The sequence below is a fragment of the Actinoplanes sp. SE50/110 genome (assembly GCF_900119315.1).
In the GTDB taxonomy this organism is placed as follows: domain Bacteria; phylum Actinomycetota; class Actinomycetes; order Mycobacteriales; family Micromonosporaceae; genus Actinoplanes.
The window spans coordinates 8,540,585-8,994,113 of the sequence record NZ_LT827010.1 but is presented as its reverse complement, the minus strand read 5'-3'; the positions used below and the strand labels follow the sequence as shown (position 1 = coordinate 8,994,113).

431 protein-coding genes, 6 tRNA genes, 1 other RNA gene, 2 pseudogenes and 1 riboswitch (2 of these 441 cut by a window edge) are annotated in these 453,529 nt (G+C 71.2%); of the genes and pseudogenes, 266 read left to right on the top strand and 174 right to left on the bottom strand.

Features of this window, described 5'->3' with window-relative positions; all coding sequences use genetic code 11:
* Together ACSP50_RS40300 and ACSP50_RS40295 are read right to left on the bottom strand one after the other, a co-directional pair.
* Positions 1-143, bottom strand: partial view of a cellulose binding domain-containing protein gene (locus ACSP50_RS40300; RefSeq protein ID WP_014695093.1) — the 5' portion only. It extends 1,297 nt beyond the left edge of the window; only the first 143 of its 1,440 coding nucleotides appear in the window; the start codon lies at positions 141-143; its stop codon lies beyond the left edge, outside the window.
* A 96-nt stretch (positions 144-239) separates the two neighbouring features.
* The gene (locus ACSP50_RS40295) at positions 240-797 is read right to left on the bottom strand and encodes a TetR/AcrR family transcriptional regulator (RefSeq protein WP_014695092.1); all 558 of its coding nucleotides are present in this window, start codon (positions 795-797) and stop codon (positions 240-242) included.
* Between the two features lie 90 nt (positions 798-887).
* On the opposite strand from ACSP50_RS40295, the gene ACSP50_RS40290 reads away from it, so the two are divergent.
* Positions 888-1,634: a dienelactone hydrolase family protein gene (locus ACSP50_RS40290; RefSeq protein WP_014695091.1), complete on the top strand. Its 747-nt coding sequence runs from the start codon at positions 888-890 to the stop codon at positions 1,632-1,634.
* On the opposite strand, the gene ACSP50_RS40285 is transcribed toward ACSP50_RS40290, so the two are convergent.
* The 12 genes from ACSP50_RS40285 to ACSP50_RS40230 all read right to left on the bottom strand — a co-directional run bounded on the left by ACSP50_RS40285 (position 1,631) and on the right by ACSP50_RS40230 (position 16,284).
* A complete protein-coding gene (locus ACSP50_RS40285) occupies positions 1,631-1,981 on the bottom strand; it encodes a hypothetical protein (RefSeq protein ID WP_014695090.1) in 351 nt (116 codons plus the stop codon). The genes ACSP50_RS40290 and ACSP50_RS40285 overlap by 4 nt on opposite strands.
* A 9-nt stretch (positions 1,982-1,990) precedes the next feature.
* Positions 1,991-3,622: a DUF2334 domain-containing protein gene (locus ACSP50_RS40280; RefSeq protein ID WP_014695089.1), complete on the bottom strand. Its 1,632-nt coding sequence runs from the start codon at positions 3,620-3,622 to the stop codon at positions 1,991-1,993.
* The gene (wecB, locus tag ACSP50_RS40275) at positions 3,622-4,806 is read right to left on the bottom strand and encodes a non-hydrolyzing UDP-N-acetylglucosamine 2-epimerase (protein WP_014695088.1); all 1,185 of its coding nucleotides are present in this window, start codon (positions 4,804-4,806) and stop codon (positions 3,622-3,624) included. The genes ACSP50_RS40280 and wecB overlap by 1 nt, the downstream gene beginning before the upstream one ends.
* A gap of 59 nt (positions 4,807-4,865) precedes the next feature.
* Positions 4,866-6,197, bottom strand: a complete 1,332-nt coding sequence (locus tag ACSP50_RS40270) for a glycosyltransferase (protein WP_014695087.1) — start codon at positions 6,195-6,197, stop codon at positions 4,866-4,868.
* A 189-nt stretch (positions 6,198-6,386) separates the two neighbouring features.
* Entirely contained in the window at positions 6,387-6,959 is a 573-nt protein-coding gene (locus ACSP50_RS40265) for a hypothetical protein (RefSeq protein WP_014695086.1), read from the bottom strand.
* Positions 6,960-7,031: 72 nt separating this feature from the next.
* Positions 7,032-7,661: an ATP/GTP-binding protein gene (locus tag ACSP50_RS40260; protein ID WP_014695085.1), complete on the bottom strand. Its 630-nt coding sequence runs from the start codon at positions 7,659-7,661 to the stop codon at positions 7,032-7,034.
* Positions 7,639-8,106 carry a DUF742 domain-containing protein gene (locus tag ACSP50_RS40255; RefSeq protein ID WP_014695084.1) on the bottom strand — a complete coding sequence of 156 codons (468 nt, stop codon included), beginning with the start codon at positions 8,104-8,106 and terminating at the stop codon, positions 7,639-7,641. The genes ACSP50_RS40260 and ACSP50_RS40255 overlap by 23 nt, the downstream gene beginning before the upstream one ends.
* Complete coding sequence (locus tag ACSP50_RS40250; RefSeq protein WP_014695083.1) at positions 8,103-8,549, bottom strand: roadblock/LC7 domain-containing protein; 447 nt, start codon at positions 8,547-8,549, stop codon at positions 8,103-8,105. The genes ACSP50_RS40255 and ACSP50_RS40250 overlap by 4 nt, the downstream gene beginning before the upstream one ends.
* On the bottom strand, positions 8,546-11,956 hold the full coding sequence (locus ACSP50_RS40245) for an ATP-binding protein (RefSeq protein ID WP_014695082.1): 3,411 nt from the start codon (positions 11,954-11,956) through the stop codon (positions 8,546-8,548). The genes ACSP50_RS40250 and ACSP50_RS40245 overlap by 4 nt, the downstream gene beginning before the upstream one ends.
* Complete coding sequence (locus ACSP50_RS40240; RefSeq protein ID WP_043513136.1) at positions 11,943-13,055, bottom strand: hypothetical protein; 1,113 nt, start codon at positions 13,053-13,055, stop codon at positions 11,943-11,945. The genes ACSP50_RS40245 and ACSP50_RS40240 overlap by 14 nt, the downstream gene beginning before the upstream one ends.
* A 456-nt stretch (positions 13,056-13,511) precedes the next feature.
* Complete coding sequence (locus ACSP50_RS40235) at positions 13,512-15,182, bottom strand: DUF885 domain-containing protein (protein ID WP_014695080.1); 1,671 nt, start codon at positions 15,180-15,182, stop codon at positions 13,512-13,514.
* A gap of 43 nt (positions 15,183-15,225) precedes the next feature.
* A complete protein-coding gene (locus tag ACSP50_RS40230; RefSeq protein ID WP_014695079.1) occupies positions 15,226-16,284 on the bottom strand; it encodes a PHP domain-containing protein in 1,059 nt (352 codons plus the stop codon).
* Positions 16,285-16,379: 95 nt separating this feature from the next.
* Between ACSP50_RS40230 and ACSP50_RS40225 the strand changes: the two genes are divergently transcribed.
* Both ACSP50_RS40225 and mtnA read left to right on the top strand, forming a co-directional pair.
* A complete protein-coding gene (locus ACSP50_RS40225) occupies positions 16,380-18,233 on the top strand; it encodes a M48 family metallopeptidase (protein ID WP_014695078.1) in 1,854 nt (617 codons plus the stop codon).
* Between the two features lie 10 nt (positions 18,234-18,243).
* On the top strand, positions 18,244-19,206 hold the full coding sequence (mtnA, locus tag ACSP50_RS40220; RefSeq protein ID WP_014695077.1) for an S-methyl-5-thioribose-1-phosphate isomerase: 963 nt from the start codon (positions 18,244-18,246) through the stop codon (positions 19,204-19,206).
* Here mtnA and ACSP50_RS40215 read toward each other — a convergent pair.
* The 3 genes from ACSP50_RS40215 to ACSP50_RS40205 are packed head-to-tail and all read right to left on the bottom strand — an operon-like array spanning position 19,203 to position 21,405.
* Complete coding sequence (locus ACSP50_RS40215) at positions 19,203-19,772, bottom strand: DinB family protein (RefSeq protein WP_014695076.1); 570 nt, start codon at positions 19,770-19,772, stop codon at positions 19,203-19,205. The two genes, mtnA and ACSP50_RS40215, sit on opposite strands and share 4 nt — an antisense overlap.
* 41 nt (positions 19,773-19,813) lie before the next feature.
* The gene (locus ACSP50_RS40210) at positions 19,814-20,755 is read right to left on the bottom strand and encodes a prephenate dehydrogenase/arogenate dehydrogenase family protein (RefSeq protein ID WP_014695075.1); all 942 of its coding nucleotides are present in this window, start codon (positions 20,753-20,755) and stop codon (positions 19,814-19,816) included.
* A gap of 11 nt (positions 20,756-20,766) precedes the next feature.
* A complete protein-coding gene (locus tag ACSP50_RS40205) occupies positions 20,767-21,405 on the bottom strand; it encodes a M23 family metallopeptidase (RefSeq protein WP_014695074.1) in 639 nt (212 codons plus the stop codon).
* Positions 21,406-21,440: 35 nt separating this feature from the next.
* Between ACSP50_RS40205 and ACSP50_RS40200 the strand changes: the two genes are divergently transcribed.
* The 4 genes from ACSP50_RS40200 (at position 21,441) to ACSP50_RS40185 (ending at position 23,108) form a co-directional block, all read left to right on the top strand.
* On the top strand, positions 21,441-21,764 hold the full coding sequence (locus ACSP50_RS40200; protein ID WP_231956815.1) for a hypothetical protein: 324 nt from the start codon (positions 21,441-21,443) through the stop codon (positions 21,762-21,764).
* Positions 21,765-21,852: 88 nt separating this feature from the next.
* Positions 21,853-22,056, top strand: coding sequence for a hypothetical protein (locus ACSP50_RS40195; RefSeq protein WP_043513132.1), 204 nt, complete (start codon positions 21,853-21,855; stop codon positions 22,054-22,056).
* A gap of 90 nt (positions 22,057-22,146) precedes the next feature.
* Positions 22,147-22,665, top strand: a complete 519-nt coding sequence (locus ACSP50_RS40190; RefSeq protein ID WP_014695072.1) for a tRNA adenosine deaminase-associated protein — start codon at positions 22,147-22,149, stop codon at positions 22,663-22,665.
* Complete coding sequence (locus ACSP50_RS40185) at positions 22,662-23,108, top strand: nucleoside deaminase (protein ID WP_014695071.1); 447 nt, start codon at positions 22,662-22,664, stop codon at positions 23,106-23,108. The genes ACSP50_RS40190 and ACSP50_RS40185 overlap by 4 nt, the downstream gene beginning before the upstream one ends.
* Before the next feature lie 184 nt (positions 23,109-23,292).
* On the opposite strand, the gene deoD is transcribed toward ACSP50_RS40185, so the two are convergent.
* Positions 23,293-24,000 (bottom strand): purine-nucleoside phosphorylase, encoded by a 708-nt coding sequence (deoD, locus tag ACSP50_RS40180; RefSeq protein WP_014695070.1) that lies wholly within the window; start codon positions 23,998-24,000, stop codon positions 23,293-23,295.
* A 116-nt stretch (positions 24,001-24,116) separates the two neighbouring features.
* On the opposite strand from deoD, the gene ACSP50_RS40175 reads away from it, so the two are divergent.
* Positions 24,117-24,206, top strand: a tRNA-Ser gene (locus ACSP50_RS40175).
* Between the two features lie 91 nt (positions 24,207-24,297).
* On the opposite strand, the gene ACSP50_RS42870 is transcribed toward ACSP50_RS40175, so the two are convergent.
* Complete coding sequence (locus ACSP50_RS42870; RefSeq protein WP_155123728.1) at positions 24,298-24,630, bottom strand: hypothetical protein; 333 nt, start codon at positions 24,628-24,630, stop codon at positions 24,298-24,300.
* A gap of 97 nt (positions 24,631-24,727) precedes the next feature.
* The gene (locus ACSP50_RS40170; protein WP_014695069.1) at positions 24,728-25,159 is read right to left on the bottom strand and encodes a hypothetical protein; all 432 of its coding nucleotides are present in this window, start codon (positions 25,157-25,159) and stop codon (positions 24,728-24,730) included.
* A gap of 450 nt (positions 25,160-25,609) precedes the next feature.
* Between ACSP50_RS40170 and ACSP50_RS40165 the strand changes: the two genes are divergently transcribed.
* Together ACSP50_RS40165 and ACSP50_RS40160 are read left to right on the top strand one after the other, a co-directional pair.
* A complete protein-coding gene (locus ACSP50_RS40165) occupies positions 25,610-25,819 on the top strand; it encodes a hypothetical protein (RefSeq protein WP_043513127.1) in 210 nt (69 codons plus the stop codon).
* A 291-nt stretch (positions 25,820-26,110) separates the two neighbouring features.
* On the top strand, positions 26,111-26,452 hold the full coding sequence (locus ACSP50_RS40160; RefSeq protein ID WP_014695068.1) for an STAS domain-containing protein: 342 nt from the start codon (positions 26,111-26,113) through the stop codon (positions 26,450-26,452).
* Between the two features lie 273 nt (positions 26,453-26,725).
* On the opposite strand, the gene ACSP50_RS40155 is transcribed toward ACSP50_RS40160, so the two are convergent.
* Positions 26,726-26,810, bottom strand: a tRNA-Ser gene (locus tag ACSP50_RS40155).
* An 83-nt stretch (positions 26,811-26,893) separates the two neighbouring features.
* Between ACSP50_RS40155 and ffs the strand changes: the two genes are divergently transcribed.
* The 9 genes from ffs to ACSP50_RS40110 all read left to right on the top strand — a co-directional run bounded on the left by ffs (position 26,894) and on the right by ACSP50_RS40110 (position 38,202).
* Positions 26,894-26,989: signal recognition particle sRNA small type (gene ffs / locus ACSP50_RS40150), an RNA gene on the top strand.
* 104 nt (positions 26,990-27,093) lie between these two features.
* The gene (locus tag ACSP50_RS40145) at positions 27,094-30,621 is read left to right on the top strand and encodes a DNA polymerase III subunit gamma and tau (protein WP_014695067.1); all 3,528 of its coding nucleotides are present in this window, start codon (positions 27,094-27,096) and stop codon (positions 30,619-30,621) included.
* A 185-nt stretch (positions 30,622-30,806) separates the two neighbouring features.
* Complete coding sequence (locus ACSP50_RS40140; protein ID WP_043516425.1) at positions 30,807-31,106, top strand: YbaB/EbfC family nucleoid-associated protein; 300 nt, start codon at positions 30,807-30,809, stop codon at positions 31,104-31,106.
* A gap of 4 nt (positions 31,107-31,110) precedes the next feature.
* Entirely contained in the window at positions 31,111-31,704 is a 594-nt protein-coding gene (gene recR, locus ACSP50_RS40135) for a recombination mediator RecR (RefSeq protein WP_014695065.1), read from the top strand.
* A gap of 413 nt (positions 31,705-32,117) precedes the next feature.
* Entirely contained in the window at positions 32,118-33,128 is a 1,011-nt protein-coding gene (locus tag ACSP50_RS40130) for an ABC transporter permease (RefSeq protein ID WP_014695064.1), read from the top strand.
* A gap of 85 nt (positions 33,129-33,213) precedes the next feature.
* Positions 33,214-34,992, top strand: coding sequence for an ABC transporter substrate-binding protein (locus tag ACSP50_RS40125; protein WP_014695063.1), 1,779 nt, complete (start codon positions 33,214-33,216; stop codon positions 34,990-34,992).
* Positions 34,993-35,110: 118 nt separating this feature from the next.
* On the top strand, positions 35,111-36,112 hold the full coding sequence (locus tag ACSP50_RS40120) for an ABC transporter permease (RefSeq protein ID WP_014695062.1): 1,002 nt from the start codon (positions 35,111-35,113) through the stop codon (positions 36,110-36,112).
* 10 nt (positions 36,113-36,122) lie between these two features.
* Positions 36,123-37,145: an ABC transporter ATP-binding protein gene (locus ACSP50_RS40115; RefSeq protein ID WP_014695061.1), complete on the top strand. Its 1,023-nt coding sequence runs from the start codon at positions 36,123-36,125 to the stop codon at positions 37,143-37,145.
* Positions 37,146-37,164: 19 nt separating this feature from the next.
* Positions 37,165-38,202 (top strand): ABC transporter ATP-binding protein, encoded by a 1,038-nt coding sequence (locus ACSP50_RS40110; protein ID WP_014695060.1) that lies wholly within the window; start codon positions 37,165-37,167, stop codon positions 38,200-38,202.
* A gap of 77 nt (positions 38,203-38,279) precedes the next feature.
* Here the strand turns inward: ACSP50_RS40110 and ACSP50_RS44525 are convergent, their stop codons facing one another.
* From ACSP50_RS44525 to ACSP50_RS40090, 4 genes are all read right to left on the bottom strand, one after another.
* Positions 38,280-38,675 carry a hypothetical protein gene (locus ACSP50_RS44525; RefSeq protein WP_080128160.1) on the bottom strand — a complete coding sequence of 132 codons (396 nt, stop codon included), beginning with the start codon at positions 38,673-38,675 and terminating at the stop codon, positions 38,280-38,282.
* On the bottom strand, positions 38,675-39,337 hold the full coding sequence (locus ACSP50_RS40100; RefSeq protein ID WP_014695058.1) for an HNH endonuclease family protein: 663 nt from the start codon (positions 39,335-39,337) through the stop codon (positions 38,675-38,677). The genes ACSP50_RS44525 and ACSP50_RS40100 overlap by 1 nt, the downstream gene beginning before the upstream one ends.
* A gap of 58 nt (positions 39,338-39,395) precedes the next feature.
* The gene (leuA, locus tag ACSP50_RS40095; protein WP_014695057.1) at positions 39,396-41,123 is read right to left on the bottom strand and encodes a 2-isopropylmalate synthase; all 1,728 of its coding nucleotides are present in this window, start codon (positions 41,121-41,123) and stop codon (positions 39,396-39,398) included.
* Positions 41,124-41,305: 182 nt separating this feature from the next.
* Positions 41,306-42,097, bottom strand: coding sequence for a hypothetical protein (locus ACSP50_RS40090; RefSeq protein ID WP_014695056.1), 792 nt, complete (start codon positions 42,095-42,097; stop codon positions 41,306-41,308).
* A gap of 158 nt (positions 42,098-42,255) precedes the next feature.
* Between ACSP50_RS40090 and ACSP50_RS40085 the strand changes: the two genes are divergently transcribed.
* Together ACSP50_RS40085 and ACSP50_RS40080 are read left to right on the top strand one after the other, a co-directional pair.
* Positions 42,256-43,521, top strand: a complete 1,266-nt coding sequence (locus tag ACSP50_RS40085) for an aspartate kinase (RefSeq protein WP_014695055.1) — start codon at positions 42,256-42,258, stop codon at positions 43,519-43,521.
* An 8-nt stretch (positions 43,522-43,529) separates the two neighbouring features.
* Positions 43,530-44,585: an aspartate-semialdehyde dehydrogenase gene (locus ACSP50_RS40080; protein ID WP_014695054.1), complete on the top strand. Its 1,056-nt coding sequence runs from the start codon at positions 43,530-43,532 to the stop codon at positions 44,583-44,585.
* Positions 44,586-45,583: 998 nt separating this feature from the next.
* Here ACSP50_RS40080 and pyrE read toward each other — a convergent pair.
* Complete coding sequence (gene pyrE, locus ACSP50_RS40075; RefSeq protein WP_014695053.1) at positions 45,584-46,114, bottom strand: orotate phosphoribosyltransferase; 531 nt, start codon at positions 46,112-46,114, stop codon at positions 45,584-45,586.
* Between the two features lie 151 nt (positions 46,115-46,265).
* On the opposite strand from pyrE, the gene ACSP50_RS40070 reads away from it, so the two are divergent.
* Entirely contained in the window at positions 46,266-46,562 is a 297-nt protein-coding gene (locus ACSP50_RS40070) for a hypothetical protein (protein ID WP_014695052.1), read from the top strand.
* 204 nt (positions 46,563-46,766) lie between these two features.
* Here the strand turns inward: ACSP50_RS40070 and ACSP50_RS40065 are convergent.
* Positions 46,767-46,843 (bottom strand) — tRNA-Pro (locus ACSP50_RS40065).
* Between the two features lie 190 nt (positions 46,844-47,033).
* Positions 47,034-47,927 carry a metallophosphoesterase gene (locus ACSP50_RS40060; RefSeq protein WP_014695051.1) on the bottom strand — a complete coding sequence of 298 codons (894 nt, stop codon included), beginning with the start codon at positions 47,925-47,927 and terminating at the stop codon, positions 47,034-47,036.
* Positions 47,928-47,952: 25 nt separating this feature from the next.
* Here ACSP50_RS40060 and ACSP50_RS40055 point away from each other — a divergent pair, with 25 nt between their 5' ends.
* Positions 47,953-48,405, top strand: coding sequence for a GatB/YqeY domain-containing protein (locus ACSP50_RS40055; protein WP_014695050.1), 453 nt, complete (start codon positions 47,953-47,955; stop codon positions 48,403-48,405).
* 60 nt (positions 48,406-48,465) lie between these two features.
* On the opposite strand, the gene ACSP50_RS40050 is transcribed toward ACSP50_RS40055, so the two are convergent.
* Positions 48,466-50,844: a transglycosylase domain-containing protein gene (locus tag ACSP50_RS40050; protein ID WP_014695049.1), complete on the bottom strand. Its 2,379-nt coding sequence runs from the start codon at positions 50,842-50,844 to the stop codon at positions 48,466-48,468.
* A gap of 334 nt (positions 50,845-51,178) precedes the next feature.
* Between ACSP50_RS40050 and ACSP50_RS40045 the strand changes: the two genes are divergently transcribed.
* Positions 51,179-51,481, top strand: coding sequence for a WhiB family transcriptional regulator (locus tag ACSP50_RS40045; RefSeq protein WP_014695048.1), 303 nt, complete (start codon positions 51,179-51,181; stop codon positions 51,479-51,481).
* 27 nt (positions 51,482-51,508) lie between these two features.
* Here ACSP50_RS40045 and ACSP50_RS40040 read toward each other — a convergent pair whose 3' ends face one another.
* Genes ACSP50_RS40040 through ACSP50_RS40030 form a run of 3 tightly spaced genes read right to left on the bottom strand, consistent with a single transcriptional unit; the run spans position 51,509 to position 54,326 of the window.
* The gene (locus ACSP50_RS40040) at positions 51,509-52,618 is read right to left on the bottom strand and encodes an ArsA family ATPase (protein ID WP_014695047.1); all 1,110 of its coding nucleotides are present in this window, start codon (positions 52,616-52,618) and stop codon (positions 51,509-51,511) included.
* Positions 52,619-52,631: 13 nt separating this feature from the next.
* Positions 52,632-53,594 carry an ArsA-related P-loop ATPase gene (locus ACSP50_RS40035; RefSeq protein ID WP_014695046.1) on the bottom strand — a complete coding sequence of 321 codons (963 nt, stop codon included), beginning with the start codon at positions 53,592-53,594 and terminating at the stop codon, positions 52,632-52,634.
* A gap of 33 nt (positions 53,595-53,627) precedes the next feature.
* Positions 53,628-54,326 carry a hypothetical protein gene (locus ACSP50_RS40030; RefSeq protein WP_080128159.1) on the bottom strand — a complete coding sequence of 233 codons (699 nt, stop codon included), beginning with the start codon at positions 54,324-54,326 and terminating at the stop codon, positions 53,628-53,630.
* A 116-nt stretch (positions 54,327-54,442) separates the two neighbouring features.
* On the opposite strand from ACSP50_RS40030, the gene ACSP50_RS42865 reads away from it, so the two are divergent.
* From ACSP50_RS42865 to ACSP50_RS40010, 5 genes are all read left to right on the top strand, one after another.
* Entirely contained in the window at positions 54,443-54,598 is a 156-nt protein-coding gene (locus tag ACSP50_RS42865) for a DUF4177 domain-containing protein (RefSeq protein ID WP_014695044.1), read from the top strand.
* Positions 54,595-55,080 (top strand): RidA family protein, encoded by a 486-nt coding sequence (locus ACSP50_RS40025; protein ID WP_014695043.1) that lies wholly within the window; start codon positions 54,595-54,597, stop codon positions 55,078-55,080. The genes ACSP50_RS42865 and ACSP50_RS40025 overlap by 4 nt, the downstream gene beginning before the upstream one ends.
* A 95-nt stretch (positions 55,081-55,175) precedes the next feature.
* Positions 55,176-55,985 (top strand): MBL fold metallo-hydrolase, encoded by an 810-nt coding sequence (locus tag ACSP50_RS40020; RefSeq protein WP_014695042.1) that lies wholly within the window; start codon positions 55,176-55,178, stop codon positions 55,983-55,985.
* Positions 55,982-59,560, top strand: a complete 3,579-nt coding sequence (locus ACSP50_RS40015) for an adenylate/guanylate cyclase domain-containing protein (protein WP_043513118.1) — start codon at positions 55,982-55,984, stop codon at positions 59,558-59,560. The genes ACSP50_RS40020 and ACSP50_RS40015 overlap by 4 nt, the downstream gene beginning before the upstream one ends.
* A 31-nt stretch (positions 59,561-59,591) precedes the next feature.
* Positions 59,592-60,572 (top strand): serine/threonine-protein kinase, encoded by a 981-nt coding sequence (locus ACSP50_RS40010; protein WP_043513115.1) that lies wholly within the window; start codon positions 59,592-59,594, stop codon positions 60,570-60,572.
* A 152-nt stretch (positions 60,573-60,724) separates the two neighbouring features.
* Here the strand turns inward: ACSP50_RS40010 and ACSP50_RS40005 are convergent, their stop codons facing one another.
* The 3 genes from ACSP50_RS40005 to ACSP50_RS39995 form a co-directional block, all read right to left on the bottom strand.
* Positions 60,725-62,728, bottom strand: coding sequence for a biotin carboxylase N-terminal domain-containing protein (locus ACSP50_RS40005; RefSeq protein ID WP_014695039.1), 2,004 nt, complete (start codon positions 62,726-62,728; stop codon positions 60,725-60,727).
* An 11-nt stretch (positions 62,729-62,739) separates the two neighbouring features.
* The gene (locus tag ACSP50_RS40000) at positions 62,740-64,107 is read right to left on the bottom strand and encodes a carboxyl transferase domain-containing protein (RefSeq protein WP_014695038.1); all 1,368 of its coding nucleotides are present in this window, start codon (positions 64,105-64,107) and stop codon (positions 62,740-62,742) included.
* Between the two features lie 211 nt (positions 64,108-64,318).
* Positions 64,319-64,996, bottom strand: a complete 678-nt coding sequence (locus ACSP50_RS39995) for a Crp/Fnr family transcriptional regulator (RefSeq protein ID WP_014447921.1) — start codon at positions 64,994-64,996, stop codon at positions 64,319-64,321.
* 205 nt (positions 64,997-65,201) lie between these two features.
* Here ACSP50_RS39995 and ACSP50_RS39990 point away from each other — a divergent pair, with 205 nt between their 5' ends.
* The 5 genes from ACSP50_RS39990 (at position 65,202) to ACSP50_RS39970 (ending at position 69,701) form a co-directional block, all read left to right on the top strand.
* Positions 65,202-66,380: a CapA family protein gene (locus ACSP50_RS39990; protein ID WP_014695037.1), complete on the top strand. Its 1,179-nt coding sequence runs from the start codon at positions 65,202-65,204 to the stop codon at positions 66,378-66,380.
* A gap of 146 nt (positions 66,381-66,526) precedes the next feature.
* The gene (gene nth / locus ACSP50_RS39985) at positions 66,527-67,261 is read left to right on the top strand and encodes an endonuclease III (RefSeq protein WP_052311999.1); all 735 of its coding nucleotides are present in this window, start codon (positions 66,527-66,529) and stop codon (positions 67,259-67,261) included.
* Positions 67,258-67,788 (top strand): redoxin domain-containing protein, encoded by a 531-nt coding sequence (locus tag ACSP50_RS39980; protein WP_014695035.1) that lies wholly within the window; start codon positions 67,258-67,260, stop codon positions 67,786-67,788. The genes nth and ACSP50_RS39980 overlap by 4 nt, the downstream gene beginning before the upstream one ends.
* Positions 67,785-68,495 carry a CoA pyrophosphatase gene (locus ACSP50_RS39975; RefSeq protein WP_014695034.1) on the top strand — a complete coding sequence of 237 codons (711 nt, stop codon included), beginning with the start codon at positions 67,785-67,787 and terminating at the stop codon, positions 68,493-68,495. The genes ACSP50_RS39980 and ACSP50_RS39975 overlap by 4 nt, the downstream gene beginning before the upstream one ends.
* Positions 68,496-68,522: 27 nt before the next feature.
* Complete coding sequence (locus ACSP50_RS39970) at positions 68,523-69,701, top strand: MarP family serine protease (protein WP_080128158.1); 1,179 nt, start codon at positions 68,523-68,525, stop codon at positions 69,699-69,701.
* A 674-nt stretch (positions 69,702-70,375) separates the two neighbouring features.
* Here the strand turns inward: ACSP50_RS39970 and mycP are convergent.
* Both mycP and ACSP50_RS39960 read right to left on the bottom strand, forming a co-directional pair.
* Complete coding sequence (gene mycP / locus ACSP50_RS39965) at positions 70,376-71,659, bottom strand: type VII secretion-associated serine protease mycosin (RefSeq protein WP_043516417.1); 1,284 nt, start codon at positions 71,657-71,659, stop codon at positions 70,376-70,378.
* Between the two features lie 444 nt (positions 71,660-72,103).
* Entirely contained in the window at positions 72,104-76,024 is a 3,921-nt protein-coding gene (locus ACSP50_RS39960; protein WP_014695031.1) for a type VII secretion protein EccC, read from the bottom strand.
* Between the two features lie 130 nt (positions 76,025-76,154).
* Between ACSP50_RS39960 and eccD the strand changes: the two genes are divergently transcribed.
* A complete protein-coding gene (gene eccD, locus ACSP50_RS39955; protein WP_014695030.1) occupies positions 76,155-77,585 on the top strand; it encodes a type VII secretion integral membrane protein EccD in 1,431 nt (476 codons plus the stop codon).
* A gap of 113 nt (positions 77,586-77,698) precedes the next feature.
* Here the strand turns inward: eccD and ACSP50_RS39950 are convergent, their stop codons facing one another.
* Positions 77,699-78,199 carry an inorganic diphosphatase gene (locus tag ACSP50_RS39950; RefSeq protein ID WP_014695029.1) on the bottom strand — a complete coding sequence of 167 codons (501 nt, stop codon included), beginning with the start codon at positions 78,197-78,199 and terminating at the stop codon, positions 77,699-77,701.
* Positions 78,200-78,393: 194 nt separating this feature from the next.
* On the opposite strand from ACSP50_RS39950, the gene dacB reads away from it, so the two are divergent.
* The 6 genes from dacB to folE all read left to right on the top strand — a co-directional run bounded on the left by dacB (position 78,394) and on the right by folE (position 85,722).
* The gene (gene dacB, locus ACSP50_RS39945) at positions 78,394-80,049 is read left to right on the top strand and encodes a D-alanyl-D-alanine carboxypeptidase/D-alanyl-D-alanine-endopeptidase (RefSeq protein WP_231956813.1); all 1,656 of its coding nucleotides are present in this window, start codon (positions 78,394-78,396) and stop codon (positions 80,047-80,049) included.
* Positions 80,050-80,097: 48 nt separating this feature from the next.
* Entirely contained in the window at positions 80,098-81,156 is a 1,059-nt protein-coding gene (locus ACSP50_RS39940; protein ID WP_014695027.1) for a zinc-dependent metalloprotease, read from the top strand.
* Positions 81,157-81,158: 2 nt separating this feature from the next.
* On the top strand, positions 81,159-82,133 hold the full coding sequence (gene tilS, locus ACSP50_RS39935; protein WP_014695026.1) for a tRNA lysidine(34) synthetase TilS: 975 nt from the start codon (positions 81,159-81,161) through the stop codon (positions 82,131-82,133).
* A 63-nt stretch (positions 82,134-82,196) separates the two neighbouring features.
* On the top strand, positions 82,197-82,772 hold the full coding sequence (hpt, locus tag ACSP50_RS39930) for a hypoxanthine phosphoribosyltransferase (protein ID WP_014695025.1): 576 nt from the start codon (positions 82,197-82,199) through the stop codon (positions 82,770-82,772).
* 293 nt (positions 82,773-83,065) lie between these two features.
* Entirely contained in the window at positions 83,066-85,078 is a 2,013-nt protein-coding gene (gene ftsH, locus ACSP50_RS39925; protein ID WP_043513111.1) for an ATP-dependent zinc metalloprotease FtsH, read from the top strand.
* A gap of 17 nt (positions 85,079-85,095) precedes the next feature.
* Positions 85,096-85,722: a GTP cyclohydrolase I FolE gene (gene folE, locus ACSP50_RS39920; RefSeq protein WP_369793984.1), complete on the top strand. Its 627-nt coding sequence runs from the start codon at positions 85,096-85,098 to the stop codon at positions 85,720-85,722.
* A gap of 137 nt (positions 85,723-85,859) precedes the next feature.
* Here folE and ACSP50_RS39915 read toward each other — a convergent pair whose 3' ends face one another.
* The 3 genes from ACSP50_RS39915 to ACSP50_RS39905 are packed head-to-tail and all read right to left on the bottom strand — an operon-like array spanning position 85,860 to position 89,619.
* Positions 85,860-86,120 carry a hypothetical protein gene (locus ACSP50_RS39915; RefSeq protein ID WP_014695022.1) on the bottom strand — a complete coding sequence of 87 codons (261 nt, stop codon included), beginning with the start codon at positions 86,118-86,120 and terminating at the stop codon, positions 85,860-85,862.
* Between the two features lie 20 nt (positions 86,121-86,140).
* Complete coding sequence (locus ACSP50_RS39910) at positions 86,141-86,836, bottom strand: hypothetical protein (protein WP_014695021.1); 696 nt, start codon at positions 86,834-86,836, stop codon at positions 86,141-86,143.
* Entirely contained in the window at positions 86,833-89,619 is a 2,787-nt protein-coding gene (locus tag ACSP50_RS39905) for an FtsK/SpoIIIE domain-containing protein (protein WP_052311840.1), read from the bottom strand. Before ACSP50_RS39905 ends, ACSP50_RS39910 begins: the two co-directional genes overlap by 4 nt.
* Positions 89,620-90,068: 449 nt before the next feature.
* On the opposite strand from ACSP50_RS39905, the gene ACSP50_RS39900 reads away from it, so the two are divergent.
* The gene (locus tag ACSP50_RS39900; RefSeq protein WP_231956812.1) at positions 90,069-90,452 is read left to right on the top strand and encodes a hypothetical protein; all 384 of its coding nucleotides are present in this window, start codon (positions 90,069-90,071) and stop codon (positions 90,450-90,452) included.
* Position 90,453: 1 nt separating this feature from the next.
* Here the strand turns inward: ACSP50_RS39900 and ACSP50_RS44520 are convergent, their stop codons facing one another.
* Genes ACSP50_RS44520 through ACSP50_RS39865 form a run of 7 tightly spaced genes read right to left on the bottom strand, consistent with a single transcriptional unit; the run spans position 90,454 to position 98,644 of the window.
* Complete coding sequence (locus tag ACSP50_RS44520; RefSeq protein ID WP_052311839.1) at positions 90,454-91,059, bottom strand: hypothetical protein; 606 nt, start codon at positions 91,057-91,059, stop codon at positions 90,454-90,456.
* Positions 91,056-92,177: a M23 family metallopeptidase gene (locus ACSP50_RS39890; RefSeq protein WP_014695018.1), complete on the bottom strand. Its 1,122-nt coding sequence runs from the start codon at positions 92,175-92,177 to the stop codon at positions 91,056-91,058. Before ACSP50_RS39890 ends, ACSP50_RS44520 begins: the two co-directional genes overlap by 4 nt.
* On the bottom strand, positions 92,174-92,719 hold the full coding sequence (locus ACSP50_RS39885; protein WP_052311838.1) for a hypothetical protein: 546 nt from the start codon (positions 92,717-92,719) through the stop codon (positions 92,174-92,176). Before ACSP50_RS39885 ends, ACSP50_RS39890 begins: the two co-directional genes overlap by 4 nt.
* Positions 92,720-92,722: 3 nt before the next feature.
* Entirely contained in the window at positions 92,723-94,690 is a 1,968-nt protein-coding gene (locus ACSP50_RS39880; protein ID WP_014695017.1) for a hypothetical protein, read from the bottom strand.
* A gap of 1 nt (position 94,691) precedes the next feature.
* Positions 94,692-97,949 carry an ATP-binding protein gene (locus ACSP50_RS39875; RefSeq protein WP_014695016.1) on the bottom strand — a complete coding sequence of 1,086 codons (3,258 nt, stop codon included), beginning with the start codon at positions 97,947-97,949 and terminating at the stop codon, positions 94,692-94,694.
* A 34-nt stretch (positions 97,950-97,983) separates the two neighbouring features.
* Positions 97,984-98,346: a hypothetical protein gene (locus ACSP50_RS39870; protein WP_014695015.1), complete on the bottom strand. Its 363-nt coding sequence runs from the start codon at positions 98,344-98,346 to the stop codon at positions 97,984-97,986.
* Position 98,347: 1 nt separating this feature from the next.
* Positions 98,348-98,644: a hypothetical protein gene (locus ACSP50_RS39865; RefSeq protein ID WP_014695014.1), complete on the bottom strand. Its 297-nt coding sequence runs from the start codon at positions 98,642-98,644 to the stop codon at positions 98,348-98,350.
* A 340-nt stretch (positions 98,645-98,984) separates the two neighbouring features.
* Here ACSP50_RS39865 and folP point away from each other — a divergent pair, with 340 nt between their 5' ends.
* The 7 genes from folP (at position 98,985) to ACSP50_RS39830 (ending at position 103,557) form a co-directional block, all read left to right on the top strand.
* The gene (folP, locus tag ACSP50_RS39860) at positions 98,985-99,821 is read left to right on the top strand and encodes a dihydropteroate synthase (protein WP_052311837.1); all 837 of its coding nucleotides are present in this window, start codon (positions 98,985-98,987) and stop codon (positions 99,819-99,821) included.
* 7 nt (positions 99,822-99,828) lie between these two features.
* The gene (gene folB, locus ACSP50_RS39855) at positions 99,829-100,239 is read left to right on the top strand and encodes a dihydroneopterin aldolase (RefSeq protein ID WP_014695012.1); all 411 of its coding nucleotides are present in this window, start codon (positions 99,829-99,831) and stop codon (positions 100,237-100,239) included.
* Entirely contained in the window at positions 100,236-100,757 is a 522-nt protein-coding gene (gene folK / locus ACSP50_RS39850) for a 2-amino-4-hydroxy-6-hydroxymethyldihydropteridine diphosphokinase (protein ID WP_014695011.1), read from the top strand. Before folB ends, folK begins: the two co-directional genes overlap by 4 nt.
* 2 nt (positions 100,758-100,759) lie before the next feature.
* Entirely contained in the window at positions 100,760-101,284 is a 525-nt protein-coding gene (locus ACSP50_RS39845) for a DUF3180 domain-containing protein (RefSeq protein ID WP_014695010.1), read from the top strand.
* Positions 101,285-101,515: 231 nt separating this feature from the next.
* Positions 101,516-102,718, top strand: coding sequence for an inner-membrane translocator (locus tag ACSP50_RS39840; protein WP_014695009.1), 1,203 nt, complete (start codon positions 101,516-101,518; stop codon positions 102,716-102,718).
* A 16-nt stretch (positions 102,719-102,734) separates the two neighbouring features.
* Positions 102,735-103,016 carry a hypothetical protein gene (locus ACSP50_RS39835; protein ID WP_231956811.1) on the top strand — a complete coding sequence of 94 codons (282 nt, stop codon included), beginning with the start codon at positions 102,735-102,737 and terminating at the stop codon, positions 103,014-103,016.
* 46 nt (positions 103,017-103,062) lie between these two features.
* Entirely contained in the window at positions 103,063-103,557 is a 495-nt protein-coding gene (locus ACSP50_RS39830; protein WP_014695007.1) for a hypothetical protein, read from the top strand.
* A gap of 88 nt (positions 103,558-103,645) precedes the next feature.
* On the opposite strand, the gene ACSP50_RS39825 is transcribed toward ACSP50_RS39830, so the two are convergent.
* Entirely contained in the window at positions 103,646-104,644 is a 999-nt protein-coding gene (locus ACSP50_RS39825; protein ID WP_052311836.1) for an ABC transporter ATP-binding protein, read from the bottom strand.
* Between ACSP50_RS39825 and ACSP50_RS39820 the strand changes: the two genes are divergently transcribed.
* The 4 genes from ACSP50_RS39820 to ACSP50_RS39805 all read left to right on the top strand — a co-directional run bounded on the left by ACSP50_RS39820 (position 104,617) and on the right by ACSP50_RS39805 (position 108,570).
* Positions 104,617-105,336 carry an ABC transporter permease subunit gene (locus ACSP50_RS39820; RefSeq protein WP_014695005.1) on the top strand — a complete coding sequence of 240 codons (720 nt, stop codon included), beginning with the start codon at positions 104,617-104,619 and terminating at the stop codon, positions 105,334-105,336. The two genes, ACSP50_RS39825 and ACSP50_RS39820, sit on opposite strands and share 28 nt — an antisense overlap.
* Positions 105,333-106,049 carry an ABC transporter permease gene (locus ACSP50_RS39815; protein WP_014695004.1) on the top strand — a complete coding sequence of 239 codons (717 nt, stop codon included), beginning with the start codon at positions 105,333-105,335 and terminating at the stop codon, positions 106,047-106,049. The genes ACSP50_RS39820 and ACSP50_RS39815 overlap by 4 nt, the downstream gene beginning before the upstream one ends.
* Before the next feature lie 139 nt (positions 106,050-106,188).
* Entirely contained in the window at positions 106,189-107,193 is a 1,005-nt protein-coding gene (locus tag ACSP50_RS39810) for a glycine betaine ABC transporter substrate-binding protein (RefSeq protein WP_014695003.1), read from the top strand.
* A gap of 96 nt (positions 107,194-107,289) precedes the next feature.
* Positions 107,290-108,570, top strand: coding sequence for a hypothetical protein (locus ACSP50_RS39805; RefSeq protein ID WP_014695002.1), 1,281 nt, complete (start codon positions 107,290-107,292; stop codon positions 108,568-108,570).
* 10 nt (positions 108,571-108,580) lie between these two features.
* On the opposite strand, the gene ACSP50_RS39800 is transcribed toward ACSP50_RS39805, so the two are convergent.
* Positions 108,581-109,705, bottom strand: coding sequence for an NADH-quinone oxidoreductase subunit D (locus ACSP50_RS39800; protein WP_014695001.1), 1,125 nt, complete (start codon positions 109,703-109,705; stop codon positions 108,581-108,583).
* Between the two features lie 46 nt (positions 109,706-109,751).
* Positions 109,752-110,699, bottom strand: a complete 948-nt coding sequence (locus ACSP50_RS39795; protein ID WP_014695000.1) for an SAM-dependent methyltransferase — start codon at positions 110,697-110,699, stop codon at positions 109,752-109,754.
* A gap of 174 nt (positions 110,700-110,873) precedes the next feature.
* Here ACSP50_RS39795 and ACSP50_RS39790 point away from each other — a divergent pair, with 174 nt between their 5' ends.
* From ACSP50_RS39790 to ACSP50_RS39735, 12 genes are all read left to right on the top strand, one after another.
* Positions 110,874-111,779: a Rossmann-like and DUF2520 domain-containing protein gene (locus tag ACSP50_RS39790; protein ID WP_014694999.1), complete on the top strand. Its 906-nt coding sequence runs from the start codon at positions 110,874-110,876 to the stop codon at positions 111,777-111,779.
* Positions 111,776-112,606, top strand: coding sequence for a pantoate--beta-alanine ligase (panC, locus tag ACSP50_RS39785; protein ID WP_014694998.1), 831 nt, complete (start codon positions 111,776-111,778; stop codon positions 112,604-112,606). The genes ACSP50_RS39790 and panC overlap by 4 nt, the downstream gene beginning before the upstream one ends.
* Positions 112,606-113,034 carry an aspartate 1-decarboxylase gene (gene panD / locus ACSP50_RS39780; protein ID WP_014694997.1) on the top strand — a complete coding sequence of 143 codons (429 nt, stop codon included), beginning with the start codon at positions 112,606-112,608 and terminating at the stop codon, positions 113,032-113,034. Before panC ends, panD begins: the two co-directional genes overlap by 1 nt.
* Before the next feature lie 84 nt (positions 113,035-113,118).
* Entirely contained in the window at positions 113,119-114,069 is a 951-nt protein-coding gene (locus ACSP50_RS39775; protein WP_014694996.1) for a septum formation family protein, read from the top strand.
* 68 nt (positions 114,070-114,137) lie between these two features.
* On the top strand, positions 114,138-115,784 hold the full coding sequence (locus ACSP50_RS39770; protein ID WP_014694995.1) for an L-aspartate oxidase: 1,647 nt from the start codon (positions 114,138-114,140) through the stop codon (positions 115,782-115,784).
* Positions 115,781-116,638, top strand: coding sequence for a carboxylating nicotinate-nucleotide diphosphorylase (nadC, locus tag ACSP50_RS39765; RefSeq protein WP_014694994.1), 858 nt, complete (start codon positions 115,781-115,783; stop codon positions 116,636-116,638). The genes ACSP50_RS39770 and nadC overlap by 4 nt, the downstream gene beginning before the upstream one ends.
* A 30-nt stretch (positions 116,639-116,668) precedes the next feature.
* Positions 116,669-117,427 (top strand): type III pantothenate kinase, encoded by a 759-nt coding sequence (locus ACSP50_RS39760; protein ID WP_014694993.1) that lies wholly within the window; start codon positions 116,669-116,671, stop codon positions 117,425-117,427.
* A 62-nt stretch (positions 117,428-117,489) separates the two neighbouring features.
* A complete protein-coding gene (gene lysS / locus ACSP50_RS39755) occupies positions 117,490-118,998 on the top strand; it encodes a lysine--tRNA ligase (RefSeq protein WP_014694992.1) in 1,509 nt (502 codons plus the stop codon).
* A 104-nt stretch (positions 118,999-119,102) separates the two neighbouring features.
* The gene (locus ACSP50_RS39750) at positions 119,103-119,459 is read left to right on the top strand and encodes an Lsr2 family protein (protein WP_014694991.1); all 357 of its coding nucleotides are present in this window, start codon (positions 119,103-119,105) and stop codon (positions 119,457-119,459) included.
* Positions 119,460-119,788: 329 nt separating this feature from the next.
* Complete coding sequence (locus ACSP50_RS39745; protein ID WP_014694990.1) at positions 119,789-122,311, top strand: ATP-dependent Clp protease ATP-binding subunit; 2,523 nt, start codon at positions 119,789-119,791, stop codon at positions 122,309-122,311.
* 122 nt (positions 122,312-122,433) lie between these two features.
* Entirely contained in the window at positions 122,434-122,958 is a 525-nt protein-coding gene (locus tag ACSP50_RS39740) for a hypothetical protein (protein WP_014694989.1), read from the top strand.
* 18 nt (positions 122,959-122,976) lie between these two features.
* Complete coding sequence (locus tag ACSP50_RS39735; protein WP_014694988.1) at positions 122,977-123,564, top strand: DUF4291 domain-containing protein; 588 nt, start codon at positions 122,977-122,979, stop codon at positions 123,562-123,564.
* On the opposite strand, the gene ACSP50_RS39730 is transcribed toward ACSP50_RS39735, so the two are convergent.
* The 3 genes from ACSP50_RS39730 to ACSP50_RS39720 are packed head-to-tail and all read right to left on the bottom strand — an operon-like array spanning position 123,527 to position 125,854.
* Positions 123,527-124,396, bottom strand: a complete 870-nt coding sequence (locus ACSP50_RS39730) for a hypothetical protein (RefSeq protein WP_014694987.1) — start codon at positions 124,394-124,396, stop codon at positions 123,527-123,529. The genes ACSP50_RS39735 and ACSP50_RS39730 overlap by 38 nt on opposite strands.
* Positions 124,393-124,914, bottom strand: coding sequence for a SigE family RNA polymerase sigma factor (locus ACSP50_RS39725; RefSeq protein WP_014694986.1), 522 nt, complete (start codon positions 124,912-124,914; stop codon positions 124,393-124,395). The genes ACSP50_RS39730 and ACSP50_RS39725 overlap by 4 nt, the downstream gene beginning before the upstream one ends.
* A 43-nt stretch (positions 124,915-124,957) precedes the next feature.
* Entirely contained in the window at positions 124,958-125,854 is an 897-nt protein-coding gene (locus ACSP50_RS39720) for an A/G-specific adenine glycosylase (RefSeq protein WP_014694985.1), read from the bottom strand.
* 21 nt (positions 125,855-125,875) lie between these two features.
* Here ACSP50_RS39720 and ACSP50_RS39715 point away from each other — a divergent pair, with 21 nt between their 5' ends.
* The 3 genes from ACSP50_RS39715 to ACSP50_RS39705 all read left to right on the top strand — a co-directional run bounded on the left by ACSP50_RS39715 (position 125,876) and on the right by ACSP50_RS39705 (position 127,561).
* Positions 125,876-126,103: a hypothetical protein gene (locus ACSP50_RS39715; protein ID WP_014694984.1), complete on the top strand. Its 228-nt coding sequence runs from the start codon at positions 125,876-125,878 to the stop codon at positions 126,101-126,103.
* Between the two features lie 165 nt (positions 126,104-126,268).
* Positions 126,269-127,048 carry a hypothetical protein gene (locus ACSP50_RS39710; RefSeq protein WP_014694983.1) on the top strand — a complete coding sequence of 260 codons (780 nt, stop codon included), beginning with the start codon at positions 126,269-126,271 and terminating at the stop codon, positions 127,046-127,048.
* Positions 127,049-127,051: 3 nt separating this feature from the next.
* Positions 127,052-127,561: a 2'-5' RNA ligase family protein gene (locus ACSP50_RS39705; RefSeq protein WP_014694982.1), complete on the top strand. Its 510-nt coding sequence runs from the start codon at positions 127,052-127,054 to the stop codon at positions 127,559-127,561.
* A 75-nt stretch (positions 127,562-127,636) separates the two neighbouring features.
* On the opposite strand, the gene ACSP50_RS43620 is transcribed toward ACSP50_RS39705, so the two are convergent.
* The 5 genes from ACSP50_RS43620 to ACSP50_RS39680 form a co-directional block, all read right to left on the bottom strand.
* The gene (locus tag ACSP50_RS43620) at positions 127,637-128,701 is read right to left on the bottom strand and encodes a hypothetical protein (RefSeq protein WP_043513099.1); all 1,065 of its coding nucleotides are present in this window, start codon (positions 128,699-128,701) and stop codon (positions 127,637-127,639) included.
* A 323-nt stretch (positions 128,702-129,024) separates the two neighbouring features.
* Positions 129,025-130,125 carry a DNA integrity scanning diadenylate cyclase DisA gene (gene disA / locus ACSP50_RS39695; protein ID WP_369793983.1) on the bottom strand — a complete coding sequence of 367 codons (1,101 nt, stop codon included), beginning with the start codon at positions 130,123-130,125 and terminating at the stop codon, positions 129,025-129,027.
* A gap of 177 nt (positions 130,126-130,302) precedes the next feature.
* Positions 130,303-131,721, bottom strand: a complete 1,419-nt coding sequence (gene radA / locus ACSP50_RS39690) for a DNA repair protein RadA (protein ID WP_014694979.1) — start codon at positions 131,719-131,721, stop codon at positions 130,303-130,305.
* A gap of 31 nt (positions 131,722-131,752) precedes the next feature.
* Positions 131,753-132,517 carry a hypothetical protein gene (locus ACSP50_RS39685; RefSeq protein WP_014694978.1) on the bottom strand — a complete coding sequence of 255 codons (765 nt, stop codon included), beginning with the start codon at positions 132,515-132,517 and terminating at the stop codon, positions 131,753-131,755.
* A gap of 94 nt (positions 132,518-132,611) precedes the next feature.
* Positions 132,612-133,445: a UbiA family prenyltransferase gene (locus ACSP50_RS39680; RefSeq protein WP_014694977.1), complete on the bottom strand. Its 834-nt coding sequence runs from the start codon at positions 133,443-133,445 to the stop codon at positions 132,612-132,614.
* A gap of 87 nt (positions 133,446-133,532) precedes the next feature.
* Between ACSP50_RS39680 and ACSP50_RS39675 the strand changes: the two genes are divergently transcribed.
* The 3 genes from ACSP50_RS39675 to ACSP50_RS39665 all read left to right on the top strand — a co-directional run bounded on the left by ACSP50_RS39675 (position 133,533) and on the right by ACSP50_RS39665 (position 135,959).
* Entirely contained in the window at positions 133,533-134,264 is a 732-nt protein-coding gene (locus ACSP50_RS39675) for a methyltransferase domain-containing protein (RefSeq protein ID WP_014694976.1), read from the top strand.
* Between the two features lie 17 nt (positions 134,265-134,281).
* Positions 134,282-135,325: a type III polyketide synthase gene (locus tag ACSP50_RS39670; protein ID WP_043513097.1), complete on the top strand. Its 1,044-nt coding sequence runs from the start codon at positions 134,282-134,284 to the stop codon at positions 135,323-135,325.
* Between the two features lie 190 nt (positions 135,326-135,515).
* Positions 135,516-135,959, top strand: coding sequence for a DUF6023 family protein (locus ACSP50_RS39665; RefSeq protein WP_014694974.1), 444 nt, complete (start codon positions 135,516-135,518; stop codon positions 135,957-135,959).
* A gap of 337 nt (positions 135,960-136,296) precedes the next feature.
* Here ACSP50_RS39665 and ACSP50_RS39660 read toward each other — a convergent pair whose 3' ends face one another.
* Positions 136,297-137,067, bottom strand: coding sequence for a hypothetical protein (locus tag ACSP50_RS39660; RefSeq protein WP_014694973.1), 771 nt, complete (start codon positions 137,065-137,067; stop codon positions 136,297-136,299).
* A gap of 334 nt (positions 137,068-137,401) precedes the next feature.
* Here ACSP50_RS39660 and ACSP50_RS39655 point away from each other — a divergent pair, with 334 nt between their 5' ends.
* From ACSP50_RS39655 to ACSP50_RS39630, 6 genes are all read left to right on the top strand, one after another.
* Positions 137,402-137,887, top strand: coding sequence for a CarD family transcriptional regulator (locus ACSP50_RS39655; RefSeq protein ID WP_014447856.1), 486 nt, complete (start codon positions 137,402-137,404; stop codon positions 137,885-137,887).
* Between the two features lie 44 nt (positions 137,888-137,931).
* Positions 137,932-138,645: a 2-C-methyl-D-erythritol 4-phosphate cytidylyltransferase gene (ispD, locus tag ACSP50_RS39650; protein WP_043516403.1), complete on the top strand. Its 714-nt coding sequence runs from the start codon at positions 137,932-137,934 to the stop codon at positions 138,643-138,645.
* 388 nt (positions 138,646-139,033) lie between these two features.
* Entirely contained in the window at positions 139,034-139,522 is a 489-nt protein-coding gene (gene ispF, locus ACSP50_RS39645; RefSeq protein ID WP_014694971.1) for a 2-C-methyl-D-erythritol 2,4-cyclodiphosphate synthase, read from the top strand.
* A 62-nt stretch (positions 139,523-139,584) separates the two neighbouring features.
* Entirely contained in the window at positions 139,585-140,901 is a 1,317-nt protein-coding gene (locus ACSP50_RS39640) for a hypothetical protein (protein ID WP_155123727.1), read from the top strand.
* Positions 140,902-141,055: 154 nt separating this feature from the next.
* The gene (locus ACSP50_RS39635) at positions 141,056-141,913 is read left to right on the top strand and encodes a hypothetical protein (RefSeq protein WP_014694969.1); all 858 of its coding nucleotides are present in this window, start codon (positions 141,056-141,058) and stop codon (positions 141,911-141,913) included.
* A gap of 50 nt (positions 141,914-141,963) precedes the next feature.
* Positions 141,964-143,115, top strand: a complete 1,152-nt coding sequence (locus ACSP50_RS39630; RefSeq protein ID WP_063714034.1) for a PQQ-binding-like beta-propeller repeat protein — start codon at positions 141,964-141,966, stop codon at positions 143,113-143,115.
* A 1-nt stretch (position 143,116) separates the two neighbouring features.
* Here the strand turns inward: ACSP50_RS39630 and ACSP50_RS39625 are convergent, their stop codons facing one another.
* The gene (locus tag ACSP50_RS39625; protein ID WP_014694967.1) at positions 143,117-144,235 is read right to left on the bottom strand and encodes an ROK family protein; all 1,119 of its coding nucleotides are present in this window, start codon (positions 144,233-144,235) and stop codon (positions 143,117-143,119) included.
* A 46-nt stretch (positions 144,236-144,281) separates the two neighbouring features.
* On the opposite strand from ACSP50_RS39625, the gene ACSP50_RS39620 reads away from it, so the two are divergent.
* Positions 144,282-145,544 (top strand): MFS transporter, encoded by a 1,263-nt coding sequence (locus tag ACSP50_RS39620; protein WP_043513090.1) that lies wholly within the window; start codon positions 144,282-144,284, stop codon positions 145,542-145,544.
* A 76-nt stretch (positions 145,545-145,620) separates the two neighbouring features.
* Here ACSP50_RS39620 and hisC read toward each other — a convergent pair whose 3' ends face one another.
* The 3 genes from hisC to hppD are packed head-to-tail and all read right to left on the bottom strand — an operon-like array spanning position 145,621 to position 148,804.
* Positions 145,621-146,697, bottom strand: a complete 1,077-nt coding sequence (gene hisC, locus ACSP50_RS39615; protein ID WP_014694965.1) for a histidinol-phosphate transaminase — start codon at positions 146,695-146,697, stop codon at positions 145,621-145,623.
* On the bottom strand, positions 146,694-147,623 hold the full coding sequence (locus ACSP50_RS39610) for an RDD family protein (protein WP_014694964.1): 930 nt from the start codon (positions 147,621-147,623) through the stop codon (positions 146,694-146,696). Before ACSP50_RS39610 ends, hisC begins: the two co-directional genes overlap by 4 nt.
* A 53-nt stretch (positions 147,624-147,676) precedes the next feature.
* Positions 147,677-148,804 carry a 4-hydroxyphenylpyruvate dioxygenase gene (gene hppD, locus ACSP50_RS39605; RefSeq protein ID WP_014694963.1) on the bottom strand — a complete coding sequence of 376 codons (1,128 nt, stop codon included), beginning with the start codon at positions 148,802-148,804 and terminating at the stop codon, positions 147,677-147,679.
* Between the two features lie 85 nt (positions 148,805-148,889).
* Here hppD and ACSP50_RS39600 point away from each other — a divergent pair, with 85 nt between their 5' ends.
* From ACSP50_RS39600 to ACSP50_RS39590, 3 genes are all read left to right on the top strand, one after another.
* The gene (locus ACSP50_RS39600; RefSeq protein ID WP_014694962.1) at positions 148,890-149,378 is read left to right on the top strand and encodes an Lrp/AsnC family transcriptional regulator; all 489 of its coding nucleotides are present in this window, start codon (positions 148,890-148,892) and stop codon (positions 149,376-149,378) included.
* 62 nt (positions 149,379-149,440) lie between these two features.
* Positions 149,441-150,718 carry a PQQ-binding-like beta-propeller repeat protein gene (locus tag ACSP50_RS39595; RefSeq protein ID WP_014694961.1) on the top strand — a complete coding sequence of 426 codons (1,278 nt, stop codon included), beginning with the start codon at positions 149,441-149,443 and terminating at the stop codon, positions 150,716-150,718.
* A gap of 70 nt (positions 150,719-150,788) precedes the next feature.
* Positions 150,789-152,456 (top strand): fumarate hydratase, encoded by a 1,668-nt coding sequence (locus tag ACSP50_RS39590; protein WP_014694960.1) that lies wholly within the window; start codon positions 150,789-150,791, stop codon positions 152,454-152,456.
* A 43-nt stretch (positions 152,457-152,499) separates the two neighbouring features.
* Here the strand turns inward: ACSP50_RS39590 and ACSP50_RS39585 are convergent, their stop codons facing one another.
* Positions 152,500-153,003, bottom strand: a complete 504-nt coding sequence (locus ACSP50_RS39585) for a hypothetical protein (RefSeq protein WP_014694959.1) — start codon at positions 153,001-153,003, stop codon at positions 152,500-152,502.
* Positions 153,004-153,311: 308 nt separating this feature from the next.
* On the opposite strand from ACSP50_RS39585, the gene ACSP50_RS39580 reads away from it, so the two are divergent.
* From ACSP50_RS39580 to rlmB, 5 genes are all read left to right on the top strand, one after another.
* Positions 153,312-156,206, top strand: a complete 2,895-nt coding sequence (locus tag ACSP50_RS39580; protein WP_014694958.1) for a BTAD domain-containing putative transcriptional regulator — start codon at positions 153,312-153,314, stop codon at positions 156,204-156,206.
* 10 nt (positions 156,207-156,216) lie between these two features.
* Positions 156,217-157,665 (top strand): class II fumarate hydratase, encoded by a 1,449-nt coding sequence (locus ACSP50_RS39575; RefSeq protein WP_052311835.1) that lies wholly within the window; start codon positions 156,217-156,219, stop codon positions 157,663-157,665.
* Between the two features lie 80 nt (positions 157,666-157,745).
* Positions 157,746-159,398, top strand: coding sequence for a S8 family serine peptidase (locus ACSP50_RS39570; protein ID WP_014694956.1), 1,653 nt, complete (start codon positions 157,746-157,748; stop codon positions 159,396-159,398).
* 99 nt (positions 159,399-159,497) lie between these two features.
* The gene (cysS, locus tag ACSP50_RS39565; RefSeq protein ID WP_043516396.1) at positions 159,498-160,913 is read left to right on the top strand and encodes a cysteine--tRNA ligase; all 1,416 of its coding nucleotides are present in this window, start codon (positions 159,498-159,500) and stop codon (positions 160,911-160,913) included.
* Positions 160,913-162,040 (top strand): 23S rRNA (guanosine(2251)-2'-O)-methyltransferase RlmB, encoded by a 1,128-nt coding sequence (gene rlmB / locus ACSP50_RS39560; protein ID WP_014694954.1) that lies wholly within the window; start codon positions 160,913-160,915, stop codon positions 162,038-162,040. The genes cysS and rlmB overlap by 1 nt, the downstream gene beginning before the upstream one ends.
* Positions 162,041-162,127: 87 nt before the next feature.
* Here the strand turns inward: rlmB and ACSP50_RS44515 are convergent, their stop codons facing one another.
* Positions 162,128-164,032 (bottom strand): hypothetical protein, encoded by a 1,905-nt coding sequence (locus tag ACSP50_RS44515; protein ID WP_052311834.1) that lies wholly within the window; start codon positions 164,030-164,032, stop codon positions 162,128-162,130.
* A 355-nt stretch (positions 164,033-164,387) separates the two neighbouring features.
* Between ACSP50_RS44515 and ACSP50_RS39550 the strand changes: the two genes are divergently transcribed.
* Genes ACSP50_RS39550 through ACSP50_RS39540 form a run of 3 tightly spaced genes read left to right on the top strand, consistent with a single transcriptional unit; the run spans position 164,388 to position 171,311 of the window.
* Positions 164,388-168,773, top strand: a complete 4,386-nt coding sequence (locus ACSP50_RS39550; protein ID WP_014694952.1) for a polymorphic toxin-type HINT domain-containing protein — start codon at positions 164,388-164,390, stop codon at positions 168,771-168,773.
* A gap of 14 nt (positions 168,774-168,787) precedes the next feature.
* Positions 168,788-169,390 carry a hypothetical protein gene (locus tag ACSP50_RS39545; RefSeq protein ID WP_014694951.1) on the top strand — a complete coding sequence of 201 codons (603 nt, stop codon included), beginning with the start codon at positions 168,788-168,790 and terminating at the stop codon, positions 169,388-169,390.
* Between the two features lie 31 nt (positions 169,391-169,421).
* Positions 169,422-171,311 (top strand): VCBS repeat-containing protein, encoded by a 1,890-nt coding sequence (locus ACSP50_RS39540; RefSeq protein WP_014694950.1) that lies wholly within the window; start codon positions 169,422-169,424, stop codon positions 171,309-171,311.
* Positions 171,312-171,486: 175 nt separating this feature from the next.
* Here the strand turns inward: ACSP50_RS39540 and ACSP50_RS39535 are convergent.
* Positions 171,487-171,560, bottom strand: a tRNA-Thr gene (locus ACSP50_RS39535).
* A gap of 136 nt (positions 171,561-171,696) precedes the next feature.
* Between ACSP50_RS39535 and ACSP50_RS39530 the strand changes: the two genes are divergently transcribed.
* On the top strand, positions 171,697-172,782 hold the full coding sequence (locus ACSP50_RS39530) for an ABC transporter ATP-binding protein (RefSeq protein ID WP_014694949.1): 1,086 nt from the start codon (positions 171,697-171,699) through the stop codon (positions 172,780-172,782).
* A gap of 58 nt (positions 172,783-172,840) precedes the next feature.
* Here the strand turns inward: ACSP50_RS39530 and ACSP50_RS39525 are convergent, their stop codons facing one another.
* On the bottom strand, positions 172,841-174,697 hold the full coding sequence (locus ACSP50_RS39525) for a PQQ-binding-like beta-propeller repeat protein (RefSeq protein ID WP_014694948.1): 1,857 nt from the start codon (positions 174,695-174,697) through the stop codon (positions 172,841-172,843).
* Between the two features lie 108 nt (positions 174,698-174,805).
* Between ACSP50_RS39525 and ACSP50_RS39520 the strand changes: the two genes are divergently transcribed.
* The gene (locus tag ACSP50_RS39520; RefSeq protein ID WP_014694947.1) at positions 174,806-175,225 is read left to right on the top strand and encodes a GNAT family N-acetyltransferase; all 420 of its coding nucleotides are present in this window, start codon (positions 174,806-174,808) and stop codon (positions 175,223-175,225) included.
* On the opposite strand, the gene ACSP50_RS39515 is transcribed toward ACSP50_RS39520, so the two are convergent.
* Positions 175,215-175,691 (bottom strand): MSMEG_6728 family protein, encoded by a 477-nt coding sequence (locus ACSP50_RS39515; RefSeq protein ID WP_014694946.1) that lies wholly within the window; start codon positions 175,689-175,691, stop codon positions 175,215-175,217. The two genes, ACSP50_RS39520 and ACSP50_RS39515, sit on opposite strands and share 11 nt — an antisense overlap.
* A 53-nt stretch (positions 175,692-175,744) precedes the next feature.
* On the bottom strand, positions 175,745-176,536 hold the full coding sequence (locus tag ACSP50_RS39510; protein WP_014694945.1) for a Cyclin G-associated kinase: 792 nt from the start codon (positions 176,534-176,536) through the stop codon (positions 175,745-175,747).
* A gap of 102 nt (positions 176,537-176,638) precedes the next feature.
* Here ACSP50_RS39510 and ACSP50_RS39505 point away from each other — a divergent pair, with 102 nt between their 5' ends.
* Positions 176,639-178,327, top strand: a complete 1,689-nt coding sequence (locus ACSP50_RS39505) for a TrkA family potassium uptake protein (protein WP_172898829.1) — start codon at positions 176,639-176,641, stop codon at positions 178,325-178,327.
* Here ACSP50_RS39505 and ACSP50_RS39500 read toward each other — a convergent pair.
* On the bottom strand, positions 178,324-179,535 hold the full coding sequence (locus tag ACSP50_RS39500) for a DUF4032 domain-containing protein (protein ID WP_014694943.1): 1,212 nt from the start codon (positions 179,533-179,535) through the stop codon (positions 178,324-178,326). The genes ACSP50_RS39505 and ACSP50_RS39500 overlap by 4 nt on opposite strands.
* Before the next feature lie 89 nt (positions 179,536-179,624).
* Here ACSP50_RS39500 and ACSP50_RS39495 point away from each other — a divergent pair, with 89 nt between their 5' ends.
* Positions 179,625-180,977, top strand: a complete 1,353-nt coding sequence (locus ACSP50_RS39495; protein ID WP_014694942.1) for a serine protease — start codon at positions 179,625-179,627, stop codon at positions 180,975-180,977.
* A 9-nt stretch (positions 180,978-180,986) separates the two neighbouring features.
* Complete coding sequence (locus tag ACSP50_RS42855) at positions 180,987-181,700, top strand: phosphatase PAP2 family protein (RefSeq protein ID WP_014694941.1); 714 nt, start codon at positions 180,987-180,989, stop codon at positions 181,698-181,700.
* A 69-nt stretch (positions 181,701-181,769) separates the two neighbouring features.
* Here ACSP50_RS42855 and ACSP50_RS39490 read toward each other — a convergent pair whose 3' ends face one another.
* Positions 181,770-182,207, bottom strand: coding sequence for a MarR family winged helix-turn-helix transcriptional regulator (locus ACSP50_RS39490; protein ID WP_014694940.1), 438 nt, complete (start codon positions 182,205-182,207; stop codon positions 181,770-181,772).
* Positions 182,208-182,265: 58 nt separating this feature from the next.
* On the opposite strand from ACSP50_RS39490, the gene ACSP50_RS39485 reads away from it, so the two are divergent.
* Positions 182,266-182,910: an MBL fold metallo-hydrolase gene (locus tag ACSP50_RS39485; RefSeq protein ID WP_014694939.1), complete on the top strand. Its 645-nt coding sequence runs from the start codon at positions 182,266-182,268 to the stop codon at positions 182,908-182,910.
* On the opposite strand, the gene ACSP50_RS39480 is transcribed toward ACSP50_RS39485, so the two are convergent.
* From ACSP50_RS39480 to ACSP50_RS39450, 7 genes are all read right to left on the bottom strand, one after another.
* The gene (locus ACSP50_RS39480; protein WP_043516389.1) at positions 182,907-183,551 is read right to left on the bottom strand and encodes a response regulator transcription factor; all 645 of its coding nucleotides are present in this window, start codon (positions 183,549-183,551) and stop codon (positions 182,907-182,909) included. The genes ACSP50_RS39485 and ACSP50_RS39480 overlap by 4 nt on opposite strands.
* Before the next feature lie 200 nt (positions 183,552-183,751).
* Positions 183,752-185,050, bottom strand: a complete 1,299-nt coding sequence (locus ACSP50_RS39475) for a histidine kinase (RefSeq protein ID WP_014694937.1) — start codon at positions 185,048-185,050, stop codon at positions 183,752-183,754.
* A gap of 15 nt (positions 185,051-185,065) precedes the next feature.
* Positions 185,066-185,836, bottom strand: a complete 771-nt coding sequence (locus tag ACSP50_RS39470; protein ID WP_014694936.1) for an ABC transporter permease subunit — start codon at positions 185,834-185,836, stop codon at positions 185,066-185,068.
* Entirely contained in the window at positions 185,833-186,555 is a 723-nt protein-coding gene (locus tag ACSP50_RS39465; protein WP_014694935.1) for an ABC transporter ATP-binding protein, read from the bottom strand. Before ACSP50_RS39465 ends, ACSP50_RS39470 begins: the two co-directional genes overlap by 4 nt.
* 55 nt (positions 186,556-186,610) lie before the next feature.
* Positions 186,611-187,708, bottom strand: coding sequence for an N-acetylglucosamine-6-phosphate deacetylase (nagA, locus tag ACSP50_RS39460; RefSeq protein ID WP_014694934.1), 1,098 nt, complete (start codon positions 187,706-187,708; stop codon positions 186,611-186,613).
* Positions 187,705-188,586, bottom strand: coding sequence for an ROK family protein (locus tag ACSP50_RS39455; RefSeq protein ID WP_231957087.1), 882 nt, complete (start codon positions 188,584-188,586; stop codon positions 187,705-187,707). Before ACSP50_RS39455 ends, nagA begins: the two co-directional genes overlap by 4 nt.
* A gap of 56 nt (positions 188,587-188,642) precedes the next feature.
* On the bottom strand, positions 188,643-189,575 hold the full coding sequence (locus ACSP50_RS39450) for an SIS domain-containing protein (protein ID WP_014694932.1): 933 nt from the start codon (positions 189,573-189,575) through the stop codon (positions 188,643-188,645).
* A 178-nt stretch (positions 189,576-189,753) separates the two neighbouring features.
* Between ACSP50_RS39450 and ACSP50_RS39445 the strand changes: the two genes are divergently transcribed.
* The 4 genes from ACSP50_RS39445 to ACSP50_RS39430 all read left to right on the top strand — a co-directional run bounded on the left by ACSP50_RS39445 (position 189,754) and on the right by ACSP50_RS39430 (position 192,979).
* Entirely contained in the window at positions 189,754-190,539 is a 786-nt protein-coding gene (locus tag ACSP50_RS39445) for a DeoR/GlpR family DNA-binding transcription regulator (RefSeq protein ID WP_014694931.1), read from the top strand.
* 60 nt (positions 190,540-190,599) lie between these two features.
* Positions 190,600-191,580, top strand: a complete 981-nt coding sequence (locus tag ACSP50_RS39440; protein ID WP_014694930.1) for an ABC transporter ATP-binding protein — start codon at positions 190,600-190,602, stop codon at positions 191,578-191,580.
* A complete protein-coding gene (locus ACSP50_RS39435) occupies positions 191,577-192,569 on the top strand; it encodes an ABC transporter permease subunit (RefSeq protein ID WP_014694929.1) in 993 nt (330 codons plus the stop codon). The genes ACSP50_RS39440 and ACSP50_RS39435 overlap by 4 nt, the downstream gene beginning before the upstream one ends.
* Positions 192,570-192,655: 86 nt before the next feature.
* Positions 192,656-192,979 carry a DUF3263 domain-containing protein gene (locus ACSP50_RS39430; RefSeq protein ID WP_014694928.1) on the top strand — a complete coding sequence of 108 codons (324 nt, stop codon included), beginning with the start codon at positions 192,656-192,658 and terminating at the stop codon, positions 192,977-192,979.
* 2 nt (positions 192,980-192,981) lie between these two features.
* On the opposite strand, the gene ACSP50_RS39425 is transcribed toward ACSP50_RS39430, so the two are convergent.
* Positions 192,982-195,141: an AAA family ATPase gene (locus tag ACSP50_RS39425; protein WP_043516383.1), complete on the bottom strand. Its 2,160-nt coding sequence runs from the start codon at positions 195,139-195,141 to the stop codon at positions 192,982-192,984.
* Between the two features lie 130 nt (positions 195,142-195,271).
* Between ACSP50_RS39425 and ACSP50_RS39420 the strand changes: the two genes are divergently transcribed.
* From ACSP50_RS39420 to thrC, 3 genes are all read left to right on the top strand, one after another.
* Positions 195,272-197,977 (top strand): alpha/beta fold hydrolase, encoded by a 2,706-nt coding sequence (locus ACSP50_RS39420; RefSeq protein ID WP_014694926.1) that lies wholly within the window; start codon positions 195,272-195,274, stop codon positions 197,975-197,977.
* Complete coding sequence (locus ACSP50_RS39415) at positions 197,974-198,849, top strand: ABC transporter permease (RefSeq protein ID WP_014694925.1); 876 nt, start codon at positions 197,974-197,976, stop codon at positions 198,847-198,849. Before ACSP50_RS39420 ends, ACSP50_RS39415 begins: the two co-directional genes overlap by 4 nt.
* Before the next feature lie 223 nt (positions 198,850-199,072).
* Positions 199,073-199,191: riboswitch (SAM riboswitch) on the top strand.
* A gap of 10 nt (positions 199,192-199,201) precedes the next feature.
* A complete protein-coding gene (gene thrC / locus ACSP50_RS39410; protein ID WP_014694924.1) occupies positions 199,202-200,485 on the top strand; it encodes a threonine synthase in 1,284 nt (427 codons plus the stop codon).
* Between the two features lie 216 nt (positions 200,486-200,701).
* Here thrC and ACSP50_RS39405 read toward each other — a convergent pair whose 3' ends face one another.
* Both ACSP50_RS39405 and ACSP50_RS39400 read right to left on the bottom strand, forming a co-directional pair.
* Positions 200,702-201,145: a hypothetical protein gene (locus tag ACSP50_RS39405; protein WP_014694923.1), complete on the bottom strand. Its 444-nt coding sequence runs from the start codon at positions 201,143-201,145 to the stop codon at positions 200,702-200,704.
* On the bottom strand, positions 201,145-201,651 hold the full coding sequence (locus ACSP50_RS39400) for a GNAT family N-acetyltransferase (protein WP_043513083.1): 507 nt from the start codon (positions 201,649-201,651) through the stop codon (positions 201,145-201,147). Before ACSP50_RS39400 ends, ACSP50_RS39405 begins: the two co-directional genes overlap by 1 nt.
* Before the next feature lie 386 nt (positions 201,652-202,037).
* Between ACSP50_RS39400 and groL the strand changes: the two genes are divergently transcribed.
* The 4 genes from groL to ACSP50_RS39380 all read left to right on the top strand — a co-directional run bounded on the left by groL (position 202,038) and on the right by ACSP50_RS39380 (position 206,578).
* A complete protein-coding gene (gene groL / locus ACSP50_RS39395; RefSeq protein WP_014694921.1) occupies positions 202,038-203,660 on the top strand; it encodes a chaperonin GroEL in 1,623 nt (540 codons plus the stop codon).
* 124 nt (positions 203,661-203,784) lie between these two features.
* Complete coding sequence (locus ACSP50_RS39390) at positions 203,785-204,237, top strand: peroxiredoxin (protein WP_014694920.1); 453 nt, start codon at positions 203,785-203,787, stop codon at positions 204,235-204,237.
* A 26-nt stretch (positions 204,238-204,263) separates the two neighbouring features.
* Complete coding sequence (locus ACSP50_RS39385) at positions 204,264-206,294, top strand: glycerol-3-phosphate dehydrogenase/oxidase (protein WP_231956810.1); 2,031 nt, start codon at positions 204,264-204,266, stop codon at positions 206,292-206,294.
* Positions 206,291-206,578 (top strand): DUF4031 domain-containing protein, encoded by a 288-nt coding sequence (locus ACSP50_RS39380; RefSeq protein ID WP_014694918.1) that lies wholly within the window; start codon positions 206,291-206,293, stop codon positions 206,576-206,578. Before ACSP50_RS39385 ends, ACSP50_RS39380 begins: the two co-directional genes overlap by 4 nt.
* A 613-nt stretch (positions 206,579-207,191) precedes the next feature.
* Here the strand turns inward: ACSP50_RS39380 and ACSP50_RS39375 are convergent.
* Positions 207,192-208,454 (bottom strand): AI-2E family transporter, encoded by a 1,263-nt coding sequence (locus tag ACSP50_RS39375; protein ID WP_014694917.1) that lies wholly within the window; start codon positions 208,452-208,454, stop codon positions 207,192-207,194.
* 185 nt (positions 208,455-208,639) lie between these two features.
* Here ACSP50_RS39375 and ACSP50_RS39370 point away from each other — a divergent pair, with 185 nt between their 5' ends.
* The gene (locus ACSP50_RS39370; RefSeq protein WP_172898947.1) at positions 208,640-208,936 is read left to right on the top strand and encodes a co-chaperone GroES; all 297 of its coding nucleotides are present in this window, start codon (positions 208,640-208,642) and stop codon (positions 208,934-208,936) included.
* Here the strand turns inward: ACSP50_RS39370 and ACSP50_RS39365 are convergent.
* Together ACSP50_RS39365 and ACSP50_RS39360 are read right to left on the bottom strand one after the other, a co-directional pair.
* The gene (locus ACSP50_RS39365) at positions 208,927-210,870 is read right to left on the bottom strand and encodes a PrsW family intramembrane metalloprotease (RefSeq protein WP_014694915.1); all 1,944 of its coding nucleotides are present in this window, start codon (positions 210,868-210,870) and stop codon (positions 208,927-208,929) included. The genes ACSP50_RS39370 and ACSP50_RS39365 overlap by 10 nt on opposite strands.
* A gap of 57 nt (positions 210,871-210,927) precedes the next feature.
* Positions 210,928-212,073 carry an aromatic acid exporter family protein gene (locus tag ACSP50_RS39360; RefSeq protein ID WP_014694914.1) on the bottom strand — a complete coding sequence of 382 codons (1,146 nt, stop codon included), beginning with the start codon at positions 212,071-212,073 and terminating at the stop codon, positions 210,928-210,930.
* Between the two features lie 21 nt (positions 212,074-212,094).
* Between ACSP50_RS39360 and ACSP50_RS39355 the strand changes: the two genes are divergently transcribed.
* Complete coding sequence (locus ACSP50_RS39355) at positions 212,095-212,742, top strand: metal-dependent phosphohydrolase (RefSeq protein ID WP_043513081.1); 648 nt, start codon at positions 212,095-212,097, stop codon at positions 212,740-212,742.
* A gap of 304 nt (positions 212,743-213,046) precedes the next feature.
* On the opposite strand, the gene ACSP50_RS39350 is transcribed toward ACSP50_RS39355, so the two are convergent.
* The 5 genes from ACSP50_RS39350 to ACSP50_RS39335 form a co-directional block, all read right to left on the bottom strand.
* Positions 213,047-213,382, bottom strand: coding sequence for a DUF1416 domain-containing protein (locus tag ACSP50_RS39350; RefSeq protein ID WP_014694912.1), 336 nt, complete (start codon positions 213,380-213,382; stop codon positions 213,047-213,049).
* 5 nt (positions 213,383-213,387) lie between these two features.
* Entirely contained in the window at positions 213,388-214,236 is an 849-nt protein-coding gene (locus ACSP50_RS39345) for a sulfurtransferase (protein WP_014694911.1), read from the bottom strand.
* A 180-nt stretch (positions 214,237-214,416) separates the two neighbouring features.
* Entirely contained in the window at positions 214,417-214,491 is a 75-nt protein-coding gene (locus ACSP50_RS45300) for an Ms5788A family Cys-rich leader peptide (protein ID WP_342358078.1), read from the bottom strand.
* 68 nt (positions 214,492-214,559) lie between these two features.
* Positions 214,560-215,348 (bottom strand): DUF2993 domain-containing protein, encoded by a 789-nt coding sequence (locus ACSP50_RS39340; protein ID WP_014694910.1) that lies wholly within the window; start codon positions 215,346-215,348, stop codon positions 214,560-214,562.
* A 73-nt stretch (positions 215,349-215,421) separates the two neighbouring features.
* The gene (locus ACSP50_RS39335) at positions 215,422-216,420 is read right to left on the bottom strand and encodes a hypothetical protein (RefSeq protein WP_043513080.1); all 999 of its coding nucleotides are present in this window, start codon (positions 216,418-216,420) and stop codon (positions 215,422-215,424) included.
* Between the two features lie 279 nt (positions 216,421-216,699).
* On the opposite strand from ACSP50_RS39335, the gene ACSP50_RS39330 reads away from it, so the two are divergent.
* From ACSP50_RS39330 to pstB, 6 genes are all read left to right on the top strand, one after another.
* Positions 216,700-217,416 carry a response regulator transcription factor gene (locus ACSP50_RS39330; RefSeq protein ID WP_014694908.1) on the top strand — a complete coding sequence of 239 codons (717 nt, stop codon included), beginning with the start codon at positions 216,700-216,702 and terminating at the stop codon, positions 217,414-217,416.
* Positions 217,417-217,426: 10 nt separating this feature from the next.
* Positions 217,427-218,260 carry a mycothiol synthase gene (gene mshD / locus ACSP50_RS39325; protein WP_014694907.1) on the top strand — a complete coding sequence of 278 codons (834 nt, stop codon included), beginning with the start codon at positions 217,427-217,429 and terminating at the stop codon, positions 218,258-218,260.
* A 243-nt stretch (positions 218,261-218,503) separates the two neighbouring features.
* Positions 218,504-219,604 (top strand): phosphate ABC transporter substrate-binding protein PstS, encoded by a 1,101-nt coding sequence (pstS, locus tag ACSP50_RS39320; RefSeq protein WP_014694906.1) that lies wholly within the window; start codon positions 218,504-218,506, stop codon positions 219,602-219,604.
* 48 nt (positions 219,605-219,652) lie between these two features.
* Positions 219,653-220,723: a phosphate ABC transporter permease subunit PstC gene (pstC, locus tag ACSP50_RS39315; protein WP_014694905.1), complete on the top strand. Its 1,071-nt coding sequence runs from the start codon at positions 219,653-219,655 to the stop codon at positions 220,721-220,723.
* Positions 220,720-221,781 (top strand): phosphate ABC transporter permease PstA, encoded by a 1,062-nt coding sequence (gene pstA, locus ACSP50_RS39310; RefSeq protein ID WP_014694904.1) that lies wholly within the window; start codon positions 220,720-220,722, stop codon positions 221,779-221,781. The genes pstC and pstA overlap by 4 nt, the downstream gene beginning before the upstream one ends.
* 15 nt (positions 221,782-221,796) lie before the next feature.
* Positions 221,797-222,573, top strand: a complete 777-nt coding sequence (pstB, locus tag ACSP50_RS39305; RefSeq protein ID WP_014694903.1) for a phosphate ABC transporter ATP-binding protein PstB — start codon at positions 221,797-221,799, stop codon at positions 222,571-222,573.
* Between the two features lie 60 nt (positions 222,574-222,633).
* Here the strand turns inward: pstB and ACSP50_RS39300 are convergent, their stop codons facing one another.
* Positions 222,634-223,407: an NUDIX hydrolase gene (locus tag ACSP50_RS39300; RefSeq protein WP_043516374.1), complete on the bottom strand. Its 774-nt coding sequence runs from the start codon at positions 223,405-223,407 to the stop codon at positions 222,634-222,636.
* Positions 223,408-223,521: 114 nt separating this feature from the next.
* On the opposite strand from ACSP50_RS39300, the gene ACSP50_RS39295 reads away from it, so the two are divergent.
* Complete coding sequence (locus ACSP50_RS39295; protein WP_014694901.1) at positions 223,522-224,499, top strand: Gfo/Idh/MocA family protein; 978 nt, start codon at positions 223,522-223,524, stop codon at positions 224,497-224,499.
* Positions 224,500-224,626: 127 nt separating this feature from the next.
* Here ACSP50_RS39295 and ACSP50_RS39290 read toward each other — a convergent pair whose 3' ends face one another.
* The 3 genes from ACSP50_RS39290 to ACSP50_RS39280 all read right to left on the bottom strand — a co-directional run bounded on the left by ACSP50_RS39290 (position 224,627) and on the right by ACSP50_RS39280 (position 227,181).
* Positions 224,627-225,634, bottom strand: coding sequence for an inorganic phosphate transporter (locus ACSP50_RS39290; RefSeq protein ID WP_014694900.1), 1,008 nt, complete (start codon positions 225,632-225,634; stop codon positions 224,627-224,629).
* Between the two features lie 3 nt (positions 225,635-225,637).
* Positions 225,638-226,264 (bottom strand): DUF47 domain-containing protein, encoded by a 627-nt coding sequence (locus ACSP50_RS39285; RefSeq protein ID WP_014694899.1) that lies wholly within the window; start codon positions 226,262-226,264, stop codon positions 225,638-225,640.
* A 65-nt stretch (positions 226,265-226,329) separates the two neighbouring features.
* Positions 226,330-227,181 (bottom strand): hypothetical protein, encoded by an 852-nt coding sequence (locus ACSP50_RS39280; RefSeq protein ID WP_014694898.1) that lies wholly within the window; start codon positions 227,179-227,181, stop codon positions 226,330-226,332.
* Positions 227,182-227,279: 98 nt separating this feature from the next.
* Between ACSP50_RS39280 and sigJ the strand changes: the two genes are divergently transcribed.
* Positions 227,280-228,164 (top strand): RNA polymerase sigma factor SigJ, encoded by an 885-nt coding sequence (gene sigJ, locus ACSP50_RS39275; protein ID WP_014694897.1) that lies wholly within the window; start codon positions 227,280-227,282, stop codon positions 228,162-228,164.
* Here sigJ and ACSP50_RS39270 read toward each other — a convergent pair.
* Positions 228,147-228,650 carry a DUF402 domain-containing protein gene (locus tag ACSP50_RS39270; RefSeq protein ID WP_014694896.1) on the bottom strand — a complete coding sequence of 168 codons (504 nt, stop codon included), beginning with the start codon at positions 228,648-228,650 and terminating at the stop codon, positions 228,147-228,149. The two genes, sigJ and ACSP50_RS39270, sit on opposite strands and share 18 nt — an antisense overlap.
* Before the next feature lie 154 nt (positions 228,651-228,804).
* On the opposite strand from ACSP50_RS39270, the gene ACSP50_RS39265 reads away from it, so the two are divergent.
* The 3 genes from ACSP50_RS39265 to ACSP50_RS39255 are packed head-to-tail and all read left to right on the top strand — an operon-like array spanning position 228,805 to position 231,974.
* Positions 228,805-230,703: an ATP-dependent DNA helicase gene (locus ACSP50_RS39265; RefSeq protein ID WP_014694895.1), complete on the top strand. Its 1,899-nt coding sequence runs from the start codon at positions 228,805-228,807 to the stop codon at positions 230,701-230,703.
* Between the two features lie 14 nt (positions 230,704-230,717).
* On the top strand, positions 230,718-231,131 hold the full coding sequence (locus tag ACSP50_RS39260; protein WP_014694894.1) for an NUDIX domain-containing protein: 414 nt from the start codon (positions 230,718-230,720) through the stop codon (positions 231,129-231,131).
* Between the two features lie 33 nt (positions 231,132-231,164).
* The gene (locus tag ACSP50_RS39255) at positions 231,165-231,974 is read left to right on the top strand and encodes a hypothetical protein (protein WP_231956808.1); all 810 of its coding nucleotides are present in this window, start codon (positions 231,165-231,167) and stop codon (positions 231,972-231,974) included.
* Here the strand turns inward: ACSP50_RS39255 and ACSP50_RS39250 are convergent.
* On the bottom strand, positions 231,968-232,342 hold the full coding sequence (locus ACSP50_RS39250) for a DsrE family protein (protein WP_014694892.1): 375 nt from the start codon (positions 232,340-232,342) through the stop codon (positions 231,968-231,970). The genes ACSP50_RS39255 and ACSP50_RS39250 overlap by 7 nt on opposite strands.
* Before the next feature lie 14 nt (positions 232,343-232,356).
* On the opposite strand from ACSP50_RS39250, the gene mtfM reads away from it, so the two are divergent.
* The 3 genes from mtfM (at position 232,357) to ACSP50_RS39240 (ending at position 233,768) form a co-directional block, all read left to right on the top strand.
* Entirely contained in the window at positions 232,357-232,461 is a 105-nt protein-coding gene (mtfM, locus tag ACSP50_RS44960; protein WP_043513072.1) for a small membrane protein MtfM, read from the top strand.
* Positions 232,458-233,057, top strand: coding sequence for an FABP family protein (locus tag ACSP50_RS39245; protein WP_014694891.1), 600 nt, complete (start codon positions 232,458-232,460; stop codon positions 233,055-233,057). The genes mtfM and ACSP50_RS39245 overlap by 4 nt, the downstream gene beginning before the upstream one ends.
* Before the next feature lie 126 nt (positions 233,058-233,183).
* The gene (locus ACSP50_RS39240) at positions 233,184-233,768 is read left to right on the top strand and encodes a hypothetical protein (RefSeq protein ID WP_014694890.1); all 585 of its coding nucleotides are present in this window, start codon (positions 233,184-233,186) and stop codon (positions 233,766-233,768) included.
* A gap of 152 nt (positions 233,769-233,920) precedes the next feature.
* Here the strand turns inward: ACSP50_RS39240 and ACSP50_RS39235 are convergent, their stop codons facing one another.
* Positions 233,921-234,655, bottom strand: a complete 735-nt coding sequence (locus ACSP50_RS39235) for an aminotransferase class IV (RefSeq protein WP_014694889.1) — start codon at positions 234,653-234,655, stop codon at positions 233,921-233,923.
* Between the two features lie 55 nt (positions 234,656-234,710).
* Between ACSP50_RS39235 and ACSP50_RS39230 the strand changes: the two genes are divergently transcribed.
* The 11 genes and pseudogenes from ACSP50_RS39230 (at position 234,711) to ACSP50_RS39180 (ending at position 242,303) form a co-directional block, all read left to right on the top strand.
* Positions 234,711-235,109, top strand: a complete 399-nt coding sequence (locus ACSP50_RS39230) for a Fur family transcriptional regulator (protein WP_014694888.1) — start codon at positions 234,711-234,713, stop codon at positions 235,107-235,109.
* Between the two features lie 8 nt (positions 235,110-235,117).
* Positions 235,118-236,143 (top strand): folate-binding protein YgfZ, encoded by a 1,026-nt coding sequence (locus ACSP50_RS39225; protein WP_080128284.1) that lies wholly within the window; start codon positions 235,118-235,120, stop codon positions 236,141-236,143.
* 135 nt (positions 236,144-236,278) lie between these two features.
* Positions 236,279-237,112, top strand: a complete 834-nt coding sequence (locus ACSP50_RS39220; protein WP_014694886.1) for a 3-keto-5-aminohexanoate cleavage protein — start codon at positions 236,279-236,281, stop codon at positions 237,110-237,112.
* Positions 237,109-238,020, top strand: coding sequence for an asparaginase (locus ACSP50_RS39215; protein WP_014694885.1), 912 nt, complete (start codon positions 237,109-237,111; stop codon positions 238,018-238,020). Before ACSP50_RS39220 ends, ACSP50_RS39215 begins: the two co-directional genes overlap by 4 nt.
* A gap of 68 nt (positions 238,021-238,088) precedes the next feature.
* Positions 238,089-238,475 (top strand): annotated as a pseudogene (locus ACSP50_RS39210) (helix-turn-helix domain-containing protein); the annotation flags it as partial.
* Positions 238,476-238,486: 11 nt separating this feature from the next.
* Positions 238,487-238,960, top strand: coding sequence for a hypothetical protein (locus ACSP50_RS39205; protein ID WP_014694883.1), 474 nt, complete (start codon positions 238,487-238,489; stop codon positions 238,958-238,960).
* 61 nt (positions 238,961-239,021) lie between these two features.
* A complete protein-coding gene (locus ACSP50_RS39200) occupies positions 239,022-239,336 on the top strand; it encodes a DUF2516 family protein (protein WP_043513063.1) in 315 nt (104 codons plus the stop codon).
* 10 nt (positions 239,337-239,346) lie between these two features.
* Positions 239,347-240,282: an alpha/beta fold hydrolase gene (locus ACSP50_RS39195; protein WP_014694881.1), complete on the top strand. Its 936-nt coding sequence runs from the start codon at positions 239,347-239,349 to the stop codon at positions 240,280-240,282.
* Positions 240,283-240,464: 182 nt separating this feature from the next.
* Positions 240,465-240,896 carry a hypothetical protein gene (locus tag ACSP50_RS39190; RefSeq protein WP_155123726.1) on the top strand — a complete coding sequence of 144 codons (432 nt, stop codon included), beginning with the start codon at positions 240,465-240,467 and terminating at the stop codon, positions 240,894-240,896.
* Between the two features lie 82 nt (positions 240,897-240,978).
* Positions 240,979-241,779 carry an EI24 domain-containing protein gene (locus ACSP50_RS39185; RefSeq protein WP_043513059.1) on the top strand — a complete coding sequence of 267 codons (801 nt, stop codon included), beginning with the start codon at positions 240,979-240,981 and terminating at the stop codon, positions 241,777-241,779.
* On the top strand, positions 241,779-242,303 hold the full coding sequence (locus tag ACSP50_RS39180; protein WP_014694878.1) for an O-acetyl-ADP-ribose deacetylase: 525 nt from the start codon (positions 241,779-241,781) through the stop codon (positions 242,301-242,303). The genes ACSP50_RS39185 and ACSP50_RS39180 overlap by 1 nt, the downstream gene beginning before the upstream one ends.
* 25 nt (positions 242,304-242,328) lie before the next feature.
* On the opposite strand, the gene ACSP50_RS39175 is transcribed toward ACSP50_RS39180, so the two are convergent.
* The 3 genes from ACSP50_RS39175 to ACSP50_RS39165 form a co-directional block, all read right to left on the bottom strand.
* The gene (locus tag ACSP50_RS39175; RefSeq protein WP_014694877.1) at positions 242,329-243,348 is read right to left on the bottom strand and encodes a LacI family DNA-binding transcriptional regulator; all 1,020 of its coding nucleotides are present in this window, start codon (positions 243,346-243,348) and stop codon (positions 242,329-242,331) included.
* A gap of 10 nt (positions 243,349-243,358) precedes the next feature.
* Positions 243,359-244,762, bottom strand: a complete 1,404-nt coding sequence (locus ACSP50_RS39170; protein WP_052311831.1) for a GH1 family beta-glucosidase — start codon at positions 244,760-244,762, stop codon at positions 243,359-243,361.
* Between the two features lie 90 nt (positions 244,763-244,852).
* The gene (locus ACSP50_RS39165) at positions 244,853-245,614 is read right to left on the bottom strand and encodes a maleylpyruvate isomerase family mycothiol-dependent enzyme (protein WP_014694875.1); all 762 of its coding nucleotides are present in this window, start codon (positions 245,612-245,614) and stop codon (positions 244,853-244,855) included.
* Between the two features lie 68 nt (positions 245,615-245,682).
* Here ACSP50_RS39165 and ACSP50_RS39160 point away from each other — a divergent pair, with 68 nt between their 5' ends.
* A complete protein-coding gene (locus tag ACSP50_RS39160; RefSeq protein ID WP_014694874.1) occupies positions 245,683-246,759 on the top strand; it encodes a UDP-N-acetylmuramate dehydrogenase in 1,077 nt (358 codons plus the stop codon).
* A 6-nt stretch (positions 246,760-246,765) separates the two neighbouring features.
* Here the strand turns inward: ACSP50_RS39160 and ACSP50_RS39155 are convergent, their stop codons facing one another.
* Positions 246,766-247,407, bottom strand: coding sequence for a CAP domain-containing protein (locus tag ACSP50_RS39155; protein WP_014694873.1), 642 nt, complete (start codon positions 247,405-247,407; stop codon positions 246,766-246,768).
* Positions 247,408-247,812: 405 nt separating this feature from the next.
* Here ACSP50_RS39155 and ACSP50_RS39150 point away from each other — a divergent pair, with 405 nt between their 5' ends.
* From ACSP50_RS39150 to ACSP50_RS39030, 25 genes are all read left to right on the top strand, one after another.
* The gene (locus ACSP50_RS39150; RefSeq protein ID WP_014694872.1) at positions 247,813-248,511 is read left to right on the top strand and encodes a response regulator transcription factor; all 699 of its coding nucleotides are present in this window, start codon (positions 247,813-247,815) and stop codon (positions 248,509-248,511) included.
* Positions 248,512-248,591: 80 nt separating this feature from the next.
* Positions 248,592-250,946 carry a chemotaxis protein CheA gene (locus ACSP50_RS39145; RefSeq protein WP_014694871.1) on the top strand — a complete coding sequence of 785 codons (2,355 nt, stop codon included), beginning with the start codon at positions 248,592-248,594 and terminating at the stop codon, positions 250,944-250,946.
* A gap of 1 nt (position 250,947) precedes the next feature.
* Complete coding sequence (locus tag ACSP50_RS39140; protein WP_014694870.1) at positions 250,948-251,385, top strand: chemotaxis protein CheW; 438 nt, start codon at positions 250,948-250,950, stop codon at positions 251,383-251,385.
* Positions 251,385-252,257, top strand: a complete 873-nt coding sequence (locus ACSP50_RS39135; RefSeq protein WP_014694869.1) for a hypothetical protein — start codon at positions 251,385-251,387, stop codon at positions 252,255-252,257. Before ACSP50_RS39140 ends, ACSP50_RS39135 begins: the two co-directional genes overlap by 1 nt.
* Positions 252,258-252,270: 13 nt before the next feature.
* Complete coding sequence (locus ACSP50_RS39130; RefSeq protein WP_014694868.1) at positions 252,271-253,452, top strand: chemotaxis response regulator protein-glutamate methylesterase; 1,182 nt, start codon at positions 252,271-252,273, stop codon at positions 253,450-253,452.
* A complete protein-coding gene (locus tag ACSP50_RS39125) occupies positions 253,449-254,294 on the top strand; it encodes a protein-glutamate O-methyltransferase CheR (RefSeq protein WP_014694867.1) in 846 nt (281 codons plus the stop codon). The genes ACSP50_RS39130 and ACSP50_RS39125 overlap by 4 nt, the downstream gene beginning before the upstream one ends.
* Positions 254,291-254,686 carry a response regulator gene (locus ACSP50_RS39120; RefSeq protein ID WP_014694866.1) on the top strand — a complete coding sequence of 132 codons (396 nt, stop codon included), beginning with the start codon at positions 254,291-254,293 and terminating at the stop codon, positions 254,684-254,686. Before ACSP50_RS39125 ends, ACSP50_RS39120 begins: the two co-directional genes overlap by 4 nt.
* Positions 254,683-255,168, top strand: coding sequence for a chemotaxis protein CheX (locus ACSP50_RS39115; RefSeq protein WP_014694865.1), 486 nt, complete (start codon positions 254,683-254,685; stop codon positions 255,166-255,168). The genes ACSP50_RS39120 and ACSP50_RS39115 overlap by 4 nt, the downstream gene beginning before the upstream one ends.
* Entirely contained in the window at positions 255,165-255,527 is a 363-nt protein-coding gene (locus tag ACSP50_RS39110; RefSeq protein WP_014694864.1) for a response regulator, read from the top strand. Before ACSP50_RS39115 ends, ACSP50_RS39110 begins: the two co-directional genes overlap by 4 nt.
* A gap of 7 nt (positions 255,528-255,534) precedes the next feature.
* Positions 255,535-256,023 carry a hypothetical protein gene (locus ACSP50_RS39105; RefSeq protein WP_014694863.1) on the top strand — a complete coding sequence of 163 codons (489 nt, stop codon included), beginning with the start codon at positions 255,535-255,537 and terminating at the stop codon, positions 256,021-256,023.
* 141 nt (positions 256,024-256,164) lie between these two features.
* Positions 256,165-256,611 carry a flagellar hook assembly protein FlgD gene (locus ACSP50_RS39100; RefSeq protein WP_014694862.1) on the top strand — a complete coding sequence of 149 codons (447 nt, stop codon included), beginning with the start codon at positions 256,165-256,167 and terminating at the stop codon, positions 256,609-256,611.
* Between the two features lie 52 nt (positions 256,612-256,663).
* On the top strand, positions 256,664-257,938 hold the full coding sequence (locus ACSP50_RS39095; protein WP_014694861.1) for a flagellar hook protein FlgE: 1,275 nt from the start codon (positions 256,664-256,666) through the stop codon (positions 257,936-257,938).
* A 208-nt stretch (positions 257,939-258,146) separates the two neighbouring features.
* Positions 258,147-258,425 (top strand): flagellar FlbD family protein, encoded by a 279-nt coding sequence (locus ACSP50_RS39090; RefSeq protein WP_014694860.1) that lies wholly within the window; start codon positions 258,147-258,149, stop codon positions 258,423-258,425.
* Positions 258,425-259,216: a motility protein A gene (locus tag ACSP50_RS39085; RefSeq protein WP_014694859.1), complete on the top strand. Its 792-nt coding sequence runs from the start codon at positions 258,425-258,427 to the stop codon at positions 259,214-259,216. The genes ACSP50_RS39090 and ACSP50_RS39085 overlap by 1 nt, the downstream gene beginning before the upstream one ends.
* 4 nt (positions 259,217-259,220) lie before the next feature.
* A complete protein-coding gene (locus ACSP50_RS39080) occupies positions 259,221-260,279 on the top strand; it encodes a flagellar motor protein MotB (RefSeq protein WP_014694858.1) in 1,059 nt (352 codons plus the stop codon).
* 16 nt (positions 260,280-260,295) lie between these two features.
* On the top strand, positions 260,296-260,745 hold the full coding sequence (locus ACSP50_RS39075; RefSeq protein ID WP_014694857.1) for a flagellar basal body-associated FliL family protein: 450 nt from the start codon (positions 260,296-260,298) through the stop codon (positions 260,743-260,745).
* 110 nt (positions 260,746-260,855) lie between these two features.
* Positions 260,856-261,806 carry a flagellar motor switch protein FliM gene (locus ACSP50_RS39070; RefSeq protein ID WP_014694856.1) on the top strand — a complete coding sequence of 317 codons (951 nt, stop codon included), beginning with the start codon at positions 260,856-260,858 and terminating at the stop codon, positions 261,804-261,806.
* On the top strand, positions 261,803-262,570 hold the full coding sequence (fliN, locus tag ACSP50_RS39065; protein ID WP_014694855.1) for a flagellar motor switch protein FliN: 768 nt from the start codon (positions 261,803-261,805) through the stop codon (positions 262,568-262,570). Before ACSP50_RS39070 ends, fliN begins: the two co-directional genes overlap by 4 nt.
* A gap of 12 nt (positions 262,571-262,582) precedes the next feature.
* Positions 262,583-263,011 (top strand): flagellar biosynthetic protein FliO, encoded by a 429-nt coding sequence (locus ACSP50_RS39060; protein WP_014694854.1) that lies wholly within the window; start codon positions 262,583-262,585, stop codon positions 263,009-263,011.
* Between the two features lie 14 nt (positions 263,012-263,025).
* A complete protein-coding gene (gene fliP, locus ACSP50_RS39055; RefSeq protein ID WP_231956807.1) occupies positions 263,026-263,880 on the top strand; it encodes a flagellar type III secretion system pore protein FliP in 855 nt (284 codons plus the stop codon).
* Complete coding sequence (locus tag ACSP50_RS39050; RefSeq protein ID WP_014694852.1) at positions 263,877-264,641, top strand: flagellar biosynthetic protein FliR; 765 nt, start codon at positions 263,877-263,879, stop codon at positions 264,639-264,641. Before fliP ends, ACSP50_RS39050 begins: the two co-directional genes overlap by 4 nt.
* Positions 264,642-264,651: 10 nt before the next feature.
* Positions 264,652-265,731, top strand: coding sequence for a flagellar biosynthesis protein FlhB (locus ACSP50_RS39045; RefSeq protein WP_014694851.1), 1,080 nt, complete (start codon positions 264,652-264,654; stop codon positions 265,729-265,731).
* 113 nt (positions 265,732-265,844) lie between these two features.
* A complete protein-coding gene (gene flhA, locus ACSP50_RS39040) occupies positions 265,845-267,887 on the top strand; it encodes a flagellar biosynthesis protein FlhA (RefSeq protein ID WP_014694850.1) in 2,043 nt (680 codons plus the stop codon).
* Positions 267,877-269,478 carry a hypothetical protein gene (locus ACSP50_RS39035; protein ID WP_099343954.1) on the top strand — a complete coding sequence of 534 codons (1,602 nt, stop codon included), beginning with the start codon at positions 267,877-267,879 and terminating at the stop codon, positions 269,476-269,478. The genes flhA and ACSP50_RS39035 overlap by 11 nt, the downstream gene beginning before the upstream one ends.
* Positions 269,475-269,699, top strand: coding sequence for a hypothetical protein (locus tag ACSP50_RS39030; RefSeq protein WP_014694848.1), 225 nt, complete (start codon positions 269,475-269,477; stop codon positions 269,697-269,699). The genes ACSP50_RS39035 and ACSP50_RS39030 overlap by 4 nt, the downstream gene beginning before the upstream one ends.
* A 98-nt stretch (positions 269,700-269,797) precedes the next feature.
* Here the strand turns inward: ACSP50_RS39030 and ACSP50_RS44955 are convergent, their stop codons facing one another.
* The 14 genes from ACSP50_RS44955 to ACSP50_RS38960 all read right to left on the bottom strand — a co-directional run bounded on the left by ACSP50_RS44955 (position 269,798) and on the right by ACSP50_RS38960 (position 283,205).
* Positions 269,798-271,927: a flagellar hook-length control protein FliK gene (locus ACSP50_RS44955; RefSeq protein ID WP_155123725.1), complete on the bottom strand. Its 2,130-nt coding sequence runs from the start codon at positions 271,925-271,927 to the stop codon at positions 269,798-269,800.
* 85 nt (positions 271,928-272,012) lie between these two features.
* A complete protein-coding gene (locus ACSP50_RS39020) occupies positions 272,013-273,002 on the bottom strand; it encodes a transglycosylase SLT domain-containing protein (protein ID WP_014694846.1) in 990 nt (329 codons plus the stop codon).
* A complete protein-coding gene (locus ACSP50_RS39015) occupies positions 272,999-273,469 on the bottom strand; it encodes a flagellar export protein FliJ (protein WP_014694845.1) in 471 nt (156 codons plus the stop codon). Before ACSP50_RS39015 ends, ACSP50_RS39020 begins: the two co-directional genes overlap by 4 nt.
* 340 nt (positions 273,470-273,809) lie before the next feature.
* Positions 273,810-275,117: a FliI/YscN family ATPase gene (locus tag ACSP50_RS39010; protein WP_014694844.1), complete on the bottom strand. Its 1,308-nt coding sequence runs from the start codon at positions 275,115-275,117 to the stop codon at positions 273,810-273,812.
* Positions 275,114-275,782, bottom strand: coding sequence for a FliH/SctL family protein (locus ACSP50_RS39005; RefSeq protein ID WP_014694843.1), 669 nt, complete (start codon positions 275,780-275,782; stop codon positions 275,114-275,116). The genes ACSP50_RS39010 and ACSP50_RS39005 overlap by 4 nt, the downstream gene beginning before the upstream one ends.
* Positions 275,766-276,791: a flagellar motor switch protein FliG gene (gene fliG, locus ACSP50_RS39000; RefSeq protein WP_014694842.1), complete on the bottom strand. Its 1,026-nt coding sequence runs from the start codon at positions 276,789-276,791 to the stop codon at positions 275,766-275,768. The genes ACSP50_RS39005 and fliG overlap by 17 nt, the downstream gene beginning before the upstream one ends.
* A gap of 44 nt (positions 276,792-276,835) precedes the next feature.
* Positions 276,836-278,455 carry a flagellar basal-body MS-ring/collar protein FliF gene (gene fliF, locus ACSP50_RS38995; RefSeq protein ID WP_014694841.1) on the bottom strand — a complete coding sequence of 540 codons (1,620 nt, stop codon included), beginning with the start codon at positions 278,453-278,455 and terminating at the stop codon, positions 276,836-276,838.
* Between the two features lies 1 nt (position 278,456).
* Positions 278,457-278,792, bottom strand: coding sequence for a flagellar hook-basal body complex protein FliE (gene fliE, locus ACSP50_RS38990; protein WP_014694840.1), 336 nt, complete (start codon positions 278,790-278,792; stop codon positions 278,457-278,459).
* Positions 278,793-278,794: 2 nt separating this feature from the next.
* Positions 278,795-279,187, bottom strand: coding sequence for a flagellar basal body rod protein FlgC (locus tag ACSP50_RS38985; RefSeq protein WP_014694839.1), 393 nt, complete (start codon positions 279,185-279,187; stop codon positions 278,795-278,797).
* Between the two features lie 2 nt (positions 279,188-279,189).
* Complete coding sequence (gene flgB, locus ACSP50_RS38980; RefSeq protein WP_014694838.1) at positions 279,190-279,537, bottom strand: flagellar basal body rod protein FlgB; 348 nt, start codon at positions 279,535-279,537, stop codon at positions 279,190-279,192.
* Positions 279,538-279,734: 197 nt separating this feature from the next.
* On the bottom strand, positions 279,735-280,055 hold the full coding sequence (locus ACSP50_RS38975; RefSeq protein WP_014694837.1) for a hypothetical protein: 321 nt from the start codon (positions 280,053-280,055) through the stop codon (positions 279,735-279,737).
* An 8-nt stretch (positions 280,056-280,063) separates the two neighbouring features.
* Positions 280,064-280,438, bottom strand: coding sequence for a flagellar export chaperone FliS (fliS, locus tag ACSP50_RS38970; protein ID WP_014694836.1), 375 nt, complete (start codon positions 280,436-280,438; stop codon positions 280,064-280,066).
* A gap of 46 nt (positions 280,439-280,484) precedes the next feature.
* Positions 280,485-281,876 carry a flagellar filament capping protein FliD gene (gene fliD / locus ACSP50_RS38965; protein ID WP_014694835.1) on the bottom strand — a complete coding sequence of 464 codons (1,392 nt, stop codon included), beginning with the start codon at positions 281,874-281,876 and terminating at the stop codon, positions 280,485-280,487.
* A 138-nt stretch (positions 281,877-282,014) separates the two neighbouring features.
* On the bottom strand, positions 282,015-283,205 hold the full coding sequence (locus ACSP50_RS38960; protein WP_014694834.1) for a flagellin: 1,191 nt from the start codon (positions 283,203-283,205) through the stop codon (positions 282,015-282,017).
* 243 nt (positions 283,206-283,448) lie between these two features.
* On the opposite strand from ACSP50_RS38960, the gene ACSP50_RS38955 reads away from it, so the two are divergent.
* The 7 genes from ACSP50_RS38955 (at position 283,449) to ACSP50_RS38925 (ending at position 288,756) form a co-directional block, all read left to right on the top strand.
* The gene (locus ACSP50_RS38955; RefSeq protein WP_014694833.1) at positions 283,449-283,934 is read left to right on the top strand and encodes a flagellar protein FlgN; all 486 of its coding nucleotides are present in this window, start codon (positions 283,449-283,451) and stop codon (positions 283,932-283,934) included.
* Positions 283,934-285,394, top strand: a complete 1,461-nt coding sequence (gene flgK, locus ACSP50_RS38950) for a flagellar hook-associated protein FlgK (RefSeq protein WP_014694832.1) — start codon at positions 283,934-283,936, stop codon at positions 285,392-285,394. The genes ACSP50_RS38955 and flgK overlap by 1 nt, the downstream gene beginning before the upstream one ends.
* A gap of 11 nt (positions 285,395-285,405) precedes the next feature.
* On the top strand, positions 285,406-286,338 hold the full coding sequence (locus ACSP50_RS38945; protein ID WP_014694831.1) for a flagellin: 933 nt from the start codon (positions 285,406-285,408) through the stop codon (positions 286,336-286,338).
* A gap of 2 nt (positions 286,339-286,340) precedes the next feature.
* Positions 286,341-286,778 carry a flagellar assembly protein FliW gene (locus ACSP50_RS38940; RefSeq protein ID WP_014694830.1) on the top strand — a complete coding sequence of 146 codons (438 nt, stop codon included), beginning with the start codon at positions 286,341-286,343 and terminating at the stop codon, positions 286,776-286,778.
* 87 nt (positions 286,779-286,865) lie between these two features.
* Positions 286,866-287,105 carry a carbon storage regulator CsrA gene (gene csrA / locus ACSP50_RS38935; RefSeq protein WP_014694829.1) on the top strand — a complete coding sequence of 80 codons (240 nt, stop codon included), beginning with the start codon at positions 286,866-286,868 and terminating at the stop codon, positions 287,103-287,105.
* 94 nt (positions 287,106-287,199) lie between these two features.
* Positions 287,200-287,949, top strand: a complete 750-nt coding sequence (locus tag ACSP50_RS38930) for a hydrolase (RefSeq protein ID WP_043513050.1) — start codon at positions 287,200-287,202, stop codon at positions 287,947-287,949.
* 78 nt (positions 287,950-288,027) lie between these two features.
* Positions 288,028-288,756 (top strand): SRPBCC family protein, encoded by a 729-nt coding sequence (locus ACSP50_RS38925; protein ID WP_014694827.1) that lies wholly within the window; start codon positions 288,028-288,030, stop codon positions 288,754-288,756.
* 58 nt (positions 288,757-288,814) lie between these two features.
* On the opposite strand, the gene ACSP50_RS38920 is transcribed toward ACSP50_RS38925, so the two are convergent.
* Both ACSP50_RS38920 and ACSP50_RS38915 read right to left on the bottom strand, forming a co-directional pair.
* Complete coding sequence (locus ACSP50_RS38920; protein WP_231956806.1) at positions 288,815-290,137, bottom strand: PAS domain-containing sensor histidine kinase; 1,323 nt, start codon at positions 290,135-290,137, stop codon at positions 288,815-288,817.
* A gap of 68 nt (positions 290,138-290,205) precedes the next feature.
* Complete coding sequence (locus ACSP50_RS38915; protein ID WP_014694825.1) at positions 290,206-290,418, bottom strand: hypothetical protein; 213 nt, start codon at positions 290,416-290,418, stop codon at positions 290,206-290,208.
* Positions 290,419-290,669: 251 nt separating this feature from the next.
* On the opposite strand from ACSP50_RS38915, the gene ACSP50_RS38910 reads away from it, so the two are divergent.
* Together ACSP50_RS38910 and ACSP50_RS38905 are read left to right on the top strand one after the other, a co-directional pair.
* A complete protein-coding gene (locus ACSP50_RS38910) occupies positions 290,670-291,899 on the top strand; it encodes a S8 family peptidase (protein ID WP_014694824.1) in 1,230 nt (409 codons plus the stop codon).
* A 158-nt stretch (positions 291,900-292,057) separates the two neighbouring features.
* Entirely contained in the window at positions 292,058-292,480 is a 423-nt protein-coding gene (locus ACSP50_RS38905) for a response regulator (protein ID WP_014694823.1), read from the top strand.
* 25 nt (positions 292,481-292,505) lie between these two features.
* On the opposite strand, the gene ACSP50_RS38900 is transcribed toward ACSP50_RS38905, so the two are convergent.
* Positions 292,506-293,258 carry a hypothetical protein gene (locus ACSP50_RS38900; protein ID WP_014694822.1) on the bottom strand — a complete coding sequence of 251 codons (753 nt, stop codon included), beginning with the start codon at positions 293,256-293,258 and terminating at the stop codon, positions 292,506-292,508.
* Positions 293,259-293,262: 4 nt separating this feature from the next.
* Positions 293,263-294,018, bottom strand: a complete 756-nt coding sequence (locus ACSP50_RS38895) for an SDR family NAD(P)-dependent oxidoreductase (RefSeq protein WP_014694821.1) — start codon at positions 294,016-294,018, stop codon at positions 293,263-293,265.
* A 127-nt stretch (positions 294,019-294,145) separates the two neighbouring features.
* Between ACSP50_RS38895 and mshA the strand changes: the two genes are divergently transcribed.
* Together mshA and ACSP50_RS38885 are read left to right on the top strand one after the other, a co-directional pair.
* Complete coding sequence (gene mshA, locus ACSP50_RS38890; protein WP_014694820.1) at positions 294,146-295,435, top strand: D-inositol-3-phosphate glycosyltransferase; 1,290 nt, start codon at positions 294,146-294,148, stop codon at positions 295,433-295,435.
* Positions 295,429-295,914 (top strand): YbjN domain-containing protein, encoded by a 486-nt coding sequence (locus ACSP50_RS38885; RefSeq protein WP_014694819.1) that lies wholly within the window; start codon positions 295,429-295,431, stop codon positions 295,912-295,914. Before mshA ends, ACSP50_RS38885 begins: the two co-directional genes overlap by 7 nt.
* Before the next feature lie 999 nt (positions 295,915-296,913).
* On the opposite strand, the gene ACSP50_RS38880 is transcribed toward ACSP50_RS38885, so the two are convergent.
* Both ACSP50_RS38880 and ACSP50_RS38875 read right to left on the bottom strand, forming a co-directional pair.
* Positions 296,914-298,179 carry an MFS transporter gene (locus tag ACSP50_RS38880; protein WP_014694818.1) on the bottom strand — a complete coding sequence of 422 codons (1,266 nt, stop codon included), beginning with the start codon at positions 298,177-298,179 and terminating at the stop codon, positions 296,914-296,916.
* A gap of 39 nt (positions 298,180-298,218) precedes the next feature.
* On the bottom strand, positions 298,219-299,454 hold the full coding sequence (locus tag ACSP50_RS38875; protein ID WP_014694817.1) for an MFS transporter: 1,236 nt from the start codon (positions 299,452-299,454) through the stop codon (positions 298,219-298,221).
* A 114-nt stretch (positions 299,455-299,568) separates the two neighbouring features.
* Between ACSP50_RS38875 and ACSP50_RS38870 the strand changes: the two genes are divergently transcribed.
* Positions 299,569-300,315, top strand: a complete 747-nt coding sequence (locus ACSP50_RS38870; protein ID WP_014694816.1) for a phosphoglyceromutase — start codon at positions 299,569-299,571, stop codon at positions 300,313-300,315.
* A 58-nt stretch (positions 300,316-300,373) separates the two neighbouring features.
* On the opposite strand, the gene phoU is transcribed toward ACSP50_RS38870, so the two are convergent.
* Positions 300,374-301,027 carry a phosphate signaling complex protein PhoU gene (gene phoU / locus ACSP50_RS38865; protein ID WP_014694815.1) on the bottom strand — a complete coding sequence of 218 codons (654 nt, stop codon included), beginning with the start codon at positions 301,025-301,027 and terminating at the stop codon, positions 300,374-300,376.
* A gap of 200 nt (positions 301,028-301,227) precedes the next feature.
* Between phoU and ACSP50_RS38860 the strand changes: the two genes are divergently transcribed.
* On the top strand, positions 301,228-302,493 hold the full coding sequence (locus ACSP50_RS38860; protein WP_014694814.1) for a cell wall metabolism sensor histidine kinase WalK: 1,266 nt from the start codon (positions 301,228-301,230) through the stop codon (positions 302,491-302,493).
* A 50-nt stretch (positions 302,494-302,543) separates the two neighbouring features.
* On the top strand, positions 302,544-303,227 hold the full coding sequence (locus ACSP50_RS38855) for a response regulator transcription factor (RefSeq protein ID WP_014694813.1): 684 nt from the start codon (positions 302,544-302,546) through the stop codon (positions 303,225-303,227).
* Between the two features lie 120 nt (positions 303,228-303,347).
* Here ACSP50_RS38855 and ACSP50_RS38850 read toward each other — a convergent pair whose 3' ends face one another.
* On the bottom strand, positions 303,348-304,175 hold the full coding sequence (locus tag ACSP50_RS38850; protein ID WP_014694812.1) for a hypothetical protein: 828 nt from the start codon (positions 304,173-304,175) through the stop codon (positions 303,348-303,350).
* Between the two features lie 84 nt (positions 304,176-304,259).
* Between ACSP50_RS38850 and ACSP50_RS38845 the strand changes: the two genes are divergently transcribed.
* Complete coding sequence (locus ACSP50_RS38845) at positions 304,260-305,078, top strand: sugar phosphate isomerase/epimerase (protein ID WP_043513045.1); 819 nt, start codon at positions 304,260-304,262, stop codon at positions 305,076-305,078.
* Between the two features lie 182 nt (positions 305,079-305,260).
* Here the strand turns inward: ACSP50_RS38845 and ACSP50_RS38840 are convergent, their stop codons facing one another.
* The gene (locus tag ACSP50_RS38840) at positions 305,261-305,818 is read right to left on the bottom strand and encodes a CGNR zinc finger domain-containing protein (protein ID WP_014694810.1); all 558 of its coding nucleotides are present in this window, start codon (positions 305,816-305,818) and stop codon (positions 305,261-305,263) included.
* A 79-nt stretch (positions 305,819-305,897) separates the two neighbouring features.
* On the opposite strand from ACSP50_RS38840, the gene ACSP50_RS38835 reads away from it, so the two are divergent.
* The 5 genes from ACSP50_RS38835 (at position 305,898) to ACSP50_RS38815 (ending at position 309,631) form a co-directional block, all read left to right on the top strand.
* A complete protein-coding gene (locus tag ACSP50_RS38835; protein WP_014694809.1) occupies positions 305,898-306,809 on the top strand; it encodes a proline dehydrogenase family protein in 912 nt (303 codons plus the stop codon).
* A 160-nt stretch (positions 306,810-306,969) separates the two neighbouring features.
* The gene (locus tag ACSP50_RS38830) at positions 306,970-307,182 is read left to right on the top strand and encodes a helix-turn-helix domain-containing protein (protein ID WP_014694808.1); all 213 of its coding nucleotides are present in this window, start codon (positions 306,970-306,972) and stop codon (positions 307,180-307,182) included.
* A 175-nt stretch (positions 307,183-307,357) separates the two neighbouring features.
* Positions 307,358-307,459 (top strand): 30S ribosomal protein bS22, encoded by a 102-nt coding sequence (locus ACSP50_RS38825; RefSeq protein WP_007465623.1) that lies wholly within the window; start codon positions 307,358-307,360, stop codon positions 307,457-307,459.
* Positions 307,460-307,538: 79 nt separating this feature from the next.
* The gene (locus ACSP50_RS38820) at positions 307,539-308,600 is read left to right on the top strand and encodes an NAD-dependent epimerase/dehydratase family protein (protein ID WP_014694807.1); all 1,062 of its coding nucleotides are present in this window, start codon (positions 307,539-307,541) and stop codon (positions 308,598-308,600) included.
* On the top strand, positions 308,600-309,631 hold the full coding sequence (locus ACSP50_RS38815; protein WP_014694806.1) for a lysophospholipid acyltransferase family protein: 1,032 nt from the start codon (positions 308,600-308,602) through the stop codon (positions 309,629-309,631). The genes ACSP50_RS38820 and ACSP50_RS38815 overlap by 1 nt, the downstream gene beginning before the upstream one ends.
* An 80-nt stretch (positions 309,632-309,711) precedes the next feature.
* Here the strand turns inward: ACSP50_RS38815 and ACSP50_RS38810 are convergent, their stop codons facing one another.
* Both ACSP50_RS38810 and ACSP50_RS38805 read right to left on the bottom strand, forming a co-directional pair.
* Positions 309,712-310,851, bottom strand: a complete 1,140-nt coding sequence (locus ACSP50_RS38810; protein ID WP_014694805.1) for a DUF5667 domain-containing protein — start codon at positions 310,849-310,851, stop codon at positions 309,712-309,714.
* 175 nt (positions 310,852-311,026) lie between these two features.
* Positions 311,027-311,971 carry an ECF subfamily RNA polymerase sigma factor, BldN family gene (locus ACSP50_RS38805; protein WP_014694804.1) on the bottom strand — a complete coding sequence of 315 codons (945 nt, stop codon included), beginning with the start codon at positions 311,969-311,971 and terminating at the stop codon, positions 311,027-311,029.
* A 236-nt stretch (positions 311,972-312,207) separates the two neighbouring features.
* Between ACSP50_RS38805 and ACSP50_RS38800 the strand changes: the two genes are divergently transcribed.
* From ACSP50_RS38800 to ACSP50_RS38760, 9 genes and pseudogenes are all read left to right on the top strand, one after another.
* On the top strand, positions 312,208-313,848 hold the full coding sequence (locus tag ACSP50_RS38800) for an AMP-binding protein (protein ID WP_014694803.1): 1,641 nt from the start codon (positions 312,208-312,210) through the stop codon (positions 313,846-313,848).
* Complete coding sequence (locus tag ACSP50_RS38795) at positions 313,845-314,093, top strand: glutaredoxin family protein (protein WP_014694802.1); 249 nt, start codon at positions 313,845-313,847, stop codon at positions 314,091-314,093. The genes ACSP50_RS38800 and ACSP50_RS38795 overlap by 4 nt, the downstream gene beginning before the upstream one ends.
* A gap of 9 nt (positions 314,094-314,102) precedes the next feature.
* On the top strand, positions 314,103-314,744 hold the full coding sequence (locus ACSP50_RS38790; protein WP_014694801.1) for an HAD family hydrolase: 642 nt from the start codon (positions 314,103-314,105) through the stop codon (positions 314,742-314,744).
* A 232-nt stretch (positions 314,745-314,976) separates the two neighbouring features.
* Positions 314,977-315,714 carry a redox-sensing transcriptional repressor Rex gene (locus tag ACSP50_RS38785; protein WP_014694800.1) on the top strand — a complete coding sequence of 246 codons (738 nt, stop codon included), beginning with the start codon at positions 314,977-314,979 and terminating at the stop codon, positions 315,712-315,714.
* Positions 315,711-317,024, top strand: a complete 1,314-nt coding sequence (locus tag ACSP50_RS38780; RefSeq protein WP_014694799.1) for a glutamyl-tRNA reductase — start codon at positions 315,711-315,713, stop codon at positions 317,022-317,024. The genes ACSP50_RS38785 and ACSP50_RS38780 overlap by 4 nt, the downstream gene beginning before the upstream one ends.
* Positions 317,025-317,086: 62 nt before the next feature.
* Positions 317,087-317,986 (top strand): hydroxymethylbilane synthase, encoded by a 900-nt coding sequence (gene hemC / locus ACSP50_RS38775; RefSeq protein ID WP_052311993.1) that lies wholly within the window; start codon positions 317,087-317,089, stop codon positions 317,984-317,986.
* Positions 317,983-319,569, top strand: coding sequence for a uroporphyrinogen-III synthase (locus ACSP50_RS38770; protein WP_014694797.1), 1,587 nt, complete (start codon positions 317,983-317,985; stop codon positions 319,567-319,569). Before hemC ends, ACSP50_RS38770 begins: the two co-directional genes overlap by 4 nt.
* A gap of 59 nt (positions 319,570-319,628) precedes the next feature.
* Entirely contained in the window at positions 319,629-320,609 is a 981-nt protein-coding gene (gene hemB, locus ACSP50_RS38765; RefSeq protein WP_014694796.1) for a porphobilinogen synthase, read from the top strand.
* A 369-nt stretch (positions 320,610-320,978) separates the two neighbouring features.
* Positions 320,979-322,202 (top strand): annotated as a pseudogene (locus tag ACSP50_RS38760) (IS110 family transposase).
* A 56-nt stretch (positions 322,203-322,258) separates the two neighbouring features.
* Here the strand turns inward: ACSP50_RS38760 and ACSP50_RS38755 are convergent.
* Together ACSP50_RS38755 and ACSP50_RS38750 are read right to left on the bottom strand one after the other, a co-directional pair.
* The gene (locus ACSP50_RS38755) at positions 322,259-323,281 is read right to left on the bottom strand and encodes a GNAT family N-acetyltransferase (RefSeq protein WP_043513039.1); all 1,023 of its coding nucleotides are present in this window, start codon (positions 323,279-323,281) and stop codon (positions 322,259-322,261) included.
* 135 nt (positions 323,282-323,416) lie between these two features.
* The gene (locus ACSP50_RS38750; RefSeq protein WP_014694794.1) at positions 323,417-325,030 is read right to left on the bottom strand and encodes a hypothetical protein; all 1,614 of its coding nucleotides are present in this window, start codon (positions 325,028-325,030) and stop codon (positions 323,417-323,419) included.
* Between the two features lie 91 nt (positions 325,031-325,121).
* Between ACSP50_RS38750 and ACSP50_RS38745 the strand changes: the two genes are divergently transcribed.
* From ACSP50_RS38745 to ACSP50_RS38735, 3 genes are all read left to right on the top strand, one after another.
* Positions 325,122-325,331, top strand: a complete 210-nt coding sequence (locus ACSP50_RS38745; RefSeq protein WP_043516361.1) for a zinc ribbon domain-containing protein — start codon at positions 325,122-325,124, stop codon at positions 325,329-325,331.
* A 507-nt stretch (positions 325,332-325,838) separates the two neighbouring features.
* Positions 325,839-328,424: an adenylate/guanylate cyclase domain-containing protein gene (locus ACSP50_RS38740; protein ID WP_231956804.1), complete on the top strand. Its 2,586-nt coding sequence runs from the start codon at positions 325,839-325,841 to the stop codon at positions 328,422-328,424.
* Between the two features lie 85 nt (positions 328,425-328,509).
* The gene (locus ACSP50_RS38735; RefSeq protein WP_014694792.1) at positions 328,510-329,526 is read left to right on the top strand and encodes a TrkA family potassium uptake protein; all 1,017 of its coding nucleotides are present in this window, start codon (positions 328,510-328,512) and stop codon (positions 329,524-329,526) included.
* Positions 329,527-329,641: 115 nt separating this feature from the next.
* On the opposite strand, the gene ACSP50_RS38730 is transcribed toward ACSP50_RS38735, so the two are convergent.
* Together ACSP50_RS38730 and ACSP50_RS38725 are read right to left on the bottom strand one after the other, a co-directional pair.
* Positions 329,642-330,646 carry a 2-oxoacid:ferredoxin oxidoreductase subunit beta gene (locus ACSP50_RS38730; RefSeq protein WP_014694791.1) on the bottom strand — a complete coding sequence of 335 codons (1,005 nt, stop codon included), beginning with the start codon at positions 330,644-330,646 and terminating at the stop codon, positions 329,642-329,644.
* Positions 330,639-332,417, bottom strand: coding sequence for a 2-oxoacid:acceptor oxidoreductase subunit alpha (locus ACSP50_RS38725; RefSeq protein WP_231957083.1), 1,779 nt, complete (start codon positions 332,415-332,417; stop codon positions 330,639-330,641). The genes ACSP50_RS38730 and ACSP50_RS38725 overlap by 8 nt, the downstream gene beginning before the upstream one ends.
* Before the next feature lie 213 nt (positions 332,418-332,630).
* Here ACSP50_RS38725 and ndhC point away from each other — a divergent pair, with 213 nt between their 5' ends.
* The 5 genes from ndhC to ACSP50_RS38700 all read left to right on the top strand — a co-directional run bounded on the left by ndhC (position 332,631) and on the right by ACSP50_RS38700 (position 335,103).
* Positions 332,631-333,008, top strand: a complete 378-nt coding sequence (gene ndhC, locus ACSP50_RS38720) for an NADH-quinone oxidoreductase subunit A (protein ID WP_014694789.1) — start codon at positions 332,631-332,633, stop codon at positions 333,006-333,008.
* A gap of 62 nt (positions 333,009-333,070) precedes the next feature.
* The gene (locus ACSP50_RS38715) at positions 333,071-333,547 is read left to right on the top strand and encodes a DivIVA domain-containing protein (protein ID WP_014694788.1); all 477 of its coding nucleotides are present in this window, start codon (positions 333,071-333,073) and stop codon (positions 333,545-333,547) included.
* Complete coding sequence (locus ACSP50_RS38710; RefSeq protein WP_014694787.1) at positions 333,544-334,017, top strand: SRPBCC family protein; 474 nt, start codon at positions 333,544-333,546, stop codon at positions 334,015-334,017. The genes ACSP50_RS38715 and ACSP50_RS38710 overlap by 4 nt, the downstream gene beginning before the upstream one ends.
* Positions 334,014-334,592 carry a DNA-3-methyladenine glycosylase I gene (locus ACSP50_RS38705; RefSeq protein ID WP_014694786.1) on the top strand — a complete coding sequence of 193 codons (579 nt, stop codon included), beginning with the start codon at positions 334,014-334,016 and terminating at the stop codon, positions 334,590-334,592. Before ACSP50_RS38710 ends, ACSP50_RS38705 begins: the two co-directional genes overlap by 4 nt.
* A 4-nt stretch (positions 334,593-334,596) precedes the next feature.
* Positions 334,597-335,103 (top strand): hypothetical protein, encoded by a 507-nt coding sequence (locus ACSP50_RS38700; RefSeq protein ID WP_014694785.1) that lies wholly within the window; start codon positions 334,597-334,599, stop codon positions 335,101-335,103.
* A 9-nt stretch (positions 335,104-335,112) separates the two neighbouring features.
* On the opposite strand, the gene ACSP50_RS38695 is transcribed toward ACSP50_RS38700, so the two are convergent.
* On the bottom strand, positions 335,113-335,901 hold the full coding sequence (locus tag ACSP50_RS38695; protein WP_014694784.1) for an enoyl-CoA hydratase-related protein: 789 nt from the start codon (positions 335,899-335,901) through the stop codon (positions 335,113-335,115).
* Positions 335,898-336,695 (bottom strand): PaaX family transcriptional regulator C-terminal domain-containing protein, encoded by a 798-nt coding sequence (locus ACSP50_RS38690; protein ID WP_014694783.1) that lies wholly within the window; start codon positions 336,693-336,695, stop codon positions 335,898-335,900. Before ACSP50_RS38690 ends, ACSP50_RS38695 begins: the two co-directional genes overlap by 4 nt.
* Before the next feature lie 272 nt (positions 336,696-336,967).
* Here ACSP50_RS38690 and ACSP50_RS38685 point away from each other — a divergent pair, with 272 nt between their 5' ends.
* A complete protein-coding gene (locus tag ACSP50_RS38685; protein WP_014694782.1) occupies positions 336,968-337,135 on the top strand; it encodes a DUF3117 domain-containing protein in 168 nt (55 codons plus the stop codon).
* Between the two features lie 77 nt (positions 337,136-337,212).
* On the top strand, positions 337,213-338,610 hold the full coding sequence (locus ACSP50_RS38680) for a M17 family metallopeptidase (RefSeq protein WP_014694781.1): 1,398 nt from the start codon (positions 337,213-337,215) through the stop codon (positions 338,608-338,610).
* Here ACSP50_RS38680 and ACSP50_RS38675 read toward each other — a convergent pair.
* Positions 338,587-339,297 (bottom strand): O-methyltransferase, encoded by a 711-nt coding sequence (locus ACSP50_RS38675; protein WP_014694780.1) that lies wholly within the window; start codon positions 339,295-339,297, stop codon positions 338,587-338,589. The genes ACSP50_RS38680 and ACSP50_RS38675 overlap by 24 nt on opposite strands.
* Before the next feature lie 160 nt (positions 339,298-339,457).
* Between ACSP50_RS38675 and ACSP50_RS38670 the strand changes: the two genes are divergently transcribed.
* Entirely contained in the window at positions 339,458-340,693 is a 1,236-nt protein-coding gene (locus tag ACSP50_RS38670) for a S1C family serine protease (protein WP_014694779.1), read from the top strand.
* A 64-nt stretch (positions 340,694-340,757) separates the two neighbouring features.
* Complete coding sequence (locus tag ACSP50_RS38665) at positions 340,758-341,198, top strand: Sec-independent protein translocase TatB (protein ID WP_014694778.1); 441 nt, start codon at positions 340,758-340,760, stop codon at positions 341,196-341,198.
* A gap of 4 nt (positions 341,199-341,202) precedes the next feature.
* Here the strand turns inward: ACSP50_RS38665 and ACSP50_RS38660 are convergent, their stop codons facing one another.
* From ACSP50_RS38660 to ACSP50_RS38650, 3 genes are read right to left on the bottom strand one after another with little or no spacing between them, the layout of a single operon-like run.
* Positions 341,203-342,351, bottom strand: coding sequence for an Mrp/NBP35 family ATP-binding protein (locus ACSP50_RS38660; RefSeq protein ID WP_014694777.1), 1,149 nt, complete (start codon positions 342,349-342,351; stop codon positions 341,203-341,205).
* 32 nt (positions 342,352-342,383) lie between these two features.
* Positions 342,384-342,905 carry a DUF1003 domain-containing protein gene (locus ACSP50_RS38655; RefSeq protein ID WP_014694776.1) on the bottom strand — a complete coding sequence of 174 codons (522 nt, stop codon included), beginning with the start codon at positions 342,903-342,905 and terminating at the stop codon, positions 342,384-342,386.
* Entirely contained in the window at positions 342,902-344,176 is a 1,275-nt protein-coding gene (locus ACSP50_RS38650; RefSeq protein ID WP_043513036.1) for a magnesium transporter MgtE N-terminal domain-containing protein, read from the bottom strand. Before ACSP50_RS38650 ends, ACSP50_RS38655 begins: the two co-directional genes overlap by 4 nt.
* A 27-nt stretch (positions 344,177-344,203) precedes the next feature.
* Between ACSP50_RS38650 and ACSP50_RS38645 the strand changes: the two genes are divergently transcribed.
* On the top strand, positions 344,204-345,085 hold the full coding sequence (locus ACSP50_RS38645; RefSeq protein ID WP_014694774.1) for a PhzF family phenazine biosynthesis protein: 882 nt from the start codon (positions 344,204-344,206) through the stop codon (positions 345,083-345,085).
* Positions 345,086-345,088: 3 nt separating this feature from the next.
* Here ACSP50_RS38645 and ACSP50_RS38640 read toward each other — a convergent pair whose 3' ends face one another.
* Both ACSP50_RS38640 and ACSP50_RS38635 read right to left on the bottom strand, forming a co-directional pair.
* Complete coding sequence (locus ACSP50_RS38640; protein ID WP_014694773.1) at positions 345,089-345,586, bottom strand: hypothetical protein; 498 nt, start codon at positions 345,584-345,586, stop codon at positions 345,089-345,091.
* Between the two features lie 5 nt (positions 345,587-345,591).
* Positions 345,592-346,290, bottom strand: coding sequence for an HAD family hydrolase (locus ACSP50_RS38635; protein ID WP_014694772.1), 699 nt, complete (start codon positions 346,288-346,290; stop codon positions 345,592-345,594).
* Between the two features lie 134 nt (positions 346,291-346,424).
* On the opposite strand from ACSP50_RS38635, the gene ACSP50_RS38630 reads away from it, so the two are divergent.
* From ACSP50_RS38630 to ACSP50_RS38620, 3 genes are all read left to right on the top strand, one after another.
* The gene (locus ACSP50_RS38630; RefSeq protein WP_369809701.1) at positions 346,425-347,384 is read left to right on the top strand and encodes a DMT family transporter; all 960 of its coding nucleotides are present in this window, start codon (positions 346,425-346,427) and stop codon (positions 347,382-347,384) included.
* A 520-nt stretch (positions 347,385-347,904) separates the two neighbouring features.
* Entirely contained in the window at positions 347,905-348,549 is a 645-nt protein-coding gene (locus tag ACSP50_RS38625; protein WP_014694770.1) for a hypothetical protein, read from the top strand.
* A gap of 122 nt (positions 348,550-348,671) precedes the next feature.
* Positions 348,672-349,607 carry an SDR family NAD(P)-dependent oxidoreductase gene (locus ACSP50_RS38620; RefSeq protein WP_014694769.1) on the top strand — a complete coding sequence of 312 codons (936 nt, stop codon included), beginning with the start codon at positions 348,672-348,674 and terminating at the stop codon, positions 349,605-349,607.
* Between the two features lie 435 nt (positions 349,608-350,042).
* Here ACSP50_RS38620 and ACSP50_RS38615 read toward each other — a convergent pair whose 3' ends face one another.
* The 3 genes from ACSP50_RS38615 to trxA all read right to left on the bottom strand — a co-directional run bounded on the left by ACSP50_RS38615 (position 350,043) and on the right by trxA (position 353,429).
* Positions 350,043-350,450: a CoA-binding protein gene (locus ACSP50_RS38615; protein WP_014694768.1), complete on the bottom strand. Its 408-nt coding sequence runs from the start codon at positions 350,448-350,450 to the stop codon at positions 350,043-350,045.
* 500 nt (positions 350,451-350,950) lie between these two features.
* The gene (locus ACSP50_RS38610) at positions 350,951-352,882 is read right to left on the bottom strand and encodes an intein-containing Rv2578c family radical SAM protein (RefSeq protein ID WP_014694767.1); all 1,932 of its coding nucleotides are present in this window, start codon (positions 352,880-352,882) and stop codon (positions 350,951-350,953) included.
* A gap of 133 nt (positions 352,883-353,015) precedes the next feature.
* Positions 353,016-353,429 carry a thioredoxin gene (gene trxA / locus ACSP50_RS38605; RefSeq protein WP_014694766.1) on the bottom strand — a complete coding sequence of 138 codons (414 nt, stop codon included), beginning with the start codon at positions 353,427-353,429 and terminating at the stop codon, positions 353,016-353,018.
* 473 nt (positions 353,430-353,902) lie between these two features.
* Here trxA and ACSP50_RS38600 point away from each other — a divergent pair, with 473 nt between their 5' ends.
* The 7 genes from ACSP50_RS38600 to ACSP50_RS38575 all read left to right on the top strand — a co-directional run bounded on the left by ACSP50_RS38600 (position 353,903) and on the right by ACSP50_RS38575 (position 358,798).
* Complete coding sequence (locus ACSP50_RS38600) at positions 353,903-354,535, top strand: RNA methyltransferase (RefSeq protein WP_014694765.1); 633 nt, start codon at positions 353,903-353,905, stop codon at positions 354,533-354,535.
* Between the two features lie 117 nt (positions 354,536-354,652).
* A complete protein-coding gene (locus tag ACSP50_RS38595) occupies positions 354,653-355,270 on the top strand; it encodes a DUF6758 family protein (protein ID WP_014694764.1) in 618 nt (205 codons plus the stop codon).
* A gap of 107 nt (positions 355,271-355,377) precedes the next feature.
* Positions 355,378-355,536, top strand: a complete 159-nt coding sequence (locus ACSP50_RS43265; protein WP_014447648.1) for a hypothetical protein — start codon at positions 355,378-355,380, stop codon at positions 355,534-355,536.
* A gap of 9 nt (positions 355,537-355,545) precedes the next feature.
* A complete protein-coding gene (locus ACSP50_RS38590; RefSeq protein ID WP_014694763.1) occupies positions 355,546-356,361 on the top strand; it encodes a PH domain-containing protein in 816 nt (271 codons plus the stop codon).
* Complete coding sequence (locus ACSP50_RS38585) at positions 356,358-357,212, top strand: PHP domain-containing protein (RefSeq protein WP_043513032.1); 855 nt, start codon at positions 356,358-356,360, stop codon at positions 357,210-357,212. Before ACSP50_RS38590 ends, ACSP50_RS38585 begins: the two co-directional genes overlap by 4 nt.
* A 51-nt stretch (positions 357,213-357,263) precedes the next feature.
* Entirely contained in the window at positions 357,264-357,881 is a 618-nt protein-coding gene (locus tag ACSP50_RS38580; RefSeq protein WP_014694761.1) for a MarC family protein, read from the top strand.
* Between the two features lie 89 nt (positions 357,882-357,970).
* Positions 357,971-358,798 carry a PD-(D/E)XK nuclease family protein gene (locus ACSP50_RS38575; RefSeq protein ID WP_080128283.1) on the top strand — a complete coding sequence of 276 codons (828 nt, stop codon included), beginning with the start codon at positions 357,971-357,973 and terminating at the stop codon, positions 358,796-358,798.
* Here ACSP50_RS38575 and ACSP50_RS38570 read toward each other — a convergent pair.
* Entirely contained in the window at positions 358,795-359,631 is an 837-nt protein-coding gene (locus ACSP50_RS38570) for an oxygenase MpaB family protein (RefSeq protein WP_043513030.1), read from the bottom strand. The genes ACSP50_RS38575 and ACSP50_RS38570 overlap by 4 nt on opposite strands.
* Positions 359,632-359,698: 67 nt before the next feature.
* On the bottom strand, positions 359,699-360,130 hold the full coding sequence (locus ACSP50_RS38565) for a Fur family transcriptional regulator (protein ID WP_014694758.1): 432 nt from the start codon (positions 360,128-360,130) through the stop codon (positions 359,699-359,701).
* Positions 360,131-360,297: 167 nt separating this feature from the next.
* On the opposite strand from ACSP50_RS38565, the gene ACSP50_RS38560 reads away from it, so the two are divergent.
* Positions 360,298-360,771 (top strand): DUF2231 domain-containing protein, encoded by a 474-nt coding sequence (locus ACSP50_RS38560; RefSeq protein ID WP_014694757.1) that lies wholly within the window; start codon positions 360,298-360,300, stop codon positions 360,769-360,771.
* A 46-nt stretch (positions 360,772-360,817) separates the two neighbouring features.
* Here the strand turns inward: ACSP50_RS38560 and ACSP50_RS38555 are convergent, their stop codons facing one another.
* A complete protein-coding gene (locus ACSP50_RS38555) occupies positions 360,818-361,138 on the bottom strand; it encodes a translation initiation factor 2 (protein WP_231956803.1) in 321 nt (106 codons plus the stop codon).
* A gap of 64 nt (positions 361,139-361,202) precedes the next feature.
* Here ACSP50_RS38555 and ACSP50_RS38550 point away from each other — a divergent pair, with 64 nt between their 5' ends.
* Entirely contained in the window at positions 361,203-361,382 is a 180-nt protein-coding gene (locus ACSP50_RS38550) for a hypothetical protein (RefSeq protein ID WP_014694755.1), read from the top strand.
* 203 nt (positions 361,383-361,585) lie between these two features.
* Here the strand turns inward: ACSP50_RS38550 and ACSP50_RS38545 are convergent, their stop codons facing one another.
* The 3 genes from ACSP50_RS38545 to ACSP50_RS38535 all read right to left on the bottom strand — a co-directional run bounded on the left by ACSP50_RS38545 (position 361,586) and on the right by ACSP50_RS38535 (position 363,524).
* The gene (locus tag ACSP50_RS38545) at positions 361,586-362,092 is read right to left on the bottom strand and encodes a hypothetical protein (protein WP_014694754.1); all 507 of its coding nucleotides are present in this window, start codon (positions 362,090-362,092) and stop codon (positions 361,586-361,588) included.
* A 276-nt stretch (positions 362,093-362,368) separates the two neighbouring features.
* Complete coding sequence (locus ACSP50_RS38540; protein ID WP_014694753.1) at positions 362,369-362,725, bottom strand: FmdB family zinc ribbon protein; 357 nt, start codon at positions 362,723-362,725, stop codon at positions 362,369-362,371.
* A gap of 184 nt (positions 362,726-362,909) precedes the next feature.
* Positions 362,910-363,524, bottom strand: a complete 615-nt coding sequence (locus ACSP50_RS38535; RefSeq protein ID WP_014694752.1) for a 5-formyltetrahydrofolate cyclo-ligase — start codon at positions 363,522-363,524, stop codon at positions 362,910-362,912.
* An 81-nt stretch (positions 363,525-363,605) separates the two neighbouring features.
* Here ACSP50_RS38535 and ACSP50_RS38530 point away from each other — a divergent pair, with 81 nt between their 5' ends.
* The 6 genes from ACSP50_RS38530 to ACSP50_RS38505 all read left to right on the top strand — a co-directional run bounded on the left by ACSP50_RS38530 (position 363,606) and on the right by ACSP50_RS38505 (position 370,048).
* On the top strand, positions 363,606-365,978 hold the full coding sequence (locus tag ACSP50_RS38530) for a diguanylate cyclase (RefSeq protein ID WP_014694751.1): 2,373 nt from the start codon (positions 363,606-363,608) through the stop codon (positions 365,976-365,978).
* Between the two features lie 99 nt (positions 365,979-366,077).
* On the top strand, positions 366,078-366,989 hold the full coding sequence (locus ACSP50_RS38525) for a UTP--glucose-1-phosphate uridylyltransferase (RefSeq protein ID WP_014694750.1): 912 nt from the start codon (positions 366,078-366,080) through the stop codon (positions 366,987-366,989).
* Positions 366,986-368,296, top strand: a complete 1,311-nt coding sequence (gene glp / locus ACSP50_RS38520; protein WP_014694749.1) for a gephyrin-like molybdotransferase Glp — start codon at positions 366,986-366,988, stop codon at positions 368,294-368,296. Before ACSP50_RS38525 ends, glp begins: the two co-directional genes overlap by 4 nt.
* Entirely contained in the window at positions 368,297-368,932 is a 636-nt protein-coding gene (locus ACSP50_RS38515) for a GNAT family N-acetyltransferase (protein WP_014694748.1), read from the top strand.
* A gap of 112 nt (positions 368,933-369,044) precedes the next feature.
* Positions 369,045-369,800 carry a hypothetical protein gene (locus ACSP50_RS38510; RefSeq protein ID WP_172898827.1) on the top strand — a complete coding sequence of 252 codons (756 nt, stop codon included), beginning with the start codon at positions 369,045-369,047 and terminating at the stop codon, positions 369,798-369,800.
* A 171-nt stretch (positions 369,801-369,971) separates the two neighbouring features.
* Positions 369,972-370,048 (top strand) — tRNA-Ala (locus tag ACSP50_RS38505).
* Positions 370,049-370,112: 64 nt separating this feature from the next.
* Here ACSP50_RS38505 and ACSP50_RS38500 read toward each other — a convergent pair.
* Positions 370,113-370,718 (bottom strand): tyrosine-type recombinase/integrase, encoded by a 606-nt coding sequence (locus ACSP50_RS38500; RefSeq protein ID WP_014694746.1) that lies wholly within the window; start codon positions 370,716-370,718, stop codon positions 370,113-370,115.
* 253 nt (positions 370,719-370,971) lie between these two features.
* Here ACSP50_RS38500 and ACSP50_RS38495 point away from each other — a divergent pair, with 253 nt between their 5' ends.
* Positions 370,972-371,391, top strand: a complete 420-nt coding sequence (locus tag ACSP50_RS38495; RefSeq protein ID WP_043513027.1) for a hypothetical protein — start codon at positions 370,972-370,974, stop codon at positions 371,389-371,391.
* Positions 371,392-371,721: 330 nt separating this feature from the next.
* On the opposite strand, the gene ACSP50_RS38490 is transcribed toward ACSP50_RS38495, so the two are convergent.
* Positions 371,722-372,231, bottom strand: a complete 510-nt coding sequence (locus ACSP50_RS38490) for a DUF2199 domain-containing protein (RefSeq protein ID WP_014694744.1) — start codon at positions 372,229-372,231, stop codon at positions 371,722-371,724.
* Positions 372,232-372,413: 182 nt separating this feature from the next.
* On the opposite strand from ACSP50_RS38490, the gene ACSP50_RS38485 reads away from it, so the two are divergent.
* The gene (locus tag ACSP50_RS38485) at positions 372,414-373,658 is read left to right on the top strand and encodes a GAF domain-containing sensor histidine kinase (RefSeq protein ID WP_014694743.1); all 1,245 of its coding nucleotides are present in this window, start codon (positions 372,414-372,416) and stop codon (positions 373,656-373,658) included.
* 59 nt (positions 373,659-373,717) lie between these two features.
* Here the strand turns inward: ACSP50_RS38485 and ACSP50_RS38480 are convergent, their stop codons facing one another.
* The 3 genes from ACSP50_RS38480 to ACSP50_RS38470 form a co-directional block, all read right to left on the bottom strand.
* Entirely contained in the window at positions 373,718-376,111 is a 2,394-nt protein-coding gene (locus tag ACSP50_RS38480; protein ID WP_014694742.1) for a bifunctional polysaccharide deacetylase/glycosyltransferase family 2 protein, read from the bottom strand.
* Positions 376,108-376,728: a hypothetical protein gene (locus ACSP50_RS38475; protein WP_043513022.1), complete on the bottom strand. Its 621-nt coding sequence runs from the start codon at positions 376,726-376,728 to the stop codon at positions 376,108-376,110. The genes ACSP50_RS38480 and ACSP50_RS38475 overlap by 4 nt, the downstream gene beginning before the upstream one ends.
* Positions 376,729-377,153: 425 nt before the next feature.
* Positions 377,154-378,794, bottom strand: coding sequence for a dolichyl-phosphate-mannose--protein mannosyltransferase (locus ACSP50_RS38470; RefSeq protein WP_080128147.1), 1,641 nt, complete (start codon positions 378,792-378,794; stop codon positions 377,154-377,156).
* Here ACSP50_RS38470 and rsmI point away from each other — a divergent pair.
* Positions 378,786-379,655, top strand: a complete 870-nt coding sequence (gene rsmI, locus ACSP50_RS38465; protein ID WP_043516349.1) for a 16S rRNA (cytidine(1402)-2'-O)-methyltransferase — start codon at positions 378,786-378,788, stop codon at positions 379,653-379,655. The genes ACSP50_RS38470 and rsmI overlap by 9 nt on opposite strands.
* Here the strand turns inward: rsmI and ACSP50_RS38460 are convergent.
* Positions 379,649-380,632, bottom strand: a complete 984-nt coding sequence (locus tag ACSP50_RS38460) for a hypothetical protein (RefSeq protein ID WP_014694738.1) — start codon at positions 380,630-380,632, stop codon at positions 379,649-379,651. The genes rsmI and ACSP50_RS38460 overlap by 7 nt on opposite strands.
* A gap of 120 nt (positions 380,633-380,752) precedes the next feature.
* Between ACSP50_RS38460 and metG the strand changes: the two genes are divergently transcribed.
* Positions 380,753-382,555, top strand: coding sequence for a methionine--tRNA ligase (gene metG / locus ACSP50_RS38455; RefSeq protein ID WP_043513019.1), 1,803 nt, complete (start codon positions 380,753-380,755; stop codon positions 382,553-382,555).
* Between the two features lie 44 nt (positions 382,556-382,599).
* Here metG and ACSP50_RS38450 read toward each other — a convergent pair whose 3' ends face one another.
* A complete protein-coding gene (locus ACSP50_RS38450; protein WP_014694736.1) occupies positions 382,600-383,634 on the bottom strand; it encodes a hypothetical protein in 1,035 nt (344 codons plus the stop codon).
* Between the two features lie 70 nt (positions 383,635-383,704).
* Here ACSP50_RS38450 and ACSP50_RS38445 point away from each other — a divergent pair, with 70 nt between their 5' ends.
* From ACSP50_RS38445 to ACSP50_RS38425, 5 genes are all read left to right on the top strand, one after another.
* On the top strand, positions 383,705-384,631 hold the full coding sequence (locus tag ACSP50_RS38445) for a TatD family hydrolase (RefSeq protein ID WP_014694735.1): 927 nt from the start codon (positions 383,705-383,707) through the stop codon (positions 384,629-384,631).
* Between the two features lie 9 nt (positions 384,632-384,640).
* Positions 384,641-385,528: a 16S rRNA (adenine(1518)-N(6)/adenine(1519)-N(6))-dimethyltransferase RsmA gene (gene rsmA / locus ACSP50_RS38440; RefSeq protein ID WP_014694734.1), complete on the top strand. Its 888-nt coding sequence runs from the start codon at positions 384,641-384,643 to the stop codon at positions 385,526-385,528.
* Positions 385,525-386,472, top strand: coding sequence for a 4-(cytidine 5'-diphospho)-2-C-methyl-D-erythritol kinase (locus ACSP50_RS38435; RefSeq protein ID WP_014694733.1), 948 nt, complete (start codon positions 385,525-385,527; stop codon positions 386,470-386,472). The genes rsmA and ACSP50_RS38435 overlap by 4 nt, the downstream gene beginning before the upstream one ends.
* A gap of 8 nt (positions 386,473-386,480) precedes the next feature.
* The gene (locus ACSP50_RS38430; RefSeq protein ID WP_014694732.1) at positions 386,481-388,280 is read left to right on the top strand and encodes an ABC-F family ATP-binding cassette domain-containing protein; all 1,800 of its coding nucleotides are present in this window, start codon (positions 386,481-386,483) and stop codon (positions 388,278-388,280) included.
* A gap of 79 nt (positions 388,281-388,359) precedes the next feature.
* Entirely contained in the window at positions 388,360-388,821 is a 462-nt protein-coding gene (locus ACSP50_RS38425; protein ID WP_014694731.1) for a DUF4383 domain-containing protein, read from the top strand.
* 95 nt (positions 388,822-388,916) lie between these two features.
* Here the strand turns inward: ACSP50_RS38425 and ACSP50_RS38420 are convergent, their stop codons facing one another.
* Positions 388,917-389,522 carry a TetR/AcrR family transcriptional regulator gene (locus ACSP50_RS38420; RefSeq protein ID WP_043516347.1) on the bottom strand — a complete coding sequence of 202 codons (606 nt, stop codon included), beginning with the start codon at positions 389,520-389,522 and terminating at the stop codon, positions 388,917-388,919.
* Between the two features lie 121 nt (positions 389,523-389,643).
* On the opposite strand from ACSP50_RS38420, the gene ACSP50_RS38415 reads away from it, so the two are divergent.
* From ACSP50_RS38415 to cysN, 10 genes are all read left to right on the top strand, one after another.
* Positions 389,644-390,525 carry a hypothetical protein gene (locus ACSP50_RS38415; RefSeq protein ID WP_014694729.1) on the top strand — a complete coding sequence of 294 codons (882 nt, stop codon included), beginning with the start codon at positions 389,644-389,646 and terminating at the stop codon, positions 390,523-390,525.
* Between the two features lie 37 nt (positions 390,526-390,562).
* Positions 390,563-390,633 (top strand) — tRNA-Gln (locus tag ACSP50_RS38410).
* 138 nt (positions 390,634-390,771) lie between these two features.
* Complete coding sequence (gene glmU / locus ACSP50_RS38405; protein WP_014694728.1) at positions 390,772-392,157, top strand: bifunctional UDP-N-acetylglucosamine diphosphorylase/glucosamine-1-phosphate N-acetyltransferase GlmU; 1,386 nt, start codon at positions 390,772-390,774, stop codon at positions 392,155-392,157.
* 110 nt (positions 392,158-392,267) lie between these two features.
* A complete protein-coding gene (locus ACSP50_RS38400) occupies positions 392,268-393,248 on the top strand; it encodes a ribose-phosphate diphosphokinase (RefSeq protein WP_014694727.1) in 981 nt (326 codons plus the stop codon).
* A 336-nt stretch (positions 393,249-393,584) separates the two neighbouring features.
* Positions 393,585-394,196, top strand: coding sequence for a 50S ribosomal protein L25/general stress protein Ctc (locus ACSP50_RS38395; RefSeq protein WP_014694726.1), 612 nt, complete (start codon positions 393,585-393,587; stop codon positions 394,194-394,196).
* Positions 394,197-394,258: 62 nt separating this feature from the next.
* Positions 394,259-394,870 (top strand): aminoacyl-tRNA hydrolase, encoded by a 612-nt coding sequence (pth, locus tag ACSP50_RS38390; protein WP_172898825.1) that lies wholly within the window; start codon positions 394,259-394,261, stop codon positions 394,868-394,870.
* 377 nt (positions 394,871-395,247) lie between these two features.
* Complete coding sequence (locus ACSP50_RS38385; protein WP_369793982.1) at positions 395,248-396,732, top strand: sugar transferase; 1,485 nt, start codon at positions 395,248-395,250, stop codon at positions 396,730-396,732.
* An 18-nt stretch (positions 396,733-396,750) separates the two neighbouring features.
* Positions 396,751-397,593 carry a 3'(2'),5'-bisphosphate nucleotidase CysQ gene (locus tag ACSP50_RS38380; RefSeq protein WP_014694723.1) on the top strand — a complete coding sequence of 281 codons (843 nt, stop codon included), beginning with the start codon at positions 396,751-396,753 and terminating at the stop codon, positions 397,591-397,593.
* Between the two features lie 73 nt (positions 397,594-397,666).
* Complete coding sequence (gene cysD, locus ACSP50_RS38375) at positions 397,667-398,578, top strand: sulfate adenylyltransferase subunit CysD (protein ID WP_014694722.1); 912 nt, start codon at positions 397,667-397,669, stop codon at positions 398,576-398,578.
* Positions 398,578-399,876 (top strand): sulfate adenylyltransferase subunit CysN, encoded by a 1,299-nt coding sequence (cysN, locus tag ACSP50_RS38370; protein ID WP_014694721.1) that lies wholly within the window; start codon positions 398,578-398,580, stop codon positions 399,874-399,876. Before cysD ends, cysN begins: the two co-directional genes overlap by 1 nt.
* An 8-nt stretch (positions 399,877-399,884) precedes the next feature.
* On the opposite strand, the gene ACSP50_RS38365 is transcribed toward cysN, so the two are convergent.
* The 4 genes from ACSP50_RS38365 to galE all read right to left on the bottom strand — a co-directional run bounded on the left by ACSP50_RS38365 (position 399,885) and on the right by galE (position 403,355).
* A complete protein-coding gene (locus ACSP50_RS38365) occupies positions 399,885-400,619 on the bottom strand; it encodes an ATP-binding protein (protein ID WP_231956802.1) in 735 nt (244 codons plus the stop codon).
* Positions 400,620-400,862: 243 nt separating this feature from the next.
* Complete coding sequence (locus tag ACSP50_RS38360) at positions 400,863-401,105, bottom strand: hypothetical protein (RefSeq protein WP_043513011.1); 243 nt, start codon at positions 401,103-401,105, stop codon at positions 400,863-400,865.
* A gap of 136 nt (positions 401,106-401,241) precedes the next feature.
* A complete protein-coding gene (galK, locus tag ACSP50_RS38355) occupies positions 401,242-402,384 on the bottom strand; it encodes a galactokinase (protein ID WP_014694718.1) in 1,143 nt (380 codons plus the stop codon).
* The gene (gene galE, locus ACSP50_RS38350; protein WP_014694717.1) at positions 402,381-403,355 is read right to left on the bottom strand and encodes a UDP-glucose 4-epimerase GalE; all 975 of its coding nucleotides are present in this window, start codon (positions 403,353-403,355) and stop codon (positions 402,381-402,383) included. The genes galK and galE overlap by 4 nt, the downstream gene beginning before the upstream one ends.
* A 133-nt stretch (positions 403,356-403,488) precedes the next feature.
* Between galE and trpS the strand changes: the two genes are divergently transcribed.
* From trpS to ACSP50_RS38290, 12 genes are all read left to right on the top strand, one after another.
* Positions 403,489-404,514 carry a tryptophan--tRNA ligase gene (gene trpS / locus ACSP50_RS38345; RefSeq protein ID WP_043513009.1) on the top strand — a complete coding sequence of 342 codons (1,026 nt, stop codon included), beginning with the start codon at positions 403,489-403,491 and terminating at the stop codon, positions 404,512-404,514.
* A gap of 6 nt (positions 404,515-404,520) precedes the next feature.
* A complete protein-coding gene (locus tag ACSP50_RS38340; protein WP_014694715.1) occupies positions 404,521-405,051 on the top strand; it encodes a 2'-5' RNA ligase family protein in 531 nt (176 codons plus the stop codon).
* A 21-nt stretch (positions 405,052-405,072) separates the two neighbouring features.
* The gene (locus tag ACSP50_RS38335; RefSeq protein ID WP_014694714.1) at positions 405,073-405,993 is read left to right on the top strand and encodes a YihY/virulence factor BrkB family protein; all 921 of its coding nucleotides are present in this window, start codon (positions 405,073-405,075) and stop codon (positions 405,991-405,993) included.
* A gap of 8 nt (positions 405,994-406,001) precedes the next feature.
* A complete protein-coding gene (locus ACSP50_RS38330; protein WP_043513005.1) occupies positions 406,002-406,388 on the top strand; it encodes a hypothetical protein in 387 nt (128 codons plus the stop codon).
* Positions 406,389-406,409: 21 nt separating this feature from the next.
* On the top strand, positions 406,410-406,664 hold the full coding sequence (locus ACSP50_RS38325; RefSeq protein WP_043513003.1) for an SCO4848 family membrane protein: 255 nt from the start codon (positions 406,410-406,412) through the stop codon (positions 406,662-406,664).
* Between the two features lie 246 nt (positions 406,665-406,910).
* Positions 406,911-408,008: a BMP family protein gene (locus ACSP50_RS38320; RefSeq protein ID WP_014694711.1), complete on the top strand. Its 1,098-nt coding sequence runs from the start codon at positions 406,911-406,913 to the stop codon at positions 408,006-408,008.
* A gap of 73 nt (positions 408,009-408,081) precedes the next feature.
* A complete protein-coding gene (locus tag ACSP50_RS38315) occupies positions 408,082-409,653 on the top strand; it encodes an ABC transporter ATP-binding protein (protein WP_014694710.1) in 1,572 nt (523 codons plus the stop codon).
* Complete coding sequence (locus ACSP50_RS38310) at positions 409,650-410,882, top strand: ABC transporter permease (RefSeq protein WP_014694709.1); 1,233 nt, start codon at positions 409,650-409,652, stop codon at positions 410,880-410,882. The genes ACSP50_RS38315 and ACSP50_RS38310 overlap by 4 nt, the downstream gene beginning before the upstream one ends.
* 4 nt (positions 410,883-410,886) lie before the next feature.
* Entirely contained in the window at positions 410,887-412,155 is a 1,269-nt protein-coding gene (locus ACSP50_RS38305; RefSeq protein ID WP_014694708.1) for an ABC transporter permease, read from the top strand.
* An 81-nt stretch (positions 412,156-412,236) separates the two neighbouring features.
* Complete coding sequence (locus ACSP50_RS38300; RefSeq protein ID WP_014694707.1) at positions 412,237-412,950, top strand: cytidine deaminase; 714 nt, start codon at positions 412,237-412,239, stop codon at positions 412,948-412,950.
* On the top strand, positions 412,947-414,224 hold the full coding sequence (locus ACSP50_RS38295) for a thymidine phosphorylase (RefSeq protein WP_014694706.1): 1,278 nt from the start codon (positions 412,947-412,949) through the stop codon (positions 414,222-414,224). Before ACSP50_RS38300 ends, ACSP50_RS38295 begins: the two co-directional genes overlap by 4 nt.
* 6 nt (positions 414,225-414,230) lie before the next feature.
* Positions 414,231-414,911 carry a DUF4272 domain-containing protein gene (locus ACSP50_RS38290; protein ID WP_014694705.1) on the top strand — a complete coding sequence of 227 codons (681 nt, stop codon included), beginning with the start codon at positions 414,231-414,233 and terminating at the stop codon, positions 414,909-414,911.
* On the opposite strand, the gene ACSP50_RS38285 is transcribed toward ACSP50_RS38290, so the two are convergent.
* Positions 414,908-415,756 (bottom strand): putative RNA methyltransferase, encoded by an 849-nt coding sequence (locus ACSP50_RS38285; protein ID WP_014694704.1) that lies wholly within the window; start codon positions 415,754-415,756, stop codon positions 414,908-414,910. The two genes, ACSP50_RS38290 and ACSP50_RS38285, sit on opposite strands and share 4 nt — an antisense overlap.
* Positions 415,757-415,821: 65 nt before the next feature.
* Here ACSP50_RS38285 and ACSP50_RS38280 point away from each other — a divergent pair, with 65 nt between their 5' ends.
* From ACSP50_RS38280 to ACSP50_RS38260, 5 genes are all read left to right on the top strand, one after another.
* Positions 415,822-416,946, top strand: coding sequence for an adenosine deaminase (locus ACSP50_RS38280; RefSeq protein WP_172898935.1), 1,125 nt, complete (start codon positions 415,822-415,824; stop codon positions 416,944-416,946).
* 459 nt (positions 416,947-417,405) lie between these two features.
* Complete coding sequence (locus tag ACSP50_RS38275; RefSeq protein ID WP_014694702.1) at positions 417,406-420,951, top strand: nitrate- and nitrite sensing domain-containing protein; 3,546 nt, start codon at positions 417,406-417,408, stop codon at positions 420,949-420,951.
* Positions 420,948-421,352, top strand: a complete 405-nt coding sequence (locus ACSP50_RS38270) for a roadblock/LC7 domain-containing protein (RefSeq protein ID WP_014447580.1) — start codon at positions 420,948-420,950, stop codon at positions 421,350-421,352. The genes ACSP50_RS38275 and ACSP50_RS38270 overlap by 4 nt, the downstream gene beginning before the upstream one ends.
* A gap of 89 nt (positions 421,353-421,441) precedes the next feature.
* The gene (locus tag ACSP50_RS38265) at positions 421,442-421,822 is read left to right on the top strand and encodes a DUF742 domain-containing protein (RefSeq protein WP_043512999.1); all 381 of its coding nucleotides are present in this window, start codon (positions 421,442-421,444) and stop codon (positions 421,820-421,822) included.
* A gap of 1 nt (position 421,823) precedes the next feature.
* Entirely contained in the window at positions 421,824-422,414 is a 591-nt protein-coding gene (locus tag ACSP50_RS38260) for an ATP/GTP-binding protein (protein WP_043512997.1), read from the top strand.
* A gap of 419 nt (positions 422,415-422,833) precedes the next feature.
* Here the strand turns inward: ACSP50_RS38260 and ACSP50_RS38245 are convergent, their stop codons facing one another.
* The 6 genes from ACSP50_RS38245 to deoC all read right to left on the bottom strand — a co-directional run bounded on the left by ACSP50_RS38245 (position 422,834) and on the right by deoC (position 430,591).
* A complete protein-coding gene (locus ACSP50_RS38245) occupies positions 422,834-423,544 on the bottom strand; it encodes an HAD family hydrolase (protein ID WP_014694699.1) in 711 nt (236 codons plus the stop codon).
* A gap of 411 nt (positions 423,545-423,955) precedes the next feature.
* On the bottom strand, positions 423,956-426,385 hold the full coding sequence (locus tag ACSP50_RS38240) for a transposase (protein WP_014694698.1): 2,430 nt from the start codon (positions 426,383-426,385) through the stop codon (positions 423,956-423,958).
* Between the two features lie 64 nt (positions 426,386-426,449).
* Positions 426,450-427,316, bottom strand: coding sequence for an RPC7 family DNA-directed RNA polymerase III subunit (locus tag ACSP50_RS38235; protein WP_014694697.1), 867 nt, complete (start codon positions 427,314-427,316; stop codon positions 426,450-426,452).
* A gap of 88 nt (positions 427,317-427,404) precedes the next feature.
* Positions 427,405-428,244 (bottom strand): aldehyde dehydrogenase family protein, encoded by an 840-nt coding sequence (locus tag ACSP50_RS38230; protein WP_014694696.1) that lies wholly within the window; start codon positions 428,242-428,244, stop codon positions 427,405-427,407.
* Complete coding sequence (locus ACSP50_RS38225) at positions 428,237-429,655, bottom strand: aldehyde dehydrogenase family protein (RefSeq protein WP_014694695.1); 1,419 nt, start codon at positions 429,653-429,655, stop codon at positions 428,237-428,239. The genes ACSP50_RS38230 and ACSP50_RS38225 overlap by 8 nt, the downstream gene beginning before the upstream one ends.
* Before the next feature lie 6 nt (positions 429,656-429,661).
* On the bottom strand, positions 429,662-430,591 hold the full coding sequence (gene deoC, locus ACSP50_RS38220; protein ID WP_014694694.1) for a deoxyribose-phosphate aldolase: 930 nt from the start codon (positions 430,589-430,591) through the stop codon (positions 429,662-429,664).
* 60 nt (positions 430,592-430,651) lie between these two features.
* Between deoC and upp the strand changes: the two genes are divergently transcribed.
* Positions 430,652-431,284 (top strand): uracil phosphoribosyltransferase, encoded by a 633-nt coding sequence (gene upp / locus ACSP50_RS38215; RefSeq protein ID WP_043516337.1) that lies wholly within the window; start codon positions 430,652-430,654, stop codon positions 431,282-431,284.
* A 33-nt stretch (positions 431,285-431,317) separates the two neighbouring features.
* On the opposite strand, the gene ACSP50_RS38210 is transcribed toward upp, so the two are convergent.
* Positions 431,318-431,806: an 8-oxo-dGTP diphosphatase gene (locus ACSP50_RS38210; protein WP_043512993.1), complete on the bottom strand. Its 489-nt coding sequence runs from the start codon at positions 431,804-431,806 to the stop codon at positions 431,318-431,320.
* A gap of 197 nt (positions 431,807-432,003) precedes the next feature.
* Between ACSP50_RS38210 and ACSP50_RS38205 the strand changes: the two genes are divergently transcribed.
* The 4 genes from ACSP50_RS38205 to ACSP50_RS38190 are packed head-to-tail and all read left to right on the top strand — an operon-like array spanning position 432,004 to position 437,520.
* The gene (locus ACSP50_RS38205) at positions 432,004-433,113 is read left to right on the top strand and encodes a DegT/DnrJ/EryC1/StrS aminotransferase family protein (protein WP_014694691.1); all 1,110 of its coding nucleotides are present in this window, start codon (positions 432,004-432,006) and stop codon (positions 433,111-433,113) included.
* Complete coding sequence (locus tag ACSP50_RS38200) at positions 433,110-434,111, top strand: Gfo/Idh/MocA family protein (protein WP_014694690.1); 1,002 nt, start codon at positions 433,110-433,112, stop codon at positions 434,109-434,111. The genes ACSP50_RS38205 and ACSP50_RS38200 overlap by 4 nt, the downstream gene beginning before the upstream one ends.
* Complete coding sequence (locus ACSP50_RS38195; protein WP_014694689.1) at positions 434,111-435,451, top strand: glycosyltransferase; 1,341 nt, start codon at positions 434,111-434,113, stop codon at positions 435,449-435,451. The genes ACSP50_RS38200 and ACSP50_RS38195 overlap by 1 nt, the downstream gene beginning before the upstream one ends.
* Positions 435,448-437,520 (top strand): glycosyltransferase family 4 protein, encoded by a 2,073-nt coding sequence (locus ACSP50_RS38190; RefSeq protein WP_014694688.1) that lies wholly within the window; start codon positions 435,448-435,450, stop codon positions 437,518-437,520. The genes ACSP50_RS38195 and ACSP50_RS38190 overlap by 4 nt, the downstream gene beginning before the upstream one ends.
* Before the next feature lie 95 nt (positions 437,521-437,615).
* On the opposite strand, the gene ACSP50_RS38185 is transcribed toward ACSP50_RS38190, so the two are convergent.
* Entirely contained in the window at positions 437,616-439,277 is a 1,662-nt protein-coding gene (locus ACSP50_RS38185) for a glycosyltransferase family 1 protein (RefSeq protein ID WP_014694687.1), read from the bottom strand.
* Between the two features lie 141 nt (positions 439,278-439,418).
* Between ACSP50_RS38185 and ACSP50_RS38180 the strand changes: the two genes are divergently transcribed.
* Complete coding sequence (locus tag ACSP50_RS38180) at positions 439,419-440,957, top strand: glycosyltransferase family 4 protein (RefSeq protein WP_014694686.1); 1,539 nt, start codon at positions 439,419-439,421, stop codon at positions 440,955-440,957.
* Here the strand turns inward: ACSP50_RS38180 and ACSP50_RS38175 are convergent, their stop codons facing one another.
* Both ACSP50_RS38175 and ACSP50_RS38170 read right to left on the bottom strand, forming a co-directional pair.
* The gene (locus ACSP50_RS38175) at positions 440,958-441,458 is read right to left on the bottom strand and encodes a hypothetical protein (RefSeq protein ID WP_043512991.1); all 501 of its coding nucleotides are present in this window, start codon (positions 441,456-441,458) and stop codon (positions 440,958-440,960) included.
* Complete coding sequence (locus tag ACSP50_RS38170; protein ID WP_014694684.1) at positions 441,455-442,096, bottom strand: bifunctional 2-polyprenyl-6-hydroxyphenol methylase/3-demethylubiquinol 3-O-methyltransferase UbiG; 642 nt, start codon at positions 442,094-442,096, stop codon at positions 441,455-441,457. The genes ACSP50_RS38175 and ACSP50_RS38170 overlap by 4 nt, the downstream gene beginning before the upstream one ends.
* A 236-nt stretch (positions 442,097-442,332) precedes the next feature.
* On the opposite strand from ACSP50_RS38170, the gene ACSP50_RS38165 reads away from it, so the two are divergent.
* Positions 442,333-443,616 carry a nucleotide sugar dehydrogenase gene (locus ACSP50_RS38165; RefSeq protein ID WP_014694683.1) on the top strand — a complete coding sequence of 428 codons (1,284 nt, stop codon included), beginning with the start codon at positions 442,333-442,335 and terminating at the stop codon, positions 443,614-443,616.
* Between the two features lie 44 nt (positions 443,617-443,660).
* Here the strand turns inward: ACSP50_RS38165 and ACSP50_RS38160 are convergent, their stop codons facing one another.
* Complete coding sequence (locus tag ACSP50_RS38160; protein WP_014694682.1) at positions 443,661-444,185, bottom strand: acyltransferase; 525 nt, start codon at positions 444,183-444,185, stop codon at positions 443,661-443,663.
* 95 nt (positions 444,186-444,280) lie between these two features.
* Here ACSP50_RS38160 and ACSP50_RS38155 point away from each other — a divergent pair, with 95 nt between their 5' ends.
* Positions 444,281-444,964 (top strand): GPP34 family phosphoprotein, encoded by a 684-nt coding sequence (locus ACSP50_RS38155; protein WP_014694681.1) that lies wholly within the window; start codon positions 444,281-444,283, stop codon positions 444,962-444,964.
* Positions 444,965-445,007: 43 nt separating this feature from the next.
* Here the strand turns inward: ACSP50_RS38155 and ACSP50_RS38150 are convergent, their stop codons facing one another.
* Together ACSP50_RS38150 and ACSP50_RS38145 are read right to left on the bottom strand one after the other, a co-directional pair.
* Positions 445,008-446,636 carry a phospho-sugar mutase gene (locus ACSP50_RS38150; RefSeq protein WP_043512987.1) on the bottom strand — a complete coding sequence of 543 codons (1,629 nt, stop codon included), beginning with the start codon at positions 446,634-446,636 and terminating at the stop codon, positions 445,008-445,010.
* 23 nt (positions 446,637-446,659) lie between these two features.
* Positions 446,660-448,534 (bottom strand): serine/threonine-protein kinase, encoded by a 1,875-nt coding sequence (locus tag ACSP50_RS38145; RefSeq protein WP_014694679.1) that lies wholly within the window; start codon positions 448,532-448,534, stop codon positions 446,660-446,662.
* A 174-nt stretch (positions 448,535-448,708) separates the two neighbouring features.
* Here ACSP50_RS38145 and ACSP50_RS38140 point away from each other — a divergent pair, with 174 nt between their 5' ends.
* Together ACSP50_RS38140 and ACSP50_RS38135 are read left to right on the top strand one after the other, a co-directional pair.
* On the top strand, positions 448,709-450,274 hold the full coding sequence (locus tag ACSP50_RS38140) for a methylmalonyl-CoA mutase (RefSeq protein WP_014694678.1): 1,566 nt from the start codon (positions 448,709-448,711) through the stop codon (positions 450,272-450,274).
* A 175-nt stretch (positions 450,275-450,449) separates the two neighbouring features.
* Positions 450,450-451,706, top strand: a complete 1,257-nt coding sequence (locus ACSP50_RS38135; RefSeq protein ID WP_014694677.1) for an amidohydrolase — start codon at positions 450,450-450,452, stop codon at positions 451,704-451,706.
* 337 nt (positions 451,707-452,043) lie between these two features.
* On the opposite strand, the gene ACSP50_RS38130 is transcribed toward ACSP50_RS38135, so the two are convergent.
* Positions 452,044-453,000 (bottom strand): DUF4349 domain-containing protein, encoded by a 957-nt coding sequence (locus tag ACSP50_RS38130; protein WP_014694676.1) that lies wholly within the window; start codon positions 452,998-453,000, stop codon positions 452,044-452,046.
* A 108-nt stretch (positions 453,001-453,108) separates the two neighbouring features.
* Between ACSP50_RS38130 and ACSP50_RS38125 the strand changes: the two genes are divergently transcribed.
* Positions 453,109-453,529, top strand: the 5' portion of a protein-coding gene (locus tag ACSP50_RS38125; protein WP_014694675.1) for an MBL fold metallo-hydrolase. The gene runs 215 nt beyond the window's last position; 421 of the gene's 636 nt are visible here — the first part of the coding sequence; the start codon lies at positions 453,109-453,111; its stop codon lies off the right edge, out of view.

The window sequence follows — 453,529 nt, the reverse complement described above, 5'->3', positions numbered from 1 at the left end:
CCCCAGTCGCTGTCCTTGGCGAACGACGCGGTGAGGCTGCCCGTGCCGCCGTCGGTGGCGGCGAACGCCGCGCCGATACCGCCACCGACCGCGAGCAGCGCGGCCGAGGAGTAGATGGCGAGCCGCATACGGCTGCGTTGCATGGGGACGCTCCGATCAGGGGGGACGCTGACGGAGGCAATTCTCGAGCGAACCCGTCTTAAAGGTCTCGGGTCACAGCCTTAAAGATCCTTAAATGCTCATCGGGTGGCCAGCCCGCCGATCAGCAGCGCCAGCTGGCGGCGCCAGGCGTGGGGTTCGGTCGCGTGCCGGTTCACCCCGGCGTTGGCCATCATCACCAGCCACAGGTCGTGCCGGGTGAAGTCGGCGCGCAGCCGGCCGGCCCGCTGCGCCCGGGTGAGCACGTCGACCGCCCGCTGCTGGGCCGCGGCGCGCAGCGCGGACAGCCGCTCGTCGTCGTCGAACGCGTCGGTCACCAGCAACTCGGCCAGCCCCCGGTCGGTGGCCTGCAGCTCGCAGACCCGGCTCAGGTAGCCGATGAACGCGGCCCACGGGTCGGGGTGCTCCAGCGCCTGGTCGGCGAGCCGGACCGCGGCCGTCATGTGGCCGGCGAAGACCTCGGCGATCAGGTGCCGGCGGCTCGGGAACCGGCGGTAGAGGGTGGCGTTGCCCACCCCGGCGCGACGGGCGATCTCGTCCAGCGAAGCGTCCAGGCCCTGCTCCGCGAAGACCTCGCGGGCAGCGGTGAGCAGGGCCGCTCGGTTGCGGCGCGCATCCGCACGGAGCCGGGTGGCCATGCGCAGAAGAATACGACGTTCGGGAAGGAATCCCACCAGTCGGTGTTACCGTCGCCTCGATCAAGCTCAGCGGCGGAAGAGGACGCGGCAATGCAGCAGACTTCGATCGACATCCCAGCTGCCGACGGCCCGGCCGACGGTTACTTCGTCAAGCCGGACGGCCCCGGGCCGTACCCGGGAATTCTGATCTTCATGGACGGCTTCGGGGTGCGCCCGCGACTGCGGGAGATGGCCGACCGGATCGCCGAGCGCGGCTATGCGGTGCTGCTCCCCAACCTGCTGTACCGCGACCAGCGGAGCCCGCTGGTCGACCCGGCTGAACTGGCCGACCCGGAGAAGCGCGGCGCCGCCTTCGGCCGGCTGATGCCGATGATGCAGAACCTCACGGCGCCGCGGCTGGTCGCCGACGTCACCGCGTATCTCGACTTCTTGGCCGCGCAGGAGGGCGTCGCGCCCGGCCCGGTCGGCGCGGTCGGCTACTGCATGGGCGGCCGGAACGGGCTGATCGCGATGTCCGCGTTGCCCGACCGGATCAAGGTGCTGGGCAGCTTCCACGCCGGCCGGGTGGTGACCGGGGACGAGCACAGCCCGCACCTGGGGGTGGGCGCGATCACCGGGGAGGTCTACTTCGGGCACGCCGACAACGACGCCTCGATGACCCCGGACCAGATCAAGACGCTCGAGGCGGCGCTGGACGAGGCCGGGGTGACCTACACGTCCGAGCTGTACGAGGGTGCGCCGCACGGTTACACCATGTCGGACACGGCGATGCACCACCCGGCCGGCGAGCAGCGCCACTGGGCGGCCCTGTTCGACCTGCTGGACCGCAACTTCTAGTTGGCGTACAGGCCGGGGAAGTATCGATCGATCGCGGTCACGTCGTACACGTGCCGGATCTCGACGATCTTCTCGTCCTCGACCGCGAGGAACTCGGCCAGCCGGGCACTGCCGAACGGCGCCGTGAGATCGTAGATCAGCGCGGCGCCGTCCAGCGCGTCCGTCCGGGCGGTCAGCGCGACATGGTCGGCGAAGACCGCTATCCGGTGCAGGACCTGCAGCAACTCCTCGTCGTCGACCGGGGCGTCCAGGTTCCACTCCACCTCGACGTGCGGGCTGAGCACCCGGCGGGCGGCGGCCAGGTCGTCCGAGGTCCAGGACCGGACCCAGAAGTCGACGACATCCATAAAGGCACTTTAGGCGGAAAGCGTCGACTCGGCGCTCACGAACGTGTAGCCGGCCGCCTTGATCCCCCCGATCAGGTCCTTGAGATGGTCGGTGCCCAGGTAGGCATGGTAGAAGCAGCTGGCCACGCCGTCGCGGACCACCAGGTTGCGCTGCGCCGAGGCGACGATGTCGGCCGGCAGCCGGACCGGGTGGTTGTTGAACGCCTCGGTCTCCACGTTGCCGATGTTCTCCGGCACCACCAGCGAGCCGTAGACGTCCCGCACCGGGTACGGGAAGAACTGGCCGAACTGCCGGGAGTAGTCGAACCTGGCGCCGGTCAGCACGCCCGGGAAGTACAGCCCCCGGTCGTACCGCTTGCCGAACAGGGCGTTGACCACCTCGTAGTCCGGCGCGCTCGCCGCGTAGTGCGGGAACTCGAACAGCCTCGGCGAGCCCAGCCCGGCGGCCAGGAACACCGCACCCGACGACATCATCCGGCCGGTCGCCCAGGCCGCCGAGTCCTCGGCCACCGGACCGTCGTAGACCACGTTGTCGCCCGCGTCGACGTGTGCCTTGTAGAACTCGAAGTCGTTCGCGCTCACCCCGTCGTACGGGTTGGCCACCGAACCGTACTGGTGGGTGTAGCCGTGCATGACCAGCGTGCCGCCCCTGGCCTGCATGTACTTGAGCGCGGCCACCACCTTGGGCTTGTTGAGCAGGGTGTAGTCCTGGGCCTTGCCGGTGCCGACCCCCTTCGGGTCCCGGAACCGGGGGTAGACCGCGACGCTGAACGGCACCTTCTCCGCGAACAGGAAGTCGGCCACCGCGGTGAGCTGCTCCGGGTCGGCGTCCGGCCCGACGTCCTCGATCCGGATCAGCGCCCGGTGCCGCTCGGTGGTCCCGCCGCCGAGCGTGTCGAAAAGCAGGTCGGCGAAGGCCAGGTAGCGGTCGTCATGGGTGACGTAGGCGAACGGGATCTCCCCGACGTAGGTCAGGTTGCCCGACCGAACCGCCCACGGGAAGCCGGTGCCGTCCGCCCGCACCGCGGTGGCCAGCGTGGTCACCTTGGCGCTGTCGCCGATCGACAGGTTCATGATCCCGGACTTGTTCTCGGTGCCCCGGGTGAGCTTGCGGCCCTTGTAATCCACCTCGGTCACGTCGGCGAAGTCGAACGTGCCGCTGGCGAAGCCGTACTTGGCGGCGAAGCCGTCCTTCGCCGCCAGCTGCCAGATGTTGTCGTAGACCCAGAGGACCTGCTTGGTGGTGGCCATCACGTCGGTGAGGAAGGCGGCCGGCAGCGGCTCGTCGTACGTCGAGCCCAGGTAGATCACCGCGGTGTAGGCGCTCAGGTCGCCGGCCTTGTACCGGGCCACCGGCGCCGCCGTCCACGAGCCGAACCGCGAGCTCAGGTTCGCCGTCTGGGTGGCGTAGACCTCGCCCAGCCAGCCGTAGTCGCCGGTGGTGTCGTACAGGACCAGCGTCTTGGCGGCGCCGGCGCCCGGGCCGCCCCTCCCCGACTTGGTGATCACCGAACCGGTGGCCGGCGCGGTGCTGGCGGCGTCCGCCTGGACCGCGTTGATCCCGACCCCGGTGGCCACGGCCACGGCGGCGGCGCCGCCACCGGCGATCAGGGTGCGACGGGTGACCTTCTTGGCGCGCATCAGGCGGTGGCTCCGATCTCGGTGGCGGACGGCCGGACCGGCATGGCGTCCGGGGCGGTGGCGAGGCCGAGCAGGGCGGCGGTCGCCTGGGCGGTGCGCCGGGCGGCGAGACCGTCGCCGTACGGGTTGCCGCCGGCGGTCATCGCGTCCCGGCGGTCCCGGCTGTCCAGCAGCGCGGACGCCTCGGCGACGATCACCGCCGGGTCGGAGCCGACCAGCTTGGCGCAGCCCGCGTGCAGCGACTCGACGCGCTCGGTGACGTCGCGCAGCACCAGGGCGGGCACCCCGAACGACGGGGCCTCCTCCTGGATCCCGCCCGAGTCGGTGAGCACCAGGTACGCCTCGGACAGCAGCCGGGCCAGGTCCGGGTAGGGCAGCGGGTCGGTGACGGTGACCCGCTCGGCGCCGGCCAGCGCGGCGTCCACCTGGGCGCGGACCGCCGGGTTCGGGTGGCTGGGCAGCACCACCTCGATGTCCGGGTACTTCGCCAGCAGCTCGTTGACCGCGCCGAGGATCCGGTCCAGCGGCTCGCCCCACGACTCGCGGCGGTGCGCGGTGACCAGGACCAGGCGCTTGGTGCTCTCGGCGCGGGCCGCGGCCACCGCCGGGTTCTCGTAGGGCAGCCGGCGGGCGGCCACCGCCAGCGTCGCGTCGACCACGGTGTTGCCGGTGATCAGCACGTCGCTCGCGGCGATCTTCTCGTCCAGCAGGTTCATCGCGGCCAGCGGCGTCGGTGCCAGGTGCAGCGCGGCGACCTGGGCGACCAGCCGGCGGTTGCCCTCCTCGGGGAACGGTGACTCCAGGTCACCGGAGCGCAGACCGGCCTCCAGGTGCACGACCGGGATCCGGCGCCAGAACGCGGCCAGCGCGCCGGCCAGGCTGGTGGTGGTGTCACCCTGCACGATCACCGCGGCCGGGGTGCGTACCGACCACAGCTCGTCGAGCTGCTGGATCATCGCGGTGAGCAGTTCGGCCTGGGTGCCGGTGGAGCGCTCGACGGTGAGCGTGATGTCGGGTTCCAGGTCGAAGGCGGCCAGCGCCTGGGTGACCATGGTGGGGTGCTGACCGCTGGCCAGCAGGATCGGCTTGAGCAGGCCGGCCTCGCGGAACGCGAGCGCGACCGGGGCCAGTTTGACCGCCTCCGGCCGGGTGCCGCCGATCAGATGGACTTCGCGAAGGGACATTCGGGGGGAGCCTTCCTTCACTTGCTGGCGATGGGGGATGGTGGGGCGCCTGCGGGAAATCAGGCGGTCTTCAGGGCGAGCGGCTCCTCGACGAGCCGCTCGGTCTTGGCCCAGGCCTGCTTGCCGGTCAGCTGGCGGCCCAGCGCGCGATAGGTCGCGGTCAGGCCGAGCAGCAGGAACGCCGGGTAGGCCAGGGCGGCGAGCAGCATCCGGGGGAGTTCCTCGTCGCCGCGCTTGACCCGGTGCACCAGCACCCAGACCAGGCCGGGGAACGTGGTGACCACCGCCCAGATGCCGAGGCTCTCGCCCAGGGCGAACCAGCTGGGCAGGATCGGCACCGGGTGCCCGATCAGCAGGCCCAGCGCGCCGGCCGTGCCGGTCAGCGTGAGCAGCATCGCGACCACCGCGTTCGCCCACGGCGAGACCAGGTAGTGCAGGATCTCGACCAGCGCGGTCCGGGCGATGTTGCCGGAGGCGAACAGCGAGCCCAGGTAGCGGGCGCACTGGATGTTGCCCTGCGCCCAGCGGGTCCGCTGCCGGGTGAGTCGCTTGATGTCGACCACCGCCTGCTGGGTGACCGAGGCCCGCGAGGTGTAGCGGATCGACACCCCCTTGAGGTGCATCCGCAGGCCCAGTTCCATGTCCTCGACCAGGCAGCTCGACCAGGGCGTGTCACCCAGCGAGAGCAGCGTGGAGAGGCGACTGAACTGGCCGTTGCCGCCCAGGCCCACGGTGTCCAGCGAGTTGCGCAGGTTCTGGCAGGCGTCCACGATGGCGCCGAACTCCAGGTCCTGCACCGCGCCCAGGAGCTTGTTGCGGTTGCGGATCCGGACCTGGACCTGCACCGCGCCGACCCTGGTGTTTCCCATCAGTCGGCCGACCTCGACCAGGATGTTGTCGCTGCCCTGGCCGTCGCCGTCGATGATGCCGAGCACCACCCGCTCGGCCGGGACACCCTCCTGCTCGGCGATCCGGGCGATGAACCGGTAGGCCGCGTTCAGCGCCTCGCCCTTGCCCTGCCGGGCCTCGGGCAGCTCGCGGCGCATCACGTGCAGGCGCGGGTGGTCGATCGCGGCCAGCACCTCGGGCGTGCGGTCGTCCGATCCGTCATCGACGACCAGGACCCTGGCCAAGGTGCGAGCCGGGCCGCGCAGTCCGAGCGCAGCCGTGACCGTGTTGGCGACCACCGCCTCCTCGTTGAGCGCCGGCACGATGATCCAGAAGTGCTCAGGCCTGCCGTCACCGCTGGCCAGCGCCTGATTGACCACCCGGGCGCGGTGCGTGCCGACGTAGCGGACCGCGAACCAGACCAGGATGACGGTGGAGAGCGGCCAGGCCAGCAGGATCGCATAACCCGCGACCGCGATGAGCCAGCCGTCCGAAGCCGACATCTTTACCCCCGTTCCTGCCACGAGTCGTGACATTTCAGGGGCAATTACGGCGGGGGGAGGCGGGACCTAAGGGTCATGCGCCGGACGATTCCGGGATGCGGCCGAAAGGTTGAGGTCGCGGTGACCCACGGTGCTTTTCCGGCTACGGAGAAGGCGGCCACCGTCCGGTGACCGCCTTCGAGGTCCTGCTCAGTCGTCCAGCAGGCTGGGATTGTCGCGGAGCAGCGCGGCCAGCCGGCGGGCGGCCTGCTCGGTCTCCTCCGCGGCGCGCTCCGCGTGGAACGGCTTCGGCTGCGGGGCCGGTTCGACCGGCGGCGCATAGGCGGCCGGCGGCGGCGGATAGGCGGGCGCCGGGGGGGTCACGAACGGGCGCTCCGCGGTCGGCGGCTCGTCATAGGTGGGCCCGAACCGGTCCTGGTCGTCGTGGCTGCCGCGGGGCGGCGGCTCCGGATCGTCCAGGTCGATCTCGATGTCGGCGTGCGCCCGGGCCGGCTCGGCGGCGGTCCGCTCGACCACGGTGCGGTCCGCGGTGACCTGCACGGTGCCGTCGGCGAATCCGAAGTGCAGCAGCACCGGATCGCCGGCACCCTCGACACCGACGGTGACGCCCAGGTGCGGGAACCGGGCGATCACCCCGGCGATGGCCTCGACCAGCTCGGTCACCGCGGGCGGAGTGCCCGGAGCCTCGCCGGCCGCGGCACGCCGCCGGAGCTCGTCGCGGCGGGCAAGCTTGTCGAGCGCGTCGTCCAGTCCGCCTCGCACGTCACCGTCCTCTTCCTCGCACGGTCGCCCGGTACCTCACCATCCTGTGCCTCCGGGCGACCCGCGCACACCCTACGACTTCATCTTTATCGCCTTGTCGAGAGCCTGGTCCAGAACGACGAGGAGAGCGTCGCGCACCGAGGCGCGGAACCGGGCGTCGTAGGAGATCACCGGGACGTCCTCGCGGACCGCGAGCGCCCAGCGCACCTCGTCGAGGCTGTACGCCATGTTGCCGTTGAACGTGTTGACACCGACCACGAACGGGAGCCCGGCCCGCTCGAAGTAGTCGACCGCCGGGTAGCAGTCGTCGATCCGGTTGGTGTCGACCACGACCAGCGCGCCCAGGGCACCCTTGACCAGGTCGTCCCACATGAAGGCGAACCGGGTCTGGCCGGGCGTGCCGAAGATGTAGAGCTTCAGCGTCTGGTCGATGGTCAGCACGCCGAAGTCCATCGCGATGGTGGTGGTGGTCTTCGTGGTGGCCTGGCCGACGTTGTCGATACCGATCGACTCCGAGGTCATCTCGGCCTCGGTGGTCAGCGGCGCGATCTCCGAGATCGCGCCGACGGTCGTCGTCTTGCCCACCCCGAAGCCGCCGGCCACGATGATCTTGACCGGAACCGGCGCCTTCTTGGCCGGCGCGGCTCCGCCCGGGATGCGCGCGGTGGCGACGACGCGGTTAGCTGATGGATCGAAGTCCACGGATCACTCGCATGATGGTCTCGGGGTCAGGGGTGTCGGTGTCCCGTCCCTGCACGTCCACCTGACCGGCGGCGCGCAGGTCGCCGACGAGGATCTGGCAGACGCCCAGGTGCAGGCGCAGGCGTGCGGAGATCTCGGCTACCGAAATCGGGCTCTCCTCCAGGAGAGACACGATCGCCCTGGTTTCCGGTGAAAGCCGGGACGGGGGTGCGCCGTGCACCACCGCCACCTGAGTCTCCATACCGATGTCGGGATCGCCTCCATCGGTCCGCCCGGCCGTGATGACGAACGGGCGCAGAGTGTTGGTCTGTGCTGGCTCGACCGGCGGCTGTTCCCCGGTGGGGGTGTAGCCGCCGGCCGAATGCTTCGGACCGGATTGCAGGAAGGGCCGGACTCCGGAGCGCGCCGGAGGAACCGGTTCGTCGGCGGGGTCCGGGTACGTCATTGCTGGACGGCGTTCTTCAGCTCGGCGATCAGACGCGGGCTCAGGGCGCCGCCGGCCCGGGTGGCGAAGAGGGTCATCTCGTACGCCAGAGTGCCCAGGTTCGCCGACCGGTCGGCGATGACGCCGAGCACCGAGCCGGCGCTGATCGCGGTGACCAGCAGGTAGCCGTCGGCCATGTCGATGATGACCCGGTTCAGGGCGCCCAGCCGGTACCAGCTGGCAGCGCCACCGGCCAGGCTGGTCAGACCGGAGACCACGGCGGCCAGCCGCTCGGCGTTGGGCCGGTCCTTGATCGCGGACATGGCCATCAGCAGACCGTCCGAGGAGACGGCGATGGCTTCGATCACGCCCGCGGTTCCGGACGTGAAGGAGTCCAGCAGCCAGTTGAAGGTTTTGGCTTCGGCGCTGAGCTGACTTTGCGCGGTGGGGTATGGGGAAGTCATCGCGGTTGTCCCTCGGGTTGTGGCTGAGTTTCATTCAGGGCGAGTGCGACGCCGTACTCGAACTGATCCATCAGTGCGCGTGCCTGCTCCGGGTCCATCAGGGTCGGGGCCGGCGGGAGAATCGGTTGGTGCGGCTCGTCCCGTGGCAGGGTCGCTCCCGGCACGCGGCGAGTCAACCCTCCGCCACCGAGCGGCGGCGCGGGCGCGGCCGGGGCCGGTGGCGCGGCCGGAGCGGGGGCGTTCCACTGCTGGGCCGGCTCCGGGGTGTTCCACTGCGGCGCGGCCTCCTGTACGGGGGCCGGAGTGCTCCACTGCGGCGCGGCCTCCGGGGCGGGGGCCGGAGTGCTCCACTGCGGCGCGGCCTCCGGGGCGGGGGCCGGCACGTTCCACTGCGGCGCGGGCATTTCCGGCAGCGAGGCCGGCATGGCCCACTGACCGCCGGCGAACTCCGGCGCCGGCAGCGAGGTGCTGGTCTCGTGCGCCCGGCTGACACCCTGCTCGAAGGCGTCGAAGGCGGCCCGCGCGGCCAGGGCGTCGTCCTGCGACGGCGCCGCGGCGTGCTGCTTGGGACCGGAGTCCATCGGGAGCTGGCTGCCCGGCACCCGGCGACGCAGCGGCTTGAGGCCGCCGGCCGGTGAGCTGACCACGGGTTCCGGAGCGGTCGGCTCCGGAGCCGGGGCCGGGTGGCCCGAGTTGCTGGCCGGAGCCATCGGCGCCTCCACGGCCGGAGCCGGGGTGTTCCAGGCCGGCTCCGCCGGCTGTTGCGGGCTGTTCCAGTGGGTCTCGGCCGGAGCCGGGGTGTTCCAGGCCGGCTCCGCCGAGGCGGCGGCCGGGGTGTTCCAGGCCGGTGCCGGGGAGGCCGGGGCCGGGGTGTTCCAGGCCGGCGACGGCGAGGCCGGGGCCGGGGTGTTCCACCCGGACGCCGGGGACTCCGGGACGCTCCACGAGGTCTCCGACGGGGCCGGGGTGCCGCTCCAGGACGGGCCGGCCGGCAGCGCCGGATCGGAGCCCCAGGCCGGCTGCCCGGCGGCGGGCAGTTCGGGCAGCGCGGCCGGGTTGCGCCCGGCCACCGGGATGCCGCTGTTGTAACCCTGCGACGCCTCCACCTGCCGGTACGGAGCGCTCGGCTCCTGGTAGGCGACGCCCGGCGAGTACACCGGCTCGGCATCGTAGACCGGCTGACCGGCGTACGGGTCCTCGACGGCCGGCTGCGCGGGGACCGACCCGCCGAACGCGTTCCAGGACGGGACCGACTCCAGCGTCTGGGTGGCCCGGCTCAGCTTGTTCGGGTCGAACGGCTGCTGGCTGCCCGGGACGGTGCGGATCGCGGTGCTGGCGATCGCCACCTCGGCGGTGTTGCCGCGCAGCGCCCCGCTGACCGGCACGGCGTACTCCGGCTGCCCGTACTGCTGCTCGAACGGCTGCTGCGGGTAGCTCTGCTGAGCGACCGGCTCGCGCTGCATCGGGATCTGCGGCACCGCGGCCGGGGCCGGGATACCGGGGGCGGCCAGATTCTCCACCCTGGCGATCAGGTGCTGCGGGCTCAGGTCGATCCAGGCCGTGACACCGCCGTCCGGGGTGTCGGTGAGGGTGACCTCGATGCCGTGCCGGCGGGCGAGCCGGCCGACCACGAACAGGCCGAGCACCTCGGTGGGGGCCAGGTCGAGGCGCTCACGACGGGTCAGCCGGGCGTTCTCCTCGGCCAGACGCTCGGGCTGCAGGCCCAGGCCGTGGTCGATGATCGCCAGGCGGGCGCCACCGCGCAGCTCGTCCGCGGAGACCGTGACGCTGGTGTGCGGCGGGGAGAACGTGGTGGCGTTCTCCAGCAGCTCGGCCAGCAGCAGCGTGAGGTCGGCCAGGATGGCCGGCACCACGACGATCTCCTCGGGGACGTCCACCTCGACACGGGTGTAGTCCTCGATCTCACCGAGGGCGAGACGGACGACGTCGGACAGCGGCAGCGGCGCCATGTGCTCGTTCGCACCCGCGCCACCGGAGAGCACGACCAGCGCGGACGCGTTCCGCCGCAGACGGCTGGACATGTGGTCCAGTCGGTACAGCTCGCGGAGGCGGTCGCTGTCGGTCTCCCGGCGCTCCAGGCCGTCGATCAGGGACAGCTGACGGCCGACCAGGTTCTGCGTACGACGACCGACGTGGCCGAACATCTGGGCGACGTTACGGCGGCCGAGCACCTGGCGTTCCACCAGCCGGGCGGCGGTGGTCTGCACCCGGTCGAACGCCCGGGCCAGGTCACCGATCTCGTCCTGGGCCTCGACGTCGACCGGATCCAGTCGGATCGGCCGCACCTGGGCCTCGGACTCGTCGTCGGCCACCCGCTCCAGCTCGGCCTCGGCGGCGCGGGCGATGCGGTCGGCGGAGGCGGTCAGGCGGCGCAGCGGCCGGGCGACCGCGCGGGCCATGAAGATCGAGAGCGTGACCACGAGGATCAGCAGGACGAACGCGCCACCACCGACGTACAGCGCCTGCTGGATGGCGCTGTTACGGCTGGCGGTGACCGCCACGTCCACGTCCTTGGCCACGCGCTTCTCGACGAAACCACCGAGGACCATGACGGACTGCAGTGAGGGGAACAGCGAGGTGATCGAGGGCAGCTTGTTCAGCGCCTGGGCCGGGTTGGTGGCCAGACCGTCGACGAAGCCGGAGCCCACCCGGGACTGGAACGCGTCCTGGGTGTTCAGGTAGAGCTTGTACTGCGCGTCGGTGAAGTAGCCCTTGGACTGGGTGATCACCGACTGGATCTGTGCGAACGAGTTGTTGAACAGCGTCAGCACCTGCGGCGCGAAGGACCGCAGTTTGCGGTTGGGCGCCTGGTTCAGCACCGCCGCGTACGCCAGATAGCAGGAGGCCTGGCTGATCAGGTCGTCGGAGCGCATCGAGCGCTCCAGCGCGAAGACCTGCTGGCCGGTCTTGGTGGTGAGGTCCGAGTGGTTGCTCAGCCCGAGGCCGTCGATCATCGGCGTGATGACGCTGGTGAAGTCGGTGACGATCGAGGTGGCGTTGGTCTGGCCGTTCAGGACGTTCTGCCGGGTGCTGTTCAGCTTGGTGGCCAGCAGCACCGCGCGGCGCAGATCGGCCGGCAGCACCCGGTCCTTGGAGTCGAGCAGCTCGGCGACCTTCTCGCCGGCCTCGGCGCTCTGCACCACCAGGGTGGGCTCGTCGACCAGGTGCAGGGTGTAGCCGACCGACAGCAGGCGCTCCTCCTGGAGCTCCAGGACCGCCGAACTCACCGCGGTGGCCAGCTGCACGCTGTCCGAGGTGTCCTGCGCCTCGTTCGCGGCCTGGACACGGTTGTAGATGATCGGCACGGTCAGGGCGAGAACACCCAGCAGCGGCACGAGCACCAGCAGGGCGAGCTTGCCCAGGATGCGGAACTTACCGAAGAGCACCGGAACGCTCCCGCCCGCCGCCGTAGTTCGGAGTGTCGCCGTAGTTCGGGATCGAGTCGTACGGGCTGCCCGTCGGGTTGCCGGCCGGCACCGAGGTACCCGCCCGGACCGACACGTCACGGCTGCCCTGGCCGGGCTCGACCAGCGTGGCCTGGACCTGGCGGGCGCGGCCGCGGGTCCACAGGGTGGCCACCACGATCAGCACGATCGCGATGCCGAGCAGGCCGAAGGCCTCGATGCGCTTGTAGGTCAGCGAGCTGGACCGGTCGTCGAGCCGGCCGGACATCTCCTTGAGGACGACGCCGCTCAGCGCGCTCAGCGCGGTCTGCAGGGTCGACTGCGCGGTCACCAGCGTGGACACGTTCGGCGCGCCACCGATGTTGGCGCCACGGTTGGCGGCCTCGATCCCGCGCCGGAACGAGTCCAGGTTGCTCACCAGGTTGCCGCTCAGGGTGGTGCTCTTGGTGCTCTCGACCGCCTCCTGGAGGCTGTCGGTCAGCTTGGCGACCGTCTCCTGGACCTTCAGGGCCTGGTAGCCGAACTGCACGGTGAGCTTCGCCTTGTCCGCCTTGGTGCGGGCCGCGGGGACCATGTTCGCGTAGTCGCTCATCCGGCTGACGAAGGTGACCGCCTCGGGCATCAGCTGGCCGACGACCTCCTGGAGGAACGAGACGTCGGCCTCCGGGTCGCGGTTGAGCCTGGAGTTCTCCCGGACCACGTCGAACAGCTCGACGGCCAGGTCGGCGGCCTCGACGTGGGCCGTGAAGATCTGCTCCGAGGTGCCGGTCACCTTCGGCAGCTTGGCGATCTTGTCCTTCAGGTCGCTCCACCGGCTGTGCGTCTCGAGCGCGTCACCGAGCCGCCCGTCGACACCCTGCACGCGGGCCACGGCCGCGGTCACCGAGGCCGGCTCCGCGGCGACGCCCTGCAGCGCCGACGCCTGCGACTCGGCCAGCGCCGAGACCAGCGGGCCCAGCACGGTCAGGTACTCGACGCCGTCCTGTTCGAGCTGGACGGTGTCGCGCTGCTGGGAGTTCTCTTGCAGGACCCGCAGGAACAGGCCCGCGGCCGGCAGCAGGACAAGAGCCGTCAGCAGCACCGCGAGAGCGGAGCGTAAACGGGTTCGCCGGCTGTTCACCGAGACTGACATTGCTTTCGTCCTCCGCCATGCACACACGCGATGGGCCATTGGGGGGCTACCGAACGTAGCCGAGCGGGCGCACCGATCTGGGTCAATCTATCCGAGAAATCCTCAAGAAACCCCTTTCCAAGGGTCAGAGTTCGCTCGGCTGATCGGGGGATACGCAGCACCGTCGCCCGCGCTCTACGCAAGCTTTTGTCGGCAGGGTGACAGGTGCCGGGCAGATGGTATCCGGCCTGCGGCTCGAACGTGAATATGAGTTCTACTTCGGATTCGTTACGTCTTGGGTGCGATGCTCTCCACGGAAAGTGCCAAGGCAATTACGGAAAGGCAAAAAAGCACGCACTGTAGCCGTTCCGGCACACGAAAAAGGGCCCCTCCGTCCCGCTTTCGGTACGGAGAGGCCCGATTGACTTAAATCCTGCCCAGTGCCCTGCGAAGCGGGTCGAGACCGAGAGGTCCGAGGTCCAGAGCGTCCCGATGGAACGCCTTGAGGTCGAAATCGGCGCCCTTGCGCTGTTTCGCCTCGGCCCGGGCCTGCAGCCAGATCCGTTCGCCGATCTTGTACGACGGTGCCTGCCCCGGCCAGCCCAGATACCGCTTCCACTCGAAGCGCAGCACGTCCTCCTGCATCCGGGAGTGCGCCCGCAGGAACTCCCAGCCCAACTCCGGTGTCCATCGGGACCCCGGGTGGAAGCCGAACGGGTTGTCCCGCGGGATCTCCAGTTCGAGATGCATGCCGATGTCGATGATCACCCGGGTCGCCCGGAGCGCCTGGCTGTCCAGCATGCCGAGCCGGTCGCCCGGATCGGTCAGATATCCCAGCTCGTCCATCAGTCGCTCGGCGTACAGCGCCCAGCCCTCGCCGTGCCCGGAGCACCAGGCCAGCAGCCGCCGCCAGCGGTTCAGCTGGTCGGCCCGCAGCAGGGTCTGGCTGACCTGCAGGTGATGGCCGGGCACCCCCTCGTGGTAGACGGTGGTCACCTCCTGCCAGGTGGAGAAGACCTGCTGGCCGGCGGGCACCGCCCACCACATCCGGCCGGGGCGGGCGAAGTCCTCGCTCGGCCCGGTGTAGTAGATGCCGCCGTCGCTGGTCGGGGTGAGGCAGCACTCGAGCTTCTGGGCCGGCGGCTCGATGTCGAAGTGGGTGCCGTTGAGCTCGCTGACCGCCCGGTCGGAGAGCGCCTGCATCCAGTCCCGGAACCGCTCCTTGTCCGGGATGATCCGCGCCGGGTCGGCGTTCAGCGCGGCGACCGCCTCGTCCACCGACGCGCCCGGACCGGCGATGACGGCCGCGACGGCCTGCATCTCGCGGGTCAGGCGGTGCAGCTCCTCGAAGCCCCAGTGGTACGTCTCCAGCAGGTCGACCTTCGCGCCGAGGAAGTACTGCGAGGCCAGCGTGTACCGCTCCAGCCCGGCGGCCTCCTTCGCGCGGCCCCGGGGCGCCAACTCCTCGCGCAGGAACCGGCCGAAGTCCGCGGTGGCGGCGGTCGCGGCGGCGGCGCCCCGGCGCAGGTCCTCGGCGAGCCCGCCGGACGCCTGCAACCGGCCGGCCAGTCCGTGGAAGAAGCCGTCCCGGTCCGGGTCGGCCCACGCGGCACACTGGTCGGCGACCGCGGCCAGCTGCACCGACGGGCTGACCACGCCCCGGTCGGCGCCCTCCAGCAGGGTCCGCCGGTACTGCCGCAGCGCCTGCGGGAAGGCGGCCAGCCGGGTGACGATGTTCGCCACCGCCTGCTCGCCCTCGGCCGGCATCAGGTCGAGCACCATCCGCAGCTCGTGCAGGGCGCTGGTGATCACGTTGACCTCGGTGGCCGCGATGCCGCTGTCCAGCCGGGCCAGTTCCAGGCCCAGCCGTTCCTGCATGGCCTCCTTGGCGACCTGCTCGGTCTCGTGTTCCGGCTCGTTCACGTCGAGGTCGTTGAGCGTGCGACGGACCAGTTCGGCCCGGGCCGCGAACCCCTCGGGGGAGAGGTCGTCGGTCTGGTCGTCGTGGCCGGTGATGCCGGCGGCGGTGGCTCCGGTCGGATTCAGCGCAGCCCACTCATCGACGTATCGGTTGGCGAGTTCGTCAATTCTTCCCACGGGCCGACTTTATGGGATGCCGCGGGAACTCAGCGCTCCCCTTTCACCCGTGGGCGGCGGCCCAGGCCAGCAGCCGCTCGGCCGGCCAGGTGTTGACCACCCGATCGGCGGGCACTCCGCACAGCGCCGCCCGCTCGCAGCCGTTGCCGAGCCAGTCCAGCTGGCCCGGGGCGTGCGCGTCGGTGTCGATGCTGAACCGGCAGCCGGCCTCGACCGCCACGGTGAGCATCCGTTTCGGCGGATCCAGCCGGTCCGGCCGGGAGTTGATCTCCACAGCCTTGTCGTGCTCGACGCACGCGGCCAACACCTTCTCCAGGTCGAAGGTGCTCGGTGGGCGGGTCCGGGCGGTCCGGTGGGCGGCGTCCCCGGCCCCGGCGGCGGCCACCTTGCGACCGGTCATGTGCCCGAGCACGTCCAGGTGCGGGTTGGCGATCGCGGTCAGCATCCGCCGGGTCATCCGGGCCGTGTCGTCGCGCAGTCTGCTGTGCACCGAGGCGACCACCACGTCGAGCCGGGCCAGCAGCTCGTCCTCCTGGTCCAGGGAACCGTCCTCGAGGATGTCCACCTCGATCCCGGTCAGGATCCGGAAGCCGTCCGGCAGCTGGGCGTTCAGCGCCGCCACGTGGTCGAGCTGACGGCGGAGCCGCTCGGCCGTCAGCCCGTGCGCCACGGTCAGCCGCGGTGAGTGGTCGGTGAGCACGAAGTACTCGTGCCCCAGGTCGGCCGCGGCCAGCGCCATCTCCTCGATCGGCGACCCGCCGTCCGACCAGTCCGAGTGCACGTGCAGGTCACCCCGGAGCGCCTCGCGCAGCGCGGCCGCCGCGGCCGGCAGGTCGGCCCCCTCGATGCTGAGCAGCCGGCGCAGATAGACCGGCTCCTCGCCGGCCAGCGACTCGGTGACGCACCGGGCGGTCACCTCACCGACCCCGGCCAGCTTGGCGAGCGTCCCGGCCGCGGCGCGCTCGGTCAGCTCGTCGCCGGGGGTGCGGGCCACGGCGGCGGCCGCCGACCGGAACGCCTTGACCCGGTAGGTCGCCTCGTTCGCCCGCTCCAGCAGGAACGCGATGCGCCGCAGGTCGGTGACCGGGTCACGGGATGCCATACCGCCCAGACTAAGTGGAACGGTAAGGGGCTTGCCCGTAAAGATTCACATCGGTAAGGTCCGTGCGCTGTTCAGGGTGTCTTCAGGGGGAAAGTATGCCCACCGCGCTTCGCGCCGCCGTATCGGTCGTCATGCTGGCCGGTTTCTATCTGCTCGGCCTCGCCCAGCTGGTCCTGGTCGGCTGGCTGATCTTCGAGATCTGGCAGCACCTGCACGGGGCGGGCGCGGTCAAGCTCAGCTACCTGCTGCTCGCCGCGGTCGGCGCGGTGCTCGCCGGGCTGTGGCGGGCGATCCGGGCGAAGCCCGGCCACCCGCACGGCCTGATCGTCACCCCCGACCAGACCCCCGAGCTGTGGCACCAGGTGCGCCAGCTGGCCGCCGAGGCCGGCACCCGGGCGCCGGACGAGATCCGGCTGGTGCCCGAGGTCAACGCGGCGGTCGACGAGGAGACCAGGCTGCTCGGGCTGATCGGCGGCACCCGCCGGCTGTACATCGGCATGCCGCTGGTGCAGACCTTCACCGTCGATCAGCTCCGCTCGGTGCTCGCGCATGAGCTGGGCCACTACTCCGGCTCGCACACCCGGCTGTCGGCGGTCACCTACCGCGGTCGGCTCGCCATGCACGAGACGCTGTCCAACGTCGGCTCGTTCAACGTGTTCGGCTGGGTGTTCAAGGCGTACGCCTGGCTGTACCAGCTGGTCAGCAGCGCCGTCGCGCGCCGGCAGGAGCTGGAGGCCGACCTCGCCTCGGTCCGGGTGGCCGGCGTCGACGCCGCCGTCTCGGCGATGCGCGAGCTGCCCGTGGTCGACGCGGCGTGGGACTTCTACTTCGGCCGGTACATCGGTTACGGCTGGGAGCTCGGCTACGCCCCGGACGACGTGTTCGGCGGATTCGCCCAGCTCTACCAGGCGCGCGCCGACGAGCTGGCGGAGATGCGTGAGGCCGAGCCGGACGACGAGACGTCCCGGTGGGACAGCCACCCGGCACTCTCCGAGCGGATCGCCGCGATGCGCGCCGCGCCCCGCACCTCGCACGTGACCGACGGCCGGCCGGCCGCGGTGCTGGTGCCCGCGGTCGAGCTGGCCGGCATGGCGCTGCAGCGCGAGGTCGTCGACTTCGGCACCCGGACCGTGCTGCCCTGGGCCGACTTCACCGCCGCGTCGATGGCGATGCGCAGCCAGAACCGGGCCGATCGGGTGTTCCGCAGCACGGCCCGGCACGCCGGCGTGCCCGAGGCCGGCCTGCCCGAGGTGTTCGGCCTGGTCGAGGCGGGCCGGCTGGCCGACCTGGCCACCGAGTTCTTCCCGCAGGCGACCCGTCGGGAGGCGGTCGCCGAGTTCGCCGACGTGATGGAAACCCTGCTCGGGCTCGCCGCGGTCCGCTCCGGCACGGCCCGCTGGCAGCACTCCTGGTCCGGCCCGGCCCGGCTGGTCGACCAGACCGGCCAGGTGCTCGACCTCGGCGAGATCGCCAAGCTGGCGGTGGTGCCGGAGACGCTGGCCGAGGCCCGCGCCCGGCTGGCCGAGCGCGGCGTGCACGTGGAAGCGGCCCGGGTGGTCGAGGCCAAGGCCACCGGGCAGGGCGCCGACGTGCTCGGCGCGGTGCCGAACGTGAAGCTCGACGGCGGCGAGCACGCCGACCTGATCGTGCTGGACCGCGGCCTGATCTTCGTGCCGGCGCCGAAGTCGACCGACGACGGGGACAAGCGGGTGGGTGTGCTGGTCGCGCAGAACTCGGCGGCCGACCTGGCGGCGCGCTACCGGTACGTCGCGTACGAGGAGGTGTCCACCGTCCGGATCGAGAAGGAGACGCCGATCGGTGCGACGCTGCTGCTGCATGACGGCCGGACGGTGACCTTCCAGGAGCGCTGGAGCTCGGACCGGATGGGTAGGAGCGTCGACGTGCTGCGCAAGATCCTCGGGGAGCTGCAGGAGCGCGCGGACCGCTAGTCTCGGTCGCATGCGGACGATCGACTGGGTGGACGGCGCTGTCGAGATCATCGATCAGACGGCGCTCCCCGGCGAGCTGCGGGTGCTGCGCCTGCACACCGTCGGGGAGCTGATCGCGGCGATCCAGTCGCTGGCCGTGCGGGGTGCGCCGGCGCTCGGCGTGGCCGGGGCGCTCGGGGTGGCGCTCGCCGCCCAGGTGCACGCCGACGATCCCGGGGCGCTGGCGAACGCCGTACGCCGGATCGAAACCGCGCGTCCGACGGCGGTGAATCTGGCCCGCGGCGCGCAACGCGCCGCGGCCCGTCTGCCGTTCGGACCGGCCGCGGTGCTGGCCGAGGCCTGCGTGCTGCGCGATGAGGAGATCGCCGCCTCGGCGGCGCAGGCGTCCCGCGGTGCCGACCTGGTGGCCGAGCTGTGCGGCGACCGGCCCCGGCTGCTCACCCACTGCAACACCGGCGGCCTGGCCGCGGTGACCGTCGGGACCGCCCTCGGCGTGATCGGCGAGCTGCACCGGCGCGGCACGCTGGGCGGCGTGATCGCCAGCGAGACCCGGCCGCTGCTGCAGGGCGCCCGGCTGACCGCCTGGGAGCTCGGCCAGTGGGGCGTCGAGCACCGGGTGGCGGTCGACTCGGCCGGCCCGTTCCTGATGGCCCGCGGCGAGGTGGACGCGGTGATCCTGGGTGCCGACCGGATCTGCGCGAACGGCGACGTGATCAACAAGATCGGGACGTACGCGCACGCGCTCGGCGCCCGCCGGGCCGGCCTGCCGTTCCTGGTGGTCGCGCCGGAGACCACGGTCGACACCGGTACCCCGTCCGGGGCGGACGTGGAGATCGAGGACCGCGGCGCGGCCGAGGTGACCGCGTGGAGCGACGCGGTCAACCCGGCCTTCGACGTCACCCCGCACGACCTGGTCACCGCGATCGTCACCGACCGGCGGGTGATCCGGCTGGACCGGGGCGAGAAGCCCTAGGAGTCCTTCTTCCAGGGCTTGAGCCACGGGGTCTCCGGCCAGCCCTCGGCGGCCGCCATCAGCGGGAAGGCGGTCGCCCCGTCGATCGACTCGCGGATGATGTCGGCGTGACCGGCGTGCCGGGCGGTCTCCTGGATCAGGTGCAGCAGGATCCAGCGGGTGGTGAAGTGGTCGAGGTCCGGCCGGTTCCACGGCACCGAGTGGTCGACCGGGATCCGGTGGTCCAGGCCGAGCTCGGCGACCGCCTTCTCGGTCCGCTCGGCGGCCCGGTCGTACCGCGCGAAGAGCTCCTCGACCGTCTCGTCGCCGGTGAGTACGAAGTTCTCGTGGTAGGCCGCGAAGTCCGGCTTCTGGCTGGCGCCGGTCGCCGTGGCGATCCAGCCCTCCTCGGTGGAGACGCAGTGCTTGATCAGACCGCCGATGCTGAGCGAACTGGCGCTCGCGGTGGCCCGCAGCTGTTCCGGGGTGAGACCGTACGCGGTCAGTTTGAGCGTGTATCGCGCCTGGGTGAGAAAGCTGAGCAGACCGTCCTGCTCACCGCTGATGGGTCCGACCTGACCGGGCATGCCGACTCCTGTACGTCGTGGTTTCTCCGTCGAAAACCACGCTAGAAGCCATTGCGGCCAGTTTCCGGCCGCATGGTGTTCAATTCCGTGCCAACCACGGCGGTGACCCAGCCGCCGCCCCGCCCCAGCGCCAGCAGCGCCCGCACGTCGGCGGTCGTCCGGCCCGGTGAGCCCGGCGTCGGCGGCCAGGCCCGCCGCAACTCCCCGGCCGCCGCCAGGAACGGGATCAGGTCGCCGCCGGCCAGGTCGTCGCGCAGCTGGACCAGGTCGCTGATCACCTGCTGCAGCTCGCGGAGCACCTCGGTGGCGTTGCCCGCACACATCGCGTTGATCAACTCGGCCCGGGTGGCCGCCACCCGGGTGCCGTCCCGGAACGAGCCGGCCGCCAGCGCCTGTCTCAGCGGGCTGCCCGCCAGGGTGGTGGCCAGCGCCGCGGCCAGCAGGTGCGGCACGTGGCTGACCGCCGCGACCGCGTTGTCGTGCTCCACCGCGGTGATCGGCAGCACCCGCGCGCCCAACCCGGTGAAGAGCCCGGCGAGGATCAGCCAGTCGGCCGGATCGGTGCCGTCCGGCTCCACACAGAGCACCCACACGCAGCCCTCGAAGAGCTTCGGGTCGGCGGCGGCGAACCCGGACGCCTCGGTGCCGGCCATCGGGTGCCCGCCGACGAACCGGCGCACCCCGTGCCGCTCGGCGAGCGCCTGGACCGGACCCTTGACCGAGGTCACATCGGTCAGCACGCCGTCGTAACCGGCCAGCTCGGCGACCAGCCCGGGCAGCACCGGCAGCGGGGCCGCGAGCACCGTCACCTCGGTCCCGGCGACCGTGGCCGCGACCGAGCCGGGCACGGTCAGGCCGGCCGCCCGGGCCAGCTCCCGGGTCGCCGGGTCGGTGTCGAAGCCGGACACCTCGTGGCCGGCGTCGCGCAGGGCCCGGGCCAGCGAGCCGCCGATCAGGCCGAGGCCGACGACCGCGATCCGCATGCCGCCGCCCCTCAGGCCTTGCAGTGGTGCGACTTGTTCCAGGCGGCCACCGTGTCGACCGGGCTCTTCTGCCCGTTCCCGCGCCACGAGGCCAGGAAGGAGTACGGCCAGACCACGCCACGCCGCACCTTCCAGTCCCCGGTCTGCGCGCACGGCGGGGAGATGGCGTAGTGCAGGTGGCAGACGCCGTTCGCGTTGCCGGTGTGGCCGACCCTGCCGATCTGCTGACCCGACTTGACCAGCGCGCCGGGCACGATCCCCTTGGTCACCGAGCTCAGGTGCGAGCCGTAGTACCGCACGCCGTCGTTGCCGAGGATCGAGACGAACAGGCCGCCGTTGTACGGCCCGTCGGGCATGCCCTTCCTGAACCTGTCGACCAGGCTGATCTCCAGGACCCGGCCGTTGTCGGTGGCGACCACCGTGGAGCCGCAGGCGGCGAAGATGTCGGTGGCCGGGTAGGCGGAGTGGGTGTCGTGCCAGGCCACGTTCGAGGCGGCCACCGGGAACGTGTACTTCGAGGTGAACATCCAGGCCGGGACCACCCGGGGCGCCGGCGCCGGGGCCGGCCGCGGGGTGACCGCCGCCGACGCGGTCGTCGCACCGGCCACGGCGAGGCCCAGGGCCACGATCATCGTCAACGCTTTTCGCACCGCGACATCCTCGCAGAGACGGATACGCTGTGCGGGTGCACGGTCTCTACGCCGGGCTGCCACCGCGCCCGATCTATCGCGAGCCGCACCCGATCGGTGCCGGCCCGGTGCTCAGCGGCCTGGCGGCCGGCGCGCTCTGGCTGCTGCTGTTCGGCAGCCTCGGCCAGGATCTCACGTCGTACGCGTGGTGGACGATCGGCGCCGCGGCCGCTGCCTGGCTGGTCGCGCTGGTCCTGACCCGGCTCGGCGACCGCGGGGTGGCGCTCGGCGTCGCCTGCTCCAGCGGCATCGGCCTGTCCGTCGCGATGGGGTTCGTGGCCTTCCGGTGGATCGAGACGTTCAACTTCCCGCTGTGGTGATTGCCCCGGTTCGGGATGTGAGTTCGGCCACGATCCGAGAGGTGCCGATCGCCCAGCGCACCGGTTCTGATCATGAGCCGGCCGGCCCTTGACGAACGCCGCCCGGCTCGGCACTCTCGGCACCATGGCCACCTCACCGCAGCGTCTCGACGCGGATCGCTGCCGTCGCCGACTGGAACTGCTGGCGGCCCTGGCCCACGCCAAATCGGTGCGTGAGTCGGCGCCACCGCGGCGGGCCCGCGGCATGCGTCTGCGCGAGCTGATCGCCACCCGTCGCCGTACCACGAACTGATCTCGTTGCGAGAAAGGGCGTGGCGCGTCACGCCCGCCGCCCCACCAGCTACCGTCAGGCGCTGAGGATAAGAACCGCGTTGGGGGAATCGTGTCGATTTTCGCTGCCGCTGTCGCCCGTGGAAAGAACGGGTGGACTGCGTCGGAGCTGGACCTTTCGGGCCTGGCCGACATCGACGAGGTGGTGGATGCGCTCCGGGATGCCGAGCCGGACGCCGGACTGGCGCTGCTGTTCGTCGAGAGCGACGACGAGTACCTCGCGATCCTGCGCCTCGACGAGGGTGAGGACCTGCGGGTCTTCGGGTCCGACTCGGCCTTCGCCGAGGAGTCCCGGATCGGCTCGGTGCTGCTCGGCGAGGTGGAGACGCCGGCGCTCGGCGCCGACGACCTGACCGCCGGCGACACCGCCGAGGACGAGGACGACCGCCCGGCCGCCGACCCGGACGCCGACCCGATCGGCGACGCCGACCTGCTCAACGATCTGGGGGTCGGCGCCCAGCGGCTGCTGGCGCTCTGCGGCCAGGAGGGCATGCTGCCGTCCGACATCACCGCCGAGATCTGCCAGAAGATCGGGTGCGGCGACGAGATGGAGGAGCTGCGCGAGGCGTGATCCGTCGCGAGCGGCACGAGCGGTGGATGCGGCGGGCGCTGTCCGTCGCCTCCTCGTCGCCGGCCGACGTCCCGGTCGGCGCGCTCGTCCTGGACCCGGACGGCGCCGAACTCGCCGCGGCCGGCAACGAACGCGAGCTGACCGGCGACCCGACCGCGCACGCCGAGGTGCTGGCGTTGCGCCGGGCCGCGGCCGCGCGCGGTGCGTGGCGGCTGGACGGCTGCACGCTGGTGGTCACCCTGGAGCCGTGCACGATGTGCGCCGGGGCGCTGATCCTGGCCCGGATCGGCACGGTCGTCTTCGGCGCCTGGGAGCCGAAGACCGGGGCGGTCGGGTCACTCTGGGACGTGGTCCGCGACCCGCGTCTGACCCATCGCGCCGAGGTCTACGGCGGCGTGCTGGAGCCGGAGTGCGCCGAGCTCATGCGCGGCTTCTTCCGCTGAAACCGATGCGGTGGTACGTCGCCGCCGGTGTCCGCCGCGCGTCATCGCGCCCCCTGGGAGCCCGGCGCCGCGACCTCTGCCGGTCGCGGCCCGGTGTTCCTGCTCCCGCCGGCTTCGGGCCCGGGCGTGGTGCCGGCGGCTCCGGGCCCGGGCGTGGTGCCGGCGGCTCCGGGCCCGGGTTCGGTCAGGCGATGATCGTGTCCAGGCCGATCCGGACCATGTTGCTGAAGCCCTGCTCGCGCTGCGCCGAGTCCATCGCCTCGCCGCGCTTGATGTGGTCGCTCACGGTCAAGATGGTGAGCGCCTTGGCGCCGTACCGGGCCGCGATCGTGTAGATCGCCGCCGACTCCATCTCGACCGCCAGCACGCCGTACTGGGCCAGCGAGTCGTACAGGTCGGGCCGGTCGGTGTAGAAGGCGTCGGCGGCCAGGATCGGGCCGACCCGGATCGGGACGCCCTGGGCGGCGGCCGTGTCGACGGCGGTGCGCAGCAGGCCGAAGTCGGCCACCGGTGCGTAGTCGACGAGGCCGTCGAAGCGGGTCCGGTTCATGTTCGAATCGGTCGCCGAGCCGATCGCGGCGATCACGTCACCGAGGTTCAGGTCGAGCGCCAGGGCGCCGCAGGAGCCGATCCGGATGACCGACTTCACCCCGTACTCGTTGACCAGTTCGTGGGTGTAGATCGAGGCCGACGGCATGCCCATGCCGGAGCCCTGCACCGAGACCCGCTGCCCCTGCCAGGTGCCGGTGAAGCCGAGCATTCCGCGGACCTGGGTGTAGCAGACCGCGTCCTCCAGGAAGGTCTCCGCGATCCACTTGGCCCGCATCGGGTCGCCGGGCAGCAGCACCCGTTCGGCGATCTCTCCCGGCTTGGCCCCGATGTGCACGCTCATCCGTTGTCTCCGTCTCGTCGATGATCTCCTGCCGATCTTGCCAGGTCACGGGGGTGCCGGGCGGTAATGGGTGACCCGGCGACGGACACCTCGGGGCGTCCGGTAACGTACTTCCCGGTGGTGTGTCCGAGTGGCCTAAGGAGCACGCCTCGAAAGCGTGTGAGGGTTTACGCCCTCCGCGGGTTCAAATCCCGCCGCCACCGCCATTGAGCAGTGCAAACGCCCGGCGACTCGGAGTGAGCCGCCGGGCGATTTTGTATCTGGTCTCAGTTGCTGCGTAGTGGTGCGTCGGTGTGCCTACGGAAGTTGCGTTCGCCAAGAGTTGACCTTGGCGTCATAAGAGATGATCACAGCGGGTCTGCCTGCTTCCTCGCCAAGCGTCCTTACGAGCAGGCGCAGAGCGGTGAAGGCATCTCCGAGCTGAGAAATCTCCCCCGCAAGATGGTGGTAGGTGGCCTTCCCGTCGTGACTTCCGGTGAAGGCGCGCAGGATGAGGTCACCTGCGTGGAGCGTCGAGTCCGCTCGCTGGCGTTTGTAGTTCCCATCCACGACTTGAAGAGCGGTAATCGTGTCGGCTCGAATGAGCTGACCGTCGGTGGTTTCGATCCAAAGTCCATCGGTGGCTGTCACTCTCTCATCGTGCCCTCAGTGCCGAACCCGTCTCAACCTTCAGAAGCAGACGACCTCCACAGCAGACGCGGCCAGGCCGCCGCCTCTGTTTGTCGCATCAGGGTTTGAATGGGCAGCCGGCGGACACCCTGACGATCTCCAACTCGCCGGTAGCCTGCTTGCGTCGTTGCTCGGCCGTGGGCTCCCAGTGCGGGACGTTGGGATCCCCTCCCTTGACAAGCCGTTCGAAATGAACCCGGCAGTCCGTGCCGTCGGCCGCCTTGCCGCTGCCGCTGCCGACGAACTCCCACGGATCGATTGACAGGCTGGCCGGGCCAGCCGACGTGGTCATCTCCGGCGCAGACACGGCGGCAAGTAGGCCCGGCGTCGAAGGACCGACGTAGACGGCTTGGCTGTAGTAGATCGTCGCCCGCTCGTGCCCTCGTATCTCGATGCTCTTTAGGTACGGACCTTCGACGCTGCCGTCGTCACACGCCGCCACGCCGAGGGTGAGGATGGCGGAGCCGAGAAGAAGCAAACGGGTGATCACCCAAGCACCATAAGAAGGGTGATCAACTCATGTCGATCGAAGATCCGGCGGGCGTGGTCTCAGTTTTGGTCTCGTTCGCCGCCGTTCATGGCTGTTCGCTGGGTCTGTGGATGGCCCTCCGGTGCTGGATCGGGCTCTCTTGTTTTCTCCCGTCACATCCGTCACTCTGTGTGCCCTGATTCCGGATCGTTCGCGCGTACCGCCCCCGCCTAGTCCGAACGGGCGTTCACCATGATCAGCGGCGGTCTTGTAACGCGGAGATGTCGTCGCACGTCAAAGCCTTGAACCACGGTGTGTAGTCAATCGTGGACGGCCCAGCGACATGAGGTGTTGCGCAAGTCACGGCGGCCAAATACACCGGATCAGACAATGCGGTTCCGACCGGGCGGTGAGAAAGATTCACAGAAACGCCCCACCCAGGTTCGTCGATGCCTGTCGTAGATTTGACACGTGAGAGTTGAGCATCACTGGTGGAATGGCGACGTCCGGCTCCAGCGCCGGGACGTCTTCGTCCGCACCGACGGAGACCATTGGGAAGTCGAGGCCCAGCTGGGCGGTCCCGAGGGGAAATCGAAGGTGCAGCAGTGTCCCGGCCGGGCGTCAGCGATGATCCTGGCCGACGCGTGGCGCGGTCCACGCTGGCAGTGGCGCGAGCTGTAAGGCGCGCCAGGAGCCCGGGCTGCGCCGTCGTTGCTTGACTTGTCTCGGCCAGCCTTCACGGACGGGCCGGATCCCACACGGGGTCCGGCCCGTCCGTGCTTTACCGGCAGTTGAACCCTCGGGCAGTCGCCCTTTGGGGCGCTTTGTCCAGATATGCCCGGCGGTCCGTACGGATCTGCTATATGGCAATCAGCGTTGTGTCAAGCCGATGCACGACGCACGTCGAGTCCGATGTGCGCGATTCTGCGCAATCTACCCTGAATATCCATTCACCGGTAGGAAGCGATTGCCATGCGGGCCACCATCACCGAGCACCGGCCTGACGTTGCCGTGCTGCACCTTCGAGGCGAGCTCGACGCGGACACCTCCAACGAGTTGCGTGTCGTGCTCGCCGAACTCCTGGAACGCCCCGTGCCCAGGATCGTGGTGGATCTGACCGAGCTGAAGTTCTGCGACTCGATCGGGTTGAGCACCTTCATCATCAGCAAAGAGGTGATCGTCGCCCGGGGCGGCTGGCTCAGTTTCGCCTCGGCCGATCCGTTCCTGACCAAGCTGCTGCGGACGGTCGGGCTGTCCCGGTACTTCGCGATCTTCCCGGAAGTGGACGACGCGATCGCCGCCGGCCAGCTGTAGGCGGGGCGGCGCGGAAAACGGCGAGGGCCGGCCCGATCGGGGCCGGCCCTCGCCTGCACTGTTTTCGAGCCGGAGCATACGAGACGCGACGAACGTCTCACGCAACGGCATCCCCTAGTCACGGCGCGCGCGAGGGCGGCGTAGGCCGGGTGGACCGGGTCCCCCGGGGCGCGGCGTGCGGGCTCACGGCGTACGCCGGCAATCGGATCCCGGTCGGTCCTGACCGGGCCTGGAAAAACCGAAGGCCGGACCCGAGGGCCCGGCCTTGTGCGGCGGAGGATACGAGATTCGAACTCGTGAGGGTTTTATCCCAACACGCTTTCCAAGCGTGCGCCCTAGGCCACTAGGCGAATCCTCCGGGAGCCAGAGTACGGGGGCGTAAGTTCCCCTTACGCACCGGGGGTCGGATGAGCGGGGCGGCGCGGGGCGGGTAGGCTGACGATCAGCCCCTCGTGCGGCGTCATCCTGTGAACCTCCCCAGGGCCGGAAGGCAGCAAGGATAAGCGGGCTCTGGCGGGTGCACGAGGGGTCCTTTCGTTCCCCCCAGACCGGCACGGTTCCGGCTCGCACCGTCGGGGCATGTCGTTTGTTCTTGTCACACCCTCGACGGAGAATGGCGCGGTCGTCAGGAGGTGGCAGGAGTGGCTCTCGCCCTCTACCGAAAGTACCGGCCGCGGACGTTCGCCGAGGTCATCGGTCAGGAGCACGTGACCGAGCCGCTGTCGCAGGCGTTGCGCAGCGGCCGGCTCAACCACGCCTATCTGTTCTCCGGGCCCCGCGGCTGCGGCAAGACGTCCAGCGCGCGCATCCTGGCCCGCTCGCTCAACTGTGAGCAGGGTCCCACCCCGGAACCGTGCGGCGTCTGTGCCTCCTGCAGGTCACTGGCCAACGACGGCACCGGCTCGATCGACGTGATCGAGATCGACGCGGCCAGCCACGGTGGTGTCGACGACGCCCGCGAGCTCCGGGAGAAGGCGTTCTTCGCCCCGGCCAGCAGCCGCTACAAGATCTATGTGATCGACGAGGCGCACATGGTCTCGTCGGCCGGCTTCAACGCGCTGCTCAAGCTCGTCGAGGAGCCTCCGGAGTATGTGAAGTTCATCTTCGCCACCACCGAGCCCGACAAGGTGCTCGGCACCATCCGGTCGCGCACGCACCACTACCCGTTCCGGCTGATCCCGCCCGCCACCCTGCGGCCCTACCTGCAGCAGCTCACCGAGGCCGAGGGCGTCACGGTCGAGCCGGCGGTCTTCCCGCTGGTGGTCCGGGCCGGCGGTGGCAGCGCCCGGGACACCCTCTCCGTCCTCGACCAGCTGATCGCCGGCGCCGGCCCCGACGGGGTGAGCTACGCCCGCGCGGTCGCCCTGCTCGGCGTCACCGACGTCGCCCTGATCGACGAGATGTGCGACGCGCTGGCCGCCGGCGACGGCGCCGCCGCCTACGAGACCATCGACCGGGTCGCCGAGGCCGGCCACGACCCTCGCCGCTTCGCCTCCGACCTGCTCGAACGCCTTCGTGACCTGATCGTCCTGCAGCAGGTTCCGGACGCGGCCGCCAAAGGTCTGATCGACGGCCCGGCCGACCAGCTCGAGGCGATGCACGCGCAGGCGTCCCGGCTCGGCGCCGCCACCCTGTCCCGCAGCGCCGACATCGTGCACAACGGCCTGGTCGAGATGCGCGGCACCACCGCGCCACGGCTCCTGCTGGAGCTGATCACCGCCCGGATGCTGCTGCCCGGCGCCGACGACTCCACCGGGGCGCTGCTCCAACGGCTGGAACGCCTGGAGAGACGAGGCCCGCTCGACGCCGCCGGGCCCGCCGGGGCGCAGGCCGCGCCCGCCGAGGTACGCGGTGACGACGCCGCGGTCGCGACCGGCTCCGCCGCGGGTGGGGGGCCGGTGCTGGACGGGCCGGGGGGTGCCAAGGCGGCGGCTCTCGCCCTTGCGCGGGGTGCTCGGGGTAAAGCCGGTGGTGCTGCCCGCCCGGTCTCTCCCGCTCCCGCATCCCCGGCTGCGGCTCCCGCTGCTGCGGCCCCGGCTCCCGCTGCTGCGGCCCCGGCTCCCGCTGCCGCGGCCCCGGCTCCCGCTGCCGCGGCTCCGGTCCCGGCTGCCGTTCCTGCGTCGGTCTCCCCGGCTGAGGCGGACTGGAACCGGGTCGCCGACGGGCCGGCCGACGTCGAGGACTACGACGACGCGCCGCCGTGGGACGAGGAGCCTCCGCCGCCGGTCGATCATGAGCCGGTGGTCGCCTCTGCGCCGCTTCCCGCCGAGCCTTCCGGTTCGCAGCAGCCGGCGGCGGGCCCGACCCCGGCGGTTGCGCCGCGGGAGCTTCCCGGGCTGCCGCAGGTGCGTACCGTCTGGCAGGCGTTCGGTCCCAAGCACGACAAGATCCAGGCGATGCAGAACAGCGGCATCGGCATCCACGACGTCGACGGTTCCCGGGTCGTCTTCCTGGCCCCGTCGCAGCGCTATGCCGACCGCTTCCTCACCTATCGCGAGGTGATCATCGCCGAGTTCACCACCGAACTCGGCGGCGACTGGGACATCGACTGCCAGGTCGGCACCCCCACGCCGGAAACCGCACCCCGCAACTCCCCGCCGCGCACCGCCGCGGCCCCCGCCCGGGGCTCGGCAACACCGGCTCGCGACCAGTCCGCCACCGCACCGCGTGACCAGTCCGCCATCCCCCCGCGTGACCAGTCCGCCGCCCGCCGCGCGGCCCCGGAGCGGAACGCCGGCCGCACCGAGTCCCGCCCGTCCCGCCCGCAGCGCACCCCGGCCGACGCCGACGACGACGGGCCACCAGCGGACGCGTTCCCGCCGGAGCCCACCGACGATCCCTACGCCGAGCCCGCCTACACGTCGGCTGTCGGCGGCACCGTCCCGCCGGCGCCCGGCCTCCGGGAGCCCGCGCCGACGAGACCTGCCGGCGCGCCGGGCGATGCCACCGTCCCGGCGCTGGCCGTGCCTGGCGGCTCCGGCGTCAGATCCACCACCGCGCCGACAGCTCCCCCTGCCATGCCGGCAGCTTCGGCCGCCGCGCCCACCGCTTCCACCGTCGCGCCGGCGAATGCGGCGGCTGCCTCTCATGCCGCTCCGGTCAGCGGTGCCCCGGCATCGCCCGCGGCACAGCCCGATTCCGGCGGGTCGTCGACAGGTGTCACCTCCGCCGCCTCTGATTGGCCGGAGCCGGCTCGTCCCGGTTCGCGCCCGTCGCCGCCGCCCGCCGACGATGACTGGCCCGAGCCGGTCAAACCTGGTAGCCGCGCACCCGCAGGCAACTCCGGCCCCTCCGGATCCGCCACGACCGTCGAGGGTCAACCGACCGCACCGGCTTCCGCCGAGCACAGTGCGGTCGGGACTCCGTCCCACCATGTAGCGGGCCAGGTTCACCACGTGGACAGCAGCGGCGCGGCATCCGGCGGCCCGGCTGTCGATGCCGCGGTTGGCGGATCGGCTTCCGGTGCCGTGGTGGGGGGATCGGTTTCGGGAGCCGCGGTTGGCGGGTCGCATTCCGGAGCTGTGCCCGCCGACTCGGATGACGAGCCCGCGGATACCGGTTCGCCGTGGCCCAGGCCGGCCGCGCCCGGGCTTCCGGTGACGATCGCCGCCCCCGCGGTTCCTGATGTGGCCCGTGCCGCGGCTGACCTCAGCATGACGGCGTCGGCACAGGCGGCCGGCCCGGACCGGAGGACACCATCGGCTACCGCAACCGCTGTGTCGGCATCCGCCGCCGCATCCCCGCCCGCGGTGGCGCGTGCCGCGGCGGCGGTGGAGACGCCGGCGGTTGCCCGCTCGGCTGCGATGGAGGCGGCGCGGGCCGCTGCGGCACGAAGCGGGAACGCGACGCCGAGCAGTGGTCTGGCCGCCGCGCGGGCGGCCGCCGCTCGTGGCGGGGGTGGTGCTCCGGTGCGGACCGCTGCCGGTCCGGGGCCGGGGGGCGTCGGCGGCGGCTCCGCGTGGTCGGACGGGACGCCGATCGGTGAGGCGCCCTACGACCCCGAGTACGACGGGCCGCCCGGCGGTGGTGCCGGCTACGAGGGGTTCGATCCGGGGGACGAGCCGCTGGACGAGGTCATCGACGAGAAGACCGCCCGCCAGAGCAGCGAGGAGCAGGCCATGCAGCTGCTGCGCGACGCGTTCGGCGCCGAGAAGATCGGCGAGATGTAGGGCGGCCGTGCGGCCGGAGGGGGACGTTCGCGCGGCGTGGTGGGCGGCTGAGCGGGGTATCGGTGCCGGGCGGCTACGCTGGCGGCGGTTGATTCGCCGGGCCGGCGGCTATTGACGACGGTTCTCGGCGACGAGTGACGACTACCCAGAGGAGCGGTGCCATGCGCCCCGGTGCACAGCCGAACATGCAGCAGCTGATGAAGCAGGCGCAGAAGATGCAGCAGCAGGTCGCTCAGGCGCAGGCCGAGCTGGCCGAGGCGGAGCTGACCGGCACGGCCGGCGGCGGGCTGGTGACGGTGACCGTGACCGGTCTCGGCGAGTTCAAGGCCGTCAAGATCGACCCTAAGGCGGTGGACGCCGACGACGTGGAGACGCTGGAGGATCTGCTGCTCGCCGCGATCCACAACGCCGCTGAGGCGCAGCGGGAGCTGGCCGAGCAGAAGATGGGTCCGGCCACCGGCGGCTTCTCCCTGCCGGGGTTCTGATCCCGTGTACGAGGGTGCCATCCAGGACCTGATCGATGAGCTGGGCCGGCTGCCGGGCGTGGGCCCGAAGTCGGCCCAGCGCATCGCGTTCCACGTGCTTTCCGCGGACCCGGTGGACATCAACCGGCTGTCCACCGCCCTGCGCAAGGTGAAGGAACTGGTCCGGTTCTGCACCACCTGTTTCAACGTGGCGGAGTCCGAGCAGTGCCGGGTCTGCCGCGATCCCCGCCGCACCAACGAGGTGTTGTGTGTGGTGGAGGAGCCGAAGGACGTCGTCGCGATCGAGCGGACCGGCGAGTTCCGCGGCAGGTATCACGTGCTGGGTGGGGCGATCAACCCGTTGGAGGGGGTCGGCCCGGACAATCTGAAGATCCGCGAGTTGTTGCTGCGGCTGGGCACCGGTGAGGTCCGTGAGCTGATCCTGGCGACGGATCCGAACACCGAGGGCGAGGCGACCGCCACCTACCTGGCTTTGTTGATCAAGCCGATGGGTATCGCGGTGACCCGTCTGGCCAGCGGGCTCCCGGTCGGTGGTGACCTGGAGTATGCGGACGAGATCACTCTGGGTAGGGCGTTCGAGGGCCGCCGCGCGCTCTGACGAAACATCGCGTAACCAGGCTGTAACGGGATGCCACCTGTTTGGCCTGGATTGGCCACTTGCGAACCCCTTACGCGGTACCTTCCGTTTGTTCAGCGTCTAGGTCACGGTGACATCACGAGGGAGACACGGAAACATCCGCGTGCGGTCAGTGAGCTTGACCCGGGCACCGCACTAGGTGAATGTTCCTCTCGATGGCGGCCACACCCGCCATCGGGTGCCCTCGTGGTCCCGGCCCGACATGGGCCGGTCGGCCGATGGGGGCCGGCACTCGAGGCATGCGATAACCGATCGGTTTACCGCTCGCAACGTGGGCCATCGTCTCCGGGCCGTGGGGGTCTTCCGTGTACCCACGCGCCGGGCGGCCGTGGACTCTCTGCTGCGCGGTGGCCGGGAGAGGACCGGCGAAACAGATGTCGCTTGGCCCAGAAGCGTCGATCTCTGACGACGCTCCGCCGCCACCGGCCGTTGATGCTGCCGAGACGCGGGGTCCCGCCGAGAAGGCCATCGTCGGGCGCTCCCTCAAGCAGATCGCCTGGCGTCGGCTGAAACGGGACAAGGTCGCGGTTGCCGGTGGCGTCTTCGTCCTCTTCCTGATCGCCGTCGCCTTCCTGGCGCCGCTGCTGGCCAAGTGGTTCGGTCACCCGTTCGACGAGTTCCACGGCGATCAGGTCGACCAGACATTCCAGACGCCGCTCAAGCCGTGGGGCGGCATCAGCAAGGACTTCATCCTCGGTGTGGAGCCGGTGAACGGCCGGGATGTGTTCAGCCGGATCGTCTACGGCGCGCAGACCTCGCTGTCGGTCGCCTTCCTCGCCGCCTTCTTCTCCACGATCCTGGGCAGCGTGTTCGGTCTGGCGGCCGGTTACCTGGGTGGCTGGGTCGACTCGGTGATCAGCCGGGTGATGGACTTCCTGCTCGCCTTCCCCCAGCTGCTGTTCGCGATCGCGCTGGTCTCGGTGCTGCCGCAGTCGTTCCTCGGGTTCGGCAACCGCTGGTCGCGGGTGCTCGTCCTGGTCCTGGTGATCGGCTTCTTCGGCTGGCCCTACGTCGGTCGCATCGTCCGCGGTCAGACCCTGTCGCTGCGGGAGCGCGAGTTCGTCGAGGCGGCCCGCAGCATCGGTGCCCGCTCGCCGCGGATCCTGTTCCGCGAGCTGCTGCCCAACCTGGCCGCGCCGATCCTCGTCTACACGACGCTGATCATCCCCACGAACATCCTCACCGAGGCGGCGTTGAGCTTCCTCGGTGTCGGTATCCCACCGCCGAATCCGTCGTGGGGCGGCATGCTGTCCGATGCTCTGCCGTTCTACGCGGACGATCCGCTCTTCATGATCATCCCGGGCGGCATGATCTTCATTACGGTGCTGGCCTTCAACCTCTTCGGCGACGGCCTGCGCGACGCGCTCGATCCGAAGGCTCGGTAATCCCCCGCGGATCCACGCGGCTCTGCATCAGCCCTTGCATGGTCGGCGGCGTCACCGCCGTTATCACACGAGGTAGGAGAACAAGGTGGCAAATAAGACGAAGGTGATGGTGGCCGCGGCGGCTGCCCTCACGCTGGGGGTGACCGCCGCGTGCGGCGGCTCCTCCAAGTCGGACGACAAGAAGGGCTCCTCGGCCGAGGGGGCGGGCTTCAACGCGGCGGTCACCGGGGTGGTCAACCCGAGTGACAAGGCCGGCGGCACGCTGAACATGTGGACGTCGCAGGCGCCGGACTCGTTCGACCCGGCGATCTCGTACTACGGCTGGACCATCAACATGGCCCGGTTCTTCAACCGGACCCTGTTGGCCTACGACGCCAAGCCGGGCAAGGACGGCCTGAAGCTGGTTCCCGACCTGGCCTCGGCCGAGCCGGAGATCACCGAGGGCGGCAAGGTCTACACCTTCAAGCTGCGCAGCGGCCTGAAGTTCGACGACGGCACCCCGATCACGTCGAAGGACGTCAAGTACGGCATCGAGCGCATCTTCGCGCAGGACGTCGTCCCGGGTGGCCCGCTGTACCTGCAGCAGCTGCTCGACCAGGGCCAGAAGTACCCCGGCCCGTACAAGGACACCGACCCGAACAAGCTGGGTCTCAAGACGGTCCAGACGCCGGACGACTCGACGATCGTCTTCCACCTGGCCAAGGCCGACTCCAGCTTCCCGTACATGCTGGCCCTGCCGGGCGGTGGCCCGGTGCCGCAGAAGCGGGACACCGGCGCCAAGTACGCGCTGAACCCGGCCTCCTCCGGCCCGTACATGTTCGCGCCGGGCGCCATCCAGCCGGGCAAGAGCGCGACCCTGACCCGGAACCCGAACTGGGACAAGTCCACGGACCCGATCCGTAAGGCGCTTCCGGACAAGGTCGTCCTGACGATCACCACGAACGCCGCCGACATGGACGACCGCCTGATCGCCGGCACCGCCGACATCGACGCCGGGCAGAGCGGTGTGCAGACCAAGGCCCGGGCCGACATCCTGCGCGACCCGAAGCTGAAGGCGAACGCCGACGCTCCGAACACCGGCTTCATCCGGTACGCCGCGATGTCGACCAACGTCGCGCCGTTCGACAACGTGGCCTGCCGCAAGGCCGTCATGTACGCCGCCGACCCGACCACGCTGCAGGCCGCCCGCGGTGGCCCGGTGGCCGGCGGTGACATCGGCACCAACATGCTCCCGCCGAACATCCTCGGCTCGGACGTGAAGTACGACCCGTACAACCGGGCGCAGGGCAAGGCGCAGGTCGAGGAGGCCAAGAAGGCCCTGACCGAGTGCGGCAAGCCGAGCGGCTTCGCCACCAAGATTGCGGTCCGGAACAACAAGCCGGCCGAGATCGCCACCGCCACCGCGCTGCAGGCGGCCCTCAAGGCCGTCAACATCGACGCCTCGATCGAGCAGTACGACGGCTCGCTCATCTCGTCCGTCATCGGTGCGCCGAACAACGTGCACAAGAAGGGCTACGGCATCATGATCGCCGGCTGGGGCGCGGACTACCCCAACGGCTCGGGTTACCTGCAGCCGCTGGTCGACAGCCGCTTCCTGGTGCCGAACGGCAACTACAACCTGCCCGAGGTCAAGGACCCGTCGATCGACGGGCTGTTCGACCAGGCCGCCGCGGAGACCGACCCGACCAAGGCCGCCGATCTGTACAGCCAGATCAACCACAAGATCATGGACGGCGCGTTCTACCTGCCGTTCGTGTTCGACAAGGCGCTCAACTACCGCAACCCGCGGCTCACGAACGTCTACGAGCACTCCGCGCTCGCCATGGTCGACTTCCAGGCGTTGGGCGTGAGCGACGGCAAGTGAGCCGTCCTGCCGGTAACGCACCACCAGGTATCTCGAAGGGCAGGTGAAGGCCACCTCCCGGTAGGCGGGTGCCGGTTCCGCGAGGAGCCGGCGCCCGCCGACCGTTCGGCCGAACGTCGTGCTTGCTTACCTCATCCGACGGCTGATCAACGCCGTCCTGACGCTGCTCGCGGTCACCCTGGTGACCTTCGGTGTCTTCTTCATGGTGCCGAAGCTCACCGGTAGTGACCCGGCGCTGCTGTACATCGGCAAGCAGGCCGACCCCGTCGCCGTTCAGGGCATCCGGGAGAAGCTGGGTCTCAACGACCCGGTTCTGGTGCAGTACGGCAAGTTCGTGAAGGGCCTCGTCGCCGGCCGGGACTACACCACCGGCGTCGAGGTCACCCACTGCCCGGCACCCTGCCTCGGCTACTCGTTCAAGACCGACGAGGAGGTCTGGCCGAAACTGCTGGGCGACCTGCCGGTGACGGTGTCCCTGGCGATCGGCGCGGCGATCCTCTGGGTGCTGATGGGCGTCATGTTCGGGGTGATCTCGGCATTGCGCCGAGGAACGTTACTGGACCGGACGGTGATGGGTGTCGCGCTCGCCGGCGTCTCCCTGCCGATCTATTTCACCGGTCTGGTCGCCCTGTCGGTCTTCACCTACAAACTCGGCTGGCTGAAGGACGCGGACTACACCCCGTTCCTGGACAGCCCGGTGGACTGGGCCCGCGGCCTGATCCTGCCCTGGGTCACGCTGGCGTTCCTGTTCGCCGCCACCTACGCCCGGCTGACCCGGGCGAACATGCTGGAGACGCTCGGCGAGGACTACGTCCGGACAGCCCGGGCCAAGGGCCTCGGCGAGCGCACCGTGATCGGCAAGCACGCGCTGCGGTCCAGCCTCACGCCGCTGGTCACCGTCTTCGGCCTGGACCTGGGCGCGCTGCTCGGCGGCGCGGTGCTCACCGAGGCGGTGTTCAACCTGCGCGGTCTCGGTTACGAGGCGCTCAACGGCATCCGGACCAGCGACCTCCCGATCATCCTCGGCGTCACCCTGTTCGCCGCGTTCTTCATTGTTCTCGCCAATCTGATCGTCGACCTGGTCTACGGCATCATCGACCCGCGCGTGCGGCTGGGCTGAGGGGAAGCGAATGTCACGCCCATTCCTCGAGGTCAAGGATTTGACCGTCCGGTTCGAGACCGACGACGGCATCGTGCAGGCGGTCAGCGGGTCGACCTTCAGCCTGGAGGCCGGCAAGACGCTCGGCATCGTCGGCGAGTCCGGCTCCGGCAAGAGCGTCACCTCGCTGGCCCTCCTGGGCCTGCACCGGACCCGCAGCAACGCCAAGGTCGCCGGCGAGATCTGGCTGGACGACAAGGAACTGGTCAGCGCCTCCAACGAGGAGGTGCGGGCGCTGCGCGGCGGCAAGATGGCGATGATCTTCCAGGATCCGCTGAGCGCCATGCACCCGTACTTCACCATCGGGTCGCAGATCGTCGAGGCGTACCGGGTGCACCACCCCGGGGTGAACAAGAAGGTGGCCCGGGAGCGGGCCATCGACATGCTCGCCCGGGTCGGCATCCCGCAGCCGGCGCGCCGCTTCCACGACTACGCCCACCAGTTTTCCGGTGGCATGCGGCAGCGCGCGATGATCGCGATGGCGCTGGTCAACGACCCGAAACTGCTGATCGCCGACGAGCCCACCACGGCCCTGGACGTGACCGTCCAGGCGCAGATCCTGGACCTGATTCGGGATCTGCAGGAGGAGTTCGGCTCCGCGGTCATCATGATCACCCACGACCTCGGCGTCGTCGCCGAGCTGGCCGACGAGGTCCTGGTGATGTACGGCGGCAAGGTGATCGAGAAGGGCCCGGCGGTGGATCTGTTCCAGCGCCCGCAGCACCCGTACACCTGGGGTCTGCTCGGCTCGATGCCGCGGCTGGATCGCGAGGTCCGGGACCGGCTCACCCCGGTCAAGGGCACGCCGCCCAGCCTGATCAACCTGCCTTCCGGCTGCGCCTTCCACCCGCGCTGCCCGTACGCCGGCCGCAACGGCGACCGGTCGTTCACGGAGACTCCGGTGCTGACCGGCGGGGCCCACGCGGTCGCCTGCCACCTGCCGCCGGAGGCGCGCGAAAAGATCTTCCAGGAAGAAGTGGCCCCCAACCTCTGAGCGGGGAAGAGAGAGAACGATGAGCGAGAACCTGCTCGAGGTGACCGGGCTGCAGAAGCATTTCCCGATCACGAAGGGGCTGTTGAAGCGCCAGGTCGGCGCGGTCCGCGCGGTGGACGGCATCGACCTGACCGTGCAGGCCGGCGAGACGCTGGGCCTGGTCGGCGAGTCCGGCTGTGGCAAGTCGACGACCGGCCGGCTGTTCAGCCGGATCCTGGAGCCGACGGCCGGCAAGATCGTCTTCGAGGGTCAGGACATCACCCACAAGTCGGTCGGTCAGATGCGGCCGCTGCGCCGTGACGTCCAAATGATCTTCCAGGACCCGTACTCGTCGCTGAACCCGCGGCACACGGTCGGCTCGATCATCTCGGCGCCGCTGCAGATCCAGGACATCCCGACACCGCAGGGCCTGAAGAAGGCCGTGCAGGAGCTGCTGGAACTGGTCGGCCTCAACCCGGAGCACTACAACCGGTATCCGCACGAGTTCTCCGGCGGCCAGCGGCAGCGCATCGGCATCGCCCGGGCGCTCGCCCTGCGCCCGAAACTGATCATCGCCGACGAGCCCGTCTCGGCGCTCGACGTGTCGATCCAGGCGCAGGTCGTCAACCTGCTGGAGGACCTGCAGAACGAGTTCGACCTGACCTACGTGTTCATCGCGCACGACCTGTCGGTGGTCCGCCACATCTCCGACCGGGTCGCCGTGATGTACCTGGGCAAGGTCATGGAGATCGCGCCGCGCGACGAGCTCTACAAGAACCCGCGGCACCCGTACACGGTCGCGCTGATGTCGGCCGTCCCGGTGCCCGACCCGGTCCGGCGGGACCGCGCGCAGCGCACCCGGGTGCTGCTCACCGGCGACGTGCCGAGCCCGATCAACCCGCCGTCCGGCTGCCGGTTCCGCACCCGCTGCTGGAAGGCGCAGGACATCTGTGCCACCCAGGAGCCGCCGCTGGTGGCGCGGCTCGACGACCCGGAGGGGCACCTGACCGCGTGCCACTTCCCGATCGCGCAGGACGAGGCGGTCGCCGGTCGCACCCCGGCGGCGACCCAGGCCTGAGGGCCACCGCACGATTCGTTCGTACGCCGACGGCACCGTCCGCCCGAGCCATCATGGCTCGGGCGGACCGGTATCGATCACCCCTCGGGGCGGTTGAGCAGCCCGACAGCGATGCAGTGCACCGCGTCCAGGTCCGTGGGGTCGGCCAGTTTCGACCTGCCCCCGGTGACCACGTACCACTCGTCCGCGTCCTTGTACTGCACGCGGAGAGTCACCTCGCCGTCCTTCAGCTCGGTGCGCAGCGTGAGGTCACCGGTGACCACACCCACCTCGTCGGTCATCACCCCGCCCGGCCCGGGCACGATGTCGGTCGTCTTGCTGGCGCCCGCGTCGGCGGCGGGCTGCGCCGCGGCGGCCGGAGCCGCCGCGGTGGGCTGAGCCGTTGCGGCGGCCGGAGCCGCCGCGGTCGGCTGCGCCGCGGCAGTGGTCTGCGCCGCGGGCTTCTCTGGGGAATCGGTCTTGGCTTCGGTCATCAACAGGTCTCCAGCATCTCCTTCAGAGCGTCCTTCTCCTTCTGGAGCACGGTCAGCTTGTAGTACGCCTTCACGGTTACCCAGTCGGTGGCGTACGTGCACCACTCGGCCTTGGCCGGCGGTTTCCAGGTGGACGGGTCCTGGTCACCTTTGGACCGGTTGGACGCCGCCGAGACCGCGACGAGCTGTGGCCGGTCCAGGTCGTTGGCGAACGCCTCGCGCTGATCGGTGGTCCACTTCGCGGCGCCGGACCGCCACGCGTTGGCCAGCGGCACCACGTGGTCGATGTCGGCCTGGCCCGGTGCGGTCAGCGACTTGTCGTCGTAGACGCTCTTCCAGGTGCCGGCCACCACGTTGCAGCCGGACTTCTTGACCTTGGTGCCGTCGCGCTCCAGCACCGAGTCGCGGACGTCGCAGTTCTTGCCGGTGCTCTTCCAGTGCGGGAACTTCTCCCGGCTGTAACCGGCCATCGAGCCGGCCTTGTCGACGACGGTCAGGCCGTCGAGCTGCTTGACCACCGAGCCGGCGGATGCGCCGGACCCGGTGGTGGCGTGGGTCGTGGTCGTGGTGCTGCCGCCGGGCGAGCCGGCGTCGACGGTCTGGCAACCGGCGACGAGGGTGACGGTGAGCAGGAGCGGGAGCAGTGTGTTACGTGGGGGCACCCGCTCAGCGTAAGGCCGGCTGTCGCGTGCCGCCTCCCGGCGGCACGCGACCGGGTGACTAGCGGGCGCGGTTGATCGCGCTGTTCACCGCCTTGATCGACGCGCTGACGATGTTGGCGTCGATACCGACCCCCCAGAAGGCGCGGTCGCCGACCTCGACCTCGACGTACGCCGCGGCCTGGGCGTCACCGCCGGAGGTCAGCGCGTGCTCCTGGTAGTCCAGCACCCGGGCCTTGATCCCGAGCGGCGCGACCGCCTGGGTGAACGCGTCGATCGGGCCGTTGCCGACGCCGACCAGCGGCCGCCGCATCCCCCGGTGGATCACCTCGACGTCGATCTCCACCTTGCCGTCCACGGTGGCCGTGCTGTAGCTCTCGATCTTGAAGGCGCTGCCCAGCTGGTGCTCGACCAGGTATTCCTGCGCGAAGATGTCCCACATCTGCTGCGGGGAGACCTCGCCGCCCTCCTCGTCGGTGTGGTGCTGCACCACGCCGGAGAACTCGATCTGCAGCCGCCGCGGCATGTCGAGCTTGTGCTCCTCCTTCATGATGTACGCCACGCCGCCCTTGCCGGACTGCGAGTTGACCCGGATGACCGCCTCGTACGTGCGGCCCACGTCCTTCGGGTCGATCGGCAGGTAGGGCACGCCCCAGGTGAAGTCGTCGATCGGGGTGCCGGCGGCGTCCGCGTCCGCCTGCAGCGCGGCGAAACCCTTCTTGATCGCGTCCTGGTGCGAGCCGGAGAACGCGGTGTAGACCAGGTCGCCCGCGTACGGGTGCCGCTCGTGCACCGGCAGCTGGTTGCAGTACTCGACGGTGCGCTTGACCTCGTCGATGTCGGCGAAGTCGATCTGCGGGTCGATGCCCTGGGAGAACAGGTTCAGCCCCAGGGTGACCAGGTCCACGTTGCCGGTGCGCTCACCGTTGCCGAACAGGCAGCCCTCGATCCGGTCGGCGCCGGCCAGCAGGCCCAGCTCGGCGGCGGCCACCGCGGTACCCCGGTCGTTGTGCGGGTGCAGGCTCAGGATCACGCTGTCCCGGCGCGGCAGGTGGCGGTGCATCCACTCGATCGAATCGGCGTACACGTTGGGCGTGGCCATCTCGACGGTGGCCGGCAGGTTGATGATCAGCGGCCGGGCCGGCGTCGGGTCGATCACGTCGATCACCGCGGAGCAGACCTCCAGCGCGTACTCCAGCTCGGTGCCGGTGTACGACTCCGGGGAGTACTCGTAGAAGATCTCGGTGTCCGGGGTGTGGATCTCGGCGTACTTCTGGCAGAGCCGGGCGCCCTGGGTGGCGATGTCGGTGATCCCGTCCCGGTCCAGGCCGAAGACCACGCGGCGCTGCAGCACCGAGGTCGAGTTGTAGAAGTGCACGATGGCCCGCTTGGCACCGCGGATCGACTCGAAGGTCCGGTCGATCAGGTGCTCGCGACACTGCACCAGCACCTGGATGGTGACGTCGTCCGGGATCAGGTCCTGCTCGATCAGCTGGCGGACGAAGTCGAAATCGGTCTGGCTGGCGGCCGGGAAGCCGACCTCGATCTCCTTGTAGCCCATCTTCACCAGCAGCATGAACATCCGCCGCTTGCGTTCCGGGGACATCGGGTCGATCAGCGCCTGATTGCCGTCCCGCAGGTCGACGGCGCACCAGCGGGGGGTCTGCTCGACGACGCGGCCGGGCCACCGCCGGTCGGGCAGATCGATCGCGAACTGTTTCTGATAGGACTCGTACCGCTGGAAGGGCATCGAGCTGGAACGCTGCGAATTCTCGGCGAAGGTGGACATGTGACTGCTCCAGTCAGAAGGAAGACGAGCAGGCGGCGCGTGTCACCACCGCGACGGGGTGCCGGCCTGGGAAGAGGCCCCGTCGCGGCAGAGAAGGAGGAGGTTCGCCTGCCACATGTCGACCACCACGTTACGTGATCCACTTCGGGGCGGCTAACCGAACGACCGGATCGTGGGATCGCTCAGCCGGCCGCGGCCGACGGCGCCTGCACCGGGTCGGCGGCGGACATGCCCATCGCGGCGCCGCCCACCTCCGGGCCGGGGAACTGCACGGTCGGCGGCGCGGCCACCTGACGGACCAGCCTCAGCACGCCGAAACCCACCCGGGCCGCGGTGAGCATGCCGTCCGGGGCGTAGCAGTAGACGCCGACGTCGACCGGCGCGTCCCCGGAGGCGGCGTTCGAATCGACCGAGTAGCACGCCGAGCCCTGCGTGCCGTCCAGCGGCTGCGCCACCGAGACCGCGAGGGCCGCGTTGCGGTCGGTGAAGACCGGCAGCCACTGCCGCAACAGGCGCTGCACCCGGGGGTCGTACGGGGCCGGCACCTTCTCGCCCTTGGACGCCACGTGCACGCAGCCGGCGTTGATCGGCGCGCCGGACATCGAGACGGTGCACTGGTAGACGCCGTTCGGGTTGTGCACGATCGACACGTCCGCCGAGCCGCCGAGCGCGCCGTTCGCGATGTCCACCCGCCAGGTGCCGTCGTTCGCCACGGTGGCCACCACGTTGCGGGCGACGCCGTCGCCGCCGGTGAACGAATAGAGCGCGGCGTACCGCCGGTCCATCGCCAGCGCGGCCATGCCGGCCAGCTGGTTGCGGGCGTCCGGGTTCGGGTCGGTGGACGCGGACGGGGACGCCGAGCCGGTCGGCGCGGCATCCGGGGTGTCGCCACCGCCGCACCCGGCCAGGCCGAAGGCCAGCAGGGCGGCGGTCAGCGCGGACAGGCCGCGGACGGATCCGGAGGGAAGGCGCACGGCGCCATTCTCACCCCATTCCGCCCGTGGAACGCGACACGCCGGACGGTGTGCCTCGGCGTGTCGTGCCGGAACGGCCGGATTCTGGGATCGTCTGTCGAGCCCGCGGGCCCACGCGGCTAGGGTGGTGGCGAATGCCCTGAAAGGATTGGTTGGCCGTGGCTCTCGTGGTGCAGAAGTACGGTGGTTCGTCGGTCGCGAACGCCGAGCGCATCAAGCGCGTGGCCGAGCGGATCGTCGCCGCCCGCAAAGCCGGCCACGACGTGGTCGTGGTCGTCTCGGCGATGGGTGACACCACCGACGAGCTGCTCGACCTGGCCAACCAGGTGAGCCCGCTGCCGCCCGGCCGCGAGCTGGACATGCTGCTCACCTCGGGCGAGCGGATCTCGATGGCGCTGCTCGCCATGGCGATCCACAACCTGGGGTATGAGGCGCGGTCCTACACCGGGTCGCAGGCCGGCGTGCTGACCACCTCGGTGCACGGCAAGGCGCGGATCATCGACGTCACCCCGGGCCGCCTGCGCACCGCGCTGGACGAGGGTGCGATCGCCATCGTCGCCGGCTTCCAGGGCGTGTCCCAGGACACCAAGGACATCACCACGCTCGGCCGGGGCGGCTCGGACACCACCGCGGTCGCGCTCGCCGCGGCGCTGCACGCCGACGTCTGCGAGATCTACACCGACGTGGACGGTGTGTTCACCGCCGACCCCCGGATCGTGCCGGACGCCCAGCACATCAAGCAGATCACCTATGAGGAGATGCTGGAGCTGGCGGCCGGCGGGGCGAAGGTGCTGATGTTGCGATGCGTGGAGTATGCGCGCCGCTTCAAGGTGCCGATCCACGTACGCTCTTCGTACTCGAACAAAGAAGGCACGCTCGTCACCGGCTCGATGGAGGACCCTGACGTGGAGCAAGCACTGATCACCGGGGTCGCGCACGACCGCAGCGAGGCCAAGATCACGATCGTCGGTGTCCCCGACGAGCCGGGGTCGGCCGGCCGGATCTTCGAGACCGTCGCGTCGGCCGAGATCAACATCGACATGATCGTGCAGAACGTGTCGACCGAGGGCACCGGCCGCACCGACATCTCGTTCACCCTGCCGAAGGCCGACGGCCCGACCGCGATGACCGCGCTCGACAGGATCAAGGATCAGATCAAGTTCAAGAGCCTGCTCTTCGACGACCACGTGGGCAAGGTGTCGCTGATCGGCGCCGGCATGCGCTCGCACCCGGGCGTCGCGGCCTCCTTCTTCGCCTGCATCGGTGAGGCCGGCGTCAACATCGAGATGATCTCCACGTCGGAGATCCGGGTCTCCGTCGTCTGCCGCGACACCGACCTGGACACCGCCGTCCGCGCCGTGCACGACCAGTTCGAGCTGGGCGGCTCGGAGGAGGCCGTCGTTTACGGCGGTACCGGCCGGTAAGCCGGACGATGGGGCGGCCCACGCTTGCCGTCGTCGGAGCCACCGGTTCCGTCGGGACCGTCATGCTCGACCTGCTCTCGTCCCGGCGCGATGTCTGGGGCGAGATCCGGCTGATCGCCTCGACGCGGTCGGCCGGCCGGACTCTGACCTGCCGCGGCGAAAGTCTCCAGGTGCTGCCACCCTCCCCGGAGGTGTTCGACGGGGTCGACGTGGCGATGTTCGACGTGCCCGACGACGCGGCCGCACACTGGGCGCCGATCGCGGTGTCCCGCGGCGCCGTCGTGGTCGACAACTCGGCCGTCTTCCGGATGGAAGCCGACGTTCCACTCGTGGTGCCCGAGGTCAACCGGGAGGCGCTCGCCCACCGGCCGCGCGGCATCGTCTCCAGCGCCAACTGCACGGTCGCCGCGATGATCATGTCGGTGGCGCCGCTGCACGACGAGTACGGCCTGCGCGAGCTGGTCCTCGCGTCCTATCAGGCCGCCTCCGGCGTCGGCCAGGTCGGCGTCGACACCCTGCACGACCAGCTCACCAAGGTCGCCGGTGACCGGCTGCTCGGGTCCCGCCCGGGCAACGTCCGCCAGGCCGTCGGCGACGACCTCGGCCCGTTCCCGGCCCCGCTCGCCCTCAACGTGGTCCCCTGGTCCGGCGACCTCGGCCCGCTCGGCTGGTCCTCCGAGGAGCTGAAACTGCGCAACGAGAGCCGCAAGATCCTCAGCCTGCCGGCCCTGAAGGTCTCCGCCACCTGCGTCCGCGTCCCGGTGGTCACCGGCCACTCGGTCGCCGTCCACGCCGTCTTCGCCGCCGAGGTCACCGCCGACGGCGCCCGCCAGGTCCTGCGCAACGCCCCCGGCGTCATCCTGGTCGACGACCCGGAAGCCGGCGAGTTCCCGATGCCGATCGACGCCGTCGGCACCGACCCGTCCTGGGTCGGCCGCATCCGCCGCGCCATGGACGACCCGCGAGCCCTGGACTTCTTCGTCACCGGCGACAACATGCGCAAGGGCGCGGCGCTGAACACGGTCCAGACCGCGGAACTCCTGGCCGCCGAACTGACCACCTAGCCCACGTAGCCGCCCGTCAGGTCACTGATCCCGGCCCGGTCCGGTCGGCCGGGTATGAAGATCAACTTTAAAATCAGGGTCGTTTTTTACGCGCATCCGCCGGGGTGCGGATCGCATGCTCCCGCGCGGGCCGGGCCACGGCGATCTGGCCGCTGGCGCGTCCAGGGCGATCACCGCGGCCCTTCACTGTCCGCTTCTGGTCGCGGTCAACCCCGGACCGGCCCCGTATGCCCGGCGAACCTGCCTGTTCTCCGGCCCGCCTCGCTTCCGACCCCACCGTGGCATGGCGCCTTCCCCGGGCGGTCCCATGCGGTGCGCTTGTCTGGGCGGCCCCATGCGGTGCGCTTGTCTGGGCGGCCCCATGCGGTGGGCTTGTCCGGCGGCCCCATGCGGCGTCCTTGCCGGTAACCGGGTGTGGTGTCTGCTGGCGCCCGGCCTCGCCTTCCAGCCGGGTTTCGTGCGGCTGTCCGGCGGCTGGGTGCGGTGCTTTCGCCGGGTGACCCGGTGTGGTGCGCCCGTGCGGGTGGCCAGGGGTGATGGGCTGCTGGGCGGCCCGGGGTGTGTGGCCTGGCGGGAACCCCCGCTGTCCGGCGACGTGCGCGGCCGGGCATCACCATGCCCGCCGCCCGAATCGCGGACAGCCGGCCGTCGACGCACGCGCCTCGGTCCGGGCGGTGCGGCGGGACCGGTGTGGTGTGGCCGTGCGGCGGGAGCGGCATGATGTGGCTGGTTCCGGTCCGGAGGGACCGACGACGTGCTGGTGCCTACCCGACGGGTGGGTGGTTTGCGGGTTGGGATTTCTGGGGTGGACGGTGACCAAGCACGGACAGTGAAGGGTGCGGCGATCGCCCTGGACGCGCCAGCGGCCAGATCGCCGGGCCCGGCCCGCGCGGGAGCATGCGATCCGGACCCCGGCGTACCGGCGTATCGGATGAATTTGATCTTGATTCGGGGAGATGGCCCGGGCGTGGATCACGCGACCCCGCCCGGGCCGTCCGTCAGGAAGCCGCCGCGTCCAGATCCGCCCTGGTCAGCAGGGCCCGGAGGGTGATGCCGGCGTCGGCGAGGGCCTGCGATCCCCCCTCCTGGCGGTCGATCACGCAGACCGCGTGGTCGACGTGGGCGCCCAGCTTGCGGAGCTCGCCGGTGGAGATGACGACCTGGCCGCCGGAGGTGACGACGTCTTCGACGACCAGCACGCGCCGGCCGGCGACCTCGGCGCCCTCGGCGAGGCGGGCGGTGCCGTACTTCTTCGCCTCCTTGCGGACGAAGGCGGTGGGCAGTTGGGCGTGCCGGGCCAGCGCGGTGACCACGGCGATGCCGCCCATTTCCAGGCCGGCCAGCACCTCGGTGCCTTCCGGGATCAACACGGCGAGTCGCTCGGCGAGTTTGTCGAGGAGGACCGGGTCGGCCTCGAACTGGTACTTGTCGAAGTATTCGGTGGCGGTGCGGCCGGATCGCAGGGTGAATTCGCCGGTCAGGCGGCTCACGGAGCGGACCTGGCGGGCGAGGTCGATGGAGTCAGTCACAAGGTCCCAGCTTGTCAGGCGGCGGCGTGGCGACGCGCAGGCACCCCGGTCGTCACCCGTTGGCGTACTTGATCTCCGCAATACGGCATTCTATGTCTGTTTGGGGTACTTTTCGCCTAATTAGCGGCCTTTGTTCGGAAGGAACATCGCTGTGACGCCCTTCGCCTTGCTCTTCCTCCTCGCCCTGGCCGGATCGACGTGCTTCGCGCTCGGTCGGGCCTTCGGCCGTGGGGAGCGCTACGAGCGCGGATACCGCGAGGGATTCCGCGACGGTGAGACCGGGTCGCTGGCCCGGGCCACCCGGCTGATGCAACTCGGTGAACGGCAGACCATCGCGCCGGTCGTGGAGACCATGCTCGGTCCCTACTGCGTGCCGCAGCAGATGGCGCCCCGCCCGGTCGGCCCGGCGGTGGCCGGAGTGCCGGTCCGCCCGCAGTTCGCCGTTTGACCGCGAAGGGGTTGACGGCGGTTCTCCACCGCGCCGCATCGCTCGGGGTCCCGCCGATGCCGGAAAGGGCCGATCGGGCGTCTGCGGTCCGTTCAGGCCACTCAGCGGTCGATCATCGACCGGGCCGGCGCGGGTGCATGGTCGTCAGTCACCACATGGAGAAGGCCCGGTTTTCCCTGAGGAGAACCGGGCCTTACTGCAAGCTGGTCGGGGTGGCGGGATTTGAACCCACGGCCTCTACGTCCCGAACGTAGCGCGCTACCAAACTGCGCCACACCCCGTTGCTGCGTTAAGAATACTAGCGGACCATCCGGCAGGCCCGAAATCCGGTACCCCCGTGCGGTGTTTCCGCAGCTCAAGGCCGAGGCGGGCGACGGCGCGGGCGGGCGACGGCGCGGGCGGGCGACGGCGCGGGCGGGCGACGGCGCGGGCGAGCGTGGGGCCGCCCGCGCCGAGGCCAGCCGGCCGGGGTCAGCGGGGGATCAGGGTCAGGATGGAGGCCTCCGGGCGGCAGGCGAAGCGGATCGGCGCCGTCGGGTGGGTGCCGAGGCCGGCCGACACGTGAAGCCAGGCGTCCGAGCCCGGCCACCGGTGCAGCCCCTTCGCCAGCCGGGTGGGCAGGTCGCAGTTGGTGGTCAGTGCGCCGTACCCGGGGACGCAGACCTGACCGCCGTGGGTGTGGCCGGCCAGCAGCAGCTCGAAGCCGTCGGCGGCCATCGGGTCGAGGACCCGGGAGGCCGGCGTGTGCGTGACGCCGAGGTGCAGGTCGGCGCCGGCGCTGATCGGGCCGGCCACCGCCGGGTAGTCGTCGCGGTCGACGTGCGGGTCGTCGACGCCGGCCAGCTCGATCGAGCGGCCGCCGGCCTTGAGGATGGTGCGGGCGTTGTTCAGGTCGGCCCAGCCGGCGTCGGTGAAGGCGGCGCGCAGGTCGTCGTAGGGCAGGTCGGCGCCCTCCACGTACTCTCGCTCGGGCAGCACGTACTGCAGCGGGTTCTTCCAGACCGGGCCGGTGTAGTCATTGGAGCCGAAGACGAAGGCACCGGGCACGTCGAGCAGGGGTTCCAGGGCGCGCAGCACGCCGGGCACCGCGTACGGCGAGGCCATGTTGTCGCCGGTGACGATCACCAGGTCGGGGTCGGTGCCGCTCAGGCCGGCCACCCACTCCTGCTTGCGCCGCTGGTCGGGCATCATGTGCAGGTCGGAGAGGTGCAGGATGCGCAGCGGTTCCGCGTCCGGTTCGAGCACCGGGACGTCGAAGCGCCGGAGCGTGAACATGTTGCGTTCGACGAGGGCGGCATAGGCGAACGTGGCGCCGCCGACGGCGGCCAGCGCGGCCGCGGCGGAAATAAGGGAGCGCTTACGCATGACGGCAAGGGTAGTTTCTCCGTCCATGGGAACGCTGAAAGACCGCCTGAACGATGACCTGCACGCCGCGATGAAGTCCCGGGACGAACTGACCACCTCGACGCTGCGGATGGCCCTGTCCGCGGTGCGTACCGCGGAGGTCGCCGGGGACGAGGCCCGGGAGCTCTCCGACGACGAGGTGCTGGCGGTGCTGACCAAGGAGGCGAAGAAGCGTCGCGAGGCGGCCACCGCCTTCGACGGCGCGGGTCGTGCCGACCAGGCGGCGAAGGAGACGGCCGAGGGCGAGGTTCTCGACCGTTACCTGCCGAAGCAGCTGACCGACGCGGAGATCGCCGAGATCGTGGGCGGGGCGCTGGCGGCCGGTGGATTCACCGGTAAGGCGCAGATGGGCCCGGCCATGAAGGCGGCGCAGGCGGCCGTGGCGGGTCGGGCCGAGGGCGGCCGGGTGGCCGCCGAGGTGCGCCGCCGGCTCGGCTGATCCCCGGAAACACGAAACGGGCGGGAGATCCGATCTCCCGCCCGTTTGCCGTGCTCGGTGCTATCGCCCGGGTTTCGTGGTGCCGGGCTTCGGGTTGCCCTGGTTGCCCTTGCTGATCTGGATGGTCACCGCGCCACCCTTGATCGTGCGGTCCTCGTCGGTGCCCGCGGCGGTGCCGGCCGGGCAGTCCGAGTCCACGCTGGGGCCCTCCACCGGGTCGAAGCCGGCCAGCTCGATCTTGTCCTTGGCGGTGGAGAGCGGGTCGCAGGTGACGTCCGGCACGCTCTTCAGGTCGCCGATCGAGATCTTGTCGTTGCCCGGGGTCTTGAACTGAACGCTCGGCTTGCCCTTCATGTAGTCCTTGAGCGTGTACTGCACCGTGGCGTTGATCTCCGGGTGGGACATCGTGTTGTTGTGGTCGGGCCAGTCCGGGTCGGCCATGTAACCGGCGACGACCAGCGAGGTGGTGCCGACGATCAGCGACGCGGTCTTGCTGGCGTCGGTGGTGCCGGTCTTGCCGAACACCGGGTGGCCGACGATGTCGTGGGTGTTGCCGGCCGTGCTGTTGCCGCCGCAGCTGCCCAGCTGGGCCGAGTCGCCGACCGGGCACCGGGCCGCGTCCAGCGCGGCCCGCGCCACGTCCTTGGTGGTGGCCTGGATGCAGTGCGGCTTGCCGACGTCGATCTTCTCGCCGTCCTTGGTGGTGATCTGCTCGACCGGGGTCGGCTCGCAGTACTTGCCGTCACCGGCGATGGTGGCGTACGCGTTCGCCATCTCCAGCGGGGTGGAGTCCATCACACCGAGGGTGAAGGCGCCCCAGTTGGCCGCGTTGTTGGCGTTCTTGATGTCCTGCGTCGAGCGGAACTGGATGCCGAACCGCTTGGCCACGGCGACCACCTTGTCGGCGCCGACCTTCTGCTCCAGCGGCACGAAGAACGTGTTGACCGACTTACCGAAGCCGGTCCACATGTTGTAGACGCCGGCCTCCTTGGTGCTGGAGTTGCCGGGACACCAGTCGTCGGTGCCGGGGCAGGCGGATTTCTCGCCGTAGCCGGCCGGGTACTTCGAGTGGAAGCGGACCGGGGCGTTGATCTGGTAGCTCAGCGGGATGCTGTTCTCCAGGGCGGCGACCATGGTGAACATCTTGAACACCGAGCCGGCCTGGTAACCCACGATGTCGCCACCGCCGGTGATCAGTGGGTTGGTGGTCTTCGGGAACGACCCGCGGATCTTCTTGCGCTTCTTGGCCGGGTCCGGCGAGATCTTGTTCGTCGGGTGGTCCGGGTCGTCCAGCGAGTACTTCCGGTTGGTGGCGAGCAGCCGGACCTTGCCGGTGCCGGGCTCGACGCCGGCCAGCAGCAGCGCGTCCTGGCTGCTGTCGGCCTCCCGCTGGGCGATCTCGGCGCGGGCCGAGGCGGTGCCGTTCAGGTCCATCGAGGTGATCACGGTGTAGCCGCCGCTCTTGAGCCGCCGCTCGCGGTCGTACGACGTGGCGCCGAACGCCTCCTGGCTCATCCACCAGCGGTAGAAATAGTCGCAGAAGAAGCCCCAGCTGTTCTTCGCGACCGAGACGCAGCCGTTGCTGACCGGCTTCACCTTGGTCGGGATCGGCTCCTTCTTCGCCTTGTCCGCGTCGGCCGGGCTGATCGCGTTCATGGCGACCATGCCGGGGATGATGTAGTTGTCGCGGCGCGCCTGGATCTGGTCGTGGCCGCTCTTCACCGTCGGGTTGAAGCTGGTCGGCGCCTTCACCATGCCGGCGAGCATGGACGCCTCGCCGATCGTCAGGTCCTTCGGCTTCTTGTTGTAGTAGACCTGGCTGGCGGCGTAGATCCCGTACGCCTGGTTGCCGAACGGCGCGATGTTGAGGTAGCGCTCCAGGATCTGCTCCTTGGAGAGCTGCTTCTCGATCTGCAGCGCGTACTTCATCTCGGTGATCTTGCGCTTCGGGGTGTCCTTGGTGGCGTCGATCACCTCCTGCGGGTTGGTCGCCGAGTAGGCCAGCGACATCCGCACGAGCTGCATGGTGAGGGTCGACGCGCCCTGCTGGGAGTCACCCTGGCTGTTGCTCACGAACGCGCGGGCGACACCCTTGAGGTCGACACCGTTGTGCTCGTAGAACTTGCGGTCCTCGGCGGCGACGATCGCGGTCTGCATGTTCTTCGAGATGTCCTTGAGCGGCACGTCGCTGCGGAACTCGTCGTAGAACTGCGAGATCAGGGTCCGGCCGTCGGAGGCGTAGATCCGGGTGATCTGCGGGGAGCTGAATTCTTTGATCTCACTGGGCAGACTCGCGAAGCCTGCCCCGCCCGCCTTGGCGGCGAGGCCGGACATCGCCGCCGCGGGGAAGGCGGCGGCCGCCACCACCACGCCGGCCAGCAGGCCGCACACGAGCAGCGAGGTGGCGTTCGTGAAGATGTTGTGATCGCGTCTGCGCATCCAGGAGCTCACCCGAGGCAGGATACGCGAACAGTGCACGCGCCTGCCCGTCGAGCAGGTCGCCTTCGCCCGTTATGAGTGTGACGCTTCACCCCGTCCGGCGAGGCGATTTACAACATCTGCACCAAAGATACCCCCGTTCGGTCACCATAGCGCGGCCGCTTTGCCCGGAACTACCGGCCTATACGTATTTGAGGGACAACGTTGCGTAATCACCCAACTACAGAGCATGATGGTCCGGCGAGACATCTCGCATGACGTCTGCGCGGCATGAGGGGACATGGGCTGCCGCGCCGGACGTTCGGGGGTGAAATGCAAGGGGGGACGTTTACCAATGGGGATGATCAGCGACTGGCCCAGCATGGCGGCGTGTCAGAGTGGCGACCCTGACGCGCTGTTCGTGCAGGGCGCCGAGCAGAACGTGGCGAAGAGGATCTGCCGCAGCTGCCCGGTGCGCTACGAATGCCTCGCGGACGCCCTGGACAACCGGATCGAGTTCGGCGTCTGGGGAGGCATGACAGAACGGGAGCGGCGTGCCCTGCTGCGCCGCCACCCGCACGTGGCGAGCTGGCGGAAGATGTTCGAGGCCGCACTGAAGGAGAAGGGCGCCGACAAGGTGCTCGTCTCCACCCGCTGATCTGTTTGTTCAGGCGAGTCCGTCAGTTCAGGCGAGAAGAGCGCCTATCGTTCGCAGCCCGTCGACGTCGTGGACGTCGGCGGGCTGCGCCGCGACCGAGGTCGTCGGCACCTCGGGGAACGCCTCGGTGAAGCCCGCCGCGACCCGCACCTCCCGCTCGCTCTGCCGGAGCAGGCCGGCGTGGATGCGCAGCACGTCCGCCGCGAGCGGGGCGTCCGCCGACAGCTGCTGCGCCGCCGCGAGCGAGGCCTCCGCGGACAGGCCGGCCGGCTCGGTCCGGTGCATCCGGTTGAGCACCAGCCCGGACAGCGGCATCCGCTCGGCGACCAGCCGCTCGGCGAAGTACGCCGCCTCCCGGATGGCGTCCCGCTCCGGCGCCGCGACCAGCAGGAAGGCGGTCTGCGGGTCCTGCAGGATCCGGTAGGTCTGGTCGGCCCGCTGCCGGAAGCCGCCGAACATCGAGTCGAGCGCCGCCACGAAACCCGACAGGTCGGTCAGCAACTGGGCGCCCAGAATCTTCTGCACGGCCCGGGAGAACAGCCCGAACGACGCGGTGACCAGGCTGAACATGCTGCGGCCGCCGCGCGCCGGAGCGAGCAGCATGCGCAGCATCCGGCCGTCGAGGAAGCGGGACAGCCGGGCCGGCGCGTCCAGGAAGTCGAGCGCCGACCGGGACGGCGGGGTGTCCACGATGATCAGGTCCCACTCGTCGCCGGCCCGCAGCTGGCCCAGTTTCTCCATCGCCATGTACTCCTGGGTGCCGGCGAAGGTGGAGCTCATGGCCTGATAGAACGGGTTCGCGAAGATCTCGGCGGCGCGCTCCGGCTTGGTGTGCTGCTCGACCACCTCGTCGAAGGTGCGCTTCATGTCCAGCATCATGGCGTACAGCCCACCGCCCTCGATGTCCTTGACCTGCCGCGGCGTGTTGTTCAGCTCGGTCAGGCCCATCGACTGGGCCAGCCGGCGGGCCGGGTCGATGGTGAGCACCACGGTGCGGCGGCCGTGCACCTCGGCGGCGCGCACGCCGAGGGCGGCGGCCGTGGTGGTCTTGCCGACCCCGCCGGAGCCGCAGCAGACCACGATCCGGATGGCCGGATCGGCGAGCAGGCCGTCGATGTCGAGCCGGGGAGCGGTCACGTCAACCACCACTTCAGAGTAGGGCGTCGGTCATCAGCCGGCCGGCCAGGACATCCAGGCCGGCCCGGTCCACCCCGTCGGGCAGCTGGGGCAGCTCGATCATCGGCCGGCGCCGGTCGGTCAGGTCGTGGCGCAGGGACTCCTCCAGCTCCCGCCGGGTCAGGTGGGCCTGCGCCTCGGCGGCCAGCTGATTGACGGTGGCCGGGGTGGCGGGCAGGCCGGCCGCCACCAGACCGCGCTTGATCTCCGCCTTGGTCACCCGGCCGGCGGCCAGCAGCGGTGGGCGGGCGCCGTTCAGGATGATCCGGCCGACCGGGATGCCCAGGCCGGTCAGCTCGTCGACCGCGTCCAGGGTCTCCTGCACCGGCATCTCCTCCAGCAGCGTGACCACGTGCACCGCGGTCATCGGCGAACGCAGCAGCGAGGACACCCCGTCGCTCTGGGTCTTGATCGGGCCCATCTTGGCCAGCCGGGCGGTTTCCGCGGTCACGTTCAGGAAGCGGCCGATCCGGCCGGTGGGCGGGGCGTCCAGGACTACCGCGTCGTACACCCGGCGGCCGTCCTGCGACCGGGTGGTGGCCTCCTTGACCTTGCCGGTGAGCAGCACGTCGCGCAGGCCGGGGGCGATCGTGGTGGCGAAGTCGATGGCGCCGACCTTGCGCAGCGCCCGGCCGGCCGCGCCGAGCTTGTAGAACATGTCCAGGTATTCCAGGAGGGCCTCCTCCGGGTCGACCGGCAGGGCGCGCACCTCCCCGCCGCCGGTGGTGGTGGCGATCCGGCGCTCCGCATAGGGCAGTGGCTGCAGCCCGAACAGCTGCGCGATGCCCTGCCGGCCCTCCACCTCGACCAGCAGCGTGCGGCGGCCGCCGGCGGCCAGGCCCAGGGCCAGTGCGGCGGCGACGCTGGTCTTGCCGGTGCCGCCCTTGCCGGTCACGATGTGCAGTCGCTCCGGCCAGTTGCCGTGATGCTCGCCCATGTCGTCCACGTTACGGCGTTCGGTAAATCCGGCTCAGCCGGAGACGTCACAGACCAGCCAGCCACTCTTGTGCACGACCGTGAACTGCAGGTCCTGAGCAGCGGTTTTCTCGTCCTCGGTGGACATCACCACACGGACGCCGACCTCGGCCTCACTGCCGGTGCCGGCGGTCACCGCGGGGTCGTCCCAGCGGAAGCCGGCACCCTCGTAGGCGTCGGCGTAGTCGCGGATCTGCTGCACCCGTTCGGCGAGCTTGGCCCGGTCCCGGGACCTGCGGCAGACCAGGTCCTCGGCGGCGGTCGCGTCGTGCTGGGTGTAGACGGCGGTGAGGAACCGGTTGACCGCGGTGGCCGGGTCCGGTGAGCCGGGCAGGTCGGCGTCCCGGAACATCACGTACGCCGAGACCGCGCCGCCGCCACAGAGCGCCAGGGTGGCGGCCAGCGCCACGGACAGGAAGATCGTCGAGCGCCGGGACCGGGGCGTACGGGCGATCGGGGCGGGCGGCGTGCTCACCCAGATCGGCTCCGGCTCGGGCGGCGGCACCTCGGCCGGTGGGGAGTGCTCCCAGGCCAGATGCTCGGGCGGGGGGTGCCGCCATTCGCCGGGTTTCTCGTGCCGGGCGTGCCACGGCCCCTCCGGGGGTGGCTGGTGCCAGCCGCCGACCACCGGATGTTCCATCGTGGCCGCCTCCGGGAGGGCGTGCCGGCCGCGCTCCGGCTCGGGCTCCGTCACGTCACTCCCCGCACTGGCTCGTGTGCTTTCCGTGGCCTTTCCCGCTCAGCCTAACCAACCGGTCGGTTCGCCGGGTCCTAAGCTGTGCCGGTACCCGACGAAGGAGTGTCCGAGCCATGCAGAAGTGGGAGTACGTGACCGTGCCCCTGCTGGTACACGCGACCAAGCAGATCCTCGACAACTGGGGCGAGGACGGCTGGGAGCTGGTCCAGGTGGTACCGGGGCCGAACCCGGAGCAGTTGATCGCCTACATGAAGCGGGCGAAATCGTGACCACGCCGATCGCCGGCGACGGTGGCGTGGACGCCTACGCGAAACTGGCCGAGCTGGGCCTGACCCTGCCGACCGTGGTCCCGCCACTGGCGTCCTACGTGCCGGCGGTCCAGTCCGGCAATCATGTGTACGTGTCGGGCCAGCTCCCGATGGTCGACGGCAAACTGCCGCGGACCGGCAAGGTCGGCGACGAGGTGACCGTCGAGCAGGCGGCCGAGCTCGCCCAGATCTGCGCCCTGAACGCGCTGGCCGCGATCGAGGCGCTGGTCGGCCTGGGCCGGCTCGTGAAGATCGTGAAGGTGACCGGCTTCGTCGCTTCGGCGCCGGGCTTCACCGGTCAGCCGGCCGTGATCAACGGCGCCTCCAACCTGTTCGGCGAGGTGCTCGGCGAGCAGGGGCGGCATGCCCGCAGCGCGGTGGGGGTGACCGAGTTGCCGCTGGGCGCGCCGGTGGAAGTCGAGGTCATCGCCGAGGTGGCGTGATCTTGGGAGGGTTCGGCCGGGTTTGATCACCCAAGGTGACCGGAACGGACATCGTGTCTCGGCTCACCGTGAAATCGCGACGTACGATTCTCGGCATGGGGGGTGCTGAGCCCGCGTCGGCTGAGGTCGACCGGCTGCCGGGTTGGGTGTCGCTGTTGCGCGCCCCCAACCCGGGCCCGATGACCTTGGACGGCACGAACACCTGGATTCTGCGGGCACCCGGCGCCGACCTGGCGACGGTGATCGACCCCGGTCCGCTCGACGAGGGGCATCTACGCCGGATCGCCGAGCGGGGTCCGTATCGATCGATCTTGATCACGCACGGTCATCATGATCACGTGGAGGGCGCCGCCCGGCTCGCCGGGATGCTGGGCGGTGTTCCGGTCCGGGCGGCCGACCCGGAGCACGGTGCGGGTTTCGACCCACGCGGGAGCCTCGACGGGAACGGACTCGAAATACAGGTCCTGCAGACTCCCGGGCACACCGGCGATTCGGTGTGTTTCCTCGTCGGGTACGGGGGTGAGCGGGTGATGTTCACCGGCGACACGATCCTGGGCCGCGGCACCACGGTGGTGGCCGCGCCGGACGGCGACCTGGGCTCCTATCTCGCGAGTCTGGAGCTGCTCACGGCGTACGAAAGCGTCCCGATGTTGCCCGGCCATGGGCCGGCCCGCAGCGACACAGCGGCCCTGGCCCGCGACTATCTGCAGCACCGCAGGGAGCGGCTCGCGCAGGTCAGAGCGGCGATGGCCGCCGGCGCGCGGACCCCGGAAGCGGTGGTCGACCTGGTCTATCCGGACATCGACCCGCGGGTGCGGTTCGCCGCCGAGTGGTCCGCGGCCGCGCAGATCGATCATCTGATCCGGGAATCAGCGGCGGGGGCCGACGGTTTGGACCGGCTGTGACCTGCCCTGTGTGTGGCACCGTCGCCGTTCCCGGTGCGCGCTTCTGTCACCACTGCGGCGCGGCACTGCCGGCTGCCGCCGCGATGCCGGCCGCCGAGCGCCGGATCGTCACCGTGCTCTTCGGCGACCTCTCCGACTTCACCTCCTGGTCGGAGGACCTGGACCCGGAGCGGGTCGGCGCGGTCACCGACCGGGTGCTGGCGGCGCTGGCCGGGGCGGTCAAGACGTTCGGCGGGCACGTGGACAAGCTGACCGGCGACGGAATCATGGCGGTCTTCGGCGCCCCGGTCGCCCACGAGGACGACGCCGAACGGGCGGTCCGGGCCGCGCTGAGCATGCAGCGCGCGGTCCGCCGGGTGCTCGACGACGAGCGTGGCGGTGGCGCGCCGCTCGGCCTGCGGGTCGGGCTGAACACCGGCGAGGTGGTCGCCGGCATGCAGGCCGGCATCGAATACACGGTCATCGGCGACACGGTGAACACCGCCGCCCGGCTGGCCGACGCCGCCGCGGTCGGCACCGTCTACGCCGGCGAGCGGACCAGCAACGGCACCCGGCACGTCGCCTCCTGGCGGCAGCTGCGGCCGCTGCGGCTCAAGGGCAAACGCGAACCGGTTCCGACGTACGAGCTGCTCGGCCTGCACGACGCCCCGGGCACCCGGTCCGGCCTGGGCGACGAGGCGCCGTTCGTGGGCCGCGAGGCGGAGCTGGGCCGGGTCTCCGGCCGGCTGGCCGAGGCGATCGACGCCGGCGCCCCACGGGTGCTGGTGATGACCGCCGAGGCCGGGATCGGCAAGTCCCGCTTCGCCGGCGAGGTGAAACGGCTGGCCGCCGGCTTCGAGGCGGGCGGCGTCCGGGTCCTGCGGGTGCGCTGCCGGGCGTTCGGCGAGCGCCGCCGCTACGCACCCCTGGCCGACCTGGTCCGCAAGGCCGCCGGCCTGCCCAAGGACGTGGTCGCCACGGTCGGCCGCACGGTCGTCGAGGAGCGCCTGCGCAAGGTCGCCCAGCGGCTCGGCGTCACCCTGGACATCGACCGGCTGCTGGTTCTGCTGGGCTACGGCGAGGCCCCGGTCAACCCGGGCGGCCCGGCCGCGCCCGCCGACTGGCCGCCGAGCGCCAAGCGGATCGACGCCGAGGCCATCTCGGTCGCGGTCGCCGACCTGCTCAACGCGATGGCCACCAGCTCGCCGCTGATGGTGATCGTGGACGACCTGCACGACGCCACCGCCACCACGGTGGACGCGTTGGGCAGCACGCTGTCGCAGCTGGAGGGCCCGGTCGTGGTGCTGCTGCTGGGCCGGCCCGAGCTGGTCCGCACCGGCGCGCTGAGCCGGGTCGCCGACGCCGAGGTGCACAACCTGCCGCCGCTGCGCGGTGCGGACGCGTCCCGGCTGCTCACCTCCTATCTCAACGGCGGCAAGCTGCCCCAGCCGGACACCGACCGGTTGCTGGCCACCGCCCAGGGCAACCCGTTCTATCTGGCCGAGATGGTCACCCTGCTGATGGAGCGCGGCGCACTGACCCCCGCGGTGGGCGCCAACGCGGCCGGCAAGTGGCAGCTCGCCGCCGGTTCGCTCGGCAGCCAGCTGCTCTCCCGCGACCTGGCGGCGGTGCTCGCGGCGCGCATCGACGCGCTGCCGGCCGAGCCGCGGTCGGTGCTGCGTGACGCGTCGGTGGCCGGCACCACCGTGCCGACCGGGGTGCTGGAGGCGCTGCAGGAACGCCGCGCCCCCGGGGAGGACCTCGAGCCGGCCATCGACGAGCTGCTGCAACGCCGCATGATCCACCGCAGCCGGGGCGGCTTCCAGTTCACCACCCCGCTGATGCGCGAGGCGGCCTACGCCGGGATCGGCAAGGCCGACCTGGCCGAGCGGCACGCCCATCTGGCGACCTGGGCCGCGCCGGAGACGGTCGGCCGGCACGCCGACGGGGCCACCCGGCTGCCCCTGACCGACAACGAGCGGGACGCCTTCGTGGCCGCCCATGCCGAGGCCGCGATCGAGCTGGCCGACGCGGTACGCCTGCGACCGGACGCGACCGCCCGGGAGGTGGCCGCCCTGGGCCGGGCCGCGCTCGGCCGGATGGCCCGGCGTGCGCTGGCCAACATCGAGCCGGCCGCCGCCATCGAGTACGCCGAGCGTGCCACCGCACTGACCGGCACCGACCTGCCGCTGCCCGACCAACTCGTCCTGGCCCGGGCGATGCTGCGGCTGGGCCGGGCCGAGGAGGCGCTGGCGTATGGGGAGAAGATCACCAAGAGCGCCGCCGAGGACCCGGTCTGCCGGGCCGAGGCGATGATCGTGGTCGGCCGCGCGCACGAGGCGCTGGGCGACGGCGGCCGCGCCGTGGCCGCCTGGCAGGAGGCGCTGGAGGTGGCCACCGAGGCGCAGCTGCTGCCGGAGCGGGCCAACGCGATGCGCCGGCTCGGCATGGCCGACTTCCTCAACGGGCGGCTGAGCCAGGCGAGCAGCCGGTTCGCCGCCGCCTACCAGGTCACCCTGGCCGCCGGCGACCGGCACGGCCAAGCCTGGGCGCTGCAGAATCTCGCCTGGGTGACCACCACCCGGGGCGACTTCGCCGGCACCGACGCGGTGCTGGGCCGGGCCGCGCGGCTCTTCGCCGAGCTCGGTGACCCGGTGGGCCGGTCCTGGCTGCGCGGCACCACGGCGTTCGCCCGGCTGCTGGCCGGCCGGCTGCAGGAGGCCCGTCGGCTGGCCCGGATCTTCCTGCCCTTCGGCGACCGGGTCGGCGAGGGCTGGGCGGTCGGCACGCTGCGGGTCGTCGAGGCCTATGCGGCGGCCGAGCTGGGCGACCTGGGCGCGGCCGACAGCCAGGCCCGCCGGGCGTACCGGGAGTTCCAGGAGGTCTCCGACGACTGGGGTTGCGGGCTGGCGATGGTGGTGCGCGGGGCGATCGCCCGCGGGCTCGGCGAGTTCGACCACGCCGCCGACCTGCTCGGCGACGCGCTCTGGTTCGCCGACCGGACCGGGCACCCGCTGCTGCTCGGGATGGCCGGCACGTTGCACGGGTTCGTCGCGCTGCAGCAGGGCGACCTGGCCACCGCGGAGGCCGACGCCCGCCGGGTGATGACCGCGGTGGAGCCGCACAACTCGCTGGCGCCGGCCCAGGTCGGCCCGCGGGTGTTGCTCGCCGAGGCGCGGACCCGGGCGGGTGACCCGCAGACCGCGATCGGCCTGCTCGCACCGATCGCCAGCGACACGTCGTCCCCGTCGCTGCTGTTCTCCCGGCGGCACGCGCTCGCCTCGTACGCGTCGGCCCTGCTCGCCGACGGCCGGGTCGAGTCGGCGCTGACCTGGATCGAACGCGCCCGTGAGGTGCCCGCCGAGGACGTGCGCAGCGGGGTGATCGCGGCGATGGTCCGGGCCCGGGTGCTGGCCGCCGCCGACCGCTGCGGGGAGGCCCGCACGGCGGCCGAGGACGCGGTCCGGCTGTCCCGTTCCACCGAGCAGACCAGTGAGCGCGCGGCGGCCGCGGAGCTGCGGGACACTCTCGCGATCACCGAGGTGGAGGCGACTCCGGCGGAAACTGTCGCGTACGCGTCTGACGTGCCCGGATGATCTCCCGGTCCGCTGGCGTATTTTCTAAGCCGTGACGGAGACACCGCCTGGCGCCCTGCCCGTGCCATATGTCCCGGGTATGTCCGGCTTGTCGGTCATGGCCCGTGGGGGATACGCGACCGTTTACCGGGCCACCCAGGACTCCGTCGGGCGCGAAGTCGCCATCAAGATGGAGAACAGGACCCTCGACAACGCTCGTGACCAGGCCCGATTCCTGCGGGAGGCGCGCGCGGCCGGCCGCATGTCGTCGCACCCGCACGTGGTGGACCTGTTCGACGTCGGTGTCACCGTCGACCAGCACCCGTACCTGATCATGGAGCTCTGCGACGGGTCGTACCTGGACCGGATGCGGGTCCGCCCGCTCACCGCCGGCGAGGCCCGCGACGTCGGCGTGAAGATCGCCGACGCGCTGGTGCACACCCACGCCAACGGCGTGCTGCACCGCGACGTGAAACCGGCCAACATCCTGTATTCGCAGTTCAACGCGGCGGTGCTGGCCGATTTCGGGCTCGCCGTGCTCGGCGAGATGCGCGACTCCTCGGTCACCCTCGAAGTGCTCACCCCGGCGTACGCGCCGCCCGAGATGTTCCGCCATGAGCAGCCGTCCGGGGCCGCCGACGTCTACTCGCTGTGCGCCACGCTCTACGCCGTCATGTATGGCCGTCCGGCCCGCTGGCCCAGCGATCGCAGTCCGAGCCTGATCAGCCTGATGAACCTGTTCGACGAGCCGATCCCGGAGCTGCCCGGCGTGCCGCGGGCCCTGACCGCGCTGCTGCGCCGCGGCATGCACAACGACCCGCGGGGACGTCCGTCGGCGCAGGAGCTGCTCCAGGAGCTGAGCAACCTGCAGCTCGAGCCGGGGGCGCCGCAGCAGAACGTCTACCGGTCGACATCCACCTATGTGCCGCCGCCGCGACCACGGCCGATTCCGCCGACGACGCCGACGCTCGACGAAACCCCGACGGTCGCGACCGACCGGAAGGGATTCTTCGCCAAGTGGTTCAGCCGGTGACCGATCACCATCCAGCCTGAGTACGCCCTGAGCCCACCGCGTGCCCGTGCCACCCCGCCGCCGCGCCTCGCGCGCCACGGTCGGGCGAGGCGCGGCGGGGCGCTGACGGGGGACGGGCGTGCGGCTTACCCGTACGAAATAAGGGGATATTTCTACTCTGGGTCGAGAACCGCGAGCAGCTCGCCGGTGGCCACCTCGGCCCCCGGATGCACCGGAAGCGACGCCACGACGCCGGCCGATGGCGCATGGACGGGGTGCTCCAGCTTCATCGCCTCCAGCGTCAGCAGCAGCTCCCCGGCCCGGACCCGTTGGCCGGGAACGACCAGTACGCGACGGACCGCCCCGGGCAGCGGGGCGATCAGCGAGCTCTCGCCGGCCTCCGGCGCGGGCAGCGGGAAGCGGGAGATCTCGCGCAGCGTCACCGACCCCTCAGGGCTGTCGACGTAGGAGACGTCGCCGACCCGGTGCACGAGGACCGCGAGGCGGATGCCCTGGACGTTGAGCACCACCCGGTCACGGCTGGCCGACACCACCACGATCGGCGGGTGCTCGTCGACCGGCGCCTGTCCGATTCCGGCCAGGTCCAGCTCCTCCGGGTCGACCGGCCGGACCCACCAGCCGGCGAGTTCGCCGTGCCGGTTCATCCGGTAGCCGACCTCGACCGGGCCGGTCGGGCCGTCGTAGACCGCGGTCTGCGAGCCGGACGGGACGTTGCGCCAGCCGGACGGGAGAGTGCCCAGCACCGGCGCGCTGGCCCGCCGATCGGCCGCCCCGGCCAGCGCGGACGCCAGGCAGGAGAGCCGGACCGCGTCGACCGAGGAGAGCAGCGGGGCGAACACCTCGGGGTGCCGGTCGAGGAAGCCGGTGTCGATCTCACCCGCCCGGAACGAGTGATGCCGCAGCGTGCGGACCAGCAGGTCGCGGTTGGTCACCACGCCGTGCAGCTGGGCGCGGGCCAGCGCGGAGGCCAGCATCCGGGCCGCCTCCTGCCGGGACGGCGCCCAGGCGACCAGCTTGGCGAGCATCGGTTCGTGGTGCTGACCGGTCACCGAGCCGTCCGCTACCCCCGAGTCGAGGCGCAGGCCGGGCTGCGGCAGCGGGCGGAACGCGCCGGCCACGTCCGGCACCGCGAACCGGTGCAGGGTGCCGGAGCTGGGCAGCCAGGCGTACGCCGGATCCTCCGCGCAGATCCGCACCTCGATGGCGTGCCCGCGGATCGGCGGCGGGCCGGGCATCGGCAGGCTGCCGCCCTCGGCGACCAGCAGCTGCAGCCGGACCAGGTCGTACCCGGAGGTGCACTCGGTGACCGCGTGCTCGGTCTGCAGGGTCGGGGTGAGTTCCAGGAACCAGAAGTCGCCGTCCGCGTCGAGCAGGAACTCGACCGCGCCGGCGCCGACGAAGCCGAGCGCCCGGACCGCGACGATGGCGGCCCGGCACAGGTCCTCGCGCAGCGCGGCGTCGACCGCCGGTGACGGGGTCTCCTCGACGATCTTCTGGTAGCGCCGCTGCACGGAGCACTCGCGCTCGCCGAACGGCACCACCGCGCCCATCGCGTCGGCCAGGATCGGCACCTCGATGTGCCGGACGTTGGGCACGTACGGCTCACAGAACACGTCGCCGTCCACCTCGCGGCGGGTCGACGCGACCGCCTCGGCCAGCGTCGCGGCGTCCCGCACCACCCGCATGCCGGCGCCCCCGAGGCCGGTGTCGGGCTTGATCAGGACCGGGAAGCCGGGCACCGTCTCCGGGTCGGTGAAGCTGGGCAGCACCGGCACCTTCGCCTCGGCCACCAGCTTCTTGGTCTCGGTCTTGCGGTGCAGGGTGCGCAGCGTCGCGGCCGGCGGACCGACCCAGATCATTCCGGCGTCGCTCACCGCGGCGGCGAACTCCGGGTCCTCGGCCAGCATCCCGTTGCCCGGGTGCACCGCGTTCGCCCCGGCCCGCTTGGCCGCCGCGATCAGGGCGTGCTGTTCCAGGTACGTCGCGGCCGGGGTGCTGCCTTCCAGGTGGACGGCGTAGTCGGCCTCGTTGACGTGCGGAGCGTCGCTGTCGACGTCCGAGTAGACGGCGACCGTCTCGATGCCGACCAGGCGACAGGTGGCGAACACCCGGCGAGCGATCTCGCCACGGTCGGCCACCAAGAGACGTCGGATCACGGGTCTACCTTTCAAGGTCGGAACACGCCGACGTGTTCGGCACCCGCCACGGCGGCGCTGTGCACTGCGGACAGGCAGAGGCCGAGGACCGTGCGGGTGTCGCGGGGGTCGATGACGCCGTCGTCGGCCGCGGCGCGATCCGCCGGGGGACGCGGCCAGCTGAACTGGAACCGGGGCTGGTCGGCGCGGGCCGGGGTGCCACCGGGCTCCGGACCGACGGTGAGGACCAGGTGCGGCACCGTGGATTTGGCGATGGCATGCACCAGGGGGGCATCGTTGCGGACGTCGGCGTCGTCGCTGCCCTTCGTCTCACCGGGATGCCGCAGAAAGATCACCGGAGTGGCGGTGGCGTTGGCCAGCTGCAGGAAATGCACCGCCTTCTGGGATTCGGTGGGAGACAGCCAGATGCCCGGGCTGGCCAGCACGCCGACCGGGTAACCGTGCAGCTCGCCCCAGCCGGCCACCAGCACGCTGCCCTGGCCGGGTTTGAACTCGTCGAAGTCGGAGTCGTCCAGGATCCGGGCGAGCACCTCGCGCGGCTCGAAGTTCGAGCCGGCCGCGGCCAGGCTGAGCAGGGCCTCCGAGCTGTACCGTGGCTCGCGCGGCTGACGGTTGCGCGGCGCCGGGCCCTGCTTGCGCCAGTTGAACCGGCGCACGCACTGCCGGGCCAGGCGCAGCCCGTCCCGTTCGTCCTCGGCGAGCTGGTCGGCGGGGCCGGCCGGCCCGGACGGCACCACCGGGGTGGCCCGCACCTCGACACCGGACCGCTGCGGATGGATGGTGAGCACCTTGGCGTGCCCGCGCACCACGATCGTGTAGTCCGAGAGCGCCGGCAGGTACGCCGCGTCGCCGCTGGTGGTGCCGAACACCACGCAGACGGTCGGCACCCGGTCGGCGGTCAGCCGGCTCAACTCCCGGGCGATGCTCCCGGCCGGGGCCGCGTCACCGGCCGACTCGACCAGGTTGACCAGCGGCAACCGATTCTCCGAGGCGATCCGCGCGGCCCGGCGGATCTTTTCCGCGGTGTACGGGTTGACCGCCCCGCCGTCCACCGTCGGATCGTTCGCGACCACCACGCATTCGACGCCCTCGACCGCGCCGATCCCGGTGACCACGCTCGCCCCGACCGGGAACTCCGAGCCCCAGGCCGCCACCGGGGACAGCTCCAGGAACGGACTGTCCTGATCGAGCAGCATCTCGATGCGTTCCCGGGGCAACAGTTTCCCCCGGGCGTGGTGCCGGGTCACCCATTTCTCGCCGCCGCCGGCGCGCGCCTCGTCGAGGGCGACCTCCAGCGCGGCGAGCCATTGCAGGGTGGTGCCGCGACCCTCCAGGTATGCGGGGTCGCGCGGATCCAGCGTGGTGTCGAGCACGGTCACGCCGACACCCCGATGCCCGCTACTCGCCTACCTGCGTCCAATGCCGCGCCCTTCCGTGTCCCGCCGGTGCCTCTCGGCCACCTCCGTAACGAGTGGCCGTGCGGGCGCGACACGGACCGGGCTGGCGAGCCACGGTCACCGGGAAGAGTGGATCAAGCACGTTTGAGGGGCTGCCCGGCAGGACAGCCCCTATGACGTGAAGCGGGGAAGGTCAGACCCGGGCGCGCCGGGCGAGACGCTCCGGATCGAGGATGATGACGCTCTTGCCGTCCAGCCGGAGCCACGCGCGGGAGGCGAAGTCGGCCAGCGCCTTGTTCACCGTCTCGCGGGACGCGCCGACGAGCTGGGCCAGCTCCTCCTGGGTGAGGTCGTGCGTGACGCGCAGCACACCACCGTCCCGGGTGCCGAACCGGCCGGCCATCTGCAGCAGGTTTTTCGCCACCCGGCCGGGCACGTCGGTGAAGATCAGGTCGGCCAGCGCGTCGTTGGTCCGCCGCAGGCGCCGGGCCAGCACGCGGAGCAGCTGCTCGGCGATCTCCGGCCGGTTGTTCAGCCACGGGCGCAGCGACGACTTCTTCAGCCGGGCGAGCCGGCTGTCGGTCACCGCGGTGGCCGTCGCGGTGCGCGGGCCCGGGTCGAAGAGGGACAGCTCGCCCAGCATGTCGGACGGTCCCATGATGGAGACGAGGTTCTGTCGTCCGTCCGCCGCTCGTCGACCGAGCTTGATCTTCCCGGACAGAACGATATACAGGCTGTCGCCGGCCTCGCCCTCGTTGAAGACCACGTCGCCCTTGCGGACTTCGATCGTGTCCATCTCCTTGGCGAGCGCCTCGGCGGCTTCCGGGTCAACGCCCTGGAAGATCCCGCTGCGCGCCAGTACCTCATCCATCGCCGCACCTCCGAAACGCGCAACGTCTGCGCTCGATCAGTCTAGGCGCACGCGGGCGGGAAACGGGCGGCCACCCCTTGATCCAGATACTGGGCGGTAACCAAGTTTGCCTTAACCGTCGGTGACAATTCGACGGGACGGGCAGAATCGGACGGCACTTTCGTCGGTCGCTTCCGCTTGCAGGCCGACGGTATCGTCCCGGTCGATGAATTCGCACCCCCCGACCCACCGCGACAGCGGATCTGGGCGATATGCCCTCTATATAACCCTGGTCGGCGTTGTCGTGGCCGGCGCCGCCATCGGCGGGTATGCGCTGGTCAACCGGGGGACCGAGGCCGACGCGAGCTGGCAGTCGCCGGCGCCGACCAGGGCCGCGGCTGCCCGGACCGAATCGACCCGCGCGGCGGCAGCCGCCACCGCGGTCACCTTCTCGGCCACCGGCGACATCATGATGGCCAACGCGCCGGGCGGCCTGCCGCCGAACAACGGCAAGGGATTCTTCGACCCGGTACGCCGCAGCCTCGCCGCCGACCTGGTGATGGGCAACCTGGAACAGCCGCTCACCGAGGACACCGGCACCTCCAAGTGCGGCACCCCGGCCCGGGCCAACTGCTTCGCGTTCCGGTCCCCGCCGTCCTACGCCCAGGTGCTCAAGGCCGGCGGATTCCAGCTGCTCAACACGGCGAACAACCACGCCAAGGACTTCGGCCCGACCGGCAACCGGAACACCTTCCAGGCACTCGACGGCGCCGGCCTCAGGTACACCGGCGCGCAGGACCAGATCACCGTGGTCCCGGTCAAAGGCCTCAAGGTCGCGGTCGTCGGCTTCGCGCCGTACGCCGGTGTCAACAATCTGACCGACCTGACCCACGCCCGCAGCCTGGTCGCCAAGGCCCGCAGCCAGGCCGACCTGGTCGTGGTGCAGGCGCACATGGGCGCCGAGGGCCCGGCAATGAACCACGTCAAACCGGGCAGCGAGATCTACTTCGGCGAGAACCGCGGCGACCCGATCAGGTTCAGTCACGCGATGATCGACGCGGGCGCCGACCTGGTGATCGGGCACGGCCCGCACGTGGTTCGGGGCATGGAGTTCTACAAAGGCAAACTCATCGCCTACAGCCTCGGCAACTTCGCCGGCGGCGGGCACACGCTCTCCAAGGACGGGATCCTGAAGTACGCCGGGATCCTGCGCGTGACGCTCAACGCCGACGGGTCGTACGCCGGCGGCACCTTCCTCTCCACCTGTCTCAACGCCGACGGCCTGCCCACCCGGGACGCCACCGCGGAACACGGCCGCCGGCTGATCACCCAGCTGACCGCGACCGACTTCCCGACGACCGGAGCGACGATCGGCGGCGACGGGACGATCAAGCCGTCCGCGTGACCGATGGTGCGGGCGGGGCGACGTACTCTGTATCGGTGACCCGACCCCGTCCCGCGCCCGCCGACCCCGGGACGGCCGTGCTGGCGCGGTCGACGAAACGCTTCGCCGGGGAGACGCCGATCGGGCGCAAACGCCGGGCCCACAGGATGGCCCGGGTGCTCGCCGACACCCACCCCGACGCGCACTGCGAGCTCGACTTCACCACGCCGCTCCAACTGGCGGTCGCCACCATCCTGTCGGCGCAGACCACCGACGTGCGGGTCAATCAGGTCACCCCGCTTCTTTTCCAGAAATATCGGACAGCTGCCGACTATGCCGGCGCCGACCGGGCCGAGATGGAGACGATCCTCCGGCCGACCGGCTTCTTCCGGGCCAAGACCAACTCGCTGATCAGCCTCGGGGAGGAGCTGCTCGCCACGCACGGCGGGGAGCTGCCGCGGAAACTCGACGAGCTGGTGAAACTGCCGGGCATCGGGCGCAAGACGGCCAACGTGATCCTGGGCAACGCGTTCGACGTTCCCGGGATCACCGTGGACACCCACTTCCGGCGGCTCACCAACCGGTTCGGGTGGGTCGACGAAGAGGACCCGGTCAAGATCGAATTCCTGGTCGCGGAGCTGATCGAGAAACGCGACTGGACGATGCTGTCGCACCGGGTGATCTTTCACGGGCGGCGGGTCTGTCACGCGCGCAAGCCGGCCTGTGGGGCTTGCACACTGGCGGCTTCCTGCCCGTCCTACGGTCTGGGGCCGACCGAGGCCGCGCCGGCGGCGAAACTGCTGAAGGGCCCGCGGGCGCGCGACCTGGCGGTGGCGGCCGGTGTCGACCCGGACCTCGTGCCGGTGGGTGCCGCCGTCGAGCCCGACTCGGAGGCGTTGTGAGGCTTCTGGCGCCGGTCGCGATCGCGGCGCTGCTGCTCAGCGGGTGCACGGCCGCCGCGGTGAAGGAGTCGCAGGCCCCGTCGCCGTTCGCCGCCTGCGCGCCGGCCACCGGCGGCAGCACCCTGCCCGACATCACGCTCGACTGCCTGACCGGCGACAGCCCGGTGCGTCTCGCCGACCTGCGCGGGCCCGCCGTCCTCAACATCTGGGGCTCCTACTGCGGCCCGTGCCGCGCGGAGCTGCCGGTCATCCAAAAACTTGCGGACACCGGCAAGCTCACCGTGCTCGGCGTCGACACCGGCGACACCCGGGCCGCGGCGATCTCGTTCGGCACCGACCACGGCGTCAGCATGCCCACGCTGTTCGACCCGGACCGCAAACTCGTCGCCCAGCTCGGCGTGATCAGCCTGCCCAGCACCATCTTCGTCGACGCCACCGGCAAGATCTTCATTTACCGGTACGCCATGGACGCGCCCGCCCTGACCGAGCAGGTGGCCAAGCACGCCGGGGTCACGGTGACACTATGAGCCGGGGCGAGCTGCTGGACCGGCCGGACGACCTGCCGGAGTGGTTCGAGCCGCTGCTCACCCGGGTCTCCGAGATCCGCGCCGAGGATTTCAGCACGCTGCGCCGCCCGTCCGGGTCCGGTGGCCGGTCCAGTGCCGTGCTGGTCCTGCTCGGCGCCGGCGAGTCCGGTCCCGACCTGCTGATCCTGCAGCGGGCCGCGAGCATGCGGAACCACGCCGGGCAGCCGGCGTTCCCGGGCGGCGCCACCGACCCGTCCGACGCCGACGCGGTCGCCACCGCGCTGCGCGAGGCGAACGAGGAGGTCGGCCTCGACCCGGCCAGCGCCACGGCGCTGGCCCTGCTCCCGGAGCTGTGGATCCCGGTCAGCCGGTTCTCGGTCACCCCGGTGCTGGCCTGGTGGCGCCGGCCACATCCGGTGCTGTCCCGGCAGCCTGAAGAGGTTGACCACGTCGCCCGGCTGCCGATCAGTGAACTGGCGGACCCCGCGAACCGTATCCGGGTGCGACATCCGAGTGGTTGGATCGGGCCCGCCTTCCAGGTCCGCGGACTGCTCGTCTGGGGTTTCACTGCGGGGGTGATCTCGGTTTTGCTGGACATGGCGGGCTGGGCGCAGCCGTGGGAGCCGGGTCGGATCGTGGAACTGCCGGACGCCGCGGCCCCGGTGCCGGCCGCGCGTGGCGGCGCACCCGATGAGGTGGTGCCGTGACGTGCGCGTGACTTCTATGTTGAGTGAGTGCCCGTGGTCGATGTCATCCTGATCGTGCTGATGCTGCTGTTCGCGATCAGCGGCTATCGCCAGGGATTCGTGATCGGGGCGCTCTCCCTCGGCGGCTTCTTCAGCGGCGTGCTGATCGGCCTCCAGCTGGGCCCGCTGCTGGCCAAGCAGTTCGCTGACGGCACGGTCCGCATGATCGTGGCGCTCGCGGTGATCCTGGCCCTGGCCGTGCTCGGGCAGACCCTGGCGGGCTGGCTCGGCACCAGCCTGCGCAAGGCGATCTTCAACCGCCCGCTGCAGCATCTGGACGACGCCGGCGGCGCGGTGGTCTCGGTGGTCGCCGTGCTGATGGCCGCCTGGCTGGTGGCCGTGCCGATGGGTTCCACCCCGTTCCCGGCGCTGAACAGGGCGGTCCGCAGCAGCGCCATCCTCGGCGGCATCAACGGTCTGATGCCCGAGCAGGCCCAGGCGCTCTCTTCGGCGCTGCGCGAGACGCTGGACACCAACGGCTTCCCGGACGTCTTCGGTGGCCTGGCCCGCACCCAGGCCAAGGAGGTCGCCGAGCCCGACCCGGCGCTGAAGAATTCGAAGATCGTCCAGAGCTCGAAGCAGTCGGTCCTGAAGGTTCTCGGCGCCGCCCCGAGTTGCTCGCGCCGCATCGAGGGCACCGGTTTCGTCTACGCCGACGAGCGGGTGATGACCAACGCCCACGTGGTCGCCGGCACCCGCGACGTGGTCGTCGAGACCGCCCGCGGCCAGCTGACCGGCACCGTGGTCGTCTACGACCCGAAACGCGACCTGGCGGTGATCCGGGTCCCCGGTCTGAAGGCCCCGGTCATGCCGTTCGTCAGCAAGAAGGCCGGCTCCGGTGCCTCCGCGATCGTCCTGGGCTACCCGCAGGACGGCCCGTACAACGCCCAGTCCGCCCGGGTCCGCGACGTCGGCGACATCACCGGCCCCGACATCTACGAGTCCGGCGACGTGACCCGCGAGATCTACACCATCAAGTCCCTGGTCCGCAGCGGCAACTCGGGCGGCCCCCTGATCTCCCCGGACGGCCGGGTCCTCGGCATCATCTTCGCCGCGGCCGCCGACGACAAGAACGTGGGCTTCGCCCTGACCGCCGCCGAAGCCGCCCCCATAGCCAAACTCGGCCTGGAAAGCACCGAGGGCGTCAAAACCGGCGGGTGCGCCTGACCCCGTCCTGTCCCCGCTCCTGCCGCCCGCCACATCCCGCGGCGCCCAGACCCTTCCCGGCACCGCTCCCGCACGTCGCCGCCCGCCTGCCCGGCCGTCTGTCCGCCTGCCCGGCCGTCTGCCCGCCCGCCTGGCCGCCTGCCCGGTCGCCTCTGCCCGGCCGTCTGTCCGCCTGCCCGGCCGTCTGTCCGCCTGCCCGGCCGTCTGCCCGCCCGCCTGGCCGCCTGCCCGGTCGCCTCTGCCCGGCCGTCTGCCCGCCTGCCCGGTCGCCCGGTCGCCTCTGCCCGTTCGCCTGCTCAGGCCGGGCGCCTGCCAACCCGGCCGGCTGGTCGCCCGCCCGGCTGCCGCCGGGTCGAGTACCCGGTGGGGCGCCGAGGTCGGACCGAGCTTGTCGCTGAGCCAGCTTTCGCGCCCGCAATCCGCCGACACGGTCCGCCGCCCTGATGTGTGCCTCGCAACCACGCGTCTGCGCCCCGCATGCTGCGGCTCCGCGCCGAGTCCTTAAGGCGCTTGCTGCATTCAACGCCGTTCGCGCGCTCCGTGGTGCCGTGTTCGGCGCCCGCGTGGTCGGCCCCTCGCCCTGCCCGCCGCCCTGCTCCTTCGGGCTTGCGGTGCCGCCGTTGCCCGAGCGGGTGTGGGCTGCCTCCGGTGCGGCCGGTGGGACGGCCGGGAGCTCAGCCGGTGGTGAGTGCGAAGCGGCGGATGGTGAGAGCGCCGACCGCGGTGGAGAGCGCGAACAGGCTGATGGCGATCCAACGGCCGCGGTGCGGGGCCGGCTGGGCGGTCGCCTTGGCGGCCCAGCCGCCGGCGTTGGTGCCGGGGGCGGCGGCCAGCGGCTGGCTCGACGGGTCGTCGGTGGGGGCGGACTGCGCCTCGCCGGAGGCGGGCGCGCTGCCGAGGCGGCCGACGCCGACCGGCGGCGTGGTGTCCAGCGGGTTCCCCAGGACGCTGGGCACGCTCGCGGTCAGCGCGCCGGTGGGGTCGATCAGGCCGAAACCGAACACGTCGTCGCGGCCGGGGGTGCCGCGGTCCTTCGCGGTGCGGATGATCCGGTTGATCACGTCGCCGGCTGACATGTCGGGCCAGCGGGAGCGGATCAGGGCAGCGGTGCCGGCGACCATCGGGGCGGCGAAGCTGGTGCCCTGGACCCGCCAGTATCCGCCGGGCCGGGCGCCGACCAGCTCGGTGGCGGGTGCGGTGACCACCGTCTCCGGGCCGGTGATCGAACCCGACCAGAGGTCGGTGCCGTTGCGTTCCATGCCGGCCACCGCGAGGACGCCGGGCTCGCGGGCCGGGTACCAGACGCTGTGGGCGCTCGAGGTGGCGCTGACGTTGCCGGTGCAGGCGACCACCACGACGTCCTTGGCGAACGCGTAGTCCAGGGCGGCGGCCAGAGCCGGGCTGTTCGCGCTGCCGCCGAGCGACAGGTTCACCACCCGGGCGCCGTGGTCGACCGCCCAGCGCAGACCTTTCGCCACGATCAGCGCGTCGTCGTAGCGATTCGCCTCGTCCAGCACGCGTACCGGCAGGATTTTGGCTTTGGGGGCGATGCCGACCACGCCGGTGTTGTCGTCGCTGCGGCCGGCGATGATGCCGGACACCGTCGTGCCGTGACCGACCGGGTCGGTGTCGCCGTCGTCCTTGGGGTTGACCAGGTCGAGACCGGGCAGCACCTGGCCGTCCAGGTCGGGGTGGTGCGCGTCGACCCCGGAGTCGATCACCGCGACGGTGACCCCGGAGCCGTCGGCGTAGGTCCACGCGTCATGCAGGTCGAGGGTCTGCAGCTGCCACTCGTCGGCCCGGACGGTGTCCTCTACGGCGGTGCCCGGCTCGGCGAGCGGCCGGCCCTCGACCACCTCGTCGGCGAACCCGGGCTCCGCGAGCGGCCGCCTCGTCACCGCCCGCCGGGAAACCGCCGGGACCGCGAGCGACCGGGCCGCCGCGGAGCGCGCGGAAATCGCCGGGACCGCGAGCGACCGAACCGCCGCGGAGCGCGCGGAAACCGCCGGGACCGCGAGCGACCGAACCGCCGCGGAGCGCGCGGAAACCGCCGAGGCCGCGAGCGAGCGGGCCGCCGCGGGACGCCCGGAAACCGTCAGGGAGATCGCGGAGCCGGCACCCGACCCGCCACCGGGCACCGGAGCGGCGAACACCGCCGGGCGCACAGCGGCGAAGGCGGGCGCCGCCGCCGGCGTCATCACGAGGAAACCGGCCAGGGCCGCGGCCCCGAGATGCCGGACCGTCAGCAACGCGCACCGCCGAAGGGTGCACGACACCGCGGCCGCTGCGGCCGGATGGTTGCGCTCACTCTGGTCACGGGTCGGCGTCGCCATTCTGATGATGGTCAGTCGATGGGGGGAGATTACTCCGAAACAGTTGCGTGTCGCTGCGGTCCGAGGTCCCTAATCGCACTGAGAGTCTGTCCCGGGCCCGGATTCCGGAAGTGCCAGCTGAATAAGGCGAATTCCCTCACGCCGAGTGATCAGACGACCACGCCCCGGTGGCAGCGGACCGGGTCGCACGCTGCCGATCAGCGCGCCCTCCTCGGGCGCTCCGGACATCACCAGACCCGGCGCGGAGAGCTCCCGGAGCCGCTGGATGACCGGCTCGTAGAGCGCCCGCCCGGCGCCCCCGGCTCGGCGGGTGAGGATCAGGTGCAGCCCGATGTCCCGGGCCTGCGGCAGATATTCGAGCAGCGGGGTCAGCGGGTTGACCGGCCCGGCGGCGACCAGGTCGTAGTCGTCGACCAGGACGAACAGCTCCGGCCCGGTCCACCAGGAGCGGTCGCGCAGCTGCCGGGCGGTCACCTCGGGCCCGGGCAGGCGTTTGGCCATGTATCCGGCGACCGACCGCATCAGGTCCAGGGTGGGTTGGGCCTGCATGCCGTACCCGATCCGGTGCTCGGTCTCCGGCAGGTCCATCAGGCTGCGGCGATAGTCGACCAGGATGATCCGGGCCTGCTCCGGGGCGAACCGGGCGGTCACCGTACCGGCCACCACCCGCAGGAACGTCGACTTGCCGCACTCGGCGTCGCCGAACAGCAGGAAGTGCGGGTCGGTGGCGAAGTCGACGGTGACCGGTTCCAGGTCGGTCTCGGCCAGCCCGATCGGCAGCCGCAGCCCGTCGCCGGCGTCGGCGATCCCGGCCTGCGCGACCACCGCCGGCAGCAGCCGGACCTGGGGCGCGGCCGGCCCGGGCCAGGCCGCGGCCACCGCCTTGACCAGCTCGGCGGTGTCGCCCAGCGAGGAGACCTCGGGCCGCGCGGTGAGCAGGTGCAGCCACTGCTCGCGGACGCCGGGGTGTTCGATGACGCCCCGGCCGGGCTGCTGCTCCGGGACCGTGCCCGCGGCCCGGCGGCTCACCGACGAGTCGGTGGTGTCGCCCAGCCGCAGCTCGACCCGGGAGCCGAAGAGGTCGCGCACGGCCGGGCGGAAATCCATCCAGCGGGAGGCGGCGGCCACCAGGTGGATGCCGTAGGACAGGCCGCGGGTCGCCAGGTCGGTCAGCACCGGCTCCAGCTCCTCGAAGTCGGCCCGCACCGTGCTCCAGCCGTCCACCACCAGGAACACGTCCGGCCCGCCGCGGGACCGCCGGAACTCGCCCATCGAGCCGACGCCGAGCTCGGCGAACGAGCGCTCCCGTGCGGCCAGCAGGGTGACCATTTCGCCGACCGTGCGGCGCACCCCCTCCGCCTCCAGCCGCCCGAACACCCCCCCCACGTGCGGCAGCCCGCGCAGCGCGCCCAGCGACCCACCGCCGAAGTCCAGGCAGTACGCCTGCGCCTCGGCCGGGGTGTGGGTCAGCGCCAGCCCGCAGATCAGCGAGCGCAGCGCGGTCGACTTGCCGCTGAGCGTGCCGCCGACCACCGCCACGTGCCCGGCGGCCCCGGCGAGCTGCAGCCAGAGTGTGTCGCGCACCTGTTCGCGCGGCTTGTCCACCAGCGCGATCGGCACCTGCAGGGCGCCGTGCAGCTCGGGGCTGACGCAGGTCAGGCCGCGCCCGGCGGCCACGATCGGCGGGCCCAGCAGATCGTCGAGGGTGGCCGGGGAGTCCAGCGGCGGCAGCCACACCCGGTGGGCCGGCGGGCCCTGTCCGGCCATCCGGTCGACCAGCACACCGAGCAGCGTGGGCGAGCCGCTGGCCGGCTCGGGTGCGGCGATCGCCGCCGGGCGGGCCGGGGCCGCCATGGCCCGCGTCGTGTAGGGCAGAACGCGCAGCTCGGTCGTCCCGGCCGGGTCGCCCGGCGAGCCGGTGCGGCGCAGCGGCCCGGACACGTACGACCCGCGGAACCGGGTCAACGGCCCGTTGCCGACCTTCAGGTATGCGTGCCCGGGCGCGCTGGGCAGGTCGGCCGCGTCCGGGACGCCCAGCACCACCCGGGACTCGACGCTGTTGAAGGTCTTCAGGCCGATCCGGTACGACAGGTGCGTGTCCAGTCCCCGCAGCCGCCCCTCCTCCAGGCGCTGACTGGCCAGCAGCAGGTGCACGCCGAGCGAGCGCCCCACCCGTCCGATCTGCAGGAACATCTCGATGAAGTCGGGTTTGTGGACCAGCAACTCGGCGAACTCGTCGACGACCACCAGCAGCGACGGCAACGGTGGCAGGGCCGCCCCGTCCGCCCGGGCCCGCTCGTAGTCCGGCAGGCCGGCGAAGTTGCCCGCCTTGCGGAGCAGCTCCTGCCGCCGGAGAAGTTCGCCGTCGATCGCCTCGGCCATCCGGTCGACCAGCGGCAGCTCGTCCCTCAGGTTGGTGATCAGCGCGGCGGTGTGCGGCAGCCGGTCCAGCGACGCGAAGGTGGCGCCGCCCTTGAAGTCGATCAGCACCAGGTTCAGCGACTCCGGGGAGTGGGTGCCGGCGAGCGCCAGCACCAGGGTGCGCAGCAACTCCGACTTGCCGGAGCCGGTGGCGCCGATCAGCAGGCCGTGCGGGCCCATCCCGCCCTGCGCCGACTCCTTCAGATCCAGCTCGACCGGCAGGCCGTCGGCGGTCACCCCGATCGGTGCGCGCAGCCGGTCCCGGGCCGGCCGGGGCCGCCAGCCCCGGGCCGGGCGGAAGCTCTCGGGGTCGCCGATGCCCAGCAGCTCGGCGAAGCCGGTCTCGGCCGGTACCGGCGGCCCGTCGGGGTCGGCCACCCCGGCCGTGCGGAGCGGGGTCAGCCGCCGGGCGATCGCCTCGGCGGTGGTCGCCGGCAGGCCGTCCGCCCGCCCGGCCACGGTCTCCACCTCCATGGTGGCGGTGAGCAGCGTGCCGGTCCGGTCCACCTCGAGCGCCAGGGTGGCCCGGTCGAGCAGCCGGGGCGGTGGCGCGTCCAGGTCCAGCACGGTCACCCCGTCGATGCCGTCACCGGGTGGGAGCGGCTCGCCGCCGTCCCGGACGATCACCACGTGCGGACCGGCCGCGCTCGCCGCGCCGGGCTGGAACCGGGGACGGTCGGCGAGCACGTCGTGGAGCAGCCGGTCCAGCTCGCCGGCATCGCCGGCGACCAGCCGGAGCGGGCCGAGCGGGTCGGAGCGGGCCGGGTGCAGCGCGTGCGGCAGCCATTTGACCCATTCCCAGTCGGCCCGCCGGGCGGGGCCGGCGCAGACCGCGACCAGCAGGTCGTCCGGCGCGTGGAAGACCGCGAGCTGGATGATCGCGGCCCGGACCAGGTCCCGGGCCGCTTCGCCGCCGCGCAGGTGGACCCGGGCGAACCCGCGCAGCGACATGGCCACCGGCAGGTCCGGCACGACCGAGTAGGCGTCCAGGAACCGGCGCAGCGCGCCCGCGGTCACCGGCTCCAGCTCGTGCAGCGGGCGGGTGGCCGGCGCCAGCAGCGGGGTGGCCAGGGCCTGCGGGCCGAGGCCGACCCGGACCACGCCGAAGTCCGGGTCGTCCGGCCGGCGCTCCCAGACCCGGTGGCTGGCCGCCGTGGACCACAGCCGGTCCGGGTCGGGATGGCGATACAGCTGGCCGGCGCGCTGCCGGCGGGCGGTTTCCCGGACCCGGCGGCGCAGCACGGCGAGGTGTCGCAGGTAGTCGCGGTGGGCGGCGGCGGTCTCGGCCCGGCGGGGTCCGGTGGCCGAGCCGAAGGAGGTGGCCAGCATGGCGATCGAGGAGATGCCGAAGAGGCCGCCGATCACGTACGAATACATGCCGCCGTGACCCTGGCCCATCATCATCGCCATGGCCACCGTGCCGCCCAGCATCGGCAACACCATCAGGGCCTGCTGCCACCGCCCGGCGGCCGGCCGGGCCCGCTCCGGGGGCGGCTCGACCAGCAGCTCACCGTCCGGGATCGCGGGCGCCGGACGGCGCTCGGACCGCTTGATCACCACGGTGCCCATCGCGTGCGCTCCCGTCGCTCACCGTGCCTCGCCGATCACGGGGCATCACGAAGCGCCCATGCTAGGTAAAGTTCGGGGCATCGCGCAGCATCGATCTTCGTCGCTGTGGACAACCGTCGGAGGGGGTTCGGTGCGGACCGGTCTGGCCCGGGTGACGATCAGCACCCCACGACGCCGGGTGGACGTGGCGCTGCCGGAGCGGGTCCCGCTCGCGGAACTGCTGCCAGAGGTGCTCCGGCACGCCGGCGAGGACCTGGCCGACACCGGTGAGCGGCATGGCGGCTGGGTGTTGCGCCGCGTCGATGGAGCCACCCTCGAGGTGGGGCGGGGGCTGCACGCACAAGGCGTTCGCGACGGCGAGGTGCTGCACCTGAGCCCGGCCCTGGACGACTGGCCCGAACTGGAGTACGACGACGTGGTCGAGGCGGTGGCCGAGGGCGCCCGGCGGCGCGGCGGCGTCTGGACCGCCTCGACCACCCGGGCGGCTGCTCTCGGCGCCGCCGGGATCGCGCTGTCCGCCGGGCTGCTGACGCTGCTCGCCGGCCCGGTGCGAGGAGGCGGCCCGGCGCGTGGCGGCGGGGGCGCGGGCTGGACCGGTCTCGGCCTGGCAGTCGTCCTGCTGCTCGCCGCGACGGTGGCGTCCCGGGCGTACCGGATGCGCCCGGCCGCTGTCGTCCTCGGCGGTTTTGCCATGGCGTACGCCTTCATCGGCGCCGCCGCCCTGGTCGTCGGCGCCCATCCGGCCGGCCCGCTGCCCGCCCTGCGCTGGCTCGCCGGCCCGGAGCTGCTGGCCGGCTCGATCGCCACGCTCGCGACCGCGGCCCTGTGCGTCGCCGGGGCGGCCACCGGCAGCCGGGTCTTCCCGGCCGGTGTCACGGCCGGCGTGCTCGGTGCCCTGGCCGCCCTGACCGGCCTGGCCACGGACCCGGCGGCGGGCGCGGCGGTGCTGCTCGCGGTGCTGCTGTGCGGGGTCTCGCTGCTTCCCGGCCTGGCCATTCATCTGGGCCGGATGCCGGTGCCGCCGGACACGCTGCCGGACGAGTCGGCCGGCGAGGGCTTCGCGCTGGACGCGATCCGCCGCCGCCCGGACCGGGAGGCGGTCTTCGCCGCGGTGCGGCGCACCGACGAGCTGCTGGCCGGCCTGCTGCTGGGGCATGCGGTGCTGGTCGCCGGGGCGGCCGCGGTGCTGGCCGCGACCGGTGGGCCGGCGGCCCGGCTGCTGCTGGCCGTGACCGCGGCGGTGCTGCTGCTGCGGTCCCGGCTGTTCCGGGCCCGGCGGCTGCGGTTGCCGCTGATCGCCGGTGGCCTGGCCGCGCTCGCCGCGCTGGGCGCGGATCTGCTGGGCCGGGTGGGCAGCGATGTGCTGCCGGTCGCGGCGGCGGCCTGTGTGCTGCTCGCCCTGGCCGTGGTGCCGGCCGGGACGATCTGGTCGCAGCGCCCGGCCGGGCCGCTGTCGGCCCGCGTCGCCCACCTGTTCGAACTGCTGGTCACCGCCGCGGTGATCCCGGTCGCCTGCGCGGTCGCCGGCCTGTACACCGCGGTCAGCGGCATCTCGCTCTAGCCCGCAGAGCTGTTCGATCCGTGGCCCCGGAAGACGGGATGGCCACACGACCGCACCTGCGGGGCCGGAGCCTCGCAGGTGCGGTCGTCAGCGGTGCAGCGGGAAGCGAGCGGTCAGTGCTCTCCCTCGGCCTCGGCGGCCTCGGCGCGCTTGAAGGACGCGCGGATCTCGGCCTCGGCCTCGACCCGGCCGACCCAGGTCGCGCCCTCGACCGACTTGCCCGGCTCCAGGTCCTTGTAGACCGTGAAGAAGTGCTGGATCTCCATCCGGTCGAACTCGCCCAGGTGGTGGATGTCGCGCAGGTGCTCCTGGCGCGGGTCCTCGAAGGGCACGCAGAGGACCTTGTCGTCGCGGCCCTTCTCGTCGGTCATCCGGTACATGCCGATCGCGCGCGCCCGGACCAGGCAACCGGGGAAGGTCGGCTCCTGGATCAGCACCAGGGCGTCCAGCGGGTCGCCGTCCTGGCCCAGGGTGCCCTCGATGTAGCCGTAGTCGGCGGGATACTGTGTCGCCGTGAAGAGGGTCCGGTCCAGCCGGATACGACCGGTCTTGTGGTCCACCTCGTACTTGTTGCGCTGCCCCTTGGGGATCTCAACCAGAACGTCGAAATCCATGATTCGCTCCCCTTTTGCTTGCCCGCCTGAATAGACCGGTCCGCCGGGCGGGAAGCGGGGGAGAGGAAGCAGGCCCGCAGGATCCGCGCGCAACGGTGTGCCGGATGTCGCTAGTCTCCCCTAAGTCTGACGCCACGGGCGAGGAGGGGCGTGTGACGAGGCAAGATTCACAGAACGGACCGGAGTACAACGGCGTGTCTAACGGGACGGATCGCCCGGATGCCGGTAAATGGCAGCCGGCCGCGCCGGATCCGGCGACGACGGCGCAGATCCCGGCTCCGGGGGCCTACCCGCCGAGCGGCCTGCCGCCCGCGCCGCCCGCGGCGTCCACGGGTGACGCGTACGGGAAAGCCTCCGTGCCGTTGAACACCGCCCGCCCGGCGGTCCCGGCTCCCGCACCGCCGCCGCAACCCGCCGCGGCCCCGGAACCCGACGCGGAGCCGGCGGCGCCGGACTTCTTCTCGAACCCGAAGATGGCCTCGATCGTGCTCGCCGCCGTGGTGCTGCTCGCCGTGGTGGTCGTCGGTGTGGTGGAGAAGCCCGGCCCGATCGCCGGCTGGTTCGGTGACTCGGCGAGTCCGGCCGGCGTGACCACCACCCCGGACCCGAAACCGACCCCGGTGCTGGCCGCCGCCGCGGCGCAGGGGACGGCGCCGAACCCGACCGCGGTCAAGGCCGTCCTGGACCCGCTGATCCGGTCGGCGGCGCTCGGCGGCAAGGTGCACGTCTCGGTCATGGACGTGGCCTCGCAACAGGTGCTCTACGCGCAGAACGCGGACATCCCGACCACCCCGGCCTCGACCGCGAAGCTGCTCACCGCGGTGACCGTGCTGGCCGCCCGCGGCCCGGCGTACCGCCTGACCACCCGGGTGGTGGCCGGCGCGAAGCCGGGCGAGGTGGTGCTGGTCGGCGGCGGCGACCCGACCCTGGCGGTCAACGCGAAGGCGGAGTTCCCCGGCGCGGCCCGGTTGGATCAGCTGGCCGCCCAGGTGAAGAAGGCGATGGGCGCCACCCCGATCACCCGGGTGACGGTCGACACCTCGCTGTTCACCGGCCCGGAGACCGGGCTCGGCTGGTCACCCGACGACGTCTCGCCGGACGGGCAGGTGGCGCGGATCCAGGCGCTGATGACCAACGCCGGCCGGATCACCCCGGTGCACCACGAGAACGGCGGCGACCCGCGGTTCGCCGATCCGGCGCTGGCCGCCGGGCGGGCGTTCGCGAACTTCCTCGGCGTGCCGTCGGAGAAGGTGGCCAAGGGCAGGGCCCCGGATGCCGGCACCGAGCTCGGCAAGGTGGATTCCCCGCCGCTGGTCCAGATCCTCGACTGGATGCTGCAGGAGAGCGACAACACCCTGGCCGAGACGATGGCCCGGCAGGTGGCGATCGCCGCACACAAGGAGGCCAGCTTCGACGGCGCCTCCGAGGCGATGATCGCCAAGCTGCGCGAGCTGGGTCTGCCCGGCGACGAGGCCGACCTGTACGACGGCAGCGGGCTGTCCCGGCACGACGGCCTCAGCCCGACCCTGCTGGTGCAGGCGCTGGCGCTGGCGGCCGGCGGGACGAGACCCGAGCTGTCCGCGATGTTCGACGGGCTGCCGGTGGCCGGCTGGTCCGGGACGCTGCGCACCCGGTTCGTCACGCCCAGCCCGAACCGTGCCGCCCAGGGTGTGGTGCGCGCCAAGACCGGCACGCTGAGCGGGGTGAACACGCTGGCCGGGGTGCTGGTCACCAAGGACGGCCGGGTGCTCTCCTTCGCGATCATGGCGACCGGCACATCGAACGCGGCCAGTGCCAAGACCGCGCTGGACAGGGTCGCCGCGAAACTGGTGGCCTGCGGCTGTTCCTAAGGGTTTCTCCGGAGTGCGGTGTGGAGTCGCGCGGGTACTGTCGGCTGCATGGCGCAGTTCGTTGACTGGGATCTGGCCGCCGCGACCGCCGGCGCGCTGTCGAAATCGGGGCCGGCGGTCTCCTATGACGAGGCCGCCCAGGTGGTCGCCGAGCTGCGGGTGCTGACCGAGCAGGCGGCCGGCCACGTGGCGGCGTACACCGGGCTCAGCGCGCAGGTCGACGCGCCGCCGGTGCGGGTGGTCGACCGCCGCGACTGGGCGAAGGCGAACATCGCCGGCCTCCGGCAGGTGATCAATCCGCTGGTCACCAAGCTCTCCGGGGACAGGCCGCCGGGCGCGTTCGCCGACGCGATCGGTTCCCGGGTCACCGGCGTGCAGGCCGGCACGATCCTGGCCTATCTGTCCGGCCGGGTCCTCGGGCAGTACGAGGTGTTCTCCGACGACCCCGGTCAGCTCCTGCTCAACGCGCCGAACATCGTCGAGGTCGAGCGCAAGATCGGCGCCGACCCGCGGGACTTCCGGCTCTGGGTCTGCCTGCACGAGGTGACCCACCGCACCCAGTTCACCGCGGTCCCCTGGATGCGCGGCTACTTCCTGGGCCAGGTGCAGGCGTTCGTCGACGCCTCGCAGGGCGGTGATCACCTGCTGGAGCGCCTGCGCCGTGGGGTGGCCGGCCTCTCCGACGCGCTGCGCGACCCGGAGAGCCGCGTCTCGGTGCTCGACATCGTCCAGACTCCCGGGCAGAAAGCCGTGCTGGACCGGCTCACCGCGCTGATGACCCTGCTGGAGGGCCACGCCGAGTTCGTGATGGACGGCGTCGGCCCCGAGGTGATCCCGAGCGTCGAGTCGATCCGGGCCAAGTTCAACCGCCGGCGTGAGGGCGGCAACCCGCTGGACAAGACGGTCCGCCGGCTGCTCGGCATCGAGGTCAAGATGCGGCAGTACGCCGAGGGGCACAAGTTCGTGCACGGCGTGGTCGAGCGGGTCGGCATGGAGGGCTTCAACAAGATCTTCGAGTCGCCGCTCACCCTGCCTCTGCTGGAGGAGCTCGGCGACCCGGACGCCTGGGTGGCCCGGGTGCACGGCCCTCGCCCGGTCCTCGACTGACCGTGGCCCGGATCCCGGCGCCGGTCGCCGCGGTCCGCACGGCGGTCCGTCGCGGCCTGGCCGACCTGCCGCCCGCCGCGCTGGTGCTGGTGGCCTGTTCCGGCGGCGCCGACTCGCTGTCGCTGGCCGCCGCCGCCCGGTTCGTCGCCGCCCGGGTCGGTCTGGTCACCGTGGACCACGGGCTGCAGGAGGGTTCGGACCGCCGGGCACGATCGGTTGCGGCCTGGGCGCGCGCCGCCGATTTCGATCCGGTACGCGTGTGCCCGGTCACCGTGACCGGGCTGCCCGGAGGCCCCGAGGCGGCTGCCCGGACCGCCCGTTACGAGGCCCTGGAGGCCGCCGCCGCCGAGACCGGGGCGGCCGCAGTGCTGCTCGGGCACACCCGCGACGACCAGGCCGAGACGGTCCTGCTGGCGCTCGCCCGGGGCGCCGGCCCGCGCGGCCTGTCCGGAATGCCGGCCCGCCGCGGGGTGTTCCGGCGCCCGCTGCTCGACGTGTCCCGGTCCGACACCCGCAAGGCGTGCGCCGCCCTCGGCCTGGCTGCCTGGGAGGACCCGCACAACACCGATCCGGCGTACGCCCGTGCCCGGGTCCGTGCCACCGCCCTGCCCACCCTGGTGGCCGAGCTGGGTCCGGCCGTGGTCGGCAACCTGGCCCGCACGGCGACGCTGCTCGCGGCGGACACCGCGGCCCTGGACGAGCTGGCCGCCGCGGCCCTGGACCGGGCCCGGTCGCCGGCCGGGCTGGCGGTGCCGGCGCTGGCCGCGCTGGCCGGCGCGATCCGCGGCCGGGTGCTGCACCGCTGGGCGCTGGAGCTGGGGGCACCCGGCAGCGCCCTGGCGTACTCCCACGTGACCTCCCTGGACGCGCTGGTCACCGGCTGGCGGGGGCAGGGCCCGGCGCATCTGCCCGGCGGGATCGCGGTGGGGCGGCAAGGAAGTGACCTCGTTCGGGTGGTTCCCGCCATTATCAAGTGAGCGAACCGGAGCGAAAGTGGCCCCGTTTCACGAACGGTAACCTCGATGCGGCAGGCTAGAGCCATGGCTGATGGCTCTTGGTACGACGCCGACATCGACCACGTGATCATCTCGGAGGAGCAGATCCGCGAGAAGATCGATGAGCTGGCGAAGCAGGTCTCCGTGGACCACGCGGATGCCGCCGACGGCATCCTGCTGGTCTGTGTGCTCAAGGGAGCGGTCATGTTCATGGCCGACTTCGCCCGTTCGCTGGGGCGGCACGGGCCGTCCACCGAGATGGAGTTCATGGCCGTCTCGTCGTACGGGCAGGGCACCACCTCGTCCGGTGTGGTGCGCATCCTCAAGGATCTGGACCGGGACATCGCCGGCCGGCACGTGCTGGTGGTCGAGGACATCGTGGACTCCGGGCTGACCCTGTCCTGGCTGATGAAGTACCTGGAGTCGCGTCAACCGGCCAGCGTCGAGGTGGTCGCGCTGTTCCGCAAGCCGGACGCGGTCAAGGTGCAGGTGCCGGTCCGCTACGTCGGCTTCGACATCCCGAACGAGTTCGTGGTGGGTTACGGTCTGGACTTCGCGGAGCGTTACCGGGAGTTGCCGTACGTAGGCGTGCTCCGCCCCGAGGTGTACGCCCGTAGCTGAACCGCTTTCTCAGCGTGTTCTCAGTAATGGTGGTTATGAACCGTTTTATTACTGAAACGCGCCGGATTGCGGGGGGTTACGTGGAGCTCGCCCTCTGGCCTCACGGGTTCGCAATCCGGGCCTACGGTGTACGGTCGAGTGACCGACGGCGTGGTGTCACAGGCGCCGGAGGGCCGGGAGGGTTCACCGCAAGCCAGCGGGGAATTGATACCGGCGGCCGCCGGTGGGCGGCGACGTTGAGGTGACCAGGACGCCGATCAGGAGGGTCCGGGCGCTTGGCGCCCGACAACAGTATGGAACGTACGCGTTTCTTCCGCCGCCCGGTGGTCTGGATCATTCTGGTGATCATCGGCGTAGTCGCGCTGAGCTCATTCTTCACCAGTGGTCCCAGCTACCAGCGGGTCGATACTTCGGTCGCTCTCGACCGTCTGAACCAGCCCGGCATCGAGAAGGTCGTCCAGAAGGACAAGGAGCAGACGCTCCAGATCGACCTCAAGAACCCCGAGCAGTTCAACGGCAAGTCGACGAGCAAGATCGAAACCCAGTATCCGTACGAGGTCACCTCTGATGTCTGGAAGGCCGTCCAGCAAGCCAAGGACGCCCAGCGGATCAGCGGGACGATCAACGCGACGGTCTCCGGCGACAACATCCTCCTCAGCCTGCTGATCAACCTGCTGCCGATCGCCATTCTGGTGGTCCTGCTGCTGCTGTTCATGTCGCAGATGCAGGGTGGCGGCTCGCGGGTGCTCAACTTCGGCAAGTCCAAGGCGAAGATGATCACCAAGGACACCCCGAAGACGACGTTCGCCGACGTGGCGGGCGCCGACGAGGCGGTCGAGGAGCTCCACGAGATCAAGGACTTCCTGCAGAACCCGGCGAAGTATCAGGCGCTCGGCGCCAAGATCCCGAAGGGTGTGCTGCTGTTCGGCTCCCCGGGTACCGGTAAGACGCTGCTGGCCCGCGCGGTCGCCGGCGAGGCCGGGGTGCCGTTCTACTCGATCTCCGGGTCCGACTTCGTGGAGATGTTCGTCGGTGTCGGCGCGAGCCGGGTTCGTGACCTCTTCGAGCAGGCCAAGTCGAATGCGCCGGCGATCGTCTTCGTCGACGAGATCGACGCCGTCGGCCGGCACCGCGGCGCCGGCATGGGCGGCGGCCACGACGAGCGCGAGCAGACGCTCAACCAGCTGCTCGTCGAGATGGACGGCTTCGACACCAAGGGTGGCGTGATCCTGATCGCGGCCACCAACCGGCCGGACATCCTCGACCCGGCGCTGCTGCGCCCGGGCCGTTTCGACCGGCAGATCCCGGTGGACAACCCGGACATGGAGGGCCGCAAGGCGATCCTGCGGGTGCACGCCAAGGGCAAGCCGTTCACGCCCGACGTCGACCTCGACTCGGTGGCCCGTCGCACGCCCGGTTTCTCCGGCGCCGACCTGGCCAACGTGATCAACGAGGCCGCACTGCTGACCGCCCGGCACGAGAAGCGGGCGATCTCCAACGAGTACCTCGAGGAGGCGATCGACCGGGTCATCGCCGGCCCCGAGCGTCGTACCCGGGCGATGAGCGACAAGGAAAAGAAGATCACCGCCTACCACGAGGGTGGACACGCGCTGGTGGCCTACGCGCTGCCGCACTCCGCCCCGGTGCACAAGGTGACGATCCTCCCGCGTGGCCGCTCGCTCGGGCACACCCTGGTCCTGCCGACCGAGGACAAGTACACCCAGACCCGCGCCGAGATGATCGACACCCTGGCGTACGCGCTGGGTGGCCGGGCCGCCGAGGAGCTCGTCTTCCACGAGCCCACCACCGGCGCCGGCAACGACATCGAGAAGGCGTCCGGCCTGGCCCGCGCCATGGTCACGCAGTACGGCATGAGCTCCAAGCTCGGCGCCGTGAAATACGGCACCAGTGGTGACGAGCCCTTCATGGGCCGCAACATGGGCCACGAGAAGGACTACTCGGACGCCGTCGCCGCCGACATCGACTCCGAGGTGCGGGCGCTCATCGAGCTCGCGCACGACGAGGCCTGGGAGATCCTGGTCGAGTACCGCGACGTTCTCGACAACATGGTCCTGGAGCTGATGGAGAAGGAGACCATCACCCAGGACGACATGAACCGGATCTGCGCCCGGGTGCAGAAGCGCCCGCCGATGTCGCCGTTCAACGGCTTCGGCAAGCGCCTGCCGTCGGAGGCCCCGCCGGTGCTCACTCCCGCCGAGCGGGAGAAGCTGAAGGCGCAGGCCGAAGCGGATGGCCAGTTCGCTGTCGGCCCCAACGCCAACGGCGCCGTGGAAGGCAGCATCTGATCAGCACGCACGACGACATCGACTATCTCGCCGCCCGACTGGTCGACGGCAAGCTCACCGGCACCCCGGTGGAGCAGGCCGTCGACCTCGGGCGGATCGAGAAAGCGGTCCGGGAGATCCTCATCGCGATCGGTGAGGACCCCGACCGGGATGGTCTCGCACGCACCCCGGCCCGGGTCGCCCGCGCCTACGCCGAGCTGTTCGCCGGCCTGCGGGTCGACCCGGCGGAGGTGCTGACCACCACCTTCGAGGCGGACCACGAGGAGCTCGTGCTGGTCCGCGACATCGAGGTGCAGAGCATGTGCGAGCACCACCTGCTGCCGTTCAAGGGCGTCGCGCACATCGGCTACATCCCGGGCGTCGACGGACGGATCACCGGGCTGTCGAAACTGGCCCGGCTCGTCGAGGTGTTCGGGCGACGCCCACAGGTGCAGGAACGCCTCACCTCACAGATCGCCGACCTGCTGATGGCGAAGCTGGGGGCGCGCGGGGTGATAGTGGTGCTGGAGTGCGAGCACCTGTGCATGGAGATGCGGGGCATCCGCAAGGTGGGCGCGCGGACGGTCACCTCGGCGGTGCGCGGCGCCTTCCAGACCGATGGCAAGGTCCGCGCCGAAGCTATGGCCCTGATCAACGCGCGCTGATTTTCGGTGACCACCCACGGGCAATGAAGGGTCGCGATGATCGTTATGGCCGCGCAGCGGCCTGATCATCGCGACCCGGCCTCGGCGGGAGCGGCGATCAGTTATCGGCCGCAGCGCACGATATCTGCATTTCGCTCTTAAATCCCGCCGCGAAACTGATTGGCGGAATCCATGGCGGCGCGGGTCAACTGGGTTGCCTCGTCGAGCCGGGCCCGGGCCTGTTCCAGATGGGCGATAGCGGCCGTCGCCGCCGGATGAAACGACCCGACCGTGGTCAGGCGCAGCATCGCGAGCGACTGATCGAGCTGGTCACCGGCCATCTGAATGCCGGCGATCGCGCGGTCCGCCCCGGACACCGAGACGGCGATGTTCATCTTTATCTCTTCGACGCTCGCCATTGTCCTGTCCTCTCCAGGTTTCAGTTCAGCAGTTGTTGCAGACCGACACCCATGCAGGTGAGCAGCACCGGGGTGAGGCACGCGACGATGCCGACGACCGGCGTGCGATCGACCGGCGGACCGCCTTTCGCGGCGTCCGGACCCCAGACGAAACCGATCGTGGCCCAACCCAGGCCGAATGCCAGCAGCGGCATGCTCAGGCCGCAGAGGAGCGTGTATGTCGGCAGCGAACCGCTCGGCGCGACCAGATAGAGAATGATCTGCACGAACAGCACGGCCGCCGCGAACGGACCGTAAACCAGAAGATTGCGCGCCCAGGGGCGTCCCGGGCCGAGCGGAATCGGACCGATGAAAGCGTGATCGGCGGCGTCGGCGGTAATCCTGGCTTGCTGCAACGCCGCCAGGACCGCGTCCGGGCCACCGATTGTCGCGGCCTGCGCGGTCGCACGTTCCCCCTCCAGGGGGAGCAGATCTATTTCGGGCACGCCGAAATCGCGCATCAGCCGGGCACGCTGCGGCGCCAGCCGGGCCCGGACCGCGGTGAGCTCCTGGCGTGCCGCGGCGATCGTGGCAGCCTGCTCGCCGGCCGACGTGCTGGCCGCCCGGCGCACCACGTCGAGTTGCTGGGCGGCCGCCAGATAGGCCGCCCAGGGACTCTCCGGGGGTGCGCCGGCCTGAGCGGGAACCAGTCCGCTCTGCTCTGCCTGCTCCGTCATGGGTGTTCACCCTCCGGCTGTACGAACGGGACCACCGTGACCGTGCGATCGGTGTGACGGTCGTGCAGCAGCGCCCGGTTCGGCCGCGGCTGCCAGTCGACCGCCCGCCCCAGCATCAGCGACACATCCGCCTGCGGAACGTTGAGGAACAGCAGGCCGGCCACATCCTCGCGGCCCATGCTGCCGCCGGTCTCCTCACTGAACCGGCGCACCCCCCGCCACCAGGACAGCAGGTGCGCGCCCCGGCTCGGACCCTCGCGCAGCAGCTGCCGCAGGCCGGTCAGGGCGCCCGGCGGAGCGGCGTCCATGCCGAACACCACCCGATAGCCCGGCTGGTCGTCGGCGAGTTCGGCAGCCAGCCCGGCGGCATCGGTCACCACCACCTCCTGCCGGTGGCTGATCTCCGCGGCCAGGGCCGCGGCCAGCGCGTCGCCCTCGGCGACCAGGGAGCAGATCACGAAGCGGGCGGTACGCGGCGGGTGGCACGCCGCCACGCTGCGCGCCGCCGCGTCCAACACCTCGGAACCGGCCGCCTGCGAGCCCAGGATCGCCAGGTGCCGCCCCGGGGAGGAATCCAGGGGGAAGGCGGCCGTCGACAGGCTCACGTCGATCATGCGACCGATCAGGGCGGTGGGGCGACTCGCCCGGCCGGCCAGGGCGGCCCGATAGGTGGGGTCGTCGACCAGATGCTGATGCGCATACCCGGCGAAGATCCGCGGCGGCACCGCCTCCGGGTCGCGGGCACCCCACAGCCGGTGCCGCAGGTTGCTGAGCGACTCCTGATCGGCGTGCGGATCCGGGAACCGAACCACCCGTTCGTGACCCCGGGTCGCCCCGCGGGGGCCGCCCAGACCACCGGCCGTGTTCACCACGGCACTGCCCAGCGGCAGACCGGCCGCCGCGTCGTTGGTCGGCTCCAGCACGTCACCGCCGCCCGGCAGCGCGATCCGCACCGGGAACTGGCCGAAGATCGAATCCCGTTTGGCGTAGAGAGCTTCCACCCCGAGCACCGTCTGACTGGCCAGGACCAGGTGAATCCCGTACGACCGGCCCTTGCGCGCCAGCGACTCGAGCAGTCCCACCGCCTCGCTCGCGGTCGGATCGTTGCCGGCCAGCAGCACCTGGAACTCGTCGATGACACAGAGGACCCGCGGCAGCGGCCGCCCGCGCCCCTCCTCCGCCGCCACGGCGCGAAGATCGGCAAACCGGGAAACACCGGCTCTTTTGTACGCCATGGACCGCCGGCCCATCTCGGCATCCAACTCGCGGAGCACCGCCAGGCCGTACTCCCGATCCGACTCCACCCCGACCGCACGGGCATGCGGCAGCCAGGTGCGGTCCCGGTGCGTCGGCACGAACTCGGCGAAGGACACGCCCTCCTTGAAGTCCAGCAGGTAGAGGGCCAGCTCGTCGGGCGAGTAGCGGGTGCCCAGCCCGTACAGCACGTTGATCAGGAAAGCGGTCTTGCCGGCGCCCGAGCGCCCACCGACCATCCAGTGCGGGGTCAGATCGTTGAAACGCAGCACCAGCGGCACGTCGCCGTGATGCCCCACCACGGTTTCCACACCCGCGGACGCGTCCGCCGACCACAGCTCCTCGGACGGCTCCGGCAGCAGGTCGGCCAGCGTCACCCGGGACGCGGCCGCCGATCGGGCCGCCAGCTCCTGACAGACCGCGTCGACCAGGTGCGCCGGCGGCTCATCGTCGAGCAGAACCGGGGCGTTCAGCCACGGCGCTTCCGGCGTCGACCCGAACGATCCCCCGGGCGGGTCACCGACCACGGCGAACGGATTCCGCACACTGATCGCGGTGGTCCGCGGCAGCGGCGCCTGAGTCGTCTCCGCGGTCAACGGCGGCGGCGGCCAACCGGCCACGATCAGGTGCAACCCCGACTCCGGCCCCTGCTGCGCGAGAGCGGCGATCCGACGCAGCTCCTCGCCCTCGGTGAGCTCCGGCAGACTGGCGATGACCAGCAGCAGCATCCGGTCCCGTTTGGCCCGGCGGGTCTGCCGCACACTGTCCGACCCGACCCCGCGGGCCGGCCGCAGCCACTTCTCCGCCTCGGCCAGCACATCCCGCAGCCCCTGCCGGTCCACCGCCGGCGGCGACATCAGCCCGGCATCGGCGAGCTCCTCGAACGGTTGGAAGACCGCACCCCCACCGATCCCGTCCACCGCCCGCACCAGCAGCGACCCCGCCGGAGCCGCCGCGAAAAGCCGCAGAAGCAGCGCCCTGATCAGCCCGAACACCCGCGGATCGGTGGCGCTCGCATCGATCGTCAAATGCCCGGCACCCAGCAGCGGAACGATCGCCGGAAATCGAACCTCATCAGCGGGTCGGACCTGTCCGAGATCAACGGGTTGGGGTTGTCCGAGACCAACGGGCTGGCGTTGTCCGGAACCGACGGGTTGGGACTGCCCGGGACCGACGGGCGGGGGCTGTCCAGGACCGACGGACTGGGACTGTCCGGCACCAGAAAGGTGAGCCACCCCGACCCGCACGAACCGCCCCGGTTCCGTCCCTCCGGCAGCAACCTGCGTCCCCGAACCGTCAAGCGGCATCCGCGAAGTCAGCGCATCCAGCGGCGCCCCCAGCCACCCGGGCGCCACCTGCGCCGCCGCCTCCCGCAGCCGCTCCGCAAGCCGCTGCTGCTCCCGCGGATCAGCGGCGCTGGGCGCAAACGCCTCCAGCGCGGCCGCCGCAGCATCCGCCGCCGCCACCGCCTGCCGGTGCAAAGCAGCAGCCTGCCGGACCCGCAGAGCCGAATCCGCCACTGCTGTCACCTCCTGTCGCGCGCATAAAACCTATCCCAGACCAGCCCCCCTACTCGCAATGCGGTCCCGCCGAACCGCTATGCCGAGCTAGCTCCGCGGGTCTCCGGGAGAGCGCCCACCGGCCCTCGATGATCCATACACCCGGGCAATCCCATCGGTTCGGTCCGGCACAAGGTCCTCTGCCCGTGTTAACACGGCGATGACGAATTAGTGTTTGAGGTATGCAGCCGTCTGAGCCGGGACACGAAGGAACGTCGAAGTTGCCAGCCGGGCTACCAGCGTCTCCGTCTTGGACCCCTGAGCAGTTCGAGCGCTCTTCGCCTTCGATCCATCCGTCTGATCCGTCCAATGTCGGAGTCTTGAAGCGACGTAGACGTAGCGGCCGCCTGAGCACTCGGAGGGGGAGGCTGTGGCTTGCCCTGGGTGCCGGAGTCGTGGTGCTGCTATGTCTGGGTGCCGTGGGTGTCATCGTCGCGCTCTACGATAGTGCGACGGAAGTGAAGCGCTCAGAACCGGATGTCGTCGTAGACAGCTTCCTGCGCGCATATCTTGTGAATCGCGACGACAATGAAGCGGCGCTGTATGAATGCAAGCCCGGAAGCACCCTTGCTCAAATAGCAAGCTACCGGAGCCAGGTCTTGTCCGATGAGAAGAAATTTTCTCTGGGAATTCGGGTAACCTGGACGAGTCTCCAGGTGTCGGACCAGAGTGGCAGCACCACAGTTACAACGCAAATCCATCGCGCCTTCGCTGATGGAAGCGAACGTGCGACTGATAATTGGATCTTCGGGATGCAAAATCAGGATGGTTGGCGTGTATGCGATGCGAGGCGTACATCCTAGCTCATTCCAACCACAATGAGTGGACTGGCACCTCTAGGGTTCGCGGCGTCTTCCCGCTCCAGGACCACGCATACCAGTCAAGCTCATCCGCCACTCGTGCGCAGATATCGCCGCTCCCACTGCTATACAATTCGGTCGTTGCCCGAAGATCTCGCTGACAAGTCCCATCATCAAGGACTCGAATCAATCTATGTCCAGTGATTCGTGAGGACTGTGCTGCCATTATGGGGAGGCGCCGGGGAGGATCGTCGAGAGAAACTAATCTGACTGGCCCTGAGGCCGCGGATTCAAACACCGTAGCCAAACCATACTCTTCGACCCAGACGCGATCTATCGGCACAAGGGCTGCAAATACTTCCGTTCCTTCCGACTCCGCGCGATAAAACTCCGCTTCGCGCATGACGGGTACGTAAGTACGGCTGCCCTGCACGGTCTTCTCGTCCGCGCGCAAGTCACTTCGCCACCCAAGTCCCGGGGCACCGATTATGACTCGACGACCCCGCAGCGGGCCAGTCATGGCTGCTGGAATGGGAACGATCGGTTGCGGAGTTTCGGTGGGCCAGCTTGAACTGTTCGCGAAGGGATCTGGCTCGTGGCGTTGGTTCACTCTGCGCCACCCAATGGAGCGCCCACCTTCTGCATGAACGGGACGGGGTTTATGGCGCCATTACTAGATCGGTCATAATTAAGATGCACTTCGAAATGCAGATGTGGCCCCGATGAATTGCCGCTAGTTCCGACTCGGCCGATTACTTGGCCGGCCGTCACCTTCTGATTCACGTGCACGAAAGGCATTTGGACCATGTGACAGTAGCGAGTCATGATGTTGCCTGCATGCTGGATTTCGACCATCCACCCGCAGCCGCCCTTGCCAGGATAGCCATCCACGTCGCAGGTTTTTCGCCCTTTAAAATCCTCATCGCATTTCACGACGGACACGATCCCGCTAGCGGCGGCGAGGATTGGCGTGTATCTGCCGACGATTAGATCTACGCCTTGGTGGTTGGGTCGGTCGGGCCCGCGGAAGCCGGATCCTACAATCGCTTTTACTGGAATTGTCCAGCCTGATGCTGCTATTTGGCCAGCCCGTGCACAATTCATTGCCAGAGAGTTGCCAACCGCATTTGCTGCGCCATGGGCTAATAGATTGACCATCTGGGTTGCGGCCGGCTCGTGTTTAGCATAAGCATCTGGGTACGCACTGATCTGAACGGCCTGCGCGGCTCGAGTCAGTGACATATTTTCCCAACCCTGGATAGTCTTCAACTTCTCATAGAACTTGGTAGCGGCATATTCAGGGTCCTGGAGCTGTGCTGGCTTTCCCCAGCCCGAACTAGGCCTCTGCTGGAAAAGCCCCAATGAGTCGTGGTCGTTTCGTGACCCTAGGTTGCCTAGATTGGATAGGCCGGATTCCTGCATCGCGGTTGCTACGGCGATAACCCAGGCGCGAGGAGGCATTTTCAGCGCAGCCCCGACGTTGACGATCACTGCGGCATTGTGGACCTGCTGAGAACCGTATTGTCGAACTTGGGGAAGTTTGCCACCTAGGGCGATCGGCCCACCCTGTCCGCATCCAAAAGAGGCGGTGTTTGTGGATGTCTGATCGCGCCTCTTACTGATTTCGCCGAATACCAGAAAAGTGATACTGCCTCCGCAGCACAACAATGCCAACGTGGTCACGACGGCAGTAAGCAAGACGGCTTTCTTGGACGCCCTGAATTTCATGTCGCTTCCCAGTCGATGCCGTCAACCAGCCAGTGTCCGCTCGATGCGATCAGACGAAGACTCAATCTTCCCTTGTCCATCGTGACGGCTGCATTAACTTGCGTCTCATTAACGACCTCGAGGGTGGGCCGCCCAATGACCTGGTTAGCTGGCACGCCAGCAGGATCTGCTCCGCGAAGTTGATTCTCGAGGTCAGTTGTAGCGTTCGGCAGTAGGCGATCTAACCAAGCCTTCGACGTGACCCCGGTATGACTGGCCCATGCAGATGCAAATGCGTAAGCAACCGCCTCCGGCTGAGCTCGGCCCGGGCTGGTTCTAGGTTTTGGAGGAGGATCGGACGATATGACGCTGTCATCTTCAGACGGATCGATGCTTACCGTAACACTGGGCGGATTAAGACCAGCGATCGGCGAGTTGCTGTTTCCGCTAGATAGCAGCCGTCCAACGCCGACCACGGCCATTACTACGGTTACAAGCACGAGTGCGACACCCCAACGGCTACGGAAAAGTGCGTTGAGAACGCGCGCGACGATCGCCGACACTTGTCACCTCGCCTCGGAGCGCACCCGTGGAGTCGCCGGTTCCTGAATTGTCGCCCCAGTAGACGGTCGATAGATGGTGTACGACGCTGGGGTCTCTGTGGCCTCCGGCTCTGCCCACTCGGTACGCCTAGGTCGGTTCCGGCTCTGAGAAGGCTGACTCGTGCCGGCTATAGAATGAGCACTGGCAGCGGCTTCACCATGTACGACCTCGCTACCGTCCGGACGAATTTGCATCGGCGGGTGCGCGGGGAGCCCTCGTTCAACCACATTGGAATGGGCAGTATTTATTGCTGTATGCGTCGAGTCTTCGAGGCGGGCTTCCGGACGTAAGTCGCGTGTTTCGGCACGGACCACACGGCTATTCTTTCCAAAATTTGCTGGGGAGCCGGCGCCTTCAGCGGCCTCCAATTTGGCAGCTTCGCGCATATCGCGAAAGAAGCGGCGATGCCAGGAGCCCCCCGAAGCGATAGCCGCAGCGTTATCCTTGCCGCCCAATTGCGTAATTCTACGGTACGGGCGTAGGAGAAGCCATCCGACGACGCCACAGAGCCAAACCAATACGACCTGCAGCCAACCGGCCAAACTCGCGGTATTCATGATGAGATCGACTGCGAATAAATATATGGCAGCCCCTGTGCCGAATATGGCCACATTAAAAACGGCTGCCACAACGGCATTGCCTAGGCGCCGGATTCCTGCACTAGCCGGGCGAAGAAGGCCAACGGTTCCTAGGATGGGTGCTGCAATCACTGCCCAACGAAATATCAAGAATCCAAGTAGGACAAGGATCGAGGCGGTAAGGTCGAACATTGCAAACATGACCGCAGCGAGGACGGCGATGAACCCAGCACCGACTCGTTCCATGCCGTTCTTTCCCTGAAGATATTCGTATGCTTCCGGGTCTTCCTTACTGATCTGTTCGGCTACCTTCTTCCACTGCTCTTTTTTTCCGTTGAGGATGCCATCGCGGGTTCCGGGGTTGTCTCGGATGCGCTGTGCTTCGTCCCATGTTAGTGAGCGAGCGTCGTATAGTGCAGCGCCGTATTTTTTGGCGGTATCGCTGTCGGCCGAGCCAAGAACTCCACGCAGCCAATTACGATAGAGCATAGTCTCCGTGGCGGTGTCACTAGCGCGCACGGCTGGTGGCCGCTGATCCTCACATGAGGTTGGCTTCAGGCGACATCCGTTACCACCACTTTGCGGGCGAGGTCCGACGGCATCGTGGACAACACCTAGCGTGGTGACCAAGGTTTGATCCGCAAGATTAGCTGATCTAACTGGCCAAGCGGCGATTGCTGTTACGGCAACCATTACCAAGATTGCCCATCCGGCGGTTGTTGTTGCAGCGCCCATGTCAGCTTGGCGTGAACGCCATATCAGGTAAAGGCCAACTATCGCGAGCGTGATCACGCCGAATACGCTAAATACCTTTTCGTAAACCGCTTTGGTCGCTTGGTCTACCAGAGGGTCGGCCCAGCCCCACATTGTTGCCGGGTCCCAGGCTCGCTCCCTTAGCGCGTTAGAGGCGCCGATTACGGCCGTGGCGACCATAAGCTCGCCATTTGCCATAGTATTCTCGATGCCGGTGTCTGCATTTACGGCACCGGCAGCGCAACCGCCGTCTAGATCATATGTATTGTAGCTGTATCCGGCGTACCCGTACTCGCTATATATTCCCTGAGGTCCATCTTTTGTGGATGACTGCGGACGCTCCGCAAACCATCCGGCAAGGCCTGAATCCGGCGTACTGGGAGTCGGAGGGTCTAGGCAATCTACCCGGTTGCCAGCCACCTTCTCCAGTCGGTCGACGCAGCCTTTGAGGTCATTCTTCCATTCCTCAATGCTGCACGCCCCTGAAGGGGCTTTCGATGGGACGGCGTATGCGCTGGCTGGGGTGGCGACTGCCCAAGCGATTGAGGCCGCCACGATCACTACGAGGACTGAGAGAAACGCAACCCCCCGCCGCAGCATTTTAGGCCTCCAGGTCGGACGGGAGAGGGGCCAACTGGGGCTGGGCTGGGCCTGGGGTGGTGTCCAGGTGTTCCAGGAGGCCTTCGACGTAGGAGACGTCGACCCGGACCTTCTGCACCCGGCCGTCCACATCCCGCATCACGAACTCCCGGAAGCCGAGGCGGTGCTGGGACGACGTGTCCACCTGGGACAGGGACGCCAGGGTGGCCTCGTAACCGTCGTGGACCGGGACCCGCAGCAACCGGAGGGCTTCGGAGGCGATTTCCTGGTCCTCGGCGATGCGGCCGACGAAGACGGTGGAGACCAGGTTCTGCACGTCCAGGCCGAGGATGTCTCGGGGGTTCTGGGAGGCGACCAGGGCGGCCAGGTTCCATTTTCGGGAATCTCGGGCGAGGCGGACCAGGAAGGAGCGGCCGGAGCGCCAGCCTTCCATGAAGTGGGCCTCGTCCAGGCCGACCATTTTGCGGGTGGACATCGAACCGCCGTAGCAGCGGCGGACGGCCAGGCGGTGGGCGGTGTGCAGCATCGGCAGGGCCAGGGACTCCTCGGCCGACCAGTATTCTCGTTCGATTTTCAGGTCGGGGAGGCGCAGGCCGGCCATGGTGATGACGGTGAGGGCGGCGTCGGCGCCGAGCAGGTGCTGCGGGGGGCGGCCGAAGAAGAGCAGGGCGAGCGGCATCTCGGCGGTGTCCAGGAGCAGGTTGGCCAGCTCGCGGCCCTCGTCGTCGCCCAAACCCTGCAGGGTGGTGACCACGTCGTCGAGGGTGGAGGTTTCCTCGGCGGGGACCTGACGGACCGCGTGTCGCAGCAGGGTGGCGGTGGAGGCCTCCTTGGCGACCTGCGGGGGGACCAGCATCGAGCAGATGTCCTGGACCAGCATGCGGCGCTCGGCGCGGGCGTTGGAGACGGCGATCTCGAACTCGCGGTCGCCGGTGGCGCCGGTGGGGAACTCGGAGCGGATCGGGGTGGGGATCAACGCGTACGGCGCGAGGGTGCCCTGTTCCGAGCCGGTCAAGTTCAAAACTCGGCTGTACGGGCGGAGTTCCGGCATCTGGCACAGCCGGGCGAGCGGACCGGACGGGTCGAGCAGGGTCACCTGTACGCCGCGGCGGGCGTTCAGGTAGCCGAGGGCGCCCATCAGGGTGGACTTGCCACCGCCGGGCTCGGCGACGAACACGCCGAGGCCGGAGCGTTCCCGGACCTCCATCGGGAAGTGCAGGTCCAGGAAGACCGGGCGACGGCAGGTGCCGGCGGTGCGGCCGATCAGGTCGCCGCGGCGGTCGCCGACCGTGGAGGCGGCCTGCGGGAGGGCGGCGGCCAGCAGTTTGACCGGCATCCGCCGGACGTAGCCGGTGTTGGCGATCGGCTCACCCGGAATGAATTCGCGGGCCAACTGGTCCTGGTTCTTCGGATGCTGCAGGGAGATCCGCAACTCGCGGGAGTACAGCTGGATGAGGCGACGGGCGCGTTCCAGGCATTCCTCGCGGTTGGCGCCGCTGACCGCGATCCGGTGCCAGCCGTGCGCCCGGGCCGAATCGGTGGGCAGACCCGTGGTCATCTCGTCGCCGATCACCAGGGCGCGCTTGGCGAGGCGTTCCAACTCGGGCGGGGCGTCGATGCCGTGCTCGGCATAGTCGAGCTGCTGCGAGCGGATCATCCGGAGCCGGTGCTCCAGGTTCCTGAACGAGCTGTTCGAGCCGAGGATGTCGATCCGGGAGGAGAGCTCCATCGGCCATGGCAGGCGCTCGTGGAAGTGCATCCACGGCTCGTGCCGCTCCGGGATCTCCAGCGGCTCCATCCGGCCGACGGAGAGGACCGCGACGTGGCGTTCCTCGCCGGTCATCCGGTTGACCAGCTTGACCGTCGACCCGTACGGCGTGCGGTAGCGCTCGACCTGCTCGGTCAGCGCCAGCAGATCGCCGGTCTCCCAGTGGCCGTTGGAAACCGGGGAGAGCAGGCCGGGCGGGGCCATGCCGAGCGCCACCGAGCGGAACAGCAGCCACTCCAGCTCCTGCGGAGTGACCCGCCGGCCACGCATGCCGAAGGCGTTGAGCACCTCGTCGAACTGCTCGACCGTACGCCCGAGTTTGCGTCGTTCGTTTTCGGACGTGCCGCGGCCGAAAGCGCGCAGGATCCGCTCCGAGAACGTGTCGCCGAGCGAGCGCCGGGCGAAGGTCACGCCCAGGTAGGTCTGGCCCTCCGCGTGGTTCACCGAGAGCAGATGGCGCTGCGCCGCGACCAGGTGGTCGGACCAGGATGTCGCGCCCGGCACGTCGGGCAGCGGCCGGGTGGTGAAGGAGTCGACCGTGCGGGCCCACTCGTCGGCCGGGAACGGGCGGGTGGTGCGCCGCAGGTGCAGGCGGAAGCCGGCGAGCCCGGCGTACTGCTCGGAGATCGCGCTCAGCAGCGCCTCGCGCTCCGCGTCGGGCCGGAACGCCCAGCGGACCTCGGGCAGGTGATACCAGGCGGTGACGGTGCTCTGGGTGAACGTCAGATGGCCGGCGATCTCGCTGATCGCCAGCTCGATCGCCGGATCGCGGTCGTTGAACTTGAGTTTCTGGGGGCGCAGCGCGGCCGGTTTCGCGGCCTTCGGCTCCTTGGTGCGCCGGCGGGCCGGAGCTTTGTCGGTGACCGTCGCGGGCACCGGCAGCGGTGCGGCGACCGGCGCCGACAGGGCCGCGGGCGAAGCGGCGGGAGCGGCCAGCTCCGGGGCCGGGGCGGGCAGGCGGCGCGGCGCGGGCCGGCTGTCTTCGGGGCCGTGCGGTGCGGGCCGGCTCTGTTCGGGGCCGCGCGGAGGCCACTCGTCGTACTCCGACCAGTCGTCCTCGTCCTCGACGACGAAGGGGGTGGACGTGATCGCCGGTGATGGTGGCGGGGCGGCCGCGGGCAGCGCGGTGACGGTGCCGTGGGGGAAGCCGTTGCGGGCCGGACCGGATCCGTTGGCACGGTGACCGTTGGTCCCGGCCGGTTTCGCCGGAGGATCACCCGGACGGGTGGGCGCCGGCCCGGCCGTGCCACCGAACAGATCGAGGAACGGTGAGTCGATGTCCATCGTCGTGTCGACCGGCGTGCTCAGCGGACGCACCGCGTTCGGCGCCTGGAACACCCCGACGCCGCCGTGCCCCGGTGCGGCGACCAGCTCGTCGGGCTGCTCGACCGCCTCGGGCGAGGAGTAGTCGTTCGGGCGCACACCGTTACTCTGCCTGTCGGCGGTGGAGGCGCCCGCGCGGGGATGCCCGGGCGGAAGGTTCGTGGTCATGCCTGAACACCGCCGGCGGGGATGGCCACACTGGTCATACCAACTCCTCCCGAACCCGGATGCGAGTGGCGACAAGTCTCGGATCGCGCCGCTCGACGGCTGACTCGCGGGTGCGGCGCCAGTCGGTGAGCGCGGTGCGGATGACGACCCGGGCCGGCCGGTCCGGGTCGACATGCCGGAACACGTACGACGTCGACACCATGGCCAGCGCGATCTCCCACGCCGGGAACGGATCGAAGGTGAACGTGATCAGATAGTGGATGACCATGAAGAGGGGCACCAGCACGACGAACATGCCGTACTGCGCGTACGGCAGGTGGACGGGCAGCGTGTAACCGGGCGGGCCCAGATAGACGAGGCGGGCCCGGTAGATGTCGTCGTCGGTCCGGAGCCGCATCTCAGTTGAAGATCAACTTAATCAGCGCGTCACCGACGAAGAACAGGGTCGCCGCCCCGGCGATGAACGCCAGGCCCACGATCGCGATCGCGGAACTGGTGAGCACCTTGGAGACCTCACCGCGGCTCGCGCGACCGATGAAGATCACGCCGAGCACGGCGAGCAGGATCGGCGCGATGTTCTTCGCGAAGAAAGTGACGATGCCCGACGTGTTGATGCCGGTGGGCTCGGCCGGTGCGGCGAGCACACTGCTCTGGAGCGCCGTCATCACGTGACCGGCGACCTCGGTGGCAATCATCGGTAAACCTCCCCGTGTCCGGTATGGGGGGTACGGACACGCTGCAGTGGTAAAGCCGTTCGGCAACGCCCATATCGTGCTACCTGTAGCTCACCACGTCGAGTGAGCCGTTCGGGCACTGCCATGCTTGTCTGCTCTCTTCGGTCACTTCATGATGCCCAGTTCCGAAGAGTACGGCGCGTACTTGCGAGCAACAAGCGTCCGTTTCGTTACTCAAGGTGAAGGAATGCATGAATGTGCGTCACCAGGTCATCGTACACCTGTTCGAACAACCCTCGCCCCGTACGCTCGGCGGGTGCTGACTCCGCCGACAGAAGCCCAGCTCATCGGGGCTGATCTGATGCATCGCGATCACCCGGTCGTGATGGGCGTCCTGAACGTCACGCCGGACTCCTTCTCCGACGGCGGGCGCTACACCGACCTGGACGCCGCCGTCGAACATGGCATTTCTTTGTACGCGCAGGGGGCGGACATCATCGATGTGGGCGGTGAGTCCACCCGCCCGGGCGCCGAGCGGGTCGACGCCGCGACCGAGGCCGCCCGGGTGGTCCCGGTGATCGCCGCGCTGACCGCTGCCGGGGTGCCGCTGAGCATCGACACCACCCGCGCCGCCGTCGCCGAGGCGGCGCTGGCGGCCGGTGCCGCGGTGATCAACGACGTCTCCGGCGGGCTGGCCGACCCGGGCATGGCCGCGGTCGCCGCGGCGGCCGGCTGCCCGTGGATCCTGATGCACTGGCGCGGGCACTCCCGCGACATGCAACGCCTGGCCACCTATCAGGACGTGGTCACCGAGGTGCGCGACGAGCTGCGGGCCCGCGCCGACGCGGCGGTCACGGCCGGGGTGGACCCGGCGCGGATCGTCCTCGACCCGGGGCTGGGCTTCGCCAAGAACGCCGAGCACAACTGGGCGCTCAGCGCGCGGCTCGACGTACTGGTCGCCCTGGGCTTCCCGGTGCTCTTCGCGGCCAGCCGCAAGACCTACCTGGGCCGGTTGCTGGCCGGCCCGGACGGGACGCCGCGGCCGGTGGACGGGCGGGAGGCGGCCACCCTGGCCACCTCGCTGCTGGCGGTCGCGGCCGGCGCCTGGGGCGTCCGGGTGCACGAGGTCCGGGAGACCGCCGACGCGCTCGCCGTCTGGCGCGCCACCGGAGCGCCTCGGCTGGCCCTGGAGAAGTAGGGGAACGATGGGGCAGATCACACTCACCGGACTGCGCGCCCACGGCCGGCACGGGGTCTACGACTTCGAACGGGAGCAGGGCCAGGACTTCGTCGTCGACGTCCGGCTCGACCTGGACCTGAGCCGGGCCGCGGCGACCGACGACGTCGCCGACACGGTGCACTACGGCGAACTGGCCACCGCTCTGGTCGCGGTGCTCACCGGTGAGCCGGTGAACCTCCTGGAGCGCCTCGCCGACCGGCTGCTCGACGTCTGCCTGGCCGATCCGCGGGTGTCCGCCGCCGAGGTGACGGTGCACAAGCCGCAGGCCCCGATTCCGCACGAGTTCGCCGACGTGGCGGTCACCCTGCGCAGAGAAAGCAGAGAAAGCAGAGAAGACGGAGAAAGAGGCAGGGGAAGCGAACGGGGGAGAGGATGAGCCGCGCGGTGCTGTCGCTGGGCGCCAACCTCGGCGACCGCCTGGCCCACCTGCGGGCCGCTGTCGCACTGCTGGGCCCGGCCGTGCGGGCGGTCTCCCCGGTCTACGAGACGCCGCCCTGGGGAGACGCGGAGCAACCCGCGTACCTCAATGCCGTCCTGATCGTCGAAGACCCGGCAGCGACGCCGCACGACTGGCTGGAGCGGGCCCGGGCCTGCGAGGCGGCCGAAGGTCGCGAGCGCGACCCGGACCGCCGGTTCGGGCCGCGCACCCTGGACGTCGACGTGATCGCGGTCTGGGACGCCGACGGGCGCCCGGTGCACCGCGACGATCCGGAGCTGATCCTCCCGCACCCGCGCGCCCACCTGCGCGCCTTCGTGCTGACCCCGTGGCGGGACGTGCAGCCCGACGGTGAGCTGCCCGGGCACGGCCCGCTGACCGGGCTGCTGGCCACGCCCGAACTCGCCGCCGACGTCGCCGGAGTCACGCCTCGTCCGGATCTGTCGCTAGAGTCGTAGGCGTGAGCGCCAATCCCGACGGCTCCCCGACCGGGCGCCGGACCGACCCGTCACTGCAACCGACGAGCGTCTCGGCTCTGGTGCTGGCCGCCCTCGTCGGCGCGGCGCTGGGCTGGCTCCTGCTCGGCTACAACGAGCTGTTCTACCGGCTCACCCCGCTGCCCTGGACGGGGGCGATCGTGCTGCTCGCCCTCGCCGTGGTCGAGGGCTACCTGGCGCAGAACACCAGCGCCCGGATCCAGCGCAAGCCCGGCGCGCCGCGGGTCGACCCGCTGGCGGTGGCCCGCTATGTCGCGCTCGCCAAGGCCTCCTCACTGGTCGGCTCGCTGACCGCGGGCTTCTCCGCCGGGATCCTGATCTGGCTGGTCACCCAGCCGACCGATTCGGCCAAGTCGGACCTGCCGACGGTGGCCACCACGCTGATCGCCGGGGTCGCGCTGATCGGCGCCGCTCTCTGGCTGGAGCGCTCCTGCCGGGTGCCGGACGGGCCGGATCGCGACGACGACGATCCCGACCGGCGGCGCTGAACCGGCGGCGGCGATCCCGGCCGGCGGCGCTGAACCGGCGGCGGCGATCCCGGCCGGCGGCGCTGAACCGGCGACGGCGATCCCGGCCGGCGGCGCTGAACCGGCGACGGCGAACGCGACCGGCGGCGCTGAACTGAGGCCATCTCGTATCCGTATCCTGTGCGGTGGGTCACCCGACCCGGAGTAGCGTGCGCCTCGAACCGCTGAGGAGGCGTAAGGAGGCGCGGACCCATGGCGTATGACGAGGCGACCACCGATCCGGCCGCATATCGGCGCCGCGTCCAGCTCGACGACACCGCCGGCGGTGGCAACACCCTCGACCAGTCGCTGTCCGCCCCGGTCCCCGCCCCGCCCGTCGCCGACGACGGCCGTGACCGCCTCGGCATCCACCTCGGTTGGGAGGTCGTCCTCCTGGTCGTCGCCGCGGTGCTCGGCTTCCTGCTCTGGCGGGAGAGTTCGGCCGCCTTCCAGCGTCCCGCCCTGGACGGCCTGCTGGTCACCGCCTCCGCGATCGGCCTGGTCACGCTCGGCGCCGGCCTCTCGCTGCGCGCCGGTGTGCCGAACCTGGCGATCGGCCCGATCGTGCTGGCCGCCGAGTTCCAGTTCGCCGAGAACGGTGACAAGGGCCTGCTCGAGTCCCTGGTCCCGGCGCTGCTGATCGCGGCCGCCGGCGGTCTGATCGTCGGGGTGCTGATCCTCGTCCTGCACGTGCCGGGATGGGCGGCCACCCTGGCGGCCGCGCTCGGCGTGATCACCTTCGACCAGCTGCGGGTCGACGCGGTCGCGGTGCAGGGCACCTGGGAGCCGACCGACCGGGCCTTCCTGCTCTTCGGCGGGTTCGCGATCCTGGCGGTGCTCGGCGCCGGCCTGGGCGCGATCGGCCCGATCCGCCGGTTCTTCGGCCGGATGCGCCCGGTCGGTGACCCGGCCGGCCGGCGTGGCGCCGCGGTGGTGCTGCCGGTGCTGGTCGCGCTGATCGTCTCCACGGTCTTCGCGGCCGGGGCCGGGGTGATCATGGCCGGTCAGTCCGCCGGGCCGATCCGACCCGGCACCGGTCTGGAGTGGACCGGCATCGGCCTGGGGCTGGCGCTGCTCGGCGGCACCAGCGCGTTCGGCCGCCGCGGCGGCATCTTCGGCTCGCTCTTCGCGGTCGTCGCGCTCACCCTGTTCCTGGACTACCAGGCCCGCCGGGAGCTGCACATCTCGCTCTACGCGACCGCCGGCGTGATCTTCCTGGCCGGACTGATCGCCACCCGGGTGGTCGAGTCGTACGGTCGGCTGGCGAGCGCCGCGCGCACCACCGACTGGAACGCCGCGCCCTCCGGCGGCCTCGGCACGAACTGGTCGCCCACCGCCCCGGAGACCTGGAACACTCCGGCCACCCCGGTGGGCACCGACCGTTGGGACGACGGACCGTGGGGCGCCACCCGCTGAACGTATGCTGTCGGTCATGACCACGCACGGCTTCGCCGAACTGGACGCTCTGCCCACCGAGGAGCTGCGGGAACGCGCTTTCGCCAAGGCTCGGGAGAAGCACGACGTCCGCTTCTTCTGGTCGGTGCTCAAGCACCTGCCGGACGCCGACGACGCCGCCGGGCTCGACGGCGCGCCGAACTCGATCGGCCCGACCGTCGACGAGGCGGTCGCGCTCTGGCGCGAGCTGGAGGGCCGTGATCTGGGCGAGCGGGAGCCGTTGTTGCGTGCCGCTTTCATCGACTATCTGTCGAGGTAGTGACAGTCGTCGTTTGAGTCGGTGGTCCCGCCGGGAATCAGGGACCATGGCTCTCGAAAGCAGGTACAAGACCGCAACCGGGGCGGGCACGCTCGCTGCGTTCCTGCTCGTGCTGATCTTCGGCAGTCCCTGGTACGGGGACTGGGTCACCGACGCCGTCGACGGGCGCACCGGCGCCGGCTGGTGGCTTCATCTGCTGCACTGGCCGGCCTGGAAGTTCGACAGCTCGGACTCGCTGCGCGGCGTCATCGTCGGTGATCTCCGGGCGATCCTGGCGGTCGTCCTGACCCTGGTGTTCCTGGTGCTGCTGCCCGGCACCCAGCTGGCCCGGGCCCGCGGCACGATCGCCCAGCTGCTGGCCGGCTGGGCGGCGTACGTCTTCGCGGGCGCCTTCGCCGCGCTGATCGCCGTCCTGTTCGTCGCCGACCCCACCCTGATGAGCATCTTCCAGAACAGCGGCGCCGGCGCCGAGTACGGCATGTTCGTCGGCTGGATCGTCGGCCTCGCCACCCTGGGCGGTCGCCGGGGCACGGCCGGCTGACCCGTACGGCAGCCGGTGGTCCAGGTCCGATTGCGGTGGTACGTCGTGAGCCCCGCCCGCCGCGCCACGACCGGCCGCGCCGGCTGCCCTAGACCGCGCTCTGGGCCGGTGCCTCGAACACCGCGGTCCTGGTGACCTGACCGACCGGCTGACCGTTCTCGGTCACCAGGACCGTGCTCGCATTCTCGGTGAGCATCACGGCCAGGGCGTCGTGCAGGGTGGCCGCGGCGTCCACGGCGGGCAGCCCGTCGACGGCACCGACGGGCGCCGACATCACCTCCCGTACCGGGGTGACCGCGAGTCGCCGGATGCCGCGGTCGGCGCCGACGAAGTCCCGGACCTCGGCCGACGCCGGTCGGCTGAGCAGCTCGGCGGGCGGCGCGTACTGCAGCAGACGGCCGCCCTCGGCCAGCACCGCGATCCGGTCGCCCATCCGGACCGCCTCGTCGATGTCGTGGGTGACCAGCACGATCGTCTTGCGCACGGTGGCCTGCAGGCGCAGGAACTCCTCCTGCAGCCGGGCCCGGACGATCGGGTCGACCGCCGAGAACGGCTCGTCCATCAACAGCACCAGCGGGTCCGCGGCGAGCGCGCGGGCCACCCCGACCCGCTGCCGCTGACCGCCGGAGAGCTCGTGCGGGTACCGCTTGGCGTACCGCGCCGGATCCAGGCCGACCAGGTCCAGCAGTTCGTCGGCGCGGGCGGTGATCCGCCTGCGGTCCCAGCCGAGCAGCTTGGCGACCGTGCCGACGTTGGCCCGGACCGTCTGGTGCGGGAAGAGTCCCACATTCTGGATGACGTAGCCGATCTGCCGGCGCAGCCTCACCGGGTCCTCGCCGAGCACGTCGCGCCCGTCGATGGTGATCGTCCCGCGGGTCGGCTCGATCAGCCTGTTGATCATGCGCAGGATGGTGGACTTGCCGGAGCCGGAGGCGCCGATCAGCACGGCCAGCTCGCCGGCGCGCACCTCGAGGCTGAACCTGTCGACGGCGACCGTGCCGTCCGGATAGACCTTGCCAACGTCCGCCAGGGTGATCGATGCCGCGGTAGCGTCCACGTATGTCCTTCCTGTCGTGGGTCCCGGCATCGCCGGCGCTTGCCGCACCGGCCGATGACGGCCCGGGGAATCCGTGGTTCTCCTGGCGGTACGTCCATGAGAACGCCGACGCCATCGGCACCGCCCTGCGTTTCCACGCCGGGCTGACCGCGCAGACCGTGCTGGTCGCGCTGGTGGTCGCCGTGCCGCTGGCGGTCGTCGCCTACTGGATCAAACCGCTGACCGCGCCGATTCTCGCACTCTCCGGCGTTCTCTACACGATCCCTTCGCTGGCCCTGCTGTCGCTGCTGGCCCCGCTGGTCGGCACCACCAGCACCACGTCGGTCCTGATCGCCCTGGTCCTCTACGCCCTGCTGGTGCTGGTCCGCAATGCGCTGGCCGGGCTCACCCAGGTCCCGCCCGAGGTCATCGACGCCGCGACCGGGATGGGGTACGGCCGGTTCGGCCGGTTGCTGCGGGTCGAGCTGCCGCTGGCGCTGCCCGGCATCCTGACCGGGCTGCGGCTCGCCACCGTCTCCACTGTGGCGCTGGTCACGGTCGGTTCACTGATCGGACAGGGCGGCCTCGGCGATCTGATCCTCGGCGGTTTCCGGAACAACTTCTACAAGGCCGAGATCCTCACCGGCACCATCCTCTGTGTGGGCCTGGCGCTGGTGCTCGACCTGCTGCTGGCCGGGCTGGGCCGGCTGCTGACACCGTGGACCCGGGGGCGCGCCGCATGAGCTACTTCAACGAGGGCATCGTCTGGCTCAACGACCCGCTGAACTGGACCAACCCGGGCGGCATGGTCGACCGGCTGACCGAGCACCTGGTGATCAGCTTCTGGGCGGTCCTGCTGGGCTGCGCGGTCGGCTGGCCGCTCGGCATCTGGCTGGGTCACCGCGGACGCGGCGGCGGCCCGGTGATCACCGCGGCCAACCTGACCCTGGCCGTACCGACCCTGGCGCTGCTGACCATCCTGCCGCTCACCCCGCTGGGCTTCGGCAAACCGCCGGTGGTGGTGGCCCTCGCGGTCTTCGCCGTGCCACCGCTGCTGGCCAACGCGTACACCGGGCTGCGCTCGATCGACCCGGAGACCAGGGAGGCGGCCCGCGGCATGGGCCTGTCCGGCGGGCAGCTGCTGCGCCAGGTGGAGCTGCCGCTCGCGGTGCCCTACCTGGCGGCCGGGCTGCGCACCGCGGCGGTCCAGGTGGTCGCGACCGCGGCGCTGGCCGCCCTGGTCAACGGCGGCGGCCTGGGCCAGATCATCAGCGCCGGCTTCGGCATCGGGATGAGCAACGGCGGCGGCGGTCAGATCGTGGCCGGCGGCCTCGCCGTGGCCCTGCTGGCCCTGCTCGTCGAGGGCCTGCTGGCGCTCCTGCAGCGGCTGGTCACGCCGCCCGCGCTGCGCACCCGGAAGCGTCGTCGCAGCGCTGTGACGGTAACCACGCCATAACGCTCCCGCAACAGAAGCCGATCTTGTCATACCCGCTTGCTAGGAATGACTCAGCATTACGCGGGCATCGCACCTTGACTGCCCGTCGGACACGCGGCACCGCCATCCGGGCGGCGCCGGGGCACAGAAGGCGGCAGTAATGCGTAACAACATTTTCCGCACGGCCGGCGTTCTCGCCGCGGCCGTCGTCGTCCTGGCCGGCTGCGGCAAGGCCGGTTCCTCGGGCACCGAGGCTCCGCCGTCGGCGGCCGCCGCGGCCGGCGCCGGGTGCGCCCCGGTCGCGGGCGACAAGCTCGTGGTCCTGACCGACGACAAGAAACTGCAGAACACCGACAACGTCATACCTGCCATCAACAAGAAGGCGGCCACCCCGGAGCTGATCGCCGCGCTGGACAAGGTGTCCACCGCGCTCGACACCACCAAGCTGGTCCAGCTGAACAAGGCGGTCGACATCGACCGCAAGTCGTCCAAGGCCGCCGCGCAGGACTTCGCCACGGCGAACAACCTGACCGCGGGCATCACCAAGGGCAAGGGCGGCAACATCACCGTCGGCGCCGCCAACTTCAGCGAGAACGCCACGCTCGGCGAGCTGTACGGCATCGCGCTGACCGCGGCCGGCTACACCGTCAAGGTGCAGCAGATCGGCAACCGCGAGCTCTACGAGCCGGCCCTGGAGAAGGGCGACATCACCGTCGTCCCGGAGTACGCCGCGACCCTGGCCACCTTCCTCTCCGGCAAGATCGACGGCAAGGCCGCCAAGGACCCGTCGTCGCCCGAGCTGGAGACCACGGTCACCAACCTCAAGGCGCTCGGTGACAAGGCCGGCCTGAGCTTCGGCCAGGCCAGCACCGCGCAGGACCAGAACGCGTTCGCGGTCACCACCGCCTTCGCCCAGAAGTACAACCTGACCACGCTCTCCGACCTGGCCACCAAGTGCTCCGGCGCGGCGACCGTGCTGGGCGGCCCGGCCGAGTGCCCGCAGCGGCCGAAGTGCCAGCAGGGCCTGGTCGCGACGTACTCGTTCCAGGCCGGCCGGTTCGACACGCTGGACGCCGGTGGCCCGCTCACCAAGAACGGCCTGAAGCAGGGCACCATCTCGGTGGGCCTGGTCTTCAGCTCGGACGGCGCGCTCGCGGCCGGCTGACACCCGCACGTCCGACCGACCGAACGCCGGGTTGGCGTGTGCCACCCGGCGTTCGGCCGTTTCGTCCCGGACGCACTCTCGGTAACATCTGCCCCCATGCCGGAACGCGACTCCCCAGCGGGACACAGCGCACGCCTGCTCCGCGGCCTCCTCTGGGCGGGGGTGATCCTCGCCCCGGTGGCCGGAGCCGTCGTGCTGCTCGGCGGCACCGGCAACTCGGTCCGCTTCGGGATCCTGCTGACCGCGGTCAGCGTCGTCCTGGTCGGCGCTTCGGTCCTGATCCGCAGCGATCCGGTGCTGCTGCGCATCGACGTCGAGGACCGGGTCGCCGAGGAGGTCGACCGGCTCCGCCGCGGGCTGATCACCGAGCTCGCCGGGCACGCGTCCGCGGCGCCCGACCCGAACCGGCCGCCGCTGACCGAGCATAGGGCGCCGGGCCGGCCCCTGGCGATCGATCGCGATCAGCAGCCGGGTCACGACGGTGAGCACACCATGGGATTCGGGCCGAACGGGCGGGGACGGCAGGGCAACTTCGTCGAACAGCCCGGCTTCGAGACGCCGCCCGCCCCGCAGAACGTCCCTGCCCCGCAGGGCTTCGCCGGCCCGCACGATTTCGCCGGCCCGCAGGGCTTTGACGAGCCGACCACCTACGGTCCCGGCCCGCAGGGGTTCGACTCCGGATTCGACGAGCAGCCCAGCGGCTTCTTCGACGACTACGCCCAGCCGGACGACGGCCCCCAGCACGCCCCCGAGCCGCCCCTGCCCCCGCGCCCGGCCGGCGGCCGCGCCGTCGTCTCCGGAAGCGCCCGTCCGATGTCCCCGGGCGCCCCGGCCGGCCGCGCCTCGGCCGCTGTCCCGATCAGCTCCGCCTCGGCCGCTGTCCCGGCCGCCTCAGCCGCGGTGCCGGCCGCCGCGGTCGTGCCGCCGCGCGGCGCCGCGTCGGTGCCCCCGGCGGCCGCCGGCACCGCCCGGGTCGCCGCCGCGGCAGTCGTCCCGCCCGCCGGAGCGGGCGCGGTCTACGGCTCCGGTGGCCACCCGGTCACCCGCCCCGCCCCCGCCTACGGCCACCCGGAAGCTGTGAACGGCGACTTCGGCTACGCACCGCACGACAACGGCTACGACTACGGTCCCGACGACGGCAACGGCTACGGCCCGAAGTACGGCACCGGCTACGGTCCCGACGACGGCAACCGTTACGGCCCGAAGAGCGGCACCGGCTTCGAACCCGGCACCGGCGGCTTCCGCCCCACCCCCGACGACCCCGCCCAGTACCAGGCCCGCCGCCACCGCCCGTCAGCCAACGACACCAACGTCGGCTCCCTCGCCGACTTCGCGAACATGCCCGGCTACCGCGACGAGGCCCCCGGCAACTGGTGACCGCCCCGCCCTACTTGTCGATGTCCCCGACCACGAAGAACATCGACCCCAGGATCGCGATCAGATCCGGCACCAGGCAGCCCGGGATCAGCGTCGCCAACGCCTGCACATTCGCGTACGACGCGGTCCGCAGCTTCAACCGCCACGGCGTCTTGTCCCCCCGGGACACCAGGTAGTACCCGTTCACCCCGAGCGGGTTCTCGGTCCACGCGTAGGTGTGCCCCTCCGGCGCCTTCACCACTTTCGGCAGGCGCACGTTGACCGGCCCGCCGATCCGCTCCACCCGGTCCAGGCACTGGTCGACCAGGTCGAGCGACGCGTACACCTGATCCAGCAGCACCTCGAACCGGGCGTGACAGTCACCCGCGGTCCGCGTCACCACGGGCACGTCGAGTTGGTCGTACAGCAGATAGGGCTCGTCACGGCGTACGTCGAAATCGAGACCGCTCGCGCGGGCCACCGGACCGGAAGCACCGTAAGCGGCGGCGTCAGCCGCCGGCAGAACACCGACCCCCACGGTCCGGGCCAGGAAGATGTCGTTGCGCCGGATCACGTTGTCCAGGTCGGGCATCCGCTTGCGGACCGCCGCCACCGCCTGTCGCGCCCGTTTCGTCCACCCGGCCGGGACCTCCTCCTTCAGCCCGCCGACCCGGTTGAACATGTAGTGGATCCGGCCGCCGGAGACCTCCTCCATCACCGCCTGCAACGTCTCCCGCTCCCGGAACGCGTAGAACATCGGGGTGATCGCGCCGATCTCCAACGGGTACGACCCGAGGAACATCAGATGGTTCAGCACCCGGTTGAGCTCGGCCAGCGCCATCCGCAGCCAGATCGCCCGCTCCGGCACCTCGATGCCCATCAGCCGCTCGACGGCCAGCACCACGCCCAGCTCGTTGGAGAACGCGGACAGCCAGTCGTGCCGGTTCGCCAGCATGATGATCTGCCGGTAGTCACGCACCTCGAACAGTTTCTCGGCGCCGCGGTGCATGTACCCCACGATCGGCTCGCAGGTCACCACCCGCTCCCCGTCCAGGGTCAACTTCAACCGGAGCACGCCGTGCGTCGACGGATGCTGCGGCCCGATGTTGAGAACCATGTCGGCCGTCTCCAGCCCCGACCCGGTCCCCACCGTCATCTCACGCAGCGCATCCGTCACAGACGAATGGTCGCACGCCCGGCGCTCAGCCGAGGGGAAGGTCGACGCCGATCGGATGCCACAGCCACCAGTGCGCGCCGAGCCCGGTCGGTGACCTCAGCTCGGCGGCTTCGCCGGCCGCCGACAGGGCGCGCAGGTAGCCCACCGGATCGCTGCTCGCCAAGGTCAGCGGTGGTCGCCCGCCGCTGACCCCGAGCGGTCCGAGGGCCCTCCGCTGGCTGACCATTTCGTACGGCGTACCGGTGGCCGCCGCGGCCGCGTCCACCGCCACGTGCGCGGTCACGTCGCAACTCCCGTCCGGGACCGGGGGAATCTGCCGCCCGCCGCGGAACCCGGTGATCGTGCCCAGCACCGGCCGCTCGGCCCGCCGATGGCCGTAGTCGACGCAGAGCGCCGCTCCGCGCCGCACCCGCTCCACCGCGCCCGCCCAGGCGGCGTCCCGCGGCGCGCCGACCTCGATCCGCCCGGGGCCGGGCCACCAACGGCTCGCCCAGAAGACCTCCGCGGGATCGGCCGGGCCGCCCAGCGTCTCGGCACCGGTGCGCCGGTCGACCAGAACCTTGCGCAGCCGACCCTGCTCGTCAGTCTCGACGACGTCGAGCGGGACGTTGTCCAGCCACTCGGTGGCGACCAGCAGCCCGGTGATGTCCTCCGGGAGGTCGTGCCGCCAGCGGATGCCCGGATCCAGGGAGTCGGGTCGCGGCGCCCGCTCCACGGCGACCGGGCGGACCCGGGCCGCGAGGCCGGCGGGCAGCATCAGGCCGATCGTGGTGAGCAGCTCGCCGCGGCCGGCGCCGACATCGACCAGATCGAGACGGTCCGGGTGGCCGAGCGCGGCATCGACCCGCTCGATCAGGCGGACCAGGGCGCCGGCGAACAGCGGGGAGGCGTGGACGCTGGTGCGGAAATGGTCGGCGGGGCCGGTGCGGGGGTGCACGAAGAAGCCGTCCGGCCCGTACAGGGCGGACTCCATGGCCAGCCGCCACCCGATTCCGCTCACCCGATCAGCCTAGGGGCTCAGTGGGTTGCCGGCCCGTCCGATACATCGGGGGAGCGTCGGTGCGGTTGTTCACAGGCGGTTGCCACCCGTGTGTCGCGACAGCGCATACTGGCGCTCGACCGGTACCCCGACTCGAGGACTGGATCCATGAACGTATTGACCGTCGGCGTGATCGGCGCCGGGCGGGTGGGTGCTGTGCTGGGTGCCGCCCTGCAGCGCGCCGGCCATCGGGTGGCCGCCACCGCCGCCGTCTCCGCCGCTTCGCGCGAGCGCGCCGGGCTCCTGTTGCCCGGGGCCGCGATCCTTCCGGCCGACGAGGTCGCCCGGGCGGCCACCGACCTGCTGCTGATCGCCGTGCCGGACGACGCGCTGGCCGCTGTGGTGGCCGGGCTGCGCAGCACCGGAGCGCTCCGTCCGGATCAGGTTGTGGCGCACACCTCAGGGGCTCACGGACTCGACGTTTTCGGCGATGTGAACGGCATGGCCCTGCATCCGGCGATGACGTTCACCGGCACCGCGGCCGATCTGGCCCGGCTGCCCGGCATCGCGTGGGGCGTCACCACCCGCGACCGGGCGTTCGCCACCCGGCTGGTCGCCGACCTGGGCGGCGCGCCGGAGTGGATCGCCGAGGACGCCCGCCCGGTCTATCACGCGGCCCTGGCGCACGGCGCGAATCACCTGGTCACCCTGGTCAACGAGGCGGCCGACACGCTGCGCGCGGCGGGGGTGCGCGAGCCCGGCCGGGTGCTCACCCCGCTGCTGACCGCGGCGCTGGACAACGCGCTGCGGATGGGCGACGCGGCGCTGACCGGGCCGGTCTCCCGCGGGGACGCCGGCACGGTCACCAAGCATCTCGAACGGTTGCCGGCTGCCGTCGTACCGGCCTATCTGGCTCTGGCGCGGCGCACCGCGGACCGTGCCCTCGCGTCCGGGCGGCTGCGGCTGCAGGACGCCGCGGCCCTGCTCGAAGTCCTGCATCCGGCGAACGAGACGGCGAACGAGACGGCGAACGAGACGGCGAACCTGACGGCGAACGAGGCGGCGAAGGTATGACCCAGGTGGTGCACACCCGCGACGCGCTGGCCGCCGCGCTGGCCGGGGCCGACGAGATCGCCGTCGTGATGACCATGGGCGCGCTGCACGAGGGGCACCGGCAGCTGATCCGGGTGGCCCGCGAGCGTGCCCCCTTCGTCGTCGTGACGATCTTCGTGAATCCGCTGCAGTTTGGCCCGAACGAGGACTTCGAGAAGTATCCGCGGACCCTGGAGGAGGACCTGGCGGCGTGCCGGGCGGAGGGCGCCGCGGTGGTCTTCGCGCCGGGCCGGGACGACGTCTATCCGGACGGCCCGCCGTCGATCACGATGAATCCGGGGCCGCTCGGCGAGATCCTGGAGGGTGCCAGCCGGCCGGGACACTTCTCCGGCATGCTGACCGTCGTCGAGAAGCTGCTCCGGCTCACCCGCGCGGACGTCGCCTTCTTCGGGGAGAAGGACTTCCAGCAGCTTGCGCTGATCCGGCGGATGGTGGCCGATCTGGAGCTCGATGTCGAGATCGTGGGCGTGCCGACCGTACGGGAAATCGATGGTCTTGCCCTGTCCAGCCGTAACCGCTATCTCGGCGCCGCCGACCGGACGGCCGCGCTGGCGCTCTCCCGCGCGTTGCGCGAGGGCGCCGCGCACCACGAGGCCGGTGCGGTCCTGGCCGCGGCCCACAAGATCTTGCAAGACGAGCCGGCCGTACGCGTCGACTACCTCGAGTTGACCGGCGCCGACCTGGGTCCGGTGCCGGCGGACGGCCCGGCTCGCCTGCTGGTGGCCGCCCGGGTGGGCGCCACCCGCCTGATCGACAACGTCCCGATTGTTCTCCGGAAGGATGCCTGATGCTGCGCACCATGCTGAAGTCGAAGATCCACCGGGCCACCGTGACGCAGGCGGACCTGCACTACGTGGGCTCGGTGACGATCGACGAGGATCTGCTGGAGGCGGCCGATCTGCTGCCCGGTGAGCAGGTGGCGATCGTCGACGTGACCAACGGCGCGCGGCTGGAGACGTATGTGATCCCCGGCGAGCGGGGCAGCGGGGTGATCGGCATCAACGGCGCGGCCGCGCACCTGGTGCACCCCGGTGACCTGGTCATTCTCATCTCGTACGGGCAGATGGACGACGCCGAGGCCCGGGAGTACCGGCCGCGGGTGGTGCACGTCGACGCGCAGAACCGGGTGATCGAGCTGGGCGCGGACCCGGCCGAGGCGGTCCCGGGCATGGCCGGTGACCTGGTGCGGGGTGATCTGACCCTGGCAACTCGCTGAATCTTCCCGAACGCCGCCGATGAACCGTACTGATCACCATATGATCGATAAATCGGACATCGGCGGCGGGCGGGAGGGCCCCTCATGCGAGACTGGCGTGCCCGGCTCCGGCGCGCCCGATCGGGCCCCGGCCTGGGCTTCGATCTCGCCGCCACACTGGGCGTGATGCTGCTCGCCGCGGCCGGGTGCGGCAACCCCGGCACCGTCGACGGCGACCTCACCAACAACTGGGGCGCGATGGCCCCGGCCACCGGCTTCGAGCCGATCGCGGACACCTGCCACCTGGCGAACTTCGCGGCGACCGGCCCGCGCGCGACCTATGAGGAGGTCGACTGCGCGGTGCGGCACCGCACCGAGACGGTGTACGTGGGCACCTACTCCGGGGCGGCCGCCGACGCCGAGCAGCCGCCGTCGGAGTCCTCGGCCGGGGCGCGTGCGGCTTACCACACCTGCGACGAGAAGACGACCGCGTACGTCGGCGCCCCCTGGCGTACCGCCCGGCTCTGGATCGGGGTCACCCATCCCTCACCGGCCGCCTGGGCGGGGGGCTCCCGCTGGTTCCGCTGCGACGTGGTGGAACTCGACTCGATCGAGGACGACGGCGCCCTGGTGCAGCGCGCGGGCAGCCTGCGCAGCGTGCTGAGCGCCCCGTCGGACCTGCTGCTGGGCTGTTACGCGATCAAGCTGAGCGACAGCGGGGCGATCGACACCATGCCGCCGGCCCCGTGCACCGCCGCGCACAACGCGGAGTTCGCCGGGGTGTGGGACGCGCCGGCCGACGCCACCTATCCCCAGGGGAACACCGCGTGGAAGAGGTTCCACGACGGCTGCCGGACGGTGGTCGCCACGTTCGCCGGGGTTCCCGACGACAAGAACCTGGAGTACCGCACCGGCGTGGTGTCGCTGCCCGGCAACGCCGACGTCTGGGCGCAGGGCGACCGCGGCGTGCGCTGTTACCTGTGGCTGGACGGGGCCCGGCTGACCACTTCGATGCGGGCCAAGGGGACGAAGGCGTTACCGGTCCAATACCAGTGATGAGTAACGGTGACCACTGATGGTGCCCCCGGCGTGACCGGTGTGCAGGGGCGGAGTGTACTGACCACATGTCACCTCTCGCGGATCTACCGGCCCTGCCGCGCCGGCTCGCGGCCGCCGAGCCCGGCTGGACCGAGACCACCGACGTGGTGGTGGTCGGGTCCGGCGTCGCCGGGCTGACCGCCGCGCTGCACCTGCGGGAGCAGGGCCTGCACGTCACGGTGGTCACCAAGGTCAACATCGACGACGGGTCCACCCGCTGGGCGCAGGGCGGGATCGCCGGGGTGCTCGATCCGCTCGACACGCCGCAGGCGCACGCGTACGACACGGAGATCGCCGGTGTCGGCCTGTGTGACCCGGACGCGGTGCGGGTGCTGGTCGAGGAGGGCCCGGCGCGGATCCGGGAGCTGATCCGCCGGGGCGCCGAATTCGACCGCAACCCGGACGGCTCGCTGATGCTGACCCGGGAGGGCGGCCACCGGGCCGACCGGATCGTGCACGCCGGCGGCGACGCGACCGGTGCCGAGGTGCAGCGCGCCCTGCACGCCGCGGTCCGCCGCGACCCGTGGATCCGCCTGGTCGAGCACGCCCTGGTGCTCGATCTGCTGCGCGCCGCGGACGGCCGGGCCTGCGGGATCACCCTGCACGTGCTCGGCGAGGGCTCGGAGGACGGGGTCGGCGCCATCCTGGCCCGCGCGGTGGTGCTGGCCACCGGCGGGATGGGACAGATCTACGCGTCCACCACCAACCCGTCGGTCTCCACCGGCGACGGCGTGGCGCTCGCGCTGCGGGCCGGCGCGGCGGTCACCGACGTGGAGTTCGTCCAGTTCCACCCCACCTCGTTCGTCACGGCCGACCTGAGTTCGGTGCAGCGGCCGCTGATCTCCGAGGCGCTCCGCGGCGAGGGCGCCCACCTGGTCGACGAGGCCGGTACCCGGTTCATGGTCGGCCAGCACGAGCAGGCCGAGCTGGCCCCGCGGGACGTGGTGGCCAAGGGTATCTACCGGGTGCTGCGGGCGACCGGGGCGGACCACGTCTACCTGGACGCCCGGCACCTCGGCAGAGAGTTTCTGGAGAGCCGCTTCCCGACGATCATGGCGTCCACCCGGGCGGCCGGGGTCGACCCGGCCACCGAGCTGATCCCGGTCGCGCCGGCCGCGCACTACGCCTCCGGCGGCGTGCGCACCGACCTGCACGGGCGGACCAGCATCGCCGGGCTCTACGCCTGCGGCGAGGTGGCCTGCACCGGCGTGCACGGCGCCAACCGGCTGGCCAGCAACTCGCTGCTGGAGGGCCTGGTGTTCGCCAAGCGGATCGCCGACGACATCGGCCGCGACCTGCCGGCCCAGGCCGACCCGGTGCGTGTCAACATGACCCCCGCCTGGGTCGCCGACGCGAGCGTCCGCGCCGAGGTGCAGCGGACCATGACCCGCGGCGCCGGCGTGCTGCGTACGGGTGACTCGCTGGACACCGCGGCCAAGGAACTGGCCCGGCTGGCCGAGTCCCGGGCCACCCCGAACACCGCGGCGTGGGAGGCGACCAACCTGCTCACCGTCGCCACCGCGCTGGTCGCCTCGGCCCGCACCCGGCGGGAGACGCGCGGCTGCCACTGGCGTGAGGACTATCCGACCGCGGCCGACGAGTGGCGCGGCCACCTGCTCGACTCGATTGCTTCCGACGGCAGCATGACCCAGGACTTCCAGGAGATGGCGTGATCGACTTCGGGTTGGACTTCGCGGAGGTCCAGCGGATTGTGCTCACCGCGCTCGCCGAGGACCTCGGCGACCCGCCGCGCGACGTGACCAGCGAGGCCACCATCCCGGCCGACCAGGTGGACACGGCCGAACTGGTGGCCCGCGCGGACGGTGTGGTGGCCGGCCTCCCGGTCGCCGCCGAGGTCTTCGCGGTCACCTCGCAGGGGCGCGCCGAGTTCCGGCAGATCACCGCCGAGGGCGACCGGGTGACCCGGGGCGACGTGCTGGCCGTCGTCACCGGCCCGACCCGCGCGCTGCTCACCGCCGAGCGCACCGCGCTGAACCTGATTAGCCGGATGTCCGGGGTGGCCACGCACACCCGCCGCTGGGCCGACGAGCTGCGGGGCACCCGGGCGACGGTGCTGGACACCCGCAAGACCACGCCGGGGTTGCGGTCGCTGGAGAAGTACGCGGTCCGGGTCGGCGGCGGCACCAACAAGCGCATGGGCCTGTACGACGTCGCCATGATCAAGGACAACCACAAGCTGGCCGCGGGCAGCATCACCGCGGCGTACCGCCTGGTCCGGGAGACGTTCCCGGACGTGGCGGTGCAGGTCGAGGTGACCACGCTGGCCGAGGCGCAGGAGGCGGTGGCGGCCGGGGCCGGCTTCCTGCTCTGCGACAACATGAGCCCCGAGCTGCTGGCCGAGGTGGTCGCCGCGATCGGCGGCCGGGCCGAGCTGGAGGCGACCGGGAACCTGACCCTGGCCACCGCCGCGGCATACGCGGCGACCGGTGTGGACTACCTTTCGGTCGGCGGGCTGACACACTCCTCACCGATCTTGGACATCGCGCTGGATCTGCGACCCCGCTGATCGCGACGCCCGTACGACCTGGGGGAACCCGTGCTGCTTTGCATCGACATCGGTAACACCAACACCGTGCTGGCCACCTTCGACGGTGACAAGCTGGTGCACAACTGGCGGATCAAGACGGACGCCGCCTCGACCGCGGACGAGCTGGGCCTGATGTTCCGCGGGCTGCTGGCCGGCGACGCGGTGGAGATCACCGGGGTGGCCGCCTGCTCGACCGTGCCGGCCGCGCTGCGCAACCTGCGGACCATGCTGAAGCGGTACTACGGCGACGTGCCCAGCGTGATCGTCGAGCCGGGGGTCAAGACCGGGGTGCAGCTGGCCATCGACAACCCGAAGGAGGTGGGCGCCGACCGGGTGGTCAACACCCTGGCGGCGCACGCCCTCTACGGCGGACCGTCGATCGTGGTCGACTTCGGCACCACCACCAACTTCGACCTGATCAGCGCGAAGGGGGAGTTCCTCGGCGGCGCGTTCGCCCCGGGCATCGAGATCTCCTTCGACGCGCTCGCCGCCCGGGCCGCCCAGCTGCGCAAGGTGGAGCCGGCCAAGCCGCGCTCAGTGATCGGCAAGAACACCGTGGAGTGCCTGCAGTCCGGGCTCTACTACGGTTTCGGCGGTCAGGTGGACCGGATCGTCGAGCGGATGATCGAGGAGATCGGCCCGGTCTCCGCGGTGATCGCCACCGGTGGCCTGGCCTGGCTCGTCAAGGACGAGTGCCGGACGCTGACCGCGCACGAGCCGATGATCACGCTGATCGGGCTCCGGATGGTATATGAGCGGAACGTCTGAACCGGGCTGAGTAGGCTTTCCGGGTCTCCACCAAGCCCACCACCACACAGGAAGACCGTGCCGTGACCGAGCAGAACGTGCCAGTGACCGACCCCGCCGACGACCTTCCCGAGCAGATGAAGGTCCGCCGGGCGAAGCGGGACCGGATGCTGGCCGACGGCGTCGCGCCCTACCCGGTCACCGTCGCCCGGACGATCAGCCTGGCCGAGATCCGCACCCGGTACGCGGAGCTGCCGACCGACACCGCCACCGGCGACCAGGTGTCGGTCACCGGTCGGGTGATCTTCATCCGAAACGGTGGCAAGCTGTGCTTCGTGACCCTCCGCGAGGGTGACGGCACCGAGCTGCAGGCGATGCTCTCGCTGGACCGGGTCGGCGCGGAGCGGCTGGAGGACTGGAAGCGCCTGGTCGACCTCGGCGACCTGGTGGCGGTCACCGGTGAGGTGATCACCAGCCGCCGCGGGGAGCTCTCCGTGCTCGCCGATTCCTGGGCGATGAGCGCCAAGGCGCTGCGCCCGCTCCCGGTCGCGCACAAGCCGCTTTCCGAGGAGACCCGGGTGCGGCAGCGTTATGTCGATCTCATCGTCCGGCAGCAGGCCAGGGATACGGTGCGTACTCGCGCAACCGTGATCCGTAGTCTCCGCGAGTCACTGTTCCGCCGCAATTATCTCGAGGTGGAAACGCCGATGTTGCAGTTGCTGCACGGTGGCGCCGCGGCTCGCCCGTTTGTGACGCACAGCAACGCACTGGACACTGATCTTTATCTGCGGATCGCGCCGGAACTGTTTTTGAAGCGGGCTGTGGTCGGCGGCATCGACCGGGTCTTCGAGATCAACAGGAACTTCCGGAATGAGGGCATGGACTCCACGCACTCGCCGGAGTTCGCCATGCTCGAGGCATATCAGGCGTACGCCGACTACAACGTGATGCAGATCCAGACGCGGGAGTGGATTCAGGAGGCCGCGCAGGCGGTCGCCGGTTCGCACGTGGTGACCCACTTCGACGGCACCGAGCTCGACCTGGGCGGCGAGTGGCGCCAGATCACCCTGTTCGGCGCCATCTCTGATGCGCTCGGCGAGGAGGTCACCATCGCGACCGACCTGGCCCAGCTCCAGCGGTACGCGGAGAAGGTGCAGCTCGGCGTCGACCCCAAGTGGAGCGCCGGCAAGCTCGCCGAGGAGCTCTTCGAGCACCTGGTGCAGCACACCCTGCAGCAGCCGACCTTCGTCCGGGACTATCCGGAGGAGACCGCGCCGCTGACCGCGCCGCACCGGGAGACCCCCGGCCTGACCGAGAAGTGGGACCTCTACGTCGGCGGTTTCGAGCTCGCCACCGCCTATTCCGAGCTGGTCGATCCGGTGATCCAGCGGGACCGGCTGCACGCGCAGTCGCTGCTGGCGGCCGGTGGCGACGCCGAGGCGATGCAGCTCGACGAGGATTTCCTCCGGGCCATGGAGTACGGAATGCCGCCCAGCGGCGGCATGGGAATGGGAATCGACCGGCTGTTGATGGCGCTCACCGGCCTGGGCATTCGGGAAACCATCCTGTTCCCGTTGGTCCGCGCGGAGTAGCCGAACATCAATTATTGCCCCCGCCATTGACGGGCGATGTCCCCCTGGCGTTATTGTTCTTCCATTGCGTGGGAGAGTACCTGTGTTCGGGAGGATAACGGCGCGTGGCCAAGCAGATCATTCACAAGCTGGTCGATGACATCGACGGCGGCGACGCGGACGAGACGGTGAAGTTCGCGCTCGACGGTATTCAGTACGAGATCGACCTCTCGGAGAAGAACGCCGCCGAATTGCGTGAGGTCTTCGCGCAGTACGTCGGCGCGGGCACCAAGGTGGCCCGGGGCGGTGTGGTCGTCGGCGGCCGCGCGGCTCGTGGCCGCGGCGGCGCGGCCGCTGACCGGGAGCAGAACAAGGCGATCCGGGAGTGGGCCAAGAAGGCCGGTTACGACATCTCCGACCGCGGGCGCATCCCGCAGGAGATCGTCGACGAGTACCACGCGAAGGGCCCGGGCCGGGCCTGAGCTTTCGACGAAGAGGGCGTACCGATCATCGGTACGCCCTCTTCGTGCTTCCAGTACCGTTATCCACAGGACAGACGAGGTTGTCCACAGGCTGTGGACCGTGCGGATTTCGCTGTCCGCGTACACGTTCGGGTGGGGGAACAGCCGCTGAGCGTGCGAAGTTGGCTAAATCAACGTCGCGGATCGTTTCGAGGGGCTGCGAGGGCCCAGCGGATCCTCCCGGCGGCGATAGAGTTACTGCACGGGTATCACCGGTACCCGTGCGCTGGCCCCGCCAGCTGTTGAGACAGGCTCAGCATTGGCGCACGGCACGTGAGGAGCACGAGGGCATGTTCGAGCGGTTCACCGACCGAGCGCGACGGGTTGTCGTCCTGGCCCAAGAAGAGGCCCGGATGCTCAACCACAACTACATCGGGACCGAGCACATCCTGCTCGGCCTGATCCACGAGGGCGAGGGCGTCGCCGCCAAGGCTCTGGAGAGCCTGGGCATCTCCCTCGAGGGCGTCCGGCAGCAGGTCGAGGAAATCATCGGTCAGGGCCAGCAGGCGCCGAGCGGGCACATCCCGTTCACGCCGCGGGCGAAGAAGGTGCTGGAGCTCTCCCTGCGGGAGGCGCTGCAGCTCGGGCACAACTACATCGGCACCGAACACATCCTGCTCGGCCTGATCCGCGAGGGCGAGGGCGTCGCCGCCCAGGTCCTCGTCAAGCTCGGCGCCGACCTGAACCGGGTGCGCCAGCAGGTGATCCAGCTGCTCTCCGGTTACCAGGGCAAGGAGCCGGCCGCCGCGGGCACCGCCACCGGCGAGGCCGCGCCGTCCACCTCGCTGGTCCTCGACCAGTTCGGGCGCAACCTCACGCAGGCCGCCCGGGAGGGCAAGCTCGACCCGGTGATCGGCCGGGAGAAGGAAATCGAGCGGGTCATGCAGGTGCTCTCCCGCCGCACCAAGAACAACCCGGTGCTGATCGGCGAGCCGGGCGTCGGCAAGACCGCCGTCGTCGAGGGCCTGTCCCAATCCATCGTCAAGGGCGAGGTGCCCGAGACGCTCAAGGACAAGCAGCTCTACACGCTCGACCTGGGCGCCCTGGTCGCCGGCTCGCGGTACCGCGGTGACTTCGAGGAGCGCCTGAAGAAGGTGCTCAAGGAGATCCGCACCCGCGGCGACATCATCCTGTTCATCGACGAGATCCACACCCTGGTCGGCGCCGGCGCCGCCGAGGGCGCGATCGACGCCGCCTCGATCCTGAAGCCCATGCTGGCGCGTGGCGAGCTGCAGACCATCGGTGCGACCACCCTCGACGAGTACCGCAAGCACCTGGAGAAGGACGCCGCGCTGGAGCGCCGCTTCCAGCCGATCCAGGTCGGCGAGCCGTCGCTCGCGCACACCATCGAGATCCTCAAGGGCCTGCGCGACCGGTACGAGGCGCACCACCGGATCAGCATCACCGACGCTGCCCTGGTGGCCGCCGCGACGCTGGCCGACCGGTACATCTCCGACCGGTTCCTGCCGGACAAGGCGATCGACCTGATCGACGAGGCCGGCGCACGGATGCGCATCCGCCGGATGACCGCGCCGCCGGACCTGCGTGACTTCGACGAGCGCATCGCCCAGGTGCGTCGCGACAAGGAGTCCGCGATCGACGCGCAGGACTTCGAGCGCGCCGCCCAGCTGCGCGACAAGGAGAAGCAGCTGCTCGGCCAGAAGGCCCAGCGGGAGAAGGAGTGGAAGGCCGGCGACCTCGACGTCGTGTCCGAGGTCGACGACGAGCAGATCGCCGAGGTGTTGGGCAACTGGACCGGCATCCCGGTCTACAAGCTCACCGAGGAGGAGACCTCCCGCCTGCTGCGCATGGAGGACGAGCTGCACAAGCGCGTCATCGGCCAGGAGGACGCGGTCAAGGCCGTCTCCAAGGCGATCCGGCGTACCCGTGCCGGGCTGAAGGACCCGAAGCGCCCGTCCGGCTCGTTCATCTTCGCCGGCCCGTCCGGTGTCGGTAAGACCGAGCTGTCCAAGGCGCTCGCCGAGTTCCTGTTCGGCAGCGAGGACGCGCTGATCCAGCTGGACATGTCCGAGTTCCACGACCGGTACACGGTGTCCCGCCTGGTCGGTGCCCCTCCCGGTTACGTCGGCTACGACGAGGGCGGCCAGCTCACCGAGAAGGTGCGCCGCAAGCCGTTCAGCGTGGTCCTGTTCGACGAGATCGAGAAGGCCCACCCGGACGTCTTCAACACGCTGCTGCAGATCCTGGAGGACGGTCGCCTGACCGACGGTCAGGGTCGGATCGTGGACTTCAAGAACACGGTCATCATCCTGACCACCAACCTCGGCACCCGGGACGTGGCGAAGGCGGTGTCGCTGGGCTTCCAGGCCTCGGAGGACACCGAGAGCAACTACGACCGGATGAAGGTCAAGGTCAACGACGAGCTGAAGCAGCACTTCCGCCCGGAGTTCCTCAACCGCATCGACGACACGATCGTCTTCCACCAGCTGCGCGAGCAGGAGATCCTGCAGATCGTCGACATCTTCACCGCGCGGATCGAGGGCCAGCTCAAGAACAAGGACATGGGCCTCGAGCTGACCGACAACGCGAAGAAGTACCTCGCGAAGAAGGGCTTCGACCCGGTTCTCGGCGCCCGGCCGCTGCGCCGGACGATCCAGCGCGAGCTGGAGGACACGCTGTCCGAGCAGATCCTCTTCAACGAGCTGCGCCCCGGCCAGATCGTGGTGGTGGACTGCGAGGGCGACCCGGCCAACGTGGAGAAGTCCAAGCTGGTCTTCCGCGGCGCGGAGAAGGCGGGAGCCGTGCCCGACGCGGTGCCGGCCGACCTCGGCGCGACCACCAGCGAGGAGTGACCCGCTGACATCGCGGCCCGGCCCCTTCCCGGGGGTCGGGCCGTTGTCATACCCGGGTATGACGGTCGGTGGGCACCGGAGGGTGACGCGGCCGGGCCAGCCTCATCCATATCTTCCGATGCATGAGAGCGCGTCGCATCGGTCAAGCCGTCTTCTACTCCGCCGGGCTCGGCCCGGTCAGCGCGGCCAGCCTCGGGCTGGCGGTCTCCGGCCGCTCGGCGGCCGCCGAACACCTGTCCACCGGGTGGCAGAGCCGCCTCGGCCCGCCACCCGCGCTACGCGGCCGGCCCGGTCCGGTCGTCGCCAACGCGCTGCTGGGTCTGCTGCTGGGCCTGCTGGCGTTGATTCCGCTGGCTCTGGAGGCCGATTTCGTGGCCCGCGGCATCCTCTACGGCTGGGTCGACCGCGGCCCCTACGACACCTCCTGGGGCGGCCCCGGCCGCGGCGGCGCCTGGGCGGTGCACTTCCTGGTCGGCGTCCCGATCGCGGTGGCCGGCATCGCCGCCCTGATCGGCCTGGCGGCCATGCACCGCCGCTGGACCGCCCGCCTGGCCGGCGAGCCCGGTGGCGCCTGGGTGCTTCCGGTCGCACTGCTCGGCACGGCCGCCGAGGTCGCCTTCGTTATTGCCTTTCTGCGCCAGATCTGATCGGCCAGGATGAGCGACATGCACGAGATCCGCGCCGTCTACGACGAGCACACCATCACCGTCTACCAGGCGTATTCGCCGGCGATCGCGGTCCCGGCGGTGCGCGCCGGACGATTCGTGCCCCCGTTCAAGCGGGAGCGGATGACCTGGATCAAGCCGTCGTTCCTGTGGATGATGTATCGCTGCGGCTGGGCCACCAAGGAGGGCCAGGAGCACGTCCTGGCGGTCTCGATCACCCGCGAGGGCTTCGAGTGGGCGCTGACGAACGCGGTGCACAGCAGTTACGTGCGGGGGGAGTATCCGAGCCGGGACGACTGGCAGCGCGAGTTGCGACGGGCCCCGGCCCGGGTGCAGTGGGATCCGGAGCGGGATCTGCGGTTGCGGGCGCTGCCGTACCGGTCGCTGCAGCTCGGGCTCGGCGGGGAGGCGGCGATCCGCTACGCCGACGAGTGGATCACCGGGATCAGCGACGTGACCGACCGGGTCCGGGAGATCCGCGGCCTGCTGGACGCCGGGCAGGACGCCCGGGCGGCGGAGCTGCTGCCGCCCGAGCATCCCTACCCCGTGGTCAGCCGCACACCGACGGATCCGCGTACGGGCTCCTGACGACGGTCCGGCACGGGCCGGCGGCGATCGGGTGCCAGCGGTGCTGGGCCGGGTTCCACTGCATGATGAAGGTGGTCTTGGCGCCGTCGATCAGGCGCTGCACCGCGTACTTGCCGCCGCAGGCCAGTTCCTGCACGACGTCGTCGGACGCCACCTTGTCGGCGTACTGGCCGGCCTCGATCGCGTCGATGGTCTCGGTGTTGCCGGTCGGGCAGGGCTGGGCCGGATCCACGCCGTTGCAGGCGATCCGGAACTTGCTCCACTCGCCGCGGGGCAGGTAGGAGGTGCAGTAGTCCCCGCTGCCGCTGCCGATCACGACCCACTTCCGGGTGGCCGTGTCGTACTTGAAGACGGTGGCGCCGGGGTCGCTGTTCTTGACCTTCTGCACGTACCAGGCCGAGGCCCACCCGTCGTGGCATTCCAGGTCGCGCCACTTGTCGCCCGGCTGGTACCACCGGCTGTCGTATGCCTTGACCGTGTCGATCAGCTGCTGCTGAGTGACCGGGCAACCCCCCGCCGGGCTGGCCGGCACCATCGTGTGGTGGTGGGGCGTGAGCGGTTCACCGCTGGACGGCGCCGGGGACGGCGAGGTGGTGGCTACCGATGGCTGGGTGGCGACGACCGGGCCGGGCGCGGAGTCGCGGGTGGCGACCAGGGTGAACGGGGTCGCGATCGCCACCACCGCGACCGCCACCGCGGCGGAGGCGACGATGCGGTTGCGGCGGGTGATGCGACGCGAGGTGGTCAGCATCCGGTCGTGCAGATCCGCGTTGCCGCCGTGTGCGGAGAGCTGGTCCATCGTCTCCCGCAGTACGGTGAAGTCGTCGTTCATCGGTCCGCTCCCTTCATCGTGCCGGCGTTGATCAGGTCCGGGGCGACCTGGCGCATCCGCGTCAGCGCCTTGCTGGTCTGGCTCTTGACCGTGCCGACCGAGCAGCCGAGCATCTCGGCGGCCTCGGTTTCGCTGCGGTCCTCGAAGAAGCGCAGCACCAGCACGGCTCGCTGCCGAGCGGTGAGCTGGGCCAGCGCCTTGTGCAGGGCGATCTGCAGGCTGACCCGGCCGGCGTGGTCGCTGTCCGGGTCAGCCCGCTCGGTGAGCTCGCCGGGCAGCGACTCGGCGACCCGGCGGCGGCGCCACCGGCTGACCTGCAGGTGGTACATGGCGGTCCGGGTGTACGCCTCGTAGTGCCCGTCATCGCCGAGCCGCCGGACCGCACGATGGGTGCGGGCCAGCGCGTCCTGGACCAGGTCCTCGGCCAGGTGCCGATCACCGGTCAGGAGGAAAGCCGTGCGCAGTAGCGCCGGCGTCCGACTTCTGACGAAGTCGGTGAACCCCGTGGTTTCACTCACGACCTGTCACACGCCGGCACCCCGGCAGGGGTTGCCGTCGATGTCAAAGAATCTGTCGATCGACTTTCGGGGCGTCGCCGGCCAGTACGAAGTCCTCGTGACCGAGCGGCTCGACCAGGCCGTCCTCGACCAGACCGGCGAGCGCGCGGGCCCGCTGCACCTCGTCGGCCCAGACCACGTCGAGGCGCTGCCGGGGGACCGGGCCGGTGGCGTGCCGCAGCACCTCCAGGAGAAGTCCGCGCACCTGGCGGTCGGTGCCGGCGTACCGCTGCGGTTTGCGGCTCGGCCCCTCCGGCAGCGGCTCGCCGGACAGCCGCCACGCGCACACCTCATGGAACGGGCAATCGGCGCACCGGGGGGCCCGCGCGGTGCAGACGATCGCGCCCAGCTCCATGAACGCGATGCTCGCCCGGGCCGCCCGCGCCGAATCCTCGGGCAGCAGCTCCTCCATGGCGACCAGGTCGGCCGTGGTGGTGGCCGGGCCGGCGTCCGGCTTGCCCTCGACCACCCGGGAGACGACCCGGCGGACGTTGGTGTCCACCACCGGGTGCCGCTGCCCGTACGCGAAGGTGGCCACCGCCCGCCCGGTGTAGGTGCCCACCCCGGGCAGCGCGAGCAACTGGTCGAGCTGATCGGGCACCCGCCCGCCGTGCCGCTCGACGATCGCCTGGGCGCAGGCGTGCAGCCGCATCGCCCGGCGCGGATAGCCGAGCCGGCCCCACATCCGGATCGCCTCGGACTGCGGGTCGGCGGCGAGCGCGGCCGGCGTCGGCCAGCGGGTCATCCAGGAGCGCCAGGCCGGTTCCACCCGGACCACCGGGGTCTGTTGCAGCATCACCTCACTCACCAGGACACCCCACGGGGTGGTTTCGGGCTGCCGCCACGGCAGATCCCGGGCGTTGGCGTCGTACCAGGCGATGGATTCGTCGGCGAGAGTCATAGCAGCCCTTACTGTAGATAGGTGGACGAGCTCGGGACCATCGCCGCCGTCACCGAGGCGCTGACCGCGGCCGGTGGTGACGTCACCGGCCTGACCATGCAGCTCACCGGCCCGCTCCAGCTGACCGCGGAGCTGCCGCCGGGCCGGGCCGACGAGCTGGCCCAGCTGCTCGCGGTGGCCGCCGCCGAGCTGGGTGTCGAGGTCACCCTCCGACCCGCCGAGCCGGGCGGCGCCGCCGTGACGGCATGAGATCGGTCACTGTGCCGGAAAGTCGTTTCTCGATGAGTGGCCGGTGGGCACGCGGTTCACCAGCGCGGGGCCTATCACTAACGAACAGGTCCGCGAGTTGGTGTCGGTTGTCCGGCGCGTCGCGCGCGATGACCGTGGGGGTCCGGGTTTACGGTGGGCCACATCATGCGTACGACGGTTGGTCCCCTCTCACCCGCGGTCTACTGGCGGCGGCGGGCGGTCGTGCTCGGCGCCCTGTTGCTGGGCATCATCGTGTGGTTCGTGGCGTGCTCGCACGACGACACGAAACCGGACACCAAGAACGCGGCCTCGTCGTACCCGACGCCCGCCCCGGCCTCGGCGACGCCCAAGTCGTCGGTCTCCGGCAAGCCCGGTGACAGCGACAACGGCCTGCTCGCCTCGGCGCCGGCCGGCAACCCGGTCTATCCGGACCCGGTGCAGTCGCAGGGCAACAACGGTGACAGCGGCCTGCTGCCCGCCAACGGCGGTGGCCAGAACGGCGGCGGCCAGAACGGCAGCGGGCAGAACACCAACGTCAATCAGCCGGCCGGCAACGCGTGCGCGGACAACGAGATCCAGGTGACGCCGGTCCCGGCGGCCACCTCGATCAAGCGCGGCGCCAACCTGGCGATCACGTTGCGGATCCGCAACGTCGGCAACCGCACGTGCACCCGCGACGTCGGCGCCGACCCGCAGGAGCTGTACGTCGAAGCCGGCGCGCAGAAGATCTGGTCCTCGGACAAGTGCAGCGGCGTGCACGGCAACGACGTGCAGACGTTCAAGCCGGGCGACCAGCGCGAATTCAACATCACCTGGAACGGCCACCAGTCGACGGCCTGCAACGGCGCGACGGCGACCGGCCCGGCGCCCGCGGCCGGGCAGTACTCGCTGCGCGGCCGCCTCGACGGGCTCGTCAGCCAGCCGGTCGTCTTGACCCTGTCCTGACGATTGGTCGCGGCGCTCGAGCTGTACCTGGACGTCGACGCGACGCGGCGGGTCCGGACGCTGTGGCGCGCCCTCGAGGCCGAGGGCATTCCCACGCTCGGATCGCTGCACCCGAGGCACCGGCCGCACGTTTCGCTCGCCGCGGCACGGACCATCGAGCCGTACGCGGCGGCAGCCGCCCTGGACGGCCTGAACGTCGGCCGTGGGCTCAGCGTGCGGATGGACTTCGCCGGCCAGTTCGTCGGGCGGGTGCTCTGGCTCGGGATCACCATGACACCCGAGCTGATGGACCACCATCGCGCCGTGCACGAGCGGCTGGCGGCGGGCGGGGTCGAGGTGTGGGAGCACTACCGGCCGGGGCTGTGGGTGCCGCACTGCACGGTGTCGCTGCGGGTGCCGAACCCGATGATGGCCGCGGCGATCCGGCGCTGTCTGGAGATCCTGCCACTGAGCGGGACGATCACCGGGGCGGCGATCGCCGATCACGCGAACGACATCCTGCACCCGCTCTGACGCCTGCGGGGCGGATCACCCGTACCCGGCAATCGGGAGACCGTCGGCGACGGCCTCCCGATGAGCGCGTGACGGTCAGGCGGTGAAGCGGCGCTTGCGTGCCTGGCGGCCGGCGACGACCAGGCCGCCGCCGACCAGCAGCAGGCCGGTGGCGTAGAGGCCGAGCGTGCCCGCGTTCGAGCCGGTCAGCGCGAGGTCGCCGCCGGGGGTGGTGGCGCCGGCGGTCGGGGTGACGAGCACGCCCCCGGAGGCGGACGGGCTCACCGGGGCGGGGCCGGTCGGCGCGGCACCGGCCGACGGTGAGGACACCGGCGCGGTGGTGGGCGCGGACGTCGGTGCGCTGGTGGGGGCGCTCGTCGGCACGCTGGTGGGCGCCGTGGTGGGCGCCGTGGCGGGCGCCGTGGTGGGCGTCGTGGTGGGCGTGGTCGGCGTCGGGCAGTCGGCCGGCTTCGACGGCGTACCGATGCTGGTCCGGAAGCTGTTGTCGCGAACGGTGACCGGCCTGCCGGAGTGGTCCGTGCGGTCGGCGGCCTGGCCGGCCTTGACCCGGATCCGCTCGCCACCGGTCACGAACACCGCGTCGACACCGGCGTTCGCGGCGTTCGTCAGGTGGATGTGCAGGACGCCGTCGCAGTCGGTGCTGAAGCTCACCGCGGGGCTGGGCGAGCAGACGCCGTCGCCGCCGTTGTACCAGGCCGCCCGGCCCGAGGAGTGACTGCCCAGGCCGGACGACGAGCCGAGCTTGGCGTTGCCGTACCGGGTGTCGTTGCCGGTGATCTCGTTCAGCACGGCCGCGCCGAAGACCGTGTCGACCTGGGTGAAGCAGCCCGGCACCGCGACGTGCAGCGAGACACTGCGGGTGCCGGCATCGATCCGGGCGGTCTGCGCGTCGTAGGCGAACTGCGGGACGGCGTACGACTTCTTCGGCGCCGTGTACGACACCAGCGAGAAGTCTTGCGACTCACCGTCGCACAGCGGCATCAGCGCGGTGATCGTGGCGGTGCCGCCGGGGCCGTCGAAAGTGTGCTGGTAGGTGGCGTCCGCGGCGCTCACGCAGGACCCCGCCCCGTGGGCCTCGGCGGCCGGCGACAGCCCGGCGAACGCGGCGGTGGCGATGGCGGCGCCACTGAGAACAGACATGACACGGCGCATGACGAGGCCCCTGACTGTGCAATCGGGTCGGGGGCGGTCTCACCACTGACTCCCCGGGCCGCCATGCGGTGACCGATCTCTTGCCCGGCCCGGATCCTCGTCTCCCCAGATGCTGGGTGCCGCGGCGAGGTCTCCGCGGTGCGATCAGGCTAGGGCGCACCGGGCGGCGGCGGAAGGGGTCATCACTTTGAGTAATGTCGACCATCGTGGAGTCGCGCCTGAAACGTGCGTTTTACACAATGCCGACGGCGAAATGCCCGATCTCAAGGTGGTGCATGTCACATACGCTGATCAGCGGTGACAGAGGGTCATTAGACGTAGCGCTCTAGGATCGACGCCTCGGCCAGCCGGGACAGACCCTCACGCACCCCGCGGGCCCGGGCGTCGCCGACCCCCTCGACCGCCTGCAGATCCTCGACCGTGGCGCCCAGCAGCCGTTGCAGGCTGCCGAAGTGATCCACCAGCCGGTCGACGATCTGGGCCGGCAGCCGCGGCACCTTGGCCAGCAGCCGGAAACCGCGCGGCGACACGGCCGCGTCCAGCGCGTCCGAGGCGCCCGGATAGCCGATCGCCTTGGCCACCGCGACCAGGTCGATCATTTCGGTGGCGGTGAGCAGGTCCAGCTCGACCAGCGCCTCGTCGAGCGTGCGCGCCTTGCGGCCGGTGGGCAGGTAGTCCCGGATGACCAGGGTGCGGTCCGAGTCGACGCCGGCCATCAGCTCGTCCAGCTGGAGGGCGAGCAGGCGGCCGTCGGTGCCCAGCTCCACCACGTAACCCGAGATCTCGTCGGCGATCCGGCGGACCATCTCCAGCCGCTGCACCACCGCCACGGCGTCGCGGACCGTCACCAGGTCCTCGATCTCCAGCGCTGACAGGGTGCCGGACACCTCGTCCAGCCGGAGCTTGTAACGCTCCAGGGTGGCCAGAGCCTGATTGGCCCGGGACAGGATGGCGGCCGAATCGTCCAGGACGTGACGCTGACCGTTCACATACAGCCCGATGATGCGCATCGACTGGCTCACCGAGATCACCGGGAAGCCGGACTGCTTGGCCACCCGCTCCGCGGTGCGGTGCCGGGTGCCGGACTCCTCGGACGGGATGCCCGGGTCGGGCATCAGATGCACGGCGGCCCGGACGATCCGGGTGCCGTCGCTGGAGAGCACCACGGCGCCGTCCATCTTGCACAGCTCCCGCAGACGGGTGGCGGAGAACTCCACATCGAGCGGGAAACCGCCGGTGCAGATCGCCTCCACCACGGCGTCGTGGCCGAGCACGATCAGGGCACCGGTGCGGCCCCGCAGGATGCGCTCCAGACCGTCGCGCAGGGCGGTGCCGGGGGCCATCAGGGCGAGATTGGCGCGCAGCGGATCGCTGGCGCCACCGGTGAGGCCGGAACCGGTCGCCGGGGTCACCGCGCGGTGGCCCGCGCCGTTGACGCCGGGCCGCGGCGATGAACTGGCGGCGGACTTGGAACCATCGCGGTCGAGCGGCACCGGTACAGTCTACGAACTGTCATCCGGAGCAACGAGGCATGGTTCGATGAATGCTCCGTAGCGTGATGAATCGTCACTCTCGGTCACCGCCCAGGGTCATCGGGTGGAGTGATCGGCCGACGCCCGCGCCGCGCTCTGCAGCGCCGAGCGGAGATCACCCACCTCGATCACCTCCATGCCCCTGGGCGTGCCGCCCTCACCGGCCGTGCTGCCCGGCGGGACCAGCGCCACCCGGAACCCCAGCCGGGCCGCCTCGGCCAGCCGCCGACCGACCGCGCTCACCCGGCGGATCTCGCCGGTCAGCCCGACCTCACCGATCGCCACCAGGGTCGGCGCCATCGCGAGATCCAGCCCACCGGAGGCGACCGCCAGCGCCATCGCCAGGTCGGCCGACGGCTCGGTCAGCCGGATGCCGCCGACCGTCGCCGCGAACACCTCGCGGTTGTAGAGCTTCAACTGTTTCGTCCGGCGCTCCAGCACCGCCAGCACCATCGCCAGCCGGGCGCTGTCCAGGCCGGAGACGGTGCGCCGGGGGGAGCCCTGCACCTCGGCCCCGATCAGCGCCTGCACCTCGGTGACGAGCGCCCGGCGGCCCTCCATGGCGACCGTCACGCACGTGCCCGGCACCGGCTCCAGATAGCGGGTGAGGAACAGGCCGGACGGGTCGGGCAGGCTGCTGATGCCGCCCTCGTGCATCTCGAAGCAACCGACCTCGTCGGCCGCGCCGAACCGGTTCTTGACCCCGCGGACCAGCCGCAGCGACGAATGCTTGTCACCCTCGAAATGCAGCACCACGTCGACCAGGTGCTCCAGCACCCGCGGGCCGGCGACCTGCCCGTCCTTGGTGACGTGACCGACCAGGACGGTGGCGATCCCGCGCTCCTTGGCGATCGAGACCAGGGCGGCGGTCACCGCCCGCACCTGGGTCACGCCACCGGGCACACCCTCGGTGCCCGGAGCCGAGACGGTCTGCACCGAGTCGAGCACCAGCAGGCCCGGCCGGACCGCGTCGAGGTGGCCGATGACCGTGCCCAGATCATTTTCCGCGGCCAGGAAGAGGCGCTCGTGCAGCGCGCCGAGCCGCTCCGCCCGCAGGCGCACCTGACTCACCGACTCCTCGCCGCTGACCACCAGCGAGGGCGAACCGGCGCCGGCCGCCCACTGCTGGGCCACGTCGAGCAGCAGCGTGGACTTGCCCACCCCGGGCTCGCCGGCGAGCAGCACCACCGCGCCGGGCACCAGGCCACCGCCGAGCACCCGGTCGAGCTCACCGACCCCGGTCGGCACCGCCTTGGCCGGGGCGGCGCTGATCTGCGAGATCGGTTTCGCCGGCTCGGACGGCATGCGGGAACTGACGACCCGGCCGGAGACCCCGACGGTCACCGTGGACTCGATCACCGAGCCCCACTCGCCGCACTCCGGGCACCGGCCCAGCCACTTGGGGGGCTGGTGGCCGCAGGCGTCGCAGACATAGGCCGGGCGGGCTGCCTTGGAACTGGTCCGAGAGGTCGTCACCCGGCCAAGTTAGCCGCCGGGTACGACAACATCACCCCTCGGTGTTCTCGTTCTCCAGACCGGGGGCCCGGGAGGCCGGGCTCAGCGGGACCGCGACCGGCGCCTGAATGGTCAGGTCGGGCGTGCCGTTGCTGAAGTGGAAGACCAGGTTGACCGACTCGCCCGGGCGCAGCGCGTCGGACAGGTTGACCACCTGGAGCTTGTCGGCGTCGGTCGAGTGGAACAGGGCCGAGCCGAGCGGCTTGATGGTGATCTGCGCGGTGGTGACGGTCGGAGCGGCCGGCACGGCCGGAGCGGAGGCCGACGTGCCGGGCAGGGCGCCGGGAACCTCACCGGGCTTGGCCGACGCGCCCGGCTGGGCCGACGCGCCCGGCTGGGCCGACGCGCCCGGCTGGGCCGGGGCCGAGGAGGCGCCCGGAACGGCCGCCGCGGTGGTCGGCGCGGCCGCCTTCACGAAGCCGACCTGGGTGCCCGAGACGACCTGCGGCCGGTTGGCCGGGGTGCTGCTGATCGACACGGTGACCGGGCTTGCCGTCCGGTTGTAAAGGTTCAGATCGAGCGGCGCGTTCTCGCCCTTGGCGTAGCCCTTGACGCCGTTGTAGGCCACCTGCGCGTTGCGCACGGCCACGCTGACGGTGCCGTCGGTGGCGAGGGCGTCCGCGTTCACACCCTCGATCGGCGTGTTCAGGATGGCGGTCTCGGCGACCTGACCGGCCGAGCAACCGGCCAGCGCGATGGCACCGACGGTGGCGACACCCGCGACCAGGGCGGCGCGACGGGTTACCAGCGAGCGCATCACGATCCTCCAAATAGCGACACCAAGGTGTGAGATCAGCCTAGTGGGCGGCAAACAGCCGCGTGCGCCGACCCATCCATCCGGCCGCTGTGGATCACACCACCGGCCCGCTGAAGATCAACAAGAGAACGTCGATCAGGGCGACCACCATCACCGCCCGGAACAGAGCGACCGGCCGGCCACGGGCGCGGGCGGCGGCGTACCCCCCGATCGGCAGGACCACGACGGCGGCCGCGCCGGCCGCCCACCCCGACCACGACGGCGCTCCGGGCGGGCCCAGCACCAGCGTCGCGGTAGCGCCCAGCAGCAACGCCGCGGCCGCCAGGCGGGAACCGCCGGCACCGATCCGGTGCGGCAGACCGCGCACCCCGGTCGCCGCGTCGTCGTCCAGATCGGGCAGCACGTTGGCGAAGTGCGCGCCGGCGCCGAGCAGCCCGGCCGCCGCCACCAGCCAGACCGGCGGCGACGGATGCCCGGGCAGGCCGACCACCACGAAGGCGGGCAGCAGCCCGAACGCGATCAGATAGGGCAGCACCGAGAACGCCGTCGATTTCAACGGCCAGTCGTAGAGCAGGCCGAAGACCGCGGCCACCGCGATCGTCACGGTGGCGGCCGCGCCCAGCGGAAGCGCCGCGACCGGCGCGGCCAGGGCCGCCACCAGACCCGCGACGCCGACGGTACGCCGTGACACGGCACCGTCCGCGATCGGCTTGTCCCGGCGTCCGGCCCGCCGGTCCCGGTCGGCGTCCAGCCAGTCGTTGACCCAGCCGACCGCGAGCTGGGTCGCCGCGACCGCCAGGAACACGCAGAGCAGCCGCCCGGCGCGGTGCCCGGCGCCCACGGCCAGCAGCGTCATGGCGACGGTGACGGCCGCGCCCGGCTCCGGGTGGGCGGCGCGCAGCAGGGCCAATGACCTTCGGCGATCCATGAACGGCCATTGTCCACCGGCCCGGGTTGTCCACAAGCCGGGCCCGCCCGGTGGTGGGCGGGGCGCAACCGTGCGAGTCTCGATCACATGGTGTCGATGCGGCGCAACGATCCGTGCCAGTACGACGAACTGGCCGGCGAGTGGTGGCGTCCCGGCGGCGGCTTCGAGCTGCTGCACTGGCTGGCCGCCGCCCGCGCCGAGCTGATCCCGCGGCCGGCCGGGCCGGGCCGGGTGCTGCTCGACGCCGGCTGCGGTGGTGGCCTGCTCGCGCCGCACGTCCGCGACCTCGGCTATCACCACGTCGGGATCGACCTGCGCCGCGCCGGGCTGACCCGGGCCGCCCGGGAGGGCGTCGTCCCGGTCGCCGGGGACGTGACCGCGCTGCCGCTCGCCGACGGCGCGGCCGACGTGGTGGTGGCCGGCGAGATCTTGGAGCACGTCACCGACCTCGGCGGCACCGTCGCCGAGCTGTGCCGGGTGCTGCGCCCCGGCGGCCGGGTGGTGCTCGACACGGTCAACGACACCGCGCTGAGCCGGTTCGTCACGGTCACCCTCGGGGAGCGGGTCGGCGTGGCCCCGGCCGGGCTGCACGACCCGGCCCTGTTCGTGTCGCCGCACCGGCTGCGGGCCGAGTTCGCCCGGCACGGCGTGCGGCTGGCGGTGCGCGGCGTCCGTCCCAGCCTCACCGGCCTGGCCCGCTGGCTGAGCCGCCGCCCGCCCCGGCCCGGCCGGCCCCTGGGCCGCATCCTGCCCACCTTCTCCCCGGCGATCCTCTACCAGGCCGTCGGTCACAAACCTCTCGGACAGGCGGCGGCGTGACAGCGGTGATCAGCGGGATGGGCGTGGCGTTGCCCCCGTCCACCGTGCAGAACGACCTGTGGGACGGCTTCTTCGCCCAGCACTACGCGAACGGGCGGCGCGGCCTGGCCCGGCGCATCTTCGCGAACTCCGGGGTGGTCACCCGGCAGGCCGCGGTGAGCCCGCTCAAGGAGGACGTCTCCGGCTGGTCCACCGAGCGGCGGATGCGGCGCTACCAGGACGAGGCGGTCCCGCTGGGCCGGGCCGCGGCGGAACGGGCCCTCGCCGACGCCGGGCTCGCCGCCGCCGACGTCGGACTCTTCGCGGTCTGCTCGTGCACCGGCTACGCCACCCCCGGGCTGGACATCCTGCTCGCCCGGGACCTCGCCATGTCACCCGGCGTGCAGCGCCTCTTTGTCGGCCACATGGGGTGTTACGCCGCGTTGCCGGGGCTGGGCGCGGTGAGTGACCACGTGGTCGCCCGCGGTCGGCCGGCCCTGCTCCTGTGCACCGAGCTGACCAGCCTGCACATGCAGCCGGTCGGCGCCGGCGCGCCCGACGTCCAGCAGATCGTCTCGCACGCGCTCTTCTCCGACGCGGCCGCGGCCACCGTGCTCACCCCGGCCTCGGCCGGCCTCCCCGGATACGCGGTGCGCGAGCTCGCCGCGGTCACCGACAGCACCACCACCGGACACATGACGTGGGAGGTGACCGACCTCGGATTCCGGATGGGGCTGTCCCCGGAAGTGCCCGCGGTGCTGTCCGTGCACGTGCGGGCGATGGTGGCGGAGCTGCTCGGGCGGCACGGGCTGGAGATCGCGGATGTGGACGGGTGGGCGGTGCACCCGGGCGGGCCACGGATCCTGGACGTGGTGCAGGAGCGGCTCGGGCTCGACGACGGGGCGCTGGAGGCGTCGCGGGGGGTGCTCTCGGCGTACGGGAACTGTTCGTCGCCGACGGTGCTGCTGGTGCTGAACGCGCTGCGCAACCGGGCGAGTCCGCCGCGGCGGGTGGTGATGCTCGCTTTCGGGCCGGGGTTGACGCTCTACGGGGCGTTGTTGGAGTTGTCGCCTCGGGGGTGAGACTGGTCGGGCTTCGTCGGCTCCGTCGGTGGCGGCTCGTTGGATTGCGGCGGGCTCCGCCGGTGGCGGCTCGTTGGGCTGCGGCGGGCTTCGCCGGTGGCGGCTCGTTGGGCTGCGGCGGCTCCGGTTGTGGCGGCTGGGTGGGGGAGGGTCACTACTGCTCGGTCGATGAGGTCACTACAGTCGGAGCGTGAGCGAACGGGGACGGGGCGCCATCCTGCATGGGCTGGCCGCCCTGGTCCTGGCGGCGGGCGGCACCTGGTGGTGGCGCGCCGCACCGCGGGACGCCTCCGATCCGCGCCTGCTCACCTGGCGGCTCACCGCCGAACAGCTGCTGCCGGAAACCGGGGACCAGGAGGCCGCCGAGACCGTGGCGCTGGCTCCGCGACAGGACTACGAGAAGGTGTCCGACCTCGACGGCGGAACGTTCCAGGTCTCGGTGATCTGCGCGGGGCCGGACGGGAGCCGGGCGCGGGTGAGCTTCGGGGGACCGGAGAGCGGGCTCGGGCTGAACTGCTCCGGGACCCGGACACCGCAGGTGTTCTCGGTGGGGGTCGGGACCGAGTTGCGGCTGCGGGTCACCGCCGAGGGCGAGGGGCCGGTCGTCTTCCGCTACACCCTTCAGCGCGCCTGATCGCCTTCTCGGAGACTCCGACCGGGTTCGCGCCTGCTTCGGGATCGGGTTCCGCCCGGGTTCGCGCCTGCTTCGGGATCGGGTTCCGCCCGGGTTCGCGCCTGCTTCGGGATCGGGTTCCGCCTGTTGTGGGCTGACAAGGCGATATGACCTCTTGGCCCTTTTGGGCAGTTGGAGGTAATCAGGTAATGCGGTCGTGTGCGGCTTTCCGCATCGTCCGGGCTTCCGGGGGCGGTCGCTCGGTGTCAGCCGGTCAGAGCCGGCCGGTCAGAGGCGGCCGGTCAGAGGCGGCCGGTCAGAGGCGGCCGGTCAGAGGCGGCCGGTCAGAGGCGGCCGGTCAGAGGCGCTGCAGATCGGGCTGGATGGACTCGACGGCGACGACGTGCGGGAACTTCCGGAGGATGGTGCCCGTCTCGTTGACCAGGATGGCGGCGGCGGTGCCGTCCTGCCCGGTGAGGCCCATCTGCTCGCGGAGGGCGCCGGTGGGATCCTGCAGGTAGCGGACCGCCTTGCCGTCGGACGGCGGGGCCTGGGCGGTGGTCAGTCCGGTGGGGGTGGGCGCCGAGGGACGCGCCGACGACACGGCGAGGACCGCGATGTCGGACCGGACGGCGGCGGCCGTCGCGGCGACCAGGGCGGCGCAGTCGCAACCGTCTGTGATCAGCACCACGGCCGGCAGCCGGCCGCGCAGCGGGACCGTCTTGCCGTCGGCGGCGACCAGTTCCAGGGCCGGAAGCGTGTTGCTCGGGGCCGGCGTCGTGCCCGAGGTGCGCTGCACGGACGGCTGGCGGACCGGGCCCGGCCAGGCCGAGGCGAACAGGCTGGCAACGGTCACCAGGATGGCCATCGAGACGATCAGCACCGGGGCGCGCAGCATCAGCGTGCCGACCCGGCGCAGCCGGCGCATCGACGGGCGGCGTGCCAGGCGCTGCCAGCGCGTCGCCGCCGTGGTCAGGTGCAGCTCGGCGCGCACCGCCTCGACCTCGTCGGACAGCTCGGACAGATCGTCGGGGATGACGATCACGCCCCACTCCTCAGGGAGGTCGGGCAGCTCATCGGGCCAACCGCCGTCGGGCGGCCAGCCACCGTTGTCGCTCGCGCCTGCCATGACCCACCTCCCCCCTGGCCGACCAGATCCTGCTTCGGTCGGGGAACTTCCGTCCAGCGTCTCGCACGCTACGCCGCATCGCCAGCGAAGGGGCGGCGAGGACCGCAGCGATACGCTTGATCTCGCAAAGCCATCAGGTCCGGAATTCCCGACTCGTCAGCAAGAGCGGTCACCTCCTGGTCACTTTGCGTTACTTAGGCAGCTTCCGGCCGTGCTGTCAAGCGGTAGAAAGCCCCGTCACAGGGCCTCTGAGCTGCACTAACAGTGACCGTCAGGGCGAGACACCGACGCCTGGGCGTGTTACCCTAGACACAGCGAAAGGGGTTTCGAACCTATGGTTTTCAGTGTCGGCGAGACCGTTGTTTACCCCCACCACGGGGCCGCACTCATCGAGGCAATCGAGACTAGGGTCATCAAGGGCGTTGAAAGGCAGTATCTCGTTCTGCGTGTCGCCCAGGGCGATCTGACGGTTCGGGTGCCCGCTGAGAACGCCGAGGAAGTCGGCGTGCGCGAAGTGGTTGGCGAGGAAGGCCTGGGCAAGGTCTTCGACGTCCTCCGCGCTCCGCACACCGAGGAGCCGACCAACTGGTCGCGGCGCTACAAGGCCAACCTGGAGAAGCTCGCTTCCGGTAACCCGCTCAAGGTTGCCGAGGTTGTTCGTGACCTCTGGCGTCGCGAGCGGGAGCGCGGTCTCTCGGCAGGCGAGAAGCGCATGCTCGCGAAGGCCCGCGACATCCTGGTCGGCGAGGTGGCCCTCGCTGAGAAGAGCACCAAGGACGAGGCTGAGGTTCTGCTCGACAAGGTCCTCACCGAGGCCTGATCCACCGACGCATCCCTCACCGCACCGTGATCGCCGACCGCGACGTGACCGCGCAGCTCAATGCTCGCGGTGACGTCGCGGTCGTCGTTCCGGCGGCGGGGGCGGGTCTCCGGCTCGGCCCGGGCGGCCCGAAAGCTCTGCGTCTGCTCGACGGCGAGCCGCTGCTCGTGCACGCGGTCCGGCGGTTGGCCGCGGCCGCGCCGGTCCGCATGATCGTGGTGGCCGCTCCGCCCGCCGAGGTCGACGCGGTGTCCGCGCTCCTCGCCCCGGTGGCCCCGGTCACCGTCGTGCCCGGCGGCGCCGAACGCCAGGAATCGGTCGCCGCGGCACTCGCGGTCGTTCCGCCGGACGTTCCGATCGTTCTGGTCCACGACGCGGCTCGATGCCTCACCCCGCCCTCGGTTACGGAGCGTGTCGCCGCCGCTGTCCGGGACGGTGCCGACGCGGTGATCCCGGTCCTGCCGGTCGTCGACACGATCAAAGAGGTCGCGGCCGATGCCACCGTTCTCGGCACGGTCGACCGTTCCGTGCTGCGTGCGGTACAGACTCCGCAAGGCTTCCGCGCCTCGGTGCTGCGCGCCGCTCACCGGGCCGCCGCCGACTCACACACCGACGACGCCGGTGCCGTCGAGAAGCTCGGCATCCCGGTCCTGTGCGTCCCGGGCTCCGACCTCGCGCTCAAGATCACCCGGCCGATCGATCTGGCGCTCGCCACGCACCTCCTGGCCCTGCCGGACCCGGACGCCCCTACCGCCTGACCTTGGCCGGGTGTTCCGGCTGGTCTGATCGCGGGTCGGTGACGTCTCGCCGGCTGACTTTGGCCGGGTGTTCCGGCTGGCCTGATCGCGAGTCGTCGACGTCTCGCCGGGCGACCTCGGGCCGGATACTGCGAATCACCCCGCTGCAACGGCGCGCCAGGCCCCGGTGTTCCGGTTGGTTCGATCGCGGGCCGGTGATGCCGTGGCCCGTTCCCCGGTCCGGCTGATCGCATGGCTCGCTCTACCGGTCCGGGGCATCACTGCCCGGCGGCGGAACGTGTGATCCCGGGCTCGGCGCCGCGGAGCCTGACCGCTTCGGCCGACGTGGCGCGGTGGCGGCGTCGGGTTGCCGGGCGTGGTGGGGGAGGTGCGTGGTTAGGGTGGCGAGGTGATCATTCCGCGGGTGGGTATCGGCACGGACGTGCACGCATTCGACGCTGACCGGGCCTGCTGGGTGGCCGGGCTGGAGTGGCCGGGGGAGCCGGGGCTGGCCGGGCACTCGGACGCGGACGTGGTGGCCCACGCGGCCTGTGACGCGCTGCTGTCGGCGGCCGGGCTCGGGGATCTGGGGGGCAACTTCGGGACGAGCCGGCCGGAGTGGGCCGGGGCAGCCGGGGTCACGCTGCTCGCCGAGACGGCGCGGCTGGTCCGGGCGGCCGGGTTCGCGATCGGCAACGTGTCGGTGCAGGTGATCGGGAACCGGCCGAAGATCGGGAAGCGGCGGGCCGAGGCCGAGAAGGTGCTCTCCGCGGCGGTGGGGGCGCCGGTCACCGTGTCCGGGACCACATCCGACGGGCTGGGGCTCACCGGGCGTGGTGAGGGGCTGGCCGGAGTCGCGGTGGCGATGGTCTACACGGAGAACGCTCTTCCGGCCTGACCGGCGGGGCTTCCGATCACCCGGAACGAGTGATCTCCAGGTGGAACGCCTACGCTCCGACTGTGCCCGTGCCCATGGAGCCTGATCCCACGCCGGAGGAGCATCGCCAGCGTGCGCTCCTGCTTGCCGACCTCGGGCGCTACGACGAGGCCGCCGACGAGATCGCGGCCGGCCTCAGCGTCGCCCCCGGCGGCACGGCCGGTGGCGTCGGCGATGCGGCGAGCGGTGCGGCCAGCGGTGCGCCCGGTGGCGTCGACGACCTGCCGGGCGGTGGGATCGGTGGTCTCGGCGATCAGGCGAGCGGTGCGCCCGGTGGCGCCGATGATGCGGTGAGTGGTGCGGCCGGTGGTCGTGTCGGCGGAGCCGGGAACCGGTCCGGGGCGGCCGACTCCGCAAGTGGTGCGGACACCGCGGAACTGCTGGCGACGCTCGCCCGGATCCATCTGGTGGCGGAGCAGCCGGTGGAGGCGCTGGCCGCGGCCGATCGGGCGGCGGCGGCCCGACCCGTGTCGCTGACCGCCCACGTGGTGCGGGCGATGGCACTCGCCGACAACCGGCGGTACGCCGAGGCCGCCCAGGTCGCCGGGGAGATTCTGCGGGCGTGGCCGGAGGACGCGTACGCGCAACGCACCGGAGCCGCGCTGCTCAGTGAGTCGCGTAACGGTCAGGAGGCGCTGAACGCCGCGTGGAACGGGGTGCGGGTGGCGCCGGGCGAGGCCGAGGCGCATCTGGTGCTGGCGGTGGTGGCGGCCCGGCTGCGGCTGTTCGATCTGGCGCAGCGGGCGTACGGGGAGGCGCTCGACCTGGATCCGGCGATCGGGGATGCCGGACAGGACGTCGGGATCGTTCGCCTGGAGCGTCGTCGCTGGGCCCGGGCGCTGGAGGAGCTCGCCGAGGAGGCGTCGCTGACCGACGCGGACGGGTTTCCGGAGGAGCGGGCGCCGGCACGGGCCGGTGTGGTGGAGCCGCCCGCGGTCAGCCTGCCGCGCAGGGCGGTGCTCGACGTGTCGGCGGACTCGATGGCGGCGGTGGTCGAGACGATCCGGTACGGCGCGAACGGCACCCTGGTGGCCGCCGTGGTCACCGCGGCGATGACGGTGGTCAGCAGCGGAATCTCGCGGGTGTGGGCGGGGCTGATCGGTTTCCTGGTGTTCGTGGCCGTGGTGCTCTGGTTCCGCAGCCGCCTGACCGAGCCGGCCGGCCCGGTGCTGGCCCGCCTGCGGTCGACCGCCCGCCCGCTGGCCGCCGCGTGGCATCTCAGCCTGGCCGGGCCGCTGTTCCTGCTGGCCTATGCCGTGGTCGGCGGGCTGCCGACGCTGATCGCCGGCATGCTCGTCGCCGGTATGGCCGACCTCATCGTGCTGATCCGCCGCCGCTGACCGGAAGACGGCCACGCCTCTGTCGCCGCCGGCCTGGTGATCATGACGCTGCCCGGGTTCGTGACCGGTGTCCTACGGTACCGGGCGCACAGCGACGACCGGGCGATCTGAACACCTCTAGCCCTTCTGTCGTCCGGCACGTTAGGTTCGGTTCGTGTCGACGATCGTGCCTCCGCTGTATGCCGGGCTCGTCGATGACGCGTCTCTGCTGCCGCCCAGCCCGACCGGCCTGGCCGACGCGGAGGCGAAGTATCGCGAGCACGCCACCGCCTGGTATGCGGATCTGATCGGCACCCTGCTGGTGCCGGCCTCCGTGGTGGGCGCCGAGCCGGTGCCGCGGGTCCCGGCCGCGCTGGTCGGTGACATCCCGGCCGGTGCGCTGCCGGCCACGGTGGAGAAGCTGCGCGCCGCCGGCATGGTGATCGAGCATGTCGAGGCGGCGGTGGCGCGGCGGGGCGAGGATCCGCAGCCGGGGTTGTCGCTGCTGCGCACGATCGCGGCCGGCGAGCTGGGGGCGACCGGGTCGGCCCGGGTCTGGGCGGAGATCCCGCTGAGCTGGGGTCTGATCGGTGCTCTGGACACGGTGGCCGAGGCCCGCCGGGAGGGTCTGCCGATCGCTCCGAAGTTCCGGGTCGGCGGCCTGGCCGCCGAGCTGTTCCCGACTCCGGTGGAGCTGGCCGCGGTCATCTGCGCCTGCCGGGACCGCGAGCTGGAGTTCAAGCTGGCGGCCGGTCTGCGGCATGCCACCCGGCACACCGACCCGGAGACCGGGTTCACCCATCACGGGTTCCTCAACGTGCTGGTCGCCACGCTGCTGGCGGTGGACGGCGGCGAGGTGGCCGAGGTGGCCGAGGCGCTGGCCGCCACCCACCCGGTGCCGCTGGTGGAGCCGGCCCGCGCGCACCGGGACGATCCGCGCCCGCTGTTCGCCGGGTTCGGTGCGGCCAGCGTGGTGGAGCCGCTCACCGAATTGATCCGGCTGGGGCTGGTCAACGGCGGCTACGAGGGCTGATCGACGGGTACGCGTGATCGTGCTGGACGGGGCCTGAAATAATTCCGGCCGTGACCCGGGTGCTGCTGCGAGCTTCGGTGGCGGTACTTCTGCTGCTGGCGACGATTCTGGTGGGCTGGCGGATTCTCCGGCCGGCCGAGGTGCTGGCGACCGCCAAGTCCCCCTATCCACCGCTGGTGGTGTCCGCGCCGGGGGTGGTCGGCCGGCTCAACGTTGCGCCGCTGCTCGTCGAGGACCGCCTGCGCGTCTATGCCGCCAAGCACCAGTTGCGCGCCGACGAGCCGGTCGACAGCAAGGGGGTGAACACCGCCCACTGGTCGTTGCGCCGCTGGCCGGCCCAGCTCAGCGGGGTGGTCGCGGCCGGCAGCACGGTGGTCAGCCGCTGGTCGGACGGCGCGATCGTGGCCCTCGACGCCCGTACCGGGAAAATCGCCTGGCGGGCCGGCGGTCCGCAGGCGCCGGATTATGCCGGGCACCGGACCGGCGCCGCGACCGTCTGGAGTCCTCCGGGCCTGCGGGTCGCCGCCGGCGCCGTCCTGGTTCTGCAGGATCAGAGATTGACCGCGTACGACATGGGCACCGGCGCCGTGCGCTGGCAGGTCAGCACTCCGGCCGCCTGCGCGGACGGTTTCACCACTGCGGGCGGCGCCTTCGTCTGCGGGTCCGGCGCCTTCGACGGGGCCACCGGCGCCGTGCTGCCGGGCTGGCCGGCCGGCAAGTTCGCACCGGTCGGCTGCGCGGTCGCGAGTTCGGGCTGTGCCGGCTTGCGGGACGGCGCGGGCCACGGCTGGCTCACCGGCCGGGTCGCCCCGGTCCGGTCGGTCGCTCTGGACGACCCGGATGCCACGGTCGCCGGCGGCATCGTGGTGTCGACGGCGAACGGCGTGGTCACCGGTCACCGCCCGGACGGCAGCGCCGCCTGGGGCTGGTCCGGCGCCGGCCGGGTGCTCGGCGGCGTCCCGGGCCGCATCCTGGTCCTCACCGACGACCACTTCCTGGTCGGCCTGGACTCCGCGGACGGTCGGGAGCGCTACCGCTTCCACCTCGCCTTCCGCAAGGAGAACGACCAGTGGAGCCTCGGCGGTCAGATGATCGGCGACCACTATCTGGCGCTCGAGCGGCTGAACCCGAAGCCGCCGGCCGATCGGGAGTCGCCGACCTACTACTTCACCACCGACACCGTCCTCATGGTCGGGCTGTAGGTCACGCCAGGGTCGGCAGCAGGGCGGTCCAGGCCTCCTCGGCCGCCCCGGCGATCGGCCCGCGGTCGCCGAGGACGGCCGCCACGATCGGTGGCGGCGACTCACGGTGGATCGACATCAGCCCGTCCCGATACGCCGCGCCGATCTCGTCCGGCGCCACCGCCAGCAGGTCGGCGCCCAGCCCGCCGAGCGTGATGAGGTCCGCGTCCAGCCCGTTGACCAGTCCGGCGATGCCCCGGCCCAGAGTGGCGGCGACGGCCCGCACCGCGGTGACCGTACGCCCGCCGGCGGCCGCGGCGGCGATCACCCGCCGGGCGTAGGTGATCGGGTCGGGTGGTTCCGGGTCGCCCAGCAGCCGGGCGAGTTCGTGCCCGTCCACCGCGATGCCCCAGCAGCCACGCGCGCCGCACGGGCAGCGGACAGCCGGGTCGCCGAACGGCATGTGGCCGAACTCACCGGCGGCCCCGTGGGCGCCGATCACCGGGCGACCGCCGTCCACCACGGCGCCGCCGAGTCCGGATTCGATCCGCAGATGCAGGGCGACCGACGCGCCGGCCGCCGCGCCGCGGTGCGATTCGGCGGCGGCCGCCAGGGTGGCGTCGTTGCCGGCCACGAAGACCTCGCCGGCCGCGCCGAGCTCGGTCAGGTCGACGTCGTGCCAGCCGGTGCCGACCGCTTCCAGGCGCAGGTCCCGGGAGACGGTGCCGGGGACGGAGACGCCCACGGCGCGCGGACGATGCCCGTACGCCGAGCGAAGCTCCTGAAGCGCGCCGCGGACCGCCGAGCGGACCTCGGGCCAGGCGGCGCCGGCGTGCCCGCCCGTCCGGCTGCCGGCGATCGCGCCGCCGAGCTCGACCGCCTCGACCCGCCAGCCCTCGTGGGTGATCGCGACGGCGAGGGTGAGCGGCCCGTCGGGGTGGGGCAGCAGCAGCGTGGTGGGGCGTCCACGGCTGCCGCTGGGTGCGGCCGGGGCCTGTGTCAGCAGTGCCGCCCGGCTGAGTCTGGCGACCAGCTCGGTGGCCGCGCCGGTGCCGACGCCGAGCAGCCGGGCGGCGTCGGCGCGGGTCACGCCGGGCGTCCGGTGCACCACCCGGAGCAGTTCGGTGGAGCGCGTCGTCACATCCGTTCCCTTTCTTATGCTCTTCGGCAGAGCTTATTCTGTGGGGGTGAGTTTTCACCGCCCCGCGCTGGTCGTCCTCGGAGCTTCCGCGTTCTTCTACGTCACCGCCGAAACCCTTCCGGTCGGGCTGCTCCCGCAGATCTCGGCCGGCCTGCACGTCACCGAGGCCCAGGTGGGCCTGCTGCTGACCAGCTACGCCGTGGTCGCCGCGCTGAGCACCATCCCGCTCACCGCGCTCACCATGCGGTTTCCCCGGCACACCCTGATCGCCGCCACGGTAGCGATCTTCGCGGTCTCCCAGGCGGCCGCCACGTTCGCGCCGACCTTCGTGGTGCTGGCCGCGGCCCGGCTGATCTGCGCGCTGGCGCACGGCGTCTTCTGGTCGGTGATCGGCCCGATCATCGCCCGGCTGGCGCCACCGCACCAGGTCGGCCGGGCCACCGCGCTGACCTTCCTGGGCAACTCGCTGGCGATCGTGCTCGGCGTGCCGGCCGGCACCGCGCTCGGCCAGTGGCTCGGCTGGCGGGTCGCGGTCGGGCTGATGGCGGTCGGCGGGGCGGTCTGCGTGGCGCTGCTGCTCGCGGTCCTGCCGAAGCTCCCGCCGATGCCCCGGGACCTGGCCGCCGGATCGCGGGAGCAGCTGCGCAACGCGGTCCGGATCCTGCGCAACCCCCGGGTGGTGCGGCTCTGCGCGGTCACCGGGGTGCTGGTGATCGGGCATTTCGCGGCGTACACGTACATCGCGCCGCTGGTCCGCCGGGATGCCGGGCTGGACGGCGCCGGGCTCAGCGCCCTGCTGCTCGGTTACGGCGCGGTCGGGCTGCTGACCACCTTCCTGGTCGGGCGGTTCGTCGACCGGCACCCGGGCCCGCTGCTGCTCGGCCTGCTGGCCGTGCAGGCGGTGTCGGTGGCGCTGCTCGCCCCGGTCCCCGGGACCGTGCCCACGATCGTGGCGACGCTGCTCTGGGGCGGCGCGTTCACCGCCATCCCGGTGTTCCTCGGAGCGGCGCCGCTGCGGGTCGCGCCGACCGCCCGGGACGCGGCGTCCGCCGTCTACGTGGTGGCCTTCCAGATCGGCATCGGCGGTGGCGCGTTCGTCGGCGAACGGTTCGTCACGGCCGGCCGGCTCGGGGCGCTGCCACTGCTCGCCGGGGTGCTCGCGGTCATGGCCGGGGTGCTGGTGGCGACGTCCCGGACGGTGTTCCCGGCCCGGATGTCGGCGGCCGACCACGACCGGGTGTCCGCCGAGGCTGACTCGTTCGAGGGCATTGCCGCCCGCAGCGGCCACCACGAGCGCGCGGCGTCGTAGGGTCGACATCGGCCGCAAGGAAAAGTCTGGCCGGCCCGCGGCGGATTCGCGGACCGGCCAGACTTCCTGTCGACTGTTACCAGGTCGCCTCGGCGGCGGCCAGGAATGCGTCGTTCTCCTCCGGCGTGCCGATCGTCACCCGGACCCCGTCCGGCTGGAACGGCCGCACGATCACGCCCCGGCTCTCGCAGGCCGCGCCGAACGCCGCCGACCGGTCACCCAGCGGCAGCCAGACGAAGTTCGCCTGGCTGTCCGGCACGTCCACGCCGAGTTTCCGCAGCGCCTCGGTGACCCGGGTGCGTTCCGCGGTGACCAGCGCGCACCGCCGGACCACCTCGGTCTCCTGCCGCAGCGCGGCGAGCGCGGCCGCCTGCGCCACCAGGCTGGTGGAGAACGGGGTGAGCACCTTGCGCAGGACGGCGGCCACCGCGGGCGGGGCCACCAGGTAGCCCATCCGCATGCCGGCCAGGCCCCACGCCTTGCTCATGGTGCGCAGGACCACCACGTTGGCCCGGTCGCCGTAGGTCTCCAGGCCGTCCGGCACCGCCGGATCGGTGACGAGTTCCCGGTACGCCTCGTCGAGCACCACGAGCACGTCCGACGGCACCGCCGCGAGGAACCGGTCCAGCTCCGCCCGGTGCAGCGCGGTGCCGGTCGGGTTGTTGGGGTTGCAGACGAAGACGAGCCGGGTGCGGTCGGTGATCGCCTCGGCCATCGCGGTCAGGTCGTGCCCGTGGTCCGGCCGGTTCGGCACCCGCACGCTGGTGGCGCCGGCCCCGGCCGCGATGATCGGGTACGCCTCGAACGACCGCCAGGAGTAGATCACCTCGTCGCCGGGCAGGCAGGTCGCCTTGACCAGGATCTCGGCCAGGGCCACCGAGCCGCAGCCGGTGACCACCCGCTCGGCGGCCACCCCGAACCGCTCGGCCAGCGCGTCGCGCAGCGCCAGCACGCCCATGTCCGGGTAGCGGTGCATCTGCTGGGCCGCCTCGGTGACCGCCTCCACCACACCGGGCAGCGGGCCGTACGGCACCTCGTTGCTGGCCAGCTTGATCGCCTCGGCGACGCCCAGCTCGCGGGCCAGGTCGGCGACGTTGCGACCGGGGACGTAGGCGGGCAGCGCGTCCAGGTCGGCGCGGGTCAGCCGGGTCATCGGGGTCCTCCAGGAAGATCGCCGCCGGGCGTCGCCTCGACGGTCGGTTGAGCGCCGTCCGGGACCGCCACGACGACGGTCCGGGCCGCCTTGTCGTGCCAGGCCTGCCGCAGGCGCGAGTCGAAGGTGGGGGAGAGCGAGTCCAGCAACTGCACCACGAAGCCGACCAGGCACCACCAGAACAGGCTCCAGAGGCCGAGCTGCGCCCAGCGGCCGAACGCTCGGCGGAAGCCGATCGGCTCGGTGCTGTCCAGCCCGACGACCCGGATCCCCATCATCATCTTGCCCAGGGTCTGCCCGCGTCCGGCGATCGCCGGAGCCTCGTAGAGCAGCCAGAGCAGGGTGGAGATCAGGATGATGGTCATCTGGAGGGTGGCCATCCGCTCGGTGCCCACCGGGTAGTCCGGCTTGGCGCCGGCCTGCACCTGGTCCATGTACCTGGTCAGGATCGGGTGGAAGTCCCGCCACCACTGGTAGGCGAACCATCCGTTGACCACGATGTTGAGCACCAGCACCACGGCGATGTCGATCAGCCGGGCGACCAGCCGCTGGCCCAGCCCGGCCAGGGCCATGCCGTGCGGGTGGGCGACCGGGATCGGATAGAAGTACGCGTGCGGCGGCTGGGCCCCGGCCTGCGGATGCCACCCCGGCGGCGGGGGCGGTGGTGCCTGGAAATGCTGCTGCTGGGGCCACCCGGGCGGCGGGGCGGGCCAGCCGGGCGGCGGCGCAGCCGGATGTTGCGGCTGCACCACCGCGGGCGGCGGGACGGGCGGGACGGGCGCGGGTTCCACCTCCACCGGCGGCGGCCCGTCCGGCGGGACCGCGTCGGCCGGGATGGCCTTGCCCAGCCAGCCCTCACCGTCCCAGTAGCGCTGGGTGCTGGTGTCGGCCGGGTCCTTGTACCAACCCGCGGGAAGGGAACTCATGCGCAAACCTTTACCACGTATGCCTGACGGTTCCCTGCGCGCAGGTCAGTGCGTCACAGGTTGCCGCGCCGCTCCTGCTCCCGCTCGATGGCCTCGAAGAGCGCCTTGAAGTTGCCCTTGCCGAAGCCGAGGGAGCCGTGCCGCTCGATCAACTCGAAGAATACGGTGGGCCGGTCCTGCACCGGGGCCGTGAAGATCTGCAGCAGGTAGCCGTCCTCGTCCCGGTCGACCAGGATCTTCCGCTTCTTCAGCTCCTCGATCGGCACCCGCACCTGGCCGATCCGGGCGCGCAGCTCCGGGTCGTCGTAGTACGAGTCCGGGGTGTCCAGGAACTCCACGCCGGCGCCGCGCATCGCGTCGACCGTGGTCAGGATGTCGTTCGTGGCCAGCGCCACGTGCTGGGCGCCGGGCCCGTCGTAGTACTCCAGGTACTCGTCGATCTGCGACTTGCGCTGCGAGACGGCCGGCTCGTTCAGCGGGAACTTGACCTTGCGGCTGCCGTCCGCCACGACCTTGGACATCAGTGCCGAGTAGTCGGTGGCGATGTCGTCGCCGATGAACTCGGCCATGTTGGTGAAGCCCATCACCCGCCGGTAGAACTCCACCCACTCGTCCATCTTGCCCAGCTCCACGTTGCCGACCACGTGGTCGACGGCCTGGAAGAAGCGCTTCGGACGGACCGCGACGATCGGCTCGCGGGCCACGAATCCGGGCAGGAACGGGCCGTCGTAGCCGGAGCGGTCGATCAGGGTGTGCACGGTGTCGCCGTACGTCGCGATCGCCGCCATCCGGACCGTGCCGTGCTCGTCCTTCACGTCGTACGGCTCGGTCACGCCGCGCGCGCCGGTCGAGGTGGCGTGCAGATAGGCGGCGTCGACGTCGGGCACCTGCAGGGCGATGTCGGAGATGCCGTCACCGTGCTTGGTGACGTGCTCGGCGCCGGGGGCTCCGGCGTGCACCATGCCGGTGAGGATGAACTTGGCGCCGCCGCTGACCAGCACGTACTCGGCGTGGTCGCGGTAGCCCTGCTCGGGGCCGCGGTAGGCGACGCACTTCATGCCGAAGGCGGTGGAGTAGAAGTGGGCGGCCTGCCGGGCGTTGCCGACGAGGAACCGCAGGTGGTCGACGCCTTTAACGGGGAAGACGTCTTTGTTTTCCGGGTTTTCCGGCAGCGAGGTCATGTGGTGAGGTTGACGCAGGTCACAGCACTGGGCAAGAGTTGCAATTTCGGCTGGTCATTCTGTGCATTCGGTAGGGTGGTTGACGGTGGCGACTGAGCAAGGTGTCCAGCTCGACGAGCTTGACGCCCGGTTGATCGAACTCCTCGCCGCCGAGCCGCGGATCGGGATCCTGGAGCTGTCCCGGCGGCTCGCCGTCGCCCGGGGCACCGTCCAGGCCCGGCTCGACAAGCTCACCGTCCGCGGCGCCATCAAAGGCTTCGGCCCCGAGGTGACCCCGGCCGCGATCGGCTTCGGCGTGATGAGCTTCGTGACCCTGGAGATCAGCCAGCGCTACGGCCACGACGCGGTCGCCGGGCACCTGGCCGAGATTCCCGAGGTCCTGGAGGCACACACGATCACCGGCAGCGGCGACATCCTGTGCCGGATCGTGGCCCGTTCGAATGCCGACCTGCAGCGGGTGATCGACCAGATCGTCGGCTACGAGGGGATCAGCCGGGCGCACACGATCATCGCGCTGGCGGAGCTGATCCCGTACCGGACGGTGCCGCTGACCCGGGCGGCAGCTCGGACATAAGCCCATGACACGGGCTTTCTACGCTCACCGGGAAAGTGGATCGAGGTGACTAGGGTGCCCGCATGGCCTCGGGCACGTGGAAGGGATTCACGCTGGTCGCCGCCGTGACCGTGACGGTGCTCGCGGCCACCGGTGTGTGGAACCCGTTCCCCAGGCTCTGGGAGTGGGTCAACACCAGCGGGCCGGTCGCGCCCGGCACCCGCTGGCAGCAGCGGCTGACCGGCACCCCGCAGAGCGTCGCGGTGATCGGCGACGCGGTCGTGGTCGAATACCGCACCTCGGTCGAGGCGTACGGCCTGACCGCGGCGGTGAAACTCTGGGAGAGCGACGCCGACTGGGCCGCGGTGGCCGGCCAGGGGTCGGACGCCGTGGTGGTCACTGGCCGGCTGCTCACCAAGGGATACCAGGTGCTGGACCCGCGGACCGGCACCGTGCGCCGGGCCGACACCACGGCCGGGGCGGTCTGGACGTACGACAACGGGATCGTCGATCTGCACTGTGCCGGCGGCAACGACTGCCGGCTCACCGCATGGGATCCGAAATCCGGTGATCAGCTCTGGTCGGTGGCGACCGGCGGGATCGGCTTCGTGCTGCACGCGGCGAACCCGGACCTGCCCGACACGCACCGGCTCGGCACCGGCGACGTCGACGATCAGGCGGCCGGCCCGGCGCAGATGCCCGGCCTGCTCGGCCTGCCCGACGGCGATCGGGTGCGGGTGATCGACACCGCGAACGGACGCCTGGTGCAGACCGTCCAGCCCGGCCCGGACCAGCGGATCGCGGTGACCGGCGACCGGGTGCTCACGATCACCGGCACCGCCAGGGACGGGACCTGCTACTACGGCGTGGTGGCCACCTCGCCGCCGGGCAACCGGGCGGTCTGGCGGCGCGACGGGCTCAACCTGCGGACCGCGCAGAGCGACTGCAAGCAGGACCGTGACCCGGCCGGCGGATACGACGTGCTGCTCGGCGTCGATCCGTACGGTCGCCAGGAGCTGATCAACGCGGCGGACGGCCGGATTCTCTGGTACGGCGACAAGTCCGCCGAGGTGCTCACGGTCGACGACCGGTACGCGGTGATCCGCGACGGCGACACCCTGCGCGGCTGGTCGTTCGCCCGGGGCAAGGCGGTGTGGCGTCAGGGCGGCCGGGCCAAGGCGGGCGCCACGGTCACCCCGAACGCGGTGATCGTGGTCTCCTCCGGGAGGGTGACCGCGCTGAATCCGGCGAATGGTGCGGTACGTGCCGATGTGCGTACCGATGCGAAGGTCTTCACTGCCGCACCCGGTGGTTTGATCCTGGTTTCCGGTCGCGACATGGCCTATCTGCCGTACAGCTGACGCGCCGACACACGCGTATGCCGGGAGCGGGTTCGCATCGCCCGCCCCCGCTGGCCTAGGCTTGCCGCTCATGAGCAGAGGCGCCGCTTTCACCTACTCGCCGCTCTTGCCGACCGGCGACGACACGACCGAGTATCGCCTGGTCACGGACGAGGGCGTGGACGTCGTCGAGGGACCGGGCGGGCGCCGCTTCCTGACCGTCGAGCCCGCCGCGCTCACCGTGCTGACCGCCGAGGCGATGCACGACATCGCCCACTACCTGCGGCCCGCCCACCTGGCTCAGCTGCGCGCCATCATCGATGATCCGAAAGCGTCGCCCAATGACCGGTTCGTCGCCCTGGACCTGCTGCGCAACGCGAACATCGCGGCCGGCGGCGTGCTGCCGATGTGCCAGGACACCGGCACCGCGATCGTGATGGGCAAGCGCGGCCGGCACGTGCTCACCGACGGGCGCGACGAGGAGGCCGTCGCGCTCGGGGTGTACCAGGCGTACACCCGGCTCAACCTGCGCTATTCCCAGCTCGCCCCGATCACCATGTGGGACGAGCGGAACACCGGGTCGAACCTGCCGGCCCAGATCGAGCTGTACGCCGAGGACCCGAACGGGCATCCGGACGCGTACAAGTTCCTGTTCATGGCCAAGGGCGGCGGCTCGGCCAACAAGTCGTACCTGTACCAGGAGACGAAGGCGCTGCTCAACCCGCAGCGGATGATGCAGTTCCTGGACGAGAAGCTGCGTCTGATCGGCACGTCCGCCTGCCCGCCGTACCACCTGGCCGTGGTGATCGGCGGCACCAGCGCCGAGCACGCGCTCAAGACCGCGAAGCTGGCCAGCGCCAAGTACCTGGACAACCTGCCCACCGCCGGCAGCATGGCGGCGCACGGCTTCCGCGATCTGGAGCTGGAGGCCGCGGTCCTCGAACTGACCCGCGACTTCGGCATCGGCGCGCAGTTCGGCGGCCGCTACTTCTGCCACGACGTGCGCGTCGTCCGGCTGCCCCGGCACGGCGCGTCCTGCCCGGTCGCGATCGCCGTCTCCTGCTCGGCCGACCGGCAGGCGGTTGCCAAGATCACGCCGTCCGGGGTGTGGCTGGAGCGGCTGGAAACCGACCCGGCGCGCTTCCTGCCGGAGGTCACCGACGATCACCTGGAGTCCGAGCAGGTCGTCAAGATCGACCTGAACCGGCCGATGTCCGAGATTCGCGCTGAATTGAGCAAGTACCCGGTCAAGACGCGACTGTCGCTGACCGGCTCGCTCGTCGTCGCCCGCGACATCGCGCACGCCAAGATCGCTGAGCGGCTGGACGCCGGCGAGCCGATGCCGCAGTACCTGCGTGATCACGCGGTCTACTACGCCGGCCCGGCTAAGACTCCGGAGGGTTACGCCTCCGGCTCGTTCGGGCCGACCACGGCCGGGCGGATGGACTCCTATGTGGAGAAGTTCCAGGCGGCCGGCGGGTCGATGGTGATGCTCGCCAAGGGCAACCGGTCACAGCAGGTCACCAACGCCTGCAAGACGTACGGCGGCTTCTATCTCGGCTCGATCGGCGGTCCGGCGGCGCGCCTCGCCCAGGACTGCATCCGGCACGTCGAGGTTCTGGAATTCCCGGAGCTCGGCATGGAGGCGGTCTGGAAGATCGAGGTGGAGGACTTCCCCGCGTTCATCATCGTCGACGACAAGGGCAATGACTTCTTCGAGGCCGTCACGAAGCCGGTTCTGAGCATCGGCAAGCGGTAGGACGGCGGCGTCCGACCGCGATGCCGGGTGGAGCCGGCGGGGGTCAGCCGCAGAAGCCGGCGACCGGGCTCATCCATTCGGCGAGCTGGGGCTTGAGGGTCTTGTCGAGGTCGGCCGTACTCTTGATCTTCTTGAGGTAGGCGTGGTCCTTGGCGCTGGCCTCAAACTTGCGCGCCGACTCCTCACCGGCCTCTTTGAGCTCCGGGTTCTGCGCGCCGGCGGTCTCCGTGCGGATCTGCTCGCCGGCCGACTGCAGCTCGTCGGCCGCCGCCTTCTCCGCCTTGGTGGCGTTGTCGGCCTGCTTCGCCTCCTTGTAGGCGATCATTTTGCCGATCGCCGCCCCGAAGTCGTCGAGTTGGCCGGTGAACACCTTGTCGAGCTTGCCGCAGACCTGCGCGGTGTCGGCCGAGTAGTCCGGCGACGCGATGGTGACCGGCGCCGCGGGCGTCGGCGCGCCGGCAGTGGAGACCTTCGCGTCGTCGCTGTCGCAGGCGGCGCCGGTCAGCAGCACGCTGCCGGCGATCACGGCCAGGATGGCGGGTCGCATGCGGTGATTCCTCTTCGTCGGGAGCGGGGCCGGGTGAGCTCCGCCCGACGGTACGTTCCGTTTCGGCTCGCGTCCAACCGACAGTGATCGTCAAGACACGAACAGCCCGTCCACGGTGACCGTGAGCGGGCTGTCCACCCCCCGAGGGCGGTGTGCCGTTCCACCGCGTTCTAGGGGTGATGGTGGAGGCATCTGCGGTGGAACGGCCCCGTCGTCGACTCTGCCGCACCGTGCTCTCGTTCCACTGTCGATCCACTCTCACCCGTGGACTACTCTCGATCACCGGCACGGGGAATGAGGTGGCTACGGTGCGCTACCGCATCTTGGGGCCACTGTCCGTCACCGTCGATGGGCAGTCGGTGGCTGTCACGGCCGGACGTGATCGGGTCGTGCTGGCGATGCTGCTCCTGCGCCCCCACCGGATCGTCGGCGCGGGCGAGTTGATCGGGGCGCTGTGGGACGGCGACCCGCCGGCCACCGCCCGCGGCCAGCTGCAGTCGTGTATCTCCCGGTTGCGCCGCATTCTGCCACCCGACGTGATTGTCACCGACCGTGCCGGCTACGGCATCCGGGTCGGCCCGGGCGAGCTGGACGCCGAGGTTTTCACCCACGCGCTGGAGCAGGCCCGGACGAACGCCGATCGCGTCGCGTTCCGTGCGGTCCTGGCCCTGCGGCGGGGCCCGGTCTGCGCCGAGCTGGACGCGCCGGCGATCCGGCAGGCCGCCGCGGTGCTCGACGAGCGGTATGCGTTGGCCGTCGAGGACTGGGCGGAGCTGGAGCTGGCCGCCGGCAACGAGCGGGAGCTGGCCGGTGAGCTGACCGCCTACGTCGAGCGGTTCCCGCTGCGGGAGCGGTTGCGTGGCCAGCTGATGCTGGCGCTGGCCCGGTCGGGGCGCCAGGCGGACGCGCTGGCCGAGTTCCGCCGCGCCCGGGACCTGCTCGCCGACGAGCTGGGCATCGAGCCGGGCGAGGAGCTGCAGAAGCGGCACCGGGAGATCCTCCAGGGAGATCTCGGTGAGGTCGTCCACGCCGAGGCGGTGCGGTGCCTGCCGCGGACGGTCGGTGACTTCACCGGCCGCCGGGAGCAGATCGAGCGTCTGATGTCCGGGATCGGCGCGGCAACCGGCGGCCCCGTCGTCGCGGTGATCGACGGCATGGCCGGCAGCGGCAAGACCACCCTGGCGCTGCATCTCGCGTCGCTGCTCGGTGACTGCTATCCGGACGCGCATCTCTTCCTGGACCTGCAGGGCCACAGCGAACGTGACCCGGTCGAGCCGGCCGCGGCGCTGCTGGTTCTGCTGCGTCAGCTCGGTCTGGCGGCCGGGGAGATCCCGCTGGAAGCCGGTCGTCGGGTCGACGTGTGGCGCACCGAGACGGCCCGCCGGCGCGTGCTGGTGGTGCTGGACAACGCCGCGAGCAGTGCCCAACTGGCCGACCTGTTGCCCACCGCGCCGGGCAGCCTGGCGCTGGTCACGAGTCGCCGGCGGCTCACCGGGCTGGACGGGGTGCGGGTCGAGTCGCTGCCGGTGCTCACCCAGGACGAGGCGGTGTCGCTGCTGGCGCAGATCGCCGGAGCCCGGGTGGACGCCGAGCCGGAGGCCGCCGCCGAGGTGGTCCGCCGGTGCGGGCTGCTGCCGCTGGCGGTCCGGCTGGCCGGGGCGCGGCTGGCGCACCGGGCCCGCTGGCGGGTCGCCGACCTGCTGCACCGGCTCGGCGAGGCCGCGCTGCCCGAGCTGGCCGCCGAGGACCGTTCGGTTGCGGGCGCGTTGACTCTCACCTACCGCCAGCTGCCGGAGCCGTTGCAACGGGTGTTCCGGCTGCTCGGGGTGTATCCGGGGACCGAGTTCGACGCGCTCGCGGTGGCCGCGCTGACCGACCTGGCGCGCGACACCGCCGAGGACGTGCTGGACGCCCTGGTGGACGTGAACCTGGTCGAGGAACCGGATCCGGGCATCTTCCGGATGCACGACCTGGTCCGCGAATTCGCCGCGACCCTCGCCGCCGACCTGCCAGCCGTCGACCGGCAGGCCGCGCTGACCGGCGCCCTCGACTTCCAGATGCACGCCGCGGCGGCGGCCACCAGCGTGAACAAGCGGGTGATCCTGTGGCGGGACATCGGCTCGCCCCACCCGGCCCGGCCCGATCTGACCGTTCCGGATCCGATCGCCCGGCTGGAGTGGGAGCGGCCGCAGCTGGCCGCCCACATCACGGCCGCGATCGCGGCGGGCCGGCTGGACGATGCCTGGAAGCTGGCCCGGGCCGCCTGGCACTTCCTGTATTTCCGCGGTTACATGGACGACGTCCGGGAGCTGAACACGCTGGCGCTGCCGGCGGCCGAGGCGTCGGGTGACCGGGCCGCGGTCGCCACCGTCGCCAACTATCTGGCCTCGGCGTACGCCCGTGCCGGGCAGGCCGGCGAAGCCGAGGGATACCTGCGCCTCTGCCTTCGACTGCGCATCGAGCTCGGGCAGCACGCGGCGGCCGGCACCTCGATGGCGAACCTGGCCAGCGTCTATCTGCATCAGGGACGGTTGACCGAGGCGGTCGGGGCGGTGCAGGGCGCGCTGCGCTACTGGGTCTCCTCCCGGGTGAAGGTCAATGTCGGCTCCGAGCTGGGCGTCCTGATCGACGCTTTGGATCTGCTCGGACGCGCTGCCGAGGCGTTGCACCACACCCGGATGCGGATGTTCTCCGCGATCGACCAACGGGCCGAGGCCGAGCTGGCCGCCTCGCTGTTGTACCTGGCCCGGATCCGCTACCGGGCCGGCTGGCTGCGTGCCGAGGCGGCGCACCGGTATCTCGACGCCTGCCTGCGCCTGGCGGATCGGAGCGGCCACCGGTCGATCGTCGCGGATGCGCACAACGAGCGGGCCGTGCTGCACCGGGACGCCGGCCGCCTGGCCGACGCGGTCGCCGAGCACCGCCGCGCCGTCGAGATGTCGGTACGCATGAGCGACGCTCGCCACCAGGCCGAGTTCCGCAACGAGTGGGCGGTCACCCTGCGCCGGTTCGATGACCTGGCCGGCGCCCGGGAGCTGCACGAGCACGCCCGCCGGATCGCCCAGGCCGCCGGGAACCCGTACTCGATCGCCCGGGCGCACGCCGGACTGGCCGACTGCCTGGACCCGGCCGATCCGGCCGCCGAGCGGCACCGCGTCCAGGCCCGGGAGATCTTCGACCGGATCGGCGTCCCGCACGTCTGACCGGTCCGGGATGTCTCGCGGATCACCGGTGATCTCTCCGGCGGCGAGGGAGGATGGGGACGTGACGAGCGATCAGAGTGGATACCGGATCGAACGCGACACCATGGGCGAGGTGCGGGTTCCCGCCGATGCCCTGTGGCGGGCGCAGACCCAGCGGGCGGTGGAAAACTTCCCGATCTCCGGGCGCGGCCTGGAGCCGGCGCACCTGCGGGCCCTGGCCCGGATCAAGGGCGCCGCGGCCCAGGTCAACGCGCGGCTCGGCGTGCTGGACAAGGATCTGGCCGAGGCGATCGCCGCGGCCGCCGCGCACGTGGCCGATGGTGGTTACGACGACCAGTTCCCGATCGACGTCTTCCAGACCGGCTCCGGCACCTCGTCGAACATGAACGCGAACGAGGTGATCGCCACCCTGGCCGCCCGGGCGCTGGACCGCCCGGTGCACCCGAACGACCACGTCAACGCGTCCCAGTCGAGCAACGACGTGTTCCCCTCGTCGATCCACCTGGCCGCCACCGAGGCGGTCAGCGCCGACCTGATCCCGGCCCTGGAGCACCTGGCCGGTGCGCTGCGGGAGCGGGCCACGGCCTGGGCCGAGGTGGTCAAGAGCGGACGCACCCACCTGATGGACGCCACCCCGGTCACCCTGGGCCAGGAGTTCTCCGGCTACGCACGCCAGGTGCTCAACGGCGCCGAGCGGCTCACCGCCACCCTGCCCCGGCTCGGCGAGCTGCCGCTGGGCGGCACCGCGGTGGGCACCGGGGTGAACACCCCGCCGGGTTTCGCCCCGGCGGTGATCGAGCTGCTCCGGGAGCAGACCGGCCTGCCGCTGAGCGAGGCCCGCGACCACTTCGAGGCGCAGGGTGCCCGGGACGCACTGGTTGAGACGTCCGGGCAGCTCCGGGTGGTGGCGGTGAGCCTTTACAAGATCGCCAACGACATCCGCTGGATGGGCTCCGGGCCCCGGGCCGGCCTGCGCGAGCTGCGCCTGCCCGACCTGCAACCGGGCTCGTCGATCATGCCCGGCAAGGTGAACCCGGTGGTGCCCGAGGCGGTCCGCCAGGTCTGCGCCCAGGTGATCGGCAACGACGCGACCGTCGCCTTCGCCGGCACCCAGGGTGACTTCGAGCTGAACGTGATGCTCCCGGTGATGGCCCGCAACCTGCTGGAGTCGATCCGGCTGCTGGCCGCCGTGGCCCGGCTGTTCGCCGACCGCTGCGTCGCGGGCCTGACGGCGAACGAGGAGGTGGCCCGGGGCTACGCCGAGGGTTCCCCGTCGATCGTCACCCCGCTCAACCGGGTGCTCGGTTACGACGAGGCGGCCGCGATCGCCAAGCAGGCGCTGGCCACCGGCCGCACGATCCGCGAGGTGGTGATCGAACGCGGCCACGTGAGCGCGGGCACCCTAACCGAGGAGCAGCTCGACGAGGCACTCGATGTTCTGAAGATGACACGGCCGTGAAATAGACACTTCTCGACCTTGCGTCTAGCGACCCTTCTCGATGGGATGCGGGGGACACAACTCCAGGAGGAGCGCATTCCATGAGAAGACGCCTCACCGCCGGCGCCGTCGTCACCGTGACGGGCCTGGCGTTCCTGACCGGTGCGCCAGGGTCCGCGGTCGCGGAGCCGGCGGCATCGGTCGACTATACGGTCGTGGCCGCCGACGGGGTCTCCGCCGCGGATGCGACGGCCGCCATCCAGGCGGCCGGCGGCACCGTGGTCAGCGGCAACGATGCCGTCGGCGTGTACAGGGTGACCTCGGCCGACACGACGTTCGAGAGCCGGGCGAGCGCCTCGGCGGCGCTGATCGGCGCCACCGTGCGCAAGGCCATCGGATACGCGCCGAACGGCGTCGAGAAGGTGGAGGCCGGTCTCGCGGCGCGCGGCGGGAAGGGCCATGGCCCGGCCAAGGCCGACCCGCTCGACGACAAGCTGTGGGGCCTGTCGATGATCAAGGCCGACAAGGCTCGCCGGATCGAGAAGGGGGACCGGGGCGTCACCGTCGGTGTCCTGGACACCGGCCTGGACGCGTCGAACCCCGACCTGGCCGAGCACTTCAGCAGCCGGTTGTCCCGCAACTTCGCCCCCGACCTGGTCGACATCGACGGCGCCTGTGAGGTGCCGAGCTGCCTCGACCCGGTCGGCACCGACGACGGCGGGCACGGCACGCACGTGGCCGGCACGATCGGTGCCGCGCTCAACGGTGTCGGGGTCTCCGGTGTCGCGCCGGACGTCACCCTGGTCGAGCTCAAGGGTGGTCAGGACTCCGGGTTCTTCTTCCTCGACCCGGTGGTCAACGCGCTGACCTACGCCGGCGACCGGGGCATCGACGTGGTGAACATGTCGTTCTACGTCGACCCGTGGCTCTACAACTGCACCGCCAACCCGGCGGACAGCCCCGCCGACCAGGCCGGCCAGCAGGCCATCATCACCGGCATGCGGCGGGCGCTGAACTACGCGCACGCGCATGGCGTGACCCTGTTCGGCGCGCTCGGCAACAACCACGAGGACCTGGGCAAGCCGCGCACCGACGCGTCCAGCCCGGACCACGGCGGTACGCCGTACCCCCGCCCGATCGACAACGCGTCCTGCTGGGACCTGCCGGTCGAGGGCCCGCACGTGATCGGGGTGTCCTCGCTCGGCCCGTCCGGCCGCAAGTCGGACTTCTCCAACTACGGCACCGAGCAGATCTCGGTGGCCGCGCCCGGTGGCTGGTACCGCGACGGTTACGGCACCGACACCTTCCAGACCGTCGGCAACGAGATCCTCTCCACCTACCCGCTCAAGGTGCTGCAGGAGAAGGGCCTGGTCGACGCGGACGGCAACGTCACCGCGGCGGGTGCCGGCTCGGTCGTCAAGGACTGCGCCGGCGACGGCCGGTGCGGGTACTACACGTACCTGCAGGGCACCTCGATGGCCAGCCCGCACGCGGCCGGGGTGGGCGCCCTGATCGTCAGCCGGTACGGCCTGCCCGACCTGCGGCACGGTGGCAGGTTCCTGCCGCCGGACCTGGTCGAGCAGATCCTGTACCGCACGGCCGCGAAGCACGCCTGCCCGGAACCGCGCCTGCAGAGCTACGTGCAGGAGGGCCGGTCCACCGAGTTCGACGCGCTGTGCGAGGGCGGGACGAACTTCAACGGCTTCTACGGGTACGGGATCGTCGACGCCTACGCCGCGGTCGGCGGTCGCTGAGGACGCCGCGGGGGCTTCGCCGCAACACCCGAGAAGGACGTTGCCGGGTGAGACGACCGGGGCGGTCAATCCCGTCGCCCCGGTCGGTACCCTTGCATGGTGACTCTTCGCTTGTATGACACCGCCACTCGATCGGTCCGGGACTTCGTCCCGATGACGCCCGGTCAGGTGGGGATCTACCTGTGTGGCGTCACCGTGCAATCTTCCCCACATATCGGTCACCTTCGCTCCGCGGTCAACTACGACGTGCTCCGTCGCTGGCTGCTGCACGAGGGGCTGGACGTGACGTTCATCCGCAACGTCACCGACGTGGATGACAAGATCCTGCAGAAATCGCTGGAGCAGTCCCGGCCGTACTGGGCGATCGCCTTCGAGAACCGGCTCCTGCTGGAGCACGACTACCGCACGCTGAACGTGTTGCCGCCCACCTACGAGCCGCTGGCCACCGGTCACATCACCGAGATGCACGACCTGATCGCCGAGCTGATCGAGCGCGGCCACGCCTATGCGGCGGCCGCCGCCAACGGCGACGTCTATTTCGACGTCCGGTCCTACGAGCCGTACGGCGCGCTCTCCGGGCAGAAACCGGACGACATGCGGTCGGCCGACGACGCTCCCGAGCGGGACAAGCGCGACCCGCGCGACTTCGCCCTGTGGAAAGGCGTGAAGGCGGACGAGCCGCAGGACGCGTACTGGCCGTCCCCGTGGGGCCGCGGCCGGCCCGGCTGGCACATCGAGTGCTCCGCGATGGCCCGGCGCTACCTCGGCGACGAGTTCGACATCCACGGCGGCGGCCTCGACCTGACCTTCCCGCACCACGAGAACGAGGTGGCCCAGTCGCAGGCGGCCGGGCTCGGCTTCGCCCGGTTCTGGGTCCACCACGCCCTGCTGAACCTGGGCAAGTCCAAGATGAGCAAGTCGCTGGGCAACGTCATCGACCTGGCCGCGGTCACCGCGGCCGGGATCCGCCCGGTCGAGCTGCGCTACTACCTGGGCAGCCCGCACTACCGCTCGCGGATCGACTACTCGGACGAGGCACTGCGCGAGGCCGCCGTGGCGTACCAGCGGATCGAGGGTTTCGTCCACCGGGCCGCCGAGATCGTCGGCCCGGGCCGGCCCAAGGCGGTGCCGCCGGCATTCGCCGACGCGATGAACGACGACCTGAACACCTCGGCCGCGCTCGCGGTCGTGCACGACACGATCCGCGAGGGCAACACCGCGCTGGCCGCCGGCGACGAGCCGGTCATTCGGGGCGCGCTGACCGCGGTCCGGGCCATGCTCGGCGTGCTCGGCATCGACCCGCTCGACACCGCCTGGGACGGCGGCGAGAGCGCCAACAACCTGAAGCCGGTGGTCGACGGTCTCGTCGCGCTGGCTCTGGAACAGCGGGCCCAGGCCCGCGCACGGAAGGACTGGGCGGCCGCCGACCAGGTGCGGGACCAGCTCAAGAACGCGGGTATTCAGGTGGAGGACACTCCGGCCGGTCCGCGCTGGACGGTAGGAGAGCAGCACTGATGCCGGGTAATTCACAGAACGCGAGCAAGCGGGTCACCTCGAAGAAGGGCGCCGCGGCCGGCTCGGGCGGAAAGAACCGCTCCAGCCTCAAGGGCCGGGGCAAGACCCTGCCCGCCGACGAGCGGCCGTGGCACAAGGGTTACTCGGGCACCGAGAAACTGCCCGAGAAGACCGCCCGTAAGCAGGACAAGGAGCGCCGCGCCGCGGCCGCCGAGGGCCGCACGCCCAAGGTCGGCCAGCCTGGCACCAAGGACACCACCTGGGGTCGCGGCGGTGGCCGTGCCCCGGGCATCACCCGTGCCCAGGCGTCCCGGGGCGGTGGCCGGGTGACCGGTCCGCGTGGCCCGCGGGTGGCCCCGGGCCGCCGGTCCAACCCCACCAAGGAAGGGCCGGAGCTGCTGCTCGGCCGCAATCCGGTGGTCGAGGCGCTGCGCGCGCAGGTGTCGGCCACCGCGCTCTACGTGGTGCAGGGCATCGACATCGACGAGCGGGTGGCGGAGATCGTCCGCACCGCCGGCGACCGGGGCATCCCGATCCTGGAGATCAGCCGCAACGAGCTGGACCGGATGACCGGTGGCGTGCTGCACCAGGGCATCGGCCTGCAGGTGCCGCCGTTCGCCTACGAGGACTTCGACGACCTGGTCGCGGCGTCGCTGGAGCAGACCGCGCCGCTGCTGGTCGCGCTGGACGGGGTGACCGACCCGCGCAACGTGGGCGCGGTGATCCGGTCGGTGGCGGCGTTCGGCGGGCACGGCGTGTTCATGACCGAGCGCCGCGCGGCCGGGATCACCGCCACCGCCTGGCGCACCAGCGCCGGAGCGGCGGCCCGGGTGCCGGTCTCCCAGGTGGTCAACCTGACCCGGGCGATCAAGTCGGCGCAGAAGCAGGGCTTCACCGCGATCGGCCTGGACGCCGACGGCGAGACCGACCTCTACCAGCTGGAGGCGGCGATCGGTCCGCTGATCGTGGTGGTCGGCTCCGAGGGCCGCGGCCTGTCCCGACTGGTCGGCGAGACGTGTGACCTGCGGGTCAGCATCCCGATGGCCTCGGATGTCGAGTCGCTGAACGCGAGCGTCGCGGCCGCGGTCACCCTGGCCGAGGTCGCCCGCCGCCGCGTACACGGCTAGGTCGCCACCGGAAACAGCCAGGTCGGCACAGGAGAAAGCCAGGAAAGTGCCCCGGTCCGCGGACCGGGGCACTTCTCGTTGCCGTGATCAGCTGAGCGGGCCGACGCTCTTCTGGCTGGTCCAGAGGGCGCTCAGGCCGCCGTCCTTGAGCGCGGTGGTGCCGTCGGTGAACAGCACCGCGATCCGGTCACCGTCGAGCGCCAGCTTGGCGACGTTGTCCTCCTCGTTCACCCACGCCGTGCTGACGCCGCCCTCCTTGACCCAGGCGATGCCGCCGGTGGTGAGCGCGGCGATCCGGGTGCCGTTGAGGACGTACTGCTTGACCCCGGTCAGCTCGGTGATCCAGGTGGTGCCGGTGATGGCGCCCTCCTTGACGTACGCGGTGCCGTCCGTGCCGAGCAGGCCGATCCGGGTGGTGGTCAGCGTGATGTCCTTGATCCCGGAGCGCTGGGTGGACCAGCCGGTGCTGAGGCCACCCTCCTTGACGTAGGCGATGCCGTTGGTGAGCACCACGCCGATCCGGTTGGTGGTCAGCGCGAGCTGCTGGACGCCCTGGTACTCCATCACCCAGGCGGCGCTGAGGCCACCCTCCTTGACATAGGCGATGCCGTTGGTGAGCACCACGCCGATCCGGGTGCCGGCCAGGGTCAATTGCTTGACGTTGCTCTGCTCCAGCACCCAACCGGTGCTGAGGCCGCCCTCCTTGACGTAGGCGTCGCCGTTGGTGAGCAGCACGCCGATCCGGTTGCCGGCGAGGACGAGCTGCTTCACGCCGCCGGGGTACTCGTTGACCCAGGACGTCGCGGCCGGAGTGCCCTCCTTGACGTACGCGACGCTGTTGTTGGTGAGGATGCCGACCCGGTCGCCGGCGAGCGCCACGTTGCCCCACGACTTCTGGTCCTTGGCCCGCGCCTCGTCCTGGCCCTTGAGCAGGAAGGCCTGCAGCGCGACCAGGGTGCCGGTGGTGAGCGCCTGGTTCGCCGCGGCGAGCAGGTTGGGCAGCCAGCCGTCGGTCTTGGCGGCGTCCCGGATGGCGGTGACGCGGGTCTTGTAACCGGCGAGTTCCTTGGCAGCGGCGGCGTCCTCGTCCCGCTTGTTGGCGGCCGCGCCGCCGGTGAAGATGAAGTCGGTCAGCGCCTGCGCCAGCTTGTCGTCCGGCGTGTTGAGCGCGACCTGGGAAGCCAGCGAGACCTCGTCGCCCTTGGCGTTGTTGTGGATGTGGAGCACGAACTGCCGGTCCGGCGCGTTCACCAGCTCGTCGGTCACCGGCAGCAGCAACAGCTGCAGCAGCGACTTTTTGGCGGCGACGAGCTGGGCGGCCCGCAGCTTCGCGGCCTGCGCCTCGTCGCCGTCGACGATAATGTCGCGCAGATCCTGCTCGGCGGCGGCCGCCGCCCCGGTGTTCAGGAAGGCGTCCCACTCGGCCTGGCCGGTGCCGTCGGCGATCGCCGCCTGGGCGGCGGTCCAGACGTGGCTGCCCGCGGTGACCCGCTGCCACACCGCGAAGATGAAGTCGCGGTCGTTCCTCTCGATCAGCGCCGTCTCGGACGGGTCGAGCCCCACGGTCACCGCGACCGAACGGCGGCGGGCCTTGGCGGTCTCCTCGACGATCTTGGCGTGCGCGTCGTCGTCGGCCGCCACGAAGATGCCATTGACGATGAAGTCGTAGGCGGCGTGCGGGTCCGACGACAGGTAGGTGCGCAGCGCCTCGGCCTTCACGTACGGCCCGGCCTCGTCGCGCTGGTAGAGGGCGAAGACGAAAGCCTGGTCGTTCAGGACGAGCAGGTCGATGCCGGGGTTGACGCCGATGGCGGCGGCGGCCTTGACCTTGTCCTCGTCGGTGGCGACGTTGGTCGGGTCGGCAACCGTCCCGGCGGCGGCGGTGGTGGCGGTCCCGGCGGCGTGTGCGGGCGCGGCCAACCCGGTCGACCAGACCGTGGTGGCGGTGAGACCGGCCAGCAGCAGATGCGCGGCGCGGCGTTTATTAGACACAGATTCCCCCATGTGAGAAGCCATCCGCACGCACCTGTTCGCCAGCGTCGCGACAGTGCGTGGCCAGGGCGGATCCTGGACGCGGCCGGACCGTCTCGATCGTCCGGCCGAGTGACTGGAAACAATGTAGAGCAGTGCCGTCCCGGCGTGGGGGTGATGTCCGGCGCTGTGGTTGATCCACCGCAGCCGATGTGACGCGATCCACAATCGACGACGTGAAATCTTCCATTCCGGACAACGGGATTCCGTTCTGTCCCCGGCGCCTGTGAGGATGCAGGCCAACCGACCACGGGGGAAGGTTTCAGTGACGTTTCCAGTGAAACGCCTACGACGACGCCTGCTCGCAGGCGTTGCCGTGGGAGTGGCGAGTGTCCTCGTCACACCGCAGATCGCGGTGGCGACGCCGTACGTGCGGGCGCCGCTCGCGGCCGCACCGCAGGAGTTGACGGTGCAGCAGGCGCTGGAGCGTCTGCTGGGCGGTCAGGAGCGGGCGTCGTCGCCCGCGAACGATCCGGTCGACGACGCCGAGCTGGACCGGATGCTGGTCCAGGATCTGGCGGACTACGACGCGGATCCCGAGGTGCGGGCGGCGGCGGCCGCGGCGCTGGCCACCGGCGACGCGGCGAAGATCCGGGACTTCCTGGACAACGGCCTGCCGGTCTATCGCAAGGACGCCGAGCAGCATAAGAAGGACGAGGCGGAGCGGAACCGGGCGCAGATCGACGAGTGGCTCGAGACCGGTGGCCCGCTCGTGCGCAAGAACGGGCAGGCCGCGCTGGACTCGGGCAGCGATGCCAAGATCGCTGACTTCGTGGCCACCGGGCACGCGGCGGCCGAGCTGGCCGACCAGCAGGATGTGCTGAGCGCCGCGCAGAAGGCGCAGATGATCCAGGCCCGGGTCGAGCAGATGGTCGCGCAGGGCGGCTACGAGGTGCAGGAGCTCGGCCAGGCGGCACTGGACAGCGAAGATCCGGCGATCATCGAGGACTTCTACCTCAACGGTTACCAGCTGGCCGCGCAGCAGGACGCGGCCGCACAACAGCAGATCACCGATGCCCTGGCCGCCCGCGCGAAGGCGGTCGCGGACCTGACCGATCTGGCGCAGCGGGCCGCGCAGGCCGCGGACGCGCAGCAGAAGATCATCCAGGCGAGCGTCACCGCGACGACCGCCCTGACCGACGTGTCCGCCACGATGGGCCTGGCGAACCGGAACGCCAAGCAGGCCGACGCGGTCTACGCCGCCGACCTGCCGCTGCGTACCGCGGGCAAGCCCACCCACACCGCGGACCTGACCAGCCTGCGCACCGTCGCGTGCCAGGACGCGGCCAACGCCGCGCACAGCGCCGACCAGGCCACCGCGCAGGCCGGTGTCGCGGCCACCGCCGCGGCCACGCTGGAGAAGACCGGCCTGACCCACGGCATCACCTGGTCCGAGGTGACCCAGGCGCAGTCGGACGCGGCGGCCGCGGGCCGGTTGGCCGCCGAGACCGCGTGTCATGCGGCCGAGGCGACCGAGGCGGCCGGCAAGGCCCTGGACGCCGACCACAGCGCGACCGTCGACGCGAACAACGCGGTGAAGTACCGGCAGGCCGCGGAGCGCGAGCAGGCCGCCGCGGAGAAGCTGGCCGACAAGGCGGAGAAGCTCGCCGCCGCCGCGCAGGCCGCCGCCGCGGACGCCAAGGCGCAGCGGCTGCGGGCCGAGAGTGACGCGGCCAGCGCGCGACAGCATGCCGACAATGCCGCCGCGTACTACGAGGACGCCCGGCAGAAGCGCGCGGTCGCCCGAGCGGCCGCCGCGGCCGCGATCCAGCATTCGCTGAACGCGTACGACGCGGCGAAGCGGGCGATCGACCAGCAGAACATCGTCGTCGCCAAGGGCGCCGTCGCCAAGCAGAAGCAGGACGAGGCGCTGGCCGCCGGTGCCCGCTTCAAGGACAAGGCGGATCGCGCGCAGGCGCTGATCACGAAGGCCTCGAAGGACAACGAGAACACCAAGTCCAAGGAGTTCGAGGCGCAGGCGGCCGAGGCCCGCCAGCTCGCCGCGGAGACGGCCTGCAAGAACCCGCAGACGGCCAACGGCTGTCCGGGGACCGCCGACATGCAGAAGATCCGCGCCGACGCGGCTCAGATGCGGACCGTGGCGAACCAGGCCAAGACCGCATCGGACGCGTCGAAAGCGGCTTCGGACACGGCGGCGGGGGAGTCGTCGGCGGCCGCGGCGGAGGCCCGGGCCGCGGCGGCCGCGGCGTCGGCCGCCGCCGCCGACGCGCGCGCGGCAGCCGCCCAGGCCCAGCAGGCCAGGCAGGACGCGGCGGACGCGAACGCGGCCGCGTCCCGGGCGATCAAGGACGCGAACAAGGCGAACGCCGACGCGCGGACGGCGGTGCAGACCGCCCGGACCGCGATCAACAAGGCGACCGCCGCGCGGGCCGACGCCGACCTGACCGCCAAGTCGGCGCAGGACGCGGCGCGCCAGTCCGCGATCGCGACGTTCGAGTCGCGGGTGTCCGGCCGGGCCGCGCTCGACGCCCGCACCTCGGCGTCCGGGATCGCCGATCCCGCGATGGCCGCGATCGACGTGGCCGCCGCCTACGGTGCGACCGACAACGACGCCGCGCTGGCCGCGGACGTCGCCGGCAACGCGATGCTGATCGGCGACGACCAGGCCGCCGCGGCGCAGCGGCACGCCGACGACGCGGCGGCCGCCGCGATGCACGCGCAGCAGATGGCCGACCTGGCGGCGGCGCAGGTCAAACCGGCGTACGTGGCGGCGCAGAAGGCGGCCGCGGCGGCCAACCGCGCTGTCAAGGCGAGCCAGGTCGCGGTCGCGGCCGCGACCCAGGCCGCCAAGGAGGCGCGGGGCGCCCTGAAAGCCGCCGCGGACGCCGCCGACGCCGCACAGGACGCGGCCGGTTGGGCGGACGGCGCGGCGGACATGGCGGCGCAGGCCGGCAGTGACGCCGGTGCGGCGCAGCAGGCGGCGAACAACGCGGCCGGTTTCGCGAAGAAGGCGAAGCAGGCCTCGGACAACGCGAGCGCGCTGTCCAAGAAGATCACCGGGGTCAGCGACACGATCTCGTCGATCTCCGAAGCGATGTGGAGCGTCGCCCAGTCGATGGGCACGATGGCGCACACGCTGCAGGACATCGCCTGGCAGGCGTACAACGCCGAGCAGGCGGCGGCAGAGAAGAAGCTCAACGACTGGATCGACGACAAGGCGAAGTGGCTCAACGACCACATCGGCGGGTCGGACGTCACGAAGGGCTTCATCGACGGCGCGGCCGGCATGGTCAAGGGGATCATCCAGACCAGCAACTGCGTGACCGGCACGTTCCTGGGCACCGACGCGGCCACCGACGAGTACACGGTGCCCGACGTCAGCTACCTGCCGAACTCGGACAAGTCCTGCAAGATGCTGGTCAAGGGCGTCAAGGACCTGCTCAGCGACCCGAAGCAGCTGCTGCATTGGGACGACTGGAAGAAGAACTGGAAGTACGCGCTCGGCGAGACCCTGTTCGACGCGACGTTCTTCCTGGTCACCGACGGCACCGGGCTGATCACCAAGATCGCCGAGAGTGGCATCGCGGCGACGGCCAAGCAGGCGATCAAGGACATCGCCAAGCTGTCGGCCAAGGACATGGCGGCCGGCGTCGTCAAGTTCGGCACCGAGAAGCTGGTCAACGCGATCAAGGAACTCGGCGCCACCGCCACCGCCCGGATCATCGAGCTCGGCGAGTCCCTCGGTGAGAAGCTCAAGATCACCTTCAACCCGGACGAGCTGAAGGCGATGTCGAACGCCATCGGCCTCAAGGGCATCGACGCCGTCGAGGGCGCGCTTCGCGACCTCAAGGACTCGCCGCTCATCAAGGGCCTGGAGGATTTCGCCGAGGAGTGCTTCGAGGGCAAGAACAGCTTCGCTCCCGGCACGCTCGTCCTGCTCGCCGACGGCCGTACCGAGCCGATCTCGGAGATCGGCATCGGCGACCGGGTGCTGGCCACCGACCCGATCACCGGGGCCACCCGGGCCGAGCCGGTGACCGCGCTGCACCGCAATTACGACACCGCGCTCGTCGACCTCGCCGTCGCCGACCGGGCCGGGCACCGCAGCGTCGTGCACACCACCGAGGAGCACCCGTTCTGGGACGCCACCACTCGATCCTGGACCGACGCCGCGGCCCTCAAGCCGGGCGACCGGCTGCGCGGGCTCGCCGGGGCGAACGCCCGGGTCGCGTCCGTCCGCTCATTCACCGGCGGCCGGATCATGCACAACCTCACGGTGGCCGAGCTGCACACGTACTACATCCTGGTGGGCGGCGCGCCGGTGCTCGTGCACAACTGCGCCGACCTGATCGCCGACGACGGCAAGTTCCAAGGCCAGGCGCATACCCTGGACGAGCACGTCGACCCCGACCTGGCGGCTTCCCAGAAGCTGGCCATCGAGAAGACCGCGAAGCTCGGCTACGAGGTCAAGAACAGTGTCTTCACCGACCTGCAGACCGCGCAGTCGGTCGTCGACTATGCGATCGCCTTCAACAAGGACCGGATCGGGAAGTGGCTCAGCAACAAGGACGCACCTCAGGAGCTTGCCTGGCAGGGGAAATTCGGCGCCAAGAATTCGCTGGGTGTCGCGACGGATGTCCGGGGCCTGCAGACAGCGTGCGGAAACGGCTTCAGGATCGTCCTCAAGAAGGCGCCGGGGCATAAGAGCGGCTTCTACGTCTTCACCGCGTTTCCGATCTGAGGGAGGGATCCGCCATGCCGCTGTCACCGTTCGACCGGGGAATCACCGCCCTGGCGGGAACCTTCTTCGGTCCCGAGTGGCTGCACCACGGTGATCGGTTCGACGTGCTGCGCCTCGCCTACGGCGCGGAGGCCGACCCGGGTGCGGTCGCGGCGACACGGCAGGAAGCCCTGCTCATGCTCGGGGGCCTGGCCACCACAGCGGTTCAAGCGCTGTGGCAGGCGGGCACCCGGGCCTGGGTCGGCATCAAGCATGCTCCGGACGCCGGCCACCAGTGGATGCGCGAGATCGTCGCCTTCTGCGACGAGTGGTCCGCGCGTCATCCCGGCCCGTCGTCCGGCGCAGAGCCGGCGGACGACGGCCGGGAACTGCTGACTTCCGTGCTCGCCCTCATCGCCGAGGTACGGATTCCGGACCGGGAGGTGACCGACGCGTTGGCGGACTGTGCCCGGAACTGCACTCCAGACCTCGCCCTGCGCTGGCTCCTCCAGGTTTTGAGCGTGGCTGATCACCCGCTGCTCACCGCGTCGCAGTACGACGTGGTCACCCAACTTGCCGAGCACCTGAAATACGGCGAATACGTGCTGCCCGACCGGGGCGTCATCGTCGCCGACTGAAGTTTTCTGTTTCCATCAACGGGGAGAATCTGTGTCCACCAAACGTCAGGCCGCACATCTGCTGCTGGCCGGTCTCACCGCCACCACCGTCTGGTCCACCGTGCTGACCGCCCCGGTGTACGCCGCCGGCAGCACCACCGCCGCCGCCGCGAGTGTGGTGGCCGATCCGACGAACCTCGCCACCGACGAGGACAAGGTCAAGGCCGCCGGCGCCATCGGCGTCAACCCCGGGATCGACATGTTCGTCCTGAACGACCAGGCGTTCGTCTTCGCCATCTACCAGCGGGACGAGGCCGGGCCGGCCGTGAAGGCCGAGGCGCTGCGCGTCTACCTGTCGTCCGATTCACACGCCGCCTACGACTTCATCGTCCGCGGCATCTTCGTCGCGGCCGGCGACGACGCCCAGGCCAAGATCGCCGAGACGGCCGCGCGGGCCCGCCGGAGCTCGGTGGCGGTCACCGTCGGACTGGACTCGTCCGAGATCGCGCTGATCGAGAAGAACGACCGCGACTTCATCTTCGCGGTGTGGCAGCGGGTCACCGCCGGCAGCCACGTCTGGACCGCGGCCCGCGACGCGATCGCCGACGGCACCGGCCAGGCCGAGTGGGACACCTTCCTGAACACCGGGGCCGCGGCCGCCGCCGACCTGGACATCCGGGAGGCGATCGCGAAGGCCGACGCCGAGCAGGCCGCGAAGCTGCGGGCCAAGCAGCTGGCCGACGCCAAGACGTCGCTGCTGCAGCTGTTGCTGCTGCCGGTGACCGACGAGGAGGTCAACGCCCCGAACCGGCAGTACGTGCTGTTCGTGCACAACAACGCCAAGGGTTCCGAGGTCTCGCTGGCCTCCCAGGTCGCCCTCAACGCCCCCGACGACCAGCTCGACAAGGCGCTGAGCGACTTCATCTTCACCGGTGGCGCGGCCGCCAACAAGCGGGACGAGGACGCGGCCGCCGCCAAGGAACTCGCCGGTTACAAGACCCGCGTCACCGCCATCCGCGACGCCGCCAAGGCCGACGCCTGGCAGCCGAACCTGGCCGCCGCCGCCGACGCGGCACTGAACACCGGGACCGTGGTGTCCCTGCAGACGTTCCTGCTCAAGGGCCAGGACGTGGCGCGCCAGCAGGACAACGAGTACGCGGCGACGTTCGTCCGGGACTTCAACGGGGACGGCAAGCGCGACATCGCCGGGATCGACGCCAACGGCGACCTGAAGGTGTACGTCGGTGACGGCGCCGGCAAGCTGGCCGAGGGCGGCGCGATGTGGCCGGTCGGCGGTTCCTGGAAGAATCACAAGTTCATCACCTCGGCGGACTTCAACGGCGACCAGAAGACCGACGTCGTCGCCATCGACGCCCGCGGCGACCTGAAGCTGTACACCGGCAACGGGGCCGGCAAGGTGGCCGAGGGCGGCGCGATGTGGCCGACCGGCGGCGCCTTCACCAACTACAAGGCGATCATCGCGGGTGACTTCAACGGCGACCGCAAGACCGACATCGCCGGGATCGACGCGGCCGGCGCGATGCGGCTGTACCTGGGTGACGGTGCCGGGAAGGTGACCGACGGCGGCACCATGGGCGGCAGCTGGGGCGGCTTCAAGGCCGTCGTCGCGGGCGACTTCAACGGCGACCGCAAGACCGACATCGCCGGCATCGACGCGAACAGCGACATGAAGCTCTACCCCGGTGACGGCGCTGGCAAGATTACCGCGGGCACCGCGATGTGGGCGCTCGGCGGCAAGTGGGCCGGTTTCAAGGCCATCGTCGCGGGCGACTTCAACGGCGACAAGAAGACCGACATCGCCGGCATCGACGCGAACAGCGACATGCGGCTGTACGTCGGTGACGGCGCCGGCAAGCTCTCCGGCGGCACCGCGATGTGGGCCACCGGCGGCAAGTGGGCCGGCTTCAAGCGCATCGGCTGACACCCACACCACAACCACAGCCACAACCGCAAGCCACAACCGCAAGCCACAGCCCACCGAGACGGTCCCACCAACCGCCCCCCGCGTAACGCGGGGGCGCGGGGGGCTCGGCCCCCCGGCTGGCATGCGAGGGGGCCCGGTCCGCGCTTTCCGCGGACACGGGCCCCCGTCACCGAGCCCCCAGTCGGACTCGAACCGACGACCTCCCGTTTACAAGACGGGTGCTCTAGCCAACTGAGCTATAGAGGCGACCGGATCAGCATAACGTCTTGAAATGCGATCACCATCTTGGCAGGTGGTAGGAAAACAAATACGGTGGCGAGGCAGTTCCTTCTACTCGGATCGTCCGGCACGTTCCTGCCGGTGGAAAGGAAGTCGATTCACCATGGCTACCGTCACGTACGAGAAGGCCTCCCGGATCTACCCGGGTTCTGAGCGCCCCGCGGTCAACGAGCTGAACCTCGAGATCGGCGACGGCGAGTTCCTCGTCCTGGTCGGCCCCTCCGGTTGTGGCAAGTCCACCAGCCTGCGCATGCTCGCCGGTCTGGAGGATGTGGACCGCGGCCGCATCCTGATCAACGACAAGGACGTCACGCACCTGCCGCCGAAGTCCCGCGACATCGCGATGGTGTTCCAGAACTACGCGCTCTACCCGCACATGACGGTGTACGAGAACATGGCGTTCGCCCTGAAGCTGCGCAAGACCCCGAAGTCGGAGATCGACCGGGCGGTCAAGGAGGCCGCGGCCCTCCTGCAGCTGGAGGAGTACCTGACCCGCAAGCCGAAGGCGCTCTCCGGTGGTCAGCGTCAGCGTGTCGCGATGGGCCGCGCGATCGTGCGTCAGCCGCAGGTGTTCCTCATGGACGAGCCGCTGTCGAACCTCGACGCCAAGCTCCGCGTCCAGACCCGTTCGCAGATCGCGACCCTGCAGGCGAAGCTCGGCGTCACCACCGTGTACGTCACCCACGACCAGGTCGAGGCCATGACCATGGGGCACCGGGTGGCGGTCATGCTGGACGGCGTGCTGCAGCAGGTGGACACCCCGCGGGCGCTGTACGACACCCCCGGCAACGTCTTCGTGGCCGGCTTCATGGGCTCCCCGGCGATGAACATCAAGACCGTGCCGCTGACCGAGGCGGGCGCCAGCTTCGGCGCGCTGACCATCCCGCTGACCCGCGAGCAGGTCGCCGCGGCGCAGAGCGGCGACGGCAAGGTGACCGTCGGCTTCCGCCCGGAGGCCGCCGACATCGTCACCGAGCAGGTCGGCGCGCTGCCGATCGTCGTCGACCTGGTCGAGGACCTGGGCTCGGACGCGAACGTCTACGGTCACGCCGACCTGGCCGGCGGCTCGGAGCGTTTCGTGGTCCGCACCGAGCGTCGCACCATGCCGCACATGGGCGAGACGGTCTACATCAAGCCGCAGACCAACTCCCTGCACGTGTTCCACGCCGGCAGCGGCGCCCGTATCTGACGTCAGGACGCGAGAAGGCCGCCCGCCCGGGCGGCCTTTTTCGTGGTGAAACGACGATTCAGCCGGCGAAGCGGGCGATCAGGTAGTCCTTGTCGCCGGCGCAGGCGATCACCGATCGGTTCCACGAGCAGGTGGAGCTGCGCACGTCGCGCAGCCGGCCGATCAGGGCCGGCTGGTCGCCGAGGTGCACCCCGGTCAGGATCCGGTCGTCGACCGACGGCGACAGCGTGTCGGAGAAGCGCAGCACGTTGCCGGCGTCGAGGCGGACCGCGTCTCCCGGCTCGTCGGTCCACTGCGCCTTGCCGTCGGCGCCGAGCAGCGTCGTGGATTTGCCGGTGGTGACCAGCACCGCGTCACCGACCGGGACGAGGGTCTCGGCCTGCGGGGCCGGCCGGCGCCAGGTCTCCTTGTGGGCGGTCAGGTCGTACGCCACGGCCTCGGCCTTGTCCCGCTGGTAGCCGGCGGTTTCGACGAAGCAGATCCGGTCGTCGCCGCACGGCGTCAGGTCGGTGACCTCGGCGCCGTTGCGTGCGGTGTGCAGCACGGCGGGTTCGGCGGTGTCGAAGTTCTTCAGGTCGTACGCGACGAGCCGGTCGGTGGCGGACTCTTCGACGAACAACCGCCCGTGGTGCGCCACCATCTTGTCGCTGCTGTACGCGACGTTGCTCCGGGTCTTGCCCACCTTGCCGGTGGCGAGGTCGACGATCCGGGCCGACCGGTCGCCGGCCACCTGCACGATCCGGCCGTCGCCGGCGTCGTCGGCGACCGGGAAGCCGTCGTTGGTGGCCGGTCCGGTCAGGCCGTCCGGGGTGGTGACGTCCAGCACGGTGCTGTTCGCCGAGCCGTCCGGGTTCGCGTCCCGCCAGCGTTCCGTGCCGGTGGTCAGGTCCAGGCCGATCAGGTTGCCGTCGGTCCGGTCGACGAGCAGCAGGATGCCGGCCCGGAACAGCATCGTGTCGCTGCTGCCGAACGCGTGTTCCCAGCGTTTGTGCCCGGTGCGGCCGTCGAGGACGACGAGCCGGCCGGTGCTCTGGCTGGTGCTGTAATCCGGGTCTGCGACCAGCGCCACCGCGTCGGGCAGCGCGGTCATCGAGTGCCAGCTGTGCGCGGTGCCCGCCTCGGTGCTGCGCCACAGCTCCTTGCGGGTGCCGGTGTCGGCGGCGACGACTCCGGCGGTGCCCTGCTCGTCGACGCTCGCGAAGTAGGCGCGGTCGCCGCGCACCTGGGTGGCCGCCCAGGTGGAGGAGATCGCGGCGACCGGCGGGAAGTGCGCGACCCGGTCGAGCTCGTGGTAGTCCAGGGCCCGGAAACCGGGCCCCAGCAGGATGGTCGCGGCGATCCCGAGGGCCACGGCGGCGGCCACCGCGGCGCCGCCCAGGACCCAGAACCCTTTCTTGTACGAGGTGGTGCCCGCTCGCGGCTGATGAGCGGCGTACGTCGATCCGCTCGTGCCCCCGGCGGGCGGACCGGCCGGGGAGCTCGGTGCGACCGGCGGGGTGACCGTGGTCGGCGGCTCGGCGTCGTGCCCCGCCCGGACCGGCGGCGCCGCCTCGGCCATCTGCGCGGCCTCGGCCACGTGCGCCGCCTGTGCCATCTGCGCGGCTTCGGCCACCTGCGCCGCCTGTGCCATCTGCGCCGCCTCGGCGGGGTGGGCCGCGCTGTCGGCCCACGGGTCGACCGGGGCGGTGTAGCGGATCGACGGATCCTCGGTCGAGGCGGGGCGCGGCGGCAGCGGGTCGTCCATCCGGGTGTCGGTGCGGACGGGCGGCTCGTGCGGAGCGGTCGGCGGAGTCGGCGTGGGGGTGGCCGCGGCGGCGGTGCCCGTGGCGTACACAAGCGGATCGGGAAGTTGATCTTGATCTTGCTCGTGGCCGTGCGCGGCGGTGTCCTCGGAGCCGTCACCGGGAGCTGGCATTTCGTGGGCCTCCGCCGTCGTGGTTTCGGCCCGTCATGGTACCGAGCGGCGGCCCGCGGGCCAGGCTTGGCCGAACCCGTCGCGCGTCGGGCATTTAAGGTGGTCGTCATGCGGATCGAACGCGTGACGGACGCCGACGAGGTGCGGCGCGGGGCCGGGCTCTTCGACGCGCCGCCGATCGACGAGGCGACCGAGCGGTTCCTCCGGGATCCGACGCACCATCTGCTGTTCGCCTACGACGACGCCGGGACGCCGATCGGGATGATCTCCGCGGTGGAGACCACCCATCCCGACAAGGGGACCGAGATGCTGATCTACGAGCTCGCGGTGGTGCCGGTGGCCCGGCTGCAGGGGGTCGGGACGGCGCTGGTCAGGGCGCTGACCGAGATCGCGCGGGCGAACGGGTGTTACGGGATGTGGGTCGCCACCGAGACGGACAACGCAGCGGCGCAGGCGACCTATCGGGCCGCGGGCGCCTCCGACGAGACCACGTTCACACTGCTCAGCTGGGATCTGCTCACCGGCTGACGGCGGTCGTCCGGCTGACCGGCCAGAGGTAGGGCAGGTCGTCCGGGACGTCGCCGAAGACCGGACGGTAGGTGGCCGGGTCCTTGCGCAGCAGCGCGGACTGATGGCTGCGGTGCAGATCCGGATCGCCGAGCCAGGGCGGCAGCCCGACGATCCGGGCCAGCTCCGGCTGGGTGCGGACCGTGCTGATGCCCTTGGCGGCGCCCAGGTCGGCGAGCAGGGTGTCCGCGCAGGTGTCGGCATGGCCGGAGGCGGTCCACACCTCGCACATCGCCAGGCCGTAGCGGACCAGGGCTTCCTCGTAACCGCGCCACATCAGGACCGCGGGATGGTGCCGCCAGCCGTAGTCGTGCCGGGTGAGGCCGCGCAGTACCTGGATCGTCTCGACGCGTTGCTTGCCGAGCCGTTTCTGATCGAGGACCCGGGCGCTCGCCAGGAAGTCAGGGTAGGGCAGAAAAGTCTGCATGCCGGGGAAATGCCCTGGTGGGAGCCGCTGAAACGGCTCTCACCAGGGGTGCTTCAGTCCGCCGAGGGGATGTCGATCGGCTCCTGGAGCAGCCGCGGATCGTCCACGTTGGAGGCCAGGCTTCCGGACGGGATCACCGACGGGCTCATGGAGGGATCCACGGACGCGCTCATGGTCGGCTCCGGGCTGGCCGACGGCGCGACCGAGGCCGGGTGCTTCGGCCGGCTGCTCTCCGGGAGCAGGTCGGCCGGGGCGACCGGCGAGCCGCCGAGCGGCAGTCCGGCCAGGTTGGCCCGGTTGGTGGTGGGCAGGCGCCGCGGCAGGCCGCGCACGGACAGATCGCCGTCCAGGTCGTCGAGCAGCGGGTACTGGCGGGAGGCGCTCTCCACGGTGTGGCTGCCGTCCGGCAGGATCCCGCTGATGATCGGCAGCCGGCCGCCGCCGAGCAGCGGCAGTCGCACCGCGCCGGTGTTCGTGTCGGTGAGCGGCACGCCCTTGAGCGACCCGCCGAACCGGTCGCCCGGGTGGTTGTGGATGCCGCCGCCGATCACGTCCGCGGCCGGCAGCGCGCCCCCGGCCTTCTCCTCGGGTGACCGTCCGATGCTGTTCTGCCCCGGCTTGACCTGGAACAGTTGCTGGTTGTCCTGGCTCAGGGTGAGCAGCGGGGCGCGGCCCAGCGGGTCGCTGCCGATCGGGCTGGACAGGCGCAGTCCGTTGGTGCGCGACAGCACGTCGTCGACCGGGCCGCCGACCGGCGAGGCGGGGTCCGCGAGGGCGGGCCCGGTCGCTCCGAGGATGAATAGGAGTCCTCCGGCGATCGCACCGGCATACCACAACTTACGCACTGATCTTCTCCAGACGGGTTGCTGGAAATAACGGACGAATGGTGTCGAGTGGGGCAACGGGCGTCCCCACGGGCCGGTAACGGCTGACTACGATTCGTGAACGTGAGTACGGAGATCCACCCCGACGCCGAAAACCTGCCCCACCTGGTCGTCTGCGGCGCCGATGCGCTGGTCTGGACACTCGCCGAGGAATTGGCGAATTCCCGCCATCGGATCAGGCTGACGGTGATCACTCCGCACCACATCCGGTCCGACGTCCCCGACCTGAAGATCCTCAAGAAGGTGGGCGTCGAGCTGCGCCACGCCGACCGGCTGGACGAGCAGGCGTTCGAGGACGCCGGCCTGGCCGGGGCGACCGCGCTCGCTCTGGTCATGCCGGACGACATGGTCAATCTGCACGCCGCCCTGTGCGCCCGCGAGGTCGAGCCCCGGCTGCGGGTGGTGGCCCGGATGTTCACCACCGGGCTGGCCGGCAGCCTGGCCCGGATCTTCCCGGACAGCGAGGTGCTCTCCGACGCGGAGATGGCCGCCCCGGCCTTCGTGGCGGCGGCGCTCGGCGAGGTCGCGCCGACCCACTTCAGCTACGGCGACCGGACCCTCTACGTCGCCCAGCGCGCCGATGTGCCGGCCCGCAACGTGGTGCTCACCCTGCGCTCCGGTGTCCTCCTGCCGGCCGAGCCGGCGCCCGGTGCGGCGGGCCCGGACGATCTGGTGCTGGCTCAGGCGGTCGGGTTGCCCGCCGGCGACGACGTGACCCGCCGGGTGCTGGCCCGGGCCGGCCGTAGCCGCCGTCCGCTGGGCGGCCTGGGCCGCGCGCTCCGCGCCGCCCTCAACCGCAAGCTCGGCATCGCCGTCCTGATCACGCTGGGCACCACGATGCTGGCCGGTGCCGTGCTGAACATCTGGGACGGCACCCGGCACAACCTGTGGCAGTCGATCTACGTCACCCTGATGACCGCGGTCGGCGCCTCCGACGTGCAGGACAAACGCAACCCGGTCGCCCAGGCCGCCCAGCTGGTCCTGACCATCGGCGGCCTGGCCCTGCTCCCGCTGGTCACCGCCGCCGTGGTCGACGGCATGGTGAACGCCCGCCTGGCCCTCGCCCAGGGCCGCCTCACCGGCGAACTGCGCGACCACGTCGTGCTGGTCGGCCTCGGCAACGTCGGCACCCAGGTGCTGCGGCAGCTGCACGCGCTCGGCGTCCGGGTGGTGGCCATCGACCGGCATGCCGACGCCCGGGGCGTGAAGTCCGCCCAGCGCCGCGGCCTCCCGGTCATCATCGGCGACGCCGCCCGCGAGGAGACCCTGCGATCGGTCTCCATCGAGACCTGCCGCGCCCTGGTCGTCCTGTCCACCAACGACTCGGTGAACCTTCAGGCCGCCCTGCACGCCCGGGCCATCCGCGACGACCTGCGGGTCGTGCTGCGCCTGTTCGACGACGACTTCGCCCAGCGCATCGGTGCCGCCTTCGACATCAACACGTCCCGCAGCGTGTCCCGTCTGTGCGCCCCGGTCTTCGCCGCCGCACTGCTGGAGCACAACGTCAGCGTCAGCATCCCGGTCGACCGCCAGGTGCTGGTCGTCGGCACGGTCACCGTCCGCGAGGGCTCGGACCTGGACGGCGCCCTGCTGACGGCCGTCGACAAGCCCGGCCAGACCCGGGTGATCGGCATGTCCTCGGCCGGCCAGGGCTGGATCGACTGGCGCCCCGACCCCCGCCGCCTGCTCGTCACCGGGGACCGGATCCTGGTCGTCGCCCGCCAGAGAGCCCTGCGCGCGCTGGCCCGCTAGGAGACCAGCTCCTCCGCCTCGACGCCGAGAACCGCCTGCTCGTCGGGCTTGTTGACGAGAACCTCGGTCAGATACGACTGCACCGCCGGGCCCATCCCCACGTCCCGGCCGGCCCGCTCGGAGAGCAACCACTTGTGCTGGATGATCTGGGAGAAGATCTCCTGCGGCTCCAGCTTGCGACGCATGGTGGCCGGGACCGCACGGACCACCGGCTCGAAGACCTCGGTCAGCCAGCGGTGCGCGGCCTGCTGTTCGTCGGTCAGCGCGCTCTCCGCGCGGTACGCGTCGAGGTCGTTGAGCAACTGCCGGGCCTGGTTCTCCTCGGCGTCCAGACCGGTCAGGCGCATCAGCCGGCGGGTGTGGTAGCCCGCGTCCACCACCTTCGGCCGCACCCGGTATCCGCCGTCCACGGTGGACATGGACACCTCGGCGACGTCGAAGCCCATCTCGTTGAGCCGCCGGATGCGCCGCTCGATGTGGTGCCGGGCGTCCTTCGCGACCTCCTGCTCATAGGTCACCTCGTGCCACAGCCGCTCGTAACGGGCCACGATGTCGTCGACCACCGTCTCCGGGTCGATCGACTCGTGCAGCAGCTCGGCGGCCTGCAGGTCGAGACACTCGCCGAAGATGTTGAGGCGCAGGATCTCGATGTCCTCGCTGCGCTGGCCCTCGGAGAGCCGGGGGTACAGGTTGCCGGTCTCGGCGTCGACCAGATACGCGGCGAAGGCGCCCGCGTCGCGGCGGAACAGCGTGTTGGACAGCGAGCAGTCGCCCCAGGAGAAGCCGGTCAGGTGCATCCGGACGATCAGCGCGGCCAGCGCGTCGAGCAGCCGGTTCATCGTCTCCGGGCGCAGCACCCGGGAGAACAGCGCGCGGTACGGCAGAGAGAACTGCAGGTGCCGGGTGACCAGCACGGTCTCCAGCGGCTCGCCCTCCGGCGTCTGCCGGTCGGTGGCGATCGCGATCGCCTGCACGGCCGGGAAGTCGATCCGTTCCAGGGCGCGCAGCAGGTCGTACTCCTTCTCGGCGATCCGCTCCCGGGTCTCCTTCATCGCGTAGACGACGCCGTTCAGCTTGACGAAGCGGACGACGTGCCGGGAGATGCCCTGCGGCAGCGCGACCAGATGGTCGGCCGGCCAGTCCTCCAGCGGCACGTGCCACGGCAGGTCCAGCAGCGCGGGGTCGATGAGGGCGGAGGTGATGCGCACCGGTCAAGTGTGCCCGTTCGCTCTCCGCGTCGTGCTCGTACGTGGCTCGTTACACAGGTGCGAAACCGCCTTCGAGCACCGGGAGTGGCATGCGACGCAAGACAGTGTTCGTCGTCGGAGCGTGCGCGGCCCTCGTGCTGGCCGGGGTGGCCGGCGCGGTGACGGCGACGCGCGGCGACGACCATCCGGCCCGGGTGTGGCACTCGGCGCCCGGGGTGCCGAAGGTGCGGGTGGCCGCCGAGGCGACGCTGCGTGCCGTGCCGTCACCGACGTCACGCGCGGCGAAGAAGGTCGATGAAGCGCCGGTCGTCAAGGCGCCGGATGACCTCCGCCACGCGCCGATCGTCGAGTCCGCACAGGTCCCGGACGAGCCGGGCCGGCAGCAGGTCGGCGAGCTGCTCAGCGTCGGCAGACTCCTCGGCTATCTGGCCGGCCCGCCCCGGGAGACGTTCCGCTATCCCGGTGCGTCCTACGTCAAGCTGCACTTCGCCCGGATGGCCATGCTGCCCGGCGACTATGTGACCGTGTCGAACCCGGCCGGGACCGAGTCGTACCGCTACCAGCCCGGCAGCACCGGCCGGTGGGCCATGTCGATCACCGGGGACACCGCGGTGGTCCAGGTGCACCGGGCGCTCGACCCGCTCGGACTGCGGTCCGCCCTCGACGGCCTCGGCGTGACCGTCGACCGCGCGGCGCGCGGGTTCAGTCGTACCGAGCAGGCCCGTGTCCCCGAGGAGACCACCGTGCGCCCGGGCCGGACCGGGCGCGAGGAATCCATCTGCGGCCCGGACACCTCCGCCGACGCGGTCTGCTACCAGTCGGCCGACCCGGTCGCCTACGTCAAGTCGAAGGCGATCGCCCGGCTGCTGATCAACGGCACCGAGTTGTGCACCGGCTGGCGGGTCGGGCCGAAGAACCGGATGCTCACCAACAACCACTGCCTGACCACCTCCGAAGAGGCCTACGACACCGAGGTCTGGTTCAACTACCAGTGCGCCAAGTGCGGTGGGTACGACGTGTTCAAACCGACCAAGGTCTGGGGCGACCGGGTCTTCTCCACCGACCACGTGCTCGACTACACGCTGTTCAGCGTCGACGCCTTCGAGACCATCCAGCAGTTCGGCTATCTCACCCTCGATCCGGCCCGCCCGGCCAAGGGCACAGAGTTGTACGTGCCGCAGCACCCGGCCGGCGAACCCACCCGGATCGCCGGGGCGAAAGGTGACAAGGCCGGCAACTGCGCCGTCGAGGACGCCGACTACACGGGGTACGTCGCGCATTCCGACGTCTCGTACCTGTGCGACACCGCGGGCGGCTCGTCCGGCTCCCCGGTGCTGTCCCGCAAGACCAACCGGGTGGTGGCGCTGCACCACTTCGGCGGCTGCCCCAACTCGGGCGTCCGTGGCGACCTGCTGGCCGCGAAGTTGCGGGCGTACCTTTAACTTCAACAGATGATCCGACGCCGCATCCTGTCCTGGTGGCCCGACCTGCTGCTGCTCGCGGCGTTCGCGGCCCTGACCGGGGCGCTGATCACCGGCCACCTGCTCACCCTCGATCAGCGGGTGGCCGACTGGGCGTTCGACCACCAGCCCGCGGTGCCGTACTGGACCGCCCGCGTCTTCAACTACCTGGGCCAGGGCGGCAAGGTGCTCACCCCGGTCGCCCTGATCCTCACCGGCCTCCTGGCCCATCGGACCCGGTCGGTGCGGGCACTGCTCCCGTTCATCGCCGCCTACGTCGTGACATATGTGACGATCGGTCCGATGAAGCTGTATTTCGACCGGGCTGCACCGAGCTATCCCGGCCCGTTCAAGACCGAGATGTTCAACCCGGTCGCCAGCGGCCAGGATGCGCGCAGCTTCCCGTCCGGGCACGTGGGCAACTCGCTGGTCTGGTACGCCGTCTTCGCCATCCTGATCGCCGAGCTGCTCCGCCGGAGGCTGACCCGGCGGGAGTCGTTTGCGATCCGGGTGCTGCCGGTTGCCGCGGTGTTCGTGACCACGGTCTACACCGGTTTCCACTGGCTCACCGACTCGCTCGCCGGCCTGCTGCTGGGCCTCGTCCTGGCGCGCCTGATCGAGAGAATTCCCTGGGACGACATCCCGCTGCCCGCAGCGGGCGGCTGGTCGCGGCCCGCTTTCCGGGATTCGGCCGTACGCGGCTAGCCCCGCCCCTCGTCCCTCCTTCTCCACGTCGCGCCGTCTCCGACGCGTCCTTGTGGGATCGCGGGCGGGTCAGGTGCCTGCACCGTCGGCGAGGCGGTCCAGCAGGGCCGGGATCCTGGCGAGCAGTCGCTGCTCCTCCGGGGTGAGCCGGCTGGCGATGGCGGCCGCCACCCAGTCGCGACGGGCCGCCCGGTCGGTGTCGAGCACGGCCGCGCCGGTCTCGGTCAGGGTGATCACGAACCCGCGGGCGTCGGCCGGGTTCGGCGCGCGACTGACGTAGCCGAGCCGGTCGAGTTCCGCCACGGTCCGGCTCATGCTCTGATGCGTCACCCGGCGGCGCGCGGCCAGCTCGCCGATGGTGTGCGGCCCCTCCCGGCTCAGATAGCCCATGGTCTCCGCGTGTGTCCGCGGCAGCGAGTCGGCGTGCGCGCGGGTGGTGCGCACCAGCCGCCCGATCGACTGGCGCAACTGTTCGGCGATGTCGGCGAGATTCGGCTCGGTAGGCATGGTGCTAATGTACAACAGTGTTGTACAACAGTGTTGTACAAAACGGAGGGAGTTCGACATGGAACTGACCAAATTCGGCCACGCCTGTGTGGTCCTGGAGCACGACAACCGTCGCCTGGTGATCGACCCCGGCGCCCTGACCCCGGAGGACGCCTTCGCCGGCGCTGACGCGGTGCTGGTCACGCACGAGCACTTCGACCACTTCAGCGCCGAGAAGCTGTCCGCCGCGCTGGCCGCCAACCCGGCCCTGCGGCTCTGGACCAACACCGCGGTCGCCGAAGCCTTCGACGGCGACCCGGCGCGGGTCCACGTGGTCGGCGAGGGCGACGCTTTCCAGGCCAACGGCTTCGAGATCCGCGCCTACGGCGAGTGGCACGCCGAGCTGCACCCGGACATCCCCCGCGTGCCCAACATCGGCTTCCTGATCGACGACGCCGTCTTCCATCCCGGTGACGCCCTGACCGTGCCCGACGTCCCGGTCACCACGCTGCTGCTGCCGATGCACGGGCCGTGGTCCCGGGTCGCCGACCTGATCGACTGGGTCCGTGAGATCAAGCCCGCCCGGGCCGTGGGCGTCCACGACGGCGCCCTCAACCCGCTCGGCCAGGCCATGATCGGCAACTTCCTGGGCGACCGGAGCCCGGCCCCCACCGGAGTGCCCTTCGTCCACCTGGCGCCGGGTGCCGCCCTGCCGTTGGGCTAGGTGCCCAGGTAGCGCAGGACGGCGAGGACGCGGCGGTTGTCCGCGTCGGCCGGGGGGAGGGCCAGCTTGTCGAAGATGGCGGCCACGTGCTTCTCCACGGTGCCGCCGGAGACCGTGAGGGCGTCGGCGATGCCCGCGTTGGAGCGGCCCTCCGCCATCAGCGCCAGCACGTCACGCTCGCGCGGCGTCAGCGCGGCCAGCCCGTCGGCCCGGCGGGTGGCCCGCAGCAACTGGCCGACGACCTCCGGATCGAGCGCGGTGCCACCGGTGGCCACCCGGACCAGCGTGCCGACGAACTCGGCGACGTCGGCCACCCGTTCCTTCAGCAGGTAGCCGGCGCCCGTCGCGTTGCCCTCCAGCAGCCGGGCGGTGTACCGGGTCTCGATGTACTGCGACAGCACCAGCACCCCGACCTCCGGATGCCGGCGGCGGATCTCGAGGGCGGCGCGCAACCCCTCGTCGGTGTACGTCGGCGGCATCCGGATGTCGGCCACCACGATGTCGGGCCGGTGCTCGGTCACCGCGTCGAGCAGCGCGTCACCGTCGCCCACGGCCGCACACACCCGATGCCCGTGATCCTCGATCAGCCGGGTGAGCCCGGCCCGGAACAGCACCGCATCCTCAGCGATCACCACCCGCACGCTCCCGCCGGCCCCCGGGCTGAGGTCACGGTCGCCCGCCCCCACGGCCGGCGCGGCATGGCGGCTATCACCGCCCAGGGTGGGTGTGGGACGGCGGTCGTCGGCGTCCAGGGCGGGTGTGGGACGGCGGTCGTCGGCGTCCAGGGCGGGTGCGGCGCGGCTGGCGTCGGCGCCCAGGGCGGGTGGGGTCCGGTGGCCGGTCATGCGTGCAGGGGGAGTTCGACGGTGACCTCCGTGGGGCCGCCGGGCGGGCTGGCGATGGTGAGCCGGCCGTCGACCACGGCGACCCGCTGCGCGAGGCCGGTCAGGCCGGTGCCGCGGGCCGGGTCGGCGCCGCCCCGGCCGTCGTCGGCGACGCTGAGGCGCAGCACGTCGCGCCGGCCGGCGGCCCGGACGGCGAGCCGGTTGGCGCTGCTGTGCTTGGCGGCGTTGGCGAGGAGTTCGGCGGCGCAGAAATACGCGATCGACTCGATGGCCGGGGTGGGCCGGACCGGGATGTCGACGTTCAGGTCGATCGGCATGGCGCGGTCCGCGGCGAGCGAGGCGAGCGCGTCGGCCAGCCCGTTGTCGAGCACCGGCGGGTGGATGCCGCGGATCAGGCCGCGCAGGTCGGCCAGGGCTTCCCGGGTGCCGCGGAGCGCGGCGTCGAGCAGCTCGCGGGCGGCTTGCGGGTCGGGCACCGGGCCGGTGGCGCCGAGCTTCTCCCGGGCCATGCCGAGGTTCATGGCGAGGGTGGCCAGCCGGATCTGGGCGCCGTCGTGCAGGTCGCGTTCGACCCGGCGGAGCAGCGCGGCCGCGTCGTCGACCGCCAGCGCCCGGCTCACCTCCAGGTCGTGGACCCGCTGGGCGAGCCGCCCCGGCCCGAGCAGGCGGCCGATCAGGTGCGCGTCGGCGGTGACCGCGGCCCGGGTGACCCAGGGCGCGGCCAGCAGCATCGCGGCGCCGGCCGCGGCCGCGGCGAACGTGCCGGGCAGGGTCGCGACCCGGAACGTGCCCTGCCCGAACAGACCGAACGGCGTGTACACCGGCAGCGGGCTGAGGTGCACCCCCGGCGCGTGGTTGCGGAACGCGCCCCACCACAGTGGATATCCCAGGTTGACCAGCCCGCCCACCCAGAAGAACACGGCATAGCCCTGGAGCAGCGCGACCGGCAGCTTGATCATCTGGTAGGCGATGACCCGCCAGCCGCTCGCACCGTCTGGCGGGGTCGCGACCCGCACCCCGAGCCAGCGGGCCGCGAGCCGCCGGTGCAGCCCGCCCAGCCGGGCCGCCGCCCCGGTCCGCACCACCAGCCCGATCAGGACCGCCAGGCTGACCGCCGCGGCCACGATCTCGGCCGGCGACGGGTTGCGCCGACCGTCGTCGACGACCCACCAGAGCAGATCGACGAGGGCCACGAACAGCACCGGCGGGCTGATCAGCGCGAACGGCAGCCCGGACAGGCAGAACATCAGCTCGCGGCCCGGGCGCCGGTGCGACGTCGTCGGGGACGGGTCCATGCCGCCATCCTTCCCTTACGCGTCGCGCCGGGCCAGCAGCCATCCGCCGATGGTCAGCGCGACCGCGGCGTACAGCGACATCATCCCGATCCCGGCCCACGCCGACAGGAAGTGCGGGCACGCCTCGCCGCCGCAGTTCACCGGCCGGGTGGTGCTCAGTGAGTTCTCCAGGATCAGCAGCGGCATGTACGCCGCGACCGCGTGCGCCATGATCCCGAGGAACTGGGCCACCACGTACACTCCGGCGACCAGCACCCCGATCGCGGCCGGGCTGTGCCGGACGATCGCGCCCAGGCCCAGGCCGAGCAGCCCGATCAGGCTGAAGGCGGCCCCGGACAGCACCACGGCGCGCAGCACGCCCGGATCGCCGAGTGTGGGCGCCGGGACGCCGGCGCGCAGGGTGGCCCGCACCGCGACATAGGCGAGGAACGCCGCGATCTCCCCGGTGAGCAGCGTGACCGCCCCGAACACCGCGGCTTTGGCGGCCAGCATCAGCGGGCGCCGCGGGACGGCGGCCAGCGTGGCCCGGATGGTGCCCGAGGAGTACTCCCCGGTCGCGGTGAGCACCCCGAGCACGCCGGTGAGCAGCAGGCCGGGGACGACGCCGGCGAGCGCGTTGTTGACCACGTCGCCGGAGCCGTCGCGGGTGTTGTGGCCCACCGCCAGTCCGATCCCGACGGTGGCGGCGATCGTGACGGCGAGGGTCCACCAGGTCGAGCGCAGGGTGCGCAGTTTGATCCATTCCATGCGGGCGGCCTGGACCGGCCCGTATCCGCGCGTGGTCACGACGTTGCTCCCCGATACTCGACGGATCCGCTGGTGAGCTGGAAGAACGCGTCCTCCAGGGAGGCGGCCTCGGCGGACATCGCGGCGACCGTGGTGTCGGCGAGCAGGCGGCCCCGGCCGATCACCACGAGCCGCTCGGCGGTCAGCGCCATCTCGCTGATCAGGTGGCTGGAGACGAACACCGTGCGGCCCTGCGCGGCCAGCGAGCGCAGCAGGGTGCGGATCCAGCGGACACCCTCCGGATCGAGACCGTTGACCGGCTCGTCGAGCAACAGCACGCCCGGGTCGCCGAGCAGCGCGGCGGCGACGCCCAGCCGCTGGCCCATGCCGAGCGAGAACTTCCCGGCCCGTCGCCCGGCCGCACCGGTCAGGCCGACCATGTCGAGCACCTCGTCGACCCGGGACCGGGGCACGGCGTTGCTCGCGGCCAGTGCGGCCAGGTGCCCGCGGGCGGTGCGGCCCGGGTGGAACGCCTTGGCCTCCAGCATCGCGCCGACCTCGCGCAGCGGCCAGCGCAGCTCGCGATAGCGCCGCCCGCCGATGGTGGCCTGGCCGGCATCGGGCCGGTCCAGCCCGAGGATCATCCGCATCGTGGTGGACTTGCCCGACCCGTTCGGGCCGAGGAAGCCGGTGACGGCGCCGGGCCGCACGTCGAAGCTGAGGGCGTCGACGGCGACCGTCCGTCCATATCGTCTGGTGAGTTCGCGTGCCTCGATCACCCTGGCAACGCTATTCAGCCGAGGCCCCGGAGAGCACCCGGCTGACCTCCGTCTTCTACTGGGGGAAAACCCCCACCCCGGCCCGCAGCACCCGTCGCGGCGCGAGATCGGCGTCCAGCACCACGACGTCGGCGCGCAGGCCGACGGCCAGCGCCCCCCGATCCGCGAGCCCCAGCAGCCGAGCCGGGGTGGTCGACGACATCGCCACCGCGGTCTCCAGCGGCAACCCGGCGGCCACCGCGTTGCGCACCGCCACGTCCATGGTCAGCGTGCTCCCCGCGATCGCCCCGTCCCGGGCCAGTCGCGCCACCCGGTCGGCCACCACGACCGCCTGCCCGCCGAGGTCGTATTCCCCGTCCGGCATCCCGGTCGCCGCCATCGCGTCGGTGACCAGAATGGACCGGCCCGGCGCGCTGGTCGCGGCGAACGCCAGCATCCCCGGGTGCAGATGGATGCCGTCCCCGATGAGCTCCACCGTCGCGGTGGAGCTGAGCAGCCCCACCACCGGCCCGGGCTCACGGTGGTGCACCGGCCGCATCCCGTTGAACAGGTGGGTGGCCACGGAGGCACCCGCCGCCACACCGGCCAGGGTCTGTTCGTACGACGCGTCGGTGTGCCCGATCGCCGCGAGCACGCCGGCTTCGCGCAGACACGCGATCGCCGCGAGCGCTCCGTCCAGCTCGGGGGCCACGGTCATCATCCGTACGCCGCCCGCACCGATGGTGACCAGTTCTTCGATCTCGGCCAGGACCGGGTCGCGCAGGAACGCCGGGTTCTGCGCCCCGCACCGCGCCGACGACAGGTACGGGCCCTCGAAGTGGATCCCGGCGATCACCCCGTCGTCGACCAGCGGCCGGTAGGCGAGTGTCGCCTCCCGCATCAGCTCGAACGGCGAGCTGACCAGGCTGGCCAGCATGGTCGTGGTGCCGTGCCCGAGGTGGAACGCGGCCGCCGCGCGGGCCGCCGCCGGGTCGCCGGTGGTGAACGTGTGCCCGCCCCCGCCGTGGCAGTGCAGGTCGATGAAGCCGGGCACGATCACGTCGTCGCCGGCGGTGTCGTCGGCGACGATCGCGGCGATCGTGGCGTCCTCGATGTCGAGGTGCCCGGTGACGACGCCGCCGGGGGTGACGATCCGGCCGGAGATGCGGGTCATTGCGGGGTCCCCAGGGAGTCGAGGGCGAGCAGGGCGGCGCCCAGGCAGCCGGCGGTGTCGCCGAGCTCGGCCCGGACGATCTCGGGGGTGCGGTGGAAGGTGACCCGCCGGGCGAACGCTTCGCGGACCGGCACCAGCAGGTCGTCGCGCGCCTCGGCCAGGCCGCCGCCGAGCACCACCACGCTCACGTCGTAGAGCGCCTGCGCCGCGAGCAGCCCGTCGGCGAGCGCCTCGACGGCGTCCTGCCACACCCGGCCGGCCAGTTCCTCGCCGGCCGCGGCCCGGGTGGCCACGTCGAAGGCGGTGGCCCCGGCCTGCCCGGACAGTTCGGCGTAGCGGCGGCCGACGGCCCGGGCCGACGCCTCCGCCTCCAGGCAGCCGCGCAGGCCGCAGCCGCACGGGACGCCGCCGGGGCGGACCGTCACGTGCCCGATCTCGCCGGCCGCCCCGTGCGCGCCGGAGTAGCCGGTGCCGTTCACCACCAGGCCGCCGGCGATGCCGGTGCCGATCGCGACGAACAGCACGTGCCGGCGTCCGCGCCCGGCGCCCAGGCGGGCCTCGGCGAGGGCACCGACACGCACGTCGTGACCGAGGGCCGCGGGCAGCCCGAGGCGCCGCTCGGCAAGATCTTTCAGCGGTACGTCACGGAACCCGATGTTCGCCGACCAGACCGCGACCCCGGTGGTCTCGTCGACCACCCCGGGCACCGCGATGCCGGCCGCGATCGGGGTGAGCCCATCGGCGCGGGCCTTGCCGGCCAGCCCCTCGGCGACGCCCAGGATGTCCTCGGTGACCGCTTGCGGCCCCCGGCCGGCCAGGGTCGGGTGCCGTTCCTCGTGGTGCACCACCCCGCCCGGGCGGACCAGCGCGCACTTCATCCCGGTGCCCCCGACGTCGAGGGCGATGACGACACTGTCCGGCACGGCGAAGCGGGTCACAGCGAGTCGGGCAGCACGATGGACCGGGTCAGGCCGCTCGGGTTGTCCGGGTCGAGGCCCTGGGTGGTGGCCAGCAGCACGGCCACCCGCTGGGCGAGGACCAGGTCGGCCATCGGGTCGAGCGGGGCGCGCCCGCCGACCCAGCGGCCCAGCGACGCGTATCCGCCGTGGTGGCGGCTGTGCACGAAGGCGGCGCCGCGGGCCTCGACCTCGTCGGCCAGGCCGGGCGGGACGTCGCCGAAGGCCCACACCACGCGGCGCGGGCCGGCGATCGAGATCGGGCCGTGCCGGTAGTCCATGGCCGGGTAGGACTCGGTCCAGAAGCCGGCGGTCTCCCGGCACTTGAGCGCGGCCTCCTCGGCCAGGCCCACGGTCCAGCCCCGACCGAGGAAGGTGATCTGGTCGGTGAGCGCCGGGTGGACCGGCAGCGGCAGGCGCACGGCCACCTCCGCGTCCATCGCGGCGGCGTCGATGTCGTGGCCCAGGTGGGCCCGGAGCAGGGCCAGCACGCTGGTGGCGAAGCGGGTCTGCACGACCGACTTCTCGTCGGCGAAGTCCAGCACCACGGCGTTGCCGGCGATGTCGACGGCGGGCTGGGCCGGGTCGGCGGTGAGCACGGTGACCGGCGTGCTCTCGCCGACCGCGCGCATCACCTCGAGGGTCTCGGTGGTGGTGCCGGAACGGGTGATCGCGATGAGCCGGTCGTAGCGCCGCCCGTACGGGAAGTCGGAGGCCTGGAAGGCGTCGGTCTCGCCGTGCCCGGCCTGTTCCCGCAGCACCGCGTACGACTTGGCCATGAACCAGGAGGTGCCGCAGCCGACCACGGCGACCCGCTCGCCGCGGGCCGGCAGTCCGGGTGCGTCGGCCAGCTTGGCGGCCTGCCGCCAGCAGTCCGGTTGGCTGGCGATCTCCGCCTTAACGTGCGTCATGGCTCATCCTCACCGATTGTGCTGCGCATTCGCGCTCGGTAGCCGGGTATTTCGCGCGTTATTGTGCTCATGGCGCTGGCGCGGGGGCAAGTACCGCGCACTTGGACTCTTTGCTTCTCGGCCTTTCGCGCACTAATGTGCACACACTTATCATGGATCGTGCATCGGGGAGTGACGGGTGGACCGGTACGCGCGCTGGAATGCCCTGCTGGAGCTCCTCACGGACAGCGGCCGGGTGTCCGTCGAGGAGGCCGCTGAGCGGCTGGACGTCTCGCAGGCGACGATCCGGCGTGACTTCGATCAGCTGGCCCAGCAGCAGATGATCACCCGGACCCGGGGTGGCGCGGTCGCCAACGGGGTCTCCTATGACCTGCCGCTGCGCTACAAGAGCGCCAAGCACTCGGCCGAGAAGCAGCGGATCGGCGAGGCCGCGGCCCGCCTGGTCACCCCGGGCACCGTGGTCGGCCTCAACGGCGGCACCACGATCACCGAGGTGGCCCGGGCACTGGCGGTGCGCCCCGACCTGAACGCCGGCGGCGAGGGCTCCCAGCTGACCGTCGTGACCAACGCCCTGAACATCGCCAACGAGCTGCTGGTCCGCTCCCGGATGAAGATCGTGGTGGCCGGCGGGGTGGTCCGCCCGCAGTCCTTCGAGGTGGTCGGCCCGCTCGGCGGGGCGCTGCTCAAGGAGGTCACCCTGGACATCGCGCTGCTCGGGGTCGACGCCCTGGACGTGGAACTCGGCGCGGCCTCCCACCACGAGGGCGAGGCGGCGATGAACAGCCTGATGGTGGCCCGGGCCAAGCGGGTCGTGGTGATCGCCGACTCGTCGAAGCTGGGCAGCCACGCGTTCGCCCGGATCTGCCCGATCACCCAGATCGAGACGCTGGTCACGGACTCGGGCGCGTCGTCCGCGACGGTCGCCGCCTTCCGGGACGCCGGCGTGGACGTGATCGTCGCCTGATCCGTGGGTGTCCCGACGATTGAGACGGGAGAACGAGCGTCGATCCTTTAGGGTGCGGCGATGACCGCCGTACTCGAGATATCAGGACTGCGCAAGACCTATCGCAGTCGCAAGGGTGTCCGGAAGGCGCTGGACGGCTTCGACATGGTGGTGGAGGCCGGCCAGGTGCACGGCTTCCTCGGCCCGAACGGATCGGGCAAGACCACCACGTTGCGTACGCTGCTCGGCCTGATCAAGCCCAATGACGGCCGGATGGCGATCCTCGGCCAGGAGGTCCCCCGACACCTGCCGCAGGTCGCCGGTTCGGTCGGGGCGATCGTGGAGAGCCCCCAGTTCTTCGGCAACTTCACCGCGGAGACCACGCTGTCGCTGCTCGCCGACGCGGGCGGGGTGGCGCAGGCGCGGGTGCCGGCGGTGCTGGAGCTGGTCGGCCTGCGGGACCGGGCCCGGGAGCGGGTGAAAACCTACTCACTCGGCATGAAGCAGCGGCTCGCGGTGGCGTCCGCCCTGCTCAAGGAGCCCAAACTGCTGATCCTGGACGAGCCGGCGAACGGCCTCGACCCGGGCGGCATCCGGGAGATGCGCACGCTGATGCGCGACCTGTCCGATTCCGGGATGACCGTGCTGCTGTCCAGCCACATCCTGGGGGAGATCCAGCTGATCTGCGACTCGGTGACGATCATCTCGGCCGGGCGCCGGGTCGCCACCGGATCGGTCGGCGAGGTGCTCGCGAAGCACTCCTCGACCGGCGTGCGGGTGCGCCTGGAGCCGGGTGTCGACCTGGCGGGCGCCGCGGCGATCCTCCGGGCGGCCGGCGCGGCGCTCACCGTGGAACGCGACCACCTGGTGGTCGGGAACGCCGGCAACCCGGCTCAGATCACCAAGTTGCTGGCCGAAAAGCAGATCTACGTGTCCGAGCTCAGCCCGATCGAGGCCGGGCTGGAGGACGTGTTCCTGGAACTGACCGGCACCGCGCCGGTCGACGGGGCGAACCGGCAGGTCGATCAGGTCACGGCGACGCAGGGTGGGTGGGGTCAGTGAGCCTGTTCCGGGCGGAGCGGCGCCGGCTGACCAAGCGGCGGTTCACCAGGCTTTTCGTGGCCCTCGGGCTGCTGGTGCTGGTCCTGGTGGCGGCCGGTGTGGCGGCGACCAACCAGAAGGCCACCCCGGCCACGGTGGCGGCCGCGCAGGCCGAGGCGGAGACCGGGTACCGGCAGGCGGTGCAGCAGTTCGCCGAGGACAAGAAGCACTGCCAGCAGGATCCTTCGCAGTTCGGCGGGAACTGCGACAACCTCGGTGAGCCGCAACGGGAGGACTACAAGGCGGAGTACTACATGCCGTCGACGTTCGACTTCCACGAGCAGTTCCCGAACATGGTGATCACCTTCGCGGCGCTGATGGCGCTGGTCGCGTTCGTCGTCGGGGCGTCCTTCGTCGGCGCCGAGTGGAACAGCGGCGGGATGATGAACCTGCTGCTCTGGCGGCCGCAGCGGCTCCGGGTGCTGTCCACCAAGCTGGCCGCCCTGCTGGTCTGGCTGACCGGCCTGACCGTGGTGACCGGCGCGGCCTGGACCGGGATCTGCTGGCTGATCGCGACCCAGCGCGGCATCACCGCGCGGATGACCCCGGGCGTCTGGCAGTCGTTCGGGCTGATGGGCCTGCGCGGTCTCGGGCTGGTGGTGGTGGCCGGCGCGCTCGGCTTCGGCGCGGCGTCGATCGGCCGGCACACCGCGGCGGCGCTGGGCGCGGCGATCGGCACGCTGGTGGTGCTGCAGTACGGCCTGGCGATCGTGCTGTCACTGGCCAAGGCGCGGTTCTACGAGCTCTATCTGCTGCCGACGTGGATCTCCGCGTGGATGAACCAGTCGTACAAAGTGGTCGACGACAACGCGCCGTGCGTGCTGGCCGGCGGGTGTGAGCCGCCCAGCTACACGGTCACCTGGCAGATGGCGGGCGGGCTGTTCGCCGCGGTGGCCATCATCATTGTGGGTGCCGCAATGTGGACGATGCGTAAGCGCGACATCACCTGAGGTAGCGTACGCGGGGATCGTCGGCCGCCACTATGCTGATGATCCCCGCGCGAACCATCCATCCATCCGTGCCGTGAGGGAGTGCCATGCAGCCCGCCGCCGAACCCACCGGTGATCAGCAGCACATCCCCGCGCCCCGCACCGCCGAGCCGTCCGGGCAGCCGGAAGTCGCCGAGCAACCGGCTCTCAGCGAGCGTGAGGAGCAGATCCTCGCGTTCGAGGCCAAGTGGTGGAAACACGCCGGCGCCAAGGAGCAGGCCATCCGGGACACCTTCGACCTCTCCTCGACCCGGTATTACCAGCTCCTCAATGGTCTGCTGGACAACCCGGCCGCGCTGGAACGCGACCCGGTGCTGATCGGCCGCCTGCGGCGGCTGCGATCGACCCGGGCCCGCACCCGCCGCCGCTAGCCTCAGGCGTTCCGCTTTTCGGCGTACGACTCCAGCCAGGCGACCTGGGCGGCGTCGAGCGAGGCCCGCACCCGTTCGCGCGCGGTGCTCACGTTCGCGGCGGTGACGGTGGACGCCTCCAGCGACCCGCGCATCGCGGCCAGCGCCGCCTCCCGGATCAGCGCCGAGCAGTCGGCCGCCGAGAAACCCGTCAGCTCCTCGCCGAGGGCGGTCAGGTCGACCGACTCGTCCAGCGGCACCGACTTGGCGGAGGCCCGCAGGATCGCGGCCCGCGCCGGCCCGTCCGGCGGCGGCACGTAGACCAGGCGCTCCAGCCGCCCGGGGCGCAGCAGCGCCGGGTCGATCAGGTCGGGCCGGTTGGTCGCCCCGATCACCACCACGTTGCGCAGGTCCTCCACCCCGTCCAGCTCGGTGAGCAGGGCGGCCACCACGCGGTCGGTGACCCCGCCGTCCGAGCCCTGGCCGCGGGCCGGGGCCAGGGCGTCCACCTCGTCCAGGAAGACCAGGGTCGGCGCGGCCTCCCGGGCCCGGCGGAACAGCTCGCGGACCGCTTTCTCGCTGTCACCCACCCACTTGCTGAGCAGCTCGGCGCCCTTGACCGAGAGCACGTTCGCCTTGCCGGTCCCGGCGATCGCCTTCACCAGGTACGTCTTGCCGCACCCGGGCGGGCCGTAGAGCAGCACGCCGCGCGGCGGGGTCACGCCGAGCCGGGCGAACGTGTCCGGATAGGTCAGCGGCCACAGCACCGACTCGGTCAGCACCTGCTTGACCTCGGCCATGTCGCCCACGTCGTCCAGCGTGACGGTGGCCACCTCCAGGGTCGACTCGGCCATCGAGGTGGGCCGGACCACGTCCAGCGCCGCCTCGAAGTCGGCCATCGTGACGCTCGGCTCGTCGGACGTCTTCTGCCGCAACGCGGCCCGCACCCCGGCCTCGCGGACCAGCGCGCCCAGGTCGGCCGCGACGTACCCGGGGGTGCGGCCGGCCACGTCGTCGAGGCGCACGTCGGCGGCGAGCGGCATGCCCCGGGTCAGCACGGTGAGCTGCTCGCGGCGCATCGCGGCGTCCGGCAGCGGCACGGTGAGCTGCACGGCGAGCAGGTCGGGGGCGCGCAGCTCCGGGTCGACCGACTCGGGTCTGCCGGTGGTGCAGACCACCGCCGCGCCGCCGGCCACCAGTTCGGCCAGCACCTGGCGGAACACCGTGGCGATCGGGCCCGGCTCGTCGCGCGGCGCGAGCGCCTCCACGTCCGAGACGAGCAGCACCGCGGGCTTGTCGCCGCGGATCGCGGCGGCCGCCTCGCGCAGCCGGCGGGCGGCCGCGTCGTTGGTGAGCGCGGCCAGCTCCGGCGCCCAGATCAGCCGCACCTCGGCGCCGACCGTGGCGGCCACCGCCCGGACCATGCCGCCCTTGCCCGACCCGGACGGCCCGGAGACCAGGATGCCGAGCGCCACCCGGGTGTGCAGCTTGGCCAGCACCTCCCGATGGTTGAAGCCGAGGTCGAGCAGCTCCTGCAGCTCCTTGGCCTGGGCGCGCAGCCCGACCAGGTCCTCCAGGCTGGGCGGCGGCACCTCGGCCGGGGTGCCGGCGGCCGGTGTCTCCGGCGCGGCTTCCCGGGCCGTGGCGGTGGCCGGGCCGTCCTGCCAGCCGACCACCGTCTTCGTGGTGACCAGCACGCCGTCGTCGACCGACTCGACGGTCAGCAGCTGGTTGGTCCACCACGGGAACCGCGAGCTCAGACTGGACCGGGTCGACGGGCTGACCGGCGGCTTGCGGTCCGGGAAGACCTCCTGGGACAGCAGCGACACGTCGTCGCCCGGACTGACCGTCTTGCCGAACAGCGCCTGGCGCAGCATCTCCGGCGGGATCGTGCCGTGCACGCCGGGCGGCCCGCTGAGGATCACCCGGCTCGCCGCGGTCAGCGGGATCGGGGTGACCGTGACCGGCCCGCCGTCCGGCACCCCGGCGTTGCCGAAGGTGAGGTCGTCGGCGTGCAGTTGCTTCTGCCCGGTGGTCTCGTCGGCGATCACCCGCACCACCGTGCTGCGCGACCCGGACAGCCGCGCCGCCTGGCCCGGTTCCAGTTCGAGCGCCTTCATCGCGGTGGGATGCATCCGGACCAGGGCGCGTCGGCCCTCGTCGGCCGGTGACCGCCACGTCATGGTCAGGGTGAGATCGTCAGCCACCGCGCATGCCTCCGAGTGATCGCCGGGAGCCTTAGGTGGTCCACGCTATCTGCCGCCGTCCCGCTTCACAGCCCGTGCTCAGGCGGGCCGGGCTAGGTTGGGCGCCATGTCTGCGTTACCCCGGGTGACCCGGCGCCGGGCGGTCACCGCCGCGGTGGTGCTCGTGCTCCTCGCCGCCGCGACCGTCTGGGCCGTGCTGCCCGCGCGGGCCGCCTGGACAGCCCAGGATCTGCGGATCCCGGTCCGCACCGGCCCGGCCGGTGACCAGCAGGTCGAGCTCGACGCCCGCTTCCTGCTGCCCCGCGACCGGTCCGGCACGGTGCCCGCGGTGCTGCTGGCGCACGGCTTCGGCGGCAGTAGGGACTCGGTCCGCTCGGACGCCGAGTCGCTGGCCGCCCGCGGCTACGCGGTGCTCACCTGGACCGCGCAGGGCTTCGGCCGCAGCACCGGCGAGATCCACCTGGACAGCCCGGACTACGAGGTCAAGGACGCCCGGCAGCTGCTCGACTGGCTGGCCGCCCGCCCCGAGGTGCGCACCGACGCGCCCGGCGACCCGCGGGTCGGCGTGGTCGGCGGCTCCTACGGCGGCGCGCTGGCCCTGCTGCTGGCCGGGCAGGACCCGCGGGTCGACGCGATCGTCCCGTCGATCACCTGGAACGATCTGGACCACGCCTTCCTGCCGCAGTCCGCGGCGACCGACGCCACCGGGGTGTTCAAGAAGGGCTGGGCCGGGGTCTTCTTCGGCTCCAGCGCGGGCGGCGACAACCCGGCGTGCGGCCGGTTCGCCGCCGACGTCTGCGCGGCCTACCTGTCGATGGCGACCAGCGGCACCCCGGACGCGGCGGCCCTGGCCCTGCTGCGCCGGTCCAGCCCGGCCACCGTGCTCGACAGGATCAAGGCGCCCACGCTGCTCATCCAGGGCGCGGTCGACACGCTCTTCCCGCTCTCCGAGGCGGACGCCAACGCGAAGGGGATCGCCGCCACCGGCACGCCGGTCCGGGTGGCCTGGTTCACCGGCGGTCACGACGGCGGTGCCGGGCCCAGGTCCGACCAGGACCGGGTCGAATACCTGACCGGCCAGTGGCTCGACCACTACCTCAAGGGCCGGGGCGCCGCCCCCGGTGACGACTTCACCTTCTCCCGGGTGGCCGGTTTCAGCGCGATGGACCGGGACCTGGTCACCAACGGCTACTCCACCGACTCGTATCCGGGGACGACCGGCACCGGCAGCACCCGGGTCGCGGTGACCGGTGCGGCGCAGCCGATCGCCAACCCGCCGAACGGCAACCCGGCCGCGCTCTCCGCCCTGCCGGGGCTGGGCAGCCGGCTCAGCTCGCTGCTCAGCGGCAACCTCTCCGCCGACATCCCGGGCCAGCACGCCACCTTCGCCAGCGCGCCGCTGACCGCCGCGGTCGACGTGGCCGGTGCGCCGACGATCCGGCTGCGGGCCGCGTCGCCGACCGGGTCGGCGACGCTGTTCGTCAAGCTCTACGACGTCGACCAGAGCGGCGCGCCGACGCTCAGCGCCGGGCTGGTCGCCCCGGTCCGGCTCACCGGGCTGCCGACCGGCATCGAGCAGGCGCAGCCGGTCACAGTCACCCTGCCGGCGATCGTCCGGCGGATGGAGGCCGGGCACACGCTGCAGGTCGTCGTCGCCACCTCGGACCAGGCGTTCCTCTCACCGCCCGGGCCGGCCACCTACACGGTCGCGGTCGACGGGCAGCTGACGCTGCCCACCCTGGTGGGCACGCCGATCGCAACGCCGGCGGCGCTGTGGTGGTACGCGCTGGCAGCCCTGATCGCGGTCATCCTGATCGCCCTGGCTGTCCTGTCGGTGATCCGCCGCGCCCGCCGGCGTCGCCGGGTGACTGCCGTGCGCGACGACCTCGCCGACACCCCGCTGGTGGTGACCGGGCTGCGCAAGGCGTACAAGGACGGCTTCGTCGCGGTCGAGGAGATCGGCTTCACCGTCGAGCGCGGCCAGGTGGTCGGCCTGCTCGGGCCGAACGGGGCCGGCAAGACCACCACACTGCGGGTGCTGATGGGCTTGACCACGCCGACCGCCGGTGAAATCCACGTCTTCGGGCACCGCCTGGTCCCCGGCGCGCAGGTCCTGTCCCGGGTCGGCGCGCTGGTCGAGGGCCCCGGCTTTCTTCCGCACCTGACCGGCGAGCAGAACCTGCGGGCCTACTGGCAGGCCACCGGTCGGCCATGGGCCGATGCGCGGTTCGAGGAGGCGCTGGAGATCGCCGGTCTCGGTGCCTCGATCCACCGGCGGACCAAGAACTACAGCCACGGCATGCGGCAGCGGCTGGCCATCGCGCAGGCGATGCTGGGGCTGCCCGAGCTGCTGGTGCTCGACGAGCCGACGGACGGGCTGGACCCGCCGCAGATCGCCGAGATGCGCCGCGTGTTGCAACGCTACGCCACCGACGGGCGGGCCGTGCTGGTCTCCAGCCACCTGCTCGCCGAGGTGGAGCAGACCTGCACCCACGCGGTGGTGGTGAACAAGGGGCGGATCGTGGCGTCCGGCCCGGTCGGCGACATCGTCGGCGAGTCGCCGTCGGTCGCTTTCGAGGTGTCCGACGTGCCGGCCGCCACCGCGATCCTCTCCGGTCTGGGCGTGCGTTCGGTCACCCCGGACGGCGCCACCGGGCTGATCGTCGAGATGAACGGCACGCCGCGCGCCGACCTGGTCGCCTCGCTGGTCAAAGCCGGTGTCGGCGTCGACCGGGTGGTGCCGCGCCGCCGCCTGGAGGACGCGTTCCTGGCCCTGGTCGGCGACAACTCGCGGGGGAGTGGAGACCGATGAGCATCGATGTCAGTCCGGATGCCGCGGCGGGTTACCGCCCGTCGCGCACCCTGCCGATCGTCGCCGAGATCCGCCGGCAGGCGTCCCGGCGACGCACCCAGCTGGCCCTCGGCTTCATGGTGCTGCTACCGCTGATCATCCTGGTCGCCTTCGAGTTCGGCAGCGACAACCGCGGCGACGACGACAACGGCGGTGGTGCGTTCAGCAGCCTGGTCGACCTGGCCACCTCGGGCGGGCTCAACTTCGCCCTGTTCTGCCTGGCGGTCTCGGCCGGCTTCCTGCTGGTGGTGGTCTTCGCCCTGTTCGCCGGCGACACGGTGGCCAGCGAGGCGAGCTGGGGCAGCCTGCGCTATCTGCTGGCGATCCCGGTGCCGCGGGCCCGGCTGCTCGCGGTCAAGCTGGTGGTCGCGCTCGGCTACGCCTTCCTCGCGCTGTTCCTGCTGGCCGGCACCGGCCTGCTGGTCGGCACGCTGCGCTACGGCTGGCATCCGCTGGGCAGCACCATCGCCGCCCGGATCCCACCCGGGCAGGGCGTGCTGCGGCTGCTCGCCATCCTCGCCTACCTCGCGGTGATCCTGCTGGTGGTAGCCGGCCTGGCCTTCCTGCTCTCGGTGCTGACCGACGCGGCGCTGGGCGCGGTCGGCGGCGCGGTCCTGCTCTGGATCCTGTCCAGCATCCTGGACCAGATCACCGCCCTCGGCTCGATCCGCACCGGTCTGCCCACCCACTACAGCGACGCCTGGTTGGGTCTGCTGTCCACCCCGGTGCAGACCGAGGATCTGGCCAAGGGGGCGATCTCCGCGATCATCTACGCGACGCTCTTCTGGGGCACGGCGTTCCTGCGCTTCACTCGGAAGGACGTAACCAGCTAGGTCCACGGATCGTAGGGTGCGGCGATCTGTTCTGGCCGCGCCAGCGGCCAAGATCGTCGTGCCCGGGAGCGGCGGGAGCGGCGGTCAGTCATCGGCCGCAGCGCACGCCATGAAGATCTTCAAAGGTCTTCTTACCGTGCGCCGATCAGGAGGTCGCTCACACCTCGGGAACTCGCTGGGGTTATTCGTGCATCTCGTCGTAAGCTCGGGGAAACAACTGAATACCTCATCCAGAGGGGCAGAGGGAACGGCCCGATGAAGCCCCGGCAACCACCGCTTTCGTGATGCGGCAGGTGCTAATTCCGTCCTCCGCGGCAGGTCGCCGCCGGGGAAAGATGAGAGGAACGCCTCGATGACGTCTACCGTCAGTGCACCCGCTGCCATCTCCACCTCGCCCGCCCGCGGCCTCGTCTGCCGTGCCTGCGGCGCGCAGTACCCGCTGGCCGCGCAGCACGCCTGTTACGAGTGTTTCGGCCCGCTCGAGGTGGCCTACGACGAGGCGGCTCTCGCGCGGGTGACCCGGGCCGAGATCGAGGCGGGTCCGCAGAACATCTGGCGTTACGCAGCGCTGCTGCCGGCCGGCCAGGACCCGGCCACCCGGGTGACCCTCGACCCCGGCCTGACTCCGCTGGTCAGCGCCCCGCAGCTGGCCGCCGAGCTGGGCATCACCGCGCCGCTCTGGGTCAAGGACGACTCGCAGAACCCGACCCACTCGTTCAAGGACCGGGTCGTCTCGGTGGCCCTGACCGCCGCCAAGGAGCTGGGCTTCACCCGGTTCTCCTGCGCCTCGACCGGCAACCTGGCCAACTCGGTCGCCGCCCACGCGGCCCGGGCCGGCGTGCCCAGCATCGTCTTCATCCCGGGCGACCTGGAGCAGGGCAAGGTCGTGATGAGCGCGATCTACGGCGGTGACCTGGTCGCCATCGACGGCTCCTACGACGACGTGAACCGGCTGTGCAGCGAGCTGGTCGAGACCGACGAGTTCGAGGACACCGCGTTCGTCAACGTGAACGTGCGCCCGTTCTACGCCGAGGGCTCCAAGACGCTGGGCTACGAGGTGGCCGAGCAGCTCGGCTGGCGGATCCCGGCCCAGGTGGTCATCCCGATGGCCTCCGGCGAGCTGCTCACCAAGGTGGACAAGGCGTTCAGCGAGCTGGTCGAGATCGGACTCGCCGAGGCGCCGGAGGGCGGCTGGAGGGTGTTCGGCGCCCAGTCTCAGGGCTGCAACCCGATCGCGGTGGCGCTGCACGGCGACACCGACGTGATCACCCCGGTGAAGCCGACCGGGATCGCCAAGTCACTGAACATCGGCGACCCGGCGGCCGGGCCGTACGCGATCGAGGCGGTCCGCCGCACCGGTGGCTGGATGGACTACGCGGACGACGACGAGATCCGCGCCGGGATCAGCCTGCTGGCCCGCACCACCGGCGTGTTCGCCGAGACGGCCGGCGGCACCACCGTCGCGGTGCTCAAGAAGCTGGTGGAGAGCGGCAGGCTGGACCCGACCCGGGAGACCGTCGTCTACAACACCGGCGAGGGCCTGAAGACGCTGGACGCGATCGTCGGCACGGCCGGCCCGACCCACCGGATCAAGCCGTCGCTGCGCGGTGCTCGCGAGGCCGGCCTGCTGGGATGACTCTGGGTGACCGGCTATCTGCCGGTTGTCGAGAATTCCTACCGCGGAGGACTTGCGCGCCGATCTCCGGATCGACAAAATGCTTCTCGCGGGAGGACGCGACGCCGTACGAGGCCCCTCACCTGAGCTTGGCGACAATCTCCGAGGGTCCCAACGACCCAGCGCTGACCCAATGGCCACGTGCCGGAGGCGCTGTGCGTCCGTCCTCCCGACCAACTACCGCTTCAGCCGCTGCAGCCACGGGCGCAGCGGCAGATCCTCGGGATATCCGCCGTCCTTCAGGCCGGCGTGACGCTCGAAGAAGTTGCGGACGCCGTACGAGCCGGTCGCCGTGAACGACCACCCACAAGCGACCCAGTACGCCGGCCAGAACAGCGGACCCAGCACCGCGTACTGCCCGGCGTGCCGGCTCTCGTGGGCGAGCAGCGCGGCCCGCTCCTCGGCGAGCAGCCACTCGGCGCTGCGCCGCGTGATGATCACCGAGCCGACCGTGAAGCAGGACGCCGGGGGCATCGGCAACCGCCAGCCCTCGGCGATCAGCACCCCGTCGCGCCCGCGGCGGACCCTCGTCCGGGTGATCAGGGCCAGCAGCAGCCCGGCGCCGGTGGTCCCGTTCACCGCGGTCAGCAGCGTCCGGGCGACATGCCACCGGCCGGCCATCAGAGCCGCCGTCTCATCTGGAGCTCGGTGAGCACCGGCACGGTCGGGTGCGGCAGCCGCACCCCGGTGTCCTGGAAGCCGAGTTTCTCGTAGGCCCGGACGGCCCGGTCGTTGCCGGTCACCACCTCGAGCATCAGCTCGTGCCGCCCGGCCGCGGTGGACCAGTCGGCGATCGCCTCGATCAGGCTGGCCAGCATCTTGCCGCCCCGGGCGGCCGGCGTCAGGTAGACCGAGAAGACGACGGTGACCAGCGGATCGTCCGGGATCGCGGTGCCGCCGGCGTGCCCGAGCAGCGGCCCGTCGCCCGGATCGGTGACGAACTGGGCGAGCTCCGGCCCGTCGGCGGCCATGTCCAGCCGCCGCCGGTAACCCTCGTGCGAGCGGGCGGCGGCCTGGGCGAGGGTCTCCAGGAAGGCGAGCGGACTGTCGGCCAGCATCTCCAGCCGCAGGGCGCGCATCCGCCCGGCGTCACGGGCGGTGATCCGGCGCACCATCCAACTCTCCATGCGTCCTCAGTACTCGCCACGGCGGGTTGCGGCAAGCATGTTGCCGCAAACGGGACCCTCCCACCTGCGGTTGAAGATCTTTAGTCGGTTTGCGGGCCGGGCACCGGGGTTTCGCGGGAAGATGGGGTTTCTTGCACTCGGTACCCGGGAGTGCTAAACAAGTGATTGGCACTCACGAGGTGTGAGTGCCAGCAGGTCGGGACGGTGGGGTTCCGGTCGCGACGCCGCCATCGGCGCCGCGACACGAAACCGGTCGTCGCGGGCTATCCGGCTCGGCCTGAGGACGTCACATCGCCAGGTGGTGACGTCCACAGACTTCCTCAAAGAGTGTGCGGGAGCGGGTCAGACCGGCCCTCACCCGCGAATGTCCAGGAGGACAACGCCGTATGGCCAAGATCATCGCATTCGACGAGGAGGCTCGCCGGGGCCTCGAGCGGGGCATGAACCAGCTCGCCGACGCGGTCAAGGTGACCCTCGGCCCGAAGGGCCGCAACGTCGTTCTCGAGAAGAAGTGGGGCGCCCCCACGATCACCAACGATGGTGTATCCATCGCCAAGGAGATCGAGCTCGAGGACACCTTCGAGAAGATCGGCGCCGAGCTGGTCAAGGAGGTCGCCAAGAAGACCGACGACGTCGCCGGTGACGGCACGACGACGGCGACCGTCCTCGCTCAGGCGCTGGTCCGCGAGGGCCTGCGCAACGTCGCCGCCGGCGCGAACCCGATGGCCCTGAAGCGGGGCATCGAGGCCGCGGTGGCCAGCGTCTCCGAGGGCCTCCAGCAGCTCGCCAAGGATGTGGAGACCAAGGAGCAGATCGCCTCCACCGCCTCCATCTCCGCCGGTGACTCCACGGTCGGCGAGATCATCGCCGAGGCCATGGACAAGGTCGGCAAGGAAGGCGTCATCACCGTCGAGGAGAGCAACACCTTCGGGCTGGAGCTGGAGCTCACCGAGGGTATGCGCTTCGACAAGGGCTACATCTCGGCGTACTTCATGACCGACGCCGAGCGGATGGAGGCCGTCTTCGACGACCCGTACATCCTGATCGCGAACAGCAAGATCTCCAACGTCAAGGACCTGCTGCCGATCCTCGAGAAGGTCATGCAGTCCGGCAAGCCGCTGGTGATCATCGCCGAGGACGTCGAGGGCGAGGCCCTGGCCACCCTGGTCGTCAACAAGGTCCGTGGCACCTTCAAGTCGGTCGCCGTCAAGGCCCCCGGCTTCGGTGACCGCCGCAAGGCCATGCTGGAGGACATCGCCATCCTCACCGGTGGCGCCGTCATCAGCGAGGAGGTCGGCCTCAAGCTGGACGCCGCCGACCTGTCCCTGCTGGGCCAGGCCCGCAAGGTCGTCATCACCAAGGACGAGACCACCGTCGTCGACGGCGCCGGCAACGGCGAGCAGATCCAGGGCCGGGTCAACCAGATCCGCGCCGAGATCGAGCGGTCCGACTCCGACTACGACCGGGAGAAGCTGCAGGAGCGGCTGGCCAAGCTGGCCGGCGGCGTTGCGGTGATCAAGGTCGGCGCGGCCACCGAGGTCGAGCTCAAGGAGCGCAAGCACCGCATCGAGGACGCTGTTCGCAACGCGAAGGCGGCCGTCGAGGAGGGCATCGTGCCCGGTGGTGGCGTCGCCCTGGTGCAGGCCGGCAAGACCGCGTTCGACAAGCTGGACCTGGTCGGCGACGAGGCGACCGGTGCCAACATCGTCAAGGTCGCGCTCGACGCCCCGCTGCGTCAGATCGCCGTGAACGCCGGCCTCGAGGGCGGCGTCGTGGTGGAGAAGGTGCGCAACCTCGAGGCGGGTCACGGCCTGAACGCCGCGACCGGTGAGTACGTCGACCTGCTGGCCGCGGGCATCATCGACCCGGCCAAGGTCACCCGCTCGGCGCTGCAGAACGCCGCGTCGATCGCCGCGCTGTTCCTCACCACCGAGGCCGTCGTGGCCGACAAGCCGGAGAAGAACCCGGCTCCGGCCGGCGCCCCCGGCGGCGGGGACATGGACTTCTGAGTCCGGTGAAACCCTGACGGGACGGGCGGGCCGCGTTCAGCGGGCCGCCCGTTCCGCTGTTTCCAGGGGCAGGTCGCGCAGGCCGCGTACCGGTGACCACCAGTAGATCATCGGCGAGATCGCGGTGCACGCCCCGAAGATCAGTTTCCCCGGCGCGTTCGCGCCCGAATCGCACGGCTACCCGCCGCGCTGGGCCGAGATCCCCGGCACCCGCGGCTGCACCCTGGAAGCCCTCACCTACGCCGGGCGGGCCGACCGGTTCGCCGCCGCCGGCGCCCGGATCCGCGGCGTCAGCACCCAGCGCGCCGACCAGCTGCGCGCGTTCGCGGCACACGCCGCTCTGCCTTACGAGCTGCTCTCCGACGCTGACGGCCGGCTCGCCACCGCCCTGCGGCTGCCCACCTTCCGGGCCGGTGGCGGCGACCGCCTCAAACGCCTCACCATGCTGATCGACCCGGCCGGGACGATCCGGGACGTGCGGTTCCCGGTCACCGACCCGGCCGCGTCGGTCGACGAGATGCTCGACCTCCTCGGCGGATACTCGAGTGGGGCAGGCCACATTCCCCCGCCAGGGTGACCCCGGGGAGGGCTAACCTGGGACGGGTGCGTGATCCCTCCGTCTCCCGCTACACGGCCGGCCGTCTCTCCCCGATCCGCCGCACCGCCGACCTGCGGCGGCTCCGCGACGAACAGTTCGACGTCCTGGTGATCGGCGGTGGGGTCACCGGCGCCGGTGCGGCCGTCGACGCCGCCTCCCGCGGGCTGAAAGTGGCCCTGGTCGAGGCCCGGGACTTCGCCGCCGGCACCTCCAGCCGGTCCAGCAAACTCATCCACGGCGGCCTGCGCTACCTGGAGCAGCTCGAGCTGCACCTGGTGCACGAGGCGCTCACCGAACGCGGCCTGCTCGCCACCCGGCTCGCCCCGCATCTGGTCCGCCCGGTCCCGATCCTCGTCCCGCTGCCCGCCGCCAACCCGGTCAAACGGGTCTGGCAGCGCGGTTACTACGGGCTCGGCGTCGCGGCGTATGACGTCTTCGCCGGCGTCCTCGGCGGCGGCCGCGGCATGCCGCTGCACCGGCACCTGAGCCGCGACGGCGCCCGGCACCTGTTCCCCAGCCTGCGCGCCGACAAGATCACCGGCGCGATCCGCTACTACGACGGCCAGATGGACGACGCCCGCCTGGTGGTCAACCTGGCCCGCACCGCCGCCGCCCAGGGCGCCGCAGTGGTCACCAGCGCCCGGGTCACCGGCTTCGTCCGGGAGGCCCGCGAGGTGGTCGGCGTCCGGGTCAAGGACCTGGAATCACCCGGCTCACCCGAGTTCGAGGTGCGCGCCAAGACCGTCGTCGCCGCCACCGGCGTGTGGAGCGACGACATGGCGGAAATGCTGCGCGACGTCGGCGTCCGCCCCGGCCTGCGGGTCCGCGCCTCCAAGGGGGTGCACCTCGTGGTGCCCCGCTCGGCGATCACCGGCGAGGCCGGCCTGATCCTGCGCACCGCCACCTCGGTGCTGTTCGTGCTGCCCTGGGGCGGCCACTGGATCATCGGCACCACCGACACCGACTGGGAGCTGGACCGCTCCCATCCGGCCGCCTCCGCCCGCGACATCAGCTACCTGCTCGACCAGGTCAACACGATTCTCGACCGGCCGCTGACCACCGACGACATCGAGGGCGTCTACGCCGGCCTGCGCCCGCTGCTGTCCGGCGAGGCCGACTCGACGTCGAAACTGTCCCGCGAGCACGCCGTCGTCGAACCGATGCTCGGCCTGCTGCTGGTCGCCGGCGGCAAATACACGACCTACCGGGTGATGGCCGCCGACGTCATCGACCAGGCCGTCCGCCGCCTCGGCGGCGCCTTCCGCCCGTCGCGCACCGACCAGCTCCCGCTGCTCGGCGCCGACGGCTACGCCGCCGCCTGGCGCGACCGCCAGGACACCGCCCGCCGGCACGGCGTCACCACCGGCGTCATCGAGCACCTGCTGGAACGCTACGGCACCCTGACCGTCCACCTGCTCGCCATGATGGCCGCCGACCCGGCGCTCGCCGTCCCCCTCGAAGGCGCCCCGGAGTACCTGGCCGTCGAGGTCGCCTACGCCGCCCTCGCCGAAGGCGCCCTGCACCTCGACGACGTCCTCACCCGCCGCACCCGCATCTCCTTCGAAACCGCCCACCGGGGCGTCGAATCCGCCGCCCACACGGCCCGCATCATGGGCGCCGTCCTCGGTTGGAACGAGACCGTCCGCGACCGCGAGGTCGAGCACTACCTGGCCCGCGTCACCGCCGAACGCCAATCCCAGACCATGCCCGACGATTTGACCGCCGATGCCGCCCGGGTCGGGGCTCCCGACGTCCGCGGTTTGGCGGGAGACCGCGCACACCCTCCCGCCGCCGCTTCCCACCTGGAAGCCGCCGCGTCTCCGCATCCGGAAACTGCCGCCTCCCACCCGGAAACCGCTGCCTCGCATCCGGAAACCGCCGCGTCTCACCCGGAAACCGCTGCGTCTCACCCGGAAACCGCTGCGTCTCACCCGGAAACCGCCGCCTCCCAGCTGGAAGCCGGCGGGTCTCCCCGCCCGGAGGCCGGCGGGTCTGCCCACCCTGACAGGACCGGCCTTCTCGAAGCCGAACGTTGATCCTCGTCGACGAGCCGCGCTGGCCGGGCCGGGGCCACCTCTGGTCCCACCTGGTCAGCGACGTCTCCTACGCCGAGTTGCACGCCTTCGCCGAAATGCTGGGCTCCCCACGCCGCGCCTTCGACCGCGATCACTACGACATCCCGGCAGCCCGCTTCCGCGCCGCCCTCTGGCTCGGAGCAACCCTGGTGCCACCCCGGGAACTGACCGCACGCCTGCGCGCCGCCAATCTCCGTCGCCCCAAACACCTGGCCGGCGGGAGCCTCCGGACCGCTTCCCGGTGACCCGGACGACCTCTGCGCTGCCTTGCGGCGCCCTCCCTGCCCGACTTTGAAGATCAACTTCAAGATCAAATGCTTGATGTCGTGCGCTGCGGCCGATAACTGACCGCCGCTCCCGCCGAGGGCACCTGCGGGCCGAGCTGGCCGCTACGCGTCCAGAACGCTCGGCCCTCCGGCGCTACATCCGCGTGTGCCCACCGAAACCCCCGCCCCGCCCGGGCGAGGGACTCCGGGCGGCTCGAGGCGCGTGTGGTGCTAGGACGGCATTCTGCGGCCCGGTGTTGTGGCCCGAGGCGGTGTGCGGTGGTGAGGCGGCGCGCTGGGTTTGGGGCGGTGAGGTTGCCCGCGGTGTGCGGTGGTGAGGCGGCCGCCCGTGGTGCTCGTCGGGCGGGGCGGTGGTGAGGTCGGCCGGGGTGGTGAGGAACGGTCCGCCGAGTCGTGGTGGCGAACGGCGAGGTGGGGCGGGGCGGCGGGTGGGGTGGGCGGCCGGGGATGGTGTGTGGCCGGAGGACGGTTTGTGGCTGGGGGATGGTGTGTGGCCTGGGGATGTGTGGCTGGGGGATGGTGTGTGGCCTGGGGATGTGTGGCTGGGAAATGGTCCTGTGGCTGGCGTGGGTCAGGACGGGTGGCCGGCGGTGACGACGATGGCGTCGGGGGGGATTTCTGGGCGGCGGCGGGAGAGGCGGCGGATTCCGGTGTTCAGGACGGCGATCAGGGGGACCGCTACCAGGGCGCCGGTGATGCCGGCCAGGACCACGCCGCAGGCGATGCCGATGATGACGGCCAAGGGGTGGATGGCTACCGCTCGGCCCATGATCAAGGGCTGGAGGACGTGGCCTTCCAGCTGCTGGACGAGGATGACCGCGCCGAGGGTGATCAAGGCGACGACCCAGCCCTGACCGACGAGGGCGACCAGGACGGCTACCGCGCCGGAGACGCCGGCGCCGACGATGGGGACGAAAGCGCCCAGGAAGACCAGGGCGGCCAGCGGGAACGGGAACTGGACGTCGAGGATCAGCAGGGCCAGGCCGATGCCGACCGCGTCGATGAAGGCGACCAGGACGGTCGCGCGGACGTAGGCGCCCAGCGTGGCCCAGGAGGCGTCGCCGGCGTCGGCCAGCGACCAGCGGGCGCTGACCGGGAACAGCCGGACGATGAAACGCCAGATCTTGTGGCCGTCGCGGAGGAAGAAGAACGTCGAGAAGAGCACCAGCAGCAGGCCGGTGAGCAGCTCGAAGACGGTGGCGGCGGTGGAGATGCCGGTGGAGGTGAGCGACGAGGTGTTGTCGTTCACCCAGCTCTGCGCCGAATCGATGGCCCGGTCGACCTGCTTGTCGGACAGGTGCAGCGGGCCGGTCTTGGCCCAGTCCTGGATCTGCCGGACGCCGGCGGTGGCCTTCTCGGTCAGCTGCGGCAGGCCGTCGATGAACTGGTTGACCACCAGGGTCAGCGTGCCGGCGACCGCGCCCAGGCCGCCCACCAGCACCAGGAAGGTCGCCAGCGAGCGGGGCAGGTGCAGTTTGCGCAGCCAGCCGACCGCGGGGCCGAGCAGCGCGGTCAGCAGCAGCGCGATGGCCAGCGGAATGACCACGACATCGACCTGGCTGATGAAGCGCAGGCCGGCGTAACCGACCAGGCCGACCACGATCAGCCGCCAGCTCCAGGCCGCCGCGATCCGCAGCGAGTGCGGCACGTCCACGTCGTCGAGGCTGGTGGTGGAGCCGTGCACGACGGCGGGCTCGGCCGGGACCGCGACGAAGTCGTCCTCCTCCGGCTCCGGCTCGGGTCGTGGCCGGTCGATGCGGGTCACCCGGGCCGCCTCCCGTCCCGTGTCGTAGGCCTTCCTCAGGTTTTCCCGGACACGCTGCAAGCGGTTCAACCGCCGACCCCCTCGCCGGATTCGCGTTACGCGACCATCACGGTAGTGGGCCCGGCCCACAACCGTGACACCCCGCCCCATGCGACGCGATCCGGACCACTCGGACCGGCGGCCCGGGCACCGGCGTACCGTCTGCTTTCGTGAGTGCCGATACCGCCCGTACCGAGACCGGACTGCCGATCCGGATGCTTCATGACCGTGTCCTCGTCCGCCAGGACGGCGGCGAGGGCGAGCGCCGCTCGACCGCGGGCATCGTCATCCCCGCCACCGCCTCGATGGGCCGGCGGCTGTCCTGGGCCGTCGCGGTCGGCGTCGGGCCGAACGTCCGGTCGATCGTCGTCGGCGACCGCGTGCTGTTCGACCCGGACGACCGTTCCGAGGTGGAGCTGCACGGCAAAGGCTATGTCCTGCTGCGCGAGCGGGACGTGCACGCGGTCGCGGCCACCCGGGTCGAGTCGGACGGGACCGGCCTCTACCTGTAGGGCGGGTACTGCCCCGGATACTGCGGCGGCCCGGAAGCGGGCGGCGCCGAGTGCGGCGGCGCCGAGTGCGGCGGGGCGGACGAAGGCGGCCCGTAGGCGGCCGGCGGCCCGTAACCCGAAGGCGGCGGCGCGAACGGCGGCGGCCCGTATCCAGGCGCGCCGTATCCAGGCGCGCCGTAACCGGGTGCGCCGTAACCGGGTGCGCCATGGCCGGGCGCCCCATATCCCGGCGTTCCGTAGGGACCCTGCGCCCCCGGGTGGCCGGGCCCGCCCGGGTAGCCGGGGCCGCCCGGGTAGCCGGGGCTCGGCTGACCCCACCCGCCCGCATACGCCGGCATCGGCGGCGGAAGCCGCACCGGCACCGGCATCACCGGCTCGGCCGGCGCCGTCACCGTGCGCACCACCCCGTCCGGAAAGGTGATCCGGTACGCCTGCCCGTCCCACCAGGCCGGCGGCGTCTGCGGGTCCCGTCCGGCGAAGACCGCGCGGTAGCCGACGATCGCGGCGAGCAGTTCGCGTTCCTCGAGGACCGCCTTGGTCATTTCTTTCTGGTCGCCGTTGAGCCCGCGCTGCATGCCGTCCCGGATGATCGCCAGCCGGGTCGCGGCGAACTGGAAGCTGCGCATCGCCCGGTTGCCGGCCGGCCCGGCGACCCGCTTGGCCCACTGCCGGGCCGAGTGCCGGCGGCCGAGGCTGCCCAGCGCGGCCACCTCGGGCGGCGCGAACCAGCCGGTGTGCACGTAGTGGTGCAGCACCCGCTCGGCCAGGCGGCCCTCCCAGCTGCGCAGGGCGATGGCGAAACCGACCACGGCGAAGAAGAACGGCACCATGAAGCCGAGATAGCCGTACAGCATGATCAATGATTTGCCGGTGGCCGCGGAGAGCGTGGGCAGCAGGTTGAACGTGCCGTGCAGGATCATCGCGAGCAGCCAGCCGCCGACCGGGGCCAGCCACCGGACGTGCTTGTCCGCCGAGCGGGACGAGATGCCCAGGCCGATGCCGGTCATCGAGGTGAACAGCGGGTGGGCGAAGCCGGTGAACAGGATCCGGACGATGAAGATCAGGAAGACGTTGGTCAGGCCGGTGGCCGGCCCGTACTGCTGGGCGCCCGCGGCGTAGCCGTGCCCGCCCAGGTAGAGCACGTTCTCCACCATGGCGAAGCCGAGCGCGGAGAGGCCGCAGTAGACGATGCCGTCGGTGATGCCGGACCACTCGGCGCGCCGCCGCCAGAACAGCAGGACCGGGCCGAGCGCCTTCATCGACTCCTCGATGAACGGCGCGACCAGCACCGCGACCAGGGCGTCCGGCAGGCCGATCTTGTCGAACAGCCAGGAGGCGCCGGTGTTCACCGCGAGCGCGACCGCGGTGGCCACCGCGGCACCCCAGGCGAAGCAGAAGATCAGGTATTTGACCGGCTCCGGCTCGTAGCGGTCGAGCCAGGCGAACGCGCTGGCCAGCAGCGGAACCGGGAGGATCGCGGCGGTCAGGCCGACGGCCAGGCCGGCGATGCCGATGCTGTAGCCCAGGAAGATCAGCATGCCGATGGCGGCCGCGGCGATCAGCACGATCACGCCGGTGACCGGGACCCAGCGGCGCCAGCCGGCCCGGCGGCCCGGGATCGGGGCGACGGTCTGCACCATCTCGGTGGGGAACGGCGGCACCGCGTCGGCCGGCACCTCCTCGGCGGTCACCCGGCCGGGCGCGTACACCGGCGGGGCCGGAAAGGTGGCCGGAGAGGCGGCCGGGGACGTGCCGGGATCCGGCGCCCCCGGAGCGGAGACCGGGGATGCGCCCGGATCCGCCGCACCCGGCGAGGTGACCGGGAATGCGGCCGGCAACGCGCCCGGAGGCGCGCCGGGATCCGGCGCCCCCGGGGAGGGCGCCGGCAACGAGGTGGGCGCCGGATCGGGCGACCCGGTCGGAACGTCGGCCATGCCCGCCAGCGTAGTCACCGGCGCCGCGCCCGGCGCCCCCGAGGAGCGCGGAAACGATCACCCGAGGCCGGGGTGCCGGGACCGCCCGGTCCGGTTGCGCGCCCCTTGGGCGCGTCCGGACCATCCGACGGCGGCGCGCACCTGGAGGGTGGCCTCGGCATACTCGACCCCGGTGGCGCGCAGCAGGTCGGCCACCGCGGTGCGGATCTGGGCCACCACCACGCCCCCGGAGTAGCCGACCCCGGTGTCGTAGGCCCGCCCGGATTCCGCGGCGGCCCGCAGCGCGCGTTCCCGGGCGGCGACCGGGGGCACGCCGCGCGCCCATTCCTGGCGGAGCAGATCGACCGCGTCGCCCAGGTGCCGGACCGAGGCGGGCAGCACCTCGGGGACGCGTTCCCGGTCGTTCAGCGCGGTCTGCGCGCGGCGGATCATCACCCGGACGTTGCGCAGTGCGTAGGTGAGCTGGGCGGCGCCGTCGACGTACTGGGCGAGGGCACCCCGATTGCGCCAGCGGGCCGGGGCGAAGGCGACGTTCTCCCGGGCCGCGTCGATCGCGGTGCGGAAGTTCGCGAAGGTCGCCTCGGCGGCCCGCAACCGGCTCAGCGCCGCTTCGATCACGTCCGGGTCGCCCTCGGCGAGCCCGAGCGCGGCCTCGTGCAGCCCGGCGGTGAAGGCGCGCAGCGCCGGGTCCGCGGCCCGGCGTACCACGCTGAGCGGGTTGAGCGGCAGCAGCACGGTCATCACGGTCAGGCCGATCCCGCCGCCGACCAGGGCGTCGAAGAACCGGGTCCACGGGTGTCCGGTCTGCACGGTGAGGGTCGCCACCAGGACCGCGGACGAGGCGGACTGGACGATCAGCGGCGAGCCGCCGCCGGCCGCGGTCGCCACCAGCACGGCCAGGATCACGATCAGCCCGATCTGGACCGGCCCGGTGCCGATCAGCAGGATGATCCCGTCGCCCACGCCGATCCCGACCGCCACACCGGCGACGAGCTCGGCGGTGCGCCGGACCCGCTGCCCGACCGAGGAGGCCAGGGTGATCACCGCGGCGACCGGGGCGAAGAACGGCGCGGGCCGGCCGATCAGGTGATGTGCGACATACCACGCCAGGCCGGCGGCCAGGCCGGCCTGCACCGCCAGCATCAGCCCGGCCCGGGCCCGCGCCGTGGCGGCGCGCATTCCCTCCGTTGCGATGCCGATCATGCTTGCGACCTCCGTGCCAGGATGACCACTGTGACATCTTTGCCCGACCGGTTCCGGGCGGCGGCGCGCGGCGCCGGCGCCACCGCCGCCGACGCGGATCTCGACTCCGCCGCAAATTACCTGCTGACCCGCTGGACCGAGCCGCAACGCCACTATCACGACGTGACGCATCTGGCGGCGGTGCTGGAGGTGATCGACGAGTTCGCCGGGCTGGCGCCGCATCCGGACCGGGTGCGGCTGGCCGCGTGGATGCACGACGCGGTCTACGACCCGCGGGCACTGGGCGATGCGAACGAGCGGGACAGCGCCGAGTTCGCCGCCGGGCTGCTGGTCACGCTGGGCGCTCCGGAGGAGGTGGCGGCCGAGGTGGCCCGGCTGGTCGGGCTGACCGCCGGGCACGCCACCGAGGAGAACGACCCGGACGGCGAGCTGCTCTGCGACGCCGACCTGGCGATCCTGGCGGCTGACGAGGAGCGGTATGCCCGCTACTGCGCGGCGATCCGTCGGGAGTACGCGCACGTGCCGGACGGGGATTTCCGGGCCGGCCGGTCGCGGGTCCTGACCGAGCTGCTGAAGCTGCCGTCGATCTACCGGCTGGCGCCGATCCGGGACGCGTGGGAGGCGCGGGCGCAGGCCAACCTGAAGGCGGAACTCGAGGCGCTGGCCTGACGCACGGCTGCGGCCGCTCCCGGTCGGGACGATTGCCCGGTACGCAGGTCCGCACCCGCCGCGCGCCGACCCGCCGGACCGTGCGCCCGGGCCCGCCGCGCGTCGCCCGGCCGGACCGCGCGCCCCGGGCCCCGCCGCACGTCGCCGGCCGGGACGCGCGCCCGCGGTATCCACGCGCGCCGTGCCGGCGACGCGCGGTGGGACGGTGCTCACGTCGTACACCGGCAGGCGTTTGATCCTGATCGGGGAAACGCCGACGGGCGGGCATCCCGGAGGAGTCCCGCCCGTCGTGACAGAGCGTGGGTCAGGCGGTGGCGACGCTGAACGAGACCTCGTTGACGCCGCGGGTCGCGTCGACCGCGAGCTCGCCGTTGCCGAACCGGCTGAGGGCGCGCAGCGTCCACGAGCCGGGGGCGGCGAAGAAGCGGAAGACGCCCTCCGGGGAGGTGACGACCTCGGCGGTGAACTCGCCGGAGCCGTCCAGCAGGCGGACGTACGCGCCGCCCACCGCCTCGCCCTCGGCGGTGCGCACGATGCCGGTGATGACGGTTTCCTTCTCCAGGTCGACGCTCGCGGGGAGGGGAGCGGACTGGTCAGGAGCGGCGCAGCTGGCGGCCGCGTTGGCAACAGGAGAGGTCATGGTGATCAGGCCTTTCCGGGCTCGTCGCCGAGGGCGATCGGCACGCCGATGAGGGAGCCGTACTCGGTCCAGGAACCGTCGTAGTTCTTGACGTTCTGCTGGCCCAGCAGTTCCTTGAGCACGAACCAGGTGTGCGAGGAGCGCTCGCCGATCCGGCAGTACGCGATGGTGTCCTTGCTGCCGTCCAGGCCGGCGTCGCCGTAGATCTTGGCGAGTTCCTCGTCGGACTTGAACGTGCCGTCCTCGTTGGCGGCCTTGCTCCACGGCACGCTGATCGCGGTCGGGATGTGCCCGGCCCGCTGCGACTGCTCCTGCGGCAGGTGCGCGGGGGCGAGCAGGCGGCCGGCGAACTCGTCGGGGCTGCGCACGTCGACCAGGTTCTTCACCCCGATCGCCTGGACGACCTCGTCGCGGAACGCGCGGATCTCCAGGTTCGGCGCCTTGGCCTGGTACGACGTCTGGGCGCGGCTCGGCGCGTCCTTGGTGTAGACGCGGGCGTCCAGCTCCCACTTCTTGCGGCCACCGTCGAGCAGCTTGACCGACTCGTGGCCGTACAGCTTGAAGTACCAGAACGCGTAGGCGGCGAACCAGTTGTTGTTGCCGCCGTACAGGATGACGGTGTCGTCGTTGCTGATCCCGCGCTCGGACAGCAGCGCGGAGAACTGCTCCTGGTTGACGAAGTCGCGACGGACCGGGTCCTGCAGGTCCTGCTTCCAGTCGATCTTGATGGCACCGGGGATGTGGCCACCGTCGTACGCGGTGGTGTCCTCGTCGACCTCGACGAAGACGATGCCCGGGGTGTCCAGGTTCTTCTCGGCCCAGTCGGCCGAAACGAGTGCGTTGTCGCGACTCATCGGTTCACTCCCTGAAAAGTGGGTGAGGAGAGAGTCAGCGCACGGAGACTTGTCGTCGCACTCCGCGCGGACCCATGGAGATAGTGGGATCACGGGTTTGCTGTGCGACGGCGCCACTGCCGGACAAGAAACGTCCCGGGCTATCGAGAGAAGGTGCTCAGCACCCAGCGGCCCCGTCGGTCAGACGGAGCGACACAGGCACGCGGCCACGCGACACAGGTCGATCGCGCGCCTTTTCGTGAGCAACAGGCTCATGTCCGCGACCCTACCAGCGGTTCCAGAGCCCGGAACAGAGCCGACCACGATCCGGGACGAGTCGCGGGTCACAGGCCGCCGGCGTTGAGATTCACGTTCTGCGCCCCGAACTGGACTTTCAGCCCGTCGTCGCCGGCCGCGACGGATTGCACCCTGAGTTGCAGCGGCAGTTTCGGCACGGCCAGATCGAGGGACATCCGCTGCGCCTGGGCGTCGATCAGGTTCTGGATCAGCGGGACGTTCGGCAGATTGGTGGCCCGCACGTCGGAGAACCGCACCCGGATCCCGCCGTCGACCACGGTGAGCTTGGCCGCGCCGGTCAGATCGACCTGCTGGCCGAGCGCGGTGACGGTGGCCGCGCCGATCAGCTTGCCGTCCTTCGCGGAGAGCTTCACACCCTTCTGCCCGATCAGCTCGACCAACTGCGGGTAGTCGATCGTGCTGACCCCGGTCACGGTGCCGACCACCACGTCGCCCGAGCCGTTGCGCAGCGTGTCCAGCGACGCCTTCACGTCCTGCGCGTGGATGTCGAGCAGTGCCAGGTTGATCTTCCGGGTCTTGTCCACCGGGGCGGTGAGGTGCGGCACCTCGATGTGGATTTCCTGGTAGTGCCCGTCGAGCACCTGGGTGACGAACGGGAAGCCCTCGATGGTCACGTCCGGGGTGTCACTGGACGCCTTCTGTGCCCGGATCTGCCCGGCGACCTTGTCGGAGATGACGCCCTCGGCGAACGACCGGCCGAAGCGATCCACCACGAACGCGACACCCAGCACGATGACCAGCAGGATGACCAGAATGATCAGCACGCCGCGGCCCCGCCGACGGCGACGCGGAGCGGTCTCGTACACCTCGGCCACAGGGCCCTCCCGGTTCGTGAACTGTTGAGGACCGTACATGCCCCGGTCCACCGGATCGCGAAACGGGCAGGCGTCAGGTGAGATAAAGGTGCACCAGCAGATAGGTGGCCACAAAGGTGAGCGCGAACCCGCCCAGCGGACCGGTCATGTGCCGGGCCAGCCACAGCGTCGGCGCCTCACCGGCCAGCCGGCGGCCCGCCTCGCCGAAGTTCACCGCCAGGTCGACCAGGATCGCGGCGACCGCCGCGACCAGCCCGGTCACCGCGCCCTTGGCCGGGTTGAACGGGTAGACCAGCTGGCTGCCCAGCCACGCGGTGAAGAAGGTGCCGGCCATCGCGCCCAGCACCACGCCGGCCGCGCCGCGCGGCACCTGCGGGGCGATCCGCGGTTTCGGGAACACCGCGTCGGCCAGCCGGGCGACCAGCACCGCCAGCCCGGCCCCGGCGCAGCAGACCAGGATCGCCTGCGAGCCCAGGGACTGGCGGCTGAGCACGATCGGGATCGCGTACGCCACCACGCCGGCGACGATCAGCAGCGTGGTCCGCCAGGAGTCGCCGATCCGGTGCCGGTCCTCGGCGCGGACCGCCTGCGCGGCCAGCGCGGCCACGAAACCGCCGCCGGTGACGTAGAGCAGCGGGGTCAGCCCGGCGGTGTCCGCGGTGGCGGCCAGATAGCAGGCGACCAGGCCGGTCAGCCCGCTGGCCGCGGCGGTCAGCGAGGCGGCCGGCGGGCTCAGCGCCATGGTCCAGGCGAGCAGGCCGAGCAGCTGGATGCCGAAGAGCACGATCGCGTACGGCGTGCGCACGCCCGGCCCGGTGGTCAGCGTGCCGAGGATCAGCGCCAGTGCGAGCAGCGCCGCGAACCCGCCGATCGCCACCGACAGCTTGCGTCGGACCGGGACGACCTCGATCTCCTCGAACTCGTCGTCGAAGTCGTCGCCCGGCTCCGAGGTGGGCCGCTCGTCGGGCTCGTCGTCCGGCACGGCACCGTACATCCCGGCTTTGGGGCGGCCCGGGTTGAGGCGCGCGACGTCACGGGAGGCGTCGGCGTCCCAGGGGTCGTCCTGCGGCATGGAGGGGAACACGACAGCGATCGTGCCAGAGTCCGGCCCCCGGCCCAATCCGCCGCCCTATGTAAAAGGCTTGTTAAGAACCGGGCGTTATGCCACTTACCAGGCGTTCTCTGCGTCACTTGCGGGTTTGAACCGGTCGTCAGGACGGGTGGATCGGTTAAGGTAACGGCAACCCACCCGTCGGTGACGCCGGGCCCCAGTTCTCCGGGATAGCGGCTCTGAGCTGCGCATTCCGGGTCACCCGAGCGGCCGTCAGACGCCGCGAGGACGGAGGTGAGTGTGGAGATCCTTCTGTTGGTGACGGCACGTGCCGGTGAGCCATCCGCCGTGCTGCCCGCCCTGGACCTGCTTCCCCACTCGGTCAGGACCGCCCCGCGCGACGTGCGCACCCTGGTTTCCGGGCCGAGCCCGGACGCGGTGCTGGTCGACGCCCGCTCGGAGCTCTCCGAGGCGCGGGCCACCTGCCGCATGCTGCACGCCACCGGCATCGGCGTCCCGCTGATCGCGGTGGTCACCGAGGCCGGCCTGATCGCGCTGAACGCGGACTGGGGCGTCGACGACGTGATCCTGGCCAGCGCCGGCCCGGCCGAGGTCGAGGCCCGGCTGCGGCTCAGTGTCGGCCGGCTCACCAACGCGACCGCCGGCGCCGGCGGCTCGATCCGCGCCGGTGAGCTCAACATCGACCCGGACACCTACGCCGCGAAGCTCAAGGGCCGCCCGCTCGATCTCACCTACAAGGAGTTCGAGCTGCTGAAATTCCTGGCCCAGCACCCGGGCCGGGTGTTCACCCGCGACCAGCTGCTGCGCGAGGTCTGGGGTTACGACTACTTCGGCGGCACCCGCACGGTCGACGTGCACGTCCGGCGCCTGCGGGCCAAGCTCGGGTCGGAGTACGAGTCGATGATCGGCACCGTGCGTCAGGTCGGCTACAAGTTCGTGGTCCCGCCGTCCGGCCGGCAGCTGCCCGACAACGCGCCGGTGTCGCTGCCGGTCTAAGTTCGGTTCCATGCAGAGATTGCCCGCCGCCGAGATCGACGCTGTCCTGGCCCTGACCGAGGCGGCGGGCTATCCGCTCTCCGAGGATGTCGAGCTGCGCCTGCGCAACGGCGGCGGCGATCACCTCCTCGCACACGCCGCGGACGGCTCCCTGGCCGGCTACGCCTTCCTCGAGGACGGCGCCGGCGAGCTGGTCGTCCACCCGGCGCACCGCCGCCAGGGGCACGGCAGCCGGCTGCTCGACGCGGCCGGCCCGGGCGAGCTCCGGTTCTGGGCGCACGGTGACGATCCCGCCGCCCGGGCCTTCGCCGAGCGGCGCGGCTTCCTGCGCGACCGGGTGCTCTGGCAGATGCGCCGTTCCCTGCTGGAGCCGCTGCCCGACATCCCCCTGCCGGCCGGGGTGACCGTCCGCGGCTTCCGCCCCGGCTCCGACGAGCAGGCCTGGCTCGAGGTGAACGCGCGGGCCTTCGCCCACCACCCGGAGCAGGGCCGCTGGACTCTCGACGATCTGTTGCTGCGCGAGGGCGAGCCGTGGTTCGACCCGGCCGGTTTCCTGCTCGCCGTCGACGTGACGGACCGGCTGCTCGGCTTCCACTGGACCAAGGTGCACACCGACACCGACCCGCCGCTGGGCGAGATCTACGTGCTCGGGGTCGACCCGGCCGGGCACCGGCGCGGCCTGGGCGCGGCGCTGAGCGTGGCCGGGCTGAAGCATCTCGCCGGCCGCGGACTCGAGGTCTCCAACCTCTATGTGGACGAGTCGAACACCGCTGCGGTGCGGCTCTACCGGTATCTCGGGTTCGAGGTCCACCACGCGGACATCAACTACCGCCGCCCCGCTTGATAACGGCGCGGCCAAGGCAGTGTCTCGGTAGAGTCACGAGGTGACGGTATATCCGACATATCGGGTAGCAAGAGCGCGGTTCACTTAACGGACAACTACCCCTCAGGGCAAGGCCACCTTCTGGGGTCGACGAGTTCACCCCCAGTTCATGTGCGCCCGGCTCGCAGGTCATCTGGCACTCCTAGTTTTCCCTTCGAGCCGGTGAGCGACCGGCCCGCCTTGAACCCGAAGGGGACTACAACCGTGAAGTTCCAGCGGTCCGGTCTTGTTGCCGGCATTGCTTTGACTGCGACCATCGCGCTCACCGCGTGCGGCTCGGACAACACCGACACCAAGGGGGACACCGGCGCCGCCGCCCCGTCCGCCGGCACCTGCGTTGGTGGCACCCTGGCCGCTCAGGGCTCCAGCGCCCAGAAGAACGCGATGGCCGAATGGATCAAGGCGTACACCGCCTCCTGCTCGGCCGCCAAGATCGACTACCAGCCCACCGGTTCGGGCGCGGGCGTCAAGGCGCTGATCTCCGGTCTCGCCGACTTCGCCGGCTCCGACTCGGCGCTCAAGGACGACGAGCAGCCGCAGGCCGACGCCAAGTGCGCCTCGCCGGCTCTCAACCTCCCGATGGTCGTCGGTCCGATCGCGGTGGTCTACAACATCCAGGGCGCCGACGGTCTGCAGCTGTCGCCGAGCCTGATCGCGAAGATCTTCTCCGGCAAGATCACCAAGTGGAACGACCCGGCCATCGCCGCCGAGAACTCCGGCGCCAAGCTCCCGGACGCGACCATCGAGGCCGTGCACCGCTCGGACGAGTCGGGCACCACCGACAACTTCACCAAGTACCTCAGCAAGACCGCCGAGGGTGACTGGACCTACGACCACGCCAAGGCGTGGGCGGCTCCGGGCGGCACCGGCGCCAAGGGCTCGGACGGCATCGCCGCCAAGCTGAAGAGCACCCCGAACACCATCTCGTACGTCGAGCTCTCCTTCGCCGAGAACAGCGACCTGCAGAAGGCCAAGATCAAGAACGGTGCCGGCGAGTACGTCGAGCTCACCGGCGACGCCGCGGGCAAGACCATCGAGGGCGCGAAGGTCACCGGCAAGGGCAACGACCTGAAGCTGGACATCGACTACAAGACCGCGACCGCGGGCGCCTACCCCATTGTGCTGGCGACCTACGAGATCGTCTGCTCGAAGTACGCCGACGCCGCCAAGGGCAAGGCCGTGCAGGGCTTCCTGAAGTACACCTCCAGCGCCGAGGGCCAGAAGAAGCTGGCCGACCTGGGCTACGCCCCGCTGCCCGAGTCGGTCCGCACCAAGGTCGCCACCTCGGTCGCCGCTCTCTCCTGAACCACCCCCCGGTTCCTGAATCCCTCCGAGACGACAGCGAGCGCGTAGATGGGTGACTATCCCTCCCGCTCGGCGAACGCCACCGCCGGTGACCTGGGCGTGACTCCCCGTCACGCCCGGGGCGCCGGCTCTGGCGTGTCCCCGAGCAGTTACGAAGAGCCCCCGGTCGGTGGCGGCGGCGCCCTGCCCAAGAAATCCCGGTTCTCCATGGAGACCGGATTCCGCGGTCTCTCCCTGGCCGCCGGCACGATGGTGCTGGTCATCATCGTCGCGATCGCCGTCTTCCTGATCTCGAAGGCAGTGCCGGCCATCCGGGCCGACAAAGAGAACTTCCTGACCTACAACTTCTGGCGGCCGAACGAGGCCGAGCCGGCCTTCGGTGTCGCCGTCCTGGCCTTCGGCACGCTGCTGACCTCGGTCATCGCGCTGATCGTCGCGGTGCCGATCGCGCTGGGCATCGCGCTGTTCCTCTCGCACTACGCCCCGCGCCGGCTGGCCACCCCGCTCGGCTTCGTGATCGACCTGCTGGCCGCGGTGCCCAGTGTCGTCTTCGGCCTGTGGGGCCGTGACGTGCTGCAGGAGCCGGTGCGGGACTTCTCGGCCTGGCTCAACCACTACTTCGGCTGGCTGCCGATCTTCGGCGGGGACGGTCCGTTCGGACAGTCGATCATGCTCGGTGGCCTGGTCCTGGCGATCATGGTGCTGCCGATCGTCACGTCGCTGTCCCGTGAGGTCTTCCAGCAGACCCCCGGGATGAACGAGGAGGCCGCGCTCGCGCTCGGCGCCACCAAGTGGGAGATGGTCCGCACCGCGGTCCTGCCGTACGGCAAGCCCGGTGTGATCGCCGCGGTGATGCTCGGCCTGGGCCGCGCCCTCGGCGAGACCATCGCCCTGGCGCTGACCCTCGGCATCACCTGGCAGATCTCGTTCAACCTGATCCAGACCGGCGGCAACTCGATCGCCGCCAACATCGCCAACGCGTTCGGCGAGGCGAACGACACCGGCCGCGGCGCGCTGATCGCCTCCGGTCTGGTGCTGTTCGCGATCACGCTGGTCGTCAACATGACGGCGCGGGCGATCATCTACCGCCGCCGCGAGTTCCGGGACAGTGCCGCATGAGCATCGTGATGACGCCGGACAACATCCGCAGCAGGAAGTTCCCGGTCGCCGCCAACCTGGCGGTCGCCGTGGCCGCACTGATCGTCTCCGCCGTCGTGGTGCTCGGGACCGGCATCGGCAACTGGGTGCTGGTCGCCTTCCTCGGCGTGGTGTTCTACCTGGTCGGCCTCAACCTGGCCGCGTCCCGGGTGGAGGGCAGGCGCGCCGCCCGCAACCGGATGTGGCAGACCCTCATCTACACCGCCTGCGTGCTGGCCGTCCTGCCGCTGGCCTCGGTGGTGTGGACGCTGCTCGCCAAGGGCGTCGACCGGCTCGACGGCGACTTCTTCGGCTCGTCGATGGCGAACATCGGCGCCCGCGACGCGAACGGCGGCGCTTACCACGCCATCGTCGGCACCCTGGAGCAGGTCGGCATCGCCACCCTGTTCGCCGTGCCGCTCGGCGTACTCGGCGCGGTCTACCTGGTGGAGTACGGCCGGGGCCGGTTCGCCACCACGGTCCGCTTCTTCGTCGACGTGATGACGGGCATCCCGTCGATCGTCGCCGGTCTGTTCATCCTCTCCTTCTGGGTGCTGATCGTCAGCCCCTGGTTCAACAACGGGGAGCCGGAGTACTCCGGCTTCGCGGCCGCGCTGGCCCTGACCGTGCTGATGCTGCCGACCATCGTGCGCTCCACCGAGGAGATGCTGCGCCTGGTTCCGGGCCCGCTCCGCGAGGGTGCGTACGCGCTGGGCGTCCCGCAGTGGAAGACGATCCTCAGCGTGGTGCTGCCCACCGCGGCACCCGGCATCGTCACCGGCGTCATGCTCGCCATCGCCCGCGCGGCCGGCGAGACCGCCCCGGTGCTGCTGGTCGCGGGTGGCCTCGCCCGGATCAACTTCGATCCGTTCGCCGGCGGTCAGTCGTCGCTGGCCCTCTACGTGTTCCAGCAGGCGGGCGACGCCTCTAAGTACTCGCCGGCCCGGGCCTGGACCGCAGCGCTGACGCTGGTCGCCCTCGTGCTGATCTTCACGATCGGCGCCAAGCTGCTCGCCCGCCGCAACAAACTGACCCGGTAGAAGAGGTTCCCTCCCATGGCCAAGCGCATCGAGGCGAGCAACGTCTCGTCCTACTACGGTTCCTTCAAGGCGATCGACAACGTCTCGATGATCGTCGAGCCGAAGACGATCACCGCCCTGATCGGCCCGTCCGGCTGCGGCAAGTCGACCTTCCTCCGGTCGATCAACCGCATGCACGAGGTCCTGCCGAACGCGCGGATCGAGGGTCGCCTCACCATCGACGACCAGAACATCTACGACCCGGACGTGGACATCACCGCGGTCCGCCGCATGATCGGCATGGTCTTCCAGCGGCCCAACCCGTTCCCGACCATGTCGATCTACGAGAACGCGGTCGCCGGCCTCAAGCTCAACGGCGTCAAGAAGAAGTCGATCCTGGACGACGCCGCCGAGAAGTCGCTGCGCTCCGCGAACCTCTGGGACGAGGTCAAGGACCGGCTCGACCGCCCCGGCGCCGGCCTCTCCGGCGGTCAGCAGCAGCGCCTCTGCATCGCCCGCACCATCGCGGTCGAGCCGCAGGTCGTGCTGATGGACGAGCCCTGCTCGGCGCTCGACCCGATCTCGACGCTGGCGATCGAGGACCTGATGTTCAAGCTGAAGGACCGCTTCACGATCATCATCGTCACGCACAACATGCAGCAGGCGGCCCGGGTCAGCGACAAGACCGGCTTCTTCTCGATCGACAAGACCGGCGAGCCCGGCCGGCTGATCGAGTACGACGACACGCAGAAGATCTTCAGCAACCCGTCGCAGAAGAAGACCGAGGACTACATCACCGGCCGCTTCGGCTGAGGTCCGCCCGTTCAAAGGCGTCGATCTCCGTACGCGGCGATCGGCGCCTTTGTCGTCTCCTCAGAATCGCAGGGTCGCCGTGCCGTCGTCGGTGACCTCGATGCGGGGCATCACCGGGGTGGCCGCGTCACGGTGCACCGAGGCGGCCACCACGCCGTCGATCGTGCCGCCCGCCACGATCTGGTCCAGGGTGTGCCGGGTCGGCGGCAGCATCGGCAGATCCGCCGCATCCGCCGGATCGATCCACGCCGTGCGGTCCGCCTCCCCGGAGACGTCCCGGGCCTCCTGGGCCTCCGGCAGCAGAGCCACGAAGAACCAGGTGTCGAATCGTTTCGGCTCGAACTCCGGGGTGATCCACCGGGCCCACGGCAGCAGCAGGTCGTCGCGCAGCCGCAGACCCCGGCGGGCCAGCAGATCCGCCATCGTCAGCTCCCGGCGCAGCACCGCCGCCCGATCGGACTCCCAGGTGGGATCGTCGGCGTCGGCGACCGTGCGATCCGGCTCGGCGGCCGGGCCGGCCAGCACCACGCCGGCCTCCTCGAACAGCTCGCGGGCCGCCGCACCGACGACGGCGCGGGCCTGCTCCTCGGACACGCCGAGCCGCCGGGCCCAGTCGTCGCGCAGCGTCTCCGGCCGGTCGGTGGGGTCGACCGCGCCGCCCGGGAACGCGTAGACCCCGCCGAACGCCATCGTGGTCATCCGGCGCAGCACGTACACCTGGAAGCGGTGCCCGGCGGCCGGGCGGAGCAGCACCACCGTCGCGGCCGGCCGCGCCGGAACCGGTGGGCCGGCGAAATCGCGGGCGCGCTGCATCATCGCGGGCGGCAGGGGCATCGGCTCGGTCACCCGTCGATCCTTGCACCATCGCCCGCCTCACGGCAGCCAGCCGGCCAGTCCCGCCGGCGGAGGCGGGGGACAGGGTCCGGTGGGGGCGATACGGTACTGATCATGACGGGACAGAACGTTCGCTGGGGCATTCTCGGGCTGGGCGGGATCGCCGCCACGTTCGCCGCCGACCTTCCGCTGGTGCCGGGGGCGGAACTCGCCGCGGTGGGGTCACGCGACCAGAAGACCGCGGACGCGTTCGCGCAACGGTACGGGTTCGCCCGGGCGCACGGGTCCTACGCCGCGCTGGCCGCCGACGACGAGGTCGACGTCATCTACGTGGCGACGCCGCACGCCTACCACCACGCGGCGGCGCTGCAGTGCATCGAGGCCGGCAAGGCGGTGCTGGTCGAAAAGCCGATCACCCTGGACCTGCCGACCGCCGCCCAACTCGTCGAGGCCGCCCGGTCCCGCGGGGTGTTCCTGATGGAGGCCATGTGGATGCGCTGCAACCCGGCCATCCGCCGGGCCGCCGAACTCGTCGAAGAGGGCGCGATCGGCTGGGTCAGCTCGATCCACGCCGATTTCGGGCTGCAGGGTCCGTTCGCCGCCGAACACCGGCTGCGCGCGCCCGAACTCGGGGGCGGCGCGCTGCTCGACCTCGGCGTCTATCCGGTCCACCTGGCCCACCTGTTCCTGGGGCTGCCCAGCTCGGTGCAGGCCTGGGCGCACCTCACCCCGGAACGCGTCGACGAACACACCGGGATCCTGCTCGGCTGGCAGTCCGGCGCGGTCGGGGCCCTCACCTGCAGCATCAACGGGGCGAGCCGCAACGCCGCGTCGATCACCGGGACGGACGGGCGGATCGACATCCCGCCGGGCTTCATGGTGCCGCGGTCGTTCACGCTGAGCCGGCCGGACAAGGCGCCGGAAACGTTCGAGTTCGACTTCCCGGGCAGTGGCTACCAGTTCGAGGCGGCGGAGGTGCAGCGCTGCCTGGCGGCGGGGGAGCGGGAAAGCCCGCTGGTCAGCCAGACCACGACGCTCGAAGTCATGAACCTCCTCGACTCCATCCGCGAGCAGATCGGCGTCATCTACTGAGGCGCTCCGGATGCTCCCCGCCCCGCGGTGGGCGCGGCCTTCCGGCTGCCGTCGCGGGTTCGTCGCGTTGGGGTTGCCCGGCCGGGAAGTCGGCGGTTGATCTTCAGATCCGGCCTCGGCGGTTGATTCAGGAGAAGGCCGGCCGGACGATGGCATAGGCCAGGCAGGCGATCAGCGCCGCGCCCGGGAAAGTCGTCAGCCAGGCGATGATGATGTTGCCGGCCACGTTCCAGCGGACCGCACTGAGGCGTTTGGTGGCGCCGACGCCCATGATCGCTGAGGTGATCGTGTGGGTGGTGGAGATCGGCGCGTGCAGGACCCAGGCGTTGAAGTAGAGGACCGCGCTGGCGACCGTCTCGGCGGCGAAGCCCTCGGCCGGGCCCAAGTCGATGATCTTGCGGCCGAGGGTGCGGATGATCCGCCAGCCGCCGGTGTACGTGCCGGCGGCCAGCATGGTCGCCGACGCCCAGAACACCCACTCCGGGATGTGTGCAGCGCTGTCCTGGTAACCGCCGGTGTACAGCGCCAGGACGACGATCCCCATGGTCTTGGCGGCGTCCTGGGTGCCGTGGCCGATGGCCATCATGGCCGCGGAGACCGTCTGGGCGTGCCGGAAGCCGCGGTTGAGCCGGCCCGGGTGGCCGCGCCGGAACGTCCACATCAGGGCGATCATCGCGGCGAAGCCGAGGATCAGGCCGACGACCGGGGACAGGATCATCGGGAGCAGGACCTTGCCGACGATGTTGGCCCACTGCACGGAGCCGATGCCGGCGATCATGGTGGCGCCGACCAGGCCGCCGAACAGGGCGTGCGAGGAGCTGGACGGCAGGCCGAAGAACCAGGTGATCAGGTTCCAGGCGATCGCGCCGAGGACGCCGGCGAAGACGACGCCCAGACTCGGAATGCCCAGCGGGAGGGAGACCAGGCCGTCACCGACCGTCTTGGCCACCTCGGTGCCGAAGTGGGCGCCGATGAAGTTGCCGACGGCGGCCATGCCGAGCGCGACCCGCGGGGTCAGCGCGCGGGTGCTGACGCTGGTGGCGATCGCGTTGGCGGCGTCGTGGAAGCCGTTGGTGTAGTCGAAGACCATCGCGGCGACGATCACCGCCAGGACGGCGACGAGTTCCGGAGACAAGGCCTAGGACTCCTTGACCGCTATGGTCTCGACCGTGTTCGCCACGTGCTCGAACGCGTCGCAGGCCGCTTCCAGTTCGTCGGCGACCTCCTTCATCTTGAGCACGGTGAGCGCGTCGTACTCCCCGGAGAAGAGCCGGACGAGCAGCATCCGATAGGCCCGGTCCCCGTCGTTCTCCAAGCGGTTGATCTCGATCCAGTACTCCTCGAGACCCTTCATCGACCGCAGCCGGGGCATCGCCTCGGCGGTGATCTTCGCCTGCTGGTCGAGGACCGTGATCAGCTCGTGCATCTCGCGGGGCAGCGACGGCAGCTCGGTCAGGCCGTACAGGTAGAGCAGGTTGCCGACCGCTTCCAGGTGATCCATCACGTCGTCCAGCTGGGAGCCGAGCGAGTAGATGTCGGCCCGGTCGAACGGGGTGATGAAGGTGGAGTTGATCTTTTTGTACAGCTCGTGGGTGAGCGCGTCGCTGTCGTGCTCGACGTCGCTGAGCCGCTCGCTGACCGACTGGACGTCCACGCCGGGCAGAGCCAGCTCGTTGAGCAGCTCGGTCCCCTTCACCAGGTTGTACGAGGCCTTGGTGAAGAGGTCGTAGAAGACGCCCTCGACAGGACGGAATGAGAACTTCACGGCGCGGACCTCGATCGACGGGCTTTCGTTGGATCTCCGCACGCACTCTATCGGTCTATCCGGGTTCACCCACCGGACACGGGGCGCAGGTGCCGGACCAGAGCGGTGAGATCGGCGTCGGCGACCACGTCCACCCCGGCCGCGATCAGCTCGGACCAGACCGCGACCCGGGCCCGCCGCGGCCCCCGCGGCAGCCCGCTCATCCGCACCGCCCGCCCCTCGTCGTGGGCCTCGCGTACCAGCGCGTGCAGCAGGTGACGCTCCTCGGCGGTGATCGGCTCCCGGCCGTCCCAGCCGAACCGGCGGGTCCACGGCTCGCTCAGCGTGGGCACCAGGTCCAGCGGGGCGGCCGGCGAGCCCAGGTCGTCGAAACCGCCGTCGGCGAACGCGTACCGGACCGGTTGGGCGGCCAGCAGGTCCCGGACGTCGACGATGCCGGCCACCGTGACGGTCACCACGCCCGGCGTGATCTCACCGTCCGCGCCGCGGCTCAGCAGCGCGGCATGGTCGCGCAACTGCTGGTCCAGCATCCGGTAGGCGCGCAGCAGCGGCCCGGTGTCCCGGCTCTCCCCGGCGAACTCCACCACCAGCTGGAACGGGGTGTGCTGGTCGGCCCAGAGCCGTCCGGCGGTGGCCTGGGCGCGGGTGAACAGCGGGGCCAGCACCAGCCGGCGCAGGGTCCGGCCGGGCCGCGGATCGCCCGGGCCGAGGAACAGCTCGCCGTGCGGGCCCGGGGTGACCCGGACGGTCATCCCGGCCAGGCCGGCCCGCAGCACCATCGGCAACGGGTCGGTGACCCGGTCCGGGATCAGCGCGTGTCCGGTGGCCAGACTGCCGCGCGGGCGGCGGGCCAGCGCGATCGACATCGCGCCGCCGGCACCGGCCAGGCCGGCCAGGCTGCCCGCGAGAGTCGCCATGTCCTGCACGTGGTCACCACCCCAAAATAACCGAAAAGTCCGGTTCTACTGTGGCACAGGTGATACCCGACGCCGGGCATCCCGCGCAGAATTGCTCCATGCCGTCGGTCACCGCAGACGAGTTCGAGACCCACCGCGCCTACCTGACGGCGGTCGCCTTCCGGATGCTCGGCAACCGCGCCGAGGCCGAGGACGCGGTGCAGGAGGCCTGGCTGCGCTGCGCGCAGCAGGACGACATCCGGGATCCGCGCGGCTGGCTGACCACCGTCACCGGACGGATCTGCCTGGACCAGCTCAATTCGGCCCGGGTACGCCGTACGTCGTACCCCGGCGAGTGGCTGCCCGCCTTCGCGGTCGACCCGGACGCCGACCCGGCCCTGTACGCCGAACGCGCCGACCAGGTCAGCGTCGCCCTGCTGGTGGTCCTCGAACGGCTCAGCCCGGAGCAGCGGGTGGCGTTCGTCCTGCACGATGCGTTCGGCCTGCCGTTCGAGGAGGTGGCCGCGGTGCTCGACACGACGCCCGCGACGGCCCGGCAGCACGCCTCCCGGGGCCGGCGCGCCGCCGCCGACGGGCAGATCCGGCACAATGCCGGGCTGGCCGAGCAGCGCCGGGTGCTGCAGGCCTTCCTGCTGGCCGCGCAGAGCGGCGACATGCGCATGCTGGCCGCGGTGCTCGCCCCCGACGTGGTGTCGATCAGCGACGGTGGCGGCGTGGCCCGCAGCGCGCTGCGCCCGGTGCTCGGCTGGGAGAAGGTGGGCCGGCTGTTCCACGGCATCCTCACCCGCCGTGCCCACGAGGTGAGCGATCTGAAGGTCGACCCGGTGCTGGTCGAGGGCGGTGCCGCGATGATGCTGCGCGGCCGCTGGCCGGACGGGTCACCGTTGCTCTCGGTGATCACCGTGGCCGTCCAGGACGGCCGGATCACCGGGGTCTTCACCCAGCAGAACCCGGCCAAGCTGCGGCTAGACGACCTCTTGTAGGTGCTTGCGGTAATGCGTGGCGAACGGCTCGGAGCCGTCCCCGAGCCGGCCCATCAGCAGGCGGGCCGCCGCGTTCGCGTTCATCACCAGGTCGTCCGGGTAGCCGAAGAGCGTCCGGTGCTCGTCGAACTCGTCCTCGTCCCGGAGCTCGACCAGGCCGGACTCGCGACGCCGCACCACGTCCAGATCCAGGTCGACGATGTGCACCGTGTCACCCTCCCAGCGGGCCGGGGTGGTGATGTCGCAGTAGACCTCGCTGGTCCGCGGCGGCGGGTTGAACATCCCCGTCCACCAGGCGTGGTGCGGGACGAGCAGGACGAACGGGATCTGCTCCACCGACGGGCGGCCGTGGTAGACCGAAGCGGTGCCCTGGGTCACGCCGACCCAGATGCCCAGGTCGTCCTCGGCCAGGCGGCGGGCCGGATAGTCACGATGCGCCGAACCGTCGTACTTCGTGTAGATGACCCGGACCATCTCGCTCGGCATGGGTGCACCCTAACGGTGACCCGGATATGTCGGTGGTGCCGGGTACGGTTCGTGCGTGCCCGCAGCTACCAAGAAGAAGGCGACCGCCGGACAACTCCTCGCCGCGGCGGTCGGCGCCGTCCCCGGGGGCTCCGCCCGCCCAGGTCAGGAGGCCATGGTCGCGGCCATCGAGAAGGCCATCACCGATCGCGAGCACCTGCTGGTGCAGGCCGGCACGGGCACCGGCAAGAGCCTCGGCTACCTCACGCCCGCCCTGCTCGTCGAGGGCCCGGTGGTCGTCTCCACAGCCACCCTCGCCCTGCAGAACCAGCTGGTCGAGCACGACCTGCCCCGGCTCGCCGCGGCGGTCGAGCCGCTGCTCGGGCGAAAGCCCAGCTTCGCCGTGCTCAAGGGCCGGCACCACTACCTGTGCATGGCCAAACTCGAGCACGCCGACGAGCAGGCGCCCACCGACACGCTCTTCGACGACGCCCCGGCGCCCAAGGCCGGGCAGTGGCTCGGCGAGGCCGGCCGGCTCGGCAAACAGGTCGTCCGGATCCGCAAATGGGCCGACAAGACCCAGACCGGTGACCGCGACGAGCTCGACCCGGGCGTCGACGACACCGCTTGGCGCTCGGTCTCCATGCCGGCCCGTGACTGCGTCGGCGCCGCCCGCTGCCCCTACGGGCAGGAGTGCTTCGCCGAGGCGTCCCGGGTGCGCGCCCGCGAGGCCGACATCGTGGTCACCAACCACAGCCTGCTCGCCGTCGACATGCTCTCCGAGCGGCACATCATCCCGCCGCACAAGCTGCTGGTGGTCGACGAGGCGCACGAGCTCGCCGAGCGGGTGTCGTCGGCGTCGCAGGCCGAGCTCACCCCCGAGGCGGTCGAGCGGGCCGGCCGCCGCGCCCGCACCCTGATCCCGCCGGCCACCGCCGACGCGCTCGCCGAGGCCGCCGACGCGCTCACCGTCGGGCTCGCCGACGTGCCGCCCGGCCGGCTCACCGACGGCCTGCCCGACGGGCTGCGCCAGGCGGTCACGCTGCTCGAGTCGGCCACCCGGGCCGGGCTCACCGCGATCGGCGACGTCAAGTCCGACGACCCCGACCCGGTCCGCAAACAGCAGGCCAAAGCGGTCCTCGACGAGCTGTCCGGCACCGCCCAGCGGCTCCTGGAGGAGGACGAGTTCGACGTCGCCTGGGTGGAGAAATCCGAGATCGGCGCCGGGCGCAAGGCGCTCGTGGTGGCCCCGCTGTCGGTGCACGGCACGCTGTCCCAGGCGCTCTACGCCGACCGCACGGTGGTCGCCGCCTCCGCCACCCTCACCCTCGGCGGCCGCTTCGACACGGTGGCCCGCTCGCTGGGCCTGCCGGTCGCCGCCGCCGAGGACACCTCCGGTGACGGCTGGACCTCCCTCGACGTCGGTTCGCCGTTCGACTATCCCAAGCAGGGGATTCTGTACGTCGCGGCGCACCTGCCCCGCCCGATGGCCTCCGGGCTGCCCGACGCCGCCGCCGACGAACTGCTCAAACTGGTGCAGGCGCTCGGCGGTCGCACGCTCGGCCTGTTCTCCTCCCGCCGGGCCGCCGCCCAGGCCGCCGAACTGCTGCGCGCCAAGACCGACCTGCCGATCCTGCTGCAGGGCGACGAGACCCTGCCGATCCTGGTCCGCAAATTCCGTGAGGAGCGAAACAGCTGCCTGTTCGGGGTGATGTCACTCTGGCAGGGCGTCGACGTGCCCGGCGACGCCTGCCAGCTGGTGGTCATCGACCGCCTGCCGTTCCCCCGCCCCGACGAGCCGCTGGCCGCCGCCCGCGCCGCCGCGGCCGACGCCGCCCGCCCCGGCTCCGGATTCTCCTCGGTCAGCGTGCCGATCGCGGCGGTCCGGCTGGCTCAGGGAGTGGGGCGGTTGATCCGCTCGACCGGCGACAAGGGGGTGGTGGCGGTGCTCGACTCGCGGCTGGAGACGGCCCGGGGATATGGGTCGTTCCTGCGCCGATCGCTGCCACCGTTCTGGTACACGACGCGGTCGGAGGTGGCGATCGGCGCCCTCGAGCGTCTCGCCAAGAGCTGACTTCGGGAGCTGTCATGAAACAGATCGCCTGCACCCTTCTCGTCGCCGCTGACGGGTCGCTGTTGCTGCAGCTGCGCGACGACAAGGCGCCCTACTTCCCGAACGTGTGGGGGCTTCCCGGTGGCGCCGTCGAGCCGGGGGAGACACCAGCCGAGGCGGCGGCACGCGAACTCCGGGAAGAGGCGAGCCTGCAGGCCGACGAACCCCTGCGCCTGTTCGAGCGGCAGGAACTGCCCGCCGAGGGCCGGGTGAAGTACTACTTCCACGGCCACACCGCCGCGACGCAGGCGGACGTGGTACTCGGTGAGGGTGCGGCGATGCTGTTCGTGCCGGCGGCCGAAGTGCTGGACCGGCCGTTCACTCCGGGCAGCGCGGAGGTGATAGCCCGCTTCCTGGGCTCCGCGGAACACCGCGCGGCCGCCGGTTAGGGCCGGTGCACGGGGCGTGTCACCATGGCTGCCGTGACGGGACCGGGCGGGAAGCGGCGACGGTGGGTGGTCGCCATGGTCGCGGCCTGGATCCTGGGGCTCACCGGGCTGTCCTGGTGGTCGATCCGCAACGACCCGGCGACCGTGCCGGAGCAGCGGGATCTCGGGCAGGCGGTGCCGGCCCTGCGGAAAGCCACCGGGACGCTGCTCGCGGCGGCGGACGGGCCGTGGGCGATCCGGCTGGACGCGCTGCGGACCGAGAAATGCCGGCTCACCCCGGTGCGGGACGGGCTGGACGCCAAACGGGACCTCGTCCTGTATGTGGGGGAGGGCCAGACCCGCGCCGCACTCGACCGGGTGGCCGGCGGGCTGCCGGACGGGTTCAAGGCCGGGGTGACCCCGAGCCGGGCCGGAAGCCGGCTGTCGTTCTTCGCCGACGCCGGTGACTTCATCGCGATCGAGGGCGAGGCCGGCGCCGCCGATCAGATCCTGACACTGACCCTGGACACCGGGTGCCGGCCGGGACCCGCGACGCTGGGCGCGGATCCGGCGGCGGGCGCGGCGCCGGCCGTGTTCGGCAAGACGGTCGCGGCGCTCGGCGGGACCGCCGGGGCGCCGGCGTCGGTACAGGCGGCGGCCTGCCCCGAGGGCGGAACGGCGGTGACCCTCGCCGGCGCGGGCGGGGCGAGCGGCGACCGGCCGCGCGGGATCCCGGAGGGCACCACGCCGCTGTGGAGCGGGCCGGACGGCTGGGCGTATCGGGACGGCGCCGCCTCCGTGGTGGTCGACGCCACCGGACAGAACCTGACGGTCAGCGTGACCACCGGGTGCGGCGGTCAGTAGACCAGGGCCTGCGCCCCCTCGGTCATGATCTCCTCGACGAACACCGCGGCCCCGGCGATCCGGATGCCGGGCAGCACATCCTGGGGAGTGATCCCACGGCGCGCCGCGCACTGGGTGCACGCGGTGATCCGGCCCGCCTCCAGCAGCAGGTCGATCAGGTCGGGTAACGGCGCGGCGTGCGGCAGGACGAACTCCGCGGCCCGGCCGGGCAGGGCGAACCAGGTCGACTCCCCGGTCAGCCACAGCGACACGCCGACCCCGGCGGTGGCGGCCGTCGCGGCCACGTTGAACGCCTGGTTGCAGCGCTCCGGGGCGTCGGCGCCGGCGGTGGCCTTGACGACCAGCAAACGTGCCATAGCGGCCAGCATAAGATGGTCCGGACATGGTTACGGAGATCGGGTTCGTGAGCCTGCTGGTCGCCGGGATGGGCGCGCTGGCGGGCGGTTTCGGTTATCTGGCGATTCGGATTTCGAGGGGGCGTTGGTGAGCGGCGAGACGGAAAACCCACTGGGCCCGCCGCCGTGGCTGAACGCCCCGCCGGTCGACGCCTACCCCTACGAGGACACGCACGACCTGCGGGTCGGCCCCGACCTGCACCCGTCGCTGCTCGGCCTGCTGCCGTTCATCGGCCTGTGGCGGGGGCGCGGGCAGGGCGGCTTCCCGGCGGAGGAGGACTACAACTTCGCCCAGGAGATCAGGATCAGTCACGACGGGCGTGACTTCCTGCGCTTCGAGTCCCGGTCCTGGCTGCTCGACGACGACTCGCAGCCGCTCGGCCAGTCGCTCACCGAGTCCGGCTTCTGGCGGCCGGTGCTGGTCGACGGGCGCCCCGGCGACGAGATGGAAGCCACGATGATCCGCCCGGACGGGGTCGCCGAGCTCTACCTCGGCAAGGCGGCCACGACGCGGCTGGAGATGGGCACCGACGCGGTGGCCTACACGCCGTCCGGGTTGCACGTGACCGGCGGGCACCGGTTGTTCGGGATCGTGGAGGGGGCGCTGCTCTACGCGCACGAGATCTCGATCGACAACAGCGCGCTGACGCCGCACATGTCGGCGCGGTTGCTGCGTATCGGCGGCTGAGATCTTCTGCTGACGGGAGGCCCGGCGCTGGGCGTCCGGGCTTCCCGTCAGCGGTGGTGCCACTCCGGTCCGGTTGTCCAGGCGCCAGAGGGCCGCTTGCTCAGGCCGTGCTGAACAATCACGAGCATGGACATCCCCGACCCACTGCGCCAGGCGGCCGTCATGGTCCCGCGGTGGGCTACCAGCGAGGCCGGGACCACCGTCGCGGACGCTGTCGACTACCTCGAGCACAACGAGTACGAGATCGCGCTCGACATCCTCACCGAACTGGGCGATGCCTACGCCGCCGATCAGGCGTTCTGGAACCTCCTGGCAGACGCGGCCACGGAGATGAACCTGCACCGCGCCACAGCGTGGTGTCACTGGAGAGCGGCAGAGGCTCTCCACGGCATCATCCGCGCGGACCTGCACCTGTTCGGCCCTGAGCAGCCTGGTGCCCGAAAGGCCGCGATACCCGGCGACGGCATACTGCGACCCCTGTGGAATCTCGGATTCGTCATGCCGGAAGGTCATCTCGACCTGCACGCCGCCCGCATCCGGGTCGAAGGGGAACCCCGACTGGAACCAGGCGCATGCGGATCCATCCGCCTCGCTCCGCTCGTCCCCGACAGATGGCGGCACCTGCGACCAGGCGACGAGATCACCATGCACGAGCAGGCTCCGCCGGCCGGAACGGCCACCATCACCCAGACGCTGTTTCCAGCTCGGTAACACTCGCCCGTTCGCGCTGTCGGAGGTCTGTCGTCCGGTGGGTCTTGTCGCCGGGCCGGGTTGCGTCGGCAGGACCGTTGTCAGGGACCCGGCCGTCCCGGCCCGGTCATGCGGCGGCTCGCTGACTTGTCGAGGCTCGACCCTGCCCTGGCTCAGAAGCCCAGCAACTCCAGCAACCGCGGCGTCCACCGCGACCGCTCCCGCACCACCCCGTCGAACGTCACCACCTCCGCCAGCCCCCGCAGCGACGACGCCAACCAGATCGCGTCCGCCGCCGCCAGCTCCGGCAGCGTCACCATCCGCTCCACCCCCCGCAGCCCCACCTCCCCGGCCACCGACAGCAGATGCGCCGCCGTGATCCCCGGCAGGATCCCGGCCTCCGCCGCCGGCACCGTGCACAGCTCGTCGCCCGCCAGCCAGACGACGGACGACGTCGGGGCCTCCATGACGTACCCCTCGGTCGAAACCCCGATCACGTCGTCGGCCTGATGCCGCGCCGCCCAGCGCCGCGCCGCGAAATTGGTCGCGTAGGACAGGGATTTGGCGGCGGACAGCGCCCACGGTGGACGGTTCGTCACGGAGACGCCGAGCCCGGCGCTGAGCACCCGCACCCCGTCGCGGCGTTCCCGGAGGACGGTCGCCGGGATGTCGGACACGCTGACGTGCAGCAGGCTGCGGGTGTAGATGATCCGCAGAGCACCCGTCCGCCCGGCAGAAGACGAGAGATCGGGACTTGGCGGTACGGGAAGGTCCAGCAGCGCCGCGGACCGGCCCAGCCGGTCCAGGTGCTCGGCCAGCAGCCACGGGCCGGACGGGCGCAGGTGCATCGTCTCGAACACCCCGTCGCCCATCAGGTCGGCCGGGGACACCAGGATCTGCTCGCTCATCACCGTGAAACTAGCGAACTATGCTCGTGGGGTGTCCGCCACTTCGCTTGCCGCCATGCTGCGTGAGCGCGGCCTGCGGCTCACCCCGCAGCGTCAGCTGATTCTGGAAGCGGTGCACGAGCTCGGTCACGCGACCCCCGAGTCGGTGCACAACGCGGTCCGTGAGCGGGTCGCCGGTGTCAACATCACCACGGTGTATCGGACGCTCGAGCTGCTGGAAGAGCTCGGCCTGGTCAGTCACACCCACCTCTCGCACGGATCGCCGACCTACCACCCGGCGGGCGAGGGGCAGCATGTGCATCTGGTCTGCCGGTCGTGCGGGTCGATCGAGGAGGTGGAGCCGTCGGTGCTGTCGCCGGTCTGTGATCGCCTCCGCGACGAACGTCACTTCCGGGTCGATGTCGGGCACGTCTCCCTGTTCGGGGTCTGTGGAAACTGCAAGGAGTCGGAGTGACCGTGGTCATGGTCGAGGATCTCGACCCGAGTTCGGCCGATGCCGGGGTGCCGGCGCATTTCGGTGACCCGATGAAGGAGCAGCGGCTGCTGGAGACGGGGGTCGGCCTGGTCGACCGGTCGCACCGGGATGTGCTCGCGGTGCCGGGTCCGGAGCGGGCCGGCTGGTTGCACACGCTGACCACCCAGCACCTGTCCGAGCTGTCCGCGAATCAGGGCAGTGAGCTGCTGGTGCTGTCCCCGCACGGGCATGTGGAGCAGCACGCGTTCGTCACCGAGGACGGCACCACGGCGTGGCTCGACACCGAGCCGGGGGCCGGCGCGGGGCTGTTGAGATACCTGGAGATGATGCGGTTCTTCACCCGGGTGGAGCCGCGCGACGCGACCTCGGAGATCGCCGTGCTGTCCCTGGTGGGGCCGGCTGCCGCGGATCTCTTTCCGGATCTGGCGGAGCCTCGGGTCGGTGCGGTGCCGGGTCCGAAGTTCACCGCCGGCACGGTGCCGGCCGAGGCCACCGCGATCTACGACGTACGCCCGTTCGAGGGCGGCCTGGTGCGCCGAGTGCCCCTGGGGGTGGATCTGCTGGTGCCCCGCCACGCGAAGACGTCGGTGATCGAGAAGCTGGGGGTGGCGCGGGCCGGGCTGTGGGCCTATGAGGCGATCCGGGTCGCCGCCCGGGTCCCGCGGCTGCGGCACGAGACGGACCACCGGACGATCCCGGCCGAGGCGGGGTTCATGGCCACGGCCGTGCACCTGGACAAGGGGTGTTACCGCGGCCAGGAGACGGTCGCCCGGGTGCACCATCTGGGCCGGCCGCCGCGCCGGCTGGCGCTGCTGCACCTGGACGGGATCGCCACCGATCACCCGCCGGCGCAGGGGACGCCGGTGGAGCTGGACGGGCGGGCGGTCGGCTTCGTCGGCACCGCGGTCCGGCATCACGAGCTGGGTCTGGTGGCGTTGGCGGTGCTGAAACGCACCGTGGCCGACGACGCCCGCCTCACCGTGGGGGAGTCGGCGGCGGCGATCGACGCCTGAGTCGCCCCGCCATCAGGGCCCGGGCCCGGCAGCGACGGTGAGTGGTGAGCGTGGCGGGCGCGGCTGCCCGCGTCCGCGGAAATGGGGTTGGGCTTTTGTTTTCCGCGCCGTGGGGGCGGTGGCAGGATGACCGGCATGACCGGGACCTTGATCACCGTCGCCCCGACCGGCGCGGAGAGCAGCAAGGCGGACGTGCCGGCTCTGCCAGTGACCCTGGACGAGCTGGTGTCGACCGCGAAAGAGTGTGAGGCGCTGGGCGCCTCGATCATCCATGTGCACATCCGGGACGCGGATGCCCGGCCGACCCTGGACCAGGGTCGGCTGCGCGCCACCGTCGCCGCGCTGCGCGAGTCGACCGGGCTGATCGTGCAGCTCTCCTCGGGCGGTGCGGTGACCGACCCGGAGACGGACCGGTTGGCCGTGCTCGATGCCGGCCCGGAGATGGCCTCCTGCACGATGGGCACCGTCAACTTCGGTGACGGCGTCTTCCTGAACCGCTGGTCGTTCATCGTCGACCTGCACACCCGCATGCAGGAGCGGGGCATCGTGCCGGAGTACGAGATCTTCGACCTGGGTCAGCTGACCACCCTGCAGCGGCTGCTCGGCAAGTACGGGCTGCCGGCCGGCGGGCACGTGCACCTCGACCTGGTGATGGGTGTGCCGGGCGGGATGCCCGGGACGGCGGCCGCCCTGGTCGCCTGCGAGCAGGCGATCCGTGACCTGCCGGCCGGCACCACGTTCTCGGCGACCGGAATCGGTCGCGGCACGATCCCGGTGATGCTGGCTTCGCTGTCCGCCGGCGGGCACCTGCGGGTCGGCATGGAGGACACGATCACGTACGCCAAGGGCCGCCCGGTCGAGTCCAACATGCAGCTGGTCGCCCGCGCGGTCGGCTTCGCGCAGCTCGCCCAGCGCCCGCCGCTGACCCCGGCGCAGGCCCGCGAGCTGCTCGGGGTGCCGGCCCGGTGACCGTGGTCGCGGAGGTGGTCCGCTCCGGCTTCGTGGAGAGCGTGCACCACGGCATCGTCGCGTTCGCCGACCGCCCCGGCGTCGGGGACACCACCGGCCCGTTCTTCCCGCGGTCGTCGAACAAGCCGCTGCAGACCGTCGGCATGCTGCGCAGTGGTCTGGTGCCGCGCGAGGAGACCGACCTCGCGATGATCAGTGCCAGTCACGACGGCGAGCCGTTTCACGTGGATCGGGTGCTCGGCATCCTGGCCGCGGCCGGTCTGGACCCGGCGGCGCTGGGCTGCCCGGCGCAGCTGCCGATGGGCGAGCCGGCCCGGGAGGCCTGGCTGCGCGGTGGTGGCGACCCGGAGCGGATCCTGATGAACTGCTCCGGCAAGCACGCCGGGATGCTCGCCACCTGTGTCGTCAACGGCTGGCCGCTGGATTCGTACCTCGATCCGAAGCACCCCCTGCAGGTGGCGTTCGCCGCCGCGGTCAGCGACCTGACCGGCGAGCCGATCGCGGCGACCGGGGTGGACGGCTGTGGCGCGCCGGTCCTGGCGGTCTCCCCGCAGGCGCTGGCCCGCTCGTTCCAGCGGCTGGTCGAGGCGGCGCCGGGCACCCCGGAGCGCCGGGTCGCGGACGCCATGCGCGCGCATCCCGAGCTGGTGGCCGGGACCGGCTCGCCGGACACCGTGCTGATGGCCGCGGTGCCCGGGCTGCTGATGAAGAGTGGCGCGGACGGCGTGGTGGCGGCCGCGGTGCCGGGCGCCGGCGCGGTGACCGTGAAGATCGCCGACGGCTCGGCCCGGGCGCGCGTCCCGGTGCTGCTGGCGGCGCTGCGCCGGCTGGGTGTCGAGCCGCCGGAGCTGGCCGAGCCGGTGCTCGGCGGCGGCGTGCCGGTCGGCGAGGTCCGCTCGGTCTGGTGACCCGTCTCACGCTAGCTCCTGCAAGCGTTCTGCTTGCAGGAGCTAGCACTGCGCGCTAACTTCGAGTCATGGCCACTTCCAAGGACCTGCCGCAGGACATCGGGACGTTCATCCGTGACCTGCGGCAGACCGCGAAGATCTCGCTGCGGCAGCTCGCCGACAAGGCCGGGGTGAGCAACCCCTACCTCAGCCAGATCGAGCGTGGCCTGCGCAAGCCGAGCGCCGAGGTGCTGCAGCAGATCGCCAGCGCCTTGCGTGTGTCGACGCCCGCGATGTATTTGCGGGCCGGACTGCTCGATGGCGAGGGTCAGCAGGGTGTGCTGGCGGCCATCGCGGTCGACCCGGAGCTCACGATCGCGCAGAAGCAGTCCCTGTCGCAGATCTACGAGACGTTCCGCAACGAGAACGCTCGCAACGCGGCTCCCGCCGAGTCCGCGCCCCCGACAGACCCTGCCGAGGAGACGAAATGACCGAGCAGACCAAGACCAGGATCCCGACCCCGCTGTACGCCGCCGCCGGTGCCGGTGACCTCGCGTACCAGCAGCTTCGCAAGCTCCCCACGGTGCTCACCGAGCTGAGCGACCGGGCCGTCGCCTCGCTGCGCACCGCCAACGAGCAGGCCGCCGAGCTGCAGAAGAAGGCGTCCGGCACCGACTTCGCCGCGCTGCGCACCAACGCCACCACGGTGGCCACCACGTTCGCCCAGGTCGCCCAGGAGCGGGCCGTCGCGGCGTACACCGCGCTCGTCGCCCGTGGCGAGAAGGTCGTCGGCACCGGCATCATCGAGTCCGCCGAGGTGGTCAACGCCGACATCGAGGCCACCGAGCAGCCGAAGGCCGTCGAGGCCGCCGTGCAGCAGGCGCAGGCCGTCGAGTCCGCCGAGACGCCGAAGCCGCGCAAGCGCGCCAAGGCCACCCCGGCGCCGAAGGCCGCCGAGTAAGGATCGCGACATGATCCGCGGGCCCCGGCATTGCCGGGGCCCGCGGCATAGACTGCCCGGCATGGGCTCTTCCGCGCCGCTGTTCATCTACGACGTCCAGTTCTGGACCGAGACGGTCATTCTCATCCTGGCCCTGCTCCTGGAGCTGGTGGCCTTCGTCCACTGCCTCACCCAGCGGGGCGCGGCATTCCAGGCGCTCGGCACCCTGCCCAAGGGGGCGTGGGCGGCCATCATCGGGGTGTGCGGCCTGTTCACCTGGTGGGGTCAGGGTGCGCTGGGCATCTTCGGGCTGATCGGGATCGCGGCCGCGCTGATCTATCTGCTCGACGTGCGGCCCGGGCTGAGGGACATCGCCGACGGCAAGGGTTTCTGGTGAGGGTCGCCGCGTGAGGGGACGCTTCGGGCCGCCTCCGCCGGACGGCGGGCCACGCCTGCAGCGCGGCGATCGGACCGGGCCGCGCTCCGGGCGGCCTACGCTGCCGGGTCCCGAGACCGAGCTGGTCACCCTCGACCCGGGCGTACGCCGACCGTCCCCGCGCCCGCCCGCACCCGTGCACGGTTCCTCGCCGCTGCGCCTCGAGCAGCTCGTCACCGGCCTCGGCGACCCCGTGACGGTGTTCGCGCACGGACTGGCCGGGGACATCTCCGGCACCCGCCCGCTGGGCAGCGCGGTGACCGGCCGCCGGGTGTTCTTCCACTTCCGCGGGCACGGCCGCTCCGACGCCCCACCCGGACCGTGGAGCTTCGGCGACCTGGCCGGCGACCTGCGCGGGGTGGCCGACCTGGCCGGCGCGACCCGCGCGGTCGGCGTCAGCATGGGCGCCGGCGCGCTGTGCCGCCTGCTCGCCGAGACCCCGGACCGGTTCGAGCGGATCGTGCTCTATCTGCCCGCCCCGCTCGACGGCAGCCGACCGGAGGCCGCGCTGCGCCGCCTCGACCGTCTGCTCGCCTCGGTCGAGTCGGGTGAGGCCGCGATGATCGCCGACGCGGTCGAGGCGGAGATCCCGGCGGCGGTGCGCAACACCCCGGCCGGGTGGGGCTTCCTGCGTCAGCGGGTCGACCAGCTGCAGCGCGACGGGCTGGCGGCCGAGCTGTCGACGCTCTGGTCGGCGCCGCCGCTGCCGGACGAGTCGCTGCTCAAGGCCTTCCGGGGGCGGGCCCTGGTGATCGGCTGCCAGGGCGACGAGATCCACCCGGTGGCCGGTGCGGAGCGGGTAGCCGGGCTGCTCGACGCCGACCTGCACGTCTATGACCGGCCGTCGATCCTGTGGACCGACCGGGCGGACCTCCGTGAGCGGATCTCGGCGTTCCTGAACGCTTGACCGCCGCGCCGCGCCGCGCCGCGCCGCGTCGCGTCGCGTCGTGCCGCGCTGCGTCGTGCCGCGCTGCGCCGTGCCGCGCTGCGCCGTGCCGCGCCGTTCCGGGCCAGACGCCGGGGCGCCGGACGGCGTGCCGTTATGTCCGGAAACCGTAACTTTTCCGGTCCGGCGGCGATGTTTCTGACGTGCGCTTGTCCCCTAAATCCGTTTTTATCGGCGTTCTGGCGATCGGCCTGCCCTTCGCCGTCGTGGTGGGCTGGGCCCTGGGCACCCCGGTCACCCAGACTACGGCCGCCCCGGGAACCGGCGGTGCCGGCGGCAGCGACGGCCTCGGCCGGGCCCCGTCCCGTCCGCACTACGCGTCCGGCGGCTACGGCAACCACCCGGCCGCACCGGCCGGCGCCGCGTCCCCGACCACCGCGGCCAGCACCGTGATCACCAAGACGGTCATCGTGCCCGCCTCCGCCGCGCCCGCGACCGCCCCGGCCACCTCACCGCCGCCGGTCCTCAACGAACCGCCGGTGCCGACACCCACCACGATCACCGGGCCGCCCGAGCCGATGCCGTCCGACAGCGCCTCCGCGAGTGCGGCCATCCCGGCGCCCAGCGCCTCCTGACGCGCGGCGCCCGCTGCCTGCCGGTCGCGGCCGGCGTTGCTTCGAGTGGCGGACGGGACAGGCACGACTAAGCTCCCGGATCGTGAAGGAAGATCCGAATCGGCCGGTGGCCGCGGTTCGTCAGTTCGTCACCGGCGCCGGCCTGCTCGGGCGCGGGCTCGGCCTCGTCCTGCGCAGCCCCCGGATGCTGGGCCTGGGTCTGCTCCCGGCGCTGATCTCCGGCGTCGTCTACACCATCGGGCTGGTCGTGCTGGTCCGCTTCCTGCCGCAGCTCTCCGAGCATGCCACCTGGTTCGCCGCACACTGGTCCGGCTTCTGGCGCGACTTCGTCGAGGTGCTGGCCGGCGCCGGCCTGCTCGGCCTGGCGCTGCTGCTCGGCGTACTCACCTTCACCGCGGTCACCCTGCTGATCGGCGATCCGTTCTACGAGCGCATCTCCGAACTGGTGGAGAATCGGTACGGCGGCGTGCCGGACGCCGTCGACGTCGGCTTCTGGAGCTCGCTGCGCCGCAGCCTCGCCGACTCGGTCCGGCTGATCGGACTCTCCGTCCTCGCCGGGATACCGCTGTTCCTGCTCGGCTTCCTGCCGGTCGTCGGCCAGACGGTGATCCCGGTCCTGGCCGGCGCGGTCGGCGGCTGGCTGCTCGCCCTCGAACTCACCGGCGTCCCGTTCCAGCGCCGCGGCCAGCGTCTGCGGCACCGCCGGGTCGCCCTCGCCAAGAACGTCCCGCTCACCCTCGGCTTCGGCGCCGCCGTGTTCGGCGCCTTCCTCATCCCGCTCGGCGCGATCTTCCTGATGCCCGCCGCCATCGCCGGCGCCACCCTGCTCTCCCGGCGGGTCCTGGGCCGCCCCATCGACATCACCACGGTCGGCTCCCTGTGATGCGGATCGAGCTCGTCGAGGGCGACATCACCACGCGGCAGGTCGACGCGATCGTCAACGCGGCCAACTCGTCACTGCTCGGCGGCGGCGGGGTGGACGGCGCGATCCACCGCAGGGGCGGCCCGGAGATCCTCGCCGAGACGCGGGCGCTGCGGGCCGCCCGATACGGCCGGGGGCTCCCGGTCGGCCAGGCCGTCGCGACCACCGCGGGCCGGCTGCCGGCGCGCTGGGTGGTGCACACCGTGGGTCCGGTGTTCAGCGCCACCGAGGACCGCTCCGAGCTGCTGCGCGCCTGCTACACGAACGCGCTGCGGGTCGCCGACGAACTGGGCGCGGAAACGGTCGCGTTCCCGCTGATCTCCGCAGGCGTGTACCGGTGGCCGGTCGACGACGCGGTCCGGCAGGCGCTGACCGCCCTGCGGTCCGCCCGACCGGAGCGGGTGACCACGGCGTACCTGGTGCTGTTCGGCGCCGGCACCGCCGCGACCGCCCGCGCCGTCGCCGAGGGCTCCGCCGAGCTCTGACTCGGGGACGGAACCCGGCCGGCGGTCAGGCCGAGTCGCGGACGATCAGCTCCGTCGGCAGCACCACCGAGTTCGGCACGTCCTGCTCACCGGCGATCAGCAGCAGCATCTGCCGCGCCAGGGTCTGCCCGATCTCGCCGATCGGCTGCCGCACCGTGGTCAGCGGCGGGTCGCTGTACCGGCTGATGTCGAAGTCGTCGAAGCCGATCACCGCCACGTCGGCCGGCACCCGGCGGCCGGCTTCGCGCAGCGCGGTCAGGGCACCGTGGGCCATCAGGTCGCTGGCCACGAAGACCGCGTCGAGCTCGGGGTCGCGGGCGAGGAGCTCGCGCATCCCGGTGATGCCCGATTCGCGGGTGAAGTCGCCGGTGACCGCGAGTTCCGGCAGCCCGGCCGCCTGCAGGGTGGCGTGGTAGCCGGCGAGGCGTTCGATGCCGGCCACCATGTCCTGCGGGCCGGCGATGGTGGCGATCCGCCGCCGCCCGGTCCGGATCAGGTGGTGGACGGCGGCCGCGACGCCGCCGGCGTGGTCGACGTCGACGTAGGGGACGGCGGGGTCGCTGCCGGCGGTCATCGGGCGGCCGCTGCAGATGACCGGGATGCCGCGGCGGGCGAGGGCGCCGGGGAGCGGGTCGGCGCCGTGGATGCTGGCGAACATGACGCCGTCGACGTGGCCGGCGACCGCGTACCTCTCGACGCGGTGGTGGCCGGCTTCGGAGCCGGTCATCATGAGGACGAGCTGTTTGTCGGCGGCTTCGAGTTCCATGCCGACGCCGCGGATGATCGCGGGGAAGAACAGGTCGTCGGAGAAGACCCGGTTCGCGGTTTCCGGCAGGATCAGGGCGACCGAGTCGGTGCGCTGGGTGACCAGGCTGCGGGCCGCCTGGTTGGGCACGTAGCCGAGTTCGTCGACGGCCCGGTTGACCGCCTCCCGGATGGTGGCGGCCACCGTGGTGGACCCGTTGACGACGCGGGAGACGGTTGCCCGGGACACCCCGGCGCGCCGGGCCACCGCCTCCAGCGTGGGCCGCTCCCGCGTCGTCACAAACCGCTCCTTAGGAAAGCCCGTTGCGCTTGATCACCTCGCGGTACCACTTCGCGCTGTCTTTGAGCACCCGCTGCTGCGTCGTGTAGTCGACGTGCACAATACCGAAACGCTTCGCGTATCCCTCGGCCCATTCGAAGTTGTCCATCAGTGACCAGAGGAAGTATCCCCGCAGATCGACTCCGGCGGCCAGTGCGTCGTGGCAGGCGCGCAGGTGGCCGTCGACGTACTCGATCCGGCGCCGGTCCGGAACGGTGCCGTCCGCGATCGGGCCCTCGGGGAACGCCGCGCCGTTCTCGGTGATCATCAGCGGGGTGCCCGGGTAGTCCCGGTGGATGCGGGTGAGCAGCCGGGTGAGGCTGGCCGGCTCGATCGGCCAGTTCATGTCGGTGACCGGGCCGACCGGCGGGCGGAAGGCGATGCCTTCGCTGCCCGGGTAGTCCTTGGCGCCGGGCGCGCCGGGCTTGGCCGACACGTACGCCGGGTTGTAGAAGTTGATGCCCAGCACGTCGAGCGGCTGCTGGATGGTGGCCAGGTCACCGTCGCGCAGGTAGGAGAGGTCGGTGAGCCGGGCGATGTGCTCCAGGACGTCGGCCGGGTACTCGCCGCGCAGCAGCGGGTCGAAGAAGATCCGGTTGGCGAGGCCGTCGATGAGGTGGGCCGCGGCGCGGTCGGCCGGGCTTTCCGGGTCGACCGGGTAGACCTCGCACGGGTTGAGCGTGATGCTGACCCGCTGGGCGCCGGCGGCCCGCAGCGCCTGCGCCGCCAGGCCGTGTCCGAGGAGCAGGTGGTGGACGGCGGCCAGGGCTTTGGCCGGGTCCTGCACGCCGGGGGCGTGGATGCCGGAGCCGTAGCCGAGGTAGGCCGAGCACCACGGTTCGTTGAGGGTGGTCCAGGTGCCGACCCGGTCGCCGAGTTTGCGGTAGACGACCTCGGCGTACTCGCCGAACGCCTCGGCGGTCTCCCGGTCGGCCCAGCCGCCGCGGTCCTCCAGCGTCTGCGGCAGGTCCCAGTGGTAGAGGGTGACGACCGGGTCGATGCCCTTGCCGAGCAGTTCGTCGGTGAGCCGGTCGTAGAAGTCGAGGCCTCGGGCGTTGACCGGGCCGGTGCCGTCCGGGCGGACCCGCGGCCAGGCGACCGAGAACCGGTACGAGGCCAGGCCGAGGTCGGCCATCAGGGCCACGTCCTCGACGTACCGGTGGTAGTGGTCGCACGCGACGTCGCCGGTGTGCCCCTTGTGCACTTTGCCGGGTGTTCGGCTGAAGGTGTCCCAGATGGACGGGCCGCGACCGTCCTCCCGCGCCGCGCCCTCGATCTGGTACGAGGCCGTGGCCGCGCCCCAGATGAAGCCGTCGGGGAAGGTGATCCCCGCACGCGCCGGCTGCGCCGACGTGGACGTGACGGTTGCCGTCATGTCTTCACCGCTTCCTTGATCCGCTGAACTTAACCGGTTCATCATAGGGCCCGACCTCCCCACAGCGGCGTCGTCCAACGGTGCGGGAACTCAGCCGGTGCGAAGAGCCTGGATCAGGCGGGGATCACCGCTCAACGCCAATTGGTCGGTACGTTTGCGGCCCATCAGTGCCAACTGCAGATCACTGGCCGTGCCGGTCGCCTTGGCCCGGGCGTGGTGATCGTCGGTGTCGAGGATCGTGCCGGTGTCCAGCAGCGCGATCCCCGCCCCGCGCAGCCGGACGAACCACTCGGTTTCCGCATCCGTGCCGACCAGGTGCACCACGCCGTGCAGGTCGGTCGGCCCCTGCCGTTTGCCGGCCGGCAGCCAGGTGTCGAGGATCTCGGCCACCCCGTCGGTGGCCAGCTTGGTCTCGATCGGGGTGGGCCGCCCGGCCGCCGCCTCGGCGTCCCAGCGGTGCACCGAGATCTCGTGTGCCATCCGCCGGTCCCAGAACACCGCCCGTTTCGGCTGCGGCGCCCAGTTCCACGCGGGCAGATCCGGGTCGAGCGCCTCCAGCGTCTCGATCGTCCCGGTCAGCTCGCGCCGGAGCTGGTCGAGGGCCTCGTCCCACTCCGGCCGGGAATCGGAGCCCGGGGGAGCGGAGGGGCGGTCGGTGACCCCGCGGGCGATCGTCGCCCGCACCCAGCGCAGCAGGTCCAGAACGTGGAACGCCAGGTCGGCGGTGGTCCAGTCGGGGATGGCGGGGACCGGCACGCCGGGACCGGTCTCGGCGACGGCCTCCCACAGGGCCGGCCCGTCGGCGCGCAGCGCCGCCAGCCAGAAATCCTTCGTCGCGTGCAACCTGTTCATCGCAGTCGTCTCCCGCTCGGCCGGGCCGCAGGTTTTTCACTCCGCCCCTTGAGCTTAGGGTGAACCCCGTGCCCGACGCATTCGCCGACCACCTGACTGACCCGACGCCCGCCGCGGACCGAGTGCTGGCGGCCTATACGACGCTACGCCTCGGCGGCCCGGCCGGCACGGTGACCACCGCGGTCGAGACGGACGAAGCGGTCGCCACGGTGCGTAAAGCCACTGCCGAGGGACGTCCGGTCCTGGTCCTGGCCGGCGGCAGCAACGTGGTGATCGGTGACGCCGGCTTCGCCGGGGAGGTGCTGTTGCTGCGCACCCGCGGGATCGAGGTGGTCTCGGAGAGCGCCGGCGAGGCGGTGGTCCGGGTCGCCGCCGGCGAGCCCTGGGACGATTTCGTGGCGTACGCGGTGGGCAACGGCCTGTCCGGCGTCGAGTGCCTGTCCGGTATCCCGGGGTCGGCCGGCGCCACCCCGATCCAGAACGTCGGGGCGTACGGCCAGGAGGTGGCGCACACCATCGTGGCGGTGCACGCCTACGACCGGGTCGCCGACGAGCAGCTGATGATGTCCCCGGCCGACTGCGCCTTCGGCTACCGCTCCAGCGTGTTCAAGCACAACGACCGCTACCTGGTGACCGCCGTGGACTTCCGGCTGGCCCGGGCGGATCGCAGTGCCCCGATCCGGTACGCGGAGCTGGCCCGTCAGCTGGGTGTCGAGGCCGGCGACCGGGTGCCGCTGGAGCACGCCCGGCAGACCGTGCTGAAGTTGCGGGCCGGCAAGGGCATGGTCCTCGACCCGGCGGACCGGGACACCTGGTCGGTCGGTTCGTTCTTCACCAATCCGGTGGTGAGCGCCGCGTTCTTCGCCGAGCTGACCGCGGCGCGTGGCGAGATGCCGCACTGGCCGGGCGCGGACGGCACGGTGAAGGTGCCGGCCGCCTGGCTGATCGAGCACGCCGGCTTCCCGAAGGGGTTCGCCGGCGCCGGGGTGGCCATCTCCACCAAGCACACCCTGGCGCTGACCCATCGGGGCGCCGGCGACACCGGTGCGCTGCTGGATCTGGCGCGGACCATCCGGGACGGGGTGCGTGACCGATTCGGCATCACGTTGCACCCCGAGCCGGTGCTGGTCAACTGCGCACTGTAAACCGGTTCAGCTCCACCCGAAGGTCTGGGTGTAGTACGGCGTCCCGTCCGCCGCGTACACGATGGCGGCGCCGATCGACTTCGCTCCGCAGTTGAGGATGTTCGCCCGGTGTCCGGGACTGTTCATCCACGCCTGCATCACCTCGGCGGCGGTCGGGTAGCCCCAGGCGATGTTCTCGCCGGCCGGGGCGCGGTATCCGGCCCGTTCGGCGCGCATCGCGAAGGTGGAGCCGTCCCGCCACACGTGGCTGAACAGCCGGGTCCGCGCCATGTAGTAGCTCTGCGCCACCGAGGCCACGATCAGCTCGTGGTCGACCGTGAGGCGGGCGCACCCGTTCGCCTCCCGCTCCCGGTTGGTCAGGCGGATCACCTGGTGCATCAGGGTGCGGGCGCGGGCCTTCACCGGGTCGACCGCCGGCGCCGCGGCGATCTGCGGGGTGATCGGCGCGGCCGGGATGACGGTCGAGGTCGCCGGATCGGGTGACCCCAACCGTTCCGGGGCGGGGGTGGGCATGCCCGGCGGCCGGGGCGGGACCACCGGGCCCTGGGCGTGCACGGCGTGCGGCAGGGCGAACAGGGCGACCGGCAGGGCGAGCAGTGCGGGCGCGGCCGCGAGCGCGGAGGCGCGGCGTACCACCTTGTCGAACACGGGTTTCCTCCCATATCCGTGGTGGACGCGATTCGTCCACCAGGGATATCGGACCCTTAACTTCGCCGCGTGTCACATCTTTCGCGGTATGGCGGAAATGTCGTACTGGAAATGAAATCCTGGGGGGATGGGCGAGCCGCCGCCGGCTCGCGGACCGTGCCCGTCATCGGCCCGGAGATCCTTGGGGACCAGCCCGTGTACCGGGCCTTTGCCCGCTAAACTGTCACTGTCCGTAAATAGGCAGTGACATCACGCTATGGTGTCTTTGCGCCTTTGAATATCTCCCGCCCGCGGTCGCGCGGACGGTGCCAAGCAGGACAACCGACTTCCCGGCGCCATGCGCCCGGGGATCGGCCGTGCCCGGAATCGGGCGCGAGCACGAGCTGGGGGCAGGGTGAGCACACGATGAGTCGCCTACTCGTGGTCGAGGACGACCCGGACATCGCACTCGCCCTGCGGCTGCTGTTCAGCCGGGCCGGGTACGAGGTGGCCCACGCCGCGGACGGCCGTTCCGGGCTGAAGGAGGCCTACGCCGAGCACCCCGATCTGGTGGTGCTCGACGTCGGACTGCCGGAGATGGACGGCTGGCAGGTGCTGGAGCGGCTGCGGGACGTGTCCGACGTGCCGGTGCTGGTGCTGACCGCGCACGGCCAGGAGGCCGAGAAGGTGCGCGGCCTGCGCGGCGGCGCCGACGACTACCTGACCAAGCCGTTCGCCAACAACGAGCTGCTGGCCCGGGTGGAGGCGCTGCTGCGCCGCTCGTCGAGCGGACAGAACAGCTGGGCCAGCCAGATCTACGACGACGGCCTGGTGCACCTGGACCCGACCAAGCGCCGGGTCTATGTCAAAGGCGACGAGAAGCGGCTCACGCCGACCGAGTTCCGTCTGCTCAACGCGCTGGTCCGGCATGCCGGAGCGGTGCTTTCGCCGAACCAGCTGCTGACCCAGGCCTGGGACGACCCGACCGGCATCGGCCAGGAGCGGGTCAAGTTCGCGGTCCTGCGGTTGCGGCGCAAGCTCGGCTGGTCCGACCCGGACGAATCGCCGATCGAATCGGTGCGCGGGTTCGGCTATCGCTATCGACGTCCGGGCGGAGAGGCCTGATCCAGGCCGTATCGGACGAGTCTTCTCAGTTGGCGCCCGCGAGGGTCGATGAGGGCTGTGAAGCCGAGCAGGAGGTAGACGTGGAAGACCTTGGCGAGATCGTCGGCGAATTCCTCATGGAGTCGCACGAGAACCTGGACCAGATCGACCGGGACCTCGTGAGCCTCGAGCAGGAGCCGGGGTCACGTGACCTGATCTCCCGCATCTTCCGGGCGATCCACACGATCAAGGGCACGAGCGGGTTCCTCGCCTTCTCCCGACTGGAGAAGCTCGCCCACGCGGGTGAGTCGCTGCTCTCCCGGTTGCGCGACGGCGTCCAGCCGGTCACCCCGGAGACCATCACCGTCCTGCTGCTCTGCATCGACGGCGTCCGCTCGCTGCTCTCCTCGATCGAGGAGAAGGGCACCGAGGACGAGGTCGACATCGACAGCATGATCGTCCGGATCAAGGCGCAGATGGACGCGCCGACCGACGGCGCCCCGGCGGCCGCACCCGCGGCCGCGCCGGCGGCGGCCGAGGCCGAGTCGCCGGTGTCGGTCGAGACCGAGGCGCCCGCCGCGTCGCGCCCGGCTCCCGAGCCGGTCGCCGAGCAGCGGCAGCCGATCGGGCAGATCCTGGTCGAGGCCGGCGCGGCCCAGGCCGCCGACGTCACCTCGGCGCTGCAGCAGCAGATCGAGGGCGACGAACGCAAGCTCGGCACGATCCTGCTCGAGGAGGGCAAGACGCAGCCGGCCGCGGTCAGCGAGGCGCTGCAGTCGCAGGCCCCGAAGCGGAGCATCGCGGACAGCGCCATCCGGGTCGACGTCGACCTGCTGGACACCCTGATGAACATGGTCGGCGAGCTGGTTCTGGCCCGTAACCAGCTGGTCCGCGGCGTGATGGAGATCGGCGACTCCGGCCTGGTGCGCAGCGCCCAGCGGCTCGGCATGATCACCAGTGAGCTGCAAGAGGGCATCATGAAGACCCGGATGCAGCCCATCGAGCACATCTGGTCCAAGCTGCCCCGGGTCATCCGGGACCTGAGCAACTCGCTCGGCAAGCAGGTCCAGCTGGTGATGGAGGGCAAGGAGACCGAGCTCGACCGCAGTCTGCTGGAAGCGGTCAAGGACCCGCTGACCCACCTGGTGCGCAACGCGGTCGACCACGGCATCGAGGACCCGGAGCGACGGCTCGCCGCCGGCAAGGGTCCGGAGGGCACGTTGACCCTGCGCGCCTACCACGAGGGTGGGCACGTCGCGGTCGAGGTCGCGGACGACGGGGCCGGGCTGAACGTCGAGCGGATCGCGCAGAAGGCCGTGGAGAACGGGCTGCTCCGGCCGGAGCAGGTACCGAACATGGACAAGCGCGACATCATGGCGATGGTCTTCCAGCCCGGGTTCTCCACCGCCGCCAAGGTCACCAACGTCTCCGGCCGCGGTGTCGGCATGGACGTGGTGAAGACCAACATCGAGAACATCGGCGGCGCGGTCAGCGTCGACTCGACGCCCGGCGAGGGCACCGTCTGGCGCCTGACCATCCCGCTGACGCTCGCCATCATCCAGGCGCTCACCGTCGACTGCGGCGACCAGCGGTACGTGGTGCCGCAGGTCGCGGTCCTCGAACTGGTCTTCGTCGACGGGCAGACCACCAAGGTGGAGTACGCCTCGGGTGCCCCGGTGTACCGCCTGCGCGGCAAGCTGCTGCCACTGGTCCGGCTGGACCGCGCGCTCGGTCTCGAAGTCGGTGGCGACCAGGGCGTCTACATCATGGTGCTGCAGGCCGACGGCCGGCGGTTCGGCCTGGTCGTGGACCGGGTGCTGAACACCGAGGAGGTCGTGGTCAAGGCCCTGAACACCAGGTTCAAGGACATCGGCCTCTACGCCGGGGCCACCATCCTGGGCGACGGCAAGGTCGGCCTGATCCTGGACGTGTCCTCGCTGGCCCGCCGCTCCCACCTGGCCGTCGACTCGGAGCGCGAGAACGTCGCCGAGAAGCGCGGCCCGGCCGGTGGTGGCACCGAGCGCCTGCTGGTCACCGCGGTCGGCGAGCGCCGGGTGGCGATCCCGTTGGACACGGTCACCCGGCTGGAGGAGTTCCCGCGCGACCGGATCGAGCACGCCGGCTCCCGCGAGGTGGTCCAGTACCGCGGCCAGATCCTTCCGCTCGTGCGCCTGTCGCACCTGCTCGGGGCGTACGGCGAGGAGTTGGAGGGCGACACCGTCTCGGTGGTCGTCTACAGCGAGGGCGGACGGAGCGTGGCGCTGGTGGTCGACCGGATCGTGGACATCGCCGAGAACTCGACGACGGCCCGTCGGGAGGCCGAGGAGGACGGTCTGGTCGGCACCGCGGTGATCCAGCAACGGGTCACCGAGCTGCTCGACGTGCGCCGGGCGATCCTCGCCGCCGACCCCAACTTCTACAGCGACGCGTCCGACGAGATGTTGGTGGAGGCCTGAGATGGCGAGTCGCCAGTTCGCCACCTTCGAGGTGGACGGGCAGCTCTTCGGGGTGGAGGTGCATACCGTGCAGGAGGTGCTCTCGTACAACGAGTACACCCCGGTGCCGCTCGCACCACCCGCCGTCGGCGGCCTGTTCAACCTGCGCGGTCAGGTGATCGCCGCGGTCGACCTGCGGGTCCAGCTGGGGCTTGCCCGGCAGGCCCTGCAGGGCCCGGTGATGAACGTGATCCTGCGCGGCGACGGGGAGCCGGTGAGCCTGCTGGTGGACAAGATCGGCGAGGTGGTCGACCTGGACGAGGAGACCTTCGAACCCCCGCCCGACACGCTCAGTGGTCCCACCCGCGAGCTGGTGGTGGGTACCTTCAAACTCGACGGGCGGCTCATGCTGGCGCTCGACGTCAATCAGGCGGTCGATACGTACCGCGCCACGAACTGATGTACAGCCTGGTCAGCGCCCCCGTCCTGGGCTTCGACCTGACCCGCCTGCCGGGCGGGTCGGCGGCGGCCGACGTCCTGCTGCGCGGTCTGCGCCTCCAGGCCGCCGACCTGCCGGTGCTCGCCGAGCGGCTCCCGGACGAGGGTGTCCGGGGTCCGCTCTGGGTCGAGGTGGAGAGCGCCGCGCGCCGGATGCCGAACCTCAAGGGCATGTCGAAGGACGACCCGGCGGGCAACCTGGCCCTGGTCGAGCGGGCGCCGATCGGCTCGGTGGACGCGCTGCTGACCTGCCTGCGCTACGACGTGATGTCGTGGACCTGGGAGGGGACCGGCCGGGACGCGCGGCAGACCGAGGAGGCGGCCGCGGCCACCGCGCTGCTCTGCGACGCCGCGGTCGGGTGCTACCTGCGGGAGGTGCTCGACGACGACGCCCGACGGCGACTCGGGGCCGGCTGGGTGGCGGCCATGAAGAAGGTGCCGGCGGGCGCGCCGATCGACCTGGGACCGCACCACTACACCGTCTCCGCCCTGTTGGACAAGCTGCGCACGCTGCGGCCGGAGGACCGAACCCGGGTCGTGACCGCCGCCGACGACGCCCGGCGCAACACCGCCGGCTGGTCGCCGGCCGTGCACTCGGCGTCCTGGGCTGCGTACCTCTCCGATCGGGTCCGCACCGCGGCCGCGGCGCAGATGCTGTTGGTGCAGGCGGTGGACACGGCCGGGATTCCGCTGGCCGACCGGGCCGGCGGGGTCTGGAACATGCTCAGCGGCGCCGTCCAGGCGCTGGTGGTTCGCGATCTGCTGGACACCGCAACGGCGCACCGGCTGCTCGCGCCGGTCGTCGCGGCACTCGGTCCGGCCTGGCTCGGTTGAAGGGAGTGGTCGAATGATCTCGGTTCTCGTCGTCGACGATTCCGTGGTGGTCCGTCGGCTGATCGTCGACGCTCTCGGGGAGGCGCCGGGCATTCAGGTGGTCGGCACCGCGGCGAACGGCCTACTGGCACAGGCCAAGATCGACCAGCTCAAACCCGACGTGGTCACCATGGACATCGAGATGCCGCAGATGGACGGCATCGAGGCGGTGCGTGAACTCCGCAAACGGCACGCCGCGCTGCCGGTGATCATGTTCAGCACGCTGTCCGCGGCGGGCGCCACCGCCACCCTGGAGGCGCTCTCCGCGGGTGCCACCGACTACGTGACCAAGCCCAGCAACGTGGGCTCGGTGAAGGAATCGATCGAGGCGGTACGCGAACAGCTCGTACCCAAGATCCAGGCGCTCGGTGGGCGCCGTCGCCCGCCGCCCGGCGCGCCGCCGCGAGGCCCCGCCCCGGCGGCCGGCCCGCGCCCCGGCATCGGACCGGTGCCCGGCCGTCCGGGTCTGACCCCACCCGGCCCGGCCCGCCCGCCCGCTCCCGCCGCTCCCGCCGGCCCGGCCGGGGCCCGCCCGCCGGCCCGCCGTGGCCCGCAGGGCCGGATCGACATCCTGGCGATCGGCTCGTCCACCGGCGGCCCGGACGCGCTGACCAAGGTGCTGCACGGGTTGCCGGCCGACCTCCCGGTCCCGGTGGTGATCACCCAGCACATGCCGCCGGTCTTCACCAAGATGTTCGCCGAACGGCTGGACCGCAGCATCCCGTTGAAGGTGGTCGAGGCCGGCGACGGCATGGAACTGGCGCCCGGCACGGTCTACATCGCGCCGGGCGACCGGCACCTGATCTTCAACCGCCGGGGCACGTCGACGCTGACCCAGCTCAGCAACGCACCACAGGAGAACTCCTGCCGGCCCGCCGTGGACGTGATGTTCCGGTCGGTGGCCGCGCTGTACGGCGGCACCGCGTTCGCCACGGTGCTTACTGGAATGGGACAAGACGGACGAGGTGGTGCGAAGGTGCTGCGAGACGCGGGCTGTGAGATTCTGGCCCAGGACGAGGCGTCCTCGGTGGTGTGGGGCATGCCGGGCGCCGTGGTCGGCGCGGGTCTGGCCGATGAGGTGTTGCCTCTCGACCGGATCGCGGCGGCGCTGCTGAACCGGGTGCGGGTGGGACGGTCCGCGGCGGTGGCCCGATGACCCTGTCCCAGGCCGAGTTCACCTTCGTCGCCAACCTGGTGCGCCGGGAGGCCTCCATCGTGCTGGCGCCCGGCAAGGAATACCTGGTCGAGGCCCGGCTGATCCCGGTTGCCCGGGTAGTGGGCGCGCCAAACGTCAACGATTTCATCGCCGATCTGCAGAAGCGCCCGAACCCGCAGCATCAGCGGAAGATCATCGACGCGCTCACCACCAACGAGACCTCCTTCTTCCGGGACCGGGAGCCGTTCAGCGCGCTCACCGACGTGGTGCTGCCGGAGTTGGTCAAGTCCCGGGCCAGTACCCGCAAGCTGCGGTTCTGGTCAGCGGCCAGCTCCAGCGGCCAGGAGGCGTACAGCCTGGCGATCACGCTGCAGGAGTCGCTGCCGGCCGGCTGGTCGTTCGAGATCCAGGGCACCGACATCTCCACCGCGATGGTCGAGCGGGCGCAGAAGGCGGAGTACAGCCAGGTCGAGGTGAACCGGGGACTGCCGGCCACCCAGCTGGTGCAGTACTTCGAGCGGGCCGGCGCGCACTGGCGGGTGATCCCGGCGCTGCGCCGCAACGTCTCGTTCAAGCACATGAGCCTGACCGCGCCGTTCCCGCCGATGCAGCCGTTCGACGTGATCTTCCTGCGCAATGTCCTGATCTATTTCGACGTCGCCACCAAGCGACAGGTGCTGCAGAACGCCGCCAAGATCCTGCGCCCCGACGGCTGGCTGTTCCTCGGCGCGGCCGAGACGACGATCGGGATCGACGACAACTATGAGCGGGTGGCCGCCGGCCGCACATCCGCGTACCGAATCCGCAATGCGGTGCCCGCGGGCGCCGGGAGAAGGGGATGACGCCGATGCGCGCCATGGTGATCGATGACTCGCGCGCGATGCGCATGATCCTCAAGCGCATCGTCACGAAGCTGAGCTTCGAGGCGGTCGAGGCCGGCGACGGCAAGGAGGCGCTCGACCTGCTCGCCGATATGACCGAGGTGCCGGAACTGGCCCTCATCGACTGGAACATGCCCAACATGAACGGGCTCGAGTTCGTCATGAAGGTCCGGGCCGACCCGCGGCTGCGCGAGATGACCCTGGTGATGGTCACCACCGAGAGCGAACAGAGTCAGATCGTCCGAGCGCTCGCCGCGGGTGCTCATGAATACGTCATCAAGCCCTTCACGGAGGGTGCCATGATCGAAAAACTGGCCCTGCTGGGCCTCGTGCCGACCGGAGCGAACTCATGAGCGTCGAAGTCGACGTAGACGAGAACGACCTCGCTGAGATGGTGGAACAGGTCTGGGAGTCGTACCTGGATCCGGAGGGCGTGAGCCCGCTGATGCAGACGTACGACGAGAACCAGCCCTCGGAAGTGCACTCCTCAGTGTCGATCACCGGGTCCTGGACCGGGCACATCGTGTACGCGTCCTCCCGGGCCGCCGCCCAGCGGGCCGCGGCCGCCTTCCTGGCCATGGAACTGGACGAGGTGAGCGAGGAGGACATCTCCGACACGCTCGGCGAACTGGCGAACATCGTCGGCGGCAACGTCAAGGCGATGCTTCCGCCGGGTTCGCAGTTGTCGCTACCTCAGGTAGTGCTCGCGCCGGAGAGCTCGGCGCGTTATCCGAACACCGAACGCATCAGCGGCGTCTATGGACTCTGGGAAGGCGAGCCGGTGTCCATTTCGATGTGGCAGAGCAGCACCGACACGAAGGAGGAGGGTGCATGAAGATCCTCATCGCCGATGACAGCCGGGTGATGCGGCAGATCGTCGTCCGTACCCTGCGGCAGGCCGGGTTCGGCGACCACGACCTGATCGAGGCCGCGGACGGGCAGGAGGCGTTCGACATGGCCAGCAAGCAGCAGCCGGATCTGGTCATCTCGGACTGGAACATGCCGCAGATGACCGGCATCGAGGTGCTGCGGCAACTCCGGGCGGCCGGCAACAACGTCAAGTTCGGCTTCGTCACCTCGGAGTGCACGCCCGAGATGAAGACGGCCGCCGAATCCGCGGGTTCGGCCTTCTTCATCGTCAAACCGTTCACGGCTGAGCGATTCGACGAAGTCTTCGCTCCAATTTTGGGATGATTGCGACATGTCAGACGTCTCGGTACTTCCCGGCTCTCTAGCCGTACGCAATCTGTTCGAGGATCTCCTCGGCCGCGAGGTCACCGTCAGCCCCGGTGACCCGCTCAGCGCGGACGAGATCCGGACCGCCACGGTCGCGATCTTCACCGACAACAGCCAGAAGATCTACGCGGCCATGGGCCTGCAGCTGAGCCTGGCGGCCAACGCCGGCGCCGCGCTCGGCCTGCTGCCCCCGGGCGCCGCCGAGGACAGCATCGACGAGAAGCAGCTCTTCCCGAACCTGGCGGAGAACGTCGGCGAGCTGTGCAACATCTTCACCAGCCTGCTCAACAAGGAGGGGGCCCCGCACACCAAGCTCTACCAGGTGATCTACCCGGGGATGGAGCTGCCGGCCGACGCCCGCGCGATCCTGCTCGCGCTCGGGCGGCGCCTGGACCTGATGGTCGAGGTGAGCCGGTACGGCAAGGGCAAGATGAGCCTGTCGCTGGCGCCCTGAGCGCCCGGGTATGGCGTACACCATTGAAGAACTGAAAGATGCGGGCCCGCCGGCTTCCGGCGGGCCCGCAAATTTGTGGCTAAGCAATTCCTGGTCCGGGCCGAAGCTTAGGTTGAGCTTGCCAAGGGACAGGAGAAGTCAATGACCTCGCCGACCTCTGGAATGGGCGCCACCGGCGCCTCTTCGGACGCCGCACAGGCCGCCGCCGCGCTCAAGGCTGAGGCCGCGAAGCGGCAGGCCAAGGACAAGGACCTGGGGGACAAGGACACCTTCATGAAACTGTTGGTGGCCCAGCTCAAGTACCAGGACCCGTCCAAACCCGCCGACTCGACCCAGTTTCTCGCCCAGACCGCGCAGTTCACCCAGGTCGAGAAGCTGGAAGACATGATCGGCATGATGAAGTCGCAGCGGATGACGAGCGCCAGCATGCTGGTCGGCAAGACCGTCACGTACATGGACGCCAACGGCCAGTCGCAGACCGGCGTGGTGTCCGCGGCGAAGCTCAACGGGGACAGCGACCCGACCCTCAAGGTCGGTAACACGGATGTGGACCTGTCCAAGGTCACGGAGATTCAGCAGACCGCCTGAAAAAGACCGCCCGCTTCTTGAGCCCTTTTCTCGACCTTAAGGACGATCTTTAATGCTGCGTTCTCTCTACTCCGGCATCAGTGGCCTGCACGCGCACCAGCAGATGATGGACGTCACCGGCAACAACATTGCGAACGTCAACACCGTCGGCTACAAGTCGGAGGCGGTGCAGTTCCAGGACACGCTCAGCCAGATGGTGGGCGCGGCCGGCTCGCCGCAGAACGGCATGGGCGGCACCAACCCGTCCCAGGTCGGCCTCGGTGTCAAGGTCGCCGGCATCAGCAAGAACTTCAGCCAGGGCTCGGCCGAGACCACCGGCAAGTCCGGCGACATGATGATCCAGGGCGACGGCTTCTTCATCACCCGGACCGGCAACGAGCAGATGTACACCCGGGCCGGCTCGTTCTTCTTCGACGCCAACGGCACGCTGGTCACCACCAGCGGCCAGCCGGTGCAGGGCTGGACCGCGGTCGACGGCAAGGTCAACGCCGGCGGCCAGCCGAGTGACATCAAGATGCCACTGGGTGCCACCATCCCGCCCGCGGCGACCACCCAGATCACCCTCAAGGGCAACCTGACCAGCGACTTCCCGGAGAACAAGCTGGCCACCGAGGACACCGTGACGATCCCGGTCAAGGTCTTCGACAAGGACGGCGCGACCCACACGGTGACCGCCAAGTTCACCCGGGCCATCGACCCGAACCGGGTCGCCGGGGACACCCCGGACACCACCTGGGACATCGCGCTGTACGGCGAGGACGGCACCGCCATCTCCGGCGCGACCGGGGAGATCGACATGACCAGCGGCAAGGCGATCGTCAGCGCCACCGACACCCCGGCCACCGGGGAGTTGGACAAGGACGGCAACATGCAGATCGGCGATTACAAGGTCAACATGGCCGACCTGACCATGTACTCCGGGCTGTCGGACGCTCGGGTGTTCTCCACCGACGGGCAGACCGCCGGCGCGCTGACCTCGCTCGCATACACCGTCTCGGACACCGGTGAGATCGTCGGCGTGTACAGCAACGGCTTGAAGGAGACGCTGGGCCAGGTCGCCATGGCCACCTTCAAGAACCCCGACGGTCTGGAGAAGGTCGGCAACTCGACCTTCCGCAGCACCGTCAACTCCGGGTACGCCCAGGTCGGTCAGCCCGGCAGCGCCGGCATGGGCCAGGTGATCAGTGGCGCCCTGGAGATGTCGAACGTCGACCTCGCCCAGGAGTTCACCAACCTCGTGGTGGCCCAGCGTGGCTTCCAGGCGAACTCGAAGATCATCACGACCTCCGACGAGTTGCTCCAGGAACTCGTCAGCATGAAGCGCTAACGGGTAGCGGCAGGAGTCTCGGCGGCGGCCGGGGCAGGCGTGGAGCCTGTCCCGGCCGCCGCCTTTTGTGCAGGCGTCGCGTGTCGGACGTCGCACCCGGATAGCGACCGGCTCGATCTCATCGGCAACCGAGGTCGGGCCGAAGTACTAGGCGTAGGGCCACGGACGGCCCGACACCAGCCCAGGACGACCCAAGGACGGAACAGTCTTGATCCTCGTAACTCGAATCAACGGTGCCGTGTTCGCGCTGAACCCGGACCTGGTCGAGCGTGTGGACTGCACGCCTGACACGGTCGTCACCCTGGTGGACGGCACCAAGTACGTCATTGCCGAGTCCGTGCCCGAATTCATCGACTCGGTGCGTCACTACCGCGCCTCGCTGATCGCCCAGGCGAGTCGTATGGAGCCTGAGCCCACGGCCGCCCTCTCCTCGTCTGACGACGAGCTCGACGCCAAGGTGCTCCCGCTGCACCGGAAGGACCGCTAATGGACATCTCAACCGTCGTCGGGGTGCTCGCCGGACTGGCGATCGTCTTCACCGTCCAGATCCTGGACGGTGGCTCGCCCAGCTCCATCCTGCTGATCCCCTCGATGCTGCTGGTCTTCGGCGGCGCCTTCGCGGCGGCCATGGCCGGCGGTGTGTTCAAGGACGTGACCGGGTTCGGCAAGCAGCTGCAGAAGGCCTTCACCGCCAAGGTGACGCCGCCGACCCAGCTGCTCGACAACGTGGTCAAGCTGGCTGAGCGGGCCCGTCGCGAGGGTCTGCTGGCCCTCGAGGACGCGGTCAAGACGGTCGAGCACCCGTTCCTGAAGCGCGGTCTGCAGCTGGCCATCGACGGCACCGACCCGGACGAGCTGCACGACATCCTGCACGCCGAGGTCGCGGCCAAGAAGAAGGCGGACAAGGCCGGCAAGAAGTTCTTCGAGAACATGGGCGGCTACGCGCCGACCATCGGCATCATCGGCACGGTCATGGGCCTGGTGCACGTGCTGGAGAACCTCGACAAGCCGACCACGCTGGGCCCGGCCATCTCCTCGGCGTTCGTCGCCACCCTCTGGGGTGTGCTCAGCGCCAACATCATCTGGCTGCCGATGGCGGCCCGGCTCGACCGGCTCAGCGCCGTCGAGTCCGAGGAGATGGAGCTGGTGATCGACGGTGTGCTGGCGATCCAGGCCGGCTCCAACCCGCGCCTGGTCGCCCAGAAGCTGCGGAGCCTGCTCCCGCCGGACGAGATGAAGAAGGCTGAGGCCGCGGCCTCCTCGAAGAAGGCGGCCTGACCCGATGAGTTCCGGTGGCGGCGGCGCCAAGCGCAAGAAGAAGGCCCATGAGGAGCACGAGGAGCACGTCAACCACGAGCGCTGGCTCGTGTCGTACGCCGACATGCTCACCCTGCTGTTCGTCCTCTTCGTTGTCCTGTTCTCCATGAGTGACATCAACCAGAAGAAGTTCGCCCAGCTCGCGCAGGGTCTCTCGGCAAGCTTCGGCTCCAAGAGCGCCGCGTTCACCGGTAACTACGCCCCGCTGGACGGCTCGGCGAACAACGCGCAGGTCGTGCAGATCGACCCGGGCGCCAACCCGGGTGACGGGTCCTCGGGTACCGAGGGCCTGAACCAGAAGCAGCAGGAGGCCGTCTCCCGGGCGGTCATGGCGGAGGACCGCAAGAAGGCCTCGGCCAACGCGGACAAGGCGGCGAAGGAGGCGGAGAACATGAAGGCGATCGAGAACAAGATCTCCGACGCGCTCGCCGCGGCCAAGCTGCTGGACAACGTGAAGTTCACGATCGACCAGCGCGGCCTGGTCGTCACGGTGGTGACCAACGAGGTGGTCTTCGCCGGTGACCGGGCGGACCTGCGCCCGACCGGCGAGAAGATCCTCGGCGCGATCGCCCCGACGCTGGCGAAGCTGCCGAACAACGTCGAGGTGGACGGCAACACCAACCAGCTCAACGCGAAGACCAGGTACTACCCGAGCGGCTGGGAGCTGTCCGCGGCGCGGGCCTCCACCACGGTCCGGTACTTCACCGGGCACGGGATCGCGAAGAAGCGGCTCAGCGCGGTCGGTTTCTCCGACACCAAGCCGCTGATCGACCCGAAGGACCCCCGCTCGATCACGATGAACCGCCGGGTGGACGTGGTCGTGCTGACCATGCTCACGGCCGACCAGGCGGCGCTGCTGCCGTCGGCGGCGGGTTCCGACGCGAAGCTGCACGCCGGTCAGACCACGGCCGAGGCGAAGGCACTGGAGAAGGCGGTCGAGTCCGCCAACTCGTCGAGCACCACCACCGGTACGACCGGCACCACGAACCACAGCACGCTGATCACCGCTGAGACCCGTAACTGAGCAGGGGGGAGTTCTGATGGCTGACGAGAAGGACGCGGCTGCGGAAGCGCCGAAGAAGTCCAAGAAGATGATGATGATGGTGATCGCGCTGGCACTGGTCGTGCTGGGCGGCGGTGGCGCCGGAGCGTTCTTCATGCTCCGCAGCAGCTCGGCGTCGGCGGCACCGGTGAAGGGCATCGTCACCGCGGCGGAGAACACCATCACGGTGAACCTGGCCGACGGGCACTACCTGAAGCTCGGCTTCGCCCTGCAGCAGACCGACGCCTCCGCCGAGGCGGTCGACCTGAGCGAGGCGTACCAGCTGGCGATCGAGGAGTACACCGGCAGGACGATTGCCGAGCTCTCCACCGACGCGGGCCGCGCCAAGCTCAAGGAGGAGCTGAAGGGCAAGCTGATCGCGGCGTACACCGAGAAGAAGAAGAAGCTCGTCATGGACGTCTACTTCACCTCCTTCGTGACGCAGTAGTCGCCGGCACCACGGGCGGGCCTCCTCCGGGAGGCCCGCCCATCGGTGTATCGAGAGGATAAAACGGCCCCGGGGCTCAGCGGTTCGCGAAGTCCGCCGATCAGGACGACGTGACCACCACCGCACGCACCCCCGGCAAGATGTCGCGCCGTGGCCAGGGCGGAGGGCCGACGGCCTACGACTTCCGCCGACCGATCAAGCTCTCCCGCGAGCATGTCCGCACCCTGCAGATCGCCTTCGAGACGTACGCCCGCAGTTGCGGCACCCTGCTGACCACCCGGCTGCGCGCGGTCAGCAACGTCTCGCTGATCTCCATCGAGCAGCTGAACTACGACGAGTACGTGGCGTCGCTGGCCAACCCGACGATCATCGGGGTGGTCGCCCTCGATCCGTTGCCCGGCACGGTGCTGATCGAGATCGCCCAGTCCGCGGTGATGACCGCGATCGACCACATGCTCGGCGGCCCCGGCGGCTCCCAGCCGGAGCGGCCGCTGACCGAGGTGGAGATGCCGCTGCTGCGCGGCCTGATCGAGCGGATGCTGGGCGAGCTGCGCTACGGCTTCGAGAGCCTGGTCGACATCCAGCCGCACCTCAAGGAGATCGAGTACAACGCGCAGTTCCTGCGGGCGCACGCGCCCGGCGACGCGGTGGTGGTGGCCTCGTTCGAGACCAAGATCGGCGCCGAGGAGTGCATCTCGACGATCTGCCTGCCGTTCAACACCATTCTCCCGGTGCTGTCCCGGCAGGAGGCGGTCGTGCTCAGTGCGGCCGAACGCCAGGTCAAGGACAAGGCGCTGCGCAATCTCACGGCCGGACTTTCCGCCGCTCCGATCGACGTAGCAGTGCGATTCCAGCCCATTCGGATGCGCACCGATGACATCGTGGATCTACGTCCGGGTGACGTCGTGCCGCTGGGGCATCCGACCAGCCGGCCGCTAGAGGTGACCGTGAACGACATCGTGTTCGCGCATGCCGTTCCCGGTAATCAGGGTGCCCGGCTCGCCTGTCTCGTCGTGCCGTCCCCCACCGAGAACGAATCCAAGGAGTCTGGCCGCTCATGACCGCCCCTGCCATCACCGCGCCGCAGCTCATCCTGGCCCGGAACGCGGCGGACGCCGCGCTGGCCGTCCTGCCCACCAGCCGGGCACTGGTCGCCGGCGAGCCGATGACCCCGGACGGGACGACCGCGATCGAGGGCCAGGCGGTCACCGCGCGCTTCAGCGGACCCGCCACCGGCGAGGTGGTCGTGGTGGTCGGTCAGGACCTGGCGGACGCGCTCAAGGAGAGCCCGCTCGGCGAACTCGACCTGACCGCGGCGGTCCGGCCCGCGCTGGAGGCCGCGGCCCGGGTCTTCGGGCCGGTCGTGCTGGATCCCGGTCAGGTGATGGAGCCGCAGGTCGCGCTCAGCGCGCTGGCCGCCAAAGAGGGTGCGGTCGCCATCCCGCTGCGCGACGACGAGGACATCCGCGCGATGCTGGCGCTGTCGTTGAGCCCGTGGCCGGACGATGATCCGCTGGTGGCCGCCGCGACCGGCGGCGGGGTGGCCCAGCGCGCCCCGGAGGCGCCGGCGGTCGGCCGGCGCGGCGGCCTCGACATGCTGCACGACGTGGAGATGGAGGTCTCCGCCGAGCTGGGTCGGACCCGGATGAGTGTGCGGGAGCTGCTGTCGCTCACCCCGGGCGCCATCGTCGAGCTGGACCGGGCCGCCGGCAGCCCGGCCGACCTGCTGGTCAACGGCCGGCTGATCGCCCGCGGCGAGGTGGTCGTGGTGGACGAGAACTTCGGCATCCGGATCACCGAGATCGTCTCGCCGGGCGCCGAGTAGGGGTCACGACCAGTGTTCCGGCTCCTCATCCAGGTCGCCTTCTCCCTGTTCATCGTGCTGTTCATGATGTGGGGGCTGGCCCGGGCGCTACGGCGTCCGTTCGGCGGGCGCGGCCACGGCCCGCTCACCGTGCTCACCCGGCAGCAGCTGGGCCGCAGCTCGGCGGTGGCGGTGGTGCGGGTGGCCGATCGGGCGCTCGTGCTCGGGGTCACCGAACAGCAGATCAGCTATCTGGGCGAGGCCGAGCTCGACGTGTTCGAGCACGAGAAGGTGGAGCACCGGGACCACCTGGTGCTGGAGCCGACCGAGCTGATCGACCCGGGCGGGACGGCCCTGCCGGGCCGGCATCCGGCGGCGCCGGTGGAGCACGGCTCGATCCTGTCGCCCAAGACGTGGAGCTCGACCGTGGAGTTCCTGCGGGAGCGGACGACCCGAAAATGATGCGACGCGCGTTGATGCTGCTCATGCTGGGGATCGGACTCGCGCTGGCGATGCCGGCCGCGGCGGGTGCCGCGCCCGGGCAGCAGCCCGGCGCGGCAGTCGTCGTACCGCCGCAAGTGGCGCCGCGAGCACCCGCGGAGCCGCCGGCGTTGCCACCGCCCCGGCTGGTGCCGCAGGCACCGCGCACGTCGCCGCCGAGCATCAACCTGAACATCAACGGCACCAACCCGGACGGCAGCCGCCCGGCGTCCAGCCTGGTCATCGTTCTGGGCCTGACGCTGCTCTCGGTGGCGCCCGCGCTGCTGCTGCTCTGCACGTGTTTCACCAAGGTCTTCATGGTCCTCGGGATCACCCGCAACGCGCTGGGCCTGACCACGCTGCCGCCCAACCAGGTGATCGCCGGACTGGCCCTGTTCCTGAGCCTTTTCATCATGGGACCGACCGTCTCCGAGATGAACAAGGTCGGCGTGCAGCCCTACCTCAAGGGCGACAAGACCCAGTCGCAGGCCTTCGACGACGGCATCAAGCCGCTGCGCGAGTTCATGTGGAAGACCACCCGCGAGGACGAGCTGGCCCTGCTGATCAAGGTGTCCGGTGAGAAGCAGCCGGCGAACCGGGACGCGGTGCCGCTGACCACGCTGGTGCCCGCGTTCGTGCTCTCCGAGCTGCGGGCCGCGTTCATCATCGGCTTCGTCATCTTCATCCCTTTCCTGATCATCGACCTGGTCGTGTCGGCCTCGCTGATGTCGCTGGGCATGATGATGCTGCCCCCGGTGACCGTCGCGCTGCCCTTCAAGCTGCTGCTGTTCGTGCTGGTCAACGGCTGGGGGTTGATCATCACGGCGCTGGTCGGGTCGTACCGGACGTGAACTACGACGTGCCGATCGCGCAGATGCTGGCGATCCTGCTCGGGGCGTGCCGGACCGGGGCGTGGATGGTGATCTGCCCGCCGTTCAACACCCGGCTCATCCCCGGCCCGGTCAAGGCGCTGCTCTCGGTCGGCCTGGCGCTGCCGATGGCGCCGTACCTGACCGGCACCCTGCCCTCGCTGGAGACCTCGGCGCTGCTGTTCAGCGTGCTGATGCAGATCTTCATCGGGGTCGCGCTCGGCTTCATCACCATGCTGCTGTTCGCCGCGCTGCAGGCGGCCGGTGACCTGCTCGACCTGTTCGGCGGGTTCACCCTGGCCACCGCGTACGACCCGCTCGGCTTCAACCAGAGTTCGATCTTCGGCCGGTTCTACAACCTGGTCGCGATGACCCTGCTGTTCGCCGGCGACGGGCACCAGCTGATCCTGCGCGGCTTCATGCAGAGTTTCCGCACGCTGCCGCTGAACGTCTCGTTCTCCCCGGAGACGTTCAGCCGGCTGCTGCTCAGCGGCGTGGGTGAGATGTTCGTGTCCGCCCTGCAGATCGCCGGGCCGCTGGTCTGCGTGCTGTTCCTGGCCGACGTCTCGCTCGGCCTGCTGAACCGGGTGGCGCCCGCGCTGAACGCGTTCCAGCTGGGCTTCCCCGTCAAGATCTTCCTGGTGGTGACCCTGGCCGGGCTGGCCATCGCGGCGCTCCCGAGCGTCCTGCACACCCTGGTCGAGCGCGCGGTCACGGCGGTGATCCGGCTCAGCGGCGGCTGAGGGGGTGTAGATGTCCGGCGAGAAGACCGAACAGCCGACACAGCAACGGCTCAAAAAGGCGAAACAGGAAGGACAGATCGGCCGTACGCCGGACCTGGGCGCCTGGCTGGGCATGCTGGCCGCGAGCGTGCTGCTGCCCCGCACCCTGACGCAGGCGATGCAGCACGCCGAGGAGGCGATCGCCAAGCTGCCGGACACCATCCAGAACCCGGACCCGGCCAAGGGCCTGGCCCTGCTCCGGGAGGGGCTGTTCGGCGCGGCCTGGGCGGTGGCCCCGCTGGCGCTGACCATGATGGCGGTCGGCGTCGCCGCGGCCGGCGCCCAGGGCGGCATCCGGGTCGCCACCAAGCTGTTCATCCCGAAGTTCAACCGGCTCAACCCGTTTTCCGGCCTGAAGCGGATGTTCGGCCCGCACGCGCTGTGGGAGCTGACCAAGTCGCTGTTCAAGACCGCGGTGCTGGCCGCGGTCCTGTACATGACGGTCAAGAACATCGTCCCGCAGCTGATGTCGGCCGGCCGGCTGCCGCTGACCGCGCTGCTCGGCACCGTCACCAACGCGGTGATCTCGCTGATCCGGGCGGCCGCGGTGGCCGGCATCGCGATGGCCGGCGCCGACTACCTGGTGGTGCGCCGGCGCACCCAGAAGCAACTGCGGATGACCAAGGAAGAGGTCAAGCAGGAGAACAAGAACTCCGAGGGTGACCCGCTGATCAAGGCGCAGATCCGGGCCCGGCAGATGGCCATGGCGCGCAACCGGCAGATGGCCGACGTGCCGACCGCGGACGTGGTGGTGGTCAACCCGGTGCACGTCGCGGTGGCGCTGCGGTACGAGCCGGAGAAGGGCGCGCCGCGGGTGGTGGCCAAGGGCAAGGGGCCGGTGGCCGCCAAGATCCGGCAGCTGGCCACCGACAACCGGGTGCCGATGGTGCAGGACATCGCGCTGGCCCGGGCACTCAACTCGGGGTGCGAGGTGGGTCAGGAGATCCCGGCCGAGTTCTTCGGCGCGGTGGCGCGGGTGCTCGCGTTCGTGATGAGCCTCAAGGCACGCGGCTCGGCGGCCGGTCTGCACCGCAGCCCCGCCATGACGTAACCGAAATTTCGGGAGATTTCCTCACATCGGCGCGGGTTAGCAGGGAAGATCGGGGCGTGGCGGTGCCACAGGGGTCTCAGTGACACGGCGACGGAACGCCGAGCGGAGGTGTCGTGAAAGGCCGGAACCTCGGAAAGCTCGCCGTGCCCGTCGGGGTGATCGGCATCATCATCATGATGGTCGTCCCGTTGCCGACCTTCCTGCTCGACCTGTTCATCGCCATGAACATCACGATGGCCCTGCTGGTGCTGCTGATCAGCATGTTCGTCGAGAAGCCGCTCGACTTCGCGGTCTTCCCGGCGCTGCTGCTGGTGATGACGCTGTTCCGGCTGGCGCTCAACATCAGCGCCACCCGGCTGGTGCTGCGCGACGGTGACGCCGGCAAGGTGATCCATGCGTTCGGCAGCTTCGTGGTCGGGGGCAACCTGGTCATCGGGCTGGTGATCTTCTCGATCCTGGTCATCGTCCAATTGATCGTGGTGACCAAGGGTGCCGAGCGGGTCGCCGAGGTCGGCGCCCGGTTCACCCTCGACGCGATGCCCGGCAAGCAGATGGCGATCGACGCCGACCTGAACGCCGGCCTGATCGACGAGGACGGCGCCAAGCGGCGCCGGGCCGAGGTGGCCGCCGAGGCCGAGTTCTACGGCGCGATGGACGGTGGCTCCAAGTTCGTCAAGGGCGACGCCATCGCGGCCATCATCATCACGCTGATCAACCTGATCGGCGGGTTCGCGGTCGGCATCCTGCAGCACGGCCTGGCGCCGGCCGACGCGATGAACCAGTACAGCATGCTCAGCATCGGCGACGGCCTGGTCTCCCAGGTGCCGGCGCTGCTGCTCTCGGTGGCCACCGGTCTGATCGTGACCCGCTCGGCCACCTCCGGTGACATGGGCCAGACCGTCACCGCCCAGCTCAGCCAGAACAAGCTGGCGCTGCGCATCGGCGGTGCCGCGGCCCTCGCCCTCTGCGTCATCCCCGGCCTGCCCAAGGTCCCGTTCCTGGTGGTCGGGGTGACCGTGCTGGCGATCGCGCAGCGGGTCAAGGAGCAGATCCCGGAGGAGACCGCGCCGATCGCCGAGGCGGTCGAGATGCCGGCCGCCGACTCGCCCGAGCAGCTGCTCGGCGAGATGCGGATCGACCCGCTGGAGCTGGCCCTCGCCCCGGACCTGGTCGACCTGGTCGACGCCAGCAGCGGCGACCTGCTCGACCGGGTGCGCGCACTGCGCCGCAAGATGGCCCTGGAACTCGGGGTGATCATGCCGCCGGTGCGTACCCGGGACGACCTGGACCTGCCGCTCTCGTCGTACGCGATCCGGATCTCCGGGGTCGACGCCGGTGCCGGACAGGCGCCGCCCGGCACGGTGCTGGCGATCGGCGAGGGACTGCAGGCGCTGCCCGGCCGGGCCGGCGTCGAACCGGTGTTCGGCCTGGCCGGCAAGTGGGTCCCGGCCGAGATGCACTATCAGGCCGAGCTGTCCGGCGCGACGGTCGTCGATCGGGCCTCGGTGATCATCACGCACCTGGCCGAGATCGTCCGCAACAACGCCAGCCGGCTGCTCGGCCGGGAGGACGTGCGCGCCCTGACCGAGATGGTCAAGCGCACCCACCCGGTGGTGGTCGAGGAGCTGACCCCGGGGCTGCTCAGCCTCGGCCAGATCCAGAAGGTGCTGCAGGCGATGCTCGACGAGGGCGTGCCGATCCGCGACCTGGTCCGGATCTTCGAGGCGCTCTCGCTGCGCGCCAAGACCTCCGCCGACCACGACGGCCTGGTCGAGGCGGCCCGGGCCGCGCTGGGCCCGGCGATCGCCGCCCAGTACGCGAGCGGCGGCCGGCTCACCGTGATCACGTTGGACCCGATGCTCGAGCAGAGCCTGCTCGAGTCCCTGCGGCCCAGCGACACCGGGGCCTTCATGGCGATCGACGGCATGCGTGCCGAGGCGATCGTCAGTGAGGCCAGCCGGCTCGCCGAAGCCGCCGAGCAGCAGGGCCTGAATCCGGTCCTGGCCTGCTCCCCACAACTGCGGTTGCCGCTGATGCGACTGCTGCGCGCCGGCTCCCGCCGGGTGCAGGTGCTGTCGTACAGCGAGATCTCTGGTTCCACCGCACAGATCGAGACGATAGGGGTGGTGAACGGTGCCTACGCGGGTGCTGCTTGAGGGACCGGCCATCGAGCCGTTACTGGCTCAGGTACGTGACGAGTACGGCTCGCGCGTCCGGATCATCTCCGCCGACAAGGTACGAAGCGGTGGCATCGGGGGCTTCTTCGCGAAGCAGCACTACGAGCTCTCCGTCGAAGTACCGGACGCACACGAGGACAGTGAGGACATGGCGCAACAGACCGTCGCCGAGAACGGCGCAAATCCGCTGGAACGCCTGCTCGAGCAGGCCGAGTCGCGGGACCGGAACGCCTTCGACGGCCCGCCGCCGGGCCGCCCGCCCACGCCGAAACTCGGCGCAGGCCCCGGGCTGGGCGAGCGCTTCGAGCGGCAGGGTGGCCGGGACGCCGGGATCGGTGACACCGGGGCCGCGTTCGCCGAGCTGATGGCCGGCCTGGACATGGCCGGTCACCTCGGCGAGACGCAGCGCGGCGGGCACCGGGTGCGGCAGACCGCCGACGCCGGGGTGCGCCCGTTCACCCCGGCCACCGTGACCGAACCACCGGTCAACGGCGGCGGCCGGCTGGGACTGCCGGCCGCGCTGCCCGGGCGGCCGGCGCCGGTGCCGGCCGCCGCCCCGATCTCCCCGGCCGCGGCCACGCCGCCGCCGGTCGCCCCGCCGCCGGTGTCGATCTCCCCGGCCGCCGAGGCGCCGCACGCGCGCCGGGCGGTGCCGCACAGCCCGGCCGCGACCCCGATCCGGCCCGCCGAACCGGCCGCCGCGCCGCCACGGGCCGCGTTCCAGACCGTGCCGACGGGCGCGCCGATCCGGTCCGCCGCCGAGGTCTACGGGCTCTCCGGCGACGACGAGCCGGCGCCGGTCTCCCCGACCGCGGCCACGCCGCCACCGCCCCCGGCGCCCAAGCCGGCGCCGATCCGGGTCAGCGGCGACCTCGACCCGGTGCAGCGCAACCTGATGACCGTCGGCATGCCCGAGGACATGGCGCGGCAGATCACCGGCGGCGACACCTACGCCGGGGTGCTCAGCGTGCTGGCCTCCCGGCCGGCCGCACCCGGCATCCCGGACGGCCCCGGGGAGATCCTGGTCATCGCCGGCGAGGTGCACACCGCGGTGCCGATCGCCAAGCACCTGCTCGAGCAGGTCCACGTCGACCAGAATCACCTGCTGCTGGCCGCGCTCTCCACCTCCGGCACCGGGCTGCACTCGTCGCGGCTGATCTCCAGCCCGGCCGCCGCCGAATCGCGCGCCGACAAGCTGCAGACCTCGGACCACCCGTGGATCGTGGTGATCGACGCGCCGGTGGGCGGCACCGACGAGTTCTGGGTCAACGAGATGTGCGACGCGCTCGGCGCGACCGCGCTGTGGGCCGTCGTCGACGCCACCCGCAAAACCGCGGACACCGCCCGCCACCTGCGCAACCTCGGCGAGGTCGAGGCGCTCGTGGTGCACAGCGTGGAGCTCACCTCGGACCCGGCGTCGGTACTCGGGCTGGACGTGCCGATCTTCTCGCTGGACGGCAAGCCGGCCACCCCGCACGCCTGGGCCGCGATGCTGTGCGCCCGGATCGCCGCCGAGGTGATGCCGGCCGCCGCCTCGCCGCGGCGGGCCACGCGAGCCGCCCGCCGATGATCCGGCCGTCGGTCCTGGTGTTCGCGCTGCTGATCAGCCTGCCGGCGTGGTACCGGCTGGTCGTCGACCAGCTGGATCTCACCCAGGTACTGATTCGGTTCCTGATCGCGGTGCCGATCGCGGCGATCCTGCTGGCCGCGTTCCGGTTCGTCACGTCCGGGTACGGCGTCACCGAGGAGACCCCGGGGACACCGGTCGACCCGGAACCGCTGCAGGAGTGACTGGCACCTTGGGGAAGAGCTGCCAGCACTGAAGAGGGCGCCGGTCCGCTTGTCGCGGACCGGCGCCCCTCGTCTCTCCGGCCGGTTCGTCCGGTCTCTCAGGCGTGGATGTCCAGCCGGCCCGGTGTCGCGCGGCGGGTCGCGGTCGGGGCCGGCTCAGCCGGCAGATCGGCGTTCGGCCGCCCCGACTCGCCGCCACCGCCGCGCCGACCGAACCCGCCCCCGGCCTCGAACTGCTGCCGCGCCTGGTCCTGCGGCGTGCCCTGACGCAGGTCCAGCGAACAGTTCCCGAACCCGGAATCCTGCAGCTCACGCCGCAGATCCTCGATGCCGGCCCGGAGTGCCTCGGTGCCCGCCTCGGTGCCGCCGGTGAGCTGCACGCTGATGTCCCCGTTGCGGATCTCGGCGACCACCTGGACCGGTCCGAGGTCGACCGGGTGCAACTGCACGGTGAGCCGGTGCACGCCGTCGGCGTCCAGCCGCAGCGGCGCGATCCGCATCGCGATCTGCTCGGCCGGCGGGGCCAGCGGGATCGGCGTGGAGTTCTCCGCGGCCGCCGCGGTGGGTGCCGCCGCGCCGGCCGGCGCGGCGGCCTGCGGTCCGGCGACGCCGGCCAGGGCGGCGCCGGGCGGAAGTCCGGGGTCGGCGGCGGGCTGCGCCGCCGGCATGGCGGTGGGCGCGGCGGGCGGTGCGCCGTCCGGGATTGCGACGGTACGCGGTGCGTCCGCCCCCGGCTGCCCGGAGGACCCACCGGGGTCGCCGGCCTGGTTGCCGGCCGCCGTGGTGGGAGTCGGCGCCGCCGCCGGTGCGGCCGCCGCGGCGGCCGCGTCGGCGGGCTGGCCGGCCGTGCCCGTCTCGGTTCGGCCCGCGGCGGCGGATGCCCAGGCGGGACGTCCCGGAGTGCCGGCCACGACCGCGGCTGTCGCCTGCCGTGCGGCCTTGCCGGGCGTCGTACCACCGGCGGCCTGGGCCGCACCCGGCGGGAGCCGGCCCGGCTGCGGAGTGCCGGGCCCGGCCTGGCCGGCCTGGCCGGGCTGACCGACCTGACCGACCTGACCCGGCTGTCCGGGCTGGCCGGTTCCTGGGACGGCCGCCGAGGTGGCCGCGGCCGCCTGGTCGGGCGCCGCGAGGCCGGTGGCCGGAGCCGGTCCGGTCGCCGGCGTGGCGGCGTCGGCCGCCTTCACCGTCCCGGTGGCCTTCGCCGCGGCGGTCTTGCCGGCGGCCGCGGGGTCGGTACCGGCCGCCGCCGTGGTGGTGGCGGCCACTCCGGCGGCGGCCTGGGCGGCCGGGTCGATGAGCGGTGTGGTGGTGGTCGGCGCGGCACCCTTGGCGTCCGGAAAGGCCGGGCCCTGGGCGTCCTCGGTGGCCCTGTCGCCGGTGGCCGCGGCCTTGCCCTTGACGCGGTGCGCGGACCGCCCGTCCGGGCCGTGCTTCGTCTCGGTGGCGTCGGTGGTCTTGTCGCCGGTGGCCGCGGTCGCGGTGTCGTCGCCGCCGGTCGTGTCGTCCCGGTCGGCGGCCGTGCGGGTGGTGGCGTCGGTCCGGTCGGCCGCGGCACTGTCCGCCGCCCGGTCGGCGGCCCGGTCCGCGGCGGCCTGATCCGCCGCGCGGTCGGCGGCCTGACGGGCGCCGGCCCGGTCGGTGGCGGCCCGCACCGCGGCCCGGTCGTCGGCGCTCCGCTGGGCGGCGGCCTGGTCGGCGGCATCCCGGCTCGCGGCGCGGTCCGCCGCGGCCCGGCTCCCGGCGGCCCGGTCGGCCGCGTCCCGGCCGGCGGCGCGCTGGTCCGCGGCGCGCTGCGTGGCCCGATCGGTGGCCGCGCGCGTCGCGTCGCGGTCGCCGGCGGCCCGGTCCGTCGCGGTCCGGTCCGCCAGGGCGCGTTCCGTCGCGGCCCGTTCCGTGGCGGTCCGGTCCGTGGCGGCCCGGGTGACATCGCGCGAGCCGGTGCCGCGAATCGCGGCGCCGCGCAGATCGGCGTCCCGAGCGGCGTTCCGTAGTTCGGTGCTGCGGGCGGTGGCGTCGCGCATCGCGGCGCTGCGGGTGGCGACGTCGCGTAGTTCGGCGCTGCGGGTGGCGGCGTCGCGTAGTTCGGCGCTGCGGGTGGCGGCGTCCCGGCGGTCGGCGGTCTGCTCGGCCACCTCATCCTGGTCGTCGCCCAGCTCGGCGGAGAGCGCCGACCCGAAGTCCGCACCGTCCTCGCGCCGGCTGCCCGCCCGGCGGCTGGTCTCGGTCACGGGCCGGTGGTCCGGTCCCGTCACGGAACTCGGCATGATCATGCGACTCCTCACTCGTCCGGTGTTGCGGGGGCAGCGGCGACGGTCAGCCGCCGAGCGCGGCCAGCGCCTTCTGCACCTTCGGCACGTACGCCTGGGTCTCGCTGAACGGCGGGATGCCGCCGTACCGGTGCACCGCGCCGCCGCCCGCGTTGTACGCGGCCAGTGCCAGCGGCACCGACTTGAACTCGTTGAGCAGGCCCTTGAGCATCTTCGCGGCGCCGTTCACGGCCTGCTCCGGGTCGAAGGCGTCGTCCACCCCGAGGCCCTTCGCGGTGCCCGGCATCAGCTGCATCAGGCCCTGCGCGCCGACCTTGCTGACCGCCTTCGGGTTGTAGCCCGACTCCACCTTGGCGACCGCGGCCAGCAGCTTGGGGGAGACGTCGTAGCGGGCGCCGGCCTTGAGGAACAGGTCCGCGTACGGCACCCCGGCCAGCGAGCCGCCGGCCACCGAGCCGCGCAGCCCGGCCGGACGCAGCGACGACATGTCCTGCACCGCGGCGGCCGGCACGTCGTCGATGATCCGCCGGATGCCGCTCGGCTTCTCGTACACCGACTCGATCTTCACGTGGTCGCCCGGCTTCGGCGCCGCGATCATCTTGTTGTCGCCGAGGTAGATCCCGACGTGGTGCACCGGCGAGCCGAACGCCAGCACGTCACCCGGCCGCGCGTCGGAGAGGCTGGCCACCGGCCGACCCGCGGTCGCCTGCTGCCACGAGTTGCGGGGCAGCTTGATGCCCAGATCCTCGTAGACCTGCCGGACCAGGCCGGAACAGTCCAGGCCCTTGCTCGGGTCGGTGCCGCCGAAGACGTACGGCGTGCCCAGGTACTTCTTCGCCGCCGCCACCACATCGTTCCCGCTCGGGCCGGACGCCGCGCCCGGGGCCTGGCCGGCGCCGGTCGCCCGGGCCAGGGCGGAGGCGAACTTGTCCCCGGAGGACGCGGTCGGGTCGACCGTCGCCTGCGGCGGGTTCAGGCCCAGCTGCTCCTGCAGTTCGGCGATGCGGCCCAGCACCCCGGTGACACCCAGGCTCATGCGTTGCTCCCGTTCTCCTCGGCACTCGGCGTCTCGACGCCCCGAGCGGCATTGCGTGCCTTCGCGGTGACCGCCAACTCGTCGAGGTTGGCCTGGTCGACGCGCAGATCATTGGCCTTGACCATGGCGGCGTGCCGCTCGGACAGCATCTCGACCGCACGCCGGCGCTTGGCCGCGTCGGTCAGGGCGGCCATCTTCTCCCGCTCGACCTCCTCGGCGTCGGTGACCATCCGCTGGGCGCCGAACACGCCGGCGGCCAGCGACTGCCGGGCCACCAGGGCGGCCACCATGGCCCGGGCCGATCCCTCGGACGGTGCATCGGCCCCGATCAGGTCCAGTTGGCGGCGCTTCACCAGCGCCTGCGCCTCCCGGATCTCGGCACGCGACTGGATCAGCTCGCCCCGCGCGGCGTCCTCCTGCGCCTTACGTGCACGAAGCACCGGAACGAGTCGGAACGTGCGGTTCATGCTGGCCTCCTAGCGGGGCCGAGGGGCCCTCACTCTCCCGCTTCGGCCTGCGACCCGCTCCGCTGAGCCCCTGCACCCAACCCGCAACGTCCGTCCCACCGACTCCCGCACCACAACCCGGTCGACCCGCCGCGCCCCGTCGCCCACCCGGCCGGCCCGCTCCCACGCGGCGTCCCGCCGGAGCCGGCCGGCAGGCCGGAGCCGCGCCGGAGCGCCGGGGCGAGCGGACCTCGCGGGGCGCGACCAGGGTGGGTTCCGCCACGGAGCGGGGTGGCAGCACGTACCGGGGAAGGGCAGGTGACCGCGAAGCCGCCGGCGGACCGTGCCCGGCGAGCGGTCCCTAAGTCGTCGCCAGAAGGGCGCGCAAGGCGGCCCAGGCGTCGTCGGCGGTGATGCGCTCGTCGATGTCCTGGCGCAGGAACGCGCTGATCCGGGGCCAGGCCGCGTTGGCCCGGTCGGCCTCCGGGTTGGTCCCCGGCACATAGGCGCCGATCTCCACCAGCTCGCGGACGTCGCGGTGGGCGGCCATCAGCCGGCGGAGTTCGGTGGCGTCGGCGCGCTGCTCCCGCGTCGTGATCTTGTTGGCGACGCGGGAGATCGAGTCGAGCGCCTGGATGCTCGGGAAATGCCCGGCGGTGGCCAGTTTGCGGTCCAGCACGATGTGGCCGTCCAGGATCGAGCGGGCCGCGTCGGCGATCGGCTCGTTGTGGTCGTCGCCCTCGACCAGCACCGTGTACAGGCCGGTGATACTGCCCCGGGCCCCCGGCCCGGCGCGTTCCAGGAGGCTGGCCAGCATGGCGAAGACCGACGGGGGGTAGCCCCGGGTGGCCGGCGGCTCGCCGACCGAGAGGCCGACCTCGCGCTGGGCCATCGCGGCGCGGGTCACGCTGTCCATCATCAGCAGCACATCGGCGCCCTCGTCGCGGTAGTACTCGGCGATCCGGGTGGCCACCGAGCCGGCCCGCAACCGGACCAGCGGCGGGGTGTCCGAGGTGGCGATCACCACCACCGAGCGGGCCAGGCCCTCCGGCCCGAGGTCGTGCTCGATGAACTCGCGGACCTCACGGCCGCGCTCACCGACCAGCGCGACCACGTTGAGTTCGGCCGAGGTGCCCCGGGTGATCATGCTCATCAGCGTCGACTTGCCGACCCCGGAGCCGGCGAAGATGCCGATCCGCTGGCCGCGGCCGCACGGGACGAGCGTGTCCAGGACCCGCACGCCCAGCGACATCGGCCTGTCGACGAGCTGCCGTTCCATCGCCGAGGGCGGGGCCTGCTCGATGCCCACCAGTTCGCCGCGCAGCGGTGGCCCGCCGTCCATCGGGCGGCCGAGCCCGTCCAGGATGCGCCCGCGCAGGTCGGGGCCGACCGGGATGCGCAGCGGCCCGCCGGTGCTGACCGCCGGGGTGCCGGCGCCGATCCCGGCGATCGGGCCCAGTGGCAGGCAGTTGAGCTGCTGTCCGTCCAGCGCCGCCACCTCCGCCAGCACCGCGTCCGGGCCGGTGCCGATCCGCAGCAGCTCGCCGACCCGGGCTTCGAGTCCGCTGACCGTGACCCGCAGGCCGACCGCCCCGGTGACCCGGCCGGACACCGAGGGCCGGGCCGCCTCGACCGCGCTGCGCAGGCGGTGGTGGAAGACGTCGGTCACAGCCGCAGCGCCTCCCGGGCCCGGGCGACGGCCGCCTCGATGGTCGCGTCGACGGTCGCGGTGCCGGTCTCGGCGATCGCGTCGCCCGGCCGCAGGCCGGGGTCGGCGTGCAGGTGGATCTGCCGGCCCTGGTAGTCGAAGGTGCCCGGGTCGTCGCCGACCAGGTGGGCGTAGTCCTCGGGGTGCAGCCGGACCCGCACGTCGCCGTGCTCCGGCGCGGCGGTCATGGCGCGGCGCAGCGCGTCCCGGCCGCGCTCCGGATCGTCGCGCAGGGTCCGCCCGATGACCGCCTCGGCCAACTCGAACGCGCTGCTCAGCACCAGGTCCTGAAGTTCGGTGAAGGTCGGCATGAGCTGGTTCTCCAGCTCGGTGACGGCCCGGCCGAGGGCGTTCACCGCGTGCGCCAGCGCGGCCGCCCGGCGGTGCTCGTGGTGTTCCTCGGCGGCCCGGGCCCGGGCCGCGGCCTCCTCGGCGGCCGCCAGGGCGTCGCGTTTGCCCTGCGCCCAGCCCTCGGCGTAGCCGGTGGTCCGGGCCTGCAGCCGCTCCTCCTCCAACTGCTTCGGATCGTTCGGCTCGGGCATCCGCAGGTTGGTGGCGAACCGGGCGGCGGTGGCGTTCTCGGCCACCGCCCCGCGGATCACCGACCGGTCAGGCGATGAGCTCATCGGCCTCGCCGCCCCGCTGGATCTCGATCTGGCCGGAGTCCTCCAGGGTGCGGATGACACCGACGATCTTGGCCTGGGACTCCTCGACCATCTTGACCTTGACCGGGCCGAGCAGGTCCATCTCCTCCAGCAGGTTCTCCCGGCCGCGCTCGGAGAGGTTCTTGGTGACCTTGTCGCGCACGCCCTCCGGCACCCCCTTGAGGGCGGTGGCCAGATCGGCCGGCTCCACCTGACGCAGGATCAGCTGCACCGCGCGGTCCTCCAGGTTCACGATGTCCTCGAACATGAACATCCGGCGGCGGATCTCCTCGGCCAGCTCGGGGCTGCGGGCGTCCAGGGCCTCCAGGATGAGCCGCTCGGTGGTGCGGTCGGCCCGGTTGATGATCTCGACCAGCGGCTGCAGGCCGCCGACCGTGGACAGTTCGTCGGGCTGCAGCACGCTGGAGAGTTTGCGCTGCAACGCACTCTCCACCTGGCGGATGATGTCCGGTGAGGTGCGGTCCATGATCGCGATGCGGTGCGCGACCTCGGTCTGCACCTCCAGCGGCAGGCCGGCCAGGATCGACGAGGCCAGGCCGGCCGGGATGTGGGCGAGCACCAGCGCGATCGTCTGCGGGTGCTCGTACTGCACGTACGAGAGCAGTTGCCGGGGGTCGGCGTTGCTCAGGAAGTTGAACGGGATGTCGTTCATCGACGCTTCGAGCCGGTCCAGGATCAGCGCCGCCCGCTCCTTGCCGAGCGACGCCTCCAGCAGCTCCCGGGCGTAGTCCATGCCACCGGCACCGGCGAACCGGGTGGTCGCCATCGCATAGAACTCGTCCATCACGTCGTCGACCTGGACGGGGTCGAGCTTGCCCAGTCGCGCCACCTCGGCGGAGATGGCCTCGACCTCCTTCTCGGTCATGTTGGCCAGCACCTGCGCGGATTGTTCCTTGCCGAACTGGATCAGCATTATCGCGGCTTTGCGTACGCCCGTCATGGAGAGCGTGGTGAGCGCGGGTGTGGTCAACGCCTACTCCTCGTACCGTCTTTGCTGCTGTCTGTTCCGATTGCTCAGCGGTGCGTAGCGTCAGCAGACATCCAGCCTCGCAGGAGAGTCGCCATCTCGTCGGGCTTCTCCTTGACCATCTCCTCGATCTCGCGGGTCCGTTCCTCGCGGGCCTCGTCGCGCTCCTCCACGGCGACCCCGCCCTCGATCATCGCGGCGGCGTGCATGGCCTGGGTGGCCTCCAGTTCGGCTTGGCGCTGGGCGTCCAGCGCGGCCTGCATCTCCTCCAGGTGCGCCTTCTCCTCGGCGGTGAGCTGCTGACGCCGCTTGGCCCGCCGGCTGGCCCGCCAGGCCAGGAAGAACAGCATCAGCACGACGAACGCGAGCGCGCCGGTCTTGACCAGGGTGAGCTGCTTGTTCTGCCGGTCCGCGGCGGCCGCCGCGGCCAGTTCGTCCTTGGCCGCCTGCTGTGCGGAGTTGTCGAACGGCATGGCGCTGACCGCGATGCTGTCGCCGCGGGTGGCGTCGATCCCGGCGGCCGAGCTGACCAGCTGCTGCACCTGGGTCGGGTCGATGGAGGCGGCGGTGGTGCTGTCCAGCAGGACCGCCACGTTGAGCCGCCGGATGCTGCCCGGGGCCTTGCGGCGCACCTCCTGTACCTCGTTGAGCGCGTTCTGCCGGGCGTCGTTCTTGTTGGCGTACTGCCCGTTGGACCCGGCGCCGTTCGGCACCTGGATGTTGTCCGGGCCGAGCACGCCACCGTTGTTGCCGCCACTGCCGCTGTAGGTCTCCGAGCTGCTCGTCTCGGAGAGCGACGGCAGGGACGGATCCGAGCTGTACGTCTTGCTCTGCGTCGTGGTCTGGTCGAAGTCCAGGTCGGCGGTGGTGGTGACGACCGAGTGGCCGGACCCGACCAGCCGGTCCAGCATGGCCTGCAGCGAGGCGTTCATCCGGTTCTGGAACTCGACGGTCTGCGCGTCCGAGCCGCTGTCCCCGCCGGTCGCGACGGCCGCGCCGCCACCCGTGGAGAGGATCTTGCCGTCCGCGCCGGCGACGGTGACCTGGGTCGGGTCGAGGCCCTCGACGCTGGAGGCGACCAGATGCACGATCGCCTGCACCTGGTCGGTGCTGAGCGGGGTGGTGGACTTGGAGGCGACCAGTACCGAGGCGGTCGGCTTGGCGGCGTTGTCGGCGAAGACGTCCTTCTGCGGCAGCACCAGGTGCACGGTGGCCGCCTCGACGCCGTCGATCGACTTGATCGTCTTGGCCAGCTCGCCCTCCAGGGCCCGCTGGTAGTTGGCGTGCTGCATGAAGTCACTGGTGGTGATGCCCTGCTGGTCCAGCAGCGAGTAGCCGGTGCCCTCGTCGTTGGGCAGGCCCTGGCCGGAGAGCTGCAGCCGCAGAGCGTTCACCTGGTCGCGGGGGACCATGATGGTCTGGCCGTCGTTCGCCAGCTCGTAGCTGGTGTTCGACTTCTGCAGCGACTCGACGATGGCGCTGGCATCCTTCGTCGACAGGTTGTTGAACAGGATCGCGTACGACGGTTTCGCCGCCCACGTCGCGAAGAAGTACCCCCCGACGACGAGCGCGATGATGGCGAAGATCGTGACAGCCTTCTGTCCCGGCGTGAAGGACTTGAAGGTGTCCGTGATGCGGCGTACCGGAGCGGGAAGGCGGTCGGTCATGTCAGGCCTGCATCCTCATGATCTCTTGGAAGGCTTCGACGGCCTTGTTCCGGATGGCGAGGGTCATCTGGAGCCCGAGGGAGGCCTCGGTCGCGGCCATCGTGTACTGGGCCGGGTCCTGCAGCGTCCCGTTGGCCACCTGGACTCCGAGGTCGTTGGCCTTCTCCTGGGACGCCTGGACGCTCTGGAGTCCCTTGGAGAGCATCCGGGCGAAGTCGGTGTTGGGGCTGGAGGTCTTGGCGGCCTCATCCAGATTCAAGTCATCTGAAATGCCAGACATTCCCGAAATTCCGGAAATGCCACTGAAGCCGGAGACGGCGCCGATGGGGTTGATCATGATTACTTCCCGAGGTTGATAGCGGCCGCGTACGCGTCGCGTGCCCGGTCGACGACCGACAGATTCGCCTGGTAGGAGCGCTGCGCCATGATCATCTGAGCCATCTGGCTGCCCATGTCGATGTCCGGCCGGCGGACGTTGCCCTGCGCGTCGGCGAGGGGGTTGTCCGGCTCGTAGGTCACGATGCCCTCGGGGTTGCCCAGCTGGATCCCGGCCACCTCGGCGCCGTTGCCGTCCTGCGCCGCGCGGGCCTGCACGTACCGGGCCTGGAAGGCGTTCTCGGAGGTGCGGCTGGTGTTGTTCATGTTCGCGATGTTGTCCGAGACGGCGTCGAGCCACTTGCGGTAGACCGTGACCCCGGTGCCCGCGACCCCGATGGCGTTGAAGATGCTCATCGTCAGGCTCCCTTGATGGCGTCGCGCAGCAGGCCGTACTTGCTGTCGATGGCCCGCAGGGTGAGCTGGTAGCGCATCGTGGTGTCGATGTGCGCCAACGTCTCCTCGTCGAGGTTGACGTTGTTGCCGTTGAGCCGGGTCGGCTCCAGCGACTCCTGAACGCTCGGGGTGATGCCCAGCGGCGACTGGCCGCGAGCGACCGCGCCCTGCAGGGCCTCCTCAAACTTGACCTTACGGGCCCGGAAGCCCGGGGTCTCGACGTTCGCGATGTTGTCGGCGATGGCGTTCTGCCGGGCCGAGAGCCCGGAGACCGCGACGCGCAGTGCGTTCGTGGAAAGGTCGTCGAACACCTTGCAGCTCCCTGATCGAAGCGTCCGGTTGCCGATCCATGGCGGGTTGGTGAGCAATCCGTGCTCGTACCATGCAGTTCGGCGCGGCCGGCGATCCGCTGAGCGTCAGACGGTTGCTGCGAGGTTGCACACGAAAACGTCCCGGACCTCCGTGGCGGAGGTCCGGGACGCCGGCGGTATGCGGTTGTCGTTGCGGATCACATGGCGCAGTCGACGTAGACCGGGCGTTTGATCACTTCACCGGTCTCGATCCGCGAGGTGACCGTCTGCTGCTGCCGGTTCGCCACCAGCCGGCGGGCGAGTTCCTGCGCCGCGGCCAGCTGCCGGGTGAGGATCTCGTCCGCCCGCGGCTTGAGCTCCAGCGGCAGCGCGCCCAGGTCGGTCGGCGGCTTCCAGATGTCGGCCGGCGGGGTCTCGGCGTGCCGGTGCTCGTCGGCGAGCATCGCCTCGACCGCCGCGACGTCCATCTCCAGTTCGTCGAGGGCGGCGGTCCAGGCGCTGCGCCAGTTGTCGGTCATGGCGGTGCTCACTTCGCCGCGACGGCGGCCTCGCGCCACGCGTCGCGCAGCGGTTCCAGAAGGGTGCGGCAGCCGGCTACCCGCTCCGGGCTCTTCGCGATGTTCGCGCCGATCAGCTCGGTGAGGATGAAGCCGTACAGGTTCGCCAGGCCGGGCGCGCCGTCCCAGGCCTCCAGGTCCAGGGTGACCCGCAGCTCCAGCACGATCTCCTGGGCGTGGGTGATCCGCTCGTGCGCGGCGTCCCGGTCGCCCTCGCGCAGCGCCTCCTCACCCTGGGTCAGGTCGAGGATCAGCCGGTCGTAGAGCATCACCAGCAGCCGGGCCGGGGAGGCGGTGTTGATCGAGTCCTGGAGGTAACGGTCGCGGAGGTGAGCGGCGGTCATCGGGTGTCCCCTCGGTCAGGCGGCGTGCGGGCGGGTCGGGTCAGGGTCAGTGCAGGCCGGCGAGCTGACCGGAGAGCCAGGTCCCCTGGTCTTTCAGCTTGCCGAGCGCCGCCTCGAGGCCGGCGTACTGCTTCTGCAGCGCTTCCTTCCGGGTGGCCAGCCGCACGTCCCAGTTCTCGATCTGGTCGTTCAGCGCGTCGATCTCGTTGTTCCGGCCCTGCACCACCTTGGTCACGGTGTTCGTCTGGGTGGTGGCCAGATCCTTGACCTGCTTCGCGAAGGCGGTGCCGGCCTCCTGCACCTTGGCCGGGTCCTCGTTGTACGCCTTGGTGAACGCCGCCGCGTCGAAGGTGAGCTGGCCGGTGCTGTCCAGGCCGATGCCGAACTGGCTGAGCGAGCCGAAGCCGACCGCCGCGGTCGACGTGGTGCCGTCCGGGTTCTTCGTCGTCTTGTCGTAGGTCAGCCCGTTGCTGACCAGGCTCAGCGTCTGCTGGGTCATCTGCCGGACGGTGAAGTCACCGGTCAGCGGCGACGAGCTCTTGGTGGACGCGTCGTACTTCGTCTGGTCCTTGATCTCGCCGAGCGCCGCGTTCGCCGCGTCGACCATCGCCTGGAACTTGCCGGCGATCGCGTTGACGTCGGTGGTGGCGCCCACCGTGACGTTCTGCTCGACCTTCGACGCGGTGATCGACACACCGGGCATCAGCGTGCTGAACGTGTTGGTGCTGCTGGAGACCTTGTACTCGGTGGAGGTGCCGGGGTTCAGGGTCAGCGTCGCGTCGCGCGCCGAGGTGTCCGCCGGCGGATTGCCGTCACTGCCGGTCAGACCGGTGATCCGGAAGCCGTTGGCGGCGCCGCTCTTGTTCTGCACGAACTGCATCACGCCGGCGGTGTCCCCGGTCTTCACCGTGTAGGCGCGGATGCCGAGCCCGGCGTCGTTGACCGCGGTGGTGACCGCGTCCGCGTCGTACGGCTTGCCGACGTTGACCGTGGTGAACGAGCCGGAGCCGGTGAAGACGTCGGCGCCGTTGCTGTCGGTCGACCAGGTGCCGGTCTCGACCTGGAAGCTGGACGGGAAGCCGGTCGAGGTGGTGTCGACGTTCAGCGTGCTGGTCTGCGCCCGGGCCACGGAGGAGACGTCGAAGTTGATGCTGCCGGCCATGCCGGCGAGGCCGCCGGTGGCCTTGGCGGTCACCGTCTGGGAGGTCGACGTCGCGTTGAGCGACCGCCACGAGGCCAGCGAGACGACGTCACCGGCGGCCGACTTGGTCGCGGCCAGCTTGGCGTTCACCGACTGGTATGAGGCGACCGCGGTCTGCGCGGTCTGCACCTTGGTCTTGAGCTTGGTCTGTGGTGCGGCCTCGACCTGCATCAGCTGAGCGATCATCGAGGAGGTCTGCATGCCGCTGACGAGGCCGTCGACGGAGCTGGTGGACACGAGGGCCGCCTTTCATGCTGCGGGGTACCGAGGAGTGGCGAAGGGGTAGCCGGCTGGGCTCGCCGGCTACCCCTTCCTGTTCGGTCGTTCGGGAACCTGATTCAGTCGCTACCGGTAGTCATCCGGTTGCGATCAGGGTCAGCGCAGGAGCGACAGCACGTTCTGCGCGGACTGGTTGGCCTGGGACAGCATCGAGGTGCCGGCCTGGGTCAGGATCTGGTTGCGGGTGAAGGACACCATCTCCTGCGCCATGTCGGTGTCGCGGATCCGGGACTCCGACGCGGACAGGTTCTCGACCGCCACGTTGAGGTTGTTGATGGTGTGCTCGAACCGGTTCTGGTGCGCACCGAGCTGGGCCCGGGTGGCGGAGACCGACTTGATCGCCTTGTCCACGGCGTCGATCGCCTGCGAGGCGCCGGACGGCGTCGTGCCGACGGCCGCCGTGGTCAGGTTGAGGTTGTTGAGGCCCAGGCTCTTCGAGCTGACCTCGTTGATGTGGACGCCCAGCTTCTCGCCGGAGTTGGCGCCGATCTGGAAGTCACCGGAGGCCGCGCTGGCGTTGGTCTGGCTCGCCCCGGCCGTGACCAGGTTCGACGCCGTGACGTTGAAGGTCGACGAGCTGTTGACCTCGAAGGTGACCTTGCCGGTCTCGTCCGCCTTGGCGGTCACGCTGATCTCGTTGGGGTCGCGGCCGTTCGCCTTGAGAGCTGTCTGCAGCTGCGTGTTGATGTTGTCGGCCACGTCCTGCGGGGTCGAGGCGGTGCCGGTGGCGGCGGTGGTGAAGGACGCCGCGATGGGCGTGTTCAGCGTGGTGCCGCCGACCGTGTCGATGCTCAGCGTCATGGCCGTGCCGCCCGCCGGCATCACGGCGGGAGTGGTGGTCACCAGGTGGTTGGTGTTGCCGAAGGAGCCGTCGAGCAGCTTCGACTTGCCGAACGCGGTGGTCGTGGAAACCCGGTCGATTTCGGAGCTGAGCTGCGAGAACTCGTCCTGCGCGGCCTGCTTTGCGTCGCTGTCCAGCGAGGCGTTGCTGGCCTGCACCGAGAGGTCACGCATGCGCTGCAGCATGCTGGTGGTCTCGTTGAGCGCACCTTCAGCGGTCTGCACGACGCTGATCGCGTCCTGGGCGTTGCGGGTGGCCACCTTGAGGCCGCCGGTCTGCGCGCGCAGACCCTCGGAGATCGAGAGGCCGGCCGCGTCGTCCGCCGCCCGGTTGATCCGGAACCCGCTGGACAGCTTCTCCAGCGACTTCTGCATCTGGTTGTCGGTGACCGACAGGTTCCGGTACGCGTTCTGGGCGGCGATGTTCTGGTTGATGCGAAGACCCATTGGGTGATTCCTCCTTGACTGGGGTCTTGAGCGGCCCGTCCATGAGCCGGTGTTGCGACATTCCCTTCGGCGGAGGGTCGCGAGCGACTGAGGATTCTCCGAGAATTCTTCCGGCTTTTCGGGTCAACCGGATAAATGCCGATTGGGGGAAACCACTCAGCGGTACGGCGAACATGCCGACCTGTCCGAATGAGCGGGTTGCCGAAAGGGTGCAGCCCGACCCGCGAACCGACGGAGGACCGGGTGAGCCTGACCGACCTGGCCAGCGTCCTGTGGCGCTCTCGCGAGCTGCTGGAGATGCTGCTTTTCAAGCTGGAGGAGGAGCAGTTGCTTCTCGCGGCCAACCGATCCCGCTGGCTCAGCCACGCCACCCGTGAGGTCGAGGTGGTCCTCGACCAGATCCGGCAGACCGAGGTCATCCGGGCCGCCTACGCCCAGGACGTCGCGGCCGAGCTGGGTCTGCCCGTGGAAGCGTCCCTCGGCGAGCTCGCCGACGCCGCGCCGGATCCCTGGTCGGACCTGCTGCATCAGCACCGTAAGGCGTTCCTGCTCCTGACGTCGGAGATCCGGGCCCTGGCCGACGTCAACCGGGACCTGCTCACCGCGGGACAACGCGCGGCTCGCGAAACCATGCTCGTGTTCGCCGAGACTGTGGAAACGTACGGGCCGCAGGGCCAGACCGTCACCGGCGGCGTGCGCCGCCCCACCCTCGTTGATGAGGCGATCTGATGGGCAGCACTTTCAGTGGACTCAACACGGCTCTGACCTCCTTGTACGCGCAGCGGCGCGGCCTGGACGTCACCGGCCAGAACATCGCGAACGCGAATACCGAGGGCTACACCCGGCAGCGGGTGAACCTGCAGTCGCAGAACGGCAACGTGGTTCCCGGCGTGTACGCCACCACCAGTGCGGTCGGCGGCGGGGTCACCGTCTCCTCGGTGGACCGGCTCCGCAACGCCGCGCTCGACCAGCGCAGCTACAGCGAGCACTCGGCCTCGGCGTACCACAACGCCCGGGCCGGGCAGTTCAACCTGGTCGAGGACGTGTTCGCCGAGCCGAGCGACACGGCGCTGCAGGGCCGGCTCGCGGACATGTGGGAGGGCTGGAACGCGGTCGCCGCCAACCCCAGCGACCTGTCCGCCAAGTCGGCCATGCTGGAGCAGTCCAGCACGGTCGCCGCCACCCTGAACGACGCGGCCTCCGCACTGAACAACCAGTACCAGGCGGCCCGCACCGGGCTGAACACCTACGTCGACGACGTCAACAAGGCGGCCGACTCGGTGGCGAAGCTGAACAACCAGATCGTCATCGCCACCCAGGCCGGCCTGTCCGCGAACGAGCTGCAGGACCAGCGGGGCCAGCAGATCCTCAAGTTGTCCGAACTGATCGGGGCGAGCGCCACCGAGCAGCCGAACGGCGCGATCAACGTCTTCGTCGGCAGCGCGCCGCTGGTCAGCGGCTTCAACACCCGGCAGATCGAGATCGAGCCGGGCAGTGCCACCCGGATCGAGGACCTGGCCACCAGCGAGGTCAACCTGCGCTGGTCGGACACCAAGGCGGCGGTCGGGGCCGGCGGGACGATGGGCGCCTCGATGGAACTTCTCGCCAAGGGCGGCACGCTGGACGCGATGACCAAGCGGCTGGACACGGTCGCCGACAAGCTGGCCACCACGGTCAACGCGATCTACAAGAAGGGGTACGCGGTCGACGGCACCCAGGGGGAGTCGTTCTTCGTCCGCAACGACACCGGCGCCGACACCGGGGTGACCGCCGCGCAGATCAAGGTGGCGATCACCAACCCGGCGAAGGTGGCGATCTCGTCGGGCGACCCGACCGGCGCGCCCACCGCGGCCAGTCCCGGCGGCACCCCCAAGGTGCTCGACGGCAACCAGGCGGACGCGATCGCCGAGCTGGCCGACTCGCGGACCGGCGCGGACGCCGAGTACAAGTCGATGATCGGCGAGCTGGGCGTCTCGGCCCAGTCGGCGATCCGCCGGCGTGACGTGCAGAACGCGGTGACCGATCAGGTCGACGCCGCCCGGGACTCGGAGGCCGGGGTCAACCTCGACGAGGAGATGACCCACATGCTCACCTACCAGCGCGGGTACGAGGCGGCCAGCCGCGTGCTCACCACCATCGACTCGATGCTCGACCAATTGATCAACCGCACCGGCATGGTGGGTAGGTAAGGGAGTCCGTCATGACCAGCCCAAGGGTCACCGAGAGCAGCGTGCGCACCCGCGTGATGGCCAGCCTGCAGCGCAACCTGAGCCGCAGCCAGGAGGCGACCGACCGGATCTCCAGCGGCAAGCAGCTGACCCGCCCGTCGGACTCGCCGACCGGCACGGTCACCGCGCTGCAACTGCGTGGCGAGGTGCGGGCCAACAAGCGGTACTCCAGCAACGCCGACGACGCGGTCGGCCGGCTCGGGGTGGTGCAGGACAACCTGCAGCAGACCCAGGAGCTGATCACCGTGGCCCGCAACCTGACGCTGGAGGCGACCAGCGCGGGCGGCGGCGGCACCCCGGAGGCGAACAAGGCCCGGGCCGCCCAGCTGGAGCAGATCAAGGGCAACCTGATCCAGTTCGCCAACTCGAAGTACCTCGACCGGCCGGTGTTCGGCGGGAGCACGCCGGACCACGAGGCCTACGACAGCACCGGCAACTACATCGGTGAGGGGTCCGGCGAGACCCTGCGCGCGATCGGCCCGAACGCCAAGGTCCGGGTCGACGTGCGGGGCCCGGAGGTGTACGGCGCCGACAAGATCACCGATGCCAACGGCAATCAGGTGGACAACCCGGAGCAGTTGTTCCACGTTCTCGACTCGGTGATCGGGGCGATGCGGAGCGGCGATTCCAAGGCTCTGGACGACGGTCTGAAGAATCTCGATAAATCCGCTGATCTCCTGGAATCCACTCTTTCGGACGTAGGTGCCCGATACAATCGGGTTACGCAGATGAAGCAGTCCGCTGAGGATCGTTTGTCGTCCGTGTCGTCGCAGTTGTCCGATATCGAGGATGTCGACCTGCCCAAGGCGATCATGGAAATGCAGCTCCAGCAGACCTCGTATCAGGCCGCCCTGGCCGCCACGGCCAAGGTGATCCAGCCCTCGCTCATCGAATTCCTGAGGTGAACATGACTACTCGCACCATGTCCCGACCGATCGAGGCCACCATGACCGATCCGTCGCTGGGCCTGCCGACCATCTCCATGGCGATCCCCATGCCGGGATTTCCGGGACACCGGGAGTTCGTTCTGGTGCGCCTGAACGACGACGGCCTGCTCTACGCGCTCACGTCGGTCGACGATCCCGAGCTTCGTTTCCTGGTGGCGCCTCCGGAGCCGTTCTTCCCGGAGTACGCCCCGGAGATCGACGAGTCGGTGTTCGCGGCGCTGAACACCAAGGACCCGGACCGGGTGCTGCTGCTGACCGTGATCACCGCGAGCAAGGAGGAGACCACCGCCAACCTCCTCGCCCCTATCGTGGTGGACCGCGACAGCATGCGGGCCATGCAGACGATCCTCACCGGCTCCGGCTACCCGGTCCGGGCGATCATGAACCGGGCGTTCTGAACCTGCACGTGCTCAGGCGCGGTCGCGTTCCCTCGCGGCCGCGCCTTTGCCATGCTGTCCGTTCCATGGATGGAAGGGGAGGGCGTCATGCTTGTGCTGACCAGGCGGGCCGGGGAGAGCGTGATGATCGGCGACGACGTCGTGATCACCGTGCTGGAGGCCCGGGGTGACGTCATCCGGCTCGGTATCCAGGCCCCGCGGGACGTCCAGGTGCACCGCGAGGAGGTGTACCGGGAGTTGCAGGAAGCGAACCGCGCCGCCGCGTCGCCGACCGACGAGGCGGTGGACGCCATCTCCCGGATGGTGCGGGAGAAGCCGGCCGGCTGACAGCGCACCTCACCTGCACCGGCCGCTGACCCCGGAGACAACGCGGGGACGGGATTCTTCTTCACGACGGAGAACTTCAGTCGTGGGAGCGATCGTGGGCGCAGAGCGGGAATCAGTCATCGGCGGCAGTGCGGTCGGCACCGTGTGCGCGCTGGATCTGACGGTGGATGCCCACGTGCACACCGGGTTCGCGGCCGGGCGCGACGCCGTCGGCGTGGTGGTCTCGGCCGCCGACCGGGCCGGGCTGACCGCGCTCACCTTCGCCGACCAGGCCGGGCCGGACACCACCTGGCTGACCGCGTACGCGGATGCGGTGCGTCGGGCCCGGCACCGTACCGAGATGACCCTGCGGGTGGCCGCCGAGGTCGAGGTGGTCCGTCCGGACGGCTGGCTGGCGCTGCCGGCCGACCTGGCCCAGCTGGACGCCCTGTCGGTGGCGGTCTCCGCCCTGCCGCTCGGCGACGAGCTGCTCGACGCGCGGGCGGTCCGGGCCCGGTTGGCCGGCGGCACGCTGACCGCCGAGCGGGTCGCCGGGCAGCTGATCACGGCGATCGTGCAGGGCCTGGCCCGCGCCTCCCGCTACGTGCCGACCCAGCTGGCCCGCCCGCTGGCGCTGCTCGCCCAGGCCGGGATCGACGACGCCGCGGTCTCCGCCGAGATGCTCGCCGAACTGGCCGCCGCCTGCCGGGCCACCGGCACCGTGGTGGAGGTCAGCGAGGCGTGGCGCAGCCCTTCGCCGCGCCTGCTCGCCCTGCTGCGTGACGCCGGCGTGACCCTGGTGCCGGCGAGTGACGCCCGGTACGCCGCCGAGGTCGGCGGCTGGCAGTACCTGCGCCGCATCTGAAGTCCTCGAAAGTGAACACGCGCCGTGCTCGCCTACGTACTCTCTGTCATGCCAGCACTTCAGCATGGGAGAGATGCGATGAGTATGGTTCAGCAGGCCATCGAGGTGAGTGCACCGCTGCACACGGTGTACGAGCAACTCGCCGCGTTCGAGAACTATCCGCGGTTCATGACCGGAGTTCGCCAGGTCACCACGACCGGCGGCGACCAGACCCACTGGATCATGGAGGTGGACGGGAAGCGCCGCGAGTTCGACGCCCAGATCATCGAGCGGTCACCGGACGAGCGGGTCTCCTGGTCGACCATGGAGGGGCCGCTGCTGGCCGAGACGCTCACGCTGCGCCCGATGGGCGAGACGAAGACCCAGATCGTCGCCCAGCTCGAGGCGGACATCGCGTTCCTGATGCCCAGCGACCGGCACGGCCAGGAGTCGCTGAACCGTCGGCTCAAGGCCGACCTGACCACCTTCAAGGGACTGGTCGAGAGCGGCGTGCTGGGCGGCCGTCCGATGCCGACCGGAGCCAGCGTCAAGCGCCTGCCCGGCCCCTCGCACACGCTGTTCAGCCCGGCCCGCGACTACGCCTCGCCGGCCTCGGTCGCCACCCGGGTGCACAAGCATCCGCCGGCTGCCGCACCGCACCCGGGCGCCGGCTGGGACAACGGCGCGGCCGGCGTCGAGTTGCAGGACGAGCCCGGCGGCCGGGCCACCGGCAGCGCGGCCGGCACCGCCCCGATGGGTGGCCGCACCGCGCGGGCCGACATGTGGGGCAACGGCATGATCAACGAAGAGGATCGCGGCATCGGCTGACCCGCCGTCGCCGCCGACTGCCGCATCCGCCCACCGGGCGGGTGCGGCGGTTCCGTTCTCATCCCCGGGGCGCGGTCTCCAGGATGACCAGCAGGCGGGCGCCGCGAGGATCGGCATGCTCGTACCGCATCGACCCGCCGTTCGCCTCCACCAGGTGCCGGGCGATGAACAGGCCCAGCCCGGCGCCCCGGATGAAGCGGCCGAACAGGTCCGGCAGCAGGTCGTCGGGGATGCCGGGGCCGCTGTCGCGCACCTCCAGCCGCACGGTCTCCGGGCCGTCCCGGCCGGCCCGCACCTGGACCGGTGCGGCCCCGTGCGCGATCGCGTTCCGCAGCAGGTTCTCCACCACGATCGTCAGGTGCCCGCGGTCGGCCAGTGCGGACAGGTCCTCGTCGATGGTGACCTCGACCTGGCCGGCGCCGGCCGTCTCGGCGCAGGCCGCGCGGACCACCTCGAGCAGCGGGACCGGCACCCGGCGGGCGGTGACCGTACCGGTGTCCAGGCGGAACAGCAGCTGCAGGTCGTTCATCATCTTGATCAGGCGGCGGGTGTTCTTGTCGATCTTGGTGGCCAGCTCCAGCCGGATGTCCTCCGGCAGGTCGGCCCAGTCGGCGCAGAGCAGCTCGGCCAGGCTGGCGATCGAGCTGATCGGCTGCGCCACGTCGTGGGTCAGCATCGAGGTCAGGTCGTTTTTGAAGGCCAGCGCGGCGGCCAGCTGCGCGTTGCCGCGTTCGAGCTCGGCGGCGTGGTCGCTGAGCGCGTCCTCGGCCCGTTTCCGCTCCGCGATGTCGACGTAGGTGGCGACGTATCCGCGCGGGGCACCCGCCTCGTCCGGGATCGCGGCGACCGTGGCCAGCACCGGTACCTCGGTGCCGTCGGCGCGCGACAGCAGCCAGTCGCCGCCGGCGCCGGGCAGCGGTGGGGGCGGGGCCTCCGCCGCGGAGTCGTACCCGGTCAGTTCCCGCCAGCGCCGGTTGACGTCGATCACCCGGTAGTTGACGTCGAGCACCATGACGGCCTCGTCCATCGACTGCCACAGCGTCTCGGCGTATTCCGGGCGGGCGTCGCCGGGACGACCCGGGTCACCGGGCCGGATCGCGGCGGCCGCGACCAGCAGCGCCGCGGTGGCGACGACGACCAGCGTCGACGCCGACGCGAGGGCGACCGCGGCCAGTACGCAGAGCGCGACCGCCCCGGTCCGCACCCGACCGCCCCGCGGCGCCGCGTAGATCAGCAGGGCGAGACCGGCCGGAAACAGCGCAGCCGCCGGAGGGAGCCTGAGCCCCTCCGGCGGCGTGAGATCGGTCGCGTGCGTGTGCAGCAACCCGAGGACGGTGACCGTGACCCCGGCGCTCCCGGCGATCAGCCGGTTTCTGCCCACGCCGCGCACCGCGATACGCACATATCCCCCCATGACGTGAGGAAATGAGCATAACGCGGTCAGCGCTGCTACTTACCCGCCCAGGCAAACCCTTCCTCCAGGCGGATCTTGCTGGCCACACGCGCGATCTCGGCGTGCATCCGGTTCGCGTGGTGGCCACAGAAGGCCAGGTCGCCGCCGCTGCTCAGGGTCACCTCCAGCTTGGCGGCCGCGCCACAGCGATCGCAGCGCTCGGTGAGCTCGCCGACGGTGTCGATCTCGGGCGACAGCAGGGTGGTCATATCGCTCTCCTTGCTCCTGGGCCGAATGAAGCTGGGCTCAACGGCGGTGTGCAGCGGTCCTGACAGCGGACTAGATCGGTAACCGGCCTGGCCGTCTTAGTGGTTCGACCGGTGGAACCGCCCGTGGTCCGGTGCAACCTCGTCACACCCGGACGGGACCGGAGCGTGCACTTCTCCGACGTCAGAGTTTCCCCCAAGTCGCCACGGCATGCGTCCCGCAGCCGAGGTACCTGACCTGAGGGAGACATTTGATGCTCGGTTCCGACGCCCGTCGCCTGGCCGTCCGTTTCGCGGCCGTCGCGAGCGCCGCCACCGCTTCTCTTTACGGTTTCACCGGCGCGGCCTCGGCCGCACCGGCACCGGTCGCTCCGGCGACCGGGACCGTCCTGGAGGCCGGGGTGGCCGGCGCCATCCCGGACAGCTACATCGTCGTCCTCAAGGCCGGCGCTTCCGCCTCCCCGGACCTCGTCGCCGGTTACGGCGGTCAGGTCCTGAACAAGTACCAGGCCACGGTACGCGGTTTCCACGCCCGGATGTCCGCTGAGCAGGCGGCCCGCCTCGCCGCCGACCCGGCCGTGCAGTACGTCGAGCAGGACGCCGTGATCGGCGCGTCCTCGGTCCAGAGCAACGCCACCTGGGGCCTGGACCGGATCGACCAGCGCGACCGCACGCTGGACCGCAAGTACACCTACGGCTCGGCGAAGGACGTCACCGCGTACGTCATCGACACCGGCATCCGTACCTCGCACAAGGACTTCGGCGGCCGGGCCAGCAGCGGCTGGGACTTCGTCGACGGCGACAAGACCGCCGACGACTGCAACGGACACGGCACCCACGTGGCCGGCACCATCGGCGGCGCCACCTACGGCGTGGCCAAGGACATCAAGCTGGTCGGCGTCAAGGTCCTCGACTGCGACGGCTCCGGTTCGTACTCCGACTTCATCGCCGGCATCGACTGGGTGACCGCGCACGCCAAGCTGCCCGCCGTGGCCAACATGAGCATCGGCGGCCCGCAGAGCAAGGCGCTCGACGACGCGGTCGACCGCTCGATCGCCAAGGGCGTCGTCTACGCCATCGCGGCCGGCAACGACAACAAGAACGCCTGCCGGTTCTCGCCGTCGGACACCTCGAACGCGATCACCGTCGGGGCGATCGACAACGCCGACAAGCGCGCCTCGTTCTCCAACTACGGTTCGTGCGTCGACATCTTCGCGCCCGGCGTCAACATCAAGTCGGCGTCGAGCGACTCGAACTCCGGCACCGAGATCATGAGCGGCACCTCGATGGCCAGCCCGCACGTGGCCGGCGCGGCCGCGCTGGTGCTCGGCGCCCACCCGACCTGGACCCCGCAGCAGGTCCGCGACGACCTGGTCGCGCACGCCGACGCTGGCCTGATCCGCAACCCGGGCACCGGCTCGCCGAACAGGTCGCTCTACACCGGCTACCTCTACGAGACCGGCTCCGCCGCCAAGAAGCACTGATCTCCCGGTACGCGGATGTCCCTCGCGCCGCGCGACGCCTCATGCGTCGCGCGGCGTTTTCCGTGATCCGGTCCGGCCGGGCCGGGGTCGGCAAACCGCCCTACTCGACGGCCCGTGGCGACTAGCGTGAGATCGACCCCAGCCCGCGAGGAGGACCCATGTCCGAGGCGCCGGTCGCCGATACGCCGACCGTCCTGGTCGTCGACGACGAAGAAGATCTGCGCGACATCATGCGCCGCATGCTGGAGCGCAAAGGCTACGCGGCGCTGACCGCGGGCGACCCGGACGAGGCGATCTCGGTCTGCCGCGACCACCCGGGCGTGATCGACGTGCTGGTCACCGACCTCACCCTGCCCGGCGGCAAGTCCGGCGGGGAGCTGGCCGGCACGGTCATCAAGATGCGCCCGGGCACCGGTGTCGTGTTCATCTCCGGCCTGCCCAAGGACATCGCGGTCACCAAGGGCCTGGTCGGCGACGACGCCCTCCTGGTGAAGAAACCCTTCACCGCCGACGCTCTGCTGGAGGCCCTGAAACGGGTCCTCCGCGACGAGGCGGAGCGGGACGACCCGCCACCGAACTGATCCCGCTGCCCGGGGCGGGCGCCGATCAGCCCGGCCAGGGCATACTCAGCTCACCCCGGCGCCAGCGGGCCGGCCCGTCCAGCACGGGCCAGCCGTCGGCGCGCATCCGGCGGACGGTGGCCAGCCAGCGCTGCCGCGGGCCGAACGGGGTGGCCTCGGTCTCCCACGCCCGCCCGAGCGCCCGCAGCAGTTCGTGCACCGGATGCCCGGGCACGTTGTGGTGGATCAGCGCCTTCGGCAACCGTTCGGCGAAGACCGCCGGATGCTCCAGCACCGGCAGCCGGGCGGACAGCGTCAGCGTCGACGCGACACCACCCTCGACCACCGCCCAGGTGGCGATCCGGCCCAGCTCGTCACAGGTGCCCTCGATCAGCGTCGCGCCCGTTCCGGTCATCTGCCGCCAGGCCGCGGTCACCTCGTCCTCGGCGTACTGGCGCAGCACGTTGAACGCGCGGACGACCACCGGGGACAGCCCGGCCAGCTCGAACCCGCCCCGGCGGAACTGCAGGAACGGGGGCTCGGCGAACGGCTGGGCGTCGGCCACGCGTACCGGGTCGATCTCCAGGCCGACCACCGTGACGTCCGGGCGGACCGCGGCCGCCAACCGGCCCCGAAGCTCGACCGCGGTGACCGGGGACGCGCCGTAACCGAGGTCGACGACCAGCGGCGCGGCCGCCTCGGACAGCGCGGCCGCGCATCGGAACGCCAGGTAGTTGTCCACCCGGCGCAGCCGGTTCGGGTTGGTCGTCCCCCGGGTGATCGCGCCGACCGGTTTCACCTGCCTAGAGCTCCCGGTGCACCTTGTGCTGGGCGGCCTGGGCGATCGGGCGGACCACCAGCCGGTCGATGTTGACGTGCTGCGGCCGGGTGGCGGCGAACGCGATCACGTCCGCGATGTCCTCGGCCACCAGCGGCTCGGCCACCCCGGCGTAGATCGCGTCGGCCCGCGCCCGGTCACCGCCGAAGCGGTTCAGCGAGAACTCGTCGGTGCGCACCATGCCCGGGTCGATCTCCACCACCCGCACCGGCCGGCCGACGATCTCCAGGCGCAGGGTCCCGACCAGCGCGGTCTGGGCGTGCTTGGCCGCCACGTAACCACCACCGCCCTCGTACGGCGTGAACGCCGCCGTGGAGCCGACCGTCACGATCGTCCCCGCCCCGCTCGCCTCCAGCGCCGGCAGCAGCGCCTTGGTCACCCGCAGCGTGCCCAGCACGTTCACGTCGAACATCGCCTGCCAGTCCTCGACCGCGCCGGACGCCACCGGGTCCAGCCCGATCGCCCCGCCCGCGTTGTTGACCAGCAGGGCCAGCGGCGCGCCGAGCGCCTGCACCGCGGCGGCCAGCCCGGCCACCGACTCGTCCGAGGTCACGTCGCACGCCACCGCGGTCGCGCCCGCGCCGATCTCCTTGACCAGCGACTCCAGTCGATCCGCCCGGCGGGCCGCGGCGACCACGTGAAAACCCTCACCGGCCAGGCGGCGGGCCGTGGCCGCGCCGATCCCGCTGGAAGCCCCGGTGACCACTGCGATTCTCTGCATGGCTCCGATCTTCCCTCATGACTTGAGTCACCCCGGCCCGGCTGCGTAGTGGTTCAGCACACGCCGATGGGGAAGATGACAACTGCGCAACGACTTTTACCGGTAGGACCCAGCGGGAGGATCGAACGTGGCCGAGGTCAGCTGGCCCACCCCACGGCGGATCGCCACCGTCTCGGTGCATACGTCGCCGCTGGAGCAGCCCGGTACCGGGGACGCCGGCGGGATGAACGTCTACATCGTCGAGGTGTCCAAGCGGCTGGCCGCGGCCGGTGTCCAGGTGGAGATCTTCACCCGGGCCACGTCGAGCGACCTGCCGCCGGTGGTCGAGATGCTGCCCGGGGTGCACGTCCGGCACGTCACCGCCGGGCCGTACGAGGGGCTGAACAAGGAGGAGCTCTCCTCCCAGCTCTGCGCCTTCACCACCGGCGTGCTGCGGGCCGAGGCGGCCCACCCGCCGGGCCACTACGACCTGATCCACTCGCACTACTGGCTCTCCGGCCAGGTCGGCTGGCTGGCCCGGGAACGCTGGGGCGTGCCGCACGTGCACACCGCACACACCCTGGCCAAGGTCAAGAACATGCTGATCGCGGCCGGCGACCGCCCGGAGCCGAAAGCCCGGGTGATCGGCGAGGAGCAGGTGGTCGCCGAGTCCGACCGGCTGGTCGCCAACACCCGGTTCGAGGCGCACGACCTGATCACCCACTATCAGGCCGACCCGGCCCGGGTCGGTGTCGTGCAGCCTGGCGTGGACCTGGACCGGTTCCGTCCCGGCGCCGCCGACCGCGCCCGGTTCGGGTTGCCGGAGTCCGGCCGGATCGTCGCCTTCGTCGGCCGGATCCAGCCGCTCAAGGCCCCGGACGTGCTGGTCTCCGCGCTCGCCGAGATGCGGGCCCGTGGCGCCGGCGAGGTCACCCTGGTGATCTGCGGTGGTCCCAGCGGCAGCGGCCTGGATCGCCCGTCCGCGCTGATCGAGCTGGCCGCCTCACTCGGGGTCAGCGACTCGGTGGTGTTCCTGCCCCCGCAGACCGGCGCCGACCTGGCCGCCCTCTACCGCGCCGCCGACCTGGTCGCGGTGCCGTCCTACAACGAGTCGTTCGGCCTGGTCGCGCTGGAGGCGCAGGCCTGCGGCACCCCGGTGGTCGCGGCGGCGGTCGGCGGCCTGGTCACCGCGGTCCGCGACGGGGAGAGCGGCGTGCTGATCGACGGCCACGACCCGGCCGACTGGGCCCGGGTCCTCGACCGGCTGCTGGCCGCGCCGGCGTACCGGCGCCGCCTCTCGGCCGGTGCGGTGGCACACGCCGCGCACTTCTCCTGGGACCGCACGGTCGAGGCGCTGCTGCGGGTCTACCGTGACGCGATGAGTGAACACCGGGCCCTGATCACGGCCCGGGTGGAGGGGGCGACCTGCGCATGGTGAAAAAGTTGATCGAGCGGGTGTTGACCGACCGCGAGCTGGAATGGGAGTCGACCGGCGAGTCGTCCTATGTGGTCACCTTGCCCGGCACGCACAAGCTGAAGACCGCCTGCAACCTGATCGTCGGCGAGCACGCGCTGCGGATCGAGGCGTTCGTGATGCGCCAGCCGGACGAGCGGCGCGAGGATCTGTGGGCCTGGCTGCTGCGCCGCAACGCCCGGATGTACGGCGTCGCCTTCTCCATCGACGCGGCCGGCGACATCTACCTGACCGGCCGGGTGTCGCTGACCGGTCTGGACGAGGACGAGCTGGACCGGCTGCTGGGCGCGGTGCTCACCTATGCCGACGAATCCTTCGACACGATGCTGGAAATCGGTTTCGGCTCGTCGATCCGCCGCGAATGGGAGTGGCGGGTCAAACGCGGCGAGTCCCTGGCCAACCTGCAGGCCTTCCAGCACTTCGCGGCTCCCACCGAGTCCTGAGCCCGGCCCCGCGGCCGGACCTCGTTCCCGGGTGAACCGCGGGGTGGGGCCTGCTCGCGGCTACTGTTCGCACTCGCGGTCGGGGTGGCCGGCACCGGCCGGACGGCCTGCTGTCTCCGCCGAACGCCCGGTTCCCGCCGGTTCCGGGACCGACGGTTTTCCACTGTGGAGACGCCGCGACGGTGCGGCCGGCCGGGCGGGCCCGACAGGATCGCCGTGACGTGCCGAAACGTGATCATCGAGCGAGTAATTCACCCGCACGTCACCGGGTGGCAAGCTGGCGGCGGCTCGGCCACCGGTTCGATAGCCATCATTTCCTCATCCGGTATCAGTCATTATTTCCGCCGGTGTCGCGGAGTCCGGACGAGTGATTGCCGGATCGTCCGATCGGTTGGTTGTTGGCGATTGTGACGCCTGAGACAGATGTCGACACGAATACGGGTTGTGAGGCTTGACTGCCCCAACTAGCGTGGTCGATGGACACCGAGCCGTTAGTTCGGGGAACGGGACGATCAGCAATGATCTCCGCGGTTCGGTGTTTGGGGACGGGTGGCATAAGCCGTTGGGGGACGGCGCGACCCGAGACCGGCGGTTAGTGCGGGCGACGCCTATGGGGATGGGGGTCGCCCGCCGCCGCCGGCGCTTTTCTTTGTGTGCACGTGACCGTTCCGTGCGCGCAGGATCTTCCACTCATCAATTTTTAGCGAAGCATTCCGGCTTCGGTCCGTCCGATGTGGTCGGTCGCCGATGGCGGTCGGCGGCGCGGTGGCGACCGGCGGCGCGGTGGCGACCGGCGGCGCGGTGGCGACCGGCGGCGCGGCGGCGGCCGGCGGCGCGGCGGCGGCCGGCGTCAGGGCGGTGTGCTGTTCGCGGGCTGGGCCAGTGGGGGTGGCCGGCGGTGCCTTGTTCGCGGGCCGGGTCTGTGGTGGTGGCCGGCGGTGCGTTGTTCGCGGGCCGGATCTGTGGTGGTGGCCGGCGGTGCGTTGTTCGCGGGCCGGCTCAGTGGCGGCCGTCGGTCGCTTGCGGATCGACGCGGTTGGCGGCCGTCGGTCGTCGGTGCGCCGGCCCGGGTGCGGCCGCCGTCCGGGCCGTGCGCCGTTCCCGCGCCGGACCGGCGGCCAGATGCAGGGCCGCGGCCACGATCCCCACCCCGGCCACGATCGGCCAGAGCCCCGGCCCGAGATGTTCCAGGCCGGCCCCACCGAGCGCCGGCGCCACGAACGAGGCGAACGGGAAGCTCAGGTAGAACACGGCCTGGTACCGCCCGCGGAGCAGCGGCGGCGCCAGCTCCGAGTTGATCGCCGCATTGGGTGGTGCGGCGAGCATCCCGCCGACGGTCCAGACGGCGGCCGCGCCCAGATAGGCCGGCAGGCTGTCGGCGACCGTCAGCGTCCCGAAGCCGGCCGCGGTCACCAGCATCGCCAGGGCCAGCACCCGGGCCTTGCGGCGCCCGTCGATGAGCCCGGGCACGAACAGCTGCCCGAGCACGATCAACGCCCCGCCGAGCGCGGTCACCAGGCCGTAGTCGCCGGGGCCGAGCCCGTCGGCGTGCATGGCCAGCGGGACGATCGTGTTCGCCTGGCTGCTCAGCAGGGCCTGCAGGACGGTCAGTCCGACGAAGGCGAGAAAGATCCGGTCGGCGAGCACGGTGCGCAGCCCGCCGGGGGCGCCGCCGCGGCCGGCCCGGCCCAGCGTCTCCGGCACCTTCCGGGCGATGATCACCGCGGTGATCAGCGTGCTGGCCGCGTCGAGCAGGAAGAGCCCGGGGTAGCTCCACCGGGCGAGCAACCCGGCCAGCAGCGAGGCCCCGGCCGTGCCCAGGTTGAACGCCCAGAACTGCAGGTTGAACGCCCGCAGCCGGTGCTCGCCCGGGACCGTGTCGGTGATCGCGGCGACGAAGGCCGGGCCGGGCATCGCCTGGGTCAGCCCGAGCAGCAGGCAGAGCCCGGCGATCAGCGGCAGCGGCGTGCTGACGGCCAGGGCGACCAGCACGGCCGAGCAGGCCAGGTGCGACCAGAGCAGGGTGGCCCGGCGTCCCCACCGGTCGGTGAGCACGCCGCCGGCCAGGGTGCCGAGCACGCCGCCGATGCCGTGGGCACCGACGACCAGGCCGGCGAGTGCGGCCCCGGCGCCGCGGGCCGCGGTGAGGTACAGCGAGAGGTAGAGCACCGCGAAGCCGCCGACCCGATTGATCAGCAGTCCGGTCCACAGGTACCAGTACGCCGTGGGTAGCCCGCCGACCGCGGCTCGCAGCCACCCCCGCATCCGTCCGGCCCTCCCGACCCGCGCTTTGGGAAAGAAACCTTACCGAACGCCGGAGGGGGTGTCCGTCTCGCGAGTGAGCAGGGCGGCCCGCCGGACCCGGGCCGGACCGGTGGCCAGGTGTCCCGCGGCGGCCACCGCGCACAGGCCGAAACAGCCGGTCCACAGCGCGGTCGTGCCCCGGTCCTGCAGCACCAGCCCGCCCAGGATCGGCGCGAGGGTCCCGCCGGCCGACCAGGACAGTGAGTTGAGTCCCTGGTAGCGGCCGCGCAGCGGGGCCGGGGACAGGGCGGCGACGGTGGCCGCGTTGCTCGGCGACTGCAGCATCTCGCCGAGCGTCCAGATCACCACGGTGACCGCGTACATCCAGGCGGCGTGGGCGAACGTGACCAGCCCGAAGCCGGTCCCCATGATCAGTGCGGCGACCGCGAGGACGCGGTGCGGGCGGCGGCCGGCGATCAGCCGCGGCACGAACAACTGCCCGGCGACGATCAGGAAGCCGTTGACCGCGATCACCCAGCCGTACGTCGCGGCGGACAGCCCGTCAGTCAGCATGGTGATCGGCAGGGTCGACAGGTGCTGCAGCATGACCAGCACGGTCAGCAGGTTGACCAGCATGAAGGCGAGGAACGTGCGGTCGCGCAGCGCGGTCGCCAGGCCGGCGGCCGGGGCCACGCCGGAGGCGGCCGGGCGGTGGGCGGGCCGGGTCTCGCGCAGCAGCAGCACGGTGATCAACCCGGTGAGCACCGTGCTGGCCGCGTCGGCGACGAACAGCACGGTGAAGTTCGCCTCGGCGGCCAGGCCGGCGACGATCGCGGCGAGTGCGAAACCCAGGTTGACCGCCCAGTAGTTCAGCGAGAACGCCCGGACCCGGTCACGCTCGGGCACGATGTCGACCATCATCGCGCCGAAGGCCGGCCGGACCCCCTCGGCGAAGGCGCCGAGCAGGGTGGTGACGATCAGGATGCCCGGGTACGGGTGGGTGAGGCCGAGGGTCAGCATCAGTGCCGCCGCGCCGAACTGGGCGGTGAGCATGGTCGGTCGCCGGCCCCAACGGTCGGTCAGCATGCCGCCGGTCATCGTGCCGACCGCCCCGCCGACGCCGTAGAGGCCGATCACCAGGCCGGCCTGGCTCTGCGTGAAGTGCCGCTCGCTGGTCAGGTAGATGCTCAGAAACGGCACCACGAACGAGCCGATCCGGTTGATCAGGGTCCCGGTCCAGAGGAACCAGAACTGCCGCGGCAGTCCGCCCGCGGCCTCCCGCAACCAACCTCGCACCGGAGCCCCCCGTAAGCACTGAACCTGCCCTGTCCGCCTTACAACCTAGGGGATCCGGCCATCGATTTTCCACCCGCCCGGACCGCCCCCGGATCGTGCGGGGAAGATGTGGGCATGACTGGAACCCTGGTGCTGTTGCGGCACGGCAACAGCGAGTGGAACGCCAAGAACCTCTTCACCGGCTGGGTCGACGTGGACCTGGACGCCAAGGGCGAGGATGAGGCCCGGCGCGGCGGAGAGCTGCTCAAGGAACAGAATGTGCTGCCCGACGTCGTGCACACCAGCCTGCTGCGGCGTGCCATCCGCACCAGCGAGATCGCCCTGCACATCACCGACCGGCACTGGATCCCGGTGAAGCGGTCGTGGCGGCTCAACGAGCGGCACTACGGCGCTCTGCAGGGCAAGGACAAGAAGCAGACCCTGGACACCTACGGCGAGGAGCAGTTCATGCTCTGGCGCCGGTCGTACGACGTGCCCCCGCCGCCGATCGAGGACGACTCGGAGTTCTCCCAGGCGAACGACGCCCGTTACGCCGACCTCCCGCCGGAGATCAAGCCGAAGGCGGAGTGCCTGAAGGACGTGCTCGACCGCGCCCTGCCGTACTGGTACGACGCGATCGTCCCGGACCTGCGGGCCGGTAAGACGGTGCTGGTCGCCGCGCACGGCAACTCGCTGCGCGCGATCGTCAAGCACCTGGACGCGATCTCCGACGAGGCGATCGCGAAGCTGAACATCCCGACCGGCATCCCGCTGCGCTACGACCTGGACGAGAACCTGCGCCCGATCACGGCCGGCGGGACGTACCTGGACCCGCAGGCGGCCAAGGAGGCCGCGGCCGCGGTCGCCAACCAGGGGCGCTGACGCGCTGAGAGCCGGGACACCGCCTCCGTGGTGTCCCGGCTCCCGGACTGCCCGATGGTCAGCCCTGACCCGCGACCGGCTCCCCGGTGACCAGGTAGATGGTGTGCTCGCTGATGTTCACCGCGTGGTCGGCGTACCGCTCGTAGAACCGGCCGAGCAGCGCGCCGTCGATCGCGGTCTCCGCCCCGTACGGCCAGTCGTCGGCCAGCATGATCTTGAAAAGCTGCCGCTCCAGGTCGTCGATCGCGTCGTCGTCCTTCTCCAGCTCGGCCGCGAGGCCGGCGTCGCTGTGCGTCAGCACGGTGGTGATCTTCTCGGCCATCTGGTCGGCGATCTCGGCCATGCCCTTGAAGACCGGGCGCAGCTCGGCCGGCACGGCCGGCGACGGGTGCCGCCGGGCGGCGGTCTTGGCCACGTGCTCGGCCAGGTCGCCCATCCGCTCCAGGTCGGCGGAGATGTGCAGGGCGGTGATCGCCCGGCGCAGGTCGATCGCGACCGGCGCCTGGCGGACGATGATGTCCGCCACCTTCGCCTCGACCTGCTGGAAGATCGCGTCCACGTCGGCGTCCCGCTTGATGACGGCCTCGGCCGCCTGCAGGTCGGCGGTGAGCAGCGCGGTCGTCGCCTTGCGAAGCGCCTCGCGCACCGACTCTGCCATGGTCACCAAAAGCCGGTTCACCTCGGTGAGTTCGGCCTGGAACTCCTCGCGCATGTTTTAAAGTCCCGATTGTCGGGGCCGCCCCGCCTCCCGTGACGGCCGATGTGTGCAGACTCCAAGCTAGGTCAGCCGCGCGGCCCGGACATGAACGCCGGTGAACGACGCCAGGCCCGGCGGTGAACATTGTTCGACGCGCGCCCGTTTCGCCCCTTTGGCCTTGTGGGCCAGGTAAACAATGACCCTACGATCGCTGCGTGGATTGGGGATACGCCGTCGGCTCGGTCTCAGCCGCGCTGGCCGTCGGTGTCGGTGCTGGGCTGGCCCTCGCCCGTGTCCGGCAACCGTCGCCGGTCGACGTGGCCCGGGACGGCTCACCGGAGGGGAGAGCCGCCATCGAACCGGACGACGATCGCCCGGCGGGTAAGCACGGCCTGAAAGGGCTGGGCCGCAAGAGTCTCGACTCGCTCCGGGTGGGAGTCGTGGTGCTCGACGCGGACGACTATCCGGTGCTGGTCAACCCGGCCGCCCGGGCGATGGGCCTGCTGCGCTCCGGCGGGGCGCCGGGCACCATCGCGGCCCATCCGATCCTGCGCACTCTGGCCGGCCAGGTGCGCCGGACGGGCGTACGCCGGGAAGTCGAACTTGATCTTCCGCGGGGCCGGGCCGGTGGGGCGCAGGCCCCGCTCGGGCTGCACCTGCGGGCCGTGGCGCTGAACGCGTCGCACGTCGCGGTCGAGGCGGCCGACGTGACCGAGTCGCACCGGCTGGCCCGGGTTCGGCGGGATTTCGTGGCGAACGTCAGCCACGAGCTGAAGACGCCGATCGGCGCGCTGCAGCTGCTGGCCGAGGCCCTGCTGGACGCCACCCAGCTGCCCGAGACCGCACCCGGGGCGCAGTCCGAGGACCTGCAGGCCGCGCGCCGGTTCGCCGAGCGGATCCACCACGAGTCGGCCCGGATGGGCCGGCTGGTGAGCGAGCTGCTGGAGCTGAGCCGGCTGCAGGGCGCCGAGCCGCTGCCCACCCCCGAACCGGTGTCGCTGGACTGGGTGATCGCCGAGGTGCTGGACCGCACCCGGACCACCTCCTCGGCGAAGAGCATCGAGGTCACCAGCTCCGGGCCGAAGGGCCTGATGGCGTACGGCAGCGACAGCCAGTTCGCCACCGCGGTGACCAACCTGGTGGAGAACGCCATCGCCTACTCCGGCCCGGACACCAGGGTCGAGGTGACCGTCCGGCAGGAGTCGGAGTGGATCGAGATCGACGTCCGCGACCAGGGCATCGGCATCTCCCCCCAGGACGTGGACCGGATCTTCGAAAGGTTCTACCGAGCCGATCAGGCCCGGTCCCGGGCGACCGGCGGGACCGGCCTCGGCCTCGCCATCGTCAAGCACATCGCCACCAACCACGGTGGCCGTGTGGACGTGACCAGCGCCCTCGGCGAGGGCTCGACGTTCACCCTGCGCCTACCGGCGCGCCCGCCCGAATCCCCCTCGCTGTCACCGACGGCAACTGAGATCTAGTCCGGGGTGACCGGGTGTCGACCCGGTCACCGACGACGGAAGGAACTGCATTGGCCCGCGTGCTCGTGGTCGAGGACGAGGAGTCGTTCTCCGACGCCCTGTCGTACATGCTGCGCAAGGAGGGCTTCGAGGTGTCGGTCGCCGCGACCGGAACCTCTGCTCTCACGCAGTTCGACCGGACCGGTGCCGACATCGTCCTGCTCGACCTCATGCTGCCCGAGATGTCCGGCACCGAGGTGTGCCGGCAGCTGCGGCAGCGGTCAGCCGTCCCGATCATCATGGTCACCGCCCGGGACAGCGAGATCGACAAGGTGGTCGGCCTGGAGATCGGCGCCGACGACTACGTCACCAAGCCGTACTCGCCGCGTGAACTGGTCGCCCGGATCCGCGCCGTGCTGCGCCGGCAGAGCGGTGAGGCCATCGAGGTGAGCACTCCGACGCTGGCCGCCGGCCCGGTCCGGATGGATGTCGAGCGGCACGTCGTCACCGTCGACGGCTCCGGCGTGCAGCTGCCGCTGAAGGAGTTCGAGCTGCTCGAACTGCTGCTGCGCAACGCCGGCCGGGTGCTGACCCGGGGGCAGCTGATCGACCGGGTCTGGGGCGCCGACTACGTCGGTGACACCAAGACCCTGGACGTCCACGTCAAGCGCCTGCGCTCCAAGGTCGAGCCGGAGCCCGGCGCCCCGCGCTACATCGTCACGGTCCGCGGCCTGGGCTACAAGTTCGAGCCGTAACATGGCCTCGCTCCGCTCGGCGGGCATTCCGCCCGTCGATGATGGGAGCACCGAAAGACAACTGCGCTTCGCTGGCTGTTTTCCGGCACTCTCGTCATCGACGGGCGAAATGCGGGGTGGCTATGCGGACCGGGGGGAGGCGGGTTCGCGCCCGCCTTTGCGCTTCGGCCCCCCGGCCGCGGTGGTCGCCGGGTGGACGGCGAGCAGGCCGGTGGCCAGGCGGGCGGCGCAGAGCTCGGCGAGTCTCCGGTAGGCCGGCTCGCCGATCAGCTCGGTGAGCTCCGGGCCGTAGGACACGTACATCGGCTCGGTGCCGACGTGCGCCTCCGGTGACGACGTGCACCACCAGGCCAGATCGTGCCCGCCCGGCCCCCAGCCGCGCCGGTCGAATTCGGTCAGCGTCGACTGCAGCAGTTTCGTGCCATCCGGTCGGGTGATCCAGTCCTGCTCGCGGCGGACCGGCAGCTGCCAACAGACGTCCGGTTTGTACTTCAGCGGGTGCTCGCCGTCCCGCAGCGCCTGGGCGTGCAGCGCGCAGCCGCCCCCGCCGGCGAAGTCCGCGTCGTTGAGGAACACGCACGGCCCGTCACCGGATCGGGTGGCGGTGCGCCGGGCCGGCTTGGTGCCGTCCACGGTGTCCATCTCGGTCCAGTTCTTGAACCCGCGCCGGTGGTGCTGCCAGGTCTGCGGGGTGAGTTTCGCGGCCGCCGCCTTCACCCGGTTCTCGTCGTCGGCGTCGGTGAAGAACGCACCGTGCGAGCAGCAGCCATCCTCGGCGCGACCGGGCAGAATGCCGTGGCAGGCGGAGCCGAAGACGCAGGTCCAGCGGGACAGCAGCCAGGTCAGGTCGGCGCGGATCAGGTGCTGCTGGTCGGCGGGGTCGAGGAACTCGATCCATTCCCGAGGGAAGTCGAGTTTCACTTCCACGGGGCGTCGTGCGCGGCTCATCCCGCACAGACTACGCGGCGCCGGTGATCATGCCCGTTTGGCGCGGATATATCCCGCGCTGCGGGGCGTGGTTAGGCTTGAGGCGTGACTTCCCGAGTTCCCGTGCTCCTCTCCAGCTCCTCGGTCTTCCCCGAGCCGACGGCGGCCGCGTTCGAGATGGCGGCCACGGTGGGCTACGACGGGCTCGAGGTCATGGTGTGGACCGACGCCGTCAGTCAGGACGCCGGTGCACTCAAGGGCCTCTCCGACCACTACGGTGTGCCGGTCCTCTCGGTGCACGCCCCGTGTCTGCTGGTCACCCAGCGGGTGTGGAGCCCCGACCCGTGGGAGCGGCTCACCCGGGCCGCGCAGCTCGCCGAGTCGCTGGGCGCCCCCACGGTCGTGGTGCACCCGCCGTTCACCTGGCAGCGTGACTACGCGAAGAATTTCGCGGCCGGCCTGGCCAGGGTCTGCGACCGGCACCCGGATCTGACCTTCGCGGTGGAGAACATGTTCCCGGTCAAGATGGCCGGCCGCTGGTTCGTGCCGTACACGCCGGGCTGGGATCCGACCGAGACCGGCTTCGACGCGTACACGCTGGATCTCTCGCACTGCGCCGCCTCGCGGATCGACTCGCTGGACATGGCGGCGAAGATGGGCAGTGCTCTCCGGCACGTGCATCTGGGCGACGGCACCGGTGCGGGGCGGGACGAGCATCTGGTGCCGGGCCGCGGCAACCAACCCTGCGCTGAGCTGCTGCGATCGCTGGCGGGTCGCGGTTTCACCGGCTCGGTGGCCTGCGAGATCAACACCCGCAAGGCCGCGAGCCGAACCGTCCGCGAGGCGGATCTCCGCGAGTCGCTGGAATTCGCCCGACGTCATCTCGCGCCGGCGGATTCGTCCCGGCCGGCGCTCCAAGCCTGAAGATCGACTTCTCGGAGCGGATGTCGTGCGCTGCGGCCGATGACTGATCGCCGCTCCCGCCGCTTCCGGGCACGGCGATTCCGGCCGCTGCGCGTCCAGGACGAATCGCCGCACCCTACGACCCGCGGGTGGTCACCGCAGGCGCACTGCCCGCGGGTGCCGCCGGAGCCTCGGCCGCGGGATCAGGCCGGTGTCAGCGTCGCGGTGCTCTCCGGTGTCTGAGCAGCTCGCTTGCGGGCGCGGTGGGCGGCCACGTGGGAGCGGGTGGCGCAGCGCTCGGAGCAGAAGCGTCGACAGTTGTTCGAGGACGTGTCGAGGTAGACGTTGCCGCAGCGTTCGTCGGCGCAGATGCCGAACCGGGCACTGCCGTATTCACACAGCCAGACCGCGAGCCCCCAGACGGCGCCGGCCAGGTATTCCGCGCTCACCGACGACCCGCGGCTGGTCACGTGCATGTGCCAGTCCCCGGCGTCGTGCCCGGAGATCCGCGGCTGCACCGGGTATGCCTCGAGCAGCGTGTTCAGCTCGCGCACCGCGTCCGCGTCGCGCTCGGCCGTGCCGTACTCGAAGACCTCGCGCAGCCGGCGCTGGGCCCGGCGGAAGACCGCCAGGTCCTTCTCCACGACCTGATCGCGCATGTATTCCAGGTCGCCGGCGAACAGGGCCCGCAGCCCGGCGAGATCGTCCAGGCCGGCGTTGACGAGGTCGACCGCCGTCCGGGCGTACGCATCGAAGTTCACCCGACCACGGTAGCCGCAACCCGCCGCGAGGTGCGATTCCTCAACCGCACTTCCGCGCTGGTGCGGTTACGCTCGGCGCATGTTCCGTTCCCTGTTTCTCGCCGCGGCCGGCTCCGCCCGGCTGGCGCGCCTGGTCGAGTCCACCCCGGTCAGCGCATCGATGGTTCGGCGGTTCGTCGCCGGCCGGGACGCCGGCGAGGTGGTGCGGACGAGCCGGGGGCTGGCCGACGACGGGCTGGCGGTCTCCGTGGACTTCCTCGGCGACCAGCCGGACACGCCGGAGCTGGCGCGGGCCGTCCGGGACGAGTACGTGTCGCTGCTGGCCCGGCTGGGCGAGGCCGGTCTGGCCCCGGTCGCCGAGGTGAGTGTGAAGTTGTCGGCGCTGGGCCGGCGTTTCGACGAGAAGGCGGCGTTCGAGCACGCCCGGGCGATCTGTGTGGCGGCGGCCGCGGCGGGCACCGCGGTGACCTTCGACGCCGAGGATCACGGCAGCACCGACGCGACCCTGGAGGCGGTGCTGGAGCTGCGACGCGACTTCCCGTCGACCGGGGCGGTGCTGCAGGCGTATCTGCGGCGCACCGAGGCCGACTGCCGCGAGCTGGCGACCGCCGGGTCCCGGGTGCGGCTCTGCAAGGGGGCGTACACGGAGCCCGAGTCGGTGGCCTTCCCGTCGCCGCTGGAGGTCGACAAGGCGTACGTCCGCTGCTTGAACATCCTGATGTCGGGGGCCGGCTATCCGATGGTGGCGACCCATGACCCGCGCCTGATCGCGATCGCCGAGGACCGGGCCCGCTGGTTCGACCGCTCGACCGGGGAGTACGAGTTCCAGCTGCTGTTCGGGATGCGCCCGGAGGAGCAGGCCCGGCTGGCCGACGACGGGCACACGGTGCGGGTCTATCTGCCGTACGGGCCGCAGTGGTACGCCTACCTGCTGCGCCGCCTGGTCGAGCGCCCGGCGTTCCTGGTAGCGGCGGTTTCCTCCCGGAAGTGATTCTTTCGGGCGAATCGCTCACGGATCAGGCGTGTCGGACTTGACTTTTTGTGGGCAAATTACGGAACGCGACGCCCTGGTCACAGCCGCATCGATACGGTGCTGATGACACGCACGTTCGCCAGGCGGAGCGTGCCTGCGAAAGGATCGGTGCGACGAGATGACGGGTCCAGCCCAGACCGAGGAACGCCTCTCGGAGGTACGGTTCCTGACCGTGGCCGAGGTGGCCACGCTCATGCGGGTCTCCAAGATGACCGTCTACCGGCTCGTGCACGGCGGTGACCTCACCGCCGTCCGAGTCGGCCGCTCGTTCCGGGTGCCCGAGCACGCGGTACACGAGTATCTACGAGGCGCGTTCTCCCAAACCGCCTAATCAGGGCTGGCCCTGCCGGGGTCGTGTTGGCCCTCACGGAGCGGGCCGGTACGCTGGACCGGTTGGCTCCCGGGTCCATGCGTGCCGCGTAACACCGGCGGTGCTTCCCGGGCGCCGTCCAAGATCGGTACCGGCCGGGCCGGTTCCACTCAAACATGGTTCGAGAGGCTTTCGTATGGGCTCCGTGGTCAAGAAGCGCCGCAAGCGTATGGCGAAGAAGAAGCACCGCAAGCTGCTGCGCAAGACCCGCGTCCAGCGTCGCCGTTTGGGCAAGTGACGGCCGGCCGGGTGCACTGCCCGGCCTTCGCCGTCCCTTGCCGGGACAGTTCCGAGGCTCAGCATCGAAAGGTGCGCTCGTGGTGACCTCACCGCCCAGCGTTGTCGTGGTCACCGGAGTCAGCCGATACCTCGGCGCTCGGGTGGCCGCCCGCCTCGCGGCAGATCCACGGATCGACCGTGTCGTCGGTCTGGACCCGCATGACCCGCCCGCACGCCTGCGTGGCCTGCTGGACGGGATCGAGCTGATCCAGGCCGACGCGCGCGCCGCCACCGAGGCGATCGCCGAGCTCGGCGCCGAGGCGGTCGTGCACCTCGCGGTGACCAGCGTGCCCGATCCGGAGCACGGCGGCCGCGCGGGCATGAAAGAGCACAACGTGATCGGCACCATGCAGGTGCTGGCCGCGGCTCAGGGCGCGCCCCGGCTGCGCAAGCTCGTGGTGCGCTCGTCCACCGCGGCGTACGGCGCGTCGTTCCGCGACCCCGCGGTCTTCACCGAGGACACCGAGCCCCGCGCCGTGCCGCGCGGCCCGTTCGCCCGCGACATCCTCGACATCGAGGGGTACGTGCGCGGTTTCCGCCGCCGCCGGCCCGAGGTCGCCGCCACGGTGCTGCGCTTCGCCCCGATGATCAGCTCGTCCGCCGAGACGTCGCTGACCCGATACTTCGCCCAGCCGGTGGTGCCCACCGTGTTCGGCCGGGACGCCCGCCTCCAGTTCGTCCACGTGGACGACGCACTCGAGGTGCTGCACCGCTCGGTGATCGAGGATCATCCGGGCACCTTCAACGTCGCCGGCTCCGGTGTCCTGATGCTGTCCCAGGCGGTCCGCCGGGCCGGCCGGATCGCCGTGCCGCTACCCGAGACCGGGCTGTCCACCGCCGCCGCGCTGGTCCGCCGCCTCGGCGTCGAGCAGATCGGCCTGGACCAGATCGACCTGTTCGTGCACGGCCGGGTGGTCGACACCGGCCGGCTGGTCCGCGAGTTCGGCTTCACCCCGCGCAGCACCGCGACCGCGTTCGAGGAGTTCATCCGGGCGCACGCGGCGGGCTCCTCGCTGACCGCGGACCGTCTGGCCGCCGCCGAGGCGGCGATCCTGGACGGCGTCCGTCAGCTGCGCGCCGCGGCCGGGAGTGACCGCTGATGAGCCAGGACGAGTTCCGCGACATGCTGCCCGGGCACGCCGATTTCCGGCTGCCGGAGCCGCCGCCGGTGCGCAAGGTGAACGGCCGGCGTCCGATCCCGGAGAAGCCGGACGAGCAGGTCGCCAAGCTGGAGTCGACCGCCGAGCCCCGGCCCGACGACGCCGGATCCGCCGCCGAGCCGGCCGCCCCGGTCGACGTGTGGGATCAGCGGATCGCCGCCGGGCTCGCCTTCCTGCGCCGCCGGCTGGCCGGGGCGTACGAGGTGGACGAGTTCGGGTTCGATCCGGAGCTGACCGAGGCGGTCTTCCACCCGATGCTGCGGGTGCTCTATCGCGACTGGTTCCGCACCGAGGTGTTCGGCGCCGAGAACGTGCCGGTCGACGGCGGTGGCCTGGTGGTCGGCAACCATTCGGGCACGCTGGCGCTGGACGCGCTGATGCTCACGGTTGCCCTGCGGGACAGCCCGCAGCGTCGCCATCTGCGGCTGCTCGGCGCCGATCTGGTGTTCCGGATGCCCGGGCTCAGCGACCTGGCCCGTGCGGCCGGCGCCACGGTCGCCTGCAACCCGGATGCCGAGCGGTTGATGACCGGCGGCCAGCTGGTCGGCGTGTTCCCGGAGGGCTTCAAGGGGATCGGCAAGCGTTTCGCCGACCGGTACAAGCTGCAGCGTTTCGGCCGTGGCGGGTTCGTTTCGGCGGCGCTGCGCACCGGCACCCCGATCATCCCGGTCGCGATCGTCGGCGCCGAGGAGATCTATCCGATCTTGGCCGACCTGAAGCCGCTGGCCCGGCTGCTCGGTGTGCCGTATTTCCCGGTCACCCCGACCTTCCCGCTGCTCGGCCCGCTGGGTCTGATCCCGCTGCCGAGCAAGTGGCTGATCCAGTTCTGCGAGCCGATCCCGACCGCGCATCTGACCGAGTTCGCGGACGATCCACTGGTCGTCTACAACCTGGCTGACCAGGTGCGGGAGACGATTCAGGCGACCCTGCACGAGCTGCTGCAGAAAAGGCCCGATCCGTTCGCCCGGTGACGAGCCGCGCGAACCGTCCTATAGTGACAATTGAGGGGCGGCCCCGGATTTCTCCGGCACCGCCCCTCGCCAGCTTCGGCTCAGAACACGTTGCCCAGCAGCCCGCCGAGCGTGCCCTCGTCGCCGGATTCGTGACCGTCGTCGAGGGTGGGCGTCCCGGCCGGCGTCGGGCTGGTCGTCGTGCGCCCGTTCACCGGCGTGGACGGTGTCAGGCCGGACCGGTGCCCGGGCACGCCGGTGCTGGCGCCCGGTTGCGCCGAGGAGCCGGGCACGACCGGCTTGGTGGTCGTGTTGTTCGGCTTGCTCGTCGACCTGTCGCCACCGGCGCGGGTGCCGCCGGGCGGCGTCTTGTCGGACGGGTCCTCGCCGCAGTCACGCAGTTTCGGCCCGAGCCCGTCGGCGCCGGTCTGCACCACCTTTTCGCAGTCCAGGCCCTCGCGGAGCTGGCCGGTGCGCTGCGAGACGTCCTGCAGCAGGCCGAGCGAGGTGAGCGCCCGCTCCCGGTTGACCGACGAGAGGTTCTGCATGGCCGGCTCGAACACCTTGCGCTGTGCGGCGACGAACGTGTCCAGGGTGGCCAGCTGGGCCGGGTCCTTGCGGGACACCGCCGAGGTGGTGATCAGCTTGACGCCTTTGCGGGTGTCCGCGTCCATGTCGTCCAGCACGCCCCGGAAGCTGTCGGCGTCCCCGGTCATCGTGGTCGCCTCGCGCAGCCGGTTGCGGGCGAAGTCCAGCGACAGCTGCCCGCGGCTGGCATCCGAGCCGGCGATCGCCAGCTGCGCGCGTTCGGTGGACCGCTTGACGCCGTACAGCGCGTCGCCCGGTGTCGCGTTCTCGCTGGCCGCGGAGATCCCGGAGACCGCCATCGCGCCGGCGGCGACGCCGAGCACGATCGCCCCCCGGGTGCGCAGCCGGCGCCCGAAGATGGCGCGATGCCCGCGGGCGGGCAGCTCGGTGGCCGGTTCCGGCTCGGCCTCGGCGGCGGTCCGGCCGATGCCGTCCCGCTCGGCCGTGGCGACCAGCATGGCGCGCAGCCCGACCCGGAACTCCGGGTCGACCTGCCCGGCCGGCCGGGCGGCGGACAGACGTCGGCTCAGCGCCAGCAGTTCGGTCAGCTCGTCATCGGCGTGACCCCGCAGGTGGCGATGGTCGCCACCGGGGTCGTCGACCTGCTCCGCGAAGCGCTCGGCGCTCCGGGAGCTCGGAAAAGGGAACTTCACCGTGGGCACCTCCCCTCGCTCGTGAGTGTCCCGCCGGTCCGTGCGCCGGCGTCGGCGACCGGGCCGCCGGAGGCAGCCGTGGGTCGCATCCGGACAAACGCGCGACACGCGGGTCCGGTTACGGGTGTGGAGGGGGACCATCGGGTATCGGAGATCGATGTCCGATATCGCCCGATCAAGACTGGAATCCTTCCGGCAGCAGCCGGTTGAGCGCTCGGACCGCGCGGTACTGCAGGGCCTTGATCGCCCCCTCGTTCTTGCCCATCGTCTGCGCGGTCTCGGCCACCGAGAAGCCCTGCAGGAAGCGCAGCACGATGCACTCCTGCTGTTCCGGGTTGAGCTGTTTGACCGCGGTGAGCAGGGCGACGTTGGTGATGTGGTCGACCACCGCGGACTCCGGGCTGCCTTCCGGGCCCCGATCCTCGCGGTCGGCGTCGAGCACGTCGCCGGTGGTCACCTCGAGCCGGTACCGGCCCGACTTGAAGTGGTCGGCGACCAGGTTGCGGGCGATGGTGACCAGCCAGGCGCCCAGGTCGCGGCCCTGCCAGGTGAAACTGCCGATCCGCTTGAGGGCGCGCAGGAAGGTGTCCGAGGTGAGGTCCTCGGCCAGCTGCCGGTTGCCGACCCGGAAGTAGACGAACCGGAAGACCGTGTCCACGTACCGGTCGTAGATCAGGCCGAACGCCTCGGCCTCGCCGGCCTGGGCCCGCTCGACCAGCGCCCACACCTCGGCTGCCGGGTCGCCCCGGTCCGGCCGGGCCTTGGGCGGCTGGGTCTCGGTCGGCGGCCCGGTCTTGCTCTGGGTGGGCAGCACGACGGTGTGGTCGGTGCCGGGGGTCTCGCTCTCCGGCAGGTTGGAGCGCTGGCCGGCGGTCGGCTGGGCCGGTGGCCGGGCGCCGAGCCGGTTGCCGCCGAACTTGCCGTTGGCGCCGGGCGCCGGCACGGACGGTGAGTTGTTCAGCGGGCGGCGGTTGCCGGTGCGGCGGGGGCTGTCCCCCCGGATCGCGTTGGTGATCATGCCGTCGACCGATTCGCGGATCACGTTCAGGCCGTCGGTGATCGCCTGCCTCCCGGCGAGGACATCGCGGTGGTACGGGCCCTCGGCGTACACATGAGTCACTGCGCCTCCTCAACCCGGCGGGCCTGCGGCGACCGTGAATCCGTCCCGCCAGACAGGGATTCACGGCGATTCCGTCCTTGGTGTGGCACAGCGGCCTCCTCGGGATGAGGGTGGTCACTCGCATACAAAAGGGGTGGGGCAACCCGCGGAAATCGCCGGTAACCTCACCCGTTCGTGTGGAGTCCGTTACACAGATCGGAAGTATCACCGAGTTCGGACACAGGGAGTCGCACACCATGTGCGCTACGCGCAAAGCCGCGAATCCGTCCGAAATCGGCATCCGGTATCAAGGTCACCCTGGTCCATCCCGGACGCCGGGCAACGGACCGGCTGTCCGCTATCCCGGACGGGTGACGTTTGTGCGAGACTCGGGCGTCGTGGAGGAACCCGCCCGCGATCCGGTCGCGCACGCCGCCGCCCGCCGCCCGGACTCGCCCGCGCTGATCGCCGGGGAAACCGTGCTGACCTGGGCGGATCTCGACGTCAAGGTGACCGCGGCGGCCCGCTTCGTGGCCGCGCGCACGGCGCCGGGCGACCGTGTCGCATCCGTGCTCGGCAATACCGTCGACTTCGTGGTCACCTGGTTCGGCACCCTGCGGGCCGGCCGGGTCGCCGTGCCGTTCAATCCGGGCTGCACGGTGGACGAGGCGACGCATGCACTCTCCGACGCCGGTTGTGCGCTGATCGTGATCGGACAGGCGGATCGGTTACGCCTCGGTCTGGGCGAGTCGTGCGTCGGTCCGGATTTCGACAATGCCCCGGCGGCCGAGCTTCCGCCGGTGGCCGCGAGCGATCTCGCGGCGCTGCTCTACACCTCGGGTACGGGTGGGCGGCCGAAAGCCGCCATGCTGACCCACGCCGCGCTCGCCGCGAACCATGACCAGCTGGACGCGATCGAGCCGCCGGTGGTCGGGCCGGACGACGTGGTGCTGCTCGCGGTGCCGTTCTTCCACGCCTACGGACTGAACACCGGGCTGGGCAGCGTGGCGCACCACGCGGCGACCGGCGTGCTGGCCGAGCGGTTCGACCCGGCGGAGACGGCCGCCCTGATCGCGCGGCACCGGGTCACCGTGGTGGTCGGCGTGCCCGGGATGTATCAGGCCTGGGTGCGGGTGCCCGGCGCTCTGGAGGCGCTGGCCGGCCTGCGAACCGCGGTGTGCGGCGCGGCGCCGCTGGACCGGGCCACCGCGGCGCGGTTCCGGGCGGTCACCGGCCGGAGCATCATGATCGGGTACGGGTTGACCGAGTCCGCACCGGTGCTGACCACCACGGCGGTCAGCGACCGGGACAAGACCGGCTCGATCGGGCGCCCCCTGCCGGGGGTCGAGCTCATCCTTCGTACCCGGGCCGGTCTCGAACTCTGGCGGGACGGCAGTGCGTCGCCGGAAGAGGATCTCGCCGAGCTCGACCTCGCGCCGGCCGTGTCGGCCGGGACCGATCCGGGCGAGATCGTGGTGCGGGGCCCGAACCTGTTCGCCGGTTACTGGCCCGACGGTCGGGACGGGCCGGACGCGGCCGGCTGGTGGCCCACCGGTGACGTGGCGTACGCGGACGGCGACGGCGACCTGATCCTGGTCGACCGGATCGGCGAGCTGATCCTGGTGAACGGCTTCAACGTCTACCCCGCCGAGATCGAGCGGGTGCTGCACGCGCATCCCCGGGTGACCGAGGCCGCCGTGGTCGGCCGGCCGGACCGGGAGACCGGCCAGCGGCCGCACGCGTACGTGGTGGTCGCCGGCGACCCGCCGCCCTCGGTGACCGATCTGCAGGTGCACTGCGCGGTCCGGCTGGCAAGGTACAAACTGCCGACCATCGAGCTGGTCGGCACGCTGCCGCGGTCGGCCAGCGGCAAGGTCCGCAAGAGGGAGTTGTCTTGACCCGCATCACGCTGATCAGCCGGGGCGGATGCCACCTGTGCGAGGTGGCCGAGCAGACGCTGGACCGGATCGCGCCGGGGGACTGGACCCGGGTGGACGTCGACTCGTCCGTCGAGCTGCAGCGCGACTACGACGACCGGGTGCCGGTGATCCTGCTCGACGGCCGGGAGCACGGGTACTGGCGGGTCGAGGAGGCCCGGCTGCTGCGGGATTTGGCTCGACAGCCCGGCGAGCCGCACCTGTAAATTGCCGGGGTGACAGCAAAGCACCTGGTCTGGGACTGGAACGGAACCCTTCTCGACGATCTCCACCTGGTCGTCTCGTCGACCAACGAGGCGTTCGCCACGGTCGGCGGGCGGGCGGTCGGCGCGGACGAGCACCGGCGGCTCTTCCGGCGCCCGGTCGCGGAGTTCTACGCCGAGATGCTCGGCCGGGCGGTCGAGGCCGAGGAGTTCGGCCGGCTCGACCGGATCTTCCACGACGCGTACCGGCTCGGTCTGACCGATGTCGGCCTGGCCGCCGACGCGCTGGCCGCGATCAAGAGCTGGCCCGGCAGCCAGTCGCTGCTCTCCATGTGGTTCCACAGCGAGCTGGTGCCGGCCGTCGAGACGTACGGGCTGGCCGGGATCTTCACCCGGATCGACGGGCTGCGCACCGAGGTGGGCGGCGACCTGAAGGCCGGGCTCCTGGCGCGGCACCTGGACGGGCTGGGCGTGGCCGGTGCCGACGTGGTGCTGATCGGCGACTCGCTCGACGACGCGGCCGCGGCGGACTCGGTGGGCGCCGCCTCGGTGCTGTACACCGGGGGCTTCACCGACCCGGTCCGGCTGCGCGAGTCCGGGCGGCCGGTCGCGGACTCGCTCGTCGACGCGGTGAAGATGGCTTTGTCACTCTGAGTCGATTGGCCCTGGTGGGGTATCACCGGTAATACTCGACAGGTCGGCTCGGTTAACACAGTCGAGTCGATCTTGTCCAATTGTCCCGACAAGATCGCGATTTGTGCACGCCTTCACAAGCGCCTACTCTGTGGCTTCGACGAGCCCCGCTACCACAGTCACCCCACGAGGGTCTCACCGGTATCGCACAGAACGGGCTCACCGCAGGTTCGCCTCGTCGGCACGGAGTCAGATGAGTCAGCAGCGTCACGGAAGCACGCCCGGCGAGGCCGGTGGCGTCCCGGCCTTCCCGGACCTCCCGGAGGCGACCATCGCGCGGCTGCCCGAATATCTGCGCGCCCTCCATCATCTGGCCGAGGCCGGTGCCGAAACGGTATCCAGCGAGGGTCTGGCCGCCGCAGCCGGGGTCAACTCGGCGAAACTGCGCAAGGACCTCTCCCATCTGGGCTCGTACGGCACCCGCGGCGTCGGCTACGACGTCGCCCTGCTCGTCGACCAGATCGAGTACATCCTCGGTCTGGACAAGAACCGCGCCGTCTGCCTGGTCGGGGTCGGCAACCTCGGGCACGCCCTGGCCGGCTACGCCGGGTTCGCCAGCCGTGGCTTCCGGGTCGTGGCGCTCTTCGACGCCGACCGCAAGAAGGTCGGCGAGGTGATCAACGGCATGGCCGTGCGCCACATCGACGACCTGGCCCGGCTCGCCGCCGAGGAGTCGATCGCGATCGGGGTCATCGCCACCCCGCCCACCGCCGCGCAGACCGTCGCCGACCTGCTGGTCGCCGCCGGTGTGACAAGCATCCTGAACTTCGCGCCATGCGTGCTGTCGGTCCCGCCGAACGTCGATGTGCGCAAGGTGGATCTCGCCATCGAGTTGCAGATCCTCTCGTTCCACGAACACCGTAAGGCGTCCCTGACCGCCCTTCCCGGAGGCGGGGAACCCGCGGGTGACCAGGAGGCAGTCGGGTCGTGAATCTCCTCAGCATCGGTGCGTCCTACCGCACCGCCGACGTTTCCGTCCTTGAACGGCTCACCATCGCTTCGGCCCAGATCCCGGAGATCCTGCAGAAACTCGTCGCCCAGCCGTACGTGAGCGAGGCCGTGCTGGTCTCCACCTGCAACCGCGTCGAGGTGTACGCCGCGGTCAGCGGGTTCCACGGCGGCCTCGGCGACATCTGCAACGTGCTCTCCCAGACCTCCGGCATCCCGGCCACCGAGCTGGCCGGCCACCTGTACGTGCACTACGGCGAGGCCGCGGTCCGGCACTCGTTCCGGGTCTCCTCCGGGCTCGAGTCGATGGTGGTCGGCGAGGCGCAGATCCTCGGGCAGCTGCGTGACGCCTACCACGCGGCCACCGAGTCGGACTCGGCCGGCCGGCTGCTGCACGAGCTGATGCAGCAGGCGCTGCGGGTCGGCAAGCGGGCGCACGCCGAGACCGGCATCGACAAGGCCGGCCAGAGCGTCGTCACGGCCGCCCTGGAGGTGGCCGCCGACCACCTCGGCGGGCCGCTCGCCGGGCGGTCCGCGTTGGTCGTCGGGGCCGGCGCGATGGGCTCGCTGTCGGTGGCCACGCTCACCCGGACCGGGGTCGGCCCGCTGCGGATCACCAACCGCAGCGCGTCGCGCGCCGACCGGCTGGCCGAGCTGTACGGCGCCACCGCGGTGCCGCTGTCCGCCCTGCACGACGAGCTGCGCACGGTCGACCTGGTGGTCAGCGCCACCGCGTCCACCGAGCCGCTGCTCACCCGGGACGTGCTCAGCGCCGCCCTGGCCGCCCGCACCCAGGCCGACCCGCTGGTCGTGCTCGACCTCGCCGTGCCGCGCGACGTGGCCCCGGACGCGGCCGGTCTGCCCGGCCTGTTCGTGGTCGACATCGACTCGCTGGCCACCAGCCGGCGGTCCGCCCCGGCCGCCGCCGAGACCGCCGCGGTCGAGCAGATCGTCAGCGGCGAGGTGGACAACTTCCTCGGCTGGATGCGCGGCGCCGAGGTCGCGCCGACCGTGGCCGCCCTGCGCACCCGGGCGGAGGAGGTGGTCACCGCCGAGATGCGCAGGCTCCTCGGCCGGCGGCCGGAATTCACCGAGGAGCAGCGGGCCGACGTTTCCCGTACATTGCACCGGGTCGTCCAGCAGATCCTGCACCAGCCCACGGTGCGGGTGCGGCAGCTGGCCGCCGAGCCGGGCGGCGATCAGTACGCCGCCCTGCTGCGCGAGCTGTTCGACCTGGACGTCCCCCTGGCCACCCACGCCGACGCGGTACCCGAGATCGGAGGAAAACCGTGACCAGTGTCAAGCCGCTGCGCCTCGGTACTCGGGGCAGCAAGCTCGCGCTCACCCAGTCGCAGATGGTCGCCGACGAGCTGACCCTGGCCACCGGCCGGGCCGTCGAGCTGGTCCGGATCGTCACGCCCGGTGACACCTCGTCCGCGCCGGTCGCCCAGCTCGGGGTCGGCGTGTTCGTCTCGGCGCTGCGGGACGCGCTGGTGGCCGGCGAGATCGACTTCGCCGTCCACTCGTACAAGGACCTGCCCACCGCCGAGCACCCGCGGCTGACGATCCCGGCGATTCCCCGCCGGGAGGACCCGCACGACGTCCTGGTCGCCCGGGACGGCCGCGGCCTGGCCGACCTGCCGCCCGGCTCACTGGTCGGCACCGGGGCCGTGCGGCGCATCGCCCAGCTTCGCGCGCTCGGCCTGGAGTTGCAGGTCACGCCGATCCGGGGCAACATCGACACCCGCATCGCGCGGGTTCTCGGCCCGGACGCCGACCTCGACGCGGTGATCCTGGCCCGGGCCGGCATCGCCCGGATCGGCCGGACCGCCGACATCACCCAGACGCTGGACCCGATGCTCATGCTGCCCGCCCCCGCCCAGGGTGCGCTGGCGGTCGAGTGCCGGTCCGGCGACGCTGACCTGGTCGAGCTGCTGGCCACGCTCGACCACGCACCGACCCGGGCCGCCGTCGTGGCGGAACGGGCGCTGCTGGCCACGCTGGAGGCCGGGTGTGCCGCCCCGGTCGCCGCATATGCCCGCCTCGTCCGGGGCAGGCATGCCGGCTCGGCCCCCGAGGACGGGCGCGGCGAGGAGATGATTCACCTGCGCGGTGCGGTGATCAGCCCGGATGGGGTTCGAGCCATCCGGCTGTCGCGCACCGGAACGCCCGCCGGGGCGGCGGAGATCGGCAAGGCACTCGCCGCCGATCTCCTCGACGCCGGCGCCGATACCCTGATGGGGAGCACAGAATGACCACCCGCACCGCCCGTAAGCCAGCCGGACGCATCGCGTTCATCGGCGCCGGACCCGGCGACCCGGAGCTGCTTACCCGCCGCGCGTACGCCGCGTTGACCGATGCCGACCAGGTGGTCCACGACCGGGGCGTACCCGAGTCGCTGCTGGCCGCGGTCCGCGCGGACGCCAAACCCGACGCGCAGTTCAGCCCGGCCGAGGGCGCCCCCGGCGACGTGGCCAAGGTGCTGCTCTCCGCCGCCAAGTCCGGGCTGTCCGCCGTCCACCTGGTGGCCGGCGACCCGTTCGGCCACGAGTCGGTGGTCAAGGAGGTGCAGGCGGTCGCCCGGACCGCGGTGCACTTCGAGGTGATCCCGGGCATCGGGCAGGCCGAGGGTGTCGCCGCGTACGCCGGCGTGCCGCTGCCCGGCGTGCGGATCGCCGCCGACGTCGACGACGTCACCTCGCTCGACTTCGACGCGCTGGCCGGCGCGGCCCAGAAGGGCTCGTTCGCGGTCGCCGTGGACGCCGGCGACCTCGCCGCGGTCCGCGACGGGCTGCTCGCGGCCGGCGTCGAACCGGGTGTCCCGGTCGCGGTGACCGGCGACGGCACCGGCGAGACGCAGTACACCACCACCTCGACGGTGGACAGCTTCGTGGCCGCCGCGCTCGGCTTCACCGGCCGGGTGGTGCTCACCGTCGGGGCCGAGGTCGCCGAGCGGGACGCGATGAGCTGGTGGGAGAACCGCCCGCTGTACGGCTGGAAGGTCCTGGTCCCGCGGACCAAGGAGCAGGCCGGCGCGATGAGCGCGCGGCTGCGGGCGTACGGCGCCATCCCGTGCGAGGTGCCGACCATCGCGGTCGAGCCGCCGCGCACCCCGGCGCAGATGGAGCGCGCGGTCAAGGGCCTGGTCGACGGCCGCTACGCCTGGGTGGTGTTCACCTCGGTGAACGCCGTCCGCGCGGTCTGGGAGAAATTCGCCGAGCACGGCCTCGACGCCCGTCACTTCGGCGGTGTGAAGATCGCCTGCATCGGGGAGGCCACCGCCGAGGCGGTCCGCGACTTCGGCATCCAGCCCGAGCTGATCCCGGCCGGCGAGCAGTCCAGCGAGGGCCTGCTGGCCGAGTTCTCGCCGCACGACGAGATCCTCGACCCGGTCGGCCGGGTGCTGCTGCCGCGCGCCGACATCGCCACCGAGACCCTGGCCGCCGGCCTGATCGAGCGGGGCTGGGAGGTGGACGACGTGACCGCGTACCGGACGGTGCGGGCCGCGCCGCCGCCGGCCGAGATCCGCGACGCGATCAAGTCCGGGGGCTTCGACGCGGTGCTGTTCACCTCGTCCTCCACGGTCCGCAACCTGGTCGGCATCGCCGGCAAGCCGCACGCCCGCACGGTCGTCGCGGTGATCGGGCCGAAAACCGCGGAGACCGCGGTCGAGTTCGGCCTGCGGGTCGACACCCAGCCGCAGAACGCCTCGGTGCCGGACCTGGTCGAGGCGCTCGCCGAATACGCCCTGGAGCTGCGCGAGAAACTGGCGGCGATGCCCGCCAAGCAGCGCCGCGGCTCGAAGGTGCAGGGCCCGACGGCCCTCCGATTCCGCTGATGTGGTGACAAGCGCGCCGGGGATGTCCCCCGGCGCGCTTTCGTTTTTAGGGAGCTCCGATGTCCTTCCCCGACATCCGCCCGCGCCGGCTGCGGCGCACCCCGGCCATCCGCCGCCTGGTCGCGGAGACCCGGCTCGCGCCCTCCGAGCTGATCCTGCCGCTGTTCCTCAAGGACGGCATCAACGAGCCGAAACCGATCAGTTCGCTCCCCGGCGTCGTGCAACACAGCCGGGAGTCGCTGCTGAAGGCCGCCCACGAGGCGGTCAGCGCCGGCGTCGGCGGCCTGATGCTCTTCGGCGTGCCGGACAACGCCGACAAGGACGAGACCGGTGCGGCCGGACTCGACCCGGACGGCATCCTCAACGTCGGCCTGCGCGACCTGCGGGCCGAGTTCGGCGACGCCACGGTGATCATGGGCGACCTCTGCCTCGACGAGTTCACCTCGCACGGGCACTGCGGGGTGCTGGCCCCGGACGGTTCGGTCGACAACGACGCCACGCTGGAGATCTACGGCCGGATGGCGGTCGCCCAGGCCGAGGCCGGCGCCCACATGGTCGGCCCGTCCGGGATGATGGACGGCCAGATCGGGGTGGTCCGCAGGGCCCTGGACGCGGCCGGGCACCAGGACGTCTCGATCCTGGCGTACTCGGCCAAGTACGCGGGCGCGTTCTACGGCCCGTTCCGGGAGGCCGTGGAGTCCACCCTGCAGGGCGACCGGCGGCAGTACCAGCAGGACCCGCCGAACCTGCGGGAGGCGCTGCGCGAGGTCGACCTCGACGTCGCCGAGGGCGCGGACATCGTGATGGTGAAGCCGGCGCTGCCCTACCTCGACGTGATCGCCGCGATCCGTGAGCGGGTCACCGTCCCGGTCGCCGCGTACCAGGTCTCCGGGGAGTACTCGATGGTCGAGGCGGCCGCCGCCAACGGCTGGATCGACCGCGAACGCACCATCCTGGAAACCCTCACCTCGATCAAGCGCGCCGGCGCCCAGATCACCCTCACCTACTGGGCCACCGAGGTCGCGAAGATGTTGCGATGAGGCAGCAGGGCAAAATCAGGTTCAAAGGCATATATACGCAGGTCCGCCGGGGTGCAGACCGTATGCTCCCGCGCGGGCCGAGGCCGGCGATCTGGCCGCTGCGCGTCCAGAGCGATCGCCGCCCTCTAATGAGTGCTAGGAGCTGCCGGATCCGGCAAGCTTCTGGTGGGTAGGTAGCCGCCGGCGGATGAGCACTGACGTCCTCTGAACGTGGGAGTTCTTAGTGAAGACCGTGCCGCCGCCGGTCGGCTGGGAGAACAGAATCGCTGATGGGATGTCGTGCCTTTGAGCACTGGTTCATTAGGTCGCTGATGGTTCTCCTGCCGGCTGCAGGCCCGCGTCGTTGCTGGTCGTGGACGGGAGAGCGTGTTGCTGTTCGTGGGTGATGACTGGGCCGAGGACCATCACGACGTCGAGTTGATGGATGGTTCGGGGCGGCGGCTGGCCAAGGCGCGGTTGCCGGAGGGTGTGGCGGGTATCGCCCGGCTGCACGCGATGATCGGCGAGCATCTCGGCGAGGCCGACAGTGAGTCGGCGCAGGTCAAGATCGGGATTGAGACCGATCGAGGGCTGTGGGTGCAGGCGTTGATCGCCGCGGGCTACACGGTGTTCGCGGTGAATCCGTTGCAGGCCTCGCGGTATCGGGAACGCCTCGCGGTGTCCGGGGCCAAGAGTGACGCCGCGGACGCGCACATGCTGGCCGACATGGTCCGCACCGACTCGCACCAGCTGCGTGCGATGGCCGGGGACAGCCCGGACGCCGAGGCGATCAAGGTCGTCTCCCGGATGCACAAAACCATGATCTGGGAACGTGACCGGGCGGTGCTACGGCTGCGGCACGCGCTGCGCGACTATTTCCCGGCCGCCCTGGCCGCGTTCGACGACCTCGACGCCGCCGACAGCCTCGAACTGCTGGGCAAGGCGCCCGAGCCGGCCGCCGCGGCCCGGCTGAGCCTGACTCAGATCAGCGCCGCCCTCAAACGCGCCCGCCGCCGCGGTGACCTCACCGCCAAAGCCACCGCGATCCAGACGGTGCTACGCACCGGACACCTGGGTCAGCCGGCCGTGGTCGCCACCGCCTACGCGGCCACGACTCGTTCGCTGGTCGCGCTGCTGCTGACCCTCAACGAGCAGATCGCCGTCCTGCAACAGGAGGTCGAGGCCCATTTTGGCCGGCACCCGGACGCTGAGATCATCCTGTCCCAGCCGGGACTCGGTGCTGTTCTCGGCGCCCGGGTGCTTGCCGAGTTCGGCGACTACCACGCCCGCTACGCCAGCGCGAAAGCCCGCAAGAACTACGCCGCGACCAGCCCGCTCACCCGCGCCTCCGGCAAGAAAAAGATCGTCATGGCCCGCTAGGTGCACAACGACCGGCTCGCCGACGCCCTGCAGGGCCAAGCCTTCACCGCGCTACGCGCCTCACCCGGCGCCCGCGCCTACTACGACAGGCAACGCACCCGCGGCATCGGCCACCGACCCGCCCTGCGACAACTCGCCAACCGCCTCGTCGGCATCCTCCACGGATGCCTCAAAACCAGCACCCCCTACAACGAAACCACCGCCTGGGCACACCACCTCGACCAAGCCGCTTGACACCCCTGGCACATGGGATGTCTTCACTGTCCGCGGTCGGTCACCGAAACCCCACTTCATTGATCGGCAGGTCCCAGGCGGCGGACCAGGTCGCCGACGTCGGCGATGTATTCGTACCAGTCACGGTCGGACTGGTAGCCCAGCTCGGCGTTGACCTTGAGCATGGATTCGTTGTGCTGCGCGTTCCAGGTCTGGACCTGGCGCAGGCCTGACTCGGCGGCGCGCAGCTCGAACAGCATCCGGGCCTTGATGGCGCGGTCGATGCCGTAGCCGCGGTGCTCGCGCACCACGATCGTGTCGTACTGGTCGGCGCGCTCCGGGTGCTGGGCCGGGACGACCACCTCGGTCAGCCCGGCGACCGAGCCGGTCGACTCGTGGATGGCCAGCACGATGTACGGCTTGAGGCCGCGCCGGTGCAGCGTGTCGAGAGACTCGCGGAGCCGCTCCGGATCCGAGGAGCGGGGCGTCAGGTCCAGATCGTCGTCGTCGGTCTGGGCCTGCGCCTTGGCCCTCGCATACGCCTCGAGCAGCGGGGCGGGCGGGCCGCCCGGGTGATACTCCACCCGGTAGCCGCTGCTGATGCCGCTGGCCATGGTGCCCAGCGTGGCCCAGTCGACGGTGTCCAGACTCAGGACGGAACGGGTCTCCACATACTCCCGCTCGAAACCCAGCGACTCGTAGAAGGCGATCGCCGGGGTGCCGCCGATCGCCTCCACCCCGATCGAGGAGAAACCCTCCAGGTACGCCCGGCGGGCGGCCACCCCGAGCAGTTCCCGGCCCAGCCCGCGGCGGCGCAACTGCGGCTTGACCAGGATTTCGAGCACGCCGATGTCGCCCAGCAGCAGAATGCTGACCAGGGCGTAGATCTCGCTCTCCCCCTCCGGGAGCCGATCGTCCTCAGCGACCCAGCAGATCCGCCGCTCGCCGGGCATGGTCTCGGCGAGATAGTCCCTGACCTGCACGTCCCGCCAGGGTGGATCGTCGGGGAGGTCGGTCGCCAGCACCGCGTTGACCGTCTCCACCAGGGAGTGGACCTCGGCCGCGGACGCGGAGCGGGGATCCCATTCACGCACCCTCACCCGTACATCGTGCCGTGCAGCGGACTCACAGGGAAGTGCTGACCACGCAAAAGTACGCATCCCCTCACCGAGCGTCGCCACTCCCCGATGTCGCGTACCCGCCTGTCAGCGCGGCGGCGGCGTGGACCGGCAGCGTCAGGAGCGGCTCTTCTGGCCGTACTGGTTGGCGGCGTCGAAGATCTTCTGAGCCGAGGGGCGGAGCGCGCCGTAGTTCAGCACCGCGTCCCACCAGGCATCGGCCCGGGCCAGGTTGCGGATGCTGCCGTGGGCGTCCCTGCACAGCGACGAGGCGGCGGCCAGCGCGGCATCGTCGATGTCGTTGATGTCGGCGACCCCGTTGCGGTCGGCGTCCACCGCGTTCGCCCGCCAGGCGCTCGGGATCATCTTCATCGGGCCGACCTCCCGGTCGAACGCCGGATCCTGGTCGATCGTGCCCTGATCGGTGTCCCGGACCAGGGGCCGCCCGCCCTGCCCGTCCAGCGGCAGGCCGTAGATCGTCGGTTGCGCCACCCCGTCCACCCCGAGGACCGCCCCGTTGGCGCTGCCGTGCCCGGACGCCACCTTGCCGATCGCGGCCAGCGTCGTCCAGTTCAGCCGGCAGGTCGGCGTGGTCTGCGTGGTGACCAGTTCGGCATACCCGTACGCCTGGACGGCCACCACCGGGATGCCGACCTTGTCCGCGGTCGCCTGTGCCCAGCCGGCCAGGGCGTCGGCCGGCCGTGCGCCGGTGCCGACCCCGTTGTTGATCCCGGTCCCGGTGCCCGGGCCGGTGCCCGTGCCCAGGCCGGTCCCGAGGCCCGGGGTGCCGGTGGTGGGCAGGCCGAACCCGGTGGCCGGCGCCCCCGGGAAGCCCGGGATGCCGGCCGGGGGAGCGGAGAACCCGCCGCCGGGGATCCCGTACGGGTCGCTGGCCGACGGCGCCGGCACCGCACCCGCACCACCGAGCGCCGCGCTCGCACTCGGCGCCGGATCGGCCTCCAGCGCCCGCGGGACCAGATAGACCCCGGCGGAGCCGGCCAGACCGATCAGCAGCAGAGCGATGACGCTCGGGATGATCACGCGCCCGCTGGGCCGCCTGGCCCACGCACCCACGGCACGCCCACCGCGGCCCGCCAGCCCGAGCGATCGCCGCACCAGCCCGCGCCGGCCCGCCGCGGCCGCTCCCGAAGCAGCGGCCGCGTCCTTTCCCTCTGCAGCCTTCTCCGGCGTGGCCACGTCGCCGCCCGCGGCCTTGGCAGCCGCGTCAGCGGTCCTGTCCGTAGCTTTGTCACCGGCGCCGGCACCGCTGTCGGCACCGGTGCCCTTCGATTCCGCATCCGCGCTGGCGGTCTTGTCGGTTGCTCGGGCATCCGTGCCGGCGGTCTTGTCGGTTGCTCGGGCATCCGTGCCGGCGGTCTTGTCGGTTGCTCGGGCATCCGTGCCGGCGGTCTTGTCGGTTGCTCGGGCATCCGCGCTGGCGGTCTTGTCGGTTGCTCGGGCATCCGTGCCGGCGGTCTTGTCGGTTGCTCGGGCATCCGTGCCGGCGGTCTTGTCGGCTGCTCCGGCATCCGGTCCAGCCGTTTTGTCCGGCTTGTCGCCGGTCTCGGCGGCACCCTCCGCGTCGGTACCCTTGTCCGCGCGGACCGATTTGTCCGGAACGGGGATCGCCGAAGCGGATGCCGCACCGGAACCGGCCAGCGGGCCGCCCTGATGCGGCGCCGCCGCCCGCAACTCCGGCCGCTCTGCTGGGATCTTCGGTGCCTCCGCCACGCGTCCGACCCTACCGGGCCGCGCCCACCGCCGGGGAAATCGCCGGCGCCCTGTGGACAACCTCCGAGCGAACGGGCTCTACGCTGGCCCGATGCCGCGTTATGACTACCGCTGCCGCGCCTGCGGTGCCACCTTCGAGCTGAACCGTCCGATGCGCGAGGCCGGCGATCCGGCCACCTGTCCGCATGGCCACGGCGACACGGTGAAGCTGCTGTCCACTGTCGCCGTCACGGGCCGTGGCGGCGCCGCTCCGGCGGGCGGCGGCGGTGGCGGCTGCTGTGGCGGCGGTTGCGGCTGCTGACCCCGACCGGTCGAAGTTTCCGGTGAACGCGCGACCGCCCCTGAGGAAACGGTGTAGTCCGTAAGAGTGATCTGCCTCACTCCTTACCTCAAACCCTTCGATACCGCCCGTGCGACCACATTGACCACCAACCACCTGTCCACTATCACCCAACGTAAGGATCACCGGACCCTTCGCCGACAAATCTGCCCAGCTCACGGCCGTTTTCCCGAGTGATGAGACAACACGTACGGGTACATCCGAACGGTCCGGCGGTTTTGGCCGACTGCGTCGTTTCCGCGTTCGATCTCTTTCGTTACGACACGCGTAGTCCCGTATGCCGACGTCGATCCCGGATTTGATGATGTCCTCCGTAAGGGGTCGGCCGTGGCGGGAACATGGTTACCGTCCGTTTCTACGATGGGCGGTGACTCTGAGATACGTCAGCATGAGTCGCGACTTCCCAAAGGGGGCGGAGGTTCAACCGTGTCGGGACGGCTCGAGCTACCCAGTGGCCTCGTGACCTTTATGTTCACTGACATAGAGGGGTCTACACGACTGGCCCGGATGCTCGGTGACACCTATCGCGCTGTGCTGAACGCACATCGCTCAGTGTTACGTGCGGCGCTGAGCGACTTCGGTGGTGTGGAGCTCCTCACCGAGGGTGATTCGTTCTTCGTGGCGTTCGACAACGCCGACGCCGCTCTGGCGGCCTGTGTGGAGGCGCAGCGGCGGCTGGCCGCCCATCCCTGGCCGCGGGAGGACGCCGTGCCGCGAGTCCGGATGGGACTGCACACCGGCCGGGCCACCCCGATCGGCACCGAGTACGCCAGCGCCGAGGTGCACCGGGCCGCCCGGGTCGCCGCCGCCGCCCACGGTGGCCAGGTGCTCTGTTCGGAGGCGACCGCGCTCGCGGTCACCGCCACCTATGCCACCTCGGGACACGGCCGGGTCGCGACGGCGGCCGCGGCGACGCTGGCCACCGTGGACCTGCTCGACCTGGGCGCGTTCCGGCTGCGGGGCTTCGACGACGCCGAGCGGATCTTCCAGGTGGTCGCGCCGGGGCTGGACCGGGAGTTCCCCCGCCCGCGGACCGCGGAGGCGCCGCGGCACAATTTGCCGGCCGCGCACAGCTCGTTCGTCGGGCGCCAGGCGGAGTGCGCCGAGCTGGCCGAGCTGGTCGGCCGGCACCGGCTGGTCAGCGTGGTGGGCCCGGGCGGGGCCGGCAAGACACGGCTGAGTCTGGCCGTGGGCGAGCAGGTGGTCGACGCGTACCCCGGCGGGGTCTGGACGATCGACGCGGTGAGCGCGGCCGGTGGCCTGCCCGCCGCCCTGGTCGCGGCGCTGGGGCTGCGGCCGGAGCCCGGCCGCCAGGCGATCGAGACGGTGCTGGAGCAGTGCGGCGAGCGCCGGATGCTGGTCATCCTGCAGACCTGTGACGCCGCGCCGGGGCTGACCGCGGCGCTGGCGCACCGGCTGCTGTCCCGCTGCCCGCGGATGGATGTGCTGACCACCGGCCGGGCGCCGCTGGGCCTGGCCGGGGAGACCGTGTGGCGGATCCCGCCGATGGCCCCGGCTGACGCGTTCGCCCTGCTCAAGGAGCGGGCCACGGCGGCTCGTGGCGGGCGGCGCAGTGACGACGACACCGCGCTGGCCGAGCTGGCCGCCCGGCTGGAAGGTTCGCCGCTGGCGATCGAGCTGGCCGCCGCCCGGCTGCGGCTGTTGCCGGCCGAACTGCTGGCCCGGCGGCTGGACGATCCGATCGGTGCGCTGGACGGGGACGCCTGCGGCGAGGGCCGGCACGCCAGCCTGCACAACAACCTGGAATGGTCGTACCGGAGCCTGGGCAGCCGGGCCGCCGAGCTGCTGCATCGGCTGGCGGTCTTCGCCGGCCCGGTCGATCTGGCCACCGTCGACTGGTGCGGCGAGGGCGCTCTCAGCGCGCTCTCCGAGCTGGCCGAGAAGTCGCTGATCGAGGTGGTGCCGGGGCCGCGCTACCGGATGTCCGGGCACGTCCGGTCGTACGCGTTGCGCCGCCTCGCCGCCACCGGTGACGAGACGTCCGTGCGGGATCGGCATCTGGCCTGGTCGCTGGAGATGCTGTCGGCGGTGGCGGTGGACACCGACGGGCAGCCGCGGACCGTGTCGCTCACCGATCTGGGGCCGTTCGTGCCGGAGTGGCAGGCCGCGCTGCGCTGGGCGGCCCGCTGCGGGGACGTGTCCGCCGGCCTGCGCCTGGCCGCGGCGCTGAGTCCCTGGTGGCGGGAGCACGGCGGGGCCGGGGAGGGGCGGGACCTGCTCAGCCGGCTCGGCGAACGGGACGGCGCCGAAGCCGATCCGACGGAGCTGGCCCGGTCGTACCTGATCCACGCCGACCTGACCGGCGACCGCGCGGAGCGGGACGACCTCCTGCGGCGTGCCGAGCAGGCGGCCCGGCGGGCCGGCAACGCGGCGCTGCTGGTCCGGGCGCTGGGCGGCCGGCGGATCCCGCTGGACGAGCGTGCCGACGAGGCGGCGGAGAGCGGCTGTCGTGCGGTGATCGCCGAGGCGGAACGGACCGGGGTGGTCACCGAGTCGCTGCCGGCCGTGCTGGCGCTGGCCGAGCTCTACTGGCGGCGGGGTGCGCTGACCGAGGCGGCCGAGCTGCTCGGCGGCGCCCGGCAGCTGGAGGCGGGCCGGCCGGAGGACCGTGGCCGGCGGGCCGTGGACTGGCTGCTCGGCATGGTCGCGTTGCGCCGGGGTGACCTGGTGGCCGCGCACGATCACCTGGTGGTGGCGCTGCGCTCCCGGCTGCGGCACGGGTTCCGGGGGGCGGCCGCGGACGCGGTGGCGGCGATCGCGGCCCGCTGCGCGCTGGGCGGCGATCCGGTGACCGCGACGGTGCTGTTCGGCGGAGCGGAGGCGGCGCGCGGGGCGCGCCGCACCGAGTCGTTCGGGAGTTTCTGGTCCGAGCGGCAGGCCGCGTTGCGGCTCGCGCTGGGCGATGCCGCTTTCGATGCCGCGTACGCCGATGGCGCGAACCTGGGTTTCGATCGGATCGTCGCGATGGCGCTGGCCGTCGAGCATCCCGACCTGGAGGACGGGGCGGCGCGCTTCGCGCAGATCGTGCGGTAGCTCAGCCCCGGCGGATCATTCCCGGCACCGATGTGATGTGCATGTCAGTCCCGGCCGTTAGGGTGTGTTCCGTGCAGGCGGTTCTGTGATTCACCTACCGATGGTCCGTCAGGGACCGCTGAAAGCGCTGGCTGTCCGGCTCGCGATGGCGCTCGCGCTGGTGCTGAGCGCGGTGGCGGTCGTCTATGCCGACCGGGGCGGTTACCGCGACGTGAACGGGGACGGCCTGAGCCTCCTCGACTGTTTCTACTACGCGGTGGTCTCGCTCTCCACCACCGGTTACGGCGACATCACCCCGTCGACGCAGGGCGCCCGGCTGGTGAACGTCCTGTTCATCACGCCCGCTCGGGTGCTCTTCCTGATCATCCTGGTCGGTACCACCCTGGAAGTGCTGACCGACCAGTACCGCAGGGGCCTGCGGATCAGCCGGTGGAGGCGGAAGTTGAAGGACCACGTGGTGATCTGCGGGTACGGCACCAAGGGCCGGGCCGCGGTCGACGCGCTGCTGGAGACCGGCTACGACAAGTCCCGCATCGTGATCGTGGAGAACCGGGAGGCCGCCGTCCGGCAGGCCACCGCGAACGGCTTCGTGGTGATCGAGGGCAACGCCACCCGCTCCTCGGTGCTGCTCGAGGCGGACATCAAGAACTGCAAGTCGGTGATCATCGCGACCGATCAGGACGAGGCATCGGTGCTGATCACGCTGACCGTGCGGCAGCTGACCGCGGGCCAGGTGCGGATCATTGCAGCGGTCCGCGAGCAGGAGAACGCGGCGCTGCTCAAGCAGTCCGGCGCGCACCACGTGATCGTCTCGTCGTCCACCGCGGGCCGGCTGCTGGGCCTGACCACGACCGCGCCGCCGTTGATCGACGTGGTGGAGGACCTGCTCACCCCCGGGCAGGGGATGGCGCTGGCGATGCGCTCGGCGGAGCGGGCCGAGGTGGGCCGTAACCCGCGGGAGCTGCCGACGCTGGTGGTGGCGCTGATCCGGCGGGGCAAGGTACTGCCGCTCGGCGGGGAGCAGGCGGTCACCATCGAGACCGGCGACCTGCTGGTCTACATCCGCGACGACGCCAGCACCGCGGCCGGCGTCACCGTCTGACTTCGGCGCCGGAGCAGGGTGGCGGCACCGTCTGACCGCGGCGCCGGAGCAGGGTGGCGGCACCGTCTGACCGCGGCGCCGGGGAAGAGGCGGCCGCGGTCGGACGGCGTACGGCCTAGATGATGGTCCAGGTGTCGGCGGCGTTGAGGAGATCGGCGAGCATCTCCTCGGGCGTGCCGGTGGCCTGGGCCTGAGCGTCGATCAGCTGCTTGCGGACGATCTCGTCGTAGGACGGCCGCCGGACGTCCCGGAAGACGCCGATCGGCGTGGTGTTCAGGTCGGAGCCGGAGAGCCGGGTCAGCGCGAACGCGTACGCCGGGTCCTCCACCGTCGCGTCGTGCACGATCGGCGTGCCGCCCTGCTGGACGCACAACCCGAAGCTGCCCTCGGGATGGACGACCGAGTAGTCGCCGAAGGTGATCGGCTGTCCCTGTTCCAGCCGGATCAGGTGCTCGTCCCGGGTGTCCGCGTCCTTGATCAGGTCGAACGCGCCGTCGTTGAAGATGTTGCAGTTCTGGTAGATCTCGACGAACGCCGAGCCCTCGTGCGCGGCCGCGGCCCGCAGCACCGACTGCAGGTGCTTGCGGTCCGAGTCGATGGTGCGCGCCACGAAGGTCGCCTCGGCGCCCAGGGCCAGCGACAGCGGGTTGAACGGCGAGTCCGCCGACCCGGCCGGCGTCGACTTGGTGATCTTGCCGAGCTCGGAGGTGGGCGAATACTGGCCCTTGGTGAGCCCGTAGATCCGGTTGTTGAACAGCAGGATCTTCAGGTTGACGTTGCGGCGCAGCGCGTGGATCAGGTGGTTGCCGCCGATCGAGAGCGCGTCGCCGTCGCCGGTGACCACCCAGACGCTCAGGTCGGGGCGGGACGCGGACAGGCCGGTGGCGATCGCCGGGGCGCGGCCGTGGATCGAGTGCATCCCGTAGGTGTTCATGTAGTACGGGAAGCGGGACGAGCAGCCGATCCCGGAGACGAAGACGATGTTCTCCCGGGGGATGCCGAGCTCGGGCATGAAGCCCTGCACGGCGGCCAGGATCGCGTAGTCCCCGCAGCCCGGGCACCAGCGCACCTCCTGGTCGGACTTGAAGTCCTTGGCGGTCAGCGTCAGCGGTTCACCCATTCTTGACCACGTCCTCCAGCATGCTCTCCAGCGTGGCGGCGGTGAACGGCAGGCCGCTGACCTGGTTGAACGGAACCGCGTCGACCAGATATCTGGCCCGGATCACGTGGGCGAGCTGCCCCAGGTTCATCTCCGGGATGACCACCTTGTCGTACGATTTCAGCACCTCGCCCAGGTTGTCGGGCAGCGGCGACAGGTGTCGCAGGTGCGCCTGCGCGATCGTGAGGCCCCGCTGGCGCAGCGCCCGGCAGGCCGCCCCGATCGGGCCGTAGGTGGAGCCCCAGCCCAGCACCAGCACCCGGGCGGCCTCCGACGGGTCCTCGACGTCCACGTCCGGCACCGGGATCGCCTCGATGCGGGCGGCCCTGGTTCGTACCATGAATTCGTGGTTCGCCGGGTCGTATGAGATGTCGCCGGTCCGGTCGGCCTTCTCCAGGCCGCCGATCCGGTGTTCGAGCCCCGGCGTGCCGGGGACCGCCCACGGCCGCGCGAGCGTCTCGGGGTCGCGGAGGTAGGGCAGGAACCTGCCGTCCGGCGCGTTCGGTGTGGTGGTGAACTCGACGGTCAGGTCGGGCAGCTCGTCGATCGAGGGCAGCAGCCACGGCTCCGAACCGTTCGCCACGTAGTTGTCGGAGAGCAGGATGACCGGGGTGCGGTAGGTCAGCGCGATCCGCGCCGCCTCCAACGCGGCGTGGAAGCAGTCCGACGGGGATTTCGGCGCCACCACCGCGAGCGGCGCCTCGCCGTGCCGACCGTACAGCGCCATGTTCAGGTCGGCCTGCTCGGTCTTGGTCGGCATGCCGGTCGACGGACCGGCCCGCTGCACGTCGACGATGACCAGCGGCAGCTCCAGCGCGATCGCCAGCGAGATGGTCTCGCCCTTGAGCGCCACGCCGGGCCCGGAGGTGGTGGTGACCCCCAGGGCGCCGCCGTACGCCGCGCCCAGCGCCGCCCCGACCGCGGCGATCTCGTCCTCGGCCTGCATCGTGGTGACGCCGAACCGCTTGTGCTTGGACAGCTCGTGCAGGATGTCCGAGGCCGGCGTGATCGGATAGGCCCCGAGGAACAGCGGCAGTTTCGACCGGACCGCCGCGGCCACCAGTCCGAGCGCGAGCGCCTGGTTGCCGGTGATGTTGCGGTAGGTGCCGGGCGGCATCCGCGCCGGTTTCACCTCGTAGCGCACCGCGAACGCCTCGGTCGTCTCGCCGTAGTTCCAGCCGGCACGGAACGCGGTCTTGTTCGCCTCGACCAGCTCCGGCCGCTTGGCGAACTTGCGCTCCAGGAATCGCAGGGTGGACTCGAACGGCCGCGAATACATCCAGCTGAGCAGGCCCAGCGCGAACATGTTCTTGGCGCGTTCGGCGTCCTTCTTCGGGATGCCCAGACCGGCCAGCGCACCGACGGTCATCGAGGTGAGCGCGACCGGGTGCACCGCGAAGCCGGCCAGTGAGCCGTCCTCCAGCGGACTGGTCGCGTAGCCCACCTTGGCCAGGTTGCGCTTGGTGAACTCGTCGGTGTTGACGATGACGTCGGCGCCGGCCGGCAGCTCGGACAGGTTCGCCTTGAGCGCGGCGGGGTTCATCGCGACCAGCACGTTCGGCGCGTCACCGGGAGTCAGGATGTCGTAGTCGGCGAAATGCACCTGGAAACTCGACACGCCGGGCAGCGTGCCGGCCGGGGCGCGGATCTCGGCGGGGAAATTCGGCAGGGTGGAGATGTCATTGCCGAGCTGCGCGGTCTCCGAGGTGAACCGGTCACCGGTGAGCTGCATGCCATCGCCCGAGTCGCCGGCGAACCGGATGACGACCCGGTCCAGCTGTTCGACCCGTTTCGGGGGAGCGGCCACGTTCAACCTCCAAAGAGCGCGGGCCGATCGTCACTTCCACAGTACTTCGCCGCCCCTTACGAGGACGGCTCCGGACCGTTGCCCACAGTAGCCATCCACCGCTGCCGTGGGCCAGGGTCTTGGGTAGGCTGCCCCTTCGTGGACGGATATCTCGGCTCGTACGCGGTCCTCGGCCTGGTGCTGGCGGCCGGGGTGCTGCTGTTCGTGGCGGCGTTCGGGGCGAACCGGCTGCTGCGCCCGGCCCGTCCGGCCGAGCCCGCCGGCAAGCGGATCCCGTACGAGTCCGGCATCGACCCGGTCGGCGGCGACTGGGCGCAGGCGCAGATCCGCTACTACGTGTACGCGTACCTTTACGTGCTTTTCGCGGTGGAAGCGGTTTTCCTCTTCCCCTGGGCGGTGATCTTCGATCGGCCGGGTTTCGGCGGCGCCGCGATCGCCGAGATGGGCGTTTTCGTCGCCGTGCTGGCGCTGGGCATCCTCTATGCGTGGCGTAAGAAGATCCTGACCTGGACCTGACGCGACGATCCGGACGGGTGGCGGGCTCGCCACCGGAAGGCCGGCATGTCAACATCGTGCGCATGAGTCAGCTTCTGCTCTTCATTGTCGTAGCACTGGTCGTCGGGACGATCGTCTTCGGCGTGACCGTTCTGCTGAGCGGGGGCGACTCCGGGCTCACCGCGGTGGAGCCGGACGGGCAGTCGGTGCCGCTGCCCGGCGACCGCCCGCTCGGTGAGGACGACATCGCCGCGACCCGGTTCGACACCGCCTGGCGGGGGTACCGGATGGCGCAGGTCGATCAGGCGCTGCAGCGCGCGGCGTACGACATCGGCTACAAGAGCGAGCTGATCGGTGTGCTGGAGGCGGAAGTGACGGCGCTGCGCGAGGGCCGGCTGGACGACGCCGACTCGCTGCGTGCCGCCCGGGAGGCCGCGGTCGCCCCGGCCGGCGTGCCGGCCGAGCCGGCCGTGCCCGCCGAGACGCTGGCCGAGGCCGAGGCCGGGGACGCGGACGCCGAGCCGGCCACGAGCGACGAGGAGCCGGCGGAGAGCCGATGAGCAACGATCCTGCCCAGCCCGGGTCCGGGGAGGTCACCGCCACGGTGATCGTGAACGCCCCGGCGCCCAAGGTCTTCGCCGCGTTCCTGAACTGGGAGCGGCAGTCCGACTGGATCCCGTTCACCCGGGTCCGGGTGGCCGAGGGTGACGGTGGTGAGGGCAGCCTGGTCGAGGCGGTCACCGCGCTCGGCCCGGCGGTGCTGCTCGACGAGATCCGGGTGACCAAGGTCAACGCGCCGTACGAGGTGCGCGTGGTGCACTGCGGCAAGGTGCTGCGCGGCCCGGGCGCGATGCGCTGCACCGCGATGTCCGGCGACCGCACCCAGGTGGTCCTGCACGAGTGGTTCCAGCTGCCGCCCGGCTCGGTCGGCAAGCTGGCCTGGCCGGTGCTCTGGCCCGGCTCGAAACTCGGCTTCACCGGCGCGCTGAAGAAGTTCGCCCGCCTGGTCGAGCAGGGCCGGCTGCCGTGACCGGTGACCTGGTGATCGGCGACGACGCCAAGGCCCGCTGCTTCTGGGGCGGCAGCTCACCGGAGTACGCGGCGTACCACGACGACGAGTGGGGCAAGCCGGTCCGCGGCGACGACGCCCTGTTCGAGCGGCTCACCCTGGAGGCCTTCCAGTCCGGGCTGTCCTGGATCACCATCCTGCGCAAGCGCCCGGCGTTCCGGGCCGCCTTCGACGACTTCGCGATCGCCAAGGTCGCGGCGTACCGGGAGGCCGACGCCACCCGGCTGATGGCCGACCCGGGCATCGTCCGCAACCGGATGAAGGTGGACGCCGCGCTGCACAACGCGCGGGTCGCCGCCGAGCTGGCTCCCGGCGAGCTGACCGACCTGCTCTGGTCGTTCGCCCCGCCGGCCCGGACCCGCCCGTCGACCAGGGCGGACGTCCCGGCGACCACGCCGGAGTCGACGGCGATGGCCAAGGCGCTGAAGAAGCGCGGATTCAAGTTCGTCGGACCCACCACGGCGTACGCGTTGATGCAGGCCACCGGCATGGTTGACGACCACCTCACCGGCTGCTGGGTGCCCGTGCTTCGATAGGGGCATGGCGCAGTGGTCGGTGGTCCTTGATCCGGAGCAGTGGGCGACGGAACGCTTGTTCCAGCAGGACGTCGTGGTGGTGCGCGGCGCACCGGCCGGGCTCGCGGCCGGCGACGAGGCGCTGCTGCTCGCCGACGGCCACGTGGTCGCCGTGACCCGGGTGGAGAAAGCCGGGGAGTACGCCGCGCTCGCCTACCAGCGTCGGGCTTTCGACGAGCCGATCCCGGCCGCCGGGCTGGCCGCCGGCCCGCTCGCCGGGGCCGAGTTCCACCGTTTCGCGGCCCGGTTCGACCGGGCCCCGCGGAAGCGGAGCTGGCTGGTCAGCGTCGCGCTGCCGATCGAGGCGGCCACCCCGGCCGAGGCGGTCCGGCAGTACTGGTCGCACGTGTCCGACCTGGGCCCGCGGGAGCTGCCGACCTACGTCTGGCCGGCCGGGGACGAGCTGGCCATGCAGGCCTTCGTCCTCGGGGCCGAGGCGAACCAGGACCCCGAGGAAGAAGGCGAGGACTAGACGCGGGCCCTAGCGACCCTCGTACGCCGGCTTCTGCTTGTTGAGGAACGACTTGACCGCGTTGCGGTGGTCGGCGGTGGCCCCGCAGATCGCCTGGGCCTGTGCCTCGGCGGCGAGCGCGTCGGACAGCGTGCCGGCGTCGCCGATGGACAGCTCCCGCTTGATCGCGCCGTAGGCGACGGTCGGCCCGGCGGCCAGCCGCGCGGCCAGTTCCTGGGCGGCCGGCAGCACGTGCTCGTCATCCTCGGTCAGCCGGGACAGCAGGCCGATCTCGTACGCCCGCTGGGCCCGCACCGGCTCGGCCAGCAGCAGCAGCTCCACCGCCCGGGCGTGCCCGACGATCCGCGGCAGCGACCAGGAGATGCCGCTGTCCCCGGCCAGGGCGACGTTGGCGAACGCCATCAGGAACGACGTTTTCGGCCCGCCGATCCGGAAGTCGGCGAGCAGGGCCAGCGACGCGCCGGCCCCGGCGGCCATCCCGCGTACCGCGGCCACCACCGGCTTGGGCATGCTGGCCAGCCGCTGGGCGATCGGGTTGTAGTGCACCTGGACCGTGTTCAGGTCGGTGTGCCCCTGCTCCAGCAGGGTGGCGTGCTCGCGCAGGTCCTGCCCGCCACAGAAGGCGCCGCCGGCGCCGGCCAGGACGATCGCCCGGCAGGACCGGTCGGTCTCCAGCGCGGCCAGGGTGTCCCGCAGGGCCACCTTGAGGTCGACGGTGAAGGAGTTCATCGACTCGGGCCGGTTCAGGGTGAGGGTGACGACCGCGTCGGTGCGGTCGACCAGGAGCACGTCAGTCATTGGCCGAATCTACCTTTGTCGTGCAGGCAGCGTTCGACGTAACGGTCGGCGGCCGGACGCAGCCGGGCGGCGTGCTTGTCGAAGAAGAGCGCGGCCCGCACCCCCGGCCAGCCGGCCGGCAGCAGCGCGGCGGGCAGCTGCGGGTCCTGGAACAGAAACGAGCGCCAGGCGTGCACCAGGCGGAACCGGGCCGCGTACGCCTCCTCGTCCGGGCTGCGGCCGGTCACCGCCTTCACCACCGGACGCAGTTCGTCCTGGAACTCCCGGTAGGACCGGCCGATCCGGTCCAGGTCCCAGGCCCTGCCGACGATCCCGGCGGTACCCGGCGAGCCGGCCGTGTGCGCGGCGCTGAACCGGTCGTACGCCGCGCCCGCCTCGTCCAGCACCGCGTCCAGCTCGTCGGAGGCGCGCGGGGCGACCCAGACCTGGTCGCTGAGCGAGCCGTACCCCAGAAAGGCGAGTCGTTCCGCCTCCGGCCGTGCCAGCGGCGGGTCGTGCAGCATGATCAGATCGAACCGGCCGTCCCAGCCGCCGCGACCGGTTCGGTACACCCGGGCGGCCGCCTCGTCGAGCCGCCGCGCCGCCTTGGGGGTGAGCAGATAGCCCGGTCCCGCGGTCATCCGCAGTGGGTGCAGCCAGCCCTGGCGCACCATTCGCGACACGGCGGTGCGTACCGCCGGTGCCGCGATGCCCAGCGGGGCGAGCAGCCGCACCAGGGCGGCCACCGGGGCTCGCGAGCCCCGGGTGCGCAGGTAGTCGCCGTACAGGTCGAAGAGTGCGGACCGCGCCTGCATGACCGCACATTGTGACAGCCCGAAAGACGATATGCTAGACGCTGTCACATCCGCCCGGGCTGGGTTTGGGTTCGCCGGTGTTCATCAGGGAAAATGTTTGATCGGCACGGTGGGCCGCAACGCGTGAAGACGTGAAACGGCCTGTACGGCCGCCGGTCGGAAACGAGCACCGCGTCACGTGGGGCTGAGCACGTGACGCGCTGCTGGCATTCCAGGAGCAAGTGGCTGTGGGGTAACCCACCGACCCTGACGAAGGTCTGAGGGGAGACAAGATGGCGGCGATGAAGCCGCGGACGGGCGATGGTCCGCTGGAGGTCACCAAGGAGGGGCGTGGCATCGTCATGCGCGTCCCGCTGGAGGGTGGTGGCCGTCTCGTCGTGGAGATGACCCCGGACGAGGCCAGCGCGCTGGGTGACGCGTTGAAGTCGATCGCCGGCTGACGTTTCACGCGAGCCCGCCGGTACGGTACCGCCCGTACCGGCGGGCTTTCCACGTCTTACGGAAAGGTCATCCTCCCGTGTTCGCAATCGGGTTCACTGAAGCATTCGACCAGGAGCGCACCTGGGTGGTGCCGGCCGGACACGTGCCGCCGGGCGAGGTCGGCGACGAGATCGCCGCGCTCGCCGGGGTGCTGCCGGACGAGATCGTGGTGCTGCCCCGGCCGCTGCGTCGCCCGGCCCGGGTCCTGCTGGCCGGGGTCGGCGACGGCGACGAGGCGGGCTGGCGGGCCGCCGGCGCCGGGATCGTCCGGGCGCTCGGCGACGACGAGCCGGTCCAGATCCTGCTCCCGGACAACCTGCCCGCGGCCGCGCTCCGCGGCCTCGCCGAGGGCCTCTGGCTCGGCGGCTACCGCTACCGCGACGGGGTCAAGGCGCCGCGGTCCGGCGCCGTCGATCTGGTGGTCCAGAAGCCGACTGCGGCGTACGCCGCGGCTCTGGCCCAGGCGTCCGCCACCGCCACCGCGACCTGGCTGGCCCGCGACCTGACCAACACGCCGGCCTCGACCAAGAACCCGGAGTGGTTCGCCGACCAGATCGTCGCGCTCGCCGACGGCCGCCCCGGCCTGAGCGTGACCGTCCGGGCCGGCGACGACCTGGCCCGGTTCGGCGGCCTGCTGGCGGTCGGCGGCGGTTCGGTCTCGCCGCCCCGTTTCGTCGAGCTGTCCTGGGCCCCGGAGGGCGCCACCACCCACGTGGTCCTGGTCGGCAAGGGCATCACCTTCGACACCGGCGGCATCTCGATCAAGCCGCGCGACGGCATGAAGCTGATGAAGAAGGACATGGGCGGGGCGGCCGCGGTGCTCGCCGCCACGCTCGGCGCCGCCGAGCTGAACCTGCCGGTCCGGGTCACCGCGCTGGCCCCGCTCGCGGAGAACGCGGTCAGCGGATCGGCGTTCCGGCCCGGCGATGTGATCACCCACTACGACGGCTCGACCACGGAGAACACCAACTCCGACGCCGAGGGCCGGATCGTGCTGGCCGACGCGCTCAGCTACGCGGCCGACCGGCTCGACCCCGACCTGGTGCTCAACCTGGCCACCCTGACCGGGGCGAACGCGGTGGCCCTGGGCAAGCGCACGGCCGCCCTCTACAGCCCGGACGACGATCTGGCGGCGGCGCTCACCGCGGCCGGGGAGGCGGCCGGCGAGCGGATGTGGCGGCTGCCGCTGGCCGGCGAGTACACGGAGAACCTGCGCAGCGACATCGCCGACCGGATCAGCGCGCCGAGCGGGCCGGGCTCGGTGATGGCCGCGCTGTTCCTGCGCGACTTCTTCCCCCGGGTGCCGTGGGCGCACCTGGACATGTCCGCGCCGAGCTGGGCCGAGGCGCACGACGGCGAACTGACCAAGGGCGCCACCGGGTGGGGCGCCCGCACGCTGCTGCGGTACCTCTCAGCGCTTGACGGCGGTCAGTAACCCGGCGCCGGCGGAGATGACCGCGGGAATCCACTCCTCGGACTCGCGGACCACCTTCACCGTCTCCCGCACCATCAGGGTGTCCACGTCACGGGCGGCCGGGTCGTTGATCCGGCCGCCGGCGTGCACCCCGTTGACGATCAGCACCCCGCCCGGGCGCAGCAGCCGTAGCGCCGCCTCGGTGCACGCGGCGAACTCGGTGGTGTCCGCGTCGACGAAGATCAGGTCGTAGGCGCCGTCGGCGAGCCGGGGCAGCACGTCCAGCGACCGGCCGCTGATGATCCGGGTGCGTGACGGGGCGAAACCGGCCTCGGCGAACACCCGGCGGGCGATCCGCTGGTGCTCGTGCTCGACGTCGATGGTGGTGAGCACCCCGTCCGGGCGCATGCCGCGCAGCAGCCAGATGCCGCTCACCCCGGTGCCGGTGCCGATCTCGACCACCGCCTTGGCGTTGCCGGCCGCGGCCAGCAGGCGCAGCACCGAGCCGGCGCCCGGCGAGACGCAGGGCAGGCCCAGCTCGTTCGCCAGCGAGCGGGCGGTCTGCAGGATCGGGTCCTCGGTCGCGTAGGTCTCGGCGAACGGCACGGCGTGGCCCGATGGCTGGCCGAAGGAGCGGGCGGGACCGATGATGACGAACCTCCGTGCGGGGCGGGCGACGTGCCGGTGACCGATCGGAACCGCGCACATCGGATAAGAGAGTAGAGCGATGGATACCCGTGATGCACGGCGCTGTCGATGGATAAACCGGCCGGTCGGTGCTTCCCGGTCAGCACTGGACGCCGCGCCACCGGGAATCCGTGTCATTCTGGAGGCCGAGCCTGGCGAGCGATGAGTGGGAGGGTCCGACGTGACCGACGGCGGGAACTGGCACCGGCCGCCCCCCGGGCCCGGCTCGCCGTGGTGGAGCGACGCGCTGCACGATCCCTGGCGCGACCCGTATGCTCCGGCCGCCGTGGTGCTGCCGGCCCCGGCGCCCACCGGCGGTCCGGCCCTGGACCCGGTGCCCGACCCCGACGCGCCCCGCCGGTCGTACGCTCCGGTGCTGCTGATCTGCCTGCTCACCGCCCTGCTCGCGGGGGGTGTCGGCGGCACCCTCGGGTTCGTCTTCGCGGTCCGTGGCGGCTATGTGGGCGCCGGCGGCACCCGGCTCGGCGCGGCCGGCCAGCAGTCCCCGGTGAGCGCCGCGCGGGACCCGCAGTCACTCGCCGGCGTCGCCAAGAAACTCCAGCCGAGCGTCGTCACGGTGCACGTGACGGGTGCGATCGGCTCCGGGTTCGTGGTGTCCGCGGACGGTTACGTGATCACCAACGACCACGTGGTGGACGGCGCCGGCCCCACCATGTCGGTCTCCTTCAGCGACGGCTCCACCGCCGCGGCCAAGCTCGTCGGCCGCGACCCGGAGTCGGACATCGCGGTGATCAAGATCGCAAAAGGAAATCTGCCCGCGGTCCCGTTCGGCGACTCGGACGCGATCGCGGTGGGTGACCCGGTGCTCGCCTTCGGTTCGCCGCTCGCGCTGGAGAACACCGTGACCTACGGCATCGTCAGCGCGCTGGACCGGACCATCGAGGCCGGCGAGTCCGGCGGCACCACCCGCTACTACGCCGCCATCCAGACCGACGCCGCGGTCAACCAGGGCAACTCCGGCGGTCCGCTGGTCAACGCGGCCGGCCAGGTGATCGGCGTGAACTCGGTGATCCGTTCGGTCGGCGGGTCGGAAACCGAGGCCGGCAACATCGGCCTCGCCTTCGCCATCCCGATCAACCAGGCCAAACGGATCGCGCAGGACATCATCGACACCGGCAAGGCCCGGCGCACGGTGATCGGCGCCGAGGTGACCAGCGGCGGCACCGGCACCAGCGGCGCCAAGCTGCGTTCGGTCGAGCCGGCCGGCCCAGCCGCCGCGGCCGGTCTCAAGGCCGGTGACGTGATCACCAAGCTGGACGGGCGGCCGCTGCAGGACGGCACCGATCTGATCGCCCTGGTGCGCAAGCACGCCCCGGGCGCGGTAGTCGCCGTGGAGTACCGCCGCGGCTCGAAGACCGTGTCCGCCTCGGTCACCCTGTCGTCCTCGACCAACTGAAGGTCGGGGTGTCCGGGCACCGGCTTCGTGCGTACGCTTGCTCCCGGACGCCTGGAGGCCGCTCGTGTTCGAGAATCTGAACTGGTGGGAGATCGGCGCGCTGCTCATGCTCGCGCTGCTGATCTTCGGGGAACGCCTGCCCAAGGTGCTGGGGGACGGGCTGAAGATGCTGCGCGGGCTGCGGGCCATGGCGCAGAACGCCACCTCCGACCTGAGCAAGGAGCTGGGCACCGACATCCAGCTGGAGGACCTGCATCCGAAGGCGTTCATCCGCAAGCACCTGCTCAGCGAGGAGGACGAGCAGGCCCTGCGCAAGCCGCTGCAGAGCCTGTTCGACGACGTCAAGCAGGACCTGAACGGCGTCAAGACCGAGCTCAACGGGGTGAAGACGCACCTCAGCGAGACCGCGGCGGACATCCGGGGCGCGGCCTCGACCTCCCGGCAGACGACTGCGCCGGTCGAGGCTCCCCGACCGGCGCAGCGATACGACTTGGACGCGACGTAGGGCGTCAGCCCTTCTTGGCGTTCACCATCAGGCCCAGCGGCTTGCCGACCAGGGACTCGCGGCGGACGGCGAGCTTGTCGGCGACGGCGTCGAGGGCCTTGGCGGCCGGGGCCTCCGGGTCGGCCAGCACGATCGGGGTGCCGGCGTCACCGGCCTCCCGGACCCGGGTGTCCAGCGGGACCTGACCGAGCAACGGCACCCGCGCGCCGACCGTCTGGGTCAGCGACTCGGCCACGGTCTGGCCGCCACCGGCGCCGAAGACCTCCATCCGCGAGCCGTCCGGCAGCTCCAGCCACGACATGTTCTCCACGACGCCGACCAGGCGCTGGTGGGTCTGCAGCGCGATCGCGCCGGCCCGCTCGGCCACCTCGGCGGCCGCCATCTGCGGGGTGGTGACCACCAGGATCTCCGCGTTCGGCAGGAGCTGGGCCAGCGAGATGGCCACGTCACCGGTGCCTGGCGGCAGGTCGAGCAGCAGCACGTCCAGGTCGCCCCAGTAGACGTCGGCCAGGAACTGCTGCAGCGCGCGGTGCAGCATCGGGCCACGCCAGACCACCGCGGCGTTGCCGGCGGTGAACATGCCGATCGAGATCACCTTCACGCCGTGCGACTGCGGCGGCATGATCATGTCCTCGACCCGGGTGGGCCGGCTCTCCACGCCCAGCATCCGCGGCACCGAGTGGCCGTAGATGTCCGCGTCGACGACGCCGACCGACAGGCCCCGCTTGGCGAGTGCGGCGGCCAGGTTCACCGTGACGCTCGACTTGCCGACCCCGCCCTTGCCGCTGGCCACGGCGTACACCCTGGTGCGGGAGCCGGGCTGGGCGAACGGGATCTCCGGCTCGGCGGCTCCGCCACCACGCAGCGTGGTCTGGAGAGCCTTGCGTTGCTCCTCGTTCATCACGCCGAAGTTGATCTCGGCGCCGGTGATGCCGGGGACCTTCGTGACCGCGGCGGTGATGTCGGCGTTCAGCTTGTCCCGCAGGGGACAGCCGGCGACGGTGAGCAGCAGGTCGACCTTGACCAGGCCGTCCTGCACGGTGAAGCCCTGAACCATGCCGAGGTCGGTGATCGGGCGGCGGATCTCGGGGTCGTCCACGGTCGCCAGCGCGGCCTGGATCGCGTCCTCGAGGGTGGGAGCGGGAGCGGACATGCCGCCAATGCTACGTCGCAGCCCAGGTCAGGTCAGGGGTGGTCTTCCTCCCACTCGATACGCGCCCGCTTCTCCCGGCGCAGCGCGGCGTCGTCCAGTTCGGCGGCCAGCCGGGCCAGCTCGGACCGGATGAAGTCGCGGGTGGCCACGTCCCCCAGGGCGATCCGCAGCGAGGCGATCTCCCGGGTCAGGTACTCGGTGTCGGCCTTCTGCAGCTGCGCGCGGCGTCGATCCTCGTCCATGGCGATCCGGTCCCGGTCCGCCTGCCGGTTCTGCGCGAGCAGGATCAGCGGCGCGGCGTACGACGCCTGCAGCGACAGCACCAGGGTGAGGAAGCCGAACGGGTACGGATCGAACTTCCATATCGGCATCAGCCGGTTCCACAGGAACCAGGCGCCGATCACCACGGTCATGTAGACGATGAACTTCGCCGTGCCCATGTACCGCGCGATGCTCTCCGACCAGCGGCCGAACGCCTCCGGGTCGAACTTGGGGAGCTGCACCCGGCCCGGCTCGCGAGGCTGATCCAGGCGGTCCCGGCGGGGCTCGCTCACAGCGGCTCCTCGTCCTCGTGGGCGTCCCGGTCACGCCAGTCCCGCGGCAGCGAATGGTCCAGCACGTCGTCGACGGTGACCGCGCCGACCAGCCGGTGCGTTCCGTCCACCACCGGCATCGCGACCAGGTCGTACGTCGCCATCCGCCGGGTGATCTCGGCCAGCCCGATGTCCGGCCGCAACGGCTCGATCCCGCTGTCCACCAGCCCACCCACGATCGACGACGGCGGCTCCCGCAGCAGCCGCTGGAAGTGCACCATGCCCAGATACTTCCCGGTGGGAGTGGCGCTCGGCGCCCGCGCGACGAACACCTGCGCGGCCACCACCGGGGACAGGTCCGGCTCGCGGATCCGGGCCAGCGCCTCGGCGACCGTCGCGTCCGGCGTCATGATCACCGGCTCGGAGGTCATCACGCTGCCCGCGGTGCCCGGCCGGTAGCTCATCAGCTGCCGGACCGGGGCGGCCTCCTCCGGCTCCATCAGGTCGAGCAGCACCGCCTGCTCCGCCTTGGGCAACTCGGCCAGCAGATCGGCGGCGTCGTCCGGATCCATCCGCTCCAGCACGTCGGCGGCCCGTTCCCGGTCCAGCCGGGCCAGGATCTCCACCTGGTCGTGCTCGGGCAGCTCCTCCAGCACGTCGGCGAGCTTGCGGTCGCTCAGTGCCGCGGCCACCTCGTTGCGCCGCGCGTCCGGCAGATCCTGCAACGCGTTCGCCATGTCGGCCGGGCGCATCTGGTCGAGCAGCGCCAGCAGGTTCGACGTGCCCTGGGTGTCGGTGGGGCCGACCAGGCCGCGGACCCGGTCGTACTCCACCTGGTAGACGTGCCCGCGCCGGGCCAGCCGCCCGGTGTGCTCACGGACCGCGACCCGGGTGATCACCCACTCGGTGTTCCGGTTCAGGTCCATGCCGATGTCCACCACGGTGCCCTGATGCTCCTCGGCGCCCTGCTGCTCGGGGGCCACGAACACCCGACGGTCCAGCAGGTCCTCCAGGGCCAGCAGCTCGTTCGGCCGTTTCTCGAAGCGGCGCAGGTTGAGCGAGCCGGTGCCGAGTGCGACCGCCTCGGCGTCCATGCTGGTGATCCGCCCGATCGGCAGGAAGATCCGGCGGCGCAGCGCCATCTCCGCGACCAGGCCGACCACCTGCGGCGGGCGGTTCGTGGTGCGCAACCGGACCACGGCGTCGCGGACCCGGCCCACCCGGTCGCCGTTGGGGTCGAACACCGGCAGGCCGGCAAGCCGGGCCAGATAAACCCTCGTCCCCATGGTCACCGCCCCAGATTAGGTTAGGGTCCGGACATGTCCACCGTGGCCTACGAGATCGTCGACGTGTTCACCGACCGGCCGTTCTCCGGCAATCCGCTCGCGGTGGTGTCCGGCGCGGACCATCTCGCCACCGATCAGTTGCAGACCCTGGCCCGCGAGTTCAACCTATCCGAGACCACGTTCGTGCTGCCCCCGACGTCCGCCGAGGCGACCTACCGGGTACGGATCTTCACCACCGACGAGGAACTGCCGTTCGCCGGCCACCCCAGCGTGGGCACCGCGGTGACGCTCATGCGCCAGGGCCACTTCGGACCGGGACGGGTGGTGCAGGAGTGCGGGGCGGGGTTGCTGCCGATCGAGGTGACCGCCGCGGGCGCGGCCACCCTGACCGGGGCCGCACCCCGGCTCGGCGTGCCGGTGCCGGTCGAGGCGCTGTTGGAGATCAGCGGCCTGACGGCCGAGGACCATGCCTGCTCCGGATCCGCCGTCGCCCGCGAGGCGGGCTGCGGACTCGATTGGACCTTCTTGCCGGTACGCCGTTCCGCCCTCGCCCGGGTGGTCATCGACGCCCGGGCGGCCGCCCGGCACGGGGTGACCGACCTGGGCATCTTCGCCTGGGATCCGGAGTCCGCCACCGCCCACGCCCGGATGTTCGTCGCCGGCTCGACCGTCTGGGAGGACGCGGCGACCGGATCGGCGGCGCTCGGCCTCGGGGTGTGGCTGGTCGGTGCCGGCTGGCTGCCGGCGGACGGGCTGTCGACGTACCACGTCAGTCAGGGCTCTGAAATGAAACGCCCGTCGCGGCTGGACTGCACGGTGACCGCCGTGGGCGGCGCCGCGACCTCGGCGACGGTGACCGGCCACGTCGTCCCGGTCGCCACCGGCCGGATCGCTGTCCCGCCCTTCATCGGTTGATCCTCAGCGCTTGACCACCCGGTGCAGCCGGAACGGTTTACGGGTGGGCACCCGGGCCGGCGTCTCCCGCGGCGCGGCCGCCCCGGACGCGTCGGGAAGCCCCGGAGCGGACACCAGCCCACCCTCGACCGGGGTGATCAACAGCAGCGCGCAGCCCGCCGCCCAGCGCGCGGTCACCTCGTCGGCGGTGCCCGCGGCGTTCAGCCGTTTGCCGGCCAGCTGCGGCGCGATCTCCGACCAGCGCTCGCCGGCCGGATCGAGCCGGGTCACCGTGGCCTCGGTGGTGACGATCAGGCCACCGTGGTCGCCGCGCAGCCGGACCGTGGCCCGGGTCGCCTCGGCCAGCCCGTCGGCGTGCTGCTCGCCGGGGCCGGTGATCACCGCGAGCGACGACTCCACCGGCATGCACCAGAGCGCGAAGGCCGGGCCGTCACCCACCGAGATCCAGGCCACGGCCGCTTTCTTGATCGCCTCGTCGAGCACACCGTTCACCCCGGTCATGCTAGTCAGACCAGGGCCGGGGTGCGGTCCAGGAGCGCCACGACTTCGCTGAGCGACCGCACGGTGCGGCCGGCGAAGGTCGTGTCGGCGTCGAAGACCAGGTGGTCGGCCAGGTCGTGAGCGGCCAGCCGGACCGGGGTCATGCCGACCGCGGCGGCGCCGGTCAGCTCCTGGCTACCGCCGTCCCCGACATAGAGGCAGTCCCGCGGCTCGACGTCCAGCTCCCGGCAGGCGGCCAGGTAGATCCGCGGATCCGGCTTGCAGACACCCTGCTCGACGGAGAAGATCTGGGCGTCCAGCAACGGCGCCACCGGCAGCCCGGGCAGGAAGGCGGGAAGCTCGTGGGTGCAGTCGCTGATCAGCGCCGTGCGCACGCCGCGGCGGCGGATCTCGGTGAGCGCGCTGACCGCGTCCGGCCGCAACCGGGTGTCGGCGCGCAGCGCGTCCACCCGGGCTGGCATCGCCGCCCGGATCGCGGCCGGACCGGGCCGGCCGCCGGCCTGCTCGATCACCCAGCGCAGGGTGGCCTCCGCGGACCCGTACCGGCCACAGGCCCGGGCCCGGAACGTCCGGTTCAGCACACCCAGCACCGCCTCGGGATCGGCGCCGAGCGCCCGGGCGATGTCGGCGTGCTGTGGACCACGCTGAACCGAGCGGGTCAAGGTGCCGAAGAAGTCAAACACCACCGCACGGTAAGCGGGCATCGAAATCGGCCTCCCAGGCATCGAGGGGTGGAAATGGGCGCAGAGCCGTCGGTGACTGTAGCGATTCCGTCACTGTCCGCCAACCGACAGTGGCAAACGTCCCTGCTCGGGCATGCAAGAAGCGACGGCCGGTGATGAATATGCGCTCATCAGGGCATCCGATCTCCGCGCTTACGGGATTGGCGCTGGCCGTAGCGGTGTGCGCGGTCTCCTCGTCGGCCCCGCTGATCGCCTTCGCGGCGGCGTCCGCGCCCGCGCTGGCGGTCGCCTTCTGGCGCAACGGGCTCGCCTCGGTCGCGCTGAGCCCGATCGCGCTCGGCCCGCGCCGCGCCGAAGTGCACGACGCGGTCCGCGGCCGCCGCCGCCGGGCCGGCCTGTTCTGTGTGCTCGCCGGGGTGGCGCTGGCCGCGCACTTCGGCACCTGGATGCCGAGCGTGCAACTCGGCACGGTGGCCACCTCGACCGCACTGGTCGCCACCCAGCCGGTCTGGCAGGGCCTCATCGCCGCCTGGCAGGGCCACCGACCGACGGCCGCCGGATGGGCCGGTATCGCCCTGGCGGTGGCCGGCGCGGCCTGGGCCACCGGGGCCGACGTCGGCGTCTCCGGCCGGGCCGTCCTCGCCGACGGCCTGGCGGTCCTCGGCGCGATCTTCGCGGCCGTGTACACCGCCCTCGGCGAACAGGCCCGCGCGGCGCTGAGCACCACGACGTACACCTGGATCTGTTACGGCGTCTGCGCCCTGATCCTGCTGGTCGTCTGCCTGGCCGGCGGGGTGCCACTGACCGGTTACACCCCACGGGCGTGGGCGGCGATCCTGGCCCTGGTCGCCGGGGCGCAGCTACTCGGGCATTCGATGTTCAACTATGCGCTGCAGCACACGTCGGCGACGACGGTGAGCGTGCTGGTCCTGCTCGAAGTGCCCGGTGCGGCCCTGCTCGCCTGGCTCTGGCTCGGGCAGGTGCCACGCAGCGGGGCGCTGCCCGGCCTCGGCCTGCTGGTGGCCGGCGTCGCGGTCGTCATCCTGGGCGCCGCCCGGGCTTCGCGCCGCGGTCCCGTCACCCCGGCCCTCGCCGACGAATCCACCCTCACCTGACCGCCCGCGCCACCCCACCACCGGGCCGGGCCATCGGTGACCGCACCACCGCGCCGCCGCGCCGCCGCGCCACCGCACCGCCGCGCCGCCGCACCGCGCCACGGCGACCCCATCACCACGTCACGCCGCCGCACCACCGCGTCACCGCACCATCGCACCGCCGCACCGCGCCACGGCGACCCCATCACCACGTCACGCCACCGGTCCACCTCGCCATCCGGTTTCCCCTGGAGCGGGGCTCGTCGAGCCCTGGGCTCCTGGGCGACCCGTGGGCCCGGCAGGCGGCTGAGCGGGCGGGGCCTACGGCGTACTCCGTCCAGTTGTGTTTTGCCCGAAGCGGCCGAGGAGTGGCGGGTGGACCGGGAGCGTCATCTACAACGGCCGAATTTCCAGAAATGTCGTCGTATGTAGGCTTTCGGCCGTCACCGGGGCTATCGGGTGGTTCGTTGCGTTGAGGAGCCGTCTTGTGCGTCGCCGGGGTGGCGCGGCGGCAGTGGGCACGGTAATGAGAAGGGATGCGATGCATCGGGTGCGGCTCGGCCGGCTACTCCTCGCCGGGGTGCTCATGATCGGCGGCTGCGGTGAGTATGAGACCGCTGACCAGCCGGAACAGATCGGGGCAACCGGCGAGTGGCGGACGCCGGGATGCGAGTTCAGCCGGGAACCGGAGTTCTCCGAACGCGGCGGGCTGCGGATGCCGCTGACCCCGGCGCCGCTGCGTGACGCGATGGAACGCATCGAGCAGGCCGGCCGGCACCGCTTCCCGGACAGCTTCGCCGGCCTGGAGGTCGACCAGTACCGGGTGCGCGCGATCGTCTACCGGGTGCCGCGGCTCTCCACCGAATTCGACGACTTCATCCGCCAGACCGCGGCGAACACCTGCATCGTGGTCCGGGACGCCGCGCACGCCGTCGCCGAGTTGACCACCTGGCACGACCGGGTCGCCGCCGACCTCGCCTTCTGGCAGGTGCGCGGGGTGCGGATCGTGACGATCGGCAGCCGGCACGACGGCGCCGGCGTGGAGGTCGGCGTCCGGGAGGTGGCGAAAGCGCGGGCCGACATGCCGGCCTACTACGGCGCCGACGCTCCGTTGATCTTCGTGGAGCAGGGGCCGGCGACACCGTTCACCGACGGGTGGGTGGTTCTGCCGGAACACGACGACTGAGTCCCCGGCGTGTCGGAAAATCGGTTACGGGAGTCCGGGCACGCAGGTCGCGCCTGGACGACCGGGACGCCACGGGGACCCGGATGTTTGCCCCGGGTTCCCGGAGCAGGCAGGATCGCCGCATGGTCTTCGACGCCCGCTCCACCGGCGGAACCCCTACGCGGCGTGACGCCACCCGACCGGCCGACGGCCGGCCACCCCGGTCCGGTGTGCCCGGCACAGACCCGGACCGGCCGGTCGAGATCACGCCCGAGGTGGTCGAGGCGGAGTTCGAGGAAGCGAGCGCGGAGGCTGCGGTGACACTGCGTCTGGACGGGAAGGTCGCGCTGGTCACCGGCGCGGGCAGCCCCGACGGTATCGGCTACGCGACCGCCCGCCGGCTGCGTGACCTCGGCGCCCGGGTGGCGATCGTGTCCACCACGCGGCGCATCCACGAACGGGCCACCGAACTCGGCATCACCGGATTCGTCGCCGACCTCACCGACGAATCCGAGGTCGGCGCCCTCGCCGACGCCATCACCGACCAACTCGGCGACGTCGAGGTGCTGGTCAACAACGCCGGCCTCGCGTCCCGGGCCAGCCCCGAGGTCCTCCGCCCGGTCGCCCAGCTCACCCTCGACGAGTGGAAGGCGGAAATCGACCGCAACCTGAGTACGGCGTTCCTCTGCAGCCGTGCCTTCGTCAGCGGCATGGCCGAACGGGGCTGGGGCCGCATCGTCAACCTGGCCGCCACCGCCGGCCCGGTCAACGCCCTGCCCACCGAGGCCGCGTACGCCGCCGCGAAAGCCGGGGTGGTCGGCCTGACCCGTGCCCTGGCCATGGAGCTGGTCGCCGACGGCGTCAACGTGAACTGCGTGGCCCCGGGCACGATCTACACCGCGGCATCGACGGTCACCGAGATCAAGCAGGGTCTGGGCACCCCGATCGGCCGCCCCGGAACACCGGACGAGGTGGCGGCGGCGGTGGCTTTCCTCTGCTCCCCGGCGGCTTCGTACATCACCGGCCAGATGCTGGTGGTCGACGGCGGAAACAGCGTCCGCGAGGCCCAGTTCCGCTGACCATCCCGGCCCGCGTGGCCGTGCCGGCTCCGGCTCGCACGGCCCCGCGGCCCGGTGGCTTCCAGCGGTCTGTCGACTCGACAGCGGTCCGCACGCTCCCACGGCGTGCGAGTGTTGCCAGCGGTCTGCCCGCCAAGAGCGTGGTCCACCCGCTCCCTGAAGCCCATCGTCGCCGTTTGTGCTCGGGCCGGGACCGCCTCAGTTGATGCTCGGGCCGGGACCGCCTCAGTTGATGCTCGGGCCGGGGCCGCCGCAGTTGATGCTCAAAGCCGGGGCCGCCGCAGTTGATGCTCAAAGCCGGGGCCGCCGCAGTTCATGCTCGGGCCGAGATTGTCATAGATGCCCGCGCCGGGACGTTCGCCGTTGATGCCCGGGCCGGGATAAGCAGGCGATCCCGGCGTGACCAGGTACTGGTTCGGGTCGACCCGGCGGCTGTCAGGTGAGCTTGCTGAGGTTGCCGACGGCGCGTTCGACGGCGAGGCAGCGGTCTTCGACGTAGTCGATGCCGGCGTCCGTGGCGATCTGCCGCGCTTCCGCCGAGACGATGCCACTCTGCAGCCAGACAGCCGGCGCCCCGATGGCCACCGCTTGGCGCACCACGTCGACGGCATCTCGCGCCGGCCGGAAGATGTCGACCAGGTCGACCGGTTCCTCCAGGTCGGCCAGCGTCGGCACGGTCCTGATCCCGAACACCTCGTCGACGAACGGGTTCACCGGGATGATCCGCCAGCCGTACCGCAGCATCTGCAACGGCACCGTGTGCGCCGGCTTGAAGGAATCACGCGAGGCGCCGACCACCGCGATCACGTTCGCGTCCGCCAGGATCTGCTGAGCACTACGCATGCCCCGACTTTAGCCACGCCCACTCCTTCACCCGGTATGGCTTACGGCACCCGCTCATGACCGACCCCGTCCCGGTGGCGCGTTGCCCTGTGTCTGTCAGCGCGGGCGCCCGCCGGCCCGGTGGCGCGCGGCGCTGCCTTGTGCCCGCGAGCGCGATAGCCCGCCGGCCAAGACACGCCGGCCCAAGACGGGGCGGAGCTGAATGGCGTGGTGCTACGCGTCGCGATGGCCCAGGCGCGGCAGGGCTGTCGGCACGTGTTGCCCGAGCGCCTCACAGCCCGCGATGGCCCGGCGCCCTGACGCCGCCATGACCCAGGCAAGGTGGGCTGGCGGCGCGCATACAACTGGCGCCTGGCGGCCCGGCGGCCTCCCGCAGCCCGCAACTCGGCGGCCTCTCAGGGCCCCCGGCCCCGGCCCCCGGCCCGTCGGCCTCCCGCAGCTCGCAACTCGGCGGCCTCTCAGGGCCCGGGGGTCTCCCCGGGCCCGGAGACCGGGGTGGCTCAGAGGAGCGTGAGCTGGTCGGATTTCGGCGTGGAAGGCACCTCCTCCGAGGTGGGCAGCGTGCGGAACTGACCCGGAGTCGGGCGGTGCAGACCGTGGCGGCGGGCGGCCATGCGGACTCGAGCGGTCAGCTCGTCCTGGTAGGAGCGCGGGGAGTAGGCGCCGTTGGCGAACAGCGAGCGGTGGCGGGGGATCAGGTGGGGGTGTTCGCGGGCGATCCAGGAGGCGTACCACTCGCGGGCGCCGGGACGGAGGTGCAGTGGGATCGGGGTGACCGAGGTGGCGCCGGCGGCGGCGATGGCGGCGACGGTCGCGTCGATGGACTCCTCGGTGTCGGTGAGGCCGGGGAGGATCGGGGCCAGCAGGACGCCGACCGGGAAGCCGGCGTCGGTCAGGCGGCGGACCGCGTCGAGGCGGCGCTGCGGGCTGGGGGTGCCGGGCTCGGCGGAGCGCCAGATCCGCTCGTCGACGAAGCCGACCGAGAAGGCCAGACCGACCTGGGTCACCTCGGCGGCCTGGCGGAGCAGATCGAGGTCGCGCAGGATCAGCGTGCCCTTGGTCAGGATGGAGAACGGGTTGGCGTGGTCGCGCAGCGCGGCCAGGATCTGCGGCATCAACCGGTAGCGGCCCTCGGCGCGCTGGTAGACGTCGACGTTCGTGCCCATCGCGATCGGGGCGCCGGACCAGCCTGGCTCGGCGAGCTCGCGGCGGATCAGCTCGCCGGCGTTCACCTTCACCACGACGCGGGTGTCGAAGTCGTGGCCCGGGTCCATGTCGAGATACCGGTGGGTGCCGCGGGCGAAGCAGTTGTGGCTGACCACGCCGTCGGCGATGAAGTCGCCGGTGCCGGTGGAGATGTCGAGCAGCGGCAGGGTGAGGCCGAGGTCCTCGATGTCGGCGACGGCGAGCCGGCGGTCGGCGCGGACCCCGACCCCGGAGGCGTCCAGCGGGGCGTCGAGGGCGCCGGTGAGGTGCCGGAAGCGCAGCGCCGCCCACAGGTCGCGGCCGGTCTCGACGCGTCCGGGGCGGTCGGCGCGGCAGCGGACCGGGGTGCGGCTGGTCAGGCCCAGGTGGGTCAGTGCCTCGGTGACCCAGCGCAGGTAGATGCGGTCGGTGCTCTCGAAGCTGAGGGCCAGCCGCTCGGCCCGGCCGACCGCACCGAAGGCGCCGCCCAGGAAGCCCCGATACCACTCGCCGGACGGCAGCTCGGGCCACCGCAGCGCGTCGGGGAGGGAGACGTCGTCGAGATAGCCGTCGGCGCGGATCCAGGCGTCACCCTCGCGGGCGGCCCGGCTGGCGGCGTCGCCGCGGAGCAGGCCGCAGAGATAGCCGGCCTGATAGTCGGGGGACTCCTTGGGCGGCTCGGCGAAGTGGCCGACCCCGCACATCAGGTCACCGATCGCGAGCGCCGGCTGGTGCGGCTCGGCGGGGCTGACGTGGCGCCAGCCGCGGTCGGTGAGGAAGCGGTGATCGCCGCTGGAGACCAGCCGGGTGCCGTCGGTCAGGGTGACGCGGAACGCGGGCTTGCTGGTGGCCCAGTGGTCGAGCACGGTGGTCGGCACGTAACGCCGGTGCGGGCCGGCGCCCATCGTGCCCATCACCGGGTCGCCGGGGCGGATCTCGGCGAGACGGCGGGTGGACCCGTCGGCCAGCAGGATCGGGGTGTCGCCGGCCAGGCAGTAGGTGCACGCGTGGGAGCAGCCCCGATACGGGTTGACGGTCCACTGGAACGGCACCTGCGAGGCCCCGGGCACCCGGTTGATCAGCGACTTGGCGCGGATCTCGTAGAACGTCATGCCGGCGAACCCGGGAGTGTCGAAGGTGCGCACGGTCGCACCGGGCAGCGCCAGCGGCAGGGGTGAAGCCGCGGGCGCTGCCCTGTCCGGGAGCGAGTCGTCGCCGGCGCCGGCCGACAGGTGGGACCATCGCATGGCGGTTATTCGAACACACGTACGAGATCATGTCCACCGCTTCCGGCGACTGTGGACACGTACGGCGTACCCGGACCGGAAAAGCGAAAGGCCCGCGGACCGGTTACGGTCCGCGGGCCTTGAAACTCGCTGATCAGCTCGCCGCGCGGGCGGGCTCCCCGGTGCTCTGCGCCTTCGGCTCGTGGGCCTTCTTGTGGGCCGCGACCTGCTCGCGCACCTCGTCCATGTCGAGCTGCTCGACCTTCTCGATCAGGCTCTCCAGGGCCGACTCGGGGAGCGCGCCGGGCTGGGCGAACACCACGATGCCGTCGCGGACCGCCATGATCGTCGGGATCGACCGGATGTCGAACTTGGCGGCGAGCTCCTGCTCGGCCTCGGTGTCGACCTTGCCGAAGGTGATCTCCGGGTGCTTCTCCGAGGACCGCTCGTAGGTCGGCGCGAAGCGCACGCAGGGCCCGCACCAGCTGGCCCAGAAGTCGACCAGGACGATGCCGTCCGAGCTGGTGACCTCGTCGAAGTTCGCTGTGGTCAGCGCAACCGTCGCCATTGATGCCTCCGTCTGCGGGAATCGCTTTCGTCGGGTGGAACTCCTGGCACCCTTTCACCATTCCCGCTGGGCGCGCCGTGACACGTGTCCTACGGCACCTTCGCCAGCGGGATGGCCCGGCGACCTCGGAGCAGTTAACGTAACTGATAGTAGGCGCACGGTGTCAGTTTGCCGACACCATCGGGGCGGGAAATCTGCCCATGATCACGCCTTGTGGTCCCTTTGCCCTGCCTGAGCATTCGTTATGGGAACGCGACCAACCGGCAAAAGGAACTGTAAATAAAGTTAAATGTGAGCTGCGTCACATCCGAAAGTCCTTCACATGGATACGGACGGTAAGGCAAACTCTTTCCCAACAGAGCGTGGGCGGCGGGTGCCGGGGAGGGCCCCGCCGCTCATTGCGTCTTCTGAAAGTTTCCCGGTGTCCAGTCCCGGGACATCCCCGGACCACCGGATGAGTAGCCTAACGCCCCATGACTGCGGGCGAGGACCAATCCACCGAGGTCGGCGTCGGCCCCTGGCCCGGTGATCGGCCCGACGGCGCGCACTACGACCCCGAACTGCTGGAGCACGGCGACCGGCGCAACGTGGTGGATCGCTACCGGTACTGGACCCGCGAGGCGGTGATCGCCGATCTGGACACCCGCCGCCACGACTTCCACATCGCGATCGAGAACTGGCAGCACGACCTGAACATCGGCACCGTGGTCCGCAATGCCAACGCCTTCCTCGCCGCCGAGGTGCACATCGTCGGCCTGCGCAAGTGGAACCGGCGTGGCGCCATGGTCACTGACCGTTACCAGCATGTCCGGCACCATCCGACGATCGAGGATTTCGTGGGCTGGGCGACCGCCGCCGGTCTGCCGGTGATCGGCATCGACAACCTGCCCGGATCGCGCCCGATGGAGACCGTCACCCTGCCGCGCCGCTGCGTGCTGCTGTTCGGGCAGGAGGGGCCGGGTCTCTCCGACGTCGCGCGTCACGCCTGTACGCAGTTGTTCTCGATCGCGCAGTACGGCTCCACCAGGTCGATCAACGCGGGTGTGGCCAGTGGGATCGCGATGCACGCGTGGATCCGGGCGCACGCCGGCCCACCGCCCGCCTGAGTCCGCCGTGTTCTGCCGATCCGCTTGACGGCGGCTCTCCGGACCCGCACGGTAGGGAGTGTGGGTGTCACGGTGAGTTGCCCCAGATGTGCTGATCAGGTCCGGAAGCCGGATCTGATGCACAGTAACTGGCGTTGCGACAACTGTGGCGACGTTCCGCCGTTCCATGTCGCCGAGCACATCAGTGCGGAGATCGTCGGAACGGTGCTGCGGGAGTCGGCGTCGGGCGCCGAGCGGATGCCGCTCTGGGGCCCCTGGCCACTGCCCGCCGGGTGGACGGTCACCGGGGTGGGCTGGGCCGGCGACGACCGTTCCGGGGTGCGCGCCACCGCGCTCGCCTGCAGTGGGCCGGAGCCGCTCGGCGGCGGGCCGGCCGATCTGGTCTTCATCGCCGAGCAGCCGGGGGTGGGCCTGGGCACCCGGTTCGCCGGCATCCCCGGCATCGATCCCGGTTACCTGCTCTCCGAGACGCTCTCCGACTGCGGGGTCAACGGCGGTCCACACGCGAAGATCAAGGTCGGCGGGCACCCGACTCCACTATGGTGTGTCAAGTCACCGGAGGATCGAAGCGCGTACGTGAGTGAGGCCAAGGGAATCTGGCTCTATGCGGTAGCGTGGCCCGCAAGCGCGGGCTATCTCCTCGCGGAGCACGTCGTCCTGCACGATCTCTCCGACGGGGTGCCAGCCGAGCTGGTGTTCGGAGCGCCCTCGCCGTACCTGCACGGTCGTGTCTGACCGGCTATCGGCTTTCTGGGCACTTTGTTCACACGAAGCAACGGAGCTGATACCGTCAGTACTGCCGCGGCGTTGTTGGTCACCCGCACCAGAGGAGAAGGATCGCCATGATCAAGAAGGTGCTCACCTGGCTTGGTATTGCGTTCTTGATCTTCTTCATCGCATTCAACCCGAGATCGGCGGCCGCGGTCTTCGAGTCACTCGGGGGCACGATCGCGGACATCGCACGAGGCTTCGGCACGTTCTTCACCGACCTCGTCGCATAGCATCTCTCTATGGATCCTGGTGAGCCGCGCGACCCACGGGGCGAGGGCGCCCAGCGCCCTCCGGACGACGACGACGCCTTCAGGTATCGGGACCCCGCCTTCGAGGACACCGATCCCGGTCAGACGCGTGCCGAGACCTATCCGGACGACGAGCGCTTCGCTCATCAGGCGCGGCGTGCCGACGAGTACGACGATCCCGATCAGTACGAGGCGCCGGTCTTCACCGAGGAGGAGCTGGAAGGCCTCGACCGTGGCGGCGGCCCGCGGCGCTTCCTCCCCCTGGAGGACGAACCGACCACACTGGTCGCCCGCTATCTGTTCCCGACCGAGCGTTACCGCGGTGAGTGGAAGCGGCACTGGATCCACCTGTCCCTGCCGCTGAGCGTCGGTGCCGGTGCCACCCTGCTGCTGGGTTATCTGGCCGGCTTCCTGACCCGGCAGAACGTGGACGGCATGGTCACCGTCGCGGTGCTGATCTGGCTCGGCGTGATCAGCTGGGTGGCGTGGAAGGTCTTCGACTGGTATTTCGACCGCTTCATCCTGACCAACAAACGGGTGATGGTGGTCAACGGCATCGTCACCCGCAAGGTGGCGATGATGCCGCTGCTGCGGGTCACCGACATGAAATATGAACAATCTGCCCTCGGCCGGATGCTGAGCTACGGCACGTTCGTGCTCGAGTCGGCCGGTCAGGATCAGGCGCTGCGCGAGGTCAAGCACCTGCCCAACCCCAACGAGCTGTACCTGCGGGTGGTCGAGGAGATGTACGAGCCGCAGGCGGTCGAGGCGCGGCTGGGCAAGGACGATGAGGGAGACGACGCCTGAGCATCCGGATCGATCTGCACTGCCACTCCACCGCCAGCGACGGCACCCTGACCCCGGCCGAGCTGGTCCGGGCGGGTGCCGAGGCCGGTCTGGACGTGATGGCGATCACCGACCACGACACCACCGGGGGCTGGGCCGAGGCGGCCGCAGCCCGGCCGGACGGGTTGCGGCTGGTCCGTGGCGCCGAGCTGTCCTGCCGCTGGCACGGGGTGCAGCCGGGGATCTCACTGCATCTGCTGGCCTATCTGTTCGATCCGGACGATCCGGCGCTGACCGCCGGCATGCTCCGGATGCGCGCCGACCGGGAGCAGCGGGCCGAGCAGATCGTGGACCTGCTGCGCGCCGACGGGGTGCCGATCACCTGGGCCGAGGTGCACGGGTACGCGGCGGGTGGCTCGGTGGGTCGTCCGCACATCGCGCAGGCACTGATCAGAGCCGGTCTGGTGGACACGACGACGGAGGCGTTCGCGTCGGCCTGGCTGGGCGCGCGGTACTTCGTACCCAAATTGGATCTTGATGTTTTTGAGGCTGTTGAAGCGGTGCGAGCAGCCGGTGGGGTAGCGGTCTTCGCGCATCCGCGGGCGACCAAGCGGGGCCGGGTGGTGCCGGACGAGTTGATCGTCGCGCTGGCCGACGCGGGCCTTTTCGGACTTGAGGCCGACCATGAGGATCACTCGCCCGAGGAGCGCGAGCAGATCAGGGCGCTGGCGGATCGGCTCGGGCTGGTCGTCACCGGAAGTTCCGATTTTCACGGTACGCACAAGACGGTGCGCCTGGGAGCCTTCCAGACCGCGGTGGAGGTGTACGACAAGATCGCCGCCGCCGCCACCGGAGTTCCCGTTCTCGGGTGACGATCGCCGCACCAGCCTGCGCGAAACAGTGCCGCAACCTACCTTGATCGGGTGAATGTCAAGCTGTTCGGCGAGTTCTACGTGACCCTGCTGGTGATCGTCGATCCGCCCGGCATGGTCCCGGTCTTCCTGGCGCTGACCGGCGCCCTGCCCGCGAAGGCCCGCAACCGGGCCGGCACCCATGCGGTGCTGCTCGCGCTCGGTGTGATCGTCGGGTTCGCAGTTGCCGGGCAGACCCTGCTGGACTACCTGCACGTGCGGCTGCCAGCCCTGCAGGCGGCCGGTGGCCTGCTGCTCGTGCTGGTCGCGTTGCAGCTGCTCACCGGCAAGACCGACGAGCCTGAGGAGCAGGCCGGCACCAGCAACGTGGCGCTGGTCCCGCTCGGTACGCCGCTACTGGCCGGGCCGGGCGCGATCGTGGCCACCATGCTGTTCGTGCAGCGGTACAAGAGCCTCGACGGATACCTGATCCTGGGCGCCGCGATCCTGGCCGTGATGGCCACCGTGTGGCTGGTGCTGCGCTTCTCCGGGCTGATCGTGCGGCTGCTGCGCCCGGCCGGGATCGAGGTGCTCACCCGGATCGCCGGTCTGCTGCTCGCGGCGATCGCGGTGCAGCTCATCGCGGACGCGATCTTCGCCTTCGTGCAGTTGTACGCGCCGCGCCTCTGACGATTCCTGTCGGAGGGTGCTGGCAGGATTGTCCCGTGCCCCCCACCAGGAATCGCGCCGCCGTCCCCGAGCAGCTCGGCTTCGCCGGCATGCCCGAGCGCCTGTTCGTCTGCACCCCGAGCAAGCTCGGGGCATACCTCGACTGCCCACGACGATATCGATATTCGTACGTCGATCGCCCCTCGCCGCCCAAGGGACCGCCCTGGGCGCACAACTCGCTGGGCGCCAGCGTGCACACCGCGCTGAAGAACTGGTATGCCCTGCCCGCCGAGCGCCGCGAGCCGGACGTCCTGCCCACCCTGCTGAAAAGCACCTGGGTCCGGGAGGGCTACCGGGACACCGAGCTGGAGCGCGCCGCGTACCGCAAGGCGCTGACCTGGCTGGAGAGCTACGTCGCCACCCTGGACCCGGAGGACGAGCCGCTCGGCGTCGAGCGGGTGGTCGCCGCCAAAACCGCGGTGCTCGCGCTGAACGGGCGGGCCGACCGGATCGACGCCCGGGCCGGTGAGCAGGGGCCGGAGGCGGTGATCGTCGACTACAAGACCGGGCGCACCGGGCTGGACGCCGACGACGCGCGCGGATCCCAGGCCCTGGCGCTGTACGCGTATGCGGCGCAACGGGTCTTCCGCCGCCCCTGCTACCGGGTGGAGCTGCACCACCTGCCGACCGGGACGATCGCCGCGCACGAGCACACCGACGAGTCGCTGGCCCGGCAGGTCCGGCGGGCCGAGGAGACCGCGCAGGACATCATGACCGCGGAGAAGGCGGTGGCCGCCGGGGCCGATCCGGACGAGGTGTTCCCGACCAACCCCGGGTCACTCTGCGGGTGGTGCGACTTCCGCAAGGTGTGCCCGGCCGGGGCGCAGGTGGCGGCCAAGGAGCCGTGGGCCGCCGTCGAGCACCTGGGCGCCGCCTAGCCGACGCGTTGCAGGGCGGCCCGCTGGGCGGGGGAGATCCGGTATTCGTCCGGGAGCACCGCCAGCACTCCGGCGAGCAGGGTGCGCAGGCCGCGGGCGGACAGGCCGGCGGCCAGGTCGGTGACCGGCCAGCCGGGCGCGCCGTACAACCTGCGCGCCCAGGGTGGGAGCAGGCCGATCGCCGTGCTCGCCAGGCTCAGATAGGCCCAGCGGGTCGGGCCGAGGGTGAGGCCGAGCCGCACCGCCCGGTTGCCCCAGCTGTCCGGGATCGGCGGGACGGTCAGAAGCATCGCGGCCTCCGCGCCATCCCTGGTCAGGCCCAGTTCCGGGCGGATCGCCGCATAGAAGTCGGCGACCTCGGCGGCGGTGCCCGGCACGGTCGCCGGGTCCAGGCCGACCAGCGCGGCGGCCCGCAACTGCTCGGTGTAGTACGCGTCGATCTCGTCCGGGGTGAGCCGCACCCCGGCCCGCAGCGCGGTGGTCAGGAACGACTCGACCTCGGCCACGTGCACCCAGCGCAACAGATCCGGATCATCGATCCGGAACGACTCGCCGGTACGCGGGTCGACCCCGCGCATCCCGGCATGCAACCGTCGCAGCCGGGCGCTCGCCTCGGTCACCTCGGCCGTGCTGCCGTAGATCACCGTGGCGACGTAACCGGACGTGCGGATCAGGCGGCCCCACATGTCCGTGCGGTAGCCGGAGTTCTGGGCGACGCCGGCCACCGCGCGCGGGTGCAGCGCCTGCATGTAGAGCGAGCGCAGCCCGCCCAGCATCAGGATCGGCTCCCGATGCAGTTTCCAGGTGACCGAATCAGGTCCGAAAAGTCCCATATCGCCGGGTGTCCGGTCATCACGGTCACCGGGTACCCGGGCATCACGCGATCGGCTCATCCAGGCATCATGCGGTCTCGGCGAGCCGGCGCGCCTGGCAGTCCGGGCACAAACCCCAGAACGTCACCTCGGCCTCGTCGAGGCTGAAGCCGTGGTTGTCGCTCGGCGTCAGGCATGGACGCTCGCCGACCGCGCAGTCGACGTCGGCGATCGCGCCGCAACCGCGGCAGACGATGTGGTGATGGTTGTCGCCGGCCCGCGCCTCGTAGCGGGCCGGGCTGCCGGCCGGCTCGATCCGCCGGGCCAGGCCGGCCCGGGACAGAGCGCCCAGCACGTCGTAGACCGCCTGGGTGGAGACCGAGTCGAGCCGGGTGCGCACCTGCCTGGCGATGTCGTCCACCTCGAGGTGGCCGCCGCCGGTCAACACCTCGAGCACGGCCAGCCGAGGGCGGGTGACCCGCAGGCCATGCGTGCGCAGCAGCTCTTCACCGGTGGACATTGGTCCATGACAACACGGCCGCGCGGTTTCCCCAACCTGAGAGAAGTCACAGATGTCCTGGTAACTGACTGAACCGAACACGGATTTCCGCGGTAAATGCTGCTGGGGGGATGTTTGCGTCGTCAGACATCCCTAAGCTAGCGATCACCCCGGACCCAGGAGGAAAAGTGTTCGACCAGGTCAACGGCTTACCCGTCCATGCTCTCGTGCTGCACGCCGCCGTGGTGTTCGTGCCGCTGCTCGCCCTCGGCGCGGTCGTCTACGCGCTCGCCGCGGCGTGGCGGCCACGGCTCGGGTGGGCGGTCGCGATCCTCGCGGTGGTCGCGCCGCTCTCCACGTTCGTCGCCAAGGAATCCGGTGAGAAGCTGTACGACCGGCTGGCGTCGCACGGTCTCAAGGGCAAGGGCCTGGAGATCCTCAACGATCATATGGACTACGGGTCGATGACGCTCTGGTTCGCCCTGGGTCTCGGCGTGGTGAGCCTGGTGCTGGTGGGTCTGACCTACCGGGGTGGGCGCCGGCTGCCGCTGGTGGCGAACGCGGCGTTCGCCGTGGTGATCCTCGCGCTGGCGGTGGGCAGCGGGTACTACATCTTCAAGACCGGTGACTCGGGGGCCACCGCGGTGTGGGGCAGTTACTGATCCGGGGCGTTCCGCTGCCGGGCGGTGGCGTTCCGGCAGCGGGTTCTCACAGCAGGGCGCGGCCGCAGAGCAGGCACATCAGGATCAGGGCGATGGCGCCGGCGACCAGGCCGACCCCGTACGTCACGGTCCGCGCGGCACCCTCCGCCTCGTCGATGGCGTCCATGTCCTGAGCCGGCATGGCGCGTGGCGGGGGCGGCGTGGCGATGGTCGGCGGCCGCCAGTGCGGGGGCGGCGGGTCGGCGCGCGGCGGGCCCGGATAGTCCGGTTCCGCGGGCGTGGCCGGCCGTTGCTGAGGCGGCCCGCTGAGCGAGGGGGCGCCCGGATCGGGCCGCTGCCAGAACGCGTCGTCGTCGGGGGAACTCACGTTCACCGACGGTACAGCCGGAGGGGGACGACGGCCGAAGCGATGTCGGCTTACCCTTCTAGACGTGGACATCCTGGACGGCCCCGAGCGGGACGGTGACGCCGAGCGGGTGGTGGACTTCGAGTCGGAGGAGGCTCCGCTGCTGCCCGACCAGACTCGGGACGACACCGAGCGTGGCTGGGGCGAGCGTGACTACTCCAACGACGATCGCCTGCTCGACGATCGTCCGCCGCACTGGGATTGATTTTCGACCCCGTGGCGGTACGTCGACGGGTCCTGACGCCCTCCTCCCCGGCGACCGCCGGGGAGGTGCGGATCCGGCTGTCCGGATTCCTCCGCGGTGGCGCTGAGCCGGTCCTTCGACGGTGGCGCTGAGCCGGTCCTTCGACGGTGGCGCTGAGCCGGTCCTTCGACGGTGGCGCTGAGCCGGTCCTTCGACGGCGGCGGTCAGCCGGGCCGGATCAGGATGGCGAAGCCGCTGCCCGGTGGAGTGAGCGCCCGCTGCGCCTGAGCCGGGCCGAGCGCCAGCAGGAGACCGCCGCTTGCCGGGTCATCGGCGCCGGTCACGTCGAGGACCAAGGCGGCGCTGGCGATCGGGGTGCCGTCCGCCCGGTCACCCAGGCGGATGAGGTCGACCCGGTTGCCGGGGTGAACCAGGGCCAGGGCGGTCGGGTCGGCCAGTCGCACCGGTACGCCGACGGTGCCGTCCGGGATCGGTGGCCTGCCTTGCGGGGCCGGGGAGGCGGAGGGGCGGACCGGAGCTCGGGGGCTGCTCGATCGTTTCGCCGGTGCCGGGCCCGCGGTCGTGCAGGACGTCCCCGGGGAACGCGACCAGACCAGGACCGCTGCCGCTGCCGTGGCGAGCAATGCGGTGATCACGGTGAGTCGCAGCAGGGAGCCACGGCCCGGCGCACGCCAGCGCACCGGATCCAGACGTTCCCGGGATCTGCCCATCGTCGTGCCCTCCGTCACCGGTCGCGGGTGTTCCGGCGGGCGACGCTAGGCGATTTCCGGCCCGGCTGCCGCCAGGCCTGTGGACAACCCCGCACTGTGGACGACCGGAGAAATGTCGGTGGGCCGGTTTAGTGTGGGGCCGCGGCAGGAGGAGGCGGGCCTGACGCGGTGTCGCTTGACAACTGGAGAGCGTTCGGAAGGCCGCGCGGATGACCGGCGGCGGCGCACATGGCGAAGGGCGCGCCGGGTGGCACGCCCTTCGGATGGTTCGGTGGATCAGGAGGCGGCGGCGGCCTTCGCGCCGGACGAGGAGCTGGTGGTCGACGAGGATGTCGACGGGGCGCTGCTCGTGGTCGTGGTGGCCGGCGCGGCGGCGGTCGAGGTGCTCTCCGACTTGGTGGAGGTGTCCTTCGCGGTGTCGCCGGAGCCGCCCGACTTCTCGGCGCTGACGCTGCCCGACCGGGAGTCGTTGCGGTAGAAGCCGGAGCCCTTGAAGACGATGCCGACCGAGTTGAACACCTTACGGAGCTTGCCGTGGCAGTTCGGGCATTCGGTCAGCGCCGGGTCGGAGAACGACTGAACGGCTTCGAGCTGCTCACCGCACTCGGTGCAGGCGTACTGGTAGGTAGGCACGGCTCCTCCGGATCTGTCGGCTGCTGGCACTCGCCAACTCCGAGTGCCAATGTTGCGGCATCGGAGGTCAATTCGTCCACTCCGGGCCGGGTCTGAGGCCCGGCGCGCCGCCGGATGTGACGAAGTAGGCGACCCGACGGCTCGGACGCCCCGCTCAGCGGCGGGCGCCAGCGGCCCGGACCTCTCAGGCCGGGCAGGCGATGAAGCCGGCGGACGGGGTGAGCACGCCGTGGACCGGGCGGTCGTGGGGCTCGGACGGGACCCGGTCGAGGATTTCGCCGTCGTGGAGCAGAGCCACCACCAGCGGGCCCGGGGAGGGCAGGCGGGACAGCGCGCGGTCGTAGGAGCCACCCCCGCGACCCATGCGAATGCCGTCGCGGCCCACGGCGAGGGCCGGAACGAGGATGAGGTCGGCCGAGGTGAGCGCGGTGACGCCCAGGCGTGGGCCGGTGGGCTCGTGCAGGCCGCGCGAGGCGGGGGTTAGGGAGCCGGTGTACTCCGCCCAGTCGAGATCGTTGTCGGGCAGCAGGACGGGCAGGAGCAGGCGGCCGCCGGGCGGGAGGGCGGCCCGCAGCAGGTCGGGCAGGGTGGGGCCGCCGGGCTCCGGGCCCGACGGGACATACGCGGCGATGGTTCGGGGGGTGGCGCGCCGTACCAGGGCAAGAATGTGATCGTGAAGTTGGGTGGCGGCGACGGCTCGGTCGGCGGCCGATCGTGATCGACGTGCGGTGAGTAGTTGTGTGCGCAGAGTGATCTTGTCAAAGGGTGATTTTTCCGCAGGACCGGCTAAATCCGACATGCAACACCCCCTTTTGGAAACCGGCAAACGGCGCACACTATGTCAGCATCGCTCCAAAGAGGGCCACTCCCGGGAGGATGTGTGACATTACGTGGCCGGCTCACCAGCGCCTTCCTGGTGGTCGTGCTCGGTCCGGTCCTGCTCGGGTCCATCTTCGTCGCGCTCACCGTCTCCGCGGTCGGCCGGGAGCGGACGAACGAGCGCCTCGACCATGCCGTGACGACCGTCCGGGCCGCTGTCGGGGCGATCTGCGGGCAGCTTCAGGCGGCCGCCGACGCGGTGGCGGTGGTGCCGGCGGAGTCCCGGTCCACGGTCGCCGACCAGCTGATCGATCGCGGTCTGGCCGGGGACATCCGCGTCGATGACACGCGCCCGGCGGCCTCGGGGACGGGTGACCCGACGGGCGTCGAGGGGCCGGGCGGTCCGAGCGCGACGGCCCGGGGTGCGGGTGGCCCGATCGGGTTGGCCCGGCGCTCCGGGGTGGCGGCGGCACCGGAAGCCGCGGCGCCGCCGGTGGTGATCGCTCAGGACGGCGCCGGGCTCGCGAATCCGGTCGGGTGGCAGGACTGCGCCGCGCCGCGCGGCGGGACGATCACCGCGCTGGCCGCATCGGCCCGGGCCGGGGAGATCACCGTGGTCGCCGCCCAGCGGGTCGACGCCGAGCTGCTGCGCCGGTTGGGGGAGAGCGCGGGAGTCACCGTCGCTCTCAAGCTTCCGGAGACCGATTCCCGGCAGAGTGACGGCGAGCTCCCGGCGAGTGGTGATCCGCAGGCTGGACCGACCAACGGGAGTGGTGATCCGCAGGCGGGGCTGCCGGCCGGGGGCAGCCCGGGTGCCGCAGCGGGAAGGACGGGCGACTCCGGGCAGCCCGGAGCCGGGACGACCGGGACGGTGGGGGAGGCCGCGAGCCGGCGGGTGGAGCCGGCGGCGGGTCAGCCGCTGCCCCTTCTGCTCAGTGCCCCGGTGGGGCGCAGTGGCTTCCGGTATGCCGTTCTGCCGCTGATCGTGTTGGTCACGGCGGTGCTGGCGGTGATCGCCGCGCGGTGGCTGGCGCGGTCGACGACGCGGCCGCTCGGCGAGCTCGCGTGGGCCGCGGATCGGGTGGCCAACGGGGACCTGGACACCCGGGTGCCGATCCCGCGGCCGGATGAGTTGGGGCGGCTGGCGGGGACGTTCAACCGGATGACCCGGGAGCTGCAGTCCTACGTGCAGGCGCTGACCGCGAGCCGGGACCAGCTGCGGCGGCACCTGGCGATCCTCGGGGACACCCTGTCCAGCACCCATGATCTGGACCGGATCCTGCCGGTGATCCTGCGTACGGCGATGACCACCACCGGAGCCCGGGCCGGACTGGTGCTGCTGGTGGATCCGGCGGACGGGTCGCTGACGGCCCGCTGCGGCGCCGGGCTGACCGGGGACTGGGATCTGCCGCCGGCGGAACTGGTGAAGCGGCGGCTGGCCCCGGCACGGGGGGTGCTGGGCGTGGTGGCCGCCTCCGGCGTCGCCCTGCGAGGGGCCTCCGGGGGCCCGAGCCGGGCCGCGGACGCCGCGGACGCACCGTCGGGTGGCGCGTCTCACGTGGCCGGGGGAGTCGTTCCGGACGGGCCGGTGGCGGTGGTCGCCGAGGAGCCGGTGTGCGAGTCGTACCTCGCGGTGCCCATCTGTGCGCCACCGGTGGGTGACATGTTGCTGGACGAGGCGGAGGCCGGGCCGGGGACGCTGGGCGTGCTGGCCCTCTATGACCGGCTGGGGAGTTCCTCCTTCGACGATGCGGACCTGCGGACTCTCCGGACCTTCGCCGGGCAGGCCGGGGTGGCGGTGCGCAACGTGCGGGTGCACGAGGAGGCGCAGCGGCTGTCGCTGACCGATCCGCTGACCGGGCTGTGGAACTACCGCTACCTGCGCGAGGTGCTGCGGCGTGAGGTGGAGCGGGCCAGCCGGTTCGGGCGGATGCTCACCGTGCTGGCGCTCGACCTCGACCACTTCAAGGAGGTGAACGACACGTACGGGCATCCGGCGGGTGATCAGGTGCTGGGTGAGTTCGCGCGGCGGATCCGGATGGGGTTGCGCGAGGTGGACGTGGCGTTCCGGCAGGGCGGGGAGGAGTTCGTGGTGCTGCTGCCGGAGACCGACGCGTACGGCGGAGTGATCGTGGCGGAGCGGCTCGGCGCCCTGGTCCGGGACCGGCCGGTCGTGGTCGACCCACGGCGTCCGGGGCAGGCCGACCGGATCCCGATCAGCGTGTCCATCGGCATCGCGGTCTTCCCGGAGCATGCGGACACCGCCCAGGGCGTGCTCGATGCGGCGGACGAGGCGCTGTACGCGGCGAAGAACGCGGGGCGCGACACGTATCGTCTCGCGGAGAGCGTTTCGTCCCGAACGGTCGAGGGGAATTTCGCTCCCGCCCCCGCCGGGAGCGGGCCGCAACCGCCGCGGCACGGTTCCGGCCGATAGTCTCGCTGCATGCTTGCGAGCGAACGTGCGGTGCGGGCGTGTGAAAGTGCATAGCGAGCGAACCCAGCCGGGCAAGATCCAGCGAAGGTGCGGTGACTGATGACGACGAACGCGCAAGGGTCGGGCAAGCGCGCGGTGAAAGCAGTGATTCCGGCGGCCGGCCTAGCCACGCGTTTCCTGCCTGCCACCAAAGCCGTTCCGAAAGAGCTGCTGCCGGTCGTCGACCGGCCGGTCCTGCAGTACATCGTCGAGGAGGCCGCCGCGGCCGGCATCACCGACGTGCTGCTGGTGACCGGGCGTGGCAAGACCTCGATGGTCGACCACTTCGACCGTCGCCCCGACGTGGAGCAGCGGCTGGAGGAGAAGGGCGACACCGAGCGGCTCGCCGCCGTCCGGCGCACCAGTGAGCTGGCCGACATCTACACCTGCCGACAGGGGGAGCCGCTCGGCCTCGGCCATGCCGTCGGGACCGCCGCCTCGCACGTCGGGGACAACCCGTTCGCGGTGCTGCTCGGGGACGAGTTCGTCGAGGAGGGCAGCCCGCTGCTGCCCGACATGCTCGACCTGCAGGCCCGCACCGGCGGCATCGTGCTCGCCTTCATCGAGGTCACCCCGGAGGAGACGTCGCGCTACGGGATCGCCTCGGTGCGGGAGTCCGACCTGGGCGAGGGCGTGGTCGAGGTGACCGGCCTGGTGGAGAAGCCGTCGCCGGAGGAGGCGCCGAGCAACCTTGCCGTGGTGGGGCGGTACGTGCTGCCTGGCAGGATCTTCGAGACGATCGCCGGCACCAAGCCGGGCAGCGGGGGCGAGATCCAGCTGACCGACGCGATGGCGACGCTGCTGGCCGAGGGCACCCCGGTGCACGGCATCGTCTACCGCGGTGTCCGGTACGACACCGGCCAGCCGCTGGGCTACCTGCAGACCGTCGTCCAGCTCGCGGCTCAGCGTCCCGACCTGGGTGCCGAGTTCCGGGCCTGGCTCACCGACTTCGTCGGTGGTCAGAAGGGATGACCGCTACGGCCGATGCCGAGGCGGCCGCCAACGAGCTGATGCCTCTCGCCGAGTACCTGGGCAGCGTGCTGCGCAGGTTGCGGACGCTGCCTCCGCTCGACCTCGACCTCACCCAGGCGCACGGGAACGTGCTCGCGGCCGACGTGATCGCGCCGCACCCGTTCCCGGCGTTCGACCAGGCCGCGATCGACGGATACGCGGCCCGCTGGGAGGACCTGGCCGGCGCCGGGCGCCTCGGCGCGCACCCGGCGTTCGGGCAGCCCGAGCACCCGGCCCGCGGCGTCCGGCTGAACGTGGTCGGCGACCTGGGAGCGGCCAGCTGGCGTCCGGTCCGGCTGACCGCGGGCACCTGCTTCTCGGTGGCGGCCGGGGCGCCGCTGCCGATCGGGGCCGACGTGGTCGTTCCGGTGCACTGGACCGACCAGGGCATGGCCGCGGTGGAGATCCTGCACGCCCCGAAACGCGGCTCCGGGGTGCGCCGGGCCGGTGAGGAACTGGCCGTCGGTCAGGTGCTGGCCGCCGCCGGGGCGTACGTCACCCCCCCGATGGTGGCCACCTTCGCCGCCGCCGGCATCGGGCACGTGCTGGTCCGGCCCAGCCCGCGGGTGGTGGTCGTGGCCACCGGCGACGAGTTGGTCGACGTGGGCCGGCCCAGCCAGCCGGGGCAGGTGGTCGACGCGAACTCGCACGCGCTGACCGCGGCCGCGGTGGAGGCGGGCGCGCTGGCCTACCGGATCGGCATCTGCGACGACGACCCGGAGGGGCTGCGCGGGCTGCTCGAGGACCAGACCCTGCGGGCCGACCTGATCATCACGACCGGGGGCACCGGTACCGGGCCCGGCGACATGCTGCGCCGGGTGCTGTCCCGGCCCGGCACCGGCCGTGGCGTGGTCGAGTTCACCGACGTCGCGCTCTGCCCGGGGACCGCGCTCGGCTTCGGCACGGTCGGCGGCGAGGAGGTCCCGGTGGTGTGCCTGCCGGGCGAGCCGGGCGCCGCGCTGATCGGGTTCGAGGTGCTTGCCCGGCCGGCGATTCAGCTGCTCGCCGGTGCCGAGCCGGTGTTCCGGCCGAGCGTCAAGGCGCACCTGCTGGAGACCGTCTCGTCACCCGGTGGGCTGCGCGAGTTCCGCCCGGCGCACGTCGCGGAACGACGGGGTGGTGGTTACACCGTGCAGCCGCTCGCCGGAGGGCCGTACACTCTGTCCGGTTTGGCCGAGGCCAACGGACTGCTGGTGCTCGGCGAGCGGGTCACCACGGCGGCGGCCGGCTCGACCGTGGACGTGTTGCTGCTCGACCGGAGGCGATGAATGCTCGGGGCGACCCCCGGCTGGCCCGCTGTGCTGGCGGACGGGCCGGTGTTGCTGCGGCCGTACCAGCGCTCTGACGCACGGGCCTGGTCCGAGGTGCGGATCGCCAACCAGACCTGGCTGGCACCCTGGGAGTCGGCGCCGCCCGGACCGTGGGCGGAGATGAACTCGACCCGGGCGTACGCGTACGTGTACCGCGACATGCGCCGCGCCGCCCGCCGCGGGGACAGCATGCCGTTCGCCGTCTGCCTGCTCGAGGGCGGCCGGGAACGCCTGGTCGGGCACGTCAACCTGGGCAGCATCGTGCGGCGGGCGTTCGCCTCGGCGTACGCGGGCTACTGGGTCGACCACCGGGTGGCCGGGCGCGGCGTGATCCCGACCGCGCTGGCGCTCGCCGTCGACCACGCGTTCGGTCCGGGCGGGCTGCACCGCATCGAGGTCAACATCCGCCCGGAGAACGGGCCGAGCCGCCGCGTCGTGGAGAAGCTGGGCTTCCGCGAGGAGGCGTACCACCAGCGCTACATGCACATCGACGGCGGCTGGCGGGATCATCTGGGGTATGCGATGACCAGCGAGGAGGTGGCCGCCGAGGGCGGCCTGCTGTCCCGCTGGAAACGAGTTCGCAGCAGTAAGTGATCTTGAGGGCGCGAGTGCCGTCGGCGCGGCGCGCGAAATATCACGGCTACCGCCCGTAACCTCGCATTCGTCGTGTCATTTGTCGTGTGATTGTCGTGGCGGAACGAAAGGGGTGAGGGTGCCGACCTCGGTGCTCCTCGCCGTCCTCGCCGCGGCCGGGCTGCTCGCCCTCGCCCCGGCGCTGGTTCGCCGGTACGACGCCACCGAGCGCCTCGCCGCGGAACGGGCGTCGTCGACGGCGCGGGTGCTCCAACGCCAGCGCCGGCGTCGCACCGTGCCCGGACGCCGACCGATCAACCCCGGGCGCCGGGTTACGGTTACGCTGCCCGCCCCATCGGGTGAAAAACCGCCGGCACCCCCGCGCCGCCTGCGCCTGGTCACCGGCCGGCGCCCGCAGCGCCGCGCGCCGCACCGCCGCGGCGCCCCCGCGGTCGTCCGCCGGCGCCGGGTCTTCGCCGCGCTGATCCTGCTCAACGCCATCGAGCTGGTCGGCGTGCTCGCGGTCGGGCCGGGTTTCTGGATCAGCTTCGCGGTGACCGGTGCTCTGCTCGGCCTCTACCTGGTCCACCTGCGCAACCGTGCCGTGGTCGACCGGCGCCGCCGGCGCGTGCAGGCCCGTGAGGCGGCCTGGGTGGCCGCCCGGCAGGCCGAGGTGCGCCGCGAACAGGCTCGCCGGGCCGCCGCCCGCCGCGAGGCGCAGCGCCGCCTGGCCGCCCAGAAGGAGGCGGTCCGCCGCGCCGCCATGGGCCTCGACCGGGAACCCTCCGACCTGCCGGTCGCCGCGAACGGCGGCTCGGTCAGCTACCGCCGCCGCGGCGGTCTGCGCGGCCGCCCCTACGAGGCCGGCGGCCGCCACCACACCGCATGACCTGCCGGACCGTCCTACACCGCGCCGCGGGCGCGGGCGCGGCCGGAAGCGGGATCGTCGCGACCCGATCAGCCATCGGCGCTTCTTCCCGGGGGGCGGTTCGCGAAACGGCGGGGCGACCTGTTAGCCTTTCGGAGGTTCCACGGTGACGACTCACCGTGAGACTGACCAGGGGCTGTGGCGCAGACTGGTAGCGCACCTCGTTCGCATCGAGGGGGTCAGGGGTTCAAATCCCCTCAGCTCCACCATTACATCGTTCTACCTGCTGTTATTTGATCGACAAGATCATCTAGCCCAAGTTGGCATTCCAGGTCACCCGCCAACTGCCTTCCGGTTGGTTTCAGCAAACCGCTTCAACATGGTGCTGATCACGCTTCGTCTGCGATCCTGTTTCGGCCACCAGTGCACGTAGGTCTCGAGCGTCAGCTTCAAGCTGGCGTGCCGTAGGGCCTTCTGAACCTCTGTGGGCTCAACCGCCTGGTCGATGAGCGTCGTCGCGAAGAAGTGGCGTAGTGAGTGGAAAGTGCCGGCTGCGGGCCCTTCTGCGGCCTTCCGCCACTGCGTCCAAAGCTTGGCCCAGGCCTTGTCGTGGATGGGTAGGCCCTGCTCCGAGGTGAATAGCAGCGGAACCGCTCGCCGAGTTGGGGGTCGTCCTTGATCAGGAGCGCCTTCTGTGATGTCCGGAAGCTGGACGTTCACGGGCGGGTGCTTGCGGATGTGTTCCGCGATCACGATGGCGACCTGGTCGTCAAGGTCGACGTCGCCGACGGAACCAGCTTTAGGTGGCTTGAGGTAGAAGCCGACGTACACCGGTGAATGAAATTGGAGCTGCTGCCGCACCTCCGCAATCTGGAAAAGCGGGGGCACACCCGCCTCGCTGCCGGACGCGCCCTCCTGCGCCGTGGCCAGATACCCCACGTCGAGTAGGCGTGCCGCAGAACAACATGGGGGTGCGGCGACCTCCTGATCAAGGTCAATGAGGGTGGTCGACCTTCGCCGTATACATACGGCTGAACTGTTCTGGCTTACCCGGTGTATACCACCATGACCTGCTTCTGCGGGCGGCGTCGCATCGACGCTGACTCATTCCGCATGAGCGGTCTAGTTCCTGACACGGGTGGCACAGGGTGGCGGGATCAGACACCCTGTCTCTTCCTGACCGGGTGGAGGCATGACAAGACGTTCGGCCAAGGCGCAGCGGATGGGTGGCTTTGCGCTTCTGCTATGGGCCGCACCTGCAGTCATCGAGCCGCTCACGGTGGCTTTCGCGGCGTCGGGGCTCCCAGAGGTCGCTGACGCGTCGCCGTATGGGTGCACGGGGACTGTCGCAGTGGCCGTGTTGGCTTCTGTGCTGTCGACAGTCGGAGCCATCCTGGCTTGGCGGGGGATGTCGGGCGCTCTCAGGGGTGTGATGTCTGCTCTTCTGGCGGTCATTGCGGTCCTCCTGGGAGTGCTGTATTTCTCCTTCTTCTTCAGCGGTGCGATGCTGGTCGGCTTCGGCATCTTGATGCTCCACGCGACGATCTCGGTCTGCGTGCTCACCGGGGCAGTCCTCCAGGCGGCTGCCGTAGTGGAGAGAGTCGATCGGTGACGCAGCCGGAGTCCATCAAGCGCCTCTAGGAGTACACGGCGAATGTCGGCAAGCTGGCGAAAGAACTTGTCGAGCAAACTCCTGGGTGGTCGGAAGGAAGCGATGCAACCGGCCAGCCCGATACAGGTGGGAAACGCGGGGAAACGATGGCAACCGATTTGAGAACCTGCAGCTCACGAGGCCTGCGCACCTCGGAGTAGCGCACCTCGATGCGCACGAAGGGATCAGGGGTTCCAAATCCCCTCAGCTCCACCATTGATGATTCACGCAGGGCCGGTCTGATGGCCGGGCCTGGTTCGTTTCCCGGTCACTGTCCGCCCGGGATGCTGGCTATGCGGCATTGTGCAGGTGGTAGCTGGCGATTTCCTCGACGCGGGAGCGGAAGATGCCGGCGCGCTGCTCGATGGCCAGCGGATGGCTGGTCGGTTCGAGCTCGATGTACGGGGGCTGGCCGACCGGGCGGGTGTGCACCATCGTCTTGAGGTTGAGCGTGGTGGGGTCGTAGCCGGGGATGGCGTTGGCGAGCCAGCCGAAATAGGGGCGCTCCGTTTCGCGGCCCGGTTGTTCCCAGACGTCGACGGCGCGGGTGAAGTTCGGGTGGCTCAGCGAAACCCACATGCTGTAGGTGAAGACGTCGCCGGAGTCCCAGACCGGGATCTCGATGAGCCCGCGGATGAAGAACCGTTCGCCACTGATCACGCAGAGGTCGGAGTCGAGCAGGCAGCCTTCGGTGTCGGCCATGTCCGGCGACCAGGAATCCGGGGCCGGCGCGGCGAAGCTCAGCGGGGGGCCGCCGTGTGTCGAGCCGCAGGTGCCGCACGCGAACTCGTCGGTGTTCATGGGCGGGAAGCATACGGCGGTACCGGTGCGTGATCATCGGCACGCCGGGGATGTCACACCAGCCGGACGTCGGATCGCCGGGGTGCCGTGGAAAGCCGTACCGACGCCAGCGGATTCGGGCGAAAGGTGAATGTCGCTACTTTTGCGTGATACCTCTGAAGCAAGTCTCGGAGGTGACCGTAATGAAAGCACCCCTGCCCGACAACGAGATCGAGCGGCTGGCCGCGCTGTACTCGCTCGACATCCTGGACAGCCCACCGGAGAAGGATTTCGACGACATCGTCGCGCTGGCCGCCGGCGTGTGCGAGACGCCGGTCTCGATGGTCAGCCTGGTCGACGCGGACCGTCAGTGGGCGAAGGCCAAGACCGGGCCGGATCTCACCGAGACCGCCCGTGACCTGTCGTTCTGCGCGCACGCGATCCTCGGCCGGGATCTGCTGATGGTGCCGGACGCCAGCGCCGACCCGCGGTTCGCCGACATTCCGGCGGTGACCGCGCCGGACGGCATCCGGTTCTATGCCGGCGCGCCGCTGATGACCACCGACGGGTTCGCGCTCGGCACGCTCTGCGTGATGGACACCGAGCCGCGCCGGCTGGCCACCGAACAGCAGCAGGCGCTGCGCGCGCTGGCCCGGCAGGTGACCGCCCAACTGGAGTTGCGGCGGTACGCGTATGCCCTGGCCAACACCACGGCCCGGCTGCAGGAGCTGGAGCGGCGCAAGGACGATCTGGCCGGACTCGTCGGCGGGGAGCTGCGGTCGTCGCTGCGGCTGATGTCGACCTATCTGGAGAATCTGGGCGACACCGGCTACCACGACATGGAGCTGGCCGACCTGGTCGGGCGGGCGGCGGCGGCGCACTGCCGCGGCTTCCGGGAGCTGATCGACCACCTGACCCAGATGGCCGAGGCCGGTCTGGGCGGGGACAGCCTGCACATGCGGCAGGTGGATCTGACCCGGGTGACGCAGCGGGCGGTGGAGGCGGTCCGGCCGATCGCGGCCAGCAAGCACATCTGGATCCTGAACCAGGCCGGTGGGCCGTCGCTGCCGATCATCGCCGATCCGGTGCGGCTGGAGCAGGTGTTGACCCACCTGCTGTTCGCGGCGGTGAAGTACACGCCGGAGGGCGGCCGGGTGCGGGTCGGCACCGAGATGGAGTCGGGTCCGACGGTGCGCCTCGACGACATGGATCTGCCCGACGGGATGCGGCCCGACCTGTTCCCGCACCTGTACTACGGCGCGATCGCGAACCCGGCGGACGTGCCCGGGCCGGACCGGGGGCTGGCGGTGGCCAAGCGGATCCTGGACGCTCACCACGCGACGGTGGCGCTCTCCGACCGGCCGGGTGACGGGACGTCGCTGCACGTGGTGTTCCCGTACGCGGACCTGACCCCGGACGAGCTGATCCGCGACCTGGCCGTGGCCTGACCGGAAGATCGAGAAACCCGCGTCCCCCCGGCTGCAGTTCGGGGGGACGCGGGTTCGTTTCAGTCGCGGCGCGACGGCACGGCGGGCGTGGTCGGCGGGGCGACCGCCCGCCCCTTCGGCGGGGTGCCCGCCCGCCCGCTCGGCGGCGTGCCCACCCACCCGTTCGGCGGCGCCCCGGCCCGCCCGTTCGGCTGCTGCTGCCGGGGCACCTCGGGCCCGGTCGGCGGCCAGCTCTCGACCGCCGGGGCCACCGTGGTGGCCACGGGTTCCGGAGGGGGCCCGGACGGTGTGGTCAGACCGGCCCGGTGCAGCTTGTGCCAGCGCAGCCGGCCGCCGGTCAGCGCGGTCGTCGCCGACTGGATCAGCACCAGGTACATCAGCTGGCGGTAGGCGAACTGCTGCAGCGGCAGCCGCCACAGCGGTTTCAGTGGCTCCCGGTCGTAGCGGAACGCGATCGCCGCGGTGAACAGTTGCAGGCTGAGCATGCCGAGCCAGGCGATCACCGTCTCCTGCAGTTCCCAGAAGACCAGGCCGTAGACGAGCATGATGTCGACGACCGGGGCGAGCATCGGCAGCGCCACCCCGAACAGGGCGAGGAACGGCAGGCCGACGCGGCCGAAGCGACCCGACGGGCCGTTGTCGAACAGCGCCCGGCGGTGCTTCCACATCGCCTGCATGGTCCCGTAACTCCACCGGTACCGCTGGCGGTACAGCTGCTCCAGGGTGGTCGGCGCCTCGGTCCACGCCTTGGCGTGCTCCTCGTACACGATCCGCCAGCCGTCGCGGCACAGCGCCATGGTGACGTCGGTGTCCTCGGCCAGGGTCTCGTCGCTGACCCCGCCCACCTTGGCGAGCGCCTCGCGGCGGAACGCGCCGATCGCGCCCGGCACGGTAGGCATGCAGCCCAGCGTCTCGTAGAGGCGGCGGTCCAGGTTGAAGCCGATCACGTATTCGATGTGCTGCCAGGTGGCGACCAGGCTGGCCCGGTTGCCGACTTTGACGTTGCCGGCCACCGCCCCGACCGTGGGGTCGGCGAACGGTTGCACCAGCCGGCGGATCGAGTCCTGTTCGAAGATGGTGTCGCCGTCGACGGTGACGATCAGGTCGTGGCGGGCCAGGGCGATGCCGGTGTTGAGGGCGTTGGACTTGCCGCCGTTGGGCACCCGGATCACGCGGACGTTCGGGATCCGCAGCCGTTCGACGATGTCGGCGGTGCCGTCGGTGGAGCCGTCGTCGACGACCACCACCTCGATCTCCGGGTAGTCGCCCCGGGCCAGGGATTTGACTGCCGCCTCGATGCCCTCCTTCTCGTTGTAGGCCGGCACGATCACCGACACCGGGTCGGTGATCGGCGGGCCCCAGCTCCATCCCGGTCTGCGGCGCTGCCGGGCGTGCCGGCCGGCGAGCAGGAGCAGCAGCGCGGTCCGGCCGATGGTCAGCGCGCCGACCACGACGAACAGCGCGGCCACCACGGTCACCAGCCCGTCGGCGAGCCGCACCGTGTTGATCAGGGCGGCGCCGCGCCAGACGTCGCCGGCCGGGGCCGGCGGGTTCTCCGGCAGCGTCGGGATGACCGTGGCGCTCTCCGCGGCCCGGCCCGCCTTGACCTGCGCGGCCTGCTGCTCGATGCCCAGGTTGAGGCCCTCGGTGACGGTGGTGAAGCGGTATCCGCGAGCCTTCATCATCGGGATGAATCGGGCGAGCGCCGCGACGGTCTGCGCGCGGTCGCCGCCCGCGTCGTGGAACAGGATGATCGCCGAGGTGTCGCCGAGCGGGGTGGCGTTGCGGATGATCTGGTCGATGCCGGGGCGCTGCCAGTCCTCGCTGTCCAGGTCGTTGAGGATGACCAGGTAGCCGGACTGCCCCGCCTCCTTGACGATCTTCCAGTTGTCCTCGTCGATCGCCTCGGTCTTCGACGAGTACGGGAACCGGGCCAGGTTGGTGTGCACGCCGGTGGCCTCGGCGATCGCCACCTGGTTCTGCGACAGCTCCAGGTGCCGCCGCCACGGGGCGAGCAGCTGCAGGTTCGGGTGGGTGAAGGTGTGCAGGCCCAGCTCGTTGCCGTCGTCGACGATGTGCTTGGTGAGCTCCGGGTGCCGGGCGACCTGGGAGCCGACGACGAAGAACGTGCCGTGCGCGTCGTTGTCGCGCAGCACCTGCAGGACCTTCGGGGTCCACGTCGGATCGGGTCCGTCGTCGAAGGTCAGCGCAATGGTGCGGTCCGGCAGGCGGCTGGTGCTCTCCTGGCCACCGGTGGTGTTGACGATCGGCCCTCCGCCGCGGATCGCCAGCGGAACGCCGGACTGGTCGCCGACCTCGGTCTCCTTGTGGTCGGCGGTGAATTCGGAGTTGATGTACGCCTGCACCACGAGCACGGCGACGAACAGGCCGAGCAGCAGGGTGCCGAGCATGACCCGGGGGCGGGGCAGGATGCGCCGCCGGGTGCCGCTCACGCCTGGACCTCGGAGGGTGACGGTCCGGGCTCCGAGGAGTCGCGGCCCAGCGCCGCCGCCGACTCCACCGGCGGTGCCGGAGCCGCCACCGGAGGCGCGCTGCTCGGCTTCACCGGCGGCGTCGAGGTCGACTCGACGGGTTTGCTGGCGCTGGCCGACGGCGAGGCGGACGGTTTACCGGCGGCCGGTCTGGTGGTCGTCGTCCTGCCCGGGTGCCTGGTGGCGGTGGCGGCGGGCCGCGCCGGACCGGGGGCAGCCGGGTGCCGTGCCGGCCGCTCGGTCGACTCCACCGGCCGGCTGGGCGCGGCGGACGGGCCGGGTCCGGCGACCGGGCTGGGCCGCGGCGGCGCCGGGTCGACCTTGTCCTCGGTGTTGTCGATCCCGGGCAGCGGCAGCACGGCGCTGGACCTCACCGGGCCGCCGGCCAGGCTGACGCTGACCAGTCCGCCGTAGGAGACGACGAGGACGCCGAACGCCAGCGCGATGCGCCGGAGCAGCCGGCTCCGGCGTCCGGTGGAGTCGACGAACACCGGGGCCGGCGTCGCAACGGCGATCACTTCCGTGTCCGGAATTCGCTGGTCGGCGGTCTGCGGGTGTTGGTGCTCCTGCGTTGTCACGCGGCGAGCTTAAGAACATTTATCGCGATCTTGGCAGTCGTCACCTTTTCGGGTGAGGATCACAAAACGGACAAATCGCGAAGCCGGGAAAAAGGAACCGCGCGGGTCGCCCGGGTACCCGCTGGCCGCACTGCGCGGCCGAAATACGTTACGCCAGAACCGGCGGCGAATTGCTGTCGTATTCCTGACCAGGGATTTGAAACGTATTCACGAGAAGATATGGGCAATAAGCGAGTTTAGAGTAATTTGTCCGAATTGCAAGGGATGGCAATCCGTGCCGACCGCCCCGTTGTGCGGCTCATCCAGGCTCGTTAAGCTGCATCTTGCGCGCCCCTATCGCCCGCTTCCCCCGTGGCAGGCGATCGGGGCGCGCCCTATTTTGTGGCGGATGTCCGATCGGGATCAGCGAAAAAACCCATGGCGGGTCAGATCCACCGGTTCCCCAGCCACATCCGCACCGACCAGTCGTCATAGGGCATCGTCTTGCCGACGAAGATCGGGTAGAAGTACGCGAAGCAGAGCGCCACCAGCACCACGTAGGTGGCGACCACCACGGTGCCGACCAGCTGCCGATCGGTGCGTGCCGGCCCGCTCACCATTCCACCCGGTGGCGTCATGATCGCCCCGAGGACGTAGACGACCGCCAGGATCAGAAACGGCAGCCCGGGCATCAGGTAGAAGGAGAACATCGTGCGGCCGTCCTTGACCGCGAAGTAGAACCACGGCAGCAGGCTGGCCATCGCGCCGGAGAAGATCGCGTACGCCCGCCAGTCACGCCGGGCGATGCCCAGCCAGACCAGCGCGCCCAGCGCGGGCAGGAACGACCACCAGAGGATCGGCGTGCCGAGCAGCAGGATCTCGGCGGCGCAGCTGGACGCCCCGCAGTTGCCGTTGCCGTTCCAGTAGAAGGCGACCGGCCGGCCGAGCAGCAGCCACTGCCACGGCCAGGACTGGTAGACGTGTTTCTCGGTCAGTCCGCTGTGGAAGCTGTACGCCTCGGAGTGGTAGTGCATCAGGTTCAGCAGGGCGCCCAGCACGGGCGGCTCGCTGAGCCCGTTGGCCTGCCGGTAGTGCCGGAAGTAGCCGGTGTCGGTGACGAACCAGCCGGTCCAGGTCGCCAGGTAGAACACGGTGCTCAGGATTAGGCTGAGAACCAGGTAGCCGAAGTCGCCGAGGATGCCGGCCACGAAGGGACCGCGGACCCGGGCCGAGCGGCGGGCCTGCCAGCGCCAGGCGGTCACCATCGCGGCGAAGAACGGGGCGAAGAACAGCGCACTCCACTTCACCCCGCAGGCCAGGCCGAAGAAGACGCCGCCGGCCAGCAGCCACCACGGCACGATCCGCGGGATCCGGTGGGTGGTCGCCGGGTCGAAGCCGGCGGCCAGGGCCCGTTCCCAGCGTCGCCGGTAATGGTCCCGGTCGAGCACCATGCAGGCGAAGGTGAGCAGCACGAACAGGCCGAGGAAGATGTCCAGCAGCGCGGTGCGCGAGAGCACCAGCTGGAAGCCGTCCAGGGTCATCAGCAGCCCGGCCAGGCCGGCCAGCACGGTGGAGCGGAACAACCGGTAGGCCACCCGGATCAGGATCAGGATCATCAGGGTGCCGGCGATCGCGGCGGTGAACCGCCAGCCGAGCTCCTTGTTGCCGAAGATCTGCTCACCGAGCGCGATCAGCCATTTGCCGAGCGGGGGATGCACGACGTACGCCGGGCCGTTGGTCTTCTCGTCCCATTCGACGCCGTGGTGCAGCATGTCCCACGCGTCGGTCGGGTAATACACCTCGTCGAAGATGTAGCCCTTGGGGTTGCTGACCCCGGCCAGCCGCAGAATCCCGGCGGCGATCGTGATCACCGCGGTGACCAGCCACGACCACGGGTCGAGCCGGGTGTCCAGGGTTGACAGGCGCCGCTTGATGAGGGCGGGCACGCCACGGGACGGCTCCGCCTCGGCGGGGAGATCCGCGGGGGTGAGGTCTGTCTCAGCTGTCGCCGTCGTCACCCCGCGATCGTAGGCTGCCTGGCTTTGAAGTGGAGCCCGGGCGTGTGGTGGACTTTTCCGGTGTCTCATGACGAAGCAGGACCGGGCCGGGTGGTGCTGACCGGCGCCCCGCTGGGCAACATCGGCGACGCGTCGGCCCGGCTGCGCGAGGTGCTGGCCACCGCCGACGTGATCGCGGCCGAGGACACCCGGCGGCTGGCCCGGCTGGCCAAGGACCTCGGGGTGAGCGTCCCCGGGCGGATCGTCTCCTATTTCGAGGGCAACGACGAGCGGCGCACCCCGGAGCTCATCGAGGCGCTGGCCGGCGGCGCGACCGTCGCGGTGATCACCGACGGGGGCATGCCGAGCGTCTCGGACCCCGGGTTCCGGCTGGTCCGGGCCGCGCTGGACGCCGGCTACCCGGTGACCGCGGCGCCCGGCCCGAGCGCGGTGACCACCGCCCTGGCCCTCTCCGGCCTGCCCAGCGACCGGTTCGTCTTCGAGGGCTTCCTGCCGCGCACCGGTGCCAACCGCCGTTCCCGGCTGCGCGAGCTCGCCGCCGAGCCGCGCACCCTGGTGCTGTTCGAGGCGCCGCACCGGATCGCCGGGGCGCTCGCCGACCTGGCCGCCACCTTCGGTGCGGACCGTCCGGGCGCGGTCTGCCGGGAGCTGACCAAGACGTACGAGGAGATCCGCCGCGGCACCCTGGCCGAGCTGGCCGCCTGGGCCGAGGCCGGCGACCCGCGCGGCGAGATCACCCTGGTGATCGGTGGCGCGCCGGCCGGCCCGGCGGCCCGGCCCGCCGACGACGAGCTGCGCGCGGCGGTCGCCGGGCGCGAGGCCGCCGGCGACTCACGGCGCGACGCGATCCAGGCGGTCGCCGACGAGTACGGGCTGAAGAAGCGGGACGTCTACACCGTCGTGCACGCCCCGGTCCGGCCGGCTCAGTAGGCCGCCGCCAGGAACCCGGCCAGCAGCAACACCGGCCCGAGCACGCTGGCCAGCAGCGCCCCGCGCCGGGCCCGCGGCGACTCCAGCCGGCGTGCCCCGGTCGCGCCGGCGATGCCGTACCCGCAGATCAGCACCAGCAGGAAGCCCAGCGCCCAGCGCAGGTGCAGCAGCATCCCGGGCGGCCCGGCGTAGGCCTGGCCGCTGTCCCGGTTGACCATCCGGGCGCGGGCCACCGCACCGGGTTCGCGGGCCCCGCCGGAGATCCCGAGCAGGGTCACCCGGCGCACCGCGATCCGGCCGTCGGCGCTGGCGAACCGACCGGTGCAGTGCTGGGTGAGGCCGTCGCCGTGACAGTGCGTGGTGGTCGCGTACCCGGGGTCGCCGTGCCCGACGGCCAGCCAGAACGGCTCCGCGCTGACCCACGCGAAGAACGCCGCGAGCAGGCTCAGCCCGAGCAGCGCGGTCAGCGCGCCGACCGGGTGGGTGGCCGGGGGCCGGCGCCGCTTGCCGGGCCGCGGGTCGTTGCGGGCCTCGGCCACGATCCGGGCCTCGTCGGTCTGCCAGAACGGCGAGTTCTCCATCCGGTCCAGCCGGGTCGCGGTCGCCGGCGAGACGCCGCCTTCCGGCAGCGGCGGCAGCGGTCCGCGCGGCGGACGCTGCTGGTCCAGGACAATGGTGGGCCGGTTGCGGTCGTCCGGCTCCGGCAGGATCGCCATTTCCGGTACGTCGTCGGCCGGGCCCGGTCGTCCCGGCTCCACGATCATCAGCTCGCCGGCCGTGGCCAGCCGTTCGCCCTGCCCGGGCGCGGTCAGCCGCTGGGTGGCGTCGTCCGCGCCGGCCTCGCGCGCCCGGTCCGCCCACTCCAGGGAGGTCGGTTCCCGGTCGGTTTCGCCGCGCCACCAGCCGTCCGGGGGATCGGCCGCGCCCCACGGCTCTCCCGCTGGTGTTTTCCCTGGCTGCGGCGCGTTACCGGTCACCCGTCCAGTCAACTACGCGGCCCGGCGGCCGGTGGCCTAATGATCGGGCGTGTCGGGACAAATCGGCAGCGCGGCAATCCGTTCGCGAGCTGCCTGGGCGGGTCACTACGCTTAGGCGTCATGAGTCACGTTCTCGCCGCGGTCGCCTGGCCCTACGCCAACGGCCCGCGCCACATCGGTCATGTTTCCGGCTTCGGGGTGCCGTCCGACGTGTTCAGCCGGTACATGCGGATGGCCGGCCACGACGTGCTCATGGTCTCCGGCACCGACGAGCACGGCACCCCGATCCAGGTGCAGGCCGACGCCGACGGGGTCACCCCGCGTGAGCTCGCCGACCGGTACAACCGGGTGATCGTCGAGGACCTGCACGGGCTGGGCCTGTCCTACGACCTGTTCACCCGCACCACCACCCGCAACCACTACGCGGTGGTTCAGCAGCTGTTCGAGGGCCTGCACGCCAACGGCTACATCGTGGCCCGCACCACGCTCGGCGCGATCTCCCCGTCCACCGGGCGCACCCTGCCCGACCGCTACATCGAGGGCACCTGCCCGATCTGCGGCTACGACGGCGCCCGCGGCGACCAGTGCGACAACTGCGGCAACCAGCTCGACCCGGAGCAGCTGGTCAACCCCCGGTCCCGGATCAACGGGGAGACCCCGAAGTTCGTCGAGACCGAGCACTTCTTCCTCGACCTGCCGGCCTTCGCCGAGGCGATCGGCGCCTGGCTCGACCAGCGGGAGAACTGGCGGCCCAACGTCCTGAAGTTCTCCCGCAACCTACTCGACGACCTGCAGCCCCGGGCGATTACCCGGGACCTGGAGTGGGGCGTGCCGATCCCGCTCGACGGCTGGCGTGACCGGGCCGACAAGCGGATCTACGTGTGGTTCGACGCGGTGATCGGCTACCTGTCCGCCTCGATCGAGTGGGCCCGGCGCACCGGTGACCCGCAGGCGTGGCGGCAGTGGTGGTCGGCCGACGCCCAGGGCAAGGACGCGTCCGGCTACTACTTCATGGGCAAGGACAACATCGTCTTCCACTCGGTGATCTGGCCGGCGCTGCTGCTCGGCTACTCCGGCGAGGGTGACAAGGGCGGCCAGGCCGGCGCGCTGGGCAAGCTCAACCTGCCCACCGAGGTGGTGTCGAGTGAGTACCTGACGATGGAGGGTAAGAAGTTCTCCTCCTCGCGCCGGGTGGTCATCTACGTCCGCGACTTCCTGGAGCGCTACGACGCCGACGCGCTGCGCTACTTCATCGCCGCGGCCGGACCGGAGTCCAACGACACCGACTTCACCTGGGCCGAGTTCGTCCGCCGCAACAACGACGAACTGGTCGCCGGCTGGGGCAACCTGGTGAACCGATCGATCTCGATGGCGGCGAAGAACTTCGGCGAGATCCCGCCGGCACTCGACCTCACTCCCGAGGACCATGCCCTGCTGGAGGCCGCCAGGACCGGCTTCACCACGGTCGGCGACCTGATCGCCAAGCACCGACAGAAAGCCGCGATCGGCGAGGCGATGAAGGTCGTCGCCGAGGCCAACAAATACCTGTCCGAGCAGGCCCCGTGGAAGCTCAAGGCCGACGCGGACAAGCCGCGGCAGGGCACCATCCTGCACGTCGCGCTGCAGGTGGTCAGCGACGCCAACACACTGCTGACCCCGTTCCTGCCGCACTCGGCACAGAAGGTGCACGAGCTGCTCGGCGGCACCGGCGTGCACGCGCCGATGCCGGAGATCCGCGAGGTCGAGGACCTGGACGGCGGCCCCGGCTACCCGGTGCTGATGGGCGACTACACGGTCGGCGCCCGCTGGGAGTCGGTGCCGCTGGTCGCCGGCACCCCGCTGAGCGCGCCGAAGCCGGTCTTCCGCAAGCTCGAGCCGTCGGTGATCGAGGAGGAGCTGGCCCGCCTCGGCGGCGACGCCTGACCCTCGCTACGGGCAGGGCCGGGCGTCTGCGCCGGGCCCTGCTCCTACATCTGGTACGCGAGATCCGCGATGTGGTGGTCGGCCAGCTCGTCGACCGGCGCCCACGCCTCGTACACCCCACGCTCGTAACAGCGCGCGCCGGTCGCGGTCAACGCCTCGCCGTCCGGCCGCAGCAGCCGCAGCCGGGCCCAGGTCTCGTCGCGCTGCAGCACCCAGCACGGCACACCCCGCCACAGGGCCTGCTCGGCCCGCCGGCTCAGGGTCTGCACCGGATAGCGGGCGGCCCGGGTCAGCGCCCGCACCCGGAACTCACCGGGCGGGTCGGCGACCGCCTCGTACTCCGTGCCGTCGATCGAGCCGACCAGCTTCGCGGTGCCACTGGCGGTGCACGGCACGTACTCCCGGTCCGGGCTGACCCCGGGCAACTGGTCGAGCAGCCCCCGCCAGCGCGGGCCGGCCAGCCGCAGCCAGCCGTGCTGCTCCGGCTGATAGGTGTACAGCACCACCTCGTCGCCACCCGGCACGTACGCCACCAACTGGGCATTGGCCGGCAGCGGCAGGTCGGCGAAGCCGGCCGTCACATACTCCGGGATCAGGTCGTCGGTGCTCGGGGTGAAACCGGTGCCGAGCACCATCGCACCGACCCGCGAGTGGGCCGGCAGCGCGGCCAGTCCGGGCTGGGCCGGGGAGGCCGGCAACTCGAAATCGGTCGGGTCGGTGGCCCGCCAGCGCAGCCCGAACGCCACCGGCCCGTCCACCGCGCCATCGGTGCGCAGCAGATTCAGCTGCTCCGGCTCGGTCAGGTGGGCGATGTCACAGCAGCGGTAGCAGAAACCGTACGGCAGCCAGCCGCCGAGATGCCCGGCCACCTGCGCCGGCGACAGGATCTTCGTCATCCGGGTACCGCGGCGCACCGCCGCCGTCTCCCGGATCCGCCGCAGCGTGGCATCGTCGCGGTACACCGCGGACTGACTCATCGACTGCACCTGCTGCCAGGTCAGGTCACGGCGCAGCGGTGCCATCAGAGGTGGGTCGAGCGGGTCGGCGCCCAGCTCACTGTCCTCACCGGTCACGGTCACGCGGCGGAACCTAAGTGATGATGGTGGATATCGGATGAACGGTCGGTTACCGGAAAACGCGACGTGCAGAATGTCTCACATGCCTTCGAGCCCTGCACCGTCGGAGAAGCGCCGGCACAAGGCCGCGCGCCGCGCCGGCGAGTTCCCGCCCGCCCCGGACCCGCTGGCCGTGCCGGTCTTCGACAGCCACACCCACCTCGACCTGACCATTCAGGAGGCCGGAGTGCCCGGCGGCCCGTCCGCCGACCCGGTCCAGGCGCTGATCGAAGCGGCCGCCAAGAACGGCGTCGACCGGCTCGTCCAGGTCGGCGTCGACGTGGACTCCTCACAGTGGGGAGCCGACCTCGCCGACCGCCACGATGCGGTGCTCGCCGCCGTCGCACTTCACCCGAACGAGGCACCCCGCCTCACCGATCTGGACGAGGCGCTGCGCCGGATCGACGACCTCGCCGCCCGCCCCCGGGTCCGCGGCATCGGCGAGACCGGCATGGACACCTTCCGCACCGGCGACGACGGCCGGGCCGCCCAGGAGACCAGCTTCCGGGCACACATCGCGATCGCCAAACGCCACGGCAAAGCCCTGATCATCCACGACCGCGAGGCACACACCGACGTGCTGCGCATCCTCGACGACGAGGGCGCCCCGGACACCGTGGTGATGCACTGCTTCTCCGGCGACGCCGCCTTCGCCACCGCCTGCGTACGCCGCGGCTTCCACCTCAGCTTCGCCGGGACGATCACCTTCGCCAGCGCCGGCAACCTGCGCGAAGCCGCCGCGGTCACCCCGCCCGAACTGATGATGGTGGAGACCGACGCCCCCTACCTCACCCCGGCCCCGCACCGCGGCCGGCCCAACGCGTCGTACCTCATCCCGCTCACCGTGCGTGCCCTGGCCGCCGCCCGCGGCATCGACACCGACACCCTGTGCGCCACCATCTCGGCCACCGGCGACCGCGTCTTCGGACCATGGCGCCGGCCGGCCGGACCGCCCGCCTAGGCTGCTGGCATGGCTGACGCACTGCTCGGCCCGGCGGAGATCCGGGAACTCGCCGCACGCCTCGGCGTCGCGCCGACCAAGAAGCTCGGCCAGAACTTCCTGCACGACCCGAACACCATCCGGCGCATCGTGGCCGCCGCCGCCCTGCGCCCCGACGACGTCGCCCTGGAGGTCGGCCCCGGCCTCGGCTCGCTCACCCTGGGCCTGGCCGGCGCCGTCGCCCACGTGCACGCCGTCGAGATCGACCCCACCCTGGCCGCCGCCCTGCCCGCCACGGTCACCGCCGCCCACCTCACCGTCCACCCGGCCGACGCGCTCAAGGTCACCGGCGACCGGTTCGACCCGGCACCCACCATGTTGGTCGCCAACCTGCCCTACAACGTCGCCGTCCCGGTCGTGCTGCACCTGCTCGCCGAACTGCCCACCCTGCGCGGCGGCCTGGTCATGGTGCAGAAGGAGGTCGCCGACCGGCTGGTCGCCGGTCCGGGCTCCAAGGTGTACGGCGTCCCCTCGGTCAAACTCGCCTGGTACGCCGAGGCCAGATCCGCCGGCAAGGTGCCCCCCGCGGTGTTCTGGCCGGTCCCCAACGTGGACTCCGGGCTGGTCGCCTTCACCCGCCGCGAACCACCCGCCGGCGTCCCGCGCACCGACGTGTTCACCGTCGTCGACGCCGCCTTCGCCCAGCGACGCAAAACCCTGCGCGCCGCCCTGGCCGGCTGGGCCGGCGGCGCCGCCACCGCCGAACAGATCCTCCGGCGCGCCGGAATCAACCCGCAGGCCCGCGGCGAATCCCTGACCGTCGGCGAGTTCGCGGCCATCGCGGCAGCGGCGAAAACGTCAGAGCACGGCGGTAAGCTCAGCCCATCCGGCGCACAGCCCGAGGAGGCGCAAGCATGACCGAGGCGTGGGGTCCGGACGACGACGAGCCGCGCCCGTACAGCGGCCCGGTCAAGGTCCGCGTGCCGGCCAAAATCAACCTGCACCTCGCGGTCGGCCCGCTGCGACCCGACGGCTACCACGAGCTGAACACCGTCTACCACGCCATCTCGCTGTTCGACGAGATCACCGCCCGGCACGGCGACACCCTCACCCTCACCATGGAGGGCGAGGGCACCGGCGACCTCGCCCTCGACGAGACCAACCTGATCATCCGCGCCGCCCGCGCCCTGGCCGCCCGCGCCCGCGTCCCCGCCTACGCCCGGCTGCACCTGCGCAAGAGCATCCCGCTCGCCGGCGGCCTGGCCGGCGGCAGCGCCGACGCCGCCGCCACCCTGATCGCCTGCGACCTGCTCTGGGGCCTCGGCATGAGCCGCGACGAGCTCGCCGAGGTCGGCGCCCAACTCGGCTCCGACATCCCCTTCCTGCTGCACGGCGGCACCGCCCTCGGCACCGGCCACGGCGAGGCGGTCAGCCCCATCCTGGCCCGCCCCACCACCTGGCACTGGACCGTCGCCATCGCCGACGGCGGCCTGGCCACCCCCGCCGTCTACCGCGAGCTCGACACCCTGCGCGCCGGCACCTGGCCACCCACTCCGCTCGGCAGCGCCGACACCCTGATGGCCGCCCTGCGCCAGCGCAACCCGGAAATCCTCGGCGCCGCCCTCGGCAACGACCTGCAACCGGCCGCCCTCGCCCTGCGCCCCCAGCTCGCCGACGTGCTCAAAGCCGGCACCGAGGCCGGCGCCCTCGCCGGCCTCGTCTCCGGCTCCGGCCCCACCTGCGTCTTCCTCGCCGCCGACGCCACACACGCCCAGGAGATCGCCGACAGCCTCACCGAAGCCGGCGTCTGCCGGGCCGCGGTCACCGCCCGCGGACCCCAGCCCGGCGCGCGGGTAATCTAGACCCCATCGTGGCGAACATCATCAACCTGGACCGGGTCAACAAGGGCTACGGGGCCGCCGGTCAGCTGCTCACCGACGTCTCCCTCGGGCTCGACGACGACGCCCGCGTCGGCATCGTCGGCCTCAACGGCGCCGGCAAGTCGACCCTCCTGCGCATGCTCGCGAAAATCGAGGAACCCGACTCCGGACGCGTCACCCACCGCCGGGACCTGCGCGTCGCCGCCCTCCCACAGACACTCACCCTGGCCGCCGACGCCACCGTGCGCGACGTCGTCCTCGGCACCGCCTGGCTCGCCCAGGGCATGGGCGCCGAACACGAATGGGCCGGCGACGCCGGCGTGCGCACCATCCTCGACGGCCTCGGCATGGGCCACCTCGGCCTCGACACCCCGGTCGGCCCGATGTCCGGCGGCGAACGCCGCCGCGTCGCCCTGGCCGCCCTCCTCGTCCGCGACAGCGACCTGCTCATCCTCGACGAGCCCACCAACCACCTCGACGTCGCCGGCGTCGACTGGCTCGCCACCCACCTGCTCACCCGCAAAGGCGCCCTCGTCGTGGTCACCCACGACCGCTGGTTCCTCGACGCGGTCTGCACCATGACCTGGGAGGTCGTGGACGAACAGGTGCACACCTACGAGGGTGGCTACGCCGCCTGGGTGCTCGCCCGCGCCGAACGCCAGCGCGTCGCCGCCGCCGTCGAAGCCCGCCGGCAGAACCTGCTCCGCAAAGAGATCGCCTGGCTGCGCCGCGGCCCGCCGGCCCGCACCTCCAAACCCAAATTCCGGATCGACGCCGCCAACGAACTCATCGCCGACGTCCCCCCGGTCCGCGACACCGTCAGCCTGCAACGCCTGGCCACCACCCGACTCGGCAAACAGGTCTACGACCTGGAGCAGGTCACCCTCAACGCCGGCCCCAAGCCGATCTTCAAAGACCTCACCTTCCAGGTCGGCCCCGGCGACCGGATCGCCATCCTCGGCGCCAACGGCGCCGGCAAGACCACCCTGCTGCGCCTGCTCGCCGGCGTCACCCGCCCCGACGGCGGCCGCCTCGTCACCGGCTCCACCGTCCGGCCCGCCTTCCTCTCCCAGGAACTCCGCGAGCTGCCCGGCCACCTGCGCCTGCTCGAAGCCGTCGAAGAGGTCGCCAAACGCGTCAAACTCGGCGACCGCGAACTCTCCGCCGGCCAGCTCGCCGAAGTCTTCGGATTCACCGACAAACGCATCTGGACCCCGGTCAGCGACCTCTCCGGCGGCGAACGACGCCGCCTGCAGATGCTCCGGCTGCTCGCCACCGAGCCCAACGTGCTGCTGCTCGACGAACCCACCAACGACCTCGACACCGACACCCTCGCCTCGCTCGAAGACCTCCTCGACTCCTGGCCCGGCACCATGATCGTCGCCAGCCACGACCGCTACCTGGTCGAACGGGTCACCGACGCGGTGTACGGCATGTTCGGCGACGGCCGCCTCGTCCACCTGCCCGGCGGCATCGACGAATACCTGGCACGGGTGCACGGCACGGCACCGGCCACCCGCGTACCGGCCAATGAACCGCAAGCGGCGACCGCCGCCAGCGGACTGACCGCCAGTGAGCTGCGCCAAGCCAAAAAAGACCTGGCCCGGCTCGAACGCCAGATGGACAAACTCGGCGAGAAGGAAACCAGGATCAACGAGAGCCTCGCCGAGCACGGCAGCGACTACGACCGGCTCATCGAGCTGGAAGCCCAGCTCAAAGCCGTCCGACAGGAACGCGAACAGGTCGAACAGGCCTGGCTCGAACTCGCCGAGCAGGTGCCCGGAAACTGATCCGGGGGGTGTACCTGCGCCGCTTGTCGCGGATACGCGAGAATCGGGACGACAACACCTGACCTTGGAGACGGACAGCATGGCGCATATTCCGGTCAACCACCCCCTCCGGCCGATGTACCGCCTGGCCGGTTTCGTCGCCGGTGCCTACCTGGTGGTCTTCGGCATCATCGGCTTCGCACAGACCGCCGGCGACAACTTCACCGGCCACACCGGCGACCGCGTGCTCGGCCAGAGCAGCAACCTGCTCTGGTCGATCATCAGCCTCGCCGTCGGAGCCCTCGTCCTGCTCGGCACCGTCGTCGGCCGCAACGTCGACGTCGCCATCGACAAATACCTCGGCTGGGGACTCCTCGTCCTCGGCAGCTACAGCCTGGCCACCATCCGCACCGACGCCAACTTCTTCGGCGCCAGCATCGCCACGGTCATCGTGACCTACCTGGTCGGCCTGCTGCTCATCACGATCAGCCTGTACAGCAAGACCGCCGCACCCGACAAGGCCGGCGCGCCGCGACAGGTCCGCGAAGGACGCACCGCCTGACCCCACCGTGCGCCTGATGGCCGCCCGCTTCCCCGCGAAGCGAGGCGGTCATCGTGCTTCCCGGGCTCTCCCTCCACTCCGCGCGTTCCGCAAGATCAGCAGGGCTTGCGGGTGATCAGGCTCGGCCGCGGCTCCAGATGCGACAAACCATTCCACGCCAGATTCACCAGATGCGCCGCCACCAACTCCTTCCGCGGCTCCCGCGCCTCCCGCCACCACTGACCCACCAGCGCCACCATCCCCACCAACGCCTGCGAATACAACTCGGCGAACCGCGGATCCAACCCCCGCGACCGGAACTCCGCACCCAGAATGTGCTCCACCTGATGCGCGACATCGTTCATCACACTCGCGAACGTGTTCGCCGGAGCCAGCACCGGCGCCTGCCGCGCCGACAACACCTGAAAACCGTGCGGCTCCTCCTCGATGTAATCCAGCAACGCCAGCGCCGCCTGCTCCAGCAACTCCCGCGGATCACCCGCCGTCAACGCCGCCGTGATCCGCTCCAGCAGCGCCCGCACCTCACGGTCCACGACCACCGCATACAGGCCCTCCTTGCCGCCGAAATGCTCATAGACCACCGGCTTCGACACCTTCGCCCGGACGGCGACCTCCTCGACGCTGGTGGCGTCATAGCCGCGCTCGGCGAACAACTGCCGGCCGGTGGCGATCAACTGCTCACGGCGCTGAGCGGCGGACATCCGGCGCCGCGGCTCCCTGTCGTCGGTCACCGGCCAATCCTGCCAGGTCCTTGTCACGGGTTCAGATATTGGCACATGTCAGCACTTACGATCTTGCAATCCTTCGTTCTAATGTACGTACATGACGACGAACCGGTTCCACAGTGAGGACGATCGGCGGGCCGAGGCTCGGAAACTGCGCGTGGACCCGGGCCTGTCCCGGTCGCAGCTGATGAAAATGTTCGGCGTGGGCAACGGCACGCTGACCGCGTGGCTCCAGGGCCTGGAGTCATCCGAATGGACCAAGCGGCCGCGGGCGAAGGACAATCTGCGCGAGCTGGCGCGCGACCTGCGGGCTCAGGGACGGACCGTGCCGGAAATCGCCGCCGCGCTGGAGGTGTCGAAATCCTCGGCTTACCTGTGGACGCGCGACATGCCACTCGACGCCACCCCTGAGGAAGCGGCCGCGCGTCGCAGTCGGCACTCGAAGTCCGTTGCGGAGAAGCGGTGGGGGCCGCACCGGAAGGAGCGGGACCTGGCGCGCGACCGGATGCGGGCCGAGGTGTCGGGCTGGGTCGGGGATCTGTCCGAGCGGGAGGTGATCCTCCTGGGCTCGGTGGCCTACTGGTGTGAGGGTGCGAAGGAGATGCCATGGGGGCCGCGGGCCACGAGCCTCAAGTTCGCCAACAGTGACCCACAGCTGATCCTGCTTTTCCTGCGCTATCTGGCGCTGATGGGGGTCAGCTCCGAACGGGTGAGTTTCCGCCTCAGCATCCATGAGTCCGCCGATGTCGAGGGCGCGACGCAGTGGTGGGCGAAGGTCGTCGGGGTGGACGCCGGAGAGTTCCTCCGACCCACCCTGAAGAGGCACAACCCGGCCACCGTGCGAAAGAATGTGGGTGACTTCTATCGGGGTTGCCTCATGGTCAGCGTCCGCAAGTCGGCTCAGCTCTACTGGGAGCTCGAGGGCGTCATGGAGGGTATTGCGCTGAGCGAAGATCAGAGTGAGCCCGCTATCATGTGACCGGTGGACATGACCTGAGGGAAATGTCCGAAATAGGTCCCGGATCGTCTAATGGTAGGACCGTGGCTTTTGGTGCCATTTATGGGGGTTCGAATCCTCCTCCGGGAGCTTTGCGTCTGAGTCTGCGGCCGGGCTGACGCTGGCTGCGTCGACTGTCGATATCGCCTATTGCGAACTTGGAGTTCCAACGTGAGCCAGGCCCCCAGCCGTACCGTTGTCGTGCTTGCCGCTGGTGAAGGCAAGCGCATGAAGTCCGCCACCCCCAAGGTGCTGCAGCCGCTGCTGGGCCGCACCCTGCTCGGCCACGTCCTGGCCGTCTCGGCGGCGATCCGCACCGACCGCACCCTGGTCGTGGTCGGGCACAAGGCCGACGAGGTGGGCGCCTTCCTCGCCGACGCGGCGCCGGAGGCGACCCCGGTGTTGCAGGCGGAGCAGAACGGGACCGGTCACGCGGTGCGGATCGCCCTGGCGGCGGCCCCCGGGCTGACCGGGACCGTCGTGGTGCTCAGCGGTGATGTTCCGCTGCTGCGTCCGGAGACGGTGGAGGCGCTGCTGGCCACGCACGAGCGGGCGGGTGCGGCGGCCACGGTGCTCAGTGCCGAGGTGGATCTGCCGGGTGGCCTGGGTCGGGTGGTCCGGGATGCGAAGGGGAACCTGGAGCGTATCGTCGAGGCGAAGGACGCGTCGCCGGACGAGCTGGCGATCCGGGAGATCAATTCGGGGATCTACGCGTTCGACGCGGTGTTGCTGCGGGAGGCGCTGGGCAAGCTGTCGACGGACAACGCGCAGGGCGAGGAGTATCTGACCGACGTCTTCGGGATCCTGGCGGCGGAGGGCCGTCCGGTGGCGGTCGAGGTGGCCGAGTTCGCGTACGAGACGCTGGGTTGCAATGACCGGGCGGAGTTGTCGCGGCTGCGGGTGTTGATGCGCGATCGGGTGAATGACGCGTGGATGCGGTCGGGTGTGCTGCTGCTGGATCCGGCGACGACGTGGATCGATGTGACGGCGACGTTGGAGCCGGACGCGGTGGTGGATCAGAACTGTCAGATCCTGGGTTCGTCATCGGTGGCGACCGGTGCGGTGGTGGGCCCGGATTCGACGCTGGTGGACTCGTCGGTGGCGGCGGGTGCGACGGTGTTGCGGTCGCATGTGATCGGCGCGGTGGTCGGTCCGGAGGCGACGGTGGGGCCGTATTCGTATCTGCGTCCGGGGACGCGGCTGGCGCGTAAGGCGAAGGTCGGCGGGTTCGTGGAGACGAAGAACGCCGAGTTGGGTGAGGGTGCGAAGGTGCCGCACCTGTCGTATGTGGGTGATGCGGAGATCGGGGCGAAGGCGAATATCGGCGCCGGCACGATCTTCGCGAACTACGACGGGGTGCGGAAGAGCCGGACCGTGGTGGGTGAGGCGGCTTTCGTGGGGTCGGATTCGGTGCTGGTGGCGCCGGTGGAGATCGGGCCGGGTGCCTATGTGGCGGCGGGTTCGGCGGTGGTCAAGGATGTGCCGGCGGGCAGTCTCGGGGTGACGCGGGCGCAGCAGCGCAACATCGAGGGCTGGGTGGCGTTGAAGCGGTCGGGGACGGTGTCGGCGGAGGCGGCGGAGCGGGCCCGGGATATCACCCCTGGCCAGGGGTGATCCAGCGGGGGTGAGTCATCCCACGTAGTGCTGTGGAAACATGGCGGTTACGTGGCCGCCAGGGATACTTCATGCGAACCCACCCCCTATCCAACGGGAGCAGCGAGCCGATGGGCAGCATCGTCGCGGAGAACCGTAAGAGTTTGATGCTCTTCACCGGCCGGGGCTTCCCGGAACTGGCGGATGAGATCGGTCAGGTGCTCGGTGTGGCGCCGACGCCGTCGGATTCGTATGAGTTCGCCAACGGTGAGATCTTCGTCCGGTTCAAGGATTCGGTGCGGGGCTCGGACGCGTTCGTGGTGCAGTCGGTCACCGAGGGGGTGAACCGCTGGGTCATGGAGACGCTGATCATGATCGACGCGTTGAAGCGTGGGTCGGCGAAGCGGATCACCGTGGTGTTGCCGTTCTATCCGTATTCGCGGCAGGACAAGAAGCACCGGGGCCGGGAGCCGATTTCGGCGCGGCTGGTGGCGGATCTGCTGAAGACCGCGGGGGCGAACCGGATCTTGACGGTGGATCTGCACACGGCGCAGATCCAGGGCTTCTTCGACGGCCCGGTGGATCACCTGTTCGCGATGGACATTCTCGCGGAGTACGTGGAGAAGAAGTTCGCGGGTCGTCCGATGACGGTGGTGGCGCCGGATTCGGGCCGGGTGCGGGTGGCGGAGCGGTGGACGGACCGGCTGGGTGGGTGCCCGCTGGCGTTCATCCACAAGACGCGTGATCCGTTGAAGCCGAATCAGGTCGTGGCGAACCGGGTGGTCGGTGAGGTCGAGGGCCGGGTGTGCCTGATCGTCGACGACATGATCGACACCGGTGGGACGATCGCGAAGGCGGCGGACATCCTGTTCGACGAGGGTGCGGCGGATGTGATCGTGGCGTCGACGCACGCGTTGTTGTCGGATCCGGCGACGGAGCGGTTGAAGAACAGCCGGATCTCGGAGTTGGTGGTGACGAACACGTTGCCGCTGGCGCCGGAGAAGCGACTGGACAAGATCACGGTGTTGTCGATCGCGCCGTTGCTGGCGCGGGCGATCCGTGAGGTGTTCGACGACGGTTCGGTGACCACGCTTTTCGGTGGCCTGAGCTGATCTACAGCTAGTTTCACGAGGGGTGAGGGCGCCCGTGGCCGGCTTGTCCGGTGGCGGGCGCCCTCCATTAATGGACCCGCTGCTGTGTGCCGGTGGGGAGCAGGTAAGCTAATACGGTTGCCACGGCGAGGGTGCCCCGCGGTCTGCTGAGGTTCGCAGTCCGCTCGAGGCTCCGTGATCGACGCGGTGCTCCGGGCCTGTGCCCAGCGCGCCCCCTTGCCCGGCAGCGCCGGCGACGGCTTTGACGCTGTCGCTGATCACCACCGAAGCACTGCTGGAATACCGCAGCCGCAGACTTAGACGCAGCCCGCATCGAAGAGTTTCAGGAGTTTCCCCGTGTCCGAGGTAAAGATCAGCGCCGAGCCCCGTACCGAGTTCGGCAAGGGTGGTGCCCGCCGCACGCGCCGGGCCGGCCTGGTGCCCGCCGTGCTGTACGGGCACGGTGAGGCGCCGCAGCACATCGCGCTTCCGGCCCGTGAGTTCGCGGCGGCGATCCGTCACGGCGGTGCCAACCAGGTGTTCACCATCGACATCGCCGGTAACTCGGGTGCCGTGCTGGCGCTGCCGAAGGCGATCCAGCGTGACCCGATCAAGGACTCGTACGAGCACATCGACCTGCTGATCGTGAAGCGGGGCGAGAAGGTCCAGGTGGACGTTCCGGTCACGCTGATCGGTGAGGCCGCGAAGAACACCCTGATCGTGCACGAGTCGAACACGGTCGCGGTGGTCGCCGAGGCGCTGCACCTGCCGTCGGAGCTGGAGCTGTCGATCGACGGTCTGGAGGCGGGCACGCAGCTGACCGCCGGCGACGTGAAGCTGCCGAAGGGCGTGGAGCTCGCGGTCGAGGCGGACACCGTGCTGGCGATCATCAACGCGGCGCAGAGTGTCCAGACGGCTGAGGAGGACGCGGCTGACGCCGAGGCCGCCGAGGCTGCTGCAGCGGAGTAATAGCGGCGCGGGTCCGCGGTAGGCCAGTTCATCAGGGAAAGTGCCGGGCGGCACTTTCCCTGATGTGTATCCGGGAGGCGGAGAGGGTGACGGACGAGGCGCCGTGGCTGGTGGTGGGCCTGGGTAATCCGGGCCGGGAGTACGCCGGTAACCGGCACAACGTGGGTTTCATGGTGGCGGATCTGCTGGCGTCGCGGCTCGGGGCGAAGCTGGGCCGGGCGAAGCGGGCGCAGGCCGAGGCCGGTGAGGGTCGTCTGGGTTTCGGGGGGCCGAAGTTGGTGCTGGTGAAGCCGCTGACGTTCATGAACCTGTCGGGCGCTCCGGTGGTGTCGCTGGCGCAGTTCTTCAAAGTGCCCGTGGCGCATGTGATCGCGGTGCATGATGAGCTGGATGTGCCGTTCGGCCAGGTTCGGGCGAAGCGGGGCGGCGGCGAGGGTGGCCACAACGGGCTGCGGTCGATGTCGAAGTCGCTGGCGAGCAAGGACTATGCGCGGGTGCGCTTCGGTATCGGGCGGCCTCCGGGCCGTCAGGACCCGGCGGATTACGTGCTGGCCGACTTCTCCTCGGCGGAGCGTAAGGAGCTGGATTTCCTGGTGGATCGGGCGGCTGACGTGGTGGAGGCGATCGTGCTCGAAGGTGTCGAGTGGGCGCAGAACAAATACCACGGAAGTTGATGGTTCGGGCCGGTTTGGCGTGACCGTTTGGGTCGATTTGTACGCCTAGCCATACCGTGACGGCTCAGCCGTCCGTCCGTTGGTCACCACAGGCGCACGCTTTCGATGCGCCGCCGACGTGACGGGAGGTTCGCGGGATGTCGCAGGACGTGTCCGAAAGCCGGGCGGACGCGTTGACCGAGCCCACCGTGGACCTTCCGACGCTGCGCGCCGATCCGGTCAACCAGGGCCCGCAAGGGCCGCCGGTACGCCGCTCGGGGCTCAACACCCGGATCCCGGGGCCGGTCGCCCCGCTGAGCCCGCCGCCGTCCGGGGCGTCTCAGAACCAGCCGCCACGCGCGGTGCAGGGTGCCGGCGACCCGCAGCGCAACCAGGCGATGAGCCGGCATTTCACGACGCGTCCGAACCGGTCGTCGGCGACCCGCCCGTTCATCCGCCCCCGCGGCCGGCACGCGGCGATGTCGCGCCGGCAGCGCTGGGAGGGCCGGTACGTGCGCAATCTGGTGCTCGGCGACCTGTCGGCCGGGATCGCGGCCGGCGCGGCCGGGTTCGGCCTCCGGTTCGGCGATCAGGTGACCGCGTGGAACGAGGCGTACCTGCTGGTCTCCGCCATGCTTCCGGTGGTGCTGCTGGCCGTGCTGGCCGTGTCGCGGGCGTACGAGCGGCGCTATCTGTTCGTCGGCAGCGACGAGTACCAGCGGGTGATCCGCGGCGGGGGCGGGCTGATCGCCGGGGTGGCCCTGGTGTCGTACGCCCTCGATCTGGACCTGGCCAGGTCCTATGTGCTGGCCGCGCTGCCGGCGGCCGTCGTGTCGGTGCTGGTGCTGCGGTTCGTGCTGCGCAAGCGGCTGCACTGGGCGCGGGCCCGCGGGGAGGCGCTGCGCCGGGTGATCGTGGTCGGTCACGAGCTGTCGGTGATCGGGATCGCCCGGCAGCTGCGCCGCGAGCGCTATCACGGGCTGGAGGTGGTCGGCGCGTGCCTGCCGCCGGGCGCCGACGGCCTGGAGGTGGACCTGCCGGTGTACGGCACGTTCGAGGACGTGGCGGCGGCGGTGGAGCAGGCCGACGCGGACACCGTGGTGGTGCTCAGCTGCCCGGAGCTGGACGGGGCGGCGGTGCGCCGGCTGGCCTGGCGGCTGGAACGCGACGAGGTGGACCTGGTGGTGGCCAGCGCGTTGGTCGACGTGGCCGGGGCGCGGACCACGATCCGGCCGTTCGACGGGCTGCCGATGCTGCACGTCGAGCATCCCCGGTTGCACGGCGGGTCGCGGCTGGTCAAGGAGCTGGTCGACCGGGCCGGGGCGCTGCTGCTGCTGATGCTGTTCGCGCCGCTGCTGCTGGGCCTGGCGCTGTGTGTGCGGCTCACCTCGCGTGGGCCGGTGCTGTTCCGGCAGGTGCGGGTCGGCCGCGACGGGCAGATGTTCCGGATCTTCAAATTCCGCAGCATGTACGTCGACGCCGAGGCCCGGCTGAACGAGCTGCGGCACCTCAACGAGCACGACGGGGTGCTGTTCAAGATGCGCGACGACCCGCGGGTGACCCCGATCGGGCGATGGCTGCGCCGCTTCTCGCTGGACGAGTTGCCGCAGCTGCTCAACGTCCTGTCCGGCCGGATGTCGCTGGTCGGTCCCCGGCCGCCGCTGCCCACCGAGGTGGCCGCCTACGCCGATGACGTGCGGCGACGGCTCGCCGTCAAACCCGGGATGACCGGCCTGTGGCAGGTGTCCGGGCGCTCCGACCTGTCCTGGGAGGAGGCGGTCCGGCTCGACCTGCGCTATGTCGAGAACTGGTCGCTCAGTTTGGATCTGGTCATCTTGTTGAGGACGATGACTGCAGTGGTGCGTTCATCCGGGGCGTATTGACGTGAGGGAGCGAGACTCGTGGGCGAGCAGATCGGTGCCGAGGGCGGCACACCACCGGTGATCGATGCCGCGTTCGCCCGCTGGCTCGCCGACCGGGCCGGGCAGGAGCTGCTGCGGGTCCGCGCCGAGGTGGGCTTCCACGACGGCAAGGCGCTCAAGACGGCCGGCGACAAGGCCGCGCACGACCTGCTGCGGGCCGAGCTGGCCCGGTGGCGCCCGGCCGACGCGGTGCTGTCGGAGGAGGACGAGCACGCCCGGGTCGCGTGGCGCGAGGGGGAGCCGGACACGGTGCGCCCCGACCGGCTCGACGCGTCCCGCGTGTGGATCGTCGACCCGCTCGACGGCACCCGCGAGTTCTCCGAGGAGGGCCGCGGCGACTGGGCGGTCCATGTGGCCCTCTGGAACGCGGGCGTGCTGGCCGCCGGCGCGGTCGCGATGCCGGCCCAGCACCGCACGATCGCCACCGACCACCCGCCGGCGTACCCGCCGATGCCGCTGGAGTCGGCCACCGGCGGGGCGATCCGGATCGCGGCCAGCCGCACCCGCCCGCCGGCCTTCGTCACCGCGCTCGCCGAGGAGCTGGGCGCCGAGCTGGTGCCGATGGGCTCGGCCGGGGTGAAGATCGCCGCGGTGATCAGCGGGGAGGCGGACGCCTATGTGCACGCCGGCGGGCAGTTCGAGTGGGACTCGGCCGCCCCGGTCGCTGTGGCGTTGGCCACGGGATTGCACGCCTCCCGCGTCGACGGCACCCCGCTGAGCTACAACCAGGCCGATCCGAAGCTTCCTGACCTGGTTGTTTGTCGCAAAGATCTCGCTCCTCGGTTGCTTACTGCGATCAGCAGGCATCTTCCGTCACAATGACCAGCCGGCAACGACCGTGGAAAATCGATGAGCACAGCTCGGCCGAAACCCGAAAGGTCTGGGTACTGATCCCATGAGCCAGACGAAGGACTATCGCGTCTCGCATCTGGATGCACTCGAAGCGGAGAGCATCTTCGTCATGCGGGAGGTCATGGCCGAGTTCGAGCGCCCGGTGCTGCTCTTCTCCGGCGGCAAGGACTCGATCGTCATGCTCCGCCTCGCGGAGAAGGCGTTCGCCCCGGGACGCGTCCCGTTCCCGGTGATGCACGTCGACACCGGCCACAACTTCCCCGAGGTCCTCGAATACCGGGACCGCCGGGTCGCCGCCCTCGGCCTGAACCTGGTGGTCGCCAGCGTGCAGGAGGCCATCGACACCGGCCTGGTCCGCGAGCTGCCCGACGGCACCCGCAACCGGATCCAGACCCCGGTGCTGCTCGCCGCCGTGGAGAAATACCGGTTCGACGCCCTGTTCGGTGGCGCCCGTCGCGACGAGGAGAAGGCCCGCGCCAAGGAGCGGATGTTCAGCTTCCGCGACGAGTTCGGCCAGTGGGATCCGAAGAACCAGCGCCCCGAGCTGTGGGCGCTCTACAACGGCAAGCACCACCCGGGCGAGTCGATCCGGGTGTTCCCGCTGTCCAACTGGACCGAGCTCGACGTCTGGCACTACATCGCCAAGGAGCACATCGAGCTGCCCAGCATCTACTACGCGCACGACCGTGAGGTCGTCGAGCGCGGCGGGATGTTCTACGCGGTCAACGAGTTCATCCAGGTGCGCGACGGCGAGACCGCCGAGGTCCGCCGGGTGCGTTACCGCACGGTCGGCGACGCCTCGCAGACCGCGGCGGTGCTCTCCGACGCCGACACGGTGGAGAAGGTGATCGACGAGGTCGCCGCGACCCGGATCACCGAGCGTGGCGCGACCCGCGGCGACGACAAGGTCAGCGAAGCCGCGATGGAAGACCGCAAGCGAGAGGGTTACTTCTGATGAGCCAGTCCGTTCTGGAGCCGGACGCCGCATCCGCGCGCAACATGGACCTGCTGCGGTTCGCGACCGCGGGCAGCGTGGACGACGGCAAGTCCACCCTGATCGGGCGGCTGCTGTACGACACCAAGACGATCTTCGCGGATCAGCTGGAGGCGGTCGAGGCGGCCAGCGCGTCCCGCGGCGACGAGTACACCAACCTGGCGCTGCTCACCGACGGCCTGCGCGCCGAGCGGGAGCAGGGCATCACCATCGACGTGGCGTACCGCTACTTCGCCACCCCGCGGCGCAAGTTCATCATCGCCGACACCCCGGGGCACATCCAGTACACCCGGAACATGGTCACCGGCGCGTCCACCGCCGACCTGGCGCTGATCCTGGTCGACGCGCGCAAGGGCCTGGTCGAGCAGTCCCGCCGGCACGCCTTCCTGACCAGCCTGCTGCGCGTGCCGCACCTGGTGCTCTGCGTCAACAAGATGGACCTGGTCGACTGGGACCAGGAGGTGTTCGAGCGGATCGCCGACGAGTTCACCGCGTTCGCCGCGAAGCTCGACGCCCCCGACCTGACGATCATTCCGATCTCCGCGCTCAACGGCGACAACATCGCCTCCCGTTCGGAGAACACCCCGTGGTACGAGGGTCCGTCGCTGCTGCACCACCTGGAGCACGTGCACATCGCCTCCGACCGCAACCTGGTCGACGTGCGCTTCCCGGTGCAGTACGTGATCCGCCCGCAGTCCACCACGGTCACCGACTACCGCGGCTACGCCGGCCAGGTCGCCTCCGGCGTGCTCAAGCCCGGCGACGAGGTGATGGTCCTGCCGTCCGGGCTGACCAGCACGATCGCCGGGATCGACACCGCCGACGGGCCGGTCGACCAGGCGTTCCCGCCGATGTCGGTGACGGTCCGGCTGACCGACGAGATCGACATCTCGCGCGGCGACATGATCTGCCGTCCGCACAACGCCCCGGCCGTCGCGCAGGACATCGAGGCGATGGTCTGCTGGATGGACGAGAGCGCCCCGCTGCGGGTCGGCGGCAAGTACACGATCAAGCACACCACCCGCACCGCGCGGACCGTGGTGCGCGGCCTGCAGTACCGGCTCGACGTGAACACGCTGCACCGCGACGACTGCGCGGACGGACTCCGGCTCAACGAGATCGGCCGGGTCAAACTGCGGACCACGGTGCCACTGCTCGCCGACGAGTACCGCCGCAACCGCACCACCGGCGGCTTCATCCTGATCGACGAGGCCACCAACCGCACCGTCGCGGCCGGCATGATCATCGAAGCGGCCTGACCGCCCGCTCAGCGGACGATCGCCCACACCACCTTGCCCGGCGCGGCCGGCACGGCACCCCACACTGCGGCGGTGCCGTGCACGGTCCGCAGGCCCCGGCCCCGCTCGTCCAGCGGCTGACCCGCTCTCGGGCGTGTCGGCCGCAGCAGCCGCGGCATCGCCGACGACCCGTCGGCGACCGCCAGGTGCAGACCGTCGCCGCGCCGGGTGACCACCACCCGGATCGGCGTGCCGGCATGCTCCACCGCATTCGTCACCAGCTCGGACATCACCAGCCGGCTCGGATGCGGCAGCCGCGGCAGCCCCCACGCCAGGCAGGCGTCCCCGGCCAGGTTCCGCGCCGCGCTCGGCGCGTCCGCGTCGGGCGCCAGCGTCACCGCCATCCGCTCGCCGTCCGGCAGCCGTCCGGCCACCGCCACCCGTGCCTGGCCCACCCTCGCGTACACCGGCAGCAACCGGCCGCCCGGCACGCTGCGCATCCGGCCGGCGCCCAGCCCCTGCATCCGGTCGGCGAGCGGCAGGTCCGGCGGGACGCACAGGGCCAGATGCATCGGCGGCCGCAGCGTCGCCGCCACCGTCCGGGCCGTCGTCCAGGTCGGCACGGACTCGCTGCGCGGATCCCGCAGCCCGCTCAGGTCGACGATCAGCGCATCCGGATGCTCGGTGAAACACCGGAGCAGTGACGCCGACGTCGACCGGCGCAGGTCGTCACCCCACGAACCGCGCACGGTCAGCAACGACACGGCCGCATCCGCCGAGAAGTCGACACGAACCGACACCGCTGGCGCGCAGTCATCGTCAAGATACGGTGGGTAGACCCCCATGCCGCACACCCTAGCGGCGCCGCACCCCACCGTCGCCCTCTCTCGCCCCTGCGGGTGATCCCCCAAAAGGCCAGGTAGGCGGGCCGAAAGGACGACACCGCCCGGCGGTCGGAGCGTCCCTGGTCGCGGTCGTGCCGCGGAGTCACCCCGGACCGGCGGTCGTCACTGCTGGTGGCCGTGCCCCTCCGACGCCTCCTCGATCGCGTCGGTGATCGCTCCGGTCAGATCACCGGAGGGCACCGCGATCCGCTCACCCTCACCCTCGGCAAGGTGCGCGACCTCGTGCGACTCCGGCAGAGCGGGATCACCCGAGAAGCCGTATTCGTTGGGCTCGTTCTCCGCGGTCTCACTGCCGCGAACATCCTCGGGCGCGTCGTCGGCGGGCGAGTGCTGCTCAGTCGTCATGCCCGCAGCCATACCCGATTTCCGGCAAGATCAAAATTCAAGATCAAGTTCAGATTCCGGACGTCGTGCCAGGGCCCACCCGGAGGGCCGCGGGAATCCCCTGGCCGAGCGATCCCCGCGCCTGCGGGAAACGAACTCAGAGCCTCCCGGCCCCAGGCCCGGCCACCGCGACCCAGCTGGTCGGTGCCTCGAACCCCCGCTCGGCATACGCCCCCGCGACCGCCGCCGCGGTGGCATCGGCGCGTTCGGCGTCGATCAGGGCCAGAACGCACCCGCCGAATCCACCCCCGGTCATCCGGGCCCCGTGGGCCCCGGCCGCCAGTGCGGCTTCCACGGCCACGTCCACCTGCGCGACGGTGATCTCGAAGTCGTCGCGCATCGAGGCGTGGGAGGCGGTCAGCAGTGGTCCGATCTCCCGGACCCGGCCGTCCCGCAGCAGCGCCACCGTGTCGAGGACCCGCTGGTTCTCGGTGACGATGTGCCGGGTCCGCTTGCGCAGCACCTCGTCGCCGAGCCGGTCGAGCGCACCGGGCAGGCCGGCCACCTCGACGTCGCGCAGCGCGGGGACGCCCAGGATCGCGGCGGATTCCTCGCAGCTCTTGCGGCGCGCCCCGTATTCGCCGTCGACGTGCTGGTGCGGCGCGTTGCTGTTGATCACCAGGATGGCCAGGCCGGCGGCGGCCAGGTCGAACGGGATCTGGTCGATCCGGTAGGACCGGCAGTCGAGGAACAGCGCCCGGCCGGCTTCGCAGCGGATCGAGGCGGACTGGTCCAGGATGCCGGTGGGTGCGCCGACGTACCGGTTCTCGGCGCGCTGGGCGATCGCCGGGCGGCGTTCCAGCGGCACGTCCAGGCCGCCGAGGTCGATCAGGGCGGTCAGCACCGACGATTCCAGTGCGGCCGACGAGGACAGGCCGGAGCCCAGCGGCACCTCGGAGTCGATCGCGATGCGTACCGCGGGCGGCTCGTGGCCGGCGTCGCGCAGCGCCCACACCACCCCGGCCACGTACGCGCCCCAGCCGGTCACCTCACCCGGCTCGGTGACCCCGAACGCCACCGGTTCGGGGGCGAGGGTGGAGCAGACCGCCCAGGTCCCGTCGGGGGACGGGCCGACCGCGGCGACGGTGCGCTGCGGCAGCGCGAAGGGCAGCACGAACCCGTCGTTGTAGTCGGTGTGCTCGCCGATCAGGTTCACCCGGCCGGGCGCCGCCCACAGCCCGTCCGGCTGCTCCCCGTACGCCTCGGTGAAGGCCGCGACGGCCCGGGTCTCGACGCTCATGCCACGTGCTTGCGGTAGAAGGTCCAGGCGTCCCCGATCATCGCCTGCAGCGTGTCCTTGCGAGGCACCCAGCCCAGTTCGGCGCGGGCCAGGTCGGCGGAGGCCACCAGGGTGGCCGGGTCGCCGTCGCGGCGGGGGGCGGTCTCGACCGGGATGGCCGCGCCGGTGACCTCGCGGGCCGCTTCGACGACCTGCCGATTGGAGAAGCCGTTGCCGTTGCCCAGGTTGTAGATCCGGTGCTCGCCCGGGGTGGCCGCGTCGAGCGCCAGCAGGTGTGCCCGGGCCAGGTCCTCGACGTGGATGTAGTCGCGCACGCAGGTGCCGTCGGCGGTGGGGTAGTCGTCGCCGAACAGCTGCAGCCTGTCCCGCTTGCCGGCGGCCACCTGCAGGGTGATCGGGATGAGGTGGGTCTCCGGGTCGTGCCGTTCGCCGATCTCGTGGCCGTCGGTGATGTATGCCCCGGCGACGTTGAAGTAGCGCAGCGACACCACGGCCAGCCGGTGCGCGAACGCCTCGGCGGTGAGCGCCAGGTCGAAGGTCAGTTTGGTCGACCCGTACGTGCTGGTCGGTGCCTTGACCGCGGCCTCGGTGATGGGCAGCTCGACCGGGTTGCCGTAGACCGCCGCGGTCGACGAGAAGATCACCCGTGGCACCGCGGCGGCCCGGATCGCGTCGAGCAGGGCCAGCGACTTGACCACGTTCTCGTGCCAGTAGAGCTCCGGTTTGACCATCGACTCGCCGGCCGCGATGAGCCCGGCGAAGTGCAGCACCGCGTCGAAGCCGGCGTCCGGGGTGAGGACCGAGCCGGCATCGGCGATATCCGCTTCGACGAAGGTGGCGTCCGGGGCGATCGCCTCGCGAAACCCGGTGGCCAGGTTGTCGAGCACCACGACCTCGTGGCCGGCGTCCAGCAGCAGTCTGCTGGTCACGCTGCCCACGTAACCGGCGCCGCCGGTGACGAGCAGTTTCACGGGTTGGCCTTTCTGATGGGGACGGCGAGGCTAGAATTCCCCATAAGCGCTCATAAGTCAACAGGTTCGAACATGTCCACAGGGTGGCCGGGTGGTTCGCGGTATCCCGTCCGAGACTGACACAATGAGCCTCATGTCCGACGCCGTCCGCCGCCCGCGAGTGCTCTCCGGCATCCAGCCGACCGCCGACTCCTTCCACCTCGGCAACTATCTGGGCGCGGTGCGCAACTGGGTGGCGCTGCAGGAGACCCACGACGCGTTCTACTGCGTGGTCGACCTGCACGCGATCACGATGGGCCATGATCCGGTGGCGCTTCGTAACCGTACTCGGATTTCCGCTGCCCAGTTGCTGGCTGTCGGGCTCGACCCGGAGCGCTGCACGCTGTTCGTCCAGTCCCACGTGCCCGAGCACGCCCAGCTCGCCTGGGTGCTCAGCTGCATCACCGGGTTCGGCGAGGCCGGCCGGATGGTGCAGTTCAAGGACAAGTCGACCAAGGCCGGGCAGGACAGCACCACGGTCGGCCTGTTCACCTACCCGATCCTGCAGGCCGCCGACATCCTGCTCTACCAGGCCGACCAGGTCCCGGTCGGCGAGGACCAGCGGCAGCACCTGGAGCTGACCCGCGACCTCGCGCAGCGGTTCAACTCGCGGTTCGGCGCCACCTTCACCACCCCCGCGGCGTACATCGTGAAGGACACCGCGAAGATCACCGACCTGCAGGACCCGTCGATCAAGATGTCCAAGTCGGCCTCCTCGCCGAACGGCATCATCGAGCTGCTGGAGGACCCGGCCCGCTCGGCGAAGAAGATCAAATCCGCGGTCACCGACACCGGCCGCGAGATCCTCTACGACGAGGTGAACAAGCCCGGCATCAGCAACCTGCTGACGATGTACGCGGCGCTCACCGCCCGCACCATCGACGACCTGCTGGAGCAGTACGAGGGGCACGGCTACGGCGACCTGAAGAAGGATCTGGCCGAGGTGCTGGTCGAGTTCGTCAAGCCGATCCAGGAGCGGACGAAGCTCTACCTGGACGACAAGGCCCAGCTCGACAAGGTTCTCGCGGTCGGCGCCGAGAAGGCCCGGGCCGTCGCCGCCGCCACCCTCGCGTCGACGTACCGGAACATCGGCTTCCTCAGCCCGGCCCGCGGGGTCTGAGCCACCGTGGGGGATCCCGCCCGGACGCGCATCGGCGTCGCGATCGACATCCCGGAGCCCTGGGGCTCGGCGCTGACCCGCCGGCGTGCGGAGGCCGGCGACCCGCAGGCCGCCTGGACGCCGGCGCACGTCACCCTGCTCGGGCCGACCGAGGTGGACACCGACGCGCTGCCGTCGATCGAGAAGCACCTGGAGGCGGTCGCCGCGGCCCAGCCGCCGTTCACCATCCACCTGCGCGGGACCGGTACGTTCCGCCCGGTCACCGAGGTGGTGTTCGTCAGCCTGGCGATGGGCATCAGCGAGTGCGAGCTGCTCGCCGAGGCGATCACCGGGTCCGCGGAGATCAACCGGGGCAGCCGGTTTCCCTACCACCCGCACGTCACCGTCGCGCAGGACGTGTCGCCCGAGGCGCTGGACGCCGTCTTCGACGACCTGGCCGGCTTCTCGGCCCGTTTCCCGGTCGCGTCGTTCACCCTGTTCTCGCACGGTGGCGAGGGACCGTGGCGGCCTCGGCGTGACTTCCCGCTCGGCGGCTGATCCGTCGGTTACGGTCGCGCGGTGAACCCTATCGATCGGGCGTATGACGCGGTCGCGGCCCGGATCATGGCGGGGCGCTACCGCTCCCGCTATTTCGACCACCTGTGCCGTGCGCTGCTGCGCTACGACGGGGTGCAGGGCGGCCGGCTCGCCGCGGCCAGCGCGTACTACGGCTTCTTCGCGGTGTTCGCGCTGCTGCTGATCGGCTATTCGATCTTCGGGTTCCTGCTGACCAGCAACACCCAGCTGTTCGCCGTGGTGCACGACTTCCTGCGGCAGAACCTGCCGTTCCTGGACGTGCAGGCGATCCTGGAGAGCAAGAACACCGTCGGCATCGTCGGCATCGCCGGGCTGACCTTCACCGGGATCGGCTGGGTGGAGGCGATCCGCTCCTCGCAGCGCCACATCTGGCAGGTGCGCGAGCAGCCCGGCTATTTCGGCGTCCGGCAGGCCCTGGACCTGATGGTGCTGGTCGGCATCCTGATCCTGCTGGCGCTCACCCAGCTCGCCGTCTACGGCCTGGAGACACTGCTCGACTATCTGGCCGACGGCGGCTTCCAGGTCACCCTGTCGGTGGTCAGCCTGGTCCTCACCCTGGGGGTGAACATGCTGCTGGCCGCGGCGTTGCTGGGCGCGGTGCCCCGGCTGCGGATGACCGCCCGCCGGATGGCTCCGCCGGTGCTGCAGGTCGGCATCGGGTTGATGCTGCTCAACACCGTGGGCAAGTCCTTCGTCGCGACGGTGCAGCGCAATCCGGCGTACGGGCTGGTCGGTTCCGCCGTGGGCGCGCTGGTCTACCTGTACGTCTTCCACCAGTTGCTGCTGTTCGGCGCGGCCTGGGCGGCGACCAGCCCGCACGGCCGGGTGGTGGACCTGTCCGCTGACGATAAGACCGCCCCCGTGGGGCAAAACCTATGGATCCGGGACGCCCGCCCGCGATGATGTGTCGCGTGGGGACTCTCGTGACGCTGCGCCTGCCACCCGGATCACCTCTGGCCGCCGTGCCGTGGGTGGTCACCATCGCCTCGCTCGGCGACCGCGAGGACTGGGACCCGGTGGTCTGCGGGCCGTACGAGCGGGACCACGCGGTCGCCCTGGCCCGCGCGGTGGTCTCCGACGACGACCTGATGGCGGTGGTCGAGCCGATGCTGCCGCTGGACTCGGCCGACGCGATCCGCAAGGAGATCGAGGCGGTCCGGCAGGCCGCCGAGGACGACAGCGAGCCGATCGACGAGCTGCTCGCCGAGCCGGCCGGCAGCGGACCGCCCCCGATCACCCCGGAGCCGGACGAGGTGCGCGCGGGTTGGCGCCGGCTGGCCACCCGGCTGACCGCCTGAGGCCACTGCGATACTGACGCCGTGGTGATCACACGGCGGTGGGCGGCGTTCCTGATGGCGGTCGGAGTGTGGACGTGGGTGATCTGGCCGCGGTTCGGGCTGGCCATCTACCGCGACGAGCGGTCGTTCGCGCACGGCTCACCGACGGCGTTTCTGTGGGTGCACGCGGTGCTGATCGCGGCGTCGCTGGTGATCGGGTCGACCGTCGGGGTGCTCGGGGTGCGCGCGTGGAACGCCGTACGCCGACCGGAGAAAGCGGCCGTGACTGAAAAGTGACCGCAACCTGCGGCGAACCGTTACCGGGCGGGGTTGCGCTCGGCGAAGATTTACCAACGGTTTCCCGGGCGTCGACGCAATTCAGCAGGGAACCCACCGAAAGCGACGCGCAAAATCCCTGGTGATTGCGGCGCGATAACGGTGCGCCAACAGTCCGTACCGAACGCCTGACGACCCGCTGACCCACGGCTACGCTGCCGACCTGAGACTTACCGAGCGTGCGGTGAGCAGTGGAAGGAGGGCGTCTTGCGCCCAGTACGTGGGAAGCGGATCGTGGCGATTCTCGCGGCAGGTGGGCTGACGCTCGCAGCCGCCGCTTGTGGTAAGGCGCCGGAGTCGAGCCCGTCGTCGGGTGGCAGCGCCAGCGCCGCCGCCGCCGCATACAAGGCCTGCATGGTCACCGACACCGGCGGCATCGACGACAAGTCGTTCAACGCCTCCGCGTGGGCCGGCATCCAGGCCGCCAAGGCCGACGCCAGCAACGTCGACCCGAAGTACGTCTCCTCGTCCTCCGAGGCGGACTACGAGCCGAACCTGCGCAACTTCGCCTCGCAGAAGTGCGACTACATCCTCGCGGTCGGCGGCCTGATGGGCCCCGCGACCAAGAAGGTCTCCGGCGAGAGCGCCTCCTCGCAGTTCGCCATCGTGGACAGCAACAGCTCCGGGCCGAACGTCTACCCGATGCAGTTCGCCACCCAGCAGGCCGCGTTCCTCGCCGGCTACCTGGCCGCGGGCTACTCGAAGTCGGGCAAGGTCGCCACCTTCGGCGGCCTGAAGATCCCGCCGGTCACCATCTTCATGGACGGCTTCGCCGAGGGCGTCGCCTACTACAACCAGAAGAAGGGCAAGACCGTCCAGGTCCTGGGCTGGGACACGGCGAAGCAGAACGGCACCTTCGCCGACAGCTTCATCGACCAGAACAAGGGCAAGACGATCTCCCAGACCCTGGTCTCGCAGGGCGCCGACGTGATCCTGCCGGTCGCTGGCGGCACCGGCCTGGGCGCCGCGCAGGTCGCCAAGGACTCCGGCGGCAAGATCTCGGTCATCTGGGTCGACCAGGACGGCTGCAAGTCGGCCGCGCAGTACTGCGACGTCTTCCTCAGCACCGTGGTGAAGAACGTGCAGGAGGCCGTCAAGGAGTCCGTGGTCAAGGGCGCCAAGGGCGAGAAGCTGTCGGCCACCCCGGGCTACATCGGCACCCTGGAGAACGACGGCGTCAGCCTGGCCCCGTACAACAAGTTCGACAGCAAGGTCGACGCCGCCCTCAAGGGCGAGATCGACCAGCTGAAGAAGGACATCATCGCCGGCACGGTCAAGGCCGAGTCGGCCAGCGCACCGAAGTAACTCGCGGGTAGTAGTAGCATTCGGCCGCCGCGCGGCCGCGGGCCGATCGCCCGCGGCCGAGCGGCGGCTCGCATTGGACCGCCCACCAGGTTCCGTCCACGACGTCGGGGAGAGTCCGCTGAAACTGGAACTGCGCGGCATCACCAAGCGCTTCGGCGATCTGGTGGCCAACGACCACATCGACATCACCGTCGAACCCGGCGAAGTCCACGCCCTGCTGGGCGAGAACGGCGCCGGCAAGTCCACGCTGATGAACCAGCTGTACGGCCTGCTGCAGCCGGACGAGGGCCAGATCCTCGTCAACGACGAGCCGCGGGTCTTCCGCAGCCCGCGGGACGCGATCGCGGCCGGCATCGGCATGGTGCACCAGCACTTCATGCTCGTCCCGGTCTTCACCGTGGCGGAGAACATCGCGCTGGGCGCCGAGGAGACCCGCGGCGGCCCGCTCGGCTGGCTGGACCGCCGCCGGGCCCGCCGCGACGTGCTGGAGACTTCGAAGAAGTTCGGACTGCCGGTCGACCCGGACGCGCTGGTCGAGGACCTGCCGGTCGGCGCCCAGCAGCGGGTCGAGATCGTCAAGGCGCTGACCCGCGACGTCGACCTGCTCATCCTGGACGAGCCGACCGCGGTGCTCACTCCGCAGGAGACCGACGAACTGCTCGCGGTGATGCGCTCGCTCACCGAGATGGGCAAGTCGATCGTCTTCATCACGCACAAGCTCAAAGAGGTCAAGAAGATCGCCGACCGGATCACCGTGATCCGCCGCGGTCAGGTGGTCGGCACCGCCAGCCCGGACACCAGCGAGGACGAGCTGGCCGCCCTGATGGTCGGCCGTGCGGTCAGCCTCGAGGTGGACAAGCAGCCGGCCGAGCCGGGCCGGCCGGTGTTGCAGGTCTCCGGCCTGGTCGTCGACGACGACCGGGGGATCCGCGCGGTCGACGGCGTCGACCTGGAGGTCCGGGCCGGCGAGGTGCTCGGGATCGCCGGGGTGCAGGGCAACGGGCAGACCGAACTGGTCGAGGCGATCATGGGGCTGCGCGAGGTGCGGGCCGGCCGGGTCGAGCTCGACGACGAGGATCTGGCCGGGCTGAGCACCAAGCGGATCCTGCGCTCCGGCGTCGGCTACGTCCCCGAGGACCGCAGCCACGACGGCGTGGTCAAGGAGTTCAGCGTCGCGGAGAACCTGATCCTGGACATTTACGACCGGGAGCCGTTCGGCAACGCCTTCCGCCTCGACCTCGCCAAGATCGGTGGCAACGCCCGGGAGCGGGTCGCCCAGTTCGACATCCGCTGCCAGTCACCGGAGACCGCGGTCGGCACCCTGTCCGGCGGCAACCAGCAGAAGGTCGTCATCGCCCGGGAGATGTCCCGGCCGCTGAAGCTGTTCATCGCGTCCCAGCCGACCCGCGGCGTGGACGTCGGCTCGATCGAGTTCATCCACGGCCAGATCATCCACGAGCGGGACCAGGGCACCGCGGTGCTGGTGGTCTCCAGCGAGCTGGACGAGGTGGTCGGGCTGGCCGACCGGATCGCGGTGATGTACCGCGGCCGGATCCTGGCCGTCGTCTCGCCGGACACCCCGCGCGAGGAGATCGGCCTGCTGATGGCCGGCATCACCAGCGGTTCCGCGGAGGAGAAGAAGTGACCGCCCCCACGACCACCGAGAAGCCGGTCGCGAAGCAGGAGTCGTTCACCAGCGCCTTCCTGCGCAACCTCTGGTCGTCGAACAGCGTCACCGTCACGGTCCTGTCGATCGTGCTCGCGGTGATCATCGGCGCGGTGCTGATCGTCATCTCCGACTCCGACGTGCTGGCCAAGTTCGGGTACTTCACCGCCCGGCCCAGCGACGCGCTGGACGCCGGCTGGACGCTGATCAGCTCGGCCTACTCCGACCTGCTCAAGGGTGCGCTCGGCGACCCGGACGCGTTCCAGGCCTGGTTCTCCGGCACCGGTACCTGGCAGAACGCGCTTTCGCCGATCTCCGAGACGCTCACCTACGCCGCGCCGCTGGTGTTCACCGGCCTGTCGGTGTCGCTGGCGTTCCGCGGCGGCCTGTTCAACATCGGCGCCCAGGGCCAGGCGGTGCTCGGCTGCATCGCGGCCGGGGTGGCCGGCTTCACCTTCGGCCTGCCGATCGTGCTGAACCTGATCGTCGCGCTGGTCGTCGGCGTGCTCGGCGGCGCCCTCTGGGGCTTCCTGCCCGGCCTGCTGAAGGCCCGGACCGGGGCGCACGAGGTGATCACCACGATCATGCTGAACTACACCGCCGGACTGCTCCTGGCCTGGCTGGTCATCCAGAAGGGTGTCCAGCAGCCCGGCCGCAGCGACGCGATCAGCAAGGTGGTCGCCGAGTCGGCGCAACTCCCGTCGTTCGGCGGGGTGCTCCGGGTGCACCTGGGCATCGTGCTCGCGGTGCTGGTCACGGCCGGGGTCGCCTGGCTGCTGAACCGGTCCGCGTTCGGTTTCGAGCTGCGCGCCGTCGGGGCGAACCCGCACGCCGCGCAGACCGCCGGGATCAGCGTGGCCAAGACGTACGCGCTGCTGATGGCGGTGGCCGGCGGCCTGGCCGGGCTCGGCGGGGCGACCCAGGTGCTGGGTACGGCGTACGCGCTGACCCCGTCGGTGGCCGGCAACATCGGCTTCGACGGCCTGCTGGTCGCGCTGCTCGGCCGCAACCGCCCGTGGGGCACCCTGCTGGCCGCGCTGCTGTTCGGCGCGCTGCGCGCCGGTGGCAACCGGATGCAGTCGTTCACCGGGATCTCGCTGGAACTGGTCACCGTGCTGCAGGCGCTGATCGTCATCTTCATCGCCGCGCCCGCCCTGGTGAAGGCGATCTTCCAACTCCGTGCCGCCCGCACCACCGCGAAGGGCTGAGGACATGTCGACCACGACTGTGGAGGAACCGGCCGAGGTCACCGCGCCCGAGCCGTTCTGGACCCGGCACCGCCGCTTCGGCGTCGCCCTGATCCTGCTCGGCGCGCTCGCCGCCGGCCTGTTCGGGGCCCTGGCGCCGAGCAAGGCCGCGCGGTTCACGCTCACCCAGGACGCCGGCGGCGCCGCGCTGTCGATCAACGGCCAGGTCGGCGCGGTGCTGTTCGGGGTGCTCACCCTGGTGGCCGGCGGTCTGCTGGCCGCCGGGCTGCTCCGGCGCTGGGCGAACGCGTTCCTGGTGATCGGCATCGTCACCTTCGTGCTGTCGTTCCTGTGCTGGCAGGTCGCCGGGCAGTTCATGTCGCTGCAGGACACCCTGGGCGGCACGCTGGACCTGGCGCTGCCGCTGATCCTGGGCGCGCTGGCCGGGGTGCTCGGCGAGCGCTCCGGCGTGGTGAACGTGGCGATCGAGGGCCAGTTCCTGATGGGCGCGTTCGCCGGGGCCCTGGTCGGCACCATGGCCGGCAGCGTCTGGGCCGGCCTGATCAGCGCGGCCGTCGGCGGCGTGGTCATCGCGGCGATCCTGGCCGTGCTGTCGATCCGCTACCTGGTCGACCAGACCGTGGTCGGCATCGTGCTGAACCTGTTCGCGCTCGGCATCACCGGCTTCCTCTACGAGCGGCTGATGCAGCCCGACGCGGCGAAGTACAACTCCCCGCCGCAGATGCCGACCTGGCGGATCCCCGGACTGGCCGACATCCCGGTGCTCGGCCCGGTGGTCTTCGACGCCACCCTGCTGCTCTGGGTCGCGCTGATCCTGGTCGCGGTCATCCACTTCGCGCTGAACCGGACCCGCTGGGGGCTGCGCACCCGCGCGGTCGGCGAGCACCCCACCGCGGCGGACACGGTGGGCATCCGGGTGCGCGGCCTGCGTTACCTGAACGTGCTGCTCGGCGGCGTGGTGGCCGGCCTCGGCGGGGCGTACTTCACGCTGGTGGCGACCGGCAGCTTCACCAAGAACATGACCGCGGGCGCCGGCTTCATCGCGCTGGCCGCGCTGATCTTCGGCCGGTACACGCCGATCGGGGCGTTCGGGGCGGCGCTGTTCTTCGGCTTCGCGCAGAAACTCGCGTTCTACCTGAGCGCGATCAACAGCCCGGTGCCGAACCAGTTCCTCAGCATGCTGCCGTACCTCGCCACGATCATCGCCGTGGCCGGGCTCGTCGGGCGGGTCCGCGCGCCGGCGGCGGACGGCATCCCGTACGTCAAGAGCTAGGTTTTCCGGTGGTTCAAGATGCCCGGGCCTGGCCCGGGCATCTGTCGTTGACCGACGAAACAGTGGGGCAGAATCGAGATCATGGAGATCGACTGGGCGGCGCTACGAGCAGCCGCCATCGAGGTGATGCGCCGCGCCTACGTGCCCGCATCCGACTTCCCGGTCGGCGTCGCCGGCCTGGTCGACGACGGCCGGGTCATCGTCGGCTGCAACGTCGAGAACGCCTCCCTGGGCATGACCCTGTGCGCGGAGTGCGGACTGGTCAGCGCCCTGCACGCGAGCGGCGGCGGGCGGCTGGTGGCGATGTCCTGCGTGGATGCCACCGGCGCGCCGCTGATGCCGTGCGGGCGCTGCCGGCAGCTGCTCTGGGAGCACGGCGGGCCGGACATGCTGATCGAGGCGCTGCCCCGGCCGCTGCGGATGGACGAGTTGCTGCCGCACGCGTTCGGCTGGGTGGACATGGCCAAGGTCACCGGCCCGGCCGGCGGCCCGGAGGTGCCGGCCGAGCTCGCCAAGTGGCGCGGTCGGGGCACCGTCTTCGTGCACCCGGACCTGTCCGGCGGGGCGACGATCTGGACGGCCTACTGGGAGCGCTCGTCGGGCGCCCCGGGCACCGGCGAGGAGAAGGGCATCCTGGAGGAGGGGCCGAACTTCCCGGCCGCCTCGGCCGCGGTGGCCTGGGGTCTGGTCCGCAGTCCGCGGGTCGTGGTGGTGGATGCCGAGGGCGGACTGTCCTGGGCGGGCGAGGGAGAGCTGCCGGACGGTATTCCGCAGCGCTGGAAGGACGAGGCATGAGCGGGATCACTGCGGTAGACGTCATCCGGGCCAAGCGGGACGGCCGGGCGCTGTCCGACGCGCAGATCGACTGGGTGGTCGACGCGTACACCCGGGGGGTGGTCGCCGACGAGCAGATGTCCGCGCTGGCCATGGCGATCCTGCTGCGCGGCATGACGGCCGCCGAGATCGCCCGCTGGACCGCCGCGATGATCGCCAGCGGCGAGCGGCTGGACCTGTCCCCGGTGTCCCGGCCGACCGCCGACAAGCACTCCACCGGCGGCGTCGGCGACAAGATCACCCTGCCGCTGACCCCGCTGGTCGCCGCGTGCGGGGTGGCCGTGCCGCAGCTGTCCGGCCGGGGCCTCGGGCACACCGGCGGCACTCTGGACAAGCTGGAGTCGATCCCCGGCTGGCGGGCCCGGCTCGGCAACGACGAGTTCATCGGCCAGCTGCGCGACATCGGCGCGGTGATCTGCGCGGCCGGCGAGGGCCTGGCCCCGGCCGACCGCAAGCTGTACGCGCTGCGCGACGTGACCGGCACGGTCGAGGCGATCCCGCTGATCGCCAGCTCGATCATGAGCAAGAAGATCGCCGAGGGCACCGGCGCGCTGGTGCTCGACGTCAAGGTCGGTTCCGGCGCGTTCATGAAGGACCTGGCCAGCGCCCAGGAGCTGGCTCGGACCATGGTCCAGCTGGGCAAGGACAGCGGGGTCACCACGGTCGCGCTGCTCACCGACATGAGCACCCCGCTCGGCCTGGCCGTCGGCAACGCCAACGAGGTGGCCGAGTCGGTCGAGGTGCTGGCCGGCGGTGGCCCCTCCGATGTGGTGGAGCTGACCCTGGCCCTGGCCCGGGAGATGCTGTCCGCCGCCGGGGTGGACGCCGACCCGGAGAAGATGCTCGCCTCCGGCGCCGCGATGGACTCGTGGCGGGCGATGATCCGCGCCCAGGGCGGCGACCCGGACGCGCCGCTGCCCGGCCCGCGGCACACCGAGGTGCTCCGCGCGGCCGCCGACGGCGTGGTGACCACGATGGACGCGTACGGGATCGGGGTCGCCGCCTGGCGTCTCGGCGCCGGCCGCGCCCGCAAGGAGGACCCGGTCAGCTTCGGCGCCGGGGTGCAGCTCAAGGTCAAGCCCGGCGACCGGGTCAAGGCCGGTGACGTGCTGCTGGAACTGCGCACCGACGACGAGGGGCGGATCCCGGCGGCCCGCGCCGATGCACAGGCCGCGATCATGATCGGGACCGATGCCCCCGCCTCTGCCGGTCTGCTGCTGGACCGCATAGCCTGAGGCACCATGACGAAGGCCGCTCCCGATCCCCGCGCGGTTCGCGAGGCCAGCCTGGACGAGTTGGCCCGGCTGGATCTGCCGCTGCCACCGCCGTCCTTCCCGCTGGTCTGGGAGCTCGGCGACACGATAGAGCTGCGCCCGGTCGCCGAGCTGGAGGCCCGGGCCGCGGTGCTGCACGTGGTGGTCGCGCGGTGCTTCGGGATGCCCACCGAGGCGGCGATGAGCTGGCTGCTCAGCTCGCACCTGGTCGACCTGGTGACGCCGCCGGAGTGGCAGTTCGTGATCGGCGCGAAGGGCGACCACCGGTCGTTCGTGCTGCACCACGACGCGGTCTTTGCGCTGGCCTGGCTGCTCGGGCTGGGCCGGCACCTGGACCCGACCGTCCCGCCGGACGACAACCTGATGAGCCAGATGCCGGACCTGCCGGCCGGGGAGCCCTTCGGCCGGTGGCGGTCCCGGTCGCTGGTCGCGGTCCGCGACGCCGCCGAGGCCGCCGTCCTGCTCGACCTGTACTACTGCCTGGACTGGGCGTTCCAGGAGGCCGAGCAGGCCGGGCTGCCGCTGCCCGGTGAGGTGGACAGCAACGCGATCGGGCAGCGCCGGTGGGCACTGGAGTGGGCGGTCATCTTCCACGGGCCCTACCACGACAAACCGCCGGGCTGGGAAGAGGTCGATCTCTCGGTTTAAGGCTTTCGGGTGTACGTCGTGAGCACCACCGCCGCGGTCACCGTGACGTCGCGGGTGGGCAGCGACTCGACCGGGACGTGCCGGGCGCTCGGCGTCATCCCGATCAGGGTGCGGGCGGCGGCCGCGTCCAGCCGCATCGTGTGCCGGTGCGTGGTGGCGCCGACCGGCCGGAAATGATCGTCGAGGCTGCCGCTGACCCGGGCCGCCTTGTCCGGGTCGACCCGCAGCAGGCCGTGCTCGTCGACCAGCTCGCGCAGGTGGTCGGCGGCCGGGGTGACCACCAGCAGCCGGCCGTCCGGGCGCAGCACCCGGTGGAACTCGGAGCCGTTGCGCGGGGCGAAGACGTTCAGGATCACGGTGGCGGCGGCGTCCGCGACCGGGAGCGGGCGCCACAGGTCGGCCAGGACGGCGGCGGCGCGCGGGTGGGCGCGGGCGGCCCGGCGCAGCGCCGGCTTGGACACGTCCAGGCCGACGCCGAGGGTGGTCGGGCAGGCGTCCAGCACGTGGGCGAGGTAGTCGCCCGTCCCGGTGCCGGCGTCGAGGATCAGCGGCTCACGGCGTACGCCGAGCTGATCCTGATCGTGAATGTCCCGGTGGTCCGCGGTGGTGGCGGCCAGGGCCTCGGCGATGAAGCGGTAGTGACCGGCGGCCAGGAAACCGGCCCGGTCGGCGATCATCTCGGCGCTGTCGCCGGTGTGCGGCAGCCGGCCCGCGGAGAGATCCACGTAACCCTGCCGGGCCATGTCGAAGCTGTGCCCGAGCGGGCAGCGCAGCGCCCGGTCGTGCCGGGCCAGCGTCCCGCGGCACACCGGGCAGGTCAGGTACGGCAACGCGCCATCGATCATGGGGAGATTTTCCGCTCCGTTTTCCGGGTGGTGGGTGGGACGGCCGGACCGGCCTCTACGCTCTTCTGATGGCTGGCATCGCTTACCCCGAGATCGTCAAGGCTCCCAAGGTCCTGTTGCACGACCACCTGGATGGTGGCCTGCGTCCCGCCACGATCGTGGAGCTGGCCGCCGTGGCCGGGCACGAGCTGCCGGAGACCGACCCCGACCGGCTGGGTGAGTGGTTCGCCGCCGCCGCCGACTCGGGCTCGCTGGAACGGTACCTGGAGACCTTCGCGCACACCGTCGCCGTGATGCAGACCGTCGAGGGCCTGCACCGGGTGGCCCGCGAGTGCGCGCTCGACCTGGCCGCCGACGGCGTCGTGTACGCCGAGGTGCGGTACGCCCCGGAGCAGCACCTGGAGCGTGGCCTGAGCCTGGACGAGGTGGTCGAGGCGGTGGACGCCGGGTTCCGCGACGGCTGCGCCGAAGCGGCCGCCCAGGGCACCCCGATCCGGATCGGCACGCTGCTCACCGCGATGCGCCACGCCGCCCGCTCGCAGGAGATCGCCGAGCTGGCCGTCCGCTACCGCGACGCCGGGGTGGTCGGCTTCGACATCGCCGGCGCCGAGGCCGGCTTCCCGCCCACCCGGCACCTGGACGCGTTCGAGTACCTGCAGCGGGAGAACTTCCACTTCACCATCCACGCCGGCGAGGCGTTCGGCCTGCCGTCGATCTGGGAGGCCATCCAGTGGTGCGGCGCCGACCGGCTCGGGCACGGTGTCCGGCTGATCGACGACATCACCGCGACGGTGGCCGGACCCAGCTCGGTCACCCCGACCGGCGGCACCCACGCGGCGCCGCCGGTGCTCGGCCGGCTCGCGGCGTACGTGCGGGACAAGCGGATCCCGCTGGAGCTGTGCCCGTCGTCGAACGTGCAGACCGGCGCGGCCGAGTCGATCGCCACGCATCCGATCAAGCTGCTGCACGACCTGCGCTTCCGGGTCACCGTGAACACCGACAACCGGCTGATGAGCGGCACCTCGATGAGCCGGGAGATGAGCCTGCTCGCCGAGGCGTTCGGGTGGGGCTGGGCGGAGATGCAGTGGTTGACCATCAACGCGATGAAGTCGGCGTTCATCCCGTACGACGAGCGATTGGCGCTGATCAACGAGGTGATCAAGCCGGCGTACGCCAAGTTGCTCGGCTGAAATTCGTACAAATCAGGAAATTTGCTATTTTCCGGGAAACGAGCGAACGTACGTCTGGCGAAATTACCTGTCCGGTTCTGGGGCTCCACCGTTCGGCTACACTGCCGCCTACAAAGACGGCATAATCCGGCATTTGCCTTGCCGATCCCGGGGTCGGCGAGTCATCGTCAGTCCTGTCGCGATCGACTACGATCTGACCCGTCGGCCTGCGCCCACCCCCCAACGCCGCGCCGACCTCGTGAGTGACCTTGAGAAACCCGCACCGCTACAGGTAGTGATTTCAGACCGGCGATGTCCAACTACGACGTTGCAACATCGCGTCACACAACCGGTCCGTGTCCGCCTGCTCTTTCTCTTTGACACTCGTCGTGATGGAATCTCGGGGGCCCGACCCGGCGAGTCGGTCGTGCGCGGTGCCCGGCGAGCCGAATGCCGGGCCCGAATCAGGAGGACGGTGACGTGAGCAAGCGCCCTAGTGAGGCGGACGGCGTCATGTCGCGTCTGCGTCGACCCACGGGTCGGCTGCGAGACCTACCCATCTGGTCCAAGCTTGGTCTGATCATGCTTGTGCCGACCGTTGCGACGATCATCGTCGGTGTCAACGGCCTGGTCGAGCACATCGACCAGGCCGACACCGCGGACAACACCAGGACGCTCGCCACGCTGGCCCAGGCGGCCGGCGGGCTGGTCGACCAGCTGCAGGACGAGCGGGCCTACGCGATGCAGGTGGTGCTCGCGCCCAAGTCGCCCAAGGGCAACGAGGTGTTGACCGCCGCCACCAAGAAGTTCAACGACGAGCATGCCAAGGTCGAGGCGGCCAAGGATCCGTACGCGCAGCAGCGCGCGGCCCTGGACACCCAGCCCGACCGGGTCAACCTGCTGCTCTCCCGGCTGGACCACAACCTGGCCGACCTCGCGGCGTACCGCAGCAAGGTCACCAACAACACCGAGACCGAGCTCAGTGTTCAGGGCACCTACAACGCGCTGATCACCGACCTGCTCGCGGTCCGGGACGTCGCCGCCCAGCAGGCCACCGACACCGGCCTGAGCGACCACCTGCGCGCGGTCGCCGAGGTGGCCCGAGTCAAGGAGTTCGTCTCCCAGCAGCGGTTCATCGGCCTCCAGGTGATCGCCGGCGGCAAGTTCAGCACCGCGCTCCGGCAGGCCTTCCTCACCGCCAACACCGGTATCGACCTCGCCGAGAGAAACCTCAAGGCGGCGGCCACCGACGGTGAGAACGAGGTCTTCCTCAAGACCACCGACCAGAACGAGGCGCAGCGCGCCGCGACGAACCTGACCGAGCCGCTGCAGGCCACCCCGGGGACCGACATCTCCAACCTGCACCTCACCGCGGCCGGGTGGGACTCGGCGATGGCCGGCTACGACGACACGTTCCGGCAGGTCGAGCAGCAGCTCGACAAGAACATCGTGAACCAGGCCACCGACCTGCGGAACACCACCAACCGGACGGTCTTCGTCGAGACCAGCGTGCTGCTCGGCATGCTGCTGCTCGCCATCCTGTTCGCCTGGCTGGTCGCCCGCTCGATGGCCCGCTCGCTGCGTGAGCTGCGTCAGGGTGCCCTGGCGGTCGCCCAGTTCGGCCTGCCGCACGCGGTGAGCCGGCTGCGCGACCCGGCGCTGTCCACCTCGCTCACCCCGGCGCAGGTCGCCGACCAGATCGCCGAGCCGCTCCCGGTCCGCAGCCGGGACGAGTTCGGGCAGGTGACCGAGGCGTTCAACGCGGTCCACCTGGAAGCCGTGCGGACCGCGGCCGAGCAGGCCGCCCTGCGGGCCTCGGTCGCGACCATGTTCGTCAACCTCGCGCGTCGCTCGCAGATCCTGGTCGACCGGCTGATCGGTCACCTGGACCGGCTGGAGCGCGGCGAGGAGGACCCGGACCGGCTGGCCGAGCTCTTCCAGCTCGACCACCTGGCCACCCGGATGCGCCGCAACGACGAGAACCTCCTGGTCCTCGCCGGCGCGGACTCCACCCGTGTGCAGCGCGAGCCGGCCGCTCTGATCGACGTGCTGCGCGCCGCGCAGTCCGAGGTCGAGCACTACACCCGGATCGAGTTCGGCGTCATCGACCGGGAGATCGAGGTGGCGGCGCACGCCGTCAACGACATGGTCCACCTGGTCGCCGAGCTCTTCGACAACGCCACCGCCTTCTCCCCGCCGAACTCCAACGTGCTCGTCGAGGCGCGCCGGGTCGGCGAGACCGCGGTGCTCACCGTCGAGGACCACGGCATCGGCATCAGCCGCGAGCAGCTGCGCGACCTCAACGAGCGGCTGGCCAACCCGCCGACCGTGGACGTGGCCGTCTCCCGGATGATGGGCCTGGTCGTGGTCGCCCGGCTGGCGAACCGGCACTCGGTCCGCGTCGAGCTCCGCCCAGCCGACCGGGAACGGGGTACTGTCGCTGAGGTGGGCCTGCCCGTCACCGTCCTCGCTGCCGCGGTCTCCGGCCGGATGGGTGGCTACGACGCGCCGCCGGCCGCGATGCCGTCGTTCGGCGAGCCCCTCGCCCTGGAAAGCGGCCGCGGGGGATACCCGGGCGTCAACGGCAGTGCCAACGGCAGCACCAACGGCGGGGTCCCGGCCTGGTCCGACCTGACCGGCGCGGCGCCGTCCAACGGCTTCGGCGGGACCAACGGCTTCAACGGCGGTCCCACCGGCTTCGGCTCGGCCAACGGTTTCGGCGCCACGCCGAGCGGCTTCAGCCCCCCGGCGAACGGTTTCGGCGGGCAGAACGGTAGCGGCCCGAACGGTTTCGGTGGACAGAACGGCTTCGGCGGCGCGCCGAACGGCTTCGGTCCGCGCAGCAACGAGCCGATGCCCCCGCTGCCGTCCGGCCCGACCAGCAGCGGCCCGCAGGGTTTCGCCGGTCTCGACGAGCTGGTCCAGCGGCGCAACGGCAACGACTACCAGCGGCCCGACGGGGAGACCGGCGGCTTCGGCGCGACCATTCCGCGCCAGCTCCCGGCCAACCCGGAAAGCCAGGGCCGGTCGTCGTTCATGCCGCCGGTCTCGGCGCCGCCGGTGCCGTCGGCCCCGCCGGTGACCTCGGCCCCGCCGGTGCCGTCCGCGCCGCCGGTCTCCGCCGCCCCGATCTCGGCCGAGCCCACCTCGTTCGCCTCCGCGCCGCCGGCCTGGCCGCCGGTCGCCGGCGACCGCGAGACCGCCACTCCGCACGTCCCGGAGAACCTCGCTGCGGCGCTCGACATGACCGCCGAGATCCCGAGGTACCGCCCGGACACCGCCGAGCAGCGCCCCGAGGTGGCCCGGCCGATCGACCCGCCGCTGGCATCCCTGCCCGCGTCGGCCCCGCCGGCGTACGAGGCGATCGCCCCGGTCAGCGGCCCGGCCGCCGACCAGGCCACCGCGGCCGCGCAGATCTCCTCGGCCCGTGAGGGCGCGGTGCCGTTCGCCGACGAGACGATGGAGCTGCCGATCTTCCGCGAGCTCGAGTCGGCCTGGTTCACCACGACCCAGGCGACGGCCGCCAAGCCGTCGGTGGCCGGCACGGGCGAGGAAGCGGTGATCTCGCAGCGGATCCCGACCGGCGAGCCCACCACGCGTACCGCCGGGGTGCCCCAGCAGGCGGCCTCCCCGGAGGCCCGCGAGCTGGACACCGCGTCCGTCGGCGCGGCTCCCGCGGCTCCGGCGGCCGTCGCCGCCGGGTCCTACGCCGGCACCCCGTCGAACCCGTGGCAGACCGCGGCCGACGAGGGCTGGCAGGCCGCCCGCAAGGCGTCCGAAGTCAGCATCGACACGACCACCACGGCGGGCCTGCCCAAGCGCACGCCGATGGCGCAACTCGTCCCCGGCGGTGTTGACCGGGGCGGTAACTCCGTCCAGCGCCGTACTCCCGAAGGGGTCCGCGGTCTGCTGTCCGCGTACCACCGGGGTGTGCAGCGCGGTCGCACCAAGGAACAATCGACCAACCTGGAGGAGACTCCGGGAGGGCAGCAGCCCTCGCAGGCTGGCAAGGAGCATGAGGCATGACATCTACGCAGGATCTCGGTTGGCTTCTCGCCAACTTCGCTGACCGCGTTCCCGGGGTCGCGCACGCGATCGCGGTCTCCGCCGACGGCCTGCTCCTGGCAGCCTCGCGGGATCTTCCCCGGGACCGTGCCGACCAGCTCGCGGCCATCGCGTCCGGCCTGGTCAGCCTGACCCAGGGCGCCGCGCGGTGCTTCGAGGGCGGCGCTGTTCTGCAGACGGTGGTGGAGATGGACAATGGGTTCCTGTTCCTGATGTCCATCTCCGACGGCTCCTCGTTCGCGGTACTCGCGGCTCGCAGCTGCGACGTCGGTCAGGTCGGCTACGAAATGGCCCTCCTGGTCGACCGCGTCGGCGAGGCGCTTACCCCCGCGCCGCGGTCCGCGGCCGGGGTGCTGGGCTGAAGGCGCGGTGAGCCGGCCCATCCGGCTACTGTCCAAAATCTTGAGAACCAATACACTTCGAGTGGCCGAGGGAGGGGTTGACGGTGACGATGCCGGAGCGTGATGAACCGACCGGATCGCTGGTCAGGCCGTACGCCGTGACCCGCGGTCGAACCCGGCCGAAACTTGAGATAGCGCTGGAAGCGCTGGTCGAGACAACCGTACGCGGCCGATCCGGAATGATCCGCAGCGGACAGGGTGGAAGCGAGCATCAGTACATCGCGGCGATGTGCGACAACGGCCGAGTGCAGTCGCTCGCGGAAATCGCCGCACGCATGCAACTGCCGCTCGGTGTGGCACGGGTGATCGTCGCGGACATGGCCTCCGACGGCCTGCTCGCGGTGTACGAGCCCACCTCGCTCGAGGACGAGACCGACGCGGTAGGCACGGAACTGCTGGAAAGGGTGCTGAGTGGACTTCGCAGGCTCTGACATGTCGCAACGTCCCGCTGCGGGCGGACGCGTGACATCGGCGAAGATTGTCATCGCCGGTGGCTTCGGCGTCGGTAAGACGACGCTGGTGGGGTCGGTCTCGGAGATCACCCCACTGACCACCGAGGCGATCATGACTTCGGCCGGTGTGGGTGTCGATGACAACCGGCAGGTGCCGGGCAAGATGACCACCACCGTGGCCATGGACTTCGGCCGGATCAGCATCGACCGGGACCTGATCCTGTACCTTTTCGGCACGCCTGGCCAGACGCGGTTCTGGTTCATGTGGGACGAGCTGGTCCGGGGCGCCATCGGTGCGGTCGTGATGGTGGACACGCGTCGGCTCGCCGACTGCTTCGCCGCCATCGACTTCTTCGAGCACCGCCGCCTGCCCTACCTGGTGGCGATCAACTGCTTCGACGGCATGCAGTACCACAACCCGCAGGACGTCCGGGACGCTTTGGCGATCTCGAGCGACGTGCCGGTCGTGAGCTGCGACGCCCGCAACCGCGAGTCGACGAAGAACGTCCTCATCTCGCTCGTCGAGTATGTGCTGACGATGCGTCGGACGCGCGCGGTGGCGCCGGCCTGACAGTCGGTTGAGCCCCGCTCCGCTCGGCGGAGCGGGGCTTTCGCGCGCTTGCGGACAGGTCTTCTCCGCAGCCGATCAACAACGGTGAGTAGTATCCGCCGCCTGCCGCCTGCCGCCTGCCGCCTGCCGCCTGCCGCCTGCCGCCTGCCGCCTGCCGCCCGCCGCCCGTGCCCTGCCCGTGCTTGTGCCTGCCGCCCGGGGCCCTGCCCGTGCTTGTGCCTGCGGCCCGCCGCCCGCCCCCGCGCCCGCCGCCCGTGCCCGCACCTGCCGATACCGACTGCTGTCGACGCGGGGCCGCTGCCGACGCGCCGGGGCTCCGGCTGCCTGCCGCTCCCGGCGCCGCCTGTCGCGGGTTGTCGACCGGCGACTGCCGCCGACCACCATCGCGGGCCGCTGGTCCGTAGGCGGCCGGGCTCGTCTCAGGTGTGATCGGATAGAGCGGGAAGCCCCAGGAGAGCGGGCAGCGCGGACAGGTCCGGAATCTGATGATCCGGGACGTAGGTGTCCGGGTCGGTGCGGAGTTCGCCGACTCCGGGATAGGCCGCGTTGGTGACCAGAATCGGTCGCATCCCGGCTCGGCGGGCGCCGTCGTGCTCCCGGCTGCCGCCGTCACCGACGAACCAGCACTCCGCCGGCGCGACATCGAGGCGGGCGGCCACCGCCGCGTACAGCCGGGGATCGGGCTTGCGACAGCCCTCGCGCCAGGAGAAGACCGGGGTGTCGATCATCGGGGCGTACGGTGTGTCGGGCCACGCCTCGCACAATTCGCTCGAACAGTCGCTGAGAAGGCCCAGACGGTAGCCGCGCGCCCGGAGCTGACCGAGTACCCGGATCGCCTCCGGTCGCGGCCTGCGGACCGTCTCAGCGCCCGCATGATGGGTGGCGACCGCTGCGGTCAATCGTTCCTCGGACGGATCGGCATCGCAGGCCTGGGCCATCGCCCGCAGAGTGTCCCGGGTGCTGCCGTAGACACCGGTCGCCCGCCGCCCGAAACTTTCCGTCATCGCCGCGACGAACCGGTCCACCGGCACCCCGAGCCGGCTCGCGGTGGCGGCGAACGTGGCGAGCCGGTCGTTCTCGGCCGCCGGGTCGGTGAGCGTACCGAAGAAGTCGAAGACGATGGCCCGCATCCTGCCAGCATGGATCATCCACGATGGCCGGTCACCGCAGGGTGCAACCGTCCCACATCGATCCGGGTGCTCGTCGGCGGTGTGACGAAGCGGGCGGTGTGACGAAGCGGGTGGTGCGACAAGGCGGGTGGTGCGACAAGGCGGGTGGTGCGACAAGGCGGGCGGTGCGACAAGGCGGGCGGTGCGACAAGGCGGGTGGTGCGACAAGGCGGGTGGTGCGACAAGGCGGGTGGTGCGACAAGGCGGGTGGTGCGACAAGGCGGGTGGTGCGACAAGGCGGGCGGTGCGACAAGGCGGGCGGTGCGACAAGGCGGGCGGTGTGACAAGGCGGGCGGTGTGACGAAGCGGGCGGTATGACGAAGCCGAGCCCACCCGGGGGAGGACTCGGCTTCGGTGATGCTCAGGACCGGGTCAGCGGCCGCCGCCGTAGCCCGCCCCGTTGCGGTACTCGTCGGCGCCCTCGCGGTCGCGGGTGAAGTCCCAGCCGCCGGCGGCCTCGCGGCCCGGGCGGCCGCCCATGGCGAAGCCGCCGATCTCCTGGCCGCGCCGCCAACCCCGGAAGTAGCCGGTGGTGTGCGCCGCGATCGATGCCGCGTCCCGGACGATGCGCAGCGGGCGCTCGTCGCGGACCGTGGCGCCGGGCACCAGGTTGGCCTGGGGGACCCGCTTCGGCAGACCGGCCGAGGTTTCCGCGGCGACGGCCGGGGTGGCCGCCTTCTCCGCGGCGCGCCAGCCGCTGTCGTTCGGGTTGGCCCAGTCGACATTGCCGGAGTCACCGGTGCTGGTGCCGCCGGTGAACCAGGCCGACCGGGCGGCCGCGAAGATCAGCAGGTCGCCGTCGCTGCCGTCGGACGGCACCGGCGGGGTGCTGCTGCGGTCCAGCGCGGTGACCTTCGGCGGGAGGCTGTCGACGCCGCGGGCACCGCCGTCGACCACCCGCAGCGAGGGCGGATCACCGAGCTGGTCGAGCCCGGGCAGCTTGGCCCGGCCGCCGCCGTTGAGCTGGGACTCGACCAGGCGCAGGGCGGGCGGTTCCTTCGGCATGTCCTGCCACGGGGGCCTGATCCGGCCGTCGGCACCGGCCCCGCTCACCGAGGCGGCGGGCAGCGCGGCATCGTCGCCGCCGTTGTTCAGCAGCGGCCAGTTGGCCCGCGAGCCCGGCTCCGCGCTCTCGGCGCCGGGACGCTGGGCCGGCATCGGCAGGGCGAAGTCGGTGGGTCCGGCCGCCGCGCCGTTGGTGGCGGGGGACGGGGCCGCCGACCGGGTGCTGGGCCGGGCCGGGATGACCGTGCGCTGCCGCTCGGCCCGGGCCCGGTTCAGCTCGGCGTTGGTGAGGGTGGGCCGGAACGGCTCGCCCGCCTCGGCCGGGGTCGGGGTGCCACCCGGCGAGACCGGGTTGCGAGCGGCCGGCGAGACCGGATTGCGCGCGGCCGGCGACAGCGGAGCCGAGGACGGCGCCGGTGACAGCGGGCTGCGCGCGGCCGGCGAGAGACCACCCGACGTGCCGGAAAGGCTCGAAGTGCCGGAAAGGCCTGACGTGCCGGCGAGGCCCGACGTGCTGGCGAGGCCCGGCGTCCGGCTTCCCGGCACCGGCCGCGAACCCGGCGTGATCGGCGTCATCCCCGGCGGAGGCGGCGGCACCGACACCGGCCGGTTGCCCGGCGTCGAGACCCGTCCCGGCAGCCCGTTGGCCGCGGCCGGCGCCACCGGCGGCGGCGTGATCGGATCGGGAGCGACCGGCGGAGCGTTCATCGGCCGCGGCGTCGCCGGCCCGTTGCCCAGCCCGGCCGGCTCAGGACGACCCAGCCCGGCCACTGCCGGCTCGGGGCGACCCAGGCCGGCCGCGGCCGGCTCGGAGCGACCCCGGCGAGCGAACCGCGAACCCAGCTCGGAGCTCGGCGTGGCGGCGGCCGGCTCGGCGGCCCGGCGGGTGGCCCGCCGCCCCACGTTCGGCTCGGCTGCCGGGCCACCGGACCGGGCGGCGAGCGTGCCGACCAGCGCGGCGCAGCCGGCGTCGCAGGTGCGCACCGCGGCGATGGCGTGCCGGACCGCCTCGGCGGCGGCCGGGGCCAGTGACTTGTTGACGCCGCCGCGGCGCGGCGACTCGCTGATCGCCACCTGCAGTGCGGTGATGAACGAGAAGATCTGGTCCTCGGAGCCGACGCCGGCCCGGGTGAGCTCGGCGGCGACCTCCTGCGCGGCGTGTTCCGGGTCGCCGCCGCGGCCGGTCAGCCGGCCGGGCTCGGGGATCGCCTCGAGGACGGCCATGGCGATCGGGTGCGCCGGGTCCGGATAGGCCCGCAGGGCGGCCGGGTACAGCTCGCGCAGCACCTCGCGCAGCGCGGCCGCGGCCGCATTGCGCCCGACCAGCATGGCCACGTGCGCGGCCAGCACCGGTTTGTAGCTGACCAGCTCGCGCGGGGCGGGCAGGGTGACCGCGGCGATCGCCCCGGCCTGCAGGGCCCGGGCCAGCCCGACTGCCCGCCGGGCGGCGGCCGGGGCGTTGATCTCCTCGGGGGAGTCGTCGTCCGAGAAGCGCTCGGCGAAGTCGTCCGCGTCGTCGTCGTCGACCACGACCAGCGGCCGGCCGGCGGCGGTCAGCAGCGACGTGACGACGTGGTCGTCACTGTCGGCGGCCACGGCCGCGTCGCTGAACCCCGTCGTACGTTCCACGAGCAGCGTTCCCAGCAGGGCGTAACCGGCCGGGTCGTCGCTGATCTCGTGGACGCCGAGCAGCCGGCCTGCGTCGTCCACCACGGCGATGGTCAGTGGAGCGGCCGTGGCCGATCGCACCGCATCATCAGCCGACGCCAGACCGCAGTACACGCGCACGAGCGCCACGGCGTCGTCCTCCTCCCCGGGAGTGCTTCTCTGTGGCCAAGGACTGATGTTCCCTGGTAATCGGTCAGTCACGCCAGTCCACAGCAGCAGAGATCTTGCCGATCACCGAACGCCAGCCGAGACTCGCCTGTTGTGCCCCGATTTTCTTCAGCCGGCGGCGCCCGAAGAATCCGCCCATGCCACCGTTCTGCGCGGTGCGGAGGGACTCGTCGAGGTCGTCGAGCGGGGAACCGGGCGACAGGGCCAGGATCACCGGCTTGAGCCGAAGCGCGTACCCGAGGTCACGGGCCACCTCGCCGGCGGCGATGAGCAGCGGCAGATCCCAGGTGTCGTGCCCGCCGCGCAGGTTCTCCACCACGAGGTCGAGTTCGTAACGCTCCTCCGGCAGCGGGTCGATGTCGCTCGACTGTACCCGCTCGGCCAGGGCACCCCAGGTGTCCAATTGTGCGAGATCGTGGGGAGCACCCGAACGAATGAAGGAGACCAGCGACTCGGCGTTCTTGAAGGCGAGCAACCGGCCCTTGTGGCTGAGGAACATGGGTACTTCCTCATCGTCCGGCTGGGTGCTCGCCTCCGCCGCCTCGTCATCGGACTCGGCCTTCTCGTCGGAAGCCGTCTCGTCCTCGTCGTCACCCTCGGCGAGCAGCGCCTCGTACTCCTCGTCGACGATCACGCCCTCCTCGCCGTCCTCGTCGAGGGCGGCGCGCTTGCGCGTGTCGAACGGGTCCTCCTCCTCGGCCTCGATCTCGGTCGGGGTCAGCTCGGAGACCGACCGGTAGGCGCGGAGGGTCAGGCCCACGCCGCCCGGGAGAGCGATCTCGACCGGCTCGACACGGACTTCGTCCCAGAGCTCACGCCCGTTGAGCCCCTCGGCTTGGGACTTCTCGGCCACCGGCGCGGACGCCTCGGGCTCGTCGGACTGGCTGGTCACGGTTGACCTCCGGGTTGATCTGGGCGGGACGGGTGACTACGGGCACATACCCTAGTCCGCAACGCTGTGTGACAGCGGCCCCGCCCCGTCAGTAGCCCTTCGGGTGCCAGACCGTCTTCGTCTCCAGTAACGACGTCATCGGCTTCAGGCCCGGGTCAGCCAGGAAATCAGGCTGCTCCGCGGGGCGGATCACCCGCTTGAGCGTGCCGGCGGCGGTGCGTTCGAGTTCGGCTGCCACCGAGGGCGCGGCGCCGGTGAGGTCGACGGCGTTGACGTCGGCGTGCGCGGCCAGCCACGGGGCGGTCTCGGCGTACGCCCCGGTCAGGATGTTGACCACGCCGCCGGGCACGTCCGAGGTGGCCAGCACCTCGGCCAGGGTGATCGCGATCTGCGGGTCGGCGGCCAGCACCACGGTCGTGTTCCCGGTCACGATCGCCGGGGCCAGCACGCTGACCAGTCCGAGCAGGCCGGCCGGCGCGACGACGGCGACCACCCCGGTGGGCTCCGGCGCGGAGATGTTGAAGAACGGCCCGGCCACCGGGTTCGCCCCGCCGGCCACCTGGGCGATCTTGTCGGACCAGCCGGCGTACCAGATCCAGCGGTCGATCGCGGCGTCCACCTCGGCCGCGGGCACGCCGAGGCCGGTGAACTCGGCCCGCCGCGCCTCGACCATCTCGGCGATCCGATACAGGATCTGACCGCGGTTGTACGCCGTGGCGCCGGCCCACCCGGGCTGTGCGGCCCGGGCCGCCACCACCGCGTCGCGGGCGTCCTTGCGGGAGGCGAGGGCCACGTTGTCGCCGTCTGCCACGAACGTCCGTCCTGATTCGCTGCGCGGGAACTTGCCGCCGATGTAGAGCTTGTACGTCTTGCGCACGGTGAGCCGGGGGGTCGCCGCCGGCTCCACGAGCTTCGCTGACTTAGGCAAGGTACGCCTCCAGGCCGTGGCGGCCACCCTCGCGGCCGTAGCCGGACTCCTTGTAGCCGCCGAACGGCGACGCCGGGTCGAACTTGTTGAACGTGTTGGCCCACACCACGCCGGCGCGGAGTTTGTCGGCGACCGCCAGGATCCGGGAACCCTTCTCGCTCCAGATGCCGGCGGACAACCCGTACGGCGTGTTGTTGGCCTTCTCGACGGCCTCGGCCGGGGTGCGGAAGGTGAGCACCGACAACACCGGCCCGAAGATCTCCTCGCGGGCGATCCGGTGGGCCTGGGTCACCCCGGTGAAGATCGTCGGCGGGAACCAGAACCCGCGGTCGGGCAGGTCGCAGGCCGGCGACCAGCGGGCCGCGCCCTCCTGCGCCCCGATTTCCGACAACTCCGAGATGCGGGCCAGCTGGGCCGCGGAGTTGATCGCCCCGATGTCGGTGTTCTTGTCCAGTGGATCACCGACCCGCAGCGTGCCCATCCGCCGCTTCAGCGACTCCAGCAGCTCCTCGAAGATCGACTCCTGGACCAGCAGCCGCGACCCGGCGCAGCACACGTGACCCTGGTTGAAGAAGATCCCGTTGACGATCCCCTCGACCGCCTGGTCGATCGGCGCGTCGTCGAACACGATGTTCGCCGCCTTGCCGCCCAGCTCCAGGGTGAGCCGCTTGCCGGTGCCGGCCACCGTGCGGGCGATCTCCCGGCCCACCTCGGTGGAGCCGGTGAACGCCACCTTGTCGACGTCCGGGTGGGCCACCAGGTAGGCCCCGGTGTCGCCGGCCCCGGTGACGATGTTGACCACCCCGGGCGGCAGCTCGGCCTGCCGGCACACGTCGGCGAAGAACAGCGCGGACAGCGGGGTGGTCTCGGCCGGTTTGAGCACCACGGTGTTGCCGGTGGCCAGCGCGGGCGCGACCTTCCACGCGAGCATCAGCAGCGGGAAGTTCCACGGGACGACCTGCGCGGCCACGCCGAGCGGCCGCGGGTCGGCGCCGAACCCGGCGTAGGGCAGCTTGTCCGCCCAGCCCGCGTAGTAGAAGAAGTGCGCGGCGACCAGCGGCAGGTCGACGTCCCGGGCCTCCCTGATCGGCTTCCCGTTGTCCAGCGACTCGAGAACCGCCAGCTCGCGGGACCGCTCCTGGATGATCCGGGCGATCCGGAACAGGTACTTCGCCCGCTCCGCCCCGGGCAGGGCGGACCAACCGGTGAAGGCGCGGCGGGCGGCCGCCACCGCGCGGTTGACGTCCTCCGGACCGGCCATGGCGACCTCGGCCAGCACCTCCTCGGTCGCCGGATTGACCGTCTTGAAGACAGAGCCGGACCCCTGGAACTCGCCGTCGATGAAGAGCCCGTAGGACGGCTCCAGGGAGACGATCGAGCGGGATTCCGGCGCCGGTGCGTATGCGAACATGGCCCCTCAGTCCAGGGTGAAGTAGTCAGGACCGGAGTAGTGCCCGGTGGCCAGCTTGGTGCGCTGCATCAGCAGATCGTTGAGCAGCGAGGAGGCTCCGAACCGGAACCAGTCCGGGCTGAGCCAGTCGTCGCCGACCGTCTCGTTGATCAGCACCAGGTATTTGATCGCGTCCTTGGTGTTCTTGATCCCGCCGGCCGGCTTCACCCCGACCTGCCGCCCGTGCCGTGCCCGGAAGTCGCGGACCGCCTCCAGCATCACCAGGGTGATCGGCAGCGTGGCGTTGACCGACACCTTGCCGGTGGAGGTCTTGATGAAGTCGGCCCCGGCCAGCATCGCCAGCCAGGACGCGCGGCGGACGTTGTCGTACGTCGCCAGCTCGCCGGTCTCCAGGATGACCTTGAGGTGGGCGCCGCCGCAGGCTTCCTTCACCGCGACGATCTCGTCGAACACCCGGGTGTAGTCGCCGGCCAGGAACGCGCCCCGGCTGATCACCATGTCGATCTCGTCGGCCCCGGCCGCGACCGCGGCCCGGGTGTCGGCGAGTTTCACCTCGAGCGGGGCCTGCCCGGACGGGAACGCGGTGGCCACGCTGGCCAGGTGGACCCCGGAGCCGGCCAGCGCCTCGGCGGCCACCGGGACCATCGCGGGGTAGACGCAGATCGCGCCGACCGCGGGGCAGGACGGGTCGGCCGGGTCGGGCCGCCGTCCCTTGGCGCACAGCGCGCGCACCTTGCCGGGCGTGTCGGCGCCCTCGAGGGTGGTCAGGTCGACCATCCGGATCGCCAGGTCGATGGCCCGGGCCTTGCTGCTCGTCTTCACCGATCGGGTGCCGAGCGCGGCCGCCCTGGCCTCGACGCCCACCTTGTCGACCCCGGGGAGGCCGTGCAGGAGGGCGCGGAGATCGGACAGCCCGATGGACGCTGTCGCAGTCATGAGACTGATTCTATGCGACCCGAGGTCAGTTGATCTTGAATGAACGGTAGGTTGATCGCCGTGGACGTCCTTGTCGTAGATCACCCGCTGGCCCAGACCCGGCTCACCGCGATGCGCCGGTCCGAGACCGAGTCCGGGGTCTTCCGCGCCTCGCTGCACGAGCTGACCACGATGGTGGTCTACGAGGCCGCCCGCCTCTTCGCGGTCGAGAAGTTCCCGATCCAGACCCCGGTCGCGGCGACCGAGGGCACCCGGCTGGCCAATCCGCCGCTGATCGTCCCGGTGTTGCGGGCCGGGCTGGGGATGGCCGACGCCGCGCTGGCGCTGCTGCCGGAGTCGTCGATGGGCTTCGTCGGCCTGGCGCGCGACGAGGAGACGCACGAGCCCCGGGCGTACATGGAGTCGCTCCCGGCCGATCTGGCCGGCCAGCCGGTGCTGGTCCTCGACCCGATGCTGGCCACCGGCGGTTCGCTGCTGCACTGCTGCCGGCTGCTGGCCGACCGCGGCTGCACCGACATCATCATCTGCTGCGTGCTGGCCGCGCCGGAGGGTGTCGACCGCCTGGCCGCCTCCGACCTGCCGCTGCGCCTGGTCACCGCGTCGATCGACCAGGGTCTCAACGAGAAGGCCTACATCGTGCCCGGTCTGGGCGACGCCGGTGACCGTCAGTTCGGCGGCATGCGCCGCTTCTGAGATCAACGGCTTGCGGCGGTACGCCGTGGGCCCTCACCCCGTCGTGTAACCCCACGACTGGGCTTTCCCGCCGGCGAACGGCATCACGCCGTGGAACACCCGCGGCTGCTCGGCGAAGACCAGGGGCAGGAAGTGCCGGTCGGACTCCCACATGGGTACCCGGCCGGCCAGCACGTCGGCGACCGCCATCCAGTGCAGCGACCCCTCCGGGTTGCCGGTCAGCGGCGTGCCGGACCACTCCGGGATCCGGAACAGGAAGCCGAACCAGTTCTCCCCGTCGCGCCCGAAGCCGGGCCAGGAGACGGTGCCGGCCAGGTCGACCCGGTGGCACTCGAGGCCGGCCTCCTCGGCGATCTCGCGGCGCATTCCGGCGACCACGTCCTCGTCCGGGTGCAATTTGCCGCCCAGACCGTTGTAATAGCCGTAATGCAGGTCGTCGGGCCGGGTGTCGCGGCGGATCATCAGAATCCGATCACCACCGGGAGACAGGACGTAACCGAGCGTAGCGAGGATGGACCGCATGACAGGGCAGCGTAGGACCGCCCGGCCGGCCTCGCGCGCGCCGCGCTGAGAAATCGGTAGCAAGGGAGAATGCTGTACCATGTCGTGCGCCGCCGACGACGCGCGGCCGACGCCATGCCACCATCGAACCAACGGGCGTCGTTGCGGGGAGTGACGCGTCCCTCCGCAAACCTCACTCTTGTTCAGGAGGATCGCCCATGACGGGCTCCCAGCCTGCCATTCCCGCCGCTCGCCCCGTGATCGGTGAAGAGGAGATCGAGGCCGCGGTCCGAGTGATGCGCAGCGGCATGGTGATTCAGGGCCCGGAGGTCGCGGGCTTCGAGCGTGAGTTCGGTGAGCTGGTCGAGGGGCGTCACTGCGTGGCGGTCAACTCGGGGACGTCGGCGCTGCAGCTGTCGCTGCTGGCGCTCGACCTCAAGCCGGGCGACGAGGTGATCGTCCCGTCGTTCTCGTTCGCCGCGTCGGCCAACGCGGTCCGGCTGGCCGGCGCCACCCCGGTGTTCGCCGACATCGACCCGGTGACCTTCTGCATCGACCCGGACGCGGTGGCCGCGGCCATCACCCCGCGCACCGTCGCGATCATGCCGGTGCACCTGTACGGCCACCCCGCCGCGATGGACCGGATCATGCCGCTCGCCGAGGCGCACGGCCTGCAGGTGATCGAGGACGCCGCGCAGGCCCACGCCGCCGGCCTGAACGGCACCCCGGCCGGCGCGTTCGGCCTGGCCGGCTGCTTCAGCTTCTACCCCACCAAGAACATGCACTCGCTCGAGGGCGGCATGATCACCACCGCCGACGCCGAGTTCGCGCGCAAGCTGCGCCTGCTGCGCAACCAGGGCATGGAGCAGCGGTACCAGAACGAGATCGTCGGCGCGAACATGCGGCTCACCGACGTGGCCGCGGCGATCGGCCGGGTGCAGCTGGGCAAGCTGGGCGGCTGGACCCGCAAGCGGCAGGAGAACGCGGCGTACCTGAGCGCGAACCTGACCGGGGTCACCGTGCCGGCCGTCGGCGAGGGCGTCGAGCACGTCTTCCACCAGTACACGATCCGCTTCGCCGGGGACCGGGACGCCTTCCAGGCCGCCCTCACCGAGCGGGGCATCGGCAACGCGGTGTACTACCCGATCCCGATCCACCGCCTCCGGCCGTACCTGACCGAGGACGGCCAGGTCGGCCCGTGGAAGCTGCCGGAGACGGAGAAGGCGGCCGCGGAGGTCGTCTCGCTGCCGGTCTTCCCCAGCCTCACCCAGGAGGACCTGGACCGGATCGTCGTGGCCGTGAACGAGGCCGCGGCGGTGGCCGCATGAGCGGGCTGCGCGCCGTTCTGATCGGGCTGGGCGCCATGGGGCGCAACCACGCCCGGGTGTTGTCCCTGCTGGACGGGGTCGACCTGGTCGGCATCCTGGACCCGGCGCCCGGCGCGACCGGCCCGCACGGGGTTCCGGTCGTCGCCGAGCTGGACGAGCTGCTCGCCCTGAAGCCGGACTACGCCGTGGTGGCCTGCCCGACCGGCCTGCACGAGGAGATCGGCCTGCGGCTGGCCGCCGACGGCGTGCACGCCCTGATCGAGAAGCCGCTGGCGCCCTCGGTCGAGGCGGCCGAGCGGCTGGTCGCCGCGTTCGAGGCGAAGGGCCTGGTCGGCGCGGTCGGTCACATCGAGCGGTACAACCCGGCGCTGCAGAGCCTGCGGACCCGCCTGGAGGCCGGCGAGCTGGGTGACATCTACCAGATTGTGACCCGGCGGCAGGGCCCGTTCCCGGGCCGGATCGCCGACGTCGGCGTGGTGATGGACCTGGCCACCCACGACATCGACCTGACCGCGTGGGTCACCGGCAAGCCGTACGAGCAGGTCGCCGCGCAGACCGTGTCGCGCAGCGGCCGCCCGCACGAGGACATGGTCTCGGTGGTGGCCGGTCTGTCCGGCGGCGTGGTCGCCAACCACCTGGTGAACTGGCTGAGCCCGTTCAAGGAGCGGTCCACCGTGATCACCGGCGAGCGGGGCAGCTTCGTGGCCGACACGCTCACCGCCGACCTGACCTTCTACGCCAACGGCGCGTTCGGCACCGAGTGGGAGGCGCTGCGCGCGTTCCGCGGCGTGGCCGAGGGCGACATGGTCCGCTACGCGATCCCGAAGCGTGAGCCGCTGCTCGTCGAGCACGAGCGGTTCCGGGACGCGGTGGAGGGCAAGCAGAGCGACATCGTGTCGCTGCGCCAGGGCATGCGCACCGTGCAGGTGGCGGCGGCGGTGCTGAAGTCCGCACGCGAGGGCATCACCGTTCCCGTGTTGCCGGCCCAGGGCGAGTGATGACCGGCAAGTTCTCGGAGTCGCGCCCGCCCCGGGTGCTGTACCTGTCGTTCTACTTCCCGCCGAGCCGGGCGAGCGGCGTGTTCCGCGCCCGCGCGACCGCCAATCACCTGGCTCAGGCGGGCTGGGACGTCACCGTGCTGACCGCGCCCCGCGAGTTCTTCGAGTACCACCTCGAAGGCGCCGCGGACCCGGCGCTGGAGGCCACGGTCGACCCCCGGATCCACGTGGAACGACCCCCGATGAACACCTACAACTACGAGCACGACGTACGCCGGTTCAGCACGTTCCGCCGGATGTTCCCGAGCGTGGCGAGCCGGCTGTACCAGGAGTCGCAGAAGCGGATCTTCGGCGAGCACTACATCGGCTGGGTCCCCGGCGTGATGCGCACCGCCGTGGCCCGGCACCGCAAGGCCCGCTTCGACCTGGTGCTCGCCACCGGCAACCCGTTCGTCTCGTTCGCCGCCGCGCACTATCTGGGCAAGCTGTTCCGGATCCCATACGTGGTCGACTTCCGGGACGCCTGGACCTTCAACCAGTTCACCGAGGAGATCCGCTTCCCCGAGGGCGGCCTGATGATGAACTGGGAGGAGCGGGTCCTGCGGGACGCCGGCGAGATCGTCTTCGTGAACGACGGCATGCGGCGGTGGTACCAGGACCGCTACAAGTTCGCGGCCGACCGGATGGAGGTCGTCCCGAACGGCTGGGAGCCCGAGCTGCTCGGCCGCCCGGACTACCGGCCCAGCGACCCGAACCGGCCGCTGCACTTCAGCTACCTCGGCACGGTCACCCCGTACCTGCCGCTGGAGGTCCTGGTCAACGGCTGGAAGCTGGCCCGCCAGCACCCGCTGCTGGCCGACGCGAACCTCGACATCCACGGCCACCTCGGCTTCTTCCCGCACGAGGCGGCGGCCATCCGGCCGCGGCTGGGGGAGAGCCCGGACACCGGTGTGGTGTATCGCGGCGCGTTCTCCAAGACCGAGGCGGCCGAGGTCTACGCGAAGACCGACGGGCTGGTCTTCTGCGTGCCCGGGGCGAAGTTCGTGACCTCGGGCAAGGTGTTCGAGTACATGGCGACCGGCAAGCCGATCGTCTCGGTGCACGAGCCGGACATCGCCGCCGCCGACGTGCTCACCGGGTACCCGCTCTGGTTCCACGGCCGGAAACTGGACGCGGACAACGTCGCCCAGTCGTTCATCGCCGCGGCGAAGGCGGCCCGGGACCTGGACCGGCCGACCTTCGAGACGGCCCTGCAGCACGCCGACCGGTACACCCGGGAGGCCACACTGACACCATGGGAGCACCGCTTGCGAGCGCTGGCCGAGGGCGGACGACGATGAGCGACGGTCACCGGTCGGTCGTCTACGTCGCACTGGGCGAGTTCCGGATCCGCGCCGCCGTCACGCTGACCGCGGAGTACGCCGCGGCCGGCGCGAAGGTGACGCTGTTCGCCGGGCGGATCCCGGAGTGGAAGGACGTCAAGGCGCCGGCCGGCGTCACTTTGAAGCGGGTCGGTGACAAAGCCTGGCCGGAGATCCGCGAGGCGCTGGCCGGGGCGGATCTGCTGATCGCCGGTGACCCGCCGGCGATGCCGATCGTCGACCTGGCCCGCAAGGAGTTCCCCCGGCTGACCGTGCGGACCGACCCACAGGGCGATCCGGAGCGCCGGCCCGCGCCGGCCGACCTGGCCATCGTCACGCCGTGGTACCCGTCGCCGAACGACACCTTCGCCGGTTCGTTCGTCAAGGCCGCCGCCGAGACGGTGCAGGGGCAGGTGGGCAGGGTGTCGATCCTCGCCACCGACCACTGGTTCTACCCGCCGTGGCGGATGGTCGGGAACATGATCGACATCACCATGCAGCGGGAGCTGAAGCGCTTCGGCGGGGTCACCGTGCAGGACACCCCGGAGGGCGAGCTCACCCGGGTGATCGCCCCGCAGCCCCGCAAGCAGCCGTACGCGACGTGGGCGAACGAGCAGATCCGCCGGCTGAGGGCGGCCCTGCCCACCGGGCGGATCGAGGCGCCGCTGGTGCACGCGCACTCCGGGCACTTCGGCGGCGTGATGGCGGCCGCGCTGGCCCGCCCGGACGCCCGGATCATCGTCACCGAGCACGCCACCTTCCTGCGCCAGGTGTTCGCCCAGCCCAAGGCCCGCCAGCAATACCTCGACATGCTCGCCCGGGCGGAGACCCTGCTCTGCGTCAGCTCCTCGCTGCGCGACCAGGTCGCCGAGGAGTTCCCGTACTACGCGCACAAGCTGCGGGTGGTGCCGAACCCGGTCGACTTCGAGCACTTCGCGGTCCGGCCCGGCATGCCCGAGGCGCCCCGGCGCTGGGTGTACGCCGGCCGGATGGTGGAGCACAAGGGCGTGATGACGCTGGTCGACGGCTTCGCGCTGATCGCCGCGGAGGACCCCTCGGTCACCCTCACCCTGGTCGGCGAGGGCAAGCTCGAGGACGACCTGCGCAAGCGGATCACAGAGCTGAAGCTGACCGACCGGATCCAGCTGCGCCCGGCCGTGCCGCCGGAGCAGATGGTGGCCCTGCTGCACGAGCACGACCTGCTGGTGCACGCCAGCCAGCTGGAGACGTTCGGGATGACCATGGTCGAGGCGGTGGCCACCGGCACCCCGGTGCTGGTCGCCGCCAGCCAGGGCCCGGCCGAGACCCTGGAGGGCCTGGACGGCATCGCCGGCCGGCTCTTCCCGGTCACCAAGAAGCCCGAGGTGCTCGCCGAGGCCTGGCGCGAGCTGCGCGACGAGTGGTCGAAACTGGACCTGCCCCGGGCCCGTGCCGAGCTGCACGCGCGGTACGGCTTCGAAGCGGTCGGTGAACAGCTGCTGGACATCTACCGCAACCCGGCCCCGGCCGAGGCCGCGGCGCCGGTCCCGGTGCCGGCCGAGGACCCGGCCGAGCGGATCATCGTGGTGGCGGTCCTGCCGTCCCGTCCGGCCCGCACCCGGGACTTCGTCAAGCGGGCCCGGGCCAAGGGGTACGGCGTCGACCTGATCGTGCCGGACCCGGCCAAGTGGGCCCGCGAGGCGGAGGATCCGGGCATCGTGGTGCACGGGATCGGCACCGAGGAGGACCCGCCCGGCGTGGTCATCCGGCCGGCCCCGATGACCGGCTCGGCCGCCGCGCTGGCGCTGACCCGCACCGTGCAGGGCAAGGCGCGCACGCTGCGCACCAAGGTGGCCGCCAAGGTGGGCAAGCCGACCGCCGCGGTCTTCCGCCCGCACACCAAGTGGCTGGCGACCAGGTCGATCCTGCCGGCCATCGATTTCACCAGGGTGAAGCGGGTGGTGGTGAACGGGGTGCAGGGCGAGCGGATCGGCTGGCAGATCGCCCGCCGTCACCCGGGCCTGGAGGTCACCACCGCGTTGCGGCTGCCGGGCGACAAGCACGGCTGACGGCAGCGGAGTCTGAGCGGCCACGGGCCCGGCTCACGACGTACGAAAAAGGGATCGCCGGTCTTGAACCCGTCAGGACCGGCGATCCCTTTTCGTCAGTTGTCGAAGAGGCGGTCGTACTGCTGCTGAACGACCGACCAGTCCCAGGTGGAGAGCGCATGCCGGGTCGCCGCGGCGCCGGTCTCCTGCCAGATCTCCTCGGTGGCGGTGTGCGCGAGGATGCGCTGGACGGCCTCGTCGACGGTCTCGACCATCCAGTCGGCCGGGAAGATGCTGCGGGCGCTGTGTGCCCGGCCGGCGAAGAACGGCCAGTCGCGGACCACCGGGACGGCGCCGCTGGCCGCGCCCTCGATCACGCCGAGGTGGAAGCTCTCCCGCACCGAGGCGCTGAGGATCACGCCGATCCCGGTGAGCGCGCCGGCCACGTCGTCGGTCTGCCCGAGCCGGCGGACCGCCCCCTGCGCCTCGAACTCGGCCAGCTCGCGCACGTACTCCCGGTGGTAGGCGGCCGCCTGCGGGCTGGGTGAGCCGTCCAGGTCGGCGCCGACCAGCAGGAGGTTGTAGCGGTCGTCGTGCCTGCGCAGCTCCCGCAGGATCGCGAAGGTCCAGCGCGGATCCTTGGCGATCCGGCTCTGACCGATCTGGGCCAGGGTGAACCGGGCTTCCGGCGTCTTGGGCCGGGCGAACCGGTCGAGCCGGGCCGCGTTGGTGAGCACGTGCAGCCGCGGGCCGCCCGGCTCGGTGATCCGCGGCGCCACGTCCCGGGTGTAGTCGAGCAGCGGGTCGGAGACGAAGACGTAGTCGTCGATCCGGGAGTAGTCGATCAGGTGCGGGAACATGGTGAACGCCTCGAACAGGTGCAGCCGCACGATGATCCGGGTGGTGCCCGGGTCGACCATGCTGACCAGCGCGGCCTGCGCCACCGACCACTCGACGAAGACGGTGTCCGCCCACTCCAGGTCGGGCTGGATCCACTCGCGGATCTTCTCCCCGTACGCCGGGTCGCCGCCGAGCAGATGTTTGATCATGAACGGGATCCGGACCAGCTTCGCCTTCTCCTCGTCGGCGAGCAGGCTCAGCGTGCGGACCTCGTGATCGGGACTCGCCGCGTACCGGTCGCGGATCTCGCCGAGGAAGTTCTCGTTGCCCCGGGTGACGAACAGGATCCGGTGCGGCCGGCCGGCCGGCGGCGGGACGGCCGGGGTGAGCCGCCCGTGCGCCGTGGCCATCGTGCGCCCGACCAGGCTGAGGTGCAGCGGCGCGAGGAACTCGGCCGGCTGCGGCGCCATCGGCGAGGTCATCCCGTCGAAGTGGACGGCCCGGTGGAACAGCAGCTGCAGCACCTGGAAGACGGACCGGGTGGCCGCGTCGAAGTCCTTGCGGAGCAGCAGCTGGTCGGCGACCGCGAGCTCGGCGGTGACGGCCTCGGTGAGAAAGTCCGGGATCCGGCCGGCGTCCAGCTCGTCCTTGGCGGCGGCCATCATCCACTCGGCCCGCGACCGCGGCTCGCGCAGAAGCTTGGCGACCCGCAGCCGGGTCGCGGCGGCCTCGGCGGGCAGTCCCAGCGTGCTCAGCTTGCCGGCGATCCGGCGGCCCAGGGCGCGCCGCTGGCGGTCGCTGAGCCCGGGCGCGGTCAGCAGCGCCTGTCCCGCCTGCCGGCCGCGCGGCATGCTCAGCGCCTTGCCGACCACCCGGTTCCCGGCCTTCTTGGTGAATCGCTTGGCGCTGGTGACAGCCGACTTCAGGACCTCGGTCATGCGGAGTGTGCGCCTCTGCCTCGGGGACGGGAGATCGGTGAGCCAATCTACGCTACCCGGAGCATCCGGCCTTACTGACCTTCAGTAGCGTGGATTGCTAAGGTCTGCCCCCTCCGGCACACGAAAAAAGTAGGAGTCTCCATGGGTTCGGACGAGGCCCGCCGCATCGTCATGCTCGTCGACAACGGCGTGAACGGCGATTCGCGGGTGCAGAAGGAGGCACGTTCCGCGGCCGAGGCCGGCTGGGACGTGACGCTGCTCGGCCGTTCGCCGGACGACAAGGAGCACACCTGGATGCTCGGCCCGGCCCAGGTCCGCCTGGTCCCGGTGCCGTTCCACCTGGACAAGCGGCCGCACGAGTTCCGCCGCCGCTGGGTGATGGCGCCGCTGGCCTACCCGCAGAACGGGGTCGCCGAGCAGCGCGGCCAGTGGGTCAAGGCCTGGCGGGCGAACCTGACGATGGACCGGCTGGTCAGCCCGGGCGGTGCGCGGGAGATCTCGCGCAAGGTGCAGTGGCAGGCGTCCCGGGTGGTCAACAAGTGGGTGTCGGTCCGCCAGCGGCAGACGAAGAAGGCGGCGCGCGCGCGCAAGACGCTGGACACCCCGAGCGACAAGCTCTACACCTGGTTCTGGAGCACGGTGCAGGGCCCGCGCGCCTGGCGCCGGCTGGAGCCGCAGCTGTGGGACTGGGAGCTGGCCTTCGGCCCGGTGCTCGACAGGGTCAAGCCGGACCTGATCCACGCCAACGACTTCCGGATGCTCGGTGTCGGCGCCCGCGCCAAGATCCGGGCGAAGACCCGGGGCCGGGACGTCAAGCTGGTCTGGGACGCGCACGAGTTCCTGCCCGGCGTCCGGCCGTGGACCAACCACGCCCGCTGGCGCACCGCCCAGATGCTGCACGAGGCGGAGTACGTGCCGTACGTGGACGCCGCGATGACCGTCTCCGACGACCTGGCCGGCATGCTGCAGGAGGCGCACCGGCTGCCCGAGCGCCCGGCGGTCGTGCTGAACACCCCGGCCGCCGAGCACGCCCCGGCGGACGCGGCCGGCACCCCCCTGCCCGACCTGCGCGAGCTGTGCGGGATCGGCCCGGACACGCCGCTGATCGTCTACAGCGGGGCCGCGTCGATCCAGCGTGGCCTGGCCGTGATGGTCGAGGGCCTGGCCCGGCAGCCCGGCGTACACCTGGCCCTGGTCACCAACAACCACAGCAGCGGGTACATGGGCGGGCTGCGCAAGCGGGCCACCGCGCTGGGCATCTCCGACCGGGTGCACTTCCTGCCGTACGTACCGCACTGGCAGGTGGTGCCGTTCCTGGCCGCGGCCACCGTCGGCGTGATCCCGATCTTCCACTTCCCGAACCACGAGATCGCGCTGATCACCAAGTTCTTCGAGTACTCGCACGCCCGGCTGCCGCTGGTGGTCAGCGACGTGCGCACGATGGCGTCCACGGTCCGGGCCACCGGGCAGGGCGAGGTGTTCACCTCCACCGGCACCCCGGAGACGCAGGCGCCGCCGGCCGACGTCGACGCCTACGTGCAGGCCGTGCAGAAGGTGCTGGACGACCCGGAGCGCTACCGGGCGGCGTACGACAAGCCCGGCCTGCTCGACGGCTGGACCTGGGACGCCCAGGCCCGGGTGATGAACGACGTGTACCGTCGCCTCCTGCCCGAGGCCTAGCTAGGACCGCTGCGTGCGGCTGACCAGGTCGGTGAAGGTGTACTCGCCGGTCAGCCGCAGCAGCGCGGGCAGCCCCGGCGACTCGCCGTCCAGCGTGATGGGCGAATCGTCGAGGTACGACCGGAGTGGCGCCAGCCGGTCCACCCGGGCCGCCACCACGGCGCAGTGCACGCCGTGCCGGTGCGCCCGATCGACCGGCACCGCCTGCAGCACCTGACAGCCGGCCGCGACCAGCGGGTCCAGCAGCAGGTGGTAGGGCAGCTCGGCGATCGGCCAGCCGAGCAGCAGCAACAGCCGGCCGCCCGGCGGCAGCGCCGGCACCCCGGGGAACGGGCTGGCCGGGCCGGCGAACACCACGGTCAGCGCCGCGGGCGGGTCGGCCCGCTCCGGCTTCTCGAACGGGAACAGCGCCGCGAACAGCTCCTCGGACCCGCCGGTGTAGAAGACCGCGGGGCCCCCGCCGGCCAGCGCCGGCAACTCCTTGATCAGCATCGGGGTCACCCGACCCGGGTGAACGCGTGGAAGCCGATGACGCTGGCCCGGAAGTCGTAGGGTTGCCATCCGTCGTACCGCAAGCCGAGTCCCTCCAGAAGTGGCCGGTAGCGCCCCGGCCCACGCAGCACCTGATAGTTGCCGAAAGCCTGGTCGTGGCCGGCGTCCCAGTCGGAGAGCACCAGCCGTCCACCGAGCCGGACCAGCGACGCCAGGTTGCGCACCGAGCGTTCCCACTCGTCCTCGTCGAGGATGTGGAAGAGCACGTCGATGCTGAACACCACGTCGTACAGCCAGGGGTTGCGCCAGCCGGACAGCGAGGACCGGTGGAACCGGGGCCCGCCGCCCTCCGCCTCGGCGTGCTGCAGAGCGGTGAGGCTGCCGTCGATCGCATCCACCCGGTGGCCGAACCGGACCAGCTCCCGACTGAACCAGCCCTTGCCGCAGCCGGCGTCCAGCAGGAAGAGCGGGGCGACCGGCGACGACTGGAGTCCGATCAGGTCCATCAGCAGGGCCAGCCGGCGCATGTAGAACATCCGGTTGGTGGCCTCGTCGAACGCCATGTGGCCGCCCGAGCGGAGGTCGCTCTCCCGCTCGTGCCGATCATCCCAGTACGCCGATGCCTCGGAGCCGCTCAGAAGCGTCATGACCGATCAATGTACGCCTCAGCCGTCACTCCGGCAGCCTTGGTCACCGTGGGTGAGGCGGCGGTGAGTCCGCGTGATGGCCGGACGCGGGTTCGATGCGCTACCGGCGTGGCCTACGCTTCACTACGGTCACCGTCAACTGGACGACCGCTCGCTGCTCACGGTGACGGTCAACAAGTTCGGGGCGAGACGAAGCTGTACCGGCGCTAGCCCCGCCAAGGAGGAAAGCTTTCCGTATGAAGATCTGTGTCGTCGCCCTGGGCAAGATCGGGCTGCCGCTCGCCGTTCAGTTCGCCTCCAAGGGGCACACGGTGATCGGCGCCGACGTCTCCGAGCCGACCGTGCGCAAGGTGAACGCGGGCGAGGTCCCGTTCCCGGGCGAGGCCGACCTGGACGTGAAGCTGAAGGAGGCGGTCAGCGCCGGCCTGCTCACCGCCACCACCGACACCGCGGCCGCGGTCGCCGAGTCCGAGGCCGTCGTGGTCGTCGTCCCGCTGTTCGTGGACGCCGACGGCAAGCCGGACTTCGGCTGGATGGAGTCGGCCACCAGGGACATCGCCCGCGGCCTGCGCCCCGGCACCCTGGTCAGCTACGAGACCACGCTGCCGGTCGGCACCACCCGCAACCGCTGGGCGCCGCTGCTGCAGGAGGGCTCCGGCCTGGTCGCCGGCGAGGACTTCCACCTGGTCTTCAGCCCGGAGCGGGTACTCACCGGTCGGGTCTTCGCCGACCTGCGCAAATACCCGAAGCTGGTGGGTGGCGTGAACGAGGCGTCCGCCGCGCACGGCGTCACCTTCTACGAGGCGGTGCTGGACTTCGACGAGCGCGCCGACCTGCCGCGGGGCAACGGCGTCTGGGACCTGGGCAACGCCGAGGCGGCGGAGCTCGCGAAGCTGGCCGAGACCACCTACCGGGACGTCAACATCGGGCTGGCCAACCAGTTCGCGCGGTACGCCGACACCCTGGGCATCGACGTGAACCTGGTGATCGACGCCTGCAACACGCAGCCGTACAGCCACATCCACCGGCCGGGCATCGCGGTCGGCGGGCACTGCATCCCGGTCTACCCGCGGCTCTACCTGTGGAACGACCCGACCGCCACGGTGGTCCGGGCGGCCCGTGAGGCCAACGCCGCGATGCCGTCGTACGCGGTGGACCTGCTCGCCGCGGCCGTCGGCGACCTGGCCGGGCGCAGCGTGCTGGTGCTCGGCGCGGCGTACCGGGGTGGCGTCAAGGAGACCGCGTTCTCCGGCGTCTTCCCGACCGTCGAGGAGCTGAAGCGGCGCGGCGCCACGGCGTACGTGTCCGACCCGATGTACACCGCGGAGGAACTCGAGGCGCACGGGCTGCCGGCGTGGGGCGGCGAGGCGGTGGACTCGGCGATCGTGCAGGCCGACCACGCCGAGTACCGGACCCTCGGCCCGGCCGAGCTGCCCGGCGTCGAGGTGGTCGTGGACGGCCGGCGGGTCACCGACCCGGAGCGGCTCGGCTCGATCCGCCGCGTGGTCATCGGCGGCTGACGCGGCGCGGAGGCTCCCGGCGACGGGAGCCTCCCGGTCCCGCCTTACGGGCGTCGCTCCGGATCCCGGCTGACGATCTCGCCCTTCTCGTCGACCCAGCCGGCGGGCCGTGCCGGGTTGCCGCGCACCAACTGGTACGGCGCGACGTCCTTGGTGACGACCGACCCGGCCGCGATCATCGCGAACTCGCCCACCTCGATGCCGCAGACCAGCGTCGCGTTGGCGCCGATCGACGCGCCGCGGCGGATCAGGGTCGGGGTGATCGTCCAGTCCGGGTTCTGCGCGCGCGGCCGCAGGTCGTTGGTGAAGACGACGCAGGGGCCGACGAAGACCTCGTCCTCGATGGTGACGCCCTGGTAGACCGAGACATTGTTCTGGATCTTGACCCGGCTGCCGACCACCGCGTTCGCGTCCAGGTAGACGTTGCGGCCGATCACCGTGTCGTCACCGACCGTCGCGCTGGAGCGGATGTGGGCGATGTGCCAGACCTTGGTGCCGGCCCCGATCCGGGCGCCGTCCTCCACGTCCGCCGAGGGGTGGATGAACGGCTCGTTGGTGTTGGTGTTCATGCGAACCAGTGTCGCCTCCCCGAATTCCGGCTGGTGAACCGGATGGCGACCAACGGGCTACTGGCGGTCGAGCGCACAGCCGTTATGTTTTCTCCATGACCTCCATTCCGCTCGCCGAGGAACTCCTACTTCTCGCGTACGACGATCAGACGGGTAAAGCGACCGGCTCCCGGATCGGGCTCGATCTCGGCATGGCCGCCGCCGTGCTGATCGATCTCGCGCTGGCGGGCCGGGTCGCCTACGTCGACGGCTACCTGCAGGTCAAGGACGAGACGCCGACCGGCGACACGATCGCCGACGCGGTGCTGACCAAGGTGGCCGGCGACCCGCCGCACACCCCGGCCCAGTGGCTGCAGCGCCTGCGCCACCGGCTGCGCACCCGGGTCCTGGAGGACCTGTGCGCCCGCGGTGTGGTCAAGGACGTGGATGAGACCCAGCTCGACTACATCCACGTGCACCGCTACCCGACCACCGACCCGGCCTTCGAGGCGGAGATCCGCGGCCGTCTGGCCGAGGCGCTCACCTCGGACAAGACGCCGTCCGAGCGCACCGCGGCGCTGTGCACGCTGCTCTGTGCCGCCCGCATGGAGCCGGCCCTGAAACTCCCCGCCGACCAGGCCGAGCAGGCCCACCGCCGGCTTGAGGAGATCTCCGCGGGCGCCGGCTTCGCGGCCGGCGCCAACCTGGAGGACTCCATCGTGCGCCCCAGCGTCGCGCTGGTGGTCGCCACCCTGGGCAAGGCGATCTCAGCCGCCCTCGGCGCTCCCAAGGCGGTCTGACGGCGTTCCCGGGTGTCCGGTCGGACACCCGGGAGGCAACGACCTAGATGCCGAGGACGGCGGCGATCTCGGCGCGCAGCGCGCGCAGGCCGCCGGCCGCACGTTCCCGGGCCGCGGCCACGTCACCGTCGCCGACCGGCTCGACCACTTCCAGGTACGCCTTGAGTTTCGGCTCGGTGCCGGACGGCCGGATCACCACCCGGACGGCGTCGGTGCGGAAGGTCAGCACGTCGTTCTCCGGCAGCAGGTCGGTGACCGAGCCGATCGGCTCGCCGAGCAGGGTGGCCGGCGGCCGCCGGCGGGCCCGGGTCATCGCCGCGCCGATCTCGGCCAGGTCGTCGACCCGCATCGAGAGCTGATCGGTGGCGTGCACGCCGAACTCGACGGCCAACTCGTCCAGCCGGTCGGCCAGCGTCCGGCCCCGCGCCTTGAGCCCGGCGGCCAGCTCGGCCGCGGTCAGCGCCGCGGTGATCCCGTCCTTGTCCCGCACCATGGCCGGGGCGACGCAGTAGCCGAGCGCCTCCTCGTAGCCGAAGGCCAGGTCGTCGGCCGCCCGGACGATCCACTTGAAGCCGGTCAGCGTCTCCGCGTACGGCACCCCCCGGGCCGCACACAACCGGCCCAGCAGCGTCGACGAGACGATCGTGGTGGCGTACACGCCGGGCGTGCCGCGCCGGATCAGATGGTCGGCGAGCAGCACCCCGAGCTCGTCGCCGCGCAGCGGCCGCCACGCGCCGTCCGGGCCGGGGATCGCCACCGCGCAGCGGTCCGCGTCCGGGTCGTTGGCGATCGCCAGGTCGGCCCCGGTCGCCCCGGCCAGCGCGACCAGGTGGTCCATCGCGCCCGGCTCCTCCGGGTTGGGGAACGCCACGGTCGGGAACTCCGGGTCCGGCTCGGCCTGGTCGGCGACCACGGCCGGGGCGGCGAACCCGGCGGCGTCGAATGCGGCGGCCAGCGTGGTGCCACCGACGCCGTGCAGCGGGGTGTAGGCGATCGCCAGATCCCGCGGCCCGCCCGAGGTGAGCACGGCGGCGGCGTTCGCGACGTACGCCGCGATGATGTCCTCGCCCAGGACCGTGCCCGCGTCGCCCAGCGGGACCGCGGCGGCGCTCGGGACCGCCCGGATGGCCGCCTCGATGCCGGCGTCGGCGGGCGGCACGATCTGCGCACCGTCCCCGAGGTAGACCTTGTAGCCGTTGTCCTGCGGCGGGTTGTGGCTGGCGGTGACCATCACCCCGGCCACCGCGCCCAGCGCCCGCACCGCGTAGGCCAGCACCGGCGTCGGCAGCACCCGGGGCATCAGGAACGCGGCGCGCCCGGCGGCGGTCGCCACCCGGGCGGTCTGCTCGGCGAACGCGCGAGAGCCGTGCCGGGCGTCGAAGCCGATCACCAGCGGCCCCTCGCCGCCCTGCTGGGCCAGCCAGGCCACCAGGCCGGCCGCGGCCCGGGTGACCACCGCGAGGTTCATCCCGTTCGGTCCGGCCCGCAACCGGCCGCGCAGCCCGGCGGTGCCGAAGGTGAGCGGTCCGGCGAACCGGTCGCGCAGCTCCCCGGCGGTGGCCGGGAGCGCGTCGATCAGCGCGCGCAACTCAGCCCGGCTCGACGGATCGGGATCGTCCGCGAGCCAGGCCTCGGCGGCCGCCCTCAACTCAATATCAACTTCTGGTGCCATTACGGATTGATAGCACAACCCGGTCAGAGGTTGAGCTGGAAGCTGTCCGCCATGGCGTCGAAGTACTTCCTGCTGCCGTCGAACTCGGCCGCCGGGGTGGTCAGGAAGAAGGAGTACATCGTGCCGTTGACCTGGGTCATCCGCCAGATCCCGTGCCGCATCGCGTCGCCGGTGCCGCACGTGTATTCCAGCTGGGCGGCCGGGTGCCCGGAGATCTGCAGGTTGGTGTCGGTGCCGACGGCCTTGAACGGCTTCGGGCAGTTCGCCGACTTCTTCAGCCCGTTCGGGGCGATCTCGGTGACGAAGTGCTCGGGCGTCGACTTGCCCGACTCGGCCAGCACCCGCACCTTGCGCAGCTTGTCGGCCGGGTCGACGTAGTCGACGTAGGTCCCGCCGGCGGCCCTGGTCCAGCCGGCCGGCACCTTCACCGAGATCGCCTTGCTGCCCTTGTAGTCCTGGGTTCCGGCGGCCACGCCGCCACCCGGCGCCGCGGCACCGGTCTGCGGTCCGGCGACCGGGGTCTGCACGGCCGCACCGCCGTCCCCGCCGCCGGTCAACGAGACGATCAGGATCAGCGCCAGCACCGCGGCCGCCGCGCCACCGCCGACCGCCAGCCGCTTGTTGCGCGGCCAGCCCAGGAAGGTGGCCCGGGCCCTGGCGGTCGCGTCCTTGACGGTCTGCGTGGCGTTCTGCACCGCCATCCGGCGCTTGGCGGCCGGGCTGGTCACCACGGTGCCCGGCCGGGTGGCCTGGGGCAGTTGGTGCGCCGGCATGGTGCCGGTCGGGAAACCCGCGTCGGCCGGCTCCGGGGCGCGCCGGCGGCCGCCACCGGTGCTGTTCTGCTGTTCCAGCTTGGTCAGGTGGTCGGTGAGCGACTCGCCGGGCGCGAGCATGGCCCGGCCGCCGATCTGACCGCTGGGCTGCGGCGGGATCTGCTGGGTGGCGGCCGGCGGCGGCGACACCGGCCGCGGCGAGGGCACCACCGAATACGGGTCGGTCATCATGTGCGGCGGGCTCTTGCTGGCCAGCGGGCCGGCCAGCTGCTGGCGCAGCAGGGTGCGGGCGGTCTGCACGTCCATCCGCTGGGCCGGGTTCTTCTCCAGCAGGCCCATCAGCACCGGGGTGAGCGAACCGGCCCGCATCACCGGGGCCGGCGGGTCCTCGACCACCGCGTGCATGGTCTCGATCGGGTCACCCTTGTCGAACGGCGGGCGGCCCTCGATCGCCGTGTACAGCGTGACGCCCAGCGAGAACAGGTCGCTGGGCGGCCCGAAGTCCTGGCCCATGGCCCGCTCCGGGGAGATGAAGTGCGGCGAGCCGAGCACCATGCCGGGCGTGGTCAGCTGCACGTCGGTGGGCATCCGGGCGACGCCGAAGTCGGTCAGCACGCAGCGGCCGTCGTTGCAGATCAGCACGTTGGCCGGCTTGACGTCGCGGTGCAGCACGCCGTGCGCGTGGGCCACCTCGAGCGCGCCGAGCAGCGCGATGCCGATCTTGGCGACCACCCGGGGCGCGACCGGCCCGTCCTCGATCACCATGTCGGCCAGGCTGCGCGCGTCCAGCAGCTCCATCACGATCCACGGCCGGCCGTTCTCGTGCACCACGTCGTAGACCTGGACCACCGCGGGGTGCTGCAGGGCGGCGGCGGCACGGGCCTCGCGCATGGTGCGCTCGTACATCGCGTCGCGGTCGCTGGGCGCCAGCCCCGGCGGGAGGATGACCTCCTTGATCGCCACGTCCCGGCGCAGCAGCGTGTCCGCCGCCCGCCAGACCGTGCCCATGCCGCCGTGACCCACCGCGGCACGCAGCGTGTACCGCCCGCCGATCAGCGTGCCGGGGGCCGCGCGCCCGTTGAGGGAGGCCGCGTCACCGCTGCTCCACGTCGGAATCTGAGTCACTGAGGATGCCACCGAGGGGGTCTAGGGGGCCGGGGTCTGACCCAGCTATCTTGCCCGCTCGCCAGCCGCAACGAAAGTCACGCCCGGACTGTTCACCAGGAAACGACCCTGGGTAGCGGCCGGGTGGCCGAACGTGGACGCCACCGGGCACTGAACGAGCCTTAGGATCACCACGTGAACGCAGAGTCGGGTTTCACCATCAAACCGGTCTACGGGCCGGACGACGTGCCTTCGGCGGCCGGGTCCGATCAGCCGGGCGAGTTCCCCTACACCCGCGGCGTGTACCCGACGATGTACACGAAGCGCCCGTGGACCATGCGGCAGTACGCCGGCTTCGGCACCGCCGCCGAGTCCAACGCCCGGTACCACCAGCTGCTCAAGGCCGGCACGATGGGTCTGTCGGTGGCCTTCGACCTGCCCACCCAGATGGGGTACGACTCGGACGAGCCGATCGCGCACGGCGAGGTCGGCAAGGTCGGGGTGGCCGTCGACTCGATCGACGACATGCGGCAGCTGTTCGCCGGCATCCCGCTCGACCAGGTCTCCACCTCGATGACGATCAACGCGCCCGGTTCGGTGCTGCTGCTGCTCTATCAGCTGGTCGCCGAGGAGCAGGGGGTGCCCGGGGCGGCCCTGCAGGGCACCATCCAGAACGACATCCTCAAGGAGTACGTGGCCCGCGGGACCTACATCTTCCCGCCCAAGCCGTCGCTGCGGCTGGTGGCCGACACGTTCGCCTACTGCCGGACCGAGATCCCCAAGTGGAACACCATCTCGATCTCCGGCTACCACATGGCCGAGGCCGGCGCCACGCCCGTGCAGGAGATCGCCTTCACGCTGGCCAACGGCATCGAGTACGTGCGCGCCGCGATCGCCGCGGGCCTGGCCGTCGACGACTTCGCGCCGCGCCTGAGCTTCTTCTTCGTGGCCCGCACCACGCTGCTGGAGGAGATCGCCAAGTTCCGCGCGGCCCGCCGGATGTGGGCCCGGATCATGCGCGACGAGTTCGGCGCCAAGGACCCGAAGTCGATGATGCTGCGCTTCCACACCCAGACCGCCGGCGTGCAGCTGACCGCCCAGCAGCCGGAGGTCAACCTGATCCGGGTGGCGATCCAGGCGCTCGGGGCGATCGCCGGCGGCACCCAGTCGCTGCACACCAACTCGTACGACGAGGCGATCGCGCTGCCCACCGAGAAGTCCGCCCGGTTGGCGCTGCGCACCCAGCAGGTGCTCGCCTACGAGAGCGGGCTGACCGGCACGGTCGACCCGTTCGCCGGGTCGTACGCGGTGGAGGCACTGACCGACCAGGTGGAGCGGGAGGCCACCGCGCTGATCGAGCGGGTCTTCGAGTACGGCTCCGCGGTCGACGCGATCGAGCAGGGCTTCCAGAAGAGCGAGATCGAGCAGTCGGCCTACCGGATCGCCAACGAGATCGACGGCGGCGAGCGGGTGGTGGTCGGCGTCAACCGGTTCACCGCGGAGGCCGAGGAGAAGTACGAGCCGCTGCGCGTCGACCCGGCGATCGAGGCGGCCCAGGCGGCCCGGCTGGCCACCCTGCGGGCCGAGCGGGACGACCCGGCCGTGCAGGCGGCGCTGGCGGATCTGGCGAAGGCTGCCGCCGGGACGGCAAACGTCCTACCGTCGATGAAGGAAGCGTTGCGTCTGCGCGCTACTGTCGGTGAGGTCTGCCACACCCTCCGTGGGGTGTGGGGCGTATATCGACCGGTCGAGCGTTTCTAGACGTACTCATGGTGTGTCACGTCACCCTCGTGATTCGTTACCCGTTGGTGGGCTGGCGGGCCTACTCCCGCCGCCCGGCACGTTTACGCGACCGTTACATAGTGTGACGAAAAACGGACTAAGCTGTCGCGCGTCGCAAAACCCGACGAACTTAGAGAGTGATCTGGAACCCGACGTGACTACTGCTCTGACGGCGCCCGACGGCGCCGATACGGCGTGGCCCGAGCCTCTGCCCGGCGCCGACCCCCTACCCGGCCAGCTCGACCGCTGGCTCGCCGCCCGGGGAGCCGAGCTGGTAGCGATCCGTCGGCACATCCACGCCCACCCGGAACGATCACACTCCGAGTTCGAGACCGCGGCCCTGATCGCCCGCGAACTCACCCTGGCCGGCCTCAGTCCGCGGCTGATGCCCCGCGGCAACGGCGTCATCTGCGACATCGGCGAGGGCGACCGGGTCGTCGCCTTCCGCGCCGACCTGGACGCGCTGCCGCTGCACGACCTCAAGGACGTGCCGTACCGCAGCACCGTGGAGAAGGTCGCCCACGCCTGCGGCCACGACGTGCACACCACCATCCTGCTCGGCCTCGGGCTGGCCCTGGCCCAGCTGCACGAGCAGGGCGAGCTTCCGGGCCGGGTGCGGCTGCTGTTCCAGCCGGCCGAGGAGCACATCCCGTCCGGCGCCCCCGAGGTGATCGCCGCCGGCGGCCTCAAGGACGTCGCCGCGATCTACGCCCTGCACTGCTACCCGCAGCTGCCGGCCGGCCTGGTCGGGGTCCGCTCCGGCCCGTTCACCGCGGCCGCCGACACGATCAGGGTGAAACTGTCCGGCCCCGGCGGGCACACCGCTCGGCCGCACCTGACCGCCGACCTGGTGCACGCGCTCGGGCGGGTCATCGTCGACGTGCCGGCGCTGCTCGACCGCCGGGTCGACCCGCGCGCCGGCGTCTCCCTGGTCTGGGGGTCGGTCCACGCCGGCCAGGCGTTCAACGCCATCCCCGGCACCGGCGAGGCCAGCGGCACGGTCCGCATCCTCAACCGGGACGCCTGGCGCGAAGCCCCCGAGATGATCACCAAACTGATCCACGACGTGGTCGCCGCGACCGGCGCCGGCGTCGAGGTCGAATACCGGCGCGGCGTCCCGCCGGTGATCAACGACCGGATGGCGACCGCGGTCATCGCGGGCGCCGCCGGGGCCGCACTCGGCGCCGACCGGGTCGTCGAGGCCGAGATCAGCATGGGCGGCGAGGACTTCTCGTTCTACCTGGAGCACGTCCCGGGCGCGATGATCCGGCTCGGGACCGGGGTGCCGGGGTCGGACGTGCGGCACGACCTGCACCAGGGGGATTTCGACGTGGACGAGGCGTGCATCGGGCACGGCATCCGGGTGATGGCGCACACCGCGCTCGCCGCCCTCTCGACCGGCGCCTTCTGACGGTTCGTCCGCTTACCGCAAGATCTAGATGTCATGCGCCGCGGCCGATGACCGATCGCCGCTCATCGGTGGACCCTTGTTGTTGCCCGGCACCTCTGAGCTGGGTGGCACCGCGGGTGGGCACGGACACCGCACCGCTGCCACCCCTGAGCTGGGTGGCATCCGCGGGTGGGCGCGGACACCGCACCGCTGCCACCCCGGACCGCCCCGGGCCCCGGGTCCGGGCGGGTCCGGGCGGGTCCGGGCCGGTCCGGGCCGGTCGTTGCCGGTGTGGCGCGCGGCTCCGGCGTGCCCGCACCCGTCGTGTCGCGGGTTGCGTGGCGACGGTGCGGGCCGGCTACGGGGTGGGGAGCTGGGGGGTGGAGCGGGCGCGGCGGTAGCGGCGGGTGAAGTACCAGAGGGCCCAGGCCGGCACGCCGAGGACCAGGAACCAGGGGAGCAGGGCGCCCAGGACGGTCAGCAGGACCGACAGCGAGGCGACCAGGGCGTGCCAGCCGTTCCTGAGGCCGCTGAGGAAACCGGGGGAGGCGGCGGCCGGGGCGGCCACCGCGGCGTCCGGACCGAGCAGGACGACGGTGACCGTGCTCAGCGCGGTCAGGTCGGCGAGGCGGCGCTTCTTGGCCTGCAGCGAGGCCAGGTCGGACTCCCGGGTGGCGACCTCCTTCTCCAGCATGACCAGGTCGCTCAGCGACTTGGCCTGGGCCAGCAGCTTGCGGCCGGAGTCGACCCGGGCCTGCTGGACGGCGAGTCGGGCGTCCAGGTCGACGACCTCCTCGGTGACGTCCTGGGTGTTGATCGCCCGGTTCTTCTCGACCCCCAGCCCGGCGATCTGCTGCAGCGCCGCGCTGAACTTGGCGGCCGGGATCCGCAGGGTCAGGGTGGCGGTGGCGGCGCCGCTGTTGCCGCTCTGCCGGTCGTCGCCACCGACGAAGCCGCCCGTCCCGGCCGCGATGCCGGTGGCCTGCGCGGCCGCCGCGTTCACGTCCTTGACCTGCACGGTGATCGACCCGGTGTAGATGATCGACCGCTGGTCCACGCTCAGGTTCGGCGACTCGGCCGGGGTGTCCTTACCCTGTGCCGTGCTCCGCTGGCCGGCCCCGACGCTGTCCTGCGCGGTGCCGCTGTCCGCCTTCCCGCCCGCGGCGGCCTCGGCGGGCGCCGCGTTGCCCCCGGCCGGCGCGGCCGCTCTGTCGCTGCTCGCCGACGAGTCCGAGGAATCCCCCGAACCGCAACCGGCCAGCAGGGCGCCGCACAGCAGCACGGCGCCGGCCAAGGTGTAACCCCGTTTCCGCATCACCACTCCGATCGTCGCTACGACTGACCGCTGGGACGTACGGCGGGTCCCGTCCGGTTCCGGCAGACTGCGAGATGACCGGTCACGATTCAGTAGCGGAGGAATCCCGTGCGCGTCACGAAGCTCACCCACGCCTGTCTGCGGATCGAGGGAGCGGGGGTGCTGGTCGTCGATCCGGGTGAATTCTCCGAGAAGTCGGCATTGGACGGTGCCGACGCCGTGGTCATCACCCACGAGCACTTCGACCACCTGGACGTCGCCGCGCTCACCGAAGCCGTCCGGCGCCGGCCGGAGCTCCGGATCTTCTCGCACGCCGCGGTGCTCGCCCAGCTCGGCGAGATCGCCGAGGCGACCACCGAGGTGCGGCCGGGCGACGAGTTCCGGGCCGCCGGATTCACCCTCCGGGCGTACGGCGGGCAGCACGCGGTGATCCACCCGTACATTCCGCGGATCGCCAACCTCGGCTATCTGATCGACGACGGAGCCGGCAGCCTCTACCACCCGGGTGACTCGTTCGTGGCGCCGGACG

Bases quoted from the DNA above. Each gene is read 5' to 3' on its own strand.
- ACSP50_RS40295 (WP_014695092.1), bottom strand. From the start codon at position 797: ATGGCCACCCGGCTCCGTGCGGATGCGCGCCGCAACCGAGCGGCCCTG.
- ACSP50_RS40290 (WP_014695091.1), top strand. From the start codon at position 888: ATGCAGCAGACTTCGATCGACATCCCAGCTGCCGACGGCCCGGCCGAC.
- ACSP50_RS40285 (WP_014695090.1), bottom strand. From the start codon at position 1,981: ATGGATGTCGTCGACTTCTGGGTCCGGTCCTGGACCTCGGACGACCTG.
- ACSP50_RS40280 (WP_014695089.1), bottom strand. From the start codon at position 3,622: ATGCGCGCCAAGAAGGTCACCCGTCGCACCCTGATCGCCGGTGGCGGC.
- wecB (WP_014695088.1), bottom strand. From the start codon at position 4,806: ATGTCCCTTCGCGAAGTCCATCTGATCGGCGGCACCCGGCCGGAGGCG.
- ACSP50_RS40270 (WP_014695087.1), bottom strand. From the start codon at position 6,197: ATGTCGGCTTCGGACGGCTGGCTCATCGCGGTCGCGGGTTATGCGATC.
- ACSP50_RS40255 (WP_014695084.1), bottom strand. From the start codon at position 8,106: ATGACGTACCCGGACCCCGCCGACGAACCGGTTCCTCCGGCGCGCTCC.
- ACSP50_RS40250 (WP_014695083.1), bottom strand. From the start codon at position 8,549: ATGACTTCCCCATACCCCACCGCGCAAAGTCAGCTCAGCGCCGAAGCC.
- ACSP50_RS40230 (WP_014695079.1), bottom strand. From the start codon at position 16,284: ATGGCATCCCGTGACCCGGTCACCGACCTGCGGCGCATCGCGTTCCTG.
- ACSP50_RS40225 (WP_014695078.1), top strand. From the start codon at position 16,380: ATGCCCACCGCGCTTCGCGCCGCCGTATCGGTCGTCATGCTGGCCGGT.
- mtnA (WP_014695077.1), top strand. From the start codon at position 18,244: ATGCGGACGATCGACTGGGTGGACGGCGCTGTCGAGATCATCGATCAG.
- ACSP50_RS40215 (WP_014695076.1), bottom strand. From the start codon at position 19,772: ATGCCCGGTCAGGTCGGACCCATCAGCGGTGAGCAGGACGGTCTGCTC.
- ACSP50_RS40210 (WP_014695075.1), bottom strand. From the start codon at position 20,755: ATGCGGATCGCGGTCGTCGGCCTCGGCCTGATCGGCGGCTCGCTGGCC.
- deoD (WP_014695070.1), bottom strand. From the start codon at position 24,000: ATGAGCGTGCACATCGGGGCCAAGCCGGGAGAGATCGCCGAACGGGTG.
- ACSP50_RS40160 (WP_014695068.1), top strand. From the start codon at position 26,111: ATGCGGGCCACCATCACCGAGCACCGGCCTGACGTTGCCGTGCTGCAC.
- ACSP50_RS40140 (WP_043516425.1), top strand. From the start codon at position 30,807: ATGCAGCAGCTGATGAAGCAGGCGCAGAAGATGCAGCAGCAGGTCGCT.
- ACSP50_RS40130 (WP_014695064.1), top strand. From the start codon at position 32,118: ATGTCGCTTGGCCCAGAAGCGTCGATCTCTGACGACGCTCCGCCGCCA.
- ACSP50_RS40115 (WP_014695061.1), top strand. From the start codon at position 36,123: ATGTCACGCCCATTCCTCGAGGTCAAGGATTTGACCGTCCGGTTCGAG.
- ACSP50_RS40110 (WP_014695060.1), top strand. From the start codon at position 37,165: ATGAGCGAGAACCTGCTCGAGGTGACCGGGCTGCAGAAGCATTTCCCG.
- ACSP50_RS44525 (WP_080128160.1), bottom strand. From the start codon at position 38,675: ATGACCGAAGCCAAGACCGATTCCCCAGAGAAGCCCGCGGCGCAGACC.
- leuA (WP_014695057.1), bottom strand. From the start codon at position 41,123: ATGTCCACCTTCGCCGAGAATTCGCAGCGTTCCAGCTCGATGCCCTTC.
- ACSP50_RS40080 (WP_014695054.1), top strand. From the start codon at position 43,530: ATGGGGCGGCCCACGCTTGCCGTCGTCGGAGCCACCGGTTCCGTCGGG.
- ACSP50_RS40060 (WP_014695051.1), bottom strand. From the start codon at position 47,927: ATGCGTAAGCGCTCCCTTATTTCCGCCGCGGCCGCGCTGGCCGCCGTC.
- ACSP50_RS40055 (WP_014695050.1), top strand. From the start codon at position 47,953: ATGGGAACGCTGAAAGACCGCCTGAACGATGACCTGCACGCCGCGATG.
- ACSP50_RS40050 (WP_014695049.1), bottom strand. From the start codon at position 50,844: ATGCGCAGACGCGATCACAACATCTTCACGAACGCCACCTCGCTGCTC.
- ACSP50_RS40045 (WP_014695048.1), top strand. From the start codon at position 51,179: ATGGGGATGATCAGCGACTGGCCCAGCATGGCGGCGTGTCAGAGTGGC.
- ACSP50_RS40035 (WP_014695046.1), bottom strand. From the start codon at position 53,594: ATGGGCGAGCATCACGGCAACTGGCCGGAGCGACTGCACATCGTGACC.
- ACSP50_RS42865 (WP_014695044.1), top strand. From the start codon at position 54,443: ATGCAGAAGTGGGAGTACGTGACCGTGCCCCTGCTGGTACACGCGACC.
- ACSP50_RS40020 (WP_014695042.1), top strand. From the start codon at position 55,176: ATGGGGGGTGCTGAGCCCGCGTCGGCTGAGGTCGACCGGCTGCCGGGT.
- ACSP50_RS39995 (WP_014447921.1), bottom strand. From the start codon at position 64,996: ATGGATGAGGTACTGGCGCGCAGCGGGATCTTCCAGGGCGTTGACCCG.
- ACSP50_RS39990 (WP_014695037.1), top strand. From the start codon at position 65,202: ATGAATTCGCACCCCCCGACCCACCGCGACAGCGGATCTGGGCGATAT.
- nth (WP_052311999.1), top strand. From the start codon at position 66,527: ATGGCCCGGGTGCTCGCCGACACCCACCCCGACGCGCACTGCGAGCTC.
- ACSP50_RS39975 (WP_014695034.1), top strand. From the start codon at position 67,785: ATGAGCCGGGGCGAGCTGCTGGACCGGCCGGACGACCTGCCGGAGTGG.
- ACSP50_RS39960 (WP_014695031.1), bottom strand. From the start codon at position 76,024: ATGGGCACCGTGGTGATCAAGCGGTCCGAGCGCCGTCCGGCGCCCGCG.
- ACSP50_RS39950 (WP_014695029.1), bottom strand. From the start codon at position 78,199: ATGGATTTCGACGTTCTGGTTGAGATCCCCAAGGGGCAGCGCAACAAG.
- ACSP50_RS39940 (WP_014695027.1), top strand. From the start codon at position 80,098: ATGGCGCAGTTCGTTGACTGGGATCTGGCCGCCGCGACCGCCGGCGCG.
- hpt (WP_014695025.1), top strand. From the start codon at position 82,197: ATGGCTGATGGCTCTTGGTACGACGCCGACATCGACCACGTGATCATC.
- ftsH (WP_043513111.1), top strand. From the start codon at position 83,066: ATGGAACGTACGCGTTTCTTCCGCCGCCCGGTGGTCTGGATCATTCTG.
- ACSP50_RS39915 (WP_014695022.1), bottom strand. From the start codon at position 86,120: ATGGCGAGCGTCGAAGAGATAAAGATGAACATCGCCGTCTCGGTGTCC.
- ACSP50_RS39910 (WP_014695021.1), bottom strand. From the start codon at position 86,836: ATGACGGAGCAGGCAGAGCAGAGCGGACTGGTTCCCGCTCAGGCCGGC.
- ACSP50_RS39890 (WP_014695018.1), bottom strand. From the start codon at position 92,177: ATGAAATTCAGGGCGTCCAAGAAAGCCGTCTTGCTTACTGCCGTCGTG.
- ACSP50_RS39880 (WP_014695017.1), bottom strand. From the start codon at position 94,690: ATGCTGCGGCGGGGGGTTGCGTTTCTCTCAGTCCTCGTAGTGATCGTG.
- ACSP50_RS39875 (WP_014695016.1), bottom strand. From the start codon at position 97,949: ATGACCACGAACCTTCCGCCCGGGCATCCCCGCGCGGGCGCCTCCACC.
- ACSP50_RS39870 (WP_014695015.1), bottom strand. From the start codon at position 98,346: ATGCGGCTCCGGACCGACGACGACATCTACCGGGCCCGCCTCGTCTAT.
- ACSP50_RS39865 (WP_014695014.1), bottom strand. From the start codon at position 98,644: ATGATTGCCACCGAGGTCGCCGGTCACGTGATGACGGCGCTCCAGAGC.
- folP (WP_052311837.1), top strand. From the start codon at position 98,985: ATGCATCGCGATCACCCGGTCGTGATGGGCGTCCTGAACGTCACGCCG.
- folB (WP_014695012.1), top strand. From the start codon at position 99,829: ATGGGGCAGATCACACTCACCGGACTGCGCGCCCACGGCCGGCACGGG.
- folK (WP_014695011.1), top strand. From the start codon at position 100,236: ATGAGCCGCGCGGTGCTGTCGCTGGGCGCCAACCTCGGCGACCGCCTG.
- ACSP50_RS39840 (WP_014695009.1), top strand. From the start codon at position 101,516: ATGGCGTATGACGAGGCGACCACCGATCCGGCCGCATATCGGCGCCGC.
- ACSP50_RS39835 (WP_231956811.1), top strand. From the start codon at position 102,735: ATGACCACGCACGGCTTCGCCGAACTGGACGCTCTGCCCACCGAGGAG.
- ACSP50_RS39830 (WP_014695007.1), top strand. From the start codon at position 103,063: ATGGCTCTCGAAAGCAGGTACAAGACCGCAACCGGGGCGGGCACGCTC.
- ACSP50_RS39820 (WP_014695005.1), top strand. From the start codon at position 104,617: ATGTCCTTCCTGTCGTGGGTCCCGGCATCGCCGGCGCTTGCCGCACCG.
- ACSP50_RS39825 (WP_052311836.1), bottom strand. From the start codon at position 104,644: ATGCCGGGACCCACGACAGGAAGGACATACGTGGACGCTACCGCGGCA.
- ACSP50_RS39815 (WP_014695004.1), top strand. From the start codon at position 105,333: ATGAGCTACTTCAACGAGGGCATCGTCTGGCTCAACGACCCGCTGAAC.
- ACSP50_RS39810 (WP_014695003.1), top strand. From the start codon at position 106,189: ATGCGTAACAACATTTTCCGCACGGCCGGCGTTCTCGCCGCGGCCGTC.
- ACSP50_RS39805 (WP_014695002.1), top strand. From the start codon at position 107,290: ATGCCGGAACGCGACTCCCCAGCGGGACACAGCGCACGCCTGCTCCGC.
- ACSP50_RS39800 (WP_014695001.1), bottom strand. From the start codon at position 109,705: ATGACGGTGGGGACCGGGTCGGGGCTGGAGACGGCCGACATGGTTCTC.
- ACSP50_RS39795 (WP_014695000.1), bottom strand. From the start codon at position 110,699: ATGGAGTCCGCCCTGTACGGGCCGGACGGCTTCTTCGTGCACCCCCGC.
- ACSP50_RS39790 (WP_014694999.1), top strand. From the start codon at position 110,874: ATGAACGTATTGACCGTCGGCGTGATCGGCGCCGGGCGGGTGGGTGCT.
- panC (WP_014694998.1), top strand. From the start codon at position 111,776: ATGACCCAGGTGGTGCACACCCGCGACGCGCTGGCCGCCGCGCTGGCC.
- panD (WP_014694997.1), top strand. From the start codon at position 112,606: ATGCTGCGCACCATGCTGAAGTCGAAGATCCACCGGGCCACCGTGACG.
- ACSP50_RS39775 (WP_014694996.1), top strand. From the start codon at position 113,119: ATGCGAGACTGGCGTGCCCGGCTCCGGCGCGCCCGATCGGGCCCCGGC.
- ACSP50_RS39770 (WP_014694995.1), top strand. From the start codon at position 114,138: ATGTCACCTCTCGCGGATCTACCGGCCCTGCCGCGCCGGCTCGCGGCC.
- ACSP50_RS39745 (WP_014694990.1), top strand. From the start codon at position 119,789: ATGTTCGAGCGGTTCACCGACCGAGCGCGACGGGTTGTCGTCCTGGCC.
- ACSP50_RS39740 (WP_014694989.1), top strand. From the start codon at position 122,434: ATGAGAGCGCGTCGCATCGGTCAAGCCGTCTTCTACTCCGCCGGGCTC.
- ACSP50_RS39735 (WP_014694988.1), top strand. From the start codon at position 122,977: ATGCACGAGATCCGCGCCGTCTACGACGAGCACACCATCACCGTCTAC.
- ACSP50_RS39730 (WP_014694987.1), bottom strand. From the start codon at position 124,396: ATGAACGACGACTTCACCGTACTGCGGGAGACGATGGACCAGCTCTCC.
- ACSP50_RS39720 (WP_014694985.1), bottom strand. From the start codon at position 125,854: ATGACTCTCGCCGACGAATCCATCGCCTGGTACGACGCCAACGCCCGG.
- ACSP50_RS39710 (WP_014694983.1), top strand. From the start codon at position 126,269: ATGCGTACGACGGTTGGTCCCCTCTCACCCGCGGTCTACTGGCGGCGG.
- ACSP50_RS43620 (WP_043513099.1), bottom strand. From the start codon at position 128,701: ATGTCTGTTCTCAGTGGCGCCGCCATCGCCACCGCCGCGTTCGCCGGG.
- ACSP50_RS39685 (WP_014694978.1), bottom strand. From the start codon at position 132,517: ATGCGCTCGCTGGTAACCCGTCGCGCCGCCCTGGTCGCGGGTGTCGCC.
- ACSP50_RS39680 (WP_014694977.1), bottom strand. From the start codon at position 133,445: ATGGATCGCCGAAGGTCATTGGCCCTGCTGCGCGCCGCCCACCCGGAG.
- ACSP50_RS39675 (WP_014694976.1), top strand. From the start codon at position 133,533: ATGGTGTCGATGCGGCGCAACGATCCGTGCCAGTACGACGAACTGGCC.
- ACSP50_RS39670 (WP_043513097.1), top strand. From the start codon at position 134,282: ATGGGCGTGGCGTTGCCCCCGTCCACCGTGCAGAACGACCTGTGGGAC.
- ACSP50_RS39660 (WP_014694973.1), bottom strand. From the start codon at position 137,067: ATGGCAGGCGCGAGCGACAACGGTGGCTGGCCGCCCGACGGCGGTTGG.
- ACSP50_RS39655 (WP_014447856.1), top strand. From the start codon at position 137,402: ATGGTTTTCAGTGTCGGCGAGACCGTTGTTTACCCCCACCACGGGGCC.
- hisC (WP_014694965.1), bottom strand. From the start codon at position 146,697: ATGACCCGGCTGACCCGCGCCGACCTGGACGCGCTGCCCGCCTACGTC.
- ACSP50_RS39610 (WP_014694964.1), bottom strand. From the start codon at position 147,623: ATGAGTTCCCTTCCCGCGGGTTGGTACAAGGACCCGGCCGACACCAGC.
- hppD (WP_014694963.1), bottom strand. From the start codon at position 148,804: ATGACCTCGCTGCCGGAAAACCCGGAAAACAAAGACGTCTTCCCCGTT.
- ACSP50_RS39595 (WP_014694961.1), top strand. From the start codon at position 149,441: ATGGCCTCGGGCACGTGGAAGGGATTCACGCTGGTCGCCGCCGTGACC.
- ACSP50_RS39590 (WP_014694960.1), top strand. From the start codon at position 150,789: ATGAGCAGAGGCGCCGCTTTCACCTACTCGCCGCTCTTGCCGACCGGC.
- ACSP50_RS39585 (WP_014694959.1), bottom strand. From the start codon at position 153,003: ATGCGACCCGCCATCCTGGCCGTGATCGCCGGCAGCGTGCTGCTGACC.
- ACSP50_RS39575 (WP_052311835.1), top strand. From the start codon at position 156,217: ATGTCTCGCGGATCACCGGTGATCTCTCCGGCGGCGAGGGAGGATGGG.
- ACSP50_RS39570 (WP_014694956.1), top strand. From the start codon at position 157,746: ATGAGAAGACGCCTCACCGCCGGCGCCGTCGTCACCGTGACGGGCCTG.
- rlmB (WP_014694954.1), top strand. From the start codon at position 160,913: ATGCCGGGTAATTCACAGAACGCGAGCAAGCGGGTCACCTCGAAGAAG.
- ACSP50_RS39545 (WP_014694951.1), top strand. From the start codon at position 168,788: ATGCCGCTGTCACCGTTCGACCGGGGAATCACCGCCCTGGCGGGAACC.
- ACSP50_RS39530 (WP_014694949.1), top strand. From the start codon at position 171,697: ATGGCTACCGTCACGTACGAGAAGGCCTCCCGGATCTACCCGGGTTCT.
- ACSP50_RS39525 (WP_014694948.1), bottom strand. From the start codon at position 174,697: ATGCCAGCTCCCGGTGACGGCTCCGAGGACACCGCCGCGCACGGCCAC.
- ACSP50_RS39520 (WP_014694947.1), top strand. From the start codon at position 174,806: ATGCGGATCGAACGCGTGACGGACGCCGACGAGGTGCGGCGCGGGGCC.
- ACSP50_RS39515 (WP_014694946.1), bottom strand. From the start codon at position 175,691: ATGCAGACTTTTCTGCCCTACCCTGACTTCCTGGCGAGCGCCCGGGTC.
- ACSP50_RS39495 (WP_014694942.1), top strand. From the start codon at position 179,625: ATGCGACGCAAGACAGTGTTCGTCGTCGGAGCGTGCGCGGCCCTCGTG.
- ACSP50_RS42855 (WP_014694941.1), top strand. From the start codon at position 180,987: ATGATCCGACGCCGCATCCTGTCCTGGTGGCCCGACCTGCTGCTGCTC.
- ACSP50_RS39490 (WP_014694940.1), bottom strand. From the start codon at position 182,207: ATGCCTACCGAGCCGAATCTCGCCGACATCGCCGAACAGTTGCGCCAG.
- ACSP50_RS39485 (WP_014694939.1), top strand. From the start codon at position 182,266: ATGGAACTGACCAAATTCGGCCACGCCTGTGTGGTCCTGGAGCACGAC.
- ACSP50_RS39475 (WP_014694937.1), bottom strand. From the start codon at position 185,050: ATGGACCCGTCCCCGACGACGTCGCACCGGCGCCCGGGCCGCGAGCTG.
- nagA (WP_014694934.1), bottom strand. From the start codon at position 187,708: ATGACCCGCATCTCCGGCCGGATCGTCACCCCCGGCGGCGTCGTCACC.
- ACSP50_RS39455 (WP_231957087.1), bottom strand. From the start codon at position 188,586: ATGAAGTGCGCGCTGGTCCGCCCGGGCGGGGTGGTGCACCACGAGGAA.
- ACSP50_RS39450 (WP_014694932.1), bottom strand. From the start codon at position 189,575: ATGACGCACGTTAAGGCGGAGATCGCCAGCCAACCGGACTGCTGGCGG.
- ACSP50_RS39440 (WP_014694930.1), top strand. From the start codon at position 190,600: ATGACCGCCGTACTCGAGATATCAGGACTGCGCAAGACCTATCGCAGT.
- ACSP50_RS39430 (WP_014694928.1), top strand. From the start codon at position 192,656: ATGCAGCCCGCCGCCGAACCCACCGGTGATCAGCAGCACATCCCCGCG.
- ACSP50_RS39425 (WP_043516383.1), bottom strand. From the start codon at position 195,141: ATGACGTGGCGGTCACCGGCCGACGAGGGCCGACGCGCCCTGGTCCGG.
- ACSP50_RS39420 (WP_014694926.1), top strand. From the start codon at position 195,272: ATGTCTGCGTTACCCCGGGTGACCCGGCGCCGGGCGGTCACCGCCGCG.
- ACSP50_RS39415 (WP_014694925.1), top strand. From the start codon at position 197,974: ATGAGCATCGATGTCAGTCCGGATGCCGCGGCGGGTTACCGCCCGTCG.
- thrC (WP_014694924.1), top strand. From the start codon at position 199,202: ATGACGTCTACCGTCAGTGCACCCGCTGCCATCTCCACCTCGCCCGCC.
- ACSP50_RS39405 (WP_014694923.1), bottom strand. From the start codon at position 201,145: ATGGCCGGCCGGTGGCATGTCGCCCGGACGCTGCTGACCGCGGTGAAC.
- ACSP50_RS39400 (WP_043513083.1), bottom strand. From the start codon at position 201,651: ATGGAGAGTTGGATGGTGCGCCGGATCACCGCCCGTGACGCCGGGCGG.
- groL (WP_014694921.1), top strand. From the start codon at position 202,038: ATGGCCAAGATCATCGCATTCGACGAGGAGGCTCGCCGGGGCCTCGAG.
- ACSP50_RS39370 (WP_172898947.1), top strand. From the start codon at position 208,640: ATGCTTCATGACCGTGTCCTCGTCCGCCAGGACGGCGGCGAGGGCGAG.
- ACSP50_RS39365 (WP_014694915.1), bottom strand. From the start codon at position 210,870: ATGGCCGACGTTCCGACCGGGTCGCCCGATCCGGCGCCCACCTCGTTG.
- ACSP50_RS39360 (WP_014694914.1), bottom strand. From the start codon at position 212,073: ATGATCGGCATCGCAACGGAGGGAATGCGCGCCGCCACGGCGCGGGCC.
- ACSP50_RS39355 (WP_043513081.1), top strand. From the start codon at position 212,095: ATGACCACTGTGACATCTTTGCCCGACCGGTTCCGGGCGGCGGCGCGC.
- ACSP50_RS39350 (WP_014694912.1), bottom strand. From the start codon at position 213,382: ATGACCTCTCCTGTTGCCAACGCGGCCGCCAGCTGCGCCGCTCCTGAC.
- ACSP50_RS39345 (WP_014694911.1), bottom strand. From the start codon at position 214,236: ATGAGTCGCGACAACGCACTCGTTTCGGCCGACTGGGCCGAGAAGAAC.
- ACSP50_RS39335 (WP_043513080.1), bottom strand. From the start codon at position 216,420: ATGCCGCAGGACGACCCCTGGGACGCCGACGCCTCCCGTGACGTCGCG.
- mshD (WP_014694907.1), top strand. From the start codon at position 217,427: ATGCAGAGATTGCCCGCCGCCGAGATCGACGCTGTCCTGGCCCTGACC.
- pstC (WP_014694905.1), top strand. From the start codon at position 219,653: ATGGGTGACTATCCCTCCCGCTCGGCGAACGCCACCGCCGGTGACCTG.
- pstA (WP_014694904.1), top strand. From the start codon at position 220,720: ATGAGCATCGTGATGACGCCGGACAACATCCGCAGCAGGAAGTTCCCG.
- pstB (WP_014694903.1), top strand. From the start codon at position 221,797: ATGGCCAAGCGCATCGAGGCGAGCAACGTCTCGTCCTACTACGGTTCC.
- ACSP50_RS39300 (WP_043516374.1), bottom strand. From the start codon at position 223,407: ATGCCCCTGCCGCCCGCGATGATGCAGCGCGCCCGCGATTTCGCCGGC.
- ACSP50_RS39295 (WP_014694901.1), top strand. From the start codon at position 223,522: ATGACGGGACAGAACGTTCGCTGGGGCATTCTCGGGCTGGGCGGGATC.
- ACSP50_RS39280 (WP_014694898.1), bottom strand. From the start codon at position 227,181: ATGGCGACTCTCGCGGGCAGCCTGGCCGGCCTGGCCGGTGCCGGCGGC.
- sigJ (WP_014694897.1), top strand. From the start codon at position 227,280: ATGCCGTCGGTCACCGCAGACGAGTTCGAGACCCACCGCGCCTACCTG.
- ACSP50_RS39270 (WP_014694896.1), bottom strand. From the start codon at position 228,650: ATGCCGAGCGAGATGGTCCGGGTCATCTACACGAAGTACGACGGTTCG.
- ACSP50_RS39265 (WP_014694895.1), top strand. From the start codon at position 228,805: ATGGTCGCGGCCATCGAGAAGGCCATCACCGATCGCGAGCACCTGCTG.
- ACSP50_RS39260 (WP_014694894.1), top strand. From the start codon at position 230,718: ATGAAACAGATCGCCTGCACCCTTCTCGTCGCCGCTGACGGGTCGCTG.
- ACSP50_RS39250 (WP_014694892.1), bottom strand. From the start codon at position 232,342: ATGCTGGCCGCTATGGCACGTTTGCTGGTCGTCAAGGCCACCGCCGGC.
- mtfM (WP_043513072.1), top strand. From the start codon at position 232,357: ATGGTTACGGAGATCGGGTTCGTGAGCCTGCTGGTCGCCGGGATGGGC.
- ACSP50_RS39240 (WP_014694890.1), top strand. From the start codon at position 233,184: ATGGACATCCCCGACCCACTGCGCCAGGCGGCCGTCATGGTCCCGCGG.
- ACSP50_RS39235 (WP_014694889.1), bottom strand. From the start codon at position 234,655: ATGAGCGAGCAGATCCTGGTGTCCCCGGCCGACCTGATGGGCGACGGG.
- ACSP50_RS39230 (WP_014694888.1), top strand. From the start codon at position 234,711: ATGCTGCGTGAGCGCGGCCTGCGGCTCACCCCGCAGCGTCAGCTGATT.
- ACSP50_RS39225 (WP_080128284.1), top strand. From the start codon at position 235,118: ATGGTCGAGGATCTCGACCCGAGTTCGGCCGATGCCGGGGTGCCGGCG.
- ACSP50_RS39220 (WP_014694886.1), top strand. From the start codon at position 236,279: ATGACCGGGACCTTGATCACCGTCGCCCCGACCGGCGCGGAGAGCAGC.
- ACSP50_RS39205 (WP_014694883.1), top strand. From the start codon at position 238,487: ATGACCGAGCAGACCAAGACCAGGATCCCGACCCCGCTGTACGCCGCC.
- ACSP50_RS39200 (WP_043513063.1), top strand. From the start codon at position 239,022: ATGGGCTCTTCCGCGCCGCTGTTCATCTACGACGTCCAGTTCTGGACC.
- ACSP50_RS39180 (WP_014694878.1), top strand. From the start codon at position 241,779: ATGCGGATCGAGCTCGTCGAGGGCGACATCACCACGCGGCAGGTCGAC.
- ACSP50_RS39170 (WP_052311831.1), bottom strand. From the start codon at position 244,762: ATGACGGCAACCGTCACGTCCACGTCGGCGCAGCCGGCGCGTGCGGGG.
- ACSP50_RS39165 (WP_014694875.1), bottom strand. From the start codon at position 245,614: ATGAACAGGTTGCACGCGACGAAGGATTTCTGGCTGGCGGCGCTGCGC.
- ACSP50_RS39150 (WP_014694872.1), top strand. From the start codon at position 247,813: ATGAGTCGCCTACTCGTGGTCGAGGACGACCCGGACATCGCACTCGCC.
- ACSP50_RS39140 (WP_014694870.1), top strand. From the start codon at position 250,948: ATGGCGAGTCGCCAGTTCGCCACCTTCGAGGTGGACGGGCAGCTCTTC.
- ACSP50_RS39135 (WP_014694869.1), top strand. From the start codon at position 251,385: ATGTACAGCCTGGTCAGCGCCCCCGTCCTGGGCTTCGACCTGACCCGC.
- ACSP50_RS39130 (WP_014694868.1), top strand. From the start codon at position 252,271: ATGATCTCGGTTCTCGTCGTCGACGATTCCGTGGTGGTCCGTCGGCTG.
- ACSP50_RS39125 (WP_014694867.1), top strand. From the start codon at position 253,449: ATGACCCTGTCCCAGGCCGAGTTCACCTTCGTCGCCAACCTGGTGCGC.
- ACSP50_RS39120 (WP_014694866.1), top strand. From the start codon at position 254,291: ATGACGCCGATGCGCGCCATGGTGATCGATGACTCGCGCGCGATGCGC.
- ACSP50_RS39115 (WP_014694865.1), top strand. From the start codon at position 254,683: ATGAGCGTCGAAGTCGACGTAGACGAGAACGACCTCGCTGAGATGGTG.
- ACSP50_RS39110 (WP_014694864.1), top strand. From the start codon at position 255,165: ATGAAGATCCTCATCGCCGATGACAGCCGGGTGATGCGGCAGATCGTC.
- ACSP50_RS39105 (WP_014694863.1), top strand. From the start codon at position 255,535: ATGTCAGACGTCTCGGTACTTCCCGGCTCTCTAGCCGTACGCAATCTG.
- ACSP50_RS39100 (WP_014694862.1), top strand. From the start codon at position 256,165: ATGACCTCGCCGACCTCTGGAATGGGCGCCACCGGCGCCTCTTCGGAC.
- ACSP50_RS39095 (WP_014694861.1), top strand. From the start codon at position 256,664: ATGCTGCGTTCTCTCTACTCCGGCATCAGTGGCCTGCACGCGCACCAG.
- ACSP50_RS39085 (WP_014694859.1), top strand. From the start codon at position 258,425: ATGGACATCTCAACCGTCGTCGGGGTGCTCGCCGGACTGGCGATCGTC.
- ACSP50_RS39080 (WP_014694858.1), top strand. From the start codon at position 259,221: ATGAGTTCCGGTGGCGGCGGCGCCAAGCGCAAGAAGAAGGCCCATGAG.
- ACSP50_RS39075 (WP_014694857.1), top strand. From the start codon at position 260,296: ATGGCTGACGAGAAGGACGCGGCTGCGGAAGCGCCGAAGAAGTCCAAG.
- fliN (WP_014694855.1), top strand. From the start codon at position 261,803: ATGACCGCCCCTGCCATCACCGCGCCGCAGCTCATCCTGGCCCGGAAC.
- fliP (WP_231956807.1), top strand. From the start codon at position 263,026: ATGCTGCTCATGCTGGGGATCGGACTCGCGCTGGCGATGCCGGCCGCG.
- ACSP50_RS39045 (WP_014694851.1), top strand. From the start codon at position 264,652: ATGTCCGGCGAGAAGACCGAACAGCCGACACAGCAACGGCTCAAAAAG.
- ACSP50_RS39030 (WP_014694848.1), top strand. From the start codon at position 269,475: ATGATCCGGCCGTCGGTCCTGGTGTTCGCGCTGCTGATCAGCCTGCCG.
- ACSP50_RS39020 (WP_014694846.1), bottom strand. From the start codon at position 273,002: ATGAGCCTGGGTGTCACCGGGGTGCTGGGCCGCATCGCCGAACTGCAG.
- ACSP50_RS39015 (WP_014694845.1), bottom strand. From the start codon at position 273,469: ATGAACCGCACGTTCCGACTCGTTCCGGTGCTTCGTGCACGTAAGGCG.
- ACSP50_RS39005 (WP_014694843.1), bottom strand. From the start codon at position 275,782: ATGAGCTCATCGCCTGACCGGTCGGTGATCCGCGGGGCGGTGGCCGAG.
- fliF (WP_014694841.1), bottom strand. From the start codon at position 278,455: ATGACCGACCGCCTTCCCGCTCCGGTACGCCGCATCACGGACACCTTC.
- fliE (WP_014694840.1), bottom strand. From the start codon at position 278,792: ATGATCAACCCCATCGGCGCCGTCTCCGGCTTCAGTGGCATTTCCGGA.
- ACSP50_RS38985 (WP_014694839.1), bottom strand. From the start codon at position 279,187: ATGAGCATCTTCAACGCCATCGGGGTCGCGGGCACCGGGGTCACGGTC.
- ACSP50_RS38975 (WP_014694837.1), bottom strand. From the start codon at position 280,055: ATGACCGACAACTGGCGCAGCGCCTGGACCGCCGCCCTCGACGAACTG.
- fliS (WP_014694836.1), bottom strand. From the start codon at position 280,438: ATGACCGCCGCTCACCTCCGCGACCGTTACCTCCAGGACTCGATCAAC.
- ACSP50_RS38960 (WP_014694834.1), bottom strand. From the start codon at position 283,205: ATGGGTCTTCGCATCAACCAGAACATCGCCGCCCAGAACGCGTACCGG.
- flgK (WP_014694832.1), top strand. From the start codon at position 283,934: ATGGGCAGCACTTTCAGTGGACTCAACACGGCTCTGACCTCCTTGTAC.
- ACSP50_RS38945 (WP_014694831.1), top strand. From the start codon at position 285,406: ATGACCAGCCCAAGGGTCACCGAGAGCAGCGTGCGCACCCGCGTGATG.
- ACSP50_RS38940 (WP_014694830.1), top strand. From the start codon at position 286,341: ATGACTACTCGCACCATGTCCCGACCGATCGAGGCCACCATGACCGAT.
- csrA (WP_014694829.1), top strand. From the start codon at position 286,866: ATGCTTGTGCTGACCAGGCGGGCCGGGGAGAGCGTGATGATCGGCGAC.
- ACSP50_RS38925 (WP_014694827.1), top strand. From the start codon at position 288,028: ATGAGTATGGTTCAGCAGGCCATCGAGGTGAGTGCACCGCTGCACACG.
- ACSP50_RS38915 (WP_014694825.1), bottom strand. From the start codon at position 290,418: ATGACCACCCTGCTGTCGCCCGAGATCGACACCGTCGGCGAGCTCACC.
- ACSP50_RS38910 (WP_014694824.1), top strand. From the start codon at position 290,670: ATGCTCGGTTCCGACGCCCGTCGCCTGGCCGTCCGTTTCGCGGCCGTC.
- ACSP50_RS38905 (WP_014694823.1), top strand. From the start codon at position 292,058: ATGTCCGAGGCGCCGGTCGCCGATACGCCGACCGTCCTGGTCGTCGAC.
- ACSP50_RS38895 (WP_014694821.1), bottom strand. From the start codon at position 294,018: ATGCAGAGAATCGCAGTGGTCACCGGGGCTTCCAGCGGGATCGGCGCG.
- ACSP50_RS38885 (WP_014694819.1), top strand. From the start codon at position 295,429: ATGGTGAAAAAGTTGATCGAGCGGGTGTTGACCGACCGCGAGCTGGAA.
- ACSP50_RS38880 (WP_014694818.1), bottom strand. From the start codon at position 298,179: ATGCGGGGGTGGCTGCGAGCCGCGGTCGGCGGGCTACCCACGGCGTAC.
- ACSP50_RS38870 (WP_014694816.1), top strand. From the start codon at position 299,569: ATGACTGGAACCCTGGTGCTGTTGCGGCACGGCAACAGCGAGTGGAAC.
- phoU (WP_014694815.1), bottom strand. From the start codon at position 301,027: ATGCGCGAGGAGTTCCAGGCCGAACTCACCGAGGTGAACCGGCTTTTG.
- ACSP50_RS38850 (WP_014694812.1), bottom strand. From the start codon at position 304,175: ATGAGCCGCGCACGACGCCCCGTGGAAGTGAAACTCGACTTCCCTCGG.
- ACSP50_RS38835 (WP_014694809.1), top strand. From the start codon at position 305,898: ATGTTCCGTTCCCTGTTTCTCGCCGCGGCCGGCTCCGCCCGGCTGGCG.
- ACSP50_RS38830 (WP_014694808.1), top strand. From the start codon at position 306,970: ATGACGGGTCCAGCCCAGACCGAGGAACGCCTCTCGGAGGTACGGTTC.
- ACSP50_RS38825 (WP_007465623.1), top strand. From the start codon at position 307,358: ATGGGCTCCGTGGTCAAGAAGCGCCGCAAGCGTATGGCGAAGAAGAAG.
- ACSP50_RS38815 (WP_014694806.1), top strand. From the start codon at position 308,600: ATGAGCCAGGACGAGTTCCGCGACATGCTGCCCGGGCACGCCGATTTC.
- ACSP50_RS38800 (WP_014694803.1), top strand. From the start codon at position 312,208: ATGTGCGCTACGCGCAAAGCCGCGAATCCGTCCGAAATCGGCATCCGG.
- ACSP50_RS38785 (WP_014694800.1), top strand. From the start codon at position 314,977: ATGAGTCAGCAGCGTCACGGAAGCACGCCCGGCGAGGCCGGTGGCGTC.
- hemC (WP_052311993.1), top strand. From the start codon at position 317,087: ATGGTCGCCGACGAGCTGACCCTGGCCACCGGCCGGGCCGTCGAGCTG.
- ACSP50_RS38770 (WP_014694797.1), top strand. From the start codon at position 317,983: ATGACCACCCGCACCGCCCGTAAGCCAGCCGGACGCATCGCGTTCATC.
- hemB (WP_014694796.1), top strand. From the start codon at position 319,629: ATGTCCTTCCCCGACATCCGCCCGCGCCGGCTGCGGCGCACCCCGGCC.
- ACSP50_RS38745 (WP_043516361.1), top strand. From the start codon at position 325,122: ATGCCGCGTTATGACTACCGCTGCCGCGCCTGCGGTGCCACCTTCGAG.
- ACSP50_RS38740 (WP_231956804.1), top strand. From the start codon at position 325,839: ATGTTCACTGACATAGAGGGGTCTACACGACTGGCCCGGATGCTCGGT.
- ACSP50_RS38730 (WP_014694791.1), bottom strand. From the start codon at position 330,646: ATGGGTGAACCGCTGACGCTGACCGCCAAGGACTTCAAGTCCGACCAG.
- ACSP50_RS38725 (WP_231957083.1), bottom strand. From the start codon at position 332,417: ATGCAGCTCACCGGTGACCGGTTCACCTCGGAGACCGCGCAGCTCGGC.
- ACSP50_RS38715 (WP_014694788.1), top strand. From the start codon at position 333,071: ATGAGTCAGCTTCTGCTCTTCATTGTCGTAGCACTGGTCGTCGGGACG.
- ACSP50_RS38710 (WP_014694787.1), top strand. From the start codon at position 333,544: ATGAGCAACGATCCTGCCCAGCCCGGGTCCGGGGAGGTCACCGCCACG.
- ACSP50_RS38700 (WP_014694785.1), top strand. From the start codon at position 334,597: ATGGCGCAGTGGTCGGTGGTCCTTGATCCGGAGCAGTGGGCGACGGAA.
- ACSP50_RS38695 (WP_014694784.1), bottom strand. From the start codon at position 335,901: ATGACTGACGTGCTCCTGGTCGACCGCACCGACGCGGTCGTCACCCTC.
- ACSP50_RS38690 (WP_014694783.1), bottom strand. From the start codon at position 336,695: ATGCAGGCGCGGTCCGCACTCTTCGACCTGTACGGCGACTACCTGCGC.
- ACSP50_RS38685 (WP_014694782.1), top strand. From the start codon at position 336,968: ATGGCGGCGATGAAGCCGCGGACGGGCGATGGTCCGCTGGAGGTCACC.
- ACSP50_RS38675 (WP_014694780.1), bottom strand. From the start codon at position 339,297: ATGTGCGCGGTTCCGATCGGTCACCGGCACGTCGCCCGCCCCGCACGG.
- ACSP50_RS38660 (WP_014694777.1), bottom strand. From the start codon at position 342,351: ATGTCCGCTCCCGCTCCCACCCTCGAGGACGCGATCCAGGCCGCGCTG.
- ACSP50_RS38645 (WP_014694774.1), top strand. From the start codon at position 344,204: ATGTCCACCGTGGCCTACGAGATCGTCGACGTGTTCACCGACCGGCCG.
- ACSP50_RS38640 (WP_014694773.1), bottom strand. From the start codon at position 345,586: ATGACCGGGGTGAACGGTGTGCTCGACGAGGCGATCAAGAAAGCGGCC.
- ACSP50_RS38635 (WP_014694772.1), bottom strand. From the start codon at position 346,290: ATGCCCGCTTACCGTGCGGTGGTGTTTGACTTCTTCGGCACCTTGACC.
- ACSP50_RS38630 (WP_369809701.1), top strand. From the start codon at position 346,425: ATGAATATGCGCTCATCAGGGCATCCGATCTCCGCGCTTACGGGATTG.
- ACSP50_RS38625 (WP_014694770.1), top strand. From the start codon at position 347,905: ATGCATCGGGTGCGGCTCGGCCGGCTACTCCTCGCCGGGGTGCTCATG.
- ACSP50_RS38620 (WP_014694769.1), top strand. From the start codon at position 348,672: ATGGTCTTCGACGCCCGCTCCACCGGCGGAACCCCTACGCGGCGTGAC.
- ACSP50_RS38615 (WP_014694768.1), bottom strand. From the start codon at position 350,450: ATGCGTAGTGCTCAGCAGATCCTGGCGGACGCGAACGTGATCGCGGTG.
- ACSP50_RS38610 (WP_014694767.1), bottom strand. From the start codon at position 352,882: ATGCGATGGTCCCACCTGTCGGCCGGCGCCGGCGACGACTCGCTCCCG.
- trxA (WP_014694766.1), bottom strand. From the start codon at position 353,429: ATGGCGACGGTTGCGCTGACCACAGCGAACTTCGACGAGGTCACCAGC.
- ACSP50_RS38600 (WP_014694765.1), top strand. From the start codon at position 353,903: ATGACTGCGGGCGAGGACCAATCCACCGAGGTCGGCGTCGGCCCCTGG.
- ACSP50_RS38595 (WP_014694764.1), top strand. From the start codon at position 354,653: ATGCACAGTAACTGGCGTTGCGACAACTGTGGCGACGTTCCGCCGTTC.
- ACSP50_RS43265 (WP_014447648.1), top strand. From the start codon at position 355,378: ATGATCAAGAAGGTGCTCACCTGGCTTGGTATTGCGTTCTTGATCTTC.
- ACSP50_RS38590 (WP_014694763.1), top strand. From the start codon at position 355,546: ATGGATCCTGGTGAGCCGCGCGACCCACGGGGCGAGGGCGCCCAGCGC.
- ACSP50_RS38575 (WP_080128283.1), top strand. From the start codon at position 357,971: ATGCCCGAGCGCCTGTTCGTCTGCACCCCGAGCAAGCTCGGGGCATAC.
- ACSP50_RS38570 (WP_043513030.1), bottom strand. From the start codon at position 359,631: ATGGGACTTTTCGGACCTGATTCGGTCACCTGGAAACTGCATCGGGAG.
- ACSP50_RS38565 (WP_014694758.1), bottom strand. From the start codon at position 360,130: ATGTCCACCGGTGAAGAGCTGCTGCGCACGCATGGCCTGCGGGTCACC.
- ACSP50_RS38545 (WP_014694754.1), bottom strand. From the start codon at position 362,092: ATGGGCAGATCCCGGGAACGTCTGGATCCGGTGCGCTGGCGTGCGCCG.
- ACSP50_RS38535 (WP_014694752.1), bottom strand. From the start codon at position 363,524: ATGTCGGATTTAGCCGGTCCTGCGGAAAAATCACCCTTTGACAAGATC.
- ACSP50_RS38525 (WP_014694750.1), top strand. From the start codon at position 366,078: ATGACGACGAACGCGCAAGGGTCGGGCAAGCGCGCGGTGAAAGCAGTG.
- glp (WP_014694749.1), top strand. From the start codon at position 366,986: ATGACCGCTACGGCCGATGCCGAGGCGGCCGCCAACGAGCTGATGCCT.
- ACSP50_RS38515 (WP_014694748.1), top strand. From the start codon at position 368,297: ATGCTCGGGGCGACCCCCGGCTGGCCCGCTGTGCTGGCGGACGGGCCG.
- ACSP50_RS38495 (WP_043513027.1), top strand. From the start codon at position 370,972: ATGACAAGACGTTCGGCCAAGGCGCAGCGGATGGGTGGCTTTGCGCTT.
- ACSP50_RS38490 (WP_014694744.1), bottom strand. From the start codon at position 372,231: ATGAACACCGACGAGTTCGCGTGCGGCACCTGCGGCTCGACACACGGC.
- ACSP50_RS38485 (WP_014694743.1), top strand. From the start codon at position 372,414: ATGAAAGCACCCCTGCCCGACAACGAGATCGAGCGGCTGGCCGCGCTG.
- ACSP50_RS38470 (WP_080128147.1), bottom strand. From the start codon at position 378,794: ATGAGACACCGGAAAAGTCCACCACACGCCCGGGCTCCACTTCAAAGC.
- metG (WP_043513019.1), top strand. From the start codon at position 380,753: ATGAGTCACGTTCTCGCCGCGGTCGCCTGGCCCTACGCCAACGGCCCG.
- ACSP50_RS38445 (WP_014694735.1), top strand. From the start codon at position 383,705: ATGTCTCACATGCCTTCGAGCCCTGCACCGTCGGAGAAGCGCCGGCAC.
- rsmA (WP_014694734.1), top strand. From the start codon at position 384,641: ATGGCTGACGCACTGCTCGGCCCGGCGGAGATCCGGGAACTCGCCGCA.
- ACSP50_RS38435 (WP_014694733.1), top strand. From the start codon at position 385,525: ATGACCGAGGCGTGGGGTCCGGACGACGACGAGCCGCGCCCGTACAGC.
- ACSP50_RS38425 (WP_014694731.1), top strand. From the start codon at position 388,360: ATGGCGCATATTCCGGTCAACCACCCCCTCCGGCCGATGTACCGCCTG.
- ACSP50_RS38420 (WP_043516347.1), bottom strand. From the start codon at position 389,522: ATGTCCGCCGCTCAGCGCCGTGAGCAGTTGATCGCCACCGGCCGGCAG.
- ACSP50_RS38415 (WP_014694729.1), top strand. From the start codon at position 389,644: ATGACGACGAACCGGTTCCACAGTGAGGACGATCGGCGGGCCGAGGCT.
- glmU (WP_014694728.1), top strand. From the start codon at position 390,772: ATGAAGTCCGCCACCCCCAAGGTGCTGCAGCCGCTGCTGGGCCGCACC.
- ACSP50_RS38400 (WP_014694727.1), top strand. From the start codon at position 392,268: ATGGGCAGCATCGTCGCGGAGAACCGTAAGAGTTTGATGCTCTTCACC.
- pth (WP_172898825.1), top strand. From the start codon at position 394,259: ATGTGTATCCGGGAGGCGGAGAGGGTGACGGACGAGGCGCCGTGGCTG.
- ACSP50_RS38385 (WP_369793982.1), top strand. From the start codon at position 395,248: ATGAGCCGGCATTTCACGACGCGTCCGAACCGGTCGTCGGCGACCCGC.
- cysD (WP_014694722.1), top strand. From the start codon at position 397,667: ATGAGCCAGACGAAGGACTATCGCGTCTCGCATCTGGATGCACTCGAA.
- cysN (WP_014694721.1), top strand. From the start codon at position 398,578: ATGAGCCAGTCCGTTCTGGAGCCGGACGCCGCATCCGCGCGCAACATG.
- ACSP50_RS38360 (WP_043513011.1), bottom strand. From the start codon at position 401,105: ATGACGACTGAGCAGCACTCGCCCGCCGACGACGCGCCCGAGGATGTT.
- galK (WP_014694718.1), bottom strand. From the start codon at position 402,384: ATGAGCGTCGAGACCCGGGCCGTCGCGGCCTTCACCGAGGCGTACGGG.
- trpS (WP_043513009.1), top strand. From the start codon at position 403,489: ATGTCCGACGCCGTCCGCCGCCCGCGAGTGCTCTCCGGCATCCAGCCG.
- ACSP50_RS38305 (WP_014694708.1), top strand. From the start codon at position 410,887: ATGTCGACCACGACTGTGGAGGAACCGGCCGAGGTCACCGCGCCCGAG.
- ACSP50_RS38300 (WP_014694707.1), top strand. From the start codon at position 412,237: ATGGAGATCGACTGGGCGGCGCTACGAGCAGCCGCCATCGAGGTGATG.
- ACSP50_RS38295 (WP_014694706.1), top strand. From the start codon at position 412,947: ATGAGCGGGATCACTGCGGTAGACGTCATCCGGGCCAAGCGGGACGGC.
- ACSP50_RS38290 (WP_014694705.1), top strand. From the start codon at position 414,231: ATGACGAAGGCCGCTCCCGATCCCCGCGCGGTTCGCGAGGCCAGCCTG.
- ACSP50_RS38285 (WP_014694704.1), bottom strand. From the start codon at position 415,756: ATGATCGATGGCGCGTTGCCGTACCTGACCTGCCCGGTGTGCCGCGGG.
- ACSP50_RS38270 (WP_014447580.1), top strand. From the start codon at position 420,948: ATGACATCTACGCAGGATCTCGGTTGGCTTCTCGCCAACTTCGCTGAC.
- ACSP50_RS38265 (WP_043512999.1), top strand. From the start codon at position 421,442: ATGCCGGAGCGTGATGAACCGACCGGATCGCTGGTCAGGCCGTACGCC.
- ACSP50_RS38260 (WP_043512997.1), top strand. From the start codon at position 421,824: ATGTCGCAACGTCCCGCTGCGGGCGGACGCGTGACATCGGCGAAGATT.
- ACSP50_RS38245 (WP_014694699.1), bottom strand. From the start codon at position 423,544: ATGCGGGCCATCGTCTTCGACTTCTTCGGTACGCTCACCGACCCGGCG.
- ACSP50_RS38225 (WP_014694695.1), bottom strand. From the start codon at position 429,655: ATGTTCGCATACGCACCGGCGCCGGAATCCCGCTCGATCGTCTCCCTG.
- deoC (WP_014694694.1), bottom strand. From the start codon at position 430,591: ATGACTGCGACAGCGTCCATCGGGCTGTCCGATCTCCGCGCCCTCCTG.
- ACSP50_RS38210 (WP_043512993.1), bottom strand. From the start codon at position 431,806: ATGCGGTCCATCCTCGCTACGCTCGGTTACGTCCTGTCTCCCGGTGGT.
- ACSP50_RS38205 (WP_014694691.1), top strand. From the start codon at position 432,004: ATGACGGGCTCCCAGCCTGCCATTCCCGCCGCTCGCCCCGTGATCGGT.
- ACSP50_RS38200 (WP_014694690.1), top strand. From the start codon at position 433,110: ATGAGCGGGCTGCGCGCCGTTCTGATCGGGCTGGGCGCCATGGGGCGC.
- ACSP50_RS38195 (WP_014694689.1), top strand. From the start codon at position 434,111: ATGACCGGCAAGTTCTCGGAGTCGCGCCCGCCCCGGGTGCTGTACCTG.
- ACSP50_RS38190 (WP_014694688.1), top strand. From the start codon at position 435,448: ATGAGCGACGGTCACCGGTCGGTCGTCTACGTCGCACTGGGCGAGTTC.
- ACSP50_RS38185 (WP_014694687.1), bottom strand. From the start codon at position 439,277: ATGACCGAGGTCCTGAAGTCGGCTGTCACCAGCGCCAAGCGATTCACC.
- ACSP50_RS38180 (WP_014694686.1), top strand. From the start codon at position 439,419: ATGGGTTCGGACGAGGCCCGCCGCATCGTCATGCTCGTCGACAACGGC.
- ACSP50_RS38170 (WP_014694684.1), bottom strand. From the start codon at position 442,096: ATGACGCTTCTGAGCGGCTCCGAGGCATCGGCGTACTGGGATGATCGG.
- ACSP50_RS38165 (WP_014694683.1), top strand. From the start codon at position 442,333: ATGAAGATCTGTGTCGTCGCCCTGGGCAAGATCGGGCTGCCGCTCGCC.
- ACSP50_RS38160 (WP_014694682.1), bottom strand. From the start codon at position 444,185: ATGAACACCAACACCAACGAGCCGTTCATCCACCCCTCGGCGGACGTG.
- ACSP50_RS38155 (WP_014694681.1), top strand. From the start codon at position 444,281: ATGACCTCCATTCCGCTCGCCGAGGAACTCCTACTTCTCGCGTACGAC.
- ACSP50_RS38150 (WP_043512987.1), bottom strand. From the start codon at position 446,636: ATGGCACCAGAAGTTGATATTGAGTTGAGGGCGGCCGCCGAGGCCTGG.
- ACSP50_RS38130 (WP_014694676.1), bottom strand. From the start codon at position 453,000: ATGCGGAAACGGGGTTACACCTTGGCCGGCGCCGTGCTGCTGTGCGGC.